We start from the raw sequence: 453,796 nt of genomic DNA, 5'->3' as shown, positions 1-453,796 counted from the left end.
TCGGATGCAGACGTACCCTACGCCGGAACGGCAACGGTGAACTTGTCGGATCCAATAATGACCGTACAACTCTACCGCACGCTGGCGAAAGTAACCCTAAGCAATACTTTCAGCATAACGGGAGGCCCGACTCGCAGTTCTATTACCTTGTATAATGCCGGCTCCCGTCGTTTTGCCACACAGGGCAGCGACAATTACGATGGGACAGGAACAACGCAAACCTCCTCCTTTGTTGCAACGACAGCCGGAAGCAATGCCAACAGCAATGTCTGGTATGTAGGAGAAAACATCCGCCCGGCGGGAAGTAGTATCTCTTCGGCGGCAGACAGAAACAGCAGCAAAGCACCGGCCAATGCAAGCTACATCAGGATTACATCGGCAACGCAACTACTCGGTAATGTCCCTGCCATTGGCGAGGAATATATCATGAGTAATATGTCGTTTACCTACGATATCTATTTAGGCAAGAGCACCGTTTTAAGCGATTTCTCACTCCGCCGCCATACCAACTACACGATAACATCCGCGGTAAGCGGAACGCTGGCTGCACAAGAATATCTGGCAGCAAACGATGGGAGGGTCAGGCTGAGTAAAACGGAAAGTGAAGCCGTTGGATTATGCATCGGCCTGTTTGGAGGGGCAAGCGGCTACACGACAGGCACAAGTGCTGCATATACTATAACCGGGAGCTACACGAAGATGTTGCTGCTGGCTCCAACATCAACACAAGGGAGTTCAATAAAATGGTCGGACGATGAAACCACCCAATACCAAACAGAAAGCCGGAAATACTGGGACCACACCTATACATCAGCCAACATAGAGAAAGGATCCGGATACGCTTACGACTATTGCAACAGCCTGAATGTAAACGGAGTGACGGGATGGTATCTGCCAACCCAAGCGCAGCTGATGGCTATATGGGCTATGAAGCAAGGGATATCTGACAGCGGGAAGTTTGCGGATTATGCACCGTTCGCTGCCGTCGATTGCTGGTCGTCCACGGAGATCAGTGCGGATTACGCTTGGTATGTGAACTTTGGCTCTGGCTTCACGAACAACATCAGCAACAAGGTTATTGCGCGTCTTGTGCGTTGCGTCAGGGATCTTTAATCTATTTGTCAATTATATGAAAACAGGAATAAAATTAAAAATAGTAACACTGGCTTGCCTGATTGGCTGGCTGGGACTGACGGAAGCGAAGGCGCAAACAGTTACGGTAGTTGGCGGCTATCCGGTGATAGACCTGACTGCATTGAGCCCTTTGGGATGCACTCTGACCCTTTCGGAAGCAAACAGCCGGCGCGAAGCCATGCATGCATGCGCTCCTTCTAATAGTACCCTTCTTACGGTCGGCTCAGCTGTCTCCAGAGAGAACGGTACATGGAATGCAAAGATGTCCACCCGCTATCAGGTGATGCGAAATGATCTGGGAACTACCAAAAACTGGACGGATGCTTGGAATGCCTGCAAAGCCTACTCGGGAGAAGGAGGAACAGCCGGACAATGGCGCTTGCCTACACAACGGGAATTACAGATGATTTGGGTGCTATACCCGCAACTGATAGGCAAAGGATCTGTTTCGTCGTTCGATGCCTACCTTTACTGGTCGTCTACGGAGTACAATGCGAGTATCGCTTGGTATGTGCACTTTGGCCTTGGCGGCACGTACAACGGCTACGGCAAGACTATTGCGCTTCGTGTGCGTTGTGTCAGGGATCTTTAATCTATTTGTCGATTTATCCATTGTAAATAATTATGCATTAAAAGATAAAGGAATATGAACAAACAGGAAGTTCTGGCATTGGCTTGCCTTTTGCTGGCAGGCGGATGCTCTGCACCGCGGAGTTTTTCGGTTGAAGATGGAGTGGTACGGGAAGAAAAGACAGGCAAATCGAGCCCTTTGGTACGAACCGAGGTGATCGGGCTGTTGCAGGTGGATGCGGCTTCGGTGTACAGGCAGATGATCGAGTATTTTGCACAAAGTACGGATTTGCCGGAGCTGCGTCCCAAACAGTCGGAGCGACGCGAAACATGCCGTTTGGAGGCCTCACTTGCGTTTAAACCGGGCAGTACCGAACTGTTGCCCTCTTATGGCGGCAACCGTGTTGAGCTGGACAGGCTGCATCGCGAACTGCAAGGCCTTGCTGCAAAAGGCGAAGGGTTGCAGCATGTGCGTATCACCGGATATGCAGCACCCGACGGTAATACGGCAAAGAATGAAGAATTGGCTTTGGGAAGGGCTGTCCGTTTCCGCCGTTATCTTTCGCAAGAGGCCGGGATACCGGAACAGAAGATCGTAGTGGATCAGTGTTCCGAAGATTGGGACGGATTGAAACGTTTGGCTCAGGAAGCCGGCAAACCCTATGCCTCGCAAGTGGCATCGGTGTTGGCACGCACGTCCGACCCGGATGCCCGCCGGAAAGCCTTGAAAGCCCTGGGTGGCGGCAAGGTATGGAAGGATATGGAGAAGAGCTTGTTTGCCGGCCTGCGGCGTATGCAATTGGCGGTGGAATATGATAGCGCAGTCCTGATGCCTGGCGCTGACGGCCTGGCTGCCTCTACTGCGGATGTGTTGTCGCTGGTAACGGCCTTTAACGAACGCCCCGAAACGTTGGGGTGCGACGAACTGGCCTCGCTGGCCGGAGTGTATCGCCCCGGCACGGAGCAATACCGCGAAGTATATGAGGTGGCCGCTTACCGTTTCCCGGATTGTGCACTGGCACAACTCAATGCCGGAGCGGCTGCTATTGAAAACGGCGATGTGGAAGCGGCGCGTTTCTTCCTCGACCGTGTGCAGGACGATTCGCGTTCGTGGATCAACCTGGGCGTATTATGCCTTCTGGAAGACAATAACGAAGAGGCGGTAAACTGGTTCCGCAAGGCGATGCCGGTACGTCCGGCCAAGGCGAGGAAAAATATGGAATGGGTGAAACAGCTGACAAATTAATAAACCATTGGCGGAGGAAGATAAATATATAGATGCTTTCCGTACCACTTTGCCTGTGCTGATAGACAGGGAAATGTACAAGGTGCGGAAGCAACAGCGCAGCCTGATATTGTTGGTGTGTGTGCTGTTGGGGGTGAATATGTTGTTGTTTGGAGCCGGCTTGTGGCTGCTGCTATATAACCGGCAACAACCGGTAATGGTGCAGCCGGTAGCTGTGCCTGCCGCAACAAATGTGCTTACGGCGCCCGAAACGGCTGAAGCCGTCCCGGAGCCGGAACTTGAACTTGAACCGGAGGAGGAGCCTGAACCGGAAGAGGTGCCGGAAATTATAAAGCGGGTACCGCCTGCGCCGAAGCCCCGGGCAAAGAAAGAACCCGTACGGAAAGAACCGGCAACGGAACTGCTGCACACGGCAGGGCGTGTGCCCGAATATGTGCTGACCAGCAAAGGCATGACATTGCAGAATCTGGCTGCACGTTATTATGGCGACCGGGTGTTTTGGGTGTGTATATTTGATTACAACAGCCGGGTGCTGAAAGACCCGGACGTATTGCCATTGGGCATACGCCTGCGCTTGCCTCGCAAGGAAGAGTATGGCATAGATGCCTCGGACCCTTCATCGTTAAGACGGGCGCGGGCGTTGGCTAAAAGCCTGACCGGACGATAAACCGCCCGGTTGGGAGATGGCTTTATTTGACAAATGATTAAACGATACGGATATGAAGAAACGATGTACGCGATTTTTGGTGTTGGCTGCTGCTTGCTGCCTGCTGACTCTGGCAGCACAGGGACAGAGCTACACAATCCATTTTATAACCGGGACGGCCCGCATAGACATGGCAAACAGCCGGACGGCGGATAACCTGGACGAGCTGAAATACAAACTGGAAGATTGCAAGGGACAGGTGGCGACTGTTACACTGACAGCCCTACAGAATGTGGTAGACCGGTATGACCCGGATGCCAAAGCCCTGGCGCTGGAACAAGCTGTGGCTTTGCAAGACTACCTTACTGGCGGTGGTACGACCGGTGGTTGTGATTTCTCTTTTGATATTCAGGTGGATGCAAAGACAGACCTGGACAACCGCGTGATTGTGGAGGTATGTTGCAGCCGTCCTGTTGCACAGAAGCGCGAAACGGCTGCCGGGGATGTTGATAAAGCACCGGCTCCTAAGGCTACCCCTTCAACTTCTGCACAAGTTGTGGCGGAGACTCGCAAACAGCCTGCCCCGGCTCAGGCCCCGAAGGTGGTAAAACATGCGGACTTCTTGCTGGGAGGGATAGGTATAGGCGTCAAGACGAACGGATTGCTGTTTGCCGGCCTGTTACCTGATGGCTCGATGTATACGCCCGTACCGAACGGGGCGGTGGAAGTGTATTTCCTTGACCGTTTCTCGGCGCAACTGTCATTTGCCTATGCCATGCCCTATAAAAAGGGAGATAAGAGCAATCTGTTTAAAATGACAGCCTTTACCGTAGAACCGCGCTTCTGGCTGTGGAACGGCGGACGCTTTAAAGGGCTGTATGCCGGACTGTATGGACAATATGGTACTTTTGATGTACGCATCAAAGAAGAGATAGCAGACAACTGCACGGGTACGTTCTTTGGAGGAGGTATCTCTGCCGGATGGCTGCAACCGCTGTGGAAAGGTCTTTTTGTTGAAGCGGGACTGCAAGTAGGGTATCGCTCGGATGCTACCGATGTGTATTCGTATACAAAGGGCAAGCCGTATAAGAGGCAGGGTTCGTATACCTTGAACAGCTTTACGTTGCAGGGGATGAATGTCTCGGTAGGGTATAGGTTCTAGTCACTTTTGGCTTGACCCAAAAGTAACCAAAAGGTCAAGGCTACTGTCGGCTTGCTGCTTCGTGCCTTTCATTCACTGAACCGTCCGAACTCGCTTCGCTCAAACAGCGGACGCTTCGGGCGCTCATTCAAGGCACTGCGCTACGCTCACCGACAGAGGCCGGAAACAAGGGAGCAACGCTCCCTCTAAGGATGGCCGATATCGATAGCTTTGAAAGTTACTGTTGTTGATAGCTTAAAAGGTTATCCTATTGGTTTTAATGCTTCCGTCAGGTATTGATTAAAGATGGCTTTAGCCCGGTTTCAATTGCCATCGGTTTCAACCGATGGATAGTAGAGCCATCCTCTTTCCAGGGCTTTAGCCCAATTGAGAAGGATTGTTAAAAGTAAATTACCGGAAAGAAATTTGGCTAAAGCCACTAAAGATAGATATTCCTTTAGTCCGTCAGCTGAAGCAGACGGCAATAGAGCTTAGGCTAAAGCCATATCGAAGAAAGGTAATTGAAACCGGGTCGAAGCCATATCGAAGAGAGATAGCTGAAAAAAGGTAACCGGAGAGAGGTAACCGAAAAAAGACATATTGAAAACAAGCTCGTCAAGCGCAAAAAGCAGGCATAAGCACAAGCGCAGACCGTATCGGCCATCCCAAAAGAAAGCTGCGCTTAGCTTAGCTTTCTTGTTAGCGGCATCAGCGGCCGGGCGTTAAACGCAGGTAAAAGACGCAGCGTTAAAACCAGCGGCTGTTTGAGCAAAGCGAGTTCCGCTGGTTCAGCGAAGTCTTTTGCCGAAGTAGCCCTGCCGGTGCAGCCTTGACTTTTTGGTTACTTTTCTGTCAAGAGAAAAGTAATAATAGTTAATCTGTTAAGAAAAAAGTAATAATAGATAATAATACTGATGATAATAATCAAATAGTTATATGAAACAGAACAATGAAAAGAAAAGCTTATTCCGGTTGCTAACCGGATGCTTTCTGTTATTGGCAGCAATAACACTTATATCATGCCAGGACGAACTGCCCGAAGCAGTCAGGATAGAGAAAGGGAAGGAGACGGTTGCATTTGCCGTAGACGGAGGAAGTACAACGGTGAAGGTAATCTCCAACGGTAGTTGGAAGGCCGTTTCTTCGCAAGGCTGGTTGACGGTTTCGCCGGCTTCGGGAGGCAGCGGTACGCATACCATTACCTTGTCGGCAGGAGCTAATACAACGGACGGCCAACGCAGTGCTACCGTAACGCTGCAGGTAGGGCACAAGACGAGCACCATTACTGTATCGCAGGCGCAAAAGGATGTGCTGGGATTGCTTACTGCCTCTACAACGGTGGCCTGGACGTCGGGAACGTATGATATGGTGTTCCAAACAAATATCAGCGGGTATGAATTTAAAACCGATGCAGACTGGCTGCAACCTGCCGGAACAAAAGCCGTGGCCGAAAAGACCTTGATGCTGAACTATAGTGAGAACCCGGGATATGAGGCACGCACGGGCAGGATTACCATTTCGAAAGGTGCGCTAAATACAACTTTTACTCTAACGCAAGGGGGCAGGGGAGCTCTTTACTTCGTATTGGAAAGCGATGAGGTGGGAGCCGAAGATATCGGATATGAACTGAAGTTGATGAAAAATACCTCTGCAAGCGGGCTGCATCTGATTGATGCGGTAGACTGGCTGCATCTGCCGACAGATACAAGAGCCATGCCTGTGGAAGAATCAGTTTTACTGACGCTGGATGCCAATACGGCAAGTACGCCCCGCAATGCGCGGCTGGTGATAGGTGATGAATCGACCGGTGTCTTGCTAACCGATACGTTTACCCTTACGCAGAAAGGACTGGAGGATATATTGCGGCCGGGCTTTACCGCTTATGAGGCGAAGGCCGAAGGCGAAACATTTGATCTGCCTGTAACGGCCAGCGGGCCTTTTGAAGTGTTGTTGCCGGAAGATGCCGGATGGCTTACCGGTTCGGAAGGGGTGCAGTTGCCGGGTACGTTGCAGTTTACGGTGGCTCCCAATACAAAAGCGCAACCGCGTACGGCGGTAGTAACTTTGCGTTTGCAAGGGGGTGAAACAGAGCCGGCATCCGGCCAGGATGCGATGTTTACCGTAACGCAAGCCGTTGCCGCTGTGAGTGACGTGGAACGTATACCTAAATTATATAATCTCTTGGAGGTAGCTACAGTGGTAGAAACCAATCCTGTAAACCTGGGTGCCTTCAGGGCTACCGTAACGTATGACAGGGGCGAACCTTCCGGATGGATCAGCGATATTTATGCCAATGGAGGAAAACTGCATTTTAAGGTGGATGATAATTCCCACTCGGCTTCCAAGCGTAGTGCGGTGATAAACCTGTTGTTTGAAACCGGAGAGATTGCCGGGGTTCGTATTAATCAGAGCGGCAACAGTCAGGTGTATATGGAGATGGAAAAACCCGGAACGCTGGCTTCGTTTGTTGATTTCAGCCATTCCGGATCGTATAAAAAGATCTGTGTGAAGTCTGAAACAGGATTGAACGGGGATGATTTTAACACACTCCGTAATGCTACCCTGGCGGTGGAAGAAGCGGATCTGTCGGAAGTAGGAATGCTTACCGGATTGCCCGATGGCGTGTTTGCCGGACAGACCACTCTGCGCAGTATCATTCTGCCCGAAACGGTACAAAGAATCGGATCGCGTGCTTTTGCCGGCAGCCGGATAGAGAAAATAGTGTTTGCCGGCAGTAAACCGGAATTGCAGGAGATAGGGGCTTCGGCTTTTGAAGGGTGTTCCGAATTACAGGAGATTCCATTATCTGAAAAACTGACAGTAATAGGAGAGAAGGCCTTTGCCCATGCCTTTACAGGAGGTTCGTTTACTGTTGCCGATTTGTCGGGAGCTTCGGCTTTAAATACGATATCGGCAGGCGCTTTTGAAGGTTGCAATACGCTGACAGAGCTTAAGTTGCCTGTAAACCTGGTGGAAATAGGAGACGGGGCTTTCAGGGAGTGCTATAACTTATCAGGCCAACTGATATTGCCGTCTGCTCTGAAAACGCTGGGCGCCGAAGCGTTTTATAACAATAAGAATCTGAAAGGAGTGCTTACATTGCCGTCTACGCTGGCAGCATTGGGCGACCGGGCGTTTATGAAATGTGCGTTGCTTACCGAGCTGAAAATGCAAGGGGCAAAATTGCTGAAAGCAGTGGGAGCGGAGGCTTTTAAGGAAAGTCTGGCATCTCCGGTGTCGGGTTATGTGTTGGTATTGCCACAGGGCATGACTACGGTTGGAAGGAGTGCCTTTGAGGATATAGGTGCCGAAGCAGTCGACTTGCCCTCTACGTTGACAGGCATAGAATCGAGAGCCTTTTACAACTGTCGCAATTTGTCGGAAGTGACTTGCCGGGCTACGGTTCCTCCGGCATTATCTGCTACCAATACGGCAGATACGTTCGGAGGCGCGGCAACGATTACAAGCCGTACATTGAAAGTACCATCGGCTTCGGCTCAGACATATACGGATAGTCCGCTATGGAAACTGGCTGTTCCGGTATCCGGTTCTGCTATAACCTGGACAATCACATCTTATTAACAAACCGCAGATAAACTTTAATGAACAATTGAAAATATGAATAAGACAGATTTTATTGAAGTGCTTTCGCAAGAGATGGATATGCCTAAAGTTGTAATAAAGGATTTTATTACTACTTTTTTACAGGTGGCGACTGAGGAACTATCGAAAGAAGATGGTGAAATTGTGTTTCAAGGATTTGGTGTGTTTTCTATTTGGGATCAGGTAGAACGCCCGGGAAGGAATCCGAAAACCGGTAAACCGTGTCTGATACGTGCCCGGAAGAGCATTAAGTTCAAACCGAGCAGGTTTCTTATCAGAGGTTTGAACAAGCGTTAAGGTAAATATCCAAAGTCGCGGGAGGGAGGAAAAAGCGTATGTCTTTGCCTTCTTTCCACGCCTGACGGATAAAGGAAGAGGATATTTCCATCAGAGGGGCGTTGACCGTACGGACATTGGCATATTGCTCCGGTATACGTACTTTGTATCCTTTCCGGGGATATATTATAACGGGAAATTGTTCAAGTATGAGTTGATGATCTTTCCAATGGGTAATGTTTTTCCAGTTATCGGCTCCAATGATTAAATGGAACCGGTATCCGGTATAGGCTTTTTCTAACGCTTTCAGCGTGTTGATGGTGTAAGAAGGTTTGGGCAGGGAAAATTCAAAGTTGCTGACTCTGAATTTGGGATAACCGTCGATGGCGGCTTCCACCATACGGAAACGCAATGAGTCTTCCATCAGTTCATCACGTTTTTTAAGCGGGTTCTGTGGGGTTACCATAAACCAGAGTTCATCTAATCCGCCATATTCACATAACCAATTGGCTAATGCCAGGTGGCCTATGTGGATCGGATTGAATGAACCGGAGTAAATACCGATTGACTTTCCGTTGTTCATGCTTTTTCGAGGAACTCTTTAATTATTTTCAACGCTTCGGCTTGTGCTTTTGTTAAGTCGTCGTTTATGATAACCGTATCGAATTTAGGAGCAAATCCCAGTTCGAATTCTGCTTTGGCAATGCGGCTTTCTATTACTTCGGGTGTATCGGTGCCACGTCCTTCTAACCGGTTTCGTAATTCTTCAATACTTGGAGGTTGGATGAAAACGGATAAGGCCTGTTTACCGTAGTATTTTTTTATGTTGCAACCGCCTACAACGTCTACGTCAAAAATAACATTGTCTCCGTTGTTTAAGATGCGTTCTACTTCGCTTTTCAATGTCCCATAGTATTTATCCTTATACACTTCTTCGTATTCCAGAAAATCGCCTGCGGCTATACGGCTGCGGAATTCGTCGGGGGTAAGGAAATAATATTCTTTTCCGTGCTTCTCTTCACCGCGTGGTGACCGGCTTGTAGCCGAGATAGAGAAGTGCAGGTTTAACCCTTGTTGCAACAGATAGTTGATAATGGTTGATTTACCAGAGCCCGAGGGGGCGGAAAATATGATAAGTTTGCCAGCCATATCGTGATCTTATTATAATTATAATACGTTTAGTACCTGTTCTTTGATTTGTTCCAGTTCGTCTTTCATCTGGACAACGATCTTTTGCATTTCCGCGTGGTTGCTTTTCGAACCGAGCGTATTTACTTCGCGTCCTATTTCCTGGGCGATAAAACCTAATTTTTTACCTTGTCCGTGTCCGTCTTTTATCGTACTGATAAAGTATTTAAGGTGGTTGTCCAAACGGTTTTTTTCTTCGTTAATATCCAGCTTTTCTATGTAGTAAATCATTTCTTGTTCGAAACGATTCTTGTCATAGTCCTGACCCGCTATCTTTTCGAGGTTGTCCATGATGCGTGCCTTGATTTTTTCGACGCGTTCTTTTTCATATGTTTCTACTTCGGAAAGTAATTGTGCAATGTTATTGATTTTCTGTTCGAAGAGTTTTTGCAACATAGCACCTTCCTGGATGCGGAAATCGCATAATTGCTTAACAGCCTTTTTAACGGTATCAAACACAACTTCCCATTCGGTTTCATCGGCTTCCACTGTTTCCGATTTGATGACATCCGGCATACGTAATAATGTTTGAAACCAATCGGAAGGTACAGATATATTCAGCTTGCCGGCTATATCTTTGATTTGGCTATAATAATTTTCTACGGCAGCCAGATTGATCTGGGTAGGAGTATCTTTGCCTATGTATTCGATGAATATATTAAATTCTACTTTTCCGCGTTCCAGTGTTTGCAATAATAAACTGCGTATTTCCATTTCTTTTTCTTTATAGATGGAAGGAATACGGGTGGATAAGTCTAGTTGTTTACTGTTGAGAGCTTTTATCTCTATGGTTACTTTTTTAGAAGGGAGTTCGGCTGTAACCTTACCGAATCCGGTCATAGATTGTATCATTGTTCGGAAAATTTGAATGCAAATGTACTTAAATAATCTGAATGTGTTGTACATTTGCATTCAATAAATTAAGAACTGATATGCCTTGTATTTTAAATATTGAAACGGCTACTTCGGTATGTTCCGTCGCTTTATCGTTGAATGGAGAAGTGCTTTTTGAGAAGTATTCTTTTGAAGGTCCGTCTCATGCGGTCCTTTTGGGTGTGTATGTGGAAGAAGCGGTTGGTATAGCTAAACAGAAGGGTTTGAAACTGGATGCTGTTGCTGTCAGTAGCGGCCCCGGTTCATATACCGGATTACGCATAGGCGTTTCCGTAGCAAAAGGGCTATGTTTTGGATACGATATTCCATTAATAGGTGTCCACACATTGGATATTCTGGCTGCAACTGCAATAAAACAGAATAATAATGCTGCAGATTGTTTGTATTGTTCTATGCTGGATGCCCGCAGAATGGAGGTTTATGATGCTATATATGACCATTCGTTACACTTGGTTCGTGAAACGGCTGCGGATGTTGTAACGGAAGATACTTATGCGGCTTATTTGGAAAAAAGCAAAATATGCTTCTTTGGGAATGGCGCCGGTAAGTGTAAGAAAGTAATATCTTCTTCCAATGCTTCATTTCTTGATGATATTCATCCTATGGCTGTAAACATGGTGTCATTGGCTGAAAAGGCTTTTGAAAACGGTAAATTTGAAGATGTTGCTTATTTTGAGCCTTTCTATCTGAAAGAATTCCAGGCTACTATAGCCAAGAATAAAGTATTGAACGAGGCAATTGCACACGCGAAGCATTGAATTTGAAACAAAACCCCTCTTTTTTGTGTTCTTCTGTAAATGGAACAAAAACAGATAGAATATGGATTACAGGAAGAGGAATAATATCATGTTGATAATAGGGGCTATCATAGCTGCCGTATTATTGTTATTCTGGTTGTTTGCCGGGACTACATTGGAAGAGGATGCAAACCCGGTGACTGATCCGGCAATGATTGAACAGAATAACTAAAAGAAAACGAATGGTTAAAGAAAAAGCCTGCCCGTTAACAACGGGCAGGCTTTTTCTTATTATATTCAAACTGTTTATCCCAAGAATCCAAGCAAGATACCGGCTGCAACAGCAGAACCGATTACACCTGCAACGTTCGGACCCATGGCGTGCATTAACAGATAGTTGGTCGGGTCATATTCCAAACCTACAGTCTGCGAAATACGCGCAGAGTCGGGCACAGCAGATACGCCGGCATTACCGATAAGCGGGTTGATCTTGTTGCCATCTTTCAGGATCAAATTGAAAATTTTCACGAATATGATACCTGCACAGGTAGCAATTACGAATGACAATGCACCTAAGCCAAATATCTTAATGGAGTTCAATGTCAAGAACTGAGTAGCCTGTGTTGAAGCACCTACAGTGATACCTAGCAAAATTGTAATTGTGTCGATCAGCGGACCACGCGCTGTTTCTGCCAGACGACGTGTTACTCCACTTTCTTTTAACAGATTTCCGAAGAATAACATACCCAGCAAAGGTAAACCAGACGGAACCAGGAAGCAGGTTAATAACAAACCTACGATCGGGAAGATGATTTTTTCCGTAGAAGAAACAGCTCTCGGCGGTTTCATGCGGATCAAACGTTCCTTTTTGGTTGTCAGCAGTCTCATAAACGGTGGCTGTATGATAGGAACCAATGCCATATAAGAATAGGCAGATACGGCAATTGCCCCCATTAGGTTTGGAGCCAGTTTAGAAGACAAGAAGATAGCGGTTGGACCGTCTGCACCACCGATAATACCGATAGCACCAGCTTGATTTGGCTCGAATCCCATTTGAAGAGCGATAGTATATGCTCCGAAAATACCAAACTGGGCAGCTGCTCCGATCAACATCAGTTTTGGATTGGAAATCAAAGCCGAGAAGTCGGTCATAGCCCCGATACCGAGGAAGATCAACGGCGGATACCATCCGGAGGTTACACCCTGATAGAGGATGTTAAGCACAGAACCTTGTTCGTAAATACCTACCTGGAGTCCGGCATCTTTGAATGGTATATTACCGATCAGAATACCAAATCCGATAGGGATCAGCAACATAGGTTCAAATTCATATTTAATTGCCAGAAATATAAAAAACAGACCTATCAGGATCATAATAATATGTCCCGGAGTTGCATTATATACTCCTGTATAGGTAAGGAATAGCTCTAAGTTTTTTCCTAAAAACTGAAGAAAACTTTCTTGTACTCCTGCCGCTTGTAGTAATATTGATCCAAACATACGCTTATCCGATTACGACGAGGTCTGCACCTTCCAGAACAGAATCTCCCTTGTGAACTTTAATTTCGATGATTTTACCGTCACGGTCGGCATTGATGTTGTTTTCCATTTTCATGGCTTCAAGGATAATCAATGTTTGTCCTCTTTTTACCGTGTCGCCAACATTACATTTAACTTGCAGAATAACTCCTGGAAGCGGTGTTTTAACAGCGCCCTGGGTTGTTGTGGCGGTCGGACGAGTAATAACAGGCTCTCCTGTTGATGTTGTCGGGGCTTGAGCCGGACGTTTCAGAGTTACCATTTGTTTTTTAGCCGGTTTCTCCATTTTTACCTGATACGGAGTACCATTTACTTCTACTTCAGCGATATCGTCAACCACTGAGTTGATATGTACTTTATATACGCTACCGTTGATGGTATATTTAAAACTTTTCATTCTTTTTTGTTTTTAAGAGATAATTACTTTCTGGGAACTTCACGTAAGCCATAGAGCTTAGAACTCCACGGAGAGTAGGTACGCGCTACCTTGCGGATTGTAAGAACGGTGTTTTCTACGTCGTGATTGTCATCACTCATTTCGTACAATGCCGTTGCAATGGCTGCAAAAATTTCACCGGATTCTTCTCCTGCGTCAGCCGAAACACCGGAAGCTGTTCCTGCAGCTTTCTTAGCATTGCGTTTACTTGCGGCGATAGCAAATTTACCAACTTGTTTAAAGATAATGTATAGTAAAAACAAACCTGAAAATACGACAGCCATAGCTGTGACAGTCATACCGATACCTATGGAATCGTTTTCTTTGAAATTCTCGATTTTTTCATTCGAATCCAATGTCAGGTTGTTTGTACTGGGAGTAACTTTAGTAAGTTGTGCCCATTCATCTTGTCCGTCAATTACTCTTCCGTAACTAACATCAGCTTTCTGTGCGGCGGGAATTGTGATTTCATCAATTAGCGTTCTACCGTCGGCATCATATAAAGCTATGTAGTTATCCGTAGCAGGGTCTAATGTGAAATTTACATGGAAAGTACCCCGGTTAGGTTCTCCGTCCGCCCAAAACAGCGTGTGTTGGTGGGGAGGAATGATTGTCAAAACATCACCCTTTGGAATAGGATATTTCTTCGGATTGTTTTTATCGTTAGTCAGGTAGCAACCTGCGATATTCACAGTTCCTGCAGAAGTATTGTATAATTCAATCCAAGGATGGCGTTTGCCATAATCGTCAACAAAATTATCTTCGTTGTCGACAAGCACTTCATTTATTCGCATGGAGGCTGCGCGCTGTGCGTTTGCTCCGAATGAAAAGAGCACAACGAACAACAACAATACGCCTATTTTCTTATTTATCATATTCATTTCCTGTTTTAAGAATTACAGAGGCAGATTGTCATGCTTCTTTGCAGGATTGCTCAGCTTTTTAGTCTGCAATTGTTGTAAAGCACGAATAATACGGAAACGGGTGTTACGAGGTTCGATAACATCATCGATATAACCGTATTGAGCAGCATTGTATGGGTTTGCGAATGCTTTTTTGTATTCTTCTTCTTTTTCTGCAGCTGCTTTTGCAGGATCTTCCGCTGCGGCAACGTCTTTTGCGAAAATAACTTCTACAGCACCACTCGGTCCCATTACGGCAATTTCTGCAGTTGGCCATGCGTAGTTCATATCACCGCGTAAATGTTTAGAACTCATTACGCAATAAGCTCCACCGTACGATTTACGTAAAGTAACTGTGATTTTAGGAACTGTAGCTTCTCCGTATGCATAAAGTAACTTGGCACCATGAAGGATTACGCCGTTGTATTCCTGACCTGTTCCCGGAAGGAATCCCGGTACGTCAACCAATGTTACCAAAGGAATATTGAATGCGTCGCAGAAACGAACGAAACGGCCGGCTTTACGTGAAGCATTGCTATCCAAACATCCTGCCATTACTTTCGGCTGGTTGGCAACTATACCTACGGTCTGTCCGTTAAAACGGGCGAAACCTACGATAATATTCTTTGAATAATCAGCGTGTACTTCCAGGAATTCGTTGTTGTCCACGATCGTGCCGATCACTTCATACATGTCGTATGATTGATTTGCATTATCCGGTATTATATCGTTCAATACGTCGTCTAAACGATCTATAGGATCTTTACATTCGATGAGCGGTGTTTCTTCAAGGTTGTTTTGCGGAAGGAAACTGATTAATTTACGTATCAATTGCAAACCTTCTTCTTCTGTATCAACAGCAAAATGAGCAACGCCTGATTTTGTGGTGTGTACGCTTGCTCCACCCAGTTCTTCCTGTGTTACATCTTCACCTGTAACAGTTTTAACAACTTTCGGACCTGTCAGGAACATGTAACTTGTTCCACGGGTCATGATGTTGAAGTCTGTCAAAGCCGGAGAATATACGGCACCACCGGCGCAAGGGCCAAAGATACCTGAAATCTGAGGAATAACCCCTGATGCTAAAATGTTACGCTGGAAAATTTCAGCATAACCTGCCAGTGCATTTACTCCTTCCTGAATACGTGCACCACCCGAATCGTTCAATCCGATAACAGGAGCACCCATTTTCATGGCCTGATCCATTACTTTACATATCTTCATGGCTAAAGCTTCGGATAAAGCACCACCGAATACTGTAAAATCTTGTGCGAAAACATATACTAAACGTCCGTCTATCGTACCATAACCGGTTACGATACCGTCTCCTAAAAATTTAGTCTTTTCGATTCCGAAATTTGTACAACGGTGTTGTACAAACATATCGAATTCTTCAAAACTTCCTTCATCCAGCAACATGGCAATACGTTCACGTGCTGTGTATTTACCTTTTTTGTGCTGAGATTCGATTCGTTTTTCTCCTCCACCTAGGCGAGCAGTTTCACGAAGAGCGATAAGCTCTTTTACTTTCTCAAGTTGGTTACTCATTGTATTTTTGATTTGTTGTTAGAAATGAACTTGTTAATAGAAAATATTACTTTCCAGGCATGCAAAGTTCCGTCAGTACGCTGCAAGTTGATTTTGGGTGAAGGAAAGCTATATTTAAACCTTCGGCGCCATGACGTGGTGCCTTGTCGATTAACTGAACGCCTTTTTCGGCAGCTTCGTCTAATGCAGCCTGCACATCAGGTACGGCAAATGCGATGTGGTGAATGCCTTCTCCTTTTTTCTCGATGAATTTGGCAATAGTGCTATCTTCGCTGGTTGGTTCCAATAATTCAATTTTAGTCTGTCCTACTTTGAAAAATGCTGTTTTTACTTTTTGATCAGCTACCTCTTCGATGTTATAGCATTTCAAGCCTAATACTTTTTCGTAATAAGGTAAACAAGCTTCAATGCTCTTTACCGCAATACCCAGATGTTCGATATGTGTAAGTTCCATGTGAATAATAATTTAAAGATTTAGTAAATGTTTTTATTTTGTATGTGCAAAGGTACATTCTTTATTATAAATGAAGAAATAAATCTTTATTTTTATCTGCTCTTTATATATGTTTAAAAGTGGACTTTTGTGTGCCGGATTAAAGCTTTTGGATAGTGATAAGAGAAAGGCGTTTATGTTTGAAAAAAATCATCCCGATGTTTTTTATAAATCATAGTGATCTTTTTAGAAAATCATCGGGATGATTTTGAAAAAGGGTAAAAGGAAGTTCCGAAATCAGAAATCCACAATTAAGCGTACGTTTAGCTGCCGTCCTGTCAGGTAGTTGGGTACGGCATACTGGGTGTTGTATACGTCTGTTATCCAGTAATATGAGCTTACATTTTTTATATCGAAGATGTTGAATATATCCAGGCCTAGCCAGATGTTTTTCAGATGCCTGAAAAAACCTCTGTCCATGATGGCATCGGTTCCGCCGGCCAACTGGTATGAGAATCCTAAATCCACACGTTTATAGGCAGGAGTCCGGTGGTAGCCGTCTTCGTAACCTTTACGTGGAGCTGTGACAGGAAGTCCTCCGGAAAGAACGCCTTTCAGGTTTAGCTTTACTCTTTTGTATCCCGGAAAATAGTCTTGGAAAAATAGAGAAATATTGTATCCCTGGCTGTTTGGCATAGGGACTTTCGTTGTTTCACGAATTGTCTGTTCGGCTTTCATTAATGAAAAGCTGATCCATGAATCTGTTCCCGGAACAAATTCTCCAAAGAACTTGACATCAAGTCCCATTGCGTAACCTTTGGCACAATTTTCTCCGTAATAACGTATCTTGACATTGTCGATTGTGTAGGGTATTAAGTTATCCAGTTTTTTATAATAGAGTTCGGTTGTTACCTTAAAATTCCGGTCGGAAGCACGGAATGTGTAATCTCCTCCTAAAATAAAATGTATGGAACGTTGGGATTTTAGCTTGTTATTTAAAATAGTAATGTTATTCCCGTTTTCATCTTTTTGGGTTAAACGTAATTCCTTATAAAAAGGAGATTGATAATATAAACCGGATGCCAGGCGGAGAGTCAGATTCTGATCGAAATTCGGGATAAAACCGAGAGATGCACGGGGGCTGAAGATAAATTCTTTATTATAAGTCCAATAACTACCCCTGATGCCTCCTACAAGTGTGAATAATCCCTGTTTTGTCCGGAATTTGAATGCATCCTGAAGATAAGCGGATAAGCGGGTGCTTTGTAACTGTTGGTCTGAAAACAAATTGTCGATTAAATTTACAGTACCACCTGTCTGAGGCAGGGAATAACCTGAGGAATCCCGCTTTTCCCATTCGCTGATTCTGTCGTTTATCTTTTCAAATTGTACTAAGGCTCCCCATTTCAGTGTGTTGTTTTTTAACCGGGATATACCGTAATGACCTACGTTCATGATGTTGGAACGTAAACGGTTTCTTGCATGTTCGTGATAACGTCCTACAGACATTGCGGATGAAATATTATCTCCGGCATCTTCGGCTCCGTTTTCACTTAACCAGTATTCTCCCGAAATATCATAACTTTCTTCTTCTTTACTGTTGAAAGCAGAAGCTTGTAAACCTACTTCCGTATTATCATTCGGTTGGTATTTAAGGGTAAGTGCTCCAAACATAGTCTGGAATTTATCTCTTTCTTGTCCGTCAAAGTATACGGTGAAATTCTTTGGGTTTGAAATAGTGCCAAAAGTGGTTTCCCTGTTATGAGGTATGAATTTATAATTGTTTACCGACAAGTTGCCTAAAAAGTTGACTTCCCATTTCGGTGCCGGTTTATAGGTCATATATGTTTGTGCATCTATAAAGTTCGGGTCATATTCGGCATCTGTATCCATTGTTTTTAATAATGTGCGGCCTGTTTTATAACGGATGCCCGTTACCTGTGTAAATTTACCGGAAGCACTTCCAACATAAGCACTGGCTCCTAATAAACTGGCAGAAACCGAACCTTCAAGCGCTTTTGGTTTTTTATAAGTGATATCCAGAACCGAACTCATCTTGTCTCCGAAACTGGCTTCAAAACCTCCGGCTGCAAAATTTACGGATTCGGTTAAGTCCGGATTAATAAAACTTAGCCCTTCCTGTTGCCCTGAACGGATTAATAGAGGACGGAATACTTCAATGCCGTTTACATAAACAATGTTTTCGTCATAACTGCCTCCACGTACGGAGTATTGTGAACTTAATTCGTTGTTGGATGACACTCCGGCAAATGTAACTACAAGACTTTCTATACTTCCTCCTGCCGGGTCGGGAAGTAATTTTATTTTGTCGGCATTCATTGTTTCCATTGTTGTAGTCTGCTTACGAATGGCAGTGACGGAAACTTCATTCAACTCTAAGGCTGTATAATTCATTTGCACGTTTAACCTCATGTCTGTGATTGCCTGAGGTATTATTCTTTCGGCTTTATTATATCCGAGACAGGAATATATGAGGGCAATCGAGTCTCCTGATGCAACAGATATGGAATAGTATCCTTTTTCATTAGTCATGGCTCCGTTTAAAGTTCCTTTAACCCGGATGTTCACCAATTCCAAAGGATTACCGTCCGCATCACGAACGTATCCGGTTACTTTTATATGTCCTTGCCCGAAAGCACTTAATGATAGTAATATAAATAGCAGTGCAGCTATCGCACGAATCTTCATAATCTATATATTATAGAGTTACTAACGAGAAAAAAGAAGGAAGCGTATATAATACGTGCAAAAAATTATATTTATATTTGCAAAATATGACTTAAAAGTCCGTACAAAGGAATATAAAAATGGGAAATTTCACAACACTTATAAAGAATAGAAGAAGCACCCGGAAGTTTACGGAAGAATTGCTCTCTCCTGAACAAGTAGAACTTATATTGAAAGCAGCCTTAATGTCTCCTGCTTCTAAACGGAGTAATCCGTGGCAGTTTGTTGTTGTCGAAGATAAAGAGATGCTGAAAAAGCTGGCAGCTTGTAAAAAGAACGGTTCTTCTTTTTTGGAAGGTTGTGCCTTGGCTGTGGTTGTTCTTGCAAATGTAATGGAGAGTGATGTCTGGATTGAGGATACTGCCGTTGCTTCTATTTATATGCAGTTGCAGGCAGAAGACCTGGGGCTGGGGAGTTGTTGGTGCCAGATTCGTAATCGTCAGACAGAAGATGATATGGATTCCAGTCAGTACGTACGTAATCTGTTTAACATACCTTATCAACTGGAAGTGTTATCAATAATAGGTTTCGGTTATAAAGACCAGGCACGTAAACCTTTTGATGAATCTCATTTACAATGGGAAAAAATTCATTTGGGCACTTTTAAAATGCCAGGGGAAAACGAAAATGCGGTAAAATGAGAATTGTATTTGTTGGTGCCGGAAACTTAGCTACCCGTTTGTCTTTGGAAATGCACCGGGCAGGAATGATTGTTGAACAGGTTTATAGTCATACTACGGAGCATGCAAAGAGTTTGGCTGAAAAGTTGAATTGTCCGTGGACAACAAACTTGACTGAAATAAAGTCTGATGCCGATTTGTATGTTTTTTCTCTGAAAGATTCAGTTCTTCAGGGAGTTATTGCAGGGGTGAAGTCGAATAATGGATTGTGGGTGCATACGGCAGGAAGTATGCCGATGAGTGTTTTTGAAGGATATGCAAATCGTTTTGGTGTGCTTTATCCATTACAGACTTTTAGTAGGGAACGTGAAATAGGTTTTAAGACTATACCTTTTTTTGTGGAGGCTAATTCGGAAAAGGATAAAAATGTTTTACAGGAAATAGCGAGTGCTTTGTCGGAAGATGTCCGGTATTTATCTTCAGAGAAAAGAAAATACCTGCATCTCGCAGCTGTATTTGCTTGCAATTTTACAAATCATATTTATACTTTAGCTGGTAAAATAGTGGCAGAGCAAGAAATACCAATGAATGTACTGTATCCCTTAATAGACGAAACGGCTGCGAAGGTACATGAAATGCCGCCCCGGGATGCACAGACCGGACCGGCAATCCGGTATGATGAAAACGTAATTAATAAACATCTGGCGATGTTGAATGATCAGGACATGAAAACGATCTATCAACTTATGAGCCGGAGTATACATAAGGAGGCCCAAAATGAGTAATATCAATTATGACCTTACAAAGATTAAAGCTTTCGTGTTTGACGTAGACGGTGTCTTATCTTGTGATGTAATCCCGTTGCATCCAAATGGAGACCCTATGCGTACTGTCAATATAAAAGATGGATATGCCTTGCAGTTGGCTGTAAAGAAAGGGTATCATGTTGCCATTATAACGGGCGGTTATACTGAAGCTGTTGAAATTCGTTTCTCCCGCTTGGGTATAAAACATATTTATATGAAGAGTGCAATAAAGATCCATGATTTTAATGATTTTATGGAAAAAACAGGCTTGTTGCCAGAGGAGGTAATGTACGCCGGTGATGATATTCCGGATTATGATGTCATGAAACTTGTTGGTTTGCCTGTCGCCCCTGCAGATGCAGCTCCGGAGATTAAAAGCATAGCAAAATATATTTCCTTGAAAAATGGAGGTTGCGGTGTAGCGCGTGATGTAATAGAGCAAACATTAAAGGCACAGTCTCATTGGATGAGTGAAGAAGCTTTTGGGTGGTAATGTAATGCAGAAAAGGAGTGGTTATGTTGGATAATTTGAATAACTATAAGATTATATTGGGTTCTAATTCTCCTAGGAGAAAAGAGCTTTTGGCTGGGTTAGGTGTGGCATTTGAAGTTCGTACTATACCTGATATAGATGAGTCATATCCCAGTTCATTACAAGGAGAAGAAATACCGGAGTATATAGCAAGAAAGAAGGCTAATTCATACTTAGATAAACTGGCTGATGATGAGCTGTTGATAACCGGCGATACTATAGTGTGGACATTTACTGAAGTAATGGGGAAACCTGCAAACAGGGAAGAAGCTATTTCGATGCTTTCTAAATTATCCGGCCACGTACATGAAGTTGTAACGGGCGTTTGTATTGTAACAAAAAGAAAACAGGAAACGTTCTCGGTTTCTTCTGCCGTCTGTTTTGCAGAATTATCAATGGAAGAGATTGAATATTATGTAGATAATTTCCATCCGTTTGATAAAGCGGGAGCGTATGGTATTCAAGAATGGATCGGATATGTTGGTGTTGAGGCTATTAACGGATCGTTTTATAATGTAATGGGTTTGCCAATCCAACGTCTTTATAGAGAACTGCAAAAATTCTAATTTAATTGGGTTCTTGTGTCTTTCTGATAATACTCTATTTGGTTCAGGGTTTTTGCTAATGCGGGAAGTATAGGCAAAACCTGCGGATTTTCCGGATCCCATCCCGGATCGTCAATAATCATATCCGATAGAGAATCTGCGTGAATAAATAGTATATGAGATGCTGTTACTGCAGTTGCTATATAATCTGTGTTGGCAGATAACAGAACAAAATGCCCTTCGTTTATTTCAATTTTTGATTTATTATTACTATTGATAATAATGCTCCCGGAAGAGACAAATAATAATAAGTTATTATTTAGCTTCCCTTTTAGTAATATTTTTCCGGCATTTACATCTTTACATTCTAATTGGCTTGCATATTTTTCCATCTTGAGATTAAGGGTTTTCTAGAATAGATAATGTTTGTCGATTAGGGAGATATTGCACCATTCCTTTAGAATACTCTATCTGCTGCTTGCCATTCTCATCCGAATAAATAATAAAATATTCTATTTCCGGTAGCGTATTTGCTATTTTACGGACTTGTTCCAGCCCCATTGCCATAAATGCTGTGGCGTAAGCATCTGCAGTCATGCAATCGTTTGCTATAATCGTTGCACTTAATATGTTTTTTTCTGCCGGGTATCCGGTTCTGGGATCAATTGTGTGGGCATATTTCTTTCCGTCTTTTATGTAAAAATTGCGGTAATTGCCTGATGTTGCAATTCCCCCTTTTTTACAAAGTTGTACCACTTCTTCAATTTCATTCTGAATACCTGTGGATTCATCTTCCGGTTTATTAATTCCTATGCGCCAGCAATCTCCATTAGGATTAACTCCGCTCATTGTTACTTCACCACCAATTTCCACCATATAGTTGGTAACTCCTTCCCGTTCTAGTAAACGGGCAATAATATCACATGCATACCCTTTTGCGATAGCGGAGCAATTTAGCATGAGTCTGGGATCGTCTTTAATTATATTTTTGTCTTTTAAGCGGACTTTCTTATAACCGACAAACTGTTTAATGCTGTCAATCATGTTTGGGGTAACACTATCCATTTTGCTGAAACCGAATCCCCATAAATTGACTAAAGGAGCACAGGTTATATCAAAGACTCCGTTTGTTTTATCTGAGATTTCGCTGGCTTTAAGGAACACCTCGGAAAACCATTCGTCAACTTTGATAGAGTCGTTGTTGTTTATACGTGAAATAATCGAATTAGGATTAAACGGATTCAGTGAATGATTGAAGTCCTGGAATTCTTTATCTATGGCCGTTGTTAATGGTTTTGGCGATTGATATTTGATGTGATAGAGCGTATGAAATACGCTACCACTATCTTCGTAGTACTGACTTTGATTAGTGCAAGCAGTTAATAAAAGAACACCCAGACTTATAAGAAGGCTTACTCTTTTACTCATATTGAGATATTTGTTGCCGCAAAGATATAAAAAATATTCAGATTCAACCGATCCCGGTGTTTTTAAGATTAATTGTCCGGATCAATTGAAAAACAGATGTTCGATAAGTATTTTTGTTCCAATGCCTATTAATATGAGACCACCGATAATATCCAGTTTCAGGTCTATTTTTCTCCCGAAGTGGCTGCCAAAATAAACACCAGTGGCCGATATGATAATGGTAACGATGCCTATTGTTGTTGCTAATAAAAGTAGAGGTTGGTTAAGTAATGCCAACGAAATCCCTATAGCTAGTGCATCTATACTCGTTGCAACTGCTAATCCGCATAAAGTTTTGTTGCAAAGGGGATTGAACTTGCAATCTTCGGATTCAGCTTTTGTGCTTTCATAAATCATTTTTCCTCCCAGATAGAGTAGGAGGGAGAACGCTATCCAATGGTCGAAAGCTTGTATATATTTCTGGAATCCTAGCCCTGCAAAATAGCCTGCGATAGTAAAACAGGCCTGAAATATCCCCATTACCATTGCTATTTTTGCAACATTACCGAATGTGCATTTTTTTATAACAGCTCCACCTGTTACAGAGACTGCCAAACTGTCCATGGACAGGCCAACAGCCAGAAGTAGGATTTCTATAAATGTCATTTGTTAAAATGTTTCCAGTTTTACTGTTTCTTCAATTGCCTTCCGCTTTTTGGGTGTCTCGTCGAACAATGAAGGAGTTGCCGGATAGCCGATAGGTATGATTACTATTGGCTCAACTGTTTCCGGTATATTGAAATGTTTTTTACAAAGTGCAGTGTCAAAGTTACAAACCCAACAGCTTCCCAATCCTTGTTCGGTTGCCGAAAGGCATATATGTTCAGCTGCGATGGCTGCATCAATATCCATGTAATCTTTGCCGTCATTGCGTTTCCACGATTGACTTTGGTCTCCACAAACGACGATAAAACAGTTTGCCGATTTAAACCATTCTCTCGGATAACACTCCTGCAACTTTCTGCATCCGCTTTCTTTTTTTACAATAAGGAAATACCACGGCTGATAGTTGACGGCAGAAGGAGCTAAGCGTGCCGCTTCCAGTATGTAGCTTATCTTTTCGTCTTCAACAGGAGATGATGAATAGTTACGAATGGAACATCGTTTCTTTATTAATTCCAACAAATTCATATTTCAGATTCAATCTTATAATGATTTCTGTTGGGTGAATTTCGGGAGATCAGTTCTCCGATAAATCCTGCCAAAAACATTTGTGTCCCAACAATCATTGCTGTAAGTGAAACGTAGAAGTATGGAGAGTTTGTTACTAAAGGTCTTAAATCTCCGTTGATTATGGATATTAGCTTAGCACTTAGTACAATTACCAAAGCAATAAAGCCGATCAGAAACATTACGCTTCCCCACAGGCCGAAAAAGTGCATCGGTTTCTTTCCGAATTTGGAAGTAAACCATAACGTAATTAAATCAAGATAACCATTAACGAAACGGTTCAATCCGAATTTTGTCGTTCCGTACTTACGTGCCTGATGCTGTACTACCTTTTCCCCGATTTTATGAAATCCTGCAATTTTTGCCAGGTAGGGGATATAGCGGTGCATGTCGTTATATATCTCAATGTTTTTTATAACGATGCTTTTGTATGCTTTAAGTCCGCAGTTGAAATCATGAAGGTTATTGATTCCTGAAAATTTACGGGCCGTGGCATTGAATAGCTTTGTTGGTATGGTTTTAGAGAGCGGGTCATAGCGCTTCTTTTTCCATCCGGAAACCAAATCATACCCGTCTTCCTTTATCATTCTGTATAGTTCGGGTATTTCGTCCGGACTGTCTTGCAGATCGGCATCCATTGTGATAACAACGTCTCCCTGCGTACGTTCAAAACCGCAGTTTAATCCAGGCGATTTTCCGTAATTCCGGCGGAATTTAATAGCTCTTACAATTTCCGGCTCTTTCTTTTTTAAATCTTCAATCACTTCCCAGGAGTTGTCTGTGCTCCCGTCATTTATGAATATGACTTCATAACTGAATTTATGTTCTTTCATAACCCGATCTATCCATGCGAATAATTCCGGCAAAGATTCGGCTTCGTTATACAACGGAATAACTACTGATATGTCCATTTAATTTGTTATTGTTTATTCTTCCTGGCTCTTTTGTGTGATAGCGCCTGATGCATTGTTTCTGCACAGAAGAGCCGCTACCGGTATAGACAATACGATACCATAAAATATATTGTTGAAAATACCCTGAATAGCCATGTGTATCGGAGAAAAATTCATATTGCTGACCGATTCGATGACTTCGGTATTTACATTTGTGTTTTTTAACGTGTCAATTGCCTGATTTATTACATTTGGTAAAAAATTTGGCGGTGCTATAAATTGATAGAATACGAAGTGTTCAAGAGAAACGATTAATGCTGCAAAGAAATATATCATTGTTCCGAAACGCCATGCGTGGAAAAAGCTTATTTCTCCTCCTATTTCTTCTTTATACTTTTTGGTAAGATGATAAGCAAAGAACGGGACGGCTAGAGTCAGCAGTATGTATACATAGTTTAGTATGGAGGCTGAGCCACTGAAAATAAAGAATAAATACTTTACTACCCAGAATATTCCCATTATAAACCCGTAGGTCATTGCATCTTTAATTAGTAAACTCTTGTTTTCTCCCATGATGTAAGCATATTTGAATTCTTAATCACAAAGATAGTATTATTATGATAATGTACAAGAATATTGTCTATAAAATAGAAAAAGGAAGCCCTTGCAGAACTTCCTTTTTTGTTATTTTTGAGCCTCTTGTCGGATTCGAACCAACGACCCCGAGATTACAAATCACGTGCTCTGGCCAACTGAGCTAAAGAGGCAGGTGGGTAAGCTTACTACATCGCGCCGCTACAACCAAGTACCCTTGCTGCGGTCAAGCCCTGGGGGATTCCGAGGGAGCATGCCGTATAGGACTTACCCGGGTGCAAAAGTAGATATTATTTTTTACAATGCAAGTTTTTTGAGCTGTGTTAAGTAATATTTGTTTCTAACAGATTGGTTACCTATATGTTTTATGAGTGTTAAAAAGTGTTTGATTGTCTCTGCTAGGAAAATCCGGGTGTGTTTGGCTTTGTTTTTCTTCTCTGGCAAAATGAATGTTGACAATGTCCTATTAGTTAAATATCGGAAAGAAGATATGTACTTTTACACTATGTCGTTTGGACAATTCTTAAATAATCTTGTACCTTTGCAATTCAAAAATCAATAACACTATAAACGATGGGTGGTTTTTTTGGCACTATTTCTAAATCGGCTTGTGCTACCGACTTGTTTTACGGCACAGATTATAATTCTCATCTGGGAACCCGCAGAGGCGGTATGGTAACGTTGCACAACGGAGTTTTTAGACGTTCAATCCACAATCTTGAAAATTCATATTTTCGGACACGTTTTGAGAGCGAGTTAGACAAATTTGAGGGAAATTCGGGGATCGGTATTATCAGTGATACGGATCCGCAGCCTATATTCATAAACTCTCATTTGGGTAAATATGCGGTTGTGACGGTTGCAAAAGTGAATAATCTGAAGGAACTTGAAGTGGAGTTACTGGAAAGAGGACGCCATTTTTCCGAACTCAGTTCGGGTAGTATTAATCAAACCGAATTGATCTCATTGCTTATTTCGGAAGGAAAAACGTTTGTAGATGGCATTGAAACTGTATTTGAGAAAATAAAAGGTTCGTGCTCTATGTTGATCCTTACCGAAGATGGTATTATTGCTGCACGCGATAAATACGGACGCACTCCTCTTTTAATAGGGAAAAAAGAAGGTGCTTTTGCTGCATCCAGCGAACCTAGCAGTTTCCCTAATTTGGGATTTGAATTGGAATATAATGTGGGACCCGGAGAAATCGTTATGTTGAAGGCTGATGAAATGGTACAACTCCGTAAACCAAATAAGAAGATGCAGGTATGTTCATTCCTTTGGGTTTATTATGGATATCCGGTTTCAGAGTACGAAGGTGTAAATGTTGATGCCTCCCGCTATGCTAGTGGTATAGCAATGGCTAAAAAGGATACGGTGGATGCGGACTATGTTTCCGGCATTCCTGATTCCGGTATTGGTATGGCGTTGGGCTATTCGGAAGGTAAAGGTATTCCTTACCGTCGGGCTATTGTGAAATATACGCCAACATGGCCGCGTAGTTTTACCCCCTCTAACCAGGCTGTGCGTGATTTGGTTGCAAAAATGAAATTAATTCCGAATCGTACATTGCTTCGTGACAAACGTGTGATTTTTTGTGACGACTCAATAGTGAGAGGTACTCAGTTGCGTGATAATGTCAATATATTGTATGGATACGGAGCTAAAGAGGTGCACATGCGTATCGGATGTCCTCCTATTTTGCATTCTTGTCCGTTTTTGGGTTTTTCGGCTTCCAAGTCGGATTTGGAATTGATTGCCCGCCGTATCATTAAAGAACTTGAAGGCGATGATGCTAAAGATTTGGATAAATATGCAGAGACCGGGTCGGAGCAATATACAAAACTGGTGGAATGTATCAGAAAAAAATTGAATATTACAACTTTGAAGTTCAATACTGTTGAAGATCTCATAGCTTCGATAGGATTGCCGAAAGAATGTGTTTGTACACATTGCTATAATGGATCGAGTTGTTTTTGATGAATACAGATAATTTTGTCTATCTTTATAGCATTAATATAAAGAACTAAAAGAGGTAAATCATGAATTTGATAGACAGATTTTTAAAATACGTTACGTTCGATACACAATCGGATGAAGAGACGGGGAATACTCCTAGTACACCCGGACAACTTGTGTTTGCCCAGGAATTAGTAAAAGAACTGAAAGAAATAGGGTTGGAGGATATAACATTGGATGATAAAAGTTATCTGATGGCTACACTTCCTGCTAATACAACGGCGGATATTCCTACCATTGGTTTTGTTGCACACTTAGATACTAGCCCGGATATGTCGGGCAAAGATGTGCAACCGCGTATTGTTACTTATAAAGGTGGGGATATTGTGTTGTGTGCTGAAGAAAATATTGTTTTATCATCATCCATGTTCCCGGAACTGAACGATTATAAAGGGCAGGATATTATTGTAACCAATGGTAAAACATTGCTAGGCGCAGACGATAAAGCAGGTGTTGCTGCTATAATATCTGCTGTAAAATATTTGAAAGACCATCCTGAAATTAAACATGGAAGGATTCGTATAGCCTTTACTCCTGATGAGGAGATCGGTCAGGGAGCGGATCATTTTGATGTGAAAAAGTTTGATTGTGAATGGGCTTATACTATTGATGGCGGTCAGATTGGAGAATTGGAATACGAAAATTTCAATGCAGCGGGAGCTAAGGTGACTTTTAAAGGATTGAATGTTCATCCCGGATATGCTAAGGATAAGATGCTGAATGCATGTTTATTGGCAACCGAGTTTGCTTCCTGGTTACCTGTATCTCAACGCCCTGAACACACAACAGCCTATGAAGGTTTTTTCCATCTTACAGGGATGAATGGCACAGTGGAGAGTGCTACGCTATCTTATATCGTCCGCGATCATACACGTTCTTTGTTTGAACAAAAGAAAGAACAATTACGTATGTTGGTTAAACGTATGAACGAAATGCATCCGGGTAGTACAACTCTGGAACTTCGCGATCAATATTATAATATGCGTGAGGTAGTTGAACCTAAGAAATTTATTGTCGATTTGGCTTTTGAAGCGATGGAGGCTGTAGGTGTTACTCCACTTGTTAAGCCTATTCGCGGAGGTACGGATGGTGCCCGTTTATCATTTATGGGATTGCCATGCCCGAATATCTTTGCAGGAGGTCTTAATTTTCATGGACGTTATGAGTTCCTGCCAGTTCAGTCTTTAGAAAAAAGTATGCAAACTATAATTAAAATAGCAGAGCTTACAGCTCAAAAATCTTAAACACGAAAATAACATGAAAACAACTCCGTTTACCGACGTGCATATTGCACTCGGAGCAAAAATGCATGAATTTGCCGGTTACAACATGCCGATTGAATATACCGGTATTATTGATGAACACATGACCGTAGTGGAGGGTGCAGGTGTATTTGATGTATCTCACATGGGAGAATTTTGGGTAAAAGGCCCGAATGCATTGGCTTTTATTCAGGGTATTACTTCAAATGATGCTTCCGTATTGCCGATTGGTAAAGCCCAATATACTTGTTTCCCTAATGATAAAGGCGGTATTGTAGATGATCTTTTAGTTTACCATTATGAACCGGAAAAGTATTTATTAGTTGTAAATGCCGGAAATATAGCGAAGGATTGGGATTGGTGCGTAAGCCATAACACAGTGGGAGCAGAGCTTGAGAACTCATCGGATCGCATTGGCCAGTTGGCCATTCAGGGACCTAAGGCAACAGAAATATTGCAGCGTCTTACTCCGGTTGATTTATCTTCTATTCCTTATTATTCATTTTTAGTAGGAGAATTTGCCGGTTGCAAGAATGTTATTATATCCAATACAGGTTATACCGGTGCAGGCGGTTTTGAGTTGTATTTCTATTTGGACGATGCTATGACTATCTGGAATGCAATTTTTGAAGCTGGCAAACCTGAAGGTATTAAACCTATCGGATTGGGAGCTCGTGATACTTTACGTCTGGAGATGGGCTTCTGCCTGTATGGAAACGATTTGGATGACACGACCTCTCCAATCGAAGCCGGCTTAGGATGGATTACTAAGTTTGTAGACGGAAAGAACTTTACAAACCGTACAGAATTAGAACGTCAGAAGAAAGAAGGCGTAACCCGTAAGTTGTGTGCCTTTGAGCTGGTTGAAAAAGGTATACCCCGCCACGGATACGAAATTGTTGACGGTAATGACAGTGTAATAGGTGTAGTAACTTCAGGTACTATGTCTCCTGTTCTGAAGAAAGGTATCGGTATGGGATATGTGAAACCTGAGTTTGCAAAAGCTGGTACTGAGATATTTATTAAGGTACGTAATAAAAATCTGAAGGCTCAGGTTGTAAAGGCACCATTCCGAAAATAGTGCAGGCCTGTCGGAAAACAGAATATTTGTAATAAATAAAAAAGTGCACCCGAATAGTTGATTTCAACCTACAGGTGCACTTTTTATTTATTTGAGAGGGAACGATAGCTTTTTACTGTAAGCTTTTTTCAATACATTTTTGAAAGAAGGTATGTTGATGCCTTCATTATAAAAAAAGATTTCACCGGCTACACCAAGCTCTCTGTTTATCCTGAGTTGGGTTTCTAGTAGTTCCGGTGTCATATTGGAGTTGCCACCTTCCATTAAAATTATACCTGGTGCGAATAATTGTTTCGGATTGTTTTTGTCAAGGTAACTTAGTACTTCAGATAATGTAAGACGATAGGAATCTGCCGAATATCGGTAGCATTGTACGGCAAGTAAATCACATTTTCCGTCTTTGCACCATTGAGGCCAGTCTTGCATTAGTTTCTCTTCGCACCAAGGGTATGGATTCGGGGCGAAGCTAACCATAATATCCGGATTTTTATTTTTAACTTTTGCATGCAACTTCCGTGCGAAAGTGTTTAGTATTTCCAATCGCCAGTTTACCCATTCTTGGTTGTTATAATCAGTTGGAGGAAGAGTTCCGTTGTGCTGGCTTTGATATAATGAAACTGTATAAACATCATAGCCTGAATTTCTAGGCATAGCCGGCAAACGATCATCTCCTTGAACTCCGTCGATATCCGGGTAAAGAGTAATGGCCTCTTCTATTAGTTCGATCATAAAATTCTGAACGGCAGGATTATATGCATTGAAATAGTAATCGTGATTGTTGTAGTTTGCCGGTTCTTGCAGGTTGTTAATACCAAGCCAATGCGGGTTTTTTGCCAATATAGGATTTTCTTTACCAATAGGTCGTCCTTCTCCCATAAAACCATATTCAAACCAGAAAAAAACTTTGATATTGTATTTATGCGCTTCATCGATTAAATCTCTTACGGGATCATTTGTCGGACTTTGGTAATCTTTTATGTAATCTGTTAAGAGATAACATTCTTCAGGAGTTTTATAAGTACTGTAATTCGTAAGGACTTTGCTTTTAAAAACCGTTTTGGTTTCGGCATAAGAAACGAGAAAAACAGAGTTCATATTTAATTCATCCATTGACTGGACAAAATCTTTTACACCTTGATAAGTATGTAATACGGATGTGAATCTGGGTGCGGGTATCCATACACCCCGGATGCCTTCTTCTGCAGCTTTGCTTTGCACGCTGAACGAAAAGAGCAGATTTACTATTAAAACCAATGTAAATAATGTGCGGTTCATATTGTTTGATATTTGTGGTTTGAAGTACAAATATATATGATTTACTGATAACAAAGAAGTCTTGAAACCTGAATAAAAGCGAAAGGCGATGCTCCTCACGGAGCACCGCCATCCTTATTATAGAAAAGTTGGACATGTTAATAAGTTGTTCCCTGGAAAATATTTGAGTCAGAGTATGGTAGTAATGTACCTGTCATTGTCAGATTTCTACCTGAGAAATTCGGGTCTACAGTAACGGTTGCATTATTTGAACCATTGATAAGAACCAAGTTCACAGTTGCAGAAATAAATGTACCCATAACACTCATGCTTAGATATACATTTCCTTTGTCATCTTGTTTGGTCTGTATATTAGAAGCCATACCTTGTACGGTGATACCGCCTAATCCGTTAGGACCAGGGTTTGGGTTCATAGTAGACGCGATTTGTACCATTGCCTGCCCGTTGTTCAACGACACAAAGTTAGTATTAGAGTTTACATAGTATACAGGTCCGTTCATTGGTTGTATGCTATTTGCTTCCAATACGAAAGATTGATTATTGATTGCTTGTACGGCCGAATTGAACTCTTGCGCGTCCATGATAGCATCTTGTGCTAATCTTTCTTGTTTCTTTACTTCTCTTTCTACTTTTTTGGCTGCTTTTTCTACTGATTTCTGAGCCTTAATCTGAGTCATTCCGCACATTGATACGGCAAGAACGACGATGAAACTTACAATTCTCTTCATAAGATTTAGTTTTAAAACGGTTTTAAATTGTATAGATTAAACATGGACGACGGGAAAAAGTTCAAATAATCTACTAATTTTGTCGGAAATAATATGCTAGTATGAAGATAGATGTATGTTTCTCTCCTGCATTGTATCAGGTTTATCACGACCCTGAATCGGTTGTCGTTGTGGTAGATATTTTTAGGGCGACAACAACAATGGCTGCCGCTTTCCGGAATGGTGTGCGAACTATTCGTCCGGTTGCTACTATTGAAGAGGCACAAACATATAAAGCTGAAGGTTGGCTGGTTGGGGCCGAACGAAATGTAAAGAAATGCGATTTTGCTGATTTTGGTAACTCTCCATTCGATTATACTCCGGAGAAAATATCGGGGCATGATGTTGTTTTCACTACGACAAACGGAACCAAGGCTATTACTGTAGCAAAAGATGCATACCGGGTTATAACCGGTGCATTTGTAAATTTAAAGGCTGTTGCTGATTATTGCTTGCTCCACCAACACAATGTTGTTGTTTTGTGTTCTGGCTGGCAAGATAAAATAAATATAGAGGATACTACTTTTGGTGGAGCTTTGGTTGATTTGCTGGTTAAATCAGGCCAATACGTTCCGGGTAGTGATGCTGCTTTAATTGCACGTGATATGTGGAACGCCCATAAAGATGACCTTCTGTCATATATGAAAGAGACGGATCATATGGCACGTTTGGTTGCGAAGCATTTGGAGGATGCAGTTCCTTATTGTCTTATTCCGGATAGTGTTTCTTATGTGCCGGAACTTGAAGTACAAGAGAATATTTTAATTTTACATTGATATATTATGGATCAACAACACATTTCGAAAATACGTTTTGGTGTAGTAGGAACCAATTTTATTACGGACTGGGTGATTGCCGGTGCGCAGCAGGATGAACGTTTTGAGCTTGTTGCTGTTTATTCGCGAACACAAGAAACAGCAGATGCATTTGCTGCTAAATATCAAATTCCATATACGTTTACGTCTTTGGAAGAAATGGCTGAAAGTCCGGTAATTGATGCTGTTTATATTGCATCCCCAAACTTCCTGCATGCTTCACAAAGTATTTTATGTATGAAACATGGTAAACATGTTTTATGTGAAAAACCTTTAGCTTCCAATGCTAAAGAGGCGGCAGAAATGATAGAGGCTTCCCGTAAATATAACGTGACATTGATGGAAGCGATGAAACCTACGCTTACGCCGAATTTTCTTTCTGTACGCGAAAACCTGAATCGGATAGGGGTGATTCGTCGTTACTTTTCTTGTTATTGCCAATATTCGTCTCGTTATGACAAATTTAAAGAAGGTATTGTTTTGAATGCTTTCAATCCGGAGCTTTCCAATGGAGCGATGATGGATATCGGTATTTATACTATTTATCCAATGGTTGTTTTATTTGGCCGTCCTAAAAGGGTGGAAGCAACGGGAGTTGTTTTATCATCGGGTGCAGATGGCCAGGGGGCTGTCAATTTTGAATATGACGGTATGAATGCTACAGTTTTATATTCAAAGATTGCTAATTCTTCTCTGCCGACGGAGATACAAGGAGAAGATGGAAATATAACTCTTGACCGGATTAATATAATCAGTCATGTAACTTATGCGCCTCGTTTAGTGGCAGCTTCGGGTAGGGGACCTGCTCCCGAGTCTGAGAATGTAAGTGCAACGACCGATAAAGATGAATATTTCTATGAAGTAGCCGAGTTTATCAACCTGATACTTTCTGGACACAGGGAGTCTGCAATTAATAGCCATACGAATTCGTTGATCACTTTGGAAATTATTGATGAAGTACGACGCCAGTTAGGTATTGTTTATCCGGCAGATATTGAAAAATAAATAAGACGATCCGGTCAATAGCGAATTATGTTTCAACGGTAAAGACCATAATATCTTTACCGTTGAGGCATATTATTCATAGAGGTATTCCCGGGTGAAATAGCGGTTTATAAATTGCCAGTCATCATGAATGATGGCTTTGCCTCTTTCCACACTGACTGTACTTTTGGTTTGGGCATCTGCTAACATCCCTTTTTCTTCTAAAATTTTTAGCATAGAGGGAGTGCAATGTCCTACAATGAAGAATGACAGTCCTTTTTCGCCGGCAAGTTTTTCGTCATAAAAAGGATTGTTCTCATCTTTTATAGCTTCGATATTTGTATCCATAAACATAAGGCCATCTTCGGGAGTAGCATAAATAGCCAGTTTTTTACCTCTTAATCTTTCAAGAAAGTGAAATTCTTTATCTAATGAAATCCCTACTTTTTCTGTTAAGAATTCTTTTATTTCATTTAGGTCTTGGGAGTAAACAAGTAGTTTTCCGTCTGCTGCTTTTTTAAACTTCTCATAGCTTTCGAGGTTCTTGCTTTTTATTTCATCCGATATCATTTTGTAAGTGCTTTTTTCGACAACTAGCTTAAAGGCATTTGTATCCGGATGTGTTGCCGGCAGAATTCGATAGAGCCATTCCGGAGAGGTGAGTGCTAATAATGCCGTATGATCGGTATAAGCAAGAAACTGATGTTGCTGTATGATTATTCTGTTTATATTTTCTTGGTATGGATCTTTCTGTAATATCTCTTTAACCCGCTCCGTTAATTCCAAAGAGTGATCGGTAAAAAGATATGAATTATAATGAAACCAGAAAAGCAATTCTTCGTAACGGCCCGGCTCGGTATAGGATATTTCCGGACTGAATAATTTCTGTAGTGTTTCATTTTCGGGTGCAGTTGTCCATTCATCACAGAATAACTGATAGATTAGCTTGCCTGTTTTTTCGTTTGTTGCATTGTCCGGATTTACAAATGTACTTTTACGATAGCCATGATATTGTTGTGTATAATGCCAAAGTAGGAAACGGATATCTTCCAGATTCACTTCATCGTCATAGTAATGGTCGTCGGGGGTATAAAACGGCAGATATTTGCCGAACATTTCTTTGTGAGTGGTGATGAAAGTACGCCATATGTTTGTTTGTGAAATCACATCTTCAAAATAAGCAGCCATCCTAGTACAGATTTGTTTTGGTTCATCATCTTCAAATGAAAAAATCAACCCAGTCTTCTCCATAATATCGTAGATTCGGTTGGCTATGTTTGTATAGTAAAGGTCTGTAGTACCAGACTGTTTGTATGGATGCAATTGCAGCCAGTCGTTTGGATAAATTTTAATGTTTTTCATGTATTTTACTATTATGAATTAACTATACAAATGTAACAATTTAATATGAGAAAGGCTACCTATCCTGTGATAAGTAGCCATAGAATTTACACCTTGTAAATCAAGTGAAAATTAGTATTTTGTGTTCTGAGGATCAAAGTTAGTCCATCCTTTCATCCAGTTGTCTGTGTCAGAATCACTTTTGAAAGCTCCGATATAATCAACTTTGTCAAAGAATGGGTCGTTTAGCATGGAATCGTTAAACAAGCCTGTATGTCCAAGCAACGGACTTCCTGATTTTGGACCGTAGTTGGGTGAAGAAGACATACTGTTCGGTTGATTCAGGCCAAGTTCTGTAATCTTTTCAAAATATTTGTTACCGGTTTGTGCAAGGAAAAATGTATGAGAAAAAGATATTTTGCCGGCATCTTCATTTGTTCCGTCTGTAGAAAATTGATCTTTCCATGATTTATTTACATCGGACCCCAATACGTTCATTTGTGCAAAGTAAAGGTTATTTAATTTTAAATCTCCGTTTGCCGCCCATGTTTGTGTCGTACCTTTTTGGTTATCCAATAATAACCCCACAGGATAGCCCATTGCTACTGAGTTGAAACAGTTTAGTTTGCTATTGCGACGGATTTGCATAGCAGCCTGGAATGTCCCCATTTTAGAACCGTTGTTCGGATATAAGTTTCCGGCGTTGATATAGTCGGATGTATTTGAGAAATCGTTGGCTTGTCCGATCGGACCGACAAAGGTAACGTTACTGAATGTACAGGTGGTAAACGGTGTCTTGGTGGAACCATCGGCATCGTTGTCCGATTCGAAACCATTAGATAAAGAAGTATCAGCTATCTTTGGATGGCGCACGCTTAGCAGAAATTGAAGTTTGCCGGAGAACCCGTTGTCGGTGTCAAACTCATCGTCCCAACCATGATAAGCTACCAGATATTTGCAGTTTACTGTACCTCCGAACCATTCATACGAATCGTCATTTGAATAGGAAACCTGCAGGTGGTCTACCTTCGTATTTCTTCCTACAGAGCCGAATGTAATACCATTAATTTCCTGGTCCTTTTCGAAAGGATAACCAGCAAATTCTACACGAACATAACTGATAATCCCTGAATTGTCATCGTCATTATCGCCTCCGTATTTACTTCTTGGACCACCCTCAATTGTTTTTTCTACTCCGTTGTTTTTGGCTTTACCGCAAATAATCAAACCACCCCAGTCTCCCGGACGGCGAGACCCTGGAGCTTGTTCAGAGGTAAAGACAATGGGAGCTTCAGCCGTGCCTTGCGCAAGCAATTTACCTCCACGTTCGACAATCAAAGCGGCTTTTGTTTCTTTATCTCCTTTAATGATGGTACCCGGCTCGATGTTCAATTCTACTCCGTCTGCTATATAGCACCATCCTTTCATGTGGTAAGTTCCTTTTTTTAGGGTGTATTTGCCTTTTGGCATTTCGAAGTTTTGATCTCCATTTCCTAATTGGGTCATGGTGCCGTCTTCAGCTTTAAACAACAAAATGTTTGCCAGTTCGTTTTCTTCCGGGGTTGGATCCGGAGAATTATTGTCATTGTTGTTGCTGCATGATGTGAGGGAAGCAATAAAAATTGCCGTAGTGAAGAATAAACTTTTCAATTTTACTTTTTTCATGTTCTCTTTGTTTAAGTAAATAATAAAGATGTATTTAATTTTAATTATAATAAGCTATAGCTCAGTGTAAGAAAGAAGTTTTTTCCCGGCTTGTACTGTTTTGTGATTTGTGTGCGTTCTTGAAGTATATTGTTTTTATCGAAGAACTTAGGATATTGGACAAATGTCACTTTTTCTCCCAGAAGATTGCGGATGCTGGCTTTAACTTCCCATCTCTTGGCAAATTTCTTACTGAAATTAATATCTATTGTATTCCGGGCCAGTTCGTATGTGTCGGGGAAATCATTGTTAATGGAGCCGTCCTCTGTCATGTCGGCATTGCCTACTTCCATGATACGTTTTCCGATCCGGTTGTAAAGTATGCTGGCATTAATGTCATATTGTTCGTTTTGATAAAAAAATCCGGTATTCATGATGTAAGGAGATTGTCCTTGCATAGCACGGTTTTTATCTTGACTCTTTTTTTCGAATTGTACATTGCTTTTAATATAAGCTCCGTTGAAATTCCAACTGAAATTTTTCAGACCTAAGAAATCCAGATTTTTTTTGATCTCAACTTCTATTCCGTAATTGTTGGCGCTTTTGGCATTGACATAGGTGTAGGTGTAGCTACCGCCATTATCTATGTATGTCCATTCGATCGGATTGTCGAAACGCTTATAAAAAAGAGCAACGGAAATTACTTCGCTGGCTGCCGGATAATACTCATAGCGAATATCTGCATTTTGTATGTAAGCAGGTTTCAGATCCGGATTACCCATTACACTGCTGAAAAGGTCGAAATCATAATATACAGAGTTAGACACCTCTCGGAATTCGGGGCGGTTTACTGACATACCATATGCCAGGCGCAGTTGGTTTTGCTCATTGAATTTGTAGCTTGTGTTCAGCGATGGGAACAGATGATTACTCGGATATTTATATTCTTTGGTTTTCCAGTCTTTGATTGTTGTATAACTGGTTAGTTTCATATTATTGTATTCATACCGGACACCGGCATAAATATCCAGTTTATTGACAGGTATGTTAATTCCCAGATAGCCGGCGGCGAGAATATTACTGCCTTTGTAACTGTTACGATTGTCGGTATCTTCGTAGATATAAACTTTGTTTGTACCAAAGTTGTCGGGGATTAGTATTTCATCGATAACATCCATATATTCGAATCCGGATGGCAAATTCTGGTTATTCCATCGGTAGTAAAAAGCACGGTTGTTGTATTCGCGATGACGATATTCTGTATAAGCTCCGGCTTTTAGTGTAGGTTGAAGATTCCCAATCTGAATTTCACGTTGGTAATTGACAGTTGCCGATCCGATATTTTCATCTAGTCTGTAGAAGAAGCGTTTTATTTCATTCTGGTCTATGCGCATTTCGCCTTCGTGGGGATCACCGGCAAAACCGTTTTCTTCGCGGTTAATAATGCGGCGGTCCGGTTGATTCTTATTGGCATAAGCATAGCCTATACTCCAATCTGTTTTGGATTTATCGTGATTGTGTGTGCCTGTGAATTGGCCGTTATAGGTTGTGCGGCTGCTATAGAAATATTCTTCTTGTTTTTGGATATATTGTCCGCTGTTGAACAGAATACCGTTTCTGGTGGTGTACCGGCTTTGTCCCAGTTGATTTATAATATTCTTGAATTCGTACTTGTCGTGGTCGTTGGGCATATAAGTGAAGTTTATCATCCCTCCGAGGCGAATGTCATTGCTATAAACATTATCAGTATATTTGTTTTTATAGTCAGGTTGGTCTTTGTCAACATCGTATAGACTATAACGGGCATTCAACATGTCATTTTGTGTCTTATAGGCGTTAGTGTAGTTAATAGCACTAATAATGGCAAAATTCTTGCCGTTTCCCAGATCGAATTTGTGGTTAAAAGATGCGTTTAGTCGTAAATCGGCAATGGGAGTCTTGGTTTTAACGCTCCAGTTGTTATTGAATCCGTTACGAGTGATATGCTCTACTGCTGTTTTGTTATTGTTGTCCAAACGATTTGTATAGAAACCTTCCAGTTTGCGTAATCCGCCATCAAAACCTAAGAAATCTGTTGCACTTCCCGGACTATACAGAAAATCTCTGAAATGTGTCTGGTCATTCATGCTTCCTCCTACGGAGACAGAAAAACCATTTTTGCCAGGAACATCTTTCGTATTTATTTTAATAAATCCTCCAGAGAAATCAGCCGGAATTTCAGGTGCCGGGCTTTTTACCACTACCATGTTATCTATTTGAGAACTAGGAATGATGTCGAAAGAGAAAGCGCGTGCATCTGCTTCCGAACTAGGTACGGCACTGTTGTTGATCCATACATTATTGTAACGTTGTGCCAGCCCTCGTACCATTACGAATTTTCCGTCAATAATAGAGATTCCGGGAATACGTCTGATTACCTCTGAGGCATCGCGGTCTTGAGTTCGGATAATTTGTTGTGCTGATATACCAGATTGAACCAAAAGACTAGCTTTTGTGGCTTTTAGCATAGCCAGATCCGTATTTTGCTTTACATGGGCAATAACTGTAACCCCTTCAAGAGCCAGACTGGCTTCTACCATTTCTGTATTCAGCACGGTTCTTTGTCCTTTAGTTACCGTAACATTACTTAATTTGACAGGAGTATAGGATATATATTTAATGTTGATTGTATATATTCCCGGATTTATATCGAGAATGACAAAGTTTCCATCCAGATCGGTTACAGTTCCTATACTGGTACCTTCTAATTGTATGGTAGCACCCATTAAAGGCTCTTTGGATGTTTTGTCAATAATAGTACCAGTTATAGAACCATTGCTATTGTCTGCTAGTCCCGTAAAGTTAGAGAAGAGTAATAAAAATAAAAAGAAATAAATCTTTTTGTAGATACTTTTCATACGTTTTCTTTCTTTATATAATTGTGCTGCAAAGATCGAACAGGTATATTACGAGGTTGCGACAGTTGTCAAACGAATTTTTTACAAGTCTGTTTCAAAAGAATGACAACTTTAACTGGTATGCCAGAAGGGGCATATGACATATGATTGTCATTTGTTTACAATGGTTTTGAAATAAGGCAGGGCTACTTTTGCGCACATATTAATTTTAGAAAAATTCTTATGATAAAGAAAGCATTTCCTGTTGCACTGTTTTCAATAATGTCAGCATCTACCTGCCTGGCTCAGGATTTGGTATTGAGTGAAGGGCAGTATTATACGGATGAGTCATTAATAAAGCTTTATACGGGGCGTTATACCGAATTTTATGATGACGGTATGCTTAAAATGGAATTGTACTTACAGGCGGGACGACCGGAAGGTACTTATGTCATTTATTATCCTGATGGAAAAACAGCGGAAATACGCGCTTATTATAAAGGACAGTTTCATGGGGAATGGCGTACATATAATGAAGAAGGAAATTTAATAGCATTAGCTACTTATCACGACGGCCAAAAAGATGGTCCGTGGCGAATCTGGAATGACAAAGGTATCCTGAAGTTTGAGATGTTTTATATAAAAGGTAAGAAATCCGGAATCTGGCGAACCTGGAATGATGAGGGTTGTTTATTGTCTGAAGAAAAGCAGGATAAATAACAGGTATTTGTTTTTTCAAATGCCTGTTATTTATCCTCATCTTCTGAATTAAAATCAAACTCAAAATCAAAGCCATCATCAAGAAAGTCGGGTTCCGTAAATTGTTCTAATTCACGACGGTCTTTCTTGGTTGGGCGACCCAATCCTTTTGCACGGTTAACAAAACCTGATATCCGGTTCATTTCTAATATTTCGTATTGATCGGGAGTTGTTACGTTTTCCATGAAACCGGGAACTAATTTTGCTCCCATACGGTTTTGGGCCAAAGCCAATACTTTGAATGAAAAAGTGATAGGTGGTTTACGTACTTGAATAATATCTCCTACCTTAATCATACGAGAGGGCTTTACATTAACCCCGCCAACCATTACCCTGTTTTTTTTACAAGCTTCGGCTGCAATAGTACGGGTTTTGAATATGCGGGTTGCCCACATCCATTTATCTATACGTACTTCGTTCATGATTATTGTTTGTTATTATACTGATTCATTGTGTTTTGAACACCGGAAAGACAAAAGCTTTTTATCATTTCTGATGCGCGTTCCAGTTTTTCGGGCATGTACTCTAGTTCTTCGGGCGTAAATTGTCCAAGCACATAGTCTATTTGACCTCCACGAGGAAAGTTGCTGTCTATGCCGAAACGAAGCCTGCAATATTCCTGAGTGTTAAGTATCTGAGCTATATTTTTCAGACCGTTATGACCGGCGTCACTACCTTTAGGCTTTAAACGGAGAGTCCCGAATGGTAAAGCAAGATCGTCTACTATGACTAATAGATTTTCAACAGGAATATTTTCTTTTTGAAGCCAGTATCGTACAGCGTTCCCGCTGAGATTCATGAATGTGTTTGGCTTTAGAACAATTAGTTCGCAATTTTTTACGCGCATACGGGCAATAGCCCCGTAACGTTCTTCATTGAATAATGCACCGGCATCTTCAACCAATTTGTTTACTACCCGGAAACCGATATTGTGCCGGGTTCCCCAATATTCGGAACCAATATTACCAAGTCCCGTTATCAGATATTTCATTGTTTTATGGTTTATATATATAATGAAAGGGGACTATTCTTACGAATAAAGCCCCCTTCTTATTTATAGAAAATATTTTCTAAGTAAGAATCTTATTTACCAGCAGTTGCCTGAGCACCACGAGCTGCACGTGTTAACTGAACAGCGCAAACAACAGAATTCTTAGCATTCATTAATTCAAGACCTTCGAAATGCAATGCACCTACCTGCATAGTCTTTCCAAGACCTAAATTGTCTACGTTGATAACTAGTTTTTCAGGAATCTGGTTGTAAAGAGCTTTAACTTTTAGTTTTCTCATCTGCAGAATTAGCTTACCACCGGCTTTAACACCTTCGGCATGGCCTTCCAAAGTAACAGGAACTTCTATTACTACAGGATGCTTTTCGTTAACTTCTAAAAAGTCAATGTGAAGAATTGCATCGCTTACCGGGTGGAACTGTAAATCTTTAACAATTGCTTTTGTTGCCTTACCGTTGATTGTTAAATCTATAATGAAGATATCCGGAGTATAAATCAGATTGCGAACAGCATCCAGACTTACATAAAAGTGAACTACTTTTTCACCACCGTATAAAACAGCAGGAATTTGATTGTTTGAACGCAGAGCTTTCAATGCTCTTTTCTGATCTGCAGAAGCTGCTGCAATTTCTCTTGATTTTCCTTCTAATTGAAATGTTTTCATTTTCTTTTTTGATTTGTGTTACTCAAAATTAGATGTTTTCGCTTTCTAATTTTTCCATCACACGATGCGTGGACTGAAAAAGCGATGCAAAGGTATGCTTTTTCTTTTATCCGGCAAGTATTTTATTATCCTTTTTAATCAGTTGTCGGTAATAATTTGCTTTTTCGCATACACCATCTTATAAATCCTGCAGGTAATAACAGGATAAGAGGAAGAACTATTTTGTTTAATATACCAGGCATGAGCATTGCTTTACGGTGTAAAAGTGCGTTTACTCCTTTATATGCAAGTGTTTCGGCTCTCATCATGATACCCAGGTTAATGGCAAGGATCTTGAGATGATCACTTAAATTATACAGATTTGTACATACCGCACCCGGACAGAGTACAGTGACACTCACATTATAATCATATAGCTCGGAACGCAGTGCTTTTGAAAAGCTTTTTAGGTAACGCTTGGTAGAGGCATAGAGGGCAATTCCCGGATAAGGTAACCACGCAGACATGGAAGACATGTTAAGTATAAATCCATATTTGCGTTTTTTCATTTCTTTGCCGAAATAATAGCATAACTGGGTGGGGGTAGTGATATGTAAATAAAGCATTTTTTCAGTCAGCTCTGCTTTTTCATCAGTAAACTCCTTGAAATAGAACATTCCTGCATTATTTATCAATATATCTATCTGAATTTTTTTTTGACAGCAAGCATTATATAAATTTTTTGCAGCATCAGGTTCTGCTAAATCTATGTATAAAGAGAATACCTTGATTGAATATTTTTCGGCAAGAATATTTCCCTTTTCTTGTATAATTTGCTCTTCATTGCTGACAATAACAAGATTATATTTGCGGGATGCCAGTTCTTCAGCATAAGCATATCCTATACCGGAACTGGCTCCGGTTATTAAAGCCCATCTGTTTTCCATCACTTATACTCCAATTGTTTTATTTCTTTAATGAGTTTTGCCGGTAAATTTTGTATGTGTTTATGGCATGCCATTTCTGTTGAGTACATGCGGCCAATGCAATAGTTACTATGTCCGCAGTCGCAACGGGCATGTTCATCTTCCTTCATGCGGTTGACAAAACCAGGTTCATTAATTAACGCCCGTGCCATGCTTACAAATTCAAAGCCATGATTTAAAACTTCGTCGATTTTGTCTCTGGAGACTAATCCGCCAACATAAACTAAGGGTAACTTTAGTGCAGCCCTGAATTTTAAAGCATCTTCTAAAAAATAAGCCTCCTTGAAAGGTAGAGAGGGTATCATAAAACGTCCTCCGATTTTTACGCCAAGAGGAAGCCATCCATTAGGCATATAATAGGTAAGAGTTTTTAAAGGCATTGCTCCCCGCATTACGTACATGGGGGCTTTGCTTACAAATCCGCCGCTAAGAATCAAAGCTTGTGCCCCGCATTCATTTTGTAGGGTACGGGCCACTTCCAATGACTCATCAAGTTCCATACCTCCTTTAAACCCATCCCGCATATTCATTTTTACTAAAACAGCTATATCAGAACCGGCTGCACTCATAACCTCTTCCATACACATTTTCATAAAACGCATGCGGTTTTCCAAGCTTCCTCCATATTCGTCTTTCCTATGGTTTGTGTAGGGCGATAAAAACTGGCTGATCAGATAACCGTGTCCCGCGTGTATTTCCACAGCGTCCATGCCTGCCTCTTTGGCGAGCTTGACAGCTTGCCCGTATGCTTTGGCAATGGCTGTTATTTCAGATTGCCTCATCTTTCGAACCAGGGTTGGCGAATAAATATTGAAACCACTGGAGGCTGACATCGGCGTGCACCCACAAATGTTTCTATGGGACATGTTTCCGCAATGTCCTAACTGGATGGAAGCAGCTGCTCCTTCTTTATGGATAGAATCAGTAATATAACGTATGCCGGGTATAATTTCAGGTCGTAGCCAAAGTTGACGCTCAAATGATAAGCCGCTTTGCGTTACTGCCGCATAAGCTAAAGTAGTCATACCTATACCTCCTGCTGCAACTGATTTATGATAATTATAAAGCATTTCGGAAGGAGCATTGCCCGGAGCCATACTTTCGAAAGCTGCAGCACGTATTGTGCGATTTCTTAATGTAAGAGGCCCTATCTTACTTGGTGTGAATAGTATTGATTTGTCCATTTTATTTATATGATGGTTTATGTTTCAGATTATTTTGTGATTAGTTTATAACCCTTACCATGAACGTTTATAATGCTTATAGTGGGATCGTCTTTTAATAAATGACGTAATTTAGTAATGTAAACATCCATACTTCTTGCACTAAAATAACTATCACTTTTCCATATAATTTTTAATATGAAATCTTTCTTAACCAGCTGGTTTGCACTTTCACAAAGTAATTGTAGCATTTCGCATTCTTTTGTTGTGAGTCTTGTACTTTTATTGCCAACGGATAAAATTTGTTTCCGTAAATCGAATGTAAATGCTCCGAACTTATAATACCATGTTGTTGTGCTTTTAATATTGCATGTCCGCCTTAATATTGCATATAAGCGTGCTTTTATCACATCAGTACCTATTGGCATACGTATAAAATCATCAGCATAATGATGATAGGCTGCAATCACTTCTTCTTTTTCTGGGTGATATCCGATGAAAATGATTGAAGTCGCGTCATTTATTGCTTTTATATCAGTGACCAAATCAAAATAGCTCTTTACAGTATCCTGCGAAATGATTAAACATGCTACATAATTGTTTAGACGATATAGAGCACTCGCCTGATCTGTTTTATGACAAAGATCAACGTCGTATTTCTCCGTTATCAAGCATTCTTGTAGAATGCTGCCTAAATTGCTATCCTGATCAAATACAAGTATTTTTAAAGGATTACCTGATGCGGAACAATTATTGGCTGATGATTTCATGCTTTTATTATCTAAATAGTTTTTTCAATATTCCAGACAAATGCACGTAAACCTTGGGCTTCTGTTTGCTGGTCTAATTGATGTAGCAAATCGAGGAAATGATCAACTTTGCTATCTTCCACCATTGTAAGAATTGCAGAATTTAATGTAGGCCACGCGTGATTGCCGTAGTGTGGCTCACCTGTTTTACTTCCGCGTCCTTGTACAACGTCCCAGTAAGTGAATCCCTTGATGTTATTCCTGTCCATAAGGGCGACTATCATTTCGTAATAAGCCTGGTTGAATGATATAAATATTGCTTTCATATATTTTTTATTTAATAAGTATGTAGCAATAAGTGCCCATAAAGATATTAAAAAATATCCTAAAAGGCACTTATTTGTATTATAATTCTCCGCGACGGTACATGCGGGCTATTTTTTTATGTCGCCGACGTACGCCGTTTCCTGCAAATACAGCATATACAACCGGTACGATAATTAATGTAATTAAAGTAGAAACAGAAAGACCCCATGCTACTGTCATACCCATAGAACGCCACATTTCAGAACCTTCACCAGTTCCGATAGCCATAGGGATCATACCTAATACGGTTGTTAAGGTAGTCATTAATACGGGACGAAGACGAGATTTGCCGGCTGTTACAACAGCATTTAATATGCTTTGGCCACGTTCGCGACAAAGAATAGTGTAGTCAATTAATACAATACCATTCTTCACAACAATACCCATTAGCATAATAACTCCGATTAATGCCATTACACCTAACGGGGTTTGTGTGATTGATAATCCCAATACAATCCCGGTAAAAGCAAATGGTATGGAGAACATAATTACAAATGGGTCTGTCAGTGATTCAAATTGTGCTGCCATGACAATGAATACTAATATAATGATCAGAATCATCAAAATGGTTAGATCTTTGAATGTATCCATTTGATCCTCATAAGTACCACCTAATTGCCAGCTTACATCAGACGGGATATCCATCTTCTTTAATTCATTGTGCGCAGCAGTTACAATATCACTCATAGCTGCTCCTTTACCAACTACGGCTGATACGGTGATTACGCGCTCGCGGTCTTTTCGTTCGATAGTAGGAGGAGTCATACGCTCTACTACTTTACCTAAATCTCGAATGCGGATACCTTGACCGGCCGAATTGTAAATTACGATGTTTTCTATATCCTCAACCTTTTGACGAAATTCCGGTGCATAACGAACTTTGATGTCATATTCGTCTCCGTCTTCCCGATATTTGGAAGCTGTTGCTCCATTAATGCGATTTCGAAGAGCTAATGCAGCTGTTGTGATATTTAATCCGTTCAGTGCAAGTTTTTCGCGATCGAAATCAACTTGATATTCAGGTATATAATCTTCACGACTGATATTAACCTGGGAACAGCCTTTCACTTTACGCATGCGCTCTGCCAAGTCGTTTGCTACAGCATCCGTTTTGGCAAAGTCGAATCCGTAGATTTCGACATCAACGGCATTCTGCCCTCCCATACCTTCTTCTTGTCCTCCTTCTATTACTTTGAATTTCTTAATCTCGGTAAATTGGGCAAGGTCTTTGCGCATTCCTTCGCAGATTTCAACCAATCCACGTTCACGATCGCCAACACTTGATAAATTGATATAGTAATCAATGATATGTGTTCCATTATTGCTTAATTGTGCCCAGGTATTATCAGAATCGGCTTGTCCTTCTGTAAAATTGCTTGTTTTTATTTCCTGATATTTTTCCCGGAAAAGTTTGTCTACTTGCAATGCCAGATTACGTGTAATATCTTGGCGTGTTCCGACCGGCAATTCTATATGGACACTAATTTGGGCATTGTCTTGAGTTGGGAAAAACTCTGTTTTGATAGTAGGCACAAGCAGCATACTGCCACCAAAAATCATCACAGCCCCTAATATGACTGTCTTACGATGACGTACAGCCCAATATAGAAAGCGCGAATATACATAATCTAATTTGTCCAAAGCCTTTTCTATAGGAGTGAAAAACAAAGTATACAAGCGTCCTTTATTTAAATTAAGACGGAGCATTTGTGAACTTAACATCGGTGTTAAGGTCAGAGCTGCAACCGTTGAAACTATCATAACGATACTAACCATCCATCCTAATTGCTTGAACAAAATTCCGGCCATGCCTGTAACCATAGTTAGCGGTAAAAATACAGCTAACATAGTCAAAGTGGAGGCAATAACGGAAATAGCCACCTCATTGGTTGCATGTACGGCTGCCTGTTTGGGAGAACTACCCCTTTCGATGTGGGTCGTAATATTTTCCAATACTACAATGGCATCGTCTACTACCATGCCAATTGCAATAGACAAGGAACTCAAAGAGATAATGTTCAATGTGTTTCCTGATGCTAATAAATAGGCAAATGACGCGATTAGTGATATAGGAATTGTTAAAACGATAATAAACGTTGCTCTCCACCGGCCAAGGAATATGAATACAACTAACATAACAATAATGAAAGTTACAAAAATGGTATCTTGCAAACTATTAATTGTATTCAGAATGTTAGTTGAGGTATCCATGATAACACCTAGTTTTACATCCGAAGGAAGACTTGCCTGTATTTCCGGTAATTTCTGATGTACTTTTTTCGCAATATTTACAGAGTTGGCTCCTGATTGTTTTTGTATAACAATCATACCTCCTTTTTTACCGTTGTTGTAGGTCTCTTGCGCGCGCTCTTCTATACTGTCTTCAATACGGGCTACATCACGTAAATATATAGATTTACCGTCTTTTGAACCGATAACCAGATTTTCCATTTGATGTGCGTCGGTAAACTCTCCTTGTACACGTAATGAGTAGGCGTTTGAGCCGATATCAACGCTACCGCCCGGAGTGTTCCTGTTTTCTTGTGCAATGATGGAAGAGATACCTTCAATTGAAATTCCGTATGCCTCCAGTTTGTAAGGATCACAATATACCTGTACCTCACGGGTTGGTGTTCCCGAAATAGATACAGCACCGACTCCACTGATGCGGGCTAATGGGTTTGATACTTTATCATCTAATATTTTATAAAGTGCATTCGTACTTTCTTCGGCAGTAACCGACAGGATTATGATGGGGATATCGCTAGTGCCGAATTTAAAGATTATAGGATTATCCACGTCATCCGGCAACATTGGCTCTGCTACGTCCAGTTTATCGCGGACATCATTTGTTGCCACATCAATATCAGTACCATAGTCAAATTCAAGAGTAATGACTGAAATGTTTTCTCTTGACTGGGATTTTATGTGTTTTAAATCACTAACACTATTCAACACGTTCTCCAGTGGCTTGGATACGTTCATTTCGATATCCGCAGCACTGGCACCGGCATAAGACGTCATTACCATAATGGTGTTGGTCTCTATTTCCGGTAATAAATCAACGGATAATCTGGTTAAGGAAAAAAGACCGAAAATAACGATGGCTACAAAAACAAGAGCTGTTGTTACCGGTTTTTTTACCGCTGTTGCATATAAACTCATATTGCCTTATTTCTTACTGTTCAATTTCTACTTCCATTCCATTGTTCAAACGGCTTTGACCTGAAACTACTACCATATCACCGTCATTGATTCCTGAAATGATTTCATATTTATTATCCATACGGCGTCCCAGTTCTACTTTTTGGTATGAAACTTTGCCGTCTTTATATACATAGATGTAACGATCTCCTGCACCGGATTGCTTAACAATGGCAAGATCCGGAACTACTATATGGTTCATCGTCCCAAAAGTGATAGTAACACGTGCAAACATTCCCGGACGAACACGTTCATCGTTATTTGCGATTTTTATTTCGACAGGAAATGTTCTTGTAGACGGATCGATGGTGGGATATATCAGGCTGATTTTTCCTTTGAATATCTCATCTCCATATACGTCTAATTTGATATCTACTTCATTCCCTTTTTTTACTTTTGTGAAAAAGCTTTCCGAAACGTTTACCAATAGTTTTACGGGGCGTATTTCTTCTACGGTATAAATAGGTTCGGCAGCGGTATACATATCACCCGAATCGTAATTACGTGCAGTAATGACACCCGTTATAGGACTAAGTAACTGAGTGTTTTCCTGAAGGTTTTTGTATGTCTCGCGAGCAACTTCCAACGCTGTTTTTTGTGCATCCCATGCCGATTTGGAAGCTCCTCCCACTTTGTAAAGTTCATCTATTCTTTTAAATTCTATTTCCTGGTTATCCAGTTGAACTTTGGATTGTTTTAAATTTGTAGCATCCATTTTAACGAGTAATTGGCCTGCTTTAACATGATCTCCAACCTCTGCAAATAATTTTTCAATACGAAAGGGTGTTTGCGGAGCAATGCGGTTTACAATGTTAGCTTCAACTGTAGCGGTGAACTCATTCAGTTGTTCAACGTCTTGCATGGATACTTTTTCTATTTTGACTTTAGCTTTTTCATTGACGGTATCTACTGCCTCGTTCTTTTTTTCTCCCGAACATGACATTAGTATAAGTAATGCAACTGCGGGAATTGCTGACAGTATTTTCTTTGTTTTCATATTGTAATTAGTTTATATTATACGTTTTGAAATTAAAATTTTTGTTCTCCGGAAATCTTTTCAAGTTCGGATTTCGCTATGATATAATTGTAGATAGATTGGTTGAAATTCAATTTGGCCTGAGTCATAGCCAATTCTGAATCATTTAGTTCCAATAATGTTCCAGCTCCTGTATCATAACGTTTTTGTGCGATTAGGTAACCCCGCTCTGCTTGTTCCATTCCTTTTTGAGCTGCATCAAATTGTTTGATGCAGGTACTCATATTGTCCATGTATTGTTTTATGGCTAATTGCAAATTACGCTCGGTATCTTCACGTTGCAATTTTAACTGGTCAATAGAAACCTGGGTTTGCTTGGTTTTGTAAAACCGGCTTCCTCCGGTAAACAGAGGTATAGATAATGTAACACCTATCATAGAATAAGGATTCCATTGATAATCTTTGAATTTAAAATCATTGTTCATTGCGCTCCACTGATATAATCCGGTCATTGAGAGAGTAGGCAAAAAGTCGAATTTTTGCATTATTAATGTCTTTTCCAACTGTTTGCTTTGTAAGTCAATTAATTTTAAATTCGTGTTGTTTATTAAAGATGTGTCGGTAGACAGGAAATCTCCGAATAATTCGGATTCGTAGTCGGTCAGACGCCCTTCGCAATCGATGTTTAATTCCAGATCCATACCTAACAATGCTTTTAGCTGCCATTTGGCCAAAGTAAGTGAATTTTCTGCCTGAAGCATATTTGGCTCGCTGTTTTTTACTGTTACGTTTGCTCTGATGAGATCGTATTCTGCAACGGTTCCTTGTTCGTATTTCTTTTTTACGTCCAGATAATTTTCCATTGCATTATCATAACTCTCTTTGAATACACGGTAAGAGTCGTTGGCTAATAACACGGAATAGAATGCTTTCTTTACCTGATTAACCATATCAATTTTTGAGGAACGGGCTTGTTCTATTGCCAGTTCTACGTCAACGGCAGATATACTTAAGCTTTTCCATAAAGAGGCATTGACTAAAGGCATGGAAGCATTAAATCCTGTATTCCAGTTGTTGTCGCGCCCAACTTCGAAACCATCTTGCATTCCGCTGTTATCCATGCCTGGTATTTGGGCATCACCTAAATCCATATCCATGTACATTATTTGCTTTTTTAATGTACGGTTGTAATCGGCTGAGAAACTTATTTGAGGAAACAAGGAGGCGTATGAGCCTTTTTTTGCATATTTTTTCTTCTGAATTTCTTTATCGGCTACTTTAATAGTTGGATTTTCGCTTAATGCAATCTCTAGCGCTTTATCCATATCCAATTTTATGACTTCCTGCGATTTTGCAGGAATACAGGTTAAAGACGGCAATAAAGATATTGCAGCCAACACGATTTTATTTCTGATTGATAATTGTTTCATTTTTCTTTTTGTTTTATTTGTATGATTGCTTTATTGCAAACCGGTCTAAAATAATTCTGCCTTTCTCTGTGCTGATTCCTCTTAGAAATGTTAATAATATGGTGCTGTATACTTCTGAAATAGAATAATTTGCAAATATTTTGGAGGGACAAAGCATCTTTGCTTGTTTTTTAGCCAGCAAAGTTAAGATTTTGAAGTTTACATCCTGTAAAAATACACCTTCTTTTTTGCCCCTTTCCAATAATGCCAGACATTTGTCTGAAAAAATAGCTTCGTTTTTTTCTGCCTGTTTTAACGCTTTGGGATATTTTTTCAAATCGTCGTAATATTTCTTATTGTACCATCTATTGTTTTTTAACAATTCTTCATAAAATAGAAGAATAACTTCCATCACAGTGTAAGGTTCTTTCTCTAATTGTTCGATATAGAGCCTTAAGTGTTTGCAGTTTAGTTCCATACCTTCTATTAATAAAGCTTCTTTGTCTTTAAAGAATTCATAAATAGTTCGTTTAGAAATACTCATGTTGTGGGCTATGTCATCCATACTTACGCTTTTTACTCCGTATTGTGCAAAGAGGTCAAATGCAGTAAGCAAAATTTGTTCTTTTATCATATTGTTTTTTAGAGATTTCTATGAATAGAATTTGTAGAATTGAGAAAACAAAGGTCTTTCGTATTTAGAAAACTGAAAAGGTTTATTCCGTTACATGATTGGTCAAAAATGAAAATTATAGGTTCGGTTTTGATCTAATTTATGGAAGATTGTGTTATGGATTGGTAAAAAATGAAACGAACATGGTTTGTAAATGAAAAATACTTATCTTTGCCAGTAAAGTTAAAAAATATTTATCAGACATGGAAAATCTTCCTCTTATTGAAATTGCAGAGTTGAATAAGTCTATTGTTGGTTGTGATAGTTTCCATAATGATTTTTCTATAGCAGATGTAGACGGCAAAGATTCTACAATTTATGAAAATAATGATCCGGAATATTCTACACCAATGCGTTTGAATGCGTTGCTAATGGTTTTGGTAACTGATGGCTCTTCGAAAATAAATATAGATTACATTCCATATACGGTAGAAAAAAATAGTTTTATAACAATTATGCCTACCCATACAGTCCAGATATTGTCTGTGACCAAGGATTTTAAAGCTCGTATGGTGATAGCTTCAAAACCTTTTCTGGAAGAATGTAATCCGAATAAAAAAGGAGCATCTATGGTTCATTATATGCAGATTCGTAAAAATCCATGTTCTGATTTGCAACCGGAAGAAGCCGAACATTTAGAAAATTATATTGAATTTGTAAGGGGTAAAATAAAGCTGCGTACTCATTTATTCCAGAAAGAAGTGATACAAAATGCAATGATTGGCTTCTTTCTTGAGTTGGCTAATATATTTGGAAGCAGAAAGGAGCATATGACCCCTCAGGTCCTTTCCCGAAAGGAAGAACTGTTTGAACAGTTTCTACAGTTGCTTTTTGAACATTGCAAAGAACAGCATGTGGTTACTTTCTATGCCGAGAAATTATTTATTACTCCCCAGTACCTATCCTTAATCCTTAAAGAGCTGACTGGGAAATCGGCAAATAAATGGATTGATGATGCTCTGATTATAGAGGCTAAAATGCTTCTTAAAGCACCTCAAACGACAGTTCAGCAGGTTGCGGATATTTTACATTTTTCCGACCAGTCAACTTTTGGTAAGTTCTTTAAGAAGCATATGGGAATTTCTCCTATGGAATATAGGAAGTCTTAATATTATCTTTAATCTCTGCGGCGGAACTTATACCAGTTTATCAGTTCGGATGCTCCGTAAAAAATGCTGGCAATACCAAATACGATAAAGGTATTTGCTGCGGCTCCGAACGGGTATGCCAATATCATTACACCAGTTATAAGAATTAAAATTGGCATAATGTAAAATCCCCAGGGTACATAACTCCATTTCCTTGCTGAAATAAGAGCCACTAATTGTTGGATTCCCGCAATTACTAATAAAGCTCCTAATATATACATTAATATATTGACAAAAAATGTCGGCATAATAACTAACCATGCGCCGAATAGAATACTTCCCGCACCTTCCAGTGGAAACATGGGGGCAAGCTCCTCTTGTTTGGTATCTCTTGTGAAATAGGCTAAAAGTGAAATAATGCCGGGTATGATAAAGAATATTCCGATGGTAATTACTAAATAAGTAACAGCTGCTTCGGGCCACAACACCAGTACGAATCCTAAAATCATTGCAAAGGCACTGCGTAATAATGCATTGTTAATTTTTTTCATGTTGTAAATTCGTTTTAAAATGTTCTTTTATATATAACAACAAATATACGGTATTTTCTTGCAGCTTGTTCGAATTTGTAAATTCTGTAGAATCGGAATTTTAATTTCATCAGGATCATATTTTCAAAACATCAGTATGTTTTTGTAAAATCATCGGGATGAATATAAAGGACTGTTTGTTTTTTAATTTTGAAGTTTTTTGTATAAGTTAAATTTTTGTTGTGTTTTTTTGTCTCTAAAAAAATATATATTTACAACATGTTGGATTTTAGATTATTAATACAATGAAAAAATAAAAAATTAGATTTGAAGCGACAGATAAAGAAGGTTTTAAAGATTTGTGGTTTATTAAAAAGGATGAAATAGATAGTTGCAAAATATGCGTTTACAGATATATGTGTTTAGACTGTAGGGTATATACATCAGATCCGTCAAATATATATGCTAAACCTTTAAAATGTAAATATAATGTTTATGAAGAATATGACGAAAATAATTTGTGTATTTAGCTTTGTTATACTACTATTTGTTTTTATAACTTCTTCATACGGAGATAATCAAGTAGAAGGAGCTATGGTTGTCAATACAGTATATAACGAATTGAAGGATTCTGCATATATGTATGTAGATGAAAATGATTCGTTGGCATTAGTTTATCTTTTAAAAGCATTTAAAGAAGAAACTCCACAGAATCCGAGGCATTTGTATGATGCGGGAGCACTTGCAGCAAGGTTGGGACAAAAGAGATTAGCTTTTGAAATGTTGGAGATGTCTGTAAATAAAGGGTATTCTTATTATGATCATATGAAAAAGAATACAAATTTTCCTTCTTTCGATGAAGTCCGTTTCAATCTTTGCTTGGATAAAGTCAGGAAAAGAGATTCGTTGTTATATAGAGTCAGTGAAGGACTTGATTCAGTTTTCAAATTGGACCAAGATATTCGTGAACAGTTCGAGAATGAGATTCTTCGTAAAGGAAAAGATACTGAATCTGCAGAGGCGAAAATAATATTGGATAGCATGAGAATTATTGATGATAAAAATTTGGAATATGTAAATAAGTTGATGGATAATAATGGCTTTTTAGGAAACAGTTTGAAAACAAAAAAATCAAAGTTAACCATGTATTTAATTTATCTTCATGCTCCGATCGAAGTGCTCGAAAATAAATTAGGCATTATCAGGCAAGCGGTGAAAAACGGAGAATTAGAAGTTCAGTTATATCCTAATTTTGAAGATAAAATTTTATCAATCAGAAAAGGCGTTCAAAAATACGGAACACAATATCGTGTATTGAATGGAGAGGTTGTTTTTGTTCCATTGCTTGATTCTTTGAATGTGGATTTATACAGATCGGAATTTAATTTAGGTCCCTTTGAAAGTTTTGCGAAATGGATTAAAGGACAATAAAGTGTGTGTGATAATAACTTGCTGATTATCAGATTGAGCGGTAAATGGGGCTCGAACCCACGACCCTCAGCTTGGGAAGCTGATGCTCTACCAACTGAGCTACTACCGCGTTGGATGATGCAAAAGTATATAAATCTTTCTTTTTTTAGTAACTTTGAGCGCAAAAATAATTAGTGCGTATAAATAAATGGAAAAACTTACTTTGGTAAAGGTGGGCGGAAAGATTGTGGAAGAAGAAAGTACGCTTCGCAGTTTGCTTCATGATTTTTCGGCTATAGAAGGATATAAAGTGCTGGTGCATGGCGGCGGGCGTTCGGCAACTAAACTGGCTACACAATTGGGTATTGAAAGCAAAATGGTAAATGGCCGCCGTATTACGGATGCTGAAACATTGAAAGTTGTGACTATGGTATATGGCGGCTTGGTAAATAAAAATATAGTTGCCGGTTTACAAGCTTTGGGCGTGAATGCTTTGGGTTTAACCGGTGCAGATATGAACCTGATGCGTTCGGATAAACGTCCGGTGGCGGAAGTTGACTATGGTTTTGTTGGTGATGTAAAGGAGGTGAATGCAGACTTGTTGGCATCGCTTATTCATCAGGATATTGTGCCGGTATTGGCTCCGTTGACACATGATAAACAGGGAAATATGCTGAATACCAATGCCGATACGATTGCCGGAGAAGCTGCAAAAGCTTTAGCAAAGCATTTTGACGTTACTTTGATGTTCTGCTTTGAAAAGAAAGGTGTATTGTTGGATGAAAATGATGACGAAAGCGTTATACCTGAGATAGACCGGAATACGTTTAAAAAGTATGTGGAACAAGGCATTATTCAGGGTGGTATGATTCCGAAGCTGGAAAATGCTTATCAGGCAATAGATGCAGGTGTTAAACAGGTAATTATTACGCAGGCATCCGAAATACATAATGGAAAAGGAACGCGGATCAGCTGATATCTGTAAGTACAAAAAGAAAATGGATAATCGGAAGAAAATAGTAAGTATACAACAGGTTGTGACCCGTTTACCGGAGCTACGTTTTGCTGCGCCTGTCAATTGGGATATAGAAGAAGGACAGCAATGGGCTGTTATCGGCCCGAATGGAGCTGGTAAAACGTTGATTGCGGATATGATGCAACGTAAGTTTGCGATTAAAGAGGGTGATGTTGTGTTCGGCTATGACGGAAAAGTGAGCGAACTGGTTAAATGCATTGCTTTTAAAGATATTTATTCGTTGGCAGATTGCCGTAATTCTTATTACCAACAACGTTGGCATTCTACGGAAACAGATGAAATGCCTACGGTTGAGGAAATATTGAAGGATTATATAGATACGGAAGAATTAGCAAAAGTGCTATCTCTTTTCGGAATAGAAGAATTATTGCCTAAAAAATTAATATTCTTATCCAGTGGCGAATTACGGAAGTTTTTGGTTGTAAGAACATTGTTAAGCCGTCCCCGTATTCTTATTCTCGATAATCCGTTTATCGGATTAGATGCTCCTTCGCGCGATTTGTTGGTGGAGATGCTTCAGCAGATGACAAAGTTGGAAAGCGTACAGGTTGTTTTGCTGCTTTCTAATCCGAATGACATACCTGAAATGATAACGGATGTGCTTCCTGTTTATAACCGGAATATACTGAAACCGATGTCGCGTACTCAGTTTTTGCAGGATGCGGAACTAGTTGCAAAATTGTTTCCATCCGAGAGAAAATCTGGTTTCTCTCGAGAGAAATTTGTTTTTCTTCCGAATGGAGGTGAAAAAGAGCCTTCCACGCACGAGGTTACTTTTCGTATGGAACATGTTTGTATTAAGTATGGAACCCGAACTATTCTGAAAGATATTGACTGGGAAGTAAAGAATGGCGAAAAATGGGCTTTGTTTGGTCCGAATGGTGCTGGTAAATCTACTTTGCTCAGCCTTGTATATGCCGATAATCCGCAATCATACGCTAATACGCTTTATCTGTTTGACCGGAAACGTGGTTCTGGCGAAAGTATTTGGGACATTAAAAAGAGAATAGGGTATGTTTCTCCGGAAATGCACCTTTATTATATGGAAAATGTTCCGACTATTAATATTGTCGGTTCCGGTTTTTTTGATTCTATTGGTTTGTATCGTAAATGTAATGAGGAACAACAGGGGATTGCATTGGCATGGATGCAGGTATTTGGCATTGGGGATTTGAAAGACCGACCATTCCCTACTCTTTCGTCGGGCGAACAACGTTTGGCTTTGTTGGCCCGTGCATTTGTGAAAGATCCTGATTTAATAATTCTGGATGAACCGCTTCATGGACTGGACGTGAGCAATAAGAAAAAAGCTGCTGATATAATAGAACAATTTTGTTCACGTCCGGGAAAGACGCTGATATATGTGACCCACTATCCGCATGAATTACCGGCTTGCGTTGATAAACGTTTTCAACTGGTGAAACATGCTTAATACTTCAATGTTATGAAAAAATTACCGGATATTTTATTTTATCTGATTATATTCTTGTCCCTGAGTATTTTTTTATCGGTATTCAGTGAATTTCATTTTTATAGTGTTGAACAAAATCAACTGTTTCAGATTTCCTGGCCATCCATTTCAGAGATGTTGATGAAGCCTGGAGGCTTGGCTTTGGTTATCACTGAAAGTTTGGTGCAGTTTTTTATTGTACCGTATGCAGGAGCAGTTATTACTGCGGCACTGCTAACTATGATTGGGCTTCTTACTAGCATGGTACTGAAGCAGATCGACCCGAAAACACACTTGTTTATACTACCTTTGCTTCCGGTTCTGACATTGTTATTTGTTCATTTTGATAATAACTATATATTACAAGGGACGATTGCCTTGGGCATGATGTTATTGGTTCTATATGGAGTGTTGAAGATAAAACCGGTTATATACCGGTTGGTTGCGAGTCTCGTTGCTACTATTTTATTATTCTTTTTTGCAGGTGCCGTTTTTAGCTTGTTTGCTTTGGCTATTATGTTGTGTGAAGTAATCAATCGAACTTCTTGCTGGTATTATTTTCTTGGTACGGGATTTATTGCCTTGTTACTTGGAATAGGTAGTGTTTATTTCTCTTTTATCGGGGAATATCGTTTTGCATTCTTGCCCGATGCCTATTATCATGTACGTTTGGTACCGGATAAAGTTATTTATTATTCATGGTTGTCTTTTTTGTTATCATTGTTGATCGTTTTTATTTTACGGCATAAAAATGAACTAAAAGGAAAAATGCTGGTGATTGCAAGTGCGATCCAGATTTTGTTAATCTGTTTCCTTTTCTGGAAAGGTGTAGAAAAGTATGGTGATAGCAAGTCTTATCAGATGAAGACGATGGACTATTATGCTCGTACCGAACAATGGGATAAAATATTGGAAATGTGCAGAAAGCCGATGACAAACTATCTTTATATGTGTTATGCAAATATGGCGCTTGCACATAAAGGGCAGTTGGCAGAGGATGCTTTTAAATATGACCAGCGTGGACCGCAAGGATTGGCTGTCACTTGGAATAAATCGGCAAATGTTTCAACTTTGCTGAGTGATGTTTATTTTGCAATGGGCAATGTGGCAATTGCACAGGAAATGGCGTTTGAGAGCAATCTGGGTTCTTTGTGTGATGGTAACCCGCGTATGATGAAACGTTTAGTGCAAACCAATTTAATATATGGTACTTATCCGGTTGCTGAAAAATATATAGCCGTTCTGGAAAATACGCTTTATTATAGAGATTGGGCAAAAGAACAACGTAAATTTCTTTATAATGATGCTGAAGTAGAGAGTGATCCATTGCTGGGTAATATGCGAAAAGGACTTTTGAAAAATAGTATTTTGTCTCAGATAGACGGTTTTGATGCTGATCTCCGGTTGATGGCGGAACAGAATCCCGCAAATAAAGCCGCATTTCAATATTTGGGCGTATTTTATCTGTTAATGAAGGATATGGATAAGTTTAAGAATATGATAGAGACATATTACGGTACGGACCTGCTTCCTGTATTGCCAACCAGTTATCAGGAAGCTGTAATAACATTGTCGGAAAGAGAATCTGATTACTGGAAACGTTTTGGTGTTTCGGAGTCTATTGTAAAGCGTTTTGATGAATATAAAAGGCAAGTGCTTGCTAACCGGAATAATCCGAATGCTTTGCCTGGATTGTTAGGGCGTTCGTATGGTGACACCTATTGGTTCTATTATATGTTTAAATAGGAGGAATGATGAATAAACAAACGATATATTTGTGGATGTTAGCCCTTTTGATGGCTTGCTCCGAACCGGTACTGGTGAAGAAAAATCTGGAAGTGCAACCTGTGATATTTCCTGATTATGTAGGTGTAACAATTCCTTCCAACATTGCTCCTCTGAATTTTGAATTGAAAAATCAGTGCCAGGATGCCCGGGCTTTGATTACTTCAGAAACTGAAACGATTGAAGTAAAGGCAAAAAAAGGGAATAGCTTTGTCATACCCGCATCTAAATGGAAAAAAATATTGCAGTTATCAACAGGCAAAAGTATTGGTGTAACTATTCAGGCAAAGGTGGATGGCGAATGGATTGCTTATGCACCTTTTAATATTGATGTGGCAAACGAACCGATTGATTCCTGGCTGGCGTATCGTTTAATCGAGCCGGGTTATGAACTTTGGAATCACATGGGAATCTATCAGCGTAATCTTGAGAATTATACGGAAGATGCAATTGTAGAGAATAAAATGAGTGGTAATAATTGTATGAACTGTCACTCTTTTTGTATGCAGAATCCGGATAAGATGCTTTTCCACATGCGTGAGACTTATCCGTGTACTATATTGATAGATGGCGACAAAGTGGAAAAGCTGAATACGAAGACGGAACAGACTATTTCGCCGCTAGTTTATCCTTCTTGGCATCCTTCGGGAAAGTATGTCGCTTTTTCCGTAAATAAAACAAAACAGTCATTCCATATGAATGATAAGAATCGGGTGGAAGTGTTTGATTCTGCTTCTGATGTAGTGGTCTATGATACCGAAAAGCATGAGATCGTAACATCTCCTTTGCTTTCTTCAGAATCTTCATTCGAAACATTTCCGACCTTCTCGCCGGATGGTAAAAGGCTTTTTTTCTGTACGGCTCAAGCCCGTCCGATGCCAAGAGAATATAATGAGGTGAAATATAGTTTGTGTTCTGTGTCTTTCGACCCTTCTGCGCGTCGGTTCGGAACTACAGTCGATACTTTATATAATGCAGTTGCTGATGGAAAGAGTGTTTCTTTTCCCCGGGTTTCTCCGGATGGGAAGTATTTACTTTTTACTTTGTCCGGTTACGGCAACTTTTCTATCTGGCATAAAGATGCCGATTTGTATATGCTGGGTCTGGCTACTAATAATATATATCCATTGAATATAGTAAATAGTGATGATGTGGAAAGTTATCATTCGTGGAGTAGTAACAGCCGTTGGATTGTATTTAGTAGCCGACGGATTGACGGACTTTACACCCGTCCTTTCTTTGCTTATGTTGATGAGGATGGACAGGCACACAAGCCATTTTTACTGCCTCAGGAAGACCCGGAATTTTATTTTCGTTTTATGAAGTCATATAATATACCCGAATTTATTACCGGAAAGGTAAATCAGCAAGGGCGTGTTTTAGGATTAAAAGCAAAGGAAGATAAAGGCATCGATGTGAAATTTGTTCAATAAAGAGAGGTTTTAATAGCAGTAAGATATGTTTTAGAGCATGTTTTGACTAAATAAAGTTAATAAGATACTATTTTTAGACGATATAGTATGCTGTATAACATATAACTGTTATATTTGCATCGTGTTTTTCATGGTATTAGATTTAAGGTTAACAATGAAGATTGGTTGTCCGTGAGGATGACCTTTTCTTTTTTATATACTTGCCGTTTTATTTCAAATGAATATAATCATAATAATGTTTTTATCGATTCATAGTTATAATTTTTAAAAGTCATAATTATGAATTAGTTTTTGTTTTAAGAGCTGCTGTAATTCTGGTTGGTATGTGCTATCTTTATAACTTCTAAAAGAAAATCATGGAATTGAGAGAAGATAAAATATCATTTGCTGATATTAAACAATACTTATCATTGCTTATAAATGATATAGATGAAATAGGTAAACTTGAATTTAAAACATATAAAGGCTGGTGGATTTATTCTTTGTCACTGGTGATTTTGTTTTGTACCCCATGTGTAATTATATTACTTATTACTGGTTTCTTATCAGGCAATATGCCTTATGAGTTGTTGGTTTCTGTATCCTTCCTTCCTTTTATGTTTGGTCTCCCATTGGTGTTGTTGCTAACTTATATTAATAATTACAGAAAGCCAAAGCTTTTAAGAAAACTGATGTTTGACGTTTTGGAACGCTATGATTGGGACGAGCCGATAAAACAGGTCGAACAAGCTCAGTTCGAATGTATAAAAAATGATTATGTTTTCAGAACGGGAATTTATCAGGAAAAGGATAAATCGGGACGGGAAAAATTGCTTATTTGTATGATCATTCCTTATTATTTGCCTGTTACTCCCGGAAAAGAGGAGGAATATATAAAGAATATAGATGCCTATCTGGATGGTAAATGTATTTTTTTGATTCAGTCTGATATGGCTTATTTCGGAGTACCGGTAAAATTATTTCCAAAACTAGACTTACATAATGATATAGAACAATTGCTTTATGTAGTACAACGTTTTTCTTTGCATCCGTGTACTCTCTATAGTTATAAGGATATTGTAACTAAAGTGCCGGTTACATGCGAAATCCTGGCATTGACTGTTTTCGGAGAGGATATTATTAATCAAAGATGGGTGGAATGGGCTAATGATATGCTTAAAGCGGGCTTTATTAATAAAACGATGAAGTGTTTAGCTTCTGGTGCTTTTCCTGATAATCAAACGGATTTGAAAGAACGGATGAATGTTCTTATCCGGGAGTTTAATATGGAACAAACCAATGAAGAAGTATTGAGTAATTATATATGGTTTTTGTTAATGGAACAAGATCGTGGAAAACGGTCTGTCTTAGAGGTTGTACAGTGTCTGGATGATTTGTACTTGTTATCCGGGATACCGGAATTATATGATTACCACTTGCTGTTTAACGCAAAGACAGCTTTGATAGGAAGCGGAAAGCAAAACTTTTGGGTTAATTATGAATTGTCGGTCGATAATGTAGATTCTTATATTCTGTCTAATTTATATAGATTATTGGAGAATAAACTTACTTCCCGGACTAAGTGAGAATTATGTTTTTGTCATCTTCCGGTCACGATGTTGGATTGCCGGAAGATAAAAAACGACTTTGACTCAGGTATTTGGGATCTTCTGCATAAATAAAAAGAACCGTTCCCCCTTTTATTGTATTGATAATGGGTTTACATAAAGATTGTGGCAAGGCCGGACATCCGAAGCTACGCCCCAAACGACCGGAAGCAATTGCGGAAGGGTTAGCATAATCTGCTCCATGAATTACGATAGCGCGTTCTTTTGCATTGTCGTTTATTCCTTTCTCTAATCCGTTAAGTATAAGAGAATAACCGTTTTTGCCTTGATAGGTGTTTCCGGTGATATAGAATCCTAATGAACTTTTATAGGAACCGTTTTCATTGGAAAATGAGGTGGCATAATTGTTTCCGCTATTTTTTCCGTGCGATACAAGTGAAGAGAACAGGAGTTTATGATGTTTGATGTCAAGTACATATAATCGTTCTTCGGTGGATGGTTTGGTAAAATCAATCAGTGTAATGATGCCTTTGTCTTTTCTGTCAATTTTCTTGAATCCGGTGTAAGCTTTTTCAAATGCAATGTAGTTAATATGGTTTTCCAGCCCCATAATTTGGTAAAGCTTCCGGCATTCTGAAGTTGCAGAATATAAATCAGGCTTGGGTAAGTCATATTTGCCGGTATTCCGGGTAGACATGTAGTTGGCCGGTATGAAAAGCAGACACAGATATAATATTAATTTTAGCATAAACAGAAATAATAATGTCGCAAAGATATGATTTTTACTCTAATACAAAAACAATTGTTTCGTTAACAGGTGTCCAGCCATATATAAATTTCGCGTGAGACGTTGCATTTCGTACACACATGTGGGAGCGGGGAGTTGTACCCAATGACGGACTGTATTCTATCGGTGCGGTACGGGGTGCATTTACCGGAACCCCATGTATATAAGCTCCGTCGGTGAAACGACTGGCATAAGGGGCAAAGCCTCCGGTTTCTTGTGAACCGTCCACGAGATAAATCATTTTGGGTTTCTTTTCTTGAATAACAAAAATCCCTAATGGCGTTTCTTGAGCATAAGGAGGCCTGTGCAGACCGGTAGTTGATGGATTCATACTTCGTACAAGCCATTTGCCGTTTGCTTTTTCCAAAGTTGCAATGTTCTGATTATGACGGTCAACAAAGATGGCTTTATTAAATGTTACCGTATCGTTGATCAGCCCGATATATCTTTGGGGAACCATCCATTCTCCGGGAGTATAAATGGTTTCTATCTGTATAAAATTACCGTCTTTTCCTTTTATGCGTACTAATTCTCCATCATGTCCGTATTTTTCAGGGATAATTGTATCTGATAATAAATAAAGAGGTGCCGACTGATAGCGTTCTATCCCTAGAGTGTCGGACACTCTTTTATATGCGTTTCTTATATAGTTGCGGATAAGGGGCGCTTCCCCGTTCCTGTTCTTATAGTTTTGCAGTATTCCCCATTGGGATGGTTTCTGCTGGATTGTTTCAAGCAATGCCAGGTTTTTACGTATTTTATCCCATTGAAATTGACGGGTGGTATCTTTATAGGGATATGTATCTTTTAACGTGTGTTTGTCATAAAGCAAGTCTTTTTCTATTGTAATATTTTCGGCATGTATAGCTTTTATTGTATCAGCCTTTTCTGTTTTAACGGAATCCTGAATTATTATATCTTCATTGGGTACAATTTCCTTTTGGGAAGGCGTACAGTTGTAGAATATACTTAGACAGGTAATGAGCGAGGGGATGAGGATTTTCATTCTTTTTATTCTGTTTTTATTACTGACAATGTAAATATATCAATTTTTCCCGATTGATACGCTGATTTAATTAAGACCATTTTGTAAGGTGAATTGTTCATTATACGGATAGTCATATCTGATTATTCAAATCTAAAGTATGCCTCCGAATGCAAAAAAGCGTGTATCTTTGTATCGAATTAAAATACGAATCATTTCAGTATAGAATATGAAAAGAGTTTTCTGCCCTAAATGTGATAATCAATTATCGTTCGACGAAACTAAATATCCGGAAGGAAAAGTTCTTGCATTTGTCTGCCCTCAATGCGGTTCTCAGTTTAAGGTGAAACTAGGACGGAAAGTGGTGCGCACAAAGACAGGGGAGGAAGAGGAAGTAAAAGAACCTGATTTTTCTTGCGGTTATATCTCTGTGATAGAGAATATATTTGCTTTTAAGCAAGACTTACCTTTGGTTTTGGGAGACAATGTAATAGGCCGTCGTAATAAAGATACCGATGGTGTGGAAGTTCCTGTTATTACCAGTGATCCCAGTATGGGACGTAAACATTGTGTTATTAATGTGAAACAGGATGCCAGAGGGAAATATATTTATACTTTACGCGATTTTCCCAGCTTGACAGGTACATTCCTCCGGAGTGTTTTATTAGGTAAAAAAGAACAGGTAAGGATTGGCGAAGGTGCCGTTATTACACTTGGTGCTACGACTTTCATACTTCATACACCGGATGGGGAAGAGGAAGATAATTTTATAGGATAAATATCTTCAGTGGCTGCATCTTTGTGAAATTGATCTTTAACATCGGGGTCGGAATGATGGCAGATAAGGGGATTTTGGCGTTTGTTTTGGGAGTGATAGTTATCGACTTCCTTTCAATTCGGAATGCAGCACTGAAGAATATTTATAATCATATATACAATTTAGTTTTGACGTTCAAATATTAAACAGTCTGGGATAGATTTGGCTCAATACCGTTAACGTAAAGAATCAAAAAGAAAATAAATAAATGAGAGAAACAACTGCGCCGATAGTCAATAAAACCGTATCTCACATCCTGGTGGCTTTGAGTATCGGCCATTGTATGAACGATATGGGTGAAGCCATATCGGATTTGCATTTGGCGTGGCGGGCATTGCATCTGCTGTTTTAGGTAATATGGCAGACCGCTTCGGAATTGAGGCTGTTTACAATGTTTGTGCCTATATGCCGTTGTTAGATTTGGTTACGTGGTTCTTGCCCGATCTAAGGAAGCGTTGAACAATCATCACTTAGCATCTGTTATAAACCAAAACTTAACGCACAAAACTAATTTTACTATGGTTAATAATATAGCCTGTTACGGCATGCTATTCCTTTCTTTTTTCCCGGTTTCTTTGATTGCTCAGGAAGAAAAACTGGAACTAAGTTTGGAACAATCCATGGAATTGCTTCATAAAGAGAATAAAAGTCTGAAGATTGCCGGCAAGGAAGTGGAGTTAGCCCGTAATGAACATCAGAGACTTAATTCGTTTTGGTATCCTTCGCTTACTGCTGCGGGCGCTTATGTCCATATGTCTAATCCGGTAGAGGTTAAGCAGCCGTTGGATCAGTTTACCGAACCGGCAAAGGATTTTGTACATACCATTTTGCCGGATGACCAGTTTATCTCATCTATTTTGGATAAAATAGGAGCTAATACTCTTACATTTCCATTGGTTTCTCAGAATCTGACAACTATCGATGCAAACATTACCTGGCCTGTTTTTACTGGGGGAAAGCGTATTTATGCCAATAAAATCGGGAAGACGATGGTGAATCTGGCAGAAGTAAACCGTAATCAGGTAGATGCTACCCAGCAAGCCTTGTTGGTGACCAATTACTTTGGACTACGCCTTGGGCAGCGTGTTGTAGATGTGAAAGAGGAAACTTTTACATCTTTGAAGACTCACTATGAACAAGCCCTCAAATTAGAACAAAACGGCATGATTAATCGTGCCGAACGTCTTTTTGCCCAGGTTAGTATGGATGAGGCAAAACGTGAGCTTGAGTCTGCCCGTAAAGATTTGTCTGTTGCTCAGCAAGCACTAAAAGCCTTGTTGAACATGGAGTCTGAAAAAGATATACAGACAACTTCTTCTTTATTTATAAATGACGTGATTCCTCCTGCACAATACTTCAAAGAACAGATTCCTACAGGAAATTACTTGGTAACCCAGTTGAAATTACAGGAAAGCATGGCTCATGATGAATTGCAGATAGGGCGTTCTGCTTATGTTCCTAATATTGCATTATTCGGAAAGCAAACATTATATGCGCACGGTGTAGATAAATATCTTATGCCTCGTACAATGATCGGTGTTGGTTTTACCTGGAACATCTTTGACGGATTGAACCGGGAAAAAAAGATTCGCCAGGCTAAGCTTGCCAGCCAGTCTTTAGCTTTAGGAAAAGAAAAAGCGGTGACCGACCTGGAAGTTGGCGTAGATAAATTCTACTCGCAAATACAGAATGCACTGGATAATGTTAAAGCCCTGAATACAACAATGGAAATGAGCGAAGAGCTTGTTCGTATTCGTAAGAAATCTTTTCAGGAAGGAATGGCTACATCTACCGAAGTAGTGGATGCCGAAGTGATGCTCTCTAAAGTAAAGACCGCTTTTTTGATGGCCTATTATCAATATGATGTTGCCCTTATTAGCTTGCTTTCTGTTTGCGGAACCCCTGAAGCGTTTCAGCAATACAAAGCAGAGGGTAAGACTGAACATTTTATATTCTCTGAAGATTAAAAACGTTAATTTATGGATAAGACAAGGAAATATTTAAGTATCTCTTTTATTGTGATACTCGTAGCAGTTGTGATTATATCGGCTGTCGGTATGGCTTTATTGGGTAAAAAGCCTGTAATATTGCAAGGACAGATAGAATCAACAGAAATCCGTATATCGGGTAAGCTTCCCGGTCGTATCGATACGTTTCTTGTGAAGGAAGGGCAATTTGTAAAACAGGGTGATACCCTTGTTGTTATAAACAGCCCCGAAGCACAGGCGAAGTATCAGCAGGCAAATGCAATGGAAGATGTTGCCATTTACCAGCACCAGAAGGTCGATGAAGGGACTCGTAAGCAAATTATCAATTCCCTTTTGCAGTTGTGGAATAAATCTAAATCCGATTTGCAATTGGCCGGTACAACTTATAAACGGATTCAGGCTTTATATAAAGATAGCGTTGTTACTTCCCAGCGTAAAGATGAAGTGGAAGCTCTCTATCAGGCCGCTGTTGCTAATGAAAAGGCGGCACACAGCCAGTATCAGATGGCTGTTGAAGGTGCTCGGTTGCAGGATAAGGAAAGTGCACGTTCGTTGGTGCAAGCTGCTCGTGGAACGGTAGAGGAAGTAGAAGCACTGTTGCAGGATGCACGTTTGACTGCTCCTGAATCCGGGCAAATTTCTACGATATTTCCTAAACGGGGTGAGTTGGTAGGAGCCGGTATGCCGATTATGAATCTGGTTGTGTTGGACGATGTGCATGTAGTATTAAATGTCCGTGAAGATCGTTTACCCTTCTTTAAAATGGGCGGTACATTTCTGGCAGATGTTCCGGCAATCGATAAGAAAGGGATTGAATTTAAAATCTATTATATCAGTCCTCTTGGCAGCTTTGCCACCTGGAAATCTACAAAACAGACCGGTAGTTACGATCTTCGTACCTTTCAGTTGCATGCGTCTCCTACCTCAAAAGTGGAGGGGCTAAGGCCGGGTATGTCTGTACTTGTGGAATTTGAAAATTGAATAATCGTAAAGAGTATGACGTATTTTGTTTCGGTTCTCACAAGAGAGATGAAGAGGATGGTTTCCCGTAGGCTTTACTTCGGGGTATGCATCATTCTGCCTCTATTCTGTGTGTTTTTCATGGCTACAATCTTTGGGAACGGTCAAATGGAAAATATTCCGATAGGAATAGTAGACCAGGATCAGACCGGGATGTCGCGCGAGGTTACCCGCCAGATCGGATCTGTTCCGACTTTTCGCGTTACTGCACATTATACGGATGCAGAAGCTGCCCGAAAGGCTACACAAGCAAAAGAAATATACGGTTATTTAGTCATACCTTATCAGTTCGAGGCAAATGCTACGGCAGGTCGTGAGGCTGTTTTGTCGTACTACTATCATTATGCTTTATTGAGTGTGGGAGGCGAAGTAAGGTCGGCATTTGAGACTACTTTGCGTACTTTATCAATGGCTCCCGTTGTAGCACAAGCTACGGCTGCGGGAGTAGGGGTGGATCAGGTTACAACTTTCCTGCTGCCTGTTAAATCGAGCAGTCATCCTTTATTCAACCCCGATTTGGACTACTCCGTTTATTTGAGCCAACCCTTTTTTTATATCTTCTTTCAGGTAATAATATTGCTTGTGACTGTTTATGCCGTGGGAAGCGAAATCAAGTTCAAGACAGGAGATGAATGGATTACCTCGGCCGGTGGGAATATGGTGATAGCCATGTTGGGGAAGTTGCTTCCTTATACGGTTATCTTCAGTATCATGAGCGTGTTTGCAAATTATGTCTTGTTCGGAGTAATGCACATACCTTTTTCCTGTGGGTTCTGGCCGCTTAATCTTGTTGCTATCCTGTTTGTTATTGCTACACAGGCGATGGCGGTGTTTATCTTCTCGCTTTTTCCTGCAATTAGTATTATTATCAGTATTGTCTCTATGGTGGGATCTTTGGGGGCAACTTTATCGGGGGTAACTTTCCCGGTTGCTTCCATGTACGCTCCGGTTTATTATACTTCTTTTCTTTTCCCGGTTCGGCACTTTGTGGAAATATGCCAGAACCTTTTATATGGCGATTATGGATTTGCTTATGCCTGGCAGAGTATAGCTTTATTGTTTGTTTATATACTGCTTGCTTTGCTGATGTTGCCACATTTGAAACATGCTGTATTAAGTCATAAGTATGAAAATATTGAGTGAATATGAAGAAATATCTAGCAGATATAGCAGAGATTATATATGATGAATTTCGTGTAATCAGTACCAGCTACTCTATTTTACTGGTTCTGATAGGTGGCATATTTGTTTATGGCCTTCTTTATAATTACATGTATGCTCCGGATGTGGTGCGCAATGCGCCTGTTGCCGTGGTGGATCATTCTCACAGCGAACTAAGCAGACAGTTTACCCGTTATCTGAATGTAACACCTCAGGTAGAGGTGCTGACTAACGCCGTGGATTACACAGAAGCGCAGGATCTGATGAAGCGTGATCAGGTGGTTGGTATTGTTTATATTCCGGATGATTTTGAAGATCGTGTTTCGCGCGGCGGACAGTCTGTTTTTATTATGTATGAAACTACCAGCGCATTTCTTTATTATATGTCGATGCAGGAAGCTTCTGCAGCAGCTATGCTGGCCCTGGATGAAGACTACCGCCCCAATATGATGGTATTCCTGCCGGAACAAGCGGCTTCGCAGCTGGCTATGGCTCAGCCAATCACTGTTGTCGGAACCGCACTTTATAATCACACGGAAGGTTATGGTTCTTATCTGATTCCGGCAGTATTGATTATTATTGTTTTCCAAACACTAATGATGCTTATCGGAATGATAAGCGGGAGAGAACGGCATACGGGTTCTATAGCCCGGTTTGCTTCTCAGGGACTCTCTTTCGGACGTATGGCGCGGGTGGTAGCGGCTAAGACGTTTGTTTATGTTATGCTTTATGCTATTTTTTGTTGTTTCCTTTTAGGACTGATTCCCTTGTTGTTTGGTATGCCGGCTATCGGAAATCCGTTCGAAATCGTCATGTTGCTGATCCCTTTTCTTCTTGCTACCAGTTTTCTGGGATTGGCTGCATCCCTGTTTTTCACAGACTCGGAAGCACCTTTGTTGATGATTGCGTTTTTTTCTGTCGGGTTAGTCTTTCTTTCAGGCGTGTCTTATCCTTTGGAACTGATGCCGTGGTATTGGAGGGTTGCCCACTATATTCTGCCGGTCTCGCCCGCAACATTGGGATATGTGCAGTTAAGTTCAATGGGAGCCTCTTTATCCCAGATTTCGGTGGAGTATATTACGTTGTGGATACAGTGCCTTGTTTATTTCGTTCTGGCTTGTTTTACCTATAAATATACAACAGGAAAGGTGAAGCACTCCCACGGCATAAGGTGAGACATTCCCACGGCATAGGGTGAGACACTCTCACGGCATAGGGTGAGACATTCCCACGGCATAGGGTGAGACACTCTCACGGCATAAGGTGAGACACTCTCACGGAAAGGTAGGATATTATCTATATTTTCTGTACAGTTATGGCCTGTGCTCTAAAATTATCCCTATTTTTGCCAGGTATATCTGATAACATGAAATAAAATGAAACGAGTACTACTATTTTTGGTGATATGTTGCCATATCCTGACACTGGCTGCCCAGAAAAAAGCTCCTAAATGGATGGGGAAGGAAAAGAATGCCGTATTAACGGTTACTACGTATAAAAAAGACAATACGGTACTTCATAAAGGACTGGGATTCTTTGTCAGTGAATCGGGAGAAGCCCTTTCGGCCTATTCTCTTTTTAAGGATGCACAAAAAGCAAATGTAACTGACGCGGCAGGCAATACCTATCCGGTAACTTTTATTATTGGTGCAGACGAATTGTATGATGTCATAAAAGTACAGGTATCTGTCCCTAAAAAGGTATCTTATCTGCCGTTGGTTTCAGAAGCCTTGCCGGCTGGTACAAAAGTTTATTTGATGCCCTATTCTACAGGTAAAAATATTGCTTTTAGTGAGGGGCAGATTACAGAAGTCTCCAGACTGAAGGACTCTTACAGCTATTATAAAATAAGCTTTCCACTAATGACAGGACAGTCTAATGCTCCAATGCTTACGGAGAATGGCGAAGTGTTCGGGCTTGCACAGGATGATGCTTCCGGCAAAAATGCAAATTCGTATGCTGTTTCGGCCAGATATGCCAATAGCCTGGCTCTTAAGTCGTCGGATGCTTTTAATACGGTCTATACTTCGATCGGAATACGGAAGGCATGGCCGGCATCGGCGGATGAAGCGCTGGTTTCTCTTTATCTTATGGCCGGTACACAGAATGCAGAAGAATACCTGAATACGTTGAATGATTTTATTGCCCGCTTCCCGAATGTTCCCGAGGGATATCTGAATCGTGCTTCACATTATGCATATAACCGTGCTGTGCTGGCTTCCGGTCCGGCTGAAGAATCAAAACTCCTTGCTTTGGCTTTGGAAGATATTAACACTTCCGGAAAGTATAGTAAAAGCAAAGGTGATATGTGGTTTAACAAGGCCAAGCTAATTTACGGCGTGTCTGCCGATTCTACTTTAAATGATAAAAACTGGACTGTGGATGCTGCTTTGGAATCTCTTCAACAAGCTATAAAGGAAGACGATCAGCCTGTTTATCACCAATTGTTGGGTGATATTTATTTTGCACGCAAGAATTATGAAGATGCATATGCAAATTATATGATAACCAATAACAGTAACGTGGCTTCTTCTGCTTCTTATTATATGGCAGCAAAAGCAAGGGAGAACATGCCAGGTGCTAATTTGGGCGAATTAATTATGTTGTTGGATAGTGCTATTGCCAAAAATAGGCCTACGGCTTCTGCGGAAACAGCGGAGTATGTGCTCGAACGTGTGGAATTGCGAATGAAATTAATGCAATATAAAGAGGCTGTAGACGATTACGATTTATATTATCGTCTTATGGGAGGGCGTGTATCCGATGCTTTCTTCTATTATCGCGAACAAGCTAAATTCCGTTTAGGCGATCTGGCCGGTGCTTTGAAAGATATCCGGGAAGCTATAAAGATGAGTCCGCAAGATCCGAATTATTATGCAGAAGAAGCTTCTATATATATCCGTATGCAAACTTGCGATCAGGCATTAGCCAGCATAGAAAAGGCGTTAAGCATTGCACCTGACTTTGCTGCCTGTTATCGTCTGAAAGGAGTATGTTTCATTAGACAGGAAAAGAAAGCCGAGGCATGCGCTGCATTTCAAAAGGCGAAAGAGCTGGGCGACCCCGTTGCTGATAAATTAATTCAGGAACATTGTAAATAACAGAAGACTTACAGGTGGCAGAAATATGAAAGATGCTATGTCTTAATACTAACTGCCACCTGCCGGTTCTTAATTTATAAACGCTTTAAAGTAGTTTATTTTATCATTAAGGATGAGGCTTTCGGGAAAATCTGTTTCCATTAGCAATTCGTTAATATGATCGTAGCATGCAATGTCAAAACTGATGTGCGCATCACTTCCTAATATCACCGGTATATCATACTTCTTGCATAGTTTCAATATCTCAATATTGTTTTTGCGTGCCGATGGCTTATTTCTTATCGGATTCAATGAACTATTGTTAATCTCCAAAAGCGTACGACTTTCTTTAGCGGCTAATACAATTGGTTCGAAGTTCAACAACGCAGTGCCGTCTCCCGGATGACTGATTATATTGATGGCCGGATTGCGAATAGCTCCAATCATAGCTGAAGTGTTTTCGTCTATTGTTCCCGGGGTATAGCAAAGAGAGTGTATACCGGCAATCTTAATGTCAAGCATCGGAAAATAGCTTTCCGGTAAATCTACCGAACCTTTGTAATCAATAATATTTAGCTCCGCACCAAGTAATAATTCGACGCCGTACATTTGACGGGGAACAACATGCAAATTACGGAAATAAATCGGATCGCAAGTCCCTGGAATACCTGGCGAATGCTCTGTTATTCCGAGTACTTTTAATTTCTTTTCAGCAGCAGCCTGTGCCATTTCCTGTAAGGTGCTAAAAGCGTGCCCACTGGCTGTTGTATGTGTATGTACGTCTAACAAAATATCCATGTTCATTGTATTTACTCTATTGCAAAGATATGAATTAAACTAATTCCAAATATCTGGTGTTTGCTCGTATCTCTTTTGTGAATGTCAAGTCGTGTGATACAACCAATATAGTTCTTCTATACTCATTCATAACAGTGGTAATGCATAAACCGGAATACTGCTTTTTTATCCCTCTTAATTAAAAAGCAGACTACTCCGTTGCATAGATTGCAGATACCATCGAACAATATAATGTTGGGATACACAGCTATTATTGTTTATAATGCATTGGTTTTATATGAGTTGATATTTGGCGGGCTTTCTGTCTGCATATTTAGGATATCGGAAAGCTGGCATACCCAGCGCCATGATAGCGTGAATTTTTCCATCTATTCCCAGTCCTTTTGCCAAAGTATCTTTTTTTTCTTGCTTGATAGCTGTAAGAACAAAACCCATATATATTTGACTTACACCTAGAGCCTGTGCCATTAAAGATGCGTTTTGGTATGCCAGATTCGAATCCTCACTCCCAAACCGGTTAGATTTAGGCGTATGAATAAACAGCAGTGCTGTCGCTTTTCGGAGAATCGGATCATTGCCGGCTGCATGTTCCTGTTTTAGACGTTCAAATGTAGGTACATATTTATATACATCTTTCATAAATGGCTTCAGCAGGCACTTTATAACTGGATTTAGTAAAAATTTAGCCAAAGAGTTAAATACATTGATCGTGTAATCGCTTACCTGACGGAGCTTTGCCGGATCTGTAATTACCGTGAAAGATACTGTTTGTGCATTTGTGGCGGTAGGCGCACAATTGGCTGCTTCCACAATTTTGTCCAGCATCTCTTTGGGAACAGGCCGGGTAGTGATGGTACGGTTGGAACGGCGGGATTTTATCAGTTCCATAAGCCGGTCCGGATCGGGCATATAACTGTAATCAATTGTGTGAACATTTTCCAACGGAAATTCACTGTGCAGAACAGAATTTGTGGGACAGACGTCCACACAATGACCACATACAATGCAACTGTCGATATATTGTAACTCAATCGCTTCTTTGTTTTTTTTCTGGATAAAGATGTTAGCAGGACATACCTGTACGCATTTCTTACACTTTATGCATGTATTCTGTTCAATACTTAGTGTCATGATTGTTTTTGATTTGATATGCAACAAATGTATCAATAAATTTCGGATAAGAAAATGCTGTATGAAAATGGAATTACGACTATTTTTATACTACTCCAAAAGATTATTAAAAAACGCTGCCTATTTATTAATGTCACGTATGTAAGCGGCAGGCACACCTGCTACCGATAGAATTCGGTTCTACATCCTTTGTTACCACTGCTCCTGCAGCTACAATAGCATATTACTACTCTACATACGAGATCACTCGTGCCCTAAAAACAAAAATCCCCATAACTCATCGAGTTACGGGGATATATTGTATATAGAAGTCTCTAATTACTTCTTCATTGCTTGCTCAATAGATACCGCGATAGCAACCGTAGCACCTACCATCGGGTTGTTACCCATACCCAGGAATCCCATCATTTCTACGTGAGCAGGAACAGATGAAGAACCAGCGAACTGAGCGTCACCGTGCATACGGCCCATTGTGTCGGTCATACCATAAGAAGCAGGACCAGCGGCCATGTTATCCGGGTGTAAAGTACGGCCTGTACCACCACCTGAAGCAACAGAGAAATACGGATGACCGTTTTCCATACATTCTTTCTTGTATGTGCCGGCTACCGGGTGCTGGAAGCGAGTCGGGTTAGTTGAGTTACCTGTGATAGATACGTCAACACCTTCTTTACGCATGATAGCAACACCTTCGCGAACATCGTCAGCACCGTAGCACTTTACTTTTGCACGCAGACCGGTTGAGTATGCTTTTTCTTCCACAACGTTTACCTCTCCAGTCATATAATCAAACTGAGTCTGAACGTAAGTGAAACCGTTTATACGAGAAATAATTTTAGCAGCATCTTTGCCCAGACCGTTCAGAATGACGCGCAACGGTTCTTTACGAACTTTGTTTGCCATTTCAGCGATCTTGATAGCACCTTCGGCAGCAGCGAATGATTCGTGACCAGCCAGGAATGCGAAACATTTTGTTTCTTCGCGCAACAGGCGTGCAGCCAGGTTACCGTGTCCGATACCTACCTTACGGTCTTCGGCTACTGAACCGGCAATACAGAATGCCTGCAAACCGATACCGATAGCTTCGGCAGCATCAGCAGCATTTGTGCAACCTTTCTTGATAGCAATAGCAGCACCTACTACATATGCCCAACAAGCGTTTTCGAAACAGATTGGTTGAGTTTCCTTACACATTGTATAAGGATCGATACCTTTAGCGTCGCAGATAGCTTTTGCATCTTCGATACCGTTGATACCATATTCTTTTAAAACCGCGTTGATATTATCAATACGACGGTCATAACTTTCAAATAAAGCCATATTATTTTATTTTTTTAAATTCTTATTTACCAGGAATAAAGATACCAGAAAATTGAAAACAAGCACACCTCCGCAGCAGGCAACATAAAAAGCCAACCAGGGCTTTTCCGGCTTTATTACGAAATAAGCGATTGCCGTTCCCACAACTGTTATTGCAGTAAGTCCCAGCAGGACGCGTGTCAGTGTTTTCTTATTCATTACGAGGATCGATATATTTTACAGCTTCTTTGAAACGACCGTAAGAACCTTTCGCTTTTTCCAGTGCTTCGTTAGCATCGATACCCTTCTTAACCATATCCATGAATTTGCCCAGGTGGATAAATTCATAACCGATTACTTCATCGTCTGCATCTAATGCCATACGGGTGCAGTATCCTTCTGCCATTTCCAGGTAACGTACACCTTTTGCCAATGTGCCGAACATTGTTCCAACCTGGCTACGAAGACCTTTTCCCAAATCTTCCAAACCTGCGCCGATTGGCAGACCACCTTCTGAGAATGCAGACTGAGTACGACCGTAAACGATCTGCAGGAATAATTCACGCATTGCTGTGTTGATAGCGTCACAAACAAGGTCTGTGTTCAATGCTTCCAGCAATGTTTTGCCCGGAAGAATTTCTGAAGCCATAGCAGCAGAGTGAGTCATACCTGAGCAGCCGATAGTTTCTACAAGGGCTTCCTGAATGATTCCGTCTTTAACGTTCAGAGTCAGCTTACATCCACCTTGTTTTGGTGCACACCAACCGATACCGTGAGTCAAACCAGAGATGTCTGTTATCTGAGTTGCTCTAACCCACTTTCCTTCTTCAGGAATCGGAGCACACTGGTGGTTAGCTCCTTTCTTTACAACACACATGTGTTGAACTTCATGTGAATAAATCATAATCGCTAATTTATTATATTAAAGTGATAATAAAAATTTATGCTAATTTAATACTAAGTACAGCTATTGGAAATCCGCGCAAAGATAAAATTTTTAATTTAGCCCTGCAACGGCAAGGTTCGTTATTTGTTCTGGTCGTTAAGATTAAGTAACGTATTATTCAGAATTATTAGCCAGCTTACGGGAGCTATCTTGAGCAGACATAGGCGTGTAAGATTATAGTTTGCTCAAAGTTAGGAGAAAAATAAGAAAGGTGCAAAATAAGGATCGTTTTTTATAATCATCCCGATCATTTTCAAAAATCATCTCGATGAATTATAAAAATGACCGGGATGATTTTGTAATAAGAAAACGGGCTATTCCATAAGCAAATTATTACTTGCAGAATAGCCCGTTGGCTGTTTATTTTAGAAAAAAGTTTTTCTTATTTGACTACTTCTTTAAGCTTGGCATTCAGTTCGTTGCCGTGCAGATTCTTAGCAATGATTGTACCGTCTTTGTCAACCAGTACTGTGTGTGGAATACTATTTACACCATAAAGAGCTGCACCAGCATTCTTCCAGCCCTGAAGGTCTGACAATTGAGGCCATGTGATATTCAGGTCTTTTACACCTTTTGCCCACGCATCAGCATTGCTGTCCAATGAAATACCAATAATTTCGAAACCTTTGTTTTTATATTGCTTGTAAGCATTAACCAGATTAGGCATTTCGCGACGGCATGGAGGGCACCAGGAAGCCCAGAAATCAATAAGAACTACATTCTTACCATTTCCTACGTATTCGGATAATTTATGCATTTGTCCTTTTGCATCAGCCATTTCAAAGTCGGTAAATTGTTTACCTACTGCCACATTCTTCAGAATGTTAAGATGATCTATCATTGCATTAATACCCGGAACAGTCTTGAATACGGAGTCTGCCTGCGCAATGATGTCATTCTGTTCATCTTCTGTTAAGTTGTAGCGGAAGTCATAGAACAATTTAGCAGCCGACTGTTTGTTGTTGTTGTCTGTGATATAAGATTTTACGAATGAAGTTACAGCAGCATCAATCTCATCCAATTTCTTTCCTGCAGCTTCGGCAACTTCTTTATCTTCCGATTTCATGTCTTTTATCAGCTTATCCCAGTCTTGACGGGTTGCCTTTATTTTATCCTGCAGTGTTGCCAATGCATCATTTTCGGGTGTCCCTTTTACAGAAGAAGAAGGGCCTAACGTTGCCTGAAGTTTACCGTTTTCCAAAATGAATGTGGCAGAGAAGGGGGCGTTTTCTCCTGTATTGGCACGAACAGGTTCTACTACATCTTCTGCAAAACGAAGCGTGCGAAGAGCCGGTGTTTCTTGTGTACCTTTTAAAGTGAAAGTACCGTTTTGTACCAAAGCACTGTCGAGTGGTGCTGCATCGTTAGAACCGTATGTATATAAATATACATATTTCCCATTCAGGTTGGAGTCTGAAACTGTACCGGTGATATCATATCCCGGTTTTTCACTACAAGCCATCAATAAAGCGGCGGAAGCAGCAAAGAAAAGATACTTTTTCATTTGTTTATCTGTTTAAGTGATATGTTATTAATATAACTTTCCAAAGATACAAAGAGTTTATAAATACTTATTGGCAATGCAGAATAATTAGATAAAAACGTATTCTCACTCTTTTAGTCGGATTCCGTTCTCTTCTATAGAGATAAGTCCTTGTTTGTATAAAGCTCCGATGGCTTGTTTGAATGCTTTTTTGCTACAACGGAACAAGGAATAGATAACATCAGGCTCGCTTTTGTCGTGTACCGGAATGTAACCGCCTTGTGCTTTCAATGATTCTAATATGGTACCGGTTATACCTTCTACCTTTTTATAACCTAGGGGAGTAAGGCTGACATCTATTTTTTCGTCCTCGCGAACATCTTTTATATATCCTTTTAAATGTTCTCCCTTTTCGAGCCGGCGAAATACTTCATTGTGATAAATTAACCCCCAATGCGAGTTGTTTATAATGACTTTGTATCCGATTTCGGTCTCTTCTGCAACCAACAAATCCACTTCTTGATTGTGTTCATACAAAGGAGGTGTATTGTTAAGGAATTTATCGATACGTGCGGAAGCCATGATACGTCCCGTAACATGGTCAAGACGTACATATACAAGATACCATTTACCTTCTCTCATTGGCATTTTTTGCTCTTTGAAAGGAACAAGCAAATCTTTCATAATACCCCAGTTGAGAAAAGCCCCGGTATTATTAACTGATTTTACTTCCATGTATTGAAATTCGCCAACCAAAGCTAAAGGTTTGGCTGTTGTTGCTATAATACGCCCTTCGTTGTCATGATAGATAAACACTTCCACTTCGTCTCCCGGTTTTACATTCTTCGGAACATAACGTGCCGGAAGGAGAATTTCCAGATCGTTTCCGCCATCCAGATAGACTCCGAAATCCAAATCCTTAACTATTCTAAGGGTATTATATTTTCCAATTTCTACCATAAATCAATTTGTTTTGTGACAAACATACGCAATAATTCATGAAAAAGCCCTAAAACCGTTGATAATTTTAGCCCTGTATGCAGCAATATATCGGGTATTGCATCGTTATTAATGTAACTTTGAATTTAGGAACAATTATTGTTGTTTTCCGCTGGTTTAAAAGTCGTATATTTGCACCTTATTTGAATATTAGTAAAGTTTATGAGAGTGAAATTAGTATCAGTAGTAGGAGTCGTATTGCTAACTTTATTGTTAGGATCGTGTGGGACGCCAAAAGATGTCATTTATTTCCAAGGAGTAGATTCGTTGACACCGGAACAAAAAGAAGCTATGAACCAATCATATAATACAAGAATAGTTCCGGATGATTTATTAAATATCACTGTTACGGCATGGGATCCTTCTGTGGTAACACCGTTTAATCCTCCTACGTATGCTTATTCACAACAGGGAGATCAACCCGTTTTCGCATCTCAGTCTTTATATAATTATCTGGTAGATAAAGATGGTATGATTAATTTTCCTGTGTTGGGCATGTTGCATGTTGCCGGGATGACCAAGCAGGAGCTGAGCAAGATGTTGGAAGAAAAGATATCTAAATACGTAAAAGATCCATTGGTAAATATACAAATTTCAAACTTCAAAGTGACTTTGATGGGAGAAGTTAACCGACCGGGATCGTTAACTGCACGTAATGACCGTTTGTCTATATTGGATGCTATCGGCCAGTCTGGCGATTTAACGATTAATGCAAACAGAAAGAATATCTTGATAATAAGAGATGAAAACGGACAAAAGGAAATGGCGCGTTTGGATTTAACTGATCCTGCAATATTTGCTTCTCCTTATTATTACCTGCGTCAGAATGACGTTATATATGTTGAACCTAATAAGGCTAAAAAGAAAAACGCACGTTATAGTCAGGCTCAACAATATAATATAACTGTATTTTCTTCTGTGATCAGTGCTGTGTCAATCATAACATCAATGGTTATTACAATTATTAATACTTCAAAGAAATAAATCATGAGCAATAAAGTTATTGATAATGAAACCGTGGAATTGAAAAACATCATTGTTTACTATATACATCAGTGGAAATATTTTGTAGGGGCATTTATTGTGTCTATAATTCTGGCTATACTTTACTTATTATTATATCCAAGGACCTATGAAATGTATGCCAGTGTGCAGTTACAGGAAAATAAAGATTTAATAGGAGGAGGTATTTCTATGGGAGAAGCTTCCGGATTAATGAAATCTTTTGGATTAAGTTCTGGTAATAGCGGAGGGATAAATATAGATGATGAAATAATGACATTTTCATCAAACTCTCTCTTTAGTAAAATGATTTTGGAATTGGGTATTAATGTATCATATACCAAACCCTTTTCATGGCATAAATTGTATACAAATTCTCCATTGGTAGTTACAGCCGATTCTTTAACAATGATGTCGTTGAGTGATAGGGTGGCATTAAAGGTCTCTGTGGATGCCAAAGGAAATATAACGGTTAAATCTTCTAAAGGGAAAGAAATATTTTCTTCTTTGCCTGCAAAACTGGAGTTGCCTCAGGGAGAGTTTACCATAGATTTTAGAAATGGACCTAAGAATTCGTTTGATCTGGATATTCTGATACAACCTGTACGTTGGGTTGCCGAGGATATGATTAATGGCTTTTCAATAGAAGAGGTGTCTAAACTTTCAAATATGTTGGAATTTACCTGTGATGATCATGAAAAGCAAAGAGGAATAGATATTTTGAATACACTGGTTAGAATATATAATGAGCAATCTGATAGTTATAACAAGACAGAGTCAAAGAAAACAATTGCATTTTTAGACACTCGTATTGCCACTGTTGTTGAAGATCTGAATAAGACAGAAAGAGCTATTGAAGAATATAAGTTGAAGAATAAAATGACTGCGATAGAATATGATGTTCAAATGTATTCGGAGCAGATGAAAGAGCTTCAGTCTAAAATTATAGAGATGGAAGCACAGTCTCAGGTTGTTAATTTAATGGATGCTTATGTAAAGAATCCGGATAATAAATATAATCTGGTTCCTTTAATGCTATCTCAAGATGCAGAAGGAAGCCCGTTGGTTGCTTATAATGATGCTTTGCTGGAAAGGAATAAGATGTTACAGAACTCAAGCTCGGATAACCCGTTGATTTTGCAAATGAATGAGAAGTTGGACCGGTTGAGGGAGAATGTCTATTTAACTATAGCTAATGCCCGTAATGGAATGATTTCTACTTTGACGGATTTAAGAAATAAAGAACAGCAGTTGTTAGGTAGGATAGGCTCGGTACCTATGCAGGAACGTGTTTATGTTGATTTTAAAAGGCAGCAGGAAATAACACAGGCTGTATATCTTTTGCTATTGCAAAAAAGAGAAGAATTGGCTTTGTCAATAGGACTCGATCAAACGAAAGCGAAATTGATAGATACGGCGTTTGTTAAACAATATCCGGTTGGTCCGAGAAAATTGTATGCGGGATTGTTTATCATTGTATTTACATTGGCTATTCCTGTAGGAGTATTGTTCTTACGTGATCGTTTAAAAGAATTGATAGGTGCTTATAAACAATCGGTTTAATGTTTGTTACTCATTTAATTTGTTCATTTACAACGGGTGGGGCAGAAACAATGCTGGTGGATATTGTAAACCGGCAGGTTGCTGAAGGGCATCGTGTTACCTTAATTGTAATAAATGATTTGGTTGAAGAGCGTTTATTACGATCGTTGGATAAAAAGGTACAGGTTGTGCGAATAGGCAGAAAACCAGGTAGCCGTAACCCATTCTTGTTTTTATATTTGAATATAATACTATTCAGGTTGCATGCAGATATCTTACATTGTCATGACTGTGTAATAGGAGGCATGTTACTTCCTGTTTTCAAAAAAAAATTGTGTTTGACAGTCCATACAGTTGGGGTCAGTGATAAGTATTTTTTTCGTTTCGAGAAAATTGTTGCAATTTCAGATTCTGTAAAACAAGATATAACGAAGCGTACTTTATTTTGTCCGGAAATAATATGGAATGGTATACATATTGACCGGATCAAAAAAAGAAAATCTTTGGAGGTATCTTCTCCTTTTCGATTAATAATGGTAAGTCGATTGGATCATTTAGTAAAAGGACAACATGTTTTATTGAAAGCTCTTGACTTATTGGTTAACAAGTATAAAAGACCGGTGTCTTTAGATTTTGTAGGTGAAGGTAAATCTGAAAAATATTTGCGATCTTTAGTTGAAAAATATAAATTGCAAGCTAATGTGAATTTTCTGGGTTTGAGAGACAGAAATTATATTTATACACATTTGCATGAATATGATTTGTTTGTTCAACCTTCTATTTACGAGGGGTTTGGCTTAACAGTTGTAGAAGCAATGATTGCAGGGATTCCTGTTTTAGTTTCCGGTGATGGGCCTACAGAAGTTGTTGGGCAGGGAAAATATGGATATTGTTTCGAAAAAGAAAATGCCGAAGAGTGTGCAAAAAAGATAGACTGTATTATACAGGATTATGCGGGTTTGGACAATTTCGTATATAAGGCTTCTGTATATGCCGGAAATCAGTATTCAATACAAGCAACAGTATGTGCTTATCAGAATTTGTATGAATCGATGACAAGTGATAAAGCAAAGTGAAACAGGTAATGAAACAAAATAAGAAAATAGGTTTAATATCTTATCATTCAGGTCATAATTATGGTACAATGCTACAAGCTTATGCTCTCCAGTTCTGTATTGAGAAAATGGGGTATGATGCGGTGGAATATATCAATTATGTGGATGGAAAACCTTTTAAAGAAGCTTCGTTTCGAGTTAAACTGAAAAAAATAAAAGATAAACTTAATTCGGGTATTAGACCGTTACTATATAATTTTCTTTATAAACAGCAATTTTCGACTATAAAAGACAAATTTGATTGCTTTTATTCAGGTTGCATAAAGACCTCTTCTGTTTTATATTCATCGTTGGCTGAATTGAAAGAAAATCCTCCTTTGTATGATATTTATATAGTAGGAAGCGATCAAACTTGGAATCCTACATTCCTAAAAGATAATGGTGCTTATTTTTTGACATTTGCAGCAGAAGATGCTGATAAAAATTCGTATGCTTCAAGTCTGGGAGTTGCTTTGCTGACAGATGAAGTGAAAGGTATATATGCTAATTATTTGCAATCTTTTAATCATATTTCTTGTCGTGAAAGTTATGGCTGTGAAATACTTTCAGGAGTTTTAAACAGAAAGATTGAGCACGTGTTGGACCCTACTTTATTATTGACTCCGGATGATTGGCAAAATATAGAATCGCCAAGAATTATAGACGAACCTTATATTTTATGCTATTGTTTAGGATATAAGAAGAGTATTCGAAATTTTGCCCGGAAATTGGGCGAAACTCATAATATGAAAGTTTATTACATAGTTTCTAACTATTTGGATATACAAGAAGAAAATCATTTGTTTGGTATAGGCCCCTGTGATTTTATTTCTTTAATAAGACATGCTTCGTATATTTGCACAGATTCTTTTCACGGAACAATATTTTCGATTAATTATGGCCGTAATTTCTATAGTTTCTGTAAACGTGACGGAGATATAAATAAAGGAGACAATAGCCGGATCCCAACTTTATTAAAGGAGTTTTCTTTGGAAAGCAGGTTGAAGTTCGACGTGTTTGAAGAAGAACCTGATATAGATTATGAAAAAGTAAATGTTTATTTGAATAATGAAAGGCGTCAATCGATAGACTTTTTAAACCGGATTTTGAAATGAAAAGACTTCCGAATCAGACAGAATGTATAGGTTGTGGTATTTGTTTGGAGGTTTGTCCAACTAATTGTTTGTCTTTTTTTGAAAACGCAGAAGGCTTTCGGCAAATAAAGTCTGAGGAAGATTTATGTATCAAATGTAATAAATGTGAACGTTATTGTCCGGTTTTACAAGATGGAAAATCAGACAATTATGATAAAGAAGAAATAAGCGTATATGCTTGCCAGCATATAGATAAAGAAATATTGAAAAACAGTTCTTCCGGAGGCTTTTTTTCTGCTTTGTGCGAGGCATTGTTCAATTTATACCAAGGAAAGGTTACTGTATATGGTGCTTCTTTGCAGAAAGATTTGACTGTGAAACATATAGGTGTTTCTTTTATGGAAGAATTATCTTTAATAAGAGGCTCTAAATATTTGCAAAGTGATATTACGTCAGTGCTGACTTCCATAAAAGAAAGACTACAAAACGGAGAATTTGTGTTGTTTTCCGGTACCCCTTGCCAGATAGCTGCTTTATATTCTTTCTTAAAAGATTCTTATCCGACATTATTTACATGCGAAGTGATATGCCATGGCATACCTTCAGATCTTCATTTTCGAAAGCAAAATGAAGATCTGGAAGCAAAAGTTGGAGCTAGTATATCCAGTATTAATTTCAGATCGAAATCTATTTGTTGGACAATTCCTACTACTCAATATTGCTTTTCAAATGGAAAAGTCCGCTATTACAGGGCATTGGAAAATAACTTTATGGGTTCTTTTTATAGTGGAATAAATTTACGGCCTTCTTGTTATGGGTGTAAATATGCGAAACTTCCTCGTTTAGCCGATATAACAATGGGTGATTTTTGGAAAATAGGGGAGTCGGCTTGTTTTTCTTTTATGGATAAAGAAAAAGGAATTTCATTGGCTTTATGTAATAATACCAAAGGAAAATTTTTATTTGAATCGGCAAAATATCTGTTAAAGTTTGAACCTCGTAAGATCGAAGAAGCGATTCGGGGTAATGTACATTTAATTCAGCCAGTAAAAAATAAGAGTATTCAACGCGAATGTCTTTTATCTGATATAAAATTATTGGAAATGGATAAAGTCGCAAAAAAATATAATAAAATTTCGTTTAGAAAACGTTTAAGTATGATTATGGGACGTCGTGGAATGAAAGCTTATTATTATTTGAAGAATATTAGACATATCAAATGAATGATAAAAAACTTTTGATAAGGAATTCTTTGAGTGGAGTTCTACAATTGTTTATAACAGCTGTATTGACTTTCCTCTGTGTGCCCGTTTTAATATCAAAATTGGGCTTGGAGGTATATGGCGTTTTTGCCGTTTTATCTGTTGTTTCTAATTTAGGGACATTGGCCGACCTGGGGATGGATAGAGCTTTGATCGTATATTTATCGAATCAGGGAAAAACACAAGAATCTAATTTTGATATTTTTGTTGCGTTGAGTATTAAGCTTACATTACTTTGCGTTTTAATAGCTGTTCTGTTAAGTATAGAGAGAACAGTTTTGCTAAGTGTTCTGAATATTCCGATTTATTATTATGATGAGGCGGTTGTTTTTTTCCGTTGCGTATTGTTTTCTAATGCGTTTATGATATTGGGAATGTCTTTTGCCTCTGTATTGGATTCTTTGCAAAAAGTATATATAAATAGTTTTACGCGGTTAATATATAGTATAATATATTGGTTGGGGTTGCTATTTGTAGCCATAAAAGGTTATGGCCTAACAGGAATCGGGGTAATATCAGTCATAGCTTCTTTATTGTGGTTTGTAATGACTGTAGGTGTCGCTTTTAAACTATGGGGAACTTACCGTATTAATGGTATAAGAAAACAATGGAAACGTATATTTTATAAACAGATAGTTTATAGTTCAAAGATATTTTCGGCAAGTGTGTTGAATTTGTTTTTTGAGCCTCTCTCTAAAATACTGATATCAAAATTTATAGGATTAAATGCTGTGGCTTTGTTTGATGTGGCGTTACGAATACGCGGGCAAATTGCCAGCTTATTTAGTAAGGCTATCTATCCTTTGGGTCCGTATATTGCAAATTCAAAAAACACCAGACACTTATACGAAGTGGTAGCAGATATGACTAAAAAAATACATTTGGTGGTTATTCCTTTTTCTTTGATTTTTATATTTATATCAAAAGTGTTGATATATCTGTGGATGGGTGATGACAACTTGGAGGATTTATCTTTGTTTGTAGCTGTTTTATGTGGCGGCTTTTTGTTGCTGGTACCTCCAACATATCCGATATATCAATATTTATATACAAAATCATTAGCAGGAAAAACCGTATGGATACAATGTACAAATGTGGTTGTGAATGTATTGGTCTTTTTCTGTTTATATAACACATGTGGTTTATATACAATACTTATATCAAATAGTATTGCTTATTTTTGCTCATATTTGTTATCTGATTTTTATTTGAGAAAATATATCTTATCAGAACTTCAAAGCGAATATTTTTTTTATATTAAAATGTTTCTGTTATTTGTTACTTTGTTGATTGCCGGAGGCTGTATCAGGATGCTACTTCCATTTTCTGTTGTAGATATAGTATTATATCCGGTCGTTTTATTGGTTATATATGTTGTTTTTGTGCGTATCTTCAAGTTGGTTGTACAGAAAGATATAGTCCGTTATTTTAGTACTTTCCCCTTGTTGGAAAAGTCATTGTTATTTATTTTTGGTATGAGGAAGGAAAGTCTATGAACAAAAAAAATGTTTTGATTATAACGCCGTCTCTGAATCCGGAAGATAATATTAGTGGAATATCTTCGGTTACACGTTTGTTGTTGGAGTACAATAAGGAAATTAATTATATACCTTTCCTGCAAGGAAAAAAAGATACGGAAAACAGGAATTTGGGATGGTTGCTGAAACAGATGATGACGCCGTTTCGTTTGTTGAAATGCTTGTCTGATAATTCAATTGATATTGTTCATTTTAACATTGGTTTTGAACCGTTTTCGTTATTCCGTGATATGATAATCTATTATTTGCTGATAGTAAAATCTTATCCTGTCATATTGCATATTCATGGAGGACGTTTTGTTAAAACAAAACCTGCTAATAAACTATTAAAATTGATTATTGATTATTTACTTAGACATGCTAACCAGATTCTTGTTCTGAGTGAATTAGAGAGAAAGTCTCTTTCTGATTTATATAATGTGCAGCAAGGTTGTATTGATATTTTGTCAAATGCGGTAATGCCTTCAACGATTTCTTTTTCAGATAAAGCATACGAGGCAAAATCTTCAATTTTATATCTTGGGCGAATCGATAAAAACAAAGGTTTACTTGAAATATTAGAATCTTTGACTGAACTAAATACTTTAGGTGAAGATTTTGAGTTTAATTTATGTGGAGTAGGCAGCGATCGGGATTGGTTTGTTGAAGAATGCCGGAAACGAATCGGAGATAAATTTATAGATAGAGGACTAGTTTATGGGAATGAAAAACTGGAAATCTTAAAACGTTCCCAAGTGTTTTTATTACCTTCTTATTTTGAAGGTTTGCCAATGGCTTTGTTAGAAAGTATGAATAACTTGGTAGTACCGGTTGTTACTCCTGTCGGCTCTATGCCAGATGTTGTAAAATCGGGAGAAAATGGATTTTTGGTTACTTCAACATCTGATATTACAGAGACTTTATTGAAGCTGATAAAAGACAGGACATTATTACGTAAACTGTCGGTTGCGGCAAAAGAAACAATAGATCAATCGTATTCATTAGATTCCTATTTAAAGAAGATGAACGATCTTTATATGAGATTAAAAAAATAATGCTAGGAGAGTATATCTGAATGAAAGAGCATGTTGATTTAAATATAATATCCAAAAGTCCGCATACAAGTGCTATTATAACAGGCTTGTTATTGTTGGAAAATGAAGGGGTAATCGATTTGTCTGTGAATTTATGCTACGACCGAGTATCTTTTTATCCTCATTCTCATATTGTAGAGATCAGAGTTTCTGATAAAGTGATAGCATTTGATTTGCTGGATGGATATAATTGGGATATAAAAAAAGTGGAAGCTTATTTGGATAATGTGGATTTTTACTTTAAACGTAGTTTTTCTAAAGAAAAAAACCAGATGATTTCAGATAAAAATCGATATAAATTAAATCCGCTGGGATTTAATTATCATGTAACATATCGGAAGAATCCGATAGATTCTTCCGATAATTATTCCTTAAAAGATTGTTTAAAACGTTTATTGGGTGTAAAGCCTTCGACTTATTTTGTGCCTTCTGTCTTTGAGGCCTCTCCTGAATATAAAAAAGATAATCTGAAAGTTCTCTTTTTTACAAGGCTATGGGAAGTCAACGAAAAGCAAAGTGCTGAATTTAATAAGGAAATAGAGTATATTAATGATATGCGTATTCAAATAATCCGGGAGTTGAAGAAATTATATCCCCGTAATTTTACAGGAGGAATACAATTTTCCGATTTGGCGAAAAAATGCTGTAAAGATTTGATTATGCCCCGTAGGTATACTATTCGGAATAATTATTTGAAATTGATGAAATTGTCAGATATTTGCATTGGCTCTATGGGGCTTCATGAGTCTATCGGATGGAAAACCGGAGAATATGTAGCAGCCAGCAGGGCTATTGTAAATGAAAAGTTTCACTATGATGTTGTCGGTCCATTTGAAGACGGTAAAAATTATTTATCGTTTGATACGGTGGACGAATGCATTCAGCATGTTACTTATTTAATGGAACATCCGGAGGCTGTGTATACAATGCAACAGGAAAATAAGAAGTACTATAATGAATATCTCAGGCCGGATAAGCTTGTGCTTAATGCACTAATTCAGGCTATCGGTAAATGTGAATAAATAATGGAGATTAAAGAATAAATATGATTCAGGATTTTGTAAATAAACATTTTTATAACTTCTTTGTCGCATCTCTTATTTTTTGCGTTTTATTATATAACGTAATTGGTTTTAAGAGTGCTGATGAACTGTTAGGCTTAGTACTTCTTGTTTTTTATATTTTCTTTGTTAGCCGGTGCAAGACTTGGCCGTTTAATAAAGCTTTCTTTATTACACTTGGATGTTTTGTCTTTTATACGGGATATTCTTTTTATATCAAAAGTAATACTGCTGCAGGTATTTTTACTGATTTAATTATTCAGATGAAGCCTTATCTGGCATTTTTTGCTGCTTATCAAATGATGCCGAAGTTTTCTGAGAAACAAAAGGAATTATTAAAACTATTTTGTCTGGCTGTCTGGATACTGTTAGTTCCGATAGGAATTTACAGTTTGGTAGATCCTCTTATTTTTAAAACAATAATGGAGCATCCAACAAACTATGCCGCATCTGCTGTTTGTCTGTCTTTGGTGTATCTGTTTTGTAGTAAATACACAATTAAAGATAAACTGGTGTTTGTATTAATGCTTTCTATCGGCTTATTTTCCGGACGTTCTAAGTTTTATGGCTTTTTTGTATTGGCTGCATGCTTCGTTTTTTATTTTAATGATGTAAGCAAAATAAAATTGAATTTTAAAACGATTACAATTTCTGTTTTGATTCTGGTTGGCGTATGCTGGGTTGCAAAGGAAAAGCTGGAACTTTATTTTATTCAGACATTAACAGGTGATGAAAAAGATTTGTTGGCCCGTTTTGTGTTATATTCTACATCAATCGATATTTTTACAGATTATTTCCCGTTTGGATCAGGACTGGCAAGCTTTGCTACCCATGCTTCGGGGTTGTATTATTCTGATATTTACACTAAGTATGGGATTGACGGGGTATGGGGATTGACCCAAGGCGGTTGGTACTTTGTTGCCGATACTTATTATCCCTCTCTGGCACAATTCGGAATAGTGGGTGTTTGTTTATTTATTCTGTTTTGGATTTATCTTTTTCGGAAAACATTTTCGTTTTTGTTCAAGACAACTAACATACAGTATTTTGTAATATTTATATTATCGGCTGGATTCTTATTTATAGAAAATGTTGCAGATGCTTCATTTACTAGTAACAGAGGTCTTTTTATTATGATGTTTCTGGGACTATTGTTGAGTGCTCAAAAAACTCAATGTCAAGAATTGCTAGCCGAACAAAAAGAAAAAGTTTAAAAGGTTATTGGCATGGAGAAGTTTTTTAATGTTTTGCTGGAGTTTGATAAAGATAAAGTACATCATATTATTAAGAATACGATAGAGGAGCATAAGAAAGGATATGTTTGTGCAATAGAAAGTAATAATCTTGCTGTAGCGAATAAAGATAAAGCTTTTAATAAAGTTGTAAATGGAGCGTTAGTAAACGTTTGCGACGGATCTAACATTGCGTGGTTATTGGGCAAAATACATAAGAGGGATTTCTGTTCGTACATTGGGAATGACCTATTTTGCTATTTTCTTAATCAGAGGCAATATAAACAATATTTTATAGGGAATACGGATGAAATACTCGCTAAATTGCGACAAGAACTTTCGTTGATAGATTCTGATATAGCAAATATGCCTTTTAAAAGCTTGCCGTTTCGGAGAGTTGAAGATTTTAACTATAGTGAAATAGCGGAAGACATAAATAAATATGCACCTGATATAATATGGGTATCCCTAGGAGCACCTAAACAAGAGTTTTTTATGGCTAACCTATCTCCCCGGATAAACAGAGGAGTGATGTTTGGCGTTGGTGCAGCATTTAATTTTATGGCAAAAACAGGGCCGGTAAAGCGTGCACCTCAGTGGATGAGGAATTTGCGGTTGGAATGGTTGTATAGAGCTTTTGAAGAACCTCAAAAGAATGTACCCCGTTATTGGAATTTTATCAAATTATTGCCACGGTTGGTTTATGGAGAATGTAAAGGTCGCTGACATATCTATTTTTTGCAGGTTCCGTTCATGCTTTTCTTCATTATTTCTTCCTTCAGACTACATCCTTTGCATCCGCAACAAGGGTTTTCCGGATTTCGTTTGGTGGTGAGAGATTTATAGAACTTCATACCAACGTATGCAATAGTTATTATCCCTATTAAAATAATTGCGATTTCTTGCCACATAATCTCCAGATTTCTTTTTATAATAACAAAAGAGAACATCTGCGGTTCTCATATTGAGTGTTAATTGAATAACCCCATGAAGAAATGCCCTGTTTGGTATACAGTAAATGATACGATCCAGGCCAGAACACATGTGTAGACAATTACAAATGCGCCCCATTTCCAGGAACGCGATTCGTTTACTATTGCAGATATTGTTGCTATACATGGAAAATATATCAGTACAAATAACATTAAGCTAATAGCCACTAAAGGTGTAAAAACTAATTTTCCTTCGGCATTGCGGTCTTGCTTTAGCCTTTCCGATAAGATTTGGCTGTCATCCGCTTCTCCGGTGTATAATACGCTTAATGTGCTAACGACAACTTCTTTTGCCGCCATACCGGTAAGCAGGCTGACACTTATCTTCCAATCAAATCCCAAGGGCTGAAGTGCCGGCTGAATAGCTTGGCCAATATGTCCTATATATGAATTCTGCTGGTGTTCTATCGCTTTTAGGCGTTCTAATTCAGCGATGGTCTTTTCTTTTTCTTGAGAATCCAGTTCTGCATTTTCAACTTCTGCTATCTGCCGGTTGATTGCATCCGTACTTTCCGTGTGACGCGGAAAATAACCTAAGAACCAAATAATAATAGATGCGAATAAAATGACTCCTCCCATCTTGTGCAGATATTGTTTTGCTTTTTCCCACATGTGGATCATGATCGATTTTCCTGTAGGCATGCGGTAGGGAGGAAGCTCCATAACAAAAGGCACATCTTCTTCATTAAAAAGGAAACGTTTGAATAAGCGTGCCATAACGACAGCCAACAGAATACCTGTTACATATAATGCCAATAATATGACACTTGCGTTATTAGGAAAAAATGCTCCTGTTAATAGTACATATACCGGCAGCCGTGCACTGCAACTCATCAGTGGGTTTACCAGCATGGTAATCATGCGGCTGTTGCGGCTTTCAATCGTACGCGATGCCATAATGGCCGGAACGTTACAGCCAAAACCCATGACAAGCGGTATGAACGACTTGCCGTGTAATCCCATCTTGTGCATGATTTTATCCATGATGAAGGCGGCACGTGCCATATAACCGGAATCTTCCATAAATGAAATAAACAGGTACAGAATAAGAATATTCGGGAGGAATACGATAACACCTCCCACACCACCAATGATACCATCTACCAAAAGGTCTTTCAGCGGTCCTTCTTCCATATAGTTGCGTACGAAGTTCCCGATAAGACCAACAAGCGATTCGATCCATTGCATCGGGTATTCGCCCAGGCGGAAAGTAGCTTCGAACATAATCCACATAAATAATATAAAGATGGGAAAGCCTAGCACCTTGTGGGTGACAAAGAGGTCTATAATCTGCGTACTGCTGGCTTCCTTTATCTTATTCTGCTCGAATGTTTCGCGCAAAGCTCCGGAGATAAAGCCGTAACGGGCATTTGTGAATGCCGTTTCGCAGTCTTCCTGTAATAGATTTTCTATTTGGGCTATGTTGCGGTCTCTGTCTTGTAATATGATTTCCGAACCGGGCAAGGCTTTTACAAATGCTTCTATCTCGTGATCGCCTTCAAGTAGTTTGATAGACAAATATCTTTTAGAAATACTTTTGGGCACATTCCCATTTGCTTTGAGTGCCTTTCTTACGTTTGTGATGCCTTTTTCCAGGACCTCGCCGTAGTTGATATGAATGTGTCGTAAGACAGGATCTTCTTCTTCATATACTTTGATAACCCGGTTGAAAAGATCTTCAATGCCAAAACCTGTCTTGCTGATGGTTGGTACAATAGGCGCTCCGATCATGCGCGATAGCGATTCATGGTCGAATTTGTTTCCTTTCCGCTCCAGGTCGTCATACATGTTGAGGGCGATTACCATACGCACATCCATGTCGATAAGCTGGCAGGTGAGGTATAAGTTGCGTTCCAGATTGGAGGCGTCTACGACATTAATCACCACATCGGGCTGCGCTTCATTCAGGTGGCTTCTTACATAAAGCTCTTCCGGTGTGTAGGCAGACAATGAATACGTACCCGGCAGGTCTACTATCCTGAACGTGTAACCGTTTTGCTGGAATGTCCCTTCTTTTGCATCAACGGTTACGCCGCTATAATTCCCCACATGTTCATGTGCTCCTGATGCGAAGTTGAATAAAGACGTTTTTCCGCAATTGGGGTTTCCAACCAGGGCTACGTTAATGGTTTTTCCTTTATGCAAAGCTATGGCACGCAAGTCTTCGCTCAAAGAAGTTATATAGGAGTTCGCCGGACGGGGGTCTGTTTCGTTGTTAATTTGCTTCGACAGGAATTCGGCCGTGCTTACTACTTCGATTAATGCCGCGTCATTTCTTCGTAGAGATACATCGTAGCCCATTACCCGATAATGGATAGGGTCTTTTAAAGGTGCGTTTTGAATAACATCTACCTCTTTCCCCCGGATGAATCCCATTTCGATGATGCGTTTGCGGAAGGCTCCGCGTCCCATCACCTTAACGATAATCCCTTTTTCGCCTGTACGAAGTTCTGATAGTCTCATAGTTTGCTATATCTTTTGCAAAGGTACGGCAAAACTCAATATGTTTTATACCTAGATGTAGGTATTTTTGGACACTGGCCCTTGCTCAGCTCCTTTGTTGACGGTGCATTCATTGAATACGTTTTTTTAAGCGTGATTAGATTAATTCCTGCAAAAAAAAAATCATTATTATGATTTTTTTAAGTCATAACTATGATCCAATAAAATTATAACTATGAAATTTTGAAGGTCTCATTTACTAAGACTGTTTTATAATCACGCATCATTTTTCGTAACTTTGCCGTATAATTATAGGAAATATATGTTGAACAGAGCTATCATAAGTCTTGGGTCAAATAAAGACAGGGAGATGAATATAAGGCGTGCAACAGAGTTGCTGTTGCAGTATTTTCCATCTATCTGTTTTTCTGAGGCGGTTTATACCGAACCGGTAGCCTGTCCGCTTTCGTCCTCTTTTCTGAACCGGATGGCATTGGTTGATACGCCGCTTTCTGCAGACGATCTAAAATTAGTGTTTAAGCAGATCGAAGTAACAATCGGACGCAAACCGGATGATAAAAAACAGGGAATTGTCCCGATCGATATCGATCTGCTCCAATGGAATGACAGGGTACTGAAACCGGAAGATATGCAGCGTGAGTATGTCATTTCACTTCTTGCTGCAATGTAGGATGATAAAGGGAGAGAGCAGAAAGCCCGGTTTGCCGCTGTTGCGTATGATGTGATTTATGTTTTTGAAAATGGCGGACAGGATAAAACTTTTTCGTTCCGTATTATAAAATCCTTTTTCAACTTTTAATTGATAATGGAACTGCGATAAAAGAGCCTGGTAGTTTACTATGGGCAGAATACGTTCTGTCCAGTTCCCGGTTTCCGGATCACAGGTATTATAGCGGTCGGTTAGGGTTGGTATCGTATTTCCGAGGATGGCTTTCTCTATATCCGGATAGACTAAGCCTCTGGTTCGGTTGCTCCATTGCGAAACTTCTTTTTCAGAAAATGCGGGGAACTTTTCTTTTATGTACTGGTATCGCTTGGTGTAATAGTTGGGCGATTCCAGGGTGCCTGTTTCACAACCCCTCATTGCCCGGTGCAGTTTCCACTTCACATAAGGGTTATAAGGGGTGGAGGCGGTGGTAAAAATCATCTGCATCGAACTGTTGATACTTATCAGGTCGGAGAAGAAGGTTTCGAGGTTGTAGATATGTTCTATCAAATCGGTTGCAATCAGCAAATGCGGTTTGGTGTGTTGTGTGGAACACCATTCGGACAGGGTATCGGAACTGCCACGTAATATAATATCGGGACCTGATCCGGTTATTTGTTTCAGCAGTTGTACGGTTACCACAGAATCAGGATTCAGATCAATGTAAATAACCTGCCCTATGCCAGCCTCTTTGGCCAGTATGCTCAGGAAGCCGCTACCTCCTCCATAGTCGATACAGGTAATATCCGAAGGATTCAGCCCTGTTGCAGTAATGCCTTTGAAAAGACACTCCGTATATATTTGCATGAAATATCCTATTGCCGGTTTCAGATTGCGGATATACCTCTTGTTGTAGTCGCTGATGGGCAATCTTTCGTAATCGATCTTTTGCAGGCGTGCTGCAAGAACAGAAGCAATATGTTTCAGGTTATTCTTCATAGATCATTTTATACAAACGTGCTCCCTGATATTTATTAGAAAACGAGGGTTCTAGTAATTCCTTTCTTTTTGTAATGGACTTTTCGTCTATAGGGACATTAATCAACTTAGTGCATTCGCGAATCATATCTTCCGGCGTGTCTGCTATATGGCAGAGTGAATCCAATCCGCTTCCGGCCAGCATTAAATGGTTCACTACCGTATGACGGCCGGCAAACAGGCTGTTGAGCAGTTTAAGTTTTAAGCCGGTATCCTGAAAAGTGATCAGCATATTGATCTGTGCTTCGCGGATCAGGAAGTTCATCCTTTCTTCAGTAGGATTGGCTTCTATCGTGACGTTGGAATAGAGCGAGGCGGCATCCCGTAACGAACGTGGCGGATTCATACCTGCCAGTATGCAGGGATAATCCAGTTTGCCGAATACATGGTGAATCAGGTACAAGGCCGCTTTTTCGTTTTCTACGACCGATAATTTACCATGATAAAGAATGAAACCGGACTTTCCCGGCTGGGTTGTTATCTGTTCGTTTGCGTGAAAACAAGGTATGAACTCAATGCGGTTTGCCGGGAATTCTTTTTTTAGATAATCTGTATCGGTTGTAGATACCGAGATAATTAAATCGGCATGTGATACCACTTTTTGATAATTTCTGAACCTCCACGCCTCGATCCGGAAAAAGCATTTCTTGATGAATTGGCGTTCCGACTTTGCCAGATGATAATAGTAGTCGTGTTCTATATTACACTCCCTGAATATTTTCTTTCTGTTTTTCAGTAGGGGGTTGTCCATATAGTAACAAGAATGCAGCCCTTCAAACAAGATCGGGTAGTTGTTTTTTAATAAGTTGGCGAGCAAAGACGGGTCTTTCCGGCTATATACGTTGTAAGGCAATAAAGTTATATTGGCTATGATACCGGTATGCCGTTTATAGTAGTACACTTTTTCGCAGACAGATTCCAGTTCTTTTGCTTGCGGCCGTTCATATTCGAAGCAATGCAGGATAATATTTACTCCGCATTCATACAGAGCTTTCAACTTGTAATATACATCAATCACCCCACCGTAATTGGCCGGCCAGGGAATGTTGAAGGCAATTATGTTGAGATGCTTATCCATTTCATTTATCTTTTAATTTGCTTAAACAATTCCATAAACTGTTCAGCTTGTTTGCAACGGGAAAAAACCGATAGTGCTTCTCTGTTTATGAGAGAAGTCGTATAACCTTTCTTTTTCCATTCGTCATAATGGTATTGTAGAAATGCATATACTTCTTCAGATGTTTTTGCTGCAATACCGGCATGTACTTTGTTGATGGTTTCTTCCAGATAGCTTTCATCGCTACGGACGCATAAAACGGGTTTTTCTACGGCAAATGCTTCGAAAAGCTTTGTTGTCATAATGCCTTTTGGCCCTTTGGCCGATGTTTTGTTGGCTAATTGCAATAATACGGAGCTGTTGTTTAGTATGTCCGGAATTTCCGAAGCCGGAACGTAGCCATGATAATCCATGTATTGAATTACATCATGTTTTTTCGCTTCCTCTTCGATAATATTTTGAGAAGACTTATCAATATACCAGGAAACACGGAATGTTTCCGGACATATTGTATTTTCCCGGGATAATTTATTAATAGCTTCAAATAATAATTGGGGGTTGCGTATTGCTAAACTGAGTAAACGCCCGGTATAAGTGATACGAAACTGTGTTGTGTGTACTTGTTTGGGAAAGAATATCTCCGGATCATATCCATTATATATAAGCTTGACATTTTTGTTGAATTGCTTCATTCTCTCTACATGCCAGGGTGAAACTGTTGTGATATAATCCGCTGCATGGAGGGCTATGTTTCTTCTTTTTAACAGATGCCAGCGATAGAGACGGGTTATTTGTTTATCCAGCCAGTTAAATGTGTGAAAAGAGCGGGATATGTATTCGTTTGAGGCATACTGTTCTATGATGTCTCGCGTGTCTGCTATAAAAGGAATATTATACAGGCTTGCCACTTTTTGAGCAGCCGGCAGAGGAAATGTGCGGTATGCGCTGCATAATACTCCGTCATATTTATCTTTGCTGAGTAATTCGCGGGCTACTTTTATCATTTTGCGTTCTTTATAATGGAAACAAACATCCATGATAAAAATAAATAACCATTCTAGTTGCTTAATTAATTTATTACTTGCATGATAATAACGGACATAAGTAACCTCCGTATTTCCTGCCAGAAATTCAAATGTATTATCCGGAATATATTCAGTTATTACAACCGGTTCCCAACCATTGCGTTTCATGTATTTGCATAAATAACCCATCCTGGGTGCAAAGGCCGGAGGAAACATATCACAGAATATTAATATTTTCATATTCTTTTTAATTCTTCTGTAAGCGTATGATAAAGTTCTTTTTGCCAGTTTACCGTCACTGGTTTTTTCTGATGGGTTGAAATGGTATCATTGTGCCAGAGCAATACCAGTTCTCCGTTAGCCTGCCGGACTTGTTCTATGATTTGCAGGCAATAGGCCAATGCCTCTTCATAGCTCATCCCCATATATTGCGGTTCACTCAAGCTGCAATCCATAATACTTAGCGGATGAAGCGTGAGCGAAGATATGCGCTTATTGATCGGATTGATCCATGATACCGGACGGCAGGTCCCTAAACGGAAACCGGCTACATCTGCATAGCCTATGGTAAAGTCGTCCGTTATTCCGGTTCTTTCCAACCAGTCCAGGTCTTCCGGTTCTCGTGCATTAAGAAAGTGATGCCTGTTGTAGAAAATAGCCTCACCTGTAGCTCTCTTTAATAGTTCTTGCTCCCGCCGGATAAGTGAAGGTTTTATGCCGGCTTCATAGCTGCTGTGTAAGCCTATTTGGGCTTCTTTGGCTTGACATAATTTAAATAATTCTTTTATATCCTTCGAGAAAAGACAATAGTTGGGCTTATCATATATTGTTTTTCCTCCGGCTTTGAAGAAGTAAACGGATTCACATTGTGTTTTTCCAACGCTGTCTTGTACGCTTGCATCCCTTTCCAGTAGCCAGGGGAAAGTATAATACGGATCGGATGTTAAAGGTGCATGTACGTATTTGCATGCTTTCAAAAATCCGTCACCTTTTATGGTTTCACGCATAAAGCTGTGTAATGTGCGGCAGAAAAATGGGACATCCACGTCATGCGTAAGCCATATTTTATTGATACAGGCTTCCGGTTCCGGCACTTTGATGTAGGTCTGGCGTAACCATTGACGGAGGAGCTTTCCGTATTCATCCACAATAGGACGATGAATAAAACCTGCTTTGCAGGGAATTGATTCCTTACCGGGAAAACGCCCGTGAGCATCCCGTATATTTCTTTTCCTTATTTCTTCATAACGCGTAAGAAGAAAATAGGCGCTGGCTACAATATCTGCATGAACAACCCATGTTTCGCCATACCATTCCGTTTTGGATGATCCGAAAAGTAAAGGAACTCCTTCTATTTCTTGTAACGGAAAGGATGGCATAGATGCCTGGGTTCCGTAAACGTCTTCATTGAAAAACGGCGAAGGAATAATTACAACCTTATAATGATGGAACTTATTGCGATCGGAGGTATAACCTACCAGGCTACCAAACGTTTCCGCTTGGTTACCACCGATCATAAAGCTGATTATATATTCTATCTCCGGACTTTTAACCATGGCTTACCGTTTTATTATCCGTCCCAGCTTTAGCCAGGCTCTATATAATAAACTTAATTTTCCCTTGGTTATTGTGAAGAATGGCATTTGAATGGCACCAAATTCCCGGAAGAAACGTTCTACACCGGGTAGCATAGAACCTTCAAAGTCAAACCTTGTGCTGTATAATGATGTATAACGTATACATTCCCAGAGTATCAGACTGTGGGCGCCTGATTCCCGTAAGTCAGGATTACCTCCTCCGGCAATGTAGTAAGCTGAATTATTCTGCCATACAACAAAGGCTGCTGCATGCAGTTGACCGCTTTCGTCGTATCCGCCCCAGATATCTCCTTGTTCTCTTTCTCTGCAAACGGAAATTAAATCCATCAAGACTTCTTTATCTACCGGATTTGAGGTTTGCTGCCGTTGAAATGTCATATCCTGTACCTTCAGAAACTCTTCGGCCGGTATTCCTTTTTTGACGGTAATTTGGTGTTTATCCTTTGCTTTCTGGATATTCCTCCGGGTGTTTGCACTCATGTTATCCCATATCTTATCTAAATCGGCCAGATCAGATAGGAGATAGGTGTATCTTGTTGTTTGTTTATAACCATCCCAATAAAAAGGAAGCCAGTCAGTTATTTCATAATTAAAATTCTGAAGAAAATGAGGATAAGCCTTCAGTGCTTCTGTAAATGTTTTGCATAGAGTTTGGCGTCTCCCTAACTCGGTTGTGTATTTGGTATCTTCGGATGCCTTAGCAAACCAGGGTCCCATTGTTTGTGTATAGGGAGGCATGGAAATGATGCCACGATGAGGAATATAAAGGGGCAGTGCTGCCTGCATCCGCCCCTTTTGTTCTATTAATAAGACATCCCAGTTTGCTTCTCCACAGACAGCATCCAGCCACCAATCCCGTGAAAAGATGGGGATGTTTTTCTCTGTGGTACAGAGCAGACGGTATTTGTCTTTATTCGTCACCTGTTATTAGTTTTTATCCTTTAACGCATTAAATATCAAACCGGACAGTTCTTCCGCCAATTCTGGATTATCGGAAACGCATTGCTTGGCAGCATCGCGTCCTTGTCCCAACTTGGTGTCTCCGTAACTATACCATGCACCGCTTTTCTTAATGATGTTCAGTTCTGCGCCCAAATCAATGATTTCGCCAGAACGTGAGATTCCCTCACCGAACATGATGTCGAACTCTGCTTTGCGGAATGGAGGCGCAACTTTGTTTTTTACTACTTTTACACGAACCTGGTTACCTTTTACTTCATCACCGTCTTTTAATTTGCCAATGCTCCGGATATCCAGACGTACGGATGCGTAGAACTTTAATGCGTTACCACCTGTAGTTGTTTCCGGGTTACCAAACATAACGCCTATCTTATCACGCAACTGGTTAATGAAGATACATGTCGTATTTGTTTTGCTGATAGCTCCGGTTAGCTTACGCAAAGCCTGAGACATCAAACGTGCCTGCAATCCCATCTTGCTGTCACCCATATCGCCTTCCAGCTCTGCTTTAGGTGTAAGAGCGGCAACAGAGTCTATTACTACAATATCTACGGCAGACGAACGAATCAGTTGTTCGGCAATTTCCAATGCCTGCTCTCCATTGTCCGGTTGAGAAATCCAGAGATTTTCTACATCAACCCCTAATTTCTCAGCATAAAAACGATCGAAAGCATGTTCGGCATCAATAAACGCAGCAATACCGCCTGCTTTTTGTGCTTCGGCAATGGCGTGGATTGCTAAAGTGGTTTTACCAGAAGATTCCGGGCCATATATTTCAATAACACGTCCTTTCGGATAACCACCTACGCCCAGGGCTGCATCTAAAGCAATAGAACCGGTTGGTATTACTTCTACGTTTTCAATACTTTCTTCGCCTAACTTCATGATAGAACCTTTACCAAAGTTCTTTTCAATCTTATCCATTGCTGCACGAAGCGCTTTTAACTTGTCTGCATTAGGAGCCGCTTTTCCGGCAGCATTCTGTTTCTTCTCAAAATCAATCTGAGTTTCCTTTTCTTTGTCTTGTTCTTCTTTTGCCATCCCTTATTTAAGTTTAAGGATTTGATTTGCATGGTCTTTTGTTTGCACCTCCTTCGGTCCGATGATATTTGTCACCACTCCGTTTTCGTCGATAATGAAGGTAGTACGCAGTGTTCCCATGTATGAACGTCCGTACATTTTCTTTTCTGCCCATACACCGAACTGTTCTTGCAATGTGGTGTCGGTATCGGCTATCAGGCTGAAAGGCAAGTCCTGCTTTTCTATAAATCCCTGATGCGATTTTGCACTGTCTTTACTTACACCGATTACTTCGTATCCGGCAGCTTGTAAATCTTTATAACCGTCTCTCAGGCTGCATGCTTCGGCAGTGCAACCGGATGTGTTATCTTTCGGATAGAAATAGAGTGCCAGCTTCTTTCCTTTGAAATCGCTTAGTTTTAGTTCTTTTCCATTCTGATCTTTGCCCAGTATTTCGGGGGCTTTGTCTCCTATCTGTATAGCCATGTTTTATATTATTTTACGGTTAATATAATAACATCCTGAAAGTCCAGCGGGTTCGGTTCCACCCCCGACCAGCCTCCGTAATGGATTGCTTCGGCTTTCAGTCCGTTTTTGTCCAGCATTGCGGACAGATACGATTCGTCAAACGCTATATTCGCTTCTTTCACCTTTTTATCCATCAGGCTGTAACCTTTATGCCGGTGGCAGAAGTCAAATTTAGCCTTTCCTTCCTGCATCTGCTTTTCGATGGCCGGATTCAGCAGGAAGAAAGTTACCAGGCATTTTCCCTCCGGTTTCATTACCCTAGCTATCTGCCCTAAGTAATTGTCTACATCTTCCGGTATCATATGCGTGAATACAGAAGTCAGTACAATACAATCGAACAGCTTGTCCCTGTATGGAAAGACAAAGTGCTTCGCCTCATTGTCTGTTTGCAGGTTATATAAATCATTCTTCAGGTCGATATGCAGGAATCTGAAGTTAGGGAAACGGGATGAAATATGTTTATTACACCAATCTATTCCTTTTTTTACAATGTCAAATCCCTCGTATGACCCTTTTTTATTCAGATAGCCGGTAAGAGGTACGGCCAGGCGCCCTATGCCGCAACCAATGTCGAGCACTTGTCCGTCCGGTTTCAATCTTGCGTATTTAATCAGCAGATCCATCAAATGGAGGCCTTGCTTTTTAAAGTCGCCCGATCCGATAAACACCATGCCTTTTGGGGGTATCATATCTTCCCGTTTACGCAAAATAGTATCGCATAAATCCACCGGATAGTAATAGATACGCCGTGCCGTCAGACGCATGGATGGTGTGAACGAATAATATAGTTTTCTTAGAACACTCATTCTTATAGTTCCAGATCAATATTGAATTGTTCGTGCCAAGGTAATCCTTGCTCATTCAGTTCCTTCATGAATGGATCCGGATTGAATTCTTCTACGTTCCATACGCCCGGCTTTTTCCACAGGCCTTGCATAAACAATTTGGCTCCGATCATAGCCGGTACGCCGGTAGTGTAGCTTACGCCTTGTGCGCCTGTTTCTTTGTAGGCGGCTTCGTGGCTGCAGTTATTATATACGTAGTAGGTAATCTCGTTGCCGTCTTTACCGATACCGCGAATACGGCAACCGATAGAAGTCTGTCCTGTATAATTTTCTCCCAAATCTCCAGGATTAGGCAATACGGCTTTCAGGAACTGAATAGGAACGATCTCCACACCGTTATACAAGATTGGTTTTATACTATCCATGCCGATATTCTGTATCACGCGCAGGTGGGTAAGATATTCCTGTCCGAAGGTCATCCAGAAGCGGGCGCGTTTGATAGTAGGGAAGTTCTTAACCAGACTTTCCAGTTCTTCGTGATACATCAGGTATGATTCCTTGGGTCCTACTTCCGGATAGTTTAATGCCTTATGCACGGATAACGGATCTGTTTCTTTCCATTCTCCGTTTTCGTAGAACTTACCACGCTGGGTAATTTCGCGGATATTGATCTCCGGATTGAAGTTAGTGGCAAATGCCTTGTGATGATCTCCGGCATTGCAGTCTACTATATCCAGATATTGCATTTCTTTGAAATGATGCTTGGCTGCGTAAGCTGTATATACGCCTGTCACGCCCGGATCGAAACCGCATCCCAGAATAGCGGTCAGGCCAGCTTCTTCAAAGCGTTTCTTATAAGCCCATTGCCAGCTGTATTCATATTTAGCCTCATCCAGCGGTTCGTAGTTGGCCGTGTCGAGGTAGCTGACGCCGTAAGCCAGACAAGCATCCATGATGGAGAGGTCTTGGTAAGGCAGCGCCAGGTTTACAACCAAATCAGGTTTGAAGGAGTTGAACAGGGCAACGAGTTCTTCCACGTTGTCTGCATCCACTTGTGCTGTCTGTACCTTTACATTTTTAATATCTGCAGCAATCTTGTCGCATTTACTTTTCGTACGGCTTGCTACCATAATGTCGGTAAAGACATCTGCATTCATCGCTATTTTCTTAACAGCAACGGTACTTACGCCTCCAGCACCAATAACTAATACTCTTCCCATTTACTTAAATAGAATTAAACTTGATTGTTAATATATATACAGTTTACCGGTCGTAAACCAAAGGACAAATATACAATATTATATTTAGATATTTGCAGTAGAATTATCAGAAATGATTTGCCGTATCGTTCTTTGAAGTACGGGAATGTCTTGCTTAATGCTCTCGAAAATAACTTCGGCATCAATTTCAAAATAGTGGTGAGAAATGATGTCTCTCATTCTCATAATGCTTTTCCAGTTTATTTCAGGATATTGTATTAATAATTTCTGTTCGGTTATTTTATCGAGGTTCTTAACCATTTCACCTATAACCTGAAGGCGCATGCAAACGCTGTCCAGTAAATCTATACCTGAAGGTGTTTCCAGAAAGTCGTTAACAGAGCTGAGGGAAGATGTACGTCTTAGAACATGATTGATGGATATATCGATGTTATTCAATGTATCGATAACCCATTCTTTATTGTATTGCAATTCCTTCATCTTGTATTTCTTTTAGCAATAATTTATTCATCTTATCTCTGATGCGTACAAGATCTACAGGGCGTTCCAGCAGTCTTTCCAAGTCATTTTGGATTTGACCTATAATTGATAGAGTAGGAGTATTATCTGCCTGGTAATAAATATCTACATCGCTCCCTTCTTTTTGTTCTCCTCGTGCTACGGATCCAAATATTCCCATGTGCGAAATGCCGTACTTGCCTGCATTTTGCTGCATGTATTCTTTCAGGATGGATATATATTCGGCTGTCGTTTTCATCTTCAAAATAAGCTGATGTACAGATACAAATATCCAAACTATTTTTGGAATTACCAAATAGTTCAGGTTCTTATTCGATAGGTTCTATGGTTATATCAGAAATGATTTGCCGTATCGTTCTTTGAAGTACGGGAATGTCTTGCTTGGTCAGTCAACTCTCTTCCTGGTTTATTAAATGTCTTAAAAGTTTTATTAGGACGAAACAAAAGTTTCTCCCTGATGAAACAAAAGTTTTGTCCGGGGAAAACATATCTGGGGGAATGAAAAAGATATACGGCTTTACTAACTTGAAGGCAAATAAATAGCGTACAAAAGTAATAAAAAGATTACTTTTGTATTTACAACTGTTGTAATGACCAGGATAGGATGGCATGGAATAAGGTGAAAATAAGATTGGAGAATGGGGAAACGGCGGATGCGCTGGCTCCCGTAATCGTGTCTGCCAGCCGGGCGACAGATATTCCGGCTTTTTACACGGATTGGTTCTTCAGTCGTTTGCAAAAGGGATATTCCGCCTGGATGAATCCATTCAATGGCGTACGGTCGTACGTGTCTTACCGGGACGTGCGGGTAATTGTTTTCTGGTCGAAGAACCCGGCTCCGTTGTTGCCGTATCTGGAGGAATTAAGACGGAGAGGCATACATTGTTACATACAGTTCACCTTAAATAATTATGAAGGAAGCGGCCTGGAACCTCATTTGCCTTCACTGGAAGAACGTATTGCCACGTTTCGCAGTTTGACGGATGTGCTGGGAAAAGGAAAAGTGATCTGGCGTTTTGATCCATTGGTTTTATCCGACCGGATGGATGTAGATGATTTGTTGGAGCGTGTACGCGTGGTTGGCAACCAATTGCATGGATATACTGACAAGCTGGTGTTTAGTTATGCCGATATTTCGGTCTACCGGAAAGTCGCGGCCAATCTGGATCGTGAGGGCTTTCTCTACCGCGAATTTACCGAAGCGGATATGCTTTGTTTTGCCAAAGGCGTTCATCTTCTGAATGAAAAGTGGAACTATGATGTGGCTACCTGTGCAGAAGAAATATCTTTGGAAGAAGATTATGATATATATCAGAATAAGTGTGTAGACGATGATCTGATGATTCGCTACTTCTCGGAGGATAAAGTGTTGATGGAGCATTTGGGGGTGGAGTGTATTCCGGGCGATCTGTTTCATCCGGAGGATATAATACGAAAAACAAGAGACAATAAAGATAAAGGACAACGCCTGCATTGCGGGTGTATTACCAGTAAAGATATCGGAGAGTATAATACCTGTCCGCATCTTTGTGCCTACTGCTATGCTAACAGTTCGAAGGAGAAGGCGCTGGCAAACTGGCGTTGTCATCAGCAAAATCCGTATTCGGAAACGATTACCGGACGTTAAACGCAAATGAGAGGGACATGGATGCACAATTGCTATTGGAAGAGAATACGGTTTATGCCTATATGCTGCGAACGATAGGCAGACCTACTTTTGACAAGGTTCGCCAGTTGGTGGTGGATTTTGTAGGCAAACTGAGCGAAGAAGATAAGGCTGATCTTTACAGACGTCTGGGGAACGGACGAGATATGCTCGGCTCGGAAATACTTCTTGCCTATTATCTTTATTCGTATGGAAAGATGCATCTGGCAAAACTGAACTACGCCTTTGATCAGCTACCTCCCATATTCTGGGAAAATAAGGTGGATATTGTAGCTTGGGGATGCGGACAGGGACTGGAAGTAATGGCTTATGCCGATTACTTGCAATTGAATGGGCTTGCGGCAAACGTTACTTCAATAACTTTGATAGAACCATCGGAACTTTCTTTGAAGCGGGCAGCTTTGCATGCACGTCTCTTTTTCCCGGATGCAGAGGTTCGGACGGTTTGTAAATATATAGAAGATTTATGCAAAGAAGACTTCCCCGAAAGACAGACAAGCCTTCATCTGTTTTCAAATATTCTGGACATAGAAGAGATAGATTTGTCTCAGTTGACGTGTCTTATAAAGTCCATCCGGCAGGGAGGAGACTACTATGTTTGTGTAAGTCCTATATATAATAGTTGCGGCGGTGGAAGAGTGTGCGAAGATACATGTCGTTTGTCTTGCTTCGCAAAGGAACTGGATGTTGATCTTCTCGCAAGAAAATGCATTCGGGAGTTGGAATACGGCGGCACTAATCCATGTACTATGAATGTTCAGGTTCTTACCTGCGGTGCGATTTCTGCCGGGTTGCAGGAATTGATGTATAAGGCCAACACCGGAGACATGGATGCCCAATATGAATTAGGATTGACATACGATGCAGGGAAAGAAGTTGCTCAAAACTATATCCTGGCAGCTAAATGGTATAAAAAGGCAGCTATGCAGGGTGACAAGCGTGCTCAGTCTGTTCTGGGAGTTATGTATGAATATGGGCGGGGTGTTGCTGCGGATATGAACGAAGCTTTCCGTTTGTATAGTTTGTCTGCAGTTCAGGGTGATACGTGGGCTATGGGCAATCTGGCGGATATGTACGAATTTGGAAAAGGAGTGGAGAAAGATATGGACGAAGCCATACGTTTATATAAATTATCGGCGGCGGATGGATATGAATTTGCACAGAATGCACTGAAACGTCTGGAAGGAGAGGTTGCACAATGAAGTTGAATGAAAAACAGAAACAATTTATCCGGGAGCATGCGGCAGATGATCTGTCGCGCTTGTTGTTGTCTGCGTCTAAGTATTCCGCGCAGAATGTTCCCTTTTTGATAGAACAAATAGCAGCACGCAGACAGATACGTGAAAAGTTGCCTTCGTGGTATGAGAATGATGAATTGCTATTTCCTGCTCGGATAGCTGTCGAACAATGTTCGTCCGAGCTTACGGCTTCGTATAAACAAGAGCTGGTAGAAGCAAGTGAATGTTTGTGCGATTTAACAGGTGGATTAGGAATAGATAGTTATTTCTTCTCCCGGAAGGTGAAGAAACTTACCTATATAGAACGTTTTGCCGCCTACTGTGAGGTGGCAAAGCATAACTTTGAAGTATTGGGAGCCGATAATATAGAGGTTATTAATGCCGACATTGCCGAATATTTATTGCAATTGCCTCCGGCGGATGTCTTTTATATCGACCCTGCCCGGCGTGGAGAGAGTAATAAGCGGGTGTTTGCCTTGCCCGATTGCGAGCCTGATTTGCCAAAGTTGTTGCCGTCCTTGCTTGAACGTGCTCCGAAGGTGATTGCCAAACTGTCTCCTATGGCGGATATTCAGTTTACGTTGGATTTGCTTCCCGGAACTACAGAAGTGCATGTTATTTCAGTAAAGAATGAATGCAAAGAGTTGCTTTTTGTAGTGGAGAGAGAAAATAAAAAGGATAGTCCGCAGATCGTTTGTGTAAATTTTGCAGGTAGCGGACGGAAAGAATTGTTCTCATATGCGTGGCATGACGAGCGGGGTGTGAACCTGTATCAGGCGGATCGGGTAAAGCACTATTTATATGAACCGAATGCCTCGATACTGAAAGCTGGTGCGTTCCGGATGACAGCTTTCCGCTTTGGACTGGAGAAGCTGCATGCAAGTAGCCATTTATATACGTCGGATAACCTTAGGGACGATTTCCCCGGCCGCCGTTTTGTGGTGGATGAGGTGATACCGTTCAGTAATAAACAATGTAAGGCGCTGTCTAAAACGATCCCGCAAGCCAATATCACAGTGCGCAATTTCCCTCTATCCGTAGCCGAACTCCGTATGCGGACAAAAATAGCCGATGGCGGTGAGGTCTATCTTTTTGCCACTACGCTGGCGGACGGCGTGAAGGTGTTGGTAAAGTGCCGTAAATAAAGAAAGCCGGCTGAATCTCAACCGGCTTCCCTGATATTGTGTAATTAGCTATAGACTTACTTCAATAAGTTGGTACGCATAGCTTCGATGTCTTTTTGAGCGGCACGAGCAGCATTTACAGAAACTACCATTTCTTTCAGCGGAGCAATAGTTTCACCCAGTTGGCTCAAATCAGGATAATACTTAGATAAATCGCCTACAATCTGCTGTAGTGTATCCAGACGTTTGATCATATTGTCGCTTAAACCTGCAGAGATAGCGTCGCCCTTTACAACTAAGCCCGGATTAGCTAATAAATAAGCATATTCAACCGACATTCCGCCTAATAGTTCGATTTCGATGTCTGCTTTGTCGTTTTCCATCATAGCATCGATCAGTTTATCTTCCTGAGCCTTCATAAAAGCATTAACTTCTTCCTTGCTTGCATTGGCAGGAGCAGATTCTTTCATGATATCGATAACGAATGGAATATTCAGGTCTGTAGTCAGCTTTACTAAAACGTTTTCAACGTCAGTCGTCGGCTTTTTCATTGCTTTCAGAATATTCAGATCTGCAAAGTACATACCGCATGCGCGCGCTTTCTGAGCCTGTGTTGTCAGTTCTGAAGCTTTGCTTACGGGCAACATAAAATCTGTATTGGCAACAGATACCGTTACTTCTCCGGTTGCCAGTTTGTAAGCTAAATCAGATTCGGGCATGTCTTTAAGAAACTGGGAAACTTCTACTTTAAGTTCTTCGGTAAGCAGGTTTTTTGAGACTTCTCCGGCTATAACAGCCTCTTGTTCTGTCTGAGCTTCGGCTTCAGCTTTCTTTGCACTGCTATTACAAGAAGCCATTCCGAATAAAAATGCTGCCACGGTTAGCAGACTTACAAAACTCTTCTTCATAATGATATCAATTTAATAATTTTATATATGTCTTTAATAGTCGTTGTTCTTGTTTAAATACTTGCCTGGAAACTCTGCGAAGATAGATATAATTACCAATAAACCAAAGATTACTAACATTAATAAATTAAACGAAAAAGTAGAAAACAGGATTCCGGCTACTTTTTTCTCATAGCTGTAGAATGGTGCGCGTCCCCAATTATTGTCAGGTTCCATGTATATTTGTCCTATTTTCGGATAAATTCTATGATGGGCTTCTTTGTAAAGCCGGTTGCTTGTTGTATTCAGTACCAGCTCTTCCAATGCTTCATTGTGATGCTCCTTTTTAAGGTTGGCGAACCAGTCGGCTCCTTTCTCATTAATAATTTCTCTTTGAACTTTACCTAATAAAGCGGTGAAATTGTCTGATCTTGTTTTCAATGCTTTTTCTGCTTTATTTAAATAGGCATTGTAGCTGTCTTTTGATGAATATGGTTCTATTCTGGCTGCTCGCCCTAGAACTAACAATTCGTTTTCAATGGTTTTTATCTTGTCTTTTTTTCCACTATCGGATAACTCTGTTTGTTGTACTAAATTTCTTACTTCCGGTAAATGGATGTTCTGATAATACTGTGAGATAAATTTCTCTTTTTCAATATAGAATAAGGATTGATTATACGCATTGTCGCAGAATTGCTCAACAGCCAATGCTTCAAATGCCCAGCGGGAAGGTATGATTTCTCCGATAAGCGGCACGATGTTGCGGTTGGCAGCCTGTTTACTTAAATCATCGAACTTAACGACTAGCCCGCATAACAATATTTGCGGGATAAGCAGAAGCGGGATCGTAATGTATATGGCTACAATTGTGTTTAGTGTTTGTGATAAGATTAATCCTGTCAGGTTCGCAAGGAAAGAGGTTGCCCACAGGATGATCCACCAGATAAAAAACATTTCCCATCCGATCCCAATCAGTGTATTTCCTACCAAAATAAACAAGAGACTTTGTATGGCAGATATACAGAACAGGAAAAACATCTTGGAAATGAGATAGCTTGGACGGCTTAACCGTAAGAAGCGTTCCCTTTTCAACAATGTCTTGTCTTTTATTATTTCTTCCGCACTAATACTCATTCCGATAAATGTGGCAACAATAACAGACATGAACAGGTAAGTTACCAAGTTTTTATTGGTAAGCAAAGTGTAGCCTTCATCTGTCTCGTAGCGGGTGAGCAAAGCCACAATTACGGCAAGCAACGGAGCTTCCAGCAAAGCAATGCATAAGTATTGCTTGTTTGTCAGTTTGGTTTTAATATTTCTTTCCAGGAAAATGAGAAATTGCTTCCAGGCGGACGGCTTTTGCTGTCTGTTTGGAGGTAAAGGCAGAACCTGGGGACTGTTGAATTCCGGTCTGGATGCTAAATAGAGTTCGTGCCATTCTTTTGCTGTCAGTTTGCGGATATTTGTTTGATTACCCGTGTCGTCGATCTTTTTGGCATCTATAATGTTCAGAATCAATTCGGGATTTACGTTACCGCATGTACTGCAGACACTGATGTCCTGGTCTGTGTAATTGGCAACTCGTTTAAAGTATGTGATGGCTTCAATCGGGTTTCCATCGTAAATAGGATAACCTCCTGTGTCGAGCAACCATAGACGGTCAAACAATTTATATATCTCTGACGATGGCTGATGGATGTTCACAACAACTAATCTCCCCCGGTGTGTCTGTTCTTTTAAAAGCATCATCACTTTTTCCGAATCGGAAGACGAAAGCCCGGATGTGGGTTCATCTAAATATAAGATTGCCGGTTCACGTATTAACTCCAATGCGATGTTTAATCGTTTCCGTTGTCCTCCGCTGATTGTTTTCCGTATAGGAGAGCCTACTTCCAATGATTTGATTTTCAATAAATCCAAATCATTGAGAATAGAGTTTACTTTTTCTTCTATCTTTTTGTCATTCAGATTGGCAAAACATAGCTTTGCCGTGTACCAGAGATTTTGGAATACGGTTAATTCTTCAATCAATAAATCATCCTGAGGCACAAAACCTATCAGTCGCTTACAATTCTCATCACTCAAAGGATGTCCGTTCAAACAGATAGAACCTTGCTGAGGAATGATGTTCCCGTTAAGGATACTGAGCAGGGTGGATTTACCAACCCCACTTCCTCCCATAATGGCCACTAATTGTCCGGATTCGAGGTTGAATGAGAAATTATGCAATCCGTTTTCGCTGTTTTTAAAATGGAAATCAATATCGCGTCCGGCCAGCACGATATGTTCGTTATGTTCGTTTCGGTTGAATGCTTCTTGTACGTCGCTATAATAAACCGGAAGAAATAACGGACTTTTGATGACACTGCTTCGTTGCCAACTGTAGAATATGCCGGCAGTGGCAGGTATGTCATTCATAAATACCTGGCTGTTTCCATAATAGGTGAAAATCAGTCTGTCGAAACCGGATAACTGCAATACGCGTATTTCACCTTCCAACCCTTTACGCTGTATGTGATTGTCATTGTTAGAAAGCGGGTCATTGCTAATTGTCAGTATATAGGGTGAGTAACTACCGGTTACGAATGCGAGTAGCGTATCATATTCTTCTGAACTGATGTTGAATATCGAGGAGATCTTTCTGAAAACGGATAGATTATCGGCGAATCCTTCGCTGTTACTATGGGCAAATTCCATAAACCTGAGTAACAGCAATATTTGTTCTTCTGCCATTAACTTAGGTTTTAGTTGCGTGCATACATTAATAATTACATTTTCCTTATCGATATCAAAATCAGGATCATTATATACACTTTGCAACTCGTCGTATAATTCGATATATTCTTTGTGTGAACGGATTCCGAAATGGCTGGAAAGATAAGTGTGTACAGCTTGGCGTGCTTGTTCCGTCCCAATTCTTGCCAACGATGCAAAAATGGCAAACAGATTTAGTAGTCCGTTCAGTATTGTCTCATTCATTTAGGTAAATACTGTCATTTTATTTCAAAAGCATGTGCAAATATAGATGATATGTAAGAAATATTGCCAATAATCCTGATATATTTTTAATAAAAGATGAATGTCAAAGATCCAGATTACTACCGCTACGTAAATAACATGATGATAAGTTGTGCTGATATAACCCGTATAAACATGGACAGCGGATATACGGTAGCGTACGAAACAGATGGTTCGTCTCCTTCCACTGTCGTATTAGCATAACTCAATGCCATAGGGTTAGCCATGCTTCCGCAAAGCATACCTATATTATTGGCGTAATCTACTTTAAAAAATTGGGATGCAATGAAACCTACTATTAAAACAGGTACAATTGTGAGCATAAAACCTATTCCTATCCAGAGCAATCCTTCTGCCCGGAACACTGTTTCAAAGAAATGTGCTCCGGCATCAATACCTAGCCCCGCCAGATAAATGACGATACCGAATTGCCGCATCATTAAGTTGGCACTCTGGGTTGTATAAGTGGTTAAATGGAATCTGGGACCGAAAGCGCCCATAAGTATACCTACTATAATTGGTCCTCCTGCAATGCCTAGCTTTACAGGCGTGCTTATTCCCGGTATGGAAATAGGAAGGGAACCAAGTAATACACCGAGGAAGATTCCAACAAATACGGCAATAAGGTTTGGATTATCCAAGCGCTTAACCTCATCACCTAATATTTTCCCTACTGTATTTACAGCGTTGGCTTCGCCCACGATGGTTAGTTTATCACCAATTTGAAGGCGCAAATTAGAAGAGGCTAGCAAATCTATACCTGCACGATTGACACGGGTTATATTAATTCCATATAAATTGCGCAACCGTAAAGAACCGAGCTTAACTCCGTTTACCCGGTTTCGGGTTACTAAAATACGGCGTGAAATAAGCTGACTGTCTATAGCATTCCAATCAATATCCTCTTTGTTCCAGTCTACATTTTCCTGTTCTCCAAATAACGTTTTGATTGTTTCTACGTCTGATTTTACAGAGATGATCAGTAAATGATCGTGTTCTTTTAATTGGAAATCGGAAGTGGGGATACTTACTTTTCCATTTCTCCATACGCGGGAAATAACAAAGTGTTTTCCCGTTAGCTTCATTACTTCCAGAATGCTTTTGTTGTATATGGAAGGATTGCAGACTTGAAATTCGGCTACATAAGTAGTGGTATCTTTTGTTTCTTTATGTATGTTGTCCGATTGGTTGGCAAACATTTTTCGTAATATGATAATTGCCAGTATAACGCCGATGACTCCTAACGGATAAGCTACAGCGCATGCTAATGCCATATCGGTAACGCTTTTTGAATTGGAGGGATCAATTTGCAATAGAGCTTGTTGGGCTGCACCCAATGCGGGGGTGTTGGTCACAGCACCGGATAGTAGACCAACCATATTTGATAAAGATATACCGGTTACCCAATGTAATGCAAGAGTCAATAATATTCCCAGGAAGATAACGGCTATTCCCATCATATTGAGTTCCACTCCTCCTTTTTTCAGGGAAGAAAAGAAACCGGGGCCAACCTGTAATCCAAGTGTGTATACGAAAATAATTAATCCGAAATTCTGGGCGAACATCAACATGTCCTTATTTACCACGATACCGAAGTGTCCGGCCATAATTCCTGCAAAGAATACGAAAGTTATCCCCAGAGATATTCCGAAAATCTTTTGTCTTCCCAAATACAGACCAACGGCAGCAACAAGGGAGATTATTATGATCGCCTGAATCATTGTCGGTGCTAAAAAATCTTCAATCAACCAATTCATTCCTGTTCTGTGTTATTGATGGCCGCAAAGATAGGCGAGTTTTCTGGATAATTGCCGATTTGTCATTAACTTTGTAAACTCAGAAAAGATTTTATACTGTAAAAACGGACAGGATATGGCATTGAAGTTGATACATACGGCCGACTGGCATTTAGGACAAACCTTCTTTGGTTATGATCGTGATAATGAACATGATGCTTTTCTTTCATGGCTCGTTGATACATTAGATGATCAGCAAACGGATGTTCTTCTGATTTCGGGAGATGTATTTGATGTTGCTAATCCTTCGGCAATGGCACAACGCCGTTTTTTCCGTTTTTTGAAAGAGGCAAATCATCGTAATCCGGAATTACAAATTGTTATTACTGCCGGAAATCATGATTCGGCAGCTCGTCTTGAAGCTCCGGTTCCTTTATTGGAAGAATTAAGGACTACTGTTATTGGAATTATTAAGCGGAAAGAAGATGGTGAAATTGACTTAGATTCATTGATTATACCATTATACAACCGGAAAGGAGAACGGCAAGCATTGTGCCTGGCTGTACCATTTCTCAGACAAGGCGATTATCCTTCGTCAGAAGAAGGGCAAGATAATTATGTGGCCGGAATAGACAGGATGTATAACCGGCTTTATTTGTATGCGGAGTCTATACGGCTTCCGGGGGAAGCAATTATTGCTATGGGACATTTGCATGCAACCGGAGCCGAGTTGTCGGATGATGACAGAAGTGAACGTATTATTATGGGAGGGTTGGAATCTGTTTCGGTCAATACTTTTAATACAGGTTTAGCTTATACGGCTTTAGGACATATTCATAAAGCCCAAAAAATAGGTAGTCGCGATTCTGTACGTTATGCGGGAAGTCCGTTGCCTATGTCGTTTTCGGAAACGAACTATCGGCATCAGGTCGTTTCCGTTACTATTGAACGTGGAAAAACTCTGTTTATAGAACCTTTGGCTGTGCCTGTAGTGACCGAGTTGTTAAGAATACCGCCTTCTGCTGCTTCTCCCGATGTTGTGTTAGCGATGTTAACAGAATTGCCCGATGCGGAGAATAAGGACAATAATACAAATCCTTTTCTGGAAGTACGTGTTTTGCTTACTGAACCGGATCCGGGTTTTCGTCATCGGGTAGAAGAGGTGCTTGAAGGAAAAGCGGTTCGTTTAACCTCTATCGTTCCTTCTTATCCGGAAAGTGAAGGCGAAGACGATTTCCGTGCTCTTTCTTATAATGATTTGCAGAAAATTGATCCGACGGATATGTTGAAACATGCTTTTACTGCTAAGTATGGCGGCGACTTACCTGAAGATATGGAACAATTATTTAAGGAGGTAATGCGGGAGGTTGCTTTATGAAGATATTAGCGATACGCGGGCGTAATCTGGCTTCGCTTGAGGGTGAGTTTTCTATAGATTTTACGGTGGAACCTTTACTGTCAGCCGGTATATTTGCTATCTCCGGTCCGACTGGAGCAGGTAAATCTACATTGTTGGATGCTATGTGCCTGGCTCTTTTCTCCCGTACTCCCCGTACGGATCAGGCAAAAGAAAATAATGTGAGATTGAGAGATGTAAATGAAGATGTTCTGCCTCAGGGAGATCCTCGTTTTATACTACGGAGAGGAACAGCCTTTGGGTATGCGGAAGTAGATTTTGTTGCATTGAACGGCTTTCGCTATCGTGCACGCTGGTCGGTTGCCCGTGCCCGTGATAAAGAGAGCGGACGTTTACAAAATCCCAAAACGACACTTTTTAATCTGGATAAAGAGACGGAAGAACAAGGAACCCGTTCAGATCTTCAAATACGAATTGTCGAACTGATAGGTCTGACATTTGAGCAGTTTACCCGTTCCGTTTTATTGGCGCAGAATGATTTTTCCACATTTTTAAAAGCGGAACAGGGAGAAAAAGCTTCATTACTGGAAAAATTGACAGGTACAGAGCAATTTTCTGCTATTTCACGTTTGATTTTTACGAAGAATGCGGAAGCCAGGGAAACTTATGAAAAAATATGGGTTCAGATGCAAAGTGTAGAAATACTGGCAGAGGAAGAGGTACAGGCTTTTGAAAAGCGTCTTTCTGAAGTTGAACCTTTGCTATTGCGCCTTGAAAGCGCTAAGGTGGAACGGCAACACTTACAAGATGCAGTAAAGTCGGCCGAACAGCAGATTGCAGGGAAACAGATACAGCAAAAAGATATTTCTGATAAATTGACTCGATCGATTGAACTATTGGAAAAATCCCGTAAAGACTATGAAATAGCCTTGGAAAAACAACAAAAAGCAGAGTTTCTTTATAAAAGTCTTCAACCGGAGTTGCAGCAGGCCCGTAAATTAGATGTACAGATAGAAACTGTTTTGCGTTCTTTTTCAGAAGCGGAGCAACGTTTGAAAGAAGCAGCCCAAAGTAAAAAAGAAGCGGAAAATAAACTTTTTGATTTGCAAAAGAAAGAGAGACAAGGACAAGAAGAAATAGAAAAACTGAAAGCTTGGCGGGAGAAATATAAGGGAAAAGCCGGAATTGCCGAACAGCTTCCCGCTTTACTTTTGCATTTGGATGCAGCTTTTAGTGCTCGTCAGTCTTTCGAGAAATCAGCGCAATCTATTTTAGTCTTTAAACAACAGATAGACCGGCTGGATATAGAATTAACAACATTGAATGTTTCTATAGGACAACATCGCTCGGATTTGCTGAAAGTGGAAACTGAATTGAATCAGATTGATATTTTACTGAAACAAATAGATACGACAAGCCTTGATAAATCAATAGATGAAGCTCGTTCCGAACGTGAACGTTTATTGGTAGAACAGGCTCAGTTTGTTACTACCGGTGATATTAAAGCATTACGGGATAAACTTTCTGATGGAACTCCGTGTCCGGTTTGTGGAAGCAAGGAGCATCCTTATGCATCCCACGAGACTGGAGAAAAATTACTGGCTTTAGCCAAGGGAATTTCGGATATTACAATACAAATTCAGCAGCTGGTTAAGCAATTGGAAACTTATACTGCCAACCAGAAGCGGCAAGCTTTATTACAACAGCGCCAACTTCAGTTACATAAACAGATAACGGAGAGCGAAAATGTACGAATTGGCATACTGAATCAGCAGAAATTAGTTAATACTCAAATATCTCATGAGGAAGCTCTATCCGTTGAACATCAGGAAGTGCAGAGTCGTTCATTACTTGCTGCTAATCAGGTTTTTGGTAGTGATTCATGGCAGCATGCCTGGCAACAGAATCCGGAAGCATTCCGTAAAACATTGACAGATTTTTCCCGTCAGTGGCGTAATAATGAAGAATGTTTGCAGCAGTTGGAACGGCAACAAGGAATATTAAAGGCCGAATGTGAGTCGCATAGCACTTTTCTACCCAAGCAAATAGCACAGTGGAAAGAGTTCGGGATGATTTTTCAAAAACATCGGGATGATTTAAAAAATCATCGGGATGATCGTAACCGTTTATTATCGGGACGATCTGCTGATGAAGTGGAGCAAGAATATGTGCGCAACATGGAGGAATTGAAAGAGAATTTGAAAAAACTACAATCTATGCAGGTTGAACAGTCAGGGATTGTTGAACAATATAAAGGTGTCACGGAACAGATTACAAAAGATTTAGCAGATACTTCTGTTATGCTATCGGAGAAAAAAGCGGCATTGGAGGTTTGGATTAATCAATATAATGAATTATCCGGAGGTATTTCTTTAGAGGATGCTTTGACTCAGGCATCAAAAGAAAAAGCAGAATGTTCATTCCGTTTACGTACACATGCTGAGAATTTACAGAAAGTAGCAGGTCTGAAAGATGAACTGGATAAGCGCTCTGTTATTAGTGAGCGCTGGGCTAAATTAAATGATCTGGCCGGTTCTTCGGATGGTGCTAAATTTCGCCGGATAGCTCAGGGCTATACTTTGGATGTTTTACTGAATTATGCAAATGTTCAATTAAGAGGGCTTACCAAACGCTACCGTTTAGAGAGGGTGCCTGGCACGTTGGCTTTGCAGGTGATAGATCAGGATATGTGCGATGAGGTTAGATCTGTCCATAGTTTGTCTGGTGGCGAGTCATTTTTAGTCTCCTTGGCTTTAGCTCTTGGTTTATCTTCTCTTTCTTCAAATAGAATGAATGTTGAAAGTTTGTTTATTGATGAAGGTTTTGGTTCTCTGGACTCCGAAACTTTGCGCGTTGCCATGGATGCCTTGGAGAGTCTTCATACGCAAGGCCGGAAGATTGGGGTTATTTCTCATGTGCAGGAAATGACGGAACGTATTCCTACCCAGATTCGGGTACAACGGAGTGGAAACGGACGAAGCTCTTTGAAAATAATGTAGTTCTATGGCGGATTATTTACTTAAAATTAATGTTGAAGGCATTTTTTGAAGCGCTTTTTTACGATGTTCGGATATATCATTCCATGTGGCATAGCTTACCAGCATGAAATTGTGCCCATTGAAAATCTCAGGGGTTAAATCTTTATTGGGTAATAATGTAGCCTGTTTAATAGTTTCTGTAAATTCATTAAGCTTCTGGTTGATAGTTTCTATACCTGGAGTTGTACTGCTTGCCTGGTTAACGATATTAACCGAACCATGAGTTGTTTTTAGTAATGTCCGGGCATAGTCAAGCAAGAACAGATCATCAGCCGAATTAATGATAATAATTATGTTTGTTGCTTTTACAAAGCCTCTGTTAATGAATACTCCTACAGGACAATCGCTTTGTTCGATAAACATTTTAGTTTTATCTTTTAATAAAGCTCCGGGATAAAACCATGATTCAGGCGCTTTGAATCGTTTGAAGAAACGATTGTAGAAAGAGGTACGATAACGATTGGCATCAATATCCGTGGGTAAATCACTCATTGAGATACCGGCACCTACCAATAAGAAATCGTAGCCTTCATTATTCACAATGTCGCAAATATCCTGGCTGGCGTTTGTAGATACTTCATACCGGGTCTGGATAGGAATACCCAATTTTTGTGCTCCGTATAGGATTGGCCCAAAACTAACTTCTTCGAAATTATCGGTATGTAAGGGGTTTATATCAGAACCAACAGTTAAATGAAGTGCTGTAATTTCTAATTTGTTTTTTCCGTGAGAAAACATTTGGTGGGCAACATCCAGCATAATCTGGCCATTGCTTGCACGCCCGAACGAAAGTAATACTTTAAAAATTCCTGCTACAGCTTCAACATGTTTATGTTCGATAATCTTGTCTCGCGTTTTATAGCAGAATTTGATAAATGAAATTAACGGAGTCGTCATGAACGTGGTCACCAGAGTCATGAGTACCAACATTACGAAAATAGGAGGCGGAAGTATCTTCATTTCATAACCGATCGTAAGTACTACCAGTTCCATTAACCCGCGGGTATTCATTAAAGCTCCTATATAAAGACTATCTTTCGTGCTTTCGCCTACGAAACGGGCTGAGAAGAAAGCTCCTCCGAATTTGCCGGCAATTGCTACTAATATAAATATACCGCACATGCGCCATAGGTCCGGGCTGTTTAATAAACCTATTTCCGTACGTAGCCCTGTTGAAACAAAAAATAACGGAAGGAATAAAGCAAGGGAAACATCTTCTACTTTCTCCGTCATAATTTTGCGGAATTTTATATTGCTTGGCATTACTACCCCTGCAATGAATGCGCCGAATAATGCATGCAACCCTAGTATTTCTGTCAGATAAGATGATATAATGAGCAATAAGAACATGAAGGCTACCAACCCCTTGTCTATGACTTCTTTATTATGATATATATGTCCTACCATACGTAAGAAGGGGCGTACGGCGAAAAACATGAATGCGATATAAATAATAGAAAAACCAATGTTGTAAATGGCACTTAACATTGTTCCTGCCTGGGCAATAGCTACAACAACCGCCAGAAGACACCAGGCTGTGATATCTCCGTTGGCAGCACTAGCCAGTGAAATGGTTCCCAAATGTGTTTTTGTAAGACCTTTTTCCTGGATAATACGGGCCAGTACAGGGAATGCTGTGATACTCATTGCAATTCCTATGAATAAAGCAAAGGACAGGAATGGGGTGTCTTTGTTTGCATAGGAGCCATATACATAATATGCAGTAAGCATTCCAAAGAAAAAAGGTGTTATTGTGCTTGTATGGCTGATAAGAATTGTTTCTTTCAGTTTTTTTCTTACTTCGGTTATATCCAATTCCATACCGATAGCAAACATAAATAGTATTAATCCGAATTGGCTTAATATGTTGATATTGGCAAGGGAATCCAGGGGGAACAGGAAATTGGAAACATCTGGCAATAAATGTCCTAATATAGACGGGCCAAGAACGATACCTGCAACAATCTCGCCGATAACCGTAGGTTGGCCTAATTTCAAAAATAGCCAACCGAATAGCCGGCATGTAAGCAAAATCGTGATAATTTGAAGAAGTAAGATTCCAATAGGAGTTTCTATATGATGAACTAATAATGTGGAAAATAGAGAAAAGCCTTCTTGTAGGTTTCTGGGGGCATCGTATGCTGAAGTGATTGCACTTTCCAGTTGCTGGCTTTCTCCTTCCTTTGCAACTAAGTACATTAACGAACCGAAAATAAGAATCATCAGTAAGTAGAATGCTATGCTCTTCGTCCCTTTACTCATCAGCCATACGGTTTGCTGCAAATATAAGAAATATCCTTATATTATCTCAAATAGTATGTTTTTTTCTTTTATCTTTGTCCAATAACCAATCAATTAAATCATGGAGTCACTAAATCTGATAAAAAATGATCCATGGCTGGCACCTTACAAGGCAGCCATAGAAGGACGATATCAATATGTTGTTGATAAAGAGAAGAGTCTAACAAATAACGGTAGACAAACTTTGTCCGAACTTGCTTCCGGTTACCTTTATTTTGGATTACATAAAGTTTCCAAAGGATGGATATTTCGTGAATGGGCTCCTAACGCAAAGGCTATTTATCTGATTGGAACTTTTAACGGATGGCAGAAAGATGACAGGTATAAAATGAACCGTCAGGATAATGGTGTTTGGGAAATTGTTTTGGAGGAAGGTTTGCTTCACCACGAAGATCTTTTCAAATTATTGGTAGAGTGGGATGGCGGCAGTGGAGAACGTATTCCTGCCTGGATTCGCCGGGTTGTACAAGATGAACAAACAAAGATTTTTAGTGCACAAGTATGGGCTCCTGAGAATCCGTATAATTTTAAGATTAAAAAATTTAAACCAAACACTGCTCCATTGCTGATTTATGAGTGCCATATAGGTATGGGGTCAAGTGAAGAAAAAGTTGGTACATATAGTGAATTTCGTAAAAATGTATTGCCCCGTGTACTGAAAGACGGATATAATGCTATCCAGATAATGGCTATTCAGGAACATCCGTATTATGGTTCGTTTGGCTATCATGTAAGTAGTTTCTTCGCTGCATCTTCTCGCTTTGGAACTCCGGAAGAACTTAAAGAATTGATTGACGAAGCCCATAGTATGGGAATTGCTGTTATTATGGATATTGTTCACAGTCATGCTGTAAAGAATGAAATAGAAGGATTGGGGCGTTTTGACGGCTCTTATAATCAATATTTTTTGAGTGGCGAGCGTCGTGAACACCCGGCTTGGGATTCTCTTTGCTTTGACTATGGTAAAAATGAAGTCCTTCATTTTTTATTATCAAACTGTAAATTCTGGTTGGAAGAATATAAATTTGATGGATTCCGTTTTGATGGTGTAACTTCAATGTTGTACTACAGTCATGGGTTAGGAGAGGCATTTTGCAATTATGGAGATTATTTTAACGGTCATCAGGATGGAGACGCTATTGCTTATCTTACGTTGGCAAATAAGTTGATTCATGAAGTAAATAAAAATGCTATTACCATAGCAGAAGAAGTAAGTGGCATGCCGGGGCTGGCCGTTAAATACGAAGATGGTGGCTATGGTTTCGATTATCGTATGGCAATGAATATTCCGGATTACTGGATCAAGACTATTAAAGAGAAGAAAGACGAAGATTGGCATCCGTCTTCAATCTGGTGGGAGACGACAAATCGTCGTGCGGATGAAAAGACAATTAGTTATGCCGAAAGCCATGATCAGGCCCTTGTAGGGGATAAGACTATTATTTTCCGTTTGATTGATGCCGAAATGTATTGGCACATGCAGAAAGACGACCATAACTTTATAGTAGAAAGAGGAATTGCTCTTCATAAAATGATTCGTTTATCTACAGCCTCAACTATTAATGGTGGCTATCTTAATTTTATGGGGAATGAATTTGGCCATCCGGAATGGATTGACTTTCCTCGTGAGGGAAACGGGTGGTCATATAAGTACGCTCGCCGTCAATGGGGTTTAGTTGATAATCCGGATTTAAAATATCATTTTTTGGGTAACTTCGATGAGGAGATGCTGGCTTTGATCAGTAGTGTGAAGAATTTTCAGGATACTCCGATACAAAAAGTTTGGGATAATGATGGCGATCAGATTTTAGCTTATATGCGTAAAGATCTTGTCTTTGTCTTTAACTATAACCCTACAAAATCATTTACAGATTACGGCTTTTTAGTTCCGAAAGGAGAATATGAGGTTGTATTGAATACTGATGCTACACGTTTTGGAGGTTTTGGTTTATCAGATGATAGCATACGCCATTTTACACAGTTTGATCCTTTGTATAAAGGAGAGAAAAAAGAGTGGCTTAAAATATATATTCCCGCTCGCTCGGCAGTGGTTTTAAGGAAAGTGAAGGCGAAGGCTACGACAGCTAAAGCTAAAACAATAAATAGTAAAACTAAAAAATAAAAACACGTATTTTATGTTGTATCCGCTTACGTTCGAACCAATCCTTAAAAAGATTATTTGGGGTGGTTCTGATATCTGCCCGTTTAAGGGTATTACACCGATACAGGATGGTATCGGGGAAAGTTGGGAACTTTCTCATGTTGAAGGTAATTATTCTATTGTTGCCAATGGTAAATTAAAAGGTTTTTCGCTGGACGAATTGATCCGTAGATATGGCAAACAATTGTTGGGAGAAAAAGTTCTGGAACGATTTGGTACTACTTTCCCTTTGTTGATTAAGTTTATAGATGCCCGCGATAACTTATCCATACAAGTTCATCCGGATGATGAGTTGGCCAAAAAACGTCATAACTCTTTCGGAAAAACAGAAATGTGGTATGTTATTAATGCGGCTAAAGATGCTGCTTTATATTCAGGTTTTTCTAAGCAAATAGATGCAGAGGAATATGTGAAACGGGTTGAAAATAACACTATAATGGATGTGTTACAGCGTTATGAGGTAAGCCCGGGTGATGTGTTTTTCTTGCCGGCGGGACGTGTCCATGCTATCGGAGCCGGTTGCTTTATTGCAGAGATACAACAGACCAGTAACATAACTTATCGTATATATGATTATAATCGTAAGGATGCAAATGGCAACGGTCGTGAGTTGCATACGGAATTAGCGAAGGATGCTATCGATTATACATTATCCCCTGATTATCGTACGCATTACAAAGCGCATACAAATGCAACGGTAGAGTTGGCAACTTGCAAATATTTTACAACAAATTTACTTGATTTGGATACGATCATGGTTCGTGACTTTTCCGAACTTGATTCTTTTGTTGTTTATATTTGTATGGGAGGTAAGGCCTCAATTAGAGATGGTAAAGGCAATGAAATTTATGTTCATCAGGGACAAACCGTATTGATCCCTGCTGATACGGAAGTTGTTACAATATCTCCGGCGCCGGGTGCTAAGTTAATGGAAACTTATATAGAGTAATATCATAGTAAAGAAAAGGGGAGTTGATATTAAATCAGCTCCCCTTTTTGACTTGTATTTTGCTTAAACCCATGGATATGGCATTTTTATAATTCCGTTATACATAAAGCGATAGGTTGGGACATCAATACCCAATTTATCTGCAGTATGGACTACATAACCTGTTAACGTTTCCAGTTCTGTAGGTTTACCGGCCAAAAAATCTGCATGCATGGATGTTGTAGCACCGGCGGGCATCATTTTTTGTGCTTCGATAGAAGCATATACGATATCGGCAGGTAAGTGAATGCCTTTTGCTTCCGCTACACTTTTCAATTCATTACCTAATGCGATGAACATATCATAATGTTGTTCGATAACATCTCTTATATTCTGGTTGAAAAAGGTTGTAATAGTTGCAGCAGTAGAAATCATCAGAAACTTTTTCCATAACCTTAAATCTATATCGTCGGGGTTGTAAGCATTAATCCGTGAGTAAGTTAAAAGTTGGAGCAATGCTTCTTGTTTTGCTTTGTCTCCGTCTTTTGATCCGAAGAAAATTTTTTCTTTACCACTGAATTTATCTATATATCCCGGTTTTATTAATCGTGCTCCTATATAGGTACAACCTTTCCATACGGATTGCCCCGGTAATAGTTCCTGTATCTGTTCTGTTATATTAACGCCGTTAAGTAATGGAATAATGACGGTTTCAGGCCCTAATAAAGGCTTTAGTTGCTCGATGTTTTCTTTCAGGTCATAACTTTTTGTGCAGCAGAATATGTAATCTACCGGTCCTATTTCAGCCGGATTATCGGTTGCAAGAGTAGGAACCGCTACAAGAGTGCGTATGCCGGTTTTTATATGTAGTCCGTGTTCTTTAATAGCACGCAAGTTTTCACCCCGGGATATAAAGAAAAAATCTGCAATTTCTTTGTCTTTATACCGGGTGGCCAGCATACCTCCGTAGTAACCGCCTACGGCTCCGATTCCGGAAAATGCAATTCTTAATTTACTCATAATTATCTAACTTGTATTATGCAAAGATGGAAAATAAAATTGGAACTATCTTATACTAGTTTTAGTTCTTTTAAAAATTCGGGAATGCTTTGTTCGAAATTGACCCCGAACCGGTAATCTGTTTTTGCCTTGTATGTTTTTAATATGCTACTTGCTGTAAAACGTACTGCGATGGCTGCAGATTCTACTAAACTAAAATTATTAAGTAAGGCAGATAGTAAAGCACTGGCAAAAACATCTCCGGTGCCATGATAGTAACCCGGTATTCTTTTTATGAAGAAGTATCCTGTTGTGTTGGAAACTTTTTCATAAGTAGCCGCTCCTAATTCGTCTTCTTTGAAATATACGCCGGTCAATACAACTTTTTGAGGGCCTAATTTGCTTAACTTCCTTAATATACTTTCAATATAGGCTTGCGAATAAGGTCCTGCTTTGTAAGGTTCATCCAGAAGCAACGCTGCTTCGGTAAGGTTTGGTACGATAATATCAGCTTTTTCACACAGAGATCTCATACCTTTGGCAAAATCAGGAGTGAATATTTTATATAATTCTCCATTGTCCGCCATTACCGGGTCAATAAGAACCAGGTTGTTGTTTGTCTTGAATTCCCGAATGAATTCTTTTACAATATCCAGTTGTTCGAACGAGCCTAGAAAGCCTGTGTATATAGCATCAAATTGAATATCTAATGACTTCCAATGTTTAATGATAGGGCGCATGTCATCAGTAAGATCTCTGTAAGTATATCCGTCAAAACCTCCTGTATGGGTAGATAAAACGGCTGTTGGCAGGACACTGGCCTCTATGCCTGCTGCGGATAGGATGGGAAGCGCTACTGTTAACGAACATTTGCCAAAACCTGATAAATCGTGGATAGCAGCTACTCGTTTTAAAGTAATTCTATTTTTCATCTTTCATTTGTTGTTTTATTATAAACAATGTATCAAGAAAAAAGTTGGTAGAACCCGCTTATAAACAAGCCAAGAGGCCTAAGTAATTTTCTACTTAGGCCTTTGTTTTGTTTATCGGTTCTTTATAAACTTATGACTACTTTTACCTTTGGATGTGTATATATGAATAATGTAAATACCAGCAGGGTATTCTTTATACGAAATGGAAACAGTTTGATTGCTTCCTGTAAGTTGTTTATTTAATAAGTGGCCGTTTATATCATATAAAATTACTTCTTGGATATGATTAGGTGAACTTATGAATATATTGCCGTCCGCATCAGAGATGATGGATATGTTAAGGTCATTTCCCATTCCTTTTGATTACGCAAAAGTAGATGGTTTTATTATTCAAAAGCCGTCTTGCTGCAGTCAGTAAGGCGGCTTAAATTATGTTGTGTAATTATTTAACCATGCCTGAAATCTTTTAAAATTTTCTGCAGTTCCTGACGGGCAAAGAAAATACGGCTCTTCACTGTTCCCAGAGGTACATTCAGTTTATCTGCGATCTCATTATATTTATAACCACTCAGAAACATAGAAAATGGTATCTTCAATTCATTATTCAAACTATTAATAGCTTTCGTAATTTCCTGAATCTGGTAAGCGCCGTCCGGCGTATCGAATCCCGAATCATTCACAACATCCAAATTGTACAGATCCACTCCTTGGTCTACAACCGTTTGTGTTCTTACAATTTTATGATAATTGTTTATGAAAATATTACGCATAACGGTCAAAACCCAACCCTTGAAATTGATATTATCAACGAATTTTTCCTGATTATCCAATACCTTCAGCGTTGTGTCTTGCATCAAATCCTGAGCATCGTCTCTGTTTGCTGTGAGCATTAATGCAAAATTCATCATATTTTCTTGCATGCTCAATAATTTTTTCTGAAATAGTAAGGCGTTCATATGATATTATTTTTTAATTAATTATTTATTACCCTATCACTATTGATTGATGTTTCAAAAATATAAATAATAAACAGAAATAAACACATCTTTAATGATTGTTAGTATTAAAAATGCCACCTTAATAATTCAGCTATAAAACAGGCTGAAAATGAGCGAAAAATACAACTTATTGGAGATATGGGATTCAATATTTACAAGTCGTCAAATAGAAAATATAACTTAAAATAAAAAAGGGGATACATATATCAAGGATATCTCCCGATTTATGAATCGGACAGAAGTGTTTAAAAACAAAAACAGCACTTTACAATTGATCCTGTAAAAATGCTGTTTGTTGATGTGACCTGGGAGAGGCTCGAACTCTCGACCCAATGATTAAGAGTCATTTGCTCTACCAACTGAGCTACCAAGTCATTCTTGCTATCGTTTGTTTCTCGATTGCGGGTGCAAAGATATTGTTTTAATTTTTCCCTGCAAACTTTTCATTGTCTTTTTTAATGTATATCTATTCAAATTCGAATATATCAGAAGGAGTGGTGCGCTTTAAAGCAACAAGGGCGACATCTTTCCCAACCCGTATACCTTCTTCAAAAAGGCGTATGTCGATTGTTTTGTAAGCCAGCTCCGGATGGTTATTATCACGGCTGAGGTGGCATAACCAGATGTTTTTCAGTTTCGGATCATAGTGTGTCGCAATAAATTCGGCAGCTTCCCTGTTGCTCAGATGGCCGGTCGGACTTGCAACGCGTTCTTTTAGGAATGCCGGGTAAGTACCGAATTTCAACATTTCTTCGTCATAATTGGCCTCTATGATCAGATCTGTAGCCAGACACATATATTTGCTTACGGTATCGGTGATATGTCCGACATCGGTAGCAAAAGTGAATTTATGGTTTTCATATTCGATATGATAACCGACATTGTCTGTGCTGTCATGGGGAACCTCAAAAGCGGTAATCTTGAAATCCCGTATCATAAAAGGAACTTCTTTTTCTATAATCTTGCGTGAACCAATTAATGTTTCTTCAACGTAGCGGCTTTTCTCGATGCCTTCGTGTACCCCTTCCGTACTGTAAACGGGAATACAAAGCTTTTCGCCTAAATAGCCAACCGTTTTTATATGATCTGCATGGTCGTGGGTAATTAAGACCGCTACGATTTTTGAGAAGTTAATCGCTTTGTCTTTCAACACTTTTTTTATAGTGCGGATACCGATACCTGCATCAATCAGTACCCCGAATTCAGGGGTTCCCAGATAATAACAGTTTCCACTGCTTCCGCTTGCTAAACTAAGAAATGATAGTTTCATGATCTTTTATTCCGCATCACTGCTTTTGTGTTCTACATAGTGTTTTCCGTCCATTTGTTCAGGGACGGAATGATTCGGGGATTGTTACTTCCCCGATGAGTGAGCAATTCATGTGATCCTTTACTTCCTCGGGGCTTAACCCGTGGCCGAAAAGGAACATAAGTTTTGTTACTGCACTTTCTGTTGTACTGTCAAAGCCGCTTATTACACCGGCTTCCAATAATTTGTGCCCTGTTTCATAGCGGTGCATTTCAACGCTTCCCCCGCTACATTGAGTAACATTTACAATTACAATGCCACGGTCTACCGCCTCTTTCAACATCTTCAGGAACCATTCCTGCGACGGTGCATTTCCGCTACCGAATGTCTCCATTACTACACCTTTCAGTCCGGGGATATTTAGGATACTTTCTATCACTTGTGGAGAAATACCCGGAAACAGTTTTAATATGGCGATATTCCGGTCCAGCAGATAATGCGGTTTAAGCGGTTTACGCGATACCGGATGATATATTTGTCCGGTATCGTATTTGATATATATACCGGCATGCGCCAATGCCGGGTAGTTATATGAACGGAATGCATTAAAGTTATCTGCATTGATCTTACTTGTCCGGTTTCCGCGCAGCAAATCATTTTCAAAGAAAACACATACCTCCGGGACGATAGGCATTCCGTTTTCTTTTGCAGCAGCTATTTCGATGGCTGTGATCAGGTTTTCCTTTCCATCTGTCCTTAACATTCCGATAGGTAGTTGCGAACCTGTCAGGATAACCGGTTTACTAAGATTTTCGAGCATGAAGCTCAGGGCTGAGGCCGTAAAAGACATTGTGTCCGTACCGTGCAATACGACAAATCCGTCATATTGCTGGTAATTGTCGGCAATGATTTTTACAATCTTCATCCAGGATTCCGGCCCCATCTCCGAAGAATCCATAGGAGGATCGAATTGTATGGTAGAAACGGAATAACCGAGTTTTTTCAGTTCAGGCATATTGTCTTTAAGATGCTGGAAGTTGAAAGATTCCAGTACACCCGTTTCCGAGTTTTCCATCATTCCGATAGTTCCGCCTGTATATATCAGCAGGATAGAGGCTTTTCCCTGTTCGTTATTCATATTAGCTGTCATTGGGACACAAAGGTAATAAATTATTATTCTTCTCCTCTTAATACAGGTACACTTATATGATACTTTACAGCCAATATACGGGAGATAAATATACTGGCAGCTGCAATAAGCTGAGTGAGAGGGGGACTAAACGACAACAGCATACATATATAATATACAACTCCTCCCAGCACGCAGGCCAATGCATAAATATCTTTACGGAATATCAAAGGCACCTCGTTTATCAGTATGTCGCGTATCATACCTCCGAATGCCCCTGTTATTGTCCCCATTACGATAGCTACCCACATCGGGAAACCGAATGACAGAGCTTTTTCTATACCTACGACGCCGAATAATCCCAACCCGATAGCATCGAATATAAAGAACGTATTGTTCAGGCTGATTACATATTTCCTGAATATGATTACAAATAACAGCGCCACAGCCGATATTGTAAGATAGGAGGCCTGCTCCATCCAGAAAGGGGTTGCATTTAGTAATATATCGCGTATTGTTCCACCTCCTACGGCTGTTACTACCCCGATAACGTATGCACCGAACCAATCAAATTGCTTGGCAGAGGCTAACCTTATGCCGCTTATTGCGAATGCAAACGTGCCCGTATAGTCGCAGAATGTGATAAAATCTATCATTATGTTTTTTCTGCAAAAATATGGAATAGTTTGGAATATCGCTCTTTATATTAAGAATACCTAACAATAATTTAAACCAAACGAATATAGTACTGTTTATAATACATAAGTTTGCGGGTAAAATGATAGTAGTGAAGGTGTAAAGAGTATACGAATGAAAAGATATTTGTTATCAGGGTTATTATTTTTTATTTCGGTTCAGTGGTTATGGGGACAACATTTTCCCAGAATGAAAAGTCGTAATTATGTCAGTGATTCAGCCCTTTTTGTTCCCCGTCATCCTTGGAGGGCAGCCGGAGAAGTCTTCGGACTTAATATGGCTGTATGGGCTTTCGACCGCTATGCAATGAATGAAGATTTTGCCCATATAAACTGGAATACGATCAAAAGTAATTTTAGAAAAGGTCCGGTATGGGATACAGACAAGTTTTCAACTAATCTTTTCTCTCATCCGTATCACGGTTCCCTGTATTTTAATGCTGCACGTAGCAATGGGCTGAACTTTTGGCAATCAATTCCTTTTTCAGCGGGAGGCAGTTTGATGTGGGAGTTTTTTATGGAAAATGAGCCTCCCTCTATTAACGACATGTTGGCTACCACCTTCGGTGGGGTAGAGTTGGGTGAAATCACTTATCGTTTATCGGATTTGTTTATCGATAACCGTACTTCGGGTATGGAGCGTGTCGGGCGCGAAGTATTGACAGGTGTGTTATCCCCCGTCCGTGCACTTAACCGTATTATAACGGGAGAGGCTTGGCGCCGTAGCCCTTCTAAAGGGCGTACCTATTCTTCCGTACCGATAAATTTTATCGTGAGTATGGGACCCCGCTTCCTGGCAGAGCAAGAGAATTCAAAGAATGGTACTACGAGTCTGAATATAAATTTCCGTTTGGATTATGGCGATCCTTTTTATGACGAATTTTATTCTCCATACGAATGGTTCCAGTTTCGTTTCGGAATGGATCTGTTTTCCGCCCAACCAGTCATCAGCCAGGTAAATGCTGTAGGAGCTTTATGGGGGAAAAGAGTATGGAATAAAGGACCTCGTGCATTGACGGTTGGTGTTTTCCAGCATTTTGACTACTACGATTCCGAACTCCGCTCGAATAGTGATAAAGAAGTGGCACCTTATCGTATATCGGAAGCTGCGGCAATAGGGGGAGGTCTTATCTATTATAAAGAATCTACTCCGGATGACAAGGTGGATGTATTTACCGAATTTTATGCTACCGGGGTTGCTCTTGGCGCCAGCGTATCCGATTACCTGAAATTGGCTGAACGCGATTACAATCTGGGTAGCGGTTATAGTGTGAAGGCTTATACGGGTCTGAGTTACAATAAAAGATGGGGGCTTCTGCTGGATATTGAAAACTATCATCTTTTTACCTGGAAAGGATATGACCCGGATATAAATTGGAATGAGATCGATCCTACAACGCTGAATGTGCAAGGCGATACCGGTCATGCGCGTTTAACGGTATTTTCTGCAAAACTGTTCTATCTGATAAAAAACAGATGGAGTATTATTTTAAGCAACCGCTATTTTTCCCGCCGTACACATTATAAATATTATGATGATATTGAAAGCTCCACTTACGATGTCATGCTGAGTGTGGGCGTCCGGATATAAACATGCTTTGGAAAATCATCCTGATGTTTTTATAAAATGATCGGGATGATTTTCCAAAAACATTGGGATGATTTATATATTTAGCTTTTCCGTTCCAACTCGCGGAGGTTTTCCATTTTCTTACGTTGCATGAATTCGTAAATACCTTCCAGATGTTCGGTCACTTTTTGGTTGCCGAACTCATATACCTTTGTTACAAGGCCATCCAGGAAGTCTCGGTCGTGTGATACAACAATCAATGTCCCGTCAAAATCGAGCAGTGCTTGTTTCAGGATGTCTTTTGTCTTCATGTCCAGGTGGTTGGTCGGCTCATCCAGAATCAGCAGGTTTACAGGTTCCAGTAGCAGCTTTATCATTGCCAGTCGCGTACGTTCTCCTCCTGAAAGCACCTTTACTTTCTTGGCCGAATTTTCACCTCCGAACATGAATGCACCCAGCAAGTCTTTTATCTTGTTGCGGATATCGCCTTGTGCTACGTCGTCGATGGTCTGGAATACCGTCAGGTTTTCATCCAGCATGGATGCCTGGTTCTGTGCAAAATAACCGATCATTACATTATGGCCGATTGTTAGTGTGCCATCGTGCTCTATTTCTTTCATGATGCACTTCACCAATGTAGATTTACCTTCTCCGTTTTTTCCAACGAAAGCAATCTTGTCGCCGCGTTCTATCGTCAGGTTTGCATTACGGAATACGGTATGATCCCCGTAGCTTTTTGTTACACCTTCTATCATCACCGGGTAAGAGCCGGAGCGGGGAGAAGGTGGAAACTTAAGGCGTAAGGCCGAGGTATCTTCTTCGTCTACTTCCAGTATATCCAGTTTTTCAAGCATCTTTACACGGCTTTGTACCTGCAGGGTTTTAGAATAAGTACCTTTGAAGCGTTCGATAAATTCTCTGGTATCGGCAATAAATTTCTGTTGTTCGTCAAAAGCCTTTTGTTGCTGCTCGCGGCGTTCCTTACGCAGTTGAAGATATTGGCTGTAGTTTACTTTATAATCGTAGATGCGTCCCATTGTCACTTCAATAGTGCGTGTGGTGATACGGTCTACAAAAGCGCGGTCGTGGCTGATTACCACAACTGCCTGTCCGTTATCGATCAAAAAATCTTCAAGCCATTGTATAGATTCAATGTCGAGGTGGTTGGTTGGCTCGTCCAACAACAACACATCCGGTTTCTGAAGCAGTAGCTTAGCCAGTTCGATACGCATCCGCCATCCACCACTGAATTCGCTGGTTTGCCGGGTAAAATCTTCGCGCTTGAAACCTAAGCCCAGTAACGTCTTTTCTATGTCGGCATCGTAGTTGATCTCTTCAATCGAATAAAACTTTTCGCTGAGAGCTGACACACGTTCGATCAGTTCCATGTAACTGTCCGACTCATAGTCTGTGCGTGTTTCCAGCTCTTTGTTGATAGCATTAATTTCAGCTTCCATTTCGTGCAAATGGGCAAAAGCCTGGGCTGTTTCTTCAAAAACGGTGCGTCCGTCTTCCGTCATCAGATGCTGAGGGAGATAGGCTATGACTGTATCTTTAGGGGCGGAAACTTTTCCACGGGTTGGCTCGCGTACACCGGCAAGTATCTTCAACAACGTCGATTTACCTGCCCCGTTCTTACCCATCAGGGCAATACGGTCTTTTTCATTTATCACAAAAGATACATCCGAAAATAGGGCGCTTCCGCCAAATTCAACTGTTAGTCCGTCTACTGAAATCATTCTCTATTATATATTAATGTATGCGAATCAGCAGTAGTTATCTCTCGTTTTATTTGTTAGAAGTCAAGTAGTTAAGAATAACAGGCTATTTCTACTTAACTACTTGTCTACTTGACCCCTTGTTTTTTTAACTTCTCTTCTCCTTTAACTCCTGCCGGTTCGCGTAATGTATTAAAGAAGGCGCAAATGTACTAAAAAGCTTCGAGTTTTCAGTCTGTTGTGTTTTCGCAGAAGCAGAATTTGTTTTTATTGTGGCTGAGGCAAATACTACTAATAGGATAGATGGTACAAATAAGATATGGAAGAGCGGAAACTTTGTTTTACCTGTTGCTTCTGAATATCTTGATAGATATTGTGGGCAACGAGGTAAGCAAAGGTGAGAAGGTTTGCTTTCAGGGATTCGGCGCCTTTACCCTTTGAAACCAAACGGAGCGGCCGGGGCGCAATCCACAGACAGGAACTCTGGTAACAGTACGGCCGCGGCGAAGTGTAAAATTTAGGGCGGGGACGGATTTGCTGGAAAAGGTGAATGTAAAATAAATCATAAATAAACAAACATATAGTAAGCATATATCTCCGTATATGGTGTGTTGTTGGGGTATATGCTTACTTTTTGATAGTAAATGCTGCTGTTTAACATCTGTTTTGAACTGTAAATTTCTTTCCTTCCCCTTTGATAAATGAATAAAATATGCGACTTTTGCCAACATGATGAATCAACCGTTAGCAGAAAGATTGCGTCCGAAGACACTGGACGATTATATCGGACAGAAACATTTGGTAGGACAAGGGGCTGTGCTCAGAAAGATGATAGATGCAGGGCGCGTACCTTCGTTTATCCTTTGGGGACCTCCGGGTGTGGGAAAGACAACGTTGGCGCAGATTATAGCGAACAAGCTCGAAGCGCCGTTTTATACGCTGAGTGCGATTAGCTCGGGCGTGAAGGATGTACGCGAGGTGATAGACCAGGCTAAGAATAACCGCTTTTTCAATGCCGTATCGCCTATCATGTTTATAGACGAAATACATCGTTTCAGCAAAGCACAACAAGACTCGTTGCTGAATGCGGTTGAAACGGGAGTGGTTACGCTGATTGGCGCTACGACGGAAAACCCTTCGTTTGAGGTGATACGCCCACTGCTTTCGCGCTGTCAGGTGTATGTGCTGAAATCGCTGGATAAAAACGATCTGCTGACCTTGCTTAATAAAGCGGTAACGGAAGACATCGTGCTGAAAGAAAAGAACATTACGCTTACCGGGACGGATGCTATGCTGCGATATTCCGGAGGGGATGCGCGCAAACTGCTAAACATTCTGGAATTGGTGGTTTCGGCCGAGGAAAGCGAAAAGGATATAGAAATAACGGATGCTAAGGTTGTGGAGCGTTTGCAGGAGAATCCGGCGGCGTATGATAAAGGAGGCGAAATGCACTACGATATTATATCGGCCTTTATCAAATCTATCCGCGGGAGTGATCCGGATGGAGCTATCTACTGGCTGGCACGTATGGTGGCAGGAGGGGAAGACCCTGAGTTTATAGCACGCAGGTTGCTTATATCGGCTTCCGAAGATATAGGACTGGCAAATCCCAATGCTTTGTTACTGGCAAATGCCTGCTTTGACGCCTTAAAAAAGATAGGCTGGCCCGAAGGCCGTATTATCCTTGCCGAAACTACGGTTTATCTGGCTTGCAGCCCCAAAAGCAATTCTTCGTATATGGCGATCAATGCTGCTCTTGACCTGGTGGAACGAACCGGAAATTTGCCGGTACCTTTGCATTTAAGGAATGCACCGACTAAACTAATGGCTGAACTTGATTATGGAAAAGAATACAAGTATGCACACGACTATGCCGGCCATTTTGTCAAACAGGAGTATCTGCCGAAGGAAGTCCGGAACGAACGTTTGTGGATAGGGCAGGAGAATCCTGCCGAAAGTAAGTTGGTGGAGCAGATGAAGAGGCTTTGGGGAGATAGGTTTTAATAACCGGAAACGGATAATTGAAAGTTGAAACTAAATAAAAAGATAATGGCTAAATGACGGGAAGAATGTTGAGAATTAGGGAGAAACGTTAGTGTATGGGTGTATATTTGTATCGTTTTGATTATAATTTTCGGATTTTGGTTTTCAATTATCAATTAAATGCGTACATTAGCCGCCTGTTTTGAAAAACACGTTACTAAAATTATTATAACATTCAAAAAAGACATTGGTATGAAGAAGCACAATTTTTCTGCAGGTCCCTCTATCCTGAGTGAATACACAATTAAAAATACCGCTGCTGCGGTTGAGAACTTTGCAGGTACGGGGTTGTCAATTCTTGAAGTTTCCCACAGAGGAAAGGAATTTGTAGCAGTCAATGACGAAGCGCGTGCATTAATTAAAGAATTACTGGATGTTCCTGCCGGTTATGAAGTTGTATTTATGGGTGGCGGAGCAAGCATGCAGTTCTGTATGGTACCATATAATTTGTTGAACAAGAAAGCTTCTTATCTGGATACCGGTACATGGGCTTCCAAGGCCATTAAAGAAGCAAAACTGTTTGGTGAAGTAGATGTAGTAGCTTCTTCAAAGGATGCTAACTATACTTATATTCCTAAAAATTATAAGGTAGCCGAAGATTCCGATTATTTCCACTTTACTTCGAACAACACGATTTACGGAACAGAAATGCGTTACGATCCGGATATGAAGGTTCGTTTGGTTGCAGATATGTCTTCCGATATATTCTCACGTCCGATTGACATATCCAAATATGACGTTATCTATGCCGGCGCACAGAAAAACCTGGCTCCTGCAGGTGTAACGTTGGCTATCGTCCGTGTAGACGCTTTGGAACATGTAGACCGTCCTATCCCTACCATGTTGAAGTATAAGACACACGTTGATAAAGATTCTATGTTTAACACCCCTCCAGTGTTGCCGATTTATTCAGCATTGCAAACATTGAAATGGTATAAGGAGCAGGGCGGTGTGGCTGTTATGGAAAAGAAAGACAAAGAAAATGCAGCTATATTGTATGATGAAATAGACCGTAACAAGTTGTTTAAAGGTACCGTTGCTGTAGAAGACCGTTCTATTATGAATGTTTGTTTCATAATGAACGATGAATACAAAGACTTGGAAGACGAATTCAGCAAGTTTGCTTCTGCTGCCGGTATGGTAGGTATTAAGGGACACCGTTCGGTAGGCGGATTCCGCGCTTCTTTGTATAACGCTATGCCTAAGAGCAGCGTTGAGGCTTTGATTGCTTGCATGAAAGAATTTGAAAGAACACATTGATTATGGCAAAAGTATTAGTGGCAACAGACAAACCTTTCGCAGCGGTAGCTGTGAAAGGTATTCGTGAAGTAGTAGAAGGAGCAGGCGACGAATTAGTCCTGCTGGAAAAGTATACGGAAAAGCAACAGTTATTGGATGCTGTGAAGGATGTGGAGGCTATGATTGTCCGTAGTGATATTATAGATGCCGAAGTGTTTGATGCAGCAAAAAAACTGAAAATAGTAGTCCGTGCAGGTGCTGGTTATGATAATATAGACCTGGCTGCTGCAACAGCCCATAAGGTTTGTGTGATGAATACGCCGGGGCAGAATTCGAATGCTGTAGCTGAACTGGTATTCGGTATGTTGGTATATGCCGTGCGCAATTTCTATAACGGAGCTTCCGGTACGGAGTTGAAAGGGAAGAAGCTGGGTATTTTGGCTTATGGCAATGTGGGACGTAATGTAGGCCGTATAGCTAAAGGCTTCGGTATGGATATTTGTGCATATGATGCCCATTGTCATGCTCAGGTAATAGAGAATGACGGTATAAGGGCTGTTGCATCTACTGCCGATCTTTTCAAGGAATGCCAGATTGTATCATTACATATTCCGGCAACTGCCGAAACAAAGAATTCTATCAACTTTGAATTGATGAACTCGATGCCCAAAGGAGCTATTATTGTAAATACGGCCCGTAAGGAGGTGATAGATGAGGCAGGCTTGGCTAAAATGTTTGAAGAACGTCCTGATTTCAAATATATGACAGATATTAAACCGGCTATCGATGCAGAATTGGCTGCCAAGTATCCCGAACGTTATTTCGGAACTCCCAAAAAGATGGGGGCACAGACTGCCGAGGCAAATATAAATGCCGGTATTGCTGCTGCAAGACAAATAGAAGATTTCCTTTGTACAGGTAATCAGAAATTCAGAGTGAATTAATTCATAATATGAAAAGCCGGATTTCTATATTCATTAAAAACACCGTGAATTATGGCAAAAATTAAACCTTTTAAAGGTATTCGTCCGCCCAAAGATTTGATCGGACAAGTAGCTTCTCGTCCTTATGATGTTTTAAATTCGGAGGAAGCGAGAGAAGAGGCGAAAGGTAATGAGAAATCTTTATATCATATTATAAAACCGGAGATAGATTTTCCTGTCGGTACAGACGAACATGATCCTGCTGTATATGAAAAGGCAGCCGAGAATTTCCGGAAATTTCAGGATAAAGGATGGTTGGTTCAGGATGAGAAAGAATGCTATTATGTGTATGCACAGACAATGAACGGCAAGACGCAATACGGTTTGGTTGTTGGTGCTTATGTTCCCGACTATATGAACGGTATCATCAAGAAACATGAATTGACACGCCGCGATAAGGAAGAAGACCGTATGAAGCATGTCCGTGTGAATAATGCCAATATTGAACCTGTATTCTTTGCATATCCTGATAATGCAGAGCTGGATATTATTGTAAAGAAATATACAGCCAGACAGCCTGAATATGATTTTGTTACCCAGTTGGATGGTTTCGGACATACATTCTGGATTATAGACGATGAGGCCGATATAGCCCGTATTACCGAGCTGTTTTCGGCTATGCCGGCTCTTTATATTGCAGATGGCCATCATCGCTCCGCTGCTGCCGCTTTAGTGGGAGCGGATAAGGCAAAACAGAATCCGAACCACTGTGGTGATGAAGAATACAATTATTTTATGGCAGTTTGTTTTCCTGCCAACCAGCTTACCATTATAGACTATAATCGTGTAGTAAAAGATTTGAATGGTCTGACAGAGGCTCAGTTCCTTGAAAAACTATCCGGTAATTTCATAGTGGAAGAAAAGGGTACGGATATTTATAAACCGAATGCTTTACATAACTTTTCCCTTTATCTGGACGGAAAGTGGTATTCTTTAACTGCAAAACAGGGAACATACAACGATAATGATCCGATAGGGGTGTTGGATGTAACTATATCTTCTGATCTGATATTGAATGAGATTCTGGGTATCAAAGACCTCCGTTCCGACAAACGTATCGACTTTGTAGGCGGTATCCGCGGTTTGGGAGAATTAAAACGCCGGGTAGACAGCGGAGAGATGAAAGTGGCTTTAGCTTTATATCCTGTTACGATGAAACAATTAATGGATATAGCAGATACCGGAAACATTATGCCTCCGAAAACTACGTGGTTTGAACCGAAGCTACGATCAGGTCTTGTAATTCATAAATTGTCTTGACAAGAGAATGAGATATAGGAAAGGCGAACCTGACGGGTTCGCTTTTTTATTTTATCTTGTATTTGTGAAAAGTGTTGATTTTTATTGCATATTGATGATTTATAATAGCTGTGCATTCAAATATTTATTTATTTTTGTGCCCAATAATAAGAGGGTGAAATGTATGCTGAATAAACATCAAGACGAGTCAAAGAAAAATTTGACCGGTAATCTAGTATCATTAGAAGAAAAAAACCGGAATATACAGATGCATACAATGCCTGAGTCCATAGGAGCGGAACGAGACCAGGAGAAGATTGCTATTTTAAAAGCTGCTGTTAATATTGGTGATTCTTTGATCTGGGAATATGACGTACAGCATGATCTGATTCACGTTGATTATGACTTAAACGAACATACTAAATTCTCGCGTTTACGAATAAAGCCTTTCAGGAATAAAGAAGATTTTTTGAATGCTATTCATCCCGATGACAGGCAAAATGTGTTTTATGATCATTTTGAACGCCTGATCCGGGGTGAAATAAAAAGTTATAGTATAAAGTATCGTAGAATATTTGAAGGACAGGTACTTTGGGTGGAAGCGAATGTACAACCTTACAGGTATAATGCCGACGGAACACCTAGTTGTGTTGTTTATTACCTGTCTGATATAACCAAAGAATATGAAAGTGAAATGGCTTTGGTGGAAGCACGCGAGGCCGATAGGCTGAAATCGGCTTTCCTGGCAAATATGAGCCATGAAATACGTACTCCGTTAAATGCAATCGTAGGTTTTTCAAGTTTATTGGCCGAAGCGGACGATCATGAAGAGCGCGATTCGTATATGGAAGTAATCAATAAGAATAATGCTTTGCTACTGCAGCTTGTTGATGATATTTTGGACTTTTCGAAAATCGAATCCGGCAAAATGGATTATAATTTTGCCGATGCGGATTTGAAAGGAATATGTATGGATGCATATAATGTACATGTTGTGCGGGTGAATCCGGGAGTGGAGCTTATTTTTAATTTTGAACATCCTTCATTGGTATTGTATACCGATGAACAACGGATTATGCAGGTGCTTTTTAATTTCCTTTCGAATGCTATTAAGTTTACTAAAAAAGGTTCTATTACTATTTCCTATAAGAAAAGGATAGATGACGTTTATGTCTCTGTTGCCGATACCGGGATAGGTATTTCTGCCGAAGATTGCCGGATTGTGTTTAATCGTTTTGTAAAGTTGGATAGTTTCCAGCAAGGTACAGGACTTGGTTTGGCTATCTGTAAAATGATTATCAAGTTTCTGGGGGGGCAAATAGGAGTTGCGTCGGATGAGGGAAAAGGTTCTGTTTTTTGGTTTACATTGCCTTTATCCGAATCATAATATAAAAAGAGGATGCCACTTCAATTTGGGACATCCTCTTTCAATATATAGGATTTTTATGTTTGTTACATGATACCGCGTTCGCGCAGCCTTTGTTGCCATTTCCATGCGGAGGCCAGTGTGTCGGCCAACGTCTCTTCCGATTTCCAACCTAAAACTTTATTGGCACGTTCCGGATTGGCCCATACTTTTTCAATATCACCTTCGCGGCGGCCTACGATTTTGTGAGGAACTTTTACACCGGTAGCTTGCTCAAATGTATTGATCAATTCCAGTACGGTTACACCTTTTCCTGTTCCGAGGTTGAATATTTCAACATTCTCTTCTGTTTTATTGCCCAGCATGCGGTCCATGGCAATAACGTGTGCTTTTGCCAGGTCTACCACATTTATATAATCACGGATACAAGAACCGTCAGGGGTATTGTAGTCATTTCCAAAAACGCTTAATTCTTTGCGGATTCCTATTGCTGTTTGCGTCAGGTATGGAATCAGGTTCTGAGGAACTCCGTTGGGTAATTCTCCGATTTCTGCACTTGGATGTGCTCCGATCGGATTAAAGTAACGGAGAATAATGCTTTTGAAAGGAGCACCTGCATGGATTGTATCGCGGATAATCTCTTCGTTGATCTGCTTTGTATTGCCATAAGGAGAGGTGGCCGGCATGATAGGGGCATTTTCTGTTACAGGCAGGTTTTTCGGATCCGGTTGTCCGTAGACCGTGCATGAAGAAGAAAATACAATGCCTTCAATTCCGAATTCAGGCATCAACTCAAGCAAGTTAACCAACGTGACAATATTATTACGGTAGTATTTAAGTGGTTGTTGAACCGATTCGCCAACAGCCTTGCTTGCTGCAAAAAGAATGATGCCTTTTATTCCCGGGTGGGCTTTCAGTGCTTCGCGGGTTCCTTCTTTGTCTTTCAGGTCTAATTTGATAAACTCAGGGCGTATGCCTGTGATCTTTTCTATACCGTCCAGTACTTCGATATTGGAATTAGACAAGTTGTCAATGATGACAACTTCATAACCGGCATTTTGTAATTCCACTGTGGTATGTGAACCAATATAGCCTGTACCGCCTGCTACTAAAATCTTCTGTTTCATTCTAGTGTTATTTAGATTCGTAATTATACAATACCAGAAAATCCCATGAAAGCCATAGCTAACAGACCTGCAGTAATCAATGCGATAGGAGTGCCTTTCATGCCTTCAGGAACATGGGTCATAGCCAGTTGTTCCCGAATCCCTGCAAAGATAACCAAAGCTAGCGCAAATCCAATAGCTGTTGATATTGCATATACTACGGATTGTAATAAATTATATTCTTTTTGTATTACCAGAATGGCAACACCCAGGATACAGCAGTTTGTTGTGATCAAAGGCAGAAATACTCCCAACGCCTGATAAAGCGCCGGAGATACTTTCTTTAATATAATTTCCACCATTTGCACGAGAGCGGCAATAATAAGGATAAAGCTGATTGTCTGCATGAATCCTAATCCAAAGACGTCCAGAACATATTTCTGGACCAGGAAGGTCACGATCGTTGCAATGGTAAGCACGAATGTAACGGCAGCTCCCATGCCTGCGGCGGTTTCTACTTTCTTGGAAACTCCAAGAAACGGACAAATGCCTAAAAACTGTGCCAGTACTACGTTGTTGACGAATACAGCGGCAATAAATATAAGTATATATTCCATATCGTTCGTTTTTTATAATCAGGCTTTACGGAGTTTATTTACAATTGCGATCAGATAGCCTAATGCAATAAAAGCACCCGGAGCCAATACAAAGATCAATGAACCGTATTCTTCCGGCATGAAAGAGAAGCCGAAGAATTTACCGGTTCCCAACATTTCGCGGATAGCTCCCAATAGAGTTAAAGCCATCGTGAATCCTAATCCGATACCTAAACCGTCAAAGGCAGAAGGAATAATGCCGTTCTTTGCAGCAAATGCTTCGGCACGCCCTAGTACGATACAGTTTACTACAATCAAAGGGATAAAGAGTCCCAGGCTGGCATATAACGCAGGAATAAAAGCTTCCATACACATCTGTACGACAGTTACGAAAGTGGCGATTACCACAATGTATGCCGGTATACGCACCATGTCAGGAATCAGGTTCTTCAACGCTGAAATTACAATGTTTGAACAGATCAATACGAACATGGTAGCCAACCCCATACTCATACCGTTCAAGGCAGAGGAGGTTGTACCCAATGTGGGACACATACCCAGCAATAAGACGAAAGTCGGGTTTTCTCTGATGATACCGTTCATCAATATCTTAAAGTTGCTCATTTCTCACCTCCTTCTTCTGTTTGTGTTTTACTTGTAGCTCCACTTGTTCCGTCGGCTCCGCCTTTGTATGCACTATAAGCGCGGTTTACTGCATCCAGAAATGCCCGGCTTGAAATAGTGGCTGCCGTAATGGCATCTACATCTCCGCCGTCTTTTGTTACAGACAAATTTCCATTTGTCATAGAACGGCCAATTATGCTTTGCTTGTTTTTGTCCGTGCGAAACCATTCCTGCATTTTAGAACCCAATCCCGGGGTTTCTGTATGTTGCAGTACTGAATAATTCAGCAACTTACCTTCCGGATCGAAGCCTACTATTACTTTAATTTCACCACCAAAGCCTTTCTTTGTGTTACTTTCTACAGCGGCTCCTACAAATTTACCATTTTTCGTTGCCGGATAGATGATTAAAGAATCGCCTTCGGAAGTGACAGCTTTATAAGCCTGTTCAGTCGGGTTGTTATCAAATTCCAGAACAACCTGCTGTATTGCGTTTTGCAAAGCTGCAGCTTTTGAGGCTGCAATTGGTTCCAGAGTGTACATATTTACGCCTGCTAATATTGCTCCGGCTACCAGACAGATAATTGTCAGGGATAAGAGCATATTGGGTAATGTCGATTTTAATTTTTTCATGCTTACTTCCCTCCGAAATGTTTAGGTTTGATATAACTGTTAATCAACGGAGTAAATGCATTCATAATGAGAATGGCAAATGACATGCCTTCCGGATAGGAACCAAACAAACGGATAACCGTAGTTAAAATACCGATTCCTACACCGTAAACCAGCATTCCGTTCTTACTCATAGGGGATGTTACATAATCTGTTGCCATGAATATGGAACCTAATAATAAACCTCCTGATAGTAAGTGTACAAACGGATTTGCATACTGCAGCGGATTTACCAGATACATAATACCGGTGAATACAAATACAGTTGCCAGTATTGAAACCGGGATATGCCAGGTAATGATTTTTTTCCATAACATATAGATAAGTCCCAGTATTAATGCAACAGCACTGACTTCGCCTAAACTACCGCCCATATTTCCCAATAACATATTACCGTAGGAAGGTAATTGGGTTATTCCTTCGTTCATTAATGATAATACGGTTGCTCCGGTTTGAGCATCCGTATAGGTCATAGGCAGTTCGCCGGTAACCGGCCATGTAGTCATTTGTGCGGGGAAGGAAATCAGCAGGAATACACGTCCTACCAATGCCGGGTTAAATATATTGTTGCCCAAACCTCCGAATGACATTTTTCCAATACCGATAGCTGCTAAAGCTCCGATTACGATGATCCAGACCGGAAGGTTGGACGGCAGATTAAATGCCAGTAAAACGCCGGTTAATATAGCTGACCCGTCATATAGTGTTGCTTCCTTTTTCATCAGGAATTTTTGGATCAGATATTCGAATACCAGGCAGGAGACAACAGATGTTACAGTAACAATGAGCGCTCCCAGTCCGAAAAAGTAAAGCGATACCAGAAAAGCCGGAATAAGGGCAATCAGTACACCGTACATATTTTTGCTTATGCTGTCGCCACCGTGAATGTGAGGCGAAGGCGATACGTATAATTTGTTTTCCATATTGCTCTTTTTTATGACTTTCTTGCCCTGATAATTCCCATTACTTTACCTTTACCCAAACGGATATAGTCCAGTAACGGACGATTGGCCGGACATGTATAGCTACATGAGCCGCATTCAATACAGTCTGTTATATAATTCTTTTCTGCGAGTTCCCAATTTGTGAATTCGGTAGAGTTCATCAATAGAGTTGGATTTAAACCCATTGGACATACACTGACACATTTGGCACAGCGGATGCAGTCGCGCATAGGTTTACGTACGGATTCTTCCTTATTCATAATCAGCACACCGGAGCTGCCTTTTGTTACCGGTACTTCTGCGCTGATTAAAGCTTTTCCCATCATCGGGCCGCCACCGATAATCTTGCCTGTGTTTTCAGGAATACCGCCGGCCGCATTGATCAATTCCTGGATAGGAGTGCCGATGCGAACCAACAAGTTGGAAGGATTGGCTACGCCTTTACCTGTAACGGTAACTACGCGTTCAAACAACGGTTTGTTCTTTTGTACTGCTTCATAAACGGCATAAGCTGTTCCTACATTCTGTACCACTGCTCCGGCAGAGATAGGAAGTGCACCGCTTTTCACCTGACGGCGGATAACGGCGTCGATCAGTTGTTTTTCTCCTCCTTGCGGATATTGAACTTTCAAAGGCATGATTTCGATCCCGTTGAAATTGGCTGCTAACTTTTGTAGGTGAGCGATTGCATCCGGTTTATTGTTTTCGATGCCTATAATAGCTTTGCTCACATTGACAGCTTTCATTAGCAGGGTAACGCCTACCAGGATCTGTTCTCCTTTTTCCATCATCAACGAATGGTCGGATGTAAGGTAAGGTTCGCATTCAACAGCATTGATAATAACAATTTCTGCCTTATTGCCCGGAGGCGGAGTAAGCTTTACCTGAGTAGGGAAGGTAGCCCCTCCCAAGCCTACGACTCCGGCAGCAGCTATTTTATCTACGATTTCTTTAGATGATAGTTTGCAATCCTTAACCAACGTTTCGTTGCGGTCGATGGATTCTTCCCAATCATCTCCTTCTACATCTATATAGATAGCGGGACGTCTGTAACCGCTTGCGTCGAGAGCGTTATCTATTTTATTTACTTTGCCGGAAACTGATGAGTGGATATTGGCCGATACAAAGCCACCGGCTTTGGCCAGAAGCGTACCGACTTTTACCGTGTCACCCTTCTTTACTACTGCAACAGCCGGAGCACCGATATGCTGTCCTAACGGTATGATAACCTGTTTAGGTGCAGCTAGCGTTGTAATCTTTTTACCGGCAGACAGTTTATTTTCGGGCGGATGTATACCTCCGATTCGAAATGTCCTTAGCATACTATTAGATTTTATTTTAATTTGTTTTTTCTTTGACCTTTTCTTGTGGGGCGGCAACTTCCTTTGTTACCGGCGTCTTTTCTGTTTTTGGAGCAGGTGTTGGTTTATCAGCTCCGGTTTTTGTGTCCGTCGCAGCTTCCTTGCGGGGCGGGAAGTTCAATTCGTGGATAGCGCCGGTCGGACATACGGCTACACACTTGCGGCATAAACGGCATTTGGTATAGTCGATATAAGCAAGATTATTTGTAACGGTTATTGCCTCGAACGGACATTCTTTCTCACATTTACCGCAACCTATACAAGCGTTTGTACATGCTTTTCTTGCAACAGCTCCTTTGTCTTTATTTACGCAGCTGACATAAATACGGCGGGATTTCGGGCCTTTTTTACGCAGTTCGATGATGTTCTTTGGACAAGCCTTTACGCAGGCACCGCAAGAGGTACATTTTTCTTCGTCTACTTCCGGTAGTCCGGTTTCTATATTGATATGAATAGCATCGAATGTACAGACGTTTACACAGTCTCCGTAGCCCAGACAACCGAAGGAACAACCTGTTTCCCCTCCATATAATGTGGATGCTATGGCACAGCTTTGAGATCCGTCGTATTGATTATTGCGTGGGCGGACCGAGCATGTACCGTTACAACGGACAACTGCAACCATCGGTTCCGCACTTGCGGCTTCTTTACCCAGGATAGATGCAACTTTTGCCATTGTAGGTGCTCCACCGACCGGACATAACAGCCCGTCTAAAGTATCAGCTTTTACGCAAGCTCCTGCAAAGCCTGAACATCCCGGATATCCGCAACCTCCACAGTTTGCACCCGGTAAAGCTTCCTGAACCTGTGCAATACGGGGATCTTCATAAACTTCAAATTTTTTGGAGGCGGCGTATAATAACAAAGCACCGATTGCTCCAATTACTCCTAAAGAAATAACGGCAATTAAAATCATGATATTATTATCAATTAAGTTTTTTCAAAGTAAAAATAAATCGTTTTTTTAGTTTATCGCGTAAAAAATATAAGATGCAATAATACACCGCTAATACAAAAAGGCCGCAAAGTCCACTGATGGTTTCTTTCCATTGCAGGTTGTTGCCCATAACTATGGCGATGACAACAATAATCAAGGGAAGAATAAAAGCCAGCAACACAGCTTGAAGACCTAATGAACTTTGCCCGCAAATCGTAACGTTTTCGTTTATCCGGAATTTTCCGGTATAGTCGGGAACTTCAATAATTTTGTCTTTACATTCGGATGCTGCACACATAGACTTTGCATGGCATCCTGAACAGGCCGATTGTTGTGTAATTCTGACAAAGACGAGGTTTCCTTCTATCTTTTCTATTACTCCGTTATGATTTATGCTATCACTCATATTTGTAATCTCGACATTGCAAAACCGGGGCAAAAATAGTCATTATTTAGATATTATGTCATGATTAACAAAGTTTAGTATGTGAATATTTTCAATTCTTCTTACCATTTGTAATTAAACCCGAAACTAAGCAACTCATTAATTTGAAGATAAGAATCGAAGTCTTCGTTTTTGGCAACAGCGTCGTCATAACGGAGGTTTAAAGATATAGTGGTTGAGAAGAACCGGCTGATAGCCATTGTTAACCGGTTTTCAAATTCGCCCAATATGCGGTCGTAACTGGTGAAGTAGTAAAAACGCGAATACCAGCTTACATTACGGTTAAACTGGAATGTAGCAGTAGCATTGACCGTAGAACCGAACTGGCTTAACTTGTTGTTGAACTTTCCGGTTGCTTCGTCTTTTTTGAAACCGTGGCGTCCTAAATCGATATCCTTATCTATACTATACATAAATGTATAAGAAAGAGGTGCGAGATTTATAGACATCGTCAGGTTTTTATGACGTTTGTTCGCAAATTTTTTATTCAGGTCATATTTCATACCGAGACCGAGGTTAACACTGAATGGTGCTAAAAGAGCAGCCATTATGTTATTTGTGTTTTCCTGATAATTGGAAAATAACTGCGTCTGGAATGTGGCATCAAATGTATAATACCATTTATTGAATGCTCTGTAACCAAAGTTGCTGTGGACGCGGAATACGTCATCGCCTATTTTATAATCGCGCAAAGTATCCTTTGGCGCTGTGTATAGATTCGTTTTCCACTCCAGTTCGTTGGTAAACTGTATTTTGTCTTTATTATAATTGTATACGAAGTATTGGCGGTTTGTCAGGTTTAAAGTACTTACACCTCCTTTATGCCAGTTCGGCGAGATATAATTTTGTGCAAACTGGATGGCGCTTTCAAAATGTGATATCCAGTAACGTCTTTCCGGGATGAATTTAACCGGAGCATCGACATCGCTGAAGCTAGCTTCGTTTTCTATTTTTAGAGGTAAATCTTCGTAAGTCGTTTTCTTGATAGCCTTTGGTTTTATGACGTCCTTGGGCAAATCATTTAATGAATAGCGGAAATAAGTTGGATAGTTATTTTGTACATATTGATATGCCAGATCTTCTATCTTACGATTCAATAGTTCATTTTTAAAAATTGTATCAGTTTGGACAAGAGGTTTTAATATGCTTTTTGGTTTCAGGGAATTCGGATCAAAGAAGTTCAAGTCTTTAGGAAGAACTTCTCCTTTGAAGACGATTGGCATAAACAACGGGTTTACAATAATTGTATCTTTGAAAGTCATGTTTTCATTAAAAGCTGTAGAGGCATCACGTACCAGGTGTGCCCAATACAATGCTTCTTCGGAAAGTTCCAATTCATCCTTTTTCAGAAAACGGAGCAGGCTTTCGTTTGGAACAGATGGGGCGGAATAGGTTTTATTTTGCTTTTCGAATTGGGAACGGATATCTACAATTTTATTTAAGTTCTTGTCGTCAAGGTTGACGGAAGGAATTGTGTCTGTTATGATTTCTGCCTGTGATGCCTGCTGTATGGCATTGCCTGTTAGAATATTAGATTCCTGAGCCTTCGTTGTGAAGTGCAGCATGGACAATAGTCCCAATAATACACATGCGCTATACCCTTTCATCATCATAATACCGTTTTACATTTGTTAGCTATAATGCGTGCAAAATTAGCCAAAAAGAATGATATCTACTAATCTTTTACATCATATAACAATCTTTTCATCTGGATGATTTTATATGAGCTTCTGTCGTTGTCATTCGACCCTTTGTGGTTTGATTTATTGTATCGCACAATTTATTGAAAACGATACGGATATTTATTCTTTTTACCAAGCGCAAAATTAATTACTACCTTGCTAAAAATTAATTTTGACCCGGGGCGAATTTAATTTTGTCCTAGGTCAAAAGAATAAAAGTACAGGATTTTTTATATAAATAGTCGGTGGGGTATTTTAATGGGTAATTATATTTTTATTTATTGGTGTGTATAATGGCATATACAATCATTGTTGAATGTTAGTTTTGGAATGTATCTTATAAGTTTTGAAAAATATAAATATGGTTTACTTGTTGGTATGTGTAAATGAAAATCACTAACTTTGCAGTTTTGAAATACAAATATGCTAATAATAAGATAACTAAAATATTACTAACGTGGCAGATACAAAGTACATTTTCGTTACGGGCGGTGTAGTCTCTTCATTAGGAAAGGGCATTATTTCCGCATCATTGGGTAAATTACTTCAGGCAAGAGGTTACAAGGTTACTATCCAAAAGTTTGACCCGTACATTAATATCGATCCGGGTACACTGAACCCGTATGAACATGGTGAATGTTATGTAACCGTAGACGGACATGAGGCTGATTTGGACTTAGGTCATTATGAACGCTTTTTGAATGTTCAGACGACCCGTGCAAACAATATTACTACAGGACGTATTTATCAGAGCGTAATCAGTAAGGAGCGTAAAGGCGATTATCTGGGGAAAACGGTACAGGTCGTTCCTCATATCACTGATGAAATTAAGCGTAACGTAAAATTGCTGGGTTCAAAGTATAAATTTGATTTTGTAATTACGGAGATTGGCGGAACAGTAGGCGATATTGAATCATTGCCTTTTATTGAAAGTGTCCGTCAGTTAAAATGGGAATTAGGTAAAAATTGTATTTGCGTACATCTTACTTATGTGCCTTATATAGCGGCTGCGAAAGAATATAAAACGAAACCGACGCAACATTCTGTAAAACAGTTGCAGGAATTAGGTATTCAACCGGATGTGCTGGTGTTGCGTACCGAACATGAACTTAAAACGGATTTATTACGCAAAGTCGCTTTGTTCTGTAATGTGGCGGAAGATGCGGTAATACAGTCAATAGATGTCCCTACGATTTATGAAGTTCCGTTGGTATTGCAACGTCAGAAAATGGACGAAATAATTTTACGCAAAGTTGGATTGGAAGTTGGAGCTACACCGGAATTAAAACCCTGGAAAGAGTTCCTTGCACTGAAGACTTCTGCTACGGAATCAGTAAAAATAGGATTGGTAGGTAAATATGTAGAATTGCAGGATGCTTATAAGTCTATAGACGAATCTTTGTTGCAGGCTGCTATTTATAATCACCGTAAACTGGATTTGCATTTATTCCATTCTGAAAAGTTGAACGACAGCAATGCTGCCGAACTATTGAAGGATATGGATGGAATACTGATTGCTCCGGGATTCGGGCAGCGTGGTATTGAAGGTAAGTTTGCAGCTATTAAATATGCCCGTGAAAATGATATACCTTGCTTGGGTATATGTCTGGGTATGCAGTGTATGGTTATAGAATACGCACGTGATGTGCTGGGTATGACCGATGCTAATTCGACAGAGATGGAACCGAATACGGCCCATAAGGTGATCGACATAATGGAAGAACAGAAAAATGTAACCAATATGGGCGGTTCAATGCGTTTAGGTGCATACGACTGTACTTTGAAGAAAGGCTCTAAAGCTTATGAAGCTTATGGCAAAGAACATATACAGGAGCGCCATCGCCACCGTTTTGAATTTAATAATGAATATAAAGATCAGTTTGAAGCTGCCGGAATGAAGTGTACGGGTGAGAATCCGGATACCAATTTAGTGGAAGTCGTAGAAATCCCGAAATTGAAATGGTTTGTCGGCGTACAATATCATCCTGAATATAACAGCACTGTCGTGAATCCGAATCCGCTTTTCCTTAGTTTTGTGAAGGCGGCTGTAGATAATAAAAAATCGAAGAAATAATAGATGGACAAAAATACAATAATAGGTTTCCTGCTAATAGGCGTAGTCTTATTTGGGTTTAGCTGGCTGAACCAGCCTTCGCCGGAGCAGTTGGAGGCACAACGCCGTTATAATGATTCGATCGCGAAGATTGAATATGCTCAACAGCAAGAATTACAAAAACAGGAAAATAAGACGGCTGATGCCGAGGAGGCATTAGAAAGCTTACCCGATTCTGTACGTGTAGCCCGTTTGGAGAAAAGTTTCGGCGTATTTGCTGAGGCTATGGTAGGAACAGACAGCTATACTGTATTGGAAAACGATCTGGTAGAACTTCATTTGAGTAATAAAGGGGGACGTGTCAGTTATGCACGTCTGAAGGAATATGATACTTATGATTCGAAACCTCTTGTTCTTTTTGATGAAAATGATTCTAAGTTTAACTTTACACTGGTAACGGCTACAAACCGTGTTGTCAATACAAGCGAATTGTATTTTACTCCGGTAAAAGGTAATGACCCGAACACAATAACAATGCGCCTTAGTACGGGCGAAGGAAGTTCTTTGGACTTTACGTATACATTAAAGCCGGATGATTATATGCTTTCTTTTTCAGTAAAGGGTACAGGCATGAACGGCGTGTTGGCACCGTCTACCAACTCTCTTGATTTGATGTGGCAGCAAGGTATTATCCAGCAGGAGAAAGGACGTAAGTTTGAAGACCGTTATGTGGGATTGTACTATAAATTTATATCCGATAATGTAGAATACTTGAGTGAATCTAAAAGCGACAGCAAGCAGATCCCGAACCGTCTGAGATGGATTGGTTATAAGGATATGTTTTTTTCGACAGTATTGATTTCGGATACAGGCTTTGAAGCAACTACTTTGGACTCGGAAGTGGTTCCCAGTGGCGACATATTGAAGCGGTTTAAAGCGACTACGTCCGTTCCGTTCGATTTGCAGGGAAAAGAATCTACAGACTTCCGTTTCTATTTCGGTCCTAATAAATTCGCTTTGTTAAAATCTTTTGATAAAGATGTAAAAGTGGAAGACCAGCAGTTGGATCTGGAAAAGCTGGTTCCGCTGGGTTGGGGTATTTTCCGTTGGGTAAACCAGTATTTTGTTATTCCGTTGTTTGATTTTTTGGGTTCGTTTATCCATAGCTACGGATTGATAATATTCTTGTTAACATTAATAGTGAAGATTATTTTGTTCCCGCTGACTTATAAGTCGTATATGTCTTCTGCCAAACTGCGTGTATTGCGTCCGCAGGTAGAAGAGATTAATGCTAAATATCCGGGACAGGATAAGGCTGTGGAGCGTCAGAAGGCAACGATGGAATTATATAGTCGTGCCGGAGCCAGCCCGATGAGTGGCTGTTTGCCGATGTTATTGCAGATGCCGGTTTTGGTTGCTCTGTTTATGTTCTTTCCGTCGGCTATTGAATTACGTCACCAGAGTTTCCTTTGGGCGCACGATTTATCTACGTACGACGCTATTGTAAGCTGGAATACGCAGATACCTATAATCTCGACCTATTTTGGTAATCATATCAGTTTGTTCTGTTTGTTGATGACTATTACCAATATTATATATACAAAGTATAATATGGAAATGACCAATACAGGACAACAACAGATGCCGGGTATGAAGGTTATGATGTATATGATGCCGTTGATGTTCTTGTTTATTTTTAATAACTATGCATCCGGTTTGACATATTACTATTTTATTTCTACATTGATAACTATTATCCAGACACTTGTATTCCGTTATACTATTAACGAAGATAAGCTGCTGGCTAAATTGGAAGCCAATAAAAGGAAGCCCGTTAAAAAATCTAGCTTTATGAAGCGTCTGGAAGAGGCTCAGAAAGTTCAGCAGGCTCAGTTGGAAAAACAAAAACAGCAGAAAAGGAAATAAAGTACGACACGAATATTCAAATTGAAAAAGGAGAAACGGATGTATGAATCGGTTTCTCCTTTTTTTCTTGAATTTTTAAATATGATTGATATTTTCCAGTAAAAACTGTGAACATTTGTATAGCCTAATTTGTATAATATATATAGATAATTCGTTTGCACCGTAATAGAAATAAGGTCCTGGTGTGTTGGAATTAAAAAAACGTTGGGCCTTTCCTACCATATTATTCGTAAATAATGGCAAAAAAGATAATTGTGTTGAGGGGAGTAGTTGCTGTGATATTTGTAACTGCGTGTTTTTTGTTTTTTAATTATTCCTATCCGTTTTATTTGTTCCACTCAGGGCAAATGCCTGTTCCGGTGCCTATTTCCGATTTGTCTTCCTATTTGGATAAACCTGCTGTATTAGCTAGTTTTATAGGAGATTTCTTGAGTTCTCGGTTTTCTTCGCCTACTGTGGCAGCGAGTGTAATAACTTTGGTTTTCTTAGTTGAGTGGTTTATCATTACCAAGATGTTGAATAAATTCAATATTGGGAATATTGCTATTTTGTATGCTCTTTTTCCGGTTGTATTTGAATGGATATTCTATTGCCAATTGTCAAATTCGCTATCTTCCACCTTGTCGATAATGATTGCTTTGGTTGCATTTTATCTTTATGCAAAAATAAAAGGAAAGTGGGCGTCTCTTATTCTTGGGATTGCAGTGCTTCCATTGATTTATTTTGTGGCGGGCGGACGTCTGATAGCTTTTTCTTTAATGGTTCTTCTATACGAAGCGGAAAGTGGCAGGGTTCGTTGGATATATTGGGTGATACTTTTGGTTTTGAGTTATTTGTTTCCTGTTTTGGGTGCTTGCTATTATGATATCTCGGAAGAAGAGGCTTATCTGTATCCTTACATAATGATACGGGCTATGGTGCCTGCCATGGTTTTAGTATTTGGTTTGCTGGTATTGCAGATACGAACTGTCAGAAAAATAAAATTGAATGTAAAGTCTGCTTCTTTCTTAATTATATTGTTGGTCTTTATCCTGATTGCAGGAACTAATGCACAAAGAAAGTGCATCCAGAAGAAATTTAGTTCTCCGGATGCTATAGGCCTGGTTAAGGCTATTACCGATTCTTATTTGTGGGAGGCAAGGAATTCAAGGGCTTTTTCCATATCCTCGGGAGTGTCTATGCCGATTGTCTCCAGTTCAGTAATTCCTACTTTAATCTTATATCCGTTTTCCAACCAGCGCAGTTGTTCCAGACTTTCCGCCAATTCTAAGGGAGATTGCGGTAAACAGGTGATTTCTTTAAGAACATTTGCACGGTATGCATATAAACCGATATGTTTATAATAGGTATGATTGGGTAACCATTCCGTATATTTTTTTCCTCTCATATAAGGAATTATAGAACGACTGAAGTACATGGCTTCATTGTTCTTGTTTAATACAACCTTTGGAGAATTGGCATTGAACAGTGTGGTTTCGAAATCGTCATCGGGACGGAATGGCTTCACCAAAGTTGCAATTTGGACACTGTCATCGGAAAAACAAGCTTTGACTGTTTCTATTTGTTTGGGTTGAATAAATGGTTCGTCGCCTTGGATATTTACGACAATATCATATCCATTGCCTGTTTTACAAAAGGCTTCGTAGCAACGATCTGTTCCACTACGGTGTTGGTCGGAGGTCATAACAACGTTACCTCCGAATGCCTTTACTGCATTTTCAATCCGACTATCGTCTGTGGCAACACAAACAGCGTCCAATACGTTTTGCACTTGTTCGTAAACACGTTGGATCATGGGTTTTCCTCCCATATCGGCTAAAGGCTTTCCCGGAAAGCGGGTGGAAGCGTATCGTGCGGGTATAATTCCTATAAATTTCATATTTATATGATTTATGTACTTTGTAATAGTAAAGTTATAATTTTTTACCTTCGCTCAGGCGGAGAACTTTTTCCCGTTCTCCAACGATCCAGATAATATCGCCTTCTTCAAAAACTGTACTGGGAGGCGGGTTCATGATGGATGTAGTTCCTCGTTCGATACCAATGACCAGACAAGCGGCTTTGTCTCGTATTCCTGATTCAACAATGGTTCTTCCGATTAATCGTGAGCCGGATACGATGGTGAACTGTTCCATATTTATTTCTTCGGTATTGCCGGAGATTGTATTGGTATTGGATAAACGGTATCGTTCTTCTATATACTTGCGAAAGTGTTCCAGATCGTCGTCTCCTCCTACAACAACTAATTTGTCGTATGGATATAAGCGTTCATTGCCTCCCGGAATATTAATCCGCTTGTTTCCACGTATAATAGTTACAATGTTTACATTGCATTTTTGTCTGAAATTGAGTTCCAGTAATGTTTTGCCCATACTGGGTGAGTTGGGACGAACTTCAAAATCGGCTAAGTGAAGGTCTCTCTCTAGTAAATGGTTGGCAAAGCGTTGATTGATCGGAGCTTTTTTCTCTGCTTCTGTTTCGCGGGCAGTTAAATTGCTGAAAAAATGACGCTCCATTAAAATGGACTGTTTTTTTAATTTTTTTGAGAATATAATTATAGCGATCACGGCAGAGGCAACCGACAATACAATCCCCACTTTCAAATTTAATAGTTGGGCAACGGGGAGCATAACCATACCTATGCATAAAAGTATACGAAGTATGATAAGCGAAACCAGAGGTCCCCGGTTGTATTTACTGTCATTCCATAATTGTAGAAATTCTTCCGAGTGGTTTTTTTTCATCATAATAGCCCGTAGCATAGGGGAAATCAAAGCAAGAATGAGGCATAATGCTAATATAGCTCCTTTGATACCGGGTATTTCCCTGGTGATAAGAGGTGCCACAAACTCGAGCCATATAAAGATAAGTACTAATGATACGGCTGTATAAGTTCCAACAATACGCATTAATGCTTTGAGAAGTTTATCCCATGCGCTTTTTTGCCGGATTGTATTGGAGCCGGAAGAGTAGCGTACCAAAAATTTTTTCCAGGAATTAGGTATGACCCGGTCTGCTATTTTGTACGCAGGTTCGGCAAGCCGGATCATGTAGGGCGTAAAGAATGTGGTTATTACAGATACAGCAACCACTATAGGATATAAATAATGATCTGTTACTTTCAGCGTTAATCCTAAAGAAGCGATAATAAATGCAAACTCTCCGATTTGAGCTAAGGAAAAACCTGATTGTATTGCTATTTTTAATGGTTGGCCTGATAGTAATACGCCGAAAGAAGCAAATCCGATTTGTCCTATCATTACTACTAGTGTCAATATGATGATCGGTACTTTATATTGCCATAATAGCACTGGGTCTATTAACATTCCAACAGATACGAAAAAGACGGCACCGAATAAGTTTTTTACCGGTTTTACAAGGTGTTCGATGTTTTCGGCTTCAACTGTTTCAGCTAGGATAGAACCCATAACGAATGCTCCGAGTGCAGCAGAAAATCCGGCTTTCGTTGCTATTATAACCATGCCGAGGCAAAGCCCGATACTAACGATTAATAATGTTTCATCATTTAGAAAACCCCGTGCTTTTTTCAAAAAGGAAGGAATTAGATAAATACCGACAACAAAACAGAAAAGAAGGAATGCTCCTAGTTTTATTACACTGTTAAGTAATTCAAGGCCTTCTACATGTTTACTGACGGCAAGGGTAGAAAGTAATACCATTAGTAAGACGGCAAATAAGTCCTCGACAACCAATATGCCGAAAACAACACCGGCAAAACGTTGGTTACGAAGTCCCATATCATCAAAAGCTTTAAAAATGATCGTTGTGGATGACATGGAAAGCATACCTCCTAAAAAGAGACTGTTCATGTGCCCCCATCCAAGAGAGAGCCCGGTTATATAACCCACTGTCATCATGCCGATAACAACAGTAATTGCTCCGATGACGGCTGTTCCGCCGACTTTCATTAATTTCTTAAAACTGAAATCCAGCCCTAAGGCAAAAAGAAGAAAAATGACACCAATATCTGCCCAGATATGAATGCTTTCTATATCGGATACTGTTGGAATTTGTTCTATAGCCGGTCCGGCGAGTATTCCGGCAACAATGTAGCCTAAAACAACCGGTTGCTTTAACCATTTGAATAACAAGGTTACTAGCCCGGCAGATATAAGTATTACAGCAAGGTCGGATATTAGCGGAGCTATTTGGGACATAGTTTCGTTGATTTTTCAATTGGCAAAGTTATGTATTTATTTTAATTTTGCAGGTCAAAAACTCTGCCAAAATGAAGAAGAGGCATCCAATAGAAACATTGATAGAACAAGGAGAGCATCAGCAACTCGATTTTAAATTTGAAGTAAGTGATAGTAAAAAAATAGCACGTACTTTGAGCGCTTTTGCGAATACGGATGGAGGGCGTTTACTGATAGGAGTGAAAGACAACGGAGCTATATCGGGTATAAGGAGTGAAGAAGAGTATTATATGATAGAAGCTGCATCGAAAATGTATACTCGTCCCGAAGTGCCTTTTACTGCAACCAAATGGGATATTAATGGTAAAATTGTGCTCGAAGTTTATATAGCACCGGGCATGGATAAGCCTTATTGTGCTCTGGATAAGGAAGACAAATATAAAGCCTATATACGTGTTGCAGATGAGAATATACTGGCAAATGAAGTTTTGGTACTTTCGTGGAAGAAAAAGTCGAAGCCGGAAGGTACTTTATTAAAAATAGGCAAACCTGTTGAAAAGTTGTTTGCCTGGCTGGATAAACATGATAGTATAAGTATTGCCCAATTCTGCCGAGTTGCTCATGTTAATTACTATACCGCAAAAAATATTTTAAGTGATTTGATGGCTATGGGTACCTTACATTATATTGTCGTAGAAAAACATATTGTTTATCAGAAACAAACAGTTAGATAAAGTAGATTGTATAATCAAATTTATCTAACTGTTTTACATTGTTTTTATATTGTTTCTACGTATACTTGGGCATTTTCAAAACGAATAACTTTTACCCGTTGCCCTTTTTCTATAAAACCACTCTCGGAAACACCATCGTATAATTCGTTGTCAATATTTACTTTCCCGGAAGGACGCAGGATGGTGGCGGCAATGCCTTCTTTCCCTATTAAGTTGTTAAATATGGGAGTAGATACAGCCTTTTCCAAATCTGCATTTAATGCTACTTTCTTAAATATGCCTTTGGTTCCTATTTTACTCGATATCCAGATACTTAGTACAAAACTGATTCCAATCCCCATGAGGACGGTAAGGGATGCCCTTCCTACTTCGGTCCCGGAAACTCCTTCAAAGTTGAAGTCTGTGTTGTTCAAAAGACTCATGGTGAGTCCGGCTATTATACAAATGATCCCACTAATGCCAGCTATTCCGAATCCCGGAATGATAAATATTTCAGCAACGATTAATATAACGCCGGCTATAAATACCAGAATTTCCCAGTTCTGAGCTAATCCATCTATATACAAAGGTGCAAAATAGAGTATAGCTGCAATAAGGGAGGCTATAGACGGAAATCCTAAACCTGGACTTTGCATTTCAAAATAAATTCCTCCGATAATAATGATAATAAGTATGGATTGAACCATCGGATTCATAAGGAACCCTTTGATATTGTCGAACCAGGATGGCGTATATGATTCAAGTTTGTAATTTTGGAATCCTAGATATTTGGTTATTACTTCGTCTGTCGATTCTGCTATACCGTCGCAGTAACCCCATTTCCGGGCTTCATCAGCCGTGAAAGTCAGAACCTTTCCTGTATCTATCAGGTTGGGTATTACTACTCGTTCGTCTACCATAGCTTCGGCAATACGAGGGTCTCTTTTCCATTTGTAGATCGTATCTCCTTGTTGTATAATAGTGTCTTTTCCGAGAGCTTCGGCCGTAGAACGTATCATAGAACGCATGTATGACTGATATTTATCAGGCATGGCTGCTCCCGTTTGATTTACTACGGTTGCAGCTCCTATATTGGCTCCTTTGCGCATATATATCTTTTTACATGCAATGGAAATGAGTGCACCAGCCGAAGCTGCGTTGTTATCGATAAACACATATACCGGGATCGGACTGTAAAGAATAGATGTCCGCATAGAATCGGCTGCTTCTAATAATCCTCCGTATGTGTTTAAATGGATTAAGACAGCCTTTGCTTTTAGCCTTTGTGCTTCTATCAATCCGTTACTAAGATATAGACGGGTGGTATTATCTATTTCTTTTTTTATATCGATTTGATATATGATTGTTTTTTCATTTGCGTTGGTTAGCAATAGAATAGAAGGATAAAATAATCCGAGTAAAATGAATGTTAATAGACTTCTCATTTAGCTTAATTCTTCTTGTTTTTTTGTTATGTTGCATTTTGTAATATTCTACTTGTAAATATTGAATTTTAAGGCCCGGTTTTGTTGTAAATTCTGCTCATTTTCAGTAAGTTTTATTGTTAAAATATTAAGTTACGATTTTTAATATTAATATTTCTCAAATGGATATTTATTTCAAATATTATATTTACATTTGTACATCCTTCAACAGTGAAAGGATAATACTTTTCAGGTATTTAACCTTTAATTATAAACTTAGTATGAATGCATTGCAATTTCAGAAAAAATTATTGAGCATGCAAGAAAATATGATGAATTTTGCATTAATGCTCACAGCAAACAGAGACGATGCTCAAGATTTGATGCAAGACACAACGCTGAAGGTATTGGATAATCAGGAAAAATTTGTTGATAATATCAATTTCAAGGGTTGGGTTTTGACAGTTATGCGTAATATTTTTATAAACAATTATCATAAAATTGTAAGAACACAAACGGTTGTAGACCAAGGAGTGGATCTGTACAATTTGGATGTTGTGAATGATTCGGGATTCGATACGCCGGACGGCGCTTACCAGATTCAGGAAATTACGAAAGCTATTAATAGTTTGAATAATGAATTGAAGATACCGTTTTCTATGTTTTTGAGTGGTTATAAATATAATGAGATCGCAGATAAACTGAATGTACCTCTGGGAACAGTGAAGAGCCGTATTTTCTTTGCCCGTCAGGAACTGCAGAAAATTTTAAAAGATTTCAGGCATGGTTAAATAATTACACAACATAATTTAAGTCGTCTTACTGTAGTTAGTAGGGCGGCTTTTTTGTTTTAAATAGTTGCTATTTAAGATATACTTTTAAATAAATCTGTAATTTTGGTGCAAAATTGGAATAAGATGAGAAGTTTTGCAAGTGATAATAATTCAGGAGTGCATCCTTTAGTTATGGATGCTGTAGTAAATGCAAATGATAATCATGCTATAGGTTATGGCGATGATCCATGGACCACTGACGCAGTTAATAAAATTAAAAGTGTGTTTGGAGAAGTAGCATCTCCTTTTTTCGTTTTTAATGGAACAGGAGCGAACTCAATAGCTCTGCAGGCCGTTACTCGTCCATTTAACAGTATTATATGTGCTGAGACGGCACATATAAATGTAGATGAATGTGGTGCTCCTGCACGAATGACAGGGTGTGCTGTTGTAACAATTTCTACACCGGATGGAAAATTGACACCAGAGTTAATAAAGCCTCGGTTACACAATTTTGGTGTCTGTCATCATTCTCAACCGAAGGCAGTTTATATATCTCAGGTTTCAGAATTGGGAACCGTCTATACGATAGAAGAAGTTAAGGCTATCGCCGATTTGCTTCATTCTAATAGTATGTATTTGCATATGGATGGAGCGCGTTTAGCTAATGCCTGTGCCTATTTGAAGTGTTCGATGAAGCAATTGACAGTTGATGCAGGTGTGGATATTTTAAGTTTTGGCGGCACTAAGAATGGGATGATGATGGGGGAAGCTGTTGTTTCTTTCCGCCCTGAAATAACCGAAAATTTACAATATTATAGGAAACAGTCTGCACAACTGGCTTCCAAACTTCGTTATTTGTCAGCTCAATTTATTCCGTATTTAGAGAATAATTTGTGGTTGGAAAATGCATTGAGAGCAAATATCAGTGCAGGTAAATTGGCTGAAATACTGAAGCAATATCCCCAGGTTAAGTTTACTCAGAAGATAGAATCTAATCAATTGTTTTTTACAATACCTTCCGAAGCTTTGAAAAAATTGCAAGAGGAATATTTCTTTTATATGTGGAATGAAGAGATAAATGAAGTTCGCCTTGTGACATCGTGGGATACAACGGGAGAAGATATAGCTCATTTTGAACAAGTATTAAAAGAAATATTTGCATAACTGAATATAGAGGTTTGTTTTTTGATTATTTAATTATCCTGATTGAAAGACTTGTTGTGCAGTCTGCCTAAATGATATTTTTTGTATTTTTGTTCCAAATACATAGAAGGGGGACATTATGAAAAATTTGATTTTGTGGGCTGCAACTGTTTTATTGTTGTTACCTGTCAGTGAAACCTTGTTGGCTGGGAATAACCAACAGGAAAGAAACACATTGCGTATCATGAGTTACAATATACGTAATGGAAAAGGTATGGATAATGTAACAAATTATCAGCGTATAGCAGATGTAATAAACCGGATGAAACCGGACGTGGTTGCAGTGCAGGAAGTTGATAGTGTGACAGGGCGCAGTGGACAAACAAATGTTCTTCAGGAATTATCAGAACGTACATTGATGTTCCGGACTTTTGCTCCCGCTATTGATTATAACGGAGGCAAGTATGGGATTGGTGTGTTAAGTAAAGAAAAACCTGTTAGTGTCCAACGTTTTCCGCTTCCCGGCAGGGAAGAAGCCCGGGCATTACTCGTTGTGGAATTTGAAAAGTATATATTTTGTTGTACGCATCTGTCTCTTACACCTGCTGATCAAGAACTTTCATTACCTATAATTCGTAAAGTTGCACAAGAATCCAATAAACCTTTTTTTATCGCCGGTGATTGGAATGCAACAGCAGCATCATCTTTACTGGCTGACATCCAGAAAGATTTTACAATTATAACAAACCCGAAGCAACCTACTTTTCCTGCAGATGAGCCAGATAGCTGTTTGGATTATATCGCTGCATATAAAACGGAAAATCTTCCATTTACCCGTTTGTCTTGTTTTGTTTGTAATGAACCGGTAGCTTCGGATCATCGTCCGGTTATTGCTGATATTGTATTTAAATCAAATAAAGAAGACATATTTTTGTCTGCTCCTTATTTGCAAAATCCGCTAGAGGGAGGTATTACGGTTATGTGGCAGACTACAGTACCGTGTTATAGTTGGGTAGAATATGGTACAGATACATTGAATCTGAAACGTGCACGTACTTTGGTTGACGGGCAGGTTATATGTAATGATTTGCATAATAAAATACGGCTGGAGAATATACAGGCCGGCCAGAAATATTATTATCGTGTTTATTCTCAGGAAATAATGCTTTATCAGGCCTATAAAAAAGAGTTTGGAGAAACAGCGGTGTCTCCTTTCTATTCCTTTACTTTGCCAAAAGCTGACGATACTGATTTTACAATGTTGGTATTTAATGATTTACATAAAAATGTCTCAACATTGGATGCTTTGTATGAACAGGTAAAAAATATACCTTATAGCTTTGTGGTTTTTAATGGTGATTGCGTTGCAGAATCGCATACGGAAGAAGAGGCTTTGTCATTCTTAACATACCTGAATGAAAAGGTGAATGCCAGTCAGGTACCTGTTTTTTATATTCGCGGTAATCATGAAATTCGAGATGCCTTTTCAATCGGGTTACGCAGCTTGTTTGATTATGTTGGCGATAAAACCTATGGCGCGTTTAATTGGGGTGACAGCCGTTTCGTGATGTTGGATTGTGGTGAAGATAAACCGGATACGACATGGGTTTATTATGGATTGAATGATTTTACGGGGTTACGACAGGAACAGCTTGGATTTCTAACTAATGAACTTAAAAGCAAGGCGTTTAAGAAAGCTTCGAAGAAAGTTTTATTAGGGCATGTTCCTCTTTATGGAAACGGAGATAAATATCAACCTTGTACTGAAATTTGGGGTGAAATATTGGCTAAAGCTCCGTTTGATGTCAATATCAGTGCACATACCCATCGTTATGTATATCATCCTAAAGGGTCGATAGGTAATAATTTCCCCGTAATTGTGGGAGGAAGCAATCACTCTGATGGTGCAACTGTCATGGTGTTGAGAAAGAATGGCAAAAATATGACTTTGCAGGTATTAAATGTAAAAGGAGAAACGTTACTTGATATAAAACTATAAGAGTCCCGGAAATGAATATGAATAATGAGGAGCAATTCGTTGAGGCCATACAACCTGTACAAGAGACTGATCTTATATATGGAATAGATGATCGTCCTCCTCTGAAGGAAACTCTATTTGCTGCTATACAGCATTTACTGGCTATTTTTGTAGCAATTATAACCCCGCCTCTTATTATTGGTGGGGCTTTAAAGTTGGATTTGGAGACAACAGGTTTCTTGGTTTCTATGGCTCTTTTTGCATCCGGTGTGTCAACTTTTGTACAATGCAGACGTATTGGAGGTGTGGGGGCCGGGCTTTTATGTATACAAGGAACCAGCTTCTCTTTTATTGGCCCTATAATTGCCACAGGGATGATTGGTGGTTTACCTATGATTTTTGGAGCATGCCTGGCTGCAGCTCCGGTTGAAATGATAATTAGCCGTACATTTAAATATATGCGTAATATAATAACACCTTTAGTATCGGGTATTGTTGTATTGTTAATCGGGCTTAGCTTGGTAAAAGTCGGTGTGGTAGCTTGTGGGGGTGGATATGCGGCCATGGACAATGGTACTTTTGGAAGTATTCGCAATATAGGTGTTGCTGCAATTGTATTATTTAGTGTGCTATTCTTTAATCGTTGTAAAAATAAATATTTAAGAATGAGTTCAATCGTTCTTGGATTATGTATTGGTTATGGATTAGCTTTTGCTTTGGGTATGGTAGATACTTCAGCTGTTCTTGGACAATCCCAGATGGGCTTTAATATTCCGGTACCGTTTAAGTACGGTATTGAATTTAGTATTTCTTCTGTTATTGCGATAGGTTTAGTCTATTTGATTACGGCGATAGAAGCAACGGGTGATATAACGGCCAATTCTATGATATCCGGTAAACCTATAGAGGGAAAAGAGTATTTGAAACGGATTTCCGGAGGCGTGTTTGCTGATGGTATGAATTCTTTTATTGCAGCCATATTTAACTCTTTTCCTAATTCCATCTTTGCGCAGAATAATGGAATAATTCAGCTAACAGGTGTTGCCAGTCGTTATGTAGGCTATTATATAGCAGGAATATTGATCTTGTTGGGACTTTTCCCTATAGTAGGCACTGTTTTTTCATTAATGCCGGATCCTGTATTGGGAGGTGCTACATTATTAATGTTCGGAACGGTTGCTGCTGCAGGCATTCGTATTATTGCGGCTCAAGAAATAAACAGAAAAGCAACCTTAGTATTAGCTGTCAGCTTATCATTGGGGTTAGGTGTGGAGTTAATGCCTGATATTCTTAAAACAGCTCCGGAAACCATTAAAGGTATATTTTCTTCCGGAATAACAACCGGAGGATTAACAGCCATTTTTGCAAATATATTTATTAGAGTAAAGGAAGAAAAAATAAAATAGAAGCCTTATGGATTTACTTAAACAACGTATTTTACAAGATGGAAGGTGCTATCCAGGCGGAATTCTCAAAGTGGATAGTTTTATTAATCATCAGATGGATCCGATGTTAATGTATAAGATTGCTGAAGAGTTTATCCGTCGTTTTAAGGGAACAGAAATAAATAAAATAGTAACAATAGAAGCTAGTGGCATAGCTCCGGCTATTATGGTTGGCTATATTATGCAATTGCCTGTTGTTTTTGTGAAAAAGAAAAAACCAAAAACAATGGATAATATGCTTTCAACAACGGTCCATTCGTTTACGAAAGACCGGGATTACAGTGTTTGTATTAGTAACAGTTTCCTGACTCCGGCAGATAACGTCCTTTTTATTGATGATTTTCTTGCTTTTGGAAATGCTGCTATAGGAATGGTTGAACTGGTTCGTCAGGCAGGAGCAAAGATCTCCGGTATGGGATTTATTATAGAAAAAGCATTTCAGGATGGAGGAAAAACATTGCGTAATATGGGAATTCATGTTGAAAGCTTAGCTATTATAGAGAATTTGGACAATTGTAAGATTAGTGTTCGATAAATTATGAAAACCTGTTTAATATCTATGCTATTAGGAATACAGCTTTTATGCCCTTCTGTATGGGCAAAAAACATAAAAGCTGATGGTCTGCAACGTAGTACGCCTGAAGCTGAAGGCATATCTTCTTCGGCAATTCTTCAATATATTGATGCTGTAGAGAAGAAAAATTTAGGCATGCATAGTTTTATGCTGCTCCGTCACGGAAAGGTTATTGCTGAAGGCTGGTGGAAACCTTATCAACCGGAATTAAGACATATTGTACATTCTGTCAGCAAAATGTTTGTATCAACCGCTGTTGGTTTTGCTATCGATGAAAAACTGATGACTTTAGATGATAAGGTGATGTGTTTTTTTCCGGAATATTTACCGGATACAATCACTCCCTACCTCGAACAATTGACAATCAGACATCTTCTTACCATGTCGGCAGGTAATGAACCTGCTCCCGTATTTACTTCTGCAGACGGAAACTGGGTGAAGGCGTTTCTGGCAACGCCGCTTGTAAATAAACCGGGCAGCAAATTTGTATATAGTTCGTATGCGACTTATATGGTTTCTGCTATTTTACAGAGAGTTACAGGGCAGCCTGTCCGTGACTATTTAAGGCCTCGTTTATTCGAGCCTTTAGGTATTTATGCTGTTTTATGGGAAGAAAGTCCAGCTGGTATTAATTGCGGAGGATGGGGGTTAAGGTTGAAAACTTCCGATTTGGCTAAACTGGGGCAATTGTATTTGCAAAGAGGTAAATGGCAGGGAAAGCAACTCCTTTCTGCATCCTGGATAGAAGAGGCAACAACTTCTCATATTAGCCCGCAACCGGATTTATCCCCCGATAAATGTACAGCAAATGATTGGGCACAAGGGTATGGTTATTATATATGGAGATGTTGTAATAATGCGTTTCGTGCAGACGGGTCCTCCGGACAATATATAATAGTAATGCCTGATCAGGATATGGTAATGGCTATTACTTCCGAATCTCCGGATATGAAGGAAGAACTAAATCTGGTATGGAAATATTTTCTTCCTGCTGTGAAAGATAAAAAACTCCCGAATGATAAGGACGCATATAATGCTTTGATGTCGAAGATGGCTACTCTTAGCTTGCCTATGCCTTTTGATAAAACTACTCTGCTAGATGATAAAACAGTGGTGCGTCATTATTCGGTAGAGCCAAATGAGCTACATATCAATCATATTTCTGTTAAGGTTGCAGATGATAAATGTTTTATGACATTGGTGACAGACGATGCTTCACACGAATTTGTTTGTGGTAACGGTCAATGGATTTATGATAAAACAGAGCGTAAAAGCCCTTATTTTGTTTCTTTGCGGCATAATTCTTCGGGTTTGTCTCCGTTTGATATAGCCGGATGTTTTGCCTGGAAAAATAAAAATGTATTGCAGATAAGGTTACTGTATTTGGAAGACAATACTTTTGAAACATTTTCTATTTCTGATGATGGAGAAGAAGCTACAGTTACATTATATAGAACTTCTGATACGAAACTGCCGGATGTCAGAATGAAAGCTCATATAGAATAGATGAATTTCAAATCCGTTTGATTCAACAAACGGATTTGAAATTTTAGCGGGTTGATTTTTGATGAAGCCCGGCTTTTAATAAAGCGGGAATTTCAGATGGTTCATTTGCTATTTTGATGCCGGCAACTTGCAGTGTTGCAATTTTTTCGGTTGCCGACCCCGATCCTCCTGAAATGATAGCTCCGGCATGTCCCATCTGCTTGCCAGGAGGAGCAGACTGACCGGCAATAAATGCTACGACAGGTTTGGTAACAGAATCTCGGATATACTGAGCAGCCAATTCTTCGGCATTTCCGCCTGTTTCGTCTATCATTGCTATAGTTTCGGTTTGCGGGTCGTTTTGCAGCATTTCAAGTAATTCGCGGAAATTTTTTATATGAAACAAATATTTTATTTCAACGGTTGAGCGATATGCCGTATTATTATTGTATTTGGAAGTTCAGACTAAATAAAATACATTTGTCTTCATTATGAAACGAACGGATTTGATTTTAGTATTGTTGCTTTTTTGCCTGGTTTCCGGTCAAATAATCGCAAATACAGGAGAAAAAAAAGTACTTAATATTGTTTTTATCGGCAACAGTATAACATATGGTGCGGGTTTGTCTGATCCTAAGCATGATGCTCCTCCTGTAAAAGCTGCCATGTATTTGGAAAAACAACCGGGGATTGCGTCTGTAAAGTTTGCAAATATGGGTGTCAGCGGTTGTACGACGGTTGATTATTTGCCGGAAACGGGAACATTGTTTTCGGGCATGCAGAAAGTTGCTGATAAATTTAAAGATGATAAAGGCTCAATGATGATCTTTTCTATTATGTTAGGCACTAACGATAGTGCCGTAAAAGGTACAAATGGTTGTCCTGTTTCTCCAGAGCAATATCAGGTTAATATGCGAAAAATTATTGATAGGTTGCTGGTTCTTTATCCTTCTTGCATAGTAGTTGTGAATCGCCCGGTATGGTACAGCCCAAATACCTATAACGGAGCTATGTATTTACAGGAAGGCCTGGAACGGCTTCAAGCGTATTATCCAGAGTTGAGGAGGTTGGTTTCTTATTACAGTGAAATAAATCCGGGACGTGTATATCTGGGAGATACACTTGGTTTCGATTATTTTAAAAAACATGCTGAGGAGGAATTACAAAAAGAGCAAGGCAATGCCGGAATCTTTCTTTTGCATCCTAACCAAAAGGGGGCTCTATCATTAGGTGAGTTGTGGGGAAAGGCTATATATAGTATTATATAAGAATTTTTTCAGGATAAGTTCGGCCCCGGACATATTATCAGTGACACAACGTCTGCAGGCAAATTTTTGAAGAAGAATTGTTGCCTTTGTTGTTACCGGATTTAAGTAGTGAACGGATAAATGAATCTGCATAGCTGGCTAACCAAGTTTGTAATGTTCTCTTTTGCATAGTTAGCATCCATTGCTTTTTCTAAAGTAATAGGAGCAGGAGTGATAGAAAATATGCCCTGAAATCCGGCTTTGCTGATTTCTTCTGCATTTTCGACACTTCCGGCTATAACGACAACCGGAATGTTTTGTTTCTGTGCTTCGCTTAAAATACCTGAAGGAACTTTCCCCATAATGGTTTGTTTGTCTACTTTACCTTCGCCGGTGATGATGATATCTGCATTTTTAATGTGGTTACTGAAATCGAGTGTTTCCAATAAAAGCTGTATGCCGGGCTTGAGTGTTGCGTCTAAAAAGGCCAGAAAGCCTCCGCCCATTCCTCCTGCGGCTCCGGTACCAGGTATCATTGTTATGTCTTTGCCTGTAGTGGAAAGGATTACATTTGCAAGAGAATACATGCCTTTATCCAGCAATTGTATCATAGTAGGGTCGGCCCCTTTTTGGCTGGCAAAAATGCAAGCAGCCCCGTTTGGCCCGCAAAATGGATTATGGACATCGCATGCTATGGTAAAGTGTGAATTTTTCAGATCCGGGTGTACATGCGACATATCGATTATAGCAACCTTATCCATTATTCTGCCTCCGGCTCCCAGGATATTATTTTCATTATCGAGAAAACGGAATCCCAACGCTTGCAGCATGCCAAGTCCGGCATCGTTCGTGGCACTTCCTCCTATGCCTATAATAAATTGCCGGCATCCTTTGTTTAAAGCGTCTTTAATCAGTTCGCCTGTCCCATAGCTTGTAGTAATCATAGGATTCCTTTTTTCGGAAGGAATAAGTGGCAGGCCGCTAATGGTCGCCATTTCGATAAATGCCGTTTTGCCATCACCGGATATGCCATATTGTGTTTCAATTATTTCCATTAACGGGTTGTGGGCTGTTAACCGGATGTATTTTCCACGGGCTGCAGACATTAGGATATTTAATATACCTTCGCCTCCATCGGCAATAGGCAATTGTATAACTTCACATGCAGGATAAACACGTTTCACTCCTTCTGCAGCAGCCTTTCCGGTTTCAAAAGAACTGAGGCAACCTTTAAATGAATCGATAGCAATGACAACTTTTTTCATGTACGATGAACCGGTGTTTGTATTAGATTTCAAATGTAGTAAATATTCTTGTTCTGGTAGATGAACTCATAGTTATGATTTTTTTGATTCATAGTAATGATTTTTCAAAATCATTACTATGAGTTCTTTTTTTGTTAAATGCAATTGTAGCGATTCTGGTTTGTAAATGTTATCTTTGTCTTAGTGGGTATTCCTTGTAGGTCTCAACATTTGCAGGTAAGGAAAATTGGGATAAATATCTCATTAAAGAAAGGAGAATAATTATGAAACGCAATGATTTGTTATTTATGATAGAACAGGCTGTGAAAGCACCTTCGGGGCATAATACGCAGCCGTGGCTGTTTCGTTTACTTGAAAATGAAGACAAAGTAGAATTATATCCAAATGCAGATAAGGAGCTGAAAGTGGTGGATACGGATAGGAGGGAATTATTCATTTCTTTGGGATGTGCTGTTGAAAATTTGTCTTTGGCAGCTTCTTCGAAAGGATATTCTTTGGATGTAAGTATTACGGAAGATGGAGTTATTACGGTGCAATTTACCTTTTCCGACTCTGTAAAGGAGCATGCTTTATTTAAACAGATAGGAGAACGGCAGACAAACAGAAGTGTGTACAATGGATCGGTTTTAAAAGAAAGCCTTATTTATTCATTGCAGGAGATTGGGAAAGTAGATAATGCAAATGTATATATGTGGTTGAATGGTAGTCCTGAATTTTGTGTGATAGCCGATTATGTTTTGAGAGGAAATGAGATTCAAATGAAGAGTAAAGAGTTTAAGAAAGAACTGTCCGATTGGATCAGGTATAATAGGTCGCATACGTTGCAAACCCGGGATGGGTTGAGTTATGAGGCTTTTGGAGCGCCCGATTTTCCCAGGTGGATGTCTGAATTGATCATGAAGAGTTTCCTGAATCCTTTTATGCAGAATAAAGGCGATAAGAAAAAAATACAGTCTTCTTCTCATTTTATTTTATTTACAACCCGGAATGATTCGGTCGTTGACTGGATAAATTTAGGTCGCACATTAGAACGGTTCCTTCTGGAATTGACGAGCCGGGGTATTGCTTATGCATTTCTTAATCAACCATGTGAAGTGAAGCCCCTTTCGGTTGGTATGGCACGGTCTTTATTATTGGAAAAAGAATATCCTGCCATATTGATACGGATTGGGTATGGTAAGAAAATGCCTTATTCTTTGCGAAAACCGATAGATGATGTTCTTATATAACGTTTGATTGGATTTGACTGTAAAGTTTAAATATAGAAATGCAGATGACTCCATATCTTTTTGTATCTTCACCAACAAAATCTAATATATTATTGTTCTTTAATTCATTAAAGAGGTATTTTTATGGTGATAGCGTATTTAAGTGTAGGAACGGACAGAAATCATTTGGATATTCAGCGTGATATAATAACCAAATTTGTTGCTACAAAAGATAATTTGCAAGTTGATAAATGGATAACTGATGTAACAGGAGAGAAAGCAAAACAAATGGGGCAGAATCTTAAAGATACATTAGACCGCGTGAACGAAGGTGATATATTGATCGTATCAGATATTACGCGTCTTAGCCGCTCTGTTTTCGAAATGATGGAGATATTGTCTTTGTGTCTGACGAAAAAAGTTTCTCTTTGGTGTATTGAAGACCGTTATATATTTGATTCGAGCATGGATAGTAAAAAGATGGTCGAGGCTTTTAAACTGACCGAATCTATTGACCATGCTTTGATATCTATGCGTACAAAGGACTCACTTATCGAGTTGAAACATGCGGGGAAAAAACTGGGCCGTCCGAAAGGTTCTGAGTCTAAGCAGCTTTTTTTAGATGCTAGCAAAGAAGAAATTATCAGCATGTTTGAACGTGGCGAAACGGTGACTTCCATTTGTAAGTATTATAATGTATCTAAGAATACATTCTATAAATTCAAGAAGAACTACGGATTGTAATTAATACCAGTCTTTTTTCTTCATGTAGAGCCAGGTGATGACTCCGCATATTACCATAATAGACCATGCTATAATATAACCGTACCTCCAATCCAACTCAGGCATGAATTTGAAATTCATGCCCCAAACACCTACCAGGAATGTAAGTGGAATGAATAGGGTAGATACAATGGTGAGCCGTTTCATAATTGCATTCATGCGTAAATCATTGTTGGATATGTAAAGATCCACTAATGATGAAATGATCTCCCTGCAACTTTCCGAAGACTGTATGATGAATGATAGTTGATCTGCCAGATCATTGTAAACCGGAAGTATATCAGAGCTGATAATTCCATTTTCACTGCGTAGTAATTTGGAAAACTGTTCTTTTAATGGTTGGCTGTTTTTTCGGATAATCATGTATTCATGCCGGCGTTGCTGGATAAGTGAACCCATGTTTTCCTGGCTGTTTTTTATATCCAGCAAAGTTTCTTCTATATCTTCCAGCATTTCTTCCACTTTCGTTACACTTTCGACAATGTTTGCAATTATTGTATTTAACAGGAATGCCAATAATAATCCGCTACCTTTTTTGCGAATACTAAGCATATTGGACTCGAGAGCTTTATAAGTGGCTTCAAATACTGGATTACTGCTTTCTGTAAAAGTTATTACCGTATCTCCGGCTACCAGGATACTGATATGTTCGGTTCTTATTTCTGTGTTAGCATCGTAGTAACACGAATTCAGAATGATAAGCAAACGGCTTTCATATTCTTCTATCTTCACTACATGTTGAGGGGTCAGGATATCTTTAGCGTCCAGATTATGCAAACCAAAGTCTTGTACAATGCGGGTGATGGCTTCTGCATCTGTTAATCCGCTTACCTGAAACCAATTCATATAGTTAGTGTCAACTAATTTGTTGAAAGTATCCGTTGTTTTGATTTCACGCGTATGTATGGTCGTTTCATTATATTGTGTGAGACGGATGCCGGTTACTGTTTCGTGTTCGCCGACATAGAAATACTTGTCTGATAAATTTCTATTTGACATGCGTCTTCTTTTGTGCGAATTTGCCTCTTTCCGTCTCATATATTATCTGCTTTTATTCTAGTTCTACTACGGTAATACCGGCTCCGCCGAATTGCACATGCTCATCCTGGAAATGGTGCACTCCGGGTACTGTACGCAAATAGTCCCGTATTAATTGCCGTAATATTCCGGTTCCTGTTCCATGCAGGATACGGACACGGCCGACGCCAACCTGAATAGCATCGTCAATGAAATACGTTACTGTTTGCAAAGCTTCATCACCCCTCATACCTCGAACATCTATTTCCTGCTTAAAGTTCAATTTCTTTTCGTGCATATGGTCGGACGTCTGGTTGCTGACAAAGGTGCTTTTCTGGATTTCACGCTTGATTTGTCCTTTGCTAACTTTTTCCAGCTGTTCTAGCTTTACAGTGCTTTTTATCATACCGAAGGCCACAACTGCTTGTTTGCCTTGTAATTCCATAACAGTTCCAGCCGATACTTGCCCTTTTAAACGAACGTTGTCGCCAACTTCTATTATGTCTTTATTAAATGCAGGTTGGCTTGTCGTTTTTTGCTTTTGTTTTTTTCGTTCATTGCGTTCTTGAAGTTTAGCCATTTTGCGGGCTATCTTCCCGTCCTCCTCTTCGGTAGTTTGTATAGAGGTTTTAAATTCTTCCAAAGCTTTTCGTGCCAGCTTTGTCTGTTCCTTTTCGGCTTGTGCTTCTTTTATTTCGCGAATTGTATTTTCAATTCTTGCATTAGCCTCGGAAAGAATACGTTCGGCAGCGTTTTTTGCCTCTCGCATGATTTCTTTCCGCTGTTTGTTTACAGCTTCCAGGTCTTGTTCGTAACGGGCAGTTATTTCTTCCAGCTTTTTCTCCCGCTGACGTATATTTTGCCGTTTGCTTTCCCAGTATCGTTTGTCACGGACAATATCTTGCAAATATTTATCCATGTCGATATAGTCTGATCCTACTTTTTCGGAAGCATCGGCTATGACGTCTTCCGGTAGCCCTATCTTTCTGGCAATTTCGATAGCGAACGAGCTTCCCGGATTGCCAATGGAAAGTTTAAATAAAGGTTGCATCATGTGACGATCATACAACATGGCTCCATTTACAACACCTTCCGTATCTTTTGCAAAATGTTTCAGATTTTGATAGTGGGTCGTAATTACTCCGAAGCTTTTGTTACGGTTGAAACGGTCTAATAGGGATTCTGCAATTGCTCCACCGATCTGAGGTTCCGTTCCGCTGCCAAATTCGTCAATCAGAATGATTGTCTTTTCGTTGCAATTCTTTACGAAATATTTCATGTTTGTAAGGTGGGAACTGTAAGTACTCAAGTCATTTTCAATACTTTGTTCATCACCTATATCAATAAAAATATGTGAGAAGATTCCGGTTCGCGAACTTTCATGTATCGGAATCAGCAATCCGCATTGTAGCATGTACTGTAGTAAACCTACGGTTTTCAGGCAGACTGATTTGCCTCCTGCATTCGGTCCGGATATAATTAAAATACGCTTTATTTCATCCAGGTAAATATCCAGAGGAACGACTTGTTTCCCTTGTTTCTGCAGTGATAAATAGAGCAAAGGATGTTTTGCCTGAGCCCAATCAAGTTGTTGCTTATCTTCTAAAATAGGCTTGATTGCGTTTATCTGGTTGGCAAAGAGTGCTTTTGCGCGGATGAAGTCTATTTCTGCCAGAAATTCGTAAGATTGTAGTATGTCTGATGCTATCGGACGGACTGTATTGGTAAATTCCGTTAGAATACGGATGATTTCCCGTTTTTCATCTCCTTCCAGTTCCCTGATACGGTTATTGGCTTCTACAACTACTTCCGGTTCGATAAAGACTGTTTTTCCACTGGCTGATTCGTCATGCACAATTCCTTTTATTTTTCGCTTAAAAGCTGGAGCTACAGGAATCATCAGGCGGCCATCCCGCATGGTGGGAGTTACATCTTTATCTACAACCCCTTCTGATTGTGCGGAGCGAAGTATGGATTGCAAGCTTCGTGAGATACCACTCATTGTTGAAGTGATGTCTTTGCGTATTTGAGCCAGTGTGGGGGATGCATTGTCTTTTACTTTTCCGAACTTATCTAATATTGTGTCTATTTTTCCTATCAGTTGAGGAAAAACTAAAATATCGCCGGCTAACTCTGTAAGTGCCGGATATTTTATCTCTTCGTCGTTTGTGGGGCGGAAAAAACTGACAATATCATTGATTGTTTGCAAAGATCGTTTAAGATCAAACAGTTCTTTTTCGTCCAACCAGGTTCCTTCCGGGCGTATCCGTTTTAAAGAGTGGCGTACGTCAAAGAAATAATTGGCTGGAAATTCATCTTCACCGTTTATGATTTTGAGAAATTCCTCAGTTTGTTGTAATCGTTCGGTTACGGTTTTATAATTTGCCGAGAATTCCATTTCGGCAACCCGCTCTTCACCGAGCGGGCTAAGGCATTTGTCTGTAATTAAGTGACGGATTTTATCAAACCCTGTCTTCTGTTCAAAATTTTGTGGATATATCACGTGTTTGAATTCATTTATTTAATCTCTACCGTCGATTCTGTTCGGATGGTAGGACGGATAATAACTTCCAGTTTGGTTTTACCTCGTTTTATATAAAACGTGCAGGTGTTGAGCCCTGACGGATTAATATAAGGTGCAAAATTGTATAAATAAGAGAATGCTCCCAGATAGTTGGGGTTCTGTATTTCATCTGCTATTTGCGGATATTTGAATGTATCCCATAGCATACAACGCGTGAAACCGTTTGCATCGGTAAACCGAGTTTTTGGATCACGAAATGGCATCGTGTTCGTTATGAATTTTTTATATGCGGAAGAAAATTCTTCTGCAGAATGATCCATTTTGTTACGGCCTATTTTCTCAATTATGTCTTTCGGACGAAGTCCGGCTGCATAAGCGGGAGAATTGCGGTTTACATCACTGATCAATTCCAGGCGATCTATATCATAACTGATACCTGTATAATTATATGATTTATTATTGACACCGAATTTTACATTGTGGGTATATTTTATGTATGGATATTGCATGCACATTAAAGGAACATGAATTTGGGCATATGTATCCAATCGATAGGAATTTTCCAGTAGTTCGTTTGCTTCACATTCCCATAATACACGCCCGGGGATGTCTTTCTGGTCTATCAGGCGGAATCCGAATTGCAGCAAATATTCGGCTTCGGATTCATTTGCAGAACCATTCAGAAATGGAAACTTTTCCATTTTGTTGAGTGAATAATTATAACGGTAAGTAGGTTCCTTGTTTACTAATACTTTGTTTGCACCTTTGTAATTTGGGTTTTTATCAAAGAAATAGAATGTTTGTATCAGTATGTCCGGTTGCTTATTATCGAGAGTCATGCCTTTTTTTGTAAATTCTTTTTCGATAGATTCATTGATTGCCGTTTCTAATTTATGGTTGTTCTGATCAATCGGAGCGAATGCAAAAGTTTTAAACCTGGCGAAGTTCACAGAATCTGGAGTCACAATCGTTTTGAAAGGACATGTAAATTCACGGTCGCTGGTTGTTTCCAGACTATACATGGCAAAAGCCGAAGCCAATTGATCTTCTGTTATAGAATTACTTTTTTTACATTCTTTTTTTACGATAGCTTGCTTGAATGGCGTAGAAAGATTACTGATTGTTAACACTACGTCGTTCTTTTCGGCAGGATTAAGTAATTGGCTGATTTCGTTTGCCGAAAGGTCAATAACACGAATTCCGTCAATTTCTTCTATAATATCGCTTTGACTAATACCGGCTTGTTCGGCAGGCGTGTATGGAATAACACTTTTAATAACCGGCTTTCCTTTTCCCCAGTTATTGTTTGTACTTATATCGTATGTGAAACCTAAACGACAAACTACTCCGTTACGGTTTTGTGCAAAACCTATAAGAAAAGCAAATAACAACAATGCTGACAGAATCGCTCTCTTCATAATATCTAAAATTCTTATGTTTTTATTTTAAGCCTAAATATATGCAAAGGTAAAGATTTTTTCTTATATAGAATAGTTGGCAATATATTTGATGCTATTCTGGTGAAAGACAGTATGGACGGCATTATCTGCATGCTTTGAAAAAGTAGGTGTATAATGGTGTATATTGCTTACAATTAGATAGTAATAAAAAAATAAAATAAATTATGAGCAAGATGAATCCTAACGGGAAGAAAGAAACTTCTCCGAAAAATGAACAGATGGCAAATGAGGATGCGACAAATTTGCAGGATGAACAGACAAATGCGACAGAAGAAACTGACGCTTCTGCCAAAGTGTCGGATGAATTGAATGCGCTAAAAAGAAAATATGATGAGTTAAATGACTCGCATTTGCGTTTGATGGCTGAGTTTGACAATTATCGTAAACGTACTTTGCGTGAAAAATCGGAACTTATAAAAAATGGAGGTGAAAAGGCCATAATAGAGCTTCTTCCTGTAATTGATGATTTTGAACGTGCACTGCAAAATATTCATAAGTCAGAAGAGGCGAATGACATAAAGGCTATTGTGGATGGTGTTGAACTGATTTATAATAAATTTGTGTCATATTTGTCGCAACAAGGTGTAAAAGCAATAGAAGCTGTTGGAAAACCTTTTGATACGGAAATGTTCGAAGCTATCGCTACTATTCCTGCCCCTGACACTGAAATGAAAGGTAAAGTGTTGGATTGTGTACAAACAGGATATACATTGAACGACAAAGTGATTCGTCATGCAAAGGTCGTAGTAGGTGAATAAGCAAAAAGAAGCAAATAACAAATACTAAGATGGCTAAAAGAGATTATTATGAAGTGTTGGGCATTGATAAAAATGCATCGGCAGAAGAAATAAAGAAAGCATACCGCAAGAAGGCTATACAGTTCCATCCCGATAAGAATCCGGGGGACAAGCAGGCGGAAGAAAATTTTAAAGAAGCTGCAGAAGCCTATGATGTATTGAGTGATCCTCAGAAACGTCAACGTTACGATCAGTTTGGTCATGCCGGGGTAGGAGGTGCTTCACAAGGAGGTGGCTTTGGGGGCGGTATGTCAATGGAAGATATATTCTCTCAGTTTGGCGATATCTTTGGTGGTCATTTTGGCGGTTTTGGCGGATTTAGTGGCTTTGGAGGAAACACACGCGGCGGACGACGCGTAAATCGTGGCTCGGATTTGCGTGTAAAAGTGAAGTTGAATTTGAAGGAAATAGCCAACGGCGTTGAGAAAAAAATTAAGGTCAAGAAATACGTTTCTTGTAATAAATGTCATGGCAATGGAGCAGACGGTGACGATGGCTCAACTACATGTTCAACATGTAAGGGTAGTGGGGTTGTAACGCGTATAGCCAATACAATTTTGGGACAAATGCAAACACAATCTACATGTCCTACATGTGGTGGAGAAGGTAAGGTAATTACTAAGAAATGCCCTGAGTGTAATGGTGAAGGTATTGTACGTGATGAAGAGGTCATTACTATAAACATTCCGGCAGGTGTTGCTGAAGGTATGCAGCTTTCCATGAATGGAAAAGGAAATGCGGCACGTCATGGGGGTATTAATGGCGATTTGTTGATTCTTATAGAAGAGGAAGAGCATCCTGAACTGATTCGTGACGAAAATGATTTGCTATACAATCTGTTGTTAAGTGTTCCTCAGGCTGCTTTGGGAGGAACGGTTGAAGTGCCTACGATTGACGGTAAAGCGAAAGTTAAGATTGAACCGGGTACGCAACCAGGTAAAGTGCTTCGTCTGCGTAATAAAGGATTGCCTTCTGTTAATAGCTATGGCACAGGTGATTTGTTGGTGAATGTGAGTGTGTATATTCCGGAATCTTTGTCGTCTTCCGAAAAAGATATGTTGACGGGATTGGAGAATTCTCCTAATTTCCAACCGAATAAATCCATGAAAGAAAAAATATTCAGCCGGTTCAGAAATTTATTTGATTAATGTTTATTTGATAATATGGTATGGAGGACAGCTTGCAGATTTCTGCAAGCTGTTTTTTTATGATTGAAAACATGTTTTATAACACAGTGTAGTTAAATCAGGTTAAATTGACGAGAAATCCAAATAAATATTAGTGTTGCACAGCATAAAATTCATATCTTTACACTGTGTTTTTCATGGTATTAGATTTAAGGTTAACAATGAGATTGGTTGTCCGTGAGGATGACCTTTTCTTTTATATGAGCTTTCTGAAATAGGAAATATTTGCGTACGTTTGTATAGCCGATAAAAATATCCTTTTCGGAAGAAATACCAGTTCCTTTCGAGAGAATTTATATTTTCATTCGGAAGGAATTTTTTTGAACCCAGTAAAAGTATGAAACCATTCTTATATCAGATAGCGGAACTTTTCTATCAAGAATGTGGGGCGGATGTGAGCCGTTTAGCATTTGTATTTCCAAATCGTCGTGCAGGACTCTTTTTTCAGAAGTATCTTTCTGAAGTGGCTGAAAAGCCGTTGTTCTCACCAACTATTCTTACAATCAATGATTTATTTGTTCAGTTAAGCGGTAAGCAGTCTGCCGATCGTATTGATATGCTTTTTACTTTATATGATATATATATTAAGCAGAGTGGCTCTACTGAAACGTTCGATGAATTTTTTTATTGGGGCGAAATGTTACTGAACGATTTTGATGATATAGATAAATATATGGCTGATGCCCGCATGCTTTTTACTAACCTGACCGATCTGAAAGAAATAGAAGATGGTTTTTCTTTTTTAAGTGAAGAGCAGATTGCTGCTATACAAACTTTCTGGTCTTCATTTTATCCCAAAAGTGATACTCCCAATCAACAGAGTTTTCTGGCCGTTTGGCAAATCCTTTATGGGCTATATGCAGAATTACGGAAAACATTGGATGCTGAAGGAAAAGGCTATGAAGGCATGATATTCCGTGAAGTTGTGGAACAGTTGGAAAAAGGACAAGCCTATGACTTACCTTATGATAAAGTCGTTTTTATCGGTCTGAATGCATTGTCGGTAGCTGAAGAGCATTTTTTGTTGCAGTTGCAAAAAATGGGTATTGCCGATTTTTATTGGGATTATGCTTCCGATAAAGTAACAGATCCTGATAATAAGGCTTCCTATTTTGTTGAGCGGAATCTGAAAAACTTTCCTTCTCAATTGGCAGTTGATGTAAATAAGTGGACAGACGGTAATACTACGGGGTCAAAAACTATAGAAGTGATAGGAATACCTTCCGGTATAGGCCAGGCCAAACATGTTTATTCATTATTGGAGGATTTATGCAAGCAACAAGAGTTGAGTGCGGAAAAAGCGTTGCGAACCGCGATAATTTTACCGGACGAAAATTTGTTGATTCCGGTATTGAATGCTATTCCTGAACAAATACGCCGTATTAATGTAACAATGGGTTATCCGTTGGCAGGAACTCCAGTGGCTTCTCTAATGGAATATATTCTGGCTTTACAAAAGAACGTACGGTATGTAGACGGACGACCTGCGTTTTATTTTAGGGATGTACTGCCTGTTTTGAACCATCGTTATGTAACCACAATAAATCCGGATATAATAACTGTTTTGGTAAAAGATATTACTGAAAATAATAAGATATATATTTATCAAGAGGAACTGAATAAAACACATTTATTAAATATCTTATTTATTCCGGTTACTGGTGTATATGAGTTTTCAGATTACTTAATCCGGGTACTTCAGGAACTTAATAAGATGATTAATCCGAAGGAGGAAAATGAAGATGGTGAAAACGAAATTAGTTGCCAACGGTCTGCCGATATAGAACAAGAGTTCCTGTTTCATTATTTTACCACAGTCAACCGCATGAAAGAAGTTATGTTGGAAGCTGGCATAAATATGAAAATTGATACTTATTTCCGTCTTTTGAAGCGGATGACGGATATGATAACTATTCCTTTTCAGGGTGAACCGCTTTCGGGCCTGCAGATTATGGGGGTGCTGGAAACACGTGCTTTGGATTTTGACCGTCTGATTATCCTTTCGATGAATGAAGGTGTTTTTCCACTCCGTAAGGCGGCTAATTCGTTTATTCCTTATAATCTCAGACGTGGTTTTGGATTGCCTACTTATGAACACCAAGATAGTGTTTGGGCTTACCATTTTTATCGTCTTATTTATAGAGCCAGCCACGTGAGTCTTTTGTATGATACACGAAGTAATGGTTTGCAGACTGGAGAGGTAAGCCGTTTTGTCCATCAGTTGCGCTATCATTATGAGATGCCGTTGGCTCAAAAAATTGTAGTGTATAACGTATCCTCTTCTAAAACTCCGCCTCTGGAAGTAAAGAAAAATGAGGAAGTGATGAAGCAATTGGATGAGTTCTGTTTTGGAGGTAATAAGGCTATTTCTGCCAGTACTATTAATACATATTTAGATTGTCCTCTTAAATTTTATTTTTCAGTGATTGAAGGCGTGGAAGAAGAAGAGGAAGTGAATGAAACTATTGAAAGCAGTATGTTCGGCCGTATTCTGCATAAAGTGATGGAAGAGTTATACCAGCCGTTCTGTGGTAAAATGGTGACAGCCGATTTATTAAAGTTGATACGGAAAGACACTGTAATGTTGACTGGTGTTATTGCCCGTGCCTTTGCTGAAGAATTCTTTAAGACCGATGTAATTCGTCCGCTTACGGGACAAAACTTTCTGATCGGAGAAATGATTCGTAAATATGCGGAAAAGATATTGGAACAGGACGGTAAGCTAACGCCTTTCTTGTATTTGGAATCAGAGAAAAAGATTAATCACCAGATTATGCTTCCGAAATGCAAGAAAGAAATTCGCTTAAAGGGATTTATTGACCGGATCGATCAGGTGGGTGATACGGTTCGTATTATCGATTACAAAACAGGTTCAGGGCTTTCAGCTTTCGGCAGTATGGAGAGTCTTTTTGATAAAACGGAAAAGGAACGTCCTAAAGCAATCATGCAGGTGTTTATGTATGCTTGGATGTATAGCCATGCCAAAGATAGAAAAGGTATGTTGGTTAAGCCAGGCATTTATTATATGCGTACGCTTTTTACTCCGGCGTTTGACCCTTCTGTCTATTCCCGTTCGGGACGTGAAAAACTTCCGGTGAATGATTTTATTGAATATATCGGAACTTTTGAGAAAGGATTGTATGATTGCCTGGATGAAATGTTTGATCCTAAAGTACCATTTAGTCAAACTCCTATAGAGAAAGCATGTATATATTGCCCATTTAAAGGAATCTGCGGGAAATAAATCAGAAAAGGAAACCTAATGAGAAACTCATAACATTGGTGCGTTTGTCTATCCGGATGTTGTTCTTTTCGGAAGGAGCTATAGGGGCTTTGTCTTTAAAGTCCGATTCTACCTCATTCAGACCAAACTCGTAAGCAAAGTCAAAGAAAAGCCGTCCGATGCTTACTCCCAGTCCGGCTGAGAGATTGATGCCGAAAGGAGTACTGTCACTAATATATTCATGTGGCGATGCATTGGCAAAATTGGATGTGTAAGCCACTTTGTAGTTGTATTTGAGTTTTGGACCTAGCATTAAACTTAGTCCGTAAGGACCTTCTTTTACAAAATTATATCCTACCAAAATGGGAAGTTCCAGGGAGCTGGTTTTCATATTCAGGTCATTTTTCGGATCAATAACGTTAATGTCCGGTACTCCATTTGTTATATCTTCTTCAGGAATATTAAAGTGGATTTCGCCTTCCGAACGGTGCCAGGCAAGACTGGGCTGTAAGAAAAAGCGTTCAATGTTGACACGGCAAAAAACGGCTGCTATATATCCTACCTTATATTCTACACGTATATCCGTAGCTTCAACACCATATACAGAAAGAGAGTTGACAATCGGAAACGTAGCATTGAATCCTACTTTGCCGCCAAAGTTAAAAGCTTTATCTTTCAGGTATAAAAGATTTTCGGCTTTACCCGGCAAACAAAGCAGGAAAAAAGCAAACAGAAGGTAGATTTTTTTCATAGCCCTATTTTTTCTTTTGTACAGACCAACCGAATTTACCCACAAAATCACCTAACCCATAATATTTTCCGTGTGAATAAGCTAATATGTCAGCCATTTGTAAATTAAAAGCTTTGGTTTCGGGGTCCAGGTATTTATCATCTGCCAGCACATTTACTACATCGGCAATAAACATGTCGTGGCTACCTAAAGCAACCACCTCTTTCACCCTACATTCTATACACAAAGGCGATTCTTCTATAATGGGTGCGTTTACAATAGAAGCTTTTCCCGGAGTAAGATTCATTTCTTCAAATTTGTGATGGTCTTTTCCTGAGTTTACGCCACACCAGTCGGTTGCGTACGCCAGATCCCGAGTCGTCAGATTGATTACAAATTCCATATTCTTTTTCAGGATAGGGTATGAATATCTTTCCGGACGAACGGATATATAACACATCGGAGGGTTGGTACAAATTGTGCCAACCCATGATACGGTTATAATATTGTATTCGGATGGATTATTTCCGCAACTTACCATTACGGCAGGTAACGGATAAATCATTGTTCCCGGTTTCCAATCGTGTTTCATTTGATTATAATGTCTTCTTTGTTAATCTTACGTTCGCAATAACGGCATTTGATGGTACCTTTTTCTTTGTCAATAACGCTGAAACGTGAAAGCATCGGCTCATTATTGGTGATACATTTCGGATTGTTACATTTCACTAACCCAACCAGTTCGTCGGGAAGAGTAACAGTCTTCTTTTCTACAACCTCATAATCGCGGATAATGTTTAATATAACATTAGGAGCAATCAAGGCAATACGGTTAATTTCATCCTCTTCAAAGAATTTATTGGCGATTTTTATTACGCCTTTACATCCCATTTTGCTGCTGTGAAAATTATTTCCGATTGTGATTGTATTATTCATTTTTTCCAATCCCAGAAGTGATGCCACTTTAAAAAGCTGGCTGGGAGGAATATGATCTATGGCCGTGCCGTTTTCAAGTGCGGCAACCAGCAATTCTCTTTTCTTTTCTGTTGACATAGCTAATTAATTTTCGATTGGAATATTAAGTACTTCACAAATGATAGCCTGACGTGCAAATAAACCGTTGCGTGCTTGCTGGATATAATAAGCTTTCGGATTATCGTCTACGTCATAAGCTATTTCGTTTACCCGGGGAAGAGGGTGAAGTATGCGAAGATTTTCGCGACTGTTTTTCAGCATGTCGTTACGTAAGATATACACATTCTTTACGCGTTCATATTCTTCCAAATCGGTAAAACGTTCGCGTTGTACACGAGTCATATATAAAATATCAGTCTGGTTGATTATCTCTTCCGTGAAGTCCGTATGTTCATAATACTTAATGCCGTGTTTGTCACAGAAATTTTTTTGTTCATCCGGCATTTTAAGCTCTTTTGGAGCGATGAAATGGAAGGTAGGATTGAAATGGGACATTCCTACAATCAAAGAATGCACGGTTCGTCCATACTTCAGGTCGCCTACCATTGTGATGGTCAGATTATCCAGACGGCCTTGTGTTTTAAGGATGGAATATAGATCCAGCATTGTTTGTGACGGATGTTGATTGGCTCCGTCTCCGGCATTGATAATCGGGATGTTTGTTACTTCCGATGCATAACGTGCTGCTCCTTCCAAATGATGTCTCATGATGATAAGGTCTACGTAATTGCTTACCATCAGGATGGTATCTTTTAATGTCTCTCCTTTGGACGAACTGGTAGTAGAGGCATCCTGGAATCCGATTACGCGTCCTCCGAGACGGTTTACTGCTGTTTCAAAGCTCAATCGTGTACGTGTAGAGGGTTCGAAGAACAGAGTTGCTGCTACTTTTCCTTCCAGCAACTTACGATTCGGATTCTCCTCAAACTTTCTGGCATTATCCAGTATACGAAGAATGTCCTCTTTAGAACATTGATCGATAGAAACTAAACTTTTACTCTTCATAGATTGTGTATATCTGTCTTGTGTATGCAAATGTATAAAAAAAGCGGAGACTGGCTTGCCTCCGCTTTATTTTATTTCTTATTTAAAATACTGAAAAGCTTATATATTTCGGCCTTCCCTTTTTCCATATCGTAAATATTTATGTCACCCAGTTGTTTGGCATTGGTTATTGCCTTTTCCAAAAAGGGTTGAAGTTTTGTGTAAATATCCTTGTTCTTCTGCTTATAGAATTTCTCCGTTTTCTCATAACCATCAAGTATGGTGTTTTTGAATTCTTTTTCTAAGTCATTGTAACAGGTATAATATTTACTAGTGTTTTTTATATGCAAAAGATACCAGTATTCAAGGCATGGTACATTAATAAGTATATGTACATTTTCATGCTTTTTCAAAAGTTCCATATATTCTCTGAACTCTGATATTTTTGTTTTTTCTCCTTTGGGAGTTTCGCAAGTTTCTTTCAGAATGACATCGAAGTCAATAACCCAGATGATACTCAGATAATTATTGAGGTTTTCTTCTATAGTTTGAAATTGTTCTTTTAAGGTTCTTTTTTTGCATAATTCAGGATCTACCTTGAAGTTTTTCAATGAATTCTTTTCTTTATACAAATCGAGATACCATTTTTCTGTTTTTCCGTCTACAACGATCAGGTGTATCTGTTTTCCATCCCTTTTAGTTCTCTTGGCTCTTTCCATCATTCTTCAAGTTCAATGTAATAATCACCCAAATTCGGTGTTGCTCCTAACTTTCCTATCTTGTATGCATTATATACGGAACTTGTATTCCGGATTACCGAAGTATTGAAGTCATCTAATGAATACAAATCTGTACTGCTGTCCTCTTTTCTTTCGGTGAACCAGATCATGTCATTCCTGAAGATGTCTTTTTCTAAAAGGAATTCCCGGAAGTGGGTAGTAAGTATTAACTGTGAGTGTTTGCTGTTTGTTAAGAATGTTAATAGAAAATACTTTAACAAATCCGGATGAAGTGAAGATTCTACTTCGTCTATTGGCAGAATCTTATTCTTTCGTATTAATAAATCCAGTAAACCGCAAAACTGATAATACCGTTGTGTTCCTGCAGATTCTTGCTCATATTTTAAGCTATATGAGTCGTTGCCGATATGATGTTGAAGAAGTATTCTTTTTTCTTTTACCGGATATGTTTTTTTTGTTTCATCCAATGTGTCTTCTTCATTTTTTATATCCGAAAGTAGAAATAACTGCCTTAATACATCTTGGTTTAATATTCGCGTAGTTTCTTCTATAAGAATATCGGAAATATTGAAATCGGCTTTTTTCAGTAAAGAAACAACGTTGTTTTTATTTATTTCTTTTGTTTCAATTCTGCTTGATATATAACTGAATAAATTTGTTTTTGGTGTTATAATAGGTAATAAGTTGTCTTTGAACCAACGGGTTACTTCATGTAACTCATTAAAGTCTATATTCGTTTTTTGGAAGCCTCCCAATACGGTGTTATTCCATAAAGTATTTGCTTCCAATGAATTTAAAAATTCTTTTTTTAATGATATTTTGTTTCCCAGTGAAATGCTGGTCAGTTGTTTTTCTAGATTGGTAGCTCTTTCGTAAACTAAAGACTTACTGGGGTTATATATATATAATTTTTCACTGATGACAGCATACTTCGTCAATTGAATCTCGTACAGATATTTTACTTTATTCTGTATAAACTCCAATGCGAAAGAAGTTGGCTGCGAAGAACTGGTATTATCAAGAAGAAACGGTTCAAAGTTGAATTTACTATCTTTCTTGTCAAGAGGCTTTAAAATAGTTCTACGTAAGAAATTGAGTGATTTTAGTATTGTTGTCTTGCCCGATGCATTTGCACCGTAGATCAATCCTAGCTTTAATAACCTGATAGATTTTCCGTTACTGAGTTCAACCGGTATGACATAATATTCTTCCAGATCTTTTGAATTGGTTGCTTCGAAAGATAAACAGATGGTGTCTTTTATAGAACCATAATTCTGAATGCTGAAATTTACGATCATATTTATTCCGGATTTGCTATTACTTGGCAAATATAACTATAAAATCGATATTTTTGTTCGTTTAGGGGGATTTGTAAAAAAACAGAGCACAACAAACTAAATATTTGTTGTGCTCTGTTTTTTATAAATATTCGTCCTGTTTTTATTTCAGGTAGTCCGTCAGGCTTTCCGGTAAATAGAATGTGTTGTTTTTGTCAACATATACAACTACAGAGTTGAGCCTTATTTCGTTTTCTCCTTTTTTACCCATTTTTATAATGTTTGAGAAAGGGGTGATTGTCAGTTGTTTTTTCTTGTCTTTCTTGTTGGTTACAACTAATGTAGGAGAGCCTTTTTCGTGAGTGGCAGGAATTATTTTGCAAGTATAATCCTTGAATACATCCATATGGCGGGCAAAATTCTTGCTTGTTAACTCTTCCAGTGTATTATGAGTTAATCCGAGCAGAGAGCACAAATATTCGTTTATTTCTATATTTGTATGCATACCGATCGGTAAAGTTCCCTGTGGATGATAAGCTGCTAAAAATACTTCTTCTCCGGTATGTCCGCTTGTTGTGAAACCGAAGCAGGTTCTTGATGTCAGGATATGAGCCATAAGACCGGTTAAAGAGCCGCTGTATAAAGAAGAATTGTCGTCCGATTTGCGTTGATCAGCCGGAATAGGACTGTTCTTGTAGTCAGGGTTGTTGTTTAAAGCATCCAGTTCTTCCGGTGTCAGTTCAAAACCTGCATATTTACGGAAAATGTTTTGTACTTCCGAGTTCGGTTCGCTGTTTAATTTCTTGGCAAAACCTTCGGCTGTCAGCTTATACAGTGAAAATTGGTGGAATAGCTGATCTTTGGTTAGTTTATCATAACCTTTGCAACTGGCTTTTCCTATGCTGATACCGCTGTTTCCATGATCGGGCATAATAACAACAGCTGTTTCTCCATTCTGGCGTGCAAATTCCAAAGCAGCACCGCAAGCGCGGTCAAATGCCAACATGTCTGTAGCCATACCAACCGGATCATTTCCGTGGGCAGCCCAGTCTACCTTACTGCCTTCTACCATCAGGAAGAAACCATTCTGATTTCTGGATAGTTTATCTATTGCTTTGCGGGTCATTTCTTCTAATGAAGGTTGTTCGTCCGGGTTACGGTCAATGTCGTATGCCATTTCTTTTTCTCCGTATAGCGCCCACATTTTGTCTTTGCTATCGGCACGCATGCCGTTAAGATCGTTTTTATATACGCTGTAACCGTTAGCAAGCAGGTAATCTTCCATCTCTTTGTTTAGGATGGAAACGCCTCCTCCGATAACTACATTCAGGTCATTATGTACCATCTGCGGTGCGATCCATTCATATTTTCCGCGGTTATAACTATGGGCGGAACAGTCAGCCGGAGTTGCGTGTGGAAATTCGCATGTAAATACTAAACCTGTTGATTTGCCTTGTAATATTTTAGCCGCTTCGAGTACGGTTGTCAGCGGTTGGAATGCACGGGACGGGTCAGTAGGATAAATGTCGTTATCGCCGTCATTTTCAGGATAAGTAGACACATAGCCCGTACGGCTCGGTTGGCCGGTCATATAACAGGATGTAGTGGGTGCAGAGTCGCCGATAGGTGCATTGGATGAATGCGTACGTACGGTTCCGCATAAATACGGGTCGATGTTCAACTTCGGTTTATCCGGATTTGTGTACCATTGCAACCAGCGTGCCATAGATACGGTGGCAAGTGAAGTGCCGTCCGGTATAAGGACTATCACGTTCTTGACTGGTTTCACATTCTCAACATCAGCTGCTTTTGATGGCACTATGATTAATGCCAATAAAAGCAAAATAGCTATTGTCTTTTTCATATGTATAAAATTAATGTAAGTTTAAGATAACTCGATTATTTCTTCATTGCAGCGGGTCAACTTTTCAATACCGGTATCAGTCACCAGAAAACTATTTTCTATACCCACAGCTCCTACGCCGGGAATAACAAATTTCGGTTCCAGGGCAAATACCATATTGGGGGCTAGTTCTTCTTTAGAACGGGGTGTTAGTACAGGCAATTCGTTTATTTGGATACCGATGCCATGCCCTATAAACTTAGCTTGTTGCTTTGTTCCCATGAAATAGGGGGAAAGGCCTTCTTTCTCCACGATTTCCATTGCCGCATTATATAAATCTGCACAGGCTGTTCCTGGCTTAGCATTACTTTCTATTTTATTTTGTATGGTAAGGGCAACCTGATGGGCGCGGTAGGCCAGGTCTGTAAGTTTCCCAACGGAGAAAACGCGTGTCATGTCAGTCATATATGGAGTATAGTTCCCTGCCATATCTACCATGATGGCTGTTCCTTCTTTTAAAACCGTTCCGTTTGCCCCCAAAGGACACGATGCATCCATTCCAGCTCCACCTAAAGCAAAATCAAAAGGAGAAGGGACTTCTGCATTTTCTCCGGCCAGAATACTTCCCATGAATATGTCCATATTGGCGCCGAATGCCCTGAATAAACCTATCGATCCGTTTTTTCTCATTCGCTTTTCTATTTCATACTGCAGTTCCAGGTCTGTCATTCCGGGATGGAAGCATTCCGGAATTTCCGCATAAGTAGCAACGTGGTTTTGGGCTGATATCCGGAATTGTGAAATTTCCCGGGGTGTCTTTATCATCCGTAGCGTACGCATCAGAGTGGTTGCATTGCCTGTTTCTTTTGGATTAAAAACAGACTGCAACCGGACGAAATCATTATAAGTTAATTCGTCTGCTTCCAATAGCAGTTTGCCAGGCATTTTTAGTCCTTGTTTTGCAAAAGTTTCTGTTATCTGTTCCGGTTTGCGTATATAAACTACGTTATTGCCTGATAACCCGTTTGGCCGTTTTACAAAGAACCAGGGAGTCCCTTCTGCCGGTATGTAAAAATATCCGCTGTAAATGCGACCGGTCGTATAATATAGATTAACATCTACGGTAAGTAAGCATCCGTCTGCTTCTATTTTTTGCATAGCTTGTTGTATGCGTTTCCATTTTAATTTCAGGTCACCAATCAATTCTTCTTGTATCATTTTTTTGGAACTTTTTATTTTTATTCAAGCATCAAAGGTATTAATAATTGTAAGGAAAAAGAGCTGTTCTATATTAATTATTGATTAAAATATGTCATAAATACCTACATGTAGGTACTTCTTTGTCATTTTCCGAAATCATCCCGATCTTTTTTCAAAACCATCCCGATGAAATTAAAAATTCATCAGGATGATTTGTTTTTGTGATATTATTTGTAATACCTCATTGGATAAAAGATTCGTAGATTACGGCGAAAAACAGTATATTTGCATAATCCTGTAGAATGATATTATAGAATTACGGTTTATGACAAAAATACAAGAAACACTGGCTGCACTGCCGGAAGATAAAAAAATACAGTTTATACCTGTTTTTGGTGATATAGATACTTTTTATACGGTGGTTTATCTTATTGCCCGTAATGAACATATAACGGATATTGAGAAACCTGAACGTTATGAAGACAGATTGCAGATGATTCGTCAGATACGTGCGAAAGTAAAATGTTTAGTAAATTCTTTCGGGCTGGATGGGGAAAATATAGTTGCTGATATTGCGAGCGATTATTTTGAGGATTATGTTAACTATAAGGAGCCGGAATTTATTATTACGAATGATGAATTTATTGCTATTGTCCGGAAAATTTCAAAAGCCTGATATAAATCGATATATTTCTAAATCTAAATAACATGAAACTAAAAAACACGTGTGCAGCCCTGCTCTTGTTAGTGGCGACAGGAATAAATGCACAAATTCAGTTGGTAAAAGACAATAAACCCGTTTCGAGGATTATTGTAGACAAACAAAATGCTGTGGATGACCAGGCTGCACTTTTATTGCAGGATTTTGTGACCCGGATAAGCGGAGCAAAGTTACCTATAGTTTATAGTAAAAAGGCAAAACCGGGGGATGTCGTAGTAGGAAAAGGAGATACTTCGGGATTAACCGAAGACGGTTTCCGCCTGGCGACGGATCAGGGGATTCTTTACATTAGTAGCGGAGGAGATAAAGGTTCTATTTACGGGGTCGTAACATTACTGGAGGATTACCTGGGAGTTGCATATTATACGGCAGATACCTATACAGTTAAAGAGCAGTCTACTATAATTTTGCCGGAACTGAACCGTGCGGAAAATCCTGCATTCCGTTATCGCCAGAGTCAGTGTTATGCTTTGAAAGATGATCCGGTTTATAAACTTTGGTTTCGTTTTGAGGAACCTCAGGAAGTATTTGCAGGAGGTTATTGGGTGCATACGTTCGACAAAATATTACCATCGGATATATACGGAGTTTCCCATCCGGAATATTATTCGTTTATTAATGGAGAACGCCGTCCGGGCAAAGCCAGTCAGTGGTGTTTGACAAATCCTGAGTTGTTTGAAGTGGTAGCACAGAAAATAGATTCTATTTTTAAAGCAAATCCTGGGATGAATATGATTTCGGTTAGCCAAAATGACGGGAATCATACCAATTGTACTTGTCCGGCTTGTAAAGCTTTGGATGACCGGGAGGGAGGACCTTCGGGAAGCCTTATCTATTTTTTGAATAAACTGGCCGAGCGTTTTCCAGACAAGGAATTCTCTACTTTGGCTTATCTGTACACAATGCATCCTCCAAAGCAAGTGAAACCATTACCTAATGTAAATATCATGCTTTGTGATATTGATTGCAAACGTGAAGTTCCGTTGACGGATAACGAATCGGGACAGGACTTTATGAAAGCAATGGAAGGTTGGTCTGCTATCAGTAAAAATATATTTGTATGGGATTATGGAATCAATTTTGACAATTTTGTCTCTCCGTTCCCTAATTTCCCGATATTGCAGAAGAATATTCAGCTATTCAAAGAACATAATGCAACAATGCATTTTTCGCAGATAGGAGGCTCCAAAGGTGGCGATTTTCCGGAAATGCGTGCTTATATGGTGAGCAAACTGATGTGGAACCCATATCTTAATACAGATTCGCTGATGCAAGCCTTTATGGATGGTTATTATGGTGCTGCTGCTCCATATATTTATCAATATGAAAAACTGTTGGAAGGTGGTCTGCTGGCAAGTAATGTGGATTTATGGATATATGATTCTCCTGTTACGCATAAAGATGGCATGTTGAATGCCAAATGCCGTAAACGCTATAATGAATTGTTTGACCAGGCAGAACAGGCGGTTGTATCAGATAAAACTCTGTTAGACCGTGTACGTCTTTCGCGTTTGCCATTGCAATATGCAGAACTTGAAATTGCACGTGCTGAGGGCGGGCATGATGTAGATGAGATAAAGGCAAAGTTGGCCTTGTTCGATGAAAGAACGGCTTACTTCAACGTGCCTACGCTGAACGAACGGAGCAATTCACCTCACGAATATTGTCAGTTATATACGGAACGTTATCTTCCGGGTAAGGCAACCAATCTGGCAAAGGCAGCGAAAGTGATCTGGCTGACACCCCCTTCCGGCAAATACAAAGCAACAGGAGAAACAGCCCTTACTGATGAACTGTTTGGCGGAACTACCTTTGTGGAAAGCTGGGTAGGTTGGGAAGGCGTAGATGGCGCTTTTATTCTGGATATGGGAAAAGAAACGGAATTTTCGTCAATTGAAAGCGACTTCTTGCATCAACTGGGGCAATGGGTGCTGCTGCCTAAAAGCGTTACTTATTCGGTATCTGCCGATAACAAGACATATCAACCTTTCGGAGCAAAGTCTCTGGATGAAGACCGGTCTGTCCAGGTAAAATTTGTCCAGGTAAAATGTGAAGCGGATGCACCAGTGACAGCCCGTTATATAAAGGTAGAGATAGAAGGTGTGAAGACATGTCCGTCATGGCACTACGGGGTAGGTTACCCGGCCTGGTTCTTTATAGATGAGGTAACGGTAAGGTAATATCTTGCGTATAAATAAGTGAAAAGTTATTTTAATGGGATTTTAATCCTGTTGAAATAACTTTTTTTGTGTCTCTGTACAGTTATTATCCAATAGATAACAACTATTTTTGTCAGTTCCAGAAATTCGTTTTCCGGATCAGAAGTCGTATGTTGGGTTAAATGGATGATATATAGTATAGATAATGAGGCGTTGTGATAAGTTGGTACATTGGATTTCTTTGCAGAAGCATCTTTTTTTTGTTTTTGCTTTTTTATTTGTTGTGCCTAATTTTGTGTTATTCTTTACGGAATCCTTGCCAATAACGGTTGGAGTGGCTTCTATACTATTGCCGTTAGCTTTCTGGATGGGATTATTATTGTTGACCCGCAAGCCGGGCATTGTAGTCTGGTGCTTTTTACCTAAAGTGATATTGGATGGGGGGCAATTAGTATTATTGTATGTTTTCGGCCAGTCTGTAATAGCCGTAGATATGTTTCTTAACCTGACAAGCTCTGATGCATCGGAGGCCAGTGAGTTGTTGGGGAACTTAATTTTGATAATAAGTTGTGTGTTCTTTTTGTATACGCTTCCTACTTTATGGTTAGCTTTCAGATCGATTCGTTCTAAAAAAGTTCTATCTGCTTCTTTTAGAAAAAAATGGGCGAAAATAAGTTTGCTTATGTTTATTACAGGCGTTGTATTCTGTTTTTTATCTCCTTTACAAGATTATCGTTTTTCTCTTAAAGATGATATTTATCCGGCAAATGCTTTATACAATTTGTATTTTGCTATAAACAAAGCGGAGAAAAATGCGAATTATTCGAAAACATCTGCAAATTTTAAGTTTGATGCAACGAAGCCTGTGCAGGCGGAGGGGCGGCGTGAAATATATATATTGGTAGTAGGCGAGACTTCAAGAGCAATGGAGTGGAGTCTTTATGGCTATGACCGCGAAACGACCCCTTATATGGAAAAACTTGCAGGATTAGCACATTTTACGGACGTGGTTACTCAATCGAATAATACGCATAAAAGTGTGCCTATTATCCTTTCGGCAGCATCGGCAGAAGATTACGGAGTTATATATAGCGGAAAAAGTATTGTTACGGCTTTTAAAGAAGCAGGTTTTCATACGCTTGTGATAGCCAATCAGAAACTAACTACTTCTATGATCGGGGCTTTTTACCGGGAAGCCGATACTTTTATAGACATGAGCCAGTTTAAGGCAGGTTCTTATTTAACATCTTTGCATGACGGTGCTATTTTACCGTATTTGCAAAAGGAACTGGATAAATCGAAAGGAAACGTATTTGTGGTACTTCATACTTATGGCTCTCATTTTAATTATCATGAACGTTATCCGAAGGAATTTTCAATATATAACCCCGACCAGGTAGAGGGTATACGGGCATCACACAAAAAGATATTGCGGAATGCTTATGATAATTCGATAAGGTATACGGATTATGTATTGAATGGAATTGTTGAAATTTTAGGGAAGACGAATGCATGTGCTTCCATGATGTATCTGAGTGATCATGGAGAAGATATATTTGATGATTCCCGCAACCGTTATCTTCATGCTTCTCTGATACCGACTTATTATCAGTTGCATATACCTTTATTGATTTGGTTTTCTCCGGAATATCGTGAAGTATATCAGGAGAAATACCAGACCGTAATGGCTCATCAATCTATACCGGTGAGTACAAATACGGTTTTCCATACTATGCTGGATATAGCAGGAGTACGTACTTCTGTTGCCGATTCGACACTGGCCGTGTCGAATCATGCTTATATAATCCGTGACCGGATGTATTTAGGGGATCATGACGACCCGATACCATTTTGGAAAGTAGGCTTGAAAAAAGCAGACTTTATAATGATGGATAAATGGAACATTGCTTACGATAAAGACTGATTTTTTTATAAATGAGTAGTCAAAACAGACATATAACAAGTAAAGTTGTTTTCGGCTATATATTATTGATAAGTATAGCTGTATGTTCTGTTGCTTACACTTATCGGATTGTGCAGCAAGTGGCCGGAGAAGAGCAGCCAGACAGTACTTCAAGGCGTAAAGTCTATTATGTTACGAATACTTTGTCTCTTTTGTATGAAAGTGAAGCTTTGGGACAACTGGTGGGAATACCGGATAATGATTTGACGCATTTTAACCGAACACTTAACAAAGCCCATCAGAATATGGATACGTTGCGTGTGCTGATATCGGATTTGCAACAACAAGCAAAAATAGATTCAATAGATATGATGTTGGAGCAGAAACGCCGGAATACTCTCAATCTGTTGGAAACCTGGAATGAAGCTAATGCAGAACGTCTATATACTGAAAATATAGAAAAAGTAATAGCCATACAAGATACTGTGGAAGAACGGGTTGAGTTGCAGGATCGGATTCATATAAAAAAAGATACAGTTGTGATTCCTCAGAAACGCCGGGGCTTTTTTCGACGTCTGGCTGAGGCTTTTTCTCCTTCTAAACAAGATACGAACATCGTAGTGAATACTACGCGCGAGATTGTATCGGATACACTTTTAAATGCTTTTAGTCCATCTGATACGATTGTAAGTGTATTAAAAAGCATACAGGATAGTGTAGCCGGGCAACGTAAACAATTAATAGATCTTTTAATGGTGCGTGCTGCGAACTTGCGTTATAACAATAGCGTGATAACTAGTAAGATAAATCAAATGTTACGCGATATTGAAGAGGAAGAGGTTAACGCTTCTCTTGGGCGGATGACTAAAAAACAGGATTTGCTTCGTGAAACTTCCCATTTAATCGCAGGCATAGCTATTATTTCGGTTATTATTGCAGTACTATTTTTATTCTTTATCGGTCGCGATATTTCACGTAGCCAGTATTATCGTTTGCAGTTGGAAAAGGCGAAACAATACGCTGAAAATCTTTTGCGCAGCCGCGAGAAATTAATGTTGACAATCAGCCATGATATACGTGCTCCGCTTTCATCCATAATAGGTTATATTCAATTGTTATTGAATTTGCATCCGGATGAACGTCAAAGGTATTATCTGGAAAATATGACTGGTTCTTCCAATCATATTTTGTCATTAGTAAACGATTTACTGGATTTTCATCGGTTGGAATCCGGGCGAATGGAGATACATCGTGTTCCATTTAATGTAGCCACACTATTTAATGAGATATATACGAGTTTCAAGCCTCTGGCAGATGCGAAAAAATTGCAATTTGTCATGAACCTGAAAGACCGGTTTATGGATAAAGCTTATGTAGGAGATCCTATCCGTATACGTCAAATAATTGGTAATCTTTTGTCCAATGCCATTAAATTTACTCAAGAGGGGCGGGTTGTGATGGTTGTCTCTATTAATGAAAATGAGGCGGTTTATCAGCTTTCTGTCATAGTTTGTGATTCGGGACCGGGTATACCCACGGAGGAACAAGGCCGTATTTTTGGCGAATTTACCCGTTTGCCGGAAACGGATGAGGAAGAAGGGTTTGGTTTGGGGTTATCAATTACCCATAAACTTATATCATTAATGGGTGGAGAATTATCATTACAAAGTACATTGGGGGAAGGAAGTGATTTTACTGTGATTTTACCACTTTCTTTATCGGATATACCTGTTCAATCTCCAACTCAGGAACGGGAGAATGGTAATGTTGTTCATACTTTTGATAAACGGGATATCTGTTGTCTTCTTGTAGATGACGATCCTTTACAGCTAGCTTTGACAGAAGAACTTTTGAAACAAAGCCATGTAAAAGTAGTATGCTGTACAAATCCGCATTCGGTACCTGAGTTATTGAAAAATACTTTTTTTGATGCAATAATTACGGATATTCAAATGCCTGGTATGGATGGTTTCCATTTGTTGGACATGATACGGACTTCGGGCATACAAGGTACGGAAAAAGTACCTGTTATTGCTCTTTCTGCGAGTGTGTCAAAAGAACATGATCATTATTTGGATGCAGGGTTTACGGCTTTTCTTAATAAGCCGTTTACAGCTACACAGTTAATATCTTTGTTGAATAAGTTGTTGACTATAAATCTTGAAGTAAAGACGGAATTGAACTTTTCGTCATTAACAGCATTTGCAGGAGAGGATAAAGAAGCATCGGCTTCTATTCTTCATACGTTTTCGGAGGAAACGAATAAAAGCATAGTACTTTTGCAAGAAGCAAAATCTAAACATAATAGGGAGGAAGTAGCACGATTGTCTCATAAATTAATACCTCTTTTTACGATGTTAGGCGCTAATACATTGGTTCAGCAGCTAAGGTTGCTTGAAAAAAACGATGAAGAGTTGTCTGATACCGGTTGGATGCATTTGTTGTCCGAAGTTATAGAGCAGGCTGTTGTTATAGTAAAACAGGTAACAGGAAATTAGAATTTGATGTATCCTAATTTGGTATATTTTATGCCTCGTATTTCAATATGTTTTAAGATTCTTGCTGACAATAAATGTATTTTTTCTTCCACTTTGTATGCATGGGTATAACAACTTAAAACACGTGATTCGAAACTGTGCTCTTTTGCTTTGTATGTAAACAGGAATAAATTTTTATCTGTGTCTATAGCAGTAATAAGTTGATCTACGTAAAAATAAGTACTCCCGTTCTCTATCCTTGTTTTATAAGGGTCATCTTCAATCCGTACTTTTGTTATTGTCAGATTTAGGTTGGTGAGCTTATCACCAGGAGTTCCAACAAAAGAACTTATTGGCGTTTTGTATTTTTTGCGGGTATATAAATCTATATATATCTGGCTATAAGTGACAGCTATCTCTTTAAATCTATGTTCACTTTTTGTCTGTGCCTCATATTTATCGGCAAGCCAGCATACATACCGTGGATCTATTGTGTAAATATCCTGTAAGTGATGCCCTCTGTATTTTCCGAAAGAAATAATGTCATCGCCATGGCTAAAAAAAGAATCTGTTTTGTCGGTTATGTATAGCGGTAAAAAGGAGTTTGCCACCATGTGAATAGCTTTGTTTATTGAACTGATTGCATTTAATTCTAAATTGGAAATATATACGGATGGATGGTGAACAGCATTAAGATTAAAAAACCAAAGCGTGTAATAAAGTGTTTTATTATTAGGAACAAGAATATAATAACAACTTTTGTCGGTTATTTTTCCTTTGTTGAATGTCTCTAATTTGTCAAATATGAGTTTTTCAACCTCTTTGGATATGTCTGGTAATTTAGTATTCATCTTATCGTCTAAGATAAGACTTTTTTGCTAATAAGTCAAACAGGAGTTAAAACTAAAAAATAATAAGAGTGAACAAAATGTGTGATAGCAGGTGTGGATAAATTCTACAATTGTGGAAGGGTATTCTACATAAATAAGAAAAGAATTTTTATGTAAGGAAACATTATATGCTACTTATCTGTTCATAGATAGTATTTTATGGATTTAAAGGCGTGCTTTTGGCAGACTTTGGCACGAAATTGGAATTGATTTAACTGAAATCGAAAATTGGCGTTTCTACATTTAAACCGTTATAAACAAAAGATTCGCAAGTCCGAATATTCTATTAAGTCTGTAAAATGAAAGGGCATTCCATATTGGATGCCCTTTTTGTTTGTCTTTTCAAAATTCCTTTAATACCTTTGTGTAACATTTAAAACGTATAATTATGCCATCAATCCTTATAGTTGAAGATGATATAACTTTCTCCCTGATGCTGACGACATGGCTTGGCAAAAAAGGTTTTGAAACGGCAAGTGCGGCATCTGTTTCGGAAGCAAGGCAAAAAATAGAAGGTGGTAAATATGACCTTGTTGTATCAGATTTGCGTTTGCCGGATGAGGATGGTATTTCATTATTAAGATGGTTGAAAGGGAAATATCCCGTATTACCTTTGATCATGATGACTAGTTATGCGGAGATTCAAACTGCTGTACAGGCTATGAAATTAGGAGCGGCAGATTATATAGCAAAACCTCTGAACCCGGAAGATTTATTAAATAAAATAAATGAGGTATTCAAATCTTCTGGAAATAAGACGATAGAACCGCCTGTTGTTAAATCTGTTAATGAATCTCAGAGTTCTTTATATATAGAAGGACAAAGTTTGGCTTCACAACAAATGTATGAACATATTCGTTTGGTTGCCCCTACGGATATGTCTGTATTGATAATGGGAGCAAGCGGTACAGGCAAAGAGCATATAGCACGTCGTATTCATGAGCAGAGCAACCATAGTAAAGCTCCATTTATAGCGGTGGATTGTGGAGCTATTCCAAAAGAATTGGCAGTCTCAGAATTTTTCGGACATGTGAAAGGCTCATTTACCGGAGCAATAGAAAATAAGACGGGTGCTTTCGTTGCGGCACAAGGGGGTACGATATTTTTGGATGAAATAGGAAATTTATCTTATGAAGTTCAGATACAATTATTACGTGCTCTTCAGGAAAGAAAAGTGAAGCCTATTGGCAGTAATCAGGAAATAGCTATAAATGTACGCCTTATTTCTGCTACTAATGAAAATTTGCGCCAGGCTATAGATAAAGGGGATTTTCGTGAAGATCTTTATCACCGTATAAATGAATTTACTATCCGGATTCCGGATTTAAAAGAAAGAAAAGAAGATTTATTGTTATATGCAAATCATTTTCTTGATTTGGCAAATAATGAATTGAATAAAAATATAATCGGATTTGATAGTGCTACTTTGCATTTATTCCAAACTTATTCATGGCCGGGTAATTTGCGCCAGATGAAGAATGTTATTAAATATGCAACTTTGCTTGCGGCCGGCCGCTACATTACATGTGCGGAGTTGCCGGAGGAATTAAAAATTCCGGAACAGTCTTTTTCTAATATTCAATTGAAAAATGAAACGCATGAAAGGGATTTAATTAAAAAAGCATTGATAGAAGCCGGATATAATAAAACACGTGCTGCCCAGTTATTGGGAATTGATAGAAAGACTCTCTATAATAAACTGAAACTTTATCAATTGGATTAATTTTTAAGAATAATGTTTTTTTGTAAATTTAATAAATCTATAATAAACATATTGCGTTGCGTATTTTCTGATCTCCTTTGTTTTTTATATGATATAATCTGTTTTTCTTAATTGTGAATAAATGTTATAAGTATTGATTTCCTTTGTTTTTTGTATGCATCGATAGTTTTTATTCTACTATATTTGCAGCGAGGGTAAATATAATAAAATGTTTGATTATGAAGTGCATATTAAAAAAGAGGGCGATCTTTTTCATTCCTGTACTGATGATACTGTTTTTTGCATGTACAAAAGACGTATATGAAGGTGAAGATCCTAAAAAACCGGATTCAGGTAATACTAGTGGCATTCCTGATGATTTTGATTTTACAACTGTAAAAAAAGCGAAATTGACTGTAGATGTAAATGATCAGTTCAATGGGAAATATTTTTATGTTGTGGAGGTATATGATGCAAATCCTTTTGCATCAAAAAGTGCTAATCTGTTAGGGAAAGGAGTTGGTAAAAAAGATGCTCCTTTTGTTGTGGATTTAATCTATCCTCTTATTTTAAAAAACGTATATGTAAAGCAAACAGATCCTCTTCAACGTGAGAGCGTGAAAGCTTGTGATGCGACAGTTGACGTAATAAATTGTACATTTGGCTCTGTTGCTGCAACAAAAAGCCTGTCTGATACTAATTTGCGTAGCGGAACAGTTTTATCTGCTTCAGATTATCCTTTGCCTGCTGATTATACGGATTTATCTGACGTATCTGATGGTTATCAGTTACAAAATGGAAATTATTATATTCCGGAAGGTGTCTTATTAAATGCTAGTAAACTAAAATCATATTGGGCAGGAAATTCAGCTTTATATGTTGCCGGGACAGTAACTTTAACCAATTGGTATATGGCCAATAATGATAAAATTATTGTTTTACCTGGAGGAAAAGTTATTATAAATAGTATGTCTGGAGGGACAATTGGCCAGTCGAATACTATGGTTGCTGTGCATGGCTCTACTGCTTCTAAGTCGGAAGGCAGTATAGAATTTACATCAGGAAGCATTCAAGTTGATCCTGGTGCTACTATAATTAATGATGGTACTTTGATCGCAAAAACCTTAAAAATCAACGGAAAGGTTATTAATAATGGTACCATGGAGATTACAAAAAATGGAAGTGGTGGAAATTTTGATCAATTATTGCGTAACGCGTCATTGGTAATGGCAGGTAGTACTTCTTATTTTGAAAATAATGGGCATTGTTCATCAGCAACTTTTGGGTCTGTTCAGGGAGCTATACTGATTAATAGTTGCAGCTTGGATATAGAAAATAAAATGTATTGTGATGGTACGGATATTGAATTGGTAGACGGTAGTTTGTTTAAATGTGACGAATTTAAAGGTAATGGTCTTAACGTCAATATGTTTGGCTCTGCTGTTGTGAAAATTGAAAAATCAGCGACTTTTGTATGGAATAATAAAATAATCGGACATAATGTTGATCAATTTATACCTACAATAATGATGAAATCATATATTGGGGGAAGTGGTGAAGGTTCCGCCTTTTTTGGTGGAATATTAAATTTGATTTGTTTATCTGATTTTTCGGGAGATTGTAAAATGGAACAAGGGGTGACTTTATCACGTGTTCCTGTTAATGCAGTAGCTCCGACAACTTGTAATGATGACGGAATAGAAGAAAACCCGGGAAGCGGAACACCTTCCGATCCGAAGTTTCCAATAGAAGTTGCTCTTTCTACATATTATATTTTTGCTATGGAAGATGGCTGGCCAGGGAATAGCGACTATGATATGAATGATTTGGTTTTAGGTGTGAAAAACTTTATTTATTCTCAAGATAAGGATAACAATGTCGTTTCGATGGAAATTAATTTAGACATGAGAGCTTTGGGGGCTACTAAAAAGTTAGGGGCTGGTGTGCAATTGGATAAAGTAATCCCATCTTCGATTAAAAGTGTAACTAGGACTGCATTGAATGATATTTCTGTAAATAATTATTTTGTTTCTTCCGGAAATGGGGTTGAAGGCTCATCATATGCCGTAATTCCGTTGTTTGGTAATGCGCATGCTGCATTTGGAGTGCCAAACGGACAAATAACAAATACATATAAAGGTGCGGATGCGGTTGTTTCTGGAAACATTCTATGTAAAATAGATTTTACGGCACCGGTAGCTATGGAGAACGTAAATGTAAATGCGTTGAATTTCTTTATTGTGAATGGAGGTGATTCGAACAACAGATCAGAAGTGCATTTAGCAGGTCGGATTCCAACAGAAAAGGTGAAAGGTGATACTAATGGATATAAGTCGGATGATAACATGATGTGGGGCTTTATGATTCCATACGATGATTTTAAATATCCATTGGAAGGTATAAATATTATGGAGGCTTATCCTACGTTTGCAAATTGGTGCAAATCCGGAGGGACACAGGATACTGATTGGTATAAACATCCGGTGGATGATAAAGTATTCACTGAATAAATAAAAAAGGTTTCGGAAGCAATCTCCGAAACCTTTTTTATTTATTTAATCAAGCATTAAACTGATAAATGCTTTTTTGTCAGGATAATCCAACAAATGCTGTGTTAATGTTTGAATGTCCATATTCTCTAAATCACTTTTAGATAAAGGACTATGAGGGTGTTTGGAATGCCAGTGATGTATAAGTCGTTTTGTATCTATTACTTTAGCCATACCTTTGGGCATTGTACTGGGAGGAGTTGGTGATATTTCGCAGATTGCTTGATTTACATTGTTTTGTAATGTGGCTTCCTGAAGTAAAAGAGCTTTTATATCTTCATTGTCATACATCAACTCTTTTGCGTAAATATTTTTTTGTCCGTTTGAGTCTATAAATAAATGAAGGAAGATCATACCTACAGGTTGTTCGTTTTCATTGAGTGCCGTAAGCATTTGTCCTCCATTAAGTGCCAGGTCACGAAGAATAGTTACAAAATCGTCATAAGTATGTAATACGCAGCATGTACGCTCCCTGAGTTTTTTATCGAAGTATTTATACAATGTGTTCATTGAATCGACCTCAGGAGGAACTACTGTTAATAATGGCTTTTGAACGACTATTTGAGGACGGATATAGGTTTCTGTTGTATAATCGAAGGCCTCGATGTAACCCTGTTCACGGTAGTAATTGAATAACCTTGTGTTTGCAGGTATTAATGCAGTTATTGCAACATCCCGTTTTTTCATTTCTTCAAAAGCTTCTTGTAGCAATTGTTTCATTAATCCTTGACCACGTTGTTCAGGAACTGTACATGCACCTGATATATATGCTACCGAAATTTCGGTACCAAAGTAGGTCATTGTGTATGGGAGCATTTGTAATGCAGAAACAATTTGTCCGTTTCTTTCGATTGTTAGCGTATTATCATCTTGATATACGCGATCAAAATAAAGGTCTATAAATGCTTCGGAATCACCGAAACATGTTCTCCATAAATCTTTTACTTGTTGTTTTTTGTTCATAACGCTATTATTTTAGTATTGGTTTTTTTATAGCGGCACATTTTTCAAGTAGAATAGTAGGGTTATAAGAAAGCTTGGCTTGGCGCAGACCTGGTATACCTAAATCTTCTTCCCGGTTGACATATATATATTGTTCGGGCAGATGAGATGCAAATTCTTGATTTACTAAGGTGTATGCTCCATCATAATTTACATCAGCTTTTTCTACATGAACAGCAAATGTGTTGTGATTGACCGGTGCTCCAAAAGAAAATGCCACAATCTCTCCTGCGACACAGATGGCTCCTCCAATTAGTCCCAATTCATTGTAATGATGGAGGGCATAAGTCAGTGAACGACGTTCGTCATTTAATTCTTCGTCATCTTTCTCTGTTAGGTTGGCTTTATACCATTTGCATTCTAATTCGAGGCATTGAGGAACTATATCTGGGGTGATAGGCATATATTCATAAGAATATTGCTTTTTAAAATTATTGATATGATTGCGTTTGGATTGGTATTTTTTTCCTTTCAGAGAAGCCAAATTCTCACGAAGATATATATAGTCATAATAGTCTCGTTCAGGAATGTAATAAAAATCTTTAGGTAAAACCCTTTCTAATTCTGTTTTTGCGTCAGGAGTAATTCCTAGCATACATAGAGGATGACCGTGTTTTAGAGAATCTTCTTCTAATAGATTAATTATAGATTTTAGGTCTCCTTTACCTACTGGCATCATATATGCAATTCTACTTTTATCTTCAAGCCAGAAACGGATTAAAAGATATCCTTCTACGATAGCAAATTCGCTATTATATAGAAATCGCCAACTACACATGTTGGCGAACGAAAAATCACAGTTGCGATAATCGCTTGGAAAAGTGAATGAAGTGATAACTTCTCTGTCATCCAATGTTATAGGTTTGAAAAATATTTCCATTGTTTTGTTTGTTCTTTTTATAGTGTGCAAATATAGAACTAATAAGGATGTTTGAATGTTCAGACTTTATAAATAAACTTGATTCACTTATAAGTATTTTAGATAGTGCTTTTTTATTTGAATAATTATGAAATGCGGTATCTGATCAAAACTAATAACTATCTTTAAATGTTTATTGAGCAAATCAATTCTTTAAATGCATAATATATGGGGAATAGTATAAATAGAATATTGCCAATAGACCTATATCATATGGTTTCTGTACCTGAATTAGTACTGGAACGAGCATTAAAAATATATCATGTGAAAGATGGGAAGGGAGAGGCTTTGCCTTCTTTTGAAACAGGTACATTAGTTGTGATTTGTACCGGAGGCTCTTTTTCTTGTAAGGTAAATAAAGACGATTGTAATATAGTAAAGGGACAGGTTTTACTTGCTGCAGGTGAAGGTGTAACAAGTGTAAAATCATTTATAGAAACTAACTTTAGCGGTATAGTTGTCTTTGTCTCGGAGGAATTTTTGATTAACCGGCAACGTTTGATTATTCGGGATATTACTGAGAAAGAAATAAATGAAGCAATGACTATGCTTAACTTAATAGAGTCGCAATTGAATACTCCCAGGGAAATACGGGCTAAGGTAATTGAATCTTTGTTGAGAGCTTTAGTTATCGGTTTACAGTATTCTGTGCATGAAGAGAGAATAGAGAGGGATGATATTCCTCTTTTTTTCCATGATTTGGCTTTATTGATTAGTCGTTACCATCATTCTCCGGCTTATTTTTATGCAGAAAAATTAGGATTGAGTTCACCGGAATTTAATATGAAATGCCGTCAATATTCTCAAATGACAGCTGTGGAATGGATTGCAGATTATGTATTGTTGGAGGCAAAGGATCTACTTCGTAAAACACGTTTACGTCCGTCGCAAATTGCTATTATGCTGGGATTTTCGAACCAAGATACATTCTCCAGATGGTTTCGGCGGCTGACGGGAGAATTCCCATCCGAATGGAAATGAATAATTATAAAACAAATATATTATGAATCTACTTTTTGAAAACGCAAAAATGAAAGGGAAAATACTTCTCTGTAATACTTTGCATGAAAACAACACCGCTTTGAGAGATAAAGAATTTTATAAATTTATATGGATACTTTCTGGTGAGATTGAACTGGAAATTGATCATCAAAGGGTTATATTGAAAGCTAATCAGTTGATGTCTTTATCTCATTTGTACCGTTTGGAGTTTGTACGGATAGAAGGTGAATATATTGCTTTATTATTCAATAGTAATTTTTATTGTATACATGGAAATGATCACGAAGTTTCGTGTAATGGCTTATTGTTTCATGGATCGTCTCAAATAGTTATTTTTGACTTAAAAGAAAAAGAACGTGATAAGTTGGAAACTTTGTTAGGCATTATGCAAGTGGAGTTTGAAGATTGTGACCATTTGCAGGAAGAAATGCTTCGGGTTCTTTTAAAACGTTTTATAATTCTTTGTACCCGTATTGCTGAGAACCGTCATGGTGTAGCTCCGGAAAATGGCTCACAATTTGAAATAATCCGGAAATTTCATGTATTAGTGGATACATATTATAAAGAAAAGAAACAGGTCCAGGAATATGCAGATATGTTGAATAAATCTCCTAAAACTTTGGCTAATATATTATCTTCTTACCATCAGCCTTCAGCCATCCGTATTATACATGATCGGATTAAGGCAGAAGCTGAACGATTATTACTTTATTCCAATAAAAGTGCGAAGGAAATAGCTGTAATTTTAGGATTTGAAGATCAGGCAACTTTTAGCCGCTTCTTTAAAAAAACAACGGGCCTGAGTACTTCAAATTATCGTTCTGTCTATAAAAATAAAGCTGAGAAAGTTTTAGAATAGGAAAAATTGCAAATTATAATAGGAAAATAACCATTTCTTACGTATAGAGCAGCCGTTACTTTTGCAATAATAATATTAATACCTGAATATAAGTGATTATGAAAACAAAAGTAACAGCTTTTTACAACGAGTTTCTTCATTTAGCAGCATCTTCTAATCGTACCTTTACTTTCAGGAGCAGGCAGATTAGTGATAAAAGATATAGCTATTTTAGCCGGAGCCCTTATTCTTCTTTCTGATACGGCTCGAAGACTTTTAAAGAAATAATACGAACAATTAGGTTAAAATAAGTGTTGTTTTAATAGTTAATAATAGGAGAAAGGACGGCAATGAAAAGATATAATGCAATAATTATAGGTTTTGGTAAAGCAGGAAAAACATTAGCTGCAGAGTTTGCGTCTCGCGGATGGAGTGTTGCAATTATTGAACGTTCATCAAAAATGTATGGCGGGACTTGTATTAATATTGGTTGTATTCCGACGAAAACACTGGTACACTTGTCTAAAGTTTCGGAGTATCGGAGACCTGCTAGTTTTGATCAATATGCAGAAGAATATAAAAAAGCGGTCAAAGCTAAAAATGATTTAACTTCTTTTCTCCGTAAAGTAAATTACGAAAAATTAAATACAAAAGATAATGTAATTGTTTACACAGGTGAGGCTTCATTCCGTTCTCCTTATGAAATTTTAGTGAAGTCTTCTAAAGAAACCATACAAATTGAAGGAGAGAGAATTTTTATTAATACAGGGGCTTCGACAATTATTCCTAATATAAACGGTATAAAGGGAAATCCTTATGTTTATACAAGTACATCAATTATGGAACTGAATAAATTGCCCAAGCGTTTGGCTATTATAGGTGGAGGGTATGTAGGGTTGGAGTTTGCTTCAATGTTTACAGGATTTGGTTCAAAAGTTACTGTTTTAGAGGCAGGTGAACATTTTATTCCCCGGGAAGATAGAGACATTGCTGCGGCAGTCAAAGAAGTATTGGAAAAAAAGGGAATAAATATCCATCTGAATGCAATTGTTCAGACTATAGAGCATGATTCTAAAAAAGCATCTGTTATTTACAGGGATGCGATAACAGGCGAAACAACAAAAGTAAATGCGGATGCTATTTTATTGGCAACAGGTCGTCGTCCTAACACAAAAAGTTTGGACTTAGAGGCAGCTGGTATTAAAACAGATAGTAGAGGTGCTATAGTTGTAGACAAGCATTTACGTACAAATGTAGAGAATATCTGGGCGGTTGGAGATGTACATGGAGGACTTCAATTTACCTATTTATCTTTGGACGATTACCGGATTATCAAGGAAGAATTGTTTGGTAACGGGCATCGTAACTTGGACGATAGGCAAGCAATTGCATATTCTGTTTTTATAGACCCTCCTTTGTCCCGTGTCGGAGTAAGTGAAGAAGAAGCCTTGAAAATGGGTAAGAATATAAAAGTAGCCAGAATGCTTTCGGCTGCTAATCCCAGAAGTCGGACTCTCGGCCAGCCGGAAGGCTTATTGAAAGCGGTTGTGGATAAAGATACAGGATGTATTCTGGGGTGTACCCTTTTCTGTGCCGATTCTAGTGAAGTTATAAATATAGTGTCTTTAGCTGTGCGGACAGGTGAAAACTATACATTTCTTAGAGATAATATTTTTACTCATCCTTCAATGAGTGAAGCATTGAATGATTTGTTTTCTATGATAAATTAAAATAACAATGATATGGATAATTTTGAAAAATCTGATATTGGACTGATTGGTTTAGCCGTGATGGGTGAAAACTTGGCCCTGAATATGGAAAGTAAAGGTTTTAAAGTCTCTGTATATAACCGGACAGCTCCTGGTGAGGAAGGAGTTGTTGGCCGTTTCCTTGAAGGACGGGGGAAAGGGAAAAACTTTATAGGAGCCTTTTCTATAAAAGATTTGGTTGAGTCAGTTAGCAGACCCCGCAAAATAATGATGATGGTTAAAGCCGGTTCTCCGGTTGATGAACTGATAGTACAACTTGTTCCGTATTTATCTCCCGGCGATGTTATCATTGACGGAGGCAATTCGGATTTTCTTGATACAGAACGCCGTGTAAAGGAGGTTGAAAGTTTAGGAATGTATTTTATTGGTACCGGTATATCGGGTGGCGAAATCGGGGCATTGTATGGACCTTCTATTATGCCGGGTGGTTCGCCTGCAGCCTGGCCGTTGGTAAAAGATATCCTGCAGGCTATAGCAGCAAAATTGGATGATGGGACTCCGTGCTGCCAATGGATTGGTCCGGGTGGTTCAGGGCATTTTGTTAAGACTGTACATAATGGTATCGAATATGGAGATATGCAACTTATATCAGAGGCTTACTCGCTTTTAAAAAATCTTGCAGGATTGGATAATGAAACATTAGCACGTGTCTTTGATGAATGGAATAAAGGTGAATTGGATAGTTATCTGATTAATATTACGGCAGATATACTTCGTTATAAAGAAGGTGGTACTTATTTGTTGGATAAAATTCTTGATGTGGCAGGCCAGAAGGGAACCGGTAAATGGAGTGCCATTGCTGCTATGGACGAAAATGATCCGTTAACTTTGATTACAGCGGCTGTTTATGCACGTATGCTTTCTGCATTGCAGGATGAACGTAAAAAAGCATCGGGGCTATATCCATATGTAGGTATTCAAGAAGAAACAACTCTTTCGACAGAAGAGTTTCGTATGGCTCTTTATGCATCTAAATTGGTTTCGTATGCACAAGGATTTTCTCTCCTTCGCCGTACTTCCGAGCACTACGGGTGGAAACTGGATTATGGTACTATAGCAATGATATGGCGTAAAGGGTGTATTATTCGTTCTGTATTTTTGCAGAAGATAACGGAAGCATATCGTAAACAACCGGAGTTGGAGAATCTGTTGTTTGATGATTTTTTCCGTAGTAAAATACAAACTTCGCTTCCTGCTTGGCGTAAATCTGTATCTGAAGGTGTGATGAATGGCATCGCTTTGCCTGCTATGAGTGCTGCACTAAGTTATTTTGACGGACTGAAAACGCTTCATTCTGCTGCAAATCTTATCCAAGCGCAACGTGATTACTTTGGAGCTCATATGTATGAACGGGTGGATTGGGAAAGAGGGAAATTTTTTCACACAAACTGGACTGGTGAGGGAGGACAGACAGTTTCCGGTAGTTATAACGTTTAAAAAGAATAGTATGAAAAAGGCAGATGATCAATTATTAGTTATATTCGGAGCATCGGGTGATTTGACTGGCCGTAAGTTGCTTCCGTCCCTTTTCGAATTGCATGTTCGGGGTTTGCTTCCGAACCGTTTTTGCATTTTAGGAGCATCCAGGACTAACTATTCGGATGAGGAATATCGTACATTTGAGCGCCAGCATATTATTGATGAACAGAAAGGTAAAGAATATAGTGAAGAGCAACTTGACCAGTTCCTTGATTTTGTTTATTATTTATCGTTCGACTCTAATAATACGGATGAGTATTATAAATTGCGTGAGCGAATTGAGTTATTGCAGAGTAAGTACCAATTGCCGGATAAAATTATATATTATCTGGCAACTCCCCCGATGATGTATGAAGTGATTCCGCGATGTTTATTGGAAAGTGGATTGAATGCTTCCCAATCAACGGATGGTTGGAGACGCATCATTGTTGAAAAACCTTTTGGTACTAGCTTTGAATCAGCGAGAGCATTGAGCGAACATCTTCGTCATATTTTCCATGAAGAAGAAATTTATCGTATAGATCATTATTTAGGGAAAGAAACGGTACAAAATATATTAGTACTTCGTTTTTCGAACGGTATATTTGAACCACTCTGGAATCGTAATTATATAGAATCTATAGAAATTAGTGCAACAGAAACGTTGGGAGTTGAAAATCGTGGTAAATATTATGATTCAGCGGGTGCGATGCGTGATATGATTCAGAACCACCTGATGCAACTTATGTCGTTTGTTGCGATGGAATCTCCTGCCATTTTTGAACCGGAACCTATTCGGGATGAAATAGTAAAAGTATTTCGTTCTCTTCGTCCGTTTAAGCCAAAAGAAATTGATACACAAATTGTCCGGGCTCAATATAAAGGCTATCGGGAAGAAAAAAATGTTGCGCCGGATTCTACTACAGAAACTTATGTGGCTATGAAATTTTTTATTGACAATTGGCGTTGGAGTGGAGTTCCGTTCTATTTTGTAACAGGGAAAGAGATGCCGGAGAAAAAATCGGAAATCGTCATTCATTTTAAATCAACTCCGCATAAATTGTTTGTGGGACAATGTTCGGGAGGTTCGTGCAATAAGCTTACAATTCGGATTCAACCGGATGAAAGTATTTCTTTGAAATTCGGATTAAAGATGCCCGGCGCAGGTTTTGAAGTGAAACAGGTTGGTATGGATTTTCGTTATGATTCACTTTCTAAGACTTATCTTCCGGATGCATATGAACGTCTTTTGTTGGATGCAATGTTAGGCGATAGCACATTATATGCACGTAGTGATGCTTTGGAAACCAGTTGGAAATTTATAGATCCAATTCTTCATCACTGGAAAGAGGAAGGTGAGAAGAACTTATTTTATTATCAGCCGGGAGAAAATGGCCCGTTCCAGAAAATAATGTTGGGAATGGTGGAAAAGCCTTGTTCCTGTAAAAGTAAATAAAGAGAATATATGAAAATAGAATATTGTAAAGATTCAAAAACAGCGCTTCGTATTATGACTGAGCATTTGACTCAGCTAATGCAGGAAAAAGGTTTAGAGCCGTTTAATCTGGCGTTGTCGGGAGGGGAAACTGCAAAACAAATGTTTTCCCTTTGGGTAGAAGAATATAGAGATAAAATTGATTGGAATGCACTTCGCTTTTTCTGGGTAGACGAACGGTGTGTTCCCGCTTCAGATTCTGATAGTAATTATGGACAGGCAAATCGTTTGTTGTTTAAACCTCTGCACATTCCGGAAGAACATATTCATCGTATTAAAGGAGAGAAAGAACCAGGGGCAGAAGCTATGCGTTATTCGTGGGAAGTAAAAGAATATCTGCCGTTATTTAACTTGATGCCTACTTTTGATTGTATTATATTAGGCATAGGAAATGATGCACATACAGCTTCTATTTTTCCTAATACAATGGAACTATTGTCAGATAGCCGTAGTTATACAGTTTCTCAGCATCCAGCCAGTCATCAGTTTCGTATTACTATGACAGGTACCCTTATTCTTAATAATTCACCTTTGTTGATACCCGTTTTCGGAGAAGATAAGAAGGCTGTAATAGAGCATTTGGCAGATCGTTTTTCTCCATCAAACGATACACCTGCTGCATATATTTTATCACATGCAGTAGATGCAACGGTATATACTACAGAATAGGATGCTGATGTGTGGAATCTTATTCTGGCTTCTTTGTAATCATGTTTTAACCAGATAGTCCATTATATAATAATGGGCTTATTATGTTATTGTTAATTGTAACCTTAGTTTCTGTTTTTTGTTTTTAGCTAAAATGACTAATATAAGCTAATATTTGAATATATCATTTTTGTGTTTTCCTCTGTTTATTTTTCACATGGTTTTTTATATTAATTAGTTATGGAGAATAAATTTACAATAGGAGCAAATGTTAGCCGTAAAGGTTTTGTATGGTTTGCCGACCAGTTAATAGAGGAAAAAAAGAAAACTGGTCATTTAGGTTTAGTACGGGTTTATCAAAGTAGTTTGAAGTCTTTAATCCTTTTTGTGGGGAATACATGGATTCCTTTTCATATATTGAATCATGAATTTATTAGAGATTATGTAGAGTGGCTTGAAAATAGAGGGATAAGTCGTAATACAGTACATTTTTATTTACGGAACATAAGAGCTATTTATAATCGGGCACAGTCTTTGGGATGTATATCTTCGCGTAAAAATCCTTTTGAAGGTTTTTCATTTACTCCACAACCAACAGTTAAACGCTCTCTTAGCAAGAATAAATTACGGAAAATATTGGATTTGAATTTAGTATTTGGAACTCCAGTTGCCTTAACAAGAGATATGTTTATGTTTAGTTTTTATTCATGTGGTATGGGATACGCCGATATGGCTTATTTACGCCATTCAAATATACATGAGAATATGATCCGTTATCAACGCGTCAAAACGAAGAGAGAGGTCGTTATATTTCTGGAATCTCCAATGTTGCATTTAATTGACAGATATCGCCGGGAAGATAGTGATTATGTTTGGCCAATCTTGTTGGATGATGCATCACTTGAAGAAAATTATCAACGTTATCGTAGTGGCCTCACTGCGTATAACCGGAATCTGGCACGTATAGGGGAAAAGTTAGATATACAGGGACTCAGTTCGTACGTAGCCCGCCATACGTGGGCAACAGTCGCCCGTAATAATTTAATGCCGACAGCGATTATTAGTACGTGTTTGGGGCATGCCAGTGAACGAACAACGCAAATTTACTTAGATTCTTTTAATTCTTCTTTGATACGACGTATAAATAAAAAGGTAATTGAACTATAAATCCAGGTTTTATTCAAATAGAATGATTAAAAAAACAAAACACTCCAGATTTTAAATTGCTCTTGAAATTCATGTTGTGTCTCAAAATAAAACAATGTGCATCTATTATCAATAGGTGCACATTGTTTTATTATTTGTAAATACCGTCACAAAAATAGTGAAAATAAAAATACCAAAACACTTATAATTCACCGATGAAACATAATTTAACGATCAATAATACTGACGAGTTAGCCTATTTTAACAATGGCATTATTTTACAATTAATCTAAAAGAAGGTTATAGATGTGTTGTATATAGTTGAAATACAAATATGTAGTGTCTTATGTGCACCTATTGATAATAGATGCACAATTAAACTTAGAAGCTTAAGTAGTGAAAAAAGTTCTGAACATATTGTTATTCTGTATATTGTTAGGGGTAAATGAAGTGTTGGCACAGAATTATTTACCTGCTAATTCTTATTTGTTTTCTTTTCCAGAAAATCAGAATTTTTTACTAGTCGATTATGGGGATAATGCGTTTGCTTTGCAATGTATGAACGAAGATCTTCTTTCCGCCCGTTCAAAATTATTGGATAATAAATCTCATATTTTAATTGTTGCTCATGTCAGCGCTTATGATTATGCCGAAGGAACTGTTATTAATGAAGCTTCACTTCGTGCAAGTCGTATACGTGCATATGTTAAATCCAAATTGAATATTCCTCATGAATGCGTGGCTTTCTACATTGATAAGAGTGGAACATACAGGGATAGGGTAGATGTATATTTAGTAGGATCACCTCTTCCGTGGTTTGTTAATCAGGAAATCTGCTATAGTGAAAGTCTATATCCTGTTGCTGTTAAAGATGCTATTAAACGATACGGAAGTGTTCCTTATGTTGATTTCTATTCACGGGGTTCTTCAAATGGAGAAAGTCGTATCATTTATGTTATTACGGACGAATTGTTTGATGACTCGGAGCTAGAAGACTATCGTTTGCTTATTAAAAATAAACCATCTGTTTCTGTTACCGGAAGAGTGATAACAGAAAATGGGACTCCGGTACTCAAAACACAAACGGTAAAACCGGCAGTTAAATCAACTACCCCGTCTGTTGTACAGAAAGAATTACAGACTGCACATTATGTCTTTCCTTTAAAATTTGCAGTAAAAACGAATTTACTGCCTTGGTTTAAAATTGTTTCTTCTCTTGAATTGGGCAATGGAAATACAGGGATTCAGATAGGTTCTTTTATGCCAAACCTGGAATTAGAATACTATTTTGCTGATAGATGGTCGATTGCTTTGGCCGGTAAATATGCAGACTTTTCGTATAAGGGAAAGGATGATAATAAATGGTCCGTATCAGATATTACATTATCGCCTAAAGTGTGGCCGATTGAAAAAGGCTCTTTTAGTGGGCTTAGTGTTGGATTGTTTGGACAGTATGGTGATTTTGATATACGGGGGGAGAAAATTAGTGTGGATGGATTGTATGGTCGTACCGGACGTTTTTGGACAGCAGGTGCTTCAATCGGTTATTTAATTCCTGTTTATTCCGGTTTTTGTATGGAAGCGGAGTTGCAGACCGGATATCGTTCTGTCTTTAATGGAAAGAAATACAGGTATGACGAAATAGATAATAAAAATTATTTGGAGACTCGTTTTTCGTCTACCGGATTTATGGTTGGGCTCAAAATAAGTGTATTGTATCGTTTTGGATTTTAAAGGAAAGAGTATGGTGAAATGTAAATATACACAAGTCCTATGTTTGGCCGGAATCATTGCTTTAGTTGCCGGATTATCAGCCTGCGTATATCGTTCTACAGACGAAGACTGGGATCGTAATGGAAAGGTTCGTTTGATATTGAATTGGAAAACGAAGGATAAACCCTCGGACATGATCTATTATTTTTATAAGGAAGGCTCTTCTGTTCCTATTCTTAGGTATGGCAAATCTTCCGGATATGAAGGTACTCTGCCTGCCGGAATTTATCAGGTTGCCGTTTGCAACCCTGATGGTGCGAATATAGATTTAGATATGGATAATGGCTACGATGCTGCCCGTGCAGTTGCTCGTCCTGTTTCTTCTTTGAAAGCTACGGTGTCGCATGTTGCCCAGCCTATGAATTTGTATGGTACAGGTGAGGGAAAACTTGACGTTAGCGGCCCCGATTGTAGCACCAATGAATTATATCCGGCTTGTTTGGTTAAGCAAGTGGAGTTGAATATTAAAATAATTGGTTTGGATGGTATCAGGAAGATAGATGGTTTTATTAATGGTGTTTCTCCTGAAATACATATTCCTACGGGGAAAGCTCTTTTTGACCGTGTGGCTTCTGTCAGATTTACTCCGGAACAGATTGCAGGTGATGTATATGCTACATCGCTTAATTTATTTGGTTTTTGTTGCGGAGGTGAAGGTGAACGTGCGGAGTTGTTTCTTAACGTTACCAAGAAGGATGGTAATGCTTTTACTTCATCAACAGATATAAGCGATCAGGTGAATGACGCTTTTAATGAAAGTTTATCCACTTATATAGTATTGGATTTGGAGATTTCGCCGGATAAAATAGATGGGATAAAGATAGAATTGACCGACTGGCATAAAGGGGTTGCCGGGGTTGAAACCTATGAGTAGTATATAGAAATTACGTAAGGGTATGAAATTTGTATTGTGTTTTTATCGTCTGTTAGCTCTGATTGTATTATTTATTTATACAGGAACGGGGTGTTCGTCGGAAAAAGATGATTTTTCCGGACGGCGCGAAATTGTTTTACAATCACAGCTAGGTTATGCAGGTAGCGATAATTATGAAAATATAATAGATGATTCTGTCTTTTTTGCGAAAGGTGTCGAATCAAAAAACTATACAGAAGTCTGGAGTGCTGCCATGCAATCAGTCGGCCGTGTCGTTTTTGCAGAACCGCGTTATTATCCCGAAGATAATAGTCAAGTATACTTATGTGGTTTTATACCATCGGCTGAGCTGTCGGATAATAATCAAGTTTCATATATACTAGACGGACAGCAAGATATTATGTTGTCGGAAGAACAGGCAGGAAGCATGAACGATATGTTCTGGCAGGATGAAAAACGTTTCGATTTCATTCATTTGCTTACACAGTTACGTTTTCAGATTCGTTGTGATGCCGAGGGTGCTTTACGGAATTTATCCCTTAAATCAATTATAGTAGAAGGTACACAAGCAGAAGCAACTTTGTCTCTTACAGATAAATCTCTCCAATTTACAGGTCCAAAAAAAGACATTATAGGATATGACTATACAGATGGTGATGTCGTTTTGCTGGGTACGGATAATGTATCTGTCCCTGGTGTGGTAATGATCCAGCCCAATGTACCTGTCTATATTTCTGTAATCTTGCAGACGTCTGTTGGCAATGAAACAAGGTTTGAGCATTTGCCTGTGGTTTTTGAAGAAGAGGGAGGAATGTCTTTGGCAGGAACTTCATATCTCTTATCAATAAATGTACATACGAAAGGAGTCATTGAATTGTCTTCGATAGTTGCCAATTGGATAAGGGGTAGTAATGGAATGGGAGTTATAGAGTGAATATAAATTATAAGTATTATGAAACAAAGTTGGATTTGTTCGGCATTATTGGCCGTAACGATGTGTGGTTGCTCATCTGATGATGGAATGACCGGTAATGGTAGTGATGCGGAAATCAAAATTGGTGCCACTGTATATGGAACAATTACAAAAGCTCCAGTCACAACAGGTGATGAGTTTACTGTTGCCATTACTGCTTTTGAAGCTACAAGTGAACCAACAGACTGGACTGTAGCTCCAAGTTGGCAAAATTCGGTAACACTGACGGCTGCCGAAACTTCAGCAGGAGATAAAGTGCCGTTAAATACTTCCAAGACATATCCGACAAATGGAAATGTTTATATGGCAGCTTGGCATCCTAATATTGCTTCTGTGAGTGGTGTCGTAACCTTTAAGAAAACTGGAACGGAAGACATTATGTGGGGTGGAATAGTGAATGGAAGTAAAATGAAACCGGTTGGAGCTTTTGCTTTTACGCACGCATTAACTCAATTGGTTTTTCAGGTACAGGCGTCTGAGGCGTATATGGAAGATAGCCCTAAAGCAGTAAAAGCCATAAAGGTACAAGGTGCACAGTATGCACAATCCATGAATATTAAAGATGGTGGAATTACTTATGCCACTGCAGCAGAAGTTCCTGTACCCGGTGCTCCCGAAACACCGCTGGCATTAACTACTACGTTGGTTAAGTTTGGTGAACCGTTAATGATAAATACATTAGACGGAGTAAAAGTAAAGATCACGTATGGCGATGATACCATAAGCAAAGAAATTACTATTAAAAACACAAAGGATCAGCAACCATTGAAAGCATTGGCAGGCAATTCACATCTTATTTCTTTAGTATTCCAGAAGAGTGGTGAAGTTACAATTGAAGGAACTGCCTCTGTTGCTCCTTGGAAACCAGGTGCGGAAGGCTCAGGTACAGTTGAATAATAATTATTAATATAAAATAGAACGTTATGAAAACAAACAAGTATTTATTAGTGGGTATGTTGGCTGTATGTGGTTTATGCAGTTGCTCAAATGATGAAGAACCGATTGATAACGGAACAGCAAAAAATATTGAATTAAGTGCAGGTATTAGTACAACTACCCGTGCTGTGATTGACGCCGATTATAGTAAAGATTTGAATGTATCTTTCGGACGCTTGGATAATCCTTCTTCGAACACTACATGGGCAGTGGCTATTGATGCTGTTCGTGCCGGAGGTAGCGGAAATACTTCAGTAACATTCGGAACAACACAAACATATTCAGTATCTAATGGAGAGTCTGCATTAATTGGGTTCTATCCCCAGGCTAGTTTCGCTACTACATCTAATCCTGCAAAGGTTTCTTATACGATAACGGGAGATGAAGACATTATGGCTACCGACGTACAAAAGGGTGTTGCTAATAATCCTTTTCAGCCATTTACCTTTCAGCATTTGCTAACACAATTGCAATTCAAATGTGTGGGTTCTAGTGAAGCAGTTGCAAAATGGTCTGCTATTACTTCCATCATAGTGAAAGCGGTGCCTACAGCATTAGAACTTTCTATCGATAAAACAAGCGGCGCTTCTTTAGCACCTGCTGCAGCTCCGGTAAATGCAGATTTAGCTGTATTGAATTGTCCTGCGGCTGTTACACTTTCTACGGAAACAAATCCTAAGACCGGTTATTTGATGCTATATCCTACGTCGGGTATGGGAACAGCAGCTTCGGCTATTACATTGGAAGTGAAAGCTACTTATGACGGTATGGAGAAAACATTAACAGTACCTATCAATAATATAGCAGATGGAGTTAAAGCCAGTCAATCTCACATGATTACCCTGAACTTTACTGTAACGGGAGAAATTACCGTAGAAGCCGGTATAGCCGAATGGATACCTGGTAACAGCGGAGGTTCTTCTGTTGTTCCAAACTAATGTTTTTAAATGTAGCAGGAGATGAAGATTTTACTAACGACAGTGACCGCGATGTTCCTTTGGGGATGTATGTCTTGTTCGGATGGAAAGGATGATCCGATTCCTGTTCCGATGGAGGTGCATTTGGAAGGGGCTATTGGCTCTGCAACCCGTACAGTGATAAACTCCGGCTATGAAAAGGACTTGGATGTATGCTTTGCCCGTCAGGACGAGACGTCGAAAGGAGCTGCTGTGTATGGGAGCTGGAACATTTGTCTGGCTAAGCGGACAAATGGAAACGGACGCAGGCCGATTGTTTTTGCAGAATCCCAGTTATATCCGATACAGGGAGAGAATACTCGCCTGCATGGTTACTATCCGGCGGATAATGGGAAAGCGACATTAGTTAACGGAGGTGTACAATTTTCAGTAGACGGAACTACCGATATAATGGCTACGGGACTTTTGACGGGTAGTATGGATGCTCCTGTTACCTTGTGTACATTCCGCCATTTGCTTACGCAGTTACAATTTGTTTGTTACAGTTCTCATCCCGATAAATGGGGAAGTATAAAGAACATTGAAATTGTGGGAGTCCATACTAAGCAGGAGCTAGATCTTGTGTTGGTATTTCCTTCGCTGTCTAATGTTTCGTCGAATGGTGATGTACGGGATTTAACAGTTCAGGATATTCGGGATTTGCCAATTCCGGAAGTAACAGATCCCGGGAATGCTTTGCCGGATGCCCAAGGATATGTCTTGTTGCCTGTGCAGCCTGTCGACGGTACAAAAGAGCATCCGCTTTACGTCCGTATAACTACAACGAAAGACGGAAGAGGAAATGAAGTTCTTACAACATCCGATGTTTGTTTGTCGGTAGAAGGAGGTTTCCAGACAGGCAAAAGACATTTGATAACACTTTCCTTTACTGATGGAAATAGCATAGATGCTGTTTCTGTAGGTGTGGAACCCTGGACAGATATGGATCAGGAAGAAATACCTGTATGAGGAGAGAGTGAGCGAAGCGAACTAAACGAGAAATTAATATAAATCAGGTACTCCGTAAAGAGGACCATAAAAACAAATGGATATGAAGAACATTATGAGAGTTGGCGCCTTTGCGGTTGCCATGTTTACAGCAGTAAGCTGTTCTGAAAATGAAACGGATATTCCGCAGCCGGATAATAATGGACAGGTTGCATTAGGAGTAACCACCAATCTGAAAGTAGATGCCGGAACGAAGTCTGTTACGCGCTCTGTTGTAGTAGGCAATAAGATTACCTATAACAAAGACAATTATGCTAATAACGATTCTGTGCCGGGCATAGGTATTGCAATCTTGAACAAAGCCAAGAATGCTTGGTACTCACCGGATGGCTCTAACCATACTGCTTATGCCACTTCTCATCAGGTTTGGTTTGTAGGTGATGAAGCCGGAGCCAACTGGCTTTCCATATTAACGAAAGGCGCTACCCATGCAGATCAGGAGGAGACCCCTTTCTACCTGACGAAAGATGTTGGTTGCGTATATGCTTATTATCCTTATAGTGCAAATGCTCTTAGTAGCGTAATTCCTTCATCGGAAGCTGATTTGAAAGTTCCTGCTAATCTTTTGGCAACAGGCACTATCGATGCTCAATATGCTAATAATGCAGCCATGAAGTGGGATGGTGCTAAATGGGCTTCAAACGGTTCTACTAGCAGTGCTGCCCGTAAACAGAAGATCGCATCTCTTGATGAAAAAGACTATATGTATCATGACGCAACTGTTGCTGGTGGCCGTTATGTAAATAATGGACATGCCGATGGGTTCGCTGTTGTTAAACCGGATGCTGATGCAGATAACGCAAATGAAAATAATCCGGGTTGGAAGATTGGCTTGAGCATGAATCATGCGCTGTCTATGGTATCTTTCCGTGTATATGATGGTGGAAAGTTAAGCACTTCAGATGTCACTCTTAAATCGATTGTAATAAAGAACCATTCGGGTGTTGCTAATTTTCTGGGAGAAGGTACGATGTCTTTGGTTGACGGTACAATTACAACAAGTGGTAGTGCAGCAACAATCACCCGCAACATAAGCAATTACATATTGAAACGCCAGATAGAGACAGGAGATACAGAAAGCGAAAACCAATTTATAGTAGCAGGCACAGGACTGAATGCCGTAAGCGGTAAGACTGTTTCTAAGGCTGTCAGCATGTCGGTTTATCCTATCTCATTTAGTGATAATGAAATAGATGTGACAGTTACCTTAAATGACAGTAGTGACGATATGGTCTTTACTGTTACTCTTCCTGCTATGGAATGGGTAGCCGGTAGTAATTACATTTATACATTGATGGCTGGTAAGAATAAGCTGGACGTTGTTAGTGTAGATGTAACAGACTGGGTAGACGAAGAAATAAGCGAAGAAATACCTCTATAATCCTCTTTTAAGTACAAAGCCCATGAAACAGTTTTTATATAACCTGTCGCTCATTGCATTGATACTGCTGTGCTCATGTACAGAGGCGGAGACCTCTTTGGGTACAGGCCATGAAGGCGAAGGCGATAATACGGAAGAGGGAGTCCCTTTGAGTGTTAAGAATCTGGGCTTGTCAGTGGAGGTGGAATCGAGAAGCATTGTTACGGGAGTGCCTCCTGTTGCTACACCGGGTAACCCTAACCCGCTCCAAACAGTGGGACTGTTTGTTACGCAGGATAAGAACGGAATAACGTACCCGTATGATGGCAACTACAGACAGGTATTCAAGTACAATGTTTCGGCTTGGGAGCCTGATCTGGATTTCTATCCGATGCTCTATCTCTTTTCCGAAAAGGGAACGGTGTATGCCTATTCTCCTTCTGAGAAGAGCGTAAGCTTAGCTTCGGAGAATGGTACGAAAGTACCTGTCATGAGTAGCGTCTCGGTAAAGGACAAGCAGTCGTTTATATTTAGTGATGGCGGAACCGGAGCTCCGGGAGATGTAGCAACCGATGTACAATGGGAACTGGATGGTCAGGAAGACTACCTGTACGGTAAAGGCACTGCTATCGTAGACCGTTGGCATCCTCAGGTGTCGCTTACATTGAGCCATGCCCTTGCTAAAGTGAGCTTCCGTATCATCGAGTCCAACAGTGGCTCCGCCTTGTCGGAGTCGTATGTGATGTCTCTGGTACTGAAAGGGACAGGAGCTTTTAAGAAGGCTTCCAGCGCCAAGTTGAATCTGGAAACCGGCGAATTGAGCGGTTCGCTTACAGCGGTAGACCAACTTTCGTTCATCCCGGTAGGGGAACCGCGAAAGGTAGCAACCAATGTAGTTGACAGGTCAAAGGCTCCCATACAGGCATTCGGGCTGGCTATTCCGGTAACGGCAACGGGGGTGACCCTTGAGTTTACGGATGATGCCAAACGGGTGTTCACCATGAAGCCGCAAAATGATGGTTCGCCTACGACATTCAACATTAACTGGGAGAAGGGCAAGAACTATATCTACAATATCGAGATACAACCTCAGGGTATTGTGATAACAGATTTACAGGTGACCGACTGGATAGCCGGAAACGGTAACGGTGAGGACATACCTGTTGAATAAGTTGATAGTTTACAAGTGACCTGTCAACTTATAAAGGGTGGGCGGGGAGAGATACCCCTCCCATTCACAAGAGAAAAAACAAAGAGACATGATGAAACGATTCCATTTATATAAGACAATTCTTTCATGCCGTACCCTGCTGGCTACCGTTTGTTTGTTGGCTACGGGATGTACGGGCAGCATGGTAGAAGATGTCGTTCCCGACGAAGCTCAGCCGGTAGAGTTGAGCTTTAGTCGTCCTGATTTGGGATTGACGGTGGTCACAGCGGGCGGTTCATCTACGAAGGCGCAGGTACGGGCCGATGGAGACCCGACAGCTCTGCCCGAAGGTGCAACCGTACGTATTGCTGCCTATCTGATAGGACGTTTGGGTGAAACTGTGACCAACCCGGCAGACTTTTCTACTGTTACTCCCAATTTTCAGGCTACCTACGTTGTGGGGGCGGATGGTTCATTATCTCCTTGTCTGGTAGATAATGAGGGAAAGAAAATAGAAGGTACTGCAAAAGGCATGTTTGTGCGTAGTGGTAAGTACGACTTCTATGCCATATCTCCGGCACGTCCGATTACGAATGCAGGAGGCACAAACCAGATAACAAATATCCCGCACAAAGAGGATGTAATGGCCTCTTGTGCACGAACGGTTACCATATCCAAGTCTTCAAGCACTGTAACCTTACAGACATTTAAACGAAAGTGTTCTTTGGTCGTGTTCAATGTGGCCTGCGACGCTTCGAGCGCTGTTTCGGTGATTAGTTTGAGAGGAACCGCCCTGAAGCTAAGCTCCATTTCCAAGTCGGGGGCAAACCTGGTTGCCGGTGAGAGTGAAGAGATTTCCAAGACCGGATCGGAGGCTACCGATGCCGGCACAGTCTCTTTTGTTGAAAGCGACTTTCAGGTCGTAGATCCCGCTTCCGATCCGGATAGCCTGGGATTGAACAAAGTGATAGGAATCGTCCTTCCTAAAGATGGCACTCCCTTTAATATAGCCGTAACGGTAGAGCGTGATGGTAATTCGGTAAACCTGGGTGCAACGGTCAACAAGAACATTGCATTTGATTCCGGCAAGAGATATGTCTTTACCCTGCAGGTAAAGAACGATGTAAGTAAACTGCTTATGCGTGTGATGGACTGGAATACCATTTCGTTTACAGACGATAATGTAGGGGGAGCCGATCCCGGCAATCCGAATCCTTCCGACCCGGATATTAATGAGGGTATAGGCGTAGGAATTGTTATAGCTGAATGGACTAATATTGATTGGAGTGGTAACGGTAATGTAGGTTGAGATGATAATGGAAAAACAAAATACAATGAAACAGGCAAATAAAGTAAATAGTGACAGGTATGCAGATATCCGGAAACTACGTGTCGGGCTTTCGCTGACATGTTTGCTTCTTTTTGTTTTGCTGATGTTTCTGGGTGCGTGTTCGCAAACGGAAGTAGAAGAACGTCCTACAACGGGAGGCGAAGGAAAGGAAGTAGATGCAACATTCCGTATGAATGTTCTATCCAGCAACTCACCCTCTTCGCGCAGCCTTCTGTTTACAGGAAAGGAAACGAAAGAGTCGGTAGATACCGTATTTACGCCTTCCACAAGGGCAACCAATGCAATGGATAAAACGGCCGAAGACAACATAAGCAACCTTTGGGTAGCCCAATACGACGATACGGGCAAACTGTATAGCCAGTATTTTGAAAGCGGCGCTTTTACAACCAATCCTTCCGGTGGTATGGAAGTGAACTTAAAGCTGAAGACCTCGGCTGCATGCTGCATTTATTTTATTGTTAATGCCGGCGACCTGGAATCGTTTATTACCAGCGAGGCCGTATTGAAGACTTATACGAAAGACTTTGCCGTTTCGGCCGACGGCCTTCCCTCGGGAAGTCTGGGTATGACCGGATTATGGACAGGAGCCATAACGGATGCCGGAATAACCAGCTCGGTGGATATGGTGCGTCAGGCGGCTAAAATAGCTTTTAAGTATACAATCGGTAATGCCAACGGGTTCTCGTTCACCCCAACCAGTGTGACGTTGAACAATGTACCCGGCAAATCACAGTTTATAGAACCTGATGCACAACTATCGTCGGTTTCATATAAAAACTATACCGGAATAGTAGACAACACCTCGGCAACTATGTACTGGTATCTGCCCGAAAACAAGGCAGGCATAGTAAATGGAGCTAATGCCGTATCATCCGAGAAAGAGAAAGTAGGCACAGGCGTTACGAATGCAACATATATCGAAATACAGGGTACGGCCATACAAGACGGCGTTACTTACGAGAATGTCTCCGTCAAGTTATACCCCGGCGGCGATGCCACTCACATGACGAATACATACAACAATTATAACGTTTCGCGCAACTGCGCCTACAATATGACAATAACCCTTACCGGAATAGACTTTGCCGATAAGCGCGTTACGGTAGGCAAAGTACCCGATATTATTAACCCCGATAATCTGGAAGCAGCCAAAGGTTCGTCCAAAGATGTGCAGGTAACAGCCCGTCCGGGTGTGCAATGGAGCTTTATGCTGCCTACATGGCTCTCGGCAATGATAGGTAGTACTTCGGCAGGAGCAGGCGCGGAGATCACATACAACGGGCCGGCCAAGATCACGTTTACGGCCGTATCTGCCAACCCTTCGGCCGAAGAGCGGTCCGACAACTTTACGATAGACGGTAAAGTTGTTACAGTCAAACAAAACGGCTCCGTATTGGCCGTTAATAACCCGGGGCAGATGGACGCCGCTGTTAATTCGGTGAGCACTAATGCGTGGGTAAATGCAACGAAAGGACTGGCGATTCAGGCAACAATCAGCGGGGCGGACTGGCTCTCGTTCGCATCTCCTTTGTCTACTGAGGCTACAGGTGCAAATCAAGACCTGACGTTTAAAGCTACTACCAGCAACCCATCAAAGAATACCCGCCAGGCCACAGTAGTGGTGAAGGGCGGAAACTCTATAAGCAATGGCAGCTACCTTGCTTTGTCTAAAAACGTAACGGTTACGCAGGCCGGTTCTACCGTAACAGGCAGCTCGGTAGACGTGGCAGCTACGCCGGTGTCTAATGCTTCGGTAACTTTTGGCGCCACTCCCGGATTGACCTGGACTGCTTCCACCGGTACAGCCTGGATTGCGGTAGGCACTACCAGCGAAAGCAACACGGCAGCAAGCAATACCGTAACTTATAGTACGACAGCCACCAACCCCGGCAGTGCCAAACGTGCAGGTACTATCACGGTTACGGCCGGCGGACAAGCCGATAGCCCAACAGGTACACTAACTGTTAACCAAGCCGGATCTACGCTCGCAGTAAGCGGGGCTGCTACGATACCAAATACAGGAACCCAGTCTGCCTCCTCTACCTTTACTGCTACGCAAGGTCTTTCGTGGGTAGTGTCTAAGAGCAACCTGGACTGGTTGACGCTTTCGGGCACGCTCAGCGGTACGAACAATACGACCGGCTCTGCGCAAAGTATAACCTATAGCGCCCCGGTAAATCCGTCCGCCTCTGTCCGCTCCGGTACTATCACGGTGAAAGCCGGAAATGCCGTAAGCGGCACCGATGCCGGACTTACAAAAACTATTGCCGTTAGCCAACCCGCATCTTCGCTTACCGTATCGGCTAATGTGAACCCATTGGCTGCAACATCCGGCGCTAGCGGTACTTATACGCTGAATGGAACGAGCGGATTGAGCTTTAGTGTTGCCAATGCCGTTTCTTCCTGGTTGACATTGACAGGTACTACTACGGGGACGACTAATGGCTCCAACCAAACATTTACTTATAAAACAGCTTCGGTGAATCCTAATTCAACGGAACGTAGCGGCAATGTAACGGTAACAGCCGGAAATATATCGAAAGCGGTAGCGATCAGACAAAGCGGTTCTACATTCTCGGTAAGCAACACCTCCGTAGATATAGCAGCCACTGCCACGAGCGGTAGCATTACGGTTACGGGTACGAACGGTTTGCCGTGGACAGCTACCCGTAAGAGTGGAAGTACGGCCATTTCTGCCGGAACGTCTTCATCTACAGCCACCGGATCGGCACAAACGTTAAAGTTTAATACTTCTGCCAATACGGGCAATGAGCGTTCTGCTGTGTTTACTATTGCAGTAACGGGGGGAAACCATTCAAAAACGGTTACGGTTAAGCAGGCGGCAGGGCTTTTTAATAAGGTCACCATCAACCAGGCCTTGGCCGATGTTTATAAGAATAAAGAGTCTAACCTTACTACTTATCCTCCATTCAATTACGATGGTGGCGCTTCTTCCGGTACAACGGGTTCTGATAGGAACGGTACTTCTTCTACTGCTACCGTCACTAAGGAATATTCTATCGAGATTGAGAAAACAGAGCGTGGTAGTACTTCTAATTATGCTACTGCTGTTAGTTATTGTAGTGGTAAGGGTAGCGGTTGGCGTGTTCCTACTCAGATTGAGTTGTTCGCCATGTATCAGAATAAGTCTAAGTTAGAGTCCATATCCGGCTTCGCTGCGTTCATCAGCGGTTACTACTGGAGTAGTTCGGTCTACATTGGTATTGCCGGCATACGCTGCAGGCTGGACTTCTACAATGGCAGTTTCAGTAGCGGCAACACGAACAACGGCAACTGCGTTCGCTGTGTCCGGGATATCTGATCAATTTAACAATTTAACAATTTAAACGAGAAGCCGGGGCAAAGCCCCGGCTTCGAAAAAAAATAGAGTTTCCTTAATCTAATTAAAACAAAAAAGCATGGCAACAATCAATGCAATTGCGCACAAGAACGAACTGACAAAAGACGTGAAGAATGATTTCTATCTCACTGCTCAAGTAACGGGTACTTTGTATCTGGAAGATATAATTGCACGTTTGGCAAAGCGGGAGATTGCAACTAAAAATGTAAATGGAGCAGCCTTTGTGCAATTGTTTCTGGACGAATGCGCCGCGGCAGCGGCGGAAGGATATAACGTGGTAACCAGTTTCTTCCGTTCATCCATTAGCATACAGGGAGTAATATATGATAAGGATCTGGGACATAATATAGAGCCATCCCGTTTGAAAGTTACAGTAAACCTTACACAGGGAGAAGGGGCTATCAAAGCTATTGGTGATGCTACGGTTTATGCTTTTGAACAATCCGGGGCAGTCGGCCCGGTTATTCAAAGCGTGTACGACCCCACCAACAATGAGGTAGATAGCTTGCCATTCCGCGGCATGGCACTTATTCAGGGAATGCGTCTTGCTTTGAAAGGGGATGATCCGGAAGTTGGTATTACTTTCACTCCGGCCGATACCGAAACAGGCGATACTCCTGTGTTTATTCCTGCAACAAAGGTGTCTCCCAATACGCCTGCCAAATTGCAATTTGTACTTCCGGCAGAAGTTACAACAGGCAACTGGCGTGTGAAGGTCTGTACCCAATCCAGTGGTAGTGGAGCTATAGTAAAGGACGCCCGTTCTTATGAGTATGAAAATGTGGTTTCGGTATATTAAAAAAATAATGTATTTGGTGATAGCTCATCACGCGGCAGGGTGATAGGCTGCCACGCGTAGGCGTGACGCGTTGTCACGTGGTAAGGTGATGGTGTATCACGCGTACGCGTGATACACCATCACGAAAAAAGTAAAAATAGAATAACTAATCTGGACTTCGGAATACCCTGCAGTTACGGCTCAGGGTAGTGTAAGATTTGGATGAATCCGGTTGCCCACAGGGCTGAGAGGCTCTGTTAAGATTCCGCCGGGAAGCCCCGGCAGGCAAGTTAGAAGTGGCAACTACACCGTTCAACAGCAATTACTACTGGAGTAGTTCGGTCTACAATGGCAACGCCGACAGACGCTGCAAACTGAACTTCAACAATGGCAATTTCAATTGGAACAACACGAGCAACAACAACTATGTTCGCTGTGTCCGGGACTCATTGAAAATCTGCAAGCTGTTAGTCCGGCTAAAAAAAAGAAGAGGAGGATGTAAAATGAAATAAAGAAATAATGAATCAGGACTTCGGAATACCCTGCAGCCATGGCTCGGGGTAGTGTAAGATTCGGATGAATCCGGTTGCCCACAGGGCTGAGAGGCTCTGTTAAGATTCCGCCGGGAAGCTCCGGAAGGTAAGTTAGAAGTGGCAACTACACCGTTCATCAGCAATTGGTACTGGAGTAGTTCGGTCTACAATGGTAATGCCGGCAAACGCTGCAAACTGAACTTCAACAATGGCAATTTCAATAACAACAACACGAACAACAACAACTATGTTCGCTGTGTCCGGGACTCATTTATGATTGATGCGTTGCGGTATGTCTTGAATCGGTGGAAACAAAGTATAACGTGAATTGATATAAAAGAATAAATAGTAATAAAATAATCCGGACTTCGGAATGTCTTGCAGTTACGGCTCAGGATAGTGTAAGATTCGGATGAATCCGGTTGCCCACAGGGCTGAGAGGCTCTGTTAAGATTCCGCCGGGAAGCTCCGGAAGGTAAGTTAGAAGTGGCAACTACACCGTTCATCAGCAATTGGTACTGGAGTAGTTCGGTCTACAATGGTAATGCCGGCAAACGCTGCAAACTGAACTTCAACAATGGCAATTTCAATAACAACAACACGAACAACAACAACTATGTTCGCTGTGTCCGGGACTCATTTATGATTGATGCGTTGCGGTATGTCTTGAATCGGTGGAAACAAAGTATAACGTGAATTGATATAAAAGAATAAATAGTAATAAAATAATCCGGACTTCGGAATGTCTTGCAGTTACGGCTCAGGATAGTGTAAGATTCGGATGAATCCGGTTGCCCACAGGGCTGAGAGGCTCTGTTAAGATTCCGTCGGGACGCCCCGGCAGGCAAGTTATAAGTGGCAACTACATCGTTCATCAGCTCTAACTACTGGAGTAGTTCGGTCTACAATGGTAATGCCAATAACCGCTGCAAACTGCGCTTCAGTGATGGCAATTTCAATGCCAACAACACGAACAACAACAACTATGTTCGCTGTGTCCGGGACTCATTGAGAATCTTATAAGGCTGACGGGACGGATTATTTATAAATAGGGAAATAATATGTAGAGAAAGACAAAGTAGTTTGAACTTCGGAATACTCTAATGTTACGGCTTAGGGTAGAGTTAAGATTCGGGCAATTTCAATAACAACACGAGCAACAATCGCTATGTTCGCTGTGTCCGGGACTTGTTAGCGAATCTGATAAATGTGGATGAAATGAAGATAGATTTTGAATCATTAGTGGAAGCGTGGCTTGATTGTCGCCGGGCTAAAAGGCGTACACCGGTTGCGATGGACTTCGAGGTGGATGCCGAAAGCAACTTGTATAACCTGTATAAGGAGATAGAAGAGGGTACATACAAGATATCACGCTCAAATGCTTTTATAGTGCTCCAGCCGGTGAAGAGGGAGGTGTTTGCAGCCTCTTTCCGCGACCGGGTGGTTCACCATTATTTGGCTGCCCGCATAAACCCCTTGTTTGAAAAGGAGTTTATACTGGACAGTTATTCATGCAGGGTAGGAAAAGGCACACTGTTCGGGTTGAAACGCCTGAAACGTTTCATAGCCCAATGCTCCGCCAACTATACCGAAGACTGCTACGTGCTGCAATGCGACATCCGCGGCTTCTTTATGAACATAGACCGCCGCTTGCTGGCAAACAAGCTGGATGCTTTCCTGAAAGAGAAGTATAAAGGGGACGATTTGGAGACTATTCTCTATCTCACTAATATGATAGCTTTGGATAATCCGGTGTCGAGGGTGCATGTAAAAGGGTTCCGCCATCTGTGGAAAGGCTTGCCTAAAGACAAGAGCCTCTTCTCGATGAACGGTATGCCTATGCCTTGCGACAAGGCGCCGAAGCAGTTGGACATGTTTGTCTGCAACAAAGAACTGGGCTTGCCCATCGGCAACCTGACGAGCCAGTTGTTTGCCAACTTCTACCTGAATAGCTTTGACCACTATTGCAAAAGTAAACTGCGACTGCGTTACTATGGACGGTATGTAGACGATTTCTTTGTGGTACATCAGGATAAGGACTTCCTTAAAAGCCTGGTACCCGTTTTTCAGACATTCTTGCGTGATGAACTGGGGCTGACCCTGCATCCTAAAAAGATACGGTTGACACATTATTCCAAAGGAGTCCGCTTTGTGGGCGCTATCGTGAAGGGACGGACTATAAAGACGGGCAAACGCGCCATAAAAGGCATGCGTAAAACAATTGGTGAGTATAACTACAAAGCTTCCCGTCGTCCGCTCAGTGATGATGAAGAAGAACATTTCCTTCAGAGCCTTAATTCGTATCTGGGTCTTATGAGGCACCATAATAGTTTTAGCCTGCGGAAGAAGGTGCGCGAGTGGCTCTCTCCGGCGTTGGATAAGCTTTATTATTTCACCCCAGAGAAGATCGTACGGAAAGAGAAGGTGCGGTTGCTGCGCCACCAGGCTGTACGGAATATATGTGCAAATATTATGAGATGTCAGAAAAAGGCCGGGCTGGTTCCCGGAAACTACGACGATTTATACATGGAAGTGTATGCTGCCCGGTATAATTGTCCAGAAATATTGAATCATGGCTTTACATACTGAAACACCGCTTTATCTGCGGACAGTGGAGTTGATTAAAATGATTTACGCCGTGTCGCATCATGCCCCGCGTGAATACAAGTATACGTTGATGCAGGATATACGGCGGGATGCGATGAATCTTACACGCTGCATTTACCGTGCTAATGTGTCGCAAGACAAGACGCCGCATTTGATGCAGCTTGTCGACGAGTTTGAATTCCTGAAACTGGAAATACGCCTGTGCAATGAATTGAAGGTAATAGATACCGGCAGCTATGCCAAGCTTGTATTGATGATGGAAGACATCGGACGGCAGATTACAGGTTGGCGCAAAAGTATAACAAAGTAACAAACATAAATATATAGATTATGAATAAGACAGATTTGGCAAATGCGTTGTCGGAGAAGATGGATATTACACAACAGGAGTCTCTCCGCTTTATTGGCTCTTTGATGGAAGTTATAGGCGAAGAACTGGGAAATGACGGTATGATTGCTCTTCAGGGATTTGGCTCATTGGTTCCCTGGAAACAAAAGGAACGGCCCGGACGAAACCCCCAGAATGGAGCTCCTTGTACGATACGTCAACGGATGAGTGTCAAGTTCAGGCCGGGTAAGTTCTTGCTAGAGTCGATCAACAGACAAAAATAGATAAATAATGAAGGTGAAAATTGTAGGAGATATAACGGGGCTTGCTTTATTAATGGCATTACCCTCGTGCGGATCAGGGCGACAGGCTGTGGAGACGCAATCGGAGTTTATACCACAACAGGAAGTAACAGAGAGGAGAGACCTGGCCGTGCAGGCATCCGGATTGGTACGCCATAAAGAGATACCGATGGTACAGGTAGACGCCTCCTCTGTGCTTAGCCGTATGATTAATTATATAGAGCCTGAAACGGCGGTTATGACGCCTGCTGTTACCACACAGCAATTGACGGCATATATAGACTTTCCGGCTAACGGAATAACCATAAACCCAACTTATGGAAATAACCGTGCGGAGCTGGCCAAGCTGAAAGAGCAATTGATGCCGTTGCTCCGCCAAGGGAACCAAGTAGAGTCGATTCGCCTTACCGGTTATGCCTCCCCCGATGGAAATACCAAAGAAAATGAGCGTCTGGCAGGTAACCGTGCTATCCAATTCAAAAACTATCTGCTGAAGCAGTATAAGTTTCCGGATAACGGAATGATTAGCATCGATTGGGTAGGCGAGGACTGGGACGGCCTGGCAAAGATTATAGCTAAATCGGGCAAGCCGTATGCACGCCAGGTGTTGGCTATTATAAACGGGCGTCAGGATGCTGATAGTTGCCGTCGTCAGATACGTGCATTAGACAAGGGCAATGTATATAAAGATATTGAGAAGAACTTCTTCTCGCGTTTGCGCCGTATGGAACTGGCCGTGTCTTATAAGTCGCAGGCAATGGTTGCCTCCAAACAATCGGGTATGGATATGACGGAGTTGGCACAGAAAGTATATAGTGCTCCCGATAAGCTAAGTCTGGATGAATTGTTGCAGGTTGCAACTTTGTACCGTCCGGGTACCGAACAGTATCGCGAGGTGTATGAATTGGCAGCTTACCGTTTCCCTTCTTGTAAGGAAGCCGTCTTGAATGCGGCAGCAGCTTCTATTGCTTTGGGAGATGTCGAAGCTGGCCGTTATTTTCTGCAAGGGGCGGGCGACGATCCGCGTTCGTGGAATAACAGGGGTGTTTTGTGTCTGATGAATGGGGATCTGGAAGGAGCTATGAACTTCTTTCGTAAATATCTGCCCCAGAACCCGAGACTTGCGCGTCAAAACATGGAAATAACCAAAGAGATGCAGAGATGATGAAATAGTAGTTATAAGGCTAGGGGAGGTATATGTTGGGAAACAAATACACTCCCCGAATTTCATTTACTATAAAAAATAAAGGCAACATACATTTCTGTATGCTGCCTTTTGTGCTTATTCTTCAAAAAGTTGCGGAGGCAAGACTCGAACTTACGACCTTTGGGTTATGAGCCCAACGAGCTACCACTGCTCCACTCCGCGATATAGTACAATCGTCGTTGATTGTGAGTGCAAAGGTAGTAAAGATATTATACAATCCAAATTTATTTACAAAATGTTTGTGTAATACTCCTTGTACTTGCAATGGAAGGATTGATTAGCAACGTTTTGTTACATGTTAATAATATTGAAATTGTGAGACTCGTATATGCGTAACCTCTTTTTTAAAGAATGTATTTCGTGTTGGAGAGTCTCCATACGGTTAAGTAGATGGTGAATTGCATCTATACCTTCCATATTAATGGACAAATCATAATACATACGTGTATATTGTTCCACCTCTTTTAATTGGGACGATAAAAGGTATCTTTCGCCATCTACAATGTTAATGTCTATCAGGCCCCCTTCTTCCAATAAAAGAATAAAGGAAGGGTCTATATGGCATTTCTGGCAGTATTCACTGACAATAATTAGTTCTGTTTGCATAATACACTACTGTTTTAATTAAGACTTTGTATTTCTTTGAATAGTTCCTTTTGCTTTTCTGTCAGGTTTGTCGGTATATCTATAGAATATGTGATTATAAGATCTCCGAATTTCCCTTCATTTTTATAAACGGGGAACCCCTTTCCTTTTAAACGTACTTTCGTGTTGTTTTGAGTTTCGGGCTTCACTTTTAACTTGACTTTGCTATCCAATGTATCAATAATCTGTTCGCCTCCTAATATCGCAGTATACAGGTTTAGAGGAACTGTTACATACAGGTCGTCGCCATCGCGTTTGAAACGGTTGTCTTCTGCAATGACGAATGTTATATATAAATCTCCGGCAGGTCCCCCGTTGATGCCGGGTCCTCCTTGTCCTTTCAGTTTTATTGTCTGGCCGTCAGCCACGCCGGCCGGTACGGTGATACGCAAATTCTTTCCATTTACGGTGATTACCTGTTTGTGTGTTTTTGCAGCATCAGTTAATGACAAGCGTAATTCGGCAGTGTAATCTTGTCCCCGGAAGCCATAGTTTGCATTGCTCCCTCCGCGGCTGCGTGATCCGAACATAGATTCAAAGAAATCAGAGAAACCACTTCCGTCACTTGACTCCGACCAGAATGTACCGTCTCCATTACCTCCAAAGTTTGCCCTTTGTTGGCGATATTGCTGTTGTTGTGCTTCATACTGGTCGGCATGTTTCCAGTTTTCTCCATACTGGTCATATTTCTTTCTTTTTTCAGGGTCGCTCAGAACTTCGTTGGCTTCATTAATTTCTTGAAACTTCCGGTGAGCGTCAGGATTGTTCGGGTTTAAATCCGGATGATATTGGCGGGCCAGCTTTTTGTATGCTTTTTTTATTTCGTCTTGCGAAGCTGCCTTGTTCACTCCCAAAATGTTGTAATAATCTATATAGGCCATAATATTATATGTTAATTCCGTTATATGCTATCCGTTAGTATATACTCAATAAACATGCCACAAAAAGGAAAGTTGAGAGGAAAAACACATATTTTCAAATCATCGGGATGTTTTTTTCAAATCATCCTGATGAAATTAGAAAAACATACTTATGAAATAAGAATTCATAAAGAAACGTTCCTGAATAAGTAATGGAGGGATAAAAAAAGAGAGCGCCACATTGTTGTGACACTCTCTTTCTCTGTTGCGGAGGCAAGACTCGAACTTACGACCTTTGGGTTATGAGCCCAACGAGCTACCACTGCTCCACTCCGCGATATGGTACATATCATTCTTGATTGCGAGTGCAAAGGTAGTATATATTTTTTAATAAACAAGTAATTTGCCGTGTTTTTTGGAGAAAGGATAAAAGGAAAGGCCAGTTTGGATTGATAGAGTAGTAGGTTATTTCGATAAAATGTAGTTTTGTTCTTGGTAGTTAATAATTTTTCCGGTACTTTTGCGCACAGTTTTAATCAAAATGTGCAATACAATGCCGATGACAGTTTCTAAAACACGTGACATGTTGGTGGATGTGGCCAGACAATTGTTTGCTCGCCTGGGGGTGGATAACACAACGATGAACGATATTGCACATGCATCAAAGAAAGGAAGACGTACATTATATACGTATTTCAAGAGCAAAAATGAAATTTATCTGGCTGTAGTCGAATCAGAGCTGGATCAGTTGCATAAAATGCTTCTGGATGTGGCCGGTAAGGATTTGCCTGCAGATGAAAAACTGATGACTTTTATTTATACTCGTCTGGATGCAATAAAAGCACTCGTATTTCGTAACGGAACGCTGCGTGCTAATTTCTTCCGGGATATATGGCGTGTCGAAAAGGTACGTAAAGGTTTCGATATTCGGGAGATAGAGATTATCAAAGGGATATTGGATGCGGGTGTAAAAGAAGGAATCTTCCGGATGCCGGATACTGATATTACCGCTTTGGTGCTGCACCATGCTTTAAAAGGTTTGGAAGTCCCTTATATCCGGGGAATTATGGGCGATAATATTAATCAGCGGATTAAAAGAAGAGATAATGTGATGAACTTAATATTCAACGGAATCAAGATAAAGTAAAACCAGAGATGTTTATTAACGCAACAGGGTTTTATGTGCCCGAAGAACGGGTACATAACCAACATTTTTTGGAATTAAATGGGTTGACAAGTGAGTGGATTGAACAACGCACAGGTATTAGAACGAGGTCTAAAGCTAAACCCGAAGAGAACATTAACACAATGGGGCTGGAAGCTATTAAAAATGCACTTCCTGATCTTCCATACGACATTACGGAAGTAGATTTGATCGTTGCCGCCTCATATTCGCCTTACGATACAGTAGCAACGGCTGCACATATTGCTCAGCATGAGTTCAACATAGTAAATGCAAAGGCTTTGTATCTATCTTCTGCCTGCTCTTCTTTTGTGAATGCACTTGAAGTTGTGGAAGGATATTTTGCAATGGGTAAGGCTACGAAAGCTCTGATTATCTCGGCTGATAAAAATTCTGCTTATTATAATGAGACAGATCCGAAGGCCGGCCATTTGTGGGGGGATGCTGCTGCAGCGTTTTTTATTTCAAAAGAACGTGTGACGGAACATGATGCACAGATTGTGGAAATCTTTACACAAGGCCTTGGACATCTGGGTAAAGGACCGGAAGGTGTGCAATTGCGTCCGCGTGACGGCGGTATTATGATGCCGGAAGGACGTGATGTGTTTATTCAGGCTTGTACTTATATGCCGAAGAATGTATTATATCTATTAGAGAAGAATGGATATACGTTAGATGATCTTACCTATTTTATAGGCCATCAGGCAAATATGCGTATAATGTCGAATATAGCAAAACAATTAAACCTGCCTGAAGAAAAGTTTTTGCATAATATAGAAGAATTGGGTAACACCGGTTCTGTAAGTTCTGCATTGGTATATGCTCAGAATGCTACTGGTTTCAAAAAAGGAGACGTGGTTTGTATTACCGTGTTTGGTGGTGGATATTCTGCAGGTGCTTGTTTAATAAAATGTTAAATGATTAAAAATAAAATCGTATGAAATTATTAGAAGGAAAAGTTGCTATCGTAACCGGTGCTGCTCGTGGTATTGGAAAGGCGGTTGCTATGAAGTTTGCTGCCGAAGGTGCAAATATTGCTTTCACAGACTTGGTAATTGATGAAAACGGTTTGGCTACACAAAAAGAACTTGAGGCTTTAGGTGTTAAAGCTAAAGGATATGCTTCAAATGCTGCTAATTTTGAAGAAACTCATACAATTGTTGCTGAAATATTGAAAGACTTTGGCCGTATAGATATTTTGGTAAACAATGCGGGTATCACAAAGGACGGCTTGATGATGCGTATGACCGAGTCTCAATGGGATGCTGTTTTGACAGTTAACCTGAAGTCTGCATTTAACTTTATCCACGCTTGTACACCTATTATGATGAAACAGCGTTCGGGCAGTATCATTAATATGGCATCTGTTGTAGGTGTTCATGGCAATGCAGGGCAATGCAACTATTCTGCATCTAAAGCCGGTATGATTGGCTTAGCTAAATCTATAGCGCAGGAATTGGGCTCTCGTGGTATTCGTGCTAATGCGATTGCTCCGGGATTTATTATCACGGATATGACTGCCGCTCTTTCGGAAGATGTAAGAGAAGAATGGTGCAAGAAAATTCCTTTGCGCCGTGGCGGAACACCTGAAGATGTAGCTAACATTGCTACGTTCCTGGCATCTGATATGTCCTCTTATGTATCAGGACAGGTTATTCAGGTTGATGGTGGAATGAATATGTAATATGGAAGTAATCTACGAAGACAATCATATCATTGCGGTAAATAAAACCTGCCGCGAGATTGTTCAAGGAGATAAGACCGGTGATACTCCTCTTTCAGACTTGCTAAAGGCTTGGCTGAAAGAGAAGTATTGTAAACCCGGAAATGTTTTTGTTGGTGTAGCTCATCGACTGGACCGCCCTGTCAGCGGGGTTGTTTTATTTGCCAAAACCAGCAAAGCGCTTGCACGGCTGAATGAAATGTTCCGCACCGGCCAAGTGAAAAAAATATATTGGGCAATAGTGAAAAATTGTCCTCCGGCGGAAGAAGGTGAGTTGGTGAATTGGTTGGTTCGCAATGAAAAGCAGAATAAAAGTTTTGCTTATGATGTTGAGCGACCTGATTCGAAGAAAGCAATTCTTCATTATAAATTAATAGCTCATTCGGATAACTATTATTTGCTGGAAATAGATTTGAAAACCGGCCGCCATCATCAGATACGTTGTCAGTTGGCAAAGATGGGATGCCCTATTAAAGGAGATATGAAATATGGTTTCGATCGTTCCAATAAAGATGGAGGCATCAGTCTGCATGCCCGTAGTGCAGAGTTTATTCACCCCGTTTCCAAAGAAAGTATAAGAATAGAGGCTCCTGTGCCTGATGATAATTTATGGAAAGCGTTTATCAACGCTTTGTAAAAAGAGACTATTCGAAGAAATAGTCTCTTTTTGTTTCTTAGACTTGTCGAATAAAGCTAGCGGATAAATAATAGCTCCCTGTATTTGGGTAGGGTCCACATTTGGTCGTCTACCACCAGCTCCAGTTTGTCGATATGATAGCGTATGGCTTCCAGCATAGGGACAATCGTGTCGTGGTATGCTATAGCCTTCTCGCGTTCATTCTCTATTTTATTGGCTTTTTTTCGGGCATTTACCATTTCGTCTACCTTTTCTTTGATGAAGATGGTATGGTTGGCAATGTCTTCAATGATTTCAAGATTCTTCGACGACAGATGCACTGCTTTTTCGGTTGGGAATAAATCTTTCATTTTGTATACGTTGTCAATCAGGGAAGATTGGTATTTCGTGGCCATCGGGATGATGTGGTTCATGGCCAGATCGCCTAGTACACGAGCTTCTATTTGTATCTTTTTAGTGTATGTTTCCCACTTTACTTCATTGCGGGCCTCAAGTTCTTTGCGAGTCATGACGCCGGTAGATTCGAACATCTTTACACTACTGTCTTTCAGATAGGCATCGAAGATAAGAGGTACACTGGTTTCGCAATCCAATCCCCGGCGGATTGCTTCGGCTTTCCATTCATCGCTATATCCGTTGCCGTCGAAATGGATTGCTTTGCACTCTTTAATGTCTTTACGAAGTTGGTCTATAATAGCTGTAAATTTGTCTTTACCTTCTGCAATTTTTGTGTCTACAGTTGTCTTGAAATGTTTTAACTGGTCGGCTACGGCCGCGTTCAGAGCTAGCATGGCAGATGCACAGTTGGCAGACGAGCCTACTGCGCGAAACTCAAAGCGGTTTCCGGTGAAGGCAAATGGCGAAGTACGGTTGCGGTCTGTATTATCTATCTGCAGTTCGGGTATACGGGCTATATCTAATTTCATTCCCTGTTTGCCGGCTAGATTGAAGTTTTCGCTGTCGCTCTTTTCCAGATGATCTAATACGGCAGAAAGCTGTGATCCCAGAAAGCTGGAGATAATTGCCGGAGGTGCTTCGTTTGCTCCTAGGCGATGGGCGTTGGTAGCGGACGAGATACTGGCTTTTAGCAAGGCATTGTGGATATATACAGCCTTTAGCACGTTTACTACAAAGGTGATGAAACGCAGGTTGTCTTCAGGAGTTTTGCCTGGAGCCATCAGTAAAATACCGGTATCGGTACCCAGCGACCAGTTGTTGTGTTTACCTGAACCGTTTACTCCTTTGAATGGTTTTTCGTGAAGTAACACCCTGAAGCCATGTTTGCGACTGATCTTACGCATCAATGCCATAATAAGCAGATTGTGGTCGTTAGCCAGATTGCATTCTTCAAAAATAGGAGCTAGCTCAAATTGGTTTGGAGCAACTTCATTATGACGCGTCTTTACTGGGATACCCAGCTTGAGCGCTTCTATCTCCAAATCTTTCATGAACTCCATTACACGAGTCGGAATAGCACCGAAATAATGGTCTTCAAGCTGTTGGTTTTTACTGCTTTCGTGTCCCATCAGGGTGCGGCCGGTCAGTAGCAGGTCGGGGCGTGCAGCATATAAACCTTCGTCAACCAAAAAGTATTCTTGTTCCCAACCTAAATAAGAGTATACTTTTTTGACATCTTCGTTGAAGTAGTGACAGACGTCTACTGCAGCTTTGTTTACTGCTTCCAAGGCTTTTAGCAGAGGAGCTTTATAGTCTAACGATTCTCCGGTATAAGCAATGAAGATTGTTGGTATGCAAAGTGTATCGCCTACGATAAAGGCTGGTGATGACGGATCCCAGGCTGAGTAGCCACGGGCTTCGAATGTATTACGGATACCGCCGTTAGGGAAGCTGGATGCATCCGGTTCCTGTTGTATGAGCAGTTTACCAGAGAATTCTTCTATCATGCCTCCTTTTCCGTCGTGTTCTACAAAAGCATCATGCTTTTCGGCTGTTCCTTCGGTCAGCGGATGAAACCAGTGTGTGTAATGGGTTGCGCCCATTTCGAGTGCCCATTTCTTCATACCTGCTGCTGTGGCGTTGGCAGTTTCGCGGTCTAGCGGTGCGTTGTTGTCGATGCAGTCTATCAATTTAGCATACGCTTTTTCGGGAAGATACTTAAACATTTTCTGCCGGTTGAAAACGAGTGAACCGAAATAAGTTGCCGGCCTTTCGGTTGACGCCGGGACTTCTGCTGCCTTTTTCTCGAAAGCGGCCTCTACTACTCTGAATCTTAACTTTGACATAGTACCTGTTTGTTGAAGTTATAGTGAATATATAATAGTTGTTGTATAGTGCTGGTTAGAGCGTGAATAATTAGCCTGATTGATGGTCGCGACCTCTCTATAGTGCCTTTTTATGTAGATAACCGATTTATTGGTGTAGCCATTTTTTTAATCTGTCCATAGCTTCCATTGTGTCGTTTCTGTCTCCAAAGGCAGTGAGGCGCAAGTAGCCTTCGCCACTGGGACCAAATCCTACACCTGGGGTTCCTACTATGTTTACTTCGTAAAGCAGTTTATCGAAGAACTTCCATGAACTTAGTCTGTCGGGTGTTTTTAGCCACAGATAGGGGGCGTTGGTGCCGCCGTATACATTCAGGCCGCATGCTCTGAGTCCCTCTTTCATGATTCTTGCATTTGTCATATAGTAGTTTATAGTTTCTTTAACTTGTTTCTTTCCTTCGGGTGAATATATGGCTTCGGCTCCGCGCTGGGTGATGTAGCTGGTGCCGTTAAACTTGGTACTCTGACGTCGGTTCCATAGTTTGTTCAGTTGCACGGTTTCGCCATTTAGTGTAAAAGCGTTCAATTCTTTCGGTACTACGGTGTAACCGCAGCGAACTCCTGTGAAGCCAGCTGTCTTTGAGAAGCTGCGGAATTCGATGGCTACCTTTTTTGCTCCCTTTATTTCATAGATAGAGTGGGGTATATCTGTGTCTTGGATATATGCTTCGTAAGCAGAGTCGTACATGATAATGGCGTTGTTGGCTAAAGCATAATTGACCCATTTTTTTAGTTCGTCTTTCGATAAGGTTGTTCCCGTTGGGTTATTAGGGTAACATAAGTAGATGATATCTACCCGCCTGTCGGGCAGACTGGGGATAAAGTTGTTTTCTTCCGTACAGGGTATATAAACGACGTCGCTCCATTTGCCGTTTTCGAGTATTCCCGTACGTCCACTCATCACATTAGAGTCGATATATACGGGATATACAGGATCTGTTACGCCAATACTGTTGTCATGGCGGAGCATGTCTCCGATATTTCCGGTGTCGCTTTTGGCTCCGTCGCTTACAAATACTTCGCTGGGTTCCAGATAGACGCCACGGCTGGCATAGTCGTTTTTCAGGATGGCATCAATAAGGAAAGAGTAGCCTTGCTCCGGACCATAGCCGTGGAAGGTTTCTTTCGTTGCCAGCTCGTCCACGGCCTTATGCATGGCTTCTATAACGGCAGGGGGAAGGGGTTGCGTAACATCACCGATCCCCATGCGGATGATTTTGTCTTTGGGATGGGTGATTTTAAAGCTGTTTACCTTCTTCGCGATGTCTGAGAATAGATAACTGTTTTGCAATTTGAGGAAATGTTCATTAACTAGTGCCATATCTTGCTGATTTGATTTATGCTGTTTATTGTTTATTATAAACTTATTGTTCCGTTGAATACTTTTATGGCTTCACCTGTCATATAAACATGGTTGGATTCGTTATCCCACCGGATAGAAAGTATCCCTCCGTCCATAATTATATTAGTAAGCCTTCCGCTTTTGCCATTCACAATGGCAGCTACAGCGGTTGCGCAGGCTCCTGTTCCACAAGCCTGGGTAATGCCTGATCCTCTTTCCCATACCTTCATTCTGATTTCTTCTTCGGTTATAACTTGTGCGAATTCTATATTGGTACGATGGGGGAATAAAGGATGATGCTCCAACAGAGGCCCTATTTCGGAAAGGTTCACCTTGGCTATATTTTCCACAAAAATAACTAAATGCGGATTACCCATCGATATAACGGTACCGATATATTGTTTGCCTCCTGCTTCCAGTTCCAGAGCTATTTCGCCAATGGTAGGGGCACCCATGTCTACGGTAACCAGGGTTACTTTCTTCCGTTTGACGGTTAATTGCAATTCTTTGATGCCTGACAGGGTTTCCAATGTGATGGTTTTCTTTTTTGTCAGACCTTTTTCGTATACGTATTTGCCGATACAACGGGAGGCATTTCCACACATCATGGCTTCTGAGCCGTCTGCATTATAGATGTGCATGCTGAAGTCGGCAATATCTGACGGGCCTATTAAAACCAATCCATCCGAACCTATTCCTGTGTGAGGTGCACTCCATTTGACGGCTAGTTCCTCCGGATTGGCAAGAGGATAGAGCATTGTGTTGACGTATATGTAGTCATTTCCGGTTCCGTGCATCTTTGTGAATTTGACTTGGTGTGTCATTTTTACTCCTTGAATCTTGTTGTTGTAACTTTTTGTTTTGTAACAATACAAATATATGACGTTTTGTGATTTAATGTTGCTTATATATGTCTGAATGCTTATTAAATATTGCTCTTGTAATAATTTGTGTTGTTAATATCCATTTTTGCTTATAATCTGTAATTAAAACCAATTGTTCAAATATTATTTGTAACTCATGACTAGCTTCTATTAGATAATAAGTCATGCTTATGCGGTGAAATTATAACTTGTGTGGATGGTATATGGCCTTCTTTGTGTTAAATGGGAAGCGAAACAGAGATAATTCTGACAAAATGGAAATAAAAAAAGAGGCTTAAAATAATAAAAGAGGAGCCGTTCGATAATTCGAACGGCTCCTCTTGAATAGCAAATCAGTAAAAGAATGTTCTACCGGTTAGTTTGCTTTAATCTTGAATGATTTTCTTGCATTATCTTTTATAATTGTAACAATATAAATGTTATCTTTTGCTAAAGAAGGAATAGCGATATATTCGTTTGTTCCGGAGATAATTCCATTAGTAAGTTTAGCTCCATTTATGCTGACAACAGAATAGGTAGCTTTATCACAGTTTTCAACATAGATTCCGCCTTCTTGTACATATACATTTGCATCTTCAAGAACAGGAGACGCTTCGTTGCTGGTGATAACGCCAAGTGCATTAGACTTAACGAATGCGGTAGCCATCGGGGTGTCTGATCCTGCAGGCGTAAATTCAATCTTGATCTTTTGGTCTGCAGTAGGAACTGTAGCCTTTATAGCCATAGCTTCAGCTAATGTATTGCTTTCATTTCTTGTTTTCATTGTTACATTGACAATGACATTACTTTCTTGCAGGCTTATAGCTTCTAATGTTGTCTTAACATTAATAGCCATTACATTGATTGTTGGTTTAGCAGTTTCGCTTTCGTAATACACAGAGTCTATTGTTATATCAATATTCTGATTCATGTCTGCTTTCAGATTACCGATAATGCCGGCAACCAAAGATGACATCATGTTACCGAATGTGGTGCTTAAAGAAGCAGGCATTGTAATAACTTGAGCTGAAGTTTTAGTCCATTCCAAATCTTCACTGTTAACAACACCATCACCATTAGTATCTGCAGAAGGAACAGCACTGATCTCATTTGTAGTTGTTAGTAACATATTAGCTCCATTTACAGAAATGACAGGAGTTAACTTACGGTAGCCGTTGATTTTGCTGTCCGTACCATAAGAAGCTAAAACAATTGCTTCGACAGGCATACCTGTTGTTGATTTCAGGTTTGCATATACTGTGGCATCGCCCATAAGAATAGAAGCAGTAGGAGCCTGTAATGGTTTGCCAAACAAACTGGCTTTGATAGTACCTGCCGTCATTAACTTAGTCATGTCTAAAGTTACCATAAAGTTAGGTACTTCTGCCAAGCTGCTAACCATTCCGCGTAAAGCATCTTCCATTACAATAGAATAACTTAAAATGCCATTGCTGCCTTTTGTTTCTTCGATAGATAACAGATCGCCTGCTTTTAACGGGAAGTTTTCAATGCTTGACCCCAGACCTGCTAATAAAGGACTTAAAGATAAAGTAGCGCGGAATGAACTGTATGGTAAAATAGTGCCTTTGTCTCCTGATGTGAATGATACGGTTAGCAACTCGCCAAGTACATCAATAGAAGCAACAATTTTGTGAGGTATTTTTATACTGACAGGGCGTACACCCATTGCAAATGTGAAATCTTTAGATTCGCTGAATGTTAGTTTTACTTTCTTTAACAGGCTGCTTACAGCATCAGGCATACCTGTCATTTTGATAGAACTTAAATCTACATTCATGCTGTCAGGAATGACATCAATCACTGTTGGAGTGGCAGCTCTTGTAGCCAAGCCTTGTTGAAAAAATAGAGGGGATGAAACAATACCTTCGATTGTAGGATTCGTTAATGCCATGAAGTCTACACCCGAAATAGTTTTAACCTGATCAAATATGGCTGGCACTATCTCTTTAACGATAGCAGCTTTTTCTGCATTTGTTAATTGGGGCTGGTTCTGCGCAGAACCAGTGAATGTTGTTGCAAACAACATTACCAATGCACTAATAAAAGTAAAGATTTTTTTCATATATACACGATTTAAATTATTAATAAACCTCGACAAAGGTATCATATAAAATAAAACGTTCAAGGATTTTTTCGAATAATTATTGGTGTCGAATAATATAGCAACAATATAAAATTCAGCCTCTGTTGATAATGAATTTTAATGGGAAGCTTTGTGTATGCCCGTTACAGAACGTCCGCTTGGGTCATTTCTGTTTTTGAAAGAGGTGTCCCAAACAAGTGCCTCTGCTGTTGAACAGGCTACACTAGGTACGCTTGGTACACTCCGTGCAGCACATTCACTAGGGAAATGTTCTTCAAAAATGCTGCGATAATAATATTCTTCTTTATTTTGTGGCGGATTAATCGGAAACCGTTTTGTTGCATGAAGCATATCGTTGTCTGATACGGCTTCCGCCGCTATTTTTTTTAATGTATCAATCCAATTGTAGCCAACACCATCGGAGAATTGCTCCTTTTGTCGCCATACTATTTCGTGAGGAAGCATTTTCGAGAATGCTTCGCGTAAAATCTTCTTTTCAATGATTTCTCCGGGGCACATTTTTGCTGTAGGATTAAGGCGCATTGCCACATCCAGAAATTTTTTGTCGAGAAACGGAACGCGTCCTTCCACTCCCCATGCACAAAGGCTTTTGTTTGCACGCAAGCAATCATATAGATAAAGCTTTCTGAGTTTGCGGATAGTCTCTTCGTGGAATGTTTTTGCATCGGGAGCTTTATGAAAGTATAGATAGCCGCCAAATATTTCATCAGCACCTTCGCCGCTAAGTACCATTTTTATCCCCATACTCCGGATTACGCGGGCCAATAAATACATAGGGGTAGAAGCTCGTACGGTTGTTACATCATAAGTTTCGATGTAATAAATCACATCCCGTATGGCATCTAGTCCTTCTTGTATGGTATAGTTTATTTCGTGATGTATGGTACCGATGTGGTCTGCTACTTTTTGGGCGGCCGCCAGATCGGGAGCTCCTTTAAGGCCAACTGCGAAAGAGTGGAGTTGAGGCCACCAGGCATCTGTTTTTCCATTATTCTCTATTCGTTTGGCGGCATATTTTTTAGCGATGGCTGATATAATGGATGAATCTAGCCCTCCCGATAGGAGCACTCCATAGGGAACATCGCTCATGAGCTGGCGCTGGACGGCTGCTTCAAGAGCGTTATATAATTGTTTTATATTGGATGGATTGTTTTTTACATTATCATAATTTGTCCAATCACGGGTATACCATTTCGTTAGTTCCCGGTTTTTACTATAGAAATAGTGTCCTGGTAAAAACGGTTCATAATGGGTGGCATATCCTTCCAACCCTTTTAGCTCGGAAGATATTAATAGATGTCCTTCGTTGTCATACCCTATATAGAGAGGTATAACGCCTATTGGGTCTCTGGCGATGAGGTAGATATCTTTCTCTTCGTCATACAGTGCAAAGGCAAAGATTCCATTCAGGTCTTCTAAAAAGTTAATGCCTTTTTTCTTGTAGAGTGCGAGGATCACTTCACAGTCCGATCCTGTTTGAAACTCATATTCATCTTTTAATACTTCGCGTAGTTCACGATGGTTGTAGATTTCTCCATTAACGCAAAGAATATGTTTGCCATCTGCGCTGATTAAAGGTTGTCCTCCTGAAGCGGGATCGACGATTGATAAGCGTTCGTGTGCAAGTATTGCAGTCTTGCCCTGGTAAATGCCGCTCCAGTCGGGGCCACGATGACGTATTTGTTTACTCATTTGTAAAGCTTGTCTGCGATAAACGGAAGTATCGCCATGTATATTGAATATTGCTGTTATGCCGCACATAGTTGTTGTTCTTTATAAAGTTATTTGTTCATTAAATATTTATCTATTTCTTCTGCTGTTTTTCTTCCGGATGCCATAGCTTTTACAACCAGACTGGCTCCGCTGACTGCATCTCCACAGGCAAAGACTTTATCCATAATTGTCTGGTTTTTTTTGTTTACGGATATATTCTTGCGTTCGTTGACTGGTAGTGAGAGTTCTTTGATCAGTCCTTCTTGCTCCGGGTGCACGAATCCCATGGCAAGGAATATAAGGTCGGCTTCTATAATCTCTTTCCTGCCGGTTTTTTTTATATCAGGACGACTACCGTTTATAGGAGATGTCCATTTCACCTCTTCCACTTCTACTCCTGTAAGTGTGTTTCCATTTCCTATAAATCGACAGGATGCCAAATTCCAACGACGTAGACATCCTTCTTCGTGGCTACTACTGGTTTTTAATATTTGCGGGTACATGGGCCAAGATGTTTGTGGATTGTACTCTACCGGAGGTTTAGGCATAATTTCTATTTGCGTGACATTTGCCGCTCCATGACGGTTAGCCGTTCCTACGCAATCGCTGCCAGTGTCGCCTCCTCCGATGATGAGTACTTTTTTCCCTTTACAGTTAATAATGTTTTTAGGTGGAATCTGGATACCTTCCAGTTTGCGGTTCTGTTGAGATAGCAATTCCAGTGCAAAATGAATGCCTTTCAGGTTACGTCCTTCGATTGGCAGGTCACGTGGAACTTCCGATCCGATGGCTATGCAAATAGCATCGTAGGAATCCAGTACATCTTTTGCCAATATCTCTTTGCCTACCATCGTGTTTACTTTAAAGATGACACCTTCGTCTTTCATCAGCCGTATCCGGCGGTCTATGATGTTTTTCCCTAATTTGAAATTTGGGATGCCGAAGCGAAGTAAACCACCCGGCAGTTCGTCTTTTTCAAATAAAGTGACTTCATAGCCCCGGCGATTCAGTTGTTGCGCTGTTGCCAATCCGGCCGGCCCACTACCAATAACTGCAACGCGTTTTCCATTGCGGACTGGTTGTTTTGGTGTGATATAACCTTCACGAAAAGCCATTTCTATGATAGCTGCTTCATTTTCACGGATGGTGACAGGTTCATTACAGCTTAATTTCAGCACACAGCTTTTTTCACAGAGAGCCGGGCAGATACGTCCGGTAAACTCAGGAAAGTCGCATGTTTGTTCCAACACGTGGTAGGCTTCTTTCCAGCGTCCTCTGTAAAGCAGGTCTTGCCATTCGGGCTGTTTATTACCCAACGGGCAAGCCCAGTGGCAGAAAGGTACGCCGCAATCCATGCAACGTGATGCTTGTGTGCGCCGGTCGTTGCTGTTCAATGTTTGTTCTACTTCGCTGAAATCGCCTATGCGTTCATGTACAGGCCTGTAGCCTGCTTCTTGTCTGTGTATGGTTAAGAATGCTTTTGGATTTCCCATTGTTGTACTTCTTTTTAATGATGTTTTGTTTGTTATTAATTCCATCCGTTTTGGTGATAAGCTGTCACCTTACCGCGTGGTAGCTCGTCACCTTACCGCGTGGTAGTGTGTCACGCGTACGCGTGACGAGGTCTCACCCGGCCGGGTGGTTCCGGAGTTAATAATCCCGTTGCATTTCGGCTATTTTTTGTTGTAGCTTCATCATCTGTTCTTCCTGCAGTACCTTTTTATATTCTATCGGGATGATGCAGATGAATTCTCCGGAGTATTTGTTCCAGTTATCGAGCATTTTTCTGGCCAGTAGGCTACCTGTATAGCGGTAGTGCTTGCGGATTAATTCGTTCAACTCTTTATTGGTATTACTGTCTTCTATGAGTGATAATTCCACCGTTTCCATGTTACAGAAGTAATCAAAATCGCCGGCTTTATTCCATACATAGGCTATTCCTCCGCTCATACCTGCTGCAAAGTTTCGTCCGGTTTGCCCAAGTATGACCACACGTCCGCCTGTCATATATTCGCAACAGTGGTCACCTACCCCTTCTGCCACAGCAATAGCGCCGGAATTACGTACACAAAAACGTTCTCCTGCACGTCCGTTGATATAGACTTCTCCACTAGTAGCCCCATACATTAAAGTATTACCGGCAATAGTGTTTTCTTCGGCTCTGAAGGTAGATTGTACAGGAGGTATCAGGCTGATGCGACCGCCGCTTAATCCTTTACCTAAATAATCATTGGCTTCTCCTTCGAGGCGGAAATGGATACCATGTGCCAGAAATGCTCCAAAACTTTGTCCTGCAGAACCTTTGAATTTGATGTTTAAGGTATTGTCTGGCAGGCCTGTATTACCATAATGTTTTGCAATCTCACCGGATAACATGGCTCCTACTGAACGGTCTGTGTTGGCAATGGTATAGTTCAGTGATATTTCGTGCTGAAACTTGATGGCAGGCATAGCATGTTTAATGATGTCAATGTCTTTTACATTGTTTATCAGGTGCGCCTGCTTTGTCGTTTTGTGAATGGCATTTTGTTTACCTTCTGCCGGAAAATGAATTAGCTTGTCAAAATTAAGCAGATCATGCTTGGCAATTGAGTCTGATGGTTTACGGATAAGCAAATCCGTATGTCCTATAATCTCATCCAAACTTTTAGCGCCTAATTCAGCCAGATATTCGCGGACTTCTTCTGCCAGGAAAGTGAAAAAGTTTACCAGATACTCACTGCGTCCGCGGAAACGCTTGCGTAGTTCTTCGTCTTGTGTGGCAACTCCTACCGGGCAGGTATTTATATGGCATTTGCGCATCATAACGCATCCCAGGACAATAAGGGCAGAGGTGGCGAATCCAAATTCTTCAGCGCCGAGCAAGGCCATTAGAATAATGTCGCGTCCGGTTTTCAGTTGTCCGTCGGATTGCAGGCGAACTTGTCCGCGAAGATTGTTGAGGACTAATGTTTGTTGTGTCTCGGACAAACCTAATTCGGGTGACACACCGGCATAGCGAATGGAACTTACAGGAGAAGCACCGGTACCACCTTCGGCACCGGAAATGATAATACGGTCTGCTTTGGCCTTAACCACACCAGCAGCAATCGTTCCTACTCCGCTTTCGGCTACCAGCTTAACACTGATTTCGGCATGCGGATTAACATTTTTCAGATCAAAGATAAGTTGTGCGAGGTCTTCTATAGAGTATATATCATGATGAGGTGGCGGCGAAATCAGTGAGATGCCCGGAATAGAATGACGTGTTTTGGCTATAATGTCGTTTACCTTATAGCCTGGTAGTTGTCCTCCCTCGCCGGGTTTTGCTCCTTGTGCGATTTTAATTTGTATTTCATCTGCATTTACCAGGTATTCGGCAGTAACTCCGAACCGGCCGGATGCCACTTGCTTGATGGCAGAACGAAGGGATGTGCCATCTTTACCAGGAATAAAACGTGCCGGATCTTCTCCTCCTTCTCCTGTATTACTCCGTCCGTGTATTTGGTTCATAGCTATAGCGATGGTTTCGTGTGCTTCACGACTAATTGATCCGAAGCTCATTGCACCGGTAACAAAACGTTTCATAATATCGCCAACAGGTTCTACCTGTTCCAGTGGTACGGGTTTCTGTTTTCTGAATGTAAGAAAGTCGCGTAAAAAAATAGGTGTCTCCTTATTATCGATCAGGTGGCTATACTCTTTAAACTTTTTGTAACTTCCCAACCGGGTAGCGAGTTGAAGGGTAGCGATCGTTTCCGGGTTCCATGCATGTTTTTCTCCATCTTTACGGAAAGAATAGACTCCGGCGTTGGGAAGTGGGCTGCCTGATGTTTGTTTGAAAGCCTCTTTGTGCATGGCAATAATATCGCTGGTAATTTCATCTAAGTGGATACCTTCTATATTACTGGTAGTTCCTCCGAAGTATGTGTTTGCTAGTTCGCTGCTGAGGCCGATAGCTTCGAATAGTTTGGCTCCACGGTAACTTCGAATAGTGCTGATACCCATTTTACTGATAACTTTGAACAATCCTTTACATATTGCTTTGATATAATTCTTGCGGGCGGTTTCGTAGTTAAGCTGGATGACTTGGTTGTCTACGATATCTTTGATAATCGCAAATACCATATAAGGGTTGATAGCACTGGCGCCATAACCCAATAAAAGGGCAGCATGCATTATCTCGCGCATGTCTCCTGTTTCTACGACAAGAGCTGTCTGTACGCGTTTCTGTACTGAAATCAGATAATGATGTACGGTACTGACTGCAAGTAATGACGGGATGGGAGCATGTTCTTTGTCTATCCCTTTGTCACTAAGTATAATGTAGTTTGCCCCATCGGCAACGGATTGTTCAGCTTGCTTACAGAGTTTTTCTAATGCAGATTGAAGTCCTTTGCATCCTTTTGCTACTTCAAATAACATGGGTAGTTTGACTGATTTGAACCCTTTGTATCTGATATTACATAAAATATCTAATTGTGTATTTGTAAGAATAGGATGATTTAGTTTAACCATTTTGCAATGGTTTTCATTCGGACTGAGGATTTTGTTACCCACAGCCCCGATATATTCTTCCAGGCTCATAACTAACTCTTCGCGGATCGGATCAATAGGTGGGTTAGTGACCTGTGCAAATTGTTGCCTGAAGTAGTTGTACAATAGTTGTGGGCGGGTGGACAAAGCTGCCAACGGTGTGTCGTTTCCCATAGAACCGATCGGTTCCGTACCATTTGTGGACATAGGTATGAGAATGCGTTCTATATCTTCCCTGTTGTAACCAAAAATATGTAAACGTTGGTCGAACTGGCCTACAATATGAGGAATTTTTCTTCCAGACTTTATTTCATCCAGTTCTACCCGGTTGTTGGCAAGCCATGTACGATAAGGTTGGGCGTTTGCCAGTTCCTTTTTTAATTCACTGTCGTAATATATTTCACCTTTTTCAGTGTCGATGAGAAGTATTTTCCCCGGCTGTAAACGACCTTTTTCTTTGATCTCATTTGGCTCGAAGTCTATTACGCCTACTTCCGAGGCTACTACCATCATGTCATGTTTCGTAATCAGATAGCGTGCAGGTCTTAATCCGTTACGGTCTAGCATACCTCCGGCATAACGACCATCACTGAATAGAAGTGCTGCAGGGCCATCCCATGGTTCCATAAGGATGGAGTGATATTCATAAAAAGCTTTTAAACTTTCGGAGATAGGGTTTTTCTCGTTGAAACTTTCCGGTATCAACATTGTTATAGCATGAGGAAGGCTCATTCCGGAAGCTACAAAAAACTCGAGTACGTTGTCAAGAGAGGCACTGTCACTCATGTTTGGTTGAATAATAGGGCGTATATCTTCTATATCGGGAATGTTGGATGAAGACAGGACACTTTCACGAGCTTCCATCCATCCGCGATTTCCGCGAATCGTATTGATTTCCCCGTTATGTGCAAGCAGTCGAAAAGGTTGTGCCAAACTCCATGTGGGAAATGTGTTGGTACTAAAACGTGAATGTACCAATGCCAGCCCGCTGGTGAAATAATGGTTTGTTAAGTCAGGGAAATAGTGACGCAGCTGCATCGACTCCAGCATACCTTTATATATAATACTTCTGGTAGATAAGGATACGATATAGAAGTTTTCTTTTCCAGGTAAATTGGCTGAAGCGATCTTTTTCTCAATTCGTTTACGAATGATGTATAGCTTTAGCTCCATAGTTTGTTGGTCATTACAGCCGGTAACAAATATTTGTTTAATATCCGGTTCAGTTTCCTGTGCAGATTTTCCTAAAATACTTGTGTTAACCGGTACTTTTCGGAGATGCATTAATGTTAGCCCCTCTTTTTCTATTTCTTCTATTATAATGCTGAGTATGGCAGTTTGTTGTTGTTCATCTTTGGGTAGAAACACAAGTCCGGTTCCATATTTACCTTTTTCAGGTACAGGAATCCCTTGAAGTAAAATAAATTCATGGGGAATCTGTAACATGATGCCAGCACCGTCTCCAGTTTTATTGTCAGCCCCTTCAGCCCCCCGATGCCGCATATTTTCCAATACTTTTAGAGCCGATTCAACAATGTTGTGTGATTTCTCTCCATGAATGTTAACTAACATTCCAACTCCACATGCATCGTGTTCGTAAGCAGAGTTGTATAAGCCTCTTTGACTGGTGAAATGATCTTTTTTGCTCATTTTGTATATCTATTTGATTTGTTATTTCTGTAATATGTGTCTAAATGATATGCAAATATAATTTTATGTTTCATATTGGAATATATTATTGTCTCTTGATTTTTGTTTGATTTAGGTCCGGGAAGCAACAGGCTTTAAATTGTTAGATAAATGAGCAGAAATACTTATAATTTATAGTTTTATAGTAGGATGTTTTTAGCTAATTGTTATTTTGTCTATTTGTCTGATGTTTTATATATAAATTAACTAAATGCTGTATTTGATAATTATTTGTGTTAATATGTTATTTATCGGGCTTATTTATAATCAATATGAAATATAATATTTGTAACTTTGTCGCCGTATTAAAATAAAACCCCAATGGAAGTACTTAAACATGAGTGTGGAGTCGCCATGATTCGGTTATTGAAACCTTTAGAGTATTATTACGAGAAGTATGGAACCTGGATGTATGGGCTCAATAAACTTTATCTGCTGATGGAAAAGCAGCATAACCGCGGACAGGAAGGTGCCGGTTTAGCTTGTGTTAAATTGGAAGCAAGTCCCGGCGAAGAATATATGTTTCGTGAAAGGGCACTTGGAACAAGTGCAATAACAGATATATTTTCTGCTGTTCATCAACATTACAAAGAACTACCTTCCGATAAATCGAATGATCCATATTACGCCAAGGCTAACCTTCCTTTTGCAGGAGAGCTTTATATGGGGCATCTCCGTTATAGTACCACCGGCAAATCCGGTATTTCTTATATCCATCCTTTTTTACGGCGCAATAACTGGCGTGCCAAGAATCTGGCTCTTTGCGGTAACTTCAACCTGACAAACGTAGACGATATTTTCCATGAGATAACAGCTATCGGTCAACACCCGCGTAAATACTCCGATACATATATCATGTTGGAGCAGATGGGGCATCGTTTGGATCGTGAAGTAGAACGTCTTTATTGCAAGAGTGAGGCAGAGGGGTTGACCGGAATGGATATTACCCATGCTATAGAAAATCAGATTGATCTGTCAAACGTACTGAAACGCTGTGCTCCACAATGGGATGGAGGTTATGTAATATGCGGCCTTACAGGTAGTGGCGAATTTTTTAGTGTACGTGATCCGTGGGGTATTCGTCCGGCTTTTTACTATGTGGACGACGAGATTGCTGTACTTGCTTCGGAACGTCCGGTTATACAGACTGCAATGAATGTGCAAGTAGAGGATATAAAAGAACTGAATAGGGGAGAAGCCCTCTTTATCAATAAGAAGGGAGAAATCCGGACTTCACAGATTATAGAACCGAAAGAGAATAAAGCTTGCTCTTTCGAACGTATCTATTTCTCCCGGGGTAGCGACGTAGATATATATAAGGAAAGGAAGCTACTGGGCAGCAATCTGGTGCCTGATATACTGAACGCTGTAGATCATGATCTGGATCATACCGTCTTCTCTTTCATCCCAAATACGGCGGAGGTTGCTTATTTTGGTATGGAGGAGGGATTAAACAATTACTTGAACCGCCTTAAAACCGAACAGATTATCGGCAGCAAACGCCTTCTTGATGAACAAGAGTTGTCTGATATCCTTTCTAAGCGCGTTCGTTGTGAGAAAGTGGCGATTAAAGACATAAAATTGCGTACCTTTATAGCCGAAGGCAACAGCCGTAACGATCTGGCTGCTCATGTATACGATATTACTTACGGAAGTTTGGAGCCGTATATAGACAATCTGGTCGTGATAGACGATAGTATCGTTCGCGGAACAACTCTGAAGCAAAGCATTATCAGTATCCTCGATCGCTTGCATCCGAAGAAGATCGTCATAGTTTCTTCTTCTCCCCAGGTTCGATACCCGGATTATTATGGTATTGATATGTCGCGGATGAGCGAATTTATAGCCTTTAAGGCTGCAGTGGCATTATTGAGAGACCGGGGAATGGAAAACATCATCCTGGAGGTTTACCGGAAGGCAAAAGAACAACAGATGGCAGGGAGAGATCTGATCGTAAACTATGTAAAGGAGATTTATGCTCCTTTTACCGACCGGGAGATATCGGCTAAGATGGTTGAACTGCTTACCACGGAGAAGACCCGGACAAAGGTGGAGATTGTCTATCAGACTTTGGAAGGGCTGCACGCATCTTGTCCTGACCATCCGGGCGATTGGTATTTTTCGGGCGATTATCCGACACCGGGAGGAGCACGGTTGGTAAACAAAGCCTTCATTAATTACATGGAAGAAGAATATTTAGTCAAATGACACAACATATGGATTATATGCAGAAAGAAAAAAAAGCAACATTGATTCTGGATGACGGTACTGTTTTCCGAGGCATCTCTTTTGGTGCTGATAAAAACATTGCCGGCGAAGTAGTGTTCAACACTGCCATGACAGGATACCCGGAAAGTTTGACCGATCCCTCTTATGCCGGTCAGTTGATGGTCTTGACTTATCCGTTGGCAGGCAATTATGGAGTACCTCCACGCATCTTCAATGAAGAAGGGATTGCAACCTTTATGGAGAGCGAAAAGATACATGCGGAAGCAATTATTGTGAGCGACTACAGCCATGAATATAGCCATTGGAACGCGGTGGAAAGCCTTGGCGACTGGCTCAAGGATGAGGGCGTTCCGGGCATTTATGGCATTGATACCCGTGCGTTGACAAAGAAGTTGCGCGAACATGGTGTAATGATGGGACGCATTATTATTGGAGACGATGATAAGGAGAATGTGTCCGGTTTCGGGCAATATGGAAATGTAAACTATGTGGATAACGTATCCTGCAAAGAAGTTATTACGTATGCTGGAGGGAAGAAACGTGTTGTGTTAGTTGATTGCGGAGTAAAACATAATATTATCCGCAGCCTTTTGAAACGGAATGTAACGGTAATCCGTGTGCCCTGGGACTATGATTTCAATCAATTGGAATACGATGGATTATTTCTTTCGAACGGCCCGGGCGACCCCGATACCTGCGATGCTGCCGTACAGAATATCCGTAAAGCGTTGCAGGGCGATAAGCCCATCTGCGGCATTTGTATGGGAAACCAATTGCTGGCAAAAGCCGGTGGTGCTTCTATCTATAAATTGAAGTACGGACATCGCAGCCATAACCAGCCGGTACGTATGGTTGGTACGGAAAAATGCTTTGTCACCTCCCAGAATCATGGTTATGCAGTAGATAACGACACATTGGGTACTGAATGGGAACCGCTCTTTATCAATATGAACGATGGTACCAACGAAGGCATACGTCATAAGACAAAGCCCTTCTTTTCCGCTCAGTTTCACCCCGAAGCATGCAGCGGCCCTACAGATACGGAGTTCATTTTTGATGACTTTGTGGCTCTGCTGTGACAGGACAGGTTTGCGAGAAGCTCAAATTTAACCGCAGCTACATCTGTAATTAAATTGTAGGGCTTCGCATACATGTCGGAAGTTTAGGGTGACTTAGTAGCCGGGTAGAAATAGCCTGTTGTTTTTAACTACTTTGCTTCTTACATTACGGATTGGCATTAATAAAGAAAAGATAATAATACAATGAAAGAAAATATAAAGAAAGTCCTGGTACTAGGTTCCGGCGCACTTAAGATAGGTGAAGCCGGCGAGTTCGACTATTCGGGCAGCCAGGCATTGAAGGCTATCAAAGAAGAGGGTATTCATACGGTGCTCATCAATCCTAATATTGCTACGGTGCAAACGTCCGAAGGGGTTGCCGATACGGTTTACTTCCTGCCTGTCACTCCTTTTTTTGTAGAAAAGGTAATTGCCAAGGAGCGTCCTGACGGTATTTTATTGGCCTTTGGAGGGCAAACGGCACTGAATTGCGGTGTGGTTTTGTATCAGAGTGGAGTATTGGAGAAATATGATGTGCGCGTATTAGGAACGCCGGTGCAGGCTATCATGGATACGGAAGACCGCGAACTGTTTGTCCGTAAGTTGGACGAAATCGGTGTGAAGACTATAAAAAGTGAAGCGGTAGATAATATCGTTGATGCCCGCCGTGCAGCCAAAGAACTGGGATATCCGGTTATCATCCGCGCAGCATATGCGTTGGGTGGACTTGGTTCTGGCTTTTGCGATAATGAAGAAGAGCTGGATGTACTGGCGGAAAAAGCCTTTTCTTTCTCCCCGCAAGTATTGGTAGAAAAGAGTTTGAAGGGGTGGAAAGAGGTGGAATACGAGGTGGTGCGCGACCGCTTCGACAACTGTATCACTGTCTGCAACATGGAAAACTTCGATCCGCTTGGCATCCATACAGGTGAATCGATTGTGATAGCTCCTTCGCAAACGCTTACTAATAGCGAGTATCATAAGCTCCGTGAGCTGGCAATCCGCATCATTCGCCATATCGGCATTGTAGGAGAATGTAATGTGCAATATGCTTTCGATCCGGAAAGTGAAGATTACCGGGTGATTGAGGTAAATGCCCGCTTGAGCCGTTCGTCGGCATTGGCATCAAAGGCAACTGGTTATCCGCTGGCATTTGTCGCTGCCAAGTTGGGTCTGGGTTATGGTTTGTTTGATTTGAAGAATTCGGTGACGAAGACTACGAGCGCTTTCTTCGAACCGGCTCTGGACTATGTGGTTTGTAAAATTCCGCGTTGGGATTTGGGGAAATTCCACGGCGTAGCCCGTGAACTAGGCAGCAGCATGAAGTCGGTAGGCGAGGTGATGGCTATCGGACGTACGTTTGAGGAAGCCATTCAAAAAGGTCTTCGTATGATTGGACAGGGAATGCACGGTTTTGTAGAGAATAAAGAACTGGTCATACCGGATATAGATAAAGCTTTGCACGAACCGACCGACTCCCGCATTTTTGTTATCTCGAAGGCTTTCCGTGCCGGTTATACTGTAGACCAGATACATGAGCTTACCCGGATAGACCGCTGGTTCCTGCAAAAGCTGTATGGTATTATGCAAACCGATAAAGAACTGCGGGCATTTGATATGAAAGGAATACAACGTTGGCGGTTAGACCCGGCCTTGATTCGCCGGGCGAAGGTTCAAGGTTTCTCGGACTTCCAGATTGCACGGGCTCTTGGTTTGGATGATGATATAGAGAAAGGAATGATGCAGGTGCGTCAATTCCGTAAAGAACATAACATACTGCCTGTTGTAAAACAAATCGACACGTTGGCTGCCGAATATCCGGCTCAGACTAACTACCTGTACCTGACTTACAGCGGAACAGAGAATGATGTGCAATATGTCGGCGACCGCCGTTCGATAGTTGTGCTGGGCTCCGGTGCATACCGTATCGGCAGTTCAGTCGAGTTTGATTGGTGTGGAGTGCAGGCGTTGAATACGATCCGCAAGGAAGGTTGGCGCTCTGTTATGATCAACTATAATCCTGAAACCGTGTCGACAGACTATGATATGTGTGATCGCCTTTACTTTGACGAACTGACTTTCGAACGTGTGATGGATATTCTCGAATTGGAAAATCCGCACGGCGTGATTGTCTCTACCGGAGGTCAGATACCAAATAATTTGGCTATGCGTTTGGATGAACAACATGTCAATATCCTCGGAACTTCTGCAAAGAGTATCGATAATGCCGAAGACCGTGAAAAGTTCTCTGCCATGCTTGACCGGATCGGTGTAGACCAGCCCCGCTGGAAGGAGCTTTCTTCGATGGAAGACATCCATGCTTTTGTGGATGAAGTCGGGTTTCCTGTATTGGTTCGTCCGAGCTATGTACTGAGTGGTGCTGCTATGAATGTTTGTTCTAATCAGGACGAGTTGGAACGCTTCCTCAAGCTGGCCGCCAATGTGTCGAAAAAACACCCGGTTGTGGTGAGCCAGTTTATCGAACATGCCAAGGAGGTGGAAATGGATGCTGTTGCCGATAAAGGTGAGATTGTCATGTATGCAATCAGCGAACATATCGAGTTTGCGGGTGTCCATTCCGGCGATGCAACTATTCAGTTCCCTGCACAAAAACTGTATGTGGAAACAGTCCGTCGTATCAAACGCATCAGCAAGCAGATTGCAAAAGAACTGAATATCTCCGGCCCGTTCAATATTCAGTATTTGGCCAAGGGCAATGAGATAAAGGTGATAGAGTGTAATCTCCGTGCTTCCCGAAGCTTCCCCTTTGTGAGCAAGGTGTTGAAGATAAACTTTATCGAACTGGCTACCCGCATTATGTTGGGATTGCCTGTCGAAAAACCTAATAAGAATGAATTTGACCTGGATTATGTAGGTATCAAAGCTTCCCAGTTCTCCTTTAACCGTTTGCAAAAAGCTGACCCTGTATTAGGTGTGGATATGGCCTCTACCGGTGAGGTGGGTTGTATAGGTGATGATCTATCCGAGGCCGTTTTGAAGAGTATGCTTTCGGTCGGTTACCGTATTCCGGCAAAGAACATTCTACTTTCTACCGGTACGCCGAAACAGAAAGTGGCAATGCTTGATGCGGCAAAGATGTTAGCGGCGAAAGGCTATAACCTTTATGCTACCGGAGGTACATATCGTTTCCTGGCAGAAAACAATATACCCTGTACTCAGGTGTACTGGCCGAGTGAGCAAGGCGAGCCGCAGGCACTTACCATGTTGCATGAAAAGAAGATTGATATGGTAGTGAACATACCCCGTGATCTTTCTGCCGGTGAATTGGATAACGGTTATAAGATACGTCGTGCTGCTACAGACCTGAATATTCCGCTTATCACGAACGCTCGTCTGGCAAGTGCTTTTATCGAAGCCTTCTGTACATTAAGTATAGACGATATTCAGATTAAAAGCTGGCAGGAATATAAATAGTTGATATAAGTTTTGATGAACTTTTTCTATGTTTGGATATATCAATTAATTTCTATCTTTGCGTTGATTAAAAACGACTTTGAATGAATTCCCAAAGAGATATAGCACATAAGATTGTAGAGCTATCGTATCCTCCGTTTCAAATAACTGAAGAAGCTGTAGATAAGTTGGCCTCTATATTAATCCGTACAGACCTGAAGAAAAATACAATATTCCTGAATGAAGGGGAAATCTGTAAACAGATAGGATATGTAGAGAAAGGCATGATCCGCCAGTTTTACTTTAAAAACAAGAAAGATCTGACAGAACATTTTGCATGTGAGCATAGTATTTTTATCTGTATTGAAAGCTTTCTTCGTCAGCGTCCGGCGCATTTGATGGTAGAAGCTCTGGAAAATACAGTTTTGTATGGGATTCCTCATGATCCATTATTGAAATTAGCTTCTGAAAATTATGAGATCGAAGTCATTTATCGTGGCTTGTTGGAAGATTCTCTCATTTTATCACAGCGGAAAACAGACTCATTCCGTTTTGAAACGGCTAACGAGCGTTATAACCGTTTGTTGAAAGAACATCCCGAAATCATACAGCGTGCACCATTGTCTCACATTGCTTCCTATCTTCTTATGACGCCGGAAACGCTCAGCAGGGTGCGTGCCAGTTTGCAGTAAAAAACAGGGAGGTGTAAAAATCACCTCCCTGTTTTCGTATTAAATAAGCTTCATTTATTTACAGTTTTCAAGAATAGCCCTTGCTGTCTTTCCGTCTACATTCTGACATTCGCCAAAAGCAACACCGCGTTTGTTGAAACGATGTTCTATTTCGGTAATTGTTTCGTCACCGATGTTTACTTCTGATAAACGGGTTTGTAATCCGAGACTACGGAAGAACTGTTCTGTTTTTTCTATTGCCTTGTCTATTCGTTCGTTGGCCGAACCATAGTTGATGCCCCAGACACGTTCACCGTATTGGAGAATCTTGTCTTTTTTCTGGTCACGGAGGGTGCGAAGGGTTCCGGGAAAAACAATTGCCAGTGTAGCGCCGTGGGTCAGGCCATGGAGTGCTGTCAGTTCATGCCCGATCATGTGAGTTGCCCAGTCCTGCGATACTCCCATAGATATGAAACCGTTTAATCCCATTGTTGCAGACAGCATAAAATCGGCCATCAGATTGTAATTCTTGGGATCATTTTTGATTTGAGGGGCTATTTCAACGAGAGTATCTAGTATTCCTTCCGCCCAGCGATCCATCAGCCGGGATTGTCCGGTGGTTGTCATATATTGCTCCATCACATGTACAAAAGTGTCGGCAATTCCGCAGGCTATCTGGAAAGAAGGTAATGAGAAAGTCGTCTCCGGGTCAAGTATGGAGAATACCGGATAGTCGCTGTAAAATGGGTATTTTTCTTGTGTCTCCTTGCAGGAAATTACAGCCCCGTTATTCATTTCCGAACCAGTGGCGGGCAGGGTGAGGACAGTTCCCATTGGAATACAATCGTAATAAGAACCTTTTTTTACGAGGTCCCAGGCATCTCCGTTATAATTCAGCCCGGCAGAAATCAGTTTGGTTCCGTCTATAACTGAGCCACCGCCAACAGCAACCAGGAAGTCTATCTGCTTCCCTTTTCCCAACTCGATAGCTTTGCGGAGAGTTTCGATGGTCGGATTAGGTTCGATACCCCAGAATTCTACAATATCACGGCCTTTAAGGGCTCTGATTACCTGATCGTATACTCCGTTTTTCTTTATGCTTCCTCCTCCAAACGTTACCATGATGTGGTGGACGGCTGGAATGGCCGTTGTTAACTTTTCGATCATACCCTTGCCGAAAATCAGGCGGGTTGGATTGTGAAATGTGAAATTGTTCATCTTTTCGGATTTTAATTTATGAATAAAACATCACGAAGATTGCTATTGTTTCAGAGCTTCCAGTAACTTATCGACTGCTTCCGCAGGTGTAGCTTCGCTTTTTAGCAGTTGTACAAACTTACTGCCGATGATAGTGCCCGATGAATTGGCTACGGCTGCTTCGTAAGTAGCTTTATTGCTGATGCCGAAACCGATCAGCCGTGGGTTGTGCAATCCCATTGCATTGATGCGGCGGAAATAGGCTTGCTTTTTTTCATCGAAATCTTTTTGTGCCCCGGTGACGGCAGCGCTTGATACCATGTAGATAAATCCGCTGGTATGAGCGTCAATGAGACGTATGCGTTCTTCGGAGGTTTCGGGGGTAATGAGCATGATGACTTTTAGATCGTAACGGTCGGCTATGGGTTTGTAATCTTCCATATAGTCGGCATATGGAAGGTCGGGAATGATAACACCGGATACACCTGCATCTGCACAACTTTGGCAAAAAGCCTCAAATCCGTATTGCATGATAGGGTTGAGGTACCCCATCAGAATTACAGGAATATGTATATCATGATGTATTTCTTTTAATTGTTGAAAGAGCAGACGGAGAGTCATTCCGTTTCGCAGCGCTTGTGTGGCTGCTTCCTGAATGACGGGGCCATCGGCCATTGGGTCAGAGAAAGGGATGCCTACTTCCACCATATCGATGCCTTTGTTTTGAAGGGCTTGAAGGGTGGCTGCCGTATTGTTGAGGCCGGGATAACCGGCTGTGAAAAAGACGGACAGTATACCGCCTTTTTTGGTGTTGAATAAGTTTGTGATGCGATTCATATTGATAATATTAATTAGTAGTTAAGTAGTCAAGTAGTTAAGAATAATAGCGACTCTGACTACTTAACTACTTTGACTTCTTAGATTTCTTGACTTCTCTGATTGCGGAGAGGAAAGTTCGTAATTTTTCTACGTCTTTCAGTCCGGGTTGGGTTTCAAAACCGCTATTCAGGTCTATGCCGATAAACCGGGGATGGCGGAAATGGCGGATGCCTTCAATACTGTCCGGGTTGATTCCACCACTCAGTAGAAAAGGAGTCTCACCTTTATAGGTTGATAGAATATTCCAGTCGAACTGTTGTCCGCTACCTCCGTAAACATTGCATTTGGTATCGAAAAGGAAATAGTCAATACGTCCTTCGTATTTTACCGTCTGCTCCAAATCTTCGGCGGAAGCTATGGGGATGGCTTTAACAATGGCATAGCCCCGTTTCTGAAGGGTGTAGCAATCGTCCGGACTTTCATTGCCGTGCAGTTGCAGGTAGTCCAGGCCGAAAGAGGTAGCTGTCTGTATCATCGTCTCAACGGAAGCATTGACAAAGACACCAACCTTTTTCAGTTGACAGGTGCGCAAGCGGTATTCTTGAAGATGATTGTCAACTGCTTCAAATCGTCTTGGCGATTTGGGGTAGAAGATAAAGCCTATCCAGTCCACGTTCAGCCTGGCAACGTCGCGTATATTGTCCGGCTCGCGCATGCCGCATACTTTTACGATCATGATAATTGTTGGATTAGCCGGGTTAATGCTTCACCCGGATTTCCGGTTTTCATAAACGCTTCACCCATGAGGAATCCGCGGAATCCACCTTCGCGCAGCCGTATAATCGTTTCGGCATCCGATAGTCCGCTTTCCGAAACTAGCAATGGTGCTTTCGTTTCCTTTTCCGCATGTTCGCGTAACTTCTCTGCCAGACGGAAGGAGTTTTGCACATCTGTATGGAAGGTTCCGAGGTTACGATTGTTTACTCCCAGCATGTCGATGCAATCATTCAAGTGATCCAGTTCTTCGGCGGAGTGCACTTCGAGCAGTACTTCCAGTTGCAGGCTGTGTGCCGTCTCTGCTAATTGCCGGCACTCTTCAACGGTGAGGGCGGCAGCAATCAGAAGAACAGCATCGGCACCCATTACCCTGGCCTGAAATAGTTGGTACGGATCAATAATGAAATCTTTCCTGAGCAACGGTAGCGTGGATATGCGCCTCGCCTTTTGCAGATCACCCAATGAACCTCCAAAAAAATTATGATCTGTCAGGATGGAGCATGCTGCAGCACCACCCTCCTCGTAAGAAGGCACGACAACCGCTGCGTCAGCTTTCGGAAACAACCATCCCTTCGACGGACTCTTTCGTTTGAATTCCGCAATGATCCCAGCTGATGACTCCAGCGCTGCCCGCATGCTGAGCGGCGCTCTGTCGAGGCGGTCGCTTGCCATGCCGAGCATCGTTTGTAGTGGAACAGCCTGTTTATGTTGTGCCACCTCCAGACGTTTGTTGACTATAATATCGTTTAATATATCTTTCATAATCTGTTTTATTTCTATTCTATATCTTTTGCTTGCAGCTGCATCTTTATGCTTGTGCAGCAAGTAAAAGGAGTTACTGCATCTTTTCCTGTCTGGCAATCCAGGGCGATCAGCTATTCAGTGATACAAACTTTTTGAAGGTTTTTAACGCTTTTCCGCTGAAAAGCGCCTCTTTTGCTTCCGTGAGACAATCCGCTATCTTTTTATCAGGACAGATTACTTGTATGGCGAATGCAGCATTTGCTATTACACAATTGGTTTGTGCAGGTGTGGCGGTTCCCGAAAGGACTGCATCAAAAATACGGGCGGCATCGTCTACGGTTGCTCCTCCGTCCAGATCGGCTTCCGTGCATCGGGTAAGTCCGAGCATTTCGGGGGTGTAGAGTTTTTCTTTCTCTGCCATGGCAACCTTAAATTCAGCCGTAAGCGAAATTTCATCGTACCCGTCCAGACTGTGTACTACGGCGAAATGCGTCCCGCTCTCTTGATACGTGTAGTTGTAGAGCCTTAACAGTGGCAGGTTGTAGACTCCTAACAGTTGATAGGTCGGAATCACAGGATTTACCAACGGCCCCAACATGTTGAAAAAACTACGCACGCCCAGGCTTTTGCGAACGGAGGCTACAGCCTTCAAGGCAGGGTTGAAGAGTGGGGCATGCAGGTAGGCGATGCGGCACTCGCCGATGGAACGGCGCAGATGCTCGATTTCGTTTGTAAATTTAACGCCGTGCTGTTCCATTACATTGCTGGCTCCGCTTACCGATGTGGCTCCATAATTGCCGTGCTTCACTACGTTGTAGCCTGCACCTGCCACTACAAAACACGCACAGGTACTGATGTTGAATGTGTTCTTGCCGTCGCCTCCCGTACCTACTATGTCGATAGGCTTGTACTCGGAAAGGTCGATGGGAATTCGCATTTCGAGTAATGCTTCCCTGAAACCCGTCAGTTCTTCTACGGAAATGTTGCGCATCAGAAATACGGTGATGAGGCTGGCTATCTGGGAGTCGTTGTAACTTCCTCCGGCGATGTTCTGAAGTATTCTGCGTGCCTCGTCACGACCCAGATACTGATGTTCGAACAATCTGTACAATATATCTTTCATGCAAATGATGTTTTTAGCCAGTTGCTTATAATGATCTTGCCTTTGGGGGTAAGAACGGATTCGGGATGAAATTGTATGCCGCGGACATCATACCGCCGATGGCGCAGGGCCATGATTTGTCCTTCTTCGCAATCCTCGGCAGTGACTTCAAGGCAATCGGGGAAGTTTTCGTGCGAAACGACCCACGAATGGTAACGCCCGGCGCGAAATCCGGGTTCGAGTCCTGCAAAAAGGGGATCGGGGGCGATGACACGGATGTCTGAGCAAACGCCGTGGTGTACGTTCGCCAGGTTGATTAGCTTTGCACCGAATGCTTCGCCGATGGCCTGCTCGCCAAGGCAGACGCCCAGGATGCTTTTTGTTGGCGCATAACGGCGGATGAGAGGAAGCAGAATGCCGGCTTCTTCCGGTATGCCGGGGCCGGGTGAAAGGAGAATCTTGTCGAAACGTTCTACTTCGTCCAGTGCAATCTTGTCATTGCGGTACACCTCTACATCGGCGTCCAGTTCCTTCAGTATATGAAGCAGATTATAGGTGAAGGAATCGTAATTATCGAATAAAAGAATCTTCATTGTCTTGTATTTGTTTATTTATATTTGTGTGTTATTCTGTCAAGCCTCCGGTTAATTAATAAGTTGATTGGCCAGGTCGATTGCTTTTTTCAGTGCTCCCAGCTTATTGTTTACCTCCTGCAGTTCGCGTTCGTCATTGCTTTTGGCTACTATGCCGGCGCCGGCCTGATAATAGAGGACGTTTCCGCGGCTCACAAAAGTGCGGATCGTGATGGCTTGGTTCAGATCGCCGTCCATACCGATAAATCCTATGCAGCCGCCGTAAGCTCCGCGGTTGTGTTTCTCTATCCCGGTAATGAGCTGCATGGCACGAACTTTGGGTGCACCGCTCAAAGTTCCGGCCGGAAAGGTATCTATATAGGTTTTCACCGGGTTACTTTCCGGATCGACCTCTCCGCTTACACGTGATACGAGGTGGATTACATGGCTGTAATATTGTACCTCTTTATAGAAATCTACTTGTACATCGTGTGCGTTCCGGCTTAAATCGTTTCGGGCAAGGTCTACCAGCATGACATGCTCGGCATTCTCTTTCGGATCGGCCAGAAGCGCTTCGGTACGCTGGCGGTCTACTTCCACATTTCCTGTTCTGAAGGCTGTTCCTGCAATCGGATCGATGCTGGCATGTCCATCGGCTACTTTGCAATGCGTCTCCGGAGAAGAACCGAAGATGCGGAAGCCTCCGAAATCAAAATAGAATAAATAAGGTGACGGATTGATACTGCGCAGGGCACGATAAACCTTGAAATCATCCCCTTTAAACGGTTGCTCGAAGCGACGGCTCAGTACGATTTGGAAAACGTCGCCACGCAGGCAGTGATGGATGCCCTGGCGCACCATTGTTTTGTATTCGTCGTCGGTGATGGGAGAGGTTTCTTTACCGACAGATTGAAAATTGTAGGAGGCGTAGTTACGGTTTTCGATCAGTGTCTCGATTTCCTGCAGGTTGCCTTTTTCGCCATCAATAACCAATTCCACCAAGGCGAGTTCGTTTTTAAAATGATTGAAGACCAGTATATACTTATATAATATGTATAGCATGTCGGGAGCATCATTTTCTTCGTGGTGCGCTTCCATGACCGGGATATTCTCAAAATAGCGTATGGCATCGAAGGCTGTGTAACCAAAAAGACCGCAAACTTTCCGGTCGGCTCCTTCTATGCTGAAACTGGACAGGAAGGCATTCATTGCATCTGCAACGTTATGCGTTTCGGTTATCGGACTTACTTTGCGACTTCCGTCAGGATAGACCGCCGTACATTCGCCATTGTTGATGCCAATACTGGCCAAAGGGCAAAGAGCTATGTAAGAAAGGCTGTTTTCATTTCCATGAAAATCAGAGCTTTCCAATAGCGCCGACTCCGGGTATATATCCCGCACTTTCAGATAGATGCTTACGGGGGTATGAAGGTCGCCCATCACACGCTTGCTTATTGTTTTAAATTTATAGTTCATAACGGTGTTATTTAATACCAGTTTACATGATATTCAATTAGTTGTTTTTATAATTGATATATGTCTCCATATCCTTGTCTCCACGTCCTGAAACTGTCAGTACAACAATGTCTTCTTTTTTGAAATCAACCTTAGGCAGAGCACCCAGCGCATGTGCGCTTTCCAATGCGGGGATAATGCCTTCAAGTTCGGTTAGTTCGAAAGCGGCTTTTAAAGCCTCGTCATCATCTACGGCCAGTATCTTTGCCCGGCGACTGACGGACAGGTTGGCATGAATTGGTCCGATACCGGGATAATCCAGACCGGCGGAAATGGAGTAAGGCTCTTCTATCTGGCCGTCTTCGCTTTGCATCACCAGGGTACGGGCGCCATGGATGATACCCTTTTTGCCAAGTTGGATGGTAGCGGCACTCATGCCCGAATGGATACCTTTTCCTCCGGCTTCGGCAAGTACGATCTTTACGCGTTTGTCATCAATATGGTGGTAGATGGTTCCGGCTGCATTACTTCCTCCGCCTACACAGGCAATCAGGTAATCAGGATAATTCCGGCCTTCTTTTTCTTGTAGCTGTTTCCGTATTTCTTCGCTGATAACCGATTGTAGGCGGGCAACCATATCCGGATAGGGGTGAGGACCAACAGTAGAACCGATGATGTAATATGTATCGGAGGGATGACAACACCAGTCGCGAATGGCTTCGTTTGTGGCGTCTTTCAGTGTCATGTTGCCGGAGGTGACGGGAATAACAGTTGCGCCGAGCATCTCCATTTTTTGTACATTAGCGTGCTGACGTTCTACGTCCGTTTTACCCATGTACACAATACATTCCATGTCCATCAGGGCGCACACAGTGGCAGTAGCAACACCATGCTGACCGGCTCCTGTTTCTGCAATGATACGGGTTTTGCCCATCCGGCGTGCCAATAGGATTTGCCCGATTGTGTTGTTTATCTTGTGGGCGCCCGTATGATTCAGGTCTTCCCGTTTGAGGTAGATTTTGCAGCCGTATTTTTTACTTAACCGCTTGGCAAGGTAAAGGGGGGAAGGACGGCCTACGTAATCGCGGAGCAACTGATCGTATTCAGCTTTGAAGCTTTCGCTATCCAATACTTCGAGGTAAGCATTCTGGAGATCTTTTACGCATTGGTGAAGGATTTCCGGGACATAAGCTCCTCCAAATTCACCGTAGTAACCATTTTTGTCTACTTGATACGTTTTCATCTTTGATTCTTTTATTTTGTTGTTTTTATGTTTTTGTGATAAAAAGAAAAGAGGCCTGCCGCAAGTGCGACAGACCTCTTTATTGTATTTTGTACTATTCAGGTATATACATATAGGCTTCGTCCCTTACGAACTTTTGAGTTGTACGGAGCGCCACCACCAATATGTATTTACTATGAATGTTTTCATTTTGTTCTCTTGTTACGGCAGCAAATATAGAGATTGTATAATAATCTGCAAATAGTATTGCTGTTTTTTTTGAAAAAATAATTTGTGTGTCCTTTATTATGATATAAATAAATCATCCCGGTCATTTATAAAAAAGATCCCGATGGTTTTATAAAATCATCGGGATCTTTTTACTAAAAGTGAATTCTTGTCCGGAAATTTATTTCAATGCTTTTTCAATAGCTGCTTTTACCATCGGTTCCATGATTTTGTATCCCTTGGTGGTAGGGTGTACTCCGTCTGACGCATTTTCGGCAGAAAGACCTCCTCGTTCATCAACCATTGCAGTATAATAGTCCAGATAAATAGCCCCTGTTTTATCTGCGTAATCCTTAATCATATTGTTTAATTCTTTTACCAGTGGAGCAGGCTTTACACCAGGACGCCAAGGGAATTCGTATGCCGGAAGTGTAGAGCAAAGGATAACTTTAATATTGTTTGCCCGGGCAAGATCGGCCATTGAAGCTATGTTTTCGAACGTGTTCTTTAATGGTACGGCATAATCATTATATGCAATGTCATTTATACCGGCAAGAATAACTACTACTTTCGGATGAAGATTGATTACGTCAGGACGGAATCGCACCAACATCTGGGATGTTACCTGTCCTCCGATACCTCTGTTTGCATAATTGTTGGAAGTAAAAAAAGCCTGATTGTTATTCCACCATCCTTCAGTAATGGAATTTCCCATAAATACAGCCACCGGTTTCTCTACGGTTGTGTTCGCTTTTGTAAATTTACCGAAATTGGCCCAATCTTTATATTCCGGTGTTTGGGCTGAAATGAGAGTAGCACTTAAAAGGCATATAGCCGATACGATTAATTTTTTCATGATACAATTAGATATATTCAATTAGTAATGGAACAAAAGTAGAAATAATATCTGTTTTTTATGTATGTTTGCCACAAGTATAATTATAAACTTTGACATCTATGACATCAATTATTATTATCGCTGTTGTTGCGGTTATTGTTATTTGGGTAATTTCATTGTATAACTCTTTGGTGAAGCTGAGAAACAACCGGGAGAATGCATTTGCTGATATCGACGTGCAGTTAAAACAACGTTATGATTTGATTCCGCAATTGGTAGAAACAGTAAAAGGGTATGCGTCACATGAAAAAGAAACGTTAGAAAGAGTCATCAATGCTCGTAACGGAGCCGTTAATGCAAAAACAATTGATGAAAAAATTGCAGCAGATAATATGCTGACTTCCGCACTTTCCGGCTTGAAGATCACTTTGGAGGCTTATCCCGACCTGAAAGCAAATCAAAATTTCCTTCAACTGCAGGAAGAGATTGCAGACCTGGAAAACAAATTGTCTTCTGTAAGACGTTATTTCAATTCGGCAACAAAGGAACTGAATAATGCAATCCAAACTTTCCCGTCCAATATTATTGCCAATATGTTCGGTTTCCATAAAGAAACAATGTTTGATTTAGGTGAACAGCGTGCTACGTTGGAAGAGGCTCCGAAAATTAAGTTTTGATAAGGATGCAATACGTTGGTATACATACACAGCAGAGGCAGAATAATTTTCGTTCCATGCTTTTGCTTTTCCTTTTTCCCTGTCTGGTGATAGGGCTGTTGTATGCGTTTTGTTATTTATTGCTTTTACTGGCTTATAATGATGATGGCCTGACACAGACGCAAATGTTGAGTTATTCCACGGCTATGTTTATTCATTTTGCTCCGTATGTATTGGGTGGTGTTTTGCTATGGTTTATTATTGCTTATTTTGCAAATACCAGTATTATCAATTCGGCAACCGGCTCTCGTCCGTTGGAACGAAAGGATAATAAGCGTGTGTATAATTTGGTGGAGAACCTATGTATGGCTCAAGGTATGAAAATGCCAAAAGTGAACATCATTGATGACGATTCTTTGAATGCCTTTGCCAGTGGAATTAATGAAAATACCTACACTGTAACATTATCCCGGGGCATTATTGATAAGTTAAATGATGAAGAACTGGAAGCGGTGATTGCCCATGAACTTTCCCATATTCGTAATCGGGATGTACGGTTGCTTATTGTTTCAATCGTATTTGTCGGAATTTTTGCCATGTTGGCTCAGATAGCAATGCGCTCTGTTTATTATTCTTCATTTACCTCATCGCGGGACAGGGAAGGAAAAGGGAACGGAACAATTGTGATTGTTTTGGTAATGTTGGTTGCTGCGGTGGGATATTTTTTTTCAATGTTAATGCGCTTTGCAATTTCCCGTAAAAGGGAATACATGGCAGATGCCGGTGCGGCAGAGATGACTAAAAATCCTCGTGCATTGGCTAGCGCTTTAAGGAAGATCTCAGCTGACCCTGATATTGAAGCTGTTCATCGTGAAGATGTTGCACAACTTTTTATAGAACATCCGGGTAAACAGGCAGAGAGTGCTCTGAGTGGCCTGAGTGGTCTTTTTGCTACGCATCCACCTATAGGGAAGCGCATCCAAATATTGGAACAATTCTGATAATTTGATTATTTTGTGGGTTTTTATTGCGGTTATTGCGAATATATTATGCATTAATAAATATTATACAATATGTTTTGATGACAAAATGATAGTTGCTGCCTTTGCGTTATGTAAACGAAAGGTAGCAACTGTTTTTATATATGAATATACATAGGAAAAAGAAAGCTTCCATCTTGTTGATATATACGGGTGGAACCATTGAATAAGAGAAATAACGATACCCGAAAATGGTTATCTATGAAATAAGAATTAAGTTTATAAAAACATAAATCGATATTAAAAATGAATATCCGTTATTTATAAATGGTTTGGCTATTACTAAAATGGCTGCAGCTATGGCCAATTATCAACTGGGATTAAACCGAGAAGATAGCATATAAAAATCAAACAGGAAAGGGCGTATTATAGATATGTATATAATACGCCCTTTCTTTTAATATATTTCTTTTGCTATCTTTTGAACACTGTCCGAAGCCATCATCGTATAAAAATGGAGGCTCGGCACACCATGTGCGATCAGGTCTTTACATTGTTGAATACACCATTCAACACCAACTTCTTTAGCTTCTTCGTCGTTTTTACATTTGCGGAGTTCGCAAGCAAAGGCTTCCGGTATGTCGGAACGAAATATTTTAGGAAGTACGGTCAGTTGATTTTTGAATACTATCGGCTTGATTCCCGGAATAATAGGAACAGTAATACCCTCTTTGCGACAGCGTTCTACGAAAGCATAATATTTTTCATTATCGAAAAACATTTGTGTTACCAGATAATCGGCTCCGTTTTTAACCTTCTCTTTCAGGTAAAAGATGTCAGATTCCATGTTGGGGGCTTCTTCGTGCTTTTCGGGATAGCATGCCATTCCATACGAAAATGGAGTTTCATTTGCTTCAAATGCCGAACCGTCTATGGCAATTCCTTTATTGAAATTGTTTACCTGCTTCTGTAAATCGGTAGCATGTTCATGGTATTGGTTGGTCTTTTGGTCGGCATCTAACGTTTTTATGTCTCCTCTCAATAATAACAGATCGTAAACACCCAGAAAGTTGAGATCGATTAAAGCATATTCCGTTTCATCTTTTGTAAATCCTTTACATATAATATGGGGCACCGCTGTAATTCCATATTTGTATTGTATGGCAGACGCAATTGCTACAGATCCGGGACGTTTACGGATGTTTACCTTTTGGAGGTTTCCATCCGATAATGTTTTATATATGGATTCGCTGTGATGGGAGGTTATATTAATGTATTTAGGATTAAATTCCCTGAGTTTATCAATTACGTTGTAAACTTTTTGAATACTATTTCCTTTTAAAGGAGGTAGTATTTCAAAAGAAAAGGCAGTGCTTTTACTGCTTTTTATCAAGTCGATTACTTTCATATTGTGTTTTATTTTGTTGCAAAAGTAATAAATCTTACCTGTTTTTACAATCAAACAGTTTCTTCGTATTTTTTGTCTGTCCGTTCCTGCAGGATAGCGTCGGTATTTGCGATTGCCCAGTCTACAAGATTCTTTAAAAGAGGAATCAAACTATTCCCTCTTTCGGTAAGTTTATATTCGACACGTGGCGGAACTTCCGCATAGATGGTTCGGCTGACTAATCCATCAGCTTCCAATGCACGAAGAGTAACTGTAAGCATACGTTGTGAAATGTCTCCGATACTTTTTTGAATGTCATTGAATCGCATCGTATTGTTGGCATTTAGAGTAATCAGGATAAGCATACCCCATTTACTGCTGAGGCGGCTTATTATGTCACGGATCGGGCAAAATCCCGTAGGGTGAAAATTTTGCATAATTTAACCTGTTCTAATGGATTGTGTTTCAATATTAGTTACTTCAATGTAAGTGACTGACTTTTATGTGCCTTCTTGTTCGCATGAAAGAGTCAGTATATATTTGCGATACAAAAGTAATAAACTTACTATTAATAACTATTGTCTCATCTAATTTTATAATGTTATGGCAAAGCAAGTAGCAGTTTTAGCAGTTAATCCGGTAAATGGATATGGTTTGTTTCAGTATCTGGAATCTTTTTTCGAAAATGGTATTCCATATAAAGTGTATGCAGTTTCCGATGGAAAAAACATACGTGCGAATTCTGGTATAATGATCCAGGCTGATGATGTTGTAAAAAATTTAATAGGTCATGCTGATGATTATGATGCTTTGGTATTTTCATGTGGTGATGCAGTGCCTGTATTTAAAGAACATGCTTCGGAAGCATATAATGTAGATTTATTGGCAGTAATTAAAGAGTTTGCAGATAAGGGCAAGTTAATGGTTGGGCATTGTGCTGCTGCACTGATGTTTGAAATAGCCGGAGTGGATAAAGGCAGAAAATTGGCTGTTCATCCTTTGGCTAAGCCAGCTATCCTGAATGGTGTAGCAACGGATGATGCCTTTGTTGCGGATGGGAATTTCTATACTGCACAATGTGAACATTCTGTTTCTTTATTAATGCCAGAATTGATTGAAGTATTGAAATAAAAGTACAACTTTTTTTGTATACGGGGCATTAATACATGTTTGTAGAGAATTGAGATAGAGATACGGCTTATGTTTATAGATGTTTATCTTTGTACGTATTTTTGTGTCATTCTATAGTTTTATTAATATCTTTGCGTTCAATAATCTAATAACGTAAGATATGGAAAGTATAAATTGGTCTGATCTGTCTTTCGGATATATGAAGACGGATTATAATGTAAGATGCTATTACAGGGATGGAAAATGGGGGGAATTGGAAGTTTCTTCTTCGGAGATTATAAACATCCACATGGCAGCTACATGCTTACATTACGGACAGGAATCTTTTGAAGGCTTGAAAGCTTTTAAAGGAAAGGATGGAAAAATCCGCGTATTCCGTATGGATGAAAATGCCAAACGTATGCAGTCTTCAAGCCGTGGCATTAAGATGGCTGAGCTTCCGGTTGAGAAATTTGAAGAAGCTATACGTAAAGTTGTCAAATTAAACGAACGCTTTGTTCCGCCCTATGAAAGCGGTGCTGCTTTATATATTCGTCCGCTGATGATAGGTTTGGGTGCCCAGGTCGGAGTAAAACCAGCTCCAGAATATATGTTTATGGTATTTGTTACGCCTGTAGGTCCTTACTTTAAAGGTGGATTCAAGCCTTCAAAAGTATGCATTATGCGTGATTATGACCGTGCTGCGCCTCATGGAACAGGTACGATTAAAGTTGGTGGTAACTATGCCGCCAGTCTGGTAGCCGGCGAAAAAGCAAAAGAACTGGGCTATGCCGCAGTGTTATATCTGGACCCAAAAGAAAAGAAGTATCTGGATGAATGTGGCCCCGCTAATTTCTTTGGTATTCGTGGAAATAGTTATATCACGCCGCAGTCTAATTCTATTCTTCCCTCTATTACAAATAAAAGTTTGCAGCAATTAGCTGAAGATATGGGGCTGAAGGTAGAACGCCGTCCGGTTCCGTTTGATGAAATTGCTACTTTTGAAGAAGCTGCAGAATGTGGAACGGCTGCAGTGATTGCTCCGATTTCTCAGATTGATGATATTGACATGAATAAGTCGTATATAATATCCAAGGATGGTAAGCCTGGTCCTGTTTGCGAAAAGCTTTACAATAAACTTCGTGGTATCCAATACGGTGACGAACCCGATACCTACAACTGGGTTACAACCATTGAATAATATCTTTTAGTAAATAATAGTTGATAAGTGATAGTTTTGAATTAATATTTTATGGTGAAAATTGCTAACTCTGTGTTGCAATATTAAGAAGATTAATTATCTTTGCCACGTTTATAATTTGATACAGTTGCAGGAAATTGTTAACTGTCACTTGTCAACTATTAACTGGAAAAGTGGAAGCATTCTTTAAAACACATAAGTATTTGGTGGAACATTTGCAGGCACCGGTACGTAGAGGATTGATGGATGAAATCAACTGGGATGACCGGTTGATCGGTATTAAGGGTTCCCGCGGTGTAGGCAAAACTACATTTTTGCTGGATTACGCCCGTGAATATTTTGGCGCCGATAATAAAGAATGTCTGTACATAAATTTGAATCATTTTTATTTTACGGAACGTACACTGGTAGATTTTGCTGCTGAGTTTAGAGCAAAAGGAGGTAAGGTGTTGCTTATAGACCAGGTGTTTAAATATTCGGGTTGGTCGAAAGAGCTCCGTTACTGTTATGATAATTTCCTTGATCTTAAAATCGTTTTTTCTGGTTCTTCTGTAATGAGGTTGAAAGAAGAAAATCCCGATTTGTCAGGAAAAGTTGTTTCTTATAATCTGCGTGGTTTTTCCTTCCGTGAGTTTCTGAATTTAATGTCGGGAAATGAATTTCCGGCGTATACTTTTGATGATATACTGCAAAATCATCAGGATATAGCGAAAAAAATTTGTTCGGTTGCAAAACCGATGGCTTACTTTCAGGATTATTTGCATCATGGTTTTTATCCGTTCTTTTTGGAAAAACGTAATTTTTCGGAGAACCTGTTGAAAACTATGAATATGATGTTGGAGGTAGATGTCTTGTATATAAAACAAATAGAACAAAGCTATTTGCCAAAACTGCGTAAACTGCTTTATTTGTTGGCAACAAGTGCTCCCTGTACTCCTAATGTGAGTCAGTTGAGTAAAGATATTGAAACGTCACGTGCAACGGTAATGAATTATATAAAATACCTGACAGATGCCCGTTTGATGAATATGCTCTACCCTGTGGGAGAATCGTTCCCGAAGAAACCGGCTAAGGTATATATGTATAATTCGAATCTGATGTACCCGATTCGTCCTATGGAGGTGAATATGGGGGCTGTGCGGGAATCCTTCTTCTATAATCAGTTGTTGAAGGACAATACTTTAAATGAAGGAGTGAAAAATACTCACTTTTTAGTGAATTCCAAATATAATTTCCGGATTGAAGAAAACATGAAAGTGAGAAACAATCCTGATTTATATTATGCTGTTGATAAGACTGAAGTAGGGGATGGAAACATGATTCCGCTTTGGTTGTTCGGTTTTTTATACTAATTTGAACTAATGAGATTCTTTATTAAATACTAATAGTTTATAGGTCTATGACAAAACAGAAGAAATTTTTAACCTGTGATGGTAATCAGGCTGCTGCACATATCTCTTATATGTTTAGCGAAGTAGCTGCTATTTACCCAATCACACCATCGTCTACAATGGCTGAGTATGTGGACGAATGGGCGGCTGCCGGACGTAAGAATATTTTCGGCGAAACTGTTATGGTACAGGAAATGCAATCTGAGGGTGGCGCTGCAGGTGCCCTTCACGGTTCATTGCAGGCTGGTGCTCTGACTACAACTTACACTGCTTCTCAGGGTTTGTTGTTGATGATTCCTAACATGTACAAGATTGCTGGAGAATTGCTTCCATGCGTATTCCATGTATCTGCCCGTACACTGGCTTCACATGCTTTGTGTATTTTTGGCGATCATCAGGATGTAATGTCTGCGCGTCAGACAGGTTTCGCTATGTTGGCTGAAGGCTCTGTACAGGAAGTTATGGATCTTGCAGGTGTTGCCCACCTGGCTACAATCAAATCTCGTGTTCCTTTCATGAACTTCTTCGATGGTTTCCGTACTTCTCATGAAATCCAGAAGATCGAGGCTTTGGAAAATGAAGATCTGGCTCCGCTGATCGATCAGAAGGCTTTGGCCGAATTCCGTGCTCGTGCTTTGAATCCTGAAAATCCGGTTGCACGTGGTATGGCTGAAAATCCGGATCATTTCTTCCAACATAGAGAATCAAGTAATTCTTACTATGAAGCCGTTCCTGCTATTGTAGAGGAATATATGAATGAAATAGCTAAGATTACAGGTCGTAAATATGGTTTGTTCGATTACTACGGAGCCGAAGATGCAGAACGCGTAATTATCGCAATGGGTTCTGTAACGGAAGCTGCTCGCGAAGCTATCGATTATCTTGTAGCCAAAGGTGAAAAGGTTGGTTTGGTTTCAGTTCACTTATATCGTCCGTTCTCTGCTAAACATTTCTTGGCTGCTATGCCAAAGACTGTTAAACGCATTGCGGTTCTGGACCGTACAAAAGAGCCGGGAGCAAATGGCGAACCGTTGTATCTGGACGTAAAAGACTGCTATTACGGTGTTGAAAATGCTCCGGTTATTGTTGGCGGCCGTTATGGTTTAGGATCAAAAGATACTACTCCTGCCCAGATTATTTCCGTATATGAAAATTTGGCATTACCGATGCCGAAGAACCAGTTTACAATTGGTATAGTTGATGATATCACATTCACCTCTCTCCCTCAGAGAGAAGAAATCGCTTTAGGTGGCGAAGGCATGTTCGAAGCTAAGTTCTACGGTTTAGGTGCTGATGGTACAGTTGGTGCAAACAAGAACTCGGTTAAGATCATCGGTGATAATACAAACAAATATTGTCAGGCATATTTTGCTTATGACTCTAAGAAATCAGGAGGCTTTACTTGTTCTCACCTGCGTTTTGGCGATCATCCGATCCGTTCGACTTACTTGGTAAATACGCCGAATTTCGTAGCTTGTCACGTTCAGGCTTACCTGCGTATGTATGACGTAACGCGTGGTTTGCGTGAAAACGGTACATTCTTGTTGAATACAGTGTGGAACGGTGAAGAACTGGCTAAACATTTACCCAATAAGGTAAAACGCTATTTTGCTCAAAAGAATATTACCGTTTACTATATCAATGCCACACAGATTGCATTGGAAATAGGTTTGGGTAACCGTACAAATACAATCCTTCAGTCTGCATTCTTCCGTATTACAGGTGTAATACCTGTTGATCTGGCTGTAGAACAGATGAAAAAATTCATCATGAAGTCTTACGGCAAGAAGGGCGAAGAAATTGTAAATAAGAACTATTCTGCTGTAGATCGTGGTGGTGAATATCAGAAACTATTCGTTGATCCGGCTTGGGCTGCCCTGCCAGATGATGAAGAAGTGACAAATAATGATCCGGCATTTATTAATGAAGTAGTTCGCCCGATTAATGCCCAGGATGGTGACTTATTGAAAGTATCGGCTTTCAAGGGTATCGAAGATGGTACTTGGCATCAGGGTACTGCTAAATATGAAAAACGTGGTGTGGCTGCATTTGTTCCGGTATGGAATGACGCAAACTGTATTCAGTGTAACCAGTGTGCTTATGTATGTCCTCACGCTTCAATCCGTCCGTTTGTATTGGATGACGAAGAACAGAAAGGTGCAAACTTCCCGATGTTGGATGTAAAGGCTCCGGCTACTATGAAGGGTATGAAGTTCCGTATTCAGGTATCAGTTCTTGACTGTTTGGGTTGTGGTAACTGTGCCGATGTTTGTCCGGGCTTCAAGGGTAATAAGGCATTGTCAATGGTTTCTTTGGAATCTCAATTGGCAGAAGCTCCTAACTGGGAATACTGTGTTGAAAATGTGAAGAGCAAACAACATTTGGTAGATGTGAAGATGAATGTAAAGAATTCTCAGTTCGCTACTCCGTTGTTTGAATTCTCTGGTGCTTGTTCAGGTTGTGGTGAAACTCCATACGTAAAACTGATTACTCAGCTATTCGGTGACCGTGAAATGGTTGCTAATGCTACCGGATGTTCTTCTATCTATTCAGGTTCAGTTCCTTCAACTCCGTATACTCTGAATGAAAAAGGACAGGGTCCGGCTTGGGCTAACTCATTGTTCGAAGACTTTTGCGAATTTGGCCTGGGTATGGAATTGGCTAACGAAAAGATGCGTGAACGCCTGGCTAACCTGATGAATAAGATCGTTGCAGGCGAACATGCTCCGGCTGAAGCTAAAGAAGCTGCAGCTGCATGGATAGCAAACATGAACGATGCAGACAAGACTAAGGAATTGGCTCCGCAGATTATGGCATTTGTTGAACAGGGAATTGCCGAAGGCTGCCCGGTTTGTGCTCAGATCAAGGAAATGTCTCACTTCCTGGTAAAACGTTCACAGTGGATTATCGGTGGCGACGGTGCTTCTTATGATATCGGTTACGGTGGTTTGGATCATGTAATTGCTTCCGGCAAGAATGTTAATATCCTTGTTTTGGATACCGAAGTATATTCTAACACTGGTGGTCAGTCTTCAAAAGCTACTCCGGTAGGTGCAATTGCCAAATTTGCTGCTTCCGGTAAGAGAGTACGTAAGAAAGACCTCGGTCTGATGGCTACTACTTACGGTTATGTATATGTTGCACAGATTGCTATGGGTGCCGACCAAGCTCAGACATTGAAAGCTATCCGCGAAGCTGAAGCATACGACGGTCCTTCTTTGATTATTGCTTATGCACCATGTATTAACCACGGCTTGAAAGCTGGTATGGGTAAATCTCAGGCTGAAGAAAAAGAAGCTGTAGGATGTGGTTACTGGCATTTGTGGCGTTACAATCCTGCTCTTGAAGCAGAAGGTAAGAATCCGTTTACACTTGATTCTAAGGAACCCGAATGGGCTAAGTTCCAGGGCTTCCTGAAGAGTGAAGTACGTTTTGCTTCCTTGATGAAACAGTATCCGACAGAAGCTGCCGAGCTGTATCAGGCTGCTGAAGACAATGCTAAATGGCGTTATAACAACTACAAACGTTTAGCTAATCAGCAGTGGGGTGTTGAATAATTGAATATATTATTCTTAAATAAAATAGAGAGACTGTCTGACGGCAAATAGTCAGGCAGTTTCTTTTTTTGTTGCCTACCCAAATACTGTCAGATACCAAATTTTACTTATTAGTGTTCATATTCGACGAATTTTATTCTCTATCTTTGTTATTAAATTAATAGGTAAAAAGATTTTAAGTTATGATTAAGGCTGTATTTTTTGATATTGACGGAACATTGGTTAGTTTTAAGACTCATGTTGTACCTCAGTCTACGATTCATGCACTTGACTTATTGAGGAAAAGAGGGATAAAAGTGTTTATTGCAACCGGCCGTCATTTAAGCTCTATCAATAATCTGGGAAATTTGGAATTTGATGGTTATGTTACTTTGAACGGAGGATATGTTCTGGCGGGAAAGAATGATGTGGTTTATAAACATAGTATTCCGGATAAGGATATAGAATCTTTGGTTCATTATCAGGAGAAAGAAGGCTCATTTCCATGTGCCTTTGTTATGGAAAATGAAATTTTTATGAACTATACGGATAAGGCTGTTAAGGATGTTTTCCGTTTATTAAACTTTCCGTCGCCTCCTATTCGTCCGGTAGCAGACGTTTACGGCAATACTGTTTATCAACTAATTGCGTTTTTTACTGCAGAACAGGAAAAACGGATTATGTCCATCTTGTCACATTGTGAGTCTACCCGTTGGAATCCTTTATTTACGGATATAGTTCCTGTCGGAAGTAATAAGGGGATAGGAATAGATAAGATGTTGGAACATTTCCGGATCAATCTGGATGAGTGTATGGCTTTTGGTGACGGAGGGAATGATATTGCTATGTTAAAACATGCAGGAATGGGGGTTGCGATGGGTAATGCGGCCGAAGATGTAATGAAATCTGCAGATTATGTAACCACTTCGGTGGATGATAATGGCATTTATAATGCATTAAAGCATTTCAACATTATTTGACCTGAATTGTTATTCAAATAAAGGGGGAATTATGATAGACGAATTAGTTCAGTTTAATCGTGGGTTCGTGAAGAACAAAGGGTATGAAAAGTATATAACAACCAAATTTCCTGATAAGAAGATTGCTATTGTATCTTGTATGGATACCCGTCTGACCGAACTGCTTCCGGCGGCCTTAGGCTTGAAAAACGGAGATGTTAAGGTGATCAAGAATGCCGGTGCTATTATATCGCACCCGTTCGGTAGTGTGATCCGTAGCTTATTGGTTGCTATTTATGAGCTGGGAGTGGAGGAGATTATGATTATTGGTCATACTGATTGCGGAGCTAAACATATGAATAGTGCTGAGTTGATTGAGAAAATGAAAGCACGCGGAATACCTCAGGACCATATAGATATGATGCGCTATTGCGGTATCGATTTCGAATCGTGGTTGCACGGGTTTCATACATCCGAAGAGTCTGTTCATGAAACTGTAGAGCAAATATATAAACATCCCCTGATACCGAAGGATATTGTGGTAAGAGGGTTTGTAATTGATTCAATTACAGGAGAATTGACGCCTGTGGAATGAATGAATATTCAATAGAATGCAGGCTTTTTAAAGGCTAAAAAAATGAAAAACGAAATAATTTATTATGTTGTACAACATTTTATCAAAAAAAATGGTTATCTTTGTAGCGTACTAAGGAAAAAGATTGTATAGGACGTGTATTATTAACCCAAGCTTTCCAAGCGTGGAAAGTATAAATTAAAATGATTATGATGATGAGAGAAAATGAAAAAAGCTTACGTGCTTTAGCGATGTTGCGTTATCAGGCAGACCGTTATCAGGCTGTTGGAAATGGTTCAATGTGTCAACGGGTAAATGCTGAAATTCGTCGTCTTATGGACGAAATGAACGCAATTGCAGTAAAGAATTAATTAATACTGCAATTTATTTGAATTAAACAATACTTTAAATATCCTCACCTCCGTATAAAACGGGATGGTGAGTTCGAAAAAAGGAATGATCCGGCTTTCTACGCTGCCAAAGAGCGATGGAAAGCCTTTTTTGTTTTCAATGAAACCTTTATCTTTGCAATCAGAGCTTAAAACTATTTCTATAAATAAACTCAGAAACATAACGGGATGAATAAATCAGGATTTCTTTTAGTATCATTGTTTTTAAGTACTGCCCTGTGGGCACAATCTCCCCAGCAAAAAGGTTTGGATGTAATAAATCAGGCAACTGCCGAAGCTCATATCGGCTTCCTGGCTAGTGATGAGCTGCAGGGACGCGAAGCCGGTTTCCCCGGTGGGCGGATAGCTGCAGAATATATAGTTGCCAATTTGAAATCCTTCGGGATAGAGCCATTAGGCGGTTCATACTATCATCCGTTTGAAGCTTATCATGTAGAACGACAAAAGAATGGCCGTTGGCAGGTCCATCCAGATTCTATTTCAAGGTTGAAAAAAGGGGTACATCAAAAGCTGGCAATGAATAATATTATAGGGAAGATAGAGGGAAAGAACCCAAATGAATACGTGATAGTAGGAGCTCATTATGATCATTTGGGTATTGACCCGATGCTAGCCGGCGATCAGATATATAATGGGGCGGACGATAACGCCTCGGGCGTTTCTGCCGTATTACAGATTGCGCGTGCTTTTCAGGCTACAGGCGAAAAACCGGAACGAACAGTTCTTTTTACTTTTTGGGATGGAGAAGAAAAGGGGTTACTTGGGTCTAAAGCCTTTGCCCAGTCTTTCCCTGAAATTAGTAAAGTAAAAGGATATCTCAATTTTGATATGATAGGCCGTAATCATATAGAAGAGCGCCCTTCCTATTTTGTTTACTTCTATACAGAGTCGCATCCTGTTTTTGGTAAATGGTTGAAAAACGACATTAAACAGTATAATCTGAATCTGGATCCTGATTACCGTCCATGGGATAATCCGACGGGTGGGAGCGATAATGGGACTTTTGCTAAATTAGGTATTCCTATTATCTGGTATCATACGGATGGACATCCTGATTATCATTTACCGGGTGATGAAGCTTCAAAAATTAATTGGGACAAAGTAGTCAATATCACAAAAGCCTCTTTCCTGAATATGTGGAATATGGCAAATGAAAAAAGTTTTTAAGAAGATAAGAAAAGGCTATCTCCATTGTGGAGATAGCCTTTTCTAGTATATGATTTAAACGAAGTTTATTTCTTCATTTCCCACCACAGAGGATTATTGGTGTCATTTACACCGCCGAGTAATTGCATAGCCTGGTCGTAACTATCTTTACTGTTCGTTTCTAAGCTAGATGGGTAACGCATCCGTTTTGGATAAAATTCCCATTTACATTCTTTTGCTGTACTTTTGGTCAATGGCACTTCATGTGCTGTTGGATTGTAATCTATTTCTACTGCCTGGTTTTCGAAGAAAGGTAATCCCAAACGACGGTGGTCAGACCAAGCTTCCAGAGGCAACCATGGATTCTGAGCGATATATTTTTGTGTGATAATCTTCGTCAGATGATCATTGTTATACTGTCCGTTTTTGTAGATAGAATTCTTCGGATAAGTATAAGTCATAGTCTTTGCTTCACCGGTATAACCGTCATAATAGGTTACTTCATGCGGAGTAGCTTCTACCGTATGATTAAATGCAACAGACGTACCTACGCGGTTATAGTCTGTAGATTTCAGATAATCGCCAAGAAATTGGGATACTTCATTGTATTCGAAGCTTGCAGCAATCCCCGATTCATAATTAGACTGGGCTGTTCCGGGAACACTCCATCCGTATACAGCTGCTTCTGCCAATAAGAAGTACGTTTCCCACGGAGCAAACCAAACACGTTTGTTGGTGCTCATGCGGAATTTTTTGGCAATTGAAGGATAGTTCTTCGAAGCACCGGTCAGTTCTGTTGATAAACTGGATTTTTTATCCCATTTACCGGCAACCCACGTATTCCATGTATACTTAACGGTTAACTTCATATAATCCTTATTGTTTTTGTCAACAAGTTCTCCTGTTGCCGGATCTGCCAAACGGGCAGTTGTTGCAGGTTCTCCGATATAATCGGAATAAATAACATTGTCTTTATACCCCGGAATGTTATACAGTGTAAGTGCGCGCGGGTCGATTTTGTCGGGTAAACCGTCATAAAAGAAACCGGCGCTCGGATCATTCGTAGAAGTTGGTAAATGCTTATCAAAGCGTAATCCCATATACTTCGTGGCGCTTTTGATCTTCACATCGTTTTTGATCTCATCAGCAACCTGAATATCGATGCCCCCTAAGCCAAGGAAGATGTTATTCATAGTAGCCGATATAGGTTGCGGGTTCCATGTACGGGACATAACACCGGCAGCACCATCCCATCCGTCTTTTTCCTGTACCTGAGCCATGTCGTTCAATGTAGTGATCAGATCGCCTTTAGCTGCGTTTTCAAATTCACTTTTGGCTAAAGCTGGGTTGGCTACGGTCAAGCGCATAGCCAAACGTAAGCGTAAAGAATTGCCGTATTTTTTCCATTTCTTCATGTCTCCTTCATAGAACTGGTCTGAAACGTTATTGGCTCCCGTAATCGGAGACATATCTTCGGCTTCATCTATTTTTGATACGGCATCTTTCAACTCTGCTAAGATAAATGTATAGATTTCTTCTACACTTTGGTAAGGGGCAACACTTCCATCAAATTTATTGATTGTTGGAATCGGGCCGAAGCAATCTGCCAACTCTGAAATCAGATAAGCACGCCAGATACGGGCCATTTGATATACGTTTTTTTCGTATGACTTAGCTGTTCCGTCTGCAATGCGTTTTTCGGCGAGGTTAATAGCTGCATTTACATTGTTTAACCAACCAACACCGTAGCCTGTCCCAAAATAGTCATTATTCCAACCTTCGTTATCTGCACCAATAGTAAAACCACTGGAACGGTCAAAACGAGCAGCACGTTTCCATGTCAATACGAATATACGTTCTGCAATATGGGGGTCCATTTGTGCTTCAGTTATCGATTTGTTTAGCAAGTGAGCAACCTGCACATTGTCTTCGCTTACGGCGTTAGGGTCTTTGTTTATCTCTTCAAAATCGCTGCATGCTGTGAATAACAGTGCTGCCGAAGAAGCAAGACCTATCATTATTTTATTAAATGTCTTCATACTTTAATTTTCCTTTCAATTAGAAACCAACTGTAACATTAAATGTATATGAGCGGGAAGTAGGAGCCGCGCCCAATTCAATACCGGTAGCATTGGTATTTGTTGTCGACACCGATTCAGGGTCAATACCTTCCAAGTGGCTTGCAATCATCCACAGGTTGTTTGCTGTGAAAGATAAACGCAAACGTTCCAGCGGTGTTTTTGCCAATAACTTCTTGTCGAACGTGTAGCCTAGCGTTAAGTTACGAAGGCGAACGTTTGTTGCGTCATAAAGGAATGCTTCTCCAACACCCAGGTTGCCTGTACCAACGCGTTCCCAGTATAACTGAGGAGTAACAGATGTGTTATTTGCTGTATAGCCATCTCCGGAAGCTGTAACAGAATTCGGTACAACAAATTCTTCACGAGCACCGTTTACGACTGTTCCTGCTGCCGAACCATTGTAATACATTTTAGCTGTTGTAGCCGAATAGATTTTACCACCGATACGTGCGTCAATCAAGAAGCTCAAAGAGATATTCTTATAATTGAATGTGTTGGTGATACCAAGCATACATTTAGGTTGCTGGTTTCCTAAATACTGCAGATCAGAAGTCAACAAAGGTAAACCTTGTGCGTCCACAATAATTTTGCCTGCGTCAGCACCACTTTCCACACGTTGGAATTTCTTACCGTATATATCACCGTACATACCGCCGGTATGGGCTACTACTTTTACTTCGTCATTGAAAGAACCGTCGGATAATCCCATTTCTTTGATACCTTCGTACAGGTCGATAACCTTATTGCGGTTGAATGATAAGTTAGCAGTTATGTTCCAGCTAAAACCTTTCGGGTTCTGGAAGATATCTGCATAAGCCATAAGTTCCACACCTGAGTTCTGAATGTTACCGGCATTGATCTTTTTGCTTGAATAGCCGGAGAACGGGTCTAGCGGTAAATCCAACAACTGGCGGGTAGCGTTACTCTTATACCACGCGAAGTCGATACCTAAGCGGTTGTTGAGGAATTTCAAATCAACACCGGCTTCCCATGACTTAATTAACTCTGAGCGTACATCCGGATTAAAAAGTACACTTCCCGGACTGGCAACCGGATTTCCGTATGGGTCTTTGCTCATTGAATATACTGTATACAGTTGATATGGATCCAAGTCATTACCCACTTCTGCAAAAGAGGCACGTACTTTAGCGAATGTCATCCATTCTGGTAAAGAGCCTCCGTTTTTTTGAACCATATCCGATATTACGGCAGATAAGCTAACAGATGGGTAAAAATAGGAACGGTTTACCTTGCTCATGGTAGACGACCAGTCGTTACGAGCCGTGATGTCCAAGAACATCCAACCGTCATAATTGATCTGGAATGAACCGTATAATGAATTCATTTTGCGTTGCGTCAAAGTATATTCAAGTCCCATCTTATTTTTGTCAACAGCATTGTTGATGGAGAATAGGTTCGGGATCAGTAAGTCGCCGGTAGAGATTTTTTCTACGGATCTTTTTTGTATCATTAAGTTACCACCAAATGTTACAAAACCACCGAATTTACCGAGCAGATTGTCTTTTTGAGCTGTAGTCAGGAAACTGAAGTTGTTTTCGTAGAAAGTTTCAGAACCTTCGGAGTAATTACCTTTAGGAGTAACATTTCCTCCTGCATATAGTTTGCTGGTAGTTGTTGTTGTATAGTAGTCCGTACCACCTTTTAATTCAACGTTCCACCAGTCAAAAATCTTATAAGACAAAGACATCGTACCCAGGAAACGGTTACGTGTATCTTCATTTGTTCTGTACTGTTTTGTCCAGTACGGGTTTTCCTGCGGTGTACTTTCCGTATCCCACCAAATCATATTGCCGTCTTCGTCCAGACAATCTTTCAGATCGAGGATATTGATTGAACGAGGTAAGTTGTAGATAGTGCTGAATGCATTTGACTGGTTGATACCTTGGAGAGGACGGTTATGTCCGATGTTGTTCAGGTAGTTAACCTTTCCATCCAGTTTCCAGCGCTTGTCCGGACCAAATTCCATTGTACCGCGCAAGTTAATAGAAGTCTTGCTCAGTTTTGCACCTGGAACAATACCTTTGTCGTCAGAACGATTGATAGAAGCGAATACCGAAGTACCTTCGTTTGCCTGCTGGAAAGAAATACCTTCGTTAAATGATACACCTGTATCGAAATAATTACCAACGTTGTCATAAGTATACATCGGTACATTTTTACCATTCCAACTATCGATGTTTACAGAGCCGTCGGCTATAGGACCCCAGCTGGCACGTGATTTCACATCATAAATGCCGGTTGATCCTTGTCCGTAAGAATTTTGGATGTCTGGCTGCATAAACATAGTTTCGGCAGTTACTCCTGCATTAACAGTGATACCCAGTCCTGACTGTTTTTTACCGGATTTAGTGGTGATCAAAATAACACCGTTACCGGCACGGGAACCGTAAAGAGCTGCTGCAGAAGCACCTTTCAATACGTTCATCGATTCGATGTCTTCCGGATTAATATCGGAAAGACCGTTACCCATGTCAGGTCCTTTGTTACCCCATGCGTCGGCTACACCGCCCTGGAAGTTATCCATAGGTATACCGTCAATTACGATCAAAGGTTGGTTTGTTCCTGTGATAGAATTGTTACCACGAAGAACAATTTTGGAAGAAGCACCCGGACCACCGGAAGAACGAACAACCTGCAAACCGGAAACTTTACCGGATAAGGCGTTGGTCACATTGCTTTCGCGAGAATCCAGGATAGCGTCACCTTTCAATTCTTGCGTAGCATATCCCAATGCTTTCTTTTCACGTTTGATACCTAAAGCAGTAACAACTACTTCATCCAGTTTCTGAGTGTCTTCCGCCAGATTGATTATTCCCAAAGGCTGGCCGTTGTAAGTGATTTCCTGACTTGTGTAACCAATGAAAGATATCTGGATGACATCTCCTTTTTGTACACCTTCCAATGCGAAATTACCGTCAAAGTCGGTAATGGTTCCATTGGTTGTTCCTTTTACAACTACAGATGCTCCGGTAACAGGACCTAATGCATCTTCTACTGTACCTGTAACTTTTCCCGATTGTTGGGAAATGTTGGTACTTTGCTTAACAGGTGCAAGGTCTGCATAGGCGTTTCCTGAGAAACACAAAGCACCTGCAAATAGAATTAAGCTGACAGGTTTAAAGTTTTTCAACATAACTGATGGTTTTATTTAAATAAATAGACATTGTCTTGGCGAAACAAAAGTCTGTTATTTGTTCGATAAAAAGGAAGAGCCAGTTAGATTATGCGTTTAAGAGTGTTATTTGTTTTACCATAGTACTAAAAGAACTCTGCTCATTTTATATTCGTGGCAAATATATGAAATATTTATTTCACTGTGTTATTTTTCTTAAAAAAATATGGAAAGCCTTCAAATTTAACATAGTTAGTTTCTTCATCATTGAAAAGCTATGTTAAAATGTTTATTATTCAGTGATTGTTGATTTGTTATAGATTTTAAGAATATATACAGGTTTCTACTGCTGTTATGACAATAACTGTTATACCATTATAAAGCTGATTTTGATATTAGGAATGTGTGTTATAAAATGTCGTTTTTAGACTGATTATTCTGTTGATAGCTTTCCTTTTAATACAAATTGTTTAATGCGAATCAGTAGTTAAGGTAGTTATCAGCCACCGATATAAACCGACAGGTTCTTTTAGTACTATGGTAAAACTAATAACAAATTAAACACCAAGCCTCAATAATACGTTTTTTAATTATTCGGACGGTAACATCATAGTAGACCGGAATACCTTCGTAATAAGTATATCTTCCGCCGAAGCCAAACTGAATATCTCAGGTAGCGGATTTATCAAAAAATTTCATCGTGATGATTTTTTCAATTTATAGTTATGATTTCTAAAAGTCATAACTATGAATTCGGTTTTAAGTACAATAAAATGTATGGAACGTTTTGGTAATAAAGCGTCCCATACTATGTTAAAGTCAGAACATATCTTGTGTTTTTGTGTTTATAGTGAATAAAAGATATCGCTTTACGCTAAACATCGTGTAATAAATTAAACAAAAAGCATTAGTTATGTTGAAAAAATTCAGACCAGTCAGCCTGATTCTTCTATTGGGTGCGTTGAGTTTCACAGGAAGCTTATATGCGATACCCGGCACGGAAAATCCGGCAGCTAGTGTTCCCCAGCAGACTTCAAAGGTGTCGGGGACAGTGGAAGATGCTCTAGGGCCGGTGACCGGGGCGTCTGTAATTATTAAAGGAACAACCAATGGTACGATTACCGATTTGGACGGTAATTTTACTCTGGACGGAGTGAAAAAAGGAGATATTATCCAGATTTCTTTTATTGGCTACGTTCCACAAGATATTCCCTATACAGGACAATCTACTTTAACAGTGCATCTTTCTGAAGATACCCAGAAGCTGGATGAAGTTGTTGTGACGGCACTCGGGATGAAACGTGATAAGAAAGCATTGGGATATGCAATGCAGGAACTGAAGGGAGACGATTTACTTTCTTCACGTGAACCTAATCTTGCCAATTCATTGTCCGGTAAAGTTTCGGGTTTGCAGATAGTTCGTTCCAGTAATGGGGTTGGCGGTTCTTCAAAAATCGTACTTCGTGGTAATAACTCGTTAACCGGCAGTAATCAACCTCTGGTAGTAGTGGATGGTACTCCTATGGATAACTTCACTGGTGGTGTAGATGACGTTTGGGGAAACTCGGGTGCGGATATGGGTAATGGGCTGTCTGATATTAACCCGGAAGATATAGAGTCTATGACTGTATTGAAAGGTGCTTCGGCGGCTGCCCTGTATGGATCACGTGCAGGTAACGGGGTTATCCTGATTACAACGAAATCGGGACGTAAAACCGAAGGATTGGGTTTAACTGTCAATGCCGGTATAACTGCCGAGACTATTTTTCTTAAACCTCACATGCAGGACGATTTCGGACAGGGTTCTGTCGGTATTTATGATAACCAATCCCGTTTGAGTTGGGGGCCTAAGGCCGAAGGGCAGACTGTAAAGGATTGGCTTGGGCGAGATGTGCCATTGCATACGTATGACAATATTGATGCATTTTTCGGTACGGGCACGTCTTTTAATGAAGGGGTAAGTTTTCAGCAGGATATTAAAGGAACTTCTGTTTTTGCATCTGTTAATCGTTCGGATGATGCCAGTATAACTCCCGAATCGAAATTGAACAAAACCAATATAACGGTTCGTGCTACAACATTCCTGGATGAAGCAAAAAAATGGAAAGTAGATGCTAAAGTCAACTATATTAATATGAATGCACATAACCGTCCTATTCAAGGGGTCAATCCGTCAAATGCATTCAATACGATATATAATTTGCCCCGTTCTTTGAATATAAAAGAATTTGAAAACAGTGTAGATGAAAATGGTAAAATGGTTTGGTATGATGCTTCCAATAATCCACAGGAAAACCCCTATTGGGTGACGAAGTATCGCCAAAATGAAGATACGCGTAATCGTTTGTTGGGTAATTTATCTTTGAAATATGCTCCGACCGATTGGTTTGACATTGAATTGAGGGGGGGAACCGATTATTATACAACAACAAAGAATGAAAAGGTATATGCCGGTGGTAATACAACTCCCAGAGGCCTTTACAGTGAAGGATCGGAAACTTTTTATGAAAATAACTTCAGCTTTTTGGCTACAGCCCGTAAAGATAATCTGATAGACCGTTTGGGAGGGTTTATAACATTTGGCGGAAACCTGATGCAGCAGCAGCGTTCAAAAATGAATGCAAGTGCAGGCGAATTGCTTGTCCCGGATTTGTTTTCATTAAATAATGGCGTTGATAAACCGACGGTAACTTCGGAACTGATCCGTCGTCGGATGAATTCTTTGTATGGTTCTTTGCAATTGAACTGGGATGGCTACTTATTCCTGGATATTACTGCGCGCAATGACTGGTCGTCAACAATGAGTAAAGTGAATCGTTCTTATTTTTATCCGTCTGTCAGCCTCTCAGGTGTAATTTCGGATATGGTTCCTAAATTAGGGGGGGCAATGCCGGACTGGTTCTCATTTGCTAAAATTCGCGCATCCTATGCAGAGGTTGGTAACGACCTTGATCCGTATCAGTTGTATAACTATTTCTCTGTGGATAAAGATCAAAACGGAAATACTATAGCCAAACCGGGTAAAGTATTGTTTGATTCTTCTGTACGGAGCGAGTTGATCAAATCGTGGGAAGCCGGTTTCGATTTTCGTTTCTTTAATAACCGTTTAGGGATAGATTTTGCATGGTACAAATCGAATGCAACCCGCCAATTATTAGACTTGCCGATGGATCCGTTCTCAGGGTATGCTTCCCGTAAAGTAAATGCCGGTAATATTCAGAACGAAGGTGTGGAACTTTCACTGAATGGCGAAATTTTTAATAATCCCCAGGGTTTTAACTGGAATGCAACTGCGCAATTTTCTCTGAACCGGAATAAAATTATAGACTTGTATCCCGGTGTTACGTTATATAATATCAAAACGTTTGATGCCGTGCAGATTGTTGCTGTACAAGGAAGCCTTTATGGCGATATATACGGACAGACATTTCAGCGTGTAACAGATGAAAATAGTCCTCATTATGGAAAGATTGTCGTAGGAGAGGATGGTTTGCCGCTTATTTCAACGGATAAGAGTAAGGTGGGAAACCAGAATCCGGATTGGATGCTGGGACTTACCAATAACTTTTCTTATAAAGGGTTTAACCTGAGTTTTCTGATCGACTTCCGTATCGGCGGCGATATTTATTCGGCGACAGCTTCCGGTTTGTATACCCGTGGTAATGCTGCCGGAACAGTTGTTAATGGCGACCGCCAATCATTTGTGGTTCCTAACAGTGTTGTTCAGAAAGGAAATGGTTATGTAATGAACGAGGTTAAAGTAACTCCTCAGAATTATTGGGAACGAATAGGGTCTACCGGAAACTACGGTTTGCCGGAAATGTATACTTATAATGCTACTAATGTCAGATTGCGTAATATTACTTTGGGATATGACTTCAATCGCCAGATGTTGAAAAAGACTCCATTCCAGCGTGTTCGTCTTTCTGCGACATGTAATAATGTGTGGATGATCCATTATAATCTTCCGGGTATTGATCCTGAATCTGTAGCAGCAACAAATACGAATGCTACGGGATTTGAAAATGGGGCAGCGCCAACTAGCCGTTCTTATACCTTTAATGTTACAATCGGATTTTAATGGTAAGAGAATTAAAAAAATATGATATATAATATATGTATAAGATTATGAAGACAAAAAATATAATATTGGCCGGAATACTTGCCCTTGCCGGTTTATCTTCATGTAATGATTTTACGGAGATAAATGAGGATCCGAATTTAGTGGGTGAAGGTAAGGTTAAACCGGAATGGTTTATGAATGCTTCTATTATAGGGGCACAAATGAATCCTGAAATTGCCGAACGTGTATTTATCCTGACCTGGGATCGTGCATCACGTTTTAACAGGGGTAGTGGTTTTACATTAGGTACCGACAATAATGATTACATGACTCTTTATTTAAGTAATGATTATGCCGTGGGGTGGTTGAATAATGCAACGAAAGCTGTTCAGCTTGGCCAAAAGAAAGTGGAAGAAGGAGAAGCCGAACAATATCCTTATTATAAAAATGTAATACAGATGGCGCGAATCTGGCGTGCGTACCTGAATTCGGAAGTAGCGGATGGGTTCGGACCAATTCCTGCAATCTCTGCATTTTCGGGTACGCCGGCTCCCTATGATGGTGTCGAAGAAATATATACATTCATATTGTCGGAATTAAAGGATGCTGAATCAGCTCTTGATCCGTCTATCGACATGTCGGCGATGGCAAATGAAGATGCTTTTTATGCCGGAAACGTGAATGAATGGAAAAAATATGCCAATTCTTTACGTATGCGTCTGGCTATGCGTATCTCGGGAGTAGATCCGGGGTTGGCACGTTCCGAGTTTGAAGATGCTGCTTCAAAACCATTTATATCAGAGCAGGCAGATATTGCGTCCGTACAGGAAAAAGACGGTTGGGGAGATTTGACCGGTGTCATGTCCCGTCCATGGAATGGTCAGGCTATGTCTGTAACTTTCAAAAACCTGGTTGTTGGTTTAGGAGGCCTCGAATTTCCGCTACCGGATTCTTTAAAGAGTCACTTGAAAAATCCGTATGAATATATGGGATTGTATTTGAATCAACATTTCCCTTTGACAACAAATGATCCGTGTGCCGGTTTTTATTTTGACGGCATACCTCAGTTTGTTGATCCGAGAGCTCCGAAATTATTTAGTGTAGTTGGTTTTGACGACGGTGTTGTTTACCCTGGCTATATCGGGGCTGCTTCGGAAGTACAGCCGGTAGGTTTGCTTAATCCGAATAATACAACGGAAGTTATGGTTACTGTTAATCCGAAATATACGTGGACTACTTGGGTTGCAGGAGAATGGGATACGAAAGGTGGTCTGGTTAGTTCATTGACCGGTAAAAACTATAATTATCCGTCTATCGCCAAACAGTACCGTATGAATACGAATAAAAGGGTATTCTTTGGTCCGTGGGAAAGCTATTTCCTGCTTGCTGAAGCTGCTGTTAAAGGATGGAATGTGCCCGGAACAGCCAAGTCGAATTATGAACAAGGCATAACCGCAAGTTTTGAATATCACGGTTTGCAAAATGAAGTGGCGGATTATCTGGCTTCCAAGGACTATAACCGTATAGGAACTTCCGTTAATTTTGATCATACGACAGAAGCACAATCTTATACCGTTAATTATGTAGACCCGTATACAAAAACGAATAAAACGATGACTTATCAATATCCGAAGAATACAATTTACCGGGGTGGTGCATATAATAATGATGTGTTGACGAAGATTATCACACAGAAATATATTGCTCAGGTACCTTGGTTGCCCGAAGAAGCATGGAGTGATCATCGTCGTTTGGGATTACCATTCTTTGAGAATCAAGCTGTAGAGAAGGACTATAATCCGTTGAATCAGGTACCGTTGACTGTAGCAACTTCTAAAGAAAGCCGTTGGGATTTCTATCCTAAACGTTATCGTTATCCTGCAAATATTCAGACAAATAACCTGGAAGGATACCAGCAGGCATTGAAACTTTTAGGAGGACCTGATCTGACAACAACATTGTTATGGTGGAATGGCAGATAACAGGAAAAGATAAAACAAAAAGAGGATGTGTTTGCACATCCTCTTTTTGTTTTATGAAAATGGTTAGCCGTTGTCGGCTTATTTTTGAAGAGGTTTTATGCGTATGTTTCTGAATTTAATAGCAGAATCATGTCCGAGGAATGCAATATGCCCTTTGGAGCGCAATAAGCCCGGTTGTATTTTTTCAGCCGGAATACCTTGTGTAACCTTTTTGAGATTTGTATCCAGTATAACAGTTCCGTTTAGAATAACTTTTATATTGGCTCCATCAGCAATTACTTCTTCCACATTCCATTCACCTACAGGCTTCAGATAACCCCGTTTTGCGGGGGCGTAATTGTATAGTCCTCCGTGATATTGATAAGGTTTTAAATCTTTATACTGAGGATCTTCGTTATCTAGAATTTGTAATTCCATCCCTAAATATCCTTTACCTTTGGGCATAACGATATGGCGCAATCCTAATCCGTTATTTGCCCCTGGTGTTAATTGGAATTCAAAACGTAAAACAAAATTGTCGAATTCTTCTTTCGTGTATAAGTTACCTATTCCGGAAGCCTTTTTAACGATACATCCGTTTTCTACAAAATATTCATCGGTATTATTGATCCAGTTGTCCAACGATTTTCCATCGAACAGAAGTTGGTAACCCTCTTTTACCTCTTTATCCGAAAGTTGGTTTAGCTTTTGGCCTTGTGCGCAAAAGCAACAAACAAAAAGTATACTTGTTATGATGTTATAGATTTTCATAGAGTTGTATTATTTTTTCTTTTTTATTTCCTTTAAATTTTCCGCATCCCAGTAAATAGCCTCTCCGCGCATATAACTTTCATAACTTAACAGGGCAGGAGCGGCCGAGCGTACGCCGAATAGAACATCTGCGGTAAGAGGTGTTTTATTCCGTATTCCGGTAAAGAAATTATTAAAATGATCGTAATGTCCGCCTTTGTAATCCGGCATAGCAACGAAAGTATATTCGGTATCGGAGTTTTGAACAGGAGTATCGATACCTTGTCCTATTTTATTCAATGCTTCCAAGCACTGAATATCCAGCGGATGGAATGTTTTTAGGGTTACTTTGTCCCATTCGACATCCAATGTACCTTCCGAGCCGACAATGCGGAAATTCGTACTTCCCCATTTTTTAGAAACGCCATCTATAAGATTTGCCCCCAACTGGACAGTGAAAGCACCGGTATTATTTCGATCCGGATAGTCGAAATAACCCAGCATAATATCCGGCGTATCCCGGTAACCATCCGTATGGTAACGGATTCCACCTGTAGTATAAACTTTTTCCGGTCCTATGGCATCCATTATGAAATGCAGACTGGCTAATACATGTACGTATAAGTCTCCGGCAATCCCGGTTCCGTAATCTTTCCAATTTCTCCAGTAAAAGAAACGTTGTGCATCAAAATCATGTTTAGGTGCATTTCCAATGAATTGTTTCCACCAGATTGTTTTTTCCGATGCATCTTCCGGTATGGAATAATGCCCTAAATGCCTGGGGCCTCCGGTAAATTGCCCATCGATGAAATTTATTTTTCCGATAATTCCCGATTGCACTAATTGACGGGCTTTTCTGTTACCTAATGAGGCCATGCCTTGACTTCCTGCCTGGAAGTAGGCACCACTAACCCGTTGTGCATTAATCAACGCTTTCCCTTCACTGATTTTGTGGATAACAGGTTTTTCACAATAAACGTGTTTCCCTGCTTTCATTGCAGCAATAGCAATCGGTTGATGCCAATGATCGGGGGTTCCGATTAATACGACATCCACATCCTTGCGTTTCAGGATTTCCTGATAATCTTTTGTAACGAAAAGATGGTTTCCCCATTCTTGCTTTGCCAATTCCAGGCGAGCGTCATATAGATCGCAAACAGCAACTAGCTTAATACCTTCTATGGATAAAGCAGTGTTGGTGTCTGCTGTTCCCATACCTCCTTTACCTATTAAAGCAATACGGATTTCTTTTATATCCGATTGGTCTGGTATTCGGGGTGGGCTTGTTATTCTTTCTTTTCCTGAAAGAAACTGAGGAGCAGAAGGCAATAAAATACCTCCTGCGATTAGTTGTTTAAGGAAGTTTCTTCTAATAGTCATTATGATTTATAATTTATAGATTAGTTGTTAATTGCAAATATAATAATACTTAATTTGTTTCGTAAAATATGAATGATAATATAATGCAAAAAAGAGGGTATATCGCTTAGCGATATACCCTCTTTTTTGCATTATTGGATTGTGAAGGTGAAATTATTGCATACCTTCAGTTGTAATGTCTTTGTTGATTTTCTTTACCAATCCTTGAAGTACGGCACCCGGACCTAATTCAATAAAATGGTTTGCCCCGTCGGCAATCATATTCTGAACACTCTGAGTCCAGCGAACCGGAGCTGTTAGCTGGGCAATAAGATTTGCTTTGATTGTTTCCGGACAAGTTTCAGCTTTGGTGCTGACGTTTTGGTAAACCGGACATATCGGTTTCTTTATTGTTGTAGCTTCGATAGCTGCAGCAAGTTCGGCACGAGCCGGTTCCATTAGCGGAGAGTGGAATGCTCCACCAACTTTTAGTTTTAGTGCACGTTTAGCGCCTGCGGCCAATAATTTTTCGCAAGCAGCATCGATACCTGGTACACTACCTGAGATAACAAGCTGTCCCGGGCAGTTGTAGTTTGCGCAAACGACTACATCGTCTATACTTGCACAAATTTCTTCAACAGTAGCGTCCGGCAAAGCTAAAACGGCAGCCATTGTAGACGGGGTAGCTTCGCATGCTTTCTGCATAGCCATGGCACGTTTGGAAACCAGAACCAGACCATCTTCAAAGGATAAAGCATTAGCGGCAACCAAAGCCGAAAATTCGCCCAAAGAGTGTCCGGCCGTCATGTCCGGTTTAAACTGATCCCCTAATGTTTTTGCTAAAATAACAGAGTGCAAAAAAATGGCAGGCTGTGTAACCTTTGTTTGTTTCAGATCTTCGTCTGTTCCGGCGAACATCAGGTCTGTAATGCGAAATCCGAGGATTTCATTAGCCTTCTCAAACATCTCTTTTGCAAGTGGATTGTTATCGTAAAGGTCCTTTCCCATTCCGACAAACTGTGCTCCCTGACCAGGAAATACGTACGCTTTCATCTTTCTAATTGTTTTCTAATTTTACTTTTTTAAGACGCTGCAAAGGTAATAAATTTGGAATAATAGGGGTACTATTCGTTACAAATACTATCTTTGCCCTGTGTTGAAGATAGAATATTAACATTTAATTATAATAATATCATGAACGAATTACTATTTCTTGGAAATTTAGGAACAGGCGAAATTGTTATTATCGCTATTATTGTATTGTTGCTTTTTGGTGGTAAAAAAATCCCTGAACTGATGAAAGGCATTGGTAAAGGTGTAAAGAACTTTAAAGATGGTGTAAAAGGTTTGGAAGACGATATTAAACTAGACGATAACAATACAGATAAGAAGTAAAGAAAGATGCAACAAGAAGAAATGTCATTCTGGGATCACCTGGAAGAACTTCGTTGGACTTTATTTCGATCTATTTTAGCGCTCTTTGTTTTTGCTATCGGTAGTTTTGCTTTTATGCGTGATATATTCAATCTCGTCATAACTGCACCCTGTCGTCCCGATTTTATTCTTTACAGATGGTTGTGTGAACTAAACCAATGGCTGATTAATGTAAGCCCTTGGCTGGATGTGTTGCCGGATTTTTGCAATGATAATTTTCATGTGGAAATTATTAACATAAAACTGGCATCGCAGTTTTTTACTCACATGACCACTTCTTTCTGGTTAGCGCTTGTGCTGACATTTCCTTATTTAATGTATGAAGTTTGGAAATTTGTTAGCCCGGCTTTATATGAGAATGAAAAGAAAAATATCCGTTGGGTATTTTTCTTCGGAACAATAATGTTCTTTTTCGGATGTGCTGTCGGTTACTTTATGGTATTTCCAATGACACTTCGTTTTTTGGCTACTTATCAACTAAGCCCTGATATCAAAGAACAAGTTTCTCTGGATTCTTATATGGATAATTTCCTGATGCTGATCTTTGTTATGGGAATAGTCTTTGAGATGCCGTTGGTATCGTGGTTGTTGTCGAAGCTGGGATTGTTGCATAAAGGATTTTTCCATAAATACAGACGGCATGCTGTTGTGGGATTACTGGTAGCTGCGGCATTTATTACGCCGAGTAGTGATCCGTTTACACTGAGTGTTGTATTCTTCCCGTTGTACGGTTTGTACGAACTGAGTGCTTTCTTTGTGAGAAAAGCGCCGAAAGAAGACGATGACGGAGATGAAGACGATGACAAATAAATCGAAAGTACAATAAAATAGTTGTACAAAGATGCAATCTTTTTGAGGTTGCATCTTTTTTTATATCTTTGTAAAAGCTCAAAACAATAAAGAAAATAGCATGAAGCACAAATCCTTATTGGCGCTCTCCTTACTGGCTATTGTAGCCTGTACGCCTGAGAAAAAACAGGAGGCAGACTATGCACAATACGTAAACCCATTGATAGGTACCGATTTTACGGGTAATACGTATCCCGGAGCACAAGTCCCTTTTGGGATGGTGCAATTGAGTCCTGACAACGGGTTGCCTGGCTGGGATCGTATTTCCGGTTATTTTTATCCTGATACGACAATTGCCGGTTTCAGTCATATGCATCTTTCAGGCACAGGTGCAGGCGATTTATATGATATCTCGTTTATGCCTGTAACCCGTCCTTATAAAGAGGCTTCGGCTCCTCTGGGCATTTATTCTACATTTTCTCATAATGATGAAGCAGCTTCGGCCGGGTATTACCGGGTATTGTTGCAAGACTATAATATTAATGTGGAACTTACGGCTACAGACCATTGCGGTATTCAGCGCTATACATTTCCTAAAGCGGAAGCATCCGTATTTCTAAACCTGAAGAAAGCTATGAACTGGGACTTTACGCTCGATTCTTATGTAGAAGTGGTAGATTCTGTTACGGTTCGCGGATATCGTTTTTCACAGGGATGGTCTCCCGATCAGCGGGTTTACTTCCAGACCCGTTTCTCAAAACCTTTTACAGCTTATCATACGGATACTACTTCAATTATAACTAAAGAAAAAGGTTGGATAGGGACGGCTTATGTTGTCCGTTTTGATTTTAATACCCAAAAAGATGAACAGATACTTGTCAATACTGCTATTTCGGGCGTGAGTATGGATGGTGCAGCCAAGAATCTGCAAGCCGAGGTTCCCGAAAATAATTTTGATAAATATTATGACCAGGCTGTAGCTAAATGGAATAAGGAATTATCTAAGATAGAAGTACAGGGCGGTAATACAGATGACAAAGTGAAATTTTATACTGCGTTATATCATGCAATGATTGCCCCTACGCTATATAGTGATGTCGACGGTTCTTATTTTGGACCGGATGGCAAGGTTCATAAGGCGGAAGGCTGGAATAACTATTCTACATTTTCTTTGTGGGATACCTATCGAGCCACTCATCCGCTGTATACTTATATACAGCCTGAACGGACAAATGATATGGTACAAACATTCCTGAATTTTTATGATCAAAGCGGAGCTCTTCCTTTATGGAATCTTTACGGACATGAAACTAATATGATGATAGGTTACCATGCCGTGCCGGTTATAGTGGATGCCTATTTAAAAGGTATTGGCAACTTTGACCCCGAAAAGGCACTGCAAGCATGCATTGCTACTGCAAATCGTGATGATTACAGAGGCATCGGATTTTATAAGGAAAAGGGGTATGTGCCAGCTTACAGTGACCCGAAGAAGTGGGAAAACTGGTCGCTTTCCAAAACGATGGAATATGCGTTTGACGATTATTGCATTGCTTTGATGGCAGAAAAAATGGGTAAAAAAGAGATTGCCGATGAGTTCTATAAGCGTTCGCTAAATTATCGCAATTTGTATAATCCCGCTACTTCATTTATGCAGCCTCGTGACGAAAAAGGAAATTTTGTATCCGGTTTCAGCCCGGATGATTATACCGAAGATATTTGCGAAAGCAATGGCTGGCAATATTTCTGGTATGCACCGCAGGATTTGGATGGATTGATCGGATTGGTGGGAGGTGAAGAACGTTTCACACAAAAGTTGGACAGTATGTTTACGTATAGTCCTGCTAACGAAGAATTACCGATTTTCAGTACCGGTATGATCGGCCAGTATGCCCATGGCAATGAACCAAGCCATCATGTTATTTATTTATATAATAAAGTTGGCCAGCCTTGGAAGACGCAGCAATACGCAGCCCGGGTAATGCATGATCTTTATAAGAATGCGCCGGACGGTATTTGTGGAAATGAAGACTGTGGGCAGATGTCTGCCTGGTTTGTATTCAGCGCGATGGGATTTTATCCGGTTAATCCGGCCGACCAGCAGTATGAAATAGGTACTCCTCTTTTCCCGGAAGTAAAGATGCACTTGGAAAATGGCAAGACGTTTACAGTGTTGGCTCCTTCCGTGAGTGTTGATAATATTTATATTCAATCTGTTAAGATGGATGGAAAACCGTATGATAAAAGTTATATTACCCATGACCAGATAATGAGTGGCGCAACATTTGAATTCGAAATGGGAAATAAACCGGGACCAGTCTGGTATAAGTAAAAAGTAATGGATATATGTTTTTATATTTAGATGCCTGCCCAACTTTAATTGGGTAGGCATTTGAATGTAATAGGGTAGGCAACGATTTTCAATTGGATAGGCAATTATTTCCGGAGGAAACATTATCTTTGAAACATTCAATATATATATTAGCAGACATTAATATCTAAACTATATGTTAAGGCATTTACTTATTCCGGTTATTATATTGTTTTCTATTGCATCTTTTTTACAGGCGCAAGAACGCGAGTACGTAATTGTTGTACATGGCGGAGCCGGAAATTTAGGAAACCTATTGAATAATACAGAGCAGTCCGCCCGGTATTATGCCGCTCTCGATTCGGCGTTGGTAATCGGAGATAATATACTTTCGGCTGGAGGGGCAGGTCCTCAGGCTGTTATGGCGGTTATTAATTATTTTGAAAACAATCCGTTGTTCAATGCCGGAATAGGGGCGACCTGTACTGCAGAAGGAACATTTGAATTGGATGCTTCTATAATGGAAGGTAAAGATTTAAGTGCCGGCGCTGTTGCAGGTGTGAAACATATAAAACATCCGATTAATGCAGCCTATGCGGTAAAAACAAAATCGCCTCATGTTATGCTTAGTGGTTTAGGTGCAGAAGAGTTTGCAAAAGAGCAAGGACTTGAAATGGTAGATGACAACATGTATTTTGCTACTTCAAAAACATTGGAATGGATCGAGAAATTAAAGCGGGAGAGTAAAAAAAACGGGACTGTTGGCTGTGTTGTATTAGATAAAGATGGAAATCTGACTGCCGGGACAAGTACCGGAGGGATGTTTAAGAAACGGTGGGGACGCATTGGAGATTCTCCGGTAATTGGCGCCGGAACGTATGCCGATAATAATAGTTGCGCTGTTTCCTGCACTGGTCATGGGGAGTATTTTATTCGTCATGCAGTAGCCTTTAACCTTTGCGCCCGTTATAGATATCTGAAAGAACCAATTGAACAAGCGGCTGATTATATTATAAATCAGGAATTGAATGCAGATGCCGGAAACGGAGGCCTGATTGCGGTTGATAAGCAGGGGAATATAGCTATGCCTTTTAATAGCGAAGGTATGTTTCGTGGCTATGTGTATAAAGAAAAAGGGAAAAAAACTACAGTGAAGAAGGTAGGAATAGGTAAAGAATTGAAGTAGTTTGTAATAATAGTAATATGAAAAAGATCAGTGTTTTATTAGTTGTGTTGTTAGCCTTGAGCGGTTCTGTGGGTGCACAGAATTATTCTTTTAATGGTTTGGATATGAATATGGGTACACTTTCCCGGTTATCTAATGCCCGGACTCGTTCTATCAGCCCTGAAAATTATACGGGAGAACGTGGTAAGGGAGGCATGGCTGATCCGGTAAAAGACAAGGATGTACGTAATAAAGCTAATTCGTGGGCTGCCGCAAAGGATTTAGGAAAAGGATGGAAAGTAAATCCTTTCATCATTGTAAAACCGGGTGAAACGATTACAGTTGCAGAGATTGAAGGTTCGGGAGCTATCCAGCAAATATGGATGACACCGACAGGCAATTGGCGTTTCTCTATTCTTCGTATGTATTGGGATGACGAAAAGGAACCTTCCGTAGAATGTCCTGTGGGTGATTTTTTTGCCAGTGCCTATAATGAGTATGCTCAGCTTTCTTCTTTGGCTGTTTGTGTAAACCCCGGAAGTGCATTTAATTGTTATTGGAAAATGCCATTCCGGAAAAAAGCAAAGGTATGCACCAGGTGATTCGCCCAGATGGGTTGTACCGTGCAGTAACAGCTTTCGGATTGTATCGTTGGCATATATTGGATCCGGTTCGTTTTGATAAGGATCTGAAAGTAACTATACAGGATTTGGGATGGCGTCATGATTTCCGTTACAATAACCAGAAGTCGGATATTTCATCTACTTCTTTCTGGTATCAAACAGAACCGCATGCAAAGTTTCCTGCATTACCAAGCAAGGACGATTTGGAGATTCCTAGATGGTAATGGCTTTTTTAGTTAAATCAAGAATGTCAATGCTATTATAATAGTAATAATGAATAATCGAAGTTATATGAATATAAGTAAATTCAGCACTCTGTTTGGATGTGCCCTGATTTTTTGTTTGTCGTGTGCAGAAAAGAAAGCCGCGGAAGAAAAAGCATTTTTCCAGAACCCTATAGTAGCTCATGGTGCTGACCCATGGATTATTAAGCATGATAGCATATACTATCATTGTGCGTCAACGGAAGACCGCACAATTTCTGTCGGTAAATCTGCTTTATTGCATGTCCCAGGAGAGTTGAAAAAAGTATGGCAGGCTCCTGATACCGGTTGGAATTCGGATTGTGTTTGGGCACCAGAACTTCATTATTGGAATGGACATTGGTATATTTATTATGCTGCCGGCGAAAGTGGCCCTCCTTTTATTCATCAGCGCACCGGTGTGTTGGAATCTGTAACAGATGATCCTCAGGGAGAATATGTAGATAAAGGTATGCTGTATACGGGGGATAGTCTGGGTAATTGGGACTCCAACCGTTGGGCGATTGATATGACAGTGTTTGAATTGAATAATCAACTTTATGCAATTTGGTCTGGATGGAAGAATTTGGAGACGACGGATCATACTTCCCAGATGTTGTATATTGCCAAGATGGAAAACCCATGGACGATTTCATCTAACCGTGTTTTGATTTCCGCTCCTGATAAACCTTATGAAATAGGAGGAGACCTGGATTTGAATGAAGGCCCTGAAGTGTTGAAACATAATGATGACCTTTTTGTTATTTACTCTTGTTGTCAATCATGGCTACCGACATATAAACTGGCCTCTTTACGTTTGGCTTCCCGTGATGCCGATCCGATGGATCCGGCTAGCTGGATAAAGAGTGAACAACCTGTTTTCCAAGGAACGGAAGATGTTTATGGCGTAGGACATGCTTCGTTTACAGTTTCCCCTGATGGTACGGAGGAGTATATTATTTATCATTCAAAAAAAGATACAATACCGGGTTGGAATCGTGATATCCGTATGCAGAAATTTAGTTGGAATGAAGACGGTACACCTGATTTCGGTATTCCATCTCCTTTGTCGGAACCACAGCCTGTTCCCTCCGGTTCGAAAATTGAGGCTAAGATATCTCTAACATACAGCAATCCTTTGTCTGTGCAGTTTGGCGATCCGTATATTCTGTTAGCTTCAGACGGACGTTATTATATGTATGGTACGGGTGCCGGCGCGGTGGATGGTTTCTGCTGTTATTCGTCGGATGACTTGGTGAATTGGAAATCTGAAGGACAGGTTTACCACGGAAATACACCTCAATCGTGGGCTGTTGCCAACTTTTGGGCTCCGGAAGTTTATGAAAAAAACGGTAAATATTATATGTTTTTCAGTGCGGATTGGCGTCATAATCCAACCAAGGAAGAAGAGAATTTCCGTATTGGCGTGGCTGTGGCTGACAAACCGGTTGGTCCGTTTATAGAGTTACAGGATAAACCGTTGTTTGATCCCGGATATCCGGCAATAGACGGTAATATCTTGCAGGATGATAATGGCAAATGTTATATATATTACTCACGCTGTTGTTATAAACATCCGGTCGAAAGTGAAATTGCAGCCGAAGCCAAGAAGAAAGGCATGTTTGATACGATTGAAGAAAGTTGGATATATGGTGTTGAGATTTCGCCCGATTTTACTCAGATAATCGGTGAGCCGGTCATGCTGCTTCGTCCTCCAGTGTCTTTATCAGATAAGCAGAGTGAATGGGAGAGCCGTTCGGTAACTTCCGGGGAAGTGAACCGTCGTTGGACAGAAGGTTCTTTTATTCTGAAACATAATGGACTGTATTATATGATGTACTCTGCCAACTATTTTGGAGGTGCGAATTATGCGGTTGGCTATGCTGTTTCGGATAATCCGTTAGGCCCGTTTAAAAAGGCTGATAATAACCCGGTTTTAGAAAAGAATGTGGAGAAAGGTGGTATTGTTACGGGAACGGGGCATAATAGTGTGACTTGGTCGAAAGACAGGAAACAGATGTATTGCGTATATCATGGCCGTACCCAAAAGACGGGTGAAGAACGTGTTGTATTTATTGACAAAATGCATTTTACTCCGGAAGGCTTGTTAGTTGTAGATGGGCCGACGACGGAGGTACAAAACAGGTAAACATGGCAAAGACAAAAACAGTATATGTCTGTTCCAACTGTGGGACAGACTCTCCAAAATGGCAGGGCAAATGTCCGAATTGCGGAGAATGGAATACATTTGTAGAGGAAGTGGTTGCTAAAGACACTTCTTCACGTCGGTTTGTTCCGGGAATGACGGATAATGTGAAAATCCGTCCTGTTTTATTGCGTGATATAACGGCAGAAGAAGAAACGCGAATTGATTTGAAGGATGCGGAATTAAATCGTGTACTGGGAGGTGGTCTGGTTAAAGGTTCTTTGGTTTTGATTGGCGGAGAACCCGGTATTGGAAAATCGACACTGGTTTTGCAGACGGTGCTAGGTTTGAGAGGATTGAAAACTTTATATGTTTCAGGAGAAGAAAGCAGCCGACAGTTGAAGTTGCGTGCGGATCGGCTGAAGCATGATACCCCGGATTGTTTTATTCTGTGTGAGACAAATCTGGAGCAAATATTTGTACAAGCCCAGAATGTACAGCCGGATTTGTTGATTATTGATTCGATACAAACAATTTTTACCGAATTGGTGGAATCGTCTCCAGGAAGTGTTTCTCAAGTGCGGGAATGTAGTGCTGCCATCTTGAAATATGCAAAAGAAAGCGGTGTTCCTGTTTTATTGATCGGTCATATTAATAAAGAGGGAAGCATTGCCGGTCCGAAGGTCTTGGAACATATAGTTGATACGGTTCTTCAGTTTGAAGGCGACCAACATTATATGTATCGTATTTTACGTAGTATTAAGAATCGTTTCGGTAGTACTGCGGAACTGGGAATTTATGAAATGAGACAAAATGGATTGCGTGAAGTAAGTAATCCGTCTGAGTTACTGCTTACCCAGAACCATGAGGGTTTGAGTGGTGTGGCGATTGCTGCGGCAATTGAGGGCGTTCGTCCGTTTCTTATTGAGACACAGGCTTTGGTCAGTTCTGCTGTTTATGGTACTCCGCAGCGGAGTGCTACGGGATTTGACCTGCGCCGGATGAATATGTTGCTGGCGGTTCTTGAAAAACGTGCAGGCTTTAAGCTGATCCAAAAAGATGTTTTTATGAATATTGCAGGTGGCTTAAAGGTAAATGATCCTGCAATAGATTTGGCTGTCATTAGTGCTGTTCTTTCGTCCAGTTTGGATATTAGTATTGAAACAGGTGTTTGTATGGCCGGTGAAGTGGGGTTGTCCGGCGAGATTCGTCCGGTAAACCGTATAGAGCAACGTATTATGGAAGCAGAGAAATTGGGATTTTCCGGTATTATTATTCCGCATAATAACCTGAAAGGGTTTGAATCGAATAAGTGCAAAATTCAGATTATTCAGGTGAAAAAAGTAGAAGAAGCATTCCGTCATTTGTTCGGATAATATAAAAGTATGGTAACAGAATTACAACTTCGCCTTTTGCCGGAAGAAACGGCTAATGAACAGGCATTAAAATTGGTTGCTGCCCGTGAAATGGGAGAGACCGCAGAAAACATCCGGGCTGTTCGTGTATTGAAGCGCTCAATAGATGCCCGGCAGCGTATTATATATGTTAATGTAAAGCTTCGTGTTTTTATTAATGAATTACCTGAAGAATCCGAATACCAATCTGTAGAATATAAAGATGTGACGGATAGGAAGAATGTGATTGTAGTAGGGGCTGGACCTGGAGGTTTGTTTGCGGCTCTCCGCTTGATAGAGCTTGGTCTACGTCCGATCATAGTTGAGCGTGGAAAAGATGTACGTGAACGGAAGAAAGATATAGCTTTGATAAGCCGTGAGCATAAGGTAAATAATGAATCTAATTATAGTTTTGGAGAAGGAGGGGCTGGAGCCTACTCGGATGGAAAACTTTATACTCGCAGTAAAAAACGTGGTTCGGTAGATAAGATTCTGAATGTCTTTTGTCAGTTCGGTGCAAGTCCTTCTATTTTGGCAGATGCACATCCGCATATCGGAACTGATAAATTACCCCGTGTGATTGAGAATATCCGTGAACAGATCAAAAAGTGTGGAGGTGAAGTCCATTTTGAAACACGAATGGATGCGTTTGTAATGAAAGGAGACGAAGTGGTCGGAATAGAAACGAATACAGGCAAAACTTTTTTTGGACCTGTTATTCTTGCAACCGGACATTCTGCACGTGATGTTTATTATTATTTGCATGAAAAAGCAATTCCAATCGAAGCAAAAGGCATTGCTGTAGGTGTTCGGTTAGAGCATCCGCAGGAATTAATAGATCAGATACAATACCACCGGAAAGAAGGACGTGGCAAATATCTGCCTGCTGCTGAATATAGTTTCGTGACACAGGTAAATGGACGTGGCGTTTACTCGTTTTGTATGTGTCCGGGTGGTTTTGTAGTTCCGGCGGCAAGTGGCCCGAAGCAGGTTGTTGTTAATGGTATGTCTCCATCCAACCGTGGCTCTCGCTGGGCTAATTCGGGTATGGTAGTGGAAATTCATCCTGAAGATTTTCCCGAATTTGCTTCATATAAAGAGTTAGCATTGATAAAGTTTCAGGAGCAGTTAGAAGAATATTGCTGGCAAAATGGTGGCATGAAACAAGTTGCTCCAGCACAACGTATGGCAGATTTTATACAGAAAAGAAACTCCTTCGATTTACCTGTATCTTCTTATACGCCAGGGTTATTGGCATCACCTCTTCATTTCTGGATGCCCGAATTTGTCACCAGCCGGTTACGTGAAGGACTTCGGTATTTCGGTAAAGTTTCCAATGGATTTTTAACAAATGAGGCGACAATGATTGGAGTGGAAACGCGTACCTCTTCTCCTGTCCGTATTGTACGTGACCGGGAAACTTATCAGCATGTTACAATAAAAGGCCTCTTTCCTTGCGGTGAGGGTGCCGGTTATGCCGGAGGAATTGTTTCTGCGGCTATAGACGGCGAACGATGTGCGGAAGGGGTAGCTATGTTGATAGCAAGTCATTGATTTGTTCCATTAGAGCAATGCGTTCTAGGGAGAAAGTTGAGTCGTGCTTTTGTATGTATTCTAATAATTCTTTAGCCCGAAACAGTGTTTTTTTATTATTAGGATCAGGTTGTATATAACTGTCTTCAATAAGTGTTTTTGCTGCTATTTCCATGCGGGATAAACCTTGTGAATCTTCGCAGTCCAGAAATCGGCGGAGATCGTCTATTGAAGTTGTAAGTAAGAAATCTCTGTCTAATTTTAAGGATGTATAAACAGTTTCAATTAATTCAGGATTGCGTCCGCCACCATTTAAGTTACGATTGAAGATGATCTGAGCAATTACTTTGCCCAGCTCTTCGATCTGTACCATAATAAAGTCTCTTTTTAGCATAAGCTTAATGATTTTTTATTTAACGGTTATACTTATAATTCGTATATCTTTTTGGGGTCTGTCGTAAGCATCACGAGGCTGTGAGGCTATTTGATCAAGAATTTCGAAACCTTCAATAAGCTCGCCGTAAACAGTATATTCTCCGTCAAGATAGTGATAACCACCTACGGTTGTATAAGCTTTCCGTTGTTCTTCAGTGAATATTAAATGGCCTGGAGTTGCCAGAATAAAAGAGTCTATCTTTGCACTGATAGAAGCTGCCAGTTTATTATATTCTTGCGGGTTTTCCTCACGAAGACGTTCTACTTCCTCACGAACCGGTTCATAGAATTGTTTTAATGCTTTTTTGCGGATAGGTTGGTTCTTTATCCGTTCTAATGTGTCTAATCTTCCTTCGGTATAGACTTTTCCTTGTACGATGAAAAATTGAGACATATCCGATTTCTTTTTGGGGTTCACGTCATCACCTTGCCGTGGAGCAGCTATGGCACCTTTCTTACAGAAATATTTAGGATTAAATTCCGGCATAATTTCAGAAGAAGAGTCTCCGAAACCACAACGCGCCCCTGCTGGTGCATTCCGCGTGTCAGGTGCGCCGCCTTGTATCATAAAATCTTTAATAACCCGGGAAAATAATGTTCCATTATATTTTCCGGCCTTGGCTCTTTCGGTAAAGGCACGGACATGATTTGGCACATCATTATATAATTTGGCTTTCATTACTCCGATATTTGTCGTTATCGTTACTGTTTTTTCTTGTGCCCTTATGTGGAGGAAAGAAAATGAACTGACAATAAGCGCTATAATTATTGTATTGTATGTTTTATTCATGGCAATAACTGTTTGTTGGGTAAAGATAATACTTATGTTGTAAAACACAAAACAAATGTCTACCTTTGCACCCTTATTAATAAGCAATAAGTTTTTAAAATATTTAAATAATATGGATTGGATAAATGATTTGTTATGGGGTGAAGGCATAGGGCATTCTATATTATTGTTGTCTATTGTGATTGCTGCAGGTATCCAACTGGGTAGAATTAAGGTGTTTGGTGTGTCTTTAGGTATCACACTCGTATTGTTTGTGGGGATTATACTCGGACATTTTGGTTTTACGATCAACTCTAATGTAATACATTTTTTTAAGGAGTTTGGATTAATTTTATTTGTTTACTCTGTTGGTATGCAAGTTGGCCCTGGTTTCTTTTCTTCATTTAAGAAAGGTGGAGTGACTTTAAATATGTTGGCTTGTGGAATCGTATTTCTTGGGGTAATAACAGCAATCGTTATTCATTATATTACGGGAGTATCGATGTCTACGATGGTTGGCATTCTTTCCGGTGCGGTGACGAATACGCCTGGGTTGGGGGCTGCTCAGCAAGCATATTCGGATATGTTCGGCGTTTCTGATAAAACGATAGCTCTGGGTTATGCAGTGGCTTATCCGCTGGGTGTGATTGGTATTATTCTTTCTACGATTTTTATTCGTTATGTATTTCGTATTAGTTTTGAGAAAGAAACGGAAAAGCTTAATACGGAAGATGATAAACATATAAATGAAGCGAAGCCCATATCTTTGATAGTCAAAAATCCGGCTCTTTTTGGTAAGAAGGTCAGCGAGTTGTCAAATTTGCTGGAGCATAGGGATTTTGTTATTTCCCGTGTATGGCGTAATGATAATAAACAAATCGAAATAGCTTCTGCCGCAACTGTTTTACAGGAATATGATAAAATATTTGTCATAACTACCGAACAGGATGCTGAGACGATCAAAGCATTTATCGGCGAAGAAATAGATATGGAACGTAAACAATGGATACGTATGGAAAGTCAGTTTATCAATCGCCGTATATTGATTACAAAGCCTGAACTGAATGGAAAGCATTTAGGACAATTAAAATTGCGTAAATTATATGGTATAAATATTACGCGTATTAATCGTGCTGGTGTGGATTTGGTTGCAACTCCTGGATTAAGATTACAGGTAGGTGACCGTGTAAATGTTGTAGGTACAGAAACTGCAGTATCTAATGTTGAGAAAGTTTTAGGTAATTCCATGAAGCGTCTGAATGAACCGAATTTGATTACTATTTTTATAGGCATTGCATTAGGTATTATTTTAGGAAGTATTCCTATTTCGTTTCCGGGTATTCCTCAACCCGTGAAATTAGGGTTGGCAGGCGGCCCTCTTGTTGTGGCTATCCTGATAAGCCGTTTTGGATATCAATATAAATTGATTACATATACGACCCAAAGTGCAAATTTTATGTTGCGCGAGATAGGTATAACACTTTTCCTGGCATGTGTAGGATTGAGTGCCGGTGATGGCTTTGTAGATACGATCGTGAACAACGGAGGTTTGGCATGGATAGGTTATGGATTTATAATTACTGTAGTTCCGCTATTGATTGTAGGATGTATTGGCCGTTATTTCTGTAAAATCAATTATTTTACATTAATGGGGCTGATAGCCGGAAGTACAACTGATCCTCCGGCATTGGCTTATTCAAATGCAACGGCTGGAAACGATGCTCCGTCAGTGGGATATGCAACTGTATATCCGTTAACAATGTTTCTGAGAGTACTTACCGCTCAGTTATTAATTTTATTTTTTGCCTGATTCTGTAAAAACAATAACAATTATTGCTGTCCGATAAACTATTTTAAATTAGATTATAAAATTTCCAATAACTATGAGTGGAAGTACACATGGATAGCAATAAAAGGATATATGTTTTTATTTACAAAAGACAGCTCTTTAGTAAGCCCTTTCTTGCTTGTATATTTACTAAGTTTTATAAGACAGTAAATAATAACAAATATTTTCTTTTATGGATTAAATGAATATATTTGTTAGCTAAAGAAATAATAGAATATCATGGAGAAAAAAAACTCGGTTATTGGTGTAGATCTTGGAGGCACAAATATGCGTGCAGGTCGTATTAAGGATGGTATATTAATAGCAAAGAATACAATCCCTACACCAAAACAAGCGAAAAATTGTGAGGAAACGTTGGGTGCTTTAATAGAAGTAATACATTCTGTATGGGATGAAAGTGTGACAGCTATAGGAATAGGTGTTCCCAGTGTCGTAGACCGTATGCGGGGCATCGTGTACAATGTTGCTAATATTCCACATTGGGAGGAAGTACATTTAAAAGAGATACTGGAAAAGGAGTTTTCTGTTACTGTCTATGTCGATAATGATGCAAATTGTTTTGCTTTAGGCGAACGTATATTTGGAGATGGACGTGATATTGAGAATTTTGTAGGACTTACCTTAGGCACCGGACTAGGAGGTGGTATCATTCAACGTGGAAAATTGCTTTCAGATGCCAACTGTGGTTCAGGAGAGTTCGGTATGTTGCCTTATAAAGATAAAATACTGGAATACTACTGTAGCGGTTCTTACTTTATGAATGTATGGGGTGTTGACGGAAAAGAAATGCACGCCCGTGCTATGAGAGGGGAAGCTGAGGCTTTGGAAGCCTATCGTCAGTTAGGAATTTATATTGCGGCAGCAATCAAGATCGTAGTATTGACAGTAGACCCGGAAATGATTATTTTTGGAGGTTCTGTAGCCTCTGCTCATATGTTGTTTGAAGAAAGTATGCGTGAAAATTTAAAAGATTTCGACTATCCTAATTCTATAAAAAAATTGCAAATACGTTACTCGACAATGGAAGATCCGGGTATTGTCGGTGCGGCATCTTTGTGCTATTAACTAAGGTGAAATCTTTTGCTTGTATTCTAAAGCCGTGCAGAATGTGAATGGAAACTGTGCGGCTTTATAATAAACGGCTGTAGTTATTAATTATCTTATTTCTAAAAGCAACGTATATATGCTAATGAGTATCTGTCATATAAATCGTCTTGTAAGCCATGTCGATAACGGAATGAAATGATATTCTTTTTAATTTCATAATTTAATTTGGTACGGATGGCCATTGGGCGGTCTCCGTTATTTTTATATCCTTTAATTCCGGATAAGTCAGCATTGAGCGTGAAACTTTTGTAAATACCGGAAATACCTCCTCCATACGAAATTGCATCATTCTGGCGATGTACCGTGTTATTTGTCATCCAGCAATAAAAACCAACCATTGCCTGTATGCGTAGAGACATGCTTTCGTCGGCCGATTTTAGAAGGGTTCTTCCAGCCGTAATATCAAACCAGTAGGAGGCAGCATCAGTAAAACGTGCGTCACATAAACGGCCTCCGCTTGCTGTTTTTAAGTTTAGACTGACCATTACATCTGCCCATTTTTCACTGCGGACTACTTGTACATAGGTGGTTGCTATCAAATCTCCAAAACATTTAATGGGAGGGGTCAGTTCTACGGCTGAACGTTCATCTCTTGTTTCGGGAGTCATTTTGTAGTTCTCAATAATTACACCGCTTAGTTCAATGCCTGCACGCCCCTTTGCTATTGGGATAAAGAGCCGGGCAAATAAATCTTTTGTTTTATCTCCTTTATAATAGCTATATTCTCCGCGTAATTCTATTTCCCAACGTTTCCCAACACTTCCATTTTGTAATTCAGGCATGGGGAAAGCATTCGGTCCGAAATAGCGTGGCGAGTAGGTTAAAAATTCCATTTTATCACGCCAATCTTCACTAAAAACTGCCGATGGAATAAATAATAATATGGAGATGTAGAGGACTGTTGATTTGAAAAAATGTATCATGTTATTTATAAGTTTGAAAGTACTTGTATTTGTAGAGCCACAAATGTACTGTTTTTGGAGTTATTCTGTTTCTTTTATATAATGAATATATCCATCTTCTAATATAAAATGTTCATCGTGTTCTGCTAAATACCGGATCGCAGTGATACTTTTTTCTACAGGGAATGGTAAAGATTCGGCGAGAGTCTTAATGTGCATGGTCTGCTCTTTTAGCGTATTTTGTAATGCTTTCCGGATATCGTTAAACATTTTGTTGCTTAATCCGGAATCATTTCTTGCCAGACATATATCACAACAACCACAATCCTCCGATTTTGTTTCGCCAAAATAAGCTAGTAACATACGACTTCGACAAACAGAATTTTCATCAATATATTTTAATACTTTGTTTATACGTTCTTCAAAACGCTTTTTGCGCTCGTCATAAGCCTGATGTGGAATAACCAGATATTTTTGATCTTCACGGGTTCGCGTATAAATAATGAGCGGTGTTTTTTTATGAGGGATGTAATTTACGACTCTGTATTTGGAAAGGCCAATTAACGTATCGTATATCTCTTGCTGATTAATCCCGGAACGGCTTGCTATCAAAGCCTCGTCTATATATACGTAATCTGCAAATAATCCAGTGTATGACCGTAGTATAGTTTGTATAATCTCGTCTGTTTTTTTGTCTTGATGTAAATGTTTGTAGAGTTCATCGCGAGTGGCTGTAAATAGTAAACGCGATGCATTGTCTACTTCTTCCGTATATTCAATATAGCCTGATAGCTCTAATATTTTTAATGCATGATGTGTTTGAAGCAAAGAAAATTTGAATACAGAACAAAAATCAGATAATGAAAAATCGTGTACGGTGTCTAACCCGTAGCCTACAGCAATTTGGTAATAATTGCCCAAAGCCTCATAGACCCGAAAAATGAAATCTTTATCAGGGAATTCATCGGCCAGACGTTTTTTTAACTTTGCATTGTCTATGCCGGAACATAAAGCTACAGCATAAGCTTTTTGTTCGTCACGTCCGGCACGTCCGGCTTCCTGGTAATATTCTTCTAGTGATCCGGGCATATCCAGATGGACAACCAGTCGGACGTCTGGTTTATCTATGCCCATTCCAAAAGCATTTGTGGAAACAATTACACGGCATTCATTATTTTTCCAATTATTTTGCCGTATAGTTTTCTCTTCACGGTTTAGTCCGGCATGGTAGAAGCTTGCCGATATACCGGCTTGCTGTAACAAACCTGCAATTTCTTTCGTCCGCTTTCTGTTTCTCACATAAACAATGGTACTTCCTTGTATTCTACCTAATATGTATATGAGTGTATTGATTTTGTCTTCAGTATGACGTACAATATATGAAAGGTTCTTACGGGCAAAACTTTTTTGGAAAACATTTTTTTCTTTGAATGACAGTTTTTCCTGTATGTCATTAACTACTTCAGGTGTAGCAGTTGCCGTAAGTGCCAGAACCGGGACGGCTGAGGGTAGCTCTTTACGAATCTCTGCAATATTAAGGTAGGAGGGACGGAAGTCATATCCCCATTGTGAAATACAATGACTTTCGTCTATAACAAGTAAGCATACTTTCATTGCCTGCAACTTTGAACGAAAAATTTCAGTACTTAGCCGTTCTGGTGATACGTATAAGAATTTATAGTCGCCAAAGATACAGTTTTCTAGTTGGGTGATGATTTCTTGCCTGCTCATCCCAGAATATACAGCAGTGGCTTTGATTCCCAACCGGCGTAAATTATCGACCTGGTCTTTCATCAAAGCTATAAGAGGGGTAACTACGATACAAATTCCTTCCATAGTCATAACCGGAACTTGGAATGTAATAGATTTACCTCCTCCTGTGGGCATCAGTCCGAGTGTGTCTTTTCCTGCACACACAGAATGAATGATATCTTCCTGTAAAGGACGGAAAGTCCGGTAACCCCAATATTTTTTTAATATCTTATGGTAGATATCCACAAGTGTCCTTCATATATCGTCCGGCTTGATATCTTTTATCATCAGCTGTAAAGAAGTATTTCCGTTATAGGTGTTTTCTTCTATTGTATAGCAGATGTTAAAAGGTTTCATGCCTTTTATATGCTCACTAAATTGATACATTCCGAAAGCAATGCCGTGGATAGGTGTATTGGAATTGCCGTCTATAACTTCCAGTTTGATATGTTCCAGGTCTTTACCTACAAGCTTGCTTGTACCATAATCTTTGACATCTAAAGAACAAAATACGGGTTTTTGATTGTCTGGGCCAAAAGGACTCATTTTCTTCAGATCATTCATGAATTTGGTATTGATGTCTTTTAAGTCTAATATGGCGTCAATGTCAATTTGGGGAGTCATTTGTTCCGGAATAATTTCATCGGCAGCCAGTTGCAGAAAGCGCTCTGTAAAAGCTTCCAGATTTTCTTCTTTTAAAGATAGACCGGCCGCATAGGTATGTCCCCCAAAATTTTCCAGTAAATCCCTGCAACTTTCTATAGCTTTGTAAATATCAAACCCGGTGACAGAACGTGCAGAACCTGTTATTAATTCGGATGATTTGGTTAAAACGACTGCCGGACGATAGTATTTTTCTGTTAACCTGGAAGCTACAATACCAATGACACCTTTATGCCATCCCTGGTTATAGACAACAATGGCTTTACGATCTTCCATGTTTTCGAATTCGTCAATGATAGCATTTGCTTCATCGGTTATTTTTTTGTCCAGTTCCCGTCGTTCTTCATTATATTGATTGATATTTTCACTCTTTTCCCTGGCGGATTCACTGTCTTTCGAAAGGAGAAGTTCAACAGCTTCTTTTCCGTTCATCATACGTCCCGAAGCATTGATACGCGGTCCTATTTTGAAAACAATATCGCTGATAGTAATTTCTTTTCCTGTTAATCCGCAAATGTCTATGATACCTTTTAATCCTAAACTTGGGTTGCAATTTAATTGCTTCAACCCATAATAGGCAAGTACTCTGTTTTCTCCTGTAATGGGAACAATGTCAGAGGCGATACTTACAGCAGTAAGTTCCAATAGTTTTTCTAAATCTGAAAATGGAAAATTATTGCTTTTGGCAAATGCCTGCATGAGTTTAAATCCTACCCCACATCCCGATAAGTGTTCGTAGGGGTAGATTGAATCAGCTCGTTTGGCGTCCAACACAGCAACAGCATCCGGTAATACATCATCGGGCATATGATGGTCGCAAATAATAAAATCAATACCTTTCTGTTTGGCATATTCTATTTTTTCGATAGCCTTTATGCCACAGTCCAAAGATATGATTAATGATATATCATTCTCCGCCGCATAATCTATACCTTTGTAAGAGATGCCGTATCCTTCATCATAACGATCCGGAATGTAAAAATCCAGACTTGATGAATAAGGGCGTAAATATTTATATACAAGAGATACGGCAGTTGTTCCGTCTACATCGTAATCACCGTATATTAAAATTTTTTCTTTATTTCCTAAAGCCTTATTTAACCTTTTGACCGCTTTATCCATGTCGGGCATGAGGTACGGATCATGAAGATCATTCAGACTGGGTTTAAAGAATTTTTTTACTTCCTCAACGGAAGTAATTCCCCTCTGAACAAGCAGAAGACCTATAACCGGATTGAGACCCAGTTCGGCCACTAATTCGTCTCTTTTATGTAATTCTTCTTCTGTTGGGGTTCGAAAATTCCATCTGTTAATCATTATATATTGTTTTTTTCTTTTTTCTAGCTATCGATGCATTTTGGGCATAAATACCACTTATGCAATATATTTCAATCCGTAAAGTTAGGAATTAAAAATCGTATAATAACTACTGCTTAGTGAAAATAGTTTTTTTCTTATTATTTTTTTGAAGTCTGCGAAACCTTTGTACATTTGTCAAAATAATGTAAAGAAAATGCAGGAAGACATAAAAAAAGCCTGTGAAGTAATGCAGGCCGGAGGGGTAATTCTTTATCCTACAGATACAATTTGGGGTATCGGCTGTGATGCTACCAATGAAAAGGCTGTACAGAAAGTGTATGAGTTAAAGCAAAGAGTAGATAATAAAGCAATGCTGGTACTGATTGATAGTACTGCTAAGTTAAATATGTATGTATCCGAATTGCCTGATATTGCCTGGGATTTAATAAATGTGGCCGATAAACCATTAACAATTATTTATCCTACAGCTAAGAATCTTGCCTCTAATTTATTGGCAGAGGATGGTAGCGTTGGTATACGTGTTACGAATGAGGAATTTTCTCGTGCTTTATGTGAACGTTTTCGTAAACCGTTAGTTTCTACTTCTGCTAATGTGAGTGGCGAAAAATCTCCTGCAAACTTTTGTGAAATCTCTGAAGACATAAAAAATGGAGTTGATTATATTGTGCAATATCGTCAGGATGATATGAGTAAGGCACAGCCGTCAAATATTATTAAGTTGGGTTTGGGAGGACTTATCCAGGTAATCAGATAGAATGAAAAAAAGCTGGCAGGCAGGAAAATATATTATATCGGATTTTCTATCGGCATCATTAGTTTGGCTGTTGTTTAATCTGCTCCGTTACGATGAAGTTGCTGTTTATGGTGGTTTTCGTACGCTGCAAGATTATTTGTTATATATATATATATGGGGCGGCCAGTTTCTACTTCCATTTTTCTGGATTTTCTTATATTATATTTCCGGATATTATAATAAGCCATTTGGAAAATCGCGTTTAGTAGAATTGTTTTCTACTTTTTTGACTGTACTTATTGGCGTAGTTCTTGTTTTCTTTATATTTGTACTGAATGATTTACCTCGTTCTTTTCATATTTATTACGAACTATTCTTTTCATTGTTTGGACTTCAGTTTTTGTTAACCTATATTCCTCGTTTAATAATAACCCAGAATGGCATACGAAAAATAAAACGGAGGGAATGGGCCTTAAATGTTCTGATAATAGGTGCAGGAGAAAAAGCAGTTTATATTGCAACAGAGTTATATAAATTAGGCTATAATGTAATTGGGTTTATACCTGAAGATAAAAATATACCGATTAAAGTTACACAGCAACAGATTCTCGGTTCGTTGGCTGATTTGTCTGATTTGATAGAAAAAGAGTCTGTTGATGAATTGGTTGTAGTGCTAGACAGTTCAGATAGCCAAAAGTTGTTGGACATATTGTACTCTCTTTACCATTATAAACGTCCGATAAAGGTGCTGGCAGATAAATCCAACGTTCTTTCGCGGGTAAAAATTAAAACTATTTACGGTATTCCTTTGATTGACGTTACAGATAATAATTTTTCACAAGTTGAGAAAAATGTGAAATTTTTTATGGATAAGGTATTATCAGTGTTGGTATTGATATTATTATCCCCTCTTTATTTATATATAGCTTGGAGAGTGAAAAGAGATTCTTTTGGTCCCGTCTTTTATCGACAAGAACGCATTGGATATATGGGACAACCTTTTGTAATGTATAAATTCAGGACTATGTATGTTGATTCTGAAAATAATGGTCCGTTATTATCTGTAGAGAATGATCAACGTGTAACTCCTTTCGGCCGTTTTATGCGTAAATACCGGTTAGATGAACTTCCCCAGTTCTGGAATGTATTAAAAGGAGATATGTCTATTGTCGGGCCTCGCCCGGAACGTAAATATTTTATAGATCAGATAGTAAAGAAAGCCCCCTTTTATTATTTGTTACACAACGTTCGTCCGGGTATTACTTCATGGGGAATGGTAAAATACGGATATGCAGGTAGTGTAGATGAGATGATAGAGCGGTTGAAGTATGATATATTATATTATGAAAATATGTCATTAGTATTGGATATTACTATTCTGATATATACAATAAAAACAGTTATTACAGGCAAAGGTATTTAAAATGGCTAAAGAAGGATTATTTTATAAATTTCTGTTGTGGAGAGAGAAACGGATAAAAGAAAAACATTTTATTCTGATTATTAGTTTCATCGTGGGAATTTGCACAGCAGCATCAGCAATTATATTAAAACAGTTAATCCATTTAATACAGCATTTGCTTACTGCTAATTTTGCTGCGGATGGAGTAAATTATTTATTACTTCTTTATCCGGTTATTGGCATTTTGTTGGCCGGTTTATTTGTGAAGTATATTGTTCGGGATGATATAAGCCATGGAGTGACAAAGATTCTATATGCTATTTCTCAGCGAAAAAGCCGTATCAAACCTCATAATACATGGTCTTCCATTGTAGCAAGCTCAGTTACGATTGGTTTTGGTGGATCTGTAGGAGCGGAAGCTCCTATTGTATTAACGGGAGCAGCTATAGGTTCCAATTTAGGACGTATTTTTCGGATGGAGCAAAAAACATTGATGCTTCTGGTTGGTTGTGGTGCTGCCGGCGCTATTTCCGGTATTTTTAAAGCTCCTATAGCAGGTCTTGTTTTTGTGATAGAAGTTTTAATGCTGGATTTAACAATGACATCTGTATTACCGCTACTGATATCTTCCGTAACGGCAGCTACTGTTTCTTATATATTTACAGGTACAGAGGCTATGTTTAAATTTTCTCAAACGGAAGTTTTCGAAATACAGCGTATTCCTTATGTGTTATTATTAGGTGTATTTTGTGGTTTAGTATCTCTTTATTTTACTCGTGTGATGAACCGGGTAGAGGGTATGTATAGAAAACTTGGAAGTTATTGGCATAAATTTTTGTTGGGAGGTGTAATGCTAAGTATTCTGATTTTTATATTTCCGCCTCTTTATGGTGAAGGTTATGATACGATAGGCTCTTTATTAAACGGGCAATTCTCCCATATAATGGATAAAAGTTTGTTTTATGATTTGAATGATACTTATTGGGGAGTTATTCTTTTTCTATTATTAATAATATTGACGAAAGTCTTTGCTTCCAGCGCTACAAATGCTGGGGGGGGGTGTGGTGGCATATTTGCTCCTAGTTTATATTTGGGATGTATTGCCGGATTTGTTTTTGCACATACTTCAAATTATTTTCCATTTACAATGTATATATCTGAGAAGAATTTTGCACTGTTAGGTATGGCTGGAATAATGTCTGGAGTAATGCACGCTCCACTGACCGGAGTTTTTCTTATTGCAGAACTTACCGGTGGATATGATTTATTTCTTCCATTAATGATTGTTTCTATAAGTTCTTATATAACAATCCTGATGTTTGAGCCTCATAGTATTTATTCTATGCGTTTGGCACAGAAGGGAGAATTGCTTACTCACCATAAGGATAAAGCGGTATTAACATTATTGAGTATAGATAATGTAATAGAAAGGGATTTTGAAACGGTATCACCGGAAATGTCATTAGGAGATATGGTAAAAGTGATAGCTCGAAGTCCCCGGAATACTTTTCCTGTAATTGATGAAAAAGGGGTTTTACTAGGAATTGTATTATTGGATAATATCCGTAATATAATGTTCCGGCCAGAACTTTACAATCGTTTTCATGTTTCTAAATTTATGGTGTCGGCACCTGCTAAAATTCGAATTAGTATGCCGATGGAACAAATAATGCAAACTTTTGATGATACAAAAGCCTGGAATCTTCCGGTTGTGGATGATGAAGGACATTATATAGGCTTTATGTCTAAATCAAAGATTTTTAATTCGTATCGTGAAGTTTTGGTTGATAATTTTTCAGGAGATTAAATAAAAATGAGAAAAGAAGACTTGCGTATTGTTTATATGGGTACTCCGGACTTTGCAGTGGAGAGCTTACGTGTTTTGGTGGAAAATGGCTATAATGTAGTAGGAGTAGTTACTATGCCCGATAAGCCGATAGGCAGACACGGCAGTGTTTTGCAATCCAGTCCTGTTAAACAATATGCCGAATCAAAAGGTTTGCCTGTTCTGCAACCTGAAAAACTTAAAGATGAAACTTTTTTGACTCAATTGAAAGATTGGAATGCCGATTTGCAGATAGTAGTTGCTTTTCGAATGCTACCGGAAGTTGTTTGGGATATGCCTCGGTTGGGAACATTTAATTTGCATGCTTCTTTGTTACCTCAATACCGTGGGGCTGCTCCTATTAATTGGGCTGTAATTAATGGAGATAATGAAACTGGCGCAACCACTTTTTTCCTTACTCATGAAATTGATACAGGAAAAATTATTCTTCAAAGACGTTTGCCTATTGCAGATACGGATGATGTTGGGACAGTGCATGATTCATTAATGCAAATGGGGGCAAAATTAGTGACGGATACCGTAGACTTGTTGTTGGCCGGTAAGGTTGATGTTGTTTCGCAAGAAGATTTTTATAAAGATTTATCGGAGCTTCGCCCTGCTCCTAAAATTTTTAAAGATACTTGTCATATTAATTGGAATCAGCCAGTAAAGAAGATATATGATTTTATCCGTGGTTTGTCTCCCTATCCGGCTGCTTGGACGGAATTGGTTGCAGTGGATGGTTCCCGCCAGGTATTGAAGATTTATCAGACAGAAAAGCGTTTGGTTAATCATGACATTTCAGTAGGAACTATTTGTACGGATAAGAAAAGCTATATTGATATAGCTGTGGAAGACGGTTATTTGCGCTTGTTGTCCTTACAACTGGCAGGTAAGAAACGTATGAATGTAACAGACTTTCTCAATGGAAACAAACAAATTGGTGATTATACCGTTGAGTAAATGAATAGGGCCAGGCGGGTTATTTATATTGTCTTAGGAACCTTCTTTTTGATATTGGGTGCAATTGGTATTTTTGTGCCCTTACTTCCTACAACTCCGTTTTGGCTTCTGACATGTTGGTTTTACATTCGTGGTTCCGGATATTTATATAATAAAGTAATGCAGAATCGCTATTTTGGTCCATATATCCGCAATTTTATAGAAGATAAAGCTATACCTATGCGTTCTAAAGTTATATCAGTTGGTATAATTTGGCTTTCAACTATATCTACTACAGCTTTTTTGATTGAGAAATGGTGGATTATACTTTGTCTTTTCTTAATCAGTGCCGGAGTAAGTTGGCATATTTTATCATATCCTACGAAACAATAGTATATAAGAGGTTGTCTGTTGTTTATATAGATGCCATTCCTTTTTCCGTTACTGTGTGAGGAATAGTGAATGTAAAAGTAGAGCCTGCCCCTTCTTTTGAACATACCGAGATTGTTCCGCCCATTTTCGTAACTAGCCCTTTACAGATAGCTAACCCTAATCCGACTCCATCTTTTTTATTCATACCAATTTGAGTGAAACGGGAAAATATATTTTTTATTTCTTCCTCAGGAATACCGCATCCTGTATCGCTTACGTAGAATCGAATGAATCCATCTTCACACTTGTAGCCAAAATGTATATTACCAGTGGTAGTGTATTTTATTGCATTTGTAAGCAGGTTTATCAGAACCTGGCTTAATCGACTTTTATCTATATATAAAGTTTGATCGGAACAAGGATCTAGGACAAATTCAATTTCTTTTTTCATTTTCAGTTGTATGGTCATGTATATGTCTTTCATAAGAGGTTGTAAAGGCACATTTACATAGTCAAATGTCAATAGATCTGACTCAATTTTAGATATATCCAGTATATCATTTATCAATTTAACCAATAATTCATTGTTTGTTTTGATTATGTTTATGTATTCATGTCGTAAATTCAGGTCAATTTCATCACTAAGTAGTTCGGCAAAGCCTACGATTGCGTGTAATGGCGTGCGGATATCATGCGTCATGTTTGCAAGGAATACCGATTTTAATTGACTTGATATCTCAGCTTTTTCTTTGGCTTTTTGCAAGACTTCTTCGTGCTCAATGTATTCTTGGTTATCTATTATACATCCTACGATTAAACAGGGTTTGCCATCGTTGTCAAATTTTTTGGTTTTGCCTGTTATTTCGTAATTACAGTATTTACTATTATCATTTTTTAATTCGAAATTTGTTGTGAATTTTTCAAGCTTTTCTTCTCTTATTTTATTAATAAGATGAAGTAATTTGGCTTGATCTTCTGCTTGTTGTAATGAGGATAAAGATTTACAGATATATTGATTCTTTTGCAATAGATGATTTTTGCTTCCGTAAAGCTGGATGCATTGATTACAATGCACTTTGTCGCAGGTTTTAAATTTATTGAAATCAAATGAGTATAATGTTGCACGGCTGTTTTGCAAAGCCTGTTCCATTAGAGTTTGGTTTTCGGAAACCTTGTCTGTTGGCTTATTATTTGCTTTATTCGGTTTTGCCATTTCGTTTTTTCTGATGATCGGTTAAAAAAGTATTTTCAAAAAGATGATTTAAAAAGAATAATGATTTATCCGTTATATCGTATTTCTTTTTCATGGAGTAATTGATATCAATCATTGCTCCATTAATATCATATAAAGCTTCGCTTATTGGAGGATGATAGTTAAAGTATTTAAACGGCACTTGGCTATCGTTAGAAAACGTATCCATAATTTTACCCTCAATAAAGTTTTACCCTTCCTAGATAGTATGCAAAATAAGTAAAACTTTGTTTGTAGAATATTGACTTTATCGAGAATTGTTTACAGAATAACAAAATATAACTATTGCTTTTTTTTGTCTGATGTAAATATTTGATTTAAAGTTTTTTTGTGCATTTATTTGTGCTTCTTTGATTTGCTTTGATTTTCTATGTGTTTGGGATAATGTTGTTTGGTGGGGAGTAATGAGATGGGATTAAGTTTTACTGATTTTATAGTTATTTGAAGTTTCTGTCGGTTAAATATATATTAACATAGTATTAAGAAAAAAGGGATGCTTTTGCACCCCTCTCATCAATATAATTTAAAATAGAAATTTAAACTAAAGAAATGGGGCTTATTTTTTATATCCCCATTTTACTAATTCAGACTGACCCATTTTACCATGCACGTAAAACCAGAATAGCCCAAGGCTGACGCCCTAATAATTCAATGTAATGACTAAACAATCTTTTTACCATAATACCTAACAAATGTGTTTTACAACACAAATATACGGGGTGTTTTGATACGTTGTACTCTCAAAAAGCAATTAAATGCAACGTGAATATGATTTCTTGATATATGATAAAAAATGTCACCCTATTACAGAAATGTAACGTCTATGAGATATTAATGAAGTTCTCCTTATGTATTTCTACTCATAATTATGACTTGATCAGATCATAACTATGAATCGAACAGATCATCCGTATGATTTATATAACTCACACTTGTGATTCGATTCGTTTTTGGTGTATTTTATACGGATAGTGTGTATTGGAGAGTCATCTAACGGTGGAATGTTGGATATCTGTTGTTGAACCTATATCCGATACCTAGCATTAAAAAGTTGGGGGTATGAAAGTTCTGGAGATTATATCCTATATGGATAAAAGAACTTCGGGTAACTTCTATTTTCAGTGCCAGTACTTGATAAAGCGCTTTTAAATCGCCGCCGCCATGCAATACGTTGGCACCTATACCTAAATTGACAGTGAAGTATGGCATAACATATTCTACGCGTCCGGAAAGTCCGAGTGCCAACTGCTTATTAAGCCCGGGCTTATAAAATTGCTGTTCGGTGCCTACAATATAATCTTCGGTATAGACATTAGCACTTCCATCGTAAACACCGTCAACAGATACTCCGGCACGGAACTTATAGTTGATATTATACATTGGTGCAAAGTTGAACCCGAATACCGGATAGGTTTCCGGAGAAGCTACCTGTTCGTCGCCATAGGCAACACCTTTTCGCCGCCATGATCCGAATAATAGTAAATCATAACTGATATGATGTGGAAATTTCGGGATTTTGAGATGATCCGAAGAATTAGAAAGAAAATTTTCTTCTCTGTTGAAATTATATACTAATCCGATTTTAAGACCGGTTGTATTCAGGCCGGAATTTGGATATTTGGTATTGCCATTTGAGAAGTGAGTAAGGTCGACTCCTGCATTCAGGTCGAATAACCGTGATAACTTCCAGTTAAGATAAAAGTTGACATTAAGATAAGCGTTAATCTTCGAACCGATTACTTTGTTATAGGAGTTGTAATCGAAGTCGTAAGGGTGCCAGCCGGCAGATATGCCGAAATTCCATTCGTAATTGAATGATAACCGCGGACTGAATCTGGCTAATCGTGCTCCTTGAAAAATATATGCAGCAAACGGATCACCTAAATATTTTTTTTCACTAAAGGTGTAATAGGCTAGTCCTATTCCTTGGTAAGCTCCTCCGTAGATACGGTCTGTATATGTGTTGGGACGGAATTGAAATGAGTATCTCAGGTGTGCGGAAATAGAACTTCTGATTAATTTCCCTGTTTCATTTTCTCCGCGTAAAAAAGGATTTGTCGGAATGATATAAGCCGGACGGGCTTCTATTCCAAGTTTGTGAATAAAGCGATGGGAGGAAAAGGTACTGTCTGTTTTATTTTCGGATTCGTTATTATTAGGTAAACTTTCAGCGAAAGCTATATCGGATAAGAAAAGCATTATTACTGAAATCACCACAACCTTCAACATCTCTAATAGGCTTTTCATATGTAGTGTTACTCCTTGTTATTTGTAAATATTTGAGCTTTAACTCAAAGTGACCTACAAACATAGTTATACTATTTGAAATATGCGGTATAATGATTTGGAAATTTACTATATATTAAATAAAGAGACCGGCTTATTGTTGTTTTGTGCCGGTCTCTTTGGTAGTTTTACTTTTTCTCTTTTTTGTCAAACCATTTTTCCTGGATGGTCTGCATTAATTCGTAGAAATTAGGGATCAGGGCTGTTGCAAATATAGTATTGATAGCCATACCAAATACAACGGCTGCTCCTAATGCAATACGGCTGGCTGCTCCTGCACCGGAGGCAAACAGTAAAGGCATTACTCCTAAGACGAATGCAAACGAGGTCATCAATATAGGACGTAAGCGGACATGTCCGGCTTCGAGTGCGGAATCGCGAATGGTGTTGCCTTGAGTATGAAAATCTCTTGCAAATTCGATAATAAGAATACCGTTTTTTGCAGAAAGGGCGATCAGTAAGATTATACCGATTTGTGTATAAATGCTTATAGGAACTCCCATGACAAAGCATCCCAATACGGCTCCCAGCAAAGCAACAGGCAATCCCATGATGGCGGCTGCCGGGCTTGTCCAGCTTTCATATTGGGCTGCCAGAACAAGGAAGGCTACCAATAGTGCCAATATAAAAATCGTACTGGTTGTAGAACCGGCTTTTGTTTCCTGATAAGCAACAGAAGTCCATTCGTAGCCGAAATTATTTCCTAATTGCTCCTGTATCAGTTCTTCCATTGCTTTGATTCCTTCGTTTGAACTGTATTCAGGATTGACAATACAGGTTATAGCAGCCGAAGAATACATATTGTACAGGTTAATTTGATTCAACCCCAATTGTTCTTCGACTTTTGTGAAAGATGAAAACGGTACCATTTCGCCGGAACTGTTTTCCAAACTTAAACGGAGAACATCATCTATTACTTTCTGGGATTGATCGTTTGCCTCTATCTTTACCTGATAGATATGTCCGAATTTTACAAAATCGTTTACATAGGCTGCTCCCATATAATAGCTTAATGTAGAGAATACATTATTAAGTTGCAATCCGAGCAATTGAACTTTATCGCGGTCAATGTTCAATAAATATTGCGGAACATTAGCCTGATACATGCAAGATATGTTTAATAACTGAGGCTTTTCGTGATAATGTTCCATTAATGTCTCTATTGCATGTTGCATTTCGGTTGGCCCCAGATTATTACGATCTTCTAATTGCAGTTGTAAACCCCCGGATGCACCTAGACCGGGTATGGCTGGAGGTACCATGCCAAATATCTGGGCTTCTTGTATTCCGGAAGCTTCCATATTGAAACGATTTACGATAGCTTGGGCTGTGTGTTCTTTACCTTTACGGTCTTTCCAGTTTTTCAGTATAACGAAAAAGGTTCCCGCATTAGGTTGTTCTCCACCGCCCATGATGGAAAAGCCGCTAACACTCACGTATGATTTTACTTCCGGATATTGGCTTAATATGTCATTGATTTTTTTGACAACAGTTTCAGTACGATTCAGGCTGGCTGCAGGAGGTAATTGAGCGACAACAAGGAAATATCCGTCATCTTCTTCCGGTATAAAACTGCTGGGCCATTTAATAAACATCATAATTGCTATAAACGTGATAACAGCATAACCGAATAGGGTAACTGCCTGGTTTTTCAGGAAATGGCCAACTACGTTGTCATATAGCTTTTGAGTCTTACCGAATAGTTTGTTGAATCCTCTGAAAAGGAAGAATTTTGATTCTTTCGGGCTTGGCTGCAGAAATAAGGCACATAATGCCGGGGTTAATGTGAGTGAATTGATTCCACTTAATACTGTTGCCGATGCAATAGTCAAAGCGAATTGTTTGTAAAGCTGCCCTGATATGCCACTGATAAAAGTAGTAGGAATAAATACAGCCAATAAAACAAGAACTACGCCGACAATAGGGCCTACTATTTCTCTCATTGCTTCTGTCACGGCTTCACGGGGTGTGTATTTGCCAGTGTCTAATAAACGGGTGGAGTTTTCTACTACGACAATGGCATCATCTACAACGATGGCAATTGCAAGGATAAGACCGAATAATGTCAGCGTATTAATAGAAAATCCTAATGCAGACATAACAGCCAGTGTTCCTATTAATGAAACAGGTATTGTGATACATGGAATAATTACAGCCCTGAAATTTTGCAGGAACAGGAAGATCACTAATACTACCAACAGAGTTGTTTCAATGAATGTAATAAGTACTTCATGTATGGAGGCATCTATTACGTCTGTTGTATCCAATGTTACCTGGTACTCTATGCCTTCGGGAAGATTGGAGGCCAATTGTTGCATTTTGGCTTTTACTACTTTTGACACATCTAAAGAATTAGAGCCCGGTAGCTGATATATGGCAATTGCAGCACTTTCTTCTCCGTTTAATTTAGAGACGACATTATAAGATGAACTACCCAGCTCGATACGGGCTACATCTTTTAGACGGAGAATTTTTCCTCCATCCTCAGTTCGTAAAATAATATTTCCAAACTCCTGAGCATCGGTCAGGCGTCCGCGAACAGTTAATGTGTATTGAAACGGATCATTTGCATTGGCAAGCGGCTGACCCACATATCCGGCTGATACTTGTGTGTTTTGGGTAGAAATAGCCTGGAATACCATTTCCGGAGTCAGGTTGCGGATACGCATAGCGTCCGGATCCAGCCATACACGCATGCTATAATCGCCGGCTCCCATAACGCTTACCGAACCTATGCCTGGAAGACGCGTTAATTCATCTGTCAGGTTTAATTGTGCGTAGTTGCTTAAATAAAGTCCGTTATACATAGGCTTCTGGGAGCTTAATGTAAGCAACATGACAATGTTGGAAGATTGTTTTTTTGTTGTAATACCTTGTACAATTACGGCTTCGGGCAGACTGCTCTGGGCTATACTTACCCGGTTTTGTACCATGACGGTGGCCATGTCAATATCTGTTCCGACAGCAAATGTTATGGTGAGAGAATAAGCTCCCGAGCTTGAGGAATTGGAACTCATGTATAACATTCCGTCTACACCGTTTACTTGTTTTTCGATAGGCAGACCTACGGTTTGTGCCACCGTTTCTGCATTAGCACCCGGATAAAAAGCTGATACTTGTACGGTAGGCGGTGTGATCTCGGGATATTGGGCAACAGGTAGTATATTTAATGTTACTATCCCGGCTACTACAATAATCAGAGCAAGTACTGTAGCGAATATAGGCCTGTTTATAAAGAATTTAACCATGATCTTTTATTTTATGGGCTTAATAGTCATACCATCTCTTACCTTTAACAAGGCTGTTGTGACATAACGTTCGTTAGGTTGAATGCCACTGATAACCTGCCTTAGAGTGTCGTTTATCAGTTGTCCGGGTTCAATATGACGGTATTTAACTATGTTGGAATCATTAACGATATAAAGGTATTTTCCTAACTGGTCTGTACCTATGGAAGCATCTTGTACTAAAATTGCTTGTTTCTCTTCGGCATAAGGTAATGTGATCGTTACATAAAGTCCGCTTTTTAATAAGCCTTCGGGATTGTCCAGGTTTGCACGGACATTTAATGTACCTGTCGATAAATCTACATTCGGGGATAAATAATCCAGTCTTCCTATATAGCTTTGTTTGCCGTCTTTTCCCAGATGGACTGTGATTTCTTTAGGTAGTTTTACTTTTCCTTCGTCGCTCCGGGCATTTAGCATAAGCATTTTCATAAGTTGATTGTCTTCAATATTGAAGTTGGCATACATAAGGTCGTCTTTATAGATAGTTGCCAATGTTACGGGTTGCAAGGAACCGTTAATGTAATTACCGATATCATATTTTCCCCTTGTTACACTTCCGTTGAATGGTGCACGTATATAGCAATAACTTAAATTTTTTTGCGCCGTATTTAGTTCAGCTTCGGCATTCTTGACCGATGCTTCTGCTTCCGATACGGTTGATTGTGCTTGTAATACTTGAATCTGGCTTACAGCTCCGCTCTTTACGGCTTCTTTCATTCTCTTGTAATTATTTTGAGCATAAGTTAGCTGTGCCTGGGTCGTTTTTAAAGAAGCTTCTGCCTGTTGAACATTGTTTTTGTAAATGTCCGGTTCAATGATATATATTAAATCTCCTTTTTTTACTTTTTGCCCCGGTTTAAGATAAGAGGTTTGTAAATATCCGTTTACACGGGCAACAAGATTGACCATGAGTTCGGATGTTAAATAGCCCGGATAGTCTTTTGTCAGTGTAATGTCCCGTATTTCGGGAGTCGCTACGCTAATGGAAGGAACTGGCATCTCCACAGGGTGACTGTTTTTTCCTTTACAAGCGGCCAGCAATAAAAGGGTTACTATTGTAAAGCTATATTTAATAATCGTATTCATTGTGCTTTATATTTATATTGTCAATAATTAGTTTTCAGTTCAATTATTACTTTCGCTCCATCCTCCGCCTAATGCCTGGTAGAGCTGAATAAGGCTGAGCAGTGAATTTCCTTTTGCCTGTGTGAGGGCATTTTCGTATGAAAGCAGAGAGCGCTGTGCATCAAGTACATTTTGGAAAGGGCTGAGTCCTTGTTTATATAAGTCAAGTGATAGAGTCAATGTCTCTTTCCCTTGGTTTACTACTTCCCGTAAGGCAACAATCTGTTTGATGGAATTCTTGTATGCGCTCATTGCATTATCGACTTCCTGTACGGAAGTTAAAACCGTCTCGTTAAACTGGCGTACGGATTCGTCCAATTGGGCTTTTGCCAGCCGGGTGGCTTGCATCAGCTTTGTTCCCTGGAAAAAATTCCAGGTAAGGGTAGGGGCTATTTCATAAGTCAAGCTATTATGGTTTGCAATTTTGTCGATGTCATGAGATGCAAAGCCCACGGAGCCTTTAACGAATATCTGGGGCCACCAATCCGATTTGGATGCTCCTAACGAAGCCGCGTATGCGTTGACCTGCCGTTCGGCAGAACGAATATCCGGCCTGCGTAATAATAGATTGGCAGGAATGCCGACCCCCACAGGTTCGATATATTCGGGTAATGGTTGTTGGGTTTCTATTATTTTACGCACATCCCATGGATAAAGTCCCATTAAAACTCCAAGGGAGTTGGTGTATTGAATGATTCCGGCTTCCAGCATCGGGACGGATGATTTTGTGTCGTAATATACGGATAGAGCTTGTGCAACATCGAGTTTTGAAACAAGTCCGGTCTCAAATCTTTTTTCTGTTATTTTCACTACGGCCAGTTGGGATTCACAGTTTTTGTTTACGACTTCCAATTCTTGTTGCAGTTCCCGTAGGTTAATATAAGCGGATGCAACCTGAGCGCAGAGGGAGACCATAACAGCATTGTATTCTTCTTTTGAAGCGGCAAAGTTTTCTTTTTGGGCTTTTACCCTGTTGCGGATACTGCCGAAGACATCAATTTCCCAATTCATATTAAGCGATGCATCCGTATATTGAGTGACGGATTGAGGCAGTTGTGTGGTATTGCCACTGCTTTGTTGTCGCGTCCATCCTGCATTTAAACCTAGTGTTGGTGAGTAACTGCCTTGTTGTATGCGAAGGTTGGCTTTTGCCATGGCAATACGGTCGGCAGCCATTTGAACAGAATAATTCTGTTTTATGGCGACAGCTATCAGGGAATCGAGTAGCGGATCGTTGAAGTTGCTCCACCAATGGTCGTCTACAGGTAATGTTTGTTGGAAATCGTCGCTGTTTTCTTGCCAAGTCTGGGGAAGTGCCCGTTCAAGATACTTCTGTCCGTTCTGGGCGGAAAGTAAAACAGGCGAAAGAAGGCAGAGTATGGCATAACACCATTTGCGTAAATATACGTACATAATATTCTTGTTTAGATTTATTTCATAACATTTAAAAGTAGGAATTGTTCTGTTTTGTTTTCTCCGTTAACATAACTATAACGAACGCATTAAACCTTCAATAAACAGGCAGTGATGGCGGTACGGGCGATTTCGGAAAGGTTCTTTTTGTATATACGGTTCTTACGAACTTCTGCTTGATATGTGGAAGGCAGGAGGATTAAACTAACAAAACTACGTTGGTACAATCTTCAGATAACGGAAGGTGTGTTTGATTATCCTTCAAATTGTGTACCTTTGTCCCGCTTATAATAAATGAACGGTTGATTGTTTAATTTGATAGAATTAAGGATAGATTTATGCAAAAGTCCGACTGCATTATTGGTATCGAACATGTCTATAAATATTTTGGAGATAAGGCTGTACTGAATGATGTAAATTTGTTTGTTCGCAAGGGCGAGTTCGTTACTATATTAGGACCCTCGGGTTGTGGTAAAACTACTCTTTTACGTTTGATTGCCGGGTTTCAGACAGCGTCGGAAGGCGAAATATCCATTGCTGGAAAAGATATTACACAAACACCCCCTCATAAGCGCCCTGTCAATACCGTATTTCAAAAATATGCACTTTTCCCGCATCTTAATGTTTTTAACAACATTGCCTTCGGATTGAAACTTAAAAAAATGCCGTCTGCTACCATAACCAAAAAGGTAAAGCAAGCCTTAAAGATGGTGGGGATGACGGATTATGAATACAGGGATGTAGATTCTCTTTCCGGTGGACAACAGCAACGTGTGGCTATAGCGCGTGCAATTGTGAATGAGCCGGAAGTGCTTTTGCTGGATGAACCATTGGCTGCCTTGGATCTGAAAATGCGCAAGGATATGCAAATGGAGTTGAAGGAGATGCACAAATCTTTAGGTATTACGTTCGTATATGTGACGCATGATCAGGAAGAAGCTTTGACACTCAGTGACACTATTGTTGTCATGAGCGAAGGGAAGATTCAACAGATTGGTACACCGATCGATATATACAATGAACCGATAAATTCGTTTGTTGCAGATTTCATTGGAGAAAGTAATGTGCTAAATGGTTTGATGGTAAAGGACAAACTTGTTACGTTTGCCGGGCGCGAGTTTGAATGTGTTGATGAAGGCTTTGGAGATAATGTTCCTGTCGATGTGGTTATCCGGCCCGAAGATATTTATATTTTTGAACCCTCGGAGGCCGCAATGCTGACAGGTACGGTAACTTCTTCGATCTTCAAAGGTGTTCACTATGAAATGATGGTTCAAACACCGAATGGATATGAATTTATGGTACAGGACTACCATTGTTTCGATACAGGCATGGAAGTAGGGTTGCTGGTGAAGCCATTCGATATTCATGTTATGAAGAAAGAACGCACTTGCAATACATTTGAAGGAAAATTGGTTGATGCTACCCATGTGGAGTTTTTGGGATGTGTGTTTGAATGTAAGGAAGTGAAAGATATCGATCCGGAAACACCGGTTAAGGTTGAGGTGAATTTTGAGCACGTTATTCTGGAGGATAATGAAGAAGACGGAAAGCTGACCGGCGAGGTGAAATTTATCTTATATAAAGGAAACCATTATCATCTGACTGTTTTTACGGATTGGGATGAAAATATTTTTGTAGATACAAATGATGTATGGGACGACGGAGACCGGGTAGGTATTACTATAGCCCCTGAAAATATACGAATCATTCATTGATAAAAAGGAAAGGATGTGATTACTAAATTCTCAGCTTTTTTTATGCGGCGCAGGAATTGGACGATTCCATATGCTGTTTTTCTTGCCATTTTTGTGGTAATGCCGCTGCTCCTGATTCTAATTTATGCGTTTACGAATGCGGATGGTGCTTTCACTTTTGCCAATTTCAGGAAGTTTATGATGCACCCGGAAGCTATAAATACATTCGTTTATTCGATAGGGATTGCTATAATAACAACGTTAATCTGCCTTATTCTGGGATATCCGGCTGCTTATATATTAAGCCAGGCGCGGTTTAATACATCCCGTACTATGGTCATGCTGTTTATCCTTCCTATGTGGGTAAATATACTGATTCGTACATTGGCTACTGTTGCATTGTTCGATTTTCTTGATTTCCCTTTGGGAGAAGGTGCTCTGATATTCGGTATGGTTTATAATTTTCTCCCGTTTATGATTTATCCGATTTATAATACGCTCCAAAAAATGGATTCCAGCTTAGTTGAGGCGGCACAGGATTTAGGGGCAAATCCTCTCCAGGTTTTTATTAAAACTATCTTTCCATTGTCAATGCCCGGAGTAATGAGTGGCGTGGTTATGGTATTTATGCCAACTGTTTCCACTTTTGCTATTGCCGAGTTGCTTACAATGAATAACATCAAACTCTTCGGAACAACAGTACAGGAAAATATTAATAATGGAATGTGGAATTATGGTGCTGCTCTTTCTTTAATTATGTTGATATTGATAGGAGTCACTATTTTATTCAGCAATGATAGCGATGACACATCAAATGAAGGAGGTGTGATATGATGGCGAAATTTATAGCGAAGACTTATTTATGGTTGCTTCTCGTATTGCTTTATGCTCCGATATTGATTATAATGATATTCTCTTTTACGGAAGCCAAAGTATTAGGAAACTGGACAGGTTTTTCTACTAAGTTGTATAGCTCTTTGTTTGCAGGCAATGTGCAACATTCATTAATTGGTGCTTTGTGGACGACATTTGCGATAGCTATGCTGGCGGCCATTATATCGACGTTGTTGGGAAGTGTAGCAGCCATTGGCATTTTCAATCTGCGTTCGCGTACTCGCCAGGTTGTTAGTTTTGTAAATGCAATACCGATGATGAATGCAGATATTATCACAGGTATATCTTTGTTTTTACTGTTTGTGAGTTTCGGGATTTCTCAGGGATTTACAACCGTACTTCTTGCCCATATTACTTTTTGTACCCCTTATGTGGTATTAAGTGTGATGCCCCGTTTAAAGAAAATGAATCCGAATGTGTATGAAGCCGCACTGGATTTGGGGGCAACACCTTTTCAGGCGTTACGCAAAGTTATTTTTCCTGAAATACGGCCGGGTATGATTAGCGGATTTATTTTGGCATTCACTTTATCGATTGATGATTTTGCCGTAACTATTTTTACTATAGGAAATGAAGGATTAGAAACGTTGTCTACCTTTATTTATGCAGATGCCCGTAAAGGAGGGCTGACACCTGAGCTTCGTCCTTTATCAACTATTATCTTCGTTACAGTGTTAGTATTATTGATTATTATAAATAAACGGGCTGAAAAAGCAAAAGCCAGATAAATAAAATGAGTAAAATTTTAAGATTCTTATGCCTGTTAACCTTTTTGATTGGTTTGCTTTCTTCATGTTCCAGAACAAAGGAAGAACGTAATAAAATATTGAAAATATATAATTGGGCAGATTATATAGATGAGGATGTATTGAATAATTTCCCGAAATGGTATAAAGAACAGACGGGTGAAGATATAAAAGTTATCTATCAGGTTTTCGATATTAATGAAATCATGCTTACCAAAATTGAACGTGGACATGAAGACTTTGATTTGGTTTGCCCTTCCGAATATATTATTGAACGGATGTTGAAAAAAGATTTATTGCTCCCGATAGATCGAAACTTTGGTAAGACTCCCGATTATATAAATAACATATCTCCTTATATAAAAGAGCAATTGAATAAACTGAGCCAGCCCGGACGTGTAGCTACAAATTATGTCGTAGCTTATATGTGGGGCACAACCGGATTGCTTTATAATGAAAATTTCATCTCTCGTGAAGAGGTTATGACGTGGGATTGTTTGTGGAATCCTGAATATAAGGGAAAAATCCTGATGAAAGATAGCTATCGGGATGCTTACGGAACAGCCATTATATATGCCCATACCAACAAATTGGCAGAAGGCAAAGTTTCTGTTGAACAGTTGATGAATGACAATTCGCCTGAAGCAATCGCTTTGGCTGAAAAGTATTTGAAATTGATGAAACCGAATATTGCCGGCTGGGAAGCAGATTTTGGAAAAGAAATGATGACTAAGAACAAAGCCTGGATGAATCTTACCTGGAGCGGTGATGCAGTCTGGGCTATGGAAGAAGCGGCTGCTGTTGGTGTGAATCTTGGATATGAAGTTCCGCAGGAGGGAAGTAATATATGGTATGACGGCTGGGTTATTCCGAAATACGCATGTAACGTAAAGGCAGCCAGTTATTTTATTGATTATATTTGTCAACCGGATATTGCTTTGAAAAATATGGATGCAATAGGCTACGTTAGTGCTGTTGCTACCCCCGAAATACTGGAAGCTAAAATTGATACGACAATTACACAATATTCAAATCTGAGCTATTTTTTTGGAGCTGGTGCGGATAGCATACAGATTAATTTAGTCCAATATCCTGATCAAAAAATAGTAGAGCGATGCGCAATGATCCGTGACTTCGGAGATGAAACAGAACTTGTATTGGAAATGTGGAGCCGCGTTAAAGGAGATAATTTGAATACGGGCATTCTCTTGTTGATATTTACGGTATTCGGGCTACTTTTTGTATGGATCGTGATTCGTAAGATACGGAAATATAAGCAGAAACAGCGTCATCGCAGACGTCGTAAACGTTGGTATAAATAAAGAACATTATGGATGGTATTAAAAATATAATCATAGATTTAGGCGGAGTTATTATTAATTTGACGCGCAATCGCTGTATCGAGGCTTTTGAACAACTGGGAGTAAGTAATGTCCGGGAAAATATCGTAAATAATTTTCAGCACAAAGATCTTTTTATGAAACTGGAGTTAGGCTATATTTCTCCGGCTGACTTTAGGGATGGTATTCGTGATTTAGCTAAAAAAAATCTTACAGATCGGCAAATAGATGAAGCCTGGATTGCCATGTTGGGAGATGTGCCCGAATATAAGCTTGATCTGTTATTGAAACTTCGGGAAAAATACAATACGATGTTGCTTAGTAATACCAATGAAATTCATTGGAAATGGATTGCCCAAAAATGGTTTACTTATAAAGGATTACAGGCCGGTGATTTTTTCAATAAGATATATCTTTCCTATGAACTGCACATGCTAAAGCCCAATACTGATATTTTTGAATATGTCCTTAATGATGCCGCTATTCGTTCAGAAGAAACTTTGTTGATTGATGATGCATTACCCAATTGCCGTACAGCTGAAGCGATGCGTATACGGGCATATACAGTACAGCCCCGCGAAGATTGGTCTCATTTGTTTTATTAATAATTAAACTTTTAACTTTTCAATCAGAACTAATACGGTTATCATCTGTTTTATAGACATCAATTTAAAACCGATTGATATTCGTGATATGAAAAAGTTATTAGTTCTGTTATTACTATTGCCTGCTATGTTGGGGAGTTGTTCAAAAAGATGAATTATCTCCTATGCCCTTTATACGGTGTCGACAGGAGCTATTGTTCGGGATAATATTTTATAAAACTTCGGGTAGGTGAGTATAATTAAGGACACGTTTGGCACTTACTGCCGCTATTGGGGGAATATTTGATGAAGAAAGCGGTTCCAATGGGCTTTGAAGTTGCCAATTGGAATGAAAAAACTGAGAACATTGATTTTGAAGGGAATTAAATATCCTTTACCCTCAATATATTGTACGAAGTCCCTACATCGTACACATCATTCCCGTCTACCTTCTTGATGTATTTTACTACTCGGATGGTGACGGGAAGTATTATTACTTCATATAATGATTTTAGTACTGCTTGTGTAGCAATCATTATTAACAGCTCACTTGTAGGAATTAAACCTCCGAAAGCAATAGGAAAGAAAATAAGTGAATCAGCACTTTCGCCGGCTAGTGTGGAAACTATTGCGCGTAGAGAAAAATGCTTCCCTTGTGAAGCAATTTTCATTTTGCTCATTACATAAGCATTTAAAAAGGAACCGATAAGGAAAGCAATCAAACTTGCTATTGCAATGCGAGGTGCCATTCCAAATACAAAATTGAATCCTTCTTCTCCTTCCCAAAAAGGTGCAGCGGGAAGCATTACGGCAAGTTGTGCAAGTCCGATCACCAGAAAATTGGAAGCAAACCCGCTCCAGATAATCAAACGTGCTTTTTTGAATCCCCAAACTTCTGCAATACAATCATTAATAATATAGGATATTGGGAAAACGATTAATCCTGCCGTAGCAGTAATACCTGCTACCTGTACGACTTTTGTTTCTAAAAGGTTGGACGCTACAAGGCAAATATTGAATAAGATACCTAGCAGCATGAATGATATTGTAACTGTTTTTTGCATCTCTCTTGTTTTTAACGAGGTTAATCAAGCACTCGGGATTGCAAAGATAGGCATTTTTTTAGAAATGGTGGGAATATGTAATACCTATTGCATGTTTGTAATTGTTTAATTTATAATCGCTTCCGGTAGAGAAACGTATTCGATCAGTATTCATTCGACCGTTATAACCGGTATTGTTAAATATTTCTGCGTATGCAAATGGAGAAAAGTTGTTTTTGAAATAGGCAGATAAATAATAATAGAAAGATGTTTTTATGTAAAAATCGTGTCATGAAGCAGCGTTTGTCATTTCTCTGATTAGTTGGCCCGCAAATATAATGAATATCAAATGGAATCATGATAGGCTAATCAGAATAAATTCAAAATATATGTGTTTATTAAAATGTAAAATTAAAATATTGGTTTGATTAAGATTAAAATGATGGTTATTTATTTTTCTGTAATGTAAATGATTGATATTTTTGCAGAAACAAGAGTAAAAAAGCGATAAAATTAGATTCATGGAAGATTTTAGCTTTGAAGCACGAGTGCTTCATACTCCATATCAGAAACCTGATATCTATGGAGCATTGTCAATGCCGGTTTATAATACGGCAGCTTATGAATTTGAGACGGCGGAAGCAATGGAAGCTGCTTTCTGTGGACATACGACAGACCACGCTTATTCCCGAATAACAAATCCTACGGTCCAATACTTTGAAGATCGCGTACGTGCAATTACTAATGCAGTGAGTGTTACAGCTTTGAATTCAGGAATGGCGGCAATTACAAATACTCTGATAGCGCTTACTCATGCAGGAGGAAATATTGTAACTTCTCCTCATTTGTTTGGCAATACGTTTTCATTGATGAAAAACACATTGGCTGCGTTTGGTGTAGAAACGCGGTTTTGTGATCTGACGAATGAAGAAGAGGTTCGTGATAATGTTGATTTGAATACCTGTGCAATCTTTCTTGAAGTAATTACCAATCCTCAATTGGAAGTGGCCGATCTCCGGATGCTTTCTTTTATAGGTAAAGAATTTAGAATACCTCTGATTGCTGATACTACAGTTGTCCCATTTTCTGTATTTCATGCTTCAGATTTTGGTGTGGACATAGAAATAATATCTAGTACAAAATATATTTCAGGCGGGGCAACTAGTATTGGAGGATTGATTATTGATTATGGAACTGCAGACTGGAGCCATTCCATACCGTTGAAACATTGGTATGAACAGTTTGGAAGCAATGCTTTTACAGCACGTATGCGTAAAGAAATTCATCGGAATCTGGGTGCATATATGACTCCTCAGGTAGCTTACATGCAGACTTTGGGGCTCGAAACGATGCAGGTTCGTTTTAACCATCAGGCTTCAACTTGCCTGGAACTGGCAAAATGCCTTCAGAAGTTGGCAGGGATAGAATCTGTAAATTATACAGGACTGGAAAATAATCCGTTTTACACTATAAGTACAACGCAGTTCGGTATTTATCCGGGAGCGATGTTAACGTTTGATTTGGCTTCTCGTGAAGTATGTTTTGCTTTTATGAATAAGCTTAAATTAATACGTCGTGCAACTAATTTGTTTGATAATAAAACACTGGCAATTCATCCGGCAAGTACTATATACGGGGGATTTACCGAAGAGCAACGGAAAGCGATGGATATAAGTCAGCAAACCATACGTTTGTCGGTTGGCTTGGAATCGATAGACGATTTGTATAATGATATCAGGCAAGCTCTGGATTCTGTTAAATGAAAACAATAATTTTAGCGGATAATCAAGATATTACCCGTGCCGGTATTTTATATATATGTGAGAGGATACCTGGCATAGATTCCATATTGGAAGCGGAAGACAATAAGCAACTATTGCGTTTGCTGTCTATATATCCGGATGCCGTTATTGTTTTGGATTATACCTTGTTTGATTTGGCAGGTGTGGATGAACTTATTATTTTACAGACCCGTTTTAATCATTCCCACTGGTTGTTATTTAGTGATGAATTGAGTGAAGAATTTATTCGTAAGATCCTTTTTAGTACTGAAACCGCCAGCATAGTAATGAAGGATGCTGCGTTAGACGAGATTCAAAAAGCTATTCATTCAGCATTAACTTCTCAGCGTTTTATAAGCGATCGTATTTCTGGTTCGTCAGTAAGCAAGCTCCCCGCTAAAGAGTTGGGAGAACGTCCAATTTTAACTGTAACAGAAAAAGAAATACTGAAATTAATAGCATCAGGTAAAACGACAAAAGAGATTGCTGCAGAACGTTTTTCCAGTGTTCATACTGTAACTACTCACCGTAAAAATATTTTCCGGAAACTCGAAATCAATAACGTTCATGAAGCAACTAAATATGCTTTGCGTGCCGGAATAATAGATTCTGCCGAATATTATATTTGATTAGATTTCTTCTTTGCTCTATATCCTTGTATGATAAATAATATTCCTGTAATGATTAATGCGGAAGATAGTCCTGTATAAAATACGGAAATAAAAGAATTGGGAAGAAGTTGTAATTTCCGGATTGTTATACCGAAAGTAATCATAAATGCCATGATTATCCATCCTTTGATATCAAAGAAGGAAAAGGGACAATTCTTCTTTTCTTTTTTCAATGCTATGCGGTCACGGTGTTTATAAAATAGTTTTTTGAATACAAGATAGAAAAATAGCAAAAACACAATGATAGCTTCACATACTTTAAATAACGGGTTTTGTGCATCATCTATCCAGGTCAAAATACCAATTCGTAAAATATTTGTCCCTGCAATGATCCATACAAATCCTGCTATAAATAATAAAGTCCGTTTATGTACACCGTATTTCATTTACCGTTTGTTTCCTGCAAATATAAAAATTAGTATGAAACTACTTCTCCTTTTTCATTCATAAAAACTCTGGTTTTTTGCCCTTCTTGTGTTGTGGTATATGTAGAAAATCATCCTACTTTCTCAAGCCGGATGATTCCTATAGAATGATAATAAAAGGTTTGCCTTTTGATTTACTATAAATATAATTGCAAAATTGATGCCATGCCTTTCTGGATTTGATTAAAAATATAATATCCTGTCTATTAAGTAGGTATGAGGGTTGTTGTCTGTGTGAAGTATAAGTTTGTGGTGTAGAAGTTGTGGAAAGGTGTGTAATATTTCCACAACTTCTGCAATGTGCTATTATTTTTATAAAGGATATTCGTCAAAAGCGTATAGCACTGTAGACAAATACCTTTCTCCCGTATCAGGTAATAACGTTACAATTGTTTTTCCCGAATTTTCGGGAAGCTGGGCTAACTGTAATGCGGCATATACCGCAGCTCCGGATGAAATACCTACTAATAGTCCTTCTTGTTGAGATAATTCTCTACTTGTACGAATAGCATCATTGTTGTCAACTTGTATGATTTGATCTACAACGTCCGGATTATAAATCTTAGGTATAAAACCGGCGCCTATACCTTGTATCTTATGAGGTCCGGGTTTCCCACCGGAAAGAACAGGAGAGTCGCTAGGTTCTACTGCTACGATACGAATGTTTGGATTATGCTTTTTTAGTCCTGTTCCGACTCCACTGATTGTTCCTCCTGTGCCTACTCCTGCAACAAAAATATCAACTTTGCCGTCTGTATCGCGCCAGATTTCTTCTGCGGTAGTCTGTGTATGCTTCGCCGGATTTGCCGGATTTTCAAACTGCTGTAAAATAATAGAGTCCGGATTTTCTTTATGTAGTTCTTCCGCTTTGGCAATAGCTCCTTTCATGCCTTCAGAACCTGGTGTTAAAACCAGGTTTGCCCCAAGAGCTTTTAAAAGATTACGTCGTTCAAGGCTCATGGTTTCAGGCATTGTCAGGATTAGTTTATATCCTTTTGAGGCAGATACAAATGCTAATCCAACTCCCGTGTTTCCACTTGTTGGCTCTATTATTGTGGCTCCGGGCTTTAGGAGTCCTTTCGTTTCTGCGTCTTCAATCATTGCTAATGCTACACGGTCTTTTACGCTACCGGCTGGGTTGAAATATTCCAGTTTCCCAATCAATTTTGCTTTTGCTCCTTTTTTTGCATTGAAACTTGATAACTCCAGGAGAGGAGTGTTGCCGATTAAATCTGTCAGCTGTTTTGCTATTTTTGCCATATTCTGAAAAATTAGTTGTTCATATTTTTATATAACAAAGGTAGATATGTCTTTTCATATAGTAAATACCATAAACAGGGTATATTGCCGGAAAATAAAAAATAATTTATCCCGATGATTTTTGAAAAACGTCCCGATGATTTTACAAAATCATCAAGGGGATTTGTTAAGGGAATAAAGATCGAATTTAGTATAAATATATTGTCATTTTTTATTAAACGACAAAAAATGCTATCTTTGACGAAAATTAATTAACGCGAATGCCATTAATGGCATATATGTTTGTATCGTAACGATACAAACAATGTGTCTATATATGTATTTGTGAATGGAATGAACAAATGGGCACGACCGTATTTGGGAAATGTTTTTTATTTGTTTCCGATTATTTGATATTGAAGTTGCCAACAACTAAATTGTAATAGCAGAATGGATGAAAAAGAACTCATATTGCTAGTCAGACAAGGTAATCAAAGTGCATTCACTACCTTATATAAAAATTATTGGCGTCAGGTTTATAATTTTTGCCGTTTATATCTGATCGATAAAAATGCAATAGAGGAAGTTGTTCAGGAAGTATTTGTCAAGGTCTGGGAGTCTCGAGATTTTATCCGTGAAGATGATAATTTCAAAGGGCTTCTTTTTATAATTACCAGAAATCTTGTGTTCAATCAGCATCGTAAAAATGTAAATGAAGACTTCTATAAAATGACGATTCTTGCTGCAATGGAAGACTCATATAATATGGAAGAGGAGATAGATGCCCGAAATCTGTCCGAATATATAGATCAACTGATAGCCGAATTACCTCCGCGTCGAAAAGAAATATTTAATCTTAGCCGGAAAGAACATTTGAGTTATAAAGAAATAGCCCAACAGCTCAATTTGTCTGAAAAGACAGTGGAACATCAAATAAGCGAAGCACTGAAATATCTGAAACAAAATGTATATATGTTATCTCTTTTTCTTTTTTGATCCATTCGGGGGGGAATTATTATTTCATTCGGAAGAAAGTAAAATTTCATTCGGATGATTTTTTTTTATCTATGGATGGGGGTAGTATTAGTTTGGTGTGTATTTATATATAGATTGACTAAAATTAATGAATAGCGACAAGAAAGACATATTAAAGAAATTAATGCATGAATCTTTGAATAAGGAAGAAGAAACTGCATTGATTAATAGACCTGAAATTTCAGGAAAAATGCTTTGCCAGTGGGATTCTTATGATGGCGCTAGATTTTCGGAAGAAGATGGGAGTCGCATTTGGGGTAATATCCGGAAAAGGATAAATGGTAAAATCAGTAAGCAAGTTGTGTTCTATAAAGTATATAGTTTGGTAGCATCAGTGGTATTAGTTTTAGGTTTAGGTGGTGCTATTTATTTTGCTGACAGGGAACCCGCTCCATTAATGTTTGTAGCAAGTTCCGGTATAAAGAACTTCGAGCCGGTTTCATTACCGGATGGAACAGAGGTGCAGATGGGCCCTGGCAGTAAAATAGTTTATCCGGAAAAGTTTTCCGGAAAAACCCGGGAGGTTACTTTGGAAGGTCAAGCATTTTTTGATGTGGCAAAGAATCCCGGTAAACCGTTTATAGTTCATACGCCGGATATGAAAGTAACAGCATTGGGTACCGCTTTTGAAGTGTTTAGCTATAAACATGAAAATAAGCATGAAATTATTCTGCTGAACGGAAAAGTGAAAATCGGGGTTAATAATGAAAAACACCCTAGTAACAAGGAAGTGGAGCTTTTGCCGAATGAGATGTTTGTATATGACAAATGGAATAAAACGGCCAGTGTGCGAACCGTTAACGCCGATAAATATTCGACGTGGAGAAATAACGGCATATTAAGTTTTGAAAATGAAAAGCTGAATATGATAATTCCGCGTTTGGAACAATGGTTCGGTCGAAAAATAATTTGCCAGAAAAATGTTGCAGATAGTTACCGTTTTACATTTAAAGTGAGAGACGAATCGCTCGAACGTATTTTGTATATACTGAGCAAATCGTCTCCGATAAGATACGTCGAAATGAATGGAGATTATAAATTATATTTAGAAAAATAACAAACTATTAGCCTAATTTATTTCTATGTGGGAAAATACATCTTAAGTCTAACAAAAGTTGGAGGATAAACTTGTCATCCTCCAACCAGTGAGTTCTTGATGGCAGGCAAAGGAGTTGAGAGGCCAAAAGCCTGCTAATTATTCACCAATGACATTACAAAGTTATGAAAAAAATCAAAGAACGGGATAATTATGTCCCGGGATTTAGAAAAACAATTCGTATTATGAAAATGACGACATTGTTATCTGTGTTTGTGGCTTGTAGCATCTCTGCATCCTCATATTCACAGAATTACAAAGTATCGTTGAGCAAGCAAAATTGTAGCATTATTGAAGTTTTGAGGGAAATCGAAAAATCAAGTGAATTTACATTTTTCTTCAACGACAACCAGGTAAATGTAAACAAACAAACAAGTGTAAATGTAAAAAACGCATCTTTAGAAGAGGTGTTGGAACAAGTATTGCGTAATACCAATTATAAATACCAGATTATTGATCGCCAAGTGCTGATTAAAACTAAAGAAGCCGAAGCTGTAACAATGTCTAGCCAGCAAAAAAGAATCGTCACTGGTACGGTAAAAGATGCAATGGGTGAGGCGGTTATTGGCGCAAACGTAATGGTAAAAGGTACTACTACCGGTACGGTAACAGATCTGGATGGTAATTTTAGCATTGAAATTCCTGCCGGTGCTGTTCTTTTGGTTTCTTATATCGGATATATGGAGCAAGAAGTTGCAGTAAAAGGAAATCAGCCGGTTACTATTGCTTTACGTGAGGATACACAGAAACTGGATGAAGTGGTAGTTGTAGGTTATGGTACGCAGAAGAAGGTTACATTGACCGGTGCCGTATCTGCGATTAAGAGTGACGATATCGTAACAACCAAGAATGAGAACGCTCAGAACATGCTGACCGGTAAAGTTCCTGGGGTACGTGTTGTACAGAAATCTTCAGAGCCAGGTTCTTTCAACAACTCATTTGATATTCGTGGTATGGGTAATCCATTGATCATTATAGATGGTGTGCCTCGTGATAATATGTCGCGTCTGGATGCAAACGATATTGAATCATTATCAGTATTGAAAGATGCCTCGGCTGCTATTTATGGTGTGCGTGCTGCAAATGGTGTTGTTCTAATCACAACGAAGAAAGGTAAGGAAGGTTCTTTGGAACTTTCTTATGATGGAAATGTAGGATGGCAGAATCCGACAGGTTCGCCAAGGAGTGCAAGCGCTGCGGACTGGATGACATTGAAAAATGAAAAAGCGATGCACCGTTTGGAAGGCGGCATTCTTCCTTACAGCCAAGAAGAGATTGATGCTTATCGCCGTGGAGATAAGGTTGGAACAGATTGGTGGGATGCTTGTATGCGGACATTGGCTCCTCAAACACAGCATACATTAAGTGCTACCGGAGGTAATGAAAAGACAAACTTCTATATCAGTACGGGTTATTTGTATCAGGAATCTTTCCTGAAGAGCAAGAGCTTGGATTATAATCGTTTTAATGTTCGTTCTAACGTAACAAGCAAACTGACGAATCGTTTGACCGTTTCATTAAACATGAGCGGTATCATGGATGAGAAGAGCCAGCCGTATGAAAACTCCGACTGGATTATCCGTGCTTTCCAACGTGCTCCGGCTACGCAGCCTATCTATGCAAATAATAATCCGGAATACTTGCAGAACGGATGGATCGAAGGTGATAACCCTGTTGCTATGATGGATGCCAATCAGGTTGGTTATAAGAAATATAACAACAAATGGTTCCAGACTTCAGCAGAGGCAACCTATGATGTTCCTTATATCGAAGGGTTGAAGGCAAGGGCAATGTTCAGTTATGATTATCAGATTGCAGATAACAAACTATATCAAAAAACATATAATCAATATACGTATGATGAGGCTTCGGATACATATCAGAAGCATGGACGTGTAGGAACAAGCAAGTTCCGCCGTGAACACTATACAAAAGAAGCGTTGCTTTATCAGGTGGCATTGAACTACAGCCGCTTGTTTAACGAAAAGCATAATGTGAACGGTTTGTTATTGTTGGAGGGTAGCCAAAGAAACGGAGATAACTTTTTCGCTCAGCGTGAGTTATCATTGGCTTTAGATCAGCTATTTGCCGGAAACAGTGACAATCAGGAAGGTAATATGAGTACCAACTATGATGTGGACGATCCTTCTAAAAGAGATTTATATAAGGAAGCAAATTTAGGTTTGGTTGGTAAATTCGGATACGATTATGAATCGAAATATCTGGCTGAATTCAGTTTCCGTTATGATGGTTCTTCTAAATTCGGAACAGGTGCACAGTGGGGATTCTTCCCTTCAGCTTCTGTGGGATGGCGTATTTCGGAAGAGGCATTCTGGAAAGATTCCAAACTTTCATTTGTGAACAATGCAAAACTTCGCGCTTCTTATGGAAAGATGGGTGACGACCGTGCATCAAACTATCAGTTTGTAAATGGTTACTTGTATCCGGGCGGAGGCTTTGACGGTCAAGGTGGAGCAGGAACAGTATTTGACGGAACATTTGTTTCGGGTGTTCAGAGCAAAGGTATTACAAACCCGTATATCACTTGGTATATCTCTAAGACATTGAACATAGGTGCTGACGTAGAGATGTGGAATGGTCTTCTGGGTGTTTCGGCCGACTATTTTACACGTGACAGAACCGGATTGCTGGCAAAGAGAGATCTGAGTTTGCCGGGAGTGGTAGGTGCCGAACTTCCGCAAGAAAACTTGAACGGTGACTTTACACATGGTGTTGAAATGGAATTGACCCACCGTAACAGAGTTGGTGAAGTAAACTACAACCTGAAAGGTATTTTCTCATATACTCGTACGCAGACTACTTATCAGGAACGCGGCAGAGCTGGTAACTCGTATGAAAACTGGCGTAATAACGGAAACGACCGTTACAACGATATTAAATGGGGAAAAGGTGATGGCGGACGTTATACATCGTATGACTATATATTGAACAGTCCTATTTATGCAGATAAGAATGTGCTTCCGGGCGACTATATTTATCTAGACTGGGATGGCGACGGACAGATAACAGATCATGACACTCATCCGATAGGTTATACAGGCAAGCCAATGATCAACTTTAGTTTTGCGGCTGGTGCTGAATATAAAGGATTTGACTTGAACCTGTTGTTTCAAGGTGCTGGTATGAGCTACGTTAGATATATCGAGCAGTTGCGCGAACCGATGTGGGGTAATGATTACTCAAATGCATTGGAGTATTTTATGGACAGATGGCATCCAGTCGATCCTACGGCAAATCCATATGCACCGTCTACTATTTGGGTTCCGGGTAAATTTGGTTATACAGGAACTGTAGCGGATGAAAATTCACGCTTTAATTTTTATAATGCAAGTTATCTGCGTTTGAAAAGTGCTGAAATTGGTTATACTTTACCTCAGCAATGGGTTTCTAAAGCAGGAATCAAGAGTGTAAGAATCTACTTGAATGGTTATAACCTTTTCACTATAAAGGGAGTTGAAATCGATCCGGAACATCCGGAAGATAGCTATGGTAATATGTATCCTTTGAACAGAACGTTCTCTGTAGGTGCAAATGTTAAATTTTAATCTCGTTCAAAAGTCATGAAACTTTCAAAATATATATTATTGCTTGCTTTAACGTGTGGCATGCCTTCGTGTCTTGATTTGGATATTCCACCGTTGAATGTTGTACAGGATGATGATGTTTTTGGTACGGAAAATGGAGTAAAGAGTTATCTGGCGCGTTTATACAGCCAGCAGTTTATTGAAGATTTCCGTTATTCGCATACTCGTGGATTCAATAACTCGTTTGCATTCCAATCTACATTTGGTATGACAGGTGAGGCTTTGAACCGTGATATTCATGGAGCGGAAACCGAGTCTAACCAGATATGGAATGATGCTTACAAATTGATCCGTGAAACAAACTATTTCCTGGAAACATTGCCAAAATATGCATCCAACTTCTCTAAAGAACAAGTTGACAACTGGATGGGAGAAGCTTATTTTACGCGTGCTTTCACTTATCATGCCTTGGCAAAACGTTATGGCGGTGTACCAATTGTAAACAGTGTTCTTAAATATCCAGATCAGCCGATAGAAGAGCTGACGGTAAACCGTTCTTCTGAAGAAGCTGTATATGAGCAGATGGAGAAGGATTTTGATGAGGCTTATAAATTGCTTCCGGAAACCAGTCAGAAAGGCCGTGCTAATAAATATGTAGCTGCAGCTTTTAAAGCGAGAGCAATGTTGTTTGCCGGTTCTATTGCAAAATATAATGAGGTAGACAAACGCGACGACAAGGATAATACAATTCGGGTTTGTGGTGTTTCAAGAGAGAAAGCGAAAGAATACTTCAAGAAAAGTTATGACGCCGCTTGTCTGTTGAAAGGTAAATATACATTATATAAAGATGGTTGGAAGGCTGATGATAAGCAGGCTCAATATCAGAACTATGTGGATATGTATTTTGCTGAAAACAGCCGCGAAAATATCTTTATCCGTCAGTATAAATATCCCGAATCGGTACATGGTTATGATGCTTATAACATCCCACGTCAGTTTCGTACAAATGGGTGGACTGCATCAACAAGCCCTACGCTGAGCTTTGTGGAAATGTTTGAAGGATTTCCTAAGAATGCACAAAACAAGATTCAGGTATTCGATGAGAATGGTAAATACAAACTCTATAATACCACAATGGAACTGTTCGAAAATGCAGAACCACGCTTGCGTGCAATCGTGATTTTACCTGGCGACGAGCTGAAAGGCGAACAGGTGGAAATCTGGAGAGGTATTTACACAGGTGAGGTTGCCAATGGTATTTCTCGTTTGCAGTTGTCGGATGAACCTGCCGAAAGATATGAAAATGATCCGCATTGTAAGGATCTTATTATAAGTTCGCAGAGTGCAGAAAACCAGACCGTGCGTGTTTTGCCTAATGGTGAAAAGATGAACGCCAGCGGTCGTAGCGGTTGTTTTTATGACAATGGAGAATGTACGATAGCCGGCTTTGCTGTGCGTAAATGGATTGATCCTTCTATTCCTGCCGCTTTGGTTATGGAAAGACGTTCGGAGCAGGCTTGGCTTGAAATGCGTTATGCCGAAGTGCTGTTAACTCGTGCCGAGGCTGCTGTTGAGTTGGCTGAAGAAGGAGCTGCAGACGCTGACTATATGCAGGACGCTTTTGATTGTATCAATGAAATTCGTGAAAGAGCAGGTGCTACTTTATTGACAAGCAAAGCCGAATTGACAAAGGAAATCGTACGTGTTGAAAGACGTAAGGAATTGAGTTTCGAGAATAAAGTATGGTGGGATATGAGACGTTGGAGAACAGCTCACCGTGAGCAGAACTCTACGCTTTATAGATCGTTGTTTCCATTCTATGCAGAAAAAGCAGGCAAATGGTTCTTTGACGCTCGTCCGGATGATAAGAACAAACGCTTTACATTTGATGAAAGATGGTATTATAATCAGATACCGAATGATGAAATAACAAAAAGCGGACTTACTCAGAATCCAGGTTATTAATCTTATAATACAGAGAAAATAAAATGAAAAAAGTAATATGTTATTTATCAATGGCACTGTTGCTGCTGGCTGGCAGTTCTTGTACCAAATTTGATAATTATGAAGAACCTGCCGAAACAATTAAGGGAGTAGTATTTGATAAAAATACCGGAAAGCCCTTACAAACAGAAGTGGGTGAAGGTGGTATCCGTATTAAGTTGATGGAATATAGTTGGAGTGATTCTCCTACTCCTTATTATTTCGGAGGAATGCAGGAAGGCAACTTTAATAATACCAAAATATTTGCAGGCGAATATGGTATTACGGTAATGGGTGCTTTTGTTCCGCTTGCCGAAGAAAGACATAAGGTGAAAGGTACATTGGATCTGAAGTTTGAAGTAGAGCCATTCCTTAATGTTGATTGGGTAGGCGAACCTGTTGTCAATGCTGATAAAACTGTAACGGTGAAAGCTTTGATCAAGAGAGGTACCAATAACAAGGATTTCCAGCAAAATGTGTCTGATGTTCGTTTCTTTGTTGTAGCCGGCGCTCCTTATGTTGGCGAGAACAATAAGGATGACCGTTATTCAGTGTATATCTCAGGTACGGAAGCCAATAATATGTTGGGCACTACAGTATCGTTGACTACAAAAGCTCCTTTGGAATCGGGTTTTACTTACCATCTTCGGGTTGGTGCTCGTATTGACAAGGAGATTGAAGGTAACAGACGGTATAACTATACTGAAATGGTTACGCTGAAGATGCCTTGATTGAATAAATCGTAAGATATTTGTATATATTGGGGGCGCCTTAATTAGATAACGTGATAAAACGACTATTAAGGTGCCCCTTTGTTTTTTTCTTAAATATAATAATCTATGAAGACGAATGTAAAAAAAGTATTGACTTGTTGTGCTTTATTATCTTTCATTGCTTCGGGCTGCCAGTCCGGACAAAAAGCAGTGGAAAATCAAACAGAAAAAAGAGAGAGGACTGCTTTTCAAACCGGGCAACCCTGGAAACCAACTACCGATACGCGTGCCGATGTGGCCATTGTATACGGGGTAGGAGGGAATCCTTCTGAGAAAAGAGCGAATATGACATTTGAAGAACGGGTACAAAGCTGGCGTGATAAAGGCTACACAACCCACTTTATGACTGGTATTGCTTGGGGTGAGTATCAGGATTATTTTACTGGAGAATGGGATGGAAAGTGGCATCTGGATGAAGGACAGGTAACTATGAAAGGGGACACAATCTGGCACGGACACATGGTTCCGTATATTGTACCTTCTATGAACTTTATCGAATACATGAAGGAAAGACACATCAAACGCGTAATAGATGCAGGCATTGATGCTATCTACCTGGAGGAACCGGAATTCTGGGCACGTGCCGGATATAGCGATGCTTTCAAGCGCGAATGGAAAGATTACTATGGTTTTGACTGGCGTCCGCAGCATGAATCTGCCGAAAATACCTATTTATCTAACAAATTAAAATATCATTTATATTATCGTGCCCTGAATGAGTGTTTTACCTATGCAAAAGAATATGGTAAAAGTAAAGGGATGGATGTTCGTTGTTATGTCCCTACCCATTCTTTAGTGAATTATTCTCAGTGGCAGATTGTAAGCCCCGAAGCAAGCCTGGCTTCTTTACCTTGTGTGGATGGATATATTGCCCAGGTATGGACCGGCACTTCACGTGAGCCGAACTATTTTAACGGGGTAGCAAAAGAACGTGTATTTGAAACAGCGTTTCTTGAATATGGCTGTATGGAGTCTATGACTGCGCCAACAGGCCGTAAGGTGTTTTTCCTTACAGACCCGATTGAAGACTGGCCTCGCGACTGGGCGGACTATAAGAAGAACTATCAGGCAACCTTTACAGCCAAGTTGCTTTATCCGAACAATAACAATTATGAGGTAATGCCTTGGCCGGATCGTATCTATGAAGGTCTCTACCGCACTAGTGCCAATAGTGAAGAGAAAGCGTTGATCCCACGTTTCTATTCTACACAGATGCAGGTTATGATTAATTCTTTGAATGATATGCCCCTGTCTGATAATAAGGTGAGTGGCTCATCGGGTATCAGTGTGTTGATGGCTAATTCATTGATGTTTCAGCGTGCTCCGCAACCTGTAGCAGGATATGATGATCCGCAATTATCAAACTTCTACGGACAGGCATTGCCATTCCTTAAGCGTGGTGTTCCGGTTCATTTGTTGCACCTTGAAAATGTCTCTTATCCGGAAACATGGAAAGATACAAAAGTGCTGTTGATGTCATATTCGAATATGAAGCCGCTGGATAAAGAAGTTCATGAACATATTGCCGACTGGGTAAAAAATGGCGGTGTGTTGGTATATAGTACGCGTGATACGGATCCTTTCCAGAATGTACAGGAATGGTGGAATACAGGAGAAAACAAATATAAGACTCCGTCTGAACATCTGTTTCAGGAAATGGGTATTGCTAAAGACGCTAAAGAAGGAGAATACGTTTGTGGCAAGGGTACGGTTTACGTGATTCGCAAAGACCCGAAAGAATTTGTACTGGCCGCTAACAGTGATGCTGACTTTGTAGCAACAGTGAAGAACCTGTATGAGCAAAAGGCTAATGCCGGCACACTGGAATTTAAGAATAGTTTCTCGCTGTCAAGAGGAAACTATGATTTGGTATCTGTGTTGGACGAGAGCGTAAGCAATGAACCTTATGTATTGAAAGGTACTTTAATTGACTTGTTCGATCCGAAGTTGCCCGTTCTGTCTGAAAAGGTAGTTAATCCCGGCGAACAAGCCTATATATATAATGTAGGACGCGTAGCTAATCCGGAAACTCCGCAGATATTGGCCGCTGCTGCTCGCGCTTACGACGAAAAAGCAGATAAAGGCAGCTATTCATTTGTGGCAAAGAGTCCCATAAATACAACAAATGTAATGCGCGTGTTATTGCCTGCTGCACCAAAATCGGCTGTATTTACAGATGCAAAAGGTAATGAAATAAAAGAAGCTACATGTGAGTGGGATGAAACAAGCAAAACTTGCCTGTTAGGATTTGAAAATAATCCGGAGGGTGTAAAAGTTTCACTGAAGTGGTAATAGAATGATGAATATAAAGAAAATAACAGGCGTTCTTTTTTTAGGGAGCGCCTTTCTCTCTGCTTTTGCAGGAGAAAAGGATTGGGTGGAATATGTAAATACCTTGCAAGGGACAAATTCGAAATTTGAACTTACACGTGGCAATACCTATGCGACAACGGCTATGCCGTGGGGTATGAATTTCTGGACTCCACAAACCGGTTTGGTAGGTGACGGATGGATTTACCAGCATTTTAAAGATTCTATCCGCGGATTCCGCCAGACCCACCAATGTAGTTCGTGGACAAATGATTATGGTGCCTTTTCTATTATGCCGGTAGTTGGTAATTTGGCCGTAGATCAATATGGAAGAGCAACCCGCTTTAGCCATGATAAGGAAGTGGCAAAGCCAAACTATTATAAGGTAACTTTCGAAAACGGGCAAACGACGGAAATGTCGCCTACCGAGCGTGGCGTTTATTTTCGTTTTGCCTATCCGCAGGGTAAAGATGCCTATCTGGTGCTTGACGGGCATCGCGGCGGCAATATGGTACGTCTGTATCCGGAAGAAAACAAGATTGTCGGTTTTACGAGCAATGGCAATCATTCTTGTCCGGATGGATTTGCAAATTATTTTGTGCTATATTTCAATAAGCCGTTTAAGAGCTATGGTACATGGAAAGATGCTGATGGAAAGAAAACGGAAAACAGCAAGGATGCTAACGGCAGTCATGTTGGAGCCTATGTTCAGTTTGAGTCCGGAGCTGTGGTGGAAGCAAAAGTAATATCCTCTTTTATCAGCATAGATCAGGCAGAGATGAACTTTAGGCGGGAATTGGCCGGTTTAAAATCTTTGGAAGAAGCCCGTGAGTTGGCTGCCGATGCATGGAACGAACAACTCGGTAAGGTGGAAGTGGAAGGCGGAACGGAAGAAGAAAAAGCAACATTCTATTCTTGCTTTTTCCGTTCGATGTTGTTCCCGCGCAAGTTCTACGAATACGATGCCAATAATAATCCGATCTACTACAGTACTTACGATGGCAAGTTGCACGATGGATATATGTATACCGACAATGGTTTCTGGGATACGTTTCGCGCCCAGTTCCCACTGAATGCGCTTTTGCACCCCGAGATTCATGGACGTTATGTAAACTCGTTGCTGGATGCTTACGATCAGAGCGGATGGTTGCCAACCTGGTCGTTTCCGGGACATAACTGTGGTATGGTAGGTAATCATGCGGCCTCTTTACTGGCGGATGCTTATGTGAAAGGTTTCTCATTCGATACCGACAAAGCATTGAAATCCATGCTGCATGAGGCAACAAATAAAGGACCTCACGGACCTTCCAATGGGCGCGACGGCTGGGCGGATTATTTTTCTTTGGGTTATGTGCCTTATCCTGAATATCGCGAATCGGTTGCGAAGACGTTGGAGTTTTGCTATGATGACTTTTGCGCCTATCAGATTGCTCGCCTGTCGGGTAATGATTATATGGCGAAGCTGTTCGGAAAGCAGATATATAATTATGAGAATGTATATGAACCTTCCACCCGTTTTATGCGCGGACGTGATAAAAAGGGTAACTGGACACCAAACTTTGATCCGAAAGAATGGGGTGGCCCTTACACAGAAGGATGCGCTTGGCATTATCATTGGTCGGTTTTCCATGACATACAAGGCTTGATAAATTTGATGGGTGGCGAAAAGAACTTTGTGGCGAAGCTAGACTCCGTATTCTCCGAGCCAAATACTTTTAAGGTAGGGACGTATGGCTACGTAATTCATGAAATGGCAGAGATGGCTATGATTAATATGGGACAGTATGCGCATGGAAATCAGCCTATTCAACACATGATTTATCTCTATAATTATGCCGGCGAACCTTGGAAAAACCAGTATTGGGCACGTGAAGTGATGAACAAACTCTATAGTTCGGGTCCTAACGGTTATCCGGGTGACGAAGATCAGGGACAAACCTCGTCATGGTATGTGATCAGCGCAATGGGATTGTATTCAGTTTGTCCCGGCACAGACCAATACGTGATAGGCAGCCCTGTCTTTCCTAAGATGACGATTCACTTGGAGAATGGCAAAAAGCTGGTAATTGAAGCAGACGGCAATTCGTTGGACAACCGTTATATCCAGTCGTCCAGCCTGAACGGCAAACCGTTTACACGCAACTGGCTTACATATAAAGAGCTGACCGACGGCGGAGTAATCCGTTATAAGATGGGAAATAAACCGAATATATCTCGTGGTGTTACGGTGAAAGACCGTCCCTATTCGGTGTCTGCTAAGTAGTTGATTTGTTGTTTATTAAAAAGATATATCTTTTGCATCTTAAACACATGTCTTTGCAATTCGAAAGTCATGTCTTTGGATTGCAAAAGATGTATCTTTTTTTGAAGAATATATTGTCTGTTTATTGTTGTTTTGCAGAGGTATACTTTAGCTGTAATCCAAGAAAGATTGCTCCCGGAATAAATAAAATAACAGCAGAAGACAGTAAGGCTATTTGCAGCGAATAGATATCATTTAGCCAACCGATGAACGGAGCAATTGCGGCAAACATCAGACGGATAATGAAATTGCGGATAGAGAGTACGGTGGCTCGCATTTCGGAAAATGTCATCTGATTGATATATCCTTTGAGGATAGGTGTGGCAAACCCTCTGAAAATATAAAATATAAACAAGATAGCGAGCCCTGCATATGTAAGATTGAAGGCTAGAGCTACGTAACCTCCGATGATAACGCTGAGAATCAGTATTCCCATTTTTTTTAACCCGAAATAACGATCTACGCGGTCTGAATATAAGGCGGCAAAACCTACGGTGAGGTTTAAGACAGTCCAGATAACACCGTAGTAGGATGTAGGCGTTTCCAAATGCATCAATAGGGGTTGTACGAGCCAAGCCATCGTGAGAGTGGCAGCCCCGATAATGCCGGAGAACATAATATTATAGCAAAGCGGCCTGTTAGTTATCAGGGAGTATTTTATAATCCGTATGATCTCGGAAACCGGGTTTTGTATCTTGTTTTTTATGTTGAACTCCTTTAATGCCAAAGCGGCCGGAATGCCCGAAAAGGCAATAACAGCCTGTATATAAAATGGAAATCTCAAAGAATAGGCGGCCAGTAAACCTCCGAATATACCTGCAATTGCTTCCGCAAAGTTGCCGATCATGGTGATACGCCCTTCGTAGCGTAGATATAATTCTTCTTTTTTATAATGTAAGGTGGTGTCATATAGCAAAGCGGAGTCTGCCCCGTTTACTAATGTCTGCCCCACACCCAGTAATATTTCGGCAATAAGGAAAGCATGGAATGTGGAAGTGAAAGAATAACATAAATAACCTCCGAAAAATAGAAAGCATCCATATATTAGGCACTTACGTCTTCCCCAGACATCCGCCAGATAACCCGACGGTATTTCTAAAGCTACAGCCGCAACAGAATAAACACTTTTGAGAATAAAGACATCTTGTAAGCCAAGCCCATGTTTTTCATAAAACAACACAATTATAGGCATTACCAGGCTGAACCATTTGGATAGCTTGATCAGATAAAGAGCAAGGATGTTTCTTCTCATGTCGTTATTAAGCGTGAAAACCGGCATTTCAACTGCAAAAGTAGCAATTTAAATCGTATTTATTTCCAGCTTAGGAGGCAGGATGTAAAAAAAGTTGTTACTTTGCGACCGGCTTATGCTATTAATTTTTGAATAAACAGTAGTAAATTATAACGAAAAAATAGTTTGATACCATGATTTGGAACGAAACAATTGAATGCATGGACCGCGAAGAGATGCGGAAATTACAAAGTATCCGGTTGAAACGGGTTGTTGAACACGTATATCATAATAGTCCTTTTTACCGCAAAAAGATGCAGGAGATGGGAATAACACCTAATGATATTCAATCAATTGATGATATAGCCAAGCTCCCTTTTACAGTTAAACAAGATCTTCGGGATAACTATCCATTCGGCTTAATGGCAGTTCCGATGTCTGAGATTGTTCGTCTGCATGCCTCTTCCGGCACTACAGGAAAGCCTATTGTGGTAGGTTACACCCGTAAAGATTTGTCAGTTTGGGCTGAAGTTGTAGCAAGATGCCTGATAGCTTATGGCTTGACAAAGAATGATGCAGTGCAGGTTTCCTATGGCTATGGTTTGTTTACCGGAGGGTTGGGGGCTCATGCCGGAGTAGAGAATATAGGTGGAACCGTTATTCCGATGAGCAGCGGTAATACGCAAAAACAAATCCAGTTGATGCACGATTTTGGCGCAAAAGGTTTGGCTTGTACACCCTCTTATGCCCTTTATCTGGCAGAAACAATCCGCGAATCAGGTATTCCTTTGGAAGAATTTAAATTGAGAGTAGGTGTGTTTGGTGCAGAACCATGGACCGAAAATATGCGTAAAGAACTGGAAGAAAAGTTGAATATAAAAGCCTATGATATTTACGGACTAACTGAAATATGTGGCCCGGGAGTAGGGGGCGAGTGTGAATGTCAGAACGGTACGCATTTATGGGAAGACCATTTCTTTCCTGAAATAGTTGATCCGCAGACCTTGCAGCCTGTAGCACCGGGTGAAGTAGGCGAATTGGTATTTACCACCCTGACCAAAGAAGGTATGCCGATGATACGTTATCGTACGCGAGACCTTACATCGCTGATCTATGAAAAATGTGCTTGCGGTCGTACAGCTGTTCGAATGAACCGTATTTTAGGACGAAGTGACGATATGTTGATTATTCGTGGCGTAAATGTTTTCCCATCTCAAGTAGAATCCGTAATTTTGGAACTTTCGGAGTTCGAACCGCATTATTTGATTGTAGTAGACCGTGTGAACAATACGGATACTTTCCAGATACAGGTGGAGGTGCGCCAGGAATATTATTCGGATGAGATCAATAAAATGATTGCCCTGAAGAAAAAGATTGCCAACCGCATGCAAAGCGTGATCGGTTTGCAGCCTGATATTAAGATTGTGGAACCGCGTAGCATTGAGCGAAGCATGGGCAAAGCCAAGCACGTGATAGACAATCGTAAGTTAGTTTAACCCCTTTAAAAATTAAGGTACTATGTTAATTAAACAATTATCTATCTTTCTGGAGAATAAGAAAGGCCGTTTTACGGAAGTTGCTAAGATATTGGGCGAAGCAGGTATAAATATGTCTGCATTTACGGTTGCTGAAAATTCCGACTTTGGAATTCTTCGTTTAATAGTGTCAGATACGGATAAAGCAATTAAAGTATTGCGTGATAAGTTGTATGCAGTGAGTGTTGCTGAAGTAGTTTGCTTACACTGCCCTAATCAGCCGGGAGCGTTGGCTAAAGCTATGGATATAATTACATCGGCAGGAATTTTTATTGAATATATGTATGCTTTTTCACAGGGAGATGCGGCAAATGTTATTATTCGCCCGGATAATGTAGAAAAGTGTGCAGAGGTTCTAAAGGCTAATAAACTGGAGCTGATTGCAGCCAGTGATTTGTATAAGTTATAAATATTAACGTTTTGCGTTTCGTTTATTTGCTAGGAAGCACTAACTTTGCGCGCTAAAAGTATGTGAATGAAAAAGGTTGTATTTCTATTGATGATGATTACAGTCTTATTATCTTCTTGCGGAGAATATAATAAGATTTTGAAAAGTACGGATTATGAACTCAAATATTCATACGCAAAGAAGTATTTCAATGCGAAGCAATATTCAAAATCTGCTACTTTGTTGGAGGAACTGGTTACAATCTTTAAGGGAACTGCTTATGCCGAGGAATCTTTGTATTTGTTGGCACAAAGCTATTATGGCCAAAAAGATTATCAAACGGCTGCACAATACTTCCAGACTTATTACACGACTTATCCGAAAGGTGAGTATACTGAATTAGCCCGGTATTATTCTGGATATGGTTTATATCTGGATTCTCCTGATCCCCGGTTGGACCAGAGTCAGACGTATAAGGCCATTGAACAGTTGCAGCTTTATTTAGAGTATTATCCTCAGAGCGAACATGCCGAAGAAGCACAAAAGATTATGTTCGAACTGCAGGAAAAGTTAGCTTATAAGGAATTGTTGGCTGCCAGATTGTACTATAATTTGGGTACTTATTTGGGCAACAATTATTTATCGTGCGTAATTACTTCGCAGAATGCTTTGAAAGATTATCCTTACTCAAAGTATCGTGAAGAGTTTATGTATCTTATTATTCGTTCAAAGTATGAACTGGCTTTAGTCAGTGTAGAAGAGAAGTTGCAGGGTCGTTATCGTGAAGTTGTTGACGAATACTACAATTATATGAACGAATATCCGGAAGGAAAGTATGTAAAACAGGTACAGAAATTCTATGATTACGCTAGCAAACGCATTTCAGATGCATATTAATGAAATTAATCAATAAAACGAATATGGATTACAGAAAATCAAATGCTCCTGCGAATACAGTAACCCGCGACATGATGAAATTGTCCGAAGATACGGGTAATGTATACGAAACAGTAATGATTATCTCTAAGCGAGCTAATCAGATTAGTGTTGAAATGAAACAGGATCTGGAAAAGAAACTTCAGGAATTTGCGTCTTACAACGATAATTTGGAAGAAGTTTTTGAAAACAGAGAACAGATTGAAATTTCGCGTTATTATGAAAAGCTTCCTAAATCGACTTTGATCGCAGCCCAGGAGTATGAAGAAGGTAAGGTTTATTATAAGAACCCTGCTAAAGAAAAAAATAACTTCTAATAAGAATTTGATGTTACAGACAACGGAAAGGCTGACCCGGTAAGAGTCGGCCTTTCCATTTAAAAGACTAAATATCATGTTGCAGAGAATACAAACTGTTTATTTGCTTATTATTGTGGCATTAACTATAGCCACATTGTTTTTGCCTCTTGCCGTTCTTCAGGTAGGAGATATGTTATTATCCTTTGATGCTACGGGTGTTAATACAATGGCTGTTCCGTCTGAACTGATTTATCCGACGTGGGGGCTTTTTGCGTTGACTGCAATTATTGCTTTAATAGCACTGATTACTATATTTTTGTTTAGAAAAAGAATGCTGCAAATACGTTTGTGTATATTTAACGCTCTTTTGATGGTCGGTTTTTATGCCTTGTTTGCCTTTTTTGTATGGAATGTAAAAAATCAAGTGGGAGAGGAAGATATGGTATTTGCTGTTAAGATAGCATTGGCATTTCCTTTAATTAATCTGATTTTGGACTATTTGGCTATCCGTAATATCGGAGCAGACGAAACGTTGGTTCGTTCATTGGATAGACTGAGATAAGAAAAAAGATATAGATATACTAAGTCCCGCCTTACACTCAACTCGTTTAAAGTGTTAAGACGGGACTTTTATTATTCAAAAGACATGTCTTTTTGATCATTTGAATTATTAGGGAAAGTTCTGACTTTTATTTGATAACCGGTAGCAGATAGGTTAGTTTTACTGATATAATTTGTCCGGAAGATTTAGAAAAGAAATCGGCTTTACGACTATTATAAATATCACCTAAGGCATAATAGTAACGTCCTTCAAGTAAGAAATAACCGATTCCTGTGCGCAATTCAAGTCCTGGCCCTCCACATAAACCCCAGTCGAATTTTTTGTCGATAGGCATAGTGTGTTGTTCGTTTGTAATATTAGGTTCTGCACCATTCAGGTTTTCTTTTGTACTTTCGCTTAATGCATAACCTATTTTAGGGCCAAGGTTAACAAATACCTTGAAACGTTTGCTTCCGAAATAAATATGAGTCAGGAAGGGTATTTCGATGTAGTTGATAGTGCGGCTGTACTCGTATTGAGGTTCGTCCTTGAAACTCTCTTTCCAACCCTGCTGCGTGAAATTGACTTCGCCTTGTAATCCTACGTATGCTTCTGTATTCCATCGTACAGTTAAACCGCCGGTATATCCCATTAACATGCCGGTTTTTACTTTAGGGTAGAAGGAAACAGATGAAAAGGTTGTCCCGAAATTAGCACCTATGGCCAGTTCCTGTTTGAATTTATCTTGTGCGTGGATCGTATTGTAACTAACCCAAAACAAAGCGGCTAATGTGAATATTTTCTTGATCATCTTAATTCAGTCCGTGTTACCGTGTAATCATTATTATAATGGACAATGAAGAGGTTTGTATTGATGAATCCTCCCCAGTTATTAACGCGGTGGAAATCAAATCCTGTTTGTATGCTGGCGTACTTAATCTTATCCAGATTGTTTTCAAAATTGGCACCGTATTTATGAATAGCGCTTATAAAATACATACCGGTGTCAAAGCCTAAAATACCGTATTTAGGGAAAGTATTAATAAGGTTTTTGCTGTACCATGTTTTATATGAGGTATAAAAGTTCTGTACGTTGGCTGCCAGATTGTCAGCGTAGAAGTTGCTATAGATATACGTATTGAGGGCATAAAAATCTTCCAGGCATTCACGTGTATAGGTTTGCCATTCGGGGTAACCGAACAGGGTTATACCATATTCCGGTGTTGATTCGGCCAACATCCGTAACGGTGATTTTATTTTGTTGAGCGCGTCTAAAGATCCGGAAGTCGGAATGACTACGTTACGTTTATCTTTACTCATCAATTGTTCTATGTCTGTTTGGAATGTTTCGGCATGATATGGTAATTCCTTGTATTTTATTTGGCGGCCTTTCATTTCCGCTTTAAAAGCTTTGATGAAATCAGTTTTTTCTTCTTTGTCTTTTATATCCAATAATATAATGTTGTAATCCGCAAAAAGATCGCATCCGGCTTGCGATGCTTTTGAATACAAATAAGAATGAGGAGTATTTACCTGGAATACGGATGCATTTGACAAGACGTCATCGTTTTTGGATGTAAAAGGAATGATATATTTAATATTGTGCTTTTGAGCGAAGTTTGCTACGGGAGTAATTTGTTCGTTCTGTACGGCGCCAATGATCAAATTAGCATCTCTGAGAGCATCTTCCTTGAGTATTTCATTTAATTTTTTAGTTCCGTTGCCAGTGTCATACACAGACAATTCGATATTGCATCCCATATTGCGCATACTGTCTACTGCTAGCAGTAAGCCTTCATAGTATTCAATAAAACGGGAAGTTGCGGCGGAAGCTACGGATTCATTAGTCATAAATGGGAGCAGCAATGCTATCTTTATCATATCTACCCGTTTAATGTCTTTCGGTGTAGATAATAAGGCATTTACATCATGCTCTTTTGGGGCAACAGCCATCTCTGTTACTGTTTCTTCGGATTGTACAGGTATTTTGATAACCATGCCGGCCTTTATTCCGTTTTTTAATTTGGGATTATATTTGATTAATTCATTACTGGAAATATTGAATTTCCTGCATATGCGGTACATTGTTTCTTTTTTCTCGATTGTGTACTCAATTTCTTTGGTTACAGTTTTCTTTTCTGTAGTAGGCAAGGCTTCTATTTTTGTTGCCGGGATACGGATAATTTTACCAATGTTAAAGGTTGATGCAGACAATCCTGGGTTTGCCTGTATAATGTTTTCTGCCGGTACAGCATATTTTACAGATAGGGAATATAGTGTTTCTTTTGGTTGTATTGTATGATATGTATAGTTGCCGGCAAGATTTTTATCGGAAGAAGAGGCTGTGTCTTTTTGGGGTATTTTTAATACGGCACCGGCTTTGATACCTTCTTTACTTTCCGGATTCAGACGGTAAATATCATCTACACTTACGCCATACATCGTGGCAATGGCATATACTGTTTGTCCTTGTTCAATAGTGTGATAAAATATGTCATCGCTTTGTTCGTAAATGGTCGAAGCTTTTTTGTGATTACTCTGTGAATAAAGAGATACACTGATGAAGCTGAAAAAAAGTGTTACTACGTATACGCTGATCTTATTCATTTGCTGTTTAGAATATTTGCTACAAAGATAATGTATGTCCGTATAAAATACTAACGAAATATCTTGTAATATTGTAAAATTGGTTTTCCTACCTTCTGCTAATTGCGAACTACATCTGTGTTATTCAGGTCGCTAATCTTTTTAAGAACAGATGCCTACCCAAATTAAAGTAAAATAAAAGGGGGACATTTCTTCACTAACATACACATCGTTTATTAACTTATAGGATAAATGTTTCTAAAAATCCCTATCTTTGTAGCCCCTGATATGAGCCTTGTTTAAGTGTCAATATCAGAGATAAAGAAGAAGTCTATATGTTAAAAGGAATTTTAAGGAAGTCAGGTGTAATTATTTATTTACTATTTGCTGTTCTGGCTGCGCACGCCCAATATCGCGTGACTGGCGGAAAAGGAGCACCTATGCTTGCGGAAGATGATACAAAGAACCGTTTGCAGGTATATATGGTTTATGGAGTAAATAATACAGAGATAAGTTACACGTCATCATCAACTTCCCATCAATGGTACCGGTATAAGACCCGGATGCAGGACGCAGAAAAAATTCCGTGTATTCAGAACGGCACTACTTCCATAATTCGGAATGTAGAAGATGGCTATGGTTATTTTGTGGGTGAATCCGCCATTATACAGCAACGTTATGTGTGGATTATCGATTATGGTAAGCATGCTTTTAACATATCCGGCTTATATGTGTCGGATAAAGGGAACCCTTGCTCTGCAGTGCGTTTGACAGGAACGGCAGAAATGGATAAATTGTCGTATCGTACTCCTTCGGGAATGGAGAGTGAAGTAAAGCGCGAATTTGAAATTGTTTATAATACGATGGAGTATTCGAAAGATTTGAAAGTGTTTTCTCGTATAGAGAAGAAGGTGGCAACTTCAGATCCTTTCTCTGTTTCTTTGCCGGCTCCATTGTGTGATACGGATTTTTTATTGAAAGGCGACCAGTTTGCCAAATACTTTAATGTTGAAAAGTCTATAAGTACGGGAGAATATCCGGCTGTTGCTATTGAAATGTATGCTGACTCCTCTTTTGTTGCAGACGAATCGTTAAATATGTCGACTACAGGGGACGGATTTTCGGCACCGGTCACTATCCGTTTTACTGCCCGTGCGAATGATCCGGTAGCGGCTATTTATGTGTGGACTATTTATAAAACTCCTCAGGATGGAAATTCGGAAGATGAAGAGATCGAACCTATTATCCGTTATCCGGGAGAAGAAATAGAATATACATTCCAGCAGGCAGGAGAGTTTACAGCCCGTCTGGAAGTAAGTGACCGAACGGGTGTTTGTTCGGATATGGAAGAGATTCAATTATCAATTTCAGAATCTTTCCTTGATATACCTAATGCATTTTCGCCGGGGACAACTCCCGGAATAAACGACGAATTTAAGGTCGTTTATAAATCATTAGTCCGTTTTAGCGGAACTATCTTCAACCGCTGGGGGTCTCAAATGTTCCATTGGACTGATCCTTCGCAAGGATGGGATGGTAAAAAAGGGGGAAAATATGTTCCGCCCGGCGTTTATTTCTATGTGATAGAAGCAACCGGTTCGGATGGTAAGAAATATAAAAAGAGCGGAGATATTAATCTTCTTCGCCCCAAAACAATAGATGATCAGATTCATGACTAAGAATAGTGTTATTAGCTTTTGTGCTGGAAGCTTAATTTGCCTGACAGCGTGTTTGTCTTTAGGTTCAAATGATTCGGAAAAGGAAATGGAGCAACGTCCTGTTGTTTCGTCGATGACTGTTTCTCCGGAAATTCCTAATACAGTGCCTTTCTGTGGTAAAATGATCGATATTACCCGGTATAATATGCGGGAAGGGTTTGACAGGGAATTAAGTAGTTTCACTTATTTTCATGCCAATACAATGTTGCTTATAAAGCGGGCAAACCGTTATTTCCCGATTATCGAACCCATTTTGAAAGCAAATAATATCCCTGACGACTTTAAATATCTGGCCGTGATAGAAAGCTTTCTCGATCCTCGCGTAACTTCCCCGGCAAGAGCCGTTGGAATGTGGCAGTTATTGGAAGGGACGGCTAAACAATATGGTTGTTCGGTTACTCCTACGGTTGACGAACGTTGTAATGTGGAGAAATCAACTCAGGCTGCTTGTCGCTATTTGAAAGCGGCATATAATAAATATGGAGATTGGGCTGTTGTGGCTTCATCATATAATGCCGGTATGGGACGTATTTCGGGAGAATTGCAAAAACAAGATGCCGATAACACTTTTGATCTTTGGTTAGTGGAAGAAACTACCCGTTATGTGTATCGTATTATGGCTATAAAGCAGATATTTGAGAATCCGTACAAATATGGATTTGTGCTTCGTGCCCGAGACTTGTATAAACCTTTTGAGTGTACGGAAGTTGTTGTATCTTCGGATATTCCCGATTTGTCTGTTTTTGCTAAAGAGCACGGTATTACTTATGCCGACTTAAAACGCTTTAATCCCTGGTTGCGCGACCGTAAACTTATAACAGGAGGCGCAACATATAAAATACAGATACCACAGGAAAAGGATTTGTACTATAAAACACCTAATACCGTAGTCCATAATCCGGATTGGGTGGTGAAATGAAAGAAGAGAAAAGAATGAGTAATCAAGATAAATTAGAGGGTGGGCGTATTTCCGTATGGGGAGCCCGTGTTCATAATCTTAAAAATATAGATGTAGAGATACCACGTAACAAATTGTCCGTTATTACGGGTATGAGTGGTAGTGGAAAATCTTCTTTGGCATTCGATACCATTTTTGCAGAAGGACAAAGACGCTATGTGGAAACCTTTTCTGCGTATGCCCGTAATTTTCTGGGAAATATGGAACGCCCAGATGTTGATAAAATAACAGGCCTGAGTCCGGTTATCTCGATAGAACAGAAGACAACAAACAAAAACCCCCGTTCTACGGTAGGTACAACAACTGAGATATATGACTTTTTCCGTTTGCTCTATGCCCGTGCCGGTGAAGCTTATTCATATCTGAGCGGTGAGAAAATGGTGAAGTACACCGAAGAACAGGTTCTGCAATTGATCCTTGAAAGGTATCAAGGCAAAAAGACCTATTTGCTGGCTCCCTTAGTGCGTAATCGTAAAGGACATTATAAGGAACTGTTTGAGCAAATCCGTAAGAAAGGATACATTAATGTTCGGGTTGACGGTGAATTGAAGGAAATATTTCATGGCATGAAGTTGGATCGCTATAAGATGCATAGCATTGAGGTCGTTATAGACAAGCTGGTCGTATCTGCTTCCGATGAGCGTCGTTTGAAAGAAAGTCTGAAAATTGCCATGAAGCAGGGAGATGGCTTAATACTTGTACTTGATGCCGATACGAATGAAGTACGTCATTATAGCCGCCGCCTGATGGACCCGGCTACCGGACTTTCATATAGCGAACCTGCACCACATAACTTTTCATTTAACTCGCCACAGGGAGCTTGTCCGAAGTGTAAAGGATTAGGGCAGGTCAACCTCCTGGACATGGAGAAGATCGTTCCTGATCCTTCTTTAAGTATATACAACGGAGGTATTGTAGCTTTGGGAAAGTATAAAAACTCGCTTATCTTTTGGCAGATAGAAGCTATTTGTGATAAGTATGGCGTAACTATCAAGACTCCCGTTAAGGATATTCCCGAAGAAGCGATAGATGAAATTATGAACGGGACGGACGAACGTCTCCAGATAAAAAACGATTCTTTGGGTAATTCCAACTATTTCCTGTCATACGAGGGAGTTGCCAAATATATAATGATGCAACAGGAGAACGAAGCCTCCGCCTCTGCTCAGAAATGGGCCGGACAGTTTATCAAAATGTCTGTTTGCCCCGAATGTAATGGGCAGAGACTTAATCAGGAAGCCTTGCATTATCTTATCGCAGGAAAGAATATAGCCGAGATATCAGCTTTCGATATATCCGAACTGAATGAATGGGTAAAAGATCTGGAAGACAGGCTTGATCCTAAACAACGGCAAATAGCGGTGGAGATATTGAAGGAAATCCGTTCGCGCCTGAAATTCCTGTTGGATGTAGGCTTGGATTATCTTTCGTTAAACCGTGCTTCGGCTACCTTATCCGGAGGAGAGAGCCAGCGTATTCGTTTGGCAACCCAGATAGGAAGCCAATTGGTAAATGTACTCTACATACTGGATGAACCCAGTATCGGTTTGCATCAGCGGGATAATGTCCGTCTGATAAATTCCCTGAAGCAATTACGTGATACAGGCAACTCCGTTATTGTTGTAGAGCATGATAAGGATATGATGCTCAATGCCGATTATGTGGTAGATATGGGACCTAAAGCAGGCCGTTTGGGAGGAGAAGTGGTATTTGAAGGAACACCAGCCGAGATGCTCAAATCGGATACGCTTACTTCGGCTTATCTGAATGGCAAGACCGAAATTGCTATTCCCGCCGAACGCCGTAAAGGAAACGGACAATTTATAACAATCAAAGGAGCGAAGGGGAATAACCTCAAGAATGTGGATGTCACTTTCCCTTTAGGCACATTTATATGTGTGACAGGTGTTTCCGGCAGTGGGAAGTCTACTCTGATAAACAGGACTCTGCAACCCATACTGAGTCAATATTTCTATCGTTCATTGGAAGATCCGTTGGCTTACGATTCGGTAGAGGGCATAGATAATATTGATAAAATAGTGAACGTAGACCAATCGCCCATAGGCCGTTCGCCCCGGAGCAATCCGGCAACATATACGGGCGTCTTTTCAGATATACGCAGCCTGTTTGTAGACCTGCCGGAATCGAAAGTGAGGGGCTATAAACCCGGACGTTTTTCGTTTAATGTCTCCGGCGGACGTTGCGAGACCTGCAAAGGCAATGGATATAAGACGATAGAAATGAATTTCCTGCCCGACGTGCTGGTTCCTTGCGAAGACTGTCATGGCAAACGCTATAACCGTGAGACGCTGGAGGTTCGTTTCCGGGGTAAGTCCATAGCCGATATATTGGATATGACGATCAACATGGCGGTGGAGTTCTTCGAAAATATCCCCTCTATTTTATCAAAAGTGAAGGTCTTGCAAGATGTAGGCCTGGGCTATATTAAGCTCGGACAGCCTTCTACTACCTTATCCGGAGGAGAGAGCCAGCGCGTGAAGCTTGCAACGGAATTGTCCAAACGTGATACGGGCCGCACTCTGTATGTACTGGATGAACCGACTACCGGACTGCATTTTGAAGACATACGCGTCTTGCTGGGCGTCTTGAATAAGTTGGTAGATAAGGGCAACACCATTATTGTGATAGAACACAACCTGGACGTTATCAAAAGTGCCGACTACGTAATAGACATGGGACCCGAAGGCGGCCGCCGCGGCGGACAAGTTTTGTTTACCGGTACTCCCGAAGCTCTTGCTGCGAGCAAAGCAGGCTTTACTGCTCCATTTTTAAAAGAAGAACTAAAGAAGTAAACAGAATGAAGAATCCCATTCAAATGATAAAGCAATGTGCCGAGAAGGATGAACCTTACTTCGTGTTGCGCGGACAGGATATCTGTGCGCTTCCTGCTATCGAAACCTATTTTGAAGCTGTGAAGAAGCACGTAAAAGATCCTTATTTTATAGAAGAAATTGAAGAGATAATGAAAGACTTTCGCGCTTATCGCGAAGAACAAAAAACACATATACCTGATTAATTTATGGCAAACGACAGTTACAGAACCATCAAACAAGTAGCAGAAGGATATTATACGGAAAAGCGCAGCCGCTTTATTTCGTATGCTATTCCGGTGCGTACGGTCGATGACGTGAAGATGCAACTGGAGCAATACCGTAAGCAATACTATGATGCCCGCCACGTATGTTGGGCTTATATGCTTGGAGCAGATCGTCAAACCTTTCGTGCCAATGATGACGGCGAACCCTCGTCTACGGCCGGTAAGCCCATTCTTGGGCAGATCAATTCGAACGAACTGACAGACATCCTTATCATTGTAGTCCGCTATTTTGGAGGAATTGAGCTGGGCACCAGCGGGCTCATTGTAGCTTACCGCACAGCCGCCGCCGAAGCCATTGCTGCCGCCGAAATAGAAGAACGAACGGTAGATGAAGATATTACCGTTGTCTTTGAGTATCCCTACCTGAACAGTATCATGCGCATTGTAAAAGAAGATAATCCGGTGATTATCTCCCAACACTTCGACATGGACTGTGAAATGACACTCCGTATCCGTCTGGGAAAAGCAGAACGTCTCAAGAGCCGCCTGCTTAAGGTGGAAACAGCCCGGCTTCTATGAACCGGACCTCTCCACTGTGGCTATTCTATGTTTTGCACCGTAGGGCACGGAGTCATCTCCCTACCTGGGGGGATAACTTCTCCCTACCTGGCGGGATGATTTCTCCCTTACTAGGGAGATAAATTCTCCCTAGTAAGGGGGATTGCTCAGTACCGTACGCTGCGAACCTCTTCACAGCCTAAAGCGAAAGCGTAGGGAGGGGAGAGTGGGGAGCCCTTTGGCTAACCGTTATCAACAAAACTTATATATCAATTGTTTCAATTAATAAAATAGATTTGCGAATGAAAAAAGTACTATTGTTTTCTTTCTTTTTAGTGTCAGGATTGGTTGTTTCACAAATATTGCCTTCTCTGGCAGGTGATAACTATTCATTGGTAAAGACAGTGTCTAATACCTTTCTCTTTGTTTGTCTGTCATTCATTATGATTAATGTAGGCCGGGAGTTCGAGATTGATAAGACACGCTGGAAATCATATACCGAAGACTATTTCATCGCAATGGCAACGGCTGCTTTTCCCTGGATATTTGTGGCGTTATATTATATGTTTATATTGCTTCCCGAAATGTATTGGGGGCAATGGGACGCCTGGAAAGAGAATTTATTGTTGAGCCGTTTTGCCGCGCCTACTTCTGCCGGCATCTTGTTTACCATGCTGGCTGCGGCAGGACTGAAGGCTTCGTGGGTGTACAAGAAAGTGCAAGTGTTGGCCATCTTTGACGACCTCGATACTATCTTGCTGATGATACCTTTGCAAATTATGATGATAGGCTTGCGTTGGCAGTTGGGCGTTATTATTCTGGTCGTTGTGCTTTTGCTTATTCTGGGATGGAAAAAAATGGGTTCGTATAATGTGCGCCAGGATTGGAAAGCCATTTTGACCTATGCCGTCGTTACTTTTGCCATAACGCAGATTATTTATCTGGTCTCTAAAAAGATGTATGGTGAAGACGGAAGTATTCACATTGAAGTGCTTCTTCCTGCATTTGTTGTAGGTATGATTATGAGGCATAAGCATATCGATACAAAGGTAGAACATCGTGTGGCCGATCTTATTTCTTACCTTTTTATGTTTCTTGTGGGTGTCAGCATGCCGGTATTCCTGGGTATTGACTTTGCAGGACAGTCGTCCGAAGTGGCCACTATTACGGGGGCGCAACCCATGATGTCATGGCCTATGATTATTTTGCACGTAGTGGTTGTTTCTTTCCTGTCTAATATAGGAAAACTGTTTCCTATCTTCTTTTATCGCGAACGGCGCAAGCGTGAACGCCTGGCGCTTTCGATAGGTATGTTTACCCGTGGAGAAGTGGGAGCCGGGGTTATCTTTATAGCATTAGGTTATAATTTAGGAGGTCCCGCCCTTATAATTTCCGTGTTAACTATTGTGTTTAATTTAATATTAACAGGTATCTTTGTCGTCTGGGTAGAGAAACTTACACGCAGCGCATATAAACTGGAGCAAGCAGAAAAAGCCGAAGCTGTGGGTTGTTAGAAAAACATACGGAGATGCATCCGCCCAATGGTGTATCTCCGCATAATTTATTTTTTATGGACCGTACTATTCATGTTATCCTTAAACCGTTGCGCCGTTTTGCCATACAAAAAACGAACGCTAGTCTGTTGCTGTTTATGGCCACTGTTATAGCCATGATCTTAGCCAATTCCCCTTGGGAGGGTACGTATCACCAATTATTATCTTTTCCGATCAATTTGCAGGCTTGGACATTCAATTTCTTTTCGCACCAGGGAGAACCGATGTCCATGTTAGCTTTTGTGAATGATGCCCTGATGGCCGTCTTTTTCTTTGTGATTGGCCTCGAAATCAAACAGGAGATACTGATAGGGGAACTATGTTCCGTACGGAAAGCGTTGCTTCCTGTAATTGCGGCATGCGGAGGTATGATAGTTCCGGTTCTGTTTTATATACTGGTATGTAGTTCCGGGCCGGAGGCCAGAGGTGCTGCAATCCCGATGGCTACAGACATAGCTTTTGCTTTGGCTGTTTTAGGATTATTGGGCAAACGGGTGCCGCTGAGTATGCGTATTTTTCTTACGGCTTTGGCCGTAGTGGATGATATAGGTGGGATTATTATTATTGCTTTATTTTATAGTGGCGAGATTGCTTCCGTGCCGTTATTGATATCTATTGCTATTTTGGCATTGCTATATGTTGGCGGTAAACTCGGGATTCATAATAGTCTGTTTTATTATGTGGCCGGCTTTATTGTGTGGTTGTTATTTCTGGAATCGGGGGTTCATCCTACTATAGCCGGGGTATTGGTGGCATTTACGGTTCCTGCACGTCCGGTGGTTAAGCTGGATGATTTTACTTGCGACATGACCGGGTATTTGGATATGCTGGATTATACGGAGGTGAAACAGTCAAAGCAAGCGGCGGTGTTGACTCCGACTCAAATCCAGGTACTTAATAATATCCATTCTTTGGCGGATAAGACAATCAGCCCGTTACAGAGTATTGCCGATAAGCTTCATCCGTTGGTAAATTACCTGATCCTTCCTTTGTTTGCATTTGTTAATGCCGGAGTGACCTTTGGCAATATTCAGCCGCAGACGTTGCTGAATGTTCCGTTGGCAGTGTTGGCCGGTTTGTTTGTTGGTAAGACAGTGGGAATATTCTCCTTTTCATATCTGTTTGTTAAATCCGGCATTGTTTCTATGCCCACAGGAATGAGTAAACGGACACTTCTGGGTGTGTCTATGTTGGGAGGAATCGGTTTTACGGTGGCCTTGTTTATTGCCAACCTTTCTTTTGGTTCGGATACGCCTGTAGGCATTGATCTTTTGAATCAGGCTAAACTTGGTGTGTTTTCCGGATCGTTCATTTCCGGTTTATGCGGTTATTTGTTGCTGAAGAAAATGTTACCTAAAGAGTAATAATACCTTCCTGTTATTTTACTTCAAACATAATCTTTCGTTGATTACCTGAGTTGTCAATGAGGGTGAGAAGATGCTTTCCGGCAGGTACGATGCAAGCAATCTGATGATTCCCGGTTGTTTCCCCCAAATAAGACTTGTCCAGGTGCCAGTATATTGTTGCCTCTTTACGGGCATGGGCGGCTTTGAATACAAATTTCTCTTGTTGACCTGAAAAGCCCTTTGGCAGGAATAGTACGGCATTATGTTCCGGATAAATCAGTTCTATTTGGCGGCTTTGTACTTGTTCGCATCCTGGTTTAAACGGAGGAAGCGGGATATAATCTATGTGGTAGTTTTTATAATAATATTCTTGTGAAGGTGGTAATATGAACCATGAGCGTGTAATCATATTGTTTATCGATTCACATGAACTGTTTACTCTGTATTTGCCATTTGCAGAAAGATGTACCAGTTTATGATAAGGACATATTGTTGTATTGTTACCGGAACGTGGTATATATAGTGTGTCAACCTGTTCACATATAGCAGAAGCTTTGTGGCCGCTATGCCTGCAAATAGCAACTTGTTCCATTTCGTCGTAAGGCATGTCGAACCAGTCGTTGCCCGGGAGTAGGGAGAACAAGTCAAATAATACAGGGGCGGCATTTCCTACTCCTGTCAATCCCGGACGTCCTTCCCCTGACGCATTTCCTACCCAGACACCTACCGCGTAATGAGGTGTGAAGCCTATAGCCCATGCATCCCGCCCTCCATAGCTTGTTCCGGTTTTCCACGCAATTTTTTTCATCGATTCAAATTGTTGCCAGTCGGCTTCTTCTTCCGGACGGTTTAGGGCGGACATGGCTTCTGCCGTAAACCATAAAGAGGCAGCAGAAAGGGAAGGGATGTCTGTCAGCCTTTTATCAGTAACGTATTGTACGGGATTTCTTTCTATTACGGGAAAAGGACTTAAAGGATGTATGTCGGCAGCATTATATCTTCCGTTATATTTCCGGTAATGTGACAACACTCGCGATATGGAGGCATACATGCCTGTAAGGTCCCATAAAGTACCTTCGGCTCCTCCCAGGATCAGGGAGGCTCCGTAATGTTCTTCGGGAAAACGTAAGGTCGTCATTCCCCATGTTTTCAGTAGTTGCATAAAGCGTCCGGTGTTGTATTGGGATAGCATTCGTACTAACGGCACATTTAGAGAACGTTCTATTGCAACATGTGCAGGAACGGCTCCGTAGAAGGTTTTATTGAAATTCTGGGGCATGAATCCGTTTATATTTAAAGGGACGTCCGAAATCAGAGTTGAGGGTAAAATTAATCCGTCATGTAACATTCCGGCATAAAGTAAAGGTTTTAATATACTACCGGTGCTACGTGGCGAGATAATGATATCTACCTGATTTCCTTTCTTATCATCGCCTTTGAGAGTAACATTCCCGGCGTATGCTATTACTTCTCCTGTTTCTACATTGGTAATAATGGCTGCTAAGTTGTTAATATGGTTTGAACTATACTCTAAGGCATAACGGTTTACCATTTCTTGTACTTGCTGTTGTAATGTTTGTTTTACCGACGTGGTGATACGCTCACCCGGCATATCCGCTGCCAGCCTTTCTAATAAATGAGGTGCATCATTGGGCAACGGTAGAGGAGCATCCGGTAGAGGTTCCATGCAGGATAGTTCATATTCGGTACTGTCAATGATATTTTGGTTTACTAACAAACCAAGAAGCTTGTCTCTTTTATCTTTGAGTTGTTTACGGTTACGTCCGGGATGAATCATTGCCGGTGAGTTTGGCAATACAGCCAATGTTGCATATTCTGCCCATGATAAATTATCGAGACTCCGTCCGAAATATCGCCAAGCTGCGGTTTCTGCTCCGATTACGTTCCCGCCGAAAGGGGCATGAGAAGCATATAGATTTAATATTTCATTTTTGCTGTAGATTGTTTCCAGAAAAACAGCCCAACACATTTCTATTCCTTTTTCATAAAAAGACCGTTGTTTGTTTCCTCTGGCAATACGTGCTAGTTGCATGGTAAGGGTGCTCCCTCCGCTTATAATACGTTTGGCCTGGCTGTTCAGTTTGAGGGCACGTGTTATCGCTACTATGTCTACTCCCGGATGATAATAGAATCTTTTGTCTTCGTAAGTTATCAGACATTTGGCGAATTTCTCGGGTAGTGAGTCTGTTGCAGGAAACCTCCATTGTCCGTCAGGTGCAATACGTGCTCCTAACAAGTTCCCTTCGGCCGAGTAAAGTAGTGTAGAATAGATGTCAGGAAACAGAGTGCGCGGAACAATAATATACATGATCCCCCATAGAATACCCAAAAGTGCAACGAGGCTCATAAGTAGTTTGACAGGTCTGCGTTTTATGTTTTTGTAGAACATCTTTTTATTCTGATTAGGACGCTAATATATGGATTTTTCTATTTTTAGATAGACTGATTAAGAGAAAAGATTATCTTTGTCATAGACAGTATTTACGTTAATATCAATCGTTATGGCAAAGTATCTGTACTTGATTTGTTCTTTATATCTTCTTACATTGTTTTCCGGTTGTAATACGAAGAATAGTGATAACGGAGAATTGGCATTCAGTCCCTATGTAGAAGCTTTTACTTCTGGTAAAATATCGAGATATGCTCCCGTGTATTTGATTCTTAATCAAGAAGTCCCGGCTGATAAAATGAATGCGGAACAGTTAAATAAACTGATTCGTATAAAACCGGAAGTAAAGGGTGCTTTTTCTTTCGAGAATGGGCAGACTATAGTGTTTAGACCTGCTAAAAACTTTGAACGCAATACGGCATATAAAATTACTGCAGATCTTTCCGAGTGGTTTGATGCCAAAGGAAAAGACAGGTATTTTACTTTTAAATTCTCTACAAACCCGCTTACCTTTCGGGCTAATGTGGAGTCAATAAATGTGAATGCTAAAAATGAGAATGGATATGATGTTGTGTGCACTTTGTATACACCTGATAAAGAAACACCCGAAACTGTTGAGGCTCTGATTCGGTTTTCGGAAAAAGTAGAGACTGTCTGGCTGCATAGTCCGGATGGTAAGAAGCATCAGGTTTCCTTAATGAATGTAGCAGCCGGTACTGATGGTGCACGTAAACTGGTTGTTTCTGTAGCTCCCAATAAATCTGATGTTCAGGAAGATGATCTTTTGTCTGTTGATATTCCCTCAGTGAACGATTTCTCTGTGTATAGTGTTAATTATGTTTCCGAACCGGAGAAATATGTAGAGATTGCTTTTACCAAGTTATTGGATATAACGCAAGATATGCAGGGACTTGCCTTTATAGCCGGTAATACATCGGAGACTGTGAATATGGATGGCAATAAACTTCGTTTATATCCGGATGCCCAGCGTGAAGGTGTGCTTAATGTTCATTTAAACAGGGAAATAAAGAGTAAAAGCGGTTTGAAGCTGGGACAGGATGTTGTCCGGCAAGTTGATATAAATACTTCATTGCCCGCCGTTCGTTTTATTGGAAATGGGGTTATTATTCCCCAATCAACGCAACTGACTGTTCCTTTCCAGGCAGTATATCTTCGTGGTGTGGTAGTACGTGTAATTAAGGTATTGGAACAAAATATCGGTCAGTTTCTACAGGTGAATAATCTGAATGAAACTTCGGATCTTATGCGGGTTGGCCGCTTGGTTGCGCGAAAGACTATTTTTTTAGACGATGACGCTTCCCTGGATATTTCCAAGTGGAATACTTTTGCTATTGACCTAAAACAACTGATACAACCTGAGCCTGGAGCTATTTATCGGGTCGAATTGTCTTTTAATAAAGAATTGTCCGCTTATCCTTGTGACGGAGGAACGAAAATTTCAAAAGAACAAATATTGGCAGAGGATGAGATAAAGTTCAAAGAAGAATGCAGCCGTTTTGATGATGGCGGTTATTATTATTACAATGGAGATTTTAACTGGTCGGATTATAACTATAACGAACGGAATAATCCTTGTTCCAACAGTTATTATTATAATAAGGTAACAGGAAAAAATATACTGGCAACCAATCTTGGCCTTATGGCTATGGCCGGCGGGGATAATGAAATGACTGTCTTGGTGCACAATATAGTAAGTACGCATCCCGAAAAAAAGGTAGACGTAGCAGTTTATAACTTTCAACATCAGGTTTTAGCCAAAGGCGTAACGGATGATAAAGGTTGTGCGAAATTGAAACTTGCTTCCGGCAAGCCTTTCTACCTGATAGCCTCTTTAGGCAAACAGCGTTCGTATCTTCGTGTGGATAATGGATCGGCTTTATCGTTGAGTTCGTTTGATGTATCGGGAGAAGTGATACAGAAGGGGATTAAAGGTTTTATTTATGGAGAACGGGGCGTGTGGCGTCCGGGTGATACGTTGCATTTAGGTTTTATGCTGAATGACGGTTTGAAACAATTGCCGGCTAATCATCCTGTTGTTATGGAACTATATAATCCGTTAGGACAACTTTATACCCGAAAAACACAGACACAAGGCGTGTTGGGAACTTATGTGTTTGACATGCCCACCGAACCGGATGCTCCGACAGGTGCCTGGAATGTAAATGTTAATGTGGGAGGTGCTACTTTTACAAAACGGCTACGTATTGAATCCATAAAACCGAACCGTTTAAAAATAAACCTAACGATGCCGGAGAAGACTTTGTTGCGTAACGAACCTATAGATGCCCATTTACATGTGGAATGGTTGCAGGGAGCAACAGCCCGCAATTTAAAATATGATATACAAGGAACGTTTATCCCGGCACCTACAAGTTTTACGGGATATAAGGATTTCTACTTTGACGATCCCTCCCGGGTATTCAATAGTGAAGAAAGCAAATTGATTTCCGGTACTACGGATGGAAATGGGAATGCGGTTATTCAAGCCCGTTTCGAGGCGGGAACTTCTGCTCCCGGAATGCTTATGGCAAACTTTGTAACACGGGTATATGAAGAATCGGGCGACTTTAGTATTGATGCTAACCGGATGCTTTATTCTCCATATCGGCGATATGCCGGAATCAAGTCTCCGCAACAAGAGAAGGAACAGTTGAATACCGGAACAGAATATACATACGAGGTTGCTTCGGTTGACTATTTAGGTAATCCGCAATCTAATACGGAGTTGGAAGTTTCTATATATAAAGTATACTGGTATTGGTGGTGGAGTTCGGACAATAGCGATTTGGCAAATTATGTTTCTGAGTCATATAACAAACCGGTTAAGAATTTCACGGTTCGTACCGGGACAAACGGTAAAGGGCAGTTCAAACTCTCATTTAATGACGAACAATGGGGAACTTATTTTATTTCGGTTAAAGATAAAGATAGCAAGCATTCTACCGGAGTGATGAGCTATTATGACTGGCCTTACAATGAAGGTCGTCGTAATGCCGACGGTAGCCAGGCTGCAACCATGTTGAGTTTTAAGACTGATAAGGATAATTATACTCCGGGTGAGAAATTGATTGTTACTATACCTTCTTCCAAAGGGAGCCGTGCTATTGTGAATATTGAGAATGGAAGCCGTGTACTTTCTACTATGGAATATGAATGTGGCGATGGACAAACTGTCATTAAGCTGGATGTTACGCCTGAGATGCAACCTAATGCATACGTGTATGTTACATTATTGCAACCGCACGGAATTACGCAAAATGACTTGCCAATCCGGTTATATGGAGTAGTTCCGTTTACAGTTACTTCTCCTGAGAGTCATCTTACTCCGGTAATTCAAACACCGGATGAAATAAAGCCAGAAAGTAATTATACGGTTGTTGTTTCAGAGCAAAGCGGTCGCGAAATGGCTTATACGTTGGCTATTGTGGATGAAGGGCTTTTGGATCTTACCCGTTTCCGTACACCCGAACCATGGAAAGCTTTTAATGCGCGTGAGGCTCTGGGAGTCAATACCTGGGATTTATATAACTATGTGCTGGGAGCTTATGGCGGACGTATTGAACAGTTGTTTAGTATTGGTGGTGACGATGCTTTGAATAAAGGCCCGAAAGCGATTGTAAATCGCTTTAAACCAGTAGTACAGTTTGAAGGACCCTTCCTATTGAAGAAAGGGCAGAAGCAATCTCATTCCTATAAGATGCCAAATTATAACGGACGGGTAAAAGTGATGATAGTAGCCGGTAATGGTGAGGCATACGGCCATGCTGATAAAACTGTGATGGTGCGTAAACCGGTGATGTTGCTTGGAACTTTGCCACGGGTAATTGGCGTAGGCGAAGAGATGATAGTTCCCGCCACTGTTTTTGCCACCGAAGATGGTGTGGGAAATGTGGATGTTTCTATTTCTTGTTCGGATAATATGCTGGTTGTGGGAGAGGATGCAAAGATTTTGAATTTTGGTAAGAAAGGAGATAAGCAAGCTCAGTTCCGTATTCGTGTGAAAGATACTCCGGGAGTTGGACATATTACGATTACGGCGGTTGGCAAAGGTGATAAATCTGTATATGAAGCCGATATTGAAATCCGTTCCGTACGGCGTTCTCAAACCAAAGTAATTCCTGTTACGCTGGATGCCGGAAAATCATGGAAAGAAGCAGTTAAATTACCGGGAACTGACGGTACAAATACATTGACCCTGGAAATGTCGGATATACAGCCTGTTAATTTGTCTGCGCGTCTCGGTTATCTTCTTGGTTATCCGCATGGTTGTATTGAGCAGATTATATCAAAGGCATTTCCACAATTATACCTGGAGGAATTTGTGTTTCTTTCGAAAGAACAGGAAATTTCTACCGAGAGCGCTGTAAAAGAGGTGCTGCGCCGTTTGCGTTCATATCAAACTGTAGATGGAGCTTTCTCTTATTGGCCGGGCGGAACCAGTACGAATGGATGGGGCACTGTTTATGCTACCCATTTTATACTTTCTGCCGAAGCACAAGGTTATCTGGTGCCTGAATCTGTTAAACGTAATGTTTTGAATAACCTGCGAAGAGTGGCCCGGGATTGGAAACCGGTTCAATCCTATTATCAACGTTCGGAAGAGATGACGCAGTCTTATCGTTTGTATGTGTTGGCTCTGGCTCAACTTCCTGAAGTGGGAGCTATGAACAGACTGAAAGAAAATACTTCATTGTCTGCTGTGAGCCGCTGGATGCTTGCTTCGGCATATGCTTTGATTGGCCGTCCGGATGTTGCCAATACTTTAATATCTAAAACTACAAATTTGAAAATGGACTATTCCGAATATGATTTGACGTTTGGCAGTGATCTGCGTGACGATGCAATTCGTCTTATGACGCTCTGCTTGCTTGATAAAGGTAAAGAAGCTGCCGGTATGGCAAATGAAATTTCAAAATCTTTATCTTCGGATGAATGGTTGAGTACACAAAGCACTGCATTTGCATTAGTTAGTTTGTCCGAATATGTAAAACGTTACCAGGTTGGTGAAACAATGGATTTTTCTTATTCCTGTGCCGGAAAATCGGAAAAGGTAACTAGTCCCAAGAATATATGGTCTGAAGTATTATTGAAAAAAGCCTCTTCTTCTGCTTCTTTGGAAATTAAGAATACGGGTAAGTCTACTTTGTTTGCCCGTGTTATCATGGAAGGAATACCTGAACAGGGTAAAGAAGAAGCATATTCAAATGGTATAACAATGGCCATTAGCTATGTTGGTATGAATGGCCGTCCGGTAAATGTGGACAATCTGGAACAAGGAACGAATTTTGTTGCTGTTGTGACTATAAAGAACCCTACGGCACGTGGCTTTAATAATTTGGTACTTACCGAAATATTTCCTGCCGGATGGGAAATACTTAATACGCGTTTCTTGAATGAAGGTGCAACAAGTGTACAAACGGTAGGAGTTAGTTATCAGGATATTCGCGACGATCGTGTATATAGTTACATTGATAATCTGCCTTCAGGCCGACAAGTGACAGTGAAAATTAATCTATGTGCTGTTTATCCGGGACGTTTCTATTTGCCGCCTGTATATTGTGAGGCTATGTATAATAATTTGATTCGGGCTAATACAGCCGGTCGACAGGTCAGTGTACAATAAGATTGCATATTTTTTCCAGACAGGCTGAATCTGTTTCGTCGAAACTGTTCAGTTTGTCACTGTCTATATCCAATACGGCTATAACTTGCCCTTCTTTAATGAGGGGTACGACAATTTCCGACTTTGAGGCTGAATTGCAGGCTATATGTCCCGGAAACATATTTACGTCGGGAACAATAATTGTATGTGCTTCTTTCCATGCTGTGCCGCATACGCCTTTTCCGTATTGGATTCGTGTACAGGCAACAGGTCCTTGAAAAGGAGATAATACCAATTGTTCGTTTTTTACAGTGTAAAACCCAACCCAAAAGAAATCGAAAGTCTGTTTTAATGCAGCTGTAATGTTGGCCATGTTGGCGACGAAATCAGTCTCTCCGTCTACCAGTGATTTAATTTGTGGAAATAAAGTTTTGTACTGATCTTCTTTATTACCTTGCCTGATGATTAATTCTTCTGCCATATTTTATAATCCATTATACAAAAGCAAAGGTAAAAATTAAGTCTAAAAGTGTGTATCTTTGCAGAAAATATAATATATGGCAAAACAAAACTCTCCTTTGGTATTAGGTACCGAACCTATCGGTAAGTTACTGACCCAGTATGCAATTCCGGCTATTATAGCGATGACAGCTTCTTCTCTTTATAATATGGCAGACAGCATTTTCATAGGACATGGTGTTGGTCCGTTGGCTATTTCTGGTTTGGCTTTAACTTTTCCGTTAATGAATTTAGCAGCAGCTTTTGGTTCGCTTGTTGGCGTCGGAGCTTCTACTTTGGTATCTGTTAAGTTGGGACAAAAAAATTATGAAGGAGCCAATAAGGTTTTGGGAAATGTACTGATGTTGAATATCCTGTTAGGGGTTACTTTTACTTTTGTTTTTCTCTTTCTGTTAGATCCGGTTTTATATTTTTTTGGAGCCAGCGAAAATACGATTTCTTATGCGCGCGATTATATGCGGGTTATTTTATATGGCAACGTTGTTACTCATATGTATCTGGGATTGAATGCTGTACTTCGTTCTTCGGGTTTCCCTAAGTTGGCAATGTATGCAACATTGGCTTCGGTTGTAATAAACTGTGTTTTGAATCCTCTTTTTATATTTGGTTTCGGATGGGGCATTGAGGGTTCGGCCTGGGCTACGGTTATTTCTCAGGTGATTTCACTGATGGGACAGTTTATTCATTTCTCAAAACCGAAACAGTTGATTCATTTTCATCGTGGCATATTTCATTTGAGATCAGAAATTGTAAAAGGAATCCTATATATAGGTATGTCCCCTTTTCTGATGAATATGTGTTCGTGTCTGATTATAATTTTGATAAATAGAGGGTTGAAAGAATATGGAGGCGATATGGCGATTGGTGCGTATGGCATTGTAAACCGTATTGTTTTTCTCTTTATTATGATCATAATGGGTTTCAACCAAGGTATGCAGCCTATTGCCGGGTATAATTTCGGAGCCCGCCAGTTCCATCGTGTTACGGAAGTAACTAAACTGACTACTAAATGGGCTGTTGGAGTAGCTACTTTTGGATTTTTACTATGCCAGTTGTTTCCTTCACTGATCGTACAGTTGTTTACTGTGGATGATGAATTAATTAATGCTTCCGTGTATGGTTTGCACATTGTGTTTGCTGTATTTCCGATTGTAGGATTTCAAATGGTGGCAACAAACTTTTTCCTTTCCATAGGTATGTCCAAGAAAGCTATTTTCTTATCACTTACCCGTCAGTTGCTGTTCCTTGTACCTTGCTTGATTATCCTTCCCCGGTTTTTCGGGACACTCGGAGTGTGGATCAGTATACCGGTGGCCGATGCAACTGCAACTATCGTAACGGCTATTGTTTTGGTGAATCAGTTTAGAAAATTTAAACGTATGCCGAAAGAATAAAAAAAATTGTATCTTTAACGCTGTAATATTTTTAACGATTTACTCTATGGATAATAGGATAGTATTAACCATCGGCCGGCAGTTTGGAAGCGGTGGACGAGAAATAGGACAAAAACTGGCAAAATCTTTGGGCATTGCCTATTACGATAAAGAATTGTTGTCCGTAGCGGCAAAAGAAAGCGGATTGTGTGAAGATGTATTTGAGCAGGCTGACGAACGTGCTTCAAGTGGCTTGGCCTATGCTTTTACAATGGGCTATTCGTATATGAGTATGTTTACTCCTTTCAATGATATTTTGTCTAACGATGCACTATTTAAGTTGCAAAGTGATGCCATCCGGAAGTTGGCCGAGACCGAATCGTGTATTCTGGTCGGACGTTGTGCCGATTATATCCTCCGTGATGATACTGCATGTATCAGTTTCTTTGTCCATAATACAATGGAAAATCGTATTCAGAGGATTTTGGAGAGTCAGCAAATTACTGTAGAGCAAGCGAAAGAATTGATAGTTAAAACGGATAAATCCCGTGCCGCTTATTACAATTACTATACAAATAAAGCTTGGGGCGTCGCTTCTTCGTATAACTTTTCCATAGATGCTTCTGTATTAGGTATTGACGAAACAGTGGCCTTTATGAAGAGTTTTGTTGAAAAGAAGCTCAGTATGAAACCACCGCATTTCGGATAATTTATTTATTCCATCTTCTGTATTTTTTCAAGTCGTTTATCAATACCGGCACTGAGGTCGGTCGTAATAAAGCTACCATTCATATTTTTAACTCATCCCGATGATTTTTGCAAAACATCCTGATCATTTTCAAAAATCATCGGGATGTTTTGCAGCGAAACGTTCTTCTTATGCATCTTAAATTGTAGACAGCGTGTATTGTCTGTGATAGATAGTTAAAGTATATATAAATGCTTTGATTCCATTAATAACAGGCTATATTTGTACCTATAGTGCAAGGTGTTTATTCTTTAAAAAGAAATACTAGTTAAACCATCGGGATGGTTCAATGTCTAAAATATAAATATCGATTAGGAATATATAAATGAAGAGGAGAAAAAATATGAAACCCATGAAATTAACATCTGTGATAGTTATGCTTCTGGTGACTTTCAGTGTTGCTGCCCAGGAAGAATTCTTTGATGATGTGTATTTCTCTTCAAGCAAGAATAAGAAGAAAGAAAAAGTAGAAGAGAAAAACGTAATACAAACAAAGAGAGAAGTCGCATCTTCAGCCACCTCAGCTTATGGTGCAAGCAGGGATGTGGACGAATATAACCGTCGTTACACTTCTGTAGATGTAGACGAACCTTATAATGATGACGATGAATTTACGGAAAGTGATGTTGTACAAACAAAAGCTGCTCCCGAACGTCGTTCCGATACGGAATATACAGAACGTATTATTCGCTATCATTCACCTAGTAAAATTACAATAGCTGGTGCCGATCAGGTTGATTTGTATTTGAGTGACGGATATTATGGTTATGGCTATGATACCGATTATTCAGATGGAAATGCAAATGTAAACTTCAATATCAATATAGGTAATAGCTGGGGTAACCCATGGTATGGCGGAGGCTGGTATGATCCTTGGATTGGTTACAGTCCTTGGTGGACTTACTCCTCATGGTATGGACCTCGCTGGGGCTTTGGTTGGGGCGGATTTTACGCCGGTTGGTCAAGCCCGTGGTATGGTGGTTGGTATGATCCATGGTATGGTCCATCATGGGGATGGGGCGGCGGCTACTGGGGTGGCCATTGGGGACACCATCATCATTATCCGTATTATGCAACTCCATATACGAAATATAATAACGGACGTACTTCTGGCGGCAGAAGCTATGCCGGTACAAGCACATATAACGGACGTACTTCCAATGGAAGAAGTTATGCAGGCGACCGTTCTACTTCTTCTTCATTAAGAGGAAGTTCTACGACGGGACGAAGTAGTTCGGGACGTGTATCTTCATCTGACAGATCCGGCACATATTCAAGAAGCGGGGCTTCCGGAGCCGGCAGCAGATCCTCTATAGGACGTAGTTCTTCATCATCATCCGGTAACCGTTCGTCATCAGTGAACTCCAGCCGTTCACGCGTGATTGAAAGAAGTAGCAGCGCTGGTCGTTCTTCGTTCAGCCGTCAATATACAGCACCGAGCCGTACTTATAATAATAATCGTTCATATAATAATAGTAGCCGTTCATCATCATCCGAAACCAGAAGTTACACAGCTCCTTCCCGTAGCAGTGGTTCTTCCATAGGTTCTTCAAGTGGTAGTTTTGGTGGTAGCCGGTCAAGTGGCGGTAGCGTTAGGTCAGGAGGTGGCGGAAGCCGTTCCGGTGGTGGCCGTAGATAGAAAGGATATCAGGTTGATTAAATAGAGAATAAGATGAAAAAGATATTGATCGTAATGTCGGCACTCGCTTTATATAGCAGTGCCGCTTTCTCACAAGGCGAGTTAGATGCTTTTAGATTTGTTCAGAATGATCTGAACGGAACAGCGCGTTATTTGAGTATGGGTGGTGCGTTTGGTGCTTTGGGCGGAGATATTTCGGCAATGCATAGCAACCCGGCTGGATTGGCAATTTATCGTAGTTCCGAAATTGTTACAACGTTAAGTTTGTCCAGTGTTTCTGCCAAATCTGATTGGCTGGGTAATAAAGTTGATAATAGCCGTACGAGAGTAAATTTTGACAATATAGCTTATGTGGGTTATTTCCCGACCTCCAATGATGCAGGTCTGGTGAGCTGGAATGTTGGTTTCTCTTACAATAGGGCAAAAAACTATAGCCGTAATTATACTATGAGTACCGGCGGCGGACTGAACACATCCCTGTCCGATTATATTGCCGAGTTGTCAACGCGTTTAGCTCATCGCTCTCCTGGTTTTATTGCAAACGACCTGAAAGACGGAAAAGGGCTTGACCCGTATGCTAACGATCTGCCGTGGATGTCTGTTCTTGGCTATAATGCCGGTTTTATGAATCCTATCGGAGGTGATAGGAGTAGAGAGTTTTCCAGCTCTTATATAAATTCGGGAACAGGAGAATGGCTGAAGCAGACGGGAGCCGATTTGAACGTGACGGAGAGAGGTGCAATTGATCAGTATAATATAGCTTTCGGATTAAATTTTTCTGATGTTTTTTTGTTGGGAGGTACGTTGGCTATTACGGATTTGAATTATGATTATTCTTCCTGGTATAATGAAGTATTTACGGATGACAGTAATCTGAAACTGGAAAATTCCCTTAGCACGGATGGTACAGGTTATTCTTTTAATATAGGAGCCATTGTTCGTCCGTCAGACTATTTCCGGTTAGGCGTTGCATATAATTCTCCTGTCTGGTATAAGATGACAGATTATTTTTACGCAAAAGGTTCTTCGCGTGTGATGGGGGGCGATCAGTGGGCTACTACCCCTGATGGTGCATATTCGAATTACCAGTACCGTTCTCCTGATAAATGGTTGTTCAGTGCTGCTGCAATTATCGGAAAGTATGGGTTAATCAGTGTTGATTATGAGCTAACCAATTACAAGAACATGAAAATGTATTTTGAAAACGGTAATGAAAACCTGGAAACAAATACGTATATAAAAGAAGATTTTGGTATTGGAAATACTTTACGTGTAGGCGCGGAAGCCAGAATAACACCTCAGTTTTCGGTACGCGCGGGTTATGCTTGGAGCGGTAGTCCGGTAAAAGCTGATTTGAGAGACCAGAAAATTGAGACAGTTACTGTAGGTACTATTCCTAACTATACGATAGACCGGGGTGTGAACAATTATACAATAGGCCTTGGTTATCGTTTTACACCTAACTTCTATGCCGATTTGGCGTATGTGTATACAGTACATAAAGAAGATGCTTATAATTTCTCTAATTTATATCCAATGGAAGATGGTGATATTGAAATCCTTAATCAGGGAGCAACTTTGAAAACAAATACGACGCGTGTGGCTTTGACATTGGGCTATAAGTTCTAAAAAGCCATAGTTAGTTCAGAAATGTCCCCTATTTGTACGTGAAAAGTACAGGTAGGGGACATTCTTTTTATAAAAAGAAATGAAAAACTTGCCTAATTAAAATAGTTTTTGTTCTTTTGCTTCCATAATAAACATTGTATAACATTAAAACTTCACAGCCTATAGCATAAACGTTACTCAAGGAAACTTAAAATAAGAAAAGTAATGAGTACATTAAAAATGATGACCGACGAAGATCTGGTTGTCCTTTATGCGCAAGGTGATAATGCTGCATTCGATGTTTTGTTAAGTCGTTATAAAAGCAGCATCCATTCCTATATTTACTTTATAGTACGCAATAGAGATCTTACGGAAGATATTTTCCAGGAGACCTTTGTAAAAGTTATTATGACTATTAAGCAAGGCCGGTATACAGAGAACGGGAAGTTTAAAGCATGGATAACGCGTATTGCCCATAATCTGATTATTGACTATTTCCGTCAGGAACGTAGCGAAAATACAGTCTCCAATGATGAGGTTGAAGTAGACCTTTTTAATAATATAAAACTTTGCGACGGAACAATCGAAGATAATATTGTACGTCGTCAGGTTCTTTCGGATGTGAAAAAATTGGTTAGGCATTTGCCTGATAGTCAGCGTGAAGTGTTGGAAATGAGGTACTATCAGGATCTCAGCTTTAAAGAAATTGCTGATATAACCGGTGTAAGTATCAATACGGCTTTAGGACGTATGAGATATGCTATCCTGAATATGCGCCGTATGGCGGATGAAAACAGCATAGAATTATCTTTGGTATAATTTGATAAAATAATATCATTTCGTGCAATAAGTGGAACAAGGTAACGTTTTAATATCAAAAGAAAAAACAGTTGCCTATGAAAAGACTTTCTACTCAATGTATGAATGAAGCGGACAATAAAGCCAAAAAGAACCCTGATGACAAGAACAGCATGCCTCGCAAGCAAACGCTGGATTTCCTTAGTCAGTTTGCAAGGGTTTATCATGCAGAACCTCTGTTGAGAGCAGACCTCTGCGGTTTAGTAATGAATTAAAGAATTAGAGAAAGAGAACATTTATTATGTAAGTGTTCTCTTTCTTTTTATGTACCTTTGCAAAAAACAAAAGAGTATTTATGAAACATTTAATAGCACCCTCTTTATTGTCTGCGGACTTTATGCATTTGCAGGAAGAGGTAGAAATGATAAATAATAGTGATGCAGACTGGTTACACTTGGATATTATGGATGGCGTATTTGTTCCGAATATCTCTTTTGGCTTTCCTGTGCTTGAGGCATTGAAGCCTATCTGTAAGAAACCAATGGATGTTCACCTGATGATAGTTGAGCCTCAGAAGTTCGTCAGGGAAATTGCAGCTATAGGTGCGTATATGATGAATGTACATTATGAAGCAAGTACGCATTTGCACCGTACGGTGGCAGCAATTAAGGAAACGGGAATGAAAGCGGCAGTTACTCTAAACCCGCATACTCCGGTTTGTCTATTGGAAGACATTATCCAGGATGTGGATATGGTATTGCTTATGTCTGTTAATCCGGGTTTCGGAGGACAGCGTTTCATTGAACATACAGTGGAAAAAACGGTCCGTTTGAAAGAAATGATAACCCGTAAAGGTTTGAATACTTTAATCGAAATAGATGGAGGCGTTAATATGGAAACCGGAAAACGACTGTTAGATGCAGGTGCAGATGTCTTAGTGGCAGGTAGTTTTGTTTTTAAATCTCCTGATCCGTTACAGACGATACGGGATTTGAAAGAATTATAATAAAATACATAAAATACCAAACCTTGACATAAATGATTGAAGAAATTCAAAAGCGGCCTTTTGTGAGGCCGCTTTTCTTATGGATAGCCGGAATCTTGTTACAGTTAATATTTCCTGACTGCAATCTTTCTGTTTTGCTTTTGTTTTCTTCCGGTACATTCTTGTTATTGGCATTCTGTTTCGAAGCGAACGGCAATAGATGTTGTTATAATTACCGCTGGACATGGGGATTTGTTTTTTCTTGTCTGCTAATAACGTCATCCATGTTTGTTACTGCAGGAGTTGAGCGGCAAGATAATCATGTTAGCCCTGCTGTAATACAGCAATTTGCTATGAAAGAACAATCAAAATTGGCCGACTCTTTTGATTGTTTACACTTGACAGATGAAGAAAAATCGGTTTTAGCTACAATAACATTAGGATACCGGCAAGCTATGAACCCGGAGGTGAAAAGAAATTTTTCGACAGCCGGTGTGGCACATATTTTGGCTGTAAGCGGTTTTCATGTAGCTATCGTTTGTGGTTTTCTTTCCATTGCTTTGGGATTTCTTCCAAAGAACAGAGCCGGACGATGGACTAAGTATATTTTAGTAGTGGTTCTTTTATGGAGTTTTGTTTGTGTCACAGGTATGGCCGCTTCAACTGTCAGGGCTGGTTGTATGTTGTCTTTTTACCTGACAGGAAAAGTTTTGCGGCGTACAACAGATAGCTATAATACTTTGGCTGCCGCGGCTTTTTGTATGTTGGTGTACGATCCGTTTTATTTGTTTGATATAGGTTTCCAGTTGAGTTATATAGCAGTATTCTTTATCCTGTATTTACAACCGTCATTAAGGAATTTTATTTATGTAAGAAATCCTTTGTTGTCGATTCCCTGGAATTGGATTACAATAACAATTGCGGCGCAGGTTGGCACGGCGTTACTTTGTTTATTTTATTTCGGACGGTCATCATCCGTGTTTTTATTCACGAACTTGCCTTTAACCTTTATTGCAACAATGCTTATTCCGATGGCATTTTTATGGCTTATGTTGCCTCAATGGTTTCCTGGTCTTGACTGGTTGCAGCGGGGCGTGGAGATTTTAACGCAATGGATGGTGAAAATTGTGGATGCTTTCAGTCACATTCCAGGAGCTATGTTTATTATTCAACTTGATTTTGTAAGTTTGATAGTTTGCTATGCTATTCTTTTGTCATCGTTGTTATATTTACGTTTGCATCGTCCGGTATGGCTACTTTTATCATTGTCTTTATTGTTAATTATAATGTTTGCTGAAGTTATTAAAAGGTATTATGTATCCTGAAACATAAAAAAGTCGTACCTTTGGCTTTGAAAATTTAGAAAGATTATATGATTACAAAAATCATTCACGAAGAAAAGATTCAGAAAGCCAAAAAGTACGTAGAAAAAGGCGAAAGTTTTGTTATAGTAACACATGTATCACCGGATGGTGACGCGCTAGGTTCATCTTTAGGTTTATATCATTTTCTGACTGCTTACGGTAAAGATAATGTTTCGGTGGTTGTGCCAAATGGATTTCCTTCATTTTATAATTGGATGCCGGGACGTAAAGATATAGTGATCCATGAGAAATATCCGGATTTTGCCGAACAATTAATACGTGAAGCGGATGTAATCTTCTGTTTGGATTTTAATGAACCGAAGCGTATAGAAAAGCTGGCTCCGGTTGTTATAGCTGCCGAAGGACGTAAGGTAATGATAGATCATCATTTGAACCCGGCCGATTTTTGTCGTGTAATAATGTCTTATCCCGAAATGTCTTCTACCAGCGAAATGGTATTCCGTTTTATTTGTCGTATGGGCATGTTTGACCTGCTGGATAAAAATGCTGCCGAATGTATTTATACGGGAATGATGACAGATACCGGCTCTTTTACATACAATTCAAATAAACCTGAAATTTATACGATTATCAGCGAACTAATAAAGAAAGGCATAGATAAGGATCTGATATACCGTCAGGTGAATCAAGTCTATTCGGAATCCCGCTTACGTTTGATGGGGTATGTCTTGTATGAAAAGATGAAAATATACCCTGGATGTCATACAGCACTGATTACATTGTCTGATGAAGAATTGAAGCGTTTCCATTATGCAACCGGAGATACGGAAGGTTTTGTAAATCTTCCACTCAGTATAGAAGGTATATGTTTCAGTGTATTCATTCGCGAAGATTCGGATTATATGAAAATATCTTTACGCTCTGTTGGCGATTTTCCTTGTAATCAGTTTGCCTCTAAATATTTCAGTGGAGGAGGACATAAAAATGCTTCCGGTGGCGAATATTATGGAACATTATCGGATGCCGTTGCCGTTTTCGAAAAAGGATTAGAGGAATTTAATCCTAATAAAATGGAAGATTTGAGTAAAAATGCGTAAGATGTGATGGAGATTATTTACATTTGCCAGTCATTATATTTAAAGAGTTACAGATGAAAAAAGGTTTTAATTTCTTGTTGATTGTGTGTGCTGCGCTGGTGGCTATATCATGTAGTAAAACGAAAACGTATACGGATATGCTGAAAGCAGAAAAGAAAGCTATAAACCGCCTGATTGATGAAGAGGGAATTGAAGTATTGGATGATTATCCTGAAGACGGTGTTTTTAAACCCAATCAATTTGTGAAGCTGGATAATGATGTTTATCTGAATGTGATTGATTCAGGTAATGGCCAACGGGCGGTACTTGGACAGACACAGGTGTTGTGCCGTTTTATTGCAAAACCATTGCTGGGTGATACCTCATCTTTTAATACTTTGTCGGAAAGCAACACTTTTCCTGTAGAGTTTACTTATGGGATTAATCAGCCAAAAACTTCTTATTATGCAGATTTTGTAGGGGAAGGACTAGCCAGCGGCCTGGCCTATGTAGGTGACAGTTCGTATGTGAAATTGATAGTTCCGTTTAAAAGATTTACTCAGCAGACCTATTTTAACACGAATGGTATTCCTGTCTATTTTAAGAAGGTAAGGTATATATTTGAAAAATAATCTGACTTATGACTCTAATTAAATCTATTTCCGGTATTCGCGGTACAATTGGTGGTAGTCCGGATGACGGGTTAAATCCGTTGGCTATCGTGAAGTTTGTGGCAGCTTATGCTACATTTATAAAGAAAAGCACAAAAGTAAAGACAAACAAAATTGTTGTAGGACGTGATGCCCGTATTTCCGGTCCGATGGTAAAACAGGTGGTATTGGGTACACTTACAGGTATGGGATTTGATGTTGTGGATATTGATCTTGCAACTACGCCTACTACCGAAATAGCCGTTACTATGGAACAGGCTTGTGGTGGAATTATTTTAACGGCGAGCCATAATCCGAAACAGTGGAATGCTTTGAAGTTATTAAATGAACGGGGCGAATTTCTGAATGCTGCAGAAGGTAATGAAGTATTGGAAATTGCAGCAGCAGAAAATTTTGAGTTTGCCGATGTTGACCATCTGGGTAAGGTAACTGCAGATAATACCTACAAACAAAAACATATCGAAAGTGTTCTGAAGTTGGATTTGGTGGATGTAGAGGCTATTAAGGCTGCCAACTTCCGTGTTGCTATCGATTGCGTAAATTCGGTAGGTGGTGTTGTGCTTCCTGATTTGCTTTATGCGTTAGGTGTAAAAGAAATCTTTAAGTTGCATTGTGCTCCCCATGGTAATTTCTCTCATAATCCGGAACCATTACCTGAAAATCTGACAGAGATTTCGGATTTGATGAAACATGCAAAGGCTGATGTAGGCTTTGTTGTTGATCCGGATGTAGACCGTTTAGCTATTGTTTGTGAAAATGGCGAAATGTTTAACGAAGAATATACGCTGGTAGCCATTGCCGATTATGTTCTGAGTCATACGCCGGGTAGTACGGTTAGCAATCTTAGTTCTAGCCGTGCCTTACGTGATGTAACCTGTAATCATGGTTGCGAATATAATGCGGCTGCAGTAGGAGAGGTGAATGTTGTAACAAAGATGAAGGCAACCGATGCTATAATAGGTGGCGAAGGAAATGGCGGTGTTATTTATCCGGCAAGTCATTATGGTCGCGATGCATTGGTTGGCATAGCTTTGTTCTTGTCTCATTTGGCAAAAAAGAAGATGAAGACCAGCGAACTGCGTGCAACTTATCCTCCGTACTTTATTTCAAAGCAAAAGATTCAACTTACCCCGGAGATTGATGTGGATGCAATCCTTGTAAAGGTAAAAGAAAAATTTGCCCAGTATGATATTACCGATATTGATGGTGTAAAGATTGACTTCCCTGATAAATGGGTGCATCTTCGTAAGAGTAATACCGAACCTATTATTCGTATCTATTCCGAAGCCCATACAATGAAAGAAGCCGAAGAATTAGGCGGAGAATTGATTCAGATTATCAATGATATGTGTAAGTAGGAAATATAAGAAATAATAATGACTAGTCCTAAATAACCGTTACAGTTATTGGACAAAACTAACACATTTATCACAGTTCAGCAAGGCTAGCCTTGCTGAACTGTTTGTTTTTGTAACTTTTAATTTTAATCTGCCTCTGATGGTGCATATACTCCGGTGTTTTGTATCCGCACGAGTAATGTGGTCTGAGATTATTATATTTATAAACAGCATCCTTTACCAGACGCTTCATCTGCGTCAATGGAAGATTAAGGTCTTCAAGCAGAAACTCATGTTTGAGTATCCCGTTTATCCTTTCTGCTATGGCATTTGCATAAGGATCATAGGATTCAGTCATGCTCGGTATGATATGATACCGTTTCAATAATCTCTGATATGCATCGGAGCAGTATTGTATACCACGATCTGAGTGATGTATTAAGGGTTCCTCCTTCACGGTTTTTCCGCGTAAACAGGCAATTTGTTATTTCCCGCATGGCTGTAAAAGATATAGACCTATGGTTTAACAGCCGTTTGTCTGTCAATCTGAAAGTGCCTGCTCCCGAAAAGATACTGGTAAGCAAAGCCCGCGTTTCGGAGTTTAAGGAATGGTTTACTTCCTGATATTATATTTTTTTCTTGAGTGTAAAGAAAAATGTGACACCTTTTCCCAGGCTGCTTTTGGCCGAGATTTGCCCTTTATGGAAGTTGACGCCATTCTTTACAATGGATAAACCTAGTCCGGTTCCGCCTACTTTACGGCTTCGCCCTTTGTCTACCCGGTAAAAACGTTCGAAAATACGGTTGATATGTTCTTCAGCTATGCCGGTGCCATTGTCGGAGAAACTGAAGTAATAATACTTAGGATCTTCCTTATAGCAGTTTACTGTAATATGAACTTCTTCACCGGCATAAGCAATTGCATTATCGTACAGATTGCGGAATATGGAATAAAGTAGTGAATAGTTGCCGTATATGGTTGGATTATCCGGTAAGATGGCTTCGGCTGTAATTTTCTTTTCTTCCATTTCTTTGGAGCATTCTTTCTGTATTTCCGCTATTAATTTGGGTATATTTACTTCCGATAAGTCAAACATACCTGCAGCTTCATCCAAACGGTTTAATACGGATATATCGCGGAGTAATCCGGTTAGCCGGGTACTTTGTGAATAACAACGTTCCAAAAAGAATTGGCGTTTGTCGGGCATTAAATCCGGATTGCTTATAATAGTTTCCAAATATCCTTGAATGCTGCTGACCGGTGTTTTCAGTTCGTGCGCTACGTTTTGTGTTAGCTGGCGTTTCATACGGCTTTCTTCTTCCTGTCGCGAAATATCGTTAACAGATAATTCGTAACTGTTATCGAGGAACAGGATGCATTCAATTAGAAATATTTTTCCGTTTTTGTCGACGGTAACAGATTGGCGGAGTACTTTATTTTTTCGGTTTTGCAGGTTGATTGTCTTGGTAAGGAAAGTGCGGATTGGCTCCATTTCCGGAATATCCAGGACATCTTCTGCCTGGTGTATCTGTGTATCGGATATGATGTTCAGGAATTGGATAAAAAGGATATTGGACAGTATTTCCTTCCCATCGGCAGTGAACATGGCAAAACCTTCCTTAGAATATTGGAAATGCTTGATAATCTTATTCCGTTCCATTGAAAGCTCGTCTTTGGTCTTCTGCTGGCGATGATAAAGTGTAACGATGTTTTGTGAAATGTCACCTAATTCGTCATTCGGAAAAGTATAGTCTGTTTCGGGTATCTGCCCTTTTTGGATGTTTAAAGCAAAGTCGCGTAGTTTTGAGATAGTCCGGCCAATATTGAATGTGAAACGTGAAAGGACAAAGAAGAAGATCAATATCATTAAGACTGCAAAGTAGATAAAGTCTTTATTGATGGAAAGGATTCCTTTTACGTATGGATCGTAAGGCAGGGCGGTACGGAAAATATATCCGCCTATATTGTTGGCCGAATAGAAATAACGTTTACCGGTTGAACGCGACGAGCGGATGGCGAATCCTTCGTTGTATAAACGGGCTTTGCGTACTTCGCTGCGATCGTTATGGTTGCTGAATTCTTCTGTTCCGCTGTTGTCAAACAGTACTTTGCCGGAAGGGTCGATAACGGTTACCCGGAGCTCTTTATGGGGAATATCTTCAATGAATTGTCTGACAGCAAGATTGATATTGTCGGTTTGCTGGTTTTTGCGGAATAATTGGTAGTTGTAATTGCTTAACACATTATTCAGCTTCTCCTGTGCAAATTCACGTTCCCGCTGATATTGGAACAATAGGAAGCAAACAGAGAACCCCAGGAACATAAAGAAAATAGACCAGAACAGCCGTTGGCTAAATGGGACCCGGTTTCTTTTTTCTTCTTCAATCTTGACCATATTTGCCTTCTGTTAAAATTCGAAACAGTAACCGAAACCTAAGCGGGTTACGATATTCTTTCCATATATGCCTATCTTCTTTCGCAGACGCGTAATGTTAACGTCTATAGTACGGTCTAACACATACACTTCGTCTTTCCAGATACGCGACAGAATTTCTTCTCTTGAAAAGACATTCCCTTTATTTTCTAACAGTAGCTTTAGTATCTCGAATTCTTTTTTGGTAAGAGCTACTTCTACGCCATCCACGGTAGCTTTAATGCGTTTGGTGTCCATAACCAATGTTTCGTAAACCAAAAGGTCGCTTTCTTTGGTTTGCTCTTTATTTGCTGTCCGCCTTAATACGGCTTTGACACGTGCTGTAACCTGGCGGATAGAGAATGGTTTGGATATGTAATCGTCGGCTCCCAGGTTAAATCCGGTAAGCATGTCGTTTTCCGTATCTTTGGCAGTTAGGAAGATAATGGGAATGTTTGCTGTGCTTTCATTTTTACGTAATATGCTTGCCAGTTTGAAGCCGGATATTTCTCCCATCATTACATCAAGCAGTAGTAACTGGTAAACGGATAAATCCATCTTTAAAGCCTCTTCGGCACTGAAAGCAGTATCTACTTCATAACCTTCTGTTTCAAGATTAAACTTGAGGATTTCACATAAATCTTCTTCATCATCTACTACAAGGATCCGGGTTGTTGCCATACTCTTTATTCTTTTTACAAATATAATTCTTTTTGACAAAGGACGATGTTTCTTATTTCGGCTAAGTGAAATATATATTACATTTACGTGAAGATAGACATTGTTTTCAAAGTCTGTTTTCACAAATGATTGAAATAATAGTTGATTACTGTAAACAGCGTAAGTGGCGCAAAAATACGGAATATTATCAGTTTTCTAATGAAAAAAATAGCCATTTAGAAGTTACTATGAAGCTCTTGTCATTTTATTACTTTAAAGCCAAGTTTCTTAACCTCGTAAACTAAATTCCCAACCTCAAACATTATAATATCTTTTCCTTTATACTACCTATATCTTTGCTCCTGTAAGCTTACAGAGATAGTTAATATAGGCGGATTCCGAAAAGCCTTTGAGAGAGTAGGAAAATTAGTATTTAATATTATGGCAGCAGAAGAAAAAATTCCAATAGGTGGCGTTTTAGTTACGCCTGGAAAATGTCCGAAATTCACAATGGATGGTAGAAATTATCACTTTACACTACATCAAGAGAAAAAACATGTTACATTGGAGAAGCCTGATGGAAAAGATGAAGCTCATTATTTTTTTCGTACAGACCCGTCTACAAGTGGACCAGGATATGTAGTAACAGGTTATAAAGAACCTGGAAATCATGATCTTGATGAACTTAAAAATGTAAGCAAATATGTTAAGGAGAATTATACAGAAATCTTAAAAAAAGCGTTCCGTGGTAAAAAATAAATGAGACAATCGCCTAGAATATTACTGCTCTAGGCGATTGTTTTATGATGTCTTGTTCAATATCGCAGGGTCATCTGATCTTTTTTTCAAAAAATCATTGTTAATTATGTAAGGAACAGTTTACTGAATTCTTTTTCGAAGTTCGGTGTGAAAACCTGTTTTCCTAAATTGGCTTTTATCTCTTCCAACGGCCAAAAACGGCCGCCGTCTAATTCTTCCTTATCAGGAGTAATTATTCCGTTGTATGTTGTGCGGAAGGTATTCACCAGTTCTTTTTCTATTGCAGATTCGAATACATAGCTGGTAATGAATTCCGGAGTGAACTCTGTTATGCCTAATTCTTCACGCACTTCACGGCGCAAGGCTTCTTCAACCGTTTCTCCGTAATCGATATGCCCGCCCACTGCAGTGTCCCATTTGCCCGGCTGGATATCTTTTGTCATGGAGCGTTTCTGCAAGTATAAATCTCCATTGTCGTTAAATATATGGAGGTGGATGACCGGATGTAATTGTTTGCTTCCGCTGTGGCACTCCTGCCGGGTTGCTTTTCCTATTGTTTCACCTGTTTCGTTTACAAGTGGGAACCATTCTGTTTTCATTCCTGTATAATTTGTGATACAAAAGTTGTTATTTTCCAAGCCCCTTTATAACTTCTGCCAATTCTTCATCCGATAATCCTTCACCATATGTTGTGTAATCCAGACGGAAGGTGCAGCCGTTCTTATATTCTGAACAACCATAGGCCGTTTTTCCACGTAGGATGGAGCCTTTTTTGCAGATGGGGCAGACGGGTTTCTTTGTACGGGGTTTCCGGGGTTTCCTTTCTTTGCCCTTTTCTTTTTTTTCTTCTTCTTCAACCGGTACTTGCTCGATAGTGATAGTACGGTTGCTTTGATCGGAGAGGACGTTGTTGACAATTTGTCCGACAAGCTGCTTTAGTTCTTCCAGAAAAGTGCGCGCTTCGTAGGTGCCTTTTTCAATCAGGCGAAGTTTCTTTTCCCAAAGCCCGGTAAGCTCGGCACTTTTCAGAAGTTCTTCGTTTATGGTGCCTATCAGTTCTACACCCGTTGCCGTAGGAAATAAGTTCTTCCGTTCTTTTCGTATATAATTGCGTTTGAACAGCGTCTCAATAATAGCCGCACGGGTAGAAGGACGGCCAATGCCGTTTTCTTTCAGGGCATCGCGCAATTCATCGTTATCTACCAGTTTACCTGCTGTTTCCATAGCACGTAGCAGGGTTGCTTCCGTATATGGTTTGGGTGGCTGTGTCCATTTCTCTCCTAAAGTTGGCTTATGAGGGCCGCTTTCGCCAACTTTAAATTCGGGAAGTACGCCTTCTTCTTCTGACGGTTCTGCATCCGGGTCTTTTTGCTCGGCACCGAATACTACGCGCCATCCGGGTTTCAGTATTTGCTTTCCGGTTACCTTGAACTCTACTTTTCCTACTTTTCCTAATACGGTAGTTGTTGAGATGTCACAATCCGGATAAAAAGCGGCAATAAAACGGCGTACTACCAAATCGTATACTTTTCGTTCATTATCTGTCAGGTTTCTTGCCTGTACGCCTGTCGGGATTATGGCATGGTGGTCGGTAACTTTGGTATTGTCGAATACTTTCTTACTTTTCGGAATCTTGGCTGAGAGCACAGGGGCTGTCAGTTCTGCATAATCGGCCAGTCCTTTAAGCGTATTGGGCACTTTGGGATAGATGTCTTCACTCAGGAAAGTTGTATCTACACGGGGATAGGTGGTTATTTTCTTTTCGTATAATGATTGTATCAGCTTTAATGTCTCGTCGGCCGTAAAAGCAAATTTCTTGTTGCATTCTACCTGCAAAGATGTTAGGTCGAATAACCGGGGAGCATATTCTTTTCCTTTCTTTTCGGATACATTTGTGACGGTAAAGTCTTCTTGTTGTACAATCTCGAGGAATGCTTCTCCTTCTTCTTTCTTTGTAAATTTTCCTTTAGTTGCAGAAAAGGTGGTATTCCGGTAAACGGTCTTCAGCTCCCAATAGGGTTCCGGTTTGAAGTTCTCTATTTCTGCCTGCCGGTTGACTATGAGTGCCAGTGTGGGTGTTTGTACGCGCCCGATGGAGAGTACCTGTTTGTTCTGGCCGTAACGCAACGTGTATAAACGGGTGGCATTCATGCCTAGCAGCCAGTCTCCTATAGCCCGGGATAATCCGGCTTCGTATAGTTTGTTGAAATCTGTTTGTTCCTTTAATTCCCGGAAACCTTCACGAATGGCTTCTTCTGTCAATGATGAAATCCACAAACGGTAAACCGGGCATTTGCAGCCGGCTTTTTGCATTACCCAACGCTGGATAAGTTCCCCTTCTTGTCCGGCATCACCACAGTTTATTACCATTTCGGCATTTTGCATCAGGCCTTCTATTGTCTTGAATTGTTGTTCATAAGTAGGATTATTTATCAGCTTGATGCCAAAACGGGGAGGTATCATCGGGAGGGAACCGAGGCTCCACCGTTTCCAGTTGTCAGTGTATTCGTGCGGTTCCTTAAGGGTACATAAATGGCCGAATGTCCAGGTTACCTGATAACCGTTACCTTCGATATACCCGTTCATTCGTTGGGTTGCACCGAGGACTTCGGCAATTTCGCGAGCCACACTGGGCTTTTCGGCAATACATACTTTCATCAGCTCCGTTCCTTTTCTGAATTGTGAGGCAAAGGTATATCATCCCGATCATTTTTTCAAATCATCGGGAAGATTTACAAAAAACATCGGGATGATTTTAATTGCCTTCTTTTGGTCTTTCTCATAATTTGGTTTAGTTTTGTATGATGTAAAATATATATCATGAACAACAAACTAATGGTATTGGTTGCTGCATCCGCTTTTTCCTTGTCGGCAGTAGCTTCAAATTATACAAATATCGTACTTATAAACCTGGATGATGCAGGCTATGGAGATTTCTCTTTCAATGGTGCTTATGGCTATAGTACTCCTAATATAGACCGGATGGCCGTCCAGGGGATTCGTTTCACACACTTTTTGGCAGGCCAACCTATCAGCGGTGCTTCGAGAGCCGGTTTGATGACAGGATGTTATCCTAACCGTATAGGTTTTGCCGGTGCTCCCGGTCCGGATTCCAATTATGGTATTCATCAGGACGAGATGACAATGGGAGAGTTGCTGAAACAAAAAGGATATAGCACGGCTGTATTTGGCAAATGGCATTTGGGAAGCCAGGAACAATTTCTCCCTTTGCAAAATGGCTTTGACGAATACTACGGGCTCCCGTATTCTAACGATATGTGGCCATTCCACCCGCAACAAGGCGAGATATTCAATTTCCCCGATTTACCTACATACGATGGAAATAAAGTGATAGGGTATAATACTGACCAAAGCCGGTTTACCACCGATTATACCACCCGGTCGGTTAACTTTATAAAGAAGAATAAAAACAAGCCTTTCTTTTTGTACCTGGCACATTCCATGCCTCATGTCCCTTTGGCAGTATCGGATAAATTCAAAGGTAAAAGCCAACAGGGATTGTATGGGGATGTGATGATGGAGATAGATTGGAGTGTGGGAGAGGTGATGAAGACATATAATGATCCTGAATACGCAGATATAATTAAAGAAATGAAGCGGGAACTTCTTGAATTGCGCAAACAATATAAAGATACGGATCAGGAAACCCCACGGATGCAGGAAATTATAAATACCTGTTATTGGTAAATGTGATGTTGACAATTATTAAATCATATACTCATGAATAAATTATTTTTTTCTTTAGTAACAGTACTTCTTTGTATGAATCAGGCATTTGCTCAGTCGGATGCATTTTATTTTGTTCAGATGTCAGACCCGCAGTTCGGGATGTTGGATGGTAATAAATCTTTCACAAAAGAAACGAAGTTGATGGAACAGGCTGTGGAGGCTGTAAACAAGTTGAATCCGGAATTTATCGTTTTTACAGGTGACTTGGTGAATGTCTGGAATGATAAAAAACAGATTTCCGAATTCCGGCGAATCTTGGGGCAGATAAAAAAAGAAATTCCGGTGTATGTATTGCCTGGCAATCACGATTTTGATGTAAATGTTTCAGACGAAGCTTTTCAGGCTTATCTGGATGAATATGGCTATGACAGTTTTAATTTCCAGGTTAAGAACACTTGCTTTATCGGCTTGAATAGCCCGGTTATCTTCGCCGACAAGAAAGATGAAGAACAATCGCAGCTGGTGTGGATGGAAAGAATCCTGAAAAACTCACAGAAGTGTAACCATCGTATCCTTTTCAGCCACTATTCTTTTTTTGTGGAAACACCGGATGAGGCAGACCAATATTTCAATATTCCATTGACGAAGCGCGGAAATTATATTGATATGTTTAACAAATACAATGTCGATGCTATGTTTTCAGGACATTTGCATCGGAATGCCAAAGGTTCTGCAGGTAATTTTAAGATGATAACTTCAAGTGCATTGTGCTATCCGTTAGGTGAAGACAAAGTTGGTTTCCGTATTGTAAAGGTTTATCCGGACCGTATCGAGTCGGATTACTATGATTTGGATAATATTCCTGTAAAAGTAAATTTATAGTAATTGCATAAAAATATGAAGGAAACTATTTACGGTATTTTGTTCCTGCTCTGTGGGTTTAGAAAATTTGTTTATTCTTAACCTGAAAAACCGTGCCAATCTTATTTAGCGTTTGTTATAATATTGTAAAGACTTCAGTCTGATAGAACGATTTAAATAAGTTTGGTATGGTACGTAAATTATTAATTCGAGATTTAACTCTTCGTGATGGTCAGCAGTCTGCATTTGCTACAAGAATGTCACAGAAGCAAATAGACCGCGTTCTTCCTTATTATAAAGATGCTGGTTTTTATGCCATGGAAGTATGGGGTGGGGCAGTGCCCGATTCCGTAATGCGTTACTTAAATGAAAATCCGTGGGAACGTTTGGAAAAAATAAAAGCGATAATAGGAGACGCATCCAATCTTACTGCCCTTTCCCGTGGTCGCAACCTCTTCGGTTATAATCCGTATACGGATGAGATTATAGATGGCTTTTGCCGGAATGCCATTCAGTCGGGTATAAGTGTTATGCGTATTTTTGATGCTTTGAATGATGTGGACAATATTAAATCTACTATTCGTTACGTTAAAAAGTATGGTGGAAAAGCGGATTGCGCCGTTTGTTATACGATAGATCCCCACCATTCGGCAGTAGAACGTATTAAGGCAGCTTTGCATGGACATCCTCTGCATAAACCAATCTTTACAGATGAGTATTTTCTGAATAAAGCTCTTTTAATGGAATCGCTGGGGGCTGATATGATAACTCTGAAAGATATGAGTGGCTTGATTCCTCCGGGACGTACGGCAGAACTGATACGGCTTTTAAAAAAGAACCTGAAAGTCCCTGTGGATTTTCATACACATTGTACGCCCGGTTATGGTTTGGCATCCGTATTGATGGCAATAGTGAATGGTGCTGATATTGTTGATACAAATATATGGAATTTTGCAGGTGGCCCGGCCGCACCGGCAGTTGAATTGGTTTATATTTTTTGTAGGAAGATGGGAATAGAGCTCGATTTGAATATGGAAGCTGTTGCCAGGATTAATGCGGAATTGCTTGAAATACGTAAAGAATTATCTGCGTTTGATACGGCAAAGAAGCTACCGAAGCACTTTGATCCGCTGGAAGATAAAATTCCTGCCGAAATAAATCGTTTCTTTAATGATGCTATTGAGGCTGCGCGTAAAGATAAAGAAGATGATCTGCTGCTTTATTGCCATGCAATAGAAGAATATTTTGATTTCCCAGAGCCAAATGACTTGGTGAAGAAAGCTCAGATCCCCGGAGGAATGTACACGAATATGGTTGCCCAGTTGAAGCAATTGGGACAGTCTGATTTATTGGAAAAGGCAATGTCATTGATCCCTCAGGTCAGAATGGATGCAGGATTGCCTCCGCTGGTTACTCCTACAAGCCAGATTATCGGTGCTCAAGCTGTGTCTTGTGCTTTGGATGAAGAAAACGGGCGTCCGATGTATAGTAATCCTTCCAATCAGTTTATTGCATTGGTTAAAGGTGAATATGGTAAGACGCCTATACCGGTTGATCCTGCTTTTCGTTTGAAAATTGCCGGTGTCCGTGATGAGATGCCTTATGATGGTTCATCTTATGTGATGCAGGAAAATCTTGTATTGGAAGAAAGTGGTGTATTGTTAGCTGAAAATGAAAAGGAAATCCTTTTGTTGGAATTATTCCCTACTGTTGCGCGTACGTTTTTGACAAAGCAAAAGATGAATAAATGATACGGGTTTAAAAGAGCTGACTTTTAATCGTAAAAGTCCCGTCTTAACATTTCAATTGAACTGACTTTTGAAATGTTAAGACGGGACTTCTATATTTAAAAGAATTATCTTTTTTATTACATAATTGAAACAGGTATCTTATCTATTCTTCTTTGATGACGTCCGCCTTCAAATGGTTCGTCAAAAAAAGAATTGACAATTTTAGCTGCTTCCTCATTGCCGACAAAACGGCCGGGCATAACTAATATGTTTGCATCGTTATGAGCTCGCGCAAGCCGGGCTATTTCTTTATTCCAACAGAGCGCTGCACGTATGTTTTGATGTTTGTTGAGAGTCATTGCAATGCCGTTTCCTGTACCACAAATAGCAATACCCGGATATACTTCTCCCTTTTCGACAGCTTTAGCCAGCTCATGGGCAAAATCGGGATAATCGCAGCTTTCGGTTGAATAAGTTCCGAAATCTTTGTAAAGTAATCCCTTATTATCGAACACTTGCTTTAGATACTCTTTTAATTCAAAACCAGCATGGTCGCACGCTAAACCTATCATTTTCATTATGCTAATAAATCTTTTACTTGCTTATATACGTTTTGTCCTGTGAAACCTAATTTTTCATCCAATACTTTATACGGTGCAGAGAATCCGAAAGATTCTAATCCCCAGACTTTACCGTTTGCGCCAACCAGGCTTTCCAGATTAACCGGCAAACCGGCAGTTAAGCCAAATACTTTGCTACCTGCAGGAATGATTGATTCCTGATATTCTTTACTTTGGTTGCGGAACAAACCTTCCGATGGAACAGATACGATACGAACCTTAATACCATCTTTACGAAGCAATTCTGCTCCTTCTACCAGTGTCGATACTTCCGAACCTGAAGCAACCAAAACTACGTCAGGATTTGCATCTTCATTTACAATGTAAGCTCCTTTTTCTGCCTGCAATGCTTCTTTGTAACGGTTGTCTTTGGCTGGCAGATCGTTTATATTCTGTCTGGAAAGGATTAATGCTGTAGGAGTATAAATATTTTCCATAGCCATCTTCCATGCAACAGTTGTTTCTACAACATCGGCTGGACGAAGTACTAAAACTGAATTATGTCCTTTATGATTTTTCAGTTTTTCCATCAGGCGGATCTGTGCCTCTTGTTCTACCGGTTCATGGGTAGGACCATCTTCACCAACACGGAATGCATCATGTGTCCAGATAAATTTGACAGGTTGTTCCATTAATGCAGCCATACGGATTGCTGGCTTCATATAATCTGAGAATACAAAGAATGTACCACATGCGGCAATGATACCACCATGTAAAGACATACCGATGCATACGCAGGCCATAGTTAATTCTGATACACCAGCCTGGAAGAAAGCACCACTGAAATCACCTTTTCTGAATGAATGTGTTTTCTTTAAGAAACCATCTGTCTTATCCGAATTTGAAAGGTCGGCAGAAGCAACTACCATATTTTCAACCTGGGTAGCCAATACGCCTAATACGGTTGCAGAGCCTCCGCGTGTAGCTTGATTCGGCTTTTGTTCTATAGCTGCCCAGTCTATTTCCGGAGCAGTACCGGAAAACCATTTTTTCATCTTGGCTGCTAATTCCGGATTCTGTTTAGCCCAAGCGTCACGAACCGCATAACGTTCGGCAACGATAGTTTCCAGTTCTTTGGCGCGTTTTGTATATAATTCGGCTACTTCAGGGAATATGGTGAATGGATTTTCCGGATCACCTCCTAATGCCTTGATTGTTTCCGTTATTGAAACACCAGCTGCCGATAGAGGTTGACCATGTGTGGATACTTTGTTTTCGTAGCTGCTATGATCTTCTCCTAAAGCACCTTTTCCCATAATTGTATTACCAATGATTAGGGTTGGTCTTTTGGATTCGGCTTTTGCTTCTGTTAAAGCCTGGCGTATTTGATTTGCGTCATTACCATTAATTGTAATGACTTTCCATCCCCAAGCTTCGTATTTCATGGTTACGTTTTCTGCTGTAACTTCTTCTACAGTGGTAGATAGCTGTACGTTGTTGGAGTCGTAAAACATGATCAGGTTGTCAAGACCCAGAGTTCCGGCAACGCGTCCGGCTCCTTGTGATATTTCTTCCTGAATACCTCCGTCAGAAATATAGGCATAAATAGTCTGGTTCATAACTTCTCCCAAACGCGCTTTCAGGAATTTTGCACCAATAGCTGCACCTACGGCATATGTATGTCCTTGTCCTAAAGGACCGGAAGTGTTTTCTATGCCATGCATTACGTCTACTTCGGGATGTCCCGGAGTGATACTGCCCCATTGGCGGAATTGTTTTAGTTCGTCCATTGTGTACTTGCCTGTAAGTGCCAGAACAGAGTAAAGCATAGGAGACATGTGCCCGGGATCAAGGAAAAAACGATCTCTGCCTTCCCATCTCGGATTTTTAGGATCGTACACTAAAAACTCTGAGAATAGTACGTTGATAAAATCAGCACCACCCATAGCACCGCCCGGGTGACCTGAATTTGCTTTTTCCACCATTGAAGCAGCTAAAACACGAATATTGTTTGCTGCTCTATTCAATATTTTAATATCATTCATTTTGGGAGAATTATTATTTTTTGTGCAAAGATAGTTAATCTCTTTGTATCAGTCATTATATCAGTGAAACAATTCGTCCGGGGAAAAGGTTTCTTTCATCCTGTTTTTTTGTAAATGGGCTGATAATAAACAAGGTCTTGAAGAAGAAAGTAGAACTTTCTGTGAAAGAAATAGGATAGTGTTTGTATGAACAAGGTCTTTTAAAAAACTTTTAAGAAGAAAAGGGGAGGCTTTGCAAAGTCTCCCCTTACTTTATTTAGCACAGTTTTCTGGAACCGTCACTAATCACAACATCATATACTTTCGGATTGCGTCCGAATTTTTCTTTATATGTTTTTGTTGCTTCTTCAATAAATGCATCATATTTGTCTTCTTTTACCAAGTTTATGGTACAGCCGCCAAATCCACCGCCCATGACACGTGAACCTGTTACGCCGCATTTCTTGGCAATATCATTCAGGAAGTCCAGTTCTTCACAGCTCACTTCATATAGTTTACTCATACCATGATGAGTTTCGTACATTTTTTTACCTACTGTTTCGTAATCGCCTATTTCCAAAGCATCGCAAACATCCAGTACACGTTGAATTTCTTCAATTACATATTCTGCACGCATGTAATCTTCGGCTGATATTTCATTTTTAACTTCTTTCAGCCAATCCATAGTTGCATCACGCAGAAACTCTACGTGTGGATGATTTTTTTGAATTGCTGCAACAGCTCTTTCACAAGATTCACGACGTTTATTGTATGCAGAAGAAGCCAATTCATGTTTAACTACTGAATCAAGCAGTACTAATTTATAACCTTCCGGGTTAAATGGGAAATATTGATATTCTAATGAACGGCAATCCAGACGGATAAGACTTCCGGCCTTACCGAATACGGAAGCAAATTGATCCATAATGCCACAATTAACACCACAATAGTTGTGTTCGGTAGCTTGTCCGATTTTTGCTAATTCGAATTTGTCCAGACCGCAGTTGAATATTTCATTTAAAGCAAATGCATAAGTGCTTTCTAATGCCGCAGAAGAAGACATTCCGGCTCCCAGAGGAACATCGCCGGCAAAAGCTGTATTGAATCCGCCGATTTTGCCGCCGCGTTTGATGATTTCACGACAAACGCCGAAGATATATCTTGCCCAGCTTGCACGAGGTGCGTCTTCTTCATTCAATCCGAATTCTACATAGTCTTTCAGGTCAATGGAATACGCGCGTACTTTATCTGTTCCGTTGGCTTTTATTTCGGCTACCATGCCCTTATCTACGGCTCCGGGGAATACAAAACCACCGTTGTAGTCGGTATGTTCACCTATCAGGTTAATACGCCCCGGTGAAGCGTATACAGATCCTGTTGTTCCGTCGAAATGTTTGATAAAACGGCTTCTTACAAATTCTATATCCATGATCTTAGTCTTTTAATGAGGTTAAAAACAATTTTATTTATAAATGAAAGAGATTAGTTAAGTTGTACGATCAGACAATCTTAACTAATCTCTTACCTTCGTCTATTTTGATTTTGAAGTATTATTCTACAGGAATATCTTTATTTACATTCTTGCTGCCAATCAATGCGTAGTAAAGAATATATGCAAGACCCAGGATGATTACCCAGAAGCTGGCAATGAAACCTGCTGCATCGGCTACTGCACCTTGAACCAATGGCAGAATACCACCGCCGCAAACCATTACCATAAAGATGCCCGAGGCAGCAGCTGTATATTTACCCAATCCTTCTACTGCCAGGTTGAAAATACCACCCCACATGATTGACGTACATAAACCGCAAAGAGCCATGAACATGATTCCGATAGGAACTTCTACCATTCCGAATGAAATATCAGACAAGAATACCGGCATACTAACTTTTGTGTCTTCTGGAGAGAAGATCGCAATCAAGATAAAGATAATACCTACGGTTGCAGCCGTTGTCAGCATGACTTTACTTGAAATCTTGGCTCCTAAAGATGCACCGCATAAACGACCAACCATCATAAGGAACCAATAAGTGCCAACTAAAGATCCGGCAATTGTTGTATCGATGCCGATTTCAGGAGAAGTAGCAAACAAATTCATAAAATTAGGAATACCAACTTCTACACCTACATACAAGAAGATAGCAACTGTTCCCATGATAAAGTGACGGAAAGAAAGAGCACTATGCTTATCAGGAGTCTTTGCTGCCTCTTTAGCCATAGCCATGTGAGGTTCAGGTATGTCCATAATGAACAGAACGATAAATACCACGGCGAAAATACCCATAGCCAGGAATAAGGCCGGGTTAGCGTTGCTAATCTGTGCTCTTGCAGCATCACCAATCAGATAGCCTACCAATACCGGAACGATAGTTGCACCGATAGAGTTTACAGAACCTGCAATCTGAATCAATTGGTTTCCTTTGTTGCCACCGCCGCCAAGCGTATTCAACATTGGGTTTACTACAGTATTCAACATACACATAGAGAAACCAGAAACGAATGCACCAGTCAGGTAAACGGTATAACTACCAACTACACCAGACAAATAAGAAATAGCTACACCACAGAAACCAACGATAATTGCTAATAATGCAGTTTTCTTATAACCGATTTTCTGCAATAATAAACCTGCCGGAATACCCATAAATGCATAGGCAATGAAGTTGGCAGCATTACCCAGCTGAGACATAAAGTTGCTGGCTGCGAATTGATTTTTAACGATAATGCCAAACGGGTTCTGTAAACCTGTTACAAATGATATCATGAAGAATAAAGCCACCATCATGATAATTGGCAACGTGTAATTTTTTTGTTTGGTAGATTCCATTGTTTTTAATGTTTTTAAATTTATTGATTAATAATTATTTTTCTGCTTTGAATTTGTAGATAGTTGTGCTACCGAATATTTCGCCCGGACGTAGAAGGGTAGAAGGATATTCCGGCTTATTCGGGCTGTCGGGATAATGCTGCGTTTCCAGACATAATGCGGCACGTTCAGGATAACGTTGACCTTTTTTTCCTTCAAAATTTCCAGTCATCCAGTTTCCTGTATATAATTGTACACCCGGTTGTGTGGTATATACATCCATAATAATGCCGGTCTTAGGAGAAAGACAACGTGCACAAAAAGAGAGTTCATCGTCTTCTTTATTTAAAATATATGTGTGGTCGTAGCCTTTTCCAAAAACCAGTTGTTCAAAGTCATCGTTAATGCGTTCGCCCACTTCATGAGGAGTGCGGAAATCCATAGGTGTACCTTCGACTTTTTCTTTAGGCCCGTAAGGTATGGCCGTACTGTCGGTTGGTAAATAATAATCGGCATTAATTGTTAGAATATGATCTCCGATGTAGGGATCTCCGGCTCCGGATAAATTGAAATAAGAGTGATTGGTCAGATTCAGAACGGTAGGCTTATCGGTTGTGGCATGATAAGAAATAACAACTTCGTTATTATCTGTCAAATGGTAAGTTACGATCGTTTGTAATTTGCCGGGAAAACCTTCTTCACCATCAGCAGAAATATATTCTAATGTTACCGTTTGTTCGTCCTGTTGAAGTATATCCCATACCTGGGCATTAAAACCTTTTATTCCTCCGTGGAGACTGTTTGGTCCATTATTAATAGCTAATTTGTCATATATTATACCGTCAATAGAGAATTTTCCTTTAGCGATGCGATTTCCGTAGCGACCGCAAATTGCTCCGAAATAAGGTTCTTCAGAAGTTAGGTAATCATCAATAGATTTATGCCCTGTAACTACATCTGTTAACTTCCCATTTCTGTCAGGAACCATTAGCGATATAATTTTTGCGCCGTAATTGGTAATGGAAAGTTCTGCTCCTTGTCTGTTTTTGAGAATACAGAGCATTGTATTTTTTCCGTCTATGAGCTTGTTGAAATCAGTAACCATCAAGCCAGACAGCGTGTATTTGTTTTCCATGTATATATTAGTTATTCAAAATTGAGTGTAAAAGTAACTTTCTTCTTTGTATTTATGTAATAATAAAAAGATGTTTTAGAGCATGCTTTTATTTTTTAAGCGGCTATTTTGAACATTTGTTTGTCATTTATAGCTGTTTAGTGTGTCTTTGCTATTATGAAGATTGTTCATGTTTGCTTTCAAAGTCTGCTATGAAGCTTTTTCCTGCAATATTTCGGCAAAAGGACGGTTTGTCAATTTGCTTTCTATCCATGAAAGAAAATCAAATGTTTTTAATAAGTGCCGTTCATATTTATCTTGTTTGATTTTGCTGATGTCTTTTTGATAATGGGCCCATAATTTGTTTTGCATTTTTTTATAAGATGGGAGCGGGTATGCCTGTACAAATCGAAATATGAGTTTCTCGGTGATATACACTTGCTTTTCAAAACTGATATTCCGCTTTATAGAACTGATTTCGCTGATTAAGAAATCATAATTGCCTAACTCTGCCTGTAAAAGTAAGTTAATGAGCCGGGCTATTTTGTATGAAGGCAGAGCATAAAATAGCTTGCCTGAACTAAATATTTTTTTTATTTTCTTTTTAGCATTTGGTATGTCTCCGCAACTAAGATAAAAAATAGCAATGTTGGTATATAATTTTAATTGGGCTTCAAGTTCCAGTAAATCGCTTTTTTTGATTAGACATTCTTCATGGTTATCTATTAATTTTTTTGCTGATTTGAAATCACCTGTATTCTGAAAACTCGCTAATTCATATTGAAAAATGCGAGCTTTTATATCTAATACAAATTCTGTCGGGTAATCTTTGTTTTCTAGTTCTTTGAGTTTGGTTAAGAAAAAAGGCATTTCTTTATATAATCCGGCTGTATGCAAACTGTCTAATATGCCATGAATGGCACTTACATAATAAATAGGTGGATTTAATATCAAATGTTTGTTTTTTTCAAATAGGTTAATCAGTTCCTGATAATGCCGTATTGCCGATTTATAATTACCGGAGTTCAGATAATAGGTCGCTTGAAATAATAAATGTAGCTTAGTTGCTTCAAAACCTTTGTAAGAACTGTTTGCTATAAGATTAAGTTCACTTAATACCAGATCGTTCAGATCTTCTTTTTGTTTGTCAGAACGTGAATATCCTTTATAGATTAAGCGGTGTTTTAAAATATCATATAGTTGCCGATGCATATTCACATTTCTCGAATACTTCATCGTCTCTTGTATTTTCATTTGTTTTGTTACTAGTTTCCGTTCGCTTACTCCTTCAAAATTAAGGGTACTTAAATATCTTATTTCGGTTCGGAAAATTAACAATAATAATGGATCATTTTCATAAGCTGTGGCCAGCTTTTTAGCTTTTTCCAGTTCTGTAAAGGAATCGTCAAATAAAGCTCTTTCAAATAAAATATCTGCTTTGGAAATATAGTTAAATATTTCGGTTTGTATGTTTTGTTTTTCCCTCAATTTAATTAAGCAATCCAAAATGACTCTGTAAAGATGTTTTACGGCCATGTCGAAACTGCAGCCATTTTGTTCTTTGCAAAAATGGGTGTAAACTTCATCCATGGATAGTTTTTTATCCAATAAATTAAAAAGGGATAAGTATACCTTTTCTCCATTTTGTAGGTTGGCATACAGGCGAAAATACCTTTTTTCCGCCTTTGTCAGAGAATTTACTAAAATGACAAGAGAAGATGCTTTATTCATAATAGTATATTGTTTATAAAAGATACAAAATAATTGTGTAATTGAATATGATAAATTGAATTATTTACCCAATTAGATAATCCCAAAAATAATTCTTTTTATTTAATCCGAAAGACAATATCCGTTTGTTTTTAATTTTGGGTTTATCATTTTGCTTTAAAATTGTTATGTTTTCTGTTAAGGGATGTGTTTACCTTTGTTCTAAATCATCTCGATGTTTTTGAAAAATTATCCCGATGATTTGAAGAAAAGATCGAGATGATTTTGTTTTATACAAAATCCAGGGTTGGAGTAAAATCCAGGATATTCACGGAATTAATGTTTAACTAAAGATAATTATTAGTGAAAAAAATGCAGGAACATAGAATATTGGTAGTTGGCAGCAGTAACACTGATATGGTGATTAAAACCGAACATCTTCCTCGTCCGGGGGAGACTGTTCTCGGAGGAACTTTCTTCATGAACCCCGGAGGAAAAGGTGCTAATCAGGCAGTTGCCATTTCTCGTTTGGGAGGGAAAGTCTCGTTTGTGTGTAAGACAGGTAGTGACATATTTGGTCACCAGTCCCAACAATTGTTTGAAGAGGAAGGTATCGATACTTCGTATATTTTCTCCGATCCGAATCATCCCTCGGGTGTGGCGTTGATAACGGTAGATGCACATGCCGAGAATTGTATTGTTGTGGCATCGGGAGCTAATGCAAATTTGCTACCATCGGATCTGGCTCAAGCTATTGAAGCTATTGATGAGGCAGATTTAATACTTATGCAGTTAGAAATACCTATGGAGACTGTCGAATATGTGGCCGAAATAGCCTACCGTAAAAATAAGAAAGTTATTCTTAATCCGGCTCCTGCATGTCCTCTTCCTTCGTCTTTGCTTCAACATTTATATATGATTACTCCTAATGAGACCGAAGCAGAAATGATTTCCGGAATAAAAATTACGGATGAAATATCGGCAGGAGAGGCTGCCAAACGAATTTCGGATATGGGCGTCCAATGTGTCATTATCACATTAGGTTCAAAAGGTGCGCTGGTTTATCAGGATTCTGTGGTGGATATTATTCCTGCATTAAAAGTAAATGCAGTTGATACAACTGCGGCAGGAGACATATTTAACGGAGCACTTACTGTTGCACTTTCCGAAGGGCGTGATTTACCGGATGCAGTACGTTTTGCATGTAAGGCTTCGGCTATATCCGTTACTCGTGTTGGAGCGCAATCTTCGGCTCCGTACCGGAATGAAGTAGATATATTTGGTTAATCTTCAAAAATAAGACTATCATGAAAAAAAAGACTTTTCTTGCCGTAGGTTTAGCTATGATGCTTTGCTGTTTCAGTTCTTGCAACCAACAACAGGCACCTGCAAATCAGACTACGGTTCCCAAAGATTTTACCATTAGCCGTGAAGTTTTGATGGATAAGATCAAAGGCGGCTGGGCCGGACAAACGATAGGTTGCTCTTATGGTGGACCTACAGAATTCAGGTATAACGGAACGATGATTCAGGATTATGTTACTATTCCCTGGCCGGATGGCTATATAAAGTGGTGGTATGACACTTTTCCCGGATTGTATGATGATGTTTACATGGATCTGACATTTGTTGAAGTGTTTGACCGGTTGGGATTAGACGCTCCTGCCGATTCTTTTGCAGTTGCATTTGCTAATGCGGGATATACATTATGGCATGCTAATCAGGCTGCAAGGTATAATATTCTGCAAGGTATTATGCCTCCGGCTTCCGGCCATTGGCTTAATAATCCGCATGCTGATGATATTGATTACCAGATAGAGGCCGATTATGCAGGCTTGATGTCTCCGGGTATGCCTAACGCAGCTTCTGCTATTTCGGATAAAATAGGGCATATCATGAATTATGGCGATGGTTGGTACGGCGGTGTGTATGTAGGTGCTATGTATTCTTTGGCTTTCATATCCGACGATATTGAATTTATTGTTACGGAAGCATTGAAAACAATACCCGAACAAAGCACTTATTACCAATGTATGAATGATGTAATCCGTTGGCACAAAGAATTCCCGAATGATTGGAAACGTACTTGGTTTGAATGTGAAAAAAAATGGAGTCAGGATATAGGCTGCCCGGACGGAGTCTTTGTCCCGCTTAATATAGATGCGGTTATTAATAGTGCTTATATAATAATAGGTCTGTTGTATGGTGAAGGGGACTTTTATAAAACGATGGATATTTCGACACGTTGCGGACAGGATTCCGATTGTAACCCGGCTTCGGCTGCAGGTATTCTCGGAACTATGCTGGGGTATAGCCACATTCCGGAATATTGGACAAAAAATCTGAAGGAAGTTGAAGACATAAATTTTGCTTATACAACTATTTCTCTAAATAAAACGTATCAGATGAGTTTTGATCAGGCTATGCAGATGATAGAACGCAATGGTGGAAAAATAGAAGGGAATGATATTGTTATAGCTTGCCAGCAGCCTGTTCCCGTAAAATATGAGAAAGCATTTGAAGGGCAATACCCAACGGGGAAAATTGCTATAGATAAAAATATTACTGATGTAGGCGAAGTAACGTTTGATGGCACTTCAATCGTGTTTAAAGGCTATGTAAAATCGCCGGATCAGGATTATGTGGCAAAGGCTGAAATGTATATAGACGGCAAGCTGGTAGAGACAGCAAACCTGCCAGCGTCATACGTAATCCGTCGTAATGAATTGTTCTGGAAGTATCAGCTGCCAAAAGGAAAACATACTGTTTCTTTCAAATGGTTGAATCCGATAGCGGGTACCTCTGTTATGTTTGGTGAGGCATTGGTCTATTCGGATGCACCTTTGCAGGTAGCCCACCGGTAACAGATTGCCATATGGGTAAACGGAAAAGACCTTTGCTTAAAAGAAAAAGTTCCTCATGCAGAAATGGCTGCTATTCTTGAAAATTATATGATGCATCAACCCGTAATAAAATAAGAAAGATATGTTTATAGTACAAAATTATTCGTTGGCAATTGTGTTTTGCGTGATTACCATGCTTTGTTGGGGATCATGGGGAAACACTCAGAAACTGGCTTCTAAAACGTGGCGGTATGAGTTTTTTTATTGGGATTACGTGATAGGGGTACTGCTCTTTTCAATAATCTCTGCTTTTACTTTAGGAAGTTTCGGGACTGAAGGAAGTAGTTTCCTTACAAATCTGGCGCAGGCTGATATGTCGAGTTTGGGTAGTGCTTTTTTAGGAGGTATTATTTTTAATGCGGCTAATATTTTACTTTCTGCGGCAATTGCAATTTGCGGTATGTCGGTTGCTTTTCCGGTAGGTATCGGACTGGCTTTGATATTGGGTGTTTTGGTAAATTATTTTGGAGCAGCAAAAGGCGAACCGTTATATATATTTGTTGGCGTGGCTTTTATTACGGTTGCAATACTGTTGAACGGACTGGCTTACAAAAAAGCGTTGGTGGGTACTCGTAACGTTTCGGCAAAGGGAATTTTTATTTCTATTGCAGCCGGTGTGATTATGGCATTCTTTTACCGTTTTGTAGCAGCGTCTATGGATTTGGAAAATTTTGCTTCTCCCGCAGCTGGTAAACTGACCCCATATACGGCCGTATTCATATTTTCATTAGGAGTTTTTATTAGTAATTTTTTATTTAATACGTTGGCAATGAAACATCCTGTAGAAGGAGAGCCTGTTTCTATATCCGGCTACTTTAAAGGAAATATGAGCACTCACTTAGTGGGTGTATTGGGCGGTGTGATCTGGTGCATAGGACAGTCTTTTAGTATGATTGCTTCTGAAAAAGCCGGCGCCGCAATTTCGTATGGACTAGGCCAGGGAGCAACATTGGTCTCAGCCTTATGGGGAATCTTGATATGGAAAGAGTTTAAGGGAGCTCCGCAAATCTCAAACCAGTTGAATATAGGTATGTTTATCTTGTTTATTATAGGACTGGGTTTCTTGATATACGCAGGAGCATAGCAAAAATAGATTTGGGTATATTTTTATAAGACAAGAACCGGATTAATGGTTCTTGTCTTTTTTTTATATTTATGTCATGAAAAAGCCGTACATTTGCCTTTGTTTCTTGTTTATTGGATATGTACATATACTAAAAAAAGAAATCAATGAAAGAAGAAGGTGATGTTTTTAAAAAGTTTCGGGATTCTTTTGAAAAGATGGACGGACATTTCCATATACTTGAGCAGCGTGTGCCTGTAGAACTTCAAATGGAGTACTTTAAGCATTCGGAAGAAAAAAGAAAGGAGAACCAACCTCCTCGTCCATTGTCAGATCAGGAATGCCTGGATGTTTTCGGCCTTTTGGCTAGTGGCAAAGAGACTGAGAAAGATGAAAAAAGAGAACTCCTTACTTTGCTTGCAACATCTAAGAATGTAAAAGCATACAGTTTGCTGAAAGAATACGTACAAACTCCTGACCCGGAAGTTACCGATTGGGCTTTTATGGCACTGATGGAATGTCGTATTTCTTTGGAATCGGAGCTCTCGGATGAAAAACAGATTTATATATCTACCGGATTAGGAGGAAAAGGTGAGAAACTGCGTTTTTATGTTCTGATTTTGTCGACGGATAAGAAACCTTTTGCAGATTATCAGAAACAAATTATTGAACGCGAATTTGCTTATTTCCTACCTAAAGTCGATTGTGAAATAGAACGTCTTACAATTGGAGAAAAATTTGTGGAACTGGTCTTTTTAATACCTGTTCGTGCTGATATTAAAGGAACACTCGATATAGTGATAAATGAGTGCAACCAATATGGTAACTTTCTTTCCGATATTTTTACGATAACGAATGTAAAGGAACTTACTCATGCTGAAATAGAAGAGATTATAAATAAGAATGGAAACAGTAAAACAAGCGATTAAATATGGTATCGTAGGTATAAGCAATACTCTCATAACAATGGTAGTTATTTGGGTTATGATGAAACTTTTCGGGTGTCGTGAAGGCCTGTCCAATATTACAGGATATATTGCCGGTATTTTGAATAGTTTTGTCTGGAATAAACAATGGACATTTAAGTCCAGTTCTTCAGGATGGGGGAAGAGTGCATATCGTTTTGCTGTAGCATTTGTTATTTGTTATTTGTTGCAATACGGATTGGTTATGTTGCTGAATAAACATTTAACCATCGATCATTATTATAACCACTTGATAGGAATGGCATTTTATACAGTGATTAATTTTATAATGAATAAGTTTTACACCTTTAAATCGTAGAAAGAAGGATGAAAAGACTGGCAGTTATTGTTCCTTGCTACAATGAAGAGGTCGTTATTGCGGAATCTTATCGGCGTACAAAAGAGGTATTGGCTTCTTTGCCAAACCCTACCGAGATTATTTACATCAATGATGGAAGTCGTGATAAGACACGTGAAATGCTGGATAATATTGCGGCCAACGATCCTGAAGTAAAAGTAATCCATTTCTCGCGCAACTTTGGACACCAACCGGCTGTTACTGCCGGCATCAATAACTGTGAGGCGGATTTGGCTATAATTATTGACGCTGATATGCAAGATCCTCCGGAATTGATTCCTGATATTTTAGCACTACAGGAGAAGGAAAATGCGAATGTGGTATATTGTGTTCGTAAATCACGGGAAGGAGAAAGTGTTTTCAAACTGTTTACAGCTAAAGCGTTCTATCGGATCATGAACTATATGAGTGAAGTCCATTTTCCTTTGGACACGGGAGACTTCCGTTTGGTAGACCGTAAGGTTATGAATGAATTTGACCGGTTTAAAGAACGGGGGAAATATATACGCGGTCTAATTAGTTGGGTTGGATTTCACCAGGTACCTTTTTATTATGAACGTGAAGCTCGTATTGCCGGAGAAACGAAGTACCCGTTAAGTAAAATGGTGAAGTTTGCTTCTACAGCTATGTTATATTTTTCTAAGAAACCGCTACGGTTGGCTACCAGTTTGGGGTTTATTTCAGTACTGGTGGGTATTGTATTGGCAAGTTGGTTTACTTTGGGGAAAATATATGGATTTAGTAATGCCGAGACAGGATGGACTTCTATCATGACTTCTGTAATCTTTTTTGGAGGAGTTCAACTGTTGACTGTTGGTGTTCTGGGGCAATATGTCGGTATTCTATTTGATGAGATCAAAGCACGCCCGGAGTATATTATAGATGAGACAAAGAATTTTAAATAAAAAATAGAGTAATAAGAAAGGTCATGATTATACATGACCTTTCTTATTACTCTATTTTTTATGAGTTGTTGATTTATTTGAGGTGTTCGTACGTTTACTGCTGCTACGGTTTCCGCCATCTTTACGTGAACGTCCACGTTGGGGAGTTGCATGTTTCTTAGGTTCGTACAAAGGTGTTTCCCCAAATTTAGGGTCTATAGGAATTTTATAAACTGTTTTTTGAAGAAAATCTTCAATTCGTTTAAATGAAGCTTGTTCGTCGGTTGAAACAAATGTGATGGCAAGCCCTTCTCCGCCTGTTCCTCTGGCTGTACGTCCGATGCGGTGTACATAGTCTTCCGGGTCATGAGGAATATCAAAATTTATAACGAGACGAATATCATTGATGTCTATTCCTCTTGAAACTACATCTGTTGCTACTAAAATGTCAATACGGCCATTCTTAAATTCTTTCATTACTTCTTCCCGCTGCGATTGCTCTAAATCGGAGTGCATCGGAGCTACATTGAAGTTCATCCGTTTTAAAGTATTGGCAAGTTCTTTCACTTTCATTTTTGAAGAAGAAAAGATAATAACCCGCTGTGGGCGACCTTGGGAAAACAGGTCTTCTAAGATGCTTATTTTTTGTGTCTCATAGCATATATAAGCCGTTTGCATGATTGACTCTGGCGGACGGGAAATCGCAATTTCTACTTCTACCGGATTTTTTAATATGTTTTGGGCTAAAGTGCGTATTTTGGGAGGCATAGTAGCCGAAAACATAATAGACTGACATGTAGGAGGGAGCAGCTTATATACTTGCATAATATCTTCGTAAAATCCCATATCCAACATACGGTCGGCTTCATCAAGAACGAAAAATGAAACTTGGGATAAATCTACTGAACCTAATTTAATATGTGATAATAGGCGTCCCGGGGTTGCAATTACAATATCAGCACCCATTTCCAATCCTCTTTTTTGTTGTTCCCAGGCAATACCATCAGTTCCACCATATACTGCTACTGCAGATACAGGGATGAAATATGAAAAACCTTCTATTTGTTGGTCTATTTGTTGGGCTAACTCACGGGTTGGAGCCATTATTATAGCATTTATTGCATTTGCAGGATGTTCTCCTTTGCTCAGTTCATTAATTACAGGTAATACATAGGCCGCTGTTTTTCCTGTTCCGGTTTGGGCACAAGCGATAATATCTTTTCCTTCTAATATAACTGGGATAGTAAGCTCTTGTACAGGGGTTGTTTCTATGAAATTCATTGCATCAAGCCCATCTAAGATCTCTTCTTCTAGTTGTAATTCATCAAATCTCATCTTACATCATTAAATTCTCGGTAAAGATATATAATATTTGGCAATATATGATCTTTACCTAATTACTTCTTTTTTTGCATCTTTGATTTGAATGATATTGGTTGATTTTCTTTGTCTTTTAGTTGCTTATATTGAAAAATGAAATACCTTTATAGCCACAATTGTGGCTTTATTTAAAATGGCAAGTATGAATAGTGGTGAAGATATTAATAATCTTCAGTTAAAATTAGAAGAAAAAGCAAAAGATAGCCTTGAACTTCATGAACTGATTAATACTATTTTAGATCATCTTCCGCTGGGTGTTTTTGTTAAAGATGCAGAGGATCAGTTCCGGTATCTTTACTGGAATCGTTTTATGGAAGAAATTACTGGTATTAAAACATCAGCCATAGAGGGACATAATGATTTTGAAGTGCATTATGGTGCGGTATTGTCAAAAGAAGAACGTTTGAAAACGGATCTTGAGATTCTGAAAACCGGTAAAACACTCGAATTTCAGGGACGGATACAAACAACATCCGGTACATATAAAGATATTGAAATTACAAAATTTCCAATATTCCTGAAAAATGGAAAACCTTTGCTACTTGCCTTATGGCGTGATGTTACTTCCAAGCGTGAAGTAGAAAATGCACTAAAAAGGACTCGTACGTTAACCAAGATGGCATTACGTACAAGTGATATCCGCACTTGTTCTATTTTTGTAAATCCTAATAGTAAATTAAATTATGAAGATTCCATAGTAAGCCTGAATAACTGGGATACGAATGATGAAGAAATGGTAAACGTGCCATGGAAAGTGTTTGCGTCCAGAATACACCCGGATGATTATAATTTATATATTGAGAATTTCCTAAGGCTTTGCCGTGGTGAGGTTAAAGAAACGAAACAAGAAGTCCGGGTAAAATATCCCGGATCGGAAGATTATACATGGCGTGATACTGCTGCTTATATTTATGAATGTGATGAAAATGGAGATCCTACTGTTTTATTAGGCTGTTCCACAAATATTCAGAGCCGTAAAGATCAGGAATTAGGTATGGAAAAAGCTCTTCAAAAGGCGGAAGATGCAGATAAAATGAAGTCTAAATATCTGGCAGATATGAGCCATGAGATTCGTACTCCGTTAAATGCAATTACAGGTTTTGCCGAATTGATGGCGTTTGCCGATTCCGATGAAGAGCGCTTATCTTATTATGAAATTATAAAGACCAACAATCAGCTTTTGATGCAGCTTATCAATGATATTCTTGATTTGTCGAAGATCGAAGCCGATGCTATTAAAATAAACTACACTCCGGTAGATATAAATGAACTGATGGACACTATTTATGCATCGGCAAAATTGCGTGTAGTCGGAAATGTGACAATGAAATTAGAAAAAGACAAGCCTGCCTGTAAATTTGTAGCCGATCAGATCCGTTTATTGCAGTTGGTAAATAATCTGGTAAACAATGCTATAAAGAATACGAAAGAAGGCTGTATTACTATCGGATATAAAAGCTTGCCGGATGAACTGTATGAGTTTTATGTACAAGACACCGGTGTTGGTATTGCAAAAGAGAAAATGGAATCCCTTTTTAATCGTTTTGTTAAATTGAACGATTATGTGGAAGGTATAGGTTTGGGGTTAGCTATTTGCAAAAGTCTGGTTACAAAAATGGGAGGTTCTATTTCTGTGGAATCCAAGTTGGGAGAAGGTTCCCGTTTTTCATTTATATTGCCTTGCCATAGCAAAGATCTCAAATATCATCGTTTCCCGTAATAACGTTTGTATATCTTGTCATATAAACCATTTGCGCGTATTTGGTTGAACCAGCTGTTTAAACTATCCAGTAATACCGGTGAGTCCTTACGTACTGCCCATGATTGGAGTTGTGTAAAACTAATATCCGTATCAATATCTATTTCAGGAAGTTGTTCCTTGGACAGACGAGCCATTTGTTGATCACATACTGCATAATCTATGTCTCCTTTAGCTACCATAATAGCTAATTGTTCGGACGAATAGAGCTCATCTTCTTCTACATAAATAGTATCGCCGATTTCTATTTCCAGATTACGGAGACGTAAAAGGGCAGGAGAGTCTTTGGGTATATATAAAGTCTTTTTAGCTAAATCCAATTGATTGCGAATGGGCTGTTTACCTTCGTTAGCTTCGGCTGTACGCTGAACTAATACTTGTTTGTTTAATACGATTGGCTCTGTAAAGAGATACTCTTCTTTGATTTTACTTGTAATCGGGATGTTGCGGGCAATGATGTCGCATTTATTATCAGATAATTTTTTAAAACTTTCGGCGAGGCTCATTTCCAAATGAGTTTGTACTTCTAACCCGGATAACTCGGCAATCGCTTTACCCAATTCATATTGAAACCCTTCTATCGTATCTCCTGATATGAAATAGCCGGACTGGTTGTATTCGGTTACCATTCTTAATACTCCTTCTTTTTTGATCTGCTCATAGTCACGAGGAGGTATTTCATGTGTTTTATGTTGCCATAACATGATCATGGTTGAAACAGCAATAACCAATAAGATAAAATAAAGAATCAGCAATTTCTTATTTCTCATACCATCTAATTATTGATAATTATACGTATGTATTAATTATTGAACATAACAGCTACACCCATCTTGAGTACCATCGGATCAAGAGGATAGTGCGATAGAGAGAAGTAGTTCGGGTCTACAAACTTGGAGCTTAAGTTATATGCCATCACAAAGAAACGGGCTTGTTTCAGGTGGAAATTGGCATAGGCGTTTATTAATGGATAATTACCCACTTTAACTTGTTCATTAGGTCTTTGCAATTGGAATTGTTGCGTAGCCGGTTCATAGTATGGTGCATAATAAGCTGTATTGTAATACATATTTGCACCTAATTGTATGGTTAAAACTTTTGCCAGTTTAAATGCAACATACATGTTTGTATATAAACTAAGCTGAGGTAAAGGTAATACTTCTTTATCACTGCTTAACTGGTAAGCAACTTCATTTTCCCATCCAAAGGCACGATATTTCAGGTCTTGTTTTAAACGGGCAGAGATAACTTGAATGTTCCCGTTCTTTTGTTCTGGGTATCCTTTATGATTGAAGAATATATAATTCTGTATACTTTCCACTCCGGCGGATAGTTTTGTTTTTGTTGATTCCAGATTGATCTCTCCACCGGCGTATACTTGTTGTATTTTTTTGAAGTCGTTATCCCACCAAAAAAACGAAGAATGGAAATGACGCACATAAAAAGCCGGGTTCACATTCTTTATGTACGCATCAGCTTTGATAACAGCATCTTTTTTGAATAAAGTAAAACGGGTTTGCAGATTTCCTGTTACACGTAATTCTCCTACATCACTACCGAATAACCCTAATTCTCCACGTGCATTGAATGTTAGCAACCGACCCTGGCTTTTTGATAATTCAGCACCGATGAAGGATGAAAATTCATCATAAATTTGTTGCGTTTTTGGAGTCACGAGAATTTGAGTACCGGATATCCCGTCTTCTGTGTCATAAGCTGCAGGTAATTTAAAACGACGTTTCTCAAAGTTTATGTAAGCTGTTAATCCGAATTTTACCCAATCCTGGAATCCTTCCCGCAATGATAGCCCCAATGTGTTGCTTAAACTCCAATAGGATGTACGGTCTTCTACCACTTGCTTGTTTTCTGAATTTTCCGTATCTATAAAATGATCAACATAACAGGTGTCGATACCTTGATCTCCGGAGCCAAAATGTCTGCGGTTGTCTTTATATTCAAAAGTGTGAATGATGCTGGATACAGGTACAAATACTTTTTTTGCGTTGCCTTCTTCATCCGTTTCATCCAATTCGCGTTCAAACCCTAAATTGTATCTTTGGGTAAAGAAATATTGCTTACCACGTACGCGGTTCCAAGTATCGGAAAAACGTACGGGAAAAGCTTTCGTGTCGGTTGCACGTTTACTGTCGAAACCTTCTACCGGATTGTCCGGGTTTGTGATGTACCGATCGTTTGTGAGCCCTCCGTTTTCTTTATTAATAAAGTTGAAGTTGCTCAGATAGGCATATAAGTCGTATTTGTCGGAGAGATAGCTCCCGAATAGCCGGTAACTCAAAAGTTTGTTCCCATTTGATTCGTAATGGCCACGGCTGTAAATATAGTCCAAGTCGCCTCCTATATTTATCTTTTTCCCAAAATTCAGGGTAAGAGTTCCTTTTAACCGTTCATCCTTATTCTGGCTGGAACCGGCCGTAGTGTACATAATATCCGTATATGGGATTTTTGTGTCGTAAAAATAGGCGTTTTCGGGTGTCGTGATATAGTAATCATACGGATCGGCAAAAATGAAATCACGGGCTTCTTTCCGTTCAAAAAACATTCTTGTTTGGGCGGTCGAACCAATGTTTGCCTGATAGCCTACAGCTAATGACTTACTTTCAACCAGGGTAGAATTTGCATAATTAAGTCGTCCCGTATCTAAAGGGGCAATGTAAGGCTCTCCTAATAAAGGTGTAAGATGATAAGCAATGATACGTTTGGATTTTAATGCGGCACTGTCTACTGCCAGCAGACTGTCGGGTATATCTTTTTTTGCCGATGAAAGATTTGCTAGCGAGAAACTGCCTCGTCCACCTCCTTCCCGGCGATCCTGTGCTGACATAGTTACGGTTTCACACAGGAAGAGTAATATGAATAAATAATACTTCATGGGCTGCAAAGATAATAATATACCTCTTTTGAATTCAAAAGACGGGACTTTTTAAATGTTAAGACAAGACTTTTACACTTAAAAGACGGGACTTTCGATGCCAAAAGAGGTATCCTTGTTTTTGCAGAGTTTGCAAATTATATTTTCTTGATAATTTCCATTCCTTTTTTTATGGCTGTTTCGTTCATCGGTATTAGCTTATGATGCCGTTCGGGCAAAGATTTCTTTAACCCAAGCAGTACATTTTCTAATTTTACCATTGGAACGATTTTAAGCAGACCTCCAAGGATAAGCATATTAAATGCTTTTTCATTCTTCATTTCCGTGGCAACATCCATAGCATCTACGCGATAGACAGAGATGTCCGTACGTTTTACGGAAGTATGGATCCCATAACCGTCATAAATAAGAATACCGCCCGGCTTTACTTTACTTTCAAATTTATCCATTGATGGTTGATTCAATATGATAGCAATATCATATTCGTTCAGAACAGGAGAACTTATACGGTCATCACTTAAAATTACTGTCACGTTGGCCGTACCGCCACGTTGTTCGGGACCGTAAGAGGGCATCCAACTTACCTCTTTTCCTTCCATCAACCCGGAGTAAGCCAATATTTTACCCATTGATAAAACTCCTTGGCCTCCGAAACCTGCTATAATTATTTCTTGTTTCATCTTACTATTATTCAACATTTTTTAAGTCACCTAACGGATAGAAGGGGAACATGTTCTCTTCCATCCATTTGTTTGCTTTTTCCGGTGTCATTTTCCATCCGGACGAACAGGTAGAAACAAATTCAACAACCGAGGTTCCTTTGCCGGACATTGAATTTTCAAATGCTTTACGCAACATTTTCTTTGCTTTCTTTACAGCTGCCGGAGTTTGTACGCTCTGACGGGTTACCAGGCAAGTTCCTTCCAATTCTGCAAGTAAATTACTTATTTTAAGAGGATAGCCGTTTAAGGCAATATTACGTCCGTACGGACAGGTCGATGTAGGCATGCCTTCCAACGTGGTGGGAGCCATTTGTCCTCCGGTCATACCGTAAATAGCATTGTTTACGAAAACGATCACGATATTTTCTCCGCGATTGGCTGCATGGATAGTTTCTGCTGTACCAATAGCAGCCAGGTCACCGTCTCCCTGATAAGTAAATACCATTTTTTCGGGATTTAGCCTTTTTACGGCAGTGGCAATTGCCGGTGCACGTCCATGAGCAGCTTCAAGCCAATCTATATCGAGATAATTATAAGCAAATACGGCACATCCTACGGGGGAGACACCTATTGTTTTTTCTTCCATATCCATGTCGGCAATTACTTCGGCAATAAGCTTATGTATAACACCGTGGCTGCAACCGGGGCAGTAGTGCATGGAATTTTCATTCATTAATCTGGGTTTTTCATATACCAGATTTTCCGGTTTAATTATTTCGTTGAGTTCCATATGAATAATTTTTCAATTTGTTAATATGCCAATGGATTTGCTCTAAAGACCAGCATATTATTAATTAATAAACCTTACTACGTATTGTGCTAATCTCAGTACAATAGCAGCTCCGCCACAATACAAGAATACACTGCGGTCGTTAACTGCAAAATAACATATTACGGCAGCAATAGCCAATAGCATAAAAAGCAATGTCAGTATTTCGTCTATTTTACTTCCACGTTTCATAAATTGATAATTTTTAATTCTCAATTATCAACGTCTTTAATGCATCCAATACTTCATCCGGAGTAAATACGATACCTCCTAAACGTCCGAAATGCTCGACTTTTACTTTACCGTTTACAGCCAGGCGAACATCTTCTACCATTTGTCCGGCATTTAACTCAACAGAAAGCATGCCTTTTACCTGACCGGCATATTTTGCAATTATTTTTGCAGGGAACGGCCACAAAGTGATAGGACGTAATAAACCCAGTTTAATGCCTTCTGCACGGGCATTCTCTACTACTTTCTGGCAAATACGTGCTGAAGAACCGAAAGCGATCAGCAAATACTCTGCGTCGTCACAAAAGAACTCTTCATAACGAACTTCGTTTTCTTCGATTTTTTTATATTTAGCCTGAAAGCGGATATTATTCTCTTCCATTTTTGCCGGATCCAGCTCAAGGGAAGTGATAACATTAGACTTGCGATTGGCCGTTTTTCCCTGTACAGCCCAAGGACATTCTGCAATAATTTCTTCTTCGGTTCTGCGTTTATGGAATGGAGGCATAACCACTTTTTCCATCATCTGGCCAATGATACCGTCTGCTAAGATGATAGCAGGATTAGAATATTTGAACGCAAGATCAAAGCCTAAACCAACAAAGTCTGCCATTTCCTGTACGGAAGAAGGAGCTAGAGTTATTAACCGGTAGTCGCCGTGTCCGCCGCCTTTTACAGTTTGGAAATAGTCGGCCTGACTGGGCTGGATTGTTCCCAGTCCCGGACCTCCACGCATTACGTTTACAATCAGACAGGGAAGTTCTGCTCCTGCTATATAAGATATACCTTCTTGCTTCAGACTTATCCCCGGACTGGAAGACGAGGTCATTACCTTTTTTCCTGTTCCGGCTCCACCATACACCATATTGATAGCAGCCACTTCACTTTCTGCTTGCAAAACTACCATTCCTGTAGTTTCCCACGGCATTTCAGCCATAAGGGTTTCCAAAATCTCGGACTGAGGAGTGATCGGGTAACCGAAATATCCATCTACACCATAGCGGATTGCAGCGTGCGCGATAGCTTCATTACCCTTCATTAATTTTATATCTTCTGCCATATCTTTATTTTCAACTTTCAATTATCGATTTTCTTTTTGTAGATGGTTAAACAACCGTCCGGACAAACCCAACCACAACTAGCACATCCTATGCATGCATCCGGATTTTTCATGTACACATAATGGTACCCCTTGTTGTTAACTTCCCTGGGATGTAGTTCCAGTACATCTGATGGGCAGGCTACAACGCAAAGGTTGCAGCCTTTGCAGCGTTCCGTGTTTACAACAACAGCTCCTTTTATCTTCGCCATAATTATTCTGTTTAAAATCTATTGTTTCATTCAAGTCGCCAAAGTTAGCAAAAACTTTGAAAAGTGTTTCCTTTTCGCTGTAATTAGTAACCAAATCCTGTCAGAAGAGTGGAAAAATGTACTATATTTGCAACGACTTATCATAGGGGTGCCTTAATATACAGGCTGAGATTATACCCATTGAACCTGATCCGGGTAATGCCGCCGAAGGGAAGAAGGTAGAATGATTGAATAAAAGAAAGCGTTTACCTCTATGTGCTTTCTGATGTTTTTAACTCTAAATTATAATTGGTAATGGAACAGATTGTTTCAACAGGAATTATTGATTCCTATTTTGCAAAGTTAAAGAGTAATTTATCAGTAGACGTAGCTATCGTAGGTGGAGGCCCATCCGGTATTGTTGCTGCTTATTATTTGGCAAAAGCCGGAAAGAAGGTAGCGCTTTTTGACCGTAAATTAGCTCCCGGAGGAGGTATGTGGGGTGGTGCTATGATGTTTAACGATATTGTAGTACAGGAAGAAGCTATGCCTATTGTTAAAGAATTGGGCGTGTCTTATCATGCTGCGGGTAATGGTACTTATATTATGGATTCTGTTCATACCACTTCTGCACTGATTTATCAGGCTACTAAAGCAGGGGCCACAATTTTTAATTGTTATTCGGTAGAAGACGTCGTATTCCATAACGATGCCGTAGCAGGCGTGGTGGTAAACTGGGCTCCGGTTATCCGTGAAGGAATGCATGTCGATCCATTGACTATTATGGCAAAAGCTGTTTTGGAAGGTACGGGACACGATTGTGAAGTTGCCCGCACAGTTGCCCGTAAGAATGATATTAAATTGAATACACCTACCGGAGGCGTGATAGGAGAACGTTCTTTGAATGTGGAATTAGGCGAGTCTACTACTGTAGAAAACACGAAAGAGATTTATCCCGGATTGTTTGTCTCAGGTATGGCTGCTAATGGTGTAAGTGGCAGTTTCCGTATGGGGCCTATTTTCGGGGGTATGTTGATGAGTGGTAAAAAAGCCGCCGAACTGATTTGCGACAAGCTGGGTAAATAACCGGAGGTAATTTTATTTAATGATATATTGGCTTTAGCTGCATTTATATAATGTTTGGCTAAAGCCAATTTTATATTTATATTTGTCTCGTCCGGTTAAAAAACCGGCGTCCAGATTAGGAATATGTTTAAAACCACTATTATGAAGAGTCGACTAATGAATCTTTTTCCGGCTATTTTATGCCTTCTTTTTTATTCGGTTACCACAAATGCGATAACCGGTAAGTCTTCGGATATTGTTATTGAAAACAGTCAGATGCGTCTGGTCATCAGTTCGGATGGCAAGGCACGTAGTTTGATACATAAATCCAGCGGCCAGGAATGTCTGGATACTCAGTCGGAACTCCCGGTTTGTGCTATAACTCAATATAGGCCTTATGATAATGAGAACTTTCTTATGTTTCCGGCCAAGCCCCGCACTTTTCCTTCAAACAAAGTAGAACGGATTGGGGATACCTTGCGGGTTGAATTTGAAGATACATATGATATTGCTTATATACCGATGCATATTACGGATGACTATATCCATTTTACTCTCGACAAGATTGATTACCGTATTGAAGATTTTGGAGTAAAACGCAAAACAGAGATCGATGAATTTACTCTTATGCAATTGCCTGTCCGTAAACGTGAAAATTTCGGTGAATGGCTAAATGTTGTATGGGATGGAGGTGTGGCAGTGAACCTTCTTGCAACTTCTCCGTGTACCCGTATTGATGCTTTTCAGCAAAAAAATGCAATTAACTTATATGCAGGCCTTGACTATCAGGTGAAATTGTTTGGAGCCGGTGCTGCATTGATAACCACGTCAAAAGACCGGTTGTTGCCATGTATTGACCGGTTGGAGCGCGATTACAATATGCCGTTGGGTGTTGAAAGCCGGCTTCGCCAGGAATATCCTTATTCTTATTATGAATTGCGAAATGTGACGACTGAAAATATAGATGAACATATCTCTTTCGCGAAAAAAGGCGGTTTTAAAACCATTGTTATTTATTATGTAGACTTTGCGAAATCTTGCGGCCACTATCCCTGGCGCAAGGAATATCCGAACGGAATGAAAGACCTGAAAGAAATAACAGACAAGATATATAAAGCCGGAATGATCCCGGGTTTGCATTTGCATTACTCAAAGGTTGGACGGGATGATCCTTATTTAATGGGGGATAATCCGGATACGCGCTTTAACCATGTGCGTAATTTTACTTTGGCGCGTCCGGTCGATTCTACTTCTACAGTTCTTTATATAGAGGAAAATCCGGAAGGAATACAAATGGAAAAGAACCGTACATTGCTTCAGATAGGAAAGGAGTTGATATTGTATACAGGCTTTACTACCACTCCTCCATATCAGTTAACCGGTTGTACGCGCGGTGTAGGCGGCTCTGTTCCCCGTGTTTATGATAAAGGCGAAAGATTCGGGCTGTTGGATGTAGACGACTGGCCTTTATTTGTCCGTGTAGATCAGAACACCGGCTTACAAAAAGAAATAGCTGAAAGGTTAGGGCAGATATATGAAGGTGCCGGTTTCCGCTTTGTCTATTTTGATGGCGCCGAAGATGTTCCTATGCCTTATTGGTATAATGTATCCCGCTCCCAATTGGCTGTTTATAATGAATTAAGTCCAAAACCATTATATGCCGAAGGCGCTTTGAAGTCGCATTACGGATGGCATATTTTGAGCCGTGGAAATGCTTTCGATATTTTTCCGCCGGAACGTATTCGTCCTGCAATGAAGAAATATACAACGCGTGCGGCACGTCAGATAGCAAAAGATTTTACATCGGTCAATTTTGGTTGGGTAAATTATCTTGCTCCTTCGGAGAAAACAATCGGCATGCAGCCTGATATGTATGAATATATATGTAGCCATGCGGTTGCATGGAATAGTCCTATTTCGTTGGTAGGTAACCTGAATGATCTGCGGAAACATCCTCGTACGGATGATAACCTCCAAGTTATTCGCTGGTGGGAGGAGGCCAAGTTGAAGGGAGTTTTTACCGAAGCGCAGAAAGAAATGCTGAAAAATCTTGATCAGGAATATATCTTATTAAAAGATAAGGGCGGGCGGTATGACTTATATCCTTATAAACAAATAACTACAGATGCGGAGCTTCCTATCCGGGCATTTGTTTTTGAGAAACATGGTAAAACATGTATTGTGTATTGGCATATGTCGGGAAGTGGAGAAGTGGTGTTGGATATAGACAAACGTAAAATCCGCTTGTCGGATGTTGTAGGTAAACGAATCCCGATACGTGAAAAAGATGGTAAGGTTGTTATACCTGCTGCCGGACGTTTATTCCTGGATATTGACTTGCCTGTAGAAGAAGCTATTTCTTTATTCAGAAAGTCACTGGGATTGCTTTGATTAAAGCTTCACTTTTGTTTATTATAAATCGCCCCGATCATTTTATAAAATCATCCCGATCATTCGCAAAAAAGATCGGGATGATTTAAATAGCTGTTCGTTTTTATAAAGAATTGGCGATTTTTCTCTGTTCTTTGAAAAAAAGGATACGTTGCATTTCTCCGCTTTCCGAAATCAAAGTGGAAAACTTTTTTAAAGATTGCAGCCACTCTTTCTGTAAATCGCAGAAATCTTTGTCCATTGAGGTAATAGAGTTGATTGCATATACACGAATGAGGCTCAATTGGATGTTATTAGCTTCGAAATAGCTGTAAGTTGCTTCAAAACTTATGTTGGATATATATATATGTACATCTTTTCCCGTATTGAATTTACCTTTAGTTGCAACTTCTTCCAGTTTATCCAGTAAATCCAATAATTCTTGTTTCAGGCATGAAAGCTCTTCTTCTGAAATGAGGTGTATGCTTACAAAATATTTTATATTGTTCACAAGCGAAAAAAACATCATGTTATCCCATATATAATTTGTAGTATGAATCCGTTGTGTTTCATAGATAAAATCATTCTGGACATTAATCAACTCATCGGACAATTTCAATTCCGAAATTTTTTTGATACAATTTACTTTTTCGTGCTGATACATCCACATGAAAAGCCGGAAGCGTGATAAATTGTCATATTTCAGATAAAAAGTCTGAGGTATGATATTGGATGCCGTACTTAGTTCTGCTGCGGGATTATCTCTGAAAGCCTTGAATATTTTTACATAATGGTCGATAATTGTGTAATAGCTTTTTATCGGGTTTGCATGGTGTATCATATTCAGATTGAACATAGCGTTGTTTTGTACGCTACTACTGGCTATGTGGTCTAAAGATACACCCAGTTTTCGTGAAATAATGATTGCTTCATTGAATGTGAAAGGTACTTCTCCACGCATACGCCGGTAGACAGCTTCTTTCCCGATGTACAGAATATCCATTAAAGTGTTGGCTAAATTTATTCCATCGGGTATTTTTTCTTTCATTGCTTCAATTAACCCGTTGTTTAATACGTCGATTGTCATTTGTAAGACTCCTATGTTAATTTGTTGACTATTATATTTGTAATAAACAAAACTACAATCCGTTTGTTTCGAAAAACGCAAACTTTATCTTTTTTACCGGATAAAGTTTCGTTTTACAAGCCAACCTGTTTGGATACTTGTCAAACTAGAAACTTATTTCTTCTGTGATACATTTTATTAGCTACAAATACCTGAATGAGCGGACATAACTTTGTAATGTTGAATAAGAATGTATAATTTAATATGAAAGAGAAGGTGGGCGATTTATAATGAGGAATTTACGAATATAGTTGTATCTCTTTCAAATAAAAAAAATACTTTATATCTTTGTTGCGATGTTGAAAAAGACAAAGAAATATATTATTCGATATGTGATGCTTCTGGCAGGTATCGTGCTGTTGATGTCAGTAATAGTTCCGCATCATCATCATGAAGACGGATTTCCTTGCTATAAATCGTTAGCAGAATCGCATCATGCCAATACGACACACGGATGTTGTTGTGACGGACACAACCTTGCCTTTTTCTCATCATTACAATTGCACGTAACAGATATGGATGCCAATATGCATCTTTTCCCCCTGTTAGTGTTGTTTGATTATGTAAATCCTCCCGAACCGCTTTTATGCGATTGCCCTTTTCATAAAGAAGGTGCCGTCTATATAGAATCGCTGCACGATACGTGGATCGTATCGGCGTCCGGACTGCGTGCCCCTCCTGTGTGCTAAAATAAACTTTTTCGGATGAAATTTAAATTTCTTTCGAAAGAAATTTTGTTTTCTCCCGGAAGGATTGTTTTTTCCTTCCATAATAATAAGCACAAAAAATAAATCACATTTATGAAAAAGATATCAATCTTATGGGTGCTTTGCGCCTACATTTTTGCCGGATGTGCAGGAAATGCTTCACAATCCGGACATGAGGGACATGATCATTCACATGAACAAGAAGCCCATGACCATGAACACGAAGAAGCAACCAGTGAACATATTCCCGGTGAGGTGATCTTTAATCAGGCATTGGCGGAAGCTGTTGGTTTGGAAACAATAGATTTGCAGCTTGCCCCGTTTACCAATGTTGTTAAGACAAGCGGACGCGTAATGGCGGCTCAGGGAGACGAATCGGTTGTGGTTGCTACTGTGCCCGGTGTCGTTACGTTGGGCAGTCTTCCTTTTGTGGACGGAACATCTGTACGTAAAGGCCAGGCTATCCTGAGCCTTGCTTCCAGTGGCATTTCTGATGGTAATATAGCTGCCAAAGCTAAGTATGCTTACGAGACGGCGAAGAAAGAATATGAGCGTATGGAGCAATTGGTTGGCGATAAGATTGTTTCGGCCAAAGATTTTGAACAGGCCCGTTTGAATTATGAGAACGCAAAGGTGGCCTATGAAGCTGTGGCCGGCAAACAAACGGCAAACGGAGTATCTGTGGTTTCTCCTATCAATGGTTATCTAAAAAATATACAGGTGAAGGAGGGCGATTATGTTTCCGTAGGTCAGCCTATTGCTACGATTTCACAAAACAACCGTTTGGTGTTGCGTGCCGAAGTTTCGGAAAAGTATTACAACGAGCTGCCGGCTATTACGTCGGCCAATTTCCGTACTCCGTATGATAATGCCACATACAAATTATCCGAACTCCACGGACGTTTGCTTTCCTATGGTAAATCGTCTGATTCAAATTCTTTTTATGTTCCTGTAACATTTGAATTTGATAATAAAGGAGCCGTTATTCCCGGTTCTTTTGTGGAAATTTATCTGCTATCGTCTCCTATGGAAAATGTATTGAGTGTACCAGTGTCTGCATTAATAGAAGAACAGGGAGTTTATTCTGTATATGTTCGTTTGGATGAAGAAGGTTATCTGAAGAAAGCGGTTACCCTTGGGGCAGACAATGGCTCGGAAGTGCAAATCCTTTCCGGTTTGCAACCAGGAGATAAGGTGGTAACCAAAGGTGCATATCAAATTAAGCTGGCTTCGGCTTCCAATGCTATTCCGGCACATTCTCATAGTCATTAAATCCGATAGTCATGCTGAATAAAATTATATATTACTCGCTGCATAATCGGCTGGTTGTTTTGGTTTGTGCCGTGTTACTGATGGTTGCCGGAACCTACACTGCGTTTAATACGGATGTGGATGTGTTCCCGGATTTGAACGCTCCGACTGTTGTTATTATGACGGAAGCAAACGGAATGGCGCCCGAAGAGGTAGAACGTTTGGTTACATTTCCAGTAGAAACTGCAGTAAACGGGGCAATGGACGTACGTCGCGTACGTTCGTCTTCTACGACAGGATTTTCTATTGTATGGGTGGAATTTGATTGGGGGACAGACATATACCGTGCCCGTCAGATTGTATCTGAAAAGCTTGCTGTTGTAGGTGAAAGTCTTCCTGAGAATGTGGGTAAACCTACACTAGGTCCGCAATCTTCAATTTTGGGAGAGATGATGATTATAGGACTCACTGTAGACAGTACGAAGAAAGAAGTTGTGCCTACTACCGAGATGGGTTTGCGTACAATTGCCGACTGGACGATCCGTCCTCGTTTGCTATCTACAGGAGGTGTTGCTCAGGTTGCTGTTATAGGCGGTGATATTAAAGAATACCAAATCTTATTGAATCCCGATAAAATGAAGTTTTACGGCGTTGGTCTGGATGAAGTACTGACTGTTTGCCGCAATATGAACCGGAATGCTAATGGCGGCGTGTTGTATGAGTTTGATAATGAATATATCATCCGTGGTGTTCTTTCTACTGCTAAAGCAGATGAAATTGCCAAAGGTGTGGTTAAGACAGTGGATAGTTATCCGGTTACTTTACAGGATATTGCTACTGTTAAAGTAGGTGGTAAGAGCCCGAAGTTAGGTTTGGCTTCGGAACGTACAAAGCCAGCTGTGCTGGTCACTGTTACCAAGCAACCTAATACAAGTACAATAGACCTGACAAATAAATTGGATGGCATCATTGCAGACTTACAAAAAAGCTTGCCTGCTGACGTGCATATCTCAACGGATATTTTCCGCCAGAGCCATTTCATCGACAATTCTATCAATAATGTGAAGAATAGCTTGTTTGAGGGAAGTTTCTTTGTTATCATCGTGTTGTTTATCTTTTTGATGAATGTACGTACAACAGTTATTTCACTGGTAGCACTTCCGCTTTCATTATTGGTTACTATTATGGTACTCCATTACTTAGGGCTGACGATTAATACCATGAGTTTGGGTGGTATGGCAATTGCTATCGGTTCTTTGGTGGATGACGCGATTGTGGATGTAGAGAACGTATATAAACGGATACGTGAGAATCGTTTATTACCTGAAGGAGAGAGACGTTCTATCCTGGAGGTTGTTTTTGACGCATCTCGTGAGGTACGTATGCCGATATTGAACTCCACGCTGATTATTGTAGTCAGCTTTGTGCCTTTGTTCTTTTTGCATGGAATGGAAGGCCGCATGTTGATTCCTCTGGGCATTGCTTTTATTGTATCGCTGTTTGCCAGTACAGTAGTTGCACTGACGTTAACTCCGGTTTTGTGTAGTTATCTGCTGAATAGTTCTAAAGGAAATAGTGCTGCAGCTTTGAAAGAATCCTGGGTGGCGCTAAAACTGAAAGTTGTTTACGGCCGTGCATTGAAAGGTGCATTAACTCATTGGAAAATAGTAGTAGGATCTACGTTGGCGCTTTTTGTGGTGGCACTGATTGTGTTCTTTGGTTTGGGGCGTAGCTTCTTGCCTCCGTTTAATGAAGGTTCGTTTACCATTAATGTGAGCACGTTGCCAGGTGTTTCTTTGGATGAATCGGACCGTATGGGACGGCGTGCGGAGGAATTATTGATGCAGGTTCCTGAGATACAGACTGTAGCACGCAAAACCGGTCGTGCCGAGCTGGATGAACATGCTTTAGGTGTGAACGTTTCCGAAATAGAGGCGCCTTTTGTATTGAAAGACCGTAGCCGTGATGAGGTAATGAACGATGTTCGTAAGAAACTTTCCACTATTAGCGGAGCTAATGTAGAGATAGGGCAACCTATTTCACACCGTATTGATGCGATGCTTTCGGGGACGGAAGCTAATATTGCAATCAAGCTGTTTGGTACGGATCTGAACCAGATGTTTGCAATCGGTACTCAGATTAAAAATGCCGTTCAAGGTATAAACGGGCTTGTGGACTTGAAAGTGGAACAACAAATAGAACGTCCGCAGTTAACTATCACTCCAAAACGTGAGTTGTTAGCCAAGTTTGGTATTCCTCTTCCCGAGTTTGAAGAGTATGTTAATGTGATGCTGGGTGGAGAAGTTGTCAGCCAGGTTTATGATGACGGTAAGACATTTGATTTGACCGTGAAGACTTCAGATGCCAGTCGCGCAACAATGGAAGACATCAGGAACTTGATGATTGATGCGGATGGTAAAAAAGTGCCGTTGAGTTATGTCGCTGATATTCGTTCGGTAACCGGGCCTAATACAATTAACCGCGAGAATGTGCAGCGTAAGATTGTAATTAGTGCTAACGTTTCCGGTCGCGATTTGCGCGGTGTGGTAAATGATATACAGCAAAAAGTTGAGCAGAGCATCAAGTTACCGGAAGGTTACCATATTGAATATGGCGGACAGTTTGAAAGTGAAGAAGCGGCTAGCCGTACATTGTTATTTACATCGTTTATATCACTCTTGGTTATCTTTCTGCTATTGTATAATGAATTTAAGGATGCAAAAGAAAGTGGTGTTATTTTGTTGAATTTGCCTTTGGCTTTGATAGGTGGGGTTTTCATCCTGTGGTTTACTTCAGGTGAAATCAGTATTCCGGCTATTATCGGTTTCATTTCGCTGTTTGGTATTGCAACACGGAACGGAATGTTATTGATAAGTCATTATACGCAGTTACGTTCCGAAGGCTATGCCTTGAAAGATGCTGTTATACAAGGATCGTTGGACCGTTTGAACCCGATCCTGATGACTGCGTTAAGTTCGGCGCTGGCTTTGATCCCATTGGCGTTGAATGGCGATTTACCGGGTAATGAAATCCAAAGTCCGATGGCCAGGGTGATTCTGGGAGGTTTGTTGACTTCTACTTTCCTGAACGGATTTATTATACCGATTGTTTATTTATTGATGAATAAGAATAAGGAGTAAATTATGAAACGATATATTATTATAGCTTCATTGGCTTTTGTGGCTTTTTCAGGTTCGGCGCAGACTTCTATAGATCATGTTCTCCGCAGTATTGAAGAGAATAATAAAGATTTGAAAGCAAACAGCCAACTTACGACAGCAATGAAGCTGGAAGCGAAATTGGATAATAACCTGCCTGACCCTTCGGTATCATATGTACATCAATACGGTAATAGGGAAGGTATGGGAATCCAAGGAGAGTTGGTTGCATCACAGTCTTTCGATTTTCCTTTGGTTTATGCCCAGAGGAATAAGCTGGCGAAAACGAAATCGGTTGGAATGGATAGACAACATGCCGGGTTTCGCCAACAAATCTTATTGCAGGCAAAAACGGTTTGCCTGGATTTGATTTTGCTTAACCAACAAAAAAAATTATTGGAAACGCGTTTGCAGAATGCCAAACAGTTATCCGAGTTGTATCAGACGCGTCTTACAACAGGTGATGCCAATATTCTGGAGACGAATAAGATTGATCTGGAACTCTTGAATGCGCAAAATGAAGCTCGTCTGAATGAATCTGCGCGTATAGCAAAGCTGCAGGAATTGACAACATTAAATGGTGGCGTTCCCATTTCTTTTACTGATACGGAATATGCTTCGGTTTCAGACATTCTTTCTTTTGAAGATTTGAAGCTGGAAGCGATGGAGGCTGATCCGCAACTGCTTTCTTTGCAGAGTGCACAGGCAACGGCCTTACGGCAGATTAGCGTAAATAAAGCAAAAGGCTTGCCGGGTTTTGAGTTGGGTTATCGTTTGAATATGGCTACCGGCGGAGAACGCTTTAATGGCTTTTTGGTAGGAGTATCCATTCCGTTGTTTTCTAATCGGAACAATGTGAAGCAGGCAAAAGCGCAGAGCTTGTATGCCGACTTGCAATTGGAGAGTACTACTTCTTCGGTGGAGAGCGAATTGTATCAATTATATAACCAATCGGTTGCGTTGAAGACTTCAATGGATGAATACGATCAGGTGCTCAAAAGTCAGAATAACTTGGCATTGCTGAATAAGGCCATTCAATCCGGACAGATTTCCATGATTGAGTATTTTGTGGATGTAACCACTTATTACCAGAGTATGCAAAACTATATGCAGTTGCAGAACGAATACCAAAAAGTAATGGCTCAGTTGTATAAATATAAATTATAAAATATTTTTCCACCCTGCATGCAGTATTTCAGGAATCATTACATTTACTATATAAAGAGAGATGAGTGAGTCTGAAGTGACGGACAGATGCAGGGTGGGAGATAATCAGGCCCGCAAAGAGCTATATGAGCTTTATGCGGAAAAGATGTTGTGCCTTTGTTACCGATATGCCGGCGACATTGATGTGGCGCACGATCTCCTCCATGATGGCTTTCTTAAAGTCTTTTCTTCCATTTCTTCTTTTACATATAAAGGCGAGGGCAGTTTACGTGCCTGGCTAAGTAGGGTGTTTGCAAATACGGCTTTGGAATATTTGCGCAGAAAGGATTTATTGCGCCAGGGTATATCTTTGGATGAAGTGTATGACTTGCCAAATGAACCGGAACCTGATGCATGCAATCTTTCAATGGATATTCTTATGCGCTTTGTTACGGATTTGCCTTATGGTTACCGTACAGTATTTAACCTGTTTGTTTTTGAGCATTGGTCGCATAAAGAGATTGCGGCACAATTGCATATAAATGAGAAGTCGTCTGCTTCACAATTAAACAGGGCACGTAAAATATTGGCTACCCGGATTCGGGAAGAACTAAAGAGAATAGAGTAACGATGGATAAGGAACACGACATATTGCATATATACCGTGAACGGCAAGATGAATTTCATCTTCCGTTACGGGATGGCGGATGGAATAGGCTGGAGAAAGAGCTAGTTCCTCAACCTGTTGTAGTTCGTCGTCTGAACTATCGCCGGTGGGCGGTAGCTGCAGCGATATTAGTTTGTGTTCTTCTTTCTATACCTATGTTTTTACCAAAAGAAGCTGCGGTACTTGTCTCAGATAGTCAACCAGTGAAGGTTGTAGAGCAGAAGAACGGTCCGGTTATGGAAAAACCTTCAGCTTTACCGCAGCATTCTAATGATCCTGTTTGAAAACATTTGATACGTCAGATAACGTCTGTATCTGTAGTTTCCGAGTCTCCTGCAATTGCAGAAGCAGAGCATGTTCTCTCTAAACCTGAATTGGAAAAAGAAAGTGAGGCTGTTTCTAAAGAAGTACCTGTAAAGACTCAGAAGTCAAAGAGTTCTGATGTTGGACCTGAACCGGAACACAAAAAAGCATTATCAAAAGAAGTTGTAGACCAAAATAAAAAGAACCGGAAAAAGAAATCCGAAGGATGGTCATTTGGTGTGGGTGGTGGTAGCGGCAAGACGGTCAGCGGAATGAATATGTTTAGTAATGATGATATGTGTAATTCTCCGGGCGATATGCAACCTCCTTTTGAGAATCCTGATGATCCTGACGAAAAACCTGATAATCCTGAAGTTGAGTCGTCAGCAACTCTATTGTCAACCAGAGCTGAACAAAGACTGCCTCAAATGAGAAACGCATCTTATGAATATGTGCACCGTATGCCTTTGTCTGTAGGTTTTTCTGTGAAAAAAAACATTACAGGTCGTTTCGGATTAGAGAGCGGATTGACCTATACTTTCCTTTATTCCGATATTAAGCAGTCCGGTACGAAAGGATATATAGGAGACCAACGTATCCATTATCTTGGTATTCCGCTGAAGGCGAACGGGACGGTTTACCGGAAAGGTATTTTCTCTATGTATCTCTCAGGTGGCTTCCTGGCCGAATATTGTGTGTCGGCTAAACGCCGCATTATCCATGAAATAACAAAACCGGAGATGAATAGATGGCAATTCTCTGTCAATGCAGCGATTGGAGCAGAAGTTAAACTGATTCATCCTTTATCCTTATACCTGGAACCTGGAGTTGGCTACTATTTTGATACAGGCGATGATATGCCGACTATCCGGAACGAACGTCCCTGGATGTTCGGCTTGCAATTGGGGTTACGACTTTCTTATTAAACAGTATTAATCTTAAATAATAGAAATATGAAAAAAGTGATGCTTTTAGCAGCAACAGCCATTTTTATGTCCGCTTGTAACAATGAAGATACCTGGTCGCCTCTTCCACCGCCAATACCTCCCAAACCGGTACCGGAGATGGTAAGTGTTGATCTGAATGTCCGGTTGGCAGAGAATACAGAGGCCGACCCGGCTGTACAGTTTGTCTCCAAATGGAATGAAGGACACCGTATTCTGGGATATTCCATGAAAACGAAGGAGGCTTTTGATGCTTCTTCCAAATCGGCTGCAGCAGAGACAAGAACTTCGGTTATAGACCCACGAAGGTTATTCTATCTGACAGATGGAATAGGAACGGACCTTGGTGTTGTTAAAGGCCTGGTGGCAAAAGGAGATGATTCTCTGGTTATTTTCCGAACGTCAATGGACATGTTACGGTTCAACTATGTGAAGCGGCAGTATAGGACAGACTCTGTTCCCGAAGTATTCCGTTATGACGATCTGATGGTAGGAACAGCTAAAATAGATACTGTAAACGGGACGGTGATAACGATGAAACATGCCACTTCCATTCTGGATATCAAACTGGTTAATAAGACAGGTTTGGATTTGCAGATTCGCAAAGTAACGGTTCGTCCTGCTGATGTGAATTGTTGGCCGTTCCATACATCTATGGATGAATGTATTTATATTTATTATGGCAGTATTGACGCAGGAAGTGCCAATACGCTGGTGGCCGAATATTCGAAAGGATATGTGGCAAAAGAGGCGACTTTTACAGTACGCCATTCATTGTTCCTTATTAACGATTCTATTTTGGATGGTAAGGCTTTAATCTATTCTGTCATGACGGATTCTGGAATGTATAGTTATACGAAAGTCGGAAAGAAATATGAAGGAGGAATGCGCCATGTGGAAGAAATAGTAATGGAAGGGCAATAGCCTGTAAATAGATGTGCTATTCAATAAATGTCCGGAATTGTAAAATATTTTTACGCCAGTGTCCAATAATAAGACAATAAAAAAAGTGAATATATATTTACTTTGTTGTATGATAGTGTGTTATATGTTTTGGCATACTATTTGCTATAAACAATGAAGTTTAAAACATAATTGATGGTTTCTCTAAAGAGAAACAGTCCTCTCTCTGGTACGTGAGTATAAGAGAGAGGTTTTTATATTATGCTTTTGTTCCTTTCATTGATAATTTTTCGAGAAAATAAACCAATGCAAATCCAAGTATCATCAAACCTATAGCTTCCCATACTAATTGATTGGGCATAATATTAGCTTCTATCAATGGTTTGATTTCACCGTGGCTGTCGGTATAAGTTTCTATTATTTCTTTCCATGGCCATACTTTATTAAGCGAACCTAGCATAAATCCTGCTAATACGGAAATTGTAATATCGTGGAATTTACGTAGAGCAAAAGACAATACTCTTGAAAAAGAAGTGATACCTATGATTGCTCCACAGATGAATGTAAGCATTATCGGAATATTGAATGTCTTTACAGCTTCCATTATATAGAAATATTTTCCCATCAATACAAGAATAAAACTGCCGGAAATACCTGGTAATATCATGGCACAGATGGCTATTGCTCCACTAAGGAAGATGAAAGGCAGGCTGTTGGATGTTTCAGCAGGTGTCGCAACAGTTATATAATAAGCAATAATAGCTCCGATGATGAAACTCAGGATGGTTTTCCAATTCCACTGTTTGATATCTTTAGCAACAAACCAGGTTGAGGCTAACACCAAGCCAAAGAAGAATGCCCAAACTAAAATAGGATGGTAAATCAATAAATAGGTGATAAGCTTGGCTAATGAGAATATACTGATGCCGATACCTGCAACAATAGACAACAGGAAGTTTGCATTGATCGCTTTCCAGAAAGCGGCAATTTTTCCTGTAAATAATAATTTTAAAGAAGTTCCATTGATACTTTTGATAGAATTGATCAGTTCCTCGTAAATACCAACAATAAAGGCTATTGTACCTCCTGAGACACCGGGTACTACATCTGCTGCGCCCATTCCCATGCCTTTAAGAACCAAGAGACCGTAGTCTTTTAGATTTCTGTCCATTTTTAATTAATTTGTTAGTTACTGTTGTCTTTGTTTTTTAAAAATTCTTTTGCAAGGTCTTCCGGCGGAATGTGGCGGCTGATAAACGGATTGTTCAAATCTATTTTATCAAGGTTTATACCTGATTTTTTCAGGAAATTCATCATTTCCACAGGAGATGTTTGTTCATAATATTCCTGAAATCTCTTGATATCTCCCAATGATAAATAAGCCATAGCCATGTGGATATTCATATGAGGTATATCCGGGTTCCGTTGTAAGATCTTTTTGTAATAGAGTAATGCTTTTTCTATATCACCTTTCAGGTATAAATATTGACCTGCCCGTAAAAGGCTGTCACATCCTTCTTTAGTACCTTCTTCTTCTGCAGAGTCAATAGCTTTGAACAAATAGTCGGTTATTTGTAGTGCTTGTTCTTCATGATCATTTTCCAGATAGGTAAGAGCCAAAAGGGACAGTATCCGTACATTATCAGGAAAAAGTTTGATTGTTTTATTCAACATGGATGTAGCTTCTTTCTCCCTTTCGGTTTCCAGACAGCAACGGATAAAGTTTACGTAGACAGAAGGATCCTTTTCTGTATCGGTTTGCTTTAGAATTTCTTTTAATAATTTATAGCCTTCATCAAACCTTTCCAATTTAACATAGCACTCAGCCATAAGAGGTTTTACCCTGTAAAAAGATTCGCTGTCTATTACTTCCTTGTATGCTTCCAGTGCTTTTTCGTAATTCTCGTTCATATAGAGGCAGTATCCTCTTAATACTTTTAATTCAGGATCCGAATCATCACAGGTAAGAGCAAAGTCAAATGCTTCGATAGCCTTGTCATAATCAGGAATCATGGAATATAAACGTCCCAATGTGAACCAGTAATCATTGGAATATGGATTCTTATCTATTAATTCGTTGCATATATCAATTGCTTCCTGTATTTTTCCTTCGGCTTCCAATAAAAAACATAATTCATTTTTAAGAAGTTGGTTATCTGGAAAGATTGTTAAACCAAGCTCCAGAAGTTCACGGGCTTCTTTCTGGAAATCCAGATCGTTCAATATTGGTATAATGCATTCGAAGATGGCTTCAGAATATTCGCAGTCATTTGAAATAAGATCTTTAGCGAATTTAATAGCTTTCTCCGATTGATCTGTATAGCAATAACATTCGATTCGTAGAATATCCAGGTCTTCATTATTCGTTTCACCAATGTTTTCGATGAGTGCTAAGGCTTCTTCGTAATTATCGTTATATGCATATCGCCTACATTCTCTGATTTTCAGGGTTGTATTGTTTGGATGAAGTTTTAGGCCAAGCTCTAGTATTTCATCATAGTAGGCGTAATCGTCAGACTCTTCAAAGCTTTCAAGCAAATCATCAATCTCGTCGGCATCAAAATAAGGTTCTTTGCCTGAATCACGAGTATCCAGATAACGTTGCAATAAGCGTGAGATATCGTCTTTTTTCATGTCTTAATATTTAGTTAAATGCCAATATGCCAATAAAGTTATTATTGGTACATTGGCATATTGAAGAATTGACTCATCATTTTTATTTAGTTTTGATTTTCGACCATGTATCTTTCAGAGATACAGTGCGGTTGAAGATCAGATTTTGAGGTGTAGAATCTTTATCTACATTAAAATAACCGATACGTTGGAATTGTAGATAATCCAAAGGCTTAGCATTTGCCAGGTATTTCTCTACATAACAATTTGTCAATATTTTTAAAGAGTCCGGATTGATCATTTCCTTCATTGCGTCTAAGACAGAGCAATCCTTTGCTTCTCGTATAGCAATTAGTTCGTCACGCGGATTTTCTACTTTCCACAGACGGTCGTATAAGCGCACTTCGGCAGGTAGGCAATGTGCACAGCTTACCCAGTGTAATGTACCCTTTACCTTACGGTTGCTGTCAGGCATGCCGCTTTTGGTGTTCGGATCATATTCGCAATATACCTCTACGATTTCACCGTTATCATTCTTCTTACAACCTGTGCATTTTACGATGTATGCATTTTTTAAACGAACTTCCTGCCCAGGTGTCATTCGGAAGTAGTTTTTCGGTGCATCTTCCATAAAGTCATCACGTTCCATCCATAGTTCGCGGCTGAATTCAATGTGATGGCTTCCTGCCGACTGATCTTCCGGATTATTGATTGCTTCCATCTCTTCCACTTGTCCTTCCGGATAATTGGTGATGATTAGTTTTACCGGATTGATAACAGCGGATACACGGGTTGAACGTGCATTCAGATCATCGCGAACGGCACTTTCAAGCAGGGCGAAGTCATTCAGGGCATCATATGTAGTGTAACCTATTTTGTCTACAAATTTACGTATCGATTCCGGAGAATAACCACGTCGACGGAATGCGCAGATAGTAGGCATACGCGGGTCATCCCAACCGTTCACTAATCCTTCTTTTACCAGAATCAGCAGATTACGTTTGCTCATTAACGTGTAATTCAGGTTCAGTTTGTTAAACTCTGTCTGATGCGGGCGATTGTCGTCCAAATCTTTACCTTCTTTCAACCAATCAATGAATAAGTCGTATAACGGACGGTGAGGTACAAACTCCAATGTACATAATGAGTGTGTAACCCCTTCAAAATAATCGCTTTGTCCGTGTGCAAAGTCATACATCGGATAAGCTTTCCATTTATCACCCGTACGATGGTGCGGAGTCTTGATGATACGGTAAATAATCGGATCACGAAAATGCATATTGGGGTTTGCCATGTCTATTTTGGCACGCAATACCATTGAACCTTCCTCCAGCTCGCCGCTGTTCATTTTCAAGAATAGTTGCATATTTTCTTCTATCGGGCGGTCACGATACGGACTATTGGTTCCCGGTTGTGTGGGAGTTCCTTTTTGTTGGGCGATCAGTTCGGCACTTTGTTCATCAACATAGGCCTTTCCTTCTTTGATCAATTGTATGGCGAAATCCCACAATTGTTGGAAGTAATCGGAGGCATAATATATTTCGTTCCAATGGAACCCCAGCCATTTGATGTCTTCCATAATGCAGTCAACATATTCCATATCTTCCTTCACAGGATTGGTATCGTCGAAGCGGAGGTTGCACACGCCGTTATGGCGTTCTGCAATACCAAAGTCCAGACAAATAGCTTTGGCATGTCCGATATGAAGATAGCCGTTCGGCTCCGGCGGGAAACGAGTCTGTACGCGTCCTCCGTTTTTACCTTCAGCCAAATCTTTTTCAACCATTGCTTCAATGAAGTTCAAGCTTTTTTTACCTTCTTCTTCGTTTGTACTGATGTCGCTCATATTATTATGTATTTTTCCAATAAGGGAACAAAGGTAATGAATTCTTTGCTGCTTACATAATGATGCCTCCTTTTTCCTATATTTGCTGCTTAATTAATAATAGATATTGGTTACATTATTTTCCTATGCCGGTTATTTCTTTGGCGGATTGGAGATTGTGCAAGAAAATCTCGAATTGCTTATTGTTATTATTATTTTTGTTTCTGTTTCTGTTTCTGTTTTACCTGGTATAATTGAAATACTCCGGAATAAACTGAAAGCTAAAAGAGACTGATAAGCAATGCAATATTCAGTATTGTTACCATTGCGCCCAGCAGTAGTAAAATAACCATAGTGGAACGGCTGTTTGCATAAACTCCCATAACTTTTTTGTTGGAAGTCAGATAGACTTGTGTAAAAACAGTTATCGGTAACTGAACACTCAGGAACATTTGTGATATAATCAATCCTTTAAACGGGTCTCCGATCACAAATATGATAAGTAGAGCAGGAAGGAAGGATAGCAATACACCCAACTTGGAGTGCAGATCGCTATGATTGTATGGTTCTCCATAGAATCCTGCAAAAATAGAGGCTCCGGCAATACCTGAAGTAATGGTCGAAGAGACACCTGCTAATAACAGAGCTGCTGCAAAAATAACGCCAGCATTGCTACCAACTAGCGGTACTAGTAATTGTTGTGCCTGATCCAGTTCGTTTACAGCAACTTTTTGCTTGAAGAAAGTTGCTGCGGCCAGTATAATCATAGCAGAGTTGATAGCCCAGCCAATTACCATAGATAATAAAGTGTCGTAAAATTCATACTTCAACTGTTTTTTGATGACAGTTTCGTCTTCCAAGTTCCATTCACGGCTTTGTATCACTTCCGAGTGCAGAAAAAGATTATGGGGCATTACAACAGCACCTAATACGCTCATGATAATAAGTAACGAATTGTCGGGGAAAGATGGTTTTATCCAGCCTTGAATTGCTTCGCCCCATTGTACATCCACCAAGGCAAGTTCGTAAAGGAATGATAGCCCGATGATGGAAACAAACATGATAATCCATCTTTCAATTTTGCTGTATGTATTGCTTAATAACATGGCTATACATGCAACCGTTACGATTATAGAGCCGATTTTTATTGGAATACTGAACAACATGCGCAAAGCGATTGCGCCCCCCAGTATTTCTGCTAATGATGTAGAAATACTGGCCAGCATAGCTGAACCTAGAATCGGGCGGCTCAGAATACGTGGCAGGTATTTGTTGGTTGCTTCCGAAAGGCAAAGCCCGGTGACAATTCCTAAATGGGCTACGTTATGTTGTATAATGATCAGCATAATGGAAGAAAAGGTTACGACCCAAAGCAATGCGTAACCAAATTCGGAACCTGCTGCCAGATTGGTTGCCCAGTTTCCCGGGTCAATGAAACCAACGGTAACCAGAAGTCCGGGACCAATATATTTTAATAGATCTAATGCGCCTGAGCTGGGATGATGATTTTTCTTTAGTTTGTCAAGTATATTCATGTTTTTCAAATGTAGTTGTTTTTGATTTCTAACACTGCAAAGGTAAAATTTGTTGTTAAATTTTATATAACATAAGGCTATTGAATATCTTTAAGTGTTTATTGATTCTTTTTATCGGCAACAGTTTGCTATTTTTCTTAGAGTAAAATTAGAGAGACAAAAAACACATCCGGGAGAAAATTAAATTTCATCAGTGGAAATATGTTAAGGAAACATCAATATAAATGTCGTCTTTTTTGTGGAAGGAGAACTTTTCAGGGTTATGCTTCCTCCCGATAAACGCATAATCTGACGGGAAATGGAAAGTCCTATACCGCTTCCGCCTTCTTTGGTAGTAAAGAACGGTATGAAAATATGTTCGGCCTCTTCCGGAGGAATAGCAGGGCCATTGTTGCTTACTTCAATAAATACTGCTTCATCTTTATTACAGTAAGCTGTTAATTCGATTAAACCGTTTTCTTGTTCATGGCCAATTGCTTGCATGGCGTTTTTAAGTAGGTTCAAAACAACTTGCGAAATGAGGTTTTCATCGGCATAAACAATTAAATCGGTTGGTTGGACATCTATCCGAATGCTTATATTCGGATAATTGTTGTGGTACCGGGCAAGCTGCACCATCCGGTCTGCAAACTTCGATATATAGAATAATGAGGGTTGCGGAGTTGGGATATGAGTAAATTTACGGTATGACTCAACAAATGAAATTAAACTTTTTCCTGTTGTACTGATAACTTCCAGACCATTCCGGATTTCTTTATTGGCATCTCCATGGATGGAAAGTAAAGTGTCGCTTAATGAAGTCATAGGGGTTACCGAGTTCATAATTTCGTGTGTCAATACGCGTGTCAGTCGTATCCACGAGTCAATTTCTTTTTCGTCCAGTTCGCTGTTAATGTCATTAAGCGCAATAATACGGACATGTTTTTCCTGCAATGTCATTTCAGATACGCGCAAGGAAAGATGTACGGTTCCTCTTTCGTTATTAAAAGATATTTGGTGTTTCTCTCCGGGGAGCACGGACGATATGGTTTGCTCTAATTCTTCATCAATACGTCCTAACTGTCTGACATGAGTAAAAACAGTTAGCCCGAGCAAACGCAGAGCTTCGTTGTTTGTTTGAAATATAACACCTTTGTCGTCTATAACTAAAATCCCCGTATTGACGGAGTTCATGATAAGTTCGTAATACTTTTCTTTTTGGAGCGCTTCGGCTTTGGCATGAAACAGAATTTGAGTGATGCGGTTTAATGATTCGCTAACCATTTTATCATTTGATGAACGGCCGCTGGTTGCATATTTGAAAGCATAGTCGCTATTGTCTATAGCATCAAACATAAATGCTATTTTTTGCGCATTACGTTTATACAACGTGCGCATCATCTGTATACTATATAGCCATGCTATGCAGATAAGTATGCAAAATTCCCAGTATTGTTGCAGACAACAATACGTGAATGCTCCTGTAGTGATAAGCAGTAACAGAAGCCGGAATGTAAGACTATAATATATACCTTTTAGCATCGCTGGTAATCGGGTGTTGAAAATTATGACAAGCTATATTTCAATTTCCAATCAAATTTCGTATCTCTTTATTTTATTATATAATGTTTGTCTTGAGATTCCCAATTGGTTGGCTACTAAAGACAGGTTCCCTCCAAATTTGTCCATAGCATTTTTTATCATGTTATATTCCATTTCCTCTAATGTGGTGATCTCTTTTGTCTGCGTCTCTTTTTTGCGGGGAAAATCAAAGTCGTTGCTATCTAAAGTGTCACCTTCACAGATAATAACCGCTTTTTCAATGGTGTGCTCCAATTCGCGGATATTTCCGAACCAAGGTTGTTGTTTTAGTTTTTCTTGTGCATCGTTGCTCAGATGCAAAGTAGGTTTACTATAGAGATTTCCATATTTGGAAAGAAATATTTCAGTTAATGGTATAATATCTTCCAAACGTTCCCGCAGGGGAGGAATTTCAACATGAATCGTGTTGATACGATAAAGCAAGTCTTCACGGAATTCTTCTTTTTGTACCATTTCCTGTAAATCCTTGTTGGTAGCGCAGATCAGACGTATATTAACAGGTATGGGTGTATTGCTTCCTACGCGGATAATACTTCTTCTTTGCAGGGCTGTCAGAAGTTTAGCTTGTAGGTGAAAGGATAGGTTGCCTATTTCGTCAAGGAACAAAGTGCTGTTATTGGCAACTTCAAACTTTCCCGAACGATCGGTACGGGCATCCGTAAAAGCACCTTTTACATGGCCAAACAGTTCACTTTCAAATAATGTTTCTGTAATGGCTCCCATATCTACAGGTACCATAGCTTCGTTCTTTCTATTGGAAAGCAGATGTATTTCCCTCGCCAGCATCTCTTTGCCTGTACCGTTTTCTCCGGTAATTAGAATATTGGCATCTGTTTTTGCAACTTTATCTATCAGTATGCGCAGTTGCTGCATGGCGTTGCTTTCGCCCCAAAACATACCGCTTTCCTTTGATATGAGCTGCTTGTCATTTGTTTTTTTCTGATTAGACGAACGTAAGTTGTATGCAGTTTGTAATGTTTCTATTAATTTGGCGTTATCCCACGGTTTTACGATAAAATCGGTTGCACCGTCTTTAATGCCTCGTACAGCTAGATCTATATCTGCGTAAGCCGTAAAAAGTACAACTTGTACGGATGGATATTCTTTTTTTATTTCCGAGAGCCAAAAAAGCCCTTCGTTACCGTTATTAATACCGGAACTAAAATTCATATCCAGTAATACAACGTCTATGGGGTCATCGTGTAATGTCGATTTAATCTTATTGGGCGTAGAGATTGTGATTACTTTTTCAAAGCAAGTACCCAGCAGCATTTGTACGGCTGTAAGAATTCCTTTGTTATCATCTACAACGAGTATGGTTCCTTGTTTTGCCATTTATTATATTAAGTGTAATGAGTACGGCAAAGATAATGTATACTATCAGAATTACTCCCATTCTGCTAAACAAAAAACAAACTCATAATTATGACTTTTCAAAATCATAACTGTGAATCAAAAAAATCATCGGGATCTTTTTATAAAATCATCCAGATGTTTTGAATGGATGACCGGGAATATTTATTGTCTTGTCCAATAATTTTACAATACTGTCCAATTTTTTGACACTGTACTGATTTTGTTGTTTATGTAATGGTTTGATAAATAGTTTATTATTTGTTTTGGCATGCTCTTTGCTTCTTTACTGGTAGAAAATAATAAAGAAATGAAACAGATATTACTTACAACAATTCTTTCGTTTGGTTTGGTTACTACAACAGTGGCACAGGAGAAATTTTGGTCGCTAAATGATTGTATGCGGTATGCCGTTGAAAATAGTCCGGCCGTAAAAAAACAAACATTCACTTATGATACGTATAAGGCAGAACGTAACGCATCGGTAGCTTCTTTCTTTCCAACGGCTTCAGCCAACGTAGGCGCCCAGTATAATTTTGGCCGTTCTATTGACCCGGAAACAAATACATATAATAATACGTCTACCTTTAATAACTCGTACGGCTTGAGTACCCAAATTCCGATTTTTACCGGCGGCCAGTTAATAAATCAATGGTTGTTAGGAAAGTCGAATGTGAAAATGGGTAAGAATGATATTCAGAAGAAAAAAGATGATCTGGCATTGGAAACGATGCAGGCGTATGCAGATGTTGTATATTATAAAGGTACAATCAAGATAGCTGCCGAGAAATTGGAGGAGAGCCGGCGTACACTTTATAAAACAAAACGTCAGGAAGAGCTTGGACTGAAAGGTAAAGCCGATGTTGCCCAATTTGAAGCTCAGGTAGCTACGGACGATTATACGTTAACACATCAGCAGAATCTTTATAATACGGCATTGTTGACATTAAAGGAAAAGATGAATTATCCTTCCGATCTGGAACTGGAAGTAGATACGCTTTTGCCGGATGTTTCATTTGTTACCGTCAATGAGAATGTAAATGAAATATATGGTTATGCGGAGGAGAATAATCCTACATCCCAACAAGCTGATTTTCAGTTGCAGGCTGCTAAATATCAATATCGTATGTCTAAAGGTGCTATGTTGCCTCAAATCTATTTTAATGCGGGTATTTCTACAAACTATTTTGAAAATCTGAAATCGGAGGCATCTCCGGCCAGCTTTAACAGTCAGTTTAAGAATAACCGTGGCGAATATTTAGGATTTACTATTAGTTTTCCGTTGTTCAACGGTTTGAGTAAAGTAACGAACCTCCGTCGTTATCGTAATAATTTGCGTATCGCAGAAGAAACGAAAACGGAAGTACTTCGTCAGTTGCAGAATGCTGTTGAACAGTCGGTTTTAGATCGTGAAGGCTATGCAAAAGAGGCTATTCAGATGGATAAACAAGTTAGTTCGAATGATTTGGCATATCGCATAACACTTCGCAAGTATGAAGAAGGTTTGATGAGTTCCCTGGATGTACAAACAAGTTCGAACAACCTGCTTACTTCAAAGGCTAATCTGCTACAGAAAAAGCTGATGTATTTGATGAAGAGTAAATTGGTTGATTACTATAAAGGAAAACCGCTTGTGGAAGCTGAAAATTGAGAATAGAAAATAATAAATTAAGAAAAGAAAAATCAAAATACAATGGATATACAATTAGAAAAGAAAAAAGGCGTTCAAAAGAAGCACATTCCGTACATTGCAGGTGGAGCTTTATTTGTAGTATTGCTGGGATGGATTATTTTTGGTGATCATGCTTCTACATTAAAAGTGGACGCACGAGGCGTTAGTATTGGTGATGTGACCCGTGATCAGTTTAACGATTTCTTTCGTGTTGATGGCCAGGTACAACCGATAACTGTTGTGCAACTTAGCCCCGAAGAAGGAGGTATTGTACAGGAAAAGGTGGTTGAAGAAGGTGCTCATGTGAAGAAAGGAGACATTATTGTACGTCTTAGCAATTCTAATCTGGATTTACAGATATTGAATGCCGAAGCCGAATTGGCGGAAAAGCAGAACTTTTTGCGTAATACACAGGTGACAATGGAACAAGATAAGCTGACCAATCAGACTGAAAAATTGCAGTATGATATGGATATGACGCGTTCTTTGCGTGCTTATCGCCAGCAAGAACAATTATATAAGGAAAACCTGATTGCAAAGGAAGATTATCTGAAAGCAAAGGAAGACTATGAATTATCATCCAAGAAACATGCTTTGATAACGGAACGTTTACGCCAGGATTCCCTTTCCCGTACTATTCAGATGGAAGAAATGGAAGCTAGTTTGGCAAATATGCGTAAAAATATCTTGTTGATACGCGAACGTAAAGAAAACCTGAATGTTCGTTCGCAAATTGCCGGCGAGTTAGGATTGCTGGATGTTGTCTTGGGACAGAATATTACTCCGGGTCAGAAGATCGGACAGATTAATGATTTGTCTGACTATAAAATTGAAGCTATGATTGACGAACACTATATAGACCGTGTAAAACCGGGGTTGAATGCAACCTTTGAACGTCAAGGTTCTAACTTTGCTCTTTCCGTACGTAAAGTCTATCCCGAGGTACGTGATGGTAAATTCCGCACTGATTTGGTTTTTACGGGAGAACGTCCGGATAATATCCGTAGCGGACAGACCTACTATATCAATCTTGAATTGGGCCAACCTACCGAAAGTATTATCATACCAAAAGGCACGTTCTTCCAGAGTACAGGAGGAAGCTGGATATTTGTTCTTGATAAAGACGGAAAGAAGGCATATAGACGCAGTATAAAGATTGGTCGCCAGAACCCGCAGTATTATGAAGTACTTGAAGGACTTGAGGCAGGGGAAAAAGTTATTATCTCAAGTTATGAAAGCTATAAGGATAACGAAGTGTTAGTACTTGAATAATTACTGGCAACAAGAAACAAAAATGTATGAAAAATATAATCATTGCCTTTCGTTCTCTTTTCAAGAAAGGAAGGCATAATATAATGAAGATTGTCTCTTTAGGGGTAGGACTGGCTGTTGGATTGGTATTGATAGCGAAAGTCTACTTTGAACAATCGTATGATAGTTTCTATCCTGATGCCGACCGTATTTTCCAGATATGGGAGTGTGTAGAAAGAGATGGAGAATTAAAAGATTGGGGACGTACTAGCGGAGGAACTGCCGGCCTGATGAAAGAGAGTATTCCGGAGATAGAGATGGCTACGCGTATTAATCCGTATGGAACATGGACGTTTACTATGACGGATACACAGCTTAAATATAAAGGCAAAACTGTTTTTGGTGATAGTTGCCTGTTTGAAATGTTACCTCGTCCTATCCTGTTAGGTAATGCGAAAGAAGTTCTTTCTACTCCGATGCAGGTGATGATATCCAGCCGCATGGCAAAAAAAATCGGTGGAAATGTAGTTGGAAAAACTTTCGTTGCCGACGATGCCCCGGGACGCGTGCTTACTATTGGCGGTGTATTTGAGGAGATACCTGAAAATGCATCCGACCGTTACGATGTTATTATTTCCATGCCTTCTTCACCTCAGTTTATGCGTGCGGAATCGCATACGAATCTGTTTGGAAACGACCGTTATATCAGTTACATCAAACTTTATACCAAAGCATCTGTCCCTACTGTACTTGAAGGAATGCTTAAGATTGTTTACAAGCACTTTTCGCCGGAAGAACAGGCTAAGCAAGGGTATAAGTTTTCATATACTTTGCATGCAATATCCGATATACATAAGGACGATGCGCAGGTGAAACGAATGGCATGGCTGCTTTCGTTGTTGGCATTTGCTTTGCTGTTTACTGCGATGATGAATTATATATTGATAGTTATATCCGGTATTGTGTCCCGTTCCAAAGAAGTGGCTGTTCATAAATGTTATGGAGCTGCCGGTAAAAATATTAATGGTATGATGCTGGGAGAAGCTTTTGTACACATGATTCTTTCGTTGGTGTTGGCTGCTATTCTGATCTTTGCGTTCCGTGGAACGGTAGAGGAGTTGTTAGGAGCGTCACTCGAAGCTTTACTACTTTCAAAAGGTAGTTTGATCCTGTTGCTTGTTTGTGGGCTTATCTTTTTAGGCAGTGGTTTGATGCCCGGTTATTTGTATGCCCGTATTCCTGTGGCTTCTGCTTTCCGTAATTTTAGAGAGAATAAACGTGTATGGAAATTGGCTCTGTTGTTTGTGCAATTCATTGCTGCCGGTTTCTTGTTTACGATGTTGATCTTTATCGGCCGTCAGTATAATTATATGGTAAATGACAATCCGGGTTATGAGTATGAAAATCTGGCTTATAGTGAATTGGCTGGTGTGGATTCTACTGCTCGTCGTAAAGCGGTAGACGAATTGATGCGTTTACCGGAAGTCGCAGCGGTTACAACTTGCTATCAGTTACCTTTTGCTGTATCTTCCGGCAACAATATAACGCTACCTGGTTCGGACAGAGAATATTTCAATATAGCAGATCAATATAGTGTGGGTAACGGTTATCTGAAGATTATGGGAATTCCGGTCATACAGGGACGTTCTTTTACAGAAAATATAACTAATTCGAACGAGGTTATGGTGGATCGCCGGTTTGTTGAGAAGATGAAACTATTGGCAGGCTGGACAGACGATGTGATAGGGAAAGCTATTTTAGTGACAGAACATGGGGGAGATGAATTAACAGGGCAAAGATCTCCGTTCACAATCTGCGGTGTTTACGAAAATTTCCGTTTAGGTTCGATAGCCAGCCAGGATGAGCGCCCTACGGTTATGTTCTATTCTAAAACGCCCTCTTATAATTTGTTGGTAAAATTCCACAATCTGGATGCAAGAGGAATGGAGCACGTGCAGAAGGAGATTTCTGCCCTTTTTCCAAACAACGATATTACACTGAATGCTTTCCGTACGGAGATAAAAGATATGTACGACGAATCCCGTCAGTTTCGTGACTCCGTGCTGATAGGCGGTTGTATCACTCTGCTTATTGCCCTGATAGGTCTGATAGGTTACACGAACGATGAGGTGAACCGCCGCCGTAAGGAGATTGCCGTCCGCCGGGTAAGTGGAGCTGAGGTGATGGAAATTATAAAACTGTTCCTCCGTGATATAATACGTATTGCACTTCCTGCGGTCATATTAGGCGGTTGCTTTGCCTTCTTTGCAGTGCAGAAATGGATGGAGCAATTCACAGAGAAGGTGCCGCTCGCATGGTATATCTTTATTGGTTGTGGAGCGGCAGTGTTGCTGGTTATTCTGTCAGTGGTTTGTCTGAATGTACACCATACGGCAAATGATAATCCGGTAAATAGTCTGAAGAACGAATAGGGATACACAGTGATAGATTTTTATGATGAATAAATAATATGGAATACAATGAATAATCTACTTAATTTAAAAGCCTTCGCTAAATTTATGAGCCATAATAAGGCCTATACTGCTATCGATATATTCGGGTTGAGCGTATCGTTGATGTTCGTGTTGCTGATTGCGGTTTATACCGTGCAGGAGATATCTACCGACAGCCGCCACACAAAGGCCAACCGGATTTATCTGGTGGGTAATGAAAACTGGATAGAATCCGGTGCAGCTATGTCGTATAAGATAAAAGACCGTTATCCGGAGGTAGAGAAGGTTTGTCCGGTGATGTGTTCTGCAGCCGGCGAAAAGACAAAAGTAGTGAGCGAAGATAAGAAACTGAATGCCGATCTGATGTTTGCCGATTCTACCTTCTTCGACTTCTTTGATTTTCCGTTGCTGAAGGGAGACCGTAATCAGGTGCTCTCAGCCCGCAACTATGCTGTAGTCTCTTCTTCTTTTGCTCGCAAAATGTTCGGAGCGGACGATCCGGTTGGTAAGCCGTTGTTGGTAGGCGATACCATTTCGGCCATTATTAGCGGAGTTATAGGTGACATGCGTCATTCATCTCTCCCTGAGGCCGACGTTATTCTGCGTTGGGAGCAGATGGCGTGCTTTAATTCGAGTCTGGCACCCGATGCATTGAATAATGCCGGAGCTACCGTTGCTTTTGTAATGGTGCGTCAAGGCAGTAATTTCCCGTCCCGGGCTGCAGAGATGGCGGAGTGGATGAAGACGTTCTACTGGCCTTACGAGATAAATATTGCAAAAGAGGCGAAGATCGTTTCACTGAAAAACTTCTACTTCTCTGGTTTGGGAAGCAATAACCTGCATACCGGCGATAAAAAGTTTGTATTAGTGTTGATGTCTATCGGCATCCTGATCCTGATTTTTGCCGTAATCAACTATATTAACCTGACTGTGGCGCAAGCCGGTTTCCGTGCCAAGGAGATGGCAACACGCCGTCTGCTGGGTTCTTCACGCGGCGAACTCTTTCTCCGCCTGATGCAGGAGGCTACGTTGCTCACGTTCATATCTATGATTATCGCTATCCTGCTGGCGCTGGCAGCTGTTCCGTTTGTGAACGACTTGTTGCGGACAAAACTTGATCTCAGTGTGCTGTTTACACTGCCCTGGCTACTGTCGCTGGTGGGTGTGCTATTAGTTGTGGGCGGACTTTCTGGTTTGCTGCCTTCGCTTATCATTTCGGCTTCGAAGCCTATCGAAGTGGTGCGCGGTACGTTCCGTGCAAAGACGAAGATGGTATTCAGCAAGTTTTTTATCGTCTTCCAGAATGTGATAACAATCGCTATGATTGCTGCTTCTATCCTGATGGTGGAACAGATATTGCATTTGATCCACGCTCCGCTGGGATATAAGATGAACAACCAGATTGCAGTCGTAACCAATGCAGTGAAGGGGGAACAATATTCGGCGCTTGTGAATGAGTTTCGTCGTCTGCCGTTCGTCAAAGCCGTAGGGAAAACACGGGGGATACCGTTGCTGGGTGCTAATAACAATACGGCCACCCTGCAGGGAAAAGTTCTTTCCTGGCGGCAGTTCGTGATGGATAAAGAATGTATGGATATCCTGGGGTTGAAGATACTGCGCGACAATCATCTGGCCGGCGGCGACGGTTGGTATGTGAGCCAGTTTGCCTTTAAGGAGATGAACCTACCCGAAGATACTCCTTCGGTTACCTTCGATAACAAAGGTTGGTCGTTCCCCATTGCCGGGACGATACAGGATTTCCAGTTCGGCGACGTCACCCGTGATAAGGTTCCTATCATGTTCCGCTTCCTGAAGGATGACGAACAGCCTTGGGCGATCCTGGTAGAAACACAAGGCGATATTTTTACAGCTAATAAAGAGTTGCAACGTGTTTATGAAAAGGTAATAGGGCTTGAAGCCGAGACATGCATACTTGATGAAGAACTGCAAAAGGCTTTTGATTCTCAGATTCGTCTGGCGAAGATCGTGATTGTCTTCTCTGTGATTGCGGTTCTGATCTCGTTACTCGGCCTGGTTGCTATGTCTACCTACTTCATCCAGCAGCGTTCCAAAGAAGTTGCCGTGCGTAAGGTGTTTGGCTCGACTAATAAAGAGATATTGATAAAATTGGTACGTACTTTTATGATCTATGTAGGTGTTGCTTTTGTAGTAGCAGTCCCGATCATCTATCATTTTGGTAATGATTGGCTGTCCAATTATTCATATCGCATAGCGTTAAATCCGCTTATCTTTATTGCTGCCGGTCTGTTCTGTTTTGTCATCTCGTTTGCTGCAGTATTCGTGCAGAGCTGGCGGGCTGCCAATACCGATCCGGTGGAGAGTTTCCGTAAGGTACAGCAGTAGAAATTATACAAAATATAAATAAGAGAAAACAGAAATGAGAACAATTATAAGGAACTTTATCAGCGTGTTGCGCCGCTTCAAGATGGCGACAATACTTAACATACTAGGGTTGTCGGTTGCTTTTGGTGCCTTTATGGTAATTCAGATGCAGGTGGATTATGACCGTACTTTCGATACGTTTCATAAAGATTCCGAGGTAATTTACCGGGTAGACCTTCAATGGGAAGGCGATCCGGTGCAGGCCATTTTCTCCCGTCCGATGGCGGATGCCTTTGCCCGCTTTTCCCCTCATATCAAGGCCGGAGCTTTGACATATCCTTTTTGCCAGGAGACACTTTTTACTGTGGATAAGGATGGAGATAAAGAGAGTTATTTTGAGAAGAGCCTGACGGTTTACCCTTCTTTCACCGATGTGTTCCGGTTTGATATGACAGAAGGAAGCGATAAAGCGCTGAATGAACCGAATAAGATTCTGTTACCCGAAAGCCTGGCACGTAAAATGTTCGGCAGCGAATCGGCAGTAGGCAGAGTACTCGAACCGAGGGAGACACATTCGATGATGGCCGGCTTGTTTGAGGAGAAGAGTGGACGACTCGTTGTGGGAGGTGTGTATAAAGACTTCCCCAAGAACAGTATTGTAGAGAACGTGATCTATAAGCCGATGGATGAAAAAGAAAATGCACACCACTGGGGTAATTCCAGCTATTACTTTTACATCCGTCTGGATTCGCCCGAATCGGCAAAGGAGCTGGTAAACGACTTTCTGGCTTACTATAAGAAGAACGATTTGGGGAAGAATATCACTTGGTTTAAAGGCGGGGTTAATTTCCGCCTTGTACAACTTCCGGACATCCATTTCACGACGGACGTTACGTACGATTCTACCCCTAAGGCAGACCGTCAGACGCTGTGGGTACTGGTCGCAATTGCCATCGTGATACTTATTATTGCCGGTATCAACTTTACGAATTTCAGTATGGCGCTTACGCCGATGCGCATCAAAAGTATAAACACTCAGAAAGTATTGGGAAGTTCGGATAGTACGCTTCGCTTTTCTTTGCAGATGGAGGCTGTTTGTATCAGTATGATTGCCTTTTTGCTGGCTTTATGGATGGTGTCTATGCTGGGGAAAACCCCGTTGGCTTTGTTGGTGAATGCGGAATTGTCGTTGGCAGCTCATCCTTTGCTGGTGGCTGTCACAGCAGGTGTTTCCATTGTCTTGGGTCTGGTAGCAGGCTATTATCCATCCAACTATGTCACTTCTTTCCCTCCTGCACTGGTGCTAAAAGGGACTTTTGGTCTTTCGTCTCAAGGACGCATGTTGCGGAATGTACTGATAGGCATCCAGTTTTTTGCCTCGTTTGCGCTGATCATCGGGGCTATGTTTATGTATCTGCAGAACCGTTATATGTCTACCTCTTCGTTGGGATACGAGAAAGACCAACTGATTGTTACCAATATTACTCAGTTGGTGAAGGATAAGAAAGAGGCGTTTGCCAACCAGCTGAAGTCGTATTCGGGTATTGAGGATGTAACTTTCGCTTCGGTACTTATTTCGAACCAAGACCGGTTTATGGGATGGGGACGTGAACTGAACGGGAATAATATCCAGTTTCAATGCTTGCCGGTAGATGTTGCTTTCATGGATCTGATGGGAATAAAAGTAAACGAAGGGCGTGGCTTCCGAAAGAGTGATGAACTGGCAAGCACGGGTTGCTACGTTTTCAACGAACGGGCCAGGAATATGTATAATATCCGGTTGGGCGATAAGATATATGGAGACGAAGTGATCGGCTTTATGCCGGACGTCAAGTTTGCCACCTTCCGTACGGAAGTGACTCCGATGGCATTCTACTTCTGGGGCAACAAGCCGGAGATGGAAGAAAACCTTTCGTATGCCTATATTAAGGTAAAGGCCGGAACCGATCTGCATGCGGCTATGCAGGAGGTGAAAGGCGCCTTGAAGAATATCGATCCGGATTATCCTTTCTATGTCCGCTTCTTCGACGAAGTGCTGAATAATGCGTATGCCAAAGAGAGAAGCTTGAGCCTGCTCATCACACTATTTAGCCTGATAGCTGTATTCATTTCGATTGTAGGCGTATTTGGATTGGTGGTGTTCGAGAGCCAATACCGCCGCAAGGAGATAGGTCTGCGTAAGGTGATGGGGTCTACTACATCTCAAATACTGGTTATGTTCAATAAAACGTATTTTCGCATTTTGCTGGTTTGTTTCGTGTTGGCGGCTCCGGTTGCCTACTTTGCGATAATTCGCTGGCTCGAGAACTTTGCTTACAAAACGCCGGTCTATGCCTGGGTGTTTCTACTAGCTTTCCTGCTGGTGTCAATGATAACCATTTTGACGGTTACGTTCCAGAACTGGCGTGCAGCGAATGAAAATCCGGTGGATAGTATTAAAACAGAATAATTAAAACATAAATAAAACAAATACGATTATGATCAAGATTGAAGGTTTAAGTAAGTTCTTCCGTACGGAAGAAGTAGAAACAATAGCATTGAACAAGGTTTCGTTG

At 40.1% G+C, this 453,796-nt stretch carries 365 protein-coding genes, 5 tRNA genes, 11 pseudogenes and 1 riboswitch; of the genes and pseudogenes, 210 read left to right on the top strand and 171 right to left on the bottom strand.

Going from position 1 to position 453,796, the window contains the following annotated elements; genetic code table 11:
* Positions 1-42: 42 nt before the first annotated feature.
* From C4S38_RS01855 to C4S38_RS01825, 7 genes are all read left to right on the top strand, one after another.
* Positions 43-1,113, top strand: a complete 1,071-nt coding sequence (locus tag C4S38_RS01855; protein ID WP_234999268.1) for an Lcl domain-containing protein — start codon at positions 43-45, stop codon at positions 1,111-1,113.
* Positions 1,114-1,129: 16 nt separating this feature from the next.
* Positions 1,130-1,726, top strand: coding sequence for an Lcl C-terminal domain-containing protein (locus C4S38_RS01850; RefSeq protein ID WP_103982302.1), 597 nt, complete (start codon positions 1,130-1,132; stop codon positions 1,724-1,726).
* Positions 1,727-2,041: 315 nt separating this feature from the next.
* Positions 2,042-2,950 (top strand): OmpA family protein, encoded by a 909-nt coding sequence (locus C4S38_RS01845; protein WP_160034622.1) that lies wholly within the window; start codon positions 2,042-2,044, stop codon positions 2,948-2,950.
* A gap of 7 nt (positions 2,951-2,957) precedes the next feature.
* Positions 2,958-3,617 carry a LysM peptidoglycan-binding domain-containing protein gene (locus C4S38_RS01840; protein WP_103982300.1) on the top strand — a complete coding sequence of 220 codons (660 nt, stop codon included), beginning with the start codon at positions 2,958-2,960 and terminating at the stop codon, positions 3,615-3,617.
* Between the two features lie 52 nt (positions 3,618-3,669).
* Positions 3,670-4,758 carry a DUF3575 domain-containing protein gene (locus tag C4S38_RS01835; protein WP_103982299.1) on the top strand — a complete coding sequence of 363 codons (1,089 nt, stop codon included), beginning with the start codon at positions 3,670-3,672 and terminating at the stop codon, positions 4,756-4,758.
* A 915-nt stretch (positions 4,759-5,673) separates the two neighbouring features.
* Complete coding sequence (locus tag C4S38_RS01830) at positions 5,674-8,319, top strand: leucine-rich repeat protein (RefSeq protein WP_103982298.1); 2,646 nt, start codon at positions 5,674-5,676, stop codon at positions 8,317-8,319.
* A 36-nt stretch (positions 8,320-8,355) separates the two neighbouring features.
* Positions 8,356-8,637, top strand: a complete 282-nt coding sequence (locus C4S38_RS01825; RefSeq protein WP_103982297.1) for an HU family DNA-binding protein — start codon at positions 8,356-8,358, stop codon at positions 8,635-8,637.
* Here C4S38_RS01825 and nadD read toward each other — a convergent pair.
* The 3 genes from nadD to C4S38_RS01810 are packed head-to-tail and all read right to left on the bottom strand — an operon-like array spanning position 8,615 to position 10,656.
* Positions 8,615-9,199, bottom strand: coding sequence for a nicotinate (nicotinamide) nucleotide adenylyltransferase (nadD, locus tag C4S38_RS01820; protein WP_103982296.1), 585 nt, complete (start codon positions 9,197-9,199; stop codon positions 8,615-8,617). The genes C4S38_RS01825 and nadD overlap by 23 nt on opposite strands.
* Positions 9,196-9,765 carry a guanylate kinase gene (gmk, locus tag C4S38_RS01815; protein ID WP_103982295.1) on the bottom strand — a complete coding sequence of 190 codons (570 nt, stop codon included), beginning with the start codon at positions 9,763-9,765 and terminating at the stop codon, positions 9,196-9,198. The genes nadD and gmk overlap by 4 nt, the downstream gene beginning before the upstream one ends.
* Before the next feature lie 18 nt (positions 9,766-9,783).
* On the bottom strand, positions 9,784-10,656 hold the full coding sequence (locus tag C4S38_RS01810; protein WP_200817930.1) for a YicC/YloC family endoribonuclease: 873 nt from the start codon (positions 10,654-10,656) through the stop codon (positions 9,784-9,786).
* Positions 10,657-10,736: 80 nt separating this feature from the next.
* On the opposite strand from C4S38_RS01810, the gene tsaB reads away from it, so the two are divergent.
* Positions 10,737-11,456 (top strand): tRNA (adenosine(37)-N6)-threonylcarbamoyltransferase complex dimerization subunit type 1 TsaB, encoded by a 720-nt coding sequence (gene tsaB / locus C4S38_RS01805; protein WP_103982322.1) that lies wholly within the window; start codon positions 10,737-10,739, stop codon positions 11,454-11,456.
* 61 nt (positions 11,457-11,517) lie between these two features.
* Complete coding sequence (locus C4S38_RS15890; RefSeq protein ID WP_200817929.1) at positions 11,518-11,667, top strand: hypothetical protein; 150 nt, start codon at positions 11,518-11,520, stop codon at positions 11,665-11,667.
* 74 nt (positions 11,668-11,741) lie between these two features.
* Here the strand turns inward: C4S38_RS15890 and C4S38_RS01800 are convergent, their stop codons facing one another.
* From C4S38_RS01800 to C4S38_RS01775, 6 genes are all read right to left on the bottom strand, one after another.
* Positions 11,742-12,935, bottom strand: coding sequence for a sodium ion-translocating decarboxylase subunit beta (locus C4S38_RS01800; protein WP_103982293.1), 1,194 nt, complete (start codon positions 12,933-12,935; stop codon positions 11,742-11,744).
* 4 nt (positions 12,936-12,939) lie between these two features.
* Positions 12,940-13,371, bottom strand: a complete 432-nt coding sequence (locus C4S38_RS01795) for a biotin/lipoyl-containing protein (RefSeq protein ID WP_099464992.1) — start codon at positions 13,369-13,371, stop codon at positions 12,940-12,942.
* Between the two features lie 23 nt (positions 13,372-13,394).
* On the bottom strand, positions 13,395-14,285 hold the full coding sequence (locus C4S38_RS01790; RefSeq protein WP_099465268.1) for an OadG family transporter subunit: 891 nt from the start codon (positions 14,283-14,285) through the stop codon (positions 13,395-13,397).
* A 21-nt stretch (positions 14,286-14,306) separates the two neighbouring features.
* Positions 14,307-15,860: an acyl-CoA carboxylase subunit beta gene (locus C4S38_RS01785; protein ID WP_099464993.1), complete on the bottom strand. Its 1,554-nt coding sequence runs from the start codon at positions 15,858-15,860 to the stop codon at positions 14,307-14,309.
* Positions 15,861-15,906: 46 nt separating this feature from the next.
* Complete coding sequence (gene mce, locus C4S38_RS01780; protein ID WP_103982292.1) at positions 15,907-16,314, bottom strand: methylmalonyl-CoA epimerase; 408 nt, start codon at positions 16,312-16,314, stop codon at positions 15,907-15,909.
* 276 nt (positions 16,315-16,590) lie between these two features.
* Positions 16,591-19,002, bottom strand: coding sequence for a TonB-dependent receptor (locus C4S38_RS01775; RefSeq protein WP_103982291.1), 2,412 nt, complete (start codon positions 19,000-19,002; stop codon positions 16,591-16,593).
* Positions 19,003-19,121: 119 nt separating this feature from the next.
* Between C4S38_RS01775 and C4S38_RS01770 the strand changes: the two genes are divergently transcribed.
* From C4S38_RS01770 to C4S38_RS01755, 4 genes are read left to right on the top strand one after another with little or no spacing between them, the layout of a single operon-like run.
* On the top strand, positions 19,122-19,682 hold the full coding sequence (locus C4S38_RS01770; RefSeq protein ID WP_103982290.1) for a nitroreductase family protein: 561 nt from the start codon (positions 19,122-19,124) through the stop codon (positions 19,680-19,682).
* Positions 19,679-20,446 (top strand): Rossmann-like and DUF2520 domain-containing protein, encoded by a 768-nt coding sequence (locus C4S38_RS01765; RefSeq protein WP_103982289.1) that lies wholly within the window; start codon positions 19,679-19,681, stop codon positions 20,444-20,446. The genes C4S38_RS01770 and C4S38_RS01765 overlap by 4 nt, the downstream gene beginning before the upstream one ends.
* Positions 20,439-20,960, top strand: a complete 522-nt coding sequence (locus tag C4S38_RS01760; RefSeq protein ID WP_103982288.1) for a KdsC family phosphatase — start codon at positions 20,439-20,441, stop codon at positions 20,958-20,960. The genes C4S38_RS01765 and C4S38_RS01760 overlap by 8 nt, the downstream gene beginning before the upstream one ends.
* A 23-nt stretch (positions 20,961-20,983) precedes the next feature.
* Complete coding sequence (locus C4S38_RS01755; protein ID WP_103982287.1) at positions 20,984-21,565, top strand: Maf-like protein; 582 nt, start codon at positions 20,984-20,986, stop codon at positions 21,563-21,565.
* Here the strand turns inward: C4S38_RS01755 and C4S38_RS01750 are convergent.
* The 7 genes from C4S38_RS01750 to C4S38_RS01720 form a co-directional block, all read right to left on the bottom strand.
* Entirely contained in the window at positions 21,562-21,936 is a 375-nt protein-coding gene (locus C4S38_RS01750; protein ID WP_103982286.1) for a cyclic nucleotide-binding domain-containing protein, read from the bottom strand. The two genes, C4S38_RS01755 and C4S38_RS01750, sit on opposite strands and share 4 nt — an antisense overlap.
* Before the next feature lie 7 nt (positions 21,937-21,943).
* Positions 21,944-22,972 (bottom strand): FAD:protein FMN transferase, encoded by a 1,029-nt coding sequence (locus tag C4S38_RS01745; RefSeq protein WP_103982285.1) that lies wholly within the window; start codon positions 22,970-22,972, stop codon positions 21,944-21,946.
* Positions 22,973-23,053: 81 nt separating this feature from the next.
* Positions 23,054-23,617: a manganese efflux pump MntP gene (locus C4S38_RS01740; protein ID WP_103982284.1), complete on the bottom strand. Its 564-nt coding sequence runs from the start codon at positions 23,615-23,617 to the stop codon at positions 23,054-23,056.
* A 3-nt stretch (positions 23,618-23,620) separates the two neighbouring features.
* Positions 23,621-24,142, bottom strand: coding sequence for a nitroreductase family protein (locus C4S38_RS01735; RefSeq protein WP_103982283.1), 522 nt, complete (start codon positions 24,140-24,142; stop codon positions 23,621-23,623).
* A complete protein-coding gene (locus tag C4S38_RS01730) occupies positions 24,139-25,092 on the bottom strand; it encodes a glycosyltransferase family 2 protein (protein WP_099465004.1) in 954 nt (317 codons plus the stop codon). The genes C4S38_RS01735 and C4S38_RS01730 overlap by 4 nt, the downstream gene beginning before the upstream one ends.
* 15 nt (positions 25,093-25,107) lie before the next feature.
* Complete coding sequence (locus tag C4S38_RS01725; protein WP_103982282.1) at positions 25,108-25,647, bottom strand: DUF4199 domain-containing protein; 540 nt, start codon at positions 25,645-25,647, stop codon at positions 25,108-25,110.
* Between the two features lie 120 nt (positions 25,648-25,767).
* Positions 25,768-25,841: transfer RNA gene (locus C4S38_RS01720), tRNA-Thr, on the bottom strand.
* A gap of 400 nt (positions 25,842-26,241) precedes the next feature.
* Here C4S38_RS01720 and C4S38_RS01715 point away from each other — a divergent pair.
* The 3 genes from C4S38_RS01715 (at position 26,242) to gcvT (ending at position 30,027) form a co-directional block, all read left to right on the top strand.
* Positions 26,242-27,645, top strand: a complete 1,404-nt coding sequence (locus C4S38_RS01715; RefSeq protein WP_103982281.1) for an amidophosphoribosyltransferase — start codon at positions 26,242-26,244, stop codon at positions 27,643-27,645.
* Positions 27,646-27,707: 62 nt separating this feature from the next.
* Positions 27,708-28,928: a peptidase T gene (pepT, locus tag C4S38_RS01710; protein WP_103982280.1), complete on the top strand. Its 1,221-nt coding sequence runs from the start codon at positions 27,708-27,710 to the stop codon at positions 28,926-28,928.
* Positions 28,929-28,941: 13 nt separating this feature from the next.
* Positions 28,942-30,027: a glycine cleavage system aminomethyltransferase GcvT gene (gcvT, locus tag C4S38_RS01705; RefSeq protein WP_103982279.1), complete on the top strand. Its 1,086-nt coding sequence runs from the start codon at positions 28,942-28,944 to the stop codon at positions 30,025-30,027.
* An 87-nt stretch (positions 30,028-30,114) separates the two neighbouring features.
* Here gcvT and C4S38_RS01700 read toward each other — a convergent pair whose 3' ends face one another.
* Together C4S38_RS01700 and C4S38_RS01695 are read right to left on the bottom strand one after the other, a co-directional pair.
* Positions 30,115-31,302: a glycoside hydrolase family 10 protein gene (locus tag C4S38_RS01700; protein WP_103982278.1), complete on the bottom strand. Its 1,188-nt coding sequence runs from the start codon at positions 31,300-31,302 to the stop codon at positions 30,115-30,117.
* Positions 31,303-31,439: 137 nt separating this feature from the next.
* Positions 31,440-32,030, bottom strand: a complete 591-nt coding sequence (locus C4S38_RS01695; protein ID WP_099465011.1) for a DUF4251 domain-containing protein — start codon at positions 32,028-32,030, stop codon at positions 31,440-31,442.
* Between the two features lie 101 nt (positions 32,031-32,131).
* Between C4S38_RS01695 and C4S38_RS01690 the strand changes: the two genes are divergently transcribed.
* The gene (locus C4S38_RS01690) at positions 32,132-32,845 is read left to right on the top strand and encodes a 2-phosphosulfolactate phosphatase (RefSeq protein ID WP_103982277.1); all 714 of its coding nucleotides are present in this window, start codon (positions 32,132-32,134) and stop codon (positions 32,843-32,845) included.
* A 6-nt stretch (positions 32,846-32,851) separates the two neighbouring features.
* A complete protein-coding gene (locus C4S38_RS01685; RefSeq protein WP_099465013.1) occupies positions 32,852-33,889 on the top strand; it encodes a Gfo/Idh/MocA family protein in 1,038 nt (345 codons plus the stop codon).
* A gap of 72 nt (positions 33,890-33,961) precedes the next feature.
* Here C4S38_RS01685 and C4S38_RS01680 read toward each other — a convergent pair whose 3' ends face one another.
* The 3 genes from C4S38_RS01680 to C4S38_RS01670 all read right to left on the bottom strand — a co-directional run bounded on the left by C4S38_RS01680 (position 33,962) and on the right by C4S38_RS01670 (position 39,750).
* Entirely contained in the window at positions 33,962-35,230 is a 1,269-nt protein-coding gene (locus C4S38_RS01680) for a DUF3843 family protein (RefSeq protein ID WP_103982276.1), read from the bottom strand.
* A 111-nt stretch (positions 35,231-35,341) separates the two neighbouring features.
* A complete protein-coding gene (locus C4S38_RS01675; RefSeq protein WP_103982275.1) occupies positions 35,342-36,874 on the bottom strand; it encodes a hypothetical protein in 1,533 nt (510 codons plus the stop codon).
* Positions 36,875-36,918: 44 nt separating this feature from the next.
* Positions 36,919-39,750: a TonB-dependent receptor gene (locus C4S38_RS01670; protein WP_103982274.1), complete on the bottom strand. Its 2,832-nt coding sequence runs from the start codon at positions 39,748-39,750 to the stop codon at positions 36,919-36,921.
* A 222-nt stretch (positions 39,751-39,972) separates the two neighbouring features.
* On the opposite strand from C4S38_RS01670, the gene C4S38_RS01665 reads away from it, so the two are divergent.
* A complete protein-coding gene (locus C4S38_RS01665) occupies positions 39,973-40,449 on the top strand; it encodes a toxin-antitoxin system YwqK family antitoxin (protein ID WP_103982273.1) in 477 nt (158 codons plus the stop codon).
* A 26-nt stretch (positions 40,450-40,475) separates the two neighbouring features.
* Here C4S38_RS01665 and C4S38_RS01660 read toward each other — a convergent pair whose 3' ends face one another.
* The 11 genes from C4S38_RS01660 to C4S38_RS01610 all read right to left on the bottom strand — a co-directional run bounded on the left by C4S38_RS01660 (position 40,476) and on the right by C4S38_RS01610 (position 51,628).
* Entirely contained in the window at positions 40,476-40,910 is a 435-nt protein-coding gene (locus C4S38_RS01660; protein ID WP_099465018.1) for an RNA-binding S4 domain-containing protein, read from the bottom strand.
* A gap of 2 nt (positions 40,911-40,912) precedes the next feature.
* Complete coding sequence (pth, locus tag C4S38_RS01655) at positions 40,913-41,479, bottom strand: aminoacyl-tRNA hydrolase (RefSeq protein ID WP_099465019.1); 567 nt, start codon at positions 41,477-41,479, stop codon at positions 40,913-40,915.
* A 92-nt stretch (positions 41,480-41,571) separates the two neighbouring features.
* Positions 41,572-42,162 carry a 50S ribosomal protein L25/general stress protein Ctc gene (locus C4S38_RS01650; protein WP_103982272.1) on the bottom strand — a complete coding sequence of 197 codons (591 nt, stop codon included), beginning with the start codon at positions 42,160-42,162 and terminating at the stop codon, positions 41,572-41,574.
* Positions 42,163-42,296: 134 nt separating this feature from the next.
* Positions 42,297-43,088 carry an SDR family NAD(P)-dependent oxidoreductase gene (locus C4S38_RS01645; RefSeq protein WP_103982271.1) on the bottom strand — a complete coding sequence of 264 codons (792 nt, stop codon included), beginning with the start codon at positions 43,086-43,088 and terminating at the stop codon, positions 42,297-42,299.
* Entirely contained in the window at positions 43,088-44,311 is a 1,224-nt protein-coding gene (locus tag C4S38_RS01640; protein ID WP_099465022.1) for an NADH:flavin oxidoreductase, read from the bottom strand. Before C4S38_RS01640 ends, C4S38_RS01645 begins: the two co-directional genes overlap by 1 nt.
* Positions 44,312-44,340: 29 nt before the next feature.
* On the bottom strand, positions 44,341-45,060 hold the full coding sequence (locus tag C4S38_RS01635; RefSeq protein WP_103982270.1) for a response regulator transcription factor: 720 nt from the start codon (positions 45,058-45,060) through the stop codon (positions 44,341-44,343).
* A gap of 11 nt (positions 45,061-45,071) precedes the next feature.
* Complete coding sequence (locus C4S38_RS01630; protein ID WP_103982269.1) at positions 45,072-45,365, bottom strand: PG0541 family transporter-associated protein; 294 nt, start codon at positions 45,363-45,365, stop codon at positions 45,072-45,074.
* 79 nt (positions 45,366-45,444) lie between these two features.
* Positions 45,445-48,570, bottom strand: a complete 3,126-nt coding sequence (locus C4S38_RS01625) for an efflux RND transporter permease subunit (RefSeq protein WP_103982268.1) — start codon at positions 48,568-48,570, stop codon at positions 45,445-45,447.
* A 13-nt stretch (positions 48,571-48,583) separates the two neighbouring features.
* The gene (locus C4S38_RS01620) at positions 48,584-49,606 is read right to left on the bottom strand and encodes an efflux RND transporter periplasmic adaptor subunit (protein ID WP_103982267.1); all 1,023 of its coding nucleotides are present in this window, start codon (positions 49,604-49,606) and stop codon (positions 48,584-48,586) included.
* A gap of 32 nt (positions 49,607-49,638) precedes the next feature.
* On the bottom strand, positions 49,639-51,015 hold the full coding sequence (locus C4S38_RS01615) for a TolC family protein (RefSeq protein WP_103982266.1): 1,377 nt from the start codon (positions 51,013-51,015) through the stop codon (positions 49,639-49,641).
* A 13-nt stretch (positions 51,016-51,028) separates the two neighbouring features.
* Entirely contained in the window at positions 51,029-51,628 is a 600-nt protein-coding gene (locus C4S38_RS01610; protein WP_103982265.1) for a TetR/AcrR family transcriptional regulator, read from the bottom strand.
* A gap of 242 nt (positions 51,629-51,870) precedes the next feature.
* On the opposite strand from C4S38_RS01610, the gene C4S38_RS01605 reads away from it, so the two are divergent.
* Positions 51,871-52,776 (top strand): helix-turn-helix domain-containing protein, encoded by a 906-nt coding sequence (locus C4S38_RS01605; protein ID WP_103982264.1) that lies wholly within the window; start codon positions 51,871-51,873, stop codon positions 52,774-52,776.
* Between the two features lie 8 nt (positions 52,777-52,784).
* Here the strand turns inward: C4S38_RS01605 and C4S38_RS01600 are convergent, their stop codons facing one another.
* The gene (locus tag C4S38_RS01600) at positions 52,785-53,306 is read right to left on the bottom strand and encodes an HdeD family acid-resistance protein (protein WP_099465030.1); all 522 of its coding nucleotides are present in this window, start codon (positions 53,304-53,306) and stop codon (positions 52,785-52,787) included.
* 474 nt (positions 53,307-53,780) lie between these two features.
* Here C4S38_RS01600 and C4S38_RS01595 point away from each other — a divergent pair, with 474 nt between their 5' ends.
* A complete protein-coding gene (locus C4S38_RS01595) occupies positions 53,781-54,716 on the top strand; it encodes a DUF6624 domain-containing protein (RefSeq protein ID WP_103982263.1) in 936 nt (311 codons plus the stop codon).
* Between the two features lie 36 nt (positions 54,717-54,752).
* Here the strand turns inward: C4S38_RS01595 and C4S38_RS01590 are convergent.
* A tRNA-Gly gene (locus C4S38_RS01590) sits at positions 54,753-54,825 on the bottom strand.
* Positions 54,826-54,903: 78 nt separating this feature from the next.
* Between C4S38_RS01590 and argB the strand changes: the two genes are divergently transcribed.
* The 5 genes from argB (at position 54,904) to C4S38_RS01565 (ending at position 61,964) form a co-directional block, all read left to right on the top strand.
* Positions 54,904-55,671: an acetylglutamate kinase gene (argB, locus tag C4S38_RS01585; RefSeq protein WP_103982262.1), complete on the top strand. Its 768-nt coding sequence runs from the start codon at positions 54,904-54,906 to the stop codon at positions 55,669-55,671.
* Positions 55,672-55,693: 22 nt separating this feature from the next.
* Positions 55,694-57,163 (top strand): ATP-binding cassette domain-containing protein, encoded by a 1,470-nt coding sequence (locus tag C4S38_RS01580; RefSeq protein WP_103982321.1) that lies wholly within the window; start codon positions 55,694-55,696, stop codon positions 57,161-57,163.
* 12 nt (positions 57,164-57,175) lie between these two features.
* Complete coding sequence (locus tag C4S38_RS01575) at positions 57,176-58,927, top strand: DUF6057 family protein (RefSeq protein WP_103982261.1); 1,752 nt, start codon at positions 57,176-57,178, stop codon at positions 58,925-58,927.
* A gap of 8 nt (positions 58,928-58,935) precedes the next feature.
* Complete coding sequence (locus C4S38_RS01570; RefSeq protein ID WP_103982260.1) at positions 58,936-60,399, top strand: TolB family protein; 1,464 nt, start codon at positions 58,936-58,938, stop codon at positions 60,397-60,399.
* Positions 60,400-60,755: 356 nt separating this feature from the next.
* Positions 60,756-61,964, top strand: a complete 1,209-nt coding sequence (locus C4S38_RS01565) for a hypothetical protein (protein ID WP_103982259.1) — start codon at positions 60,756-60,758, stop codon at positions 61,962-61,964.
* Between the two features lie 25 nt (positions 61,965-61,989).
* On the opposite strand, the gene C4S38_RS01560 is transcribed toward C4S38_RS01565, so the two are convergent.
* Positions 61,990-62,694, bottom strand: a complete 705-nt coding sequence (locus tag C4S38_RS01560) for a murein L,D-transpeptidase catalytic domain family protein (RefSeq protein WP_103982258.1) — start codon at positions 62,692-62,694, stop codon at positions 61,990-61,992.
* A gap of 34 nt (positions 62,695-62,728) precedes the next feature.
* Entirely contained in the window at positions 62,729-63,739 is a 1,011-nt protein-coding gene (locus C4S38_RS01555; RefSeq protein WP_103982257.1) for a L,D-transpeptidase, read from the bottom strand.
* Between the two features lie 208 nt (positions 63,740-63,947).
* On the opposite strand from C4S38_RS01555, the gene C4S38_RS01550 reads away from it, so the two are divergent.
* From C4S38_RS01550 to C4S38_RS01520, 8 genes and pseudogenes are all read left to right on the top strand, one after another.
* Positions 63,948-64,496, top strand: coding sequence for an FHA domain-containing protein (locus tag C4S38_RS01550; RefSeq protein ID WP_103982256.1), 549 nt, complete (start codon positions 63,948-63,950; stop codon positions 64,494-64,496).
* Positions 64,497-64,743: 247 nt separating this feature from the next.
* Complete coding sequence (locus C4S38_RS15760) at positions 64,744-64,887, top strand: hypothetical protein (RefSeq protein ID WP_160034620.1); 144 nt, start codon at positions 64,744-64,746, stop codon at positions 64,885-64,887.
* Positions 64,845-64,994 (top strand): annotated as a pseudogene (locus tag C4S38_RS01545) (MFS transporter); the annotation flags it as partial. The gene C4S38_RS15760 and the pseudogene C4S38_RS01545, both read left to right, overlap by 43 nt.
* A gap of 59 nt (positions 64,995-65,053) precedes the next feature.
* Positions 65,054-66,502: a TolC family protein gene (locus C4S38_RS01540; RefSeq protein ID WP_103982255.1), complete on the top strand. Its 1,449-nt coding sequence runs from the start codon at positions 65,054-65,056 to the stop codon at positions 66,500-66,502.
* 12 nt (positions 66,503-66,514) lie between these two features.
* Positions 66,515-67,504, top strand: a complete 990-nt coding sequence (locus C4S38_RS01535) for an HlyD family secretion protein (RefSeq protein ID WP_103982254.1) — start codon at positions 66,515-66,517, stop codon at positions 67,502-67,504.
* A 15-nt stretch (positions 67,505-67,519) separates the two neighbouring features.
* Entirely contained in the window at positions 67,520-68,686 is a 1,167-nt protein-coding gene (locus tag C4S38_RS01530) for an ABC transporter permease (RefSeq protein WP_099465042.1), read from the top strand.
* A gap of 2 nt (positions 68,687-68,688) precedes the next feature.
* Positions 68,689-69,879 (top strand): ABC transporter permease, encoded by a 1,191-nt coding sequence (locus tag C4S38_RS01525; protein ID WP_103982253.1) that lies wholly within the window; start codon positions 68,689-68,691, stop codon positions 69,877-69,879.
* 201 nt (positions 69,880-70,080) lie between these two features.
* Positions 70,081-71,805 (top strand): tetratricopeptide repeat-containing S1 family peptidase, encoded by a 1,725-nt coding sequence (locus C4S38_RS01520; protein WP_103982252.1) that lies wholly within the window; start codon positions 70,081-70,083, stop codon positions 71,803-71,805.
* 69 nt (positions 71,806-71,874) lie between these two features.
* Here C4S38_RS01520 and C4S38_RS01515 read toward each other — a convergent pair whose 3' ends face one another.
* The 8 genes from C4S38_RS01515 to C4S38_RS01480 form a co-directional block, all read right to left on the bottom strand.
* Positions 71,875-72,582 carry a phosphatase gene (locus C4S38_RS01515; protein ID WP_103982251.1) on the bottom strand — a complete coding sequence of 236 codons (708 nt, stop codon included), beginning with the start codon at positions 72,580-72,582 and terminating at the stop codon, positions 71,875-71,877.
* Positions 72,583-72,704: 122 nt separating this feature from the next.
* The gene (locus C4S38_RS01510; RefSeq protein ID WP_200817928.1) at positions 72,705-72,827 is read right to left on the bottom strand and encodes a DCC1-like thiol-disulfide oxidoreductase family protein; all 123 of its coding nucleotides are present in this window, start codon (positions 72,825-72,827) and stop codon (positions 72,705-72,707) included.
* A gap of 28 nt (positions 72,828-72,855) precedes the next feature.
* The gene (locus tag C4S38_RS01505) at positions 72,856-73,713 is read right to left on the bottom strand and encodes a nitroreductase family protein (protein WP_103982249.1); all 858 of its coding nucleotides are present in this window, start codon (positions 73,711-73,713) and stop codon (positions 72,856-72,858) included.
* Between the two features lie 318 nt (positions 73,714-74,031).
* Positions 74,032-75,033, bottom strand: coding sequence for a GGGtGRT protein (locus tag C4S38_RS01500; protein ID WP_103982248.1), 1,002 nt, complete (start codon positions 75,031-75,033; stop codon positions 74,032-74,034).
* Between the two features lie 6 nt (positions 75,034-75,039).
* Complete coding sequence (locus C4S38_RS01495) at positions 75,040-75,231, bottom strand: hypothetical protein (protein WP_099465050.1); 192 nt, start codon at positions 75,229-75,231, stop codon at positions 75,040-75,042.
* The gene (locus tag C4S38_RS01490; RefSeq protein ID WP_099465051.1) at positions 75,224-75,916 is read right to left on the bottom strand and encodes an iron-sulfur cluster assembly scaffold protein; all 693 of its coding nucleotides are present in this window, start codon (positions 75,914-75,916) and stop codon (positions 75,224-75,226) included. The genes C4S38_RS01495 and C4S38_RS01490 overlap by 8 nt, the downstream gene beginning before the upstream one ends.
* A 424-nt stretch (positions 75,917-76,340) precedes the next feature.
* On the bottom strand, positions 76,341-77,462 hold the full coding sequence (locus tag C4S38_RS01485; RefSeq protein ID WP_103982247.1) for a TlpA disulfide reductase family protein: 1,122 nt from the start codon (positions 77,460-77,462) through the stop codon (positions 76,341-76,343).
* A gap of 105 nt (positions 77,463-77,567) precedes the next feature.
* Complete coding sequence (locus C4S38_RS01480; RefSeq protein WP_099465054.1) at positions 77,568-78,401, bottom strand: CvfB family protein; 834 nt, start codon at positions 78,399-78,401, stop codon at positions 77,568-77,570.
* Positions 78,402-78,602: 201 nt separating this feature from the next.
* Here C4S38_RS01480 and C4S38_RS01475 point away from each other — a divergent pair, with 201 nt between their 5' ends.
* From C4S38_RS01475 to C4S38_RS01430, 10 genes are read left to right on the top strand one after another with little or no spacing between them, the layout of a single operon-like run.
* Entirely contained in the window at positions 78,603-79,424 is an 822-nt protein-coding gene (locus C4S38_RS01475; RefSeq protein ID WP_103982246.1) for a polysaccharide biosynthesis/export family protein, read from the top strand.
* 3 nt (positions 79,425-79,427) lie between these two features.
* Positions 79,428-81,005: a GumC family protein gene (locus C4S38_RS01470; RefSeq protein WP_103982245.1), complete on the top strand. Its 1,578-nt coding sequence runs from the start codon at positions 79,428-79,430 to the stop codon at positions 81,003-81,005.
* Entirely contained in the window at positions 81,005-82,060 is a 1,056-nt protein-coding gene (locus tag C4S38_RS01465) for a glycosyltransferase (protein WP_103982244.1), read from the top strand. Before C4S38_RS01470 ends, C4S38_RS01465 begins: the two co-directional genes overlap by 1 nt.
* An 8-nt stretch (positions 82,061-82,068) precedes the next feature.
* The gene (locus tag C4S38_RS01460; protein ID WP_103982243.1) at positions 82,069-83,193 is read left to right on the top strand and encodes a polysaccharide pyruvyl transferase family protein; all 1,125 of its coding nucleotides are present in this window, start codon (positions 82,069-82,071) and stop codon (positions 83,191-83,193) included.
* Positions 83,190-84,395: a Coenzyme F420 hydrogenase/dehydrogenase, beta subunit C-terminal domain gene (locus C4S38_RS01455; RefSeq protein WP_103982242.1), complete on the top strand. Its 1,206-nt coding sequence runs from the start codon at positions 83,190-83,192 to the stop codon at positions 84,393-84,395. The genes C4S38_RS01460 and C4S38_RS01455 overlap by 4 nt, the downstream gene beginning before the upstream one ends.
* Positions 84,392-85,930, top strand: coding sequence for an oligosaccharide flippase family protein (locus C4S38_RS01450; RefSeq protein WP_103982241.1), 1,539 nt, complete (start codon positions 84,392-84,394; stop codon positions 85,928-85,930). The genes C4S38_RS01455 and C4S38_RS01450 overlap by 4 nt, the downstream gene beginning before the upstream one ends.
* Positions 85,927-87,006, top strand: a complete 1,080-nt coding sequence (locus C4S38_RS01445; RefSeq protein ID WP_103982240.1) for a glycosyltransferase family 4 protein — start codon at positions 85,927-85,929, stop codon at positions 87,004-87,006. Before C4S38_RS01450 ends, C4S38_RS01445 begins: the two co-directional genes overlap by 4 nt.
* Positions 87,007-87,026: 20 nt before the next feature.
* Positions 87,027-88,067, top strand: a complete 1,041-nt coding sequence (locus C4S38_RS01440; protein ID WP_103982239.1) for a hypothetical protein — start codon at positions 87,027-87,029, stop codon at positions 88,065-88,067.
* A 23-nt stretch (positions 88,068-88,090) separates the two neighbouring features.
* Positions 88,091-89,320, top strand: a complete 1,230-nt coding sequence (locus C4S38_RS01435) for a hypothetical protein (RefSeq protein ID WP_103982238.1) — start codon at positions 88,091-88,093, stop codon at positions 89,318-89,320.
* A 12-nt stretch (positions 89,321-89,332) separates the two neighbouring features.
* Positions 89,333-90,064 (top strand): WecB/TagA/CpsF family glycosyltransferase, encoded by a 732-nt coding sequence (locus C4S38_RS01430; RefSeq protein ID WP_234999267.1) that lies wholly within the window; start codon positions 89,333-89,335, stop codon positions 90,062-90,064.
* Positions 90,065-90,069: 5 nt separating this feature from the next.
* Here C4S38_RS01430 and C4S38_RS01425 read toward each other — a convergent pair whose 3' ends face one another.
* Together C4S38_RS01425 and feoB are read right to left on the bottom strand one after the other, a co-directional pair.
* Complete coding sequence (locus C4S38_RS01425; protein ID WP_099465065.1) at positions 90,070-90,249, bottom strand: FeoB-associated Cys-rich membrane protein; 180 nt, start codon at positions 90,247-90,249, stop codon at positions 90,070-90,072.
* Between the two features lie 60 nt (positions 90,250-90,309).
* On the bottom strand, positions 90,310-92,793 hold the full coding sequence (gene feoB, locus C4S38_RS01420) for a ferrous iron transport protein B (RefSeq protein ID WP_103982236.1): 2,484 nt from the start codon (positions 92,791-92,793) through the stop codon (positions 90,310-90,312).
* 349 nt (positions 92,794-93,142) lie between these two features.
* Between feoB and C4S38_RS01415 the strand changes: the two genes are divergently transcribed.
* Entirely contained in the window at positions 93,143-93,463 is a 321-nt protein-coding gene (locus C4S38_RS01415; protein WP_234999266.1) for a 2-amino-4-hydroxy-6-hydroxymethyldihydropteridine diphosphokinase, read from the top strand.
* On the opposite strand, the gene C4S38_RS01410 is transcribed toward C4S38_RS01415, so the two are convergent.
* The 11 genes from C4S38_RS01410 to C4S38_RS01360 form a co-directional block, all read right to left on the bottom strand.
* A complete protein-coding gene (locus C4S38_RS01410; protein ID WP_103982234.1) occupies positions 93,443-94,438 on the bottom strand; it encodes a methyltransferase domain-containing protein in 996 nt (331 codons plus the stop codon). The two genes, C4S38_RS01415 and C4S38_RS01410, sit on opposite strands and share 21 nt — an antisense overlap.
* Positions 94,428-95,555, bottom strand: coding sequence for a glycosyltransferase (locus C4S38_RS01405; protein WP_103982233.1), 1,128 nt, complete (start codon positions 95,553-95,555; stop codon positions 94,428-94,430). The genes C4S38_RS01410 and C4S38_RS01405 overlap by 11 nt, the downstream gene beginning before the upstream one ends.
* A gap of 5 nt (positions 95,556-95,560) precedes the next feature.
* Complete coding sequence (locus tag C4S38_RS01400) at positions 95,561-96,799, bottom strand: glycosyltransferase (RefSeq protein WP_103982232.1); 1,239 nt, start codon at positions 96,797-96,799, stop codon at positions 95,561-95,563.
* Complete coding sequence (locus tag C4S38_RS01395) at positions 96,796-98,115, bottom strand: polysaccharide deacetylase family protein (protein WP_103982231.1); 1,320 nt, start codon at positions 98,113-98,115, stop codon at positions 96,796-96,798. The genes C4S38_RS01400 and C4S38_RS01395 overlap by 4 nt, the downstream gene beginning before the upstream one ends.
* A 3-nt stretch (positions 98,116-98,118) precedes the next feature.
* The gene (locus C4S38_RS01390; protein ID WP_103982230.1) at positions 98,119-99,078 is read right to left on the bottom strand and encodes a GNAT family N-acetyltransferase; all 960 of its coding nucleotides are present in this window, start codon (positions 99,076-99,078) and stop codon (positions 98,119-98,121) included.
* A 6-nt stretch (positions 99,079-99,084) separates the two neighbouring features.
* Positions 99,085-100,158 (bottom strand): recombinase RecA, encoded by a 1,074-nt coding sequence (gene recA, locus C4S38_RS01385; RefSeq protein ID WP_262497695.1) that lies wholly within the window; start codon positions 100,156-100,158, stop codon positions 99,085-99,087.
* A 3-nt stretch (positions 100,159-100,161) separates the two neighbouring features.
* Positions 100,162-100,623, bottom strand: coding sequence for a thioredoxin-dependent thiol peroxidase (bcp, locus tag C4S38_RS01380; RefSeq protein ID WP_103982229.1), 462 nt, complete (start codon positions 100,621-100,623; stop codon positions 100,162-100,164).
* A gap of 8 nt (positions 100,624-100,631) precedes the next feature.
* Positions 100,632-101,471 carry a class I SAM-dependent methyltransferase gene (locus C4S38_RS01375; RefSeq protein ID WP_103982228.1) on the bottom strand — a complete coding sequence of 280 codons (840 nt, stop codon included), beginning with the start codon at positions 101,469-101,471 and terminating at the stop codon, positions 100,632-100,634.
* Between the two features lie 2 nt (positions 101,472-101,473).
* Positions 101,474-102,670, bottom strand: coding sequence for a saccharopine dehydrogenase family protein (locus C4S38_RS01370; protein ID WP_099465074.1), 1,197 nt, complete (start codon positions 102,668-102,670; stop codon positions 101,474-101,476).
* Between the two features lie 84 nt (positions 102,671-102,754).
* On the bottom strand, positions 102,755-103,150 hold the full coding sequence (locus tag C4S38_RS01365) for a HepT-like ribonuclease domain-containing protein (protein ID WP_103982227.1): 396 nt from the start codon (positions 103,148-103,150) through the stop codon (positions 102,755-102,757).
* Positions 103,128-103,427: a nucleotidyltransferase family protein gene (locus C4S38_RS01360; RefSeq protein WP_103982319.1), complete on the bottom strand. Its 300-nt coding sequence runs from the start codon at positions 103,425-103,427 to the stop codon at positions 103,128-103,130. The genes C4S38_RS01365 and C4S38_RS01360 overlap by 23 nt, the downstream gene beginning before the upstream one ends.
* 366 nt (positions 103,428-103,793) lie before the next feature.
* Here C4S38_RS01360 and C4S38_RS01355 point away from each other — a divergent pair, with 366 nt between their 5' ends.
* The 3 genes from C4S38_RS01355 to C4S38_RS01345 are packed head-to-tail and all read left to right on the top strand — an operon-like array spanning position 103,794 to position 107,238.
* Positions 103,794-104,816 carry a DUF1848 domain-containing protein gene (locus tag C4S38_RS01355; RefSeq protein WP_103982226.1) on the top strand — a complete coding sequence of 341 codons (1,023 nt, stop codon included), beginning with the start codon at positions 103,794-103,796 and terminating at the stop codon, positions 104,814-104,816.
* A 17-nt stretch (positions 104,817-104,833) separates the two neighbouring features.
* Positions 104,834-106,057: a tetratricopeptide repeat protein gene (locus tag C4S38_RS01350; protein ID WP_103982225.1), complete on the top strand. Its 1,224-nt coding sequence runs from the start codon at positions 104,834-104,836 to the stop codon at positions 106,055-106,057.
* Positions 106,054-107,238: a THUMP-like domain-containing protein gene (locus tag C4S38_RS01345; protein WP_103982224.1), complete on the top strand. Its 1,185-nt coding sequence runs from the start codon at positions 106,054-106,056 to the stop codon at positions 107,236-107,238. The genes C4S38_RS01350 and C4S38_RS01345 overlap by 4 nt, the downstream gene beginning before the upstream one ends.
* A gap of 56 nt (positions 107,239-107,294) precedes the next feature.
* On the opposite strand, the gene C4S38_RS01340 is transcribed toward C4S38_RS01345, so the two are convergent.
* The 3 genes from C4S38_RS01340 to C4S38_RS01330 form a co-directional block, all read right to left on the bottom strand.
* Positions 107,295-108,125: a hypothetical protein gene (locus C4S38_RS01340; RefSeq protein WP_103982223.1), complete on the bottom strand. Its 831-nt coding sequence runs from the start codon at positions 108,123-108,125 to the stop codon at positions 107,295-107,297.
* A 33-nt stretch (positions 108,126-108,158) separates the two neighbouring features.
* Positions 108,159-111,083 carry an ATP-binding cassette domain-containing protein gene (locus C4S38_RS01335; RefSeq protein ID WP_103982222.1) on the bottom strand — a complete coding sequence of 975 codons (2,925 nt, stop codon included), beginning with the start codon at positions 111,081-111,083 and terminating at the stop codon, positions 108,159-108,161.
* Between the two features lie 125 nt (positions 111,084-111,208).
* On the bottom strand, positions 111,209-112,879 hold the full coding sequence (locus C4S38_RS01330; protein ID WP_103982221.1) for a putative transporter: 1,671 nt from the start codon (positions 112,877-112,879) through the stop codon (positions 111,209-111,211).
* Between the two features lie 115 nt (positions 112,880-112,994).
* On the opposite strand from C4S38_RS01330, the gene C4S38_RS01325 reads away from it, so the two are divergent.
* Together C4S38_RS01325 and C4S38_RS01320 are read left to right on the top strand one after the other, a co-directional pair.
* Positions 112,995-114,236, top strand: coding sequence for an exonuclease SbcCD subunit D (locus C4S38_RS01325; protein ID WP_103982220.1), 1,242 nt, complete (start codon positions 112,995-112,997; stop codon positions 114,234-114,236).
* On the top strand, positions 114,233-117,214 hold the full coding sequence (locus tag C4S38_RS01320) for an AAA family ATPase (protein ID WP_103982219.1): 2,982 nt from the start codon (positions 114,233-114,235) through the stop codon (positions 117,212-117,214). The genes C4S38_RS01325 and C4S38_RS01320 overlap by 4 nt, the downstream gene beginning before the upstream one ends.
* A 12-nt stretch (positions 117,215-117,226) precedes the next feature.
* Here C4S38_RS01320 and C4S38_RS01315 read toward each other — a convergent pair whose 3' ends face one another.
* Entirely contained in the window at positions 117,227-119,515 is a 2,289-nt protein-coding gene (locus tag C4S38_RS01315; RefSeq protein WP_103982218.1) for a cation:proton antiporter, read from the bottom strand.
* Positions 119,516-119,615: 100 nt separating this feature from the next.
* On the opposite strand from C4S38_RS01315, the gene C4S38_RS01310 reads away from it, so the two are divergent.
* Positions 119,616-121,676 carry an alpha amylase C-terminal domain-containing protein gene (locus C4S38_RS01310; RefSeq protein ID WP_103982217.1) on the top strand — a complete coding sequence of 687 codons (2,061 nt, stop codon included), beginning with the start codon at positions 119,616-119,618 and terminating at the stop codon, positions 121,674-121,676.
* Between the two features lie 13 nt (positions 121,677-121,689).
* Complete coding sequence (locus C4S38_RS01305) at positions 121,690-122,664, top strand: type I phosphomannose isomerase catalytic subunit (RefSeq protein WP_103982216.1); 975 nt, start codon at positions 121,690-121,692, stop codon at positions 122,662-122,664.
* Between the two features lie 63 nt (positions 122,665-122,727).
* Here the strand turns inward: C4S38_RS01305 and C4S38_RS01300 are convergent, their stop codons facing one another.
* The 8 genes from C4S38_RS01300 to C4S38_RS01265 all read right to left on the bottom strand — a co-directional run bounded on the left by C4S38_RS01300 (position 122,728) and on the right by C4S38_RS01265 (position 128,606).
* Positions 122,728-123,663, bottom strand: a complete 936-nt coding sequence (locus C4S38_RS01300; RefSeq protein ID WP_103982215.1) for a ketopantoate reductase family protein — start codon at positions 123,661-123,663, stop codon at positions 122,728-122,730.
* 50 nt (positions 123,664-123,713) lie between these two features.
* On the bottom strand, positions 123,714-124,574 hold the full coding sequence (locus tag C4S38_RS01295) for a pyridoxamine kinase (RefSeq protein WP_103982214.1): 861 nt from the start codon (positions 124,572-124,574) through the stop codon (positions 123,714-123,716).
* Positions 124,575-124,685: 111 nt separating this feature from the next.
* Complete coding sequence (locus tag C4S38_RS16290) at positions 124,686-124,928, bottom strand: T9SS type A sorting domain-containing protein (protein ID WP_103982213.1); 243 nt, start codon at positions 124,926-124,928, stop codon at positions 124,686-124,688.
* 92 nt (positions 124,929-125,020) lie between these two features.
* Positions 125,021-125,530 (bottom strand): RNA polymerase sigma factor, encoded by a 510-nt coding sequence (locus C4S38_RS01285; protein ID WP_099465090.1) that lies wholly within the window; start codon positions 125,528-125,530, stop codon positions 125,021-125,023.
* Between the two features lie 343 nt (positions 125,531-125,873).
* Positions 125,874-125,946: transfer RNA gene (locus C4S38_RS01280), tRNA-Lys, on the bottom strand.
* A gap of 92 nt (positions 125,947-126,038) precedes the next feature.
* Positions 126,039-126,842: an MBL fold metallo-hydrolase gene (locus C4S38_RS01275; RefSeq protein ID WP_099465091.1), complete on the bottom strand. Its 804-nt coding sequence runs from the start codon at positions 126,840-126,842 to the stop codon at positions 126,039-126,041.
* A 58-nt stretch (positions 126,843-126,900) separates the two neighbouring features.
* Positions 126,901-127,971: an asparaginase gene (locus C4S38_RS01270; RefSeq protein ID WP_103982212.1), complete on the bottom strand. Its 1,071-nt coding sequence runs from the start codon at positions 127,969-127,971 to the stop codon at positions 126,901-126,903.
* A gap of 23 nt (positions 127,972-127,994) precedes the next feature.
* The gene (locus C4S38_RS01265) at positions 127,995-128,606 is read right to left on the bottom strand and encodes a trimeric intracellular cation channel family protein (RefSeq protein WP_103982211.1); all 612 of its coding nucleotides are present in this window, start codon (positions 128,604-128,606) and stop codon (positions 127,995-127,997) included.
* A 154-nt stretch (positions 128,607-128,760) separates the two neighbouring features.
* Between C4S38_RS01265 and C4S38_RS01260 the strand changes: the two genes are divergently transcribed.
* The gene (locus tag C4S38_RS01260) at positions 128,761-130,236 is read left to right on the top strand and encodes a DUF3943 domain-containing protein (protein WP_103982210.1); all 1,476 of its coding nucleotides are present in this window, start codon (positions 128,761-128,763) and stop codon (positions 130,234-130,236) included.
* 80 nt (positions 130,237-130,316) lie between these two features.
* On the opposite strand, the gene C4S38_RS01255 is transcribed toward C4S38_RS01260, so the two are convergent.
* Complete coding sequence (locus tag C4S38_RS01255; protein ID WP_099465095.1) at positions 130,317-131,954, bottom strand: ABC-F family ATP-binding cassette domain-containing protein; 1,638 nt, start codon at positions 131,952-131,954, stop codon at positions 130,317-130,319.
* 435 nt (positions 131,955-132,389) lie between these two features.
* Here C4S38_RS01255 and C4S38_RS16205 point away from each other — a divergent pair.
* The 6 genes and pseudogenes from C4S38_RS16205 to C4S38_RS01225 all read left to right on the top strand — a co-directional run.
* Positions 132,390-132,494, top strand: a pseudogene (locus C4S38_RS16205) (HU family DNA-binding protein); the annotation flags it as partial.
* Between the two features lie 168 nt (positions 132,495-132,662).
* Positions 132,663-133,937, top strand: a complete 1,275-nt coding sequence (locus tag C4S38_RS01245; protein ID WP_103982209.1) for a replication-associated recombination protein A — start codon at positions 132,663-132,665, stop codon at positions 133,935-133,937.
* 231 nt (positions 133,938-134,168) lie between these two features.
* A complete protein-coding gene (serC, locus tag C4S38_RS01240; RefSeq protein WP_103982318.1) occupies positions 134,169-135,236 on the top strand; it encodes a 3-phosphoserine/phosphohydroxythreonine transaminase in 1,068 nt (355 codons plus the stop codon).
* Positions 135,237-135,238: 2 nt separating this feature from the next.
* Positions 135,239-136,159 (top strand): NAD(P)-dependent oxidoreductase, encoded by a 921-nt coding sequence (locus C4S38_RS01235; protein WP_103982208.1) that lies wholly within the window; start codon positions 135,239-135,241, stop codon positions 136,157-136,159.
* 51 nt (positions 136,160-136,210) lie between these two features.
* Positions 136,211-137,458, top strand: a complete 1,248-nt coding sequence (locus C4S38_RS01230; RefSeq protein ID WP_103982207.1) for a DUF1015 domain-containing protein — start codon at positions 136,211-136,213, stop codon at positions 137,456-137,458.
* Positions 137,459-137,621: 163 nt separating this feature from the next.
* The gene (locus C4S38_RS01225) at positions 137,622-138,824 is read left to right on the top strand and encodes a PAS domain-containing sensor histidine kinase (RefSeq protein ID WP_160034618.1); all 1,203 of its coding nucleotides are present in this window, start codon (positions 137,622-137,624) and stop codon (positions 138,822-138,824) included.
* Between the two features lie 65 nt (positions 138,825-138,889).
* On the opposite strand, the gene galE is transcribed toward C4S38_RS01225, so the two are convergent.
* The 9 genes and pseudogenes from galE to C4S38_RS01180 form a co-directional block, all read right to left on the bottom strand.
* A complete protein-coding gene (galE, locus tag C4S38_RS01220) occupies positions 138,890-139,930 on the bottom strand; it encodes a UDP-glucose 4-epimerase GalE (RefSeq protein WP_103982205.1) in 1,041 nt (346 codons plus the stop codon).
* Between the two features lie 23 nt (positions 139,931-139,953).
* Complete coding sequence (gene rsxA / locus C4S38_RS01215; protein WP_099465101.1) at positions 139,954-140,526, bottom strand: electron transport complex subunit RsxA; 573 nt, start codon at positions 140,524-140,526, stop codon at positions 139,954-139,956.
* Positions 140,527-140,544: 18 nt separating this feature from the next.
* Entirely contained in the window at positions 140,545-141,129 is a 585-nt protein-coding gene (locus tag C4S38_RS01210) for an RnfABCDGE type electron transport complex subunit E (RefSeq protein ID WP_103982204.1), read from the bottom strand.
* Positions 141,126-141,761 carry an RnfABCDGE type electron transport complex subunit G gene (locus tag C4S38_RS01205; RefSeq protein ID WP_103982203.1) on the bottom strand — a complete coding sequence of 212 codons (636 nt, stop codon included), beginning with the start codon at positions 141,759-141,761 and terminating at the stop codon, positions 141,126-141,128. Before C4S38_RS01205 ends, C4S38_RS01210 begins: the two co-directional genes overlap by 4 nt.
* Positions 141,753-142,723, bottom strand: a pseudogene (locus tag C4S38_RS01200) (RnfABCDGE type electron transport complex subunit D); the annotation flags it as partial. The pseudogene C4S38_RS01200 and the gene C4S38_RS01205, both read right to left, overlap by 9 nt.
* 11 nt (positions 142,724-142,734) lie before the next feature.
* The gene (gene rsxC / locus C4S38_RS01195; protein ID WP_103982201.1) at positions 142,735-144,066 is read right to left on the bottom strand and encodes an electron transport complex subunit RsxC; all 1,332 of its coding nucleotides are present in this window, start codon (positions 144,064-144,066) and stop codon (positions 142,735-142,737) included.
* Between the two features lie 16 nt (positions 144,067-144,082).
* The gene (locus C4S38_RS01190; RefSeq protein WP_103982200.1) at positions 144,083-145,021 is read right to left on the bottom strand and encodes a Fe-S cluster domain-containing protein; all 939 of its coding nucleotides are present in this window, start codon (positions 145,019-145,021) and stop codon (positions 144,083-144,085) included.
* Positions 145,022-145,031: 10 nt separating this feature from the next.
* Positions 145,032-145,448 carry a SoxR reducing system RseC family protein gene (locus C4S38_RS01185; protein WP_103982199.1) on the bottom strand — a complete coding sequence of 139 codons (417 nt, stop codon included), beginning with the start codon at positions 145,446-145,448 and terminating at the stop codon, positions 145,032-145,034.
* A 101-nt stretch (positions 145,449-145,549) separates the two neighbouring features.
* Positions 145,550-147,100, bottom strand: coding sequence for a DUF3078 domain-containing protein (locus C4S38_RS01180; protein ID WP_103982198.1), 1,551 nt, complete (start codon positions 147,098-147,100; stop codon positions 145,550-145,552).
* A gap of 526 nt (positions 147,101-147,626) precedes the next feature.
* Between C4S38_RS01180 and C4S38_RS01175 the strand changes: the two genes are divergently transcribed.
* From C4S38_RS01175 to C4S38_RS16285, 3 genes and pseudogenes are all read left to right on the top strand, one after another.
* The gene (locus C4S38_RS01175; protein WP_103982197.1) at positions 147,627-149,243 is read left to right on the top strand and encodes a CTP synthase; all 1,617 of its coding nucleotides are present in this window, start codon (positions 147,627-147,629) and stop codon (positions 149,241-149,243) included.
* Between the two features lie 3 nt (positions 149,244-149,246).
* Entirely contained in the window at positions 149,247-151,148 is a 1,902-nt protein-coding gene (gene yidC / locus C4S38_RS01170; RefSeq protein ID WP_103982196.1) for a membrane protein insertase YidC, read from the top strand.
* A 236-nt stretch (positions 151,149-151,384) separates the two neighbouring features.
* Positions 151,385-152,050, top strand: a pseudogene (locus C4S38_RS16285) (DUF6057 family protein); the annotation flags it as partial.
* Here C4S38_RS16285 and C4S38_RS15755 read toward each other — a convergent pair.
* Genes C4S38_RS15755 through C4S38_RS01160 form a run of 3 tightly spaced genes read right to left on the bottom strand, consistent with a single transcriptional unit; the run spans position 152,044 to position 155,326 of the window.
* On the bottom strand, positions 152,044-152,214 hold the full coding sequence (locus tag C4S38_RS15755) for a hypothetical protein (protein ID WP_160034616.1): 171 nt from the start codon (positions 152,212-152,214) through the stop codon (positions 152,044-152,046). The pseudogene C4S38_RS16285 and the gene C4S38_RS15755 sit on opposite strands and share 7 nt — an antisense overlap.
* Positions 152,215-152,271: 57 nt before the next feature.
* Positions 152,272-153,027 carry a 3-deoxy-manno-octulosonate cytidylyltransferase gene (kdsB, locus tag C4S38_RS01165; RefSeq protein ID WP_103982195.1) on the bottom strand — a complete coding sequence of 252 codons (756 nt, stop codon included), beginning with the start codon at positions 153,025-153,027 and terminating at the stop codon, positions 152,272-152,274.
* A gap of 34 nt (positions 153,028-153,061) precedes the next feature.
* Entirely contained in the window at positions 153,062-155,326 is a 2,265-nt protein-coding gene (locus C4S38_RS01160; protein ID WP_103982194.1) for a cation:proton antiporter, read from the bottom strand.
* Positions 155,327-155,397: 71 nt separating this feature from the next.
* Here C4S38_RS01160 and C4S38_RS01155 point away from each other — a divergent pair, with 71 nt between their 5' ends.
* Positions 155,398-156,039: an AlbA family DNA-binding domain-containing protein gene (locus C4S38_RS01155; RefSeq protein ID WP_103982193.1), complete on the top strand. Its 642-nt coding sequence runs from the start codon at positions 155,398-155,400 to the stop codon at positions 156,037-156,039.
* Positions 156,040-156,083: 44 nt separating this feature from the next.
* On the opposite strand, the gene C4S38_RS01150 is transcribed toward C4S38_RS01155, so the two are convergent.
* The gene (locus tag C4S38_RS01150) at positions 156,084-157,463 is read right to left on the bottom strand and encodes an NfeD family protein (protein ID WP_103982192.1); all 1,380 of its coding nucleotides are present in this window, start codon (positions 157,461-157,463) and stop codon (positions 156,084-156,086) included.
* Between the two features lie 260 nt (positions 157,464-157,723).
* Here C4S38_RS01150 and C4S38_RS01145 point away from each other — a divergent pair, with 260 nt between their 5' ends.
* From C4S38_RS01145 to C4S38_RS01120, 6 genes are all read left to right on the top strand, one after another.
* Complete coding sequence (locus C4S38_RS01145; protein WP_103982191.1) at positions 157,724-158,233, top strand: RNA polymerase sigma factor; 510 nt, start codon at positions 157,724-157,726, stop codon at positions 158,231-158,233.
* Positions 158,234-158,359: 126 nt separating this feature from the next.
* Positions 158,360-159,382 (top strand): threonine aldolase family protein, encoded by a 1,023-nt coding sequence (locus C4S38_RS01140; protein ID WP_103982190.1) that lies wholly within the window; start codon positions 158,360-158,362, stop codon positions 159,380-159,382.
* Positions 159,383-159,500: 118 nt separating this feature from the next.
* Positions 159,501-161,360, top strand: a complete 1,860-nt coding sequence (locus C4S38_RS01135; protein ID WP_103982189.1) for an endonuclease/exonuclease/phosphatase family protein — start codon at positions 159,501-159,503, stop codon at positions 161,358-161,360.
* Positions 161,361-161,371: 11 nt separating this feature from the next.
* The gene (locus tag C4S38_RS01130) at positions 161,372-162,745 is read left to right on the top strand and encodes a nucleobase:cation symporter-2 family protein (RefSeq protein ID WP_103982188.1); all 1,374 of its coding nucleotides are present in this window, start codon (positions 161,372-161,374) and stop codon (positions 162,743-162,745) included.
* A gap of 7 nt (positions 162,746-162,752) precedes the next feature.
* A complete protein-coding gene (gene xpt / locus C4S38_RS01125) occupies positions 162,753-163,319 on the top strand; it encodes a xanthine phosphoribosyltransferase (protein WP_103982187.1) in 567 nt (188 codons plus the stop codon).
* Between the two features lie 24 nt (positions 163,320-163,343).
* Positions 163,344-164,864, top strand: coding sequence for a serine hydrolase domain-containing protein (locus C4S38_RS01120; protein ID WP_160034614.1), 1,521 nt, complete (start codon positions 163,344-163,346; stop codon positions 164,862-164,864).
* Positions 164,865-164,907: 43 nt separating this feature from the next.
* Here the strand turns inward: C4S38_RS01120 and C4S38_RS01115 are convergent.
* Positions 164,908-165,231 (bottom strand): annotated as a pseudogene (locus C4S38_RS01115) (succinate--CoA ligase subunit alpha); the annotation flags it as partial.
* A 103-nt stretch (positions 165,232-165,334) separates the two neighbouring features.
* On the opposite strand from C4S38_RS01115, the gene C4S38_RS01110 reads away from it, so the two are divergent.
* Entirely contained in the window at positions 165,335-166,111 is a 777-nt protein-coding gene (locus C4S38_RS01110; RefSeq protein WP_103982185.1) for an SGNH/GDSL hydrolase family protein, read from the top strand.
* Positions 166,112-166,212: 101 nt separating this feature from the next.
* Here the strand turns inward: C4S38_RS01110 and C4S38_RS01105 are convergent, their stop codons facing one another.
* A complete protein-coding gene (locus tag C4S38_RS01105; protein WP_103982184.1) occupies positions 166,213-167,355 on the bottom strand; it encodes a glycerate kinase family protein in 1,143 nt (380 codons plus the stop codon).
* 263 nt (positions 167,356-167,618) lie between these two features.
* Here C4S38_RS01105 and C4S38_RS01100 point away from each other — a divergent pair, with 263 nt between their 5' ends.
* Both C4S38_RS01100 and C4S38_RS01095 read left to right on the top strand, forming a co-directional pair.
* The gene (locus C4S38_RS01100; RefSeq protein WP_103982183.1) at positions 167,619-168,584 is read left to right on the top strand and encodes an Acg family FMN-binding oxidoreductase; all 966 of its coding nucleotides are present in this window, start codon (positions 167,619-167,621) and stop codon (positions 168,582-168,584) included.
* 123 nt (positions 168,585-168,707) lie between these two features.
* Positions 168,708-169,307 (top strand): recombinase family protein, encoded by a 600-nt coding sequence (locus tag C4S38_RS01095; RefSeq protein ID WP_103982182.1) that lies wholly within the window; start codon positions 168,708-168,710, stop codon positions 169,305-169,307.
* Here C4S38_RS01095 and corA read toward each other — a convergent pair whose 3' ends face one another.
* From corA to C4S38_RS01080, 3 genes are read right to left on the bottom strand one after another with little or no spacing between them, the layout of a single operon-like run.
* The gene (gene corA, locus C4S38_RS01090) at positions 169,308-170,384 is read right to left on the bottom strand and encodes a magnesium/cobalt transporter CorA (protein ID WP_103982181.1); all 1,077 of its coding nucleotides are present in this window, start codon (positions 170,382-170,384) and stop codon (positions 169,308-169,310) included. It abuts the gene before it with no gap.
* Between the two features lie 13 nt (positions 170,385-170,397).
* A complete protein-coding gene (locus C4S38_RS01085) occupies positions 170,398-172,866 on the bottom strand; it encodes an endonuclease MutS2 (protein ID WP_103982180.1) in 2,469 nt (822 codons plus the stop codon).
* A gap of 14 nt (positions 172,867-172,880) precedes the next feature.
* On the bottom strand, positions 172,881-174,305 hold the full coding sequence (locus tag C4S38_RS01080) for a DUF4136 domain-containing protein (protein WP_103982179.1): 1,425 nt from the start codon (positions 174,303-174,305) through the stop codon (positions 172,881-172,883).
* Positions 174,306-174,511: 206 nt separating this feature from the next.
* Between C4S38_RS01080 and C4S38_RS01075 the strand changes: the two genes are divergently transcribed.
* The 3 genes from C4S38_RS01075 to C4S38_RS01065 all read left to right on the top strand — a co-directional run bounded on the left by C4S38_RS01075 (position 174,512) and on the right by C4S38_RS01065 (position 179,575).
* On the top strand, positions 174,512-175,105 hold the full coding sequence (locus C4S38_RS01075) for a nucleotide exchange factor GrpE (protein ID WP_099465128.1): 594 nt from the start codon (positions 174,512-174,514) through the stop codon (positions 175,103-175,105).
* Positions 175,106-175,134: 29 nt separating this feature from the next.
* Positions 175,135-176,292: a molecular chaperone DnaJ gene (gene dnaJ, locus C4S38_RS01070; RefSeq protein ID WP_103982178.1), complete on the top strand. Its 1,158-nt coding sequence runs from the start codon at positions 175,135-175,137 to the stop codon at positions 176,290-176,292.
* Positions 176,293-176,668: 376 nt separating this feature from the next.
* Positions 176,669-179,575, top strand: coding sequence for a PD-(D/E)XK nuclease family protein (locus tag C4S38_RS01065; RefSeq protein ID WP_103982177.1), 2,907 nt, complete (start codon positions 176,669-176,671; stop codon positions 179,573-179,575).
* A gap of 1 nt (position 179,576) precedes the next feature.
* On the opposite strand, the gene C4S38_RS01060 is transcribed toward C4S38_RS01065, so the two are convergent.
* From C4S38_RS01060 to C4S38_RS01025, 8 genes are all read right to left on the bottom strand, one after another.
* A complete protein-coding gene (locus C4S38_RS01060; protein ID WP_103982176.1) occupies positions 179,577-180,305 on the bottom strand; it encodes a porin family protein in 729 nt (242 codons plus the stop codon).
* 4 nt (positions 180,306-180,309) lie between these two features.
* Entirely contained in the window at positions 180,310-180,876 is a 567-nt protein-coding gene (locus C4S38_RS01055; RefSeq protein ID WP_103982175.1) for a flavin reductase family protein, read from the bottom strand.
* Positions 180,873-181,337, bottom strand: coding sequence for an aspartate carbamoyltransferase regulatory subunit (gene pyrI / locus C4S38_RS01050; protein ID WP_099465133.1), 465 nt, complete (start codon positions 181,335-181,337; stop codon positions 180,873-180,875). The genes C4S38_RS01055 and pyrI overlap by 4 nt, the downstream gene beginning before the upstream one ends.
* A gap of 6 nt (positions 181,338-181,343) precedes the next feature.
* The gene (pyrB, locus tag C4S38_RS01045; protein ID WP_099465134.1) at positions 181,344-182,264 is read right to left on the bottom strand and encodes an aspartate carbamoyltransferase; all 921 of its coding nucleotides are present in this window, start codon (positions 182,262-182,264) and stop codon (positions 181,344-181,346) included.
* 71 nt (positions 182,265-182,335) lie between these two features.
* Positions 182,336-182,962: an RloB domain-containing protein gene (locus C4S38_RS01040; protein ID WP_160034612.1), complete on the bottom strand. Its 627-nt coding sequence runs from the start codon at positions 182,960-182,962 to the stop codon at positions 182,336-182,338.
* Positions 182,962-184,281: an AAA family ATPase gene (locus tag C4S38_RS01035; RefSeq protein WP_103982173.1), complete on the bottom strand. Its 1,320-nt coding sequence runs from the start codon at positions 184,279-184,281 to the stop codon at positions 182,962-182,964. The genes C4S38_RS01040 and C4S38_RS01035 overlap by 1 nt, the downstream gene beginning before the upstream one ends.
* Positions 184,282-184,423: 142 nt before the next feature.
* Positions 184,424-186,124 carry an alkaline phosphatase gene (locus C4S38_RS01030; protein ID WP_103982172.1) on the bottom strand — a complete coding sequence of 567 codons (1,701 nt, stop codon included), beginning with the start codon at positions 186,122-186,124 and terminating at the stop codon, positions 184,424-184,426.
* Between the two features lie 21 nt (positions 186,125-186,145).
* Entirely contained in the window at positions 186,146-187,321 is a 1,176-nt protein-coding gene (locus C4S38_RS01025; protein ID WP_103982171.1) for a M24 family metallopeptidase, read from the bottom strand.
* Positions 187,322-187,628: 307 nt separating this feature from the next.
* Between C4S38_RS01025 and C4S38_RS01020 the strand changes: the two genes are divergently transcribed.
* The 4 genes from C4S38_RS01020 (at position 187,629) to C4S38_RS01005 (ending at position 194,584) form a co-directional block, all read left to right on the top strand.
* On the top strand, positions 187,629-187,979 hold the full coding sequence (locus C4S38_RS01020) for a hypothetical protein (protein ID WP_103982170.1): 351 nt from the start codon (positions 187,629-187,631) through the stop codon (positions 187,977-187,979).
* A 32-nt stretch (positions 187,980-188,011) separates the two neighbouring features.
* A complete protein-coding gene (locus C4S38_RS01015) occupies positions 188,012-190,204 on the top strand; it encodes a DUF4838 domain-containing protein (RefSeq protein ID WP_103982169.1) in 2,193 nt (730 codons plus the stop codon).
* 184 nt (positions 190,205-190,388) lie between these two features.
* The gene (locus C4S38_RS01010) at positions 190,389-192,107 is read left to right on the top strand and encodes a phosphoethanolamine transferase (protein WP_103982168.1); all 1,719 of its coding nucleotides are present in this window, start codon (positions 190,389-190,391) and stop codon (positions 192,105-192,107) included.
* An 11-nt stretch (positions 192,108-192,118) separates the two neighbouring features.
* A complete protein-coding gene (locus tag C4S38_RS01005; RefSeq protein ID WP_103982167.1) occupies positions 192,119-194,584 on the top strand; it encodes an ATP-binding protein in 2,466 nt (821 codons plus the stop codon).
* Here C4S38_RS01005 and C4S38_RS01000 read toward each other — a convergent pair.
* Complete coding sequence (locus C4S38_RS01000; RefSeq protein ID WP_103982166.1) at positions 194,581-195,414, bottom strand: exodeoxyribonuclease X C-terminal domain-containing protein; 834 nt, start codon at positions 195,412-195,414, stop codon at positions 194,581-194,583. The genes C4S38_RS01005 and C4S38_RS01000 overlap by 4 nt on opposite strands.
* A gap of 427 nt (positions 195,415-195,841) precedes the next feature.
* Here C4S38_RS01000 and C4S38_RS00995 point away from each other — a divergent pair, with 427 nt between their 5' ends.
* Both C4S38_RS00995 and C4S38_RS00990 read left to right on the top strand, forming a co-directional pair.
* Positions 195,842-197,176, top strand: a complete 1,335-nt coding sequence (locus C4S38_RS00995) for a sigma-54-dependent transcriptional regulator (protein WP_103982165.1) — start codon at positions 195,842-195,844, stop codon at positions 197,174-197,176.
* 218 nt (positions 197,177-197,394) lie between these two features.
* A complete protein-coding gene (locus C4S38_RS00990) occupies positions 197,395-199,665 on the top strand; it encodes an LruC domain-containing protein (protein ID WP_103982164.1) in 2,271 nt (756 codons plus the stop codon).
* A gap of 45 nt (positions 199,666-199,710) precedes the next feature.
* Here the strand turns inward: C4S38_RS00990 and C4S38_RS00985 are convergent, their stop codons facing one another.
* The gene (locus C4S38_RS00985; protein ID WP_103982163.1) at positions 199,711-200,667 is read right to left on the bottom strand and encodes a GNAT family N-acetyltransferase; all 957 of its coding nucleotides are present in this window, start codon (positions 200,665-200,667) and stop codon (positions 199,711-199,713) included.
* A 7-nt stretch (positions 200,668-200,674) separates the two neighbouring features.
* Positions 200,675-201,586, bottom strand: coding sequence for a DUF2156 domain-containing protein (locus C4S38_RS00980; protein ID WP_103982162.1), 912 nt, complete (start codon positions 201,584-201,586; stop codon positions 200,675-200,677).
* 207 nt (positions 201,587-201,793) lie between these two features.
* On the opposite strand from C4S38_RS00980, the gene C4S38_RS00975 reads away from it, so the two are divergent.
* The 27 genes and pseudogenes from C4S38_RS00975 to C4S38_RS00865 all read left to right on the top strand — a co-directional run bounded on the left by C4S38_RS00975 (position 201,794) and on the right by C4S38_RS00865 (position 229,436).
* A complete protein-coding gene (locus C4S38_RS00975; RefSeq protein ID WP_103982161.1) occupies positions 201,794-202,606 on the top strand; it encodes an AraC family transcriptional regulator in 813 nt (270 codons plus the stop codon).
* A 22-nt stretch (positions 202,607-202,628) separates the two neighbouring features.
* Positions 202,629-203,486, top strand: coding sequence for an AraC family transcriptional regulator (locus C4S38_RS00970; protein WP_103982160.1), 858 nt, complete (start codon positions 202,629-202,631; stop codon positions 203,484-203,486).
* A gap of 162 nt (positions 203,487-203,648) precedes the next feature.
* A pseudogene (locus tag C4S38_RS00965) lies at positions 203,649-203,753 on the top strand (DUF417 family protein); the annotation flags it as partial.
* A 62-nt stretch (positions 203,754-203,815) separates the two neighbouring features.
* Positions 203,816-205,195 carry an FAD-dependent oxidoreductase gene (locus tag C4S38_RS00960; protein ID WP_103982159.1) on the top strand — a complete coding sequence of 460 codons (1,380 nt, stop codon included), beginning with the start codon at positions 203,816-203,818 and terminating at the stop codon, positions 205,193-205,195.
* 12 nt (positions 205,196-205,207) lie between these two features.
* Positions 205,208-206,671, top strand: coding sequence for a decarboxylating NADP(+)-dependent phosphogluconate dehydrogenase (gene gnd / locus C4S38_RS00955; RefSeq protein ID WP_103982158.1), 1,464 nt, complete (start codon positions 205,208-205,210; stop codon positions 206,669-206,671).
* Between the two features lie 10 nt (positions 206,672-206,681).
* On the top strand, positions 206,682-208,148 hold the full coding sequence (zwf, locus tag C4S38_RS00950) for a glucose-6-phosphate dehydrogenase (protein ID WP_103982157.1): 1,467 nt from the start codon (positions 206,682-206,684) through the stop codon (positions 208,146-208,148).
* Between the two features lie 9 nt (positions 208,149-208,157).
* Complete coding sequence (gene pgl / locus C4S38_RS00945) at positions 208,158-208,856, top strand: 6-phosphogluconolactonase (protein WP_103982156.1); 699 nt, start codon at positions 208,158-208,160, stop codon at positions 208,854-208,856.
* Positions 208,857-209,075: 219 nt separating this feature from the next.
* On the top strand, positions 209,076-210,002 hold the full coding sequence (locus C4S38_RS00940) for a tyrosine-type recombinase/integrase (RefSeq protein WP_103982155.1): 927 nt from the start codon (positions 209,076-209,078) through the stop codon (positions 210,000-210,002).
* A gap of 375 nt (positions 210,003-210,377) precedes the next feature.
* Positions 210,378-211,715, top strand: coding sequence for a DUF3575 domain-containing protein (locus C4S38_RS00935; RefSeq protein WP_234999261.1), 1,338 nt, complete (start codon positions 210,378-210,380; stop codon positions 211,713-211,715).
* Between the two features lie 10 nt (positions 211,716-211,725).
* Positions 211,726-212,628: a DUF5119 domain-containing protein gene (locus C4S38_RS00930; protein ID WP_146059436.1), complete on the top strand. Its 903-nt coding sequence runs from the start codon at positions 211,726-211,728 to the stop codon at positions 212,626-212,628.
* 22 nt (positions 212,629-212,650) lie between these two features.
* Positions 212,651-213,562 (top strand): fimbrillin family protein, encoded by a 912-nt coding sequence (locus C4S38_RS00925; protein ID WP_103982153.1) that lies wholly within the window; start codon positions 212,651-212,653, stop codon positions 213,560-213,562.
* Between the two features lie 18 nt (positions 213,563-213,580).
* A complete protein-coding gene (locus C4S38_RS00920) occupies positions 213,581-214,498 on the top strand; it encodes a fimbrillin family protein (protein WP_103982152.1) in 918 nt (305 codons plus the stop codon).
* A 26-nt stretch (positions 214,499-214,524) separates the two neighbouring features.
* The gene (locus C4S38_RS00915) at positions 214,525-215,475 is read left to right on the top strand and encodes a fimbrillin family protein (RefSeq protein WP_103982151.1); all 951 of its coding nucleotides are present in this window, start codon (positions 214,525-214,527) and stop codon (positions 215,473-215,475) included.
* A gap of 21 nt (positions 215,476-215,496) precedes the next feature.
* Positions 215,497-216,462 carry a fimbrillin family protein gene (locus tag C4S38_RS00910; protein ID WP_103982150.1) on the top strand — a complete coding sequence of 322 codons (966 nt, stop codon included), beginning with the start codon at positions 215,497-215,499 and terminating at the stop codon, positions 216,460-216,462.
* Between the two features lie 82 nt (positions 216,463-216,544).
* Complete coding sequence (locus tag C4S38_RS00905) at positions 216,545-217,882, top strand: fimbrillin family protein (RefSeq protein ID WP_234999260.1); 1,338 nt, start codon at positions 216,545-216,547, stop codon at positions 217,880-217,882.
* Positions 217,883-217,904: 22 nt separating this feature from the next.
* Positions 217,905-219,032, top strand: coding sequence for a fimbrillin family protein (locus C4S38_RS00900; protein WP_103982149.1), 1,128 nt, complete (start codon positions 217,905-217,907; stop codon positions 219,030-219,032).
* Positions 219,033-219,120: 88 nt separating this feature from the next.
* The gene (locus C4S38_RS00895; protein WP_234999259.1) at positions 219,121-220,320 is read left to right on the top strand and encodes a BF2992 family fimbrillin-A clan protein; all 1,200 of its coding nucleotides are present in this window, start codon (positions 219,121-219,123) and stop codon (positions 220,318-220,320) included.
* Between the two features lie 25 nt (positions 220,321-220,345).
* Complete coding sequence (locus C4S38_RS00890) at positions 220,346-223,684, top strand: BACON domain-containing protein (RefSeq protein ID WP_160034610.1); 3,339 nt, start codon at positions 220,346-220,348, stop codon at positions 223,682-223,684.
* A gap of 97 nt (positions 223,685-223,781) precedes the next feature.
* Positions 223,782-224,522: a DUF4469 domain-containing protein gene (locus C4S38_RS00885; RefSeq protein WP_099465225.1), complete on the top strand. Its 741-nt coding sequence runs from the start codon at positions 223,782-223,784 to the stop codon at positions 224,520-224,522.
* Positions 224,523-224,797: 275 nt separating this feature from the next.
* Entirely contained in the window at positions 224,798-225,013 is a 216-nt protein-coding gene (locus C4S38_RS15690) for a hypothetical protein (RefSeq protein ID WP_160034608.1), read from the top strand.
* A 138-nt stretch (positions 225,014-225,151) separates the two neighbouring features.
* Positions 225,152-225,361: a hypothetical protein gene (locus tag C4S38_RS15685; protein WP_143813396.1), complete on the top strand. Its 210-nt coding sequence runs from the start codon at positions 225,152-225,154 to the stop codon at positions 225,359-225,361.
* 159 nt (positions 225,362-225,520) lie between these two features.
* Entirely contained in the window at positions 225,521-225,730 is a 210-nt protein-coding gene (locus C4S38_RS15680) for a hypothetical protein (RefSeq protein ID WP_143813396.1), read from the top strand.
* A gap of 159 nt (positions 225,731-225,889) precedes the next feature.
* Positions 225,890-226,057 carry a DUF1566 domain-containing protein gene (locus C4S38_RS15675; RefSeq protein WP_146059434.1) on the top strand — a complete coding sequence of 56 codons (168 nt, stop codon included), beginning with the start codon at positions 225,890-225,892 and terminating at the stop codon, positions 226,055-226,057.
* A gap of 195 nt (positions 226,058-226,252) precedes the next feature.
* A complete protein-coding gene (locus C4S38_RS00880) occupies positions 226,253-227,623 on the top strand; it encodes an RNA-directed DNA polymerase (protein WP_146059433.1) in 1,371 nt (456 codons plus the stop codon).
* On the top strand, positions 227,607-227,951 hold the full coding sequence (locus C4S38_RS00875; RefSeq protein ID WP_099465227.1) for a four helix bundle protein: 345 nt from the start codon (positions 227,607-227,609) through the stop codon (positions 227,949-227,951). Before C4S38_RS00880 ends, C4S38_RS00875 begins: the two co-directional genes overlap by 17 nt.
* Before the next feature lie 20 nt (positions 227,952-227,971).
* Positions 227,972-228,253 (top strand): HU family DNA-binding protein, encoded by a 282-nt coding sequence (locus C4S38_RS00870; protein ID WP_099465228.1) that lies wholly within the window; start codon positions 227,972-227,974, stop codon positions 228,251-228,253.
* Between the two features lie 7 nt (positions 228,254-228,260).
* Positions 228,261-229,436: an OmpA family protein gene (locus C4S38_RS00865; RefSeq protein ID WP_103982146.1), complete on the top strand. Its 1,176-nt coding sequence runs from the start codon at positions 228,261-228,263 to the stop codon at positions 229,434-229,436.
* Positions 229,437-229,568: 132 nt separating this feature from the next.
* Here the strand turns inward: C4S38_RS00865 and C4S38_RS00860 are convergent.
* The 4 genes from C4S38_RS00860 to C4S38_RS00845 all read right to left on the bottom strand — a co-directional run bounded on the left by C4S38_RS00860 (position 229,569) and on the right by C4S38_RS00845 (position 231,320).
* Positions 229,569-229,640, bottom strand: a tRNA-Met gene (locus C4S38_RS00860).
* A gap of 129 nt (positions 229,641-229,769) precedes the next feature.
* Positions 229,770-230,084, bottom strand: coding sequence for a chaperone modulator CbpM (locus tag C4S38_RS00855; RefSeq protein ID WP_099465230.1), 315 nt, complete (start codon positions 230,082-230,084; stop codon positions 229,770-229,772).
* Positions 230,085-230,098: 14 nt separating this feature from the next.
* Positions 230,099-231,004 (bottom strand): DnaJ C-terminal domain-containing protein, encoded by a 906-nt coding sequence (locus C4S38_RS00850; RefSeq protein ID WP_103982145.1) that lies wholly within the window; start codon positions 231,002-231,004, stop codon positions 230,099-230,101.
* A gap of 244 nt (positions 231,005-231,248) precedes the next feature.
* Positions 231,249-231,320 (bottom strand) — tRNA-Met (locus C4S38_RS00845).
* Between the two features lie 216 nt (positions 231,321-231,536).
* On the opposite strand from C4S38_RS00845, the gene C4S38_RS00840 reads away from it, so the two are divergent.
* The 4 genes from C4S38_RS00840 to C4S38_RS00825 are packed head-to-tail and all read left to right on the top strand — an operon-like array spanning position 231,537 to position 234,526.
* Positions 231,537-232,130: a TetR/AcrR family transcriptional regulator gene (locus tag C4S38_RS00840; RefSeq protein ID WP_103982314.1), complete on the top strand. Its 594-nt coding sequence runs from the start codon at positions 231,537-231,539 to the stop codon at positions 232,128-232,130.
* Between the two features lie 8 nt (positions 232,131-232,138).
* A complete protein-coding gene (locus tag C4S38_RS00835; RefSeq protein WP_099465233.1) occupies positions 232,139-233,083 on the top strand; it encodes a 3-oxoacyl-ACP synthase III family protein in 945 nt (314 codons plus the stop codon).
* A 20-nt stretch (positions 233,084-233,103) separates the two neighbouring features.
* Complete coding sequence (fabG, locus tag C4S38_RS00830; protein ID WP_099465234.1) at positions 233,104-233,850, top strand: 3-oxoacyl-[acyl-carrier-protein] reductase; 747 nt, start codon at positions 233,104-233,106, stop codon at positions 233,848-233,850.
* Position 233,851: 1 nt separating this feature from the next.
* Positions 233,852-234,526 carry an RluA family pseudouridine synthase gene (locus C4S38_RS00825; protein ID WP_103982144.1) on the top strand — a complete coding sequence of 225 codons (675 nt, stop codon included), beginning with the start codon at positions 233,852-233,854 and terminating at the stop codon, positions 234,524-234,526.
* 56 nt (positions 234,527-234,582) lie between these two features.
* Here C4S38_RS00825 and C4S38_RS00820 read toward each other — a convergent pair whose 3' ends face one another.
* The 7 genes from C4S38_RS00820 to gltB all read right to left on the bottom strand — a co-directional run bounded on the left by C4S38_RS00820 (position 234,583) and on the right by gltB (position 249,016).
* Positions 234,583-236,769, bottom strand: coding sequence for a glutamine synthetase III family protein (locus C4S38_RS00820; RefSeq protein ID WP_099465236.1), 2,187 nt, complete (start codon positions 236,767-236,769; stop codon positions 234,583-234,585).
* Positions 236,770-236,896: 127 nt separating this feature from the next.
* Positions 236,897-238,129, bottom strand: a complete 1,233-nt coding sequence (locus tag C4S38_RS00815; protein WP_103982143.1) for an LL-diaminopimelate aminotransferase — start codon at positions 238,127-238,129, stop codon at positions 236,897-236,899.
* Positions 238,130-238,164: 35 nt separating this feature from the next.
* Entirely contained in the window at positions 238,165-238,974 is an 810-nt protein-coding gene (gene dapF, locus C4S38_RS00810) for a diaminopimelate epimerase (RefSeq protein ID WP_103982142.1), read from the bottom strand.
* Positions 238,975-239,389: 415 nt separating this feature from the next.
* Positions 239,390-241,096, bottom strand: coding sequence for a hypothetical protein (locus C4S38_RS00805; RefSeq protein ID WP_146059432.1), 1,707 nt, complete (start codon positions 241,094-241,096; stop codon positions 239,390-239,392).
* Positions 241,097-241,234: 138 nt separating this feature from the next.
* Entirely contained in the window at positions 241,235-242,899 is a 1,665-nt protein-coding gene (gene asnB / locus C4S38_RS00800; RefSeq protein ID WP_103982140.1) for an asparagine synthase B, read from the bottom strand.
* A 20-nt stretch (positions 242,900-242,919) separates the two neighbouring features.
* Complete coding sequence (locus C4S38_RS00795) at positions 242,920-244,344, bottom strand: glutamate synthase subunit beta (protein ID WP_103982139.1); 1,425 nt, start codon at positions 244,342-244,344, stop codon at positions 242,920-242,922.
* A 157-nt stretch (positions 244,345-244,501) separates the two neighbouring features.
* Positions 244,502-249,016: a glutamate synthase large subunit gene (gltB, locus tag C4S38_RS00790; RefSeq protein WP_103982138.1), complete on the bottom strand. Its 4,515-nt coding sequence runs from the start codon at positions 249,014-249,016 to the stop codon at positions 244,502-244,504.
* 360 nt (positions 249,017-249,376) lie between these two features.
* On the opposite strand from gltB, the gene C4S38_RS00785 reads away from it, so the two are divergent.
* The 4 genes from C4S38_RS00785 (at position 249,377) to C4S38_RS00770 (ending at position 256,445) form a co-directional block, all read left to right on the top strand.
* On the top strand, positions 249,377-251,263 hold the full coding sequence (locus C4S38_RS00785) for an amidophosphoribosyltransferase (RefSeq protein WP_103982137.1): 1,887 nt from the start codon (positions 249,377-249,379) through the stop codon (positions 251,261-251,263).
* On the top strand, positions 251,260-252,363 hold the full coding sequence (gene carA, locus C4S38_RS00780) for a glutamine-hydrolyzing carbamoyl-phosphate synthase small subunit (RefSeq protein WP_103982136.1): 1,104 nt from the start codon (positions 251,260-251,262) through the stop codon (positions 252,361-252,363). Before C4S38_RS00785 ends, carA begins: the two co-directional genes overlap by 4 nt.
* Before the next feature lie 183 nt (positions 252,364-252,546).
* Positions 252,547-255,774, top strand: a complete 3,228-nt coding sequence (gene carB / locus C4S38_RS00775; protein WP_103982135.1) for a carbamoyl-phosphate synthase (glutamine-hydrolyzing) large subunit — start codon at positions 252,547-252,549, stop codon at positions 255,772-255,774.
* An 83-nt stretch (positions 255,775-255,857) separates the two neighbouring features.
* A complete protein-coding gene (locus tag C4S38_RS00770) occupies positions 255,858-256,445 on the top strand; it encodes a Crp/Fnr family transcriptional regulator (RefSeq protein ID WP_103982134.1) in 588 nt (195 codons plus the stop codon).
* Positions 256,446-256,499: 54 nt separating this feature from the next.
* Here C4S38_RS00770 and C4S38_RS00765 read toward each other — a convergent pair whose 3' ends face one another.
* The 9 genes from C4S38_RS00765 to C4S38_RS00720 all read right to left on the bottom strand — a co-directional run bounded on the left by C4S38_RS00765 (position 256,500) and on the right by C4S38_RS00720 (position 265,396).
* Positions 256,500-257,642: an iron-containing alcohol dehydrogenase gene (locus C4S38_RS00765; RefSeq protein WP_103982133.1), complete on the bottom strand. Its 1,143-nt coding sequence runs from the start codon at positions 257,640-257,642 to the stop codon at positions 256,500-256,502.
* Between the two features lie 42 nt (positions 257,643-257,684).
* A complete protein-coding gene (trpA, locus tag C4S38_RS00760) occupies positions 257,685-258,458 on the bottom strand; it encodes a tryptophan synthase subunit alpha (protein WP_103982132.1) in 774 nt (257 codons plus the stop codon).
* A 67-nt stretch (positions 258,459-258,525) separates the two neighbouring features.
* On the bottom strand, positions 258,526-259,176 hold the full coding sequence (locus tag C4S38_RS00755; RefSeq protein ID WP_103982131.1) for a phosphoribosylanthranilate isomerase: 651 nt from the start codon (positions 259,174-259,176) through the stop codon (positions 258,526-258,528).
* Positions 259,173-259,979, bottom strand: coding sequence for an indole-3-glycerol phosphate synthase TrpC (gene trpC / locus C4S38_RS00750; protein WP_200817932.1), 807 nt, complete (start codon positions 259,977-259,979; stop codon positions 259,173-259,175). Before trpC ends, C4S38_RS00755 begins: the two co-directional genes overlap by 4 nt.
* Before the next feature lie 109 nt (positions 259,980-260,088).
* Positions 260,089-261,084, bottom strand: a complete 996-nt coding sequence (gene trpD / locus C4S38_RS00745) for an anthranilate phosphoribosyltransferase (RefSeq protein ID WP_103982130.1) — start codon at positions 261,082-261,084, stop codon at positions 260,089-260,091.
* Positions 261,081-261,656 (bottom strand): anthranilate synthase component II, encoded by a 576-nt coding sequence (locus C4S38_RS00740; protein ID WP_103982129.1) that lies wholly within the window; start codon positions 261,654-261,656, stop codon positions 261,081-261,083. Before C4S38_RS00740 ends, trpD begins: the two co-directional genes overlap by 4 nt.
* Before the next feature lie 51 nt (positions 261,657-261,707).
* On the bottom strand, positions 261,708-263,111 hold the full coding sequence (locus C4S38_RS00735) for an anthranilate synthase component I family protein (protein WP_103982128.1): 1,404 nt from the start codon (positions 263,109-263,111) through the stop codon (positions 261,708-261,710).
* 37 nt (positions 263,112-263,148) lie between these two features.
* Positions 263,149-264,333: a tryptophan synthase subunit beta gene (trpB, locus tag C4S38_RS00730; RefSeq protein WP_103982127.1), complete on the bottom strand. Its 1,185-nt coding sequence runs from the start codon at positions 264,331-264,333 to the stop codon at positions 263,149-263,151.
* Between the two features lie 388 nt (positions 264,334-264,721).
* Entirely contained in the window at positions 264,722-265,396 is a 675-nt protein-coding gene (locus tag C4S38_RS00720; protein ID WP_103982126.1) for an SGNH/GDSL hydrolase family protein, read from the bottom strand.
* 101 nt (positions 265,397-265,497) lie between these two features.
* On the opposite strand from C4S38_RS00720, the gene C4S38_RS00715 reads away from it, so the two are divergent.
* Positions 265,498-266,055 (top strand): LemA family protein, encoded by a 558-nt coding sequence (locus tag C4S38_RS00715; protein ID WP_099465256.1) that lies wholly within the window; start codon positions 265,498-265,500, stop codon positions 266,053-266,055.
* Positions 266,056-266,060: 5 nt separating this feature from the next.
* Positions 266,061-267,035 carry a M48 family metallopeptidase gene (locus tag C4S38_RS00710; protein WP_103982125.1) on the top strand — a complete coding sequence of 325 codons (975 nt, stop codon included), beginning with the start codon at positions 266,061-266,063 and terminating at the stop codon, positions 267,033-267,035.
* Positions 267,036-267,471: 436 nt separating this feature from the next.
* Here C4S38_RS00710 and metF read toward each other — a convergent pair whose 3' ends face one another.
* Together metF and C4S38_RS00700 are read right to left on the bottom strand one after the other, a co-directional pair.
* On the bottom strand, positions 267,472-268,422 hold the full coding sequence (metF, locus tag C4S38_RS00705; protein ID WP_099465508.1) for a methylenetetrahydrofolate reductase [NAD(P)H]: 951 nt from the start codon (positions 268,420-268,422) through the stop codon (positions 267,472-267,474).
* A gap of 50 nt (positions 268,423-268,472) precedes the next feature.
* Positions 268,473-268,838, bottom strand: coding sequence for a winged helix-turn-helix transcriptional regulator (locus C4S38_RS00700; protein ID WP_103982124.1), 366 nt, complete (start codon positions 268,836-268,838; stop codon positions 268,473-268,475).
* A gap of 166 nt (positions 268,839-269,004) precedes the next feature.
* Here C4S38_RS00700 and C4S38_RS00695 point away from each other — a divergent pair, with 166 nt between their 5' ends.
* From C4S38_RS00695 to C4S38_RS00660, 8 genes are all read left to right on the top strand, one after another.
* Positions 269,005-269,532, top strand: coding sequence for a DJ-1/PfpI family protein (locus C4S38_RS00695; RefSeq protein ID WP_103982123.1), 528 nt, complete (start codon positions 269,005-269,007; stop codon positions 269,530-269,532).
* 160 nt (positions 269,533-269,692) lie between these two features.
* Entirely contained in the window at positions 269,693-270,712 is a 1,020-nt protein-coding gene (locus C4S38_RS00690) for a branched-chain amino acid aminotransferase (protein ID WP_103982122.1), read from the top strand.
* 173 nt (positions 270,713-270,885) lie between these two features.
* A complete protein-coding gene (locus C4S38_RS00685; protein ID WP_099465488.1) occupies positions 270,886-272,064 on the top strand; it encodes an ATP-binding protein in 1,179 nt (392 codons plus the stop codon).
* 47 nt (positions 272,065-272,111) lie between these two features.
* Positions 272,112-275,660, top strand: a complete 3,549-nt coding sequence (gene nifJ, locus C4S38_RS00680; protein WP_103982121.1) for a pyruvate:ferredoxin (flavodoxin) oxidoreductase — start codon at positions 272,112-272,114, stop codon at positions 275,658-275,660.
* A 182-nt stretch (positions 275,661-275,842) separates the two neighbouring features.
* Positions 275,843-276,619: a Cof-type HAD-IIB family hydrolase gene (locus C4S38_RS00675; protein ID WP_103982120.1), complete on the top strand. Its 777-nt coding sequence runs from the start codon at positions 275,843-275,845 to the stop codon at positions 276,617-276,619.
* A gap of 31 nt (positions 276,620-276,650) precedes the next feature.
* On the top strand, positions 276,651-277,193 hold the full coding sequence (locus tag C4S38_RS00670) for a beta-class carbonic anhydrase (protein ID WP_099465485.1): 543 nt from the start codon (positions 276,651-276,653) through the stop codon (positions 277,191-277,193).
* Positions 277,194-277,381: 188 nt separating this feature from the next.
* The gene (locus tag C4S38_RS15885) at positions 277,382-277,543 is read left to right on the top strand and encodes a hypothetical protein (RefSeq protein WP_200817927.1); all 162 of its coding nucleotides are present in this window, start codon (positions 277,382-277,384) and stop codon (positions 277,541-277,543) included.
* Between the two features lie 207 nt (positions 277,544-277,750).
* Positions 277,751-278,749: a M20/M25/M40 family metallo-hydrolase gene (locus tag C4S38_RS00660; RefSeq protein WP_103982118.1), complete on the top strand. Its 999-nt coding sequence runs from the start codon at positions 277,751-277,753 to the stop codon at positions 278,747-278,749.
* A 65-nt stretch (positions 278,750-278,814) separates the two neighbouring features.
* Here C4S38_RS00660 and C4S38_RS00655 read toward each other — a convergent pair whose 3' ends face one another.
* Together C4S38_RS00655 and C4S38_RS00650 are read right to left on the bottom strand one after the other, a co-directional pair.
* Entirely contained in the window at positions 278,815-280,767 is a 1,953-nt protein-coding gene (locus C4S38_RS00655) for a SusD/RagB family nutrient-binding outer membrane lipoprotein (RefSeq protein WP_103982117.1), read from the bottom strand.
* A gap of 19 nt (positions 280,768-280,786) precedes the next feature.
* Positions 280,787-283,963: a SusC/RagA family TonB-linked outer membrane protein gene (locus C4S38_RS00650; RefSeq protein ID WP_103982116.1), complete on the bottom strand. Its 3,177-nt coding sequence runs from the start codon at positions 283,961-283,963 to the stop codon at positions 280,787-280,789.
* A gap of 892 nt (positions 283,964-284,855) precedes the next feature.
* On the opposite strand from C4S38_RS00650, the gene C4S38_RS00645 reads away from it, so the two are divergent.
* Together C4S38_RS00645 and C4S38_RS00640 are read left to right on the top strand one after the other, a co-directional pair.
* Positions 284,856-288,023 carry a SusC/RagA family TonB-linked outer membrane protein gene (locus C4S38_RS00645; protein WP_103982115.1) on the top strand — a complete coding sequence of 1,056 codons (3,168 nt, stop codon included), beginning with the start codon at positions 284,856-284,858 and terminating at the stop codon, positions 288,021-288,023.
* Between the two features lie 47 nt (positions 288,024-288,070).
* Positions 288,071-289,987: a SusD/RagB family nutrient-binding outer membrane lipoprotein gene (locus C4S38_RS00640; protein WP_103982312.1), complete on the top strand. Its 1,917-nt coding sequence runs from the start codon at positions 288,071-288,073 to the stop codon at positions 289,985-289,987.
* Positions 289,988-290,065: 78 nt separating this feature from the next.
* Here C4S38_RS00640 and C4S38_RS00635 read toward each other — a convergent pair whose 3' ends face one another.
* From C4S38_RS00635 to fabD, 3 genes are all read right to left on the bottom strand, one after another.
* Positions 290,066-290,737 carry a 3-keto-disaccharide hydrolase gene (locus C4S38_RS00635; protein ID WP_103982114.1) on the bottom strand — a complete coding sequence of 224 codons (672 nt, stop codon included), beginning with the start codon at positions 290,735-290,737 and terminating at the stop codon, positions 290,066-290,068.
* Between the two features lie 9 nt (positions 290,738-290,746).
* Positions 290,747-292,096 (bottom strand): Gfo/Idh/MocA family protein, encoded by a 1,350-nt coding sequence (locus tag C4S38_RS00630; RefSeq protein WP_103982113.1) that lies wholly within the window; start codon positions 292,094-292,096, stop codon positions 290,747-290,749.
* Positions 292,097-292,249: 153 nt separating this feature from the next.
* Positions 292,250-293,128 carry an ACP S-malonyltransferase gene (gene fabD, locus C4S38_RS00625; protein ID WP_103982112.1) on the bottom strand — a complete coding sequence of 293 codons (879 nt, stop codon included), beginning with the start codon at positions 293,126-293,128 and terminating at the stop codon, positions 292,250-292,252.
* A gap of 141 nt (positions 293,129-293,269) precedes the next feature.
* On the opposite strand from fabD, the gene tatA reads away from it, so the two are divergent.
* From tatA to C4S38_RS00585, 9 genes and pseudogenes are all read left to right on the top strand, one after another.
* Positions 293,270-293,470, top strand: coding sequence for a twin-arginine translocase TatA/TatE family subunit (tatA, locus tag C4S38_RS00620; RefSeq protein WP_103982111.1), 201 nt, complete (start codon positions 293,270-293,272; stop codon positions 293,468-293,470).
* Between the two features lie 6 nt (positions 293,471-293,476).
* Positions 293,477-294,319, top strand: coding sequence for a twin-arginine translocase subunit TatC (tatC, locus tag C4S38_RS00615; protein WP_103982110.1), 843 nt, complete (start codon positions 293,477-293,479; stop codon positions 294,317-294,319).
* A gap of 100 nt (positions 294,320-294,419) precedes the next feature.
* The gene (locus C4S38_RS00610) at positions 294,420-296,630 is read left to right on the top strand and encodes a GH92 family glycosyl hydrolase (RefSeq protein WP_103982109.1); all 2,211 of its coding nucleotides are present in this window, start codon (positions 294,420-294,422) and stop codon (positions 296,628-296,630) included.
* Between the two features lie 175 nt (positions 296,631-296,805).
* Complete coding sequence (locus C4S38_RS00605) at positions 296,806-297,795, top strand: isoaspartyl peptidase/L-asparaginase family protein (RefSeq protein ID WP_103982108.1); 990 nt, start codon at positions 296,806-296,808, stop codon at positions 297,793-297,795.
* A 17-nt stretch (positions 297,796-297,812) separates the two neighbouring features.
* Positions 297,813-298,621, top strand: a pseudogene (locus tag C4S38_RS00600) (DUF2961 domain-containing protein).
* A gap of 49 nt (positions 298,622-298,670) precedes the next feature.
* A pseudogene (locus C4S38_RS15965) lies at positions 298,671-299,624 on the top strand (glycoside hydrolase family 43 protein); the annotation flags it as partial.
* A gap of 81 nt (positions 299,625-299,705) precedes the next feature.
* Complete coding sequence (locus C4S38_RS15880) at positions 299,706-300,788, top strand: glycoside hydrolase family 43 protein (RefSeq protein ID WP_234999269.1); 1,083 nt, start codon at positions 299,706-299,708, stop codon at positions 300,786-300,788.
* Between the two features lie 2 nt (positions 300,789-300,790).
* Positions 300,791-302,161, top strand: coding sequence for a DNA repair protein RadA (gene radA, locus C4S38_RS00590; RefSeq protein ID WP_103982106.1), 1,371 nt, complete (start codon positions 300,791-300,793; stop codon positions 302,159-302,161).
* 9 nt (positions 302,162-302,170) lie between these two features.
* Positions 302,171-303,733: an NAD(P)/FAD-dependent oxidoreductase gene (locus tag C4S38_RS00585; RefSeq protein ID WP_103982105.1), complete on the top strand. Its 1,563-nt coding sequence runs from the start codon at positions 302,171-302,173 to the stop codon at positions 303,731-303,733.
* On the opposite strand, the gene C4S38_RS00580 is transcribed toward C4S38_RS00585, so the two are convergent.
* Positions 303,711-304,106 (bottom strand): hypothetical protein, encoded by a 396-nt coding sequence (locus tag C4S38_RS00580; RefSeq protein ID WP_103982104.1) that lies wholly within the window; start codon positions 304,104-304,106, stop codon positions 303,711-303,713. The genes C4S38_RS00585 and C4S38_RS00580 overlap by 23 nt on opposite strands.
* 15 nt (positions 304,107-304,121) lie before the next feature.
* The gene (locus tag C4S38_RS00575; protein WP_103982311.1) at positions 304,122-304,937 is read right to left on the bottom strand and encodes a peptidylprolyl isomerase; all 816 of its coding nucleotides are present in this window, start codon (positions 304,935-304,937) and stop codon (positions 304,122-304,124) included.
* Between the two features lie 112 nt (positions 304,938-305,049).
* On the opposite strand from C4S38_RS00575, the gene C4S38_RS00570 reads away from it, so the two are divergent.
* Both C4S38_RS00570 and C4S38_RS00565 read left to right on the top strand, forming a co-directional pair.
* Positions 305,050-306,726: a putative transporter gene (locus C4S38_RS00570; protein WP_103982103.1), complete on the top strand. Its 1,677-nt coding sequence runs from the start codon at positions 305,050-305,052 to the stop codon at positions 306,724-306,726.
* A gap of 258 nt (positions 306,727-306,984) precedes the next feature.
* Positions 306,985-307,830, top strand: coding sequence for an ROK family protein (locus C4S38_RS00565; RefSeq protein WP_103982102.1), 846 nt, complete (start codon positions 306,985-306,987; stop codon positions 307,828-307,830).
* 101 nt (positions 307,831-307,931) lie between these two features.
* Here the strand turns inward: C4S38_RS00565 and C4S38_RS00560 are convergent, their stop codons facing one another.
* The 3 genes from C4S38_RS00560 to recJ are packed head-to-tail and all read right to left on the bottom strand — an operon-like array spanning position 307,932 to position 312,506.
* Entirely contained in the window at positions 307,932-308,795 is an 864-nt protein-coding gene (locus C4S38_RS00560) for a hypothetical protein (protein WP_099465466.1), read from the bottom strand.
* Between the two features lie 60 nt (positions 308,796-308,855).
* A complete protein-coding gene (locus tag C4S38_RS00555) occupies positions 308,856-310,772 on the bottom strand; it encodes a RecQ family ATP-dependent DNA helicase (protein ID WP_103982101.1) in 1,917 nt (638 codons plus the stop codon).
* 9 nt (positions 310,773-310,781) lie between these two features.
* Entirely contained in the window at positions 310,782-312,506 is a 1,725-nt protein-coding gene (gene recJ, locus C4S38_RS00550) for a single-stranded-DNA-specific exonuclease RecJ (protein WP_099465464.1), read from the bottom strand.
* 196 nt (positions 312,507-312,702) lie between these two features.
* On the opposite strand from recJ, the gene C4S38_RS00545 reads away from it, so the two are divergent.
* From C4S38_RS00545 to C4S38_RS00525, 5 genes are read left to right on the top strand one after another with little or no spacing between them, the layout of a single operon-like run.
* Positions 312,703-313,263 carry an L-threonylcarbamoyladenylate synthase gene (locus C4S38_RS00545; protein ID WP_103982100.1) on the top strand — a complete coding sequence of 187 codons (561 nt, stop codon included), beginning with the start codon at positions 312,703-312,705 and terminating at the stop codon, positions 313,261-313,263.
* A gap of 1 nt (position 313,264) precedes the next feature.
* Positions 313,265-314,665 (top strand): sugar transferase, encoded by a 1,401-nt coding sequence (locus C4S38_RS00540; protein WP_103982099.1) that lies wholly within the window; start codon positions 313,265-313,267, stop codon positions 314,663-314,665.
* Position 314,666: 1 nt separating this feature from the next.
* Positions 314,667-316,451 (top strand): chloride channel protein, encoded by a 1,785-nt coding sequence (locus C4S38_RS00535; RefSeq protein ID WP_103982098.1) that lies wholly within the window; start codon positions 314,667-314,669, stop codon positions 316,449-316,451.
* 6 nt (positions 316,452-316,457) lie between these two features.
* The gene (fmt, locus tag C4S38_RS00530) at positions 316,458-317,432 is read left to right on the top strand and encodes a methionyl-tRNA formyltransferase (protein ID WP_103982097.1); all 975 of its coding nucleotides are present in this window, start codon (positions 316,458-316,460) and stop codon (positions 317,430-317,432) included.
* Complete coding sequence (locus C4S38_RS00525) at positions 317,433-317,804, top strand: YbaN family protein (protein WP_103982096.1); 372 nt, start codon at positions 317,433-317,435, stop codon at positions 317,802-317,804.
* Between the two features lie 22 nt (positions 317,805-317,826).
* Here C4S38_RS00525 and C4S38_RS00520 read toward each other — a convergent pair whose 3' ends face one another.
* The 6 genes from C4S38_RS00520 to C4S38_RS00495 form a co-directional block, all read right to left on the bottom strand.
* Positions 317,827-318,996 carry a sensor histidine kinase gene (locus C4S38_RS00520; protein ID WP_103982095.1) on the bottom strand — a complete coding sequence of 390 codons (1,170 nt, stop codon included), beginning with the start codon at positions 318,994-318,996 and terminating at the stop codon, positions 317,827-317,829.
* Positions 318,980-319,204, bottom strand: a complete 225-nt coding sequence (locus tag C4S38_RS00515) for a hypothetical protein (RefSeq protein ID WP_103982094.1) — start codon at positions 319,202-319,204, stop codon at positions 318,980-318,982. Before C4S38_RS00515 ends, C4S38_RS00520 begins: the two co-directional genes overlap by 17 nt.
* A gap of 821 nt (positions 319,205-320,025) precedes the next feature.
* Complete coding sequence (locus tag C4S38_RS00510) at positions 320,026-321,282, bottom strand: acyloxyacyl hydrolase (protein WP_103982093.1); 1,257 nt, start codon at positions 321,280-321,282, stop codon at positions 320,026-320,028.
* Between the two features lie 167 nt (positions 321,283-321,449).
* Entirely contained in the window at positions 321,450-324,569 is a 3,120-nt protein-coding gene (locus tag C4S38_RS00505) for an efflux RND transporter permease subunit (protein WP_200817926.1), read from the bottom strand.
* Positions 324,570-324,575: 6 nt separating this feature from the next.
* Positions 324,576-325,697, bottom strand: a complete 1,122-nt coding sequence (locus tag C4S38_RS00500; protein WP_103982091.1) for an efflux RND transporter periplasmic adaptor subunit — start codon at positions 325,695-325,697, stop codon at positions 324,576-324,578.
* A 39-nt stretch (positions 325,698-325,736) separates the two neighbouring features.
* Entirely contained in the window at positions 325,737-327,149 is a 1,413-nt protein-coding gene (locus tag C4S38_RS00495) for an efflux transporter outer membrane subunit (protein WP_103982090.1), read from the bottom strand.
* A gap of 338 nt (positions 327,150-327,487) precedes the next feature.
* Between C4S38_RS00495 and potA the strand changes: the two genes are divergently transcribed.
* The 5 genes from potA to C4S38_RS00470 are packed head-to-tail and all read left to right on the top strand — an operon-like array spanning position 327,488 to position 332,431.
* Positions 327,488-328,867, top strand: a complete 1,380-nt coding sequence (gene potA, locus C4S38_RS00490; protein WP_103982089.1) for a polyamine ABC transporter ATP-binding protein — start codon at positions 327,488-327,490, stop codon at positions 328,865-328,867.
* A 42-nt stretch (positions 328,868-328,909) separates the two neighbouring features.
* Entirely contained in the window at positions 328,910-329,680 is a 771-nt protein-coding gene (locus C4S38_RS00485; protein ID WP_103982088.1) for an ABC transporter permease, read from the top strand.
* Positions 329,680-330,468: an ABC transporter permease gene (locus tag C4S38_RS00480; protein WP_394340836.1), complete on the top strand. Its 789-nt coding sequence runs from the start codon at positions 329,680-329,682 to the stop codon at positions 330,466-330,468. The genes C4S38_RS00485 and C4S38_RS00480 overlap by 1 nt, the downstream gene beginning before the upstream one ends.
* A 5-nt stretch (positions 330,469-330,473) precedes the next feature.
* Positions 330,474-331,808, top strand: a complete 1,335-nt coding sequence (locus C4S38_RS00475) for an ABC transporter substrate-binding protein (protein ID WP_103982086.1) — start codon at positions 330,474-330,476, stop codon at positions 331,806-331,808.
* Between the two features lie 8 nt (positions 331,809-331,816).
* Entirely contained in the window at positions 331,817-332,431 is a 615-nt protein-coding gene (locus C4S38_RS00470) for an HAD family hydrolase (RefSeq protein WP_103982085.1), read from the top strand.
* Positions 332,432-332,793: 362 nt separating this feature from the next.
* Here C4S38_RS00470 and C4S38_RS00465 read toward each other — a convergent pair whose 3' ends face one another.
* Complete coding sequence (locus C4S38_RS00465; protein WP_099465447.1) at positions 332,794-333,474, bottom strand: queuosine precursor transporter; 681 nt, start codon at positions 333,472-333,474, stop codon at positions 332,794-332,796.
* 500 nt (positions 333,475-333,974) lie between these two features.
* Here C4S38_RS00465 and C4S38_RS00455 point away from each other — a divergent pair, with 500 nt between their 5' ends.
* Both C4S38_RS00455 and C4S38_RS00450 read left to right on the top strand, forming a co-directional pair.
* Complete coding sequence (locus tag C4S38_RS00455) at positions 333,975-335,216, top strand: PLP-dependent transferase (RefSeq protein WP_103982084.1); 1,242 nt, start codon at positions 333,975-333,977, stop codon at positions 335,214-335,216.
* Positions 335,213-335,863, top strand: a complete 651-nt coding sequence (locus tag C4S38_RS00450; protein ID WP_103982083.1) for a response regulator transcription factor — start codon at positions 335,213-335,215, stop codon at positions 335,861-335,863. The genes C4S38_RS00455 and C4S38_RS00450 overlap by 4 nt, the downstream gene beginning before the upstream one ends.
* On the opposite strand, the gene C4S38_RS00445 is transcribed toward C4S38_RS00450, so the two are convergent.
* Both C4S38_RS00445 and cysK read right to left on the bottom strand, forming a co-directional pair.
* Positions 335,854-336,291, bottom strand: coding sequence for a hypothetical protein (locus C4S38_RS00445; protein ID WP_103982082.1), 438 nt, complete (start codon positions 336,289-336,291; stop codon positions 335,854-335,856). The genes C4S38_RS00450 and C4S38_RS00445 overlap by 10 nt on opposite strands.
* A 351-nt stretch (positions 336,292-336,642) precedes the next feature.
* Complete coding sequence (gene cysK / locus C4S38_RS00440; protein WP_103982081.1) at positions 336,643-337,590, bottom strand: cysteine synthase A; 948 nt, start codon at positions 337,588-337,590, stop codon at positions 336,643-336,645.
* A 429-nt stretch (positions 337,591-338,019) separates the two neighbouring features.
* Between cysK and C4S38_RS00435 the strand changes: the two genes are divergently transcribed.
* The 7 genes from C4S38_RS00435 (at position 338,020) to C4S38_RS00405 (ending at position 350,574) form a co-directional block, all read left to right on the top strand.
* Entirely contained in the window at positions 338,020-338,565 is a 546-nt protein-coding gene (locus C4S38_RS00435) for an RNA polymerase sigma-70 factor (protein WP_103982080.1), read from the top strand.
* A 127-nt stretch (positions 338,566-338,692) separates the two neighbouring features.
* Positions 338,693-339,661, top strand: coding sequence for a FecR family protein (locus tag C4S38_RS00430; RefSeq protein WP_103982079.1), 969 nt, complete (start codon positions 338,693-338,695; stop codon positions 339,659-339,661).
* Positions 339,662-339,885: 224 nt separating this feature from the next.
* A complete protein-coding gene (locus C4S38_RS00425) occupies positions 339,886-343,266 on the top strand; it encodes a TonB-dependent receptor (RefSeq protein ID WP_234999257.1) in 3,381 nt (1,126 codons plus the stop codon).
* 15 nt (positions 343,267-343,281) lie between these two features.
* Positions 343,282-345,210: a RagB/SusD family nutrient uptake outer membrane protein gene (locus C4S38_RS00420; protein WP_103982077.1), complete on the top strand. Its 1,929-nt coding sequence runs from the start codon at positions 343,282-343,284 to the stop codon at positions 345,208-345,210.
* 23 nt (positions 345,211-345,233) lie between these two features.
* Positions 345,234-345,959 carry a DUF3823 domain-containing protein gene (locus C4S38_RS00415; protein WP_103982076.1) on the top strand — a complete coding sequence of 242 codons (726 nt, stop codon included), beginning with the start codon at positions 345,234-345,236 and terminating at the stop codon, positions 345,957-345,959.
* A gap of 108 nt (positions 345,960-346,067) precedes the next feature.
* Positions 346,068-348,293 (top strand): hypothetical protein, encoded by a 2,226-nt coding sequence (locus tag C4S38_RS00410; RefSeq protein WP_234999256.1) that lies wholly within the window; start codon positions 346,068-346,070, stop codon positions 348,291-348,293.
* A gap of 7 nt (positions 348,294-348,300) precedes the next feature.
* The gene (locus tag C4S38_RS00405; RefSeq protein WP_103982309.1) at positions 348,301-350,574 is read left to right on the top strand and encodes a GH92 family glycosyl hydrolase; all 2,274 of its coding nucleotides are present in this window, start codon (positions 348,301-348,303) and stop codon (positions 350,572-350,574) included.
* Positions 350,575-350,695: 121 nt separating this feature from the next.
* Here C4S38_RS00405 and C4S38_RS00400 read toward each other — a convergent pair whose 3' ends face one another.
* Positions 350,696-351,865, bottom strand: a complete 1,170-nt coding sequence (locus C4S38_RS00400) for an MFS transporter (protein ID WP_103982308.1) — start codon at positions 351,863-351,865, stop codon at positions 350,696-350,698.
* 173 nt (positions 351,866-352,038) lie between these two features.
* Between C4S38_RS00400 and C4S38_RS00395 the strand changes: the two genes are divergently transcribed.
* From C4S38_RS00395 to C4S38_RS00375, 5 genes are all read left to right on the top strand, one after another.
* On the top strand, positions 352,039-353,340 hold the full coding sequence (locus C4S38_RS00395) for a phenylacetate--CoA ligase family protein (protein ID WP_103982075.1): 1,302 nt from the start codon (positions 352,039-352,041) through the stop codon (positions 353,338-353,340).
* 22 nt (positions 353,341-353,362) lie between these two features.
* Entirely contained in the window at positions 353,363-353,788 is a 426-nt protein-coding gene (locus C4S38_RS00390; protein WP_099465435.1) for an amino acid-binding protein, read from the top strand.
* 66 nt (positions 353,789-353,854) lie between these two features.
* Positions 353,855-354,664 carry an outer membrane protein assembly factor BamD gene (locus C4S38_RS00385; protein WP_103982074.1) on the top strand — a complete coding sequence of 270 codons (810 nt, stop codon included), beginning with the start codon at positions 353,855-353,857 and terminating at the stop codon, positions 354,662-354,664.
* 23 nt (positions 354,665-354,687) lie between these two features.
* The gene (locus C4S38_RS00380; protein WP_099465522.1) at positions 354,688-355,020 is read left to right on the top strand and encodes a DNA-directed RNA polymerase subunit omega; all 333 of its coding nucleotides are present in this window, start codon (positions 354,688-354,690) and stop codon (positions 355,018-355,020) included.
* A 76-nt stretch (positions 355,021-355,096) separates the two neighbouring features.
* Positions 355,097-355,564 (top strand): DUF4293 domain-containing protein, encoded by a 468-nt coding sequence (locus tag C4S38_RS00375; protein ID WP_103982073.1) that lies wholly within the window; start codon positions 355,097-355,099, stop codon positions 355,562-355,564.
* 127 nt (positions 355,565-355,691) lie between these two features.
* On the opposite strand, the gene C4S38_RS00370 is transcribed toward C4S38_RS00375, so the two are convergent.
* Positions 355,692-356,354 carry a porin family protein gene (locus tag C4S38_RS00370; protein ID WP_103982072.1) on the bottom strand — a complete coding sequence of 221 codons (663 nt, stop codon included), beginning with the start codon at positions 356,352-356,354 and terminating at the stop codon, positions 355,692-355,694.
* Positions 356,351-358,150, bottom strand: a complete 1,800-nt coding sequence (locus C4S38_RS00365; protein WP_103982071.1) for a PBP1 and LysM peptidoglycan-binding domain-containing protein — start codon at positions 358,148-358,150, stop codon at positions 356,351-356,353. Before C4S38_RS00365 ends, C4S38_RS00370 begins: the two co-directional genes overlap by 4 nt.
* A gap of 314 nt (positions 358,151-358,464) precedes the next feature.
* On the opposite strand from C4S38_RS00365, the gene C4S38_RS00360 reads away from it, so the two are divergent.
* From C4S38_RS00360 to nhaA, 7 genes are all read left to right on the top strand, one after another.
* Positions 358,465-359,808 carry a T9SS type B sorting domain-containing protein gene (locus C4S38_RS00360; protein WP_103982070.1) on the top strand — a complete coding sequence of 448 codons (1,344 nt, stop codon included), beginning with the start codon at positions 358,465-358,467 and terminating at the stop codon, positions 359,806-359,808.
* Positions 359,801-360,766, top strand: coding sequence for a lytic transglycosylase domain-containing protein (locus C4S38_RS00355; protein ID WP_394340833.1), 966 nt, complete (start codon positions 359,801-359,803; stop codon positions 360,764-360,766). The genes C4S38_RS00360 and C4S38_RS00355 overlap by 8 nt, the downstream gene beginning before the upstream one ends.
* Before the next feature lie 14 nt (positions 360,767-360,780).
* Positions 360,781-363,618: an excinuclease ABC subunit UvrA gene (uvrA, locus tag C4S38_RS00350; RefSeq protein WP_099465521.1), complete on the top strand. Its 2,838-nt coding sequence runs from the start codon at positions 360,781-360,783 to the stop codon at positions 363,616-363,618.
* 5 nt (positions 363,619-363,623) lie between these two features.
* Positions 363,624-363,842, top strand: coding sequence for a hypothetical protein (locus C4S38_RS00345; RefSeq protein ID WP_103982068.1), 219 nt, complete (start codon positions 363,624-363,626; stop codon positions 363,840-363,842).
* Positions 363,843-363,845: 3 nt separating this feature from the next.
* A complete protein-coding gene (locus tag C4S38_RS00340; protein WP_103982067.1) occupies positions 363,846-364,442 on the top strand; it encodes an IMPACT family protein in 597 nt (198 codons plus the stop codon).
* 281 nt (positions 364,443-364,723) lie between these two features.
* Positions 364,724-365,935 (top strand): cation:proton antiporter family protein, encoded by a 1,212-nt coding sequence (locus C4S38_RS00335; RefSeq protein WP_103982066.1) that lies wholly within the window; start codon positions 364,724-364,726, stop codon positions 365,933-365,935.
* A 56-nt stretch (positions 365,936-365,991) separates the two neighbouring features.
* Positions 365,992-367,338 carry a Na+/H+ antiporter NhaA gene (gene nhaA, locus C4S38_RS00330; RefSeq protein WP_099465520.1) on the top strand — a complete coding sequence of 449 codons (1,347 nt, stop codon included), beginning with the start codon at positions 365,992-365,994 and terminating at the stop codon, positions 367,336-367,338.
* A gap of 13 nt (positions 367,339-367,351) precedes the next feature.
* On the opposite strand, the gene pbpC is transcribed toward nhaA, so the two are convergent.
* Positions 367,352-369,688, bottom strand: a complete 2,337-nt coding sequence (pbpC, locus tag C4S38_RS00325) for a penicillin-binding protein 1C (RefSeq protein ID WP_103982307.1) — start codon at positions 369,686-369,688, stop codon at positions 367,352-367,354.
* A 154-nt stretch (positions 369,689-369,842) separates the two neighbouring features.
* Between pbpC and C4S38_RS00320 the strand changes: the two genes are divergently transcribed.
* Positions 369,843-375,374, top strand: a complete 5,532-nt coding sequence (locus tag C4S38_RS00320; protein ID WP_103982065.1) for an alpha-2-macroglobulin family protein — start codon at positions 369,843-369,845, stop codon at positions 375,372-375,374.
* Here C4S38_RS00320 and C4S38_RS00315 read toward each other — a convergent pair.
* Positions 375,361-375,834, bottom strand: a complete 474-nt coding sequence (locus C4S38_RS00315) for a GAF domain-containing protein (protein ID WP_103982064.1) — start codon at positions 375,832-375,834, stop codon at positions 375,361-375,363. The two genes, C4S38_RS00320 and C4S38_RS00315, sit on opposite strands and share 14 nt — an antisense overlap.
* Positions 375,835-375,910: 76 nt before the next feature.
* On the opposite strand from C4S38_RS00315, the gene C4S38_RS00310 reads away from it, so the two are divergent.
* From C4S38_RS00310 to glmM, 11 genes are all read left to right on the top strand, one after another.
* A complete protein-coding gene (locus tag C4S38_RS00310; RefSeq protein WP_103982063.1) occupies positions 375,911-377,266 on the top strand; it encodes an MATE family efflux transporter in 1,356 nt (451 codons plus the stop codon).
* Between the two features lie 46 nt (positions 377,267-377,312).
* A complete protein-coding gene (locus C4S38_RS00305) occupies positions 377,313-377,954 on the top strand; it encodes a cytidylate kinase-like family protein (RefSeq protein ID WP_103982062.1) in 642 nt (213 codons plus the stop codon).
* Positions 377,955-378,336: 382 nt separating this feature from the next.
* Positions 378,337-379,632, top strand: coding sequence for a hypothetical protein (locus C4S38_RS00300; protein ID WP_103982061.1), 1,296 nt, complete (start codon positions 378,337-378,339; stop codon positions 379,630-379,632).
* A gap of 33 nt (positions 379,633-379,665) precedes the next feature.
* The gene (locus C4S38_RS00295; protein ID WP_103982060.1) at positions 379,666-381,261 is read left to right on the top strand and encodes an OmpP1/FadL family transporter; all 1,596 of its coding nucleotides are present in this window, start codon (positions 379,666-379,668) and stop codon (positions 381,259-381,261) included.
* Positions 381,262-381,465: 204 nt separating this feature from the next.
* Positions 381,466-382,059, top strand: coding sequence for an RNA polymerase sigma factor (locus C4S38_RS00290; RefSeq protein WP_099465418.1), 594 nt, complete (start codon positions 381,466-381,468; stop codon positions 382,057-382,059).
* Between the two features lie 77 nt (positions 382,060-382,136).
* Positions 382,137-382,313, top strand: coding sequence for a hypothetical protein (locus C4S38_RS15875; protein WP_199163430.1), 177 nt, complete (start codon positions 382,137-382,139; stop codon positions 382,311-382,313).
* A gap of 80 nt (positions 382,314-382,393) precedes the next feature.
* On the top strand, positions 382,394-383,044 hold the full coding sequence (gene rpe, locus C4S38_RS00285) for a ribulose-phosphate 3-epimerase (RefSeq protein WP_103982059.1): 651 nt from the start codon (positions 382,394-382,396) through the stop codon (positions 383,042-383,044).
* A 332-nt stretch (positions 383,045-383,376) separates the two neighbouring features.
* Complete coding sequence (locus C4S38_RS00280; RefSeq protein WP_234999255.1) at positions 383,377-384,348, top strand: ComEC/Rec2 family competence protein; 972 nt, start codon at positions 383,377-383,379, stop codon at positions 384,346-384,348.
* Between the two features lie 47 nt (positions 384,349-384,395).
* Positions 384,396-385,445, top strand: a complete 1,050-nt coding sequence (locus C4S38_RS00275) for a DHH family phosphoesterase (RefSeq protein ID WP_103982057.1) — start codon at positions 384,396-384,398, stop codon at positions 385,443-385,445.
* Positions 385,446-385,498: 53 nt separating this feature from the next.
* Complete coding sequence (locus C4S38_RS00270; RefSeq protein ID WP_099465414.1) at positions 385,499-386,056, top strand: DUF4827 family protein; 558 nt, start codon at positions 385,499-385,501, stop codon at positions 386,054-386,056.
* A gap of 8 nt (positions 386,057-386,064) precedes the next feature.
* Positions 386,065-387,453, top strand: a complete 1,389-nt coding sequence (glmM, locus tag C4S38_RS00265) for a phosphoglucosamine mutase (RefSeq protein ID WP_103982056.1) — start codon at positions 386,065-386,067, stop codon at positions 387,451-387,453.
* 70 nt (positions 387,454-387,523) lie between these two features.
* On the opposite strand, the gene C4S38_RS00260 is transcribed toward glmM, so the two are convergent.
* Positions 387,524-387,790, bottom strand: a complete 267-nt coding sequence (locus C4S38_RS00260) for an integrase core domain-containing protein (RefSeq protein ID WP_160034605.1) — start codon at positions 387,788-387,790, stop codon at positions 387,524-387,526.
* Positions 387,791-387,876: 86 nt separating this feature from the next.
* Here C4S38_RS00260 and C4S38_RS00255 point away from each other — a divergent pair.
* Positions 387,877-388,056 (top strand): annotated as a pseudogene (locus C4S38_RS00255) (LytTR family DNA-binding domain-containing protein); the annotation flags it as partial.
* A 2-nt stretch (positions 388,057-388,058) separates the two neighbouring features.
* On the opposite strand, the gene C4S38_RS00250 reads toward C4S38_RS00255, so the two are convergent.
* On the bottom strand, positions 388,059-389,828 hold the full coding sequence (locus C4S38_RS00250; protein ID WP_103982054.1) for a sensor histidine kinase: 1,770 nt from the start codon (positions 389,826-389,828) through the stop codon (positions 388,059-388,061).
* 12 nt (positions 389,829-389,840) lie between these two features.
* Positions 389,841-390,527, bottom strand: a complete 687-nt coding sequence (locus C4S38_RS00245; protein WP_103982053.1) for a response regulator transcription factor — start codon at positions 390,525-390,527, stop codon at positions 389,841-389,843.
* Between the two features lie 420 nt (positions 390,528-390,947).
* On the opposite strand from C4S38_RS00245, the gene C4S38_RS00240 reads away from it, so the two are divergent.
* Positions 390,948-391,265: a hypothetical protein gene (locus tag C4S38_RS00240; RefSeq protein WP_103982052.1), complete on the top strand. Its 318-nt coding sequence runs from the start codon at positions 390,948-390,950 to the stop codon at positions 391,263-391,265.
* A 104-nt stretch (positions 391,266-391,369) separates the two neighbouring features.
* Here the strand turns inward: C4S38_RS00240 and C4S38_RS00235 are convergent, their stop codons facing one another.
* Together C4S38_RS00235 and C4S38_RS00230 are read right to left on the bottom strand one after the other, a co-directional pair.
* Positions 391,370-391,864: an NUDIX hydrolase gene (locus C4S38_RS00235; RefSeq protein ID WP_103982051.1), complete on the bottom strand. Its 495-nt coding sequence runs from the start codon at positions 391,862-391,864 to the stop codon at positions 391,370-391,372.
* 28 nt (positions 391,865-391,892) lie between these two features.
* On the bottom strand, positions 391,893-393,923 hold the full coding sequence (locus C4S38_RS00230; protein WP_103982050.1) for a DNA topoisomerase 3: 2,031 nt from the start codon (positions 393,921-393,923) through the stop codon (positions 391,893-391,895).
* A 162-nt stretch (positions 393,924-394,085) separates the two neighbouring features.
* Here C4S38_RS00230 and C4S38_RS00225 point away from each other — a divergent pair.
* The 3 genes and pseudogenes from C4S38_RS00225 to C4S38_RS00215 all read left to right on the top strand — a co-directional run.
* Positions 394,086-394,850, top strand: a pseudogene (locus C4S38_RS00225) (sulfatase-like hydrolase/transferase); the annotation flags it as partial.
* A gap of 156 nt (positions 394,851-395,006) precedes the next feature.
* Positions 395,007-395,837: a metallophosphoesterase gene (locus C4S38_RS00220; RefSeq protein WP_103982048.1), complete on the top strand. Its 831-nt coding sequence runs from the start codon at positions 395,007-395,009 to the stop codon at positions 395,835-395,837.
* A gap of 167 nt (positions 395,838-396,004) precedes the next feature.
* A complete protein-coding gene (locus tag C4S38_RS00215) occupies positions 396,005-397,567 on the top strand; it encodes a carboxylase (protein ID WP_103982047.1) in 1,563 nt (520 codons plus the stop codon).
* Positions 397,568-397,683: 116 nt separating this feature from the next.
* On the opposite strand, the gene rpiB is transcribed toward C4S38_RS00215, so the two are convergent.
* From rpiB to C4S38_RS00185, 6 genes are all read right to left on the bottom strand, one after another.
* Positions 397,684-398,124 (bottom strand): ribose 5-phosphate isomerase B, encoded by a 441-nt coding sequence (gene rpiB, locus C4S38_RS00210; protein ID WP_103982046.1) that lies wholly within the window; start codon positions 398,122-398,124, stop codon positions 397,684-397,686.
* Positions 398,124-400,151, bottom strand: coding sequence for a transketolase family protein (locus C4S38_RS00205; protein ID WP_103982045.1), 2,028 nt, complete (start codon positions 400,149-400,151; stop codon positions 398,124-398,126). Before C4S38_RS00205 ends, rpiB begins: the two co-directional genes overlap by 1 nt.
* A 256-nt stretch (positions 400,152-400,407) precedes the next feature.
* Positions 400,408-401,559, bottom strand: a complete 1,152-nt coding sequence (gene galK / locus C4S38_RS00200) for a galactokinase (protein ID WP_103982044.1) — start codon at positions 401,557-401,559, stop codon at positions 400,408-400,410.
* Positions 401,560-401,680: 121 nt separating this feature from the next.
* Entirely contained in the window at positions 401,681-402,958 is a 1,278-nt protein-coding gene (locus tag C4S38_RS00195; protein ID WP_103982043.1) for an MFS transporter, read from the bottom strand.
* Between the two features lie 34 nt (positions 402,959-402,992).
* Positions 402,993-404,072 (bottom strand): aldose epimerase family protein, encoded by a 1,080-nt coding sequence (locus C4S38_RS00190; RefSeq protein ID WP_103982042.1) that lies wholly within the window; start codon positions 404,070-404,072, stop codon positions 402,993-402,995.
* A gap of 189 nt (positions 404,073-404,261) precedes the next feature.
* Positions 404,262-405,782 (bottom strand): hypothetical protein, encoded by a 1,521-nt coding sequence (locus C4S38_RS00185; RefSeq protein ID WP_103982041.1) that lies wholly within the window; start codon positions 405,780-405,782, stop codon positions 404,262-404,264.
* Positions 405,783-406,133: 351 nt separating this feature from the next.
* Between C4S38_RS00185 and rbsK the strand changes: the two genes are divergently transcribed.
* The 6 genes from rbsK (at position 406,134) to C4S38_RS00155 (ending at position 411,955) form a co-directional block, all read left to right on the top strand.
* A complete protein-coding gene (gene rbsK, locus C4S38_RS00180) occupies positions 406,134-407,048 on the top strand; it encodes a ribokinase (RefSeq protein WP_103982040.1) in 915 nt (304 codons plus the stop codon).
* A 56-nt stretch (positions 407,049-407,104) separates the two neighbouring features.
* Positions 407,105-408,625 carry an ADP-ribosylglycohydrolase family protein gene (locus tag C4S38_RS00175; protein ID WP_394340835.1) on the top strand — a complete coding sequence of 507 codons (1,521 nt, stop codon included), beginning with the start codon at positions 407,105-407,107 and terminating at the stop codon, positions 408,623-408,625.
* A gap of 121 nt (positions 408,626-408,746) precedes the next feature.
* A complete protein-coding gene (locus C4S38_RS00170; RefSeq protein WP_099465392.1) occupies positions 408,747-409,748 on the top strand; it encodes a GRP family sugar transporter in 1,002 nt (333 codons plus the stop codon).
* Between the two features lie 146 nt (positions 409,749-409,894).
* Positions 409,895-410,656, top strand: a complete 762-nt coding sequence (locus C4S38_RS00165; protein ID WP_103982038.1) for a hypothetical protein — start codon at positions 409,895-409,897, stop codon at positions 410,654-410,656.
* Positions 410,631-411,011: a GtrA family protein gene (locus C4S38_RS00160; RefSeq protein ID WP_099465390.1), complete on the top strand. Its 381-nt coding sequence runs from the start codon at positions 410,631-410,633 to the stop codon at positions 411,009-411,011. The genes C4S38_RS00165 and C4S38_RS00160 overlap by 26 nt, the downstream gene beginning before the upstream one ends.
* Before the next feature lie 8 nt (positions 411,012-411,019).
* Entirely contained in the window at positions 411,020-411,955 is a 936-nt protein-coding gene (locus C4S38_RS00155) for a glycosyltransferase family 2 protein (protein WP_103982037.1), read from the top strand.
* A gap of 51 nt (positions 411,956-412,006) precedes the next feature.
* Here C4S38_RS00155 and C4S38_RS00150 read toward each other — a convergent pair whose 3' ends face one another.
* Positions 412,007-413,269, bottom strand: coding sequence for a DEAD/DEAH box helicase (locus tag C4S38_RS00150; protein WP_103982036.1), 1,263 nt, complete (start codon positions 413,267-413,269; stop codon positions 412,007-412,009).
* A gap of 187 nt (positions 413,270-413,456) precedes the next feature.
* Here C4S38_RS00150 and C4S38_RS00145 point away from each other — a divergent pair, with 187 nt between their 5' ends.
* Complete coding sequence (locus C4S38_RS00145) at positions 413,457-415,034, top strand: PAS domain-containing sensor histidine kinase (RefSeq protein ID WP_103982305.1); 1,578 nt, start codon at positions 413,457-413,459, stop codon at positions 415,032-415,034.
* On the opposite strand, the gene C4S38_RS00140 is transcribed toward C4S38_RS00145, so the two are convergent.
* From C4S38_RS00140 to C4S38_RS00115, 7 genes are all read right to left on the bottom strand, one after another.
* The gene (locus C4S38_RS00140) at positions 415,019-415,843 is read right to left on the bottom strand and encodes a transporter substrate-binding domain-containing protein (protein ID WP_103982035.1); all 825 of its coding nucleotides are present in this window, start codon (positions 415,841-415,843) and stop codon (positions 415,019-415,021) included. The genes C4S38_RS00145 and C4S38_RS00140 overlap by 16 nt on opposite strands.
* Before the next feature lie 32 nt (positions 415,844-415,875).
* Entirely contained in the window at positions 415,876-417,963 is a 2,088-nt protein-coding gene (locus tag C4S38_RS00135; RefSeq protein ID WP_103982034.1) for a putative porin, read from the bottom strand.
* Positions 417,964-418,100: 137 nt separating this feature from the next.
* A complete protein-coding gene (locus C4S38_RS00130; protein WP_099465518.1) occupies positions 418,101-418,643 on the bottom strand; it encodes a 2-oxoacid:acceptor oxidoreductase family protein in 543 nt (180 codons plus the stop codon).
* Positions 418,644-418,650: 7 nt separating this feature from the next.
* Positions 418,651-419,415 (bottom strand): thiamine pyrophosphate-dependent enzyme, encoded by a 765-nt coding sequence (locus C4S38_RS00125; RefSeq protein WP_099465385.1) that lies wholly within the window; start codon positions 419,413-419,415, stop codon positions 418,651-418,653.
* 60 nt (positions 419,416-419,475) lie between these two features.
* A complete protein-coding gene (locus C4S38_RS15870) occupies positions 419,476-419,646 on the bottom strand; it encodes a hypothetical protein (RefSeq protein WP_200817923.1) in 171 nt (56 codons plus the stop codon).
* A 13-nt stretch (positions 419,647-419,659) separates the two neighbouring features.
* The gene (locus C4S38_RS00120) at positions 419,660-420,745 is read right to left on the bottom strand and encodes a 3-methyl-2-oxobutanoate dehydrogenase subunit VorB (protein WP_103982304.1); all 1,086 of its coding nucleotides are present in this window, start codon (positions 420,743-420,745) and stop codon (positions 419,660-419,662) included.
* 17 nt (positions 420,746-420,762) lie between these two features.
* A complete protein-coding gene (locus C4S38_RS00115) occupies positions 420,763-420,996 on the bottom strand; it encodes a 4Fe-4S dicluster domain-containing protein (RefSeq protein WP_099465384.1) in 234 nt (77 codons plus the stop codon).
* 134 nt (positions 420,997-421,130) lie between these two features.
* Positions 421,131-421,228: riboswitch (TPP riboswitch) on the top strand.
* A 62-nt stretch (positions 421,229-421,290) separates the two neighbouring features.
* On the opposite strand from C4S38_RS00115, the gene C4S38_RS00110 reads away from it, so the two are divergent.
* Positions 421,291-422,061 carry a sulfide-dependent adenosine diphosphate thiazole synthase gene (locus C4S38_RS00110; protein ID WP_103982033.1) on the top strand — a complete coding sequence of 257 codons (771 nt, stop codon included), beginning with the start codon at positions 421,291-421,293 and terminating at the stop codon, positions 422,059-422,061.
* A 141-nt stretch (positions 422,062-422,202) separates the two neighbouring features.
* Positions 422,203-424,431, top strand: coding sequence for an alpha-amylase family protein (locus tag C4S38_RS00105; RefSeq protein WP_234999254.1), 2,229 nt, complete (start codon positions 422,203-422,205; stop codon positions 424,429-424,431).
* 103 nt (positions 424,432-424,534) lie between these two features.
* On the opposite strand, the gene C4S38_RS00100 is transcribed toward C4S38_RS00105, so the two are convergent.
* Positions 424,535-425,497, bottom strand: coding sequence for a hypothetical protein (locus tag C4S38_RS00100; RefSeq protein WP_103982032.1), 963 nt, complete (start codon positions 425,495-425,497; stop codon positions 424,535-424,537).
* 335 nt (positions 425,498-425,832) lie between these two features.
* Between C4S38_RS00100 and C4S38_RS00095 the strand changes: the two genes are divergently transcribed.
* The 8 genes from C4S38_RS00095 to C4S38_RS00060 all read left to right on the top strand — a co-directional run bounded on the left by C4S38_RS00095 (position 425,833) and on the right by C4S38_RS00060 (position 434,636).
* Positions 425,833-426,225 (top strand): DUF6769 family protein, encoded by a 393-nt coding sequence (locus C4S38_RS00095; protein WP_103982031.1) that lies wholly within the window; start codon positions 425,833-425,835, stop codon positions 426,223-426,225.
* 111 nt (positions 426,226-426,336) lie between these two features.
* Positions 426,337-427,515: an efflux RND transporter periplasmic adaptor subunit gene (locus C4S38_RS00090; protein WP_103982030.1), complete on the top strand. Its 1,179-nt coding sequence runs from the start codon at positions 426,337-426,339 to the stop codon at positions 427,513-427,515.
* Positions 427,516-427,526: 11 nt separating this feature from the next.
* Entirely contained in the window at positions 427,527-430,634 is a 3,108-nt protein-coding gene (locus tag C4S38_RS00085) for an efflux RND transporter permease subunit (protein WP_103982029.1), read from the top strand.
* A gap of 3 nt (positions 430,635-430,637) precedes the next feature.
* A complete protein-coding gene (locus tag C4S38_RS00080) occupies positions 430,638-431,819 on the top strand; it encodes a TolC family protein (protein WP_103982028.1) in 1,182 nt (393 codons plus the stop codon).
* A gap of 61 nt (positions 431,820-431,880) precedes the next feature.
* Positions 431,881-432,426: an RNA polymerase sigma factor gene (locus tag C4S38_RS00075; RefSeq protein ID WP_103982027.1), complete on the top strand. Its 546-nt coding sequence runs from the start codon at positions 431,881-431,883 to the stop codon at positions 432,424-432,426.
* A 2-nt stretch (positions 432,427-432,428) separates the two neighbouring features.
* A complete protein-coding gene (locus C4S38_RS00070; RefSeq protein ID WP_103982026.1) occupies positions 432,429-432,749 on the top strand; it encodes a hypothetical protein in 321 nt (106 codons plus the stop codon).
* Positions 432,750-432,755: 6 nt separating this feature from the next.
* On the top strand, positions 432,756-433,694 hold the full coding sequence (locus tag C4S38_RS00065) for an outer membrane beta-barrel protein (protein ID WP_103982025.1): 939 nt from the start codon (positions 432,756-432,758) through the stop codon (positions 433,692-433,694).
* Positions 433,695-433,721: 27 nt separating this feature from the next.
* A complete protein-coding gene (locus C4S38_RS00060; RefSeq protein ID WP_103982024.1) occupies positions 433,722-434,636 on the top strand; it encodes a hypothetical protein in 915 nt (304 codons plus the stop codon).
* Between the two features lie 238 nt (positions 434,637-434,874).
* Here the strand turns inward: C4S38_RS00060 and C4S38_RS00055 are convergent, their stop codons facing one another.
* The 6 genes from C4S38_RS00055 to C4S38_RS00030 all read right to left on the bottom strand — a co-directional run bounded on the left by C4S38_RS00055 (position 434,875) and on the right by C4S38_RS00030 (position 443,504).
* Complete coding sequence (locus C4S38_RS00055; RefSeq protein ID WP_103982023.1) at positions 434,875-435,786, bottom strand: DUF368 domain-containing protein; 912 nt, start codon at positions 435,784-435,786, stop codon at positions 434,875-434,877.
* Positions 435,787-435,800: 14 nt separating this feature from the next.
* Positions 435,801-437,249 carry a CDC27 family protein gene (locus tag C4S38_RS00050; protein ID WP_103982022.1) on the bottom strand — a complete coding sequence of 483 codons (1,449 nt, stop codon included), beginning with the start codon at positions 437,247-437,249 and terminating at the stop codon, positions 435,801-435,803.
* 82 nt (positions 437,250-437,331) lie between these two features.
* Positions 437,332-439,074 (bottom strand): glutamine--tRNA ligase/YqeY domain fusion protein, encoded by a 1,743-nt coding sequence (locus C4S38_RS00045; RefSeq protein ID WP_103982021.1) that lies wholly within the window; start codon positions 439,072-439,074, stop codon positions 437,332-437,334.
* A 260-nt stretch (positions 439,075-439,334) separates the two neighbouring features.
* Positions 439,335-440,588, bottom strand: coding sequence for an Nramp family divalent metal transporter (locus C4S38_RS00040; RefSeq protein ID WP_103982020.1), 1,254 nt, complete (start codon positions 440,586-440,588; stop codon positions 439,335-439,337).
* A 204-nt stretch (positions 440,589-440,792) separates the two neighbouring features.
* Positions 440,793-442,109 (bottom strand): sensor histidine kinase, encoded by a 1,317-nt coding sequence (locus tag C4S38_RS00035; RefSeq protein ID WP_103982019.1) that lies wholly within the window; start codon positions 442,107-442,109, stop codon positions 440,793-440,795.
* A gap of 51 nt (positions 442,110-442,160) precedes the next feature.
* Positions 442,161-443,504: a sigma-54-dependent transcriptional regulator gene (locus tag C4S38_RS00030; protein WP_103982018.1), complete on the bottom strand. Its 1,344-nt coding sequence runs from the start codon at positions 443,502-443,504 to the stop codon at positions 442,161-442,163.
* A gap of 328 nt (positions 443,505-443,832) precedes the next feature.
* Between C4S38_RS00030 and C4S38_RS00025 the strand changes: the two genes are divergently transcribed.
* From C4S38_RS00025 to C4S38_RS15865, 6 genes and pseudogenes are all read left to right on the top strand, one after another.
* Positions 443,833-445,173, top strand: coding sequence for a TolC family protein (locus C4S38_RS00025; RefSeq protein ID WP_103982303.1), 1,341 nt, complete (start codon positions 443,833-443,835; stop codon positions 445,171-445,173).
* Between the two features lie 42 nt (positions 445,174-445,215).
* Positions 445,216-446,466, top strand: a complete 1,251-nt coding sequence (locus tag C4S38_RS00020; protein WP_099465367.1) for an efflux RND transporter periplasmic adaptor subunit — start codon at positions 445,216-445,218, stop codon at positions 446,464-446,466.
* A gap of 26 nt (positions 446,467-446,492) precedes the next feature.
* A complete protein-coding gene (locus C4S38_RS00015; RefSeq protein WP_103982017.1) occupies positions 446,493-448,877 on the top strand; it encodes an ABC transporter permease in 2,385 nt (794 codons plus the stop codon).
* A 48-nt stretch (positions 448,878-448,925) separates the two neighbouring features.
* The gene (locus tag C4S38_RS00010) at positions 448,926-451,262 is read left to right on the top strand and encodes an ABC transporter permease (RefSeq protein ID WP_103982016.1); all 2,337 of its coding nucleotides are present in this window, start codon (positions 448,926-448,928) and stop codon (positions 451,260-451,262) included.
* Positions 451,263-451,296: 34 nt separating this feature from the next.
* Complete coding sequence (locus tag C4S38_RS00005) at positions 451,297-453,690, top strand: ABC transporter permease (RefSeq protein WP_103982015.1); 2,394 nt, start codon at positions 451,297-451,299, stop codon at positions 453,688-453,690.
* A gap of 28 nt (positions 453,691-453,718) precedes the next feature.
* Positions 453,719-453,796, top strand: a pseudogene (locus C4S38_RS15865) (ABC transporter ATP-binding protein); the annotation flags it as partial.

Source organism: Parabacteroides chinchillae, from assembly GCF_900108035.1.
Classification (GTDB): Bacteria; Bacteroidota; Bacteroidia; order Bacteroidales; family Tannerellaceae; genus Parabacteroides; species Parabacteroides chinchillae.
This window is presented reverse-complemented; position numbering and strand designations above follow the sequence as displayed.

Bases quoted from the DNA above. Each gene is read 5' to 3' on its own strand.
- C4S38_RS01850 (WP_103982302.1), top strand. From the start codon at position 1,130: ATGAAAACAGGAATAAAATTAAAAATAGTAACACTGGCTTGCCTGATT.
- C4S38_RS01835 (WP_103982299.1), top strand. From the start codon at position 3,670: ATGAAGAAACGATGTACGCGATTTTTGGTGTTGGCTGCTGCTTGCTGC.
- C4S38_RS01830 (WP_103982298.1), top strand. From the start codon at position 5,674: ATGAAACAGAACAATGAAAAGAAAAGCTTATTCCGGTTGCTAACCGGA.
- C4S38_RS01825 (WP_103982297.1), top strand. From the start codon at position 8,356: ATGAATAAGACAGATTTTATTGAAGTGCTTTCGCAAGAGATGGATATG.
- nadD (WP_103982296.1), bottom strand. From the start codon at position 9,199: ATGAACAACGGAAAGTCAATCGGTATTTACTCCGGTTCATTCAATCCG.
- gmk (WP_103982295.1), bottom strand. From the start codon at position 9,765: ATGGCTGGCAAACTTATCATATTTTCCGCCCCCTCGGGCTCTGGTAAA.
- C4S38_RS01810 (WP_200817930.1), bottom strand. From the start codon at position 10,656: ATGATACAATCTATGACCGGATTCGGTAAGGTTACAGCCGAACTCCCT.
- tsaB (WP_103982322.1), top strand. From the start codon at position 10,737: ATGCCTTGTATTTTAAATATTGAAACGGCTACTTCGGTATGTTCCGTC.
- C4S38_RS15890 (WP_200817929.1), top strand. From the start codon at position 11,518: ATGGATTACAGGAAGAGGAATAATATCATGTTGATAATAGGGGCTATC.
- C4S38_RS01800 (WP_103982293.1), bottom strand. From the start codon at position 12,935: ATGTTTGGATCAATATTACTACAAGCGGCAGGAGTACAAGAAAGTTTT.
- C4S38_RS01795 (WP_099464992.1), bottom strand. From the start codon at position 13,371: ATGAAAAGTTTTAAATATACCATCAACGGTAGCGTATATAAAGTACAT.
- C4S38_RS01790 (WP_099465268.1), bottom strand. From the start codon at position 14,285: ATGATAAATAAGAAAATAGGCGTATTGTTGTTGTTCGTTGTGCTCTTT.
- C4S38_RS01785 (WP_099464993.1), bottom strand. From the start codon at position 15,860: ATGAGTAACCAACTTGAGAAAGTAAAAGAGCTTATCGCTCTTCGTGAA.
- mce (WP_103982292.1), bottom strand. From the start codon at position 16,314: ATGGAACTTACACATATCGAACATCTGGGTATTGCGGTAAAGAGCATT.
- C4S38_RS01775 (WP_103982291.1), bottom strand. From the start codon at position 19,002: ATGAAGATTCGTGCGATAGCTGCACTGCTATTTATATTACTATCATTA.
- C4S38_RS01770 (WP_103982290.1), top strand. From the start codon at position 19,122: ATGGGAAATTTCACAACACTTATAAAGAATAGAAGAAGCACCCGGAAG.
- C4S38_RS01765 (WP_103982289.1), top strand. From the start codon at position 19,679: ATGAGAATTGTATTTGTTGGTGCCGGAAACTTAGCTACCCGTTTGTCT.
- C4S38_RS01760 (WP_103982288.1), top strand. From the start codon at position 20,439: ATGAGTAATATCAATTATGACCTTACAAAGATTAAAGCTTTCGTGTTT.
- C4S38_RS01755 (WP_103982287.1), top strand. From the start codon at position 20,984: ATGTTGGATAATTTGAATAACTATAAGATTATATTGGGTTCTAATTCT.
- C4S38_RS01750 (WP_103982286.1), bottom strand. From the start codon at position 21,936: ATGGAAAAATATGCAAGCCAATTAGAATGTAAAGATGTAAATGCCGGA.
- C4S38_RS01745 (WP_103982285.1), bottom strand. From the start codon at position 22,972: ATGAGTAAAAGAGTAAGCCTTCTTATAAGTCTGGGTGTTCTTTTATTA.
- C4S38_RS01740 (WP_103982284.1), bottom strand. From the start codon at position 23,617: ATGACATTTATAGAAATCCTACTTCTGGCTGTTGGCCTGTCCATGGAC.
- C4S38_RS01735 (WP_103982283.1), bottom strand. From the start codon at position 24,142: ATGAATTTGTTGGAATTAATAAAGAAACGATGTTCCATTCGTAACTAT.
- C4S38_RS01730 (WP_099465004.1), bottom strand. From the start codon at position 25,092: ATGGACATATCAGTAGTTATTCCGTTGTATAACGAAGCCGAATCTTTG.
- C4S38_RS01725 (WP_103982282.1), bottom strand. From the start codon at position 25,647: ATGGGAGAAAACAAGAGTTTACTAATTAAAGATGCAATGACCTACGGG.
- C4S38_RS01715 (WP_103982281.1), top strand. From the start codon at position 26,242: ATGGGTGGTTTTTTTGGCACTATTTCTAAATCGGCTTGTGCTACCGAC.
- pepT (WP_103982280.1), top strand. From the start codon at position 27,708: ATGAATTTGATAGACAGATTTTTAAAATACGTTACGTTCGATACACAA.
- gcvT (WP_103982279.1), top strand. From the start codon at position 28,942: ATGAAAACAACTCCGTTTACCGACGTGCATATTGCACTCGGAGCAAAA.
- C4S38_RS01700 (WP_103982278.1), bottom strand. From the start codon at position 31,302: ATGAACCGCACATTATTTACATTGGTTTTAATAGTAAATCTGCTCTTT.
- C4S38_RS01695 (WP_099465011.1), bottom strand. From the start codon at position 32,030: ATGAAGAGAATTGTAAGTTTCATCGTCGTTCTTGCCGTATCAATGTGC.
- C4S38_RS01690 (WP_103982277.1), top strand. From the start codon at position 32,132: ATGAAGATAGATGTATGTTTCTCTCCTGCATTGTATCAGGTTTATCAC.
- C4S38_RS01685 (WP_099465013.1), top strand. From the start codon at position 32,852: ATGGATCAACAACACATTTCGAAAATACGTTTTGGTGTAGTAGGAACC.
- C4S38_RS01680 (WP_103982276.1), bottom strand. From the start codon at position 35,230: ATGAAAAACATTAAAATTTATCCAAACGACTGGCTGCAATTGCATCCA.
- C4S38_RS01675 (WP_103982275.1), bottom strand. From the start codon at position 36,874: ATGAAAAAAGTAAAATTGAAAAGTTTATTCTTCACTACGGCAATTTTT.
- C4S38_RS01670 (WP_103982274.1), bottom strand. From the start codon at position 39,750: ATGAAAAGTATCTACAAAAAGATTTATTTCTTTTTATTTTTATTACTC.
- C4S38_RS01665 (WP_103982273.1), top strand. From the start codon at position 39,973: ATGATAAAGAAAGCATTTCCTGTTGCACTGTTTTCAATAATGTCAGCA.
- C4S38_RS01660 (WP_099465018.1), bottom strand. From the start codon at position 40,910: ATGAACGAAGTACGTATAGATAAATGGATGTGGGCAACCCGCATATTC.
- pth (WP_099465019.1), bottom strand. From the start codon at position 41,479: ATGAAATATCTGATAACGGGACTTGGTAATATTGGTTCCGAATATTGG.
- C4S38_RS01650 (WP_103982272.1), bottom strand. From the start codon at position 42,162: ATGAAAACATTTCAATTAGAAGGAAAATCAAGAGAAATTGCAGCAGCT.
- C4S38_RS01645 (WP_103982271.1), bottom strand. From the start codon at position 43,088: ATGGAAAACAGATGGGCTTTAATAACCGGAGCCAGTTCCGGTATAGGA.
- C4S38_RS01640 (WP_099465022.1), bottom strand. From the start codon at position 44,311: ATGGACAAATCAATACTATTCACACCAAGTAAGATAGGGCCTCTTACA.
- C4S38_RS01635 (WP_103982270.1), bottom strand. From the start codon at position 45,060: ATGAAATCATCAGCCAATAATTGTTCCGCATCAGGTAATCCTTTAAAA.
- C4S38_RS01630 (WP_103982269.1), bottom strand. From the start codon at position 45,365: ATGAAAGCAATATTTATATCATTCAACCAGGCTTATTACGAAATGATA.
- C4S38_RS01625 (WP_103982268.1), bottom strand. From the start codon at position 48,570: ATGAGTTTATATGCAACAGCGGTAAAAAAACCGGTAACAACAGCTCTT.
- C4S38_RS01620 (WP_103982267.1), bottom strand. From the start codon at position 49,606: ATGAAAACAAAGAAAATACTGTCAGCAATTCCCGCAGTTGCATTACTT.
- C4S38_RS01615 (WP_103982266.1), bottom strand. From the start codon at position 51,015: ATGAAACAATTATCAATCAGAAATAAAATCGTGTTGGCTGCAATATCT.
- C4S38_RS01610 (WP_103982265.1), bottom strand. From the start codon at position 51,628: ATGATAAAAGAACAAATTTTGCTTACTGCATTTGACCTCTTTGCACAA.
- C4S38_RS01605 (WP_103982264.1), top strand. From the start codon at position 51,871: ATGGAAAATCTTCCTCTTATTGAAATTGCAGAGTTGAATAAGTCTATT.
- C4S38_RS01600 (WP_099465030.1), bottom strand. From the start codon at position 53,306: ATGAAAAAAATTAACAATGCATTATTACGCAGTGCCTTTGCAATGATT.
- C4S38_RS01595 (WP_103982263.1), top strand. From the start codon at position 53,781: ATGAAGAATATGACGAAAATAATTTGTGTATTTAGCTTTGTTATACTA.
- argB (WP_103982262.1), top strand. From the start codon at position 54,904: ATGGAAAAACTTACTTTGGTAAAGGTGGGCGGAAAGATTGTGGAAGAA.
- C4S38_RS01580 (WP_103982321.1), top strand. From the start codon at position 55,694: ATGGATAATCGGAAGAAAATAGTAAGTATACAACAGGTTGTGACCCGT.
- C4S38_RS01575 (WP_103982261.1), top strand. From the start codon at position 57,176: ATGAAAAAATTACCGGATATTTTATTTTATCTGATTATATTCTTGTCC.
- C4S38_RS01570 (WP_103982260.1), top strand. From the start codon at position 58,936: ATGAATAAACAAACGATATATTTGTGGATGTTAGCCCTTTTGATGGCT.
- C4S38_RS01565 (WP_103982259.1), top strand. From the start codon at position 60,756: ATGGAATTGAGAGAAGATAAAATATCATTTGCTGATATTAAACAATAC.
- C4S38_RS01560 (WP_103982258.1), bottom strand. From the start codon at position 62,694: ATGCTAAAATTAATATTATATCTGTGTCTGCTTTTCATACCGGCCAAC.
- C4S38_RS01555 (WP_103982257.1), bottom strand. From the start codon at position 63,739: ATGAAAATCCTCATCCCCTCGCTCATTACCTGTCTAAGTATATTCTAC.
- C4S38_RS01550 (WP_103982256.1), top strand. From the start codon at position 63,948: ATGAAAAGAGTTTTCTGCCCTAAATGTGATAATCAATTATCGTTCGAC.
- C4S38_RS15760 (WP_160034620.1), top strand. From the start codon at position 64,744: ATGAGAGAAACAACTGCGCCGATAGTCAATAAAACCGTATCTCACATC.
- C4S38_RS01540 (WP_103982255.1), top strand. From the start codon at position 65,054: ATGGTTAATAATATAGCCTGTTACGGCATGCTATTCCTTTCTTTTTTC.
- C4S38_RS01535 (WP_103982254.1), top strand. From the start codon at position 66,515: ATGGATAAGACAAGGAAATATTTAAGTATCTCTTTTATTGTGATACTC.
- C4S38_RS01530 (WP_099465042.1), top strand. From the start codon at position 67,520: ATGACGTATTTTGTTTCGGTTCTCACAAGAGAGATGAAGAGGATGGTT.
- C4S38_RS01525 (WP_103982253.1), top strand. From the start codon at position 68,689: ATGAAGAAATATCTAGCAGATATAGCAGAGATTATATATGATGAATTT.
- C4S38_RS01520 (WP_103982252.1), top strand. From the start codon at position 70,081: ATGAAACGAGTACTACTATTTTTGGTGATATGTTGCCATATCCTGACA.
- C4S38_RS01515 (WP_103982251.1), bottom strand. From the start codon at position 72,582: ATGGATATTTTGTTAGACGTACATACACATACAACAGCCAGTGGGCAC.
- C4S38_RS01505 (WP_103982249.1), bottom strand. From the start codon at position 73,713: ATGACACTAAGTATTGAACAGAATACATGCATAAAGTGTAAGAAATGC.
- C4S38_RS01500 (WP_103982248.1), bottom strand. From the start codon at position 75,033: ATGGCTTTATTTGAAAGTTATGACCGTCGTATTGATAATATCAACGCG.
- C4S38_RS01495 (WP_099465050.1), bottom strand. From the start codon at position 75,231: ATGAATAAGAAAACACTGACACGCGTCCTGCTGGGACTTACTGCAATA.
- C4S38_RS01490 (WP_099465051.1), bottom strand. From the start codon at position 75,916: ATGATTTATTCACATGAAGTTCAACACATGTGTGTTGTAAAGAAAGGA.
- C4S38_RS01485 (WP_103982247.1), bottom strand. From the start codon at position 77,462: ATGAAAAAGTATCTTTTCTTTGCTGCTTCCGCCGCTTTATTGATGGCT.
- C4S38_RS01480 (WP_099465054.1), bottom strand. From the start codon at position 78,401: ATGGTAGAAATTGGAAAATATAATACCCTTAGAATAGTTAAGGATTTG.
- C4S38_RS01475 (WP_103982246.1), top strand. From the start codon at position 78,603: ATGAGAGTGAAATTAGTATCAGTAGTAGGAGTCGTATTGCTAACTTTA.
- C4S38_RS01470 (WP_103982245.1), top strand. From the start codon at position 79,428: ATGAGCAATAAAGTTATTGATAATGAAACCGTGGAATTGAAAAACATC.
- C4S38_RS01465 (WP_103982244.1), top strand. From the start codon at position 81,005: ATGTTTGTTACTCATTTAATTTGTTCATTTACAACGGGTGGGGCAGAA.
- C4S38_RS01460 (WP_103982243.1), top strand. From the start codon at position 82,069: ATGAAACAAAATAAGAAAATAGGTTTAATATCTTATCATTCAGGTCAT.
- C4S38_RS01455 (WP_103982242.1), top strand. From the start codon at position 83,190: ATGAAAAGACTTCCGAATCAGACAGAATGTATAGGTTGTGGTATTTGT.
- C4S38_RS01450 (WP_103982241.1), top strand. From the start codon at position 84,392: ATGAATGATAAAAAACTTTTGATAAGGAATTCTTTGAGTGGAGTTCTA.
- C4S38_RS01445 (WP_103982240.1), top strand. From the start codon at position 85,927: ATGAACAAAAAAAATGTTTTGATTATAACGCCGTCTCTGAATCCGGAA.
- C4S38_RS01440 (WP_103982239.1), top strand. From the start codon at position 87,027: ATGAAAGAGCATGTTGATTTAAATATAATATCCAAAAGTCCGCATACA.
- C4S38_RS01435 (WP_103982238.1), top strand. From the start codon at position 88,091: ATGATTCAGGATTTTGTAAATAAACATTTTTATAACTTCTTTGTCGCA.
- C4S38_RS01430 (WP_234999267.1), top strand. From the start codon at position 89,333: ATGGAGAAGTTTTTTAATGTTTTGCTGGAGTTTGATAAAGATAAAGTA.
- C4S38_RS01425 (WP_099465065.1), bottom strand. From the start codon at position 90,249: ATGTGGCAAGAAATCGCAATTATTTTAATAGGGATAATAACTATTGCA.
- feoB (WP_103982236.1), bottom strand. From the start codon at position 92,793: ATGAGACTATCAGAACTTCGTACAGGCGAAAAAGGGATTATCGTTAAG.
- C4S38_RS01415 (WP_234999266.1), top strand. From the start codon at position 93,143: ATGAATATAAGGCGTGCAACAGAGTTGCTGTTGCAGTATTTTCCATCT.
- C4S38_RS01410 (WP_103982234.1), bottom strand. From the start codon at position 94,438: ATGAAGAATAACCTGAAACATATTGCTTCTGTTCTTGCAGCACGCCTG.
- C4S38_RS01405 (WP_103982233.1), bottom strand. From the start codon at position 95,555: ATGGATAAGCATCTCAACATAATTGCCTTCAACATTCCCTGGCCGGCC.
- C4S38_RS01400 (WP_103982232.1), bottom strand. From the start codon at position 96,799: ATGAAAATATTAATATTCTGTGATATGTTTCCTCCGGCCTTTGCACCC.
- C4S38_RS01395 (WP_103982231.1), bottom strand. From the start codon at position 98,115: ATGGTTAAAAGTCCGGAGATAGAATATATAATCAGCTTTATGATCGGT.
- recA (WP_262497695.1), bottom strand. From the start codon at position 100,158: ATGGCAAAAGAAGAACAAGACAAAGAAAAGGAAACTCAGATTGATTTT.
- bcp (WP_103982229.1), bottom strand. From the start codon at position 100,623: ATGGCTATACAGATAGGAGACAAAGCCCCCGAAATACTGGGCAAAGAT.
- C4S38_RS01375 (WP_103982228.1), bottom strand. From the start codon at position 101,471: ATGAGTGTTCTAAGAAAACTATATTATTCGTTCACACCATCCATGCGT.
- C4S38_RS01370 (WP_099465074.1), bottom strand. From the start codon at position 102,670: ATGGGAAGAGTATTAGTTATTGGTGCTGGAGGCGTAAGTACCGTTGCT.
- C4S38_RS01365 (WP_103982227.1), bottom strand. From the start codon at position 103,150: ATGAAGGAATTGCAATACAATAAAGAATGGGTTATCGATACATTGAAT.
- C4S38_RS01360 (WP_103982319.1), bottom strand. From the start codon at position 103,427: ATGAAAACGACAGCCGAATATATATCCATCCTGAAAGAATACATGCAG.
- C4S38_RS01355 (WP_103982226.1), top strand. From the start codon at position 103,794: ATGGCATGGAATAAGGTGAAAATAAGATTGGAGAATGGGGAAACGGCG.
- C4S38_RS01350 (WP_103982225.1), top strand. From the start codon at position 104,834: ATGGATGCACAATTGCTATTGGAAGAGAATACGGTTTATGCCTATATG.
- C4S38_RS01345 (WP_103982224.1), top strand. From the start codon at position 106,054: ATGAAGTTGAATGAAAAACAGAAACAATTTATCCGGGAGCATGCGGCA.
- C4S38_RS01340 (WP_103982223.1), bottom strand. From the start codon at position 108,125: ATGAAGAAGAGTTTTGTAAGTCTGCTAACCGTGGCAGCATTTTTATTC.
- C4S38_RS01335 (WP_103982222.1), bottom strand. From the start codon at position 111,083: ATGAATGAGACAATACTGAACGGACTACTAAATCTGTTTGCCATTTTT.
- C4S38_RS01330 (WP_103982221.1), bottom strand. From the start codon at position 112,879: ATGAATTGGTTGATTGAAGATTTTTTAGCACCGACAATGATTCAGGCG.
- C4S38_RS01325 (WP_103982220.1), top strand. From the start codon at position 112,995: ATGGCATTGAAGTTGATACATACGGCCGACTGGCATTTAGGACAAACC.
- C4S38_RS01320 (WP_103982219.1), top strand. From the start codon at position 114,233: ATGAAGATATTAGCGATACGCGGGCGTAATCTGGCTTCGCTTGAGGGT.
- C4S38_RS01315 (WP_103982218.1), bottom strand. From the start codon at position 119,515: ATGAGTAAAGGGACGAAGAGCATAGCATTCTACTTACTGATGATTCTT.
- C4S38_RS01310 (WP_103982217.1), top strand. From the start codon at position 119,616: ATGGAGTCACTAAATCTGATAAAAAATGATCCATGGCTGGCACCTTAC.
- C4S38_RS01305 (WP_103982216.1), top strand. From the start codon at position 121,690: ATGTTGTATCCGCTTACGTTCGAACCAATCCTTAAAAAGATTATTTGG.
- C4S38_RS01300 (WP_103982215.1), bottom strand. From the start codon at position 123,663: ATGAGTAAATTAAGAATTGCATTTTCCGGAATCGGAGCCGTAGGCGGT.
- C4S38_RS01295 (WP_103982214.1), bottom strand. From the start codon at position 124,574: ATGAAAAATAGAATTACTTTAAAACGAGTAGCTGCTATCCACGATTTA.
- C4S38_RS16290 (WP_103982213.1), bottom strand. From the start codon at position 124,928: ATGGGAAATGACCTTAACATATCCATCATCTCTGATGCGGACGGCAAT.
- C4S38_RS01285 (WP_099465090.1), bottom strand. From the start codon at position 125,530: ATGAACGCCTTACTATTTCAGAAAAAATTATTGAGCATGCAAGAAAAT.
- C4S38_RS01275 (WP_099465091.1), bottom strand. From the start codon at position 126,842: ATGAAACTATCATTTCTTAGTTTAGCAAGCGGAAGCAGTGGAAACTGT.
- C4S38_RS01270 (WP_103982212.1), bottom strand. From the start codon at position 127,971: ATGACAGCTAATATGAATAACGAACAGGGAAAAGCCTCTATCCTGCTG.
- C4S38_RS01265 (WP_103982211.1), bottom strand. From the start codon at position 128,606: ATGATAGATTTTATCACATTCTGCGACTATACGGGCACGTTTGCATTC.
- C4S38_RS01260 (WP_103982210.1), top strand. From the start codon at position 128,761: ATGAAAAGATATTTGTTATCAGGGTTATTATTTTTTATTTCGGTTCAG.
- C4S38_RS01255 (WP_099465095.1), bottom strand. From the start codon at position 131,954: ATGATTTCAGTAGACGGACTAACAGTTGAATTTGGCGGAAGCGCCCTA.
- C4S38_RS01245 (WP_103982209.1), top strand. From the start codon at position 132,663: ATGATGAATCAACCGTTAGCAGAAAGATTGCGTCCGAAGACACTGGAC.
- serC (WP_103982318.1), top strand. From the start codon at position 134,169: ATGAAGAAGCACAATTTTTCTGCAGGTCCCTCTATCCTGAGTGAATAC.
- C4S38_RS01235 (WP_103982208.1), top strand. From the start codon at position 135,239: ATGGCAAAAGTATTAGTGGCAACAGACAAACCTTTCGCAGCGGTAGCT.
- C4S38_RS01230 (WP_103982207.1), top strand. From the start codon at position 136,211: ATGGCAAAAATTAAACCTTTTAAAGGTATTCGTCCGCCCAAAGATTTG.
- C4S38_RS01225 (WP_160034618.1), top strand. From the start codon at position 137,622: ATGCTGAATAAACATCAAGACGAGTCAAAGAAAAATTTGACCGGTAAT.
- galE (WP_103982205.1), bottom strand. From the start codon at position 139,930: ATGAAACAGAAGATTTTAGTAGCAGGCGGTACAGGCTATATTGGTTCA.
- rsxA (WP_099465101.1), bottom strand. From the start codon at position 140,526: ATGGAATATATACTTATATTTATTGCCGCTGTATTCGTCAACAACGTA.
- C4S38_RS01210 (WP_103982204.1), bottom strand. From the start codon at position 141,129: ATGAGCAACTTTAAGATATTGATGAACGGTATCATCAGAGAAAACCCG.
- C4S38_RS01205 (WP_103982203.1), bottom strand. From the start codon at position 141,761: ATGAAAAAATTAAAATCGACATTACCCAATATGCTCTTATCCCTGACA.
- rsxC (WP_103982201.1), bottom strand. From the start codon at position 144,066: ATGCTAAGGACATTTCGAATCGGAGGTATACATCCGCCCGAAAATAAA.
- C4S38_RS01190 (WP_103982200.1), bottom strand. From the start codon at position 145,021: ATGATTTTAATTGCCGTTATTTCTTTAGGAGTAATTGGAGCAATCGGT.
- C4S38_RS01185 (WP_103982199.1), bottom strand. From the start codon at position 145,448: ATGAGTGATAGCATAAATCATAACGGAGTAATAGAAAAGATAGAAGGA.
- C4S38_RS01180 (WP_103982198.1), bottom strand. From the start codon at position 147,100: ATGATGATGAAAGGGTATAGCGCATGTGTATTATTGGGACTATTGTCC.
- yidC (WP_103982196.1), top strand. From the start codon at position 149,247: ATGGACAAAAATACAATAATAGGTTTCCTGCTAATAGGCGTAGTCTTA.
- C4S38_RS15755 (WP_160034616.1), bottom strand. From the start codon at position 152,214: ATGCACTTTCTTTGTGCATTAGTTCCTGCAATCAGGATAAAGACCAAC.
- kdsB (WP_103982195.1), bottom strand. From the start codon at position 153,027: ATGAAATTTATAGGAATTATACCCGCACGATACGCTTCCACCCGCTTT.
- C4S38_RS01160 (WP_103982194.1), bottom strand. From the start codon at position 155,326: ATGTCCCAAATAGCTCCGCTAATATCCGACCTTGCTGTAATACTTATA.
- C4S38_RS01155 (WP_103982193.1), top strand. From the start codon at position 155,398: ATGAAGAAGAGGCATCCAATAGAAACATTGATAGAACAAGGAGAGCAT.
- C4S38_RS01150 (WP_103982192.1), bottom strand. From the start codon at position 157,463: ATGAGAAGTCTATTAACATTCATTTTACTCGGATTATTTTATCCTTCT.
- C4S38_RS01145 (WP_103982191.1), top strand. From the start codon at position 157,724: ATGAATGCATTGCAATTTCAGAAAAAATTATTGAGCATGCAAGAAAAT.
- C4S38_RS01140 (WP_103982190.1), top strand. From the start codon at position 158,360: ATGAGAAGTTTTGCAAGTGATAATAATTCAGGAGTGCATCCTTTAGTT.
- C4S38_RS01135 (WP_103982189.1), top strand. From the start codon at position 159,501: ATGAAAAATTTGATTTTGTGGGCTGCAACTGTTTTATTGTTGTTACCT.
- C4S38_RS01130 (WP_103982188.1), top strand. From the start codon at position 161,372: ATGAATATGAATAATGAGGAGCAATTCGTTGAGGCCATACAACCTGTA.
- xpt (WP_103982187.1), top strand. From the start codon at position 162,753: ATGGATTTACTTAAACAACGTATTTTACAAGATGGAAGGTGCTATCCA.
- C4S38_RS01120 (WP_160034614.1), top strand. From the start codon at position 163,344: ATGCTATTAGGAATACAGCTTTTATGCCCTTCTGTATGGGCAAAAAAC.
- C4S38_RS01110 (WP_103982185.1), top strand. From the start codon at position 165,335: ATGAAACGAACGGATTTGATTTTAGTATTGTTGCTTTTTTGCCTGGTT.
- C4S38_RS01105 (WP_103982184.1), bottom strand. From the start codon at position 167,355: ATGAAAAAAGTTGTCATTGCTATCGATTCATTTAAAGGTTGCCTCAGT.
- C4S38_RS01100 (WP_103982183.1), top strand. From the start codon at position 167,619: ATGAAACGCAATGATTTGTTATTTATGATAGAACAGGCTGTGAAAGCA.
- C4S38_RS01095 (WP_103982182.1), top strand. From the start codon at position 168,708: ATGGTGATAGCGTATTTAAGTGTAGGAACGGACAGAAATCATTTGGAT.
- corA (WP_103982181.1), bottom strand. From the start codon at position 170,384: ATGAGACGGAAAGAGGCAAATTCGCACAAAAGAAGACGCATGTCAAAT.
- C4S38_RS01080 (WP_103982179.1), bottom strand. From the start codon at position 174,305: ATGAAGAGAGCGATTCTGTCAGCATTGTTGTTATTTGCTTTTCTTATA.
- C4S38_RS01075 (WP_099465128.1), top strand. From the start codon at position 174,512: ATGAGCAAGATGAATCCTAACGGGAAGAAAGAAACTTCTCCGAAAAAT.
- dnaJ (WP_103982178.1), top strand. From the start codon at position 175,135: ATGGCTAAAAGAGATTATTATGAAGTGTTGGGCATTGATAAAAATGCA.
- C4S38_RS01065 (WP_103982177.1), top strand. From the start codon at position 176,669: ATGAAACCATTCTTATATCAGATAGCGGAACTTTTCTATCAAGAATGT.
- C4S38_RS01060 (WP_103982176.1), bottom strand. From the start codon at position 180,305: ATGAAAAAAATCTACCTTCTGTTTGCTTTTTTCCTGCTTTGTTTGCCG.
- C4S38_RS01055 (WP_103982175.1), bottom strand. From the start codon at position 180,876: ATGAAACACGATTGGAAACCGGGAACAATGATTTATCCGTTACCTGCC.
- pyrI (WP_099465133.1), bottom strand. From the start codon at position 181,337: ATGTCAACAGAAAAGAAAAGAGAATTGCTGGTTGCCGCACTTGAAAAC.
- pyrB (WP_099465134.1), bottom strand. From the start codon at position 182,264: ATGAAGAGTAAAAGTTTAGTTTCTATCGATCAATGTTCTAAAGAGGAC.
- C4S38_RS01040 (WP_160034612.1), bottom strand. From the start codon at position 182,962: ATGGAAAGAGCCAAGAGAACTAAAAGGGATGGAAAACAGATACACCTG.
- C4S38_RS01035 (WP_103982173.1), bottom strand. From the start codon at position 184,281: ATGATCGTAAATTTCAGCATTCAGAATTATGGTTCTATAAAAGACACC.
- C4S38_RS01030 (WP_103982172.1), bottom strand. From the start codon at position 186,124: ATGAAAAAGACAATAGCTATTTTGCTTTTATTGGCATTAATCATAGTG.
- C4S38_RS01025 (WP_103982171.1), bottom strand. From the start codon at position 187,321: ATGATACAAGAAGAATTGATTGGTGACCTGAAATTAAAATGGAAACGC.
- C4S38_RS01020 (WP_103982170.1), top strand. From the start codon at position 187,629: ATGACAAAAATACAAGAAACACTGGCTGCACTGCCGGAAGATAAAAAA.
- C4S38_RS01015 (WP_103982169.1), top strand. From the start codon at position 188,012: ATGAAACTAAAAAACACGTGTGCAGCCCTGCTCTTGTTAGTGGCGACA.
- C4S38_RS01010 (WP_103982168.1), top strand. From the start codon at position 190,389: ATGAGGCGTTGTGATAAGTTGGTACATTGGATTTCTTTGCAGAAGCAT.
- C4S38_RS01005 (WP_103982167.1), top strand. From the start codon at position 192,119: ATGAGTAGTCAAAACAGACATATAACAAGTAAAGTTGTTTTCGGCTAT.
- C4S38_RS01000 (WP_103982166.1), bottom strand. From the start codon at position 195,414: ATGAATACTAAATTACCAGACATATCCAAAGAGGTTGAAAAACTCATA.
- C4S38_RS00995 (WP_103982165.1), top strand. From the start codon at position 195,842: ATGCCATCAATCCTTATAGTTGAAGATGATATAACTTTCTCCCTGATG.
- C4S38_RS00990 (WP_103982164.1), top strand. From the start codon at position 197,395: ATGAAGTGCATATTAAAAAAGAGGGCGATCTTTTTCATTCCTGTACTG.
- C4S38_RS00985 (WP_103982163.1), bottom strand. From the start codon at position 200,667: ATGAACAAAAAACAACAAGTAAAAGATTTATGGAGAACATGTTTCGGT.
- C4S38_RS00980 (WP_103982162.1), bottom strand. From the start codon at position 201,586: ATGGAAATATTTTTCAAACCTATAACATTGGATGACAGAGAAGTTATC.
- C4S38_RS00975 (WP_103982161.1), top strand. From the start codon at position 201,794: ATGGGGAATAGTATAAATAGAATATTGCCAATAGACCTATATCATATG.
- C4S38_RS00970 (WP_103982160.1), top strand. From the start codon at position 202,629: ATGAATCTACTTTTTGAAAACGCAAAAATGAAAGGGAAAATACTTCTC.
- C4S38_RS00960 (WP_103982159.1), top strand. From the start codon at position 203,816: ATGAAAAGATATAATGCAATAATTATAGGTTTTGGTAAAGCAGGAAAA.
- gnd (WP_103982158.1), top strand. From the start codon at position 205,208: ATGGATAATTTTGAAAAATCTGATATTGGACTGATTGGTTTAGCCGTG.
- zwf (WP_103982157.1), top strand. From the start codon at position 206,682: ATGAAAAAGGCAGATGATCAATTATTAGTTATATTCGGAGCATCGGGT.
- pgl (WP_103982156.1), top strand. From the start codon at position 208,158: ATGAAAATAGAATATTGTAAAGATTCAAAAACAGCGCTTCGTATTATG.
- C4S38_RS00940 (WP_103982155.1), top strand. From the start codon at position 209,076: ATGGAGAATAAATTTACAATAGGAGCAAATGTTAGCCGTAAAGGTTTT.
- C4S38_RS00930 (WP_146059436.1), top strand. From the start codon at position 211,726: ATGGTGAAATGTAAATATACACAAGTCCTATGTTTGGCCGGAATCATT.
- C4S38_RS00925 (WP_103982153.1), top strand. From the start codon at position 212,651: ATGAAATTTGTATTGTGTTTTTATCGTCTGTTAGCTCTGATTGTATTA.
- C4S38_RS00920 (WP_103982152.1), top strand. From the start codon at position 213,581: ATGAAACAAAGTTGGATTTGTTCGGCATTATTGGCCGTAACGATGTGT.
- C4S38_RS00915 (WP_103982151.1), top strand. From the start codon at position 214,525: ATGAAAACAAACAAGTATTTATTAGTGGGTATGTTGGCTGTATGTGGT.
- C4S38_RS00910 (WP_103982150.1), top strand. From the start codon at position 215,497: ATGAAGATTTTACTAACGACAGTGACCGCGATGTTCCTTTGGGGATGT.
- C4S38_RS00905 (WP_234999260.1), top strand. From the start codon at position 216,545: ATGAAGAACATTATGAGAGTTGGCGCCTTTGCGGTTGCCATGTTTACA.
- C4S38_RS00900 (WP_103982149.1), top strand. From the start codon at position 217,905: ATGAAACAGTTTTTATATAACCTGTCGCTCATTGCATTGATACTGCTG.
- C4S38_RS00895 (WP_234999259.1), top strand. From the start codon at position 219,121: ATGATGAAACGATTCCATTTATATAAGACAATTCTTTCATGCCGTACC.
- C4S38_RS00890 (WP_160034610.1), top strand. From the start codon at position 220,346: ATGAAACAGGCAAATAAAGTAAATAGTGACAGGTATGCAGATATCCGG.
- C4S38_RS00885 (WP_099465225.1), top strand. From the start codon at position 223,782: ATGGCAACAATCAATGCAATTGCGCACAAGAACGAACTGACAAAAGAC.
- C4S38_RS00880 (WP_146059433.1), top strand. From the start codon at position 226,253: ATGAAGATAGATTTTGAATCATTAGTGGAAGCGTGGCTTGATTGTCGC.
- C4S38_RS00875 (WP_099465227.1), top strand. From the start codon at position 227,607: ATGGCTTTACATACTGAAACACCGCTTTATCTGCGGACAGTGGAGTTG.
- C4S38_RS00870 (WP_099465228.1), top strand. From the start codon at position 227,972: ATGAATAAGACAGATTTGGCAAATGCGTTGTCGGAGAAGATGGATATT.
- C4S38_RS00865 (WP_103982146.1), top strand. From the start codon at position 228,261: ATGAAGGTGAAAATTGTAGGAGATATAACGGGGCTTGCTTTATTAATG.
- C4S38_RS00855 (WP_099465230.1), bottom strand. From the start codon at position 230,084: ATGCAAACAGAACTAATTATTGTCAGTGAATACTGCCAGAAATGCCAT.
- C4S38_RS00850 (WP_103982145.1), bottom strand. From the start codon at position 231,004: ATGGCCTATATAGATTATTACAACATTTTGGGAGTGAACAAGGCAGCT.
- C4S38_RS00840 (WP_103982314.1), top strand. From the start codon at position 231,537: ATGCCGATGACAGTTTCTAAAACACGTGACATGTTGGTGGATGTGGCC.
- C4S38_RS00835 (WP_099465233.1), top strand. From the start codon at position 232,139: ATGTTTATTAACGCAACAGGGTTTTATGTGCCCGAAGAACGGGTACAT.
- fabG (WP_099465234.1), top strand. From the start codon at position 233,104: ATGAAATTATTAGAAGGAAAAGTTGCTATCGTAACCGGTGCTGCTCGT.
- C4S38_RS00825 (WP_103982144.1), top strand. From the start codon at position 233,852: ATGGAAGTAATCTACGAAGACAATCATATCATTGCGGTAAATAAAACC.
- C4S38_RS00820 (WP_099465236.1), bottom strand. From the start codon at position 236,769: ATGTCAAAGTTAAGATTCAGAGTAGTAGAGGCCGCTTTCGAGAAAAAG.
- C4S38_RS00815 (WP_103982143.1), bottom strand. From the start codon at position 238,129: ATGGCACTAGTTAATGAACATTTCCTCAAATTGCAAAACAGTTATCTA.
- dapF (WP_103982142.1), bottom strand. From the start codon at position 238,974: ATGACACACCAAGTCAAATTCACAAAGATGCACGGAACCGGAAATGAC.
- C4S38_RS00805 (WP_146059432.1), bottom strand. From the start codon at position 241,096: ATGAAAAAAATCTTTACTTTTATTAGTGCATTGGTAATGTTGTTTGCA.
- asnB (WP_103982140.1), bottom strand. From the start codon at position 242,899: ATGTGCGGCATAACAGCAATATTCAATATACATGGCGATACTTCCGTT.
- C4S38_RS00795 (WP_103982139.1), bottom strand. From the start codon at position 244,344: ATGGGAAATCCAAAAGCATTCTTAACCATACACAGACAAGAAGCAGGC.
- gltB (WP_103982138.1), bottom strand. From the start codon at position 249,016: ATGAGCAAAAAAGATCATTTCACCAGTCAAAGAGGCTTATACAACTCT.
- C4S38_RS00785 (WP_103982137.1), top strand. From the start codon at position 249,377: ATGGAAGTACTTAAACATGAGTGTGGAGTCGCCATGATTCGGTTATTG.
- carA (WP_103982136.1), top strand. From the start codon at position 251,260: ATGACACAACATATGGATTATATGCAGAAAGAAAAAAAAGCAACATTG.
- carB (WP_103982135.1), top strand. From the start codon at position 252,547: ATGAAAGAAAATATAAAGAAAGTCCTGGTACTAGGTTCCGGCGCACTT.
- C4S38_RS00770 (WP_103982134.1), top strand. From the start codon at position 255,858: ATGAATTCCCAAAGAGATATAGCACATAAGATTGTAGAGCTATCGTAT.
- C4S38_RS00765 (WP_103982133.1), bottom strand. From the start codon at position 257,642: ATGAACAATTTCACATTTCACAATCCAACCCGCCTGATTTTCGGCAAG.
- trpA (WP_103982132.1), bottom strand. From the start codon at position 258,458: ATGAATCGCATCACAAACTTATTCAACACCAAAAAAGGCGGTATACTG.
- C4S38_RS00755 (WP_103982131.1), bottom strand. From the start codon at position 259,176: ATGATCGTAAAAGTATGCGGCATGCGCGAGCCGGACAATATACGCGAC.
- trpC (WP_200817932.1), bottom strand. From the start codon at position 259,979: ATGAAAGATATATTAAACGATATTATAGTCAACAAACGTCTGGAGGTG.
- trpD (WP_103982130.1), bottom strand. From the start codon at position 261,084: ATGAAAGATATATTGTACAGATTGTTCGAACATCAGTATCTGGGTCGT.
- C4S38_RS00740 (WP_103982129.1), bottom strand. From the start codon at position 261,656: ATGAAGATTCTTTTATTCGATAATTACGATTCCTTCACCTATAATCTG.
- C4S38_RS00735 (WP_103982128.1), bottom strand. From the start codon at position 263,111: ATGAACTATAAATTTAAAACAATAAGCAAGCGTGTGATGGGCGACCTT.
- trpB (WP_103982127.1), bottom strand. From the start codon at position 264,333: ATGAAAACGTATCAAGTAGACAAAAATGGTTACTACGGTGAATTTGGA.
- C4S38_RS00720 (WP_103982126.1), bottom strand. From the start codon at position 265,396: ATGAAAAAATTAATCGTATCGGCTATATGCCTTTTAAGTGCTACTCTC.
- C4S38_RS00715 (WP_099465256.1), top strand. From the start codon at position 265,498: ATGACATCAATTATTATTATCGCTGTTGTTGCGGTTATTGTTATTTGG.
- C4S38_RS00710 (WP_103982125.1), top strand. From the start codon at position 266,061: ATGCAATACGTTGGTATACATACACAGCAGAGGCAGAATAATTTTCGT.
- metF (WP_099465508.1), bottom strand. From the start codon at position 268,422: ATGAAAGTAATCGACTTGATAAAAAGCAGTAAAAGCACTGCCTTTTCT.
- C4S38_RS00700 (WP_103982124.1), bottom strand. From the start codon at position 268,838: ATGCAAAATTTTCACCCTACGGGATTTTGCCCGATCCGTGACATAATA.
- C4S38_RS00695 (WP_103982123.1), top strand. From the start codon at position 269,005: ATGGCAAAGCAAGTAGCAGTTTTAGCAGTTAATCCGGTAAATGGATAT.
- C4S38_RS00690 (WP_103982122.1), top strand. From the start codon at position 269,693: ATGGAAAGTATAAATTGGTCTGATCTGTCTTTCGGATATATGAAGACG.
- nifJ (WP_103982121.1), top strand. From the start codon at position 272,112: ATGACAAAACAGAAGAAATTTTTAACCTGTGATGGTAATCAGGCTGCT.
- C4S38_RS00675 (WP_103982120.1), top strand. From the start codon at position 275,843: ATGATTAAGGCTGTATTTTTTGATATTGACGGAACATTGGTTAGTTTT.
- C4S38_RS00670 (WP_099465485.1), top strand. From the start codon at position 276,651: ATGATAGACGAATTAGTTCAGTTTAATCGTGGGTTCGTGAAGAACAAA.
- C4S38_RS15885 (WP_200817927.1), top strand. From the start codon at position 277,382: ATGATGATGAGAGAAAATGAAAAAAGCTTACGTGCTTTAGCGATGTTG.
- C4S38_RS00660 (WP_103982118.1), top strand. From the start codon at position 277,751: ATGAATAAATCAGGATTTCTTTTAGTATCATTGTTTTTAAGTACTGCC.
- C4S38_RS00655 (WP_103982117.1), bottom strand. From the start codon at position 280,767: ATGAAGACATTTAATAAAATAATGATAGGTCTTGCTTCTTCGGCAGCA.
- C4S38_RS00650 (WP_103982116.1), bottom strand. From the start codon at position 283,963: ATGTTGAAAAACTTTAAACCTGTCAGCTTAATTCTATTTGCAGGTGCT.
- C4S38_RS00645 (WP_103982115.1), top strand. From the start codon at position 284,856: ATGTTGAAAAAATTCAGACCAGTCAGCCTGATTCTTCTATTGGGTGCG.
- C4S38_RS00640 (WP_103982312.1), top strand. From the start codon at position 288,071: ATGAAGACAAAAAATATAATATTGGCCGGAATACTTGCCCTTGCCGGT.
- C4S38_RS00635 (WP_103982114.1), bottom strand. From the start codon at position 290,737: ATGAAAATCTATAACATCATAACAAGTATACTTTTTGTTTGTTGCTTT.
- C4S38_RS00630 (WP_103982113.1), bottom strand. From the start codon at position 292,096: ATGACTATTAGAAGAAACTTCCTTAAACAACTAATCGCAGGAGGTATT.
- fabD (WP_103982112.1), bottom strand. From the start codon at position 293,128: ATGAAAGCGTACGTATTTCCTGGTCAGGGAGCACAGTTTGTCGGAATG.
- tatA (WP_103982111.1), top strand. From the start codon at position 293,270: ATGAACGAATTACTATTTCTTGGAAATTTAGGAACAGGCGAAATTGTT.
- tatC (WP_103982110.1), top strand. From the start codon at position 293,477: ATGCAACAAGAAGAAATGTCATTCTGGGATCACCTGGAAGAACTTCGT.
- C4S38_RS00610 (WP_103982109.1), top strand. From the start codon at position 294,420: ATGAAGCACAAATCCTTATTGGCGCTCTCCTTACTGGCTATTGTAGCC.
- C4S38_RS00605 (WP_103982108.1), top strand. From the start codon at position 296,806: ATGTTAAGGCATTTACTTATTCCGGTTATTATATTGTTTTCTATTGCA.
- radA (WP_103982106.1), top strand. From the start codon at position 300,791: ATGGCAAAGACAAAAACAGTATATGTCTGTTCCAACTGTGGGACAGAC.
- C4S38_RS00585 (WP_103982105.1), top strand. From the start codon at position 302,171: ATGGTAACAGAATTACAACTTCGCCTTTTGCCGGAAGAAACGGCTAAT.
- C4S38_RS00580 (WP_103982104.1), bottom strand. From the start codon at position 304,106: ATGCTAAAAAGAGACTTTATTATGGTACAGATCGAAGAGCTGGGCAAA.
- C4S38_RS00575 (WP_103982311.1), bottom strand. From the start codon at position 304,937: ATGAATAAAACATACAATACAATAATTATAGCGCTTATTGTCAGTTCA.
- C4S38_RS00570 (WP_103982103.1), top strand. From the start codon at position 305,050: ATGGATTGGATAAATGATTTGTTATGGGGTGAAGGCATAGGGCATTCT.
- C4S38_RS00565 (WP_103982102.1), top strand. From the start codon at position 306,985: ATGGAGAAAAAAAACTCGGTTATTGGTGTAGATCTTGGAGGCACAAAT.
- C4S38_RS00560 (WP_099465466.1), bottom strand. From the start codon at position 308,795: ATGATACATTTTTTCAAATCAACAGTCCTCTACATCTCCATATTATTA.
- recJ (WP_099465464.1), bottom strand. From the start codon at position 312,506: ATGATTAACAGATGGAATTTTCGAACCCCAACAGAAGAAGAATTACAT.
- C4S38_RS00545 (WP_103982100.1), top strand. From the start codon at position 312,703: ATGCAGGAAGACATAAAAAAAGCCTGTGAAGTAATGCAGGCCGGAGGG.
- C4S38_RS00540 (WP_103982099.1), top strand. From the start codon at position 313,265: ATGAAAAAAAGCTGGCAGGCAGGAAAATATATTATATCGGATTTTCTA.
- C4S38_RS00535 (WP_103982098.1), top strand. From the start codon at position 314,667: ATGGCTAAAGAAGGATTATTTTATAAATTTCTGTTGTGGAGAGAGAAA.
- fmt (WP_103982097.1), top strand. From the start codon at position 316,458: ATGAGAAAAGAAGACTTGCGTATTGTTTATATGGGTACTCCGGACTTT.
- C4S38_RS00525 (WP_103982096.1), top strand. From the start codon at position 317,433: ATGAATAGGGCCAGGCGGGTTATTTATATTGTCTTAGGAACCTTCTTT.
- C4S38_RS00520 (WP_103982095.1), bottom strand. From the start codon at position 318,996: ATGGCAAAACCGAATAAAGCAAATAATAAGCCAACAGACAAGGTTTCC.
- C4S38_RS00515 (WP_103982094.1), bottom strand. From the start codon at position 319,204: ATGGATACGTTTTCTAACGATAGCCAAGTGCCGTTTAAATACTTTAAC.
- C4S38_RS00510 (WP_103982093.1), bottom strand. From the start codon at position 321,282: ATGAAAAGCCTATTAGAGATGTTGAAGGTTGTGGTGATTTCAGTAATA.
- C4S38_RS00505 (WP_200817926.1), bottom strand. From the start codon at position 324,569: ATGGTTAAATTCTTTATAAACAGGCCTATATTCGCTACAGTACTTGCT.
- C4S38_RS00500 (WP_103982091.1), bottom strand. From the start codon at position 325,697: ATGAATACGATTATTAAATATAGCTTTACAATAGTAACCCTTTTATTG.
- C4S38_RS00495 (WP_103982090.1), bottom strand. From the start codon at position 327,149: ATGTACGTATATTTACGCAAATGGTGTTATGCCATACTCTGCCTTCTT.
- potA (WP_103982089.1), top strand. From the start codon at position 327,488: ATGCAAAAGTCCGACTGCATTATTGGTATCGAACATGTCTATAAATAT.
- C4S38_RS00485 (WP_103982088.1), top strand. From the start codon at position 328,910: ATGCGGCGCAGGAATTGGACGATTCCATATGCTGTTTTTCTTGCCATT.
- C4S38_RS00480 (WP_394340836.1), top strand. From the start codon at position 329,680: ATGGCGAAATTTATAGCGAAGACTTATTTATGGTTGCTTCTCGTATTG.
- C4S38_RS00475 (WP_103982086.1), top strand. From the start codon at position 330,474: ATGAGTAAAATTTTAAGATTCTTATGCCTGTTAACCTTTTTGATTGGT.
- C4S38_RS00470 (WP_103982085.1), top strand. From the start codon at position 331,817: ATGGATGGTATTAAAAATATAATCATAGATTTAGGCGGAGTTATTATT.
- C4S38_RS00465 (WP_099465447.1), bottom strand. From the start codon at position 333,474: ATGCAAAAAACAGTTACAATATCATTCATGCTGCTAGGTATCTTATTC.
- C4S38_RS00455 (WP_103982084.1), top strand. From the start codon at position 333,975: ATGGAAGATTTTAGCTTTGAAGCACGAGTGCTTCATACTCCATATCAG.
- C4S38_RS00450 (WP_103982083.1), top strand. From the start codon at position 335,213: ATGAAAACAATAATTTTAGCGGATAATCAAGATATTACCCGTGCCGGT.
- C4S38_RS00445 (WP_103982082.1), bottom strand. From the start codon at position 336,291: ATGAAATACGGTGTACATAAACGGACTTTATTATTTATAGCAGGATTT.
- cysK (WP_103982081.1), bottom strand. From the start codon at position 337,590: ATGGCAAAAATAGCAAAACAGCTGACAGATTTAATCGGCAACACTCCT.
- C4S38_RS00435 (WP_103982080.1), top strand. From the start codon at position 338,020: ATGGATGAAAAAGAACTCATATTGCTAGTCAGACAAGGTAATCAAAGT.
- C4S38_RS00430 (WP_103982079.1), top strand. From the start codon at position 338,693: ATGAATAGCGACAAGAAAGACATATTAAAGAAATTAATGCATGAATCT.
- C4S38_RS00425 (WP_234999257.1), top strand. From the start codon at position 339,886: ATGAAAATGACGACATTGTTATCTGTGTTTGTGGCTTGTAGCATCTCT.
- C4S38_RS00420 (WP_103982077.1), top strand. From the start codon at position 343,282: ATGAAACTTTCAAAATATATATTATTGCTTGCTTTAACGTGTGGCATG.
- C4S38_RS00415 (WP_103982076.1), top strand. From the start codon at position 345,234: ATGAAAAAAGTAATATGTTATTTATCAATGGCACTGTTGCTGCTGGCT.
- C4S38_RS00410 (WP_234999256.1), top strand. From the start codon at position 346,068: ATGAAGACGAATGTAAAAAAAGTATTGACTTGTTGTGCTTTATTATCT.
- C4S38_RS00405 (WP_103982309.1), top strand. From the start codon at position 348,301: ATGAATATAAAGAAAATAACAGGCGTTCTTTTTTTAGGGAGCGCCTTT.
- C4S38_RS00400 (WP_103982308.1), bottom strand. From the start codon at position 351,865: ATGAGAAGAAACATCCTTGCTCTTTATCTGATCAAGCTATCCAAATGG.
- C4S38_RS00395 (WP_103982075.1), top strand. From the start codon at position 352,039: ATGATTTGGAACGAAACAATTGAATGCATGGACCGCGAAGAGATGCGG.
- C4S38_RS00390 (WP_099465435.1), top strand. From the start codon at position 353,363: ATGTTAATTAAACAATTATCTATCTTTCTGGAGAATAAGAAAGGCCGT.
- C4S38_RS00385 (WP_103982074.1), top strand. From the start codon at position 353,855: ATGAAAAAGGTTGTATTTCTATTGATGATGATTACAGTCTTATTATCT.
- C4S38_RS00380 (WP_099465522.1), top strand. From the start codon at position 354,688: ATGGATTACAGAAAATCAAATGCTCCTGCGAATACAGTAACCCGCGAC.
- C4S38_RS00375 (WP_103982073.1), top strand. From the start codon at position 355,097: ATGTTGCAGAGAATACAAACTGTTTATTTGCTTATTATTGTGGCATTA.
- C4S38_RS00370 (WP_103982072.1), bottom strand. From the start codon at position 356,354: ATGATCAAGAAAATATTCACATTAGCCGCTTTGTTTTGGGTTAGTTAC.
- C4S38_RS00365 (WP_103982071.1), bottom strand. From the start codon at position 358,150: ATGAATAAGATCAGCGTATACGTAGTAACACTTTTTTTCAGCTTCATC.
- C4S38_RS00360 (WP_103982070.1), top strand. From the start codon at position 358,465: ATGTTAAAAGGAATTTTAAGGAAGTCAGGTGTAATTATTTATTTACTA.
- C4S38_RS00355 (WP_394340833.1), top strand. From the start codon at position 359,801: ATGACTAAGAATAGTGTTATTAGCTTTTGTGCTGGAAGCTTAATTTGC.
- uvrA (WP_099465521.1), top strand. From the start codon at position 360,781: ATGAGTAATCAAGATAAATTAGAGGGTGGGCGTATTTCCGTATGGGGA.
- C4S38_RS00345 (WP_103982068.1), top strand. From the start codon at position 363,624: ATGAAGAATCCCATTCAAATGATAAAGCAATGTGCCGAGAAGGATGAA.
- C4S38_RS00340 (WP_103982067.1), top strand. From the start codon at position 363,846: ATGGCAAACGACAGTTACAGAACCATCAAACAAGTAGCAGAAGGATAT.
- C4S38_RS00335 (WP_103982066.1), top strand. From the start codon at position 364,724: ATGAAAAAAGTACTATTGTTTTCTTTCTTTTTAGTGTCAGGATTGGTT.
- nhaA (WP_099465520.1), top strand. From the start codon at position 365,992: ATGGACCGTACTATTCATGTTATCCTTAAACCGTTGCGCCGTTTTGCC.
- pbpC (WP_103982307.1), bottom strand. From the start codon at position 369,688: ATGAGCCTCGTTGCACTTTTGGGTATTCTATGGGGGATCATGTATATT.
- C4S38_RS00320 (WP_103982065.1), top strand. From the start codon at position 369,843: ATGGCAAAGTATCTGTACTTGATTTGTTCTTTATATCTTCTTACATTG.
- C4S38_RS00315 (WP_103982064.1), bottom strand. From the start codon at position 375,834: ATGGCAGAAGAATTAATCATCAGGCAAGGTAATAAAGAAGATCAGTAC.
- C4S38_RS00310 (WP_103982063.1), top strand. From the start codon at position 375,911: ATGGCAAAACAAAACTCTCCTTTGGTATTAGGTACCGAACCTATCGGT.
- C4S38_RS00305 (WP_103982062.1), top strand. From the start codon at position 377,313: ATGGATAATAGGATAGTATTAACCATCGGCCGGCAGTTTGGAAGCGGT.
- C4S38_RS00300 (WP_103982061.1), top strand. From the start codon at position 378,337: ATGAAACCCATGAAATTAACATCTGTGATAGTTATGCTTCTGGTGACT.
- C4S38_RS00295 (WP_103982060.1), top strand. From the start codon at position 379,666: ATGAAAAAGATATTGATCGTAATGTCGGCACTCGCTTTATATAGCAGT.
- C4S38_RS00290 (WP_099465418.1), top strand. From the start codon at position 381,466: ATGAGTACATTAAAAATGATGACCGACGAAGATCTGGTTGTCCTTTAT.
- C4S38_RS15875 (WP_199163430.1), top strand. From the start codon at position 382,137: ATGAAAAGACTTTCTACTCAATGTATGAATGAAGCGGACAATAAAGCC.
- rpe (WP_103982059.1), top strand. From the start codon at position 382,394: ATGAAACATTTAATAGCACCCTCTTTATTGTCTGCGGACTTTATGCAT.
- C4S38_RS00280 (WP_234999255.1), top strand. From the start codon at position 383,377: ATGAAAGAACAATCAAAATTGGCCGACTCTTTTGATTGTTTACACTTG.
- C4S38_RS00275 (WP_103982057.1), top strand. From the start codon at position 384,396: ATGATTACAAAAATCATTCACGAAGAAAAGATTCAGAAAGCCAAAAAG.
- C4S38_RS00270 (WP_099465414.1), top strand. From the start codon at position 385,499: ATGAAAAAAGGTTTTAATTTCTTGTTGATTGTGTGTGCTGCGCTGGTG.
- glmM (WP_103982056.1), top strand. From the start codon at position 386,065: ATGACTCTAATTAAATCTATTTCCGGTATTCGCGGTACAATTGGTGGT.
- C4S38_RS00260 (WP_160034605.1), bottom strand. From the start codon at position 387,790: ATGACTGAATCCTATGATCCTTATGCAAATGCCATAGCAGAAAGGATA.
- C4S38_RS00250 (WP_103982054.1), bottom strand. From the start codon at position 389,828: ATGGTCAAGATTGAAGAAGAAAAAAGAAACCGGGTCCCATTTAGCCAA.
- C4S38_RS00245 (WP_103982053.1), bottom strand. From the start codon at position 390,527: ATGGCAACAACCCGGATCCTTGTAGTAGATGATGAAGAAGATTTATGT.
- C4S38_RS00240 (WP_103982052.1), top strand. From the start codon at position 390,948: ATGGCAGCAGAAGAAAAAATTCCAATAGGTGGCGTTTTAGTTACGCCT.
- C4S38_RS00235 (WP_103982051.1), bottom strand. From the start codon at position 391,864: ATGAAAACAGAATGGTTCCCACTTGTAAACGAAACAGGTGAAACAATA.
- C4S38_RS00230 (WP_103982050.1), bottom strand. From the start codon at position 393,923: ATGAAAGTATGTATTGCCGAAAAGCCCAGTGTGGCTCGCGAAATTGCC.
- C4S38_RS00220 (WP_103982048.1), top strand. From the start codon at position 395,007: ATGAATAAATTATTTTTTTCTTTAGTAACAGTACTTCTTTGTATGAAT.
- C4S38_RS00215 (WP_103982047.1), top strand. From the start codon at position 396,005: ATGGTACGTAAATTATTAATTCGAGATTTAACTCTTCGTGATGGTCAG.
- rpiB (WP_103982046.1), bottom strand. From the start codon at position 398,124: ATGAAAATGATAGGTTTAGCGTGCGACCATGCTGGTTTTGAATTAAAA.
- C4S38_RS00205 (WP_103982045.1), bottom strand. From the start codon at position 400,151: ATGAATGATATTAAAATATTGAATAGAGCAGCAAACAATATTCGTGTT.
- galK (WP_103982044.1), bottom strand. From the start codon at position 401,559: ATGGATATAGAATTTGTAAGAAGCCGTTTTATCAAACATTTCGACGGA.
- C4S38_RS00195 (WP_103982043.1), bottom strand. From the start codon at position 402,958: ATGGAATCTACCAAACAAAAAAATTACACGTTGCCAATTATCATGATG.
- C4S38_RS00190 (WP_103982042.1), bottom strand. From the start codon at position 404,072: ATGGAAAACAAATACACGCTGTCTGGCTTGATGGTTACTGATTTCAAC.
- C4S38_RS00185 (WP_103982041.1), bottom strand. From the start codon at position 405,782: ATGAATAAAGCATCTTCTCTTGTCATTTTAGTAAATTCTCTGACAAAG.
- rbsK (WP_103982040.1), top strand. From the start codon at position 406,134: ATGCAGGAACATAGAATATTGGTAGTTGGCAGCAGTAACACTGATATG.
- C4S38_RS00175 (WP_394340835.1), top strand. From the start codon at position 407,105: ATGATGCTTTGCTGTTTCAGTTCTTGCAACCAACAACAGGCACCTGCA.
- C4S38_RS00170 (WP_099465392.1), top strand. From the start codon at position 408,747: ATGTTTATAGTACAAAATTATTCGTTGGCAATTGTGTTTTGCGTGATT.
- C4S38_RS00165 (WP_103982038.1), top strand. From the start codon at position 409,895: ATGAAAGAAGAAGGTGATGTTTTTAAAAAGTTTCGGGATTCTTTTGAA.
- C4S38_RS00160 (WP_099465390.1), top strand. From the start codon at position 410,631: ATGGAAACAGTAAAACAAGCGATTAAATATGGTATCGTAGGTATAAGC.
- C4S38_RS00155 (WP_103982037.1), top strand. From the start codon at position 411,020: ATGAAAAGACTGGCAGTTATTGTTCCTTGCTACAATGAAGAGGTCGTT.
- C4S38_RS00150 (WP_103982036.1), bottom strand. From the start codon at position 413,269: ATGAGATTTGATGAATTACAACTAGAAGAAGAGATCTTAGATGGGCTT.
- C4S38_RS00145 (WP_103982305.1), top strand. From the start codon at position 413,457: ATGAATAGTGGTGAAGATATTAATAATCTTCAGTTAAAATTAGAAGAA.
- C4S38_RS00140 (WP_103982035.1), bottom strand. From the start codon at position 415,843: ATGAGAAATAAGAAATTGCTGATTCTTTATTTTATCTTATTGGTTATT.
- C4S38_RS00135 (WP_103982034.1), bottom strand. From the start codon at position 417,963: ATGAAGTATTATTTATTCATATTACTCTTCCTGTGTGAAACCGTAACT.
- C4S38_RS00130 (WP_099465518.1), bottom strand. From the start codon at position 418,643: ATGAAACAAGAAATAATTATAGCAGGTTTCGGAGGCCAAGGAGTTTTA.
- C4S38_RS00125 (WP_099465385.1), bottom strand. From the start codon at position 419,415: ATGGAACTCAACGAAATAATTAAACCGGAAAATCTGGTATATGAAAAA.
- C4S38_RS15870 (WP_200817923.1), bottom strand. From the start codon at position 419,646: ATGAAACGTGGAAGTAAAATAGACGAAATACTGACATTGCTTTTTATG.
- C4S38_RS00120 (WP_103982304.1), bottom strand. From the start codon at position 420,745: ATGGCAGAAGATATAAAATTAATGAAGGGTAATGAAGCTATCGCGCAC.
- C4S38_RS00115 (WP_099465384.1), bottom strand. From the start codon at position 420,996: ATGGCGAAGATAAAAGGAGCTGTTGTTGTAAACACGGAACGCTGCAAA.
- C4S38_RS00110 (WP_103982033.1), top strand. From the start codon at position 421,291: ATGGAACAGATTGTTTCAACAGGAATTATTGATTCCTATTTTGCAAAG.
- C4S38_RS00105 (WP_234999254.1), top strand. From the start codon at position 422,203: ATGAAGAGTCGACTAATGAATCTTTTTCCGGCTATTTTATGCCTTCTT.
- C4S38_RS00100 (WP_103982032.1), bottom strand. From the start codon at position 425,497: ATGACAATCGACGTATTAAACAACGGGTTAATTGAAGCAATGAAAGAA.
- C4S38_RS00095 (WP_103982031.1), top strand. From the start codon at position 425,833: ATGTTGAAAAAGACAAAGAAATATATTATTCGATATGTGATGCTTCTG.
- C4S38_RS00090 (WP_103982030.1), top strand. From the start codon at position 426,337: ATGAAAAAGATATCAATCTTATGGGTGCTTTGCGCCTACATTTTTGCC.
- C4S38_RS00085 (WP_103982029.1), top strand. From the start codon at position 427,527: ATGCTGAATAAAATTATATATTACTCGCTGCATAATCGGCTGGTTGTT.
- C4S38_RS00080 (WP_103982028.1), top strand. From the start codon at position 430,638: ATGAAACGATATATTATTATAGCTTCATTGGCTTTTGTGGCTTTTTCA.
- C4S38_RS00075 (WP_103982027.1), top strand. From the start codon at position 431,881: ATGAGTGAGTCTGAAGTGACGGACAGATGCAGGGTGGGAGATAATCAG.
- C4S38_RS00070 (WP_103982026.1), top strand. From the start codon at position 432,429: ATGGATAAGGAACACGACATATTGCATATATACCGTGAACGGCAAGAT.
- C4S38_RS00060 (WP_103982024.1), top strand. From the start codon at position 433,722: ATGAAAAAAGTGATGCTTTTAGCAGCAACAGCCATTTTTATGTCCGCT.
- C4S38_RS00055 (WP_103982023.1), bottom strand. From the start codon at position 435,786: ATGGACAGAAATCTAAAAGACTACGGTCTCTTGGTTCTTAAAGGCATG.
- C4S38_RS00050 (WP_103982022.1), bottom strand. From the start codon at position 437,249: ATGAAAAAAGACGATATCTCACGCTTATTGCAACGTTATCTGGATACT.
- C4S38_RS00045 (WP_103982021.1), bottom strand. From the start codon at position 439,074: ATGAGCGACATCAGTACAAACGAAGAAGAAGGTAAAAAAAGCTTGAAC.
- C4S38_RS00040 (WP_103982020.1), bottom strand. From the start codon at position 440,588: ATGAATATACTTGACAAACTAAAGAAAAATCATCATCCCAGCTCAGGC.
- C4S38_RS00035 (WP_103982019.1), bottom strand. From the start codon at position 442,109: ATGCTAAAAGGTATATATTATAGTCTTACATTCCGGCTTCTGTTACTG.
- C4S38_RS00030 (WP_103982018.1), bottom strand. From the start codon at position 443,504: ATGGCAAAACAAGGAACCATACTCGTTGTAGATGATAACAAAGGAATT.
- C4S38_RS00025 (WP_103982303.1), top strand. From the start codon at position 443,833: ATGAAACAGATATTACTTACAACAATTCTTTCGTTTGGTTTGGTTACT.
- C4S38_RS00020 (WP_099465367.1), top strand. From the start codon at position 445,216: ATGGATATACAATTAGAAAAGAAAAAAGGCGTTCAAAAGAAGCACATT.
- C4S38_RS00015 (WP_103982017.1), top strand. From the start codon at position 446,493: ATGAAAAATATAATCATTGCCTTTCGTTCTCTTTTCAAGAAAGGAAGG.
- C4S38_RS00010 (WP_103982016.1), top strand. From the start codon at position 448,926: ATGAATAATCTACTTAATTTAAAAGCCTTCGCTAAATTTATGAGCCAT.
- C4S38_RS00005 (WP_103982015.1), top strand. From the start codon at position 451,297: ATGAGAACAATTATAAGGAACTTTATCAGCGTGTTGCGCCGCTTCAAG.